Source organism: Pseudorhodoferax soli, assembly GCF_003337555.1.
GTDB lineage: Bacteria > Pseudomonadota > Gammaproteobacteria > Burkholderiales > Burkholderiaceae_C > Pseudorhodoferax > Pseudorhodoferax soli.
Genome location: NZ_QPJK01000001.1, coordinates 734,247 through 1,179,843, shown reverse-complemented (window position 1 = coordinate 1,179,843; position 445,597 = coordinate 734,247). Strand labels below are relative to the sequence as shown.

General features: G+C 69.5%; 424 protein-coding genes, 1 tRNA gene, 1 other RNA gene and 1 pseudogene (2 of these 427 only partly in view). 214 read left to right on the top strand and 213 right to left on the bottom strand.

Going from position 1 to position 445,597, the window contains the following annotated elements:
* On the top strand, window positions 1-683 hold the 3' portion of the coding sequence (locus DES41_RS05395; RefSeq protein ID WP_211332918.1) for a crotonase/enoyl-CoA hydratase family protein. Its footprint begins 133 nt before the window's first position; 683 of the gene's 816 nt are visible here — the last part of the coding sequence; its start codon lies off the left edge, out of view; it ends in the stop codon at window positions 681-683.
* Here the strand turns inward: DES41_RS05395 and DES41_RS05390 are convergent, their stop codons facing one another.
* Window positions 684-3,362 carry a winged helix-turn-helix domain-containing protein gene (locus tag DES41_RS05390; RefSeq protein WP_114466539.1) on the bottom strand — a complete coding sequence of 893 codons (2,679 nt, stop codon included), beginning with the start codon at window positions 3,360-3,362 and terminating at the stop codon, window positions 684-686.
* A 259-nt stretch (window positions 3,363-3,621) separates the two neighbouring features.
* On the opposite strand from DES41_RS05390, the gene DES41_RS05385 reads away from it, so the two are divergent.
* The 3 genes from DES41_RS05385 (at window position 3,622) to DES41_RS05375 (ending at window position 6,245) form a co-directional block, all read left to right on the top strand.
* Window positions 3,622-4,593 carry an NAD(P)H-dependent flavin oxidoreductase gene (locus DES41_RS05385; protein ID WP_114466849.1) on the top strand — a complete coding sequence of 324 codons (972 nt, stop codon included), beginning with the start codon at window positions 3,622-3,624 and terminating at the stop codon, window positions 4,591-4,593.
* Complete coding sequence (locus tag DES41_RS05380; protein WP_245965571.1) at window positions 4,586-5,419, top strand: acyl-CoA thioesterase; 834 nt, start codon at window positions 4,586-4,588, stop codon at window positions 5,417-5,419. The genes DES41_RS05385 and DES41_RS05380 overlap by 8 nt, the downstream gene beginning before the upstream one ends.
* A gap of 100 nt (window positions 5,420-5,519) precedes the next feature.
* On the top strand, window positions 5,520-6,245 hold the full coding sequence (locus DES41_RS05375) for a TerC family protein (RefSeq protein ID WP_114466538.1): 726 nt from the start codon (window positions 5,520-5,522) through the stop codon (window positions 6,243-6,245).
* A 261-nt stretch (window positions 6,246-6,506) separates the two neighbouring features.
* Here the strand turns inward: DES41_RS05375 and DES41_RS05370 are convergent, their stop codons facing one another.
* The gene (locus DES41_RS05370) at window positions 6,507-6,860 is read right to left on the bottom strand and encodes a hypothetical protein (protein ID WP_114466537.1); all 354 of its coding nucleotides are present in this window, start codon (window positions 6,858-6,860) and stop codon (window positions 6,507-6,509) included.
* A gap of 285 nt (window positions 6,861-7,145) precedes the next feature.
* On the opposite strand from DES41_RS05370, the gene DES41_RS05365 reads away from it, so the two are divergent.
* From DES41_RS05365 to DES41_RS05355, 3 genes are all read left to right on the top strand, one after another.
* Window positions 7,146-8,111: a Bug family tripartite tricarboxylate transporter substrate binding protein gene (locus DES41_RS05365; protein WP_114466536.1), complete on the top strand. Its 966-nt coding sequence runs from the start codon at window positions 7,146-7,148 to the stop codon at window positions 8,109-8,111.
* Between the two features lie 90 nt (window positions 8,112-8,201).
* Complete coding sequence (gene fadB, locus DES41_RS05360) at window positions 8,202-10,361, top strand: fatty acid oxidation complex subunit alpha FadB (protein ID WP_114466535.1); 2,160 nt, start codon at window positions 8,202-8,204, stop codon at window positions 10,359-10,361.
* Between the two features lie 41 nt (window positions 10,362-10,402).
* Window positions 10,403-11,197, top strand: a complete 795-nt coding sequence (locus tag DES41_RS05355; RefSeq protein WP_114466534.1) for an SDR family NAD(P)-dependent oxidoreductase — start codon at window positions 10,403-10,405, stop codon at window positions 11,195-11,197.
* A gap of 132 nt (window positions 11,198-11,329) precedes the next feature.
* On the opposite strand, the gene DES41_RS05350 is transcribed toward DES41_RS05355, so the two are convergent.
* On the bottom strand, window positions 11,330-12,127 hold the full coding sequence (locus DES41_RS05350; RefSeq protein WP_114466847.1) for a metallophosphoesterase family protein: 798 nt from the start codon (window positions 12,125-12,127) through the stop codon (window positions 11,330-11,332).
* A 156-nt stretch (window positions 12,128-12,283) separates the two neighbouring features.
* Here DES41_RS05350 and DES41_RS05345 point away from each other — a divergent pair, with 156 nt between their 5' ends.
* Window positions 12,284-13,123, top strand: a complete 840-nt coding sequence (locus DES41_RS05345; RefSeq protein ID WP_114466533.1) for a nucleotidyltransferase — start codon at window positions 12,284-12,286, stop codon at window positions 13,121-13,123.
* A 4-nt stretch (window positions 13,124-13,127) separates the two neighbouring features.
* Here DES41_RS05345 and DES41_RS05340 read toward each other — a convergent pair whose 3' ends face one another.
* The 8 genes from DES41_RS05340 to DES41_RS05305 form a co-directional block, all read right to left on the bottom strand.
* Entirely contained in the window at window positions 13,128-14,069 is a 942-nt protein-coding gene (locus DES41_RS05340; RefSeq protein WP_114466532.1) for an alpha/beta hydrolase, read from the bottom strand.
* An 18-nt stretch (window positions 14,070-14,087) separates the two neighbouring features.
* Window positions 14,088-15,578: a flavin-containing monooxygenase gene (locus tag DES41_RS05335; RefSeq protein ID WP_114466531.1), complete on the bottom strand. Its 1,491-nt coding sequence runs from the start codon at window positions 15,576-15,578 to the stop codon at window positions 14,088-14,090.
* A gap of 91 nt (window positions 15,579-15,669) precedes the next feature.
* Window positions 15,670-17,214 carry an AMP-binding protein gene (locus tag DES41_RS05330; RefSeq protein WP_114466530.1) on the bottom strand — a complete coding sequence of 515 codons (1,545 nt, stop codon included), beginning with the start codon at window positions 17,212-17,214 and terminating at the stop codon, window positions 15,670-15,672.
* Window positions 17,215-17,225: 11 nt separating this feature from the next.
* A complete protein-coding gene (locus DES41_RS05325) occupies window positions 17,226-18,428 on the bottom strand; it encodes an ABC transporter substrate-binding protein (protein WP_114466529.1) in 1,203 nt (400 codons plus the stop codon).
* Between the two features lie 75 nt (window positions 18,429-18,503).
* Window positions 18,504-19,742: an acetyl-CoA C-acetyltransferase gene (locus tag DES41_RS05320; RefSeq protein WP_114466528.1), complete on the bottom strand. Its 1,239-nt coding sequence runs from the start codon at window positions 19,740-19,742 to the stop codon at window positions 18,504-18,506.
* Between the two features lie 81 nt (window positions 19,743-19,823).
* Window positions 19,824-20,597 (bottom strand): enoyl-CoA hydratase, encoded by a 774-nt coding sequence (locus DES41_RS05315; RefSeq protein WP_114466527.1) that lies wholly within the window; start codon window positions 20,595-20,597, stop codon window positions 19,824-19,826.
* Complete coding sequence (locus DES41_RS05310; protein WP_114466526.1) at window positions 20,594-21,199, bottom strand: 2-hydroxychromene-2-carboxylate isomerase; 606 nt, start codon at window positions 21,197-21,199, stop codon at window positions 20,594-20,596. Before DES41_RS05310 ends, DES41_RS05315 begins: the two co-directional genes overlap by 4 nt.
* Window position 21,200: 1 nt before the next feature.
* Window positions 21,201-21,920 carry a glutathione S-transferase N-terminal domain-containing protein gene (locus DES41_RS05305; RefSeq protein WP_114466525.1) on the bottom strand — a complete coding sequence of 240 codons (720 nt, stop codon included), beginning with the start codon at window positions 21,918-21,920 and terminating at the stop codon, window positions 21,201-21,203.
* 187 nt (window positions 21,921-22,107) lie between these two features.
* Between DES41_RS05305 and DES41_RS05300 the strand changes: the two genes are divergently transcribed.
* The 26 genes from DES41_RS05300 (at window position 22,108) to DES41_RS05180 (ending at window position 55,054) form a co-directional block, all read left to right on the top strand.
* The gene (locus DES41_RS05300; protein WP_114466524.1) at window positions 22,108-23,325 is read left to right on the top strand and encodes an ABC transporter substrate-binding protein; all 1,218 of its coding nucleotides are present in this window, start codon (window positions 22,108-22,110) and stop codon (window positions 23,323-23,325) included.
* Between the two features lie 11 nt (window positions 23,326-23,336).
* Complete coding sequence (locus DES41_RS05295) at window positions 23,337-24,899, top strand: acyl-CoA synthetase (RefSeq protein ID WP_342769637.1); 1,563 nt, start codon at window positions 23,337-23,339, stop codon at window positions 24,897-24,899.
* 217 nt (window positions 24,900-25,116) lie between these two features.
* On the top strand, window positions 25,117-25,818 hold the full coding sequence (locus DES41_RS05290) for a sensor histidine kinase (RefSeq protein WP_114466523.1): 702 nt from the start codon (window positions 25,117-25,119) through the stop codon (window positions 25,816-25,818).
* 16 nt (window positions 25,819-25,834) lie between these two features.
* Window positions 25,835-26,518: a response regulator gene (locus DES41_RS05285; protein ID WP_114466845.1), complete on the top strand. Its 684-nt coding sequence runs from the start codon at window positions 25,835-25,837 to the stop codon at window positions 26,516-26,518.
* Between the two features lie 72 nt (window positions 26,519-26,590).
* Complete coding sequence (locus DES41_RS05280; protein ID WP_170168098.1) at window positions 26,591-27,013, top strand: response regulator; 423 nt, start codon at window positions 26,591-26,593, stop codon at window positions 27,011-27,013.
* An 86-nt stretch (window positions 27,014-27,099) separates the two neighbouring features.
* A complete protein-coding gene (locus DES41_RS05275; RefSeq protein WP_114466521.1) occupies window positions 27,100-27,660 on the top strand; it encodes a Pvc16 family protein in 561 nt (186 codons plus the stop codon).
* A gap of 8 nt (window positions 27,661-27,668) precedes the next feature.
* Entirely contained in the window at window positions 27,669-28,490 is an 822-nt protein-coding gene (locus DES41_RS05270) for a hypothetical protein (RefSeq protein WP_114466520.1), read from the top strand.
* A 12-nt stretch (window positions 28,491-28,502) separates the two neighbouring features.
* Window positions 28,503-30,116, top strand: coding sequence for a phage tail sheath family protein (locus DES41_RS05265; protein WP_114466519.1), 1,614 nt, complete (start codon window positions 28,503-28,505; stop codon window positions 30,114-30,116).
* 43 nt (window positions 30,117-30,159) lie between these two features.
* Window positions 30,160-30,618 (top strand): phage tail protein, encoded by a 459-nt coding sequence (locus tag DES41_RS05260; RefSeq protein ID WP_114466518.1) that lies wholly within the window; start codon window positions 30,160-30,162, stop codon window positions 30,616-30,618.
* A gap of 5 nt (window positions 30,619-30,623) precedes the next feature.
* On the top strand, window positions 30,624-31,274 hold the full coding sequence (locus DES41_RS05255; RefSeq protein WP_114466844.1) for a phage tail protein: 651 nt from the start codon (window positions 30,624-30,626) through the stop codon (window positions 31,272-31,274).
* A 7-nt stretch (window positions 31,275-31,281) separates the two neighbouring features.
* Window positions 31,282-31,452, top strand: coding sequence for a DUF5908 family protein (locus DES41_RS38305; protein ID WP_170168097.1), 171 nt, complete (start codon window positions 31,282-31,284; stop codon window positions 31,450-31,452).
* A 1-nt stretch (window position 31,453) separates the two neighbouring features.
* Window positions 31,454-32,137 carry a LysM peptidoglycan-binding domain-containing protein gene (locus tag DES41_RS05250; protein ID WP_114466517.1) on the top strand — a complete coding sequence of 228 codons (684 nt, stop codon included), beginning with the start codon at window positions 31,454-31,456 and terminating at the stop codon, window positions 32,135-32,137.
* A gap of 4 nt (window positions 32,138-32,141) precedes the next feature.
* Window positions 32,142-33,932: a type VI secretion system tip protein VgrG gene (gene vgrG, locus DES41_RS05245; protein WP_114466516.1), complete on the top strand. Its 1,791-nt coding sequence runs from the start codon at window positions 32,142-32,144 to the stop codon at window positions 33,930-33,932.
* A gap of 9 nt (window positions 33,933-33,941) precedes the next feature.
* Window positions 33,942-34,241: a PAAR domain-containing protein gene (locus DES41_RS05240; protein ID WP_114466515.1), complete on the top strand. Its 300-nt coding sequence runs from the start codon at window positions 33,942-33,944 to the stop codon at window positions 34,239-34,241.
* A 192-nt stretch (window positions 34,242-34,433) separates the two neighbouring features.
* Complete coding sequence (locus DES41_RS05235; RefSeq protein WP_114466514.1) at window positions 34,434-34,859, top strand: GPW/gp25 family protein; 426 nt, start codon at window positions 34,434-34,436, stop codon at window positions 34,857-34,859.
* A complete protein-coding gene (locus DES41_RS05230; RefSeq protein ID WP_114466513.1) occupies window positions 34,856-38,677 on the top strand; it encodes a hypothetical protein in 3,822 nt (1,273 codons plus the stop codon). The genes DES41_RS05235 and DES41_RS05230 overlap by 4 nt, the downstream gene beginning before the upstream one ends.
* Entirely contained in the window at window positions 38,674-39,468 is a 795-nt protein-coding gene (locus DES41_RS05225; protein WP_114466512.1) for a hypothetical protein, read from the top strand. The genes DES41_RS05230 and DES41_RS05225 overlap by 4 nt, the downstream gene beginning before the upstream one ends.
* Window positions 39,465-42,068 carry a hypothetical protein gene (locus tag DES41_RS05220; protein WP_114466511.1) on the top strand — a complete coding sequence of 868 codons (2,604 nt, stop codon included), beginning with the start codon at window positions 39,465-39,467 and terminating at the stop codon, window positions 42,066-42,068. The genes DES41_RS05225 and DES41_RS05220 overlap by 4 nt, the downstream gene beginning before the upstream one ends.
* Window positions 42,069-42,167: 99 nt before the next feature.
* A complete protein-coding gene (locus DES41_RS05215) occupies window positions 42,168-45,821 on the top strand; it encodes a contractile injection system tape measure protein (RefSeq protein WP_114466510.1) in 3,654 nt (1,217 codons plus the stop codon).
* Window positions 45,822-45,828: 7 nt separating this feature from the next.
* Window positions 45,829-47,178 carry an ATP-binding protein gene (locus DES41_RS05210; protein WP_245965570.1) on the top strand — a complete coding sequence of 450 codons (1,350 nt, stop codon included), beginning with the start codon at window positions 45,829-45,831 and terminating at the stop codon, window positions 47,176-47,178.
* Window positions 47,175-49,670 (top strand): putative Ig domain-containing protein, encoded by a 2,496-nt coding sequence (locus DES41_RS05205; RefSeq protein WP_114466508.1) that lies wholly within the window; start codon window positions 47,175-47,177, stop codon window positions 49,668-49,670. Before DES41_RS05210 ends, DES41_RS05205 begins: the two co-directional genes overlap by 4 nt.
* Entirely contained in the window at window positions 49,667-50,758 is a 1,092-nt protein-coding gene (locus DES41_RS05200) for an eCIS core domain-containing protein (protein ID WP_114466507.1), read from the top strand. The genes DES41_RS05205 and DES41_RS05200 overlap by 4 nt, the downstream gene beginning before the upstream one ends.
* Window positions 50,759-50,816: 58 nt before the next feature.
* On the top strand, window positions 50,817-52,043 hold the full coding sequence (locus DES41_RS38705) for a hypothetical protein (RefSeq protein ID WP_211332921.1): 1,227 nt from the start codon (window positions 50,817-50,819) through the stop codon (window positions 52,041-52,043).
* A gap of 122 nt (window positions 52,044-52,165) precedes the next feature.
* Window positions 52,166-52,840, top strand: coding sequence for a HemK2/MTQ2 family protein methyltransferase (locus DES41_RS05190; protein WP_170168096.1), 675 nt, complete (start codon window positions 52,166-52,168; stop codon window positions 52,838-52,840).
* A gap of 10 nt (window positions 52,841-52,850) precedes the next feature.
* Entirely contained in the window at window positions 52,851-54,407 is a 1,557-nt protein-coding gene (locus DES41_RS05185) for a transporter substrate-binding domain-containing protein (protein WP_170168095.1), read from the top strand.
* The gene (locus tag DES41_RS05180; RefSeq protein ID WP_114466504.1) at window positions 54,404-55,054 is read left to right on the top strand and encodes a hypothetical protein; all 651 of its coding nucleotides are present in this window, start codon (window positions 54,404-54,406) and stop codon (window positions 55,052-55,054) included. The genes DES41_RS05185 and DES41_RS05180 overlap by 4 nt, the downstream gene beginning before the upstream one ends.
* A gap of 13 nt (window positions 55,055-55,067) precedes the next feature.
* Here DES41_RS05180 and DES41_RS05175 read toward each other — a convergent pair whose 3' ends face one another.
* From DES41_RS05175 to DES41_RS05155, 5 genes are all read right to left on the bottom strand, one after another.
* Window positions 55,068-56,291, bottom strand: a complete 1,224-nt coding sequence (locus DES41_RS05175; protein ID WP_114466503.1) for a type 2 periplasmic-binding domain-containing protein — start codon at window positions 56,289-56,291, stop codon at window positions 55,068-55,070.
* Window positions 56,292-56,445: 154 nt separating this feature from the next.
* Complete coding sequence (locus tag DES41_RS05170) at window positions 56,446-57,414, bottom strand: sensor domain-containing diguanylate cyclase (RefSeq protein ID WP_114466502.1); 969 nt, start codon at window positions 57,412-57,414, stop codon at window positions 56,446-56,448.
* 289 nt (window positions 57,415-57,703) lie between these two features.
* Window positions 57,704-58,846 (bottom strand): acyl-CoA dehydrogenase family protein, encoded by a 1,143-nt coding sequence (locus DES41_RS05165; protein WP_114466843.1) that lies wholly within the window; start codon window positions 58,844-58,846, stop codon window positions 57,704-57,706.
* 7 nt (window positions 58,847-58,853) lie between these two features.
* Window positions 58,854-59,912: an alcohol dehydrogenase gene (locus tag DES41_RS05160; RefSeq protein ID WP_114466501.1), complete on the bottom strand. Its 1,059-nt coding sequence runs from the start codon at window positions 59,910-59,912 to the stop codon at window positions 58,854-58,856.
* Between the two features lies 1 nt (window position 59,913).
* Window positions 59,914-61,134: an ABC transporter substrate-binding protein gene (locus DES41_RS05155; RefSeq protein ID WP_114466500.1), complete on the bottom strand. Its 1,221-nt coding sequence runs from the start codon at window positions 61,132-61,134 to the stop codon at window positions 59,914-59,916.
* A 236-nt stretch (window positions 61,135-61,370) separates the two neighbouring features.
* On the opposite strand from DES41_RS05155, the gene DES41_RS05150 reads away from it, so the two are divergent.
* The 17 genes from DES41_RS05150 to DES41_RS05070 all read left to right on the top strand — a co-directional run bounded on the left by DES41_RS05150 (window position 61,371) and on the right by DES41_RS05070 (window position 77,128).
* Window positions 61,371-62,576: an ABC transporter substrate-binding protein gene (locus DES41_RS05150; protein WP_114466499.1), complete on the top strand. Its 1,206-nt coding sequence runs from the start codon at window positions 61,371-61,373 to the stop codon at window positions 62,574-62,576.
* Window positions 62,576-63,199 (top strand): 2-hydroxychromene-2-carboxylate isomerase, encoded by a 624-nt coding sequence (locus tag DES41_RS05145; protein ID WP_114466498.1) that lies wholly within the window; start codon window positions 62,576-62,578, stop codon window positions 63,197-63,199. Before DES41_RS05150 ends, DES41_RS05145 begins: the two co-directional genes overlap by 1 nt.
* Window positions 63,200-63,220: 21 nt before the next feature.
* Window positions 63,221-64,447, top strand: a complete 1,227-nt coding sequence (locus tag DES41_RS05140) for a CaiB/BaiF CoA transferase family protein (protein ID WP_114466497.1) — start codon at window positions 63,221-63,223, stop codon at window positions 64,445-64,447.
* 52 nt (window positions 64,448-64,499) lie between these two features.
* Complete coding sequence (locus tag DES41_RS05135) at window positions 64,500-65,678, top strand: acetyl-CoA C-acetyltransferase (RefSeq protein ID WP_114466496.1); 1,179 nt, start codon at window positions 64,500-64,502, stop codon at window positions 65,676-65,678.
* 72 nt (window positions 65,679-65,750) lie between these two features.
* Window positions 65,751-66,554, top strand: coding sequence for an ABC transporter ATP-binding protein (locus DES41_RS05130; RefSeq protein ID WP_114466495.1), 804 nt, complete (start codon window positions 65,751-65,753; stop codon window positions 66,552-66,554).
* Entirely contained in the window at window positions 66,551-67,267 is a 717-nt protein-coding gene (locus DES41_RS05125; RefSeq protein ID WP_114466494.1) for an ABC transporter ATP-binding protein, read from the top strand. Before DES41_RS05130 ends, DES41_RS05125 begins: the two co-directional genes overlap by 4 nt.
* A 5-nt stretch (window positions 67,268-67,272) precedes the next feature.
* Window positions 67,273-68,145: a branched-chain amino acid ABC transporter permease gene (locus DES41_RS05120; RefSeq protein ID WP_114466493.1), complete on the top strand. Its 873-nt coding sequence runs from the start codon at window positions 67,273-67,275 to the stop codon at window positions 68,143-68,145.
* Window positions 68,146-68,150: 5 nt separating this feature from the next.
* A complete protein-coding gene (locus tag DES41_RS05115; RefSeq protein WP_114466492.1) occupies window positions 68,151-69,176 on the top strand; it encodes a branched-chain amino acid ABC transporter permease in 1,026 nt (341 codons plus the stop codon).
* Complete coding sequence (locus DES41_RS05110; protein WP_245965569.1) at window positions 69,166-70,161, top strand: phosphotransferase family protein; 996 nt, start codon at window positions 69,166-69,168, stop codon at window positions 70,159-70,161. The genes DES41_RS05115 and DES41_RS05110 overlap by 11 nt, the downstream gene beginning before the upstream one ends.
* Entirely contained in the window at window positions 70,161-70,523 is a 363-nt protein-coding gene (locus DES41_RS05105; protein ID WP_114466491.1) for a DUF6285 domain-containing protein, read from the top strand. Before DES41_RS05110 ends, DES41_RS05105 begins: the two co-directional genes overlap by 1 nt.
* Window positions 70,520-71,797, top strand: a complete 1,278-nt coding sequence (locus DES41_RS05100; protein WP_114466490.1) for an acyl-CoA dehydrogenase family protein — start codon at window positions 70,520-70,522, stop codon at window positions 71,795-71,797. Before DES41_RS05105 ends, DES41_RS05100 begins: the two co-directional genes overlap by 4 nt.
* A 36-nt stretch (window positions 71,798-71,833) precedes the next feature.
* A complete protein-coding gene (locus tag DES41_RS05095) occupies window positions 71,834-73,048 on the top strand; it encodes an ABC transporter substrate-binding protein (RefSeq protein WP_211332895.1) in 1,215 nt (404 codons plus the stop codon).
* Between the two features lie 8 nt (window positions 73,049-73,056).
* Complete coding sequence (locus DES41_RS05090; protein WP_114466489.1) at window positions 73,057-73,857, top strand: enoyl-CoA hydratase-related protein; 801 nt, start codon at window positions 73,057-73,059, stop codon at window positions 73,855-73,857.
* A 46-nt stretch (window positions 73,858-73,903) separates the two neighbouring features.
* A complete protein-coding gene (locus DES41_RS05085; protein ID WP_114466840.1) occupies window positions 73,904-75,157 on the top strand; it encodes a cyclic di-GMP phosphodiesterase in 1,254 nt (417 codons plus the stop codon).
* Window positions 75,151-75,624 (top strand): DUF2127 domain-containing protein, encoded by a 474-nt coding sequence (locus tag DES41_RS05080; protein WP_114466487.1) that lies wholly within the window; start codon window positions 75,151-75,153, stop codon window positions 75,622-75,624. The genes DES41_RS05085 and DES41_RS05080 overlap by 7 nt, the downstream gene beginning before the upstream one ends.
* Window positions 75,625-75,680: 56 nt before the next feature.
* On the top strand, window positions 75,681-76,586 hold the full coding sequence (locus tag DES41_RS05075) for a PaaI family thioesterase (RefSeq protein ID WP_114466486.1): 906 nt from the start codon (window positions 75,681-75,683) through the stop codon (window positions 76,584-76,586).
* Window positions 76,583-77,128, top strand: a complete 546-nt coding sequence (locus tag DES41_RS05070; protein WP_114466485.1) for a DUF4256 domain-containing protein — start codon at window positions 76,583-76,585, stop codon at window positions 77,126-77,128. Before DES41_RS05075 ends, DES41_RS05070 begins: the two co-directional genes overlap by 4 nt.
* 16 nt (window positions 77,129-77,144) lie before the next feature.
* Here the strand turns inward: DES41_RS05070 and DES41_RS05065 are convergent, their stop codons facing one another.
* Window positions 77,145-77,834 carry a GntR family transcriptional regulator gene (locus tag DES41_RS05065; protein WP_114466484.1) on the bottom strand — a complete coding sequence of 230 codons (690 nt, stop codon included), beginning with the start codon at window positions 77,832-77,834 and terminating at the stop codon, window positions 77,145-77,147.
* Between the two features lie 61 nt (window positions 77,835-77,895).
* Window positions 77,896-79,221 carry a C4-dicarboxylate transporter DctA gene (locus DES41_RS05060; protein ID WP_114466482.1) on the bottom strand — a complete coding sequence of 442 codons (1,326 nt, stop codon included), beginning with the start codon at window positions 79,219-79,221 and terminating at the stop codon, window positions 77,896-77,898.
* A gap of 139 nt (window positions 79,222-79,360) precedes the next feature.
* On the opposite strand from DES41_RS05060, the gene mnmH reads away from it, so the two are divergent.
* Window positions 79,361-80,464, top strand: a complete 1,104-nt coding sequence (mnmH, locus tag DES41_RS05055) for a tRNA 2-selenouridine(34) synthase MnmH (protein WP_114466839.1) — start codon at window positions 79,361-79,363, stop codon at window positions 80,462-80,464.
* 113 nt (window positions 80,465-80,577) lie between these two features.
* Here the strand turns inward: mnmH and DES41_RS37685 are convergent, their stop codons facing one another.
* Window positions 80,578-81,594: an NADPH:quinone oxidoreductase family protein gene (locus DES41_RS37685; protein ID WP_170168094.1), complete on the bottom strand. Its 1,017-nt coding sequence runs from the start codon at window positions 81,592-81,594 to the stop codon at window positions 80,578-80,580.
* A 223-nt stretch (window positions 81,595-81,817) separates the two neighbouring features.
* Between DES41_RS37685 and DES41_RS05045 the strand changes: the two genes are divergently transcribed.
* Window positions 81,818-83,191 carry an MATE family efflux transporter gene (locus DES41_RS05045; protein WP_114466480.1) on the top strand — a complete coding sequence of 458 codons (1,374 nt, stop codon included), beginning with the start codon at window positions 81,818-81,820 and terminating at the stop codon, window positions 83,189-83,191.
* Between the two features lie 55 nt (window positions 83,192-83,246).
* Here the strand turns inward: DES41_RS05045 and DES41_RS05040 are convergent, their stop codons facing one another.
* Complete coding sequence (locus DES41_RS05040; protein WP_114466479.1) at window positions 83,247-84,800, bottom strand: long-chain-fatty-acid--CoA ligase; 1,554 nt, start codon at window positions 84,798-84,800, stop codon at window positions 83,247-83,249.
* 177 nt (window positions 84,801-84,977) lie between these two features.
* Here DES41_RS05040 and DES41_RS05035 point away from each other — a divergent pair, with 177 nt between their 5' ends.
* Window positions 84,978-86,009: a LacI family DNA-binding transcriptional regulator gene (locus DES41_RS05035; RefSeq protein ID WP_147282795.1), complete on the top strand. Its 1,032-nt coding sequence runs from the start codon at window positions 84,978-84,980 to the stop codon at window positions 86,007-86,009.
* Between the two features lie 21 nt (window positions 86,010-86,030).
* Here DES41_RS05035 and DES41_RS05030 read toward each other — a convergent pair whose 3' ends face one another.
* From DES41_RS05030 to DES41_RS05020, 3 genes are read right to left on the bottom strand one after another with little or no spacing between them, the layout of a single operon-like run.
* Window positions 86,031-87,026 (bottom strand): TRAP transporter substrate-binding protein, encoded by a 996-nt coding sequence (locus DES41_RS05030; protein ID WP_114466475.1) that lies wholly within the window; start codon window positions 87,024-87,026, stop codon window positions 86,031-86,033.
* Between the two features lie 56 nt (window positions 87,027-87,082).
* Window positions 87,083-88,348, bottom strand: coding sequence for a TRAP transporter large permease (locus tag DES41_RS05025; RefSeq protein WP_114466473.1), 1,266 nt, complete (start codon window positions 88,346-88,348; stop codon window positions 87,083-87,085).
* Window positions 88,349-88,377: 29 nt separating this feature from the next.
* A complete protein-coding gene (locus tag DES41_RS05020) occupies window positions 88,378-88,998 on the bottom strand; it encodes a TRAP transporter small permease (protein ID WP_114466471.1) in 621 nt (206 codons plus the stop codon).
* Between the two features lie 404 nt (window positions 88,999-89,402).
* On the opposite strand from DES41_RS05020, the gene DES41_RS05015 reads away from it, so the two are divergent.
* From DES41_RS05015 to DES41_RS04995, 5 genes are read left to right on the top strand one after another with little or no spacing between them, the layout of a single operon-like run.
* Entirely contained in the window at window positions 89,403-90,203 is an 801-nt protein-coding gene (locus DES41_RS05015) for an alpha/beta fold hydrolase (RefSeq protein ID WP_114466469.1), read from the top strand.
* On the top strand, window positions 90,196-91,023 hold the full coding sequence (locus DES41_RS05010) for an aspartate dehydrogenase (protein ID WP_114466467.1): 828 nt from the start codon (window positions 90,196-90,198) through the stop codon (window positions 91,021-91,023). The genes DES41_RS05015 and DES41_RS05010 overlap by 8 nt, the downstream gene beginning before the upstream one ends.
* Window positions 91,024-91,026: 3 nt before the next feature.
* A complete protein-coding gene (locus tag DES41_RS05005) occupies window positions 91,027-91,779 on the top strand; it encodes an SDR family oxidoreductase (RefSeq protein ID WP_114466465.1) in 753 nt (250 codons plus the stop codon).
* Between the two features lie 25 nt (window positions 91,780-91,804).
* The gene (locus tag DES41_RS05000) at window positions 91,805-92,323 is read left to right on the top strand and encodes a cupin domain-containing protein (protein WP_114466463.1); all 519 of its coding nucleotides are present in this window, start codon (window positions 91,805-91,807) and stop codon (window positions 92,321-92,323) included.
* Window positions 92,324-92,348: 25 nt separating this feature from the next.
* Entirely contained in the window at window positions 92,349-93,251 is a 903-nt protein-coding gene (locus tag DES41_RS04995; RefSeq protein WP_114466461.1) for a dihydrodipicolinate synthase family protein, read from the top strand.
* A 3-nt stretch (window positions 93,252-93,254) separates the two neighbouring features.
* Here the strand turns inward: DES41_RS04995 and DES41_RS04990 are convergent, their stop codons facing one another.
* The 3 genes from DES41_RS04990 to DES41_RS04980 are packed head-to-tail and all read right to left on the bottom strand — an operon-like array spanning window position 93,255 to window position 96,123.
* Entirely contained in the window at window positions 93,255-94,223 is a 969-nt protein-coding gene (locus tag DES41_RS04990) for a Bug family tripartite tricarboxylate transporter substrate binding protein (protein WP_114466460.1), read from the bottom strand.
* A 44-nt stretch (window positions 94,224-94,267) separates the two neighbouring features.
* Window positions 94,268-94,939: a nitroreductase gene (locus DES41_RS04985; protein ID WP_114466458.1), complete on the bottom strand. Its 672-nt coding sequence runs from the start codon at window positions 94,937-94,939 to the stop codon at window positions 94,268-94,270.
* Complete coding sequence (locus DES41_RS04980; RefSeq protein WP_114466456.1) at window positions 94,936-96,123, bottom strand: CaiB/BaiF CoA transferase family protein; 1,188 nt, start codon at window positions 96,121-96,123, stop codon at window positions 94,936-94,938. Before DES41_RS04980 ends, DES41_RS04985 begins: the two co-directional genes overlap by 4 nt.
* Window positions 96,124-96,402: 279 nt before the next feature.
* On the opposite strand from DES41_RS04980, the gene DES41_RS04975 reads away from it, so the two are divergent.
* Together DES41_RS04975 and DES41_RS04970 are read left to right on the top strand one after the other, a co-directional pair.
* Window positions 96,403-97,551: an ABC transporter substrate-binding protein gene (locus DES41_RS04975; RefSeq protein WP_245965599.1), complete on the top strand. Its 1,149-nt coding sequence runs from the start codon at window positions 96,403-96,405 to the stop codon at window positions 97,549-97,551.
* Between the two features lie 142 nt (window positions 97,552-97,693).
* Complete coding sequence (locus DES41_RS04970; RefSeq protein ID WP_114466452.1) at window positions 97,694-99,340, top strand: 3-(methylthio)propionyl-CoA ligase; 1,647 nt, start codon at window positions 97,694-97,696, stop codon at window positions 99,338-99,340.
* 3 nt (window positions 99,341-99,343) lie between these two features.
* On the opposite strand, the gene DES41_RS04965 is transcribed toward DES41_RS04970, so the two are convergent.
* On the bottom strand, window positions 99,344-100,606 hold the full coding sequence (locus DES41_RS04965) for an amidohydrolase family protein (RefSeq protein WP_114466450.1): 1,263 nt from the start codon (window positions 100,604-100,606) through the stop codon (window positions 99,344-99,346).
* A gap of 165 nt (window positions 100,607-100,771) precedes the next feature.
* On the opposite strand from DES41_RS04965, the gene DES41_RS04960 reads away from it, so the two are divergent.
* The 4 genes from DES41_RS04960 (at window position 100,772) to DES41_RS37675 (ending at window position 105,771) form a co-directional block, all read left to right on the top strand.
* Window positions 100,772-101,083, top strand: coding sequence for an MTH1187 family thiamine-binding protein (locus DES41_RS04960; RefSeq protein WP_114466448.1), 312 nt, complete (start codon window positions 100,772-100,774; stop codon window positions 101,081-101,083).
* 499 nt (window positions 101,084-101,582) lie between these two features.
* Entirely contained in the window at window positions 101,583-101,705 is a 123-nt protein-coding gene (locus DES41_RS39535; RefSeq protein ID WP_281277163.1) for a hypothetical protein, read from the top strand.
* Between the two features lie 1,488 nt (window positions 101,706-103,193).
* A complete protein-coding gene (locus DES41_RS37680; protein WP_147282794.1) occupies window positions 103,194-104,552 on the top strand; it encodes a hypothetical protein in 1,359 nt (452 codons plus the stop codon).
* Between the two features lie 115 nt (window positions 104,553-104,667).
* Window positions 104,668-105,771, top strand: a complete 1,104-nt coding sequence (locus DES41_RS37675; protein WP_147282793.1) for a hypothetical protein — start codon at window positions 104,668-104,670, stop codon at window positions 105,769-105,771.
* A gap of 245 nt (window positions 105,772-106,016) precedes the next feature.
* On the opposite strand, the gene DES41_RS38700 is transcribed toward DES41_RS37675, so the two are convergent.
* The 3 genes from DES41_RS38700 to DES41_RS04950 form a co-directional block, all read right to left on the bottom strand.
* The gene (locus tag DES41_RS38700; protein WP_211332894.1) at window positions 106,017-106,811 is read right to left on the bottom strand and encodes a tyrosine-type recombinase/integrase; all 795 of its coding nucleotides are present in this window, start codon (window positions 106,809-106,811) and stop codon (window positions 106,017-106,019) included.
* Window positions 106,724-107,272, bottom strand: a complete 549-nt coding sequence (locus DES41_RS38695; protein ID WP_211332893.1) for an Arm DNA-binding domain-containing protein — start codon at window positions 107,270-107,272, stop codon at window positions 106,724-106,726. The genes DES41_RS38700 and DES41_RS38695 overlap by 88 nt, the downstream gene beginning before the upstream one ends.
* A gap of 208 nt (window positions 107,273-107,480) precedes the next feature.
* A complete protein-coding gene (locus DES41_RS04950) occupies window positions 107,481-108,398 on the bottom strand; it encodes a YicC/YloC family endoribonuclease (RefSeq protein WP_114466447.1) in 918 nt (305 codons plus the stop codon).
* Window positions 108,399-108,471: 73 nt separating this feature from the next.
* On the opposite strand from DES41_RS04950, the gene DES41_RS04945 reads away from it, so the two are divergent.
* From DES41_RS04945 to DES41_RS04920, 6 genes are read left to right on the top strand one after another with little or no spacing between them, the layout of a single operon-like run.
* Entirely contained in the window at window positions 108,472-109,482 is a 1,011-nt protein-coding gene (locus DES41_RS04945; RefSeq protein WP_114466445.1) for a serine/threonine protein kinase, read from the top strand.
* Window positions 109,479-110,366: a PP2C family protein-serine/threonine phosphatase gene (locus tag DES41_RS04940; RefSeq protein WP_114466444.1), complete on the top strand. Its 888-nt coding sequence runs from the start codon at window positions 109,479-109,481 to the stop codon at window positions 110,364-110,366. Before DES41_RS04945 ends, DES41_RS04940 begins: the two co-directional genes overlap by 4 nt.
* A gap of 42 nt (window positions 110,367-110,408) precedes the next feature.
* The gene (rph, locus tag DES41_RS04935) at window positions 110,409-111,137 is read left to right on the top strand and encodes a ribonuclease PH (RefSeq protein WP_114466442.1); all 729 of its coding nucleotides are present in this window, start codon (window positions 110,409-110,411) and stop codon (window positions 111,135-111,137) included.
* A 2-nt stretch (window positions 111,138-111,139) separates the two neighbouring features.
* A complete protein-coding gene (rdgB, locus tag DES41_RS04930; RefSeq protein WP_114466440.1) occupies window positions 111,140-111,739 on the top strand; it encodes an RdgB/HAM1 family non-canonical purine NTP pyrophosphatase in 600 nt (199 codons plus the stop codon).
* 11 nt (window positions 111,740-111,750) lie between these two features.
* The gene (gene hemW / locus DES41_RS04925; protein WP_114466837.1) at window positions 111,751-113,010 is read left to right on the top strand and encodes a radical SAM family heme chaperone HemW; all 1,260 of its coding nucleotides are present in this window, start codon (window positions 111,751-111,753) and stop codon (window positions 113,008-113,010) included.
* 27 nt (window positions 113,011-113,037) lie between these two features.
* The gene (locus DES41_RS04920; protein ID WP_114466438.1) at window positions 113,038-113,835 is read left to right on the top strand and encodes an SDR family oxidoreductase; all 798 of its coding nucleotides are present in this window, start codon (window positions 113,038-113,040) and stop codon (window positions 113,833-113,835) included.
* A gap of 6 nt (window positions 113,836-113,841) precedes the next feature.
* Here DES41_RS04920 and DES41_RS04915 read toward each other — a convergent pair whose 3' ends face one another.
* Complete coding sequence (locus DES41_RS04915; protein WP_114466436.1) at window positions 113,842-114,699, bottom strand: SirB1 family protein; 858 nt, start codon at window positions 114,697-114,699, stop codon at window positions 113,842-113,844.
* 52 nt (window positions 114,700-114,751) lie between these two features.
* Window positions 114,752-116,320, bottom strand: coding sequence for a murein biosynthesis integral membrane protein MurJ (gene murJ, locus DES41_RS04910; protein ID WP_114466434.1), 1,569 nt, complete (start codon window positions 116,318-116,320; stop codon window positions 114,752-114,754).
* A 118-nt stretch (window positions 116,321-116,438) separates the two neighbouring features.
* Between murJ and rpsT the strand changes: the two genes are divergently transcribed.
* Window positions 116,439-116,744, top strand: a complete 306-nt coding sequence (rpsT, locus tag DES41_RS04905; RefSeq protein WP_114466432.1) for a 30S ribosomal protein S20 — start codon at window positions 116,439-116,441, stop codon at window positions 116,742-116,744.
* Window positions 116,745-116,865: 121 nt separating this feature from the next.
* On the opposite strand, the gene DES41_RS04900 is transcribed toward rpsT, so the two are convergent.
* On the bottom strand, window positions 116,866-117,183 hold the full coding sequence (locus DES41_RS04900) for a DUF3579 domain-containing protein (protein ID WP_114466430.1): 318 nt from the start codon (window positions 117,181-117,183) through the stop codon (window positions 116,866-116,868).
* Window positions 117,184-117,461: 278 nt separating this feature from the next.
* On the opposite strand from DES41_RS04900, the gene DES41_RS04895 reads away from it, so the two are divergent.
* The 8 genes from DES41_RS04895 (at window position 117,462) to DES41_RS04860 (ending at window position 125,559) form a co-directional block, all read left to right on the top strand.
* Window positions 117,462-118,673, top strand: coding sequence for an aspartate aminotransferase family protein (locus DES41_RS04895; RefSeq protein ID WP_114466428.1), 1,212 nt, complete (start codon window positions 117,462-117,464; stop codon window positions 118,671-118,673).
* On the top strand, window positions 118,670-119,587 hold the full coding sequence (gene argF / locus DES41_RS04890) for an ornithine carbamoyltransferase (protein WP_114466426.1): 918 nt from the start codon (window positions 118,670-118,672) through the stop codon (window positions 119,585-119,587). The genes DES41_RS04895 and argF overlap by 4 nt, the downstream gene beginning before the upstream one ends.
* A gap of 62 nt (window positions 119,588-119,649) precedes the next feature.
* Window positions 119,650-120,873 (top strand): MFS transporter, encoded by a 1,224-nt coding sequence (locus DES41_RS04885; protein WP_114466836.1) that lies wholly within the window; start codon window positions 119,650-119,652, stop codon window positions 120,871-120,873.
* 123 nt (window positions 120,874-120,996) lie between these two features.
* Complete coding sequence (locus tag DES41_RS04880; protein ID WP_114466424.1) at window positions 120,997-122,625, top strand: DUF4331 domain-containing protein; 1,629 nt, start codon at window positions 120,997-120,999, stop codon at window positions 122,623-122,625.
* Window positions 122,626-122,647: 22 nt separating this feature from the next.
* The gene (locus DES41_RS04875) at window positions 122,648-122,920 is read left to right on the top strand and encodes a hypothetical protein (RefSeq protein WP_114466422.1); all 273 of its coding nucleotides are present in this window, start codon (window positions 122,648-122,650) and stop codon (window positions 122,918-122,920) included.
* A 14-nt stretch (window positions 122,921-122,934) separates the two neighbouring features.
* Window positions 122,935-124,062, top strand: a complete 1,128-nt coding sequence (locus DES41_RS04870; protein ID WP_114466421.1) for a tetratricopeptide repeat protein — start codon at window positions 122,935-122,937, stop codon at window positions 124,060-124,062.
* Window positions 124,059-125,198, top strand: a complete 1,140-nt coding sequence (locus DES41_RS04865) for a HupE/UreJ family protein (RefSeq protein ID WP_114466419.1) — start codon at window positions 124,059-124,061, stop codon at window positions 125,196-125,198. Before DES41_RS04870 ends, DES41_RS04865 begins: the two co-directional genes overlap by 4 nt.
* A gap of 40 nt (window positions 125,199-125,238) precedes the next feature.
* On the top strand, window positions 125,239-125,559 hold the full coding sequence (locus tag DES41_RS04860; RefSeq protein WP_114466417.1) for a YkgJ family cysteine cluster protein: 321 nt from the start codon (window positions 125,239-125,241) through the stop codon (window positions 125,557-125,559).
* On the opposite strand, the gene DES41_RS04855 is transcribed toward DES41_RS04860, so the two are convergent.
* The 11 genes from DES41_RS04855 to DES41_RS04805 all read right to left on the bottom strand — a co-directional run bounded on the left by DES41_RS04855 (window position 125,560) and on the right by DES41_RS04805 (window position 136,406).
* Entirely contained in the window at window positions 125,560-126,303 is a 744-nt protein-coding gene (locus tag DES41_RS04855) for an aspartate/glutamate racemase family protein (protein WP_114466415.1), read from the bottom strand.
* Between the two features lie 4 nt (window positions 126,304-126,307).
* A complete protein-coding gene (hydA, locus tag DES41_RS04850) occupies window positions 126,308-127,726 on the bottom strand; it encodes a dihydropyrimidinase (RefSeq protein WP_114466414.1) in 1,419 nt (472 codons plus the stop codon).
* 31 nt (window positions 127,727-127,757) lie between these two features.
* Complete coding sequence (locus DES41_RS04845; protein WP_245965567.1) at window positions 127,758-128,564, bottom strand: SDR family NAD(P)-dependent oxidoreductase; 807 nt, start codon at window positions 128,562-128,564, stop codon at window positions 127,758-127,760.
* Window positions 128,557-129,555, bottom strand: a complete 999-nt coding sequence (locus tag DES41_RS04840) for an NAD-dependent epimerase/dehydratase family protein (protein WP_114466410.1) — start codon at window positions 129,553-129,555, stop codon at window positions 128,557-128,559. Before DES41_RS04840 ends, DES41_RS04845 begins: the two co-directional genes overlap by 8 nt.
* Entirely contained in the window at window positions 129,555-130,325 is a 771-nt protein-coding gene (locus DES41_RS04835) for an ABC transporter ATP-binding protein (RefSeq protein WP_114466408.1), read from the bottom strand. The genes DES41_RS04840 and DES41_RS04835 overlap by 1 nt, the downstream gene beginning before the upstream one ends.
* Before the next feature lies 1 nt (window position 130,326).
* Window positions 130,327-131,151 carry an ABC transporter permease gene (locus DES41_RS04830; protein WP_114466406.1) on the bottom strand — a complete coding sequence of 275 codons (825 nt, stop codon included), beginning with the start codon at window positions 131,149-131,151 and terminating at the stop codon, window positions 130,327-130,329.
* Window positions 131,152-131,162: 11 nt separating this feature from the next.
* A complete protein-coding gene (locus DES41_RS04825) occupies window positions 131,163-132,158 on the bottom strand; it encodes an ABC transporter substrate-binding protein (protein ID WP_114466404.1) in 996 nt (331 codons plus the stop codon).
* 213 nt (window positions 132,159-132,371) lie between these two features.
* Window positions 132,372-133,730: an amidohydrolase family protein gene (locus tag DES41_RS04820; protein ID WP_114466402.1), complete on the bottom strand. Its 1,359-nt coding sequence runs from the start codon at window positions 133,728-133,730 to the stop codon at window positions 132,372-132,374.
* Window positions 133,731-133,808: 78 nt separating this feature from the next.
* Window positions 133,809-134,546 carry a GntR family transcriptional regulator gene (locus DES41_RS04815; protein ID WP_114466401.1) on the bottom strand — a complete coding sequence of 246 codons (738 nt, stop codon included), beginning with the start codon at window positions 134,544-134,546 and terminating at the stop codon, window positions 133,809-133,811.
* 74 nt (window positions 134,547-134,620) lie between these two features.
* Window positions 134,621-135,352 (bottom strand): maleate cis-trans isomerase family protein, encoded by a 732-nt coding sequence (locus tag DES41_RS04810; protein ID WP_114466399.1) that lies wholly within the window; start codon window positions 135,350-135,352, stop codon window positions 134,621-134,623.
* A 4-nt stretch (window positions 135,353-135,356) separates the two neighbouring features.
* A complete protein-coding gene (locus DES41_RS04805; protein WP_114466397.1) occupies window positions 135,357-136,406 on the bottom strand; it encodes an ABC transporter substrate-binding protein in 1,050 nt (349 codons plus the stop codon).
* A 289-nt stretch (window positions 136,407-136,695) separates the two neighbouring features.
* Between DES41_RS04805 and DES41_RS04800 the strand changes: the two genes are divergently transcribed.
* Genes DES41_RS04800 through DES41_RS04790 form a run of 3 tightly spaced genes read left to right on the top strand, consistent with a single transcriptional unit; the run spans window position 136,696 to window position 139,502 of the window.
* Window positions 136,696-137,784, top strand: a complete 1,089-nt coding sequence (locus DES41_RS04800; RefSeq protein WP_114466395.1) for an ABC transporter ATP-binding protein — start codon at window positions 136,696-136,698, stop codon at window positions 137,782-137,784.
* 4 nt (window positions 137,785-137,788) lie between these two features.
* Window positions 137,789-138,640, top strand: a complete 852-nt coding sequence (locus tag DES41_RS04795) for an ABC transporter permease (RefSeq protein ID WP_114466394.1) — start codon at window positions 137,789-137,791, stop codon at window positions 138,638-138,640.
* A complete protein-coding gene (locus DES41_RS04790; protein ID WP_114466392.1) occupies window positions 138,633-139,502 on the top strand; it encodes an ABC transporter permease in 870 nt (289 codons plus the stop codon). Before DES41_RS04795 ends, DES41_RS04790 begins: the two co-directional genes overlap by 8 nt.
* 14 nt (window positions 139,503-139,516) lie before the next feature.
* Here DES41_RS04790 and DES41_RS04785 read toward each other — a convergent pair whose 3' ends face one another.
* Window positions 139,517-139,978: a nucleoside deaminase gene (locus DES41_RS04785; protein WP_114466390.1), complete on the bottom strand. Its 462-nt coding sequence runs from the start codon at window positions 139,976-139,978 to the stop codon at window positions 139,517-139,519.
* 32 nt (window positions 139,979-140,010) lie between these two features.
* On the opposite strand from DES41_RS04785, the gene DES41_RS04780 reads away from it, so the two are divergent.
* Genes DES41_RS04780 through DES41_RS04745 form a run of 8 tightly spaced genes read left to right on the top strand, consistent with a single transcriptional unit; the run spans window position 140,011 to window position 148,251 of the window.
* Complete coding sequence (locus DES41_RS04780; RefSeq protein ID WP_114466388.1) at window positions 140,011-141,525, top strand: amidohydrolase family protein; 1,515 nt, start codon at window positions 140,011-140,013, stop codon at window positions 141,523-141,525.
* Window positions 141,526-141,581: 56 nt separating this feature from the next.
* Entirely contained in the window at window positions 141,582-142,427 is an 846-nt protein-coding gene (locus DES41_RS04775) for a transporter substrate-binding domain-containing protein (RefSeq protein ID WP_114466333.1), read from the top strand.
* Between the two features lies 1 nt (window position 142,428).
* The gene (locus tag DES41_RS04770; protein ID WP_114466331.1) at window positions 142,429-143,082 is read left to right on the top strand and encodes an amino acid ABC transporter permease; all 654 of its coding nucleotides are present in this window, start codon (window positions 142,429-142,431) and stop codon (window positions 143,080-143,082) included.
* The gene (locus tag DES41_RS04765; protein ID WP_114466329.1) at window positions 143,076-143,834 is read left to right on the top strand and encodes an amino acid ABC transporter ATP-binding protein; all 759 of its coding nucleotides are present in this window, start codon (window positions 143,076-143,078) and stop codon (window positions 143,832-143,834) included. The genes DES41_RS04770 and DES41_RS04765 overlap by 7 nt, the downstream gene beginning before the upstream one ends.
* A gap of 25 nt (window positions 143,835-143,859) precedes the next feature.
* Complete coding sequence (locus DES41_RS04760) at window positions 143,860-145,203, top strand: amidohydrolase family protein (protein WP_114466327.1); 1,344 nt, start codon at window positions 143,860-143,862, stop codon at window positions 145,201-145,203.
* 2 nt (window positions 145,204-145,205) lie between these two features.
* Window positions 145,206-146,114 carry a polysaccharide deacetylase family protein gene (locus tag DES41_RS04755; RefSeq protein WP_114466325.1) on the top strand — a complete coding sequence of 303 codons (909 nt, stop codon included), beginning with the start codon at window positions 145,206-145,208 and terminating at the stop codon, window positions 146,112-146,114.
* Window positions 146,111-146,866 (top strand): aspartate/glutamate racemase family protein, encoded by a 756-nt coding sequence (locus DES41_RS04750; RefSeq protein ID WP_114466323.1) that lies wholly within the window; start codon window positions 146,111-146,113, stop codon window positions 146,864-146,866. The genes DES41_RS04755 and DES41_RS04750 overlap by 4 nt, the downstream gene beginning before the upstream one ends.
* Window positions 146,863-148,251 carry an amidase gene (locus DES41_RS04745; protein WP_114466322.1) on the top strand — a complete coding sequence of 463 codons (1,389 nt, stop codon included), beginning with the start codon at window positions 146,863-146,865 and terminating at the stop codon, window positions 148,249-148,251. Before DES41_RS04750 ends, DES41_RS04745 begins: the two co-directional genes overlap by 4 nt.
* A 30-nt stretch (window positions 148,252-148,281) precedes the next feature.
* Here DES41_RS04745 and DES41_RS04740 read toward each other — a convergent pair whose 3' ends face one another.
* From DES41_RS04740 to DES41_RS04725, 4 genes are all read right to left on the bottom strand, one after another.
* On the bottom strand, window positions 148,282-148,542 hold the full coding sequence (locus tag DES41_RS04740) for a hypothetical protein (protein WP_114466321.1): 261 nt from the start codon (window positions 148,540-148,542) through the stop codon (window positions 148,282-148,284).
* Between the two features lie 177 nt (window positions 148,543-148,719).
* Entirely contained in the window at window positions 148,720-149,367 is a 648-nt protein-coding gene (locus tag DES41_RS04735; protein WP_114466319.1) for a hydrolase, read from the bottom strand.
* 78 nt (window positions 149,368-149,445) lie between these two features.
* Window positions 149,446-150,180: a nuclear transport factor 2 family protein gene (locus DES41_RS38690; RefSeq protein WP_211332891.1), complete on the bottom strand. Its 735-nt coding sequence runs from the start codon at window positions 150,178-150,180 to the stop codon at window positions 149,446-149,448.
* 195 nt (window positions 150,181-150,375) lie between these two features.
* A complete protein-coding gene (locus DES41_RS04725; RefSeq protein WP_114466834.1) occupies window positions 150,376-151,299 on the bottom strand; it encodes an AraC family transcriptional regulator in 924 nt (307 codons plus the stop codon).
* A 222-nt stretch (window positions 151,300-151,521) separates the two neighbouring features.
* On the opposite strand from DES41_RS04725, the gene kynB reads away from it, so the two are divergent.
* The 3 genes from kynB to kynA are packed head-to-tail and all read left to right on the top strand — an operon-like array spanning window position 151,522 to window position 154,274.
* A complete protein-coding gene (gene kynB / locus DES41_RS04720; protein WP_114466318.1) occupies window positions 151,522-152,163 on the top strand; it encodes an arylformamidase in 642 nt (213 codons plus the stop codon).
* A 3-nt stretch (window positions 152,164-152,166) separates the two neighbouring features.
* On the top strand, window positions 152,167-153,438 hold the full coding sequence (gene kynU / locus DES41_RS04715; RefSeq protein ID WP_114466317.1) for a kynureninase: 1,272 nt from the start codon (window positions 152,167-152,169) through the stop codon (window positions 153,436-153,438).
* Window positions 153,438-154,274: a tryptophan 2,3-dioxygenase gene (kynA, locus tag DES41_RS04710; RefSeq protein WP_114466316.1), complete on the top strand. Its 837-nt coding sequence runs from the start codon at window positions 153,438-153,440 to the stop codon at window positions 154,272-154,274. The genes kynU and kynA overlap by 1 nt, the downstream gene beginning before the upstream one ends.
* Before the next feature lie 37 nt (window positions 154,275-154,311).
* Here the strand turns inward: kynA and DES41_RS04705 are convergent, their stop codons facing one another.
* The 3 genes from DES41_RS04705 to DES41_RS04695 all read right to left on the bottom strand — a co-directional run bounded on the left by DES41_RS04705 (window position 154,312) and on the right by DES41_RS04695 (window position 157,097).
* Window positions 154,312-155,193: an alpha/beta hydrolase gene (locus tag DES41_RS04705; RefSeq protein WP_245965566.1), complete on the bottom strand. Its 882-nt coding sequence runs from the start codon at window positions 155,191-155,193 to the stop codon at window positions 154,312-154,314.
* Between the two features lie 105 nt (window positions 155,194-155,298).
* Entirely contained in the window at window positions 155,299-155,976 is a 678-nt protein-coding gene (locus DES41_RS04700; protein WP_114466314.1) for a nitroreductase, read from the bottom strand.
* Window positions 155,977-156,110: 134 nt separating this feature from the next.
* Window positions 156,111-157,097 carry an AraC family transcriptional regulator gene (locus DES41_RS04695; protein WP_114466312.1) on the bottom strand — a complete coding sequence of 329 codons (987 nt, stop codon included), beginning with the start codon at window positions 157,095-157,097 and terminating at the stop codon, window positions 156,111-156,113.
* A 79-nt stretch (window positions 157,098-157,176) separates the two neighbouring features.
* On the opposite strand from DES41_RS04695, the gene DES41_RS04690 reads away from it, so the two are divergent.
* The gene (locus DES41_RS04690) at window positions 157,177-158,388 is read left to right on the top strand and encodes an MFS transporter (RefSeq protein ID WP_245965565.1); all 1,212 of its coding nucleotides are present in this window, start codon (window positions 157,177-157,179) and stop codon (window positions 158,386-158,388) included.
* 42 nt (window positions 158,389-158,430) lie between these two features.
* Complete coding sequence (locus DES41_RS04685) at window positions 158,431-159,093, top strand: ion channel (RefSeq protein WP_114466831.1); 663 nt, start codon at window positions 158,431-158,433, stop codon at window positions 159,091-159,093.
* A gap of 22 nt (window positions 159,094-159,115) precedes the next feature.
* Here DES41_RS04685 and trxC read toward each other — a convergent pair whose 3' ends face one another.
* Entirely contained in the window at window positions 159,116-159,562 is a 447-nt protein-coding gene (gene trxC, locus DES41_RS04680) for a thioredoxin TrxC (RefSeq protein WP_114466310.1), read from the bottom strand.
* A 136-nt stretch (window positions 159,563-159,698) separates the two neighbouring features.
* The gene (locus tag DES41_RS04675) at window positions 159,699-160,289 is read right to left on the bottom strand and encodes a nuclear transport factor 2 family protein (RefSeq protein ID WP_114466308.1); all 591 of its coding nucleotides are present in this window, start codon (window positions 160,287-160,289) and stop codon (window positions 159,699-159,701) included.
* A 461-nt stretch (window positions 160,290-160,750) separates the two neighbouring features.
* On the opposite strand from DES41_RS04675, the gene DES41_RS04670 reads away from it, so the two are divergent.
* Window positions 160,751-161,623 carry an AraC family transcriptional regulator gene (locus DES41_RS04670; protein WP_114466306.1) on the top strand — a complete coding sequence of 291 codons (873 nt, stop codon included), beginning with the start codon at window positions 160,751-160,753 and terminating at the stop codon, window positions 161,621-161,623.
* Between the two features lie 97 nt (window positions 161,624-161,720).
* Here DES41_RS04670 and DES41_RS04665 read toward each other — a convergent pair whose 3' ends face one another.
* On the bottom strand, window positions 161,721-162,377 hold the full coding sequence (locus DES41_RS04665) for a hydrolase (protein WP_114466304.1): 657 nt from the start codon (window positions 162,375-162,377) through the stop codon (window positions 161,721-161,723).
* Window positions 162,378-162,965: 588 nt separating this feature from the next.
* On the opposite strand from DES41_RS04665, the pseudogene DES41_RS04660 reads away from it, so the two are divergent.
* Window positions 162,966-163,705, top strand: a pseudogene (locus DES41_RS04660) (SDR family NAD(P)-dependent oxidoreductase).
* A gap of 80 nt (window positions 163,706-163,785) precedes the next feature.
* Here the strand turns inward: DES41_RS04660 and DES41_RS04655 are convergent.
* The 11 genes from DES41_RS04655 to DES41_RS04605 form a co-directional block, all read right to left on the bottom strand.
* A complete protein-coding gene (locus DES41_RS04655; RefSeq protein ID WP_114466302.1) occupies window positions 163,786-164,766 on the bottom strand; it encodes a Bug family tripartite tricarboxylate transporter substrate binding protein in 981 nt (326 codons plus the stop codon).
* Between the two features lie 107 nt (window positions 164,767-164,873).
* Window positions 164,874-165,917, bottom strand: coding sequence for an NADP-dependent oxidoreductase (locus DES41_RS04650; RefSeq protein WP_114466300.1), 1,044 nt, complete (start codon window positions 165,915-165,917; stop codon window positions 164,874-164,876).
* A 54-nt stretch (window positions 165,918-165,971) separates the two neighbouring features.
* The gene (locus DES41_RS04645) at window positions 165,972-166,988 is read right to left on the bottom strand and encodes a DctP family TRAP transporter solute-binding subunit (RefSeq protein WP_114466298.1); all 1,017 of its coding nucleotides are present in this window, start codon (window positions 166,986-166,988) and stop codon (window positions 165,972-165,974) included.
* Between the two features lie 21 nt (window positions 166,989-167,009).
* The gene (locus DES41_RS04640; protein WP_114466296.1) at window positions 167,010-168,047 is read right to left on the bottom strand and encodes an L-idonate 5-dehydrogenase; all 1,038 of its coding nucleotides are present in this window, start codon (window positions 168,045-168,047) and stop codon (window positions 167,010-167,012) included.
* A gap of 31 nt (window positions 168,048-168,078) precedes the next feature.
* A complete protein-coding gene (locus DES41_RS04635; RefSeq protein ID WP_114466295.1) occupies window positions 168,079-169,359 on the bottom strand; it encodes a TRAP transporter large permease in 1,281 nt (426 codons plus the stop codon).
* Window positions 169,356-169,937 (bottom strand): TRAP transporter small permease, encoded by a 582-nt coding sequence (locus DES41_RS04630; protein WP_114466294.1) that lies wholly within the window; start codon window positions 169,935-169,937, stop codon window positions 169,356-169,358. Before DES41_RS04630 ends, DES41_RS04635 begins: the two co-directional genes overlap by 4 nt.
* Before the next feature lie 7 nt (window positions 169,938-169,944).
* Window positions 169,945-170,958: a TRAP transporter substrate-binding protein gene (locus tag DES41_RS04625; RefSeq protein WP_114466292.1), complete on the bottom strand. Its 1,014-nt coding sequence runs from the start codon at window positions 170,956-170,958 to the stop codon at window positions 169,945-169,947.
* Window positions 170,959-171,020: 62 nt separating this feature from the next.
* A complete protein-coding gene (locus DES41_RS04620; protein WP_114466290.1) occupies window positions 171,021-172,004 on the bottom strand; it encodes a TRAP transporter substrate-binding protein in 984 nt (327 codons plus the stop codon).
* A gap of 27 nt (window positions 172,005-172,031) precedes the next feature.
* Window positions 172,032-172,997: a 2-hydroxyacid dehydrogenase gene (locus tag DES41_RS04615; RefSeq protein WP_114466288.1), complete on the bottom strand. Its 966-nt coding sequence runs from the start codon at window positions 172,995-172,997 to the stop codon at window positions 172,032-172,034.
* A gap of 16 nt (window positions 172,998-173,013) precedes the next feature.
* Window positions 173,014-174,261 (bottom strand): enolase C-terminal domain-like protein, encoded by a 1,248-nt coding sequence (locus DES41_RS04610; protein ID WP_114466287.1) that lies wholly within the window; start codon window positions 174,259-174,261, stop codon window positions 173,014-173,016.
* Window positions 174,262-174,274: 13 nt separating this feature from the next.
* Complete coding sequence (locus DES41_RS04605; protein WP_114466285.1) at window positions 174,275-175,054, bottom strand: SDR family oxidoreductase; 780 nt, start codon at window positions 175,052-175,054, stop codon at window positions 174,275-174,277.
* Between the two features lie 123 nt (window positions 175,055-175,177).
* Between DES41_RS04605 and DES41_RS04600 the strand changes: the two genes are divergently transcribed.
* Both DES41_RS04600 and dgoD read left to right on the top strand, forming a co-directional pair.
* Window positions 175,178-175,927: a FadR/GntR family transcriptional regulator gene (locus DES41_RS04600; RefSeq protein WP_245965564.1), complete on the top strand. Its 750-nt coding sequence runs from the start codon at window positions 175,178-175,180 to the stop codon at window positions 175,925-175,927.
* A complete protein-coding gene (dgoD, locus tag DES41_RS04595; protein ID WP_114466281.1) occupies window positions 175,924-177,072 on the top strand; it encodes a galactonate dehydratase in 1,149 nt (382 codons plus the stop codon). Before DES41_RS04600 ends, dgoD begins: the two co-directional genes overlap by 4 nt.
* Window positions 177,073-177,089: 17 nt before the next feature.
* On the opposite strand, the gene DES41_RS04590 is transcribed toward dgoD, so the two are convergent.
* From DES41_RS04590 to DES41_RS04520, 15 genes are all read right to left on the bottom strand, one after another.
* On the bottom strand, window positions 177,090-178,109 hold the full coding sequence (locus DES41_RS04590) for a LacI family DNA-binding transcriptional regulator (RefSeq protein WP_114466279.1): 1,020 nt from the start codon (window positions 178,107-178,109) through the stop codon (window positions 177,090-177,092).
* Window positions 178,106-179,104, bottom strand: coding sequence for a 2-hydroxyacid dehydrogenase (locus DES41_RS04585; RefSeq protein ID WP_114466830.1), 999 nt, complete (start codon window positions 179,102-179,104; stop codon window positions 178,106-178,108). The genes DES41_RS04590 and DES41_RS04585 overlap by 4 nt, the downstream gene beginning before the upstream one ends.
* 29 nt (window positions 179,105-179,133) lie before the next feature.
* Window positions 179,134-180,087: a sugar kinase gene (locus DES41_RS04580; RefSeq protein ID WP_114466277.1), complete on the bottom strand. Its 954-nt coding sequence runs from the start codon at window positions 180,085-180,087 to the stop codon at window positions 179,134-179,136.
* Window positions 180,084-180,809 carry an amino acid ABC transporter ATP-binding protein gene (locus tag DES41_RS04575; protein WP_114466829.1) on the bottom strand — a complete coding sequence of 242 codons (726 nt, stop codon included), beginning with the start codon at window positions 180,807-180,809 and terminating at the stop codon, window positions 180,084-180,086. The genes DES41_RS04580 and DES41_RS04575 overlap by 4 nt, the downstream gene beginning before the upstream one ends.
* A gap of 399 nt (window positions 180,810-181,208) precedes the next feature.
* The gene (locus tag DES41_RS04570; RefSeq protein WP_114466275.1) at window positions 181,209-181,985 is read right to left on the bottom strand and encodes a transporter substrate-binding domain-containing protein; all 777 of its coding nucleotides are present in this window, start codon (window positions 181,983-181,985) and stop codon (window positions 181,209-181,211) included.
* Window positions 181,986-182,013: 28 nt separating this feature from the next.
* Window positions 182,014-182,667 (bottom strand): amino acid ABC transporter permease, encoded by a 654-nt coding sequence (locus DES41_RS04565; protein ID WP_114466273.1) that lies wholly within the window; start codon window positions 182,665-182,667, stop codon window positions 182,014-182,016.
* 84 nt (window positions 182,668-182,751) lie between these two features.
* Complete coding sequence (locus DES41_RS04560) at window positions 182,752-183,423, bottom strand: amino acid ABC transporter permease (RefSeq protein WP_114466271.1); 672 nt, start codon at window positions 183,421-183,423, stop codon at window positions 182,752-182,754.
* A gap of 43 nt (window positions 183,424-183,466) precedes the next feature.
* A complete protein-coding gene (locus DES41_RS04555) occupies window positions 183,467-184,660 on the bottom strand; it encodes a GGDEF domain-containing protein (protein ID WP_114466269.1) in 1,194 nt (397 codons plus the stop codon).
* A gap of 5 nt (window positions 184,661-184,665) precedes the next feature.
* Complete coding sequence (locus tag DES41_RS39530; RefSeq protein ID WP_281277160.1) at window positions 184,666-186,447, bottom strand: methyl-accepting chemotaxis protein; 1,782 nt, start codon at window positions 186,445-186,447, stop codon at window positions 184,666-184,668.
* Between the two features lie 419 nt (window positions 186,448-186,866).
* A complete protein-coding gene (locus DES41_RS04545; protein WP_114466265.1) occupies window positions 186,867-187,574 on the bottom strand; it encodes an SOS response-associated peptidase in 708 nt (235 codons plus the stop codon).
* 79 nt (window positions 187,575-187,653) lie between these two features.
* Complete coding sequence (locus DES41_RS04540; protein WP_114466263.1) at window positions 187,654-188,643, bottom strand: Bug family tripartite tricarboxylate transporter substrate binding protein; 990 nt, start codon at window positions 188,641-188,643, stop codon at window positions 187,654-187,656.
* Window positions 188,644-188,666: 23 nt separating this feature from the next.
* Window positions 188,667-189,659, bottom strand: a complete 993-nt coding sequence (locus DES41_RS04535; RefSeq protein WP_114466262.1) for a tripartite tricarboxylate transporter substrate binding protein — start codon at window positions 189,657-189,659, stop codon at window positions 188,667-188,669.
* A gap of 50 nt (window positions 189,660-189,709) precedes the next feature.
* Window positions 189,710-190,690: a hydroxyacid dehydrogenase gene (locus DES41_RS04530; protein WP_245965598.1), complete on the bottom strand. Its 981-nt coding sequence runs from the start codon at window positions 190,688-190,690 to the stop codon at window positions 189,710-189,712.
* A gap of 107 nt (window positions 190,691-190,797) precedes the next feature.
* Window positions 190,798-191,475: an RraA family protein gene (locus DES41_RS04525; RefSeq protein WP_114466258.1), complete on the bottom strand. Its 678-nt coding sequence runs from the start codon at window positions 191,473-191,475 to the stop codon at window positions 190,798-190,800.
* The gene (locus tag DES41_RS04520; RefSeq protein WP_114466256.1) at window positions 191,472-192,689 is read right to left on the bottom strand and encodes an alpha-hydroxy acid oxidase; all 1,218 of its coding nucleotides are present in this window, start codon (window positions 192,687-192,689) and stop codon (window positions 191,472-191,474) included. The genes DES41_RS04525 and DES41_RS04520 overlap by 4 nt, the downstream gene beginning before the upstream one ends.
* An 84-nt stretch (window positions 192,690-192,773) precedes the next feature.
* On the opposite strand from DES41_RS04520, the gene DES41_RS04515 reads away from it, so the two are divergent.
* From DES41_RS04515 to DES41_RS04480, 8 genes are all read left to right on the top strand, one after another.
* On the top strand, window positions 192,774-193,676 hold the full coding sequence (locus DES41_RS04515; protein ID WP_114466254.1) for a LysR family transcriptional regulator: 903 nt from the start codon (window positions 192,774-192,776) through the stop codon (window positions 193,674-193,676).
* Between the two features lie 128 nt (window positions 193,677-193,804).
* Window positions 193,805-194,977, top strand: coding sequence for an ROK family protein (locus tag DES41_RS04510; protein WP_114466252.1), 1,173 nt, complete (start codon window positions 193,805-193,807; stop codon window positions 194,975-194,977).
* A gap of 448 nt (window positions 194,978-195,425) precedes the next feature.
* Window positions 195,426-196,958 (top strand): sugar ABC transporter ATP-binding protein, encoded by a 1,533-nt coding sequence (locus DES41_RS04505; RefSeq protein WP_114466250.1) that lies wholly within the window; start codon window positions 195,426-195,428, stop codon window positions 196,956-196,958.
* On the top strand, window positions 196,945-197,943 hold the full coding sequence (locus DES41_RS04500; RefSeq protein ID WP_114466248.1) for an ABC transporter permease: 999 nt from the start codon (window positions 196,945-196,947) through the stop codon (window positions 197,941-197,943). Before DES41_RS04505 ends, DES41_RS04500 begins: the two co-directional genes overlap by 14 nt.
* 35 nt (window positions 197,944-197,978) lie before the next feature.
* Window positions 197,979-198,932 (top strand): substrate-binding domain-containing protein, encoded by a 954-nt coding sequence (locus DES41_RS04495; RefSeq protein WP_114466246.1) that lies wholly within the window; start codon window positions 197,979-197,981, stop codon window positions 198,930-198,932.
* A 10-nt stretch (window positions 198,933-198,942) separates the two neighbouring features.
* A complete protein-coding gene (locus tag DES41_RS04490) occupies window positions 198,943-199,998 on the top strand; it encodes a sugar phosphate isomerase/epimerase family protein (RefSeq protein WP_114466244.1) in 1,056 nt (351 codons plus the stop codon).
* Window positions 199,995-201,149 (top strand): Gfo/Idh/MocA family protein, encoded by a 1,155-nt coding sequence (locus tag DES41_RS04485; protein WP_245965562.1) that lies wholly within the window; start codon window positions 199,995-199,997, stop codon window positions 201,147-201,149. The genes DES41_RS04490 and DES41_RS04485 overlap by 4 nt, the downstream gene beginning before the upstream one ends.
* Window positions 201,150-201,220: 71 nt before the next feature.
* Window positions 201,221-203,791: a hybrid sensor histidine kinase/response regulator gene (locus DES41_RS04480; RefSeq protein ID WP_114466241.1), complete on the top strand. Its 2,571-nt coding sequence runs from the start codon at window positions 201,221-201,223 to the stop codon at window positions 203,789-203,791.
* A gap of 18 nt (window positions 203,792-203,809) precedes the next feature.
* Here DES41_RS04480 and DES41_RS04475 read toward each other — a convergent pair whose 3' ends face one another.
* Window positions 203,810-204,397 (bottom strand): CBS domain-containing protein, encoded by a 588-nt coding sequence (locus tag DES41_RS04475; protein ID WP_114466239.1) that lies wholly within the window; start codon window positions 204,395-204,397, stop codon window positions 203,810-203,812.
* A 232-nt stretch (window positions 204,398-204,629) separates the two neighbouring features.
* Here DES41_RS04475 and DES41_RS04470 point away from each other — a divergent pair, with 232 nt between their 5' ends.
* Complete coding sequence (locus DES41_RS04470; RefSeq protein WP_114466237.1) at window positions 204,630-206,075, top strand: alpha/beta hydrolase family protein; 1,446 nt, start codon at window positions 204,630-204,632, stop codon at window positions 206,073-206,075.
* A 9-nt stretch (window positions 206,076-206,084) separates the two neighbouring features.
* On the opposite strand, the gene arfB is transcribed toward DES41_RS04470, so the two are convergent.
* Both arfB and DES41_RS04460 read right to left on the bottom strand, forming a co-directional pair.
* A complete protein-coding gene (arfB, locus tag DES41_RS04465) occupies window positions 206,085-206,573 on the bottom strand; it encodes an alternative ribosome rescue aminoacyl-tRNA hydrolase ArfB (protein WP_114466235.1) in 489 nt (162 codons plus the stop codon).
* Entirely contained in the window at window positions 206,570-209,422 is a 2,853-nt protein-coding gene (locus DES41_RS04460; protein ID WP_114466233.1) for an aconitate hydratase, read from the bottom strand. The genes arfB and DES41_RS04460 overlap by 4 nt, the downstream gene beginning before the upstream one ends.
* Window positions 209,423-209,650: 228 nt before the next feature.
* Between DES41_RS04460 and DES41_RS04455 the strand changes: the two genes are divergently transcribed.
* The 8 genes from DES41_RS04455 (at window position 209,651) to DES41_RS04420 (ending at window position 217,524) form a co-directional block, all read left to right on the top strand.
* On the top strand, window positions 209,651-210,190 hold the full coding sequence (locus DES41_RS04455) for a GspH/FimT family pseudopilin (protein ID WP_114466231.1): 540 nt from the start codon (window positions 209,651-209,653) through the stop codon (window positions 210,188-210,190).
* Window positions 210,181-210,825, top strand: coding sequence for a type IV pilus modification protein PilV (gene pilV / locus DES41_RS04450; RefSeq protein WP_114466229.1), 645 nt, complete (start codon window positions 210,181-210,183; stop codon window positions 210,823-210,825). Before DES41_RS04455 ends, pilV begins: the two co-directional genes overlap by 10 nt.
* Window positions 210,822-211,652, top strand: coding sequence for a PilW family protein (locus DES41_RS04445; RefSeq protein WP_114466228.1), 831 nt, complete (start codon window positions 210,822-210,824; stop codon window positions 211,650-211,652). The genes pilV and DES41_RS04445 overlap by 4 nt, the downstream gene beginning before the upstream one ends.
* Window positions 211,649-212,407 (top strand): pilus assembly PilX family protein, encoded by a 759-nt coding sequence (locus DES41_RS04440; RefSeq protein ID WP_245965560.1) that lies wholly within the window; start codon window positions 211,649-211,651, stop codon window positions 212,405-212,407. Before DES41_RS04445 ends, DES41_RS04440 begins: the two co-directional genes overlap by 4 nt.
* A gap of 11 nt (window positions 212,408-212,418) precedes the next feature.
* Complete coding sequence (locus tag DES41_RS04435; RefSeq protein WP_114466226.1) at window positions 212,419-215,913, top strand: pilus assembly protein; 3,495 nt, start codon at window positions 212,419-212,421, stop codon at window positions 215,911-215,913.
* Complete coding sequence (locus DES41_RS04430) at window positions 215,910-216,347, top strand: type IV pilin protein (RefSeq protein WP_114466224.1); 438 nt, start codon at window positions 215,910-215,912, stop codon at window positions 216,345-216,347. Before DES41_RS04435 ends, DES41_RS04430 begins: the two co-directional genes overlap by 4 nt.
* Entirely contained in the window at window positions 216,344-217,210 is an 867-nt protein-coding gene (locus DES41_RS04425; protein ID WP_211332911.1) for a DUF429 domain-containing protein, read from the top strand. The genes DES41_RS04430 and DES41_RS04425 overlap by 4 nt, the downstream gene beginning before the upstream one ends.
* A gap of 71 nt (window positions 217,211-217,281) precedes the next feature.
* Entirely contained in the window at window positions 217,282-217,524 is a 243-nt protein-coding gene (locus DES41_RS04420; RefSeq protein ID WP_114466223.1) for a hypothetical protein, read from the top strand.
* Window positions 217,525-217,546: 22 nt separating this feature from the next.
* On the opposite strand, the gene DES41_RS04415 is transcribed toward DES41_RS04420, so the two are convergent.
* The 3 genes from DES41_RS04415 to DES41_RS04405 all read right to left on the bottom strand — a co-directional run bounded on the left by DES41_RS04415 (window position 217,547) and on the right by DES41_RS04405 (window position 220,974).
* Window positions 217,547-218,374: a MinD/ParA family protein gene (locus DES41_RS04415; RefSeq protein WP_114466221.1), complete on the bottom strand. Its 828-nt coding sequence runs from the start codon at window positions 218,372-218,374 to the stop codon at window positions 217,547-217,549.
* Window positions 218,375-218,384: 10 nt separating this feature from the next.
* A complete protein-coding gene (locus tag DES41_RS04410) occupies window positions 218,385-219,155 on the bottom strand; it encodes a GGDEF domain-containing protein (protein WP_114466220.1) in 771 nt (256 codons plus the stop codon).
* Window positions 219,156-219,261: 106 nt separating this feature from the next.
* Window positions 219,262-220,974, bottom strand: a complete 1,713-nt coding sequence (locus DES41_RS04405; protein ID WP_425466341.1) for a SulP family inorganic anion transporter — start codon at window positions 220,972-220,974, stop codon at window positions 219,262-219,264.
* A gap of 62 nt (window positions 220,975-221,036) precedes the next feature.
* Between DES41_RS04405 and DES41_RS04400 the strand changes: the two genes are divergently transcribed.
* Complete coding sequence (locus DES41_RS04400) at window positions 221,037-221,615, top strand: thermonuclease family protein (protein WP_245965559.1); 579 nt, start codon at window positions 221,037-221,039, stop codon at window positions 221,613-221,615.
* Here the strand turns inward: DES41_RS04400 and DES41_RS04395 are convergent.
* From DES41_RS04395 to gpmA, 3 genes are all read right to left on the bottom strand, one after another.
* Window positions 221,533-222,282 (bottom strand): HesA/MoeB/ThiF family protein, encoded by a 750-nt coding sequence (locus DES41_RS04395; protein WP_114466218.1) that lies wholly within the window; start codon window positions 222,280-222,282, stop codon window positions 221,533-221,535. The genes DES41_RS04400 and DES41_RS04395 overlap by 83 nt on opposite strands.
* A gap of 67 nt (window positions 222,283-222,349) precedes the next feature.
* Window positions 222,350-223,786 carry a S41 family peptidase gene (locus DES41_RS04390; RefSeq protein ID WP_114466216.1) on the bottom strand — a complete coding sequence of 479 codons (1,437 nt, stop codon included), beginning with the start codon at window positions 223,784-223,786 and terminating at the stop codon, window positions 222,350-222,352.
* 113 nt (window positions 223,787-223,899) lie between these two features.
* Window positions 223,900-224,646: a 2,3-diphosphoglycerate-dependent phosphoglycerate mutase gene (gpmA, locus tag DES41_RS04385; protein WP_114466824.1), complete on the bottom strand. Its 747-nt coding sequence runs from the start codon at window positions 224,644-224,646 to the stop codon at window positions 223,900-223,902.
* A gap of 124 nt (window positions 224,647-224,770) precedes the next feature.
* Between gpmA and DES41_RS04380 the strand changes: the two genes are divergently transcribed.
* From DES41_RS04380 to DES41_RS04365, 4 genes are all read left to right on the top strand, one after another.
* A complete protein-coding gene (locus tag DES41_RS04380; RefSeq protein WP_114466214.1) occupies window positions 224,771-225,181 on the top strand; it encodes a rhodanese-like domain-containing protein in 411 nt (136 codons plus the stop codon).
* Entirely contained in the window at window positions 225,181-225,441 is a 261-nt protein-coding gene (gene grxC / locus DES41_RS04375; protein ID WP_114466213.1) for a glutaredoxin 3, read from the top strand. The genes DES41_RS04380 and grxC overlap by 1 nt, the downstream gene beginning before the upstream one ends.
* 86 nt (window positions 225,442-225,527) lie before the next feature.
* Window positions 225,528-226,001 carry a protein-export chaperone SecB gene (secB, locus tag DES41_RS04370; protein ID WP_114466211.1) on the top strand — a complete coding sequence of 158 codons (474 nt, stop codon included), beginning with the start codon at window positions 225,528-225,530 and terminating at the stop codon, window positions 225,999-226,001.
* A gap of 4 nt (window positions 226,002-226,005) precedes the next feature.
* The gene (locus DES41_RS04365) at window positions 226,006-226,998 is read left to right on the top strand and encodes an NAD(P)H-dependent glycerol-3-phosphate dehydrogenase (protein WP_114466209.1); all 993 of its coding nucleotides are present in this window, start codon (window positions 226,006-226,008) and stop codon (window positions 226,996-226,998) included.
* On the opposite strand, the gene DES41_RS04360 is transcribed toward DES41_RS04365, so the two are convergent.
* Both DES41_RS04360 and DES41_RS04355 read right to left on the bottom strand, forming a co-directional pair.
* Window positions 226,999-227,799, bottom strand: coding sequence for a segregation and condensation protein A (locus tag DES41_RS04360; protein ID WP_245965597.1), 801 nt, complete (start codon window positions 227,797-227,799; stop codon window positions 226,999-227,001). It abuts the gene before it with no gap.
* A 66-nt stretch (window positions 227,800-227,865) separates the two neighbouring features.
* On the bottom strand, window positions 227,866-228,072 hold the full coding sequence (locus tag DES41_RS04355) for a DUF3460 family protein (RefSeq protein ID WP_114466205.1): 207 nt from the start codon (window positions 228,070-228,072) through the stop codon (window positions 227,866-227,868).
* 40 nt (window positions 228,073-228,112) lie between these two features.
* Here DES41_RS04355 and bamE point away from each other — a divergent pair, with 40 nt between their 5' ends.
* On the top strand, window positions 228,113-228,625 hold the full coding sequence (bamE, locus tag DES41_RS04350) for an outer membrane protein assembly factor BamE domain-containing protein (RefSeq protein ID WP_114466204.1): 513 nt from the start codon (window positions 228,113-228,115) through the stop codon (window positions 228,623-228,625).
* 15 nt (window positions 228,626-228,640) lie between these two features.
* On the opposite strand, the gene DES41_RS04345 is transcribed toward bamE, so the two are convergent.
* From DES41_RS04345 to DES41_RS04320, 6 genes are all read right to left on the bottom strand, one after another.
* A complete protein-coding gene (locus DES41_RS04345; protein WP_114466203.1) occupies window positions 228,641-229,342 on the bottom strand; it encodes an SDR family NAD(P)-dependent oxidoreductase in 702 nt (233 codons plus the stop codon).
* Window positions 229,339-230,238, bottom strand: coding sequence for a phenylalanine 4-monooxygenase (phhA, locus tag DES41_RS04340; protein WP_114466202.1), 900 nt, complete (start codon window positions 230,236-230,238; stop codon window positions 229,339-229,341). Before phhA ends, DES41_RS04345 begins: the two co-directional genes overlap by 4 nt.
* Window positions 230,231-230,563 (bottom strand): 4a-hydroxytetrahydrobiopterin dehydratase, encoded by a 333-nt coding sequence (locus DES41_RS04335; RefSeq protein WP_114466823.1) that lies wholly within the window; start codon window positions 230,561-230,563, stop codon window positions 230,231-230,233. The genes phhA and DES41_RS04335 overlap by 8 nt, the downstream gene beginning before the upstream one ends.
* Before the next feature lie 11 nt (window positions 230,564-230,574).
* A complete protein-coding gene (locus DES41_RS04330; RefSeq protein WP_114466201.1) occupies window positions 230,575-230,958 on the bottom strand; it encodes a RidA family protein in 384 nt (127 codons plus the stop codon).
* Between the two features lie 8 nt (window positions 230,959-230,966).
* On the bottom strand, window positions 230,967-232,367 hold the full coding sequence (locus DES41_RS04325) for an amino acid permease (protein WP_114466200.1): 1,401 nt from the start codon (window positions 232,365-232,367) through the stop codon (window positions 230,967-230,969).
* Window positions 232,368-232,477: 110 nt separating this feature from the next.
* A complete protein-coding gene (locus DES41_RS04320; protein ID WP_114466199.1) occupies window positions 232,478-233,806 on the bottom strand; it encodes an NAD(P)/FAD-dependent oxidoreductase in 1,329 nt (442 codons plus the stop codon).
* Window positions 233,807-233,967: 161 nt separating this feature from the next.
* Between DES41_RS04320 and DES41_RS04315 the strand changes: the two genes are divergently transcribed.
* The gene (locus DES41_RS04315) at window positions 233,968-234,612 is read left to right on the top strand and encodes a TetR/AcrR family transcriptional regulator (protein WP_114466198.1); all 645 of its coding nucleotides are present in this window, start codon (window positions 233,968-233,970) and stop codon (window positions 234,610-234,612) included.
* 28 nt (window positions 234,613-234,640) lie between these two features.
* Here DES41_RS04315 and DES41_RS04310 read toward each other — a convergent pair whose 3' ends face one another.
* Together DES41_RS04310 and metG are read right to left on the bottom strand one after the other, a co-directional pair.
* Complete coding sequence (locus tag DES41_RS04310) at window positions 234,641-234,835, bottom strand: hypothetical protein (protein WP_245965558.1); 195 nt, start codon at window positions 234,833-234,835, stop codon at window positions 234,641-234,643.
* A 17-nt stretch (window positions 234,836-234,852) separates the two neighbouring features.
* Complete coding sequence (metG, locus tag DES41_RS04305) at window positions 234,853-236,922, bottom strand: methionine--tRNA ligase (protein WP_114466196.1); 2,070 nt, start codon at window positions 236,920-236,922, stop codon at window positions 234,853-234,855.
* Window positions 236,923-237,057: 135 nt separating this feature from the next.
* Here metG and apbC point away from each other — a divergent pair, with 135 nt between their 5' ends.
* Window positions 237,058-238,149: an iron-sulfur cluster carrier protein ApbC gene (apbC, locus tag DES41_RS04300; protein ID WP_114466195.1), complete on the top strand. Its 1,092-nt coding sequence runs from the start codon at window positions 237,058-237,060 to the stop codon at window positions 238,147-238,149.
* A 7-nt stretch (window positions 238,150-238,156) separates the two neighbouring features.
* On the opposite strand, the gene DES41_RS04295 is transcribed toward apbC, so the two are convergent.
* Window positions 238,157-239,314 carry an ATP-binding protein gene (locus DES41_RS04295; protein ID WP_114466194.1) on the bottom strand — a complete coding sequence of 386 codons (1,158 nt, stop codon included), beginning with the start codon at window positions 239,312-239,314 and terminating at the stop codon, window positions 238,157-238,159.
* A gap of 99 nt (window positions 239,315-239,413) precedes the next feature.
* Here DES41_RS04295 and fdhD point away from each other — a divergent pair, with 99 nt between their 5' ends.
* Window positions 239,414-240,241 carry a formate dehydrogenase accessory sulfurtransferase FdhD gene (gene fdhD / locus DES41_RS04290; RefSeq protein WP_114466193.1) on the top strand — a complete coding sequence of 276 codons (828 nt, stop codon included), beginning with the start codon at window positions 239,414-239,416 and terminating at the stop codon, window positions 240,239-240,241.
* A gap of 29 nt (window positions 240,242-240,270) precedes the next feature.
* The gene (locus DES41_RS04285) at window positions 240,271-241,140 is read left to right on the top strand and encodes a CPBP family intramembrane glutamic endopeptidase (protein ID WP_114466192.1); all 870 of its coding nucleotides are present in this window, start codon (window positions 240,271-240,273) and stop codon (window positions 241,138-241,140) included.
* Window positions 241,141-241,144: 4 nt separating this feature from the next.
* On the opposite strand, the gene DES41_RS04280 is transcribed toward DES41_RS04285, so the two are convergent.
* From DES41_RS04280 to DES41_RS04265, 4 genes are all read right to left on the bottom strand, one after another.
* On the bottom strand, window positions 241,145-242,539 hold the full coding sequence (locus DES41_RS04280) for a DHA2 family efflux MFS transporter permease subunit (RefSeq protein ID WP_170168092.1): 1,395 nt from the start codon (window positions 242,537-242,539) through the stop codon (window positions 241,145-241,147).
* 86 nt (window positions 242,540-242,625) lie between these two features.
* Window positions 242,626-243,333 (bottom strand): RNA ligase family protein, encoded by a 708-nt coding sequence (locus tag DES41_RS04275; RefSeq protein WP_114466190.1) that lies wholly within the window; start codon window positions 243,331-243,333, stop codon window positions 242,626-242,628.
* On the bottom strand, window positions 243,330-243,869 hold the full coding sequence (locus DES41_RS04270; RefSeq protein WP_114466189.1) for a hypothetical protein: 540 nt from the start codon (window positions 243,867-243,869) through the stop codon (window positions 243,330-243,332). The genes DES41_RS04275 and DES41_RS04270 overlap by 4 nt, the downstream gene beginning before the upstream one ends.
* Window positions 243,866-245,263 (bottom strand): DUF3696 domain-containing protein, encoded by a 1,398-nt coding sequence (locus tag DES41_RS04265; RefSeq protein ID WP_114466188.1) that lies wholly within the window; start codon window positions 245,261-245,263, stop codon window positions 243,866-243,868. Before DES41_RS04265 ends, DES41_RS04270 begins: the two co-directional genes overlap by 4 nt.
* Window positions 245,264-245,437: 174 nt before the next feature.
* Here DES41_RS04265 and argG point away from each other — a divergent pair, with 174 nt between their 5' ends.
* The 5 genes from argG to DES41_RS04240 all read left to right on the top strand — a co-directional run bounded on the left by argG (window position 245,438) and on the right by DES41_RS04240 (window position 251,057).
* On the top strand, window positions 245,438-246,775 hold the full coding sequence (gene argG, locus DES41_RS04260) for an argininosuccinate synthase (protein ID WP_114466187.1): 1,338 nt from the start codon (window positions 245,438-245,440) through the stop codon (window positions 246,773-246,775).
* A 27-nt stretch (window positions 246,776-246,802) separates the two neighbouring features.
* On the top strand, window positions 246,803-247,492 hold the full coding sequence (locus DES41_RS04255; RefSeq protein ID WP_114466186.1) for a MarC family protein: 690 nt from the start codon (window positions 246,803-246,805) through the stop codon (window positions 247,490-247,492).
* Between the two features lie 241 nt (window positions 247,493-247,733).
* Window positions 247,734-249,266, top strand: coding sequence for a BCCT family transporter (locus DES41_RS04250; RefSeq protein WP_114466185.1), 1,533 nt, complete (start codon window positions 247,734-247,736; stop codon window positions 249,264-249,266).
* A gap of 16 nt (window positions 249,267-249,282) precedes the next feature.
* Window positions 249,283-249,984 (top strand): MarC family protein, encoded by a 702-nt coding sequence (locus DES41_RS04245; RefSeq protein ID WP_114466184.1) that lies wholly within the window; start codon window positions 249,283-249,285, stop codon window positions 249,982-249,984.
* Between the two features lie 80 nt (window positions 249,985-250,064).
* Window positions 250,065-251,057, top strand: coding sequence for a Bug family tripartite tricarboxylate transporter substrate binding protein (locus tag DES41_RS04240; protein WP_114466822.1), 993 nt, complete (start codon window positions 250,065-250,067; stop codon window positions 251,055-251,057).
* Between the two features lie 49 nt (window positions 251,058-251,106).
* Here the strand turns inward: DES41_RS04240 and DES41_RS04235 are convergent, their stop codons facing one another.
* Window positions 251,107-252,045 (bottom strand): SMP-30/gluconolactonase/LRE family protein, encoded by a 939-nt coding sequence (locus tag DES41_RS04235; RefSeq protein WP_114466183.1) that lies wholly within the window; start codon window positions 252,043-252,045, stop codon window positions 251,107-251,109.
* Between the two features lie 108 nt (window positions 252,046-252,153).
* Between DES41_RS04235 and DES41_RS04230 the strand changes: the two genes are divergently transcribed.
* On the top strand, window positions 252,154-254,673 hold the full coding sequence (locus DES41_RS04230; protein WP_114466182.1) for an ABC transporter permease: 2,520 nt from the start codon (window positions 252,154-252,156) through the stop codon (window positions 254,671-254,673).
* A 9-nt stretch (window positions 254,674-254,682) separates the two neighbouring features.
* Here the strand turns inward: DES41_RS04230 and DES41_RS04225 are convergent, their stop codons facing one another.
* Both DES41_RS04225 and DES41_RS04220 read right to left on the bottom strand, forming a co-directional pair.
* Window positions 254,683-255,180: a P-loop nucleotide/nucleoside kinase family protein gene (locus DES41_RS04225; protein WP_114466181.1), complete on the bottom strand. Its 498-nt coding sequence runs from the start codon at window positions 255,178-255,180 to the stop codon at window positions 254,683-254,685.
* Between the two features lie 162 nt (window positions 255,181-255,342).
* The gene (locus DES41_RS04220) at window positions 255,343-256,221 is read right to left on the bottom strand and encodes a LysR family transcriptional regulator (protein ID WP_114466180.1); all 879 of its coding nucleotides are present in this window, start codon (window positions 256,219-256,221) and stop codon (window positions 255,343-255,345) included.
* Window positions 256,222-256,306: 85 nt separating this feature from the next.
* On the opposite strand from DES41_RS04220, the gene DES41_RS04215 reads away from it, so the two are divergent.
* Both DES41_RS04215 and DES41_RS04210 read left to right on the top strand, forming a co-directional pair.
* Window positions 256,307-257,857, top strand: coding sequence for an MFS transporter (locus DES41_RS04215; RefSeq protein WP_114466179.1), 1,551 nt, complete (start codon window positions 256,307-256,309; stop codon window positions 257,855-257,857).
* A gap of 26 nt (window positions 257,858-257,883) precedes the next feature.
* On the top strand, window positions 257,884-258,288 hold the full coding sequence (locus DES41_RS04210) for a group II truncated hemoglobin (RefSeq protein ID WP_114466178.1): 405 nt from the start codon (window positions 257,884-257,886) through the stop codon (window positions 258,286-258,288).
* On the opposite strand, the gene DES41_RS04205 is transcribed toward DES41_RS04210, so the two are convergent.
* On the bottom strand, window positions 258,285-259,217 hold the full coding sequence (locus tag DES41_RS04205; protein WP_211332889.1) for a LysR family transcriptional regulator: 933 nt from the start codon (window positions 259,215-259,217) through the stop codon (window positions 258,285-258,287). The two genes, DES41_RS04210 and DES41_RS04205, sit on opposite strands and share 4 nt — an antisense overlap.
* 116 nt (window positions 259,218-259,333) lie before the next feature.
* Between DES41_RS04205 and DES41_RS04200 the strand changes: the two genes are divergently transcribed.
* Together DES41_RS04200 and DES41_RS04195 are read left to right on the top strand one after the other, a co-directional pair.
* Complete coding sequence (locus tag DES41_RS04200; protein WP_114466177.1) at window positions 259,334-260,311, top strand: Bug family tripartite tricarboxylate transporter substrate binding protein; 978 nt, start codon at window positions 259,334-259,336, stop codon at window positions 260,309-260,311.
* A gap of 5 nt (window positions 260,312-260,316) precedes the next feature.
* On the top strand, window positions 260,317-261,312 hold the full coding sequence (locus DES41_RS04195) for a 4-hydroxythreonine-4-phosphate dehydrogenase PdxA (RefSeq protein ID WP_245965557.1): 996 nt from the start codon (window positions 260,317-260,319) through the stop codon (window positions 261,310-261,312).
* 1 nt (window position 261,313) lies between these two features.
* Here DES41_RS04195 and DES41_RS04190 read toward each other — a convergent pair whose 3' ends face one another.
* The 5 genes from DES41_RS04190 to DES41_RS04170 form a co-directional block, all read right to left on the bottom strand.
* Window positions 261,314-262,309, bottom strand: a complete 996-nt coding sequence (locus DES41_RS04190) for a tripartite tricarboxylate transporter substrate binding protein (RefSeq protein ID WP_114466820.1) — start codon at window positions 262,307-262,309, stop codon at window positions 261,314-261,316.
* Window positions 262,310-262,378: 69 nt separating this feature from the next.
* Window positions 262,379-263,110, bottom strand: coding sequence for an SDR family NAD(P)-dependent oxidoreductase (locus DES41_RS04185; protein ID WP_114466175.1), 732 nt, complete (start codon window positions 263,108-263,110; stop codon window positions 262,379-262,381).
* Window positions 263,111-263,112: 2 nt separating this feature from the next.
* Window positions 263,113-264,318, bottom strand: coding sequence for a 3-oxoadipyl-CoA thiolase (gene pcaF, locus DES41_RS04180; RefSeq protein WP_114466174.1), 1,206 nt, complete (start codon window positions 264,316-264,318; stop codon window positions 263,113-263,115).
* 4 nt (window positions 264,319-264,322) lie between these two features.
* Complete coding sequence (locus tag DES41_RS04175) at window positions 264,323-264,967, bottom strand: 3-oxoacid CoA-transferase subunit B (RefSeq protein ID WP_114466173.1); 645 nt, start codon at window positions 264,965-264,967, stop codon at window positions 264,323-264,325.
* A gap of 2 nt (window positions 264,968-264,969) precedes the next feature.
* Complete coding sequence (locus DES41_RS04170; RefSeq protein ID WP_114466172.1) at window positions 264,970-265,671, bottom strand: 3-oxoacid CoA-transferase subunit A; 702 nt, start codon at window positions 265,669-265,671, stop codon at window positions 264,970-264,972.
* 69 nt (window positions 265,672-265,740) lie between these two features.
* On the opposite strand from DES41_RS04170, the gene DES41_RS04165 reads away from it, so the two are divergent.
* Window positions 265,741-266,541, top strand: coding sequence for an IclR family transcriptional regulator domain-containing protein (locus tag DES41_RS04165; protein WP_114466171.1), 801 nt, complete (start codon window positions 265,741-265,743; stop codon window positions 266,539-266,541).
* 13 nt (window positions 266,542-266,554) lie between these two features.
* Here DES41_RS04165 and DES41_RS04160 read toward each other — a convergent pair whose 3' ends face one another.
* Window positions 266,555-267,817 (bottom strand): CaiB/BaiF CoA transferase family protein, encoded by a 1,263-nt coding sequence (locus tag DES41_RS04160; protein ID WP_114466170.1) that lies wholly within the window; start codon window positions 267,815-267,817, stop codon window positions 266,555-266,557.
* Between the two features lie 79 nt (window positions 267,818-267,896).
* Window positions 267,897-268,715, bottom strand: a complete 819-nt coding sequence (locus tag DES41_RS04155) for a GntR family transcriptional regulator (protein ID WP_170168091.1) — start codon at window positions 268,713-268,715, stop codon at window positions 267,897-267,899.
* A 140-nt stretch (window positions 268,716-268,855) separates the two neighbouring features.
* On the opposite strand from DES41_RS04155, the gene DES41_RS04150 reads away from it, so the two are divergent.
* From DES41_RS04150 to DES41_RS04130, 5 genes are all read left to right on the top strand, one after another.
* Window positions 268,856-270,019, top strand: coding sequence for an acyl-CoA dehydrogenase family protein (locus tag DES41_RS04150; protein WP_114466168.1), 1,164 nt, complete (start codon window positions 268,856-268,858; stop codon window positions 270,017-270,019).
* Between the two features lie 27 nt (window positions 270,020-270,046).
* A complete protein-coding gene (locus DES41_RS04145) occupies window positions 270,047-270,550 on the top strand; it encodes a MaoC family dehydratase (RefSeq protein ID WP_114466167.1) in 504 nt (167 codons plus the stop codon).
* Window positions 270,551-270,582: 32 nt separating this feature from the next.
* Window positions 270,583-271,551: a Bug family tripartite tricarboxylate transporter substrate binding protein gene (locus tag DES41_RS04140; protein ID WP_114466166.1), complete on the top strand. Its 969-nt coding sequence runs from the start codon at window positions 270,583-270,585 to the stop codon at window positions 271,549-271,551.
* Between the two features lie 4 nt (window positions 271,552-271,555).
* On the top strand, window positions 271,556-272,953 hold the full coding sequence (locus DES41_RS04135; protein WP_114466165.1) for an MmgE/PrpD family protein: 1,398 nt from the start codon (window positions 271,556-271,558) through the stop codon (window positions 272,951-272,953).
* A 64-nt stretch (window positions 272,954-273,017) separates the two neighbouring features.
* Window positions 273,018-274,220: an MFS transporter gene (locus DES41_RS04130; protein ID WP_114466164.1), complete on the top strand. Its 1,203-nt coding sequence runs from the start codon at window positions 273,018-273,020 to the stop codon at window positions 274,218-274,220.
* Window positions 274,221-274,248: 28 nt separating this feature from the next.
* On the opposite strand, the gene DES41_RS04125 is transcribed toward DES41_RS04130, so the two are convergent.
* A complete protein-coding gene (locus DES41_RS04125; protein WP_170168090.1) occupies window positions 274,249-274,950 on the bottom strand; it encodes a PEP-CTERM sorting domain-containing protein in 702 nt (233 codons plus the stop codon).
* Window positions 274,951-275,106: 156 nt separating this feature from the next.
* On the opposite strand from DES41_RS04125, the gene DES41_RS04120 reads away from it, so the two are divergent.
* A complete protein-coding gene (locus tag DES41_RS04120) occupies window positions 275,107-275,907 on the top strand; it encodes an HpcH/HpaI aldolase/citrate lyase family protein (protein ID WP_114466162.1) in 801 nt (266 codons plus the stop codon).
* Window positions 275,908-275,951: 44 nt separating this feature from the next.
* Here DES41_RS04120 and DES41_RS04115 read toward each other — a convergent pair whose 3' ends face one another.
* Both DES41_RS04115 and radC read right to left on the bottom strand, forming a co-directional pair.
* Window positions 275,952-276,590 carry a Smr/MutS family protein gene (locus DES41_RS04115; protein ID WP_114466161.1) on the bottom strand — a complete coding sequence of 213 codons (639 nt, stop codon included), beginning with the start codon at window positions 276,588-276,590 and terminating at the stop codon, window positions 275,952-275,954.
* Window positions 276,587-277,273, bottom strand: a complete 687-nt coding sequence (radC, locus tag DES41_RS04110) for a RadC family protein (RefSeq protein WP_114466159.1) — start codon at window positions 277,271-277,273, stop codon at window positions 276,587-276,589. The genes DES41_RS04115 and radC overlap by 4 nt, the downstream gene beginning before the upstream one ends.
* A gap of 57 nt (window positions 277,274-277,330) precedes the next feature.
* On the opposite strand from radC, the gene DES41_RS04105 reads away from it, so the two are divergent.
* On the top strand, window positions 277,331-277,792 hold the full coding sequence (locus DES41_RS04105; RefSeq protein ID WP_114466157.1) for an FKBP-type peptidyl-prolyl cis-trans isomerase: 462 nt from the start codon (window positions 277,331-277,333) through the stop codon (window positions 277,790-277,792).
* Window positions 277,792-278,736 carry a 4-hydroxy-3-methylbut-2-enyl diphosphate reductase gene (gene ispH / locus DES41_RS04100; protein ID WP_114466155.1) on the top strand — a complete coding sequence of 315 codons (945 nt, stop codon included), beginning with the start codon at window positions 277,792-277,794 and terminating at the stop codon, window positions 278,734-278,736. The genes DES41_RS04105 and ispH overlap by 1 nt, the downstream gene beginning before the upstream one ends.
* Window positions 278,737-278,745: 9 nt before the next feature.
* On the opposite strand, the gene DES41_RS04095 is transcribed toward ispH, so the two are convergent.
* From DES41_RS04095 to DES41_RS04085, 3 genes are all read right to left on the bottom strand, one after another.
* Complete coding sequence (locus tag DES41_RS04095) at window positions 278,746-280,455, bottom strand: PhoH family protein (protein WP_114466153.1); 1,710 nt, start codon at window positions 280,453-280,455, stop codon at window positions 278,746-278,748.
* Between the two features lie 154 nt (window positions 280,456-280,609).
* The gene (locus DES41_RS04090; RefSeq protein WP_114466152.1) at window positions 280,610-281,086 is read right to left on the bottom strand and encodes a peroxiredoxin; all 477 of its coding nucleotides are present in this window, start codon (window positions 281,084-281,086) and stop codon (window positions 280,610-280,612) included.
* Between the two features lie 143 nt (window positions 281,087-281,229).
* Window positions 281,230-281,607 carry an Mth938-like domain-containing protein gene (locus tag DES41_RS04085; protein ID WP_114466150.1) on the bottom strand — a complete coding sequence of 126 codons (378 nt, stop codon included), beginning with the start codon at window positions 281,605-281,607 and terminating at the stop codon, window positions 281,230-281,232.
* A 122-nt stretch (window positions 281,608-281,729) separates the two neighbouring features.
* On the opposite strand from DES41_RS04085, the gene DES41_RS04080 reads away from it, so the two are divergent.
* From DES41_RS04080 to moaD, 6 genes are read left to right on the top strand one after another with little or no spacing between them, the layout of a single operon-like run.
* On the top strand, window positions 281,730-282,998 hold the full coding sequence (locus tag DES41_RS04080; RefSeq protein WP_114466148.1) for a pyridoxal phosphate-dependent aminotransferase: 1,269 nt from the start codon (window positions 281,730-281,732) through the stop codon (window positions 282,996-282,998).
* A complete protein-coding gene (locus DES41_RS04075; protein ID WP_114466146.1) occupies window positions 282,995-284,317 on the top strand; it encodes a homoserine dehydrogenase in 1,323 nt (440 codons plus the stop codon). The genes DES41_RS04080 and DES41_RS04075 overlap by 4 nt, the downstream gene beginning before the upstream one ends.
* Entirely contained in the window at window positions 284,317-285,732 is a 1,416-nt protein-coding gene (gene thrC, locus DES41_RS04070) for a threonine synthase (RefSeq protein WP_114466145.1), read from the top strand. The genes DES41_RS04075 and thrC overlap by 1 nt, the downstream gene beginning before the upstream one ends.
* Window positions 285,729-286,262, top strand: coding sequence for a molybdopterin-guanine dinucleotide biosynthesis protein B (mobB, locus tag DES41_RS04065; protein ID WP_114466143.1), 534 nt, complete (start codon window positions 285,729-285,731; stop codon window positions 286,260-286,262). Before thrC ends, mobB begins: the two co-directional genes overlap by 4 nt.
* Window positions 286,259-287,503 (top strand): molybdopterin molybdotransferase MoeA, encoded by a 1,245-nt coding sequence (locus tag DES41_RS04060; protein WP_114466141.1) that lies wholly within the window; start codon window positions 286,259-286,261, stop codon window positions 287,501-287,503. The genes mobB and DES41_RS04060 overlap by 4 nt, the downstream gene beginning before the upstream one ends.
* Window positions 287,500-287,751 (top strand): molybdopterin converting factor subunit 1, encoded by a 252-nt coding sequence (moaD, locus tag DES41_RS04055; protein ID WP_114466139.1) that lies wholly within the window; start codon window positions 287,500-287,502, stop codon window positions 287,749-287,751. Before DES41_RS04060 ends, moaD begins: the two co-directional genes overlap by 4 nt.
* On the opposite strand, the gene dapA is transcribed toward moaD, so the two are convergent.
* Window positions 287,738-288,631 carry a 4-hydroxy-tetrahydrodipicolinate synthase gene (gene dapA, locus DES41_RS04050; protein WP_114466137.1) on the bottom strand — a complete coding sequence of 298 codons (894 nt, stop codon included), beginning with the start codon at window positions 288,629-288,631 and terminating at the stop codon, window positions 287,738-287,740. The two genes, moaD and dapA, sit on opposite strands and share 14 nt — an antisense overlap.
* A 237-nt stretch (window positions 288,632-288,868) precedes the next feature.
* Here dapA and moaE point away from each other — a divergent pair, with 237 nt between their 5' ends.
* The 5 genes from moaE to DES41_RS04025 all read left to right on the top strand — a co-directional run bounded on the left by moaE (window position 288,869) and on the right by DES41_RS04025 (window position 293,490).
* On the top strand, window positions 288,869-289,354 hold the full coding sequence (gene moaE, locus DES41_RS04045; protein ID WP_114466819.1) for a molybdopterin synthase catalytic subunit MoaE: 486 nt from the start codon (window positions 288,869-288,871) through the stop codon (window positions 289,352-289,354).
* Between the two features lie 103 nt (window positions 289,355-289,457).
* A complete protein-coding gene (gene clpB / locus DES41_RS04040; protein WP_114466135.1) occupies window positions 289,458-292,058 on the top strand; it encodes an ATP-dependent chaperone ClpB in 2,601 nt (866 codons plus the stop codon).
* 35 nt (window positions 292,059-292,093) lie between these two features.
* Entirely contained in the window at window positions 292,094-292,447 is a 354-nt protein-coding gene (locus DES41_RS04035; protein ID WP_114466133.1) for a hypothetical protein, read from the top strand.
* A gap of 57 nt (window positions 292,448-292,504) precedes the next feature.
* Window positions 292,505-293,278, top strand: a complete 774-nt coding sequence (locus DES41_RS04030; protein WP_114466131.1) for a DUF2189 domain-containing protein — start codon at window positions 292,505-292,507, stop codon at window positions 293,276-293,278.
* A 5-nt stretch (window positions 293,279-293,283) separates the two neighbouring features.
* Window positions 293,284-293,490, top strand: a complete 207-nt coding sequence (locus DES41_RS04025; protein WP_056657197.1) for a DUF2788 domain-containing protein — start codon at window positions 293,284-293,286, stop codon at window positions 293,488-293,490.
* 72 nt (window positions 293,491-293,562) lie between these two features.
* Here DES41_RS04025 and DES41_RS04020 read toward each other — a convergent pair whose 3' ends face one another.
* The 8 genes from DES41_RS04020 to DES41_RS03985 are packed head-to-tail and all read right to left on the bottom strand — an operon-like array spanning window position 293,563 to window position 299,903.
* Complete coding sequence (locus DES41_RS04020) at window positions 293,563-294,783, bottom strand: FAD-dependent monooxygenase (protein WP_114466130.1); 1,221 nt, start codon at window positions 294,781-294,783, stop codon at window positions 293,563-293,565.
* 28 nt (window positions 294,784-294,811) lie between these two features.
* Window positions 294,812-295,633, bottom strand: a complete 822-nt coding sequence (locus tag DES41_RS04015; RefSeq protein WP_114466128.1) for a LytR/AlgR family response regulator transcription factor — start codon at window positions 295,631-295,633, stop codon at window positions 294,812-294,814.
* Window position 295,634: 1 nt separating this feature from the next.
* Window positions 295,635-296,150: a TlpA family protein disulfide reductase gene (locus tag DES41_RS04010; RefSeq protein WP_114466126.1), complete on the bottom strand. Its 516-nt coding sequence runs from the start codon at window positions 296,148-296,150 to the stop codon at window positions 295,635-295,637.
* 11 nt (window positions 296,151-296,161) lie between these two features.
* Window positions 296,162-297,292, bottom strand: coding sequence for a sensor histidine kinase (locus DES41_RS04005; protein ID WP_114466124.1), 1,131 nt, complete (start codon window positions 297,290-297,292; stop codon window positions 296,162-296,164).
* Window positions 297,289-298,359 carry an alpha/beta hydrolase family protein gene (locus tag DES41_RS04000; protein ID WP_245965556.1) on the bottom strand — a complete coding sequence of 357 codons (1,071 nt, stop codon included), beginning with the start codon at window positions 298,357-298,359 and terminating at the stop codon, window positions 297,289-297,291. Before DES41_RS04000 ends, DES41_RS04005 begins: the two co-directional genes overlap by 4 nt.
* 10 nt (window positions 298,360-298,369) lie before the next feature.
* Window positions 298,370-299,044 (bottom strand): glutathione S-transferase, encoded by a 675-nt coding sequence (locus tag DES41_RS03995; RefSeq protein ID WP_114466122.1) that lies wholly within the window; start codon window positions 299,042-299,044, stop codon window positions 298,370-298,372.
* 18 nt (window positions 299,045-299,062) lie between these two features.
* On the bottom strand, window positions 299,063-299,356 hold the full coding sequence (locus DES41_RS03990; protein WP_114466120.1) for a 2TM domain-containing protein: 294 nt from the start codon (window positions 299,354-299,356) through the stop codon (window positions 299,063-299,065).
* 25 nt (window positions 299,357-299,381) lie between these two features.
* Window positions 299,382-299,903, bottom strand: a complete 522-nt coding sequence (locus DES41_RS03985) for a DUF6622 family protein (RefSeq protein WP_114466118.1) — start codon at window positions 299,901-299,903, stop codon at window positions 299,382-299,384.
* Window positions 299,904-300,125: 222 nt separating this feature from the next.
* Here DES41_RS03985 and DES41_RS03980 point away from each other — a divergent pair, with 222 nt between their 5' ends.
* From DES41_RS03980 to DES41_RS03965, 4 genes are read left to right on the top strand one after another with little or no spacing between them, the layout of a single operon-like run.
* Window positions 300,126-301,754: an efflux RND transporter periplasmic adaptor subunit gene (locus DES41_RS03980; protein ID WP_114466116.1), complete on the top strand. Its 1,629-nt coding sequence runs from the start codon at window positions 300,126-300,128 to the stop codon at window positions 301,752-301,754.
* Window positions 301,755-301,758: 4 nt separating this feature from the next.
* Window positions 301,759-304,959, top strand: a complete 3,201-nt coding sequence (locus DES41_RS03975) for an efflux RND transporter permease subunit (RefSeq protein WP_114466114.1) — start codon at window positions 301,759-301,761, stop codon at window positions 304,957-304,959.
* A complete protein-coding gene (locus DES41_RS03970) occupies window positions 304,956-308,204 on the top strand; it encodes an efflux RND transporter permease subunit (RefSeq protein ID WP_114466112.1) in 3,249 nt (1,082 codons plus the stop codon). Before DES41_RS03975 ends, DES41_RS03970 begins: the two co-directional genes overlap by 4 nt.
* Window positions 308,204-309,619 carry an efflux transporter outer membrane subunit gene (locus DES41_RS03965; protein ID WP_425466333.1) on the top strand — a complete coding sequence of 472 codons (1,416 nt, stop codon included), beginning with the start codon at window positions 308,204-308,206 and terminating at the stop codon, window positions 309,617-309,619. The genes DES41_RS03970 and DES41_RS03965 overlap by 1 nt, the downstream gene beginning before the upstream one ends.
* Before the next feature lie 78 nt (window positions 309,620-309,697).
* Here DES41_RS03965 and DES41_RS03960 read toward each other — a convergent pair whose 3' ends face one another.
* The 3 genes from DES41_RS03960 to DES41_RS03950 form a co-directional block, all read right to left on the bottom strand.
* A complete protein-coding gene (locus tag DES41_RS03960; protein WP_211332888.1) occupies window positions 309,698-310,129 on the bottom strand; it encodes a PaaI family thioesterase in 432 nt (143 codons plus the stop codon).
* Between the two features lie 93 nt (window positions 310,130-310,222).
* Window positions 310,223-311,941: a tannase/feruloyl esterase family alpha/beta hydrolase gene (locus tag DES41_RS03955; RefSeq protein WP_114466108.1), complete on the bottom strand. Its 1,719-nt coding sequence runs from the start codon at window positions 311,939-311,941 to the stop codon at window positions 310,223-310,225.
* A gap of 136 nt (window positions 311,942-312,077) precedes the next feature.
* Window positions 312,078-313,733 carry a magnesium transporter CorA family protein gene (locus DES41_RS03950; RefSeq protein ID WP_114466106.1) on the bottom strand — a complete coding sequence of 552 codons (1,656 nt, stop codon included), beginning with the start codon at window positions 313,731-313,733 and terminating at the stop codon, window positions 312,078-312,080.
* 94 nt (window positions 313,734-313,827) lie between these two features.
* On the opposite strand from DES41_RS03950, the gene DES41_RS03945 reads away from it, so the two are divergent.
* The 4 genes from DES41_RS03945 (at window position 313,828) to DES41_RS03930 (ending at window position 318,722) form a co-directional block, all read left to right on the top strand.
* The gene (locus DES41_RS03945; protein ID WP_114466104.1) at window positions 313,828-314,361 is read left to right on the top strand and encodes a GAF domain-containing protein; all 534 of its coding nucleotides are present in this window, start codon (window positions 313,828-313,830) and stop codon (window positions 314,359-314,361) included.
* Window positions 314,362-314,504: 143 nt separating this feature from the next.
* Window positions 314,505-314,981, top strand: a complete 477-nt coding sequence (locus DES41_RS03940) for a PaaI family thioesterase (RefSeq protein ID WP_245965554.1) — start codon at window positions 314,505-314,507, stop codon at window positions 314,979-314,981.
* A 208-nt stretch (window positions 314,982-315,189) separates the two neighbouring features.
* Window positions 315,190-317,166, top strand: coding sequence for a PhoX family protein (locus DES41_RS03935; RefSeq protein ID WP_114466100.1), 1,977 nt, complete (start codon window positions 315,190-315,192; stop codon window positions 317,164-317,166).
* Between the two features lie 107 nt (window positions 317,167-317,273).
* Window positions 317,274-318,722 (top strand): formimidoylglutamate deiminase, encoded by a 1,449-nt coding sequence (locus tag DES41_RS03930; RefSeq protein ID WP_114466098.1) that lies wholly within the window; start codon window positions 317,274-317,276, stop codon window positions 318,720-318,722.
* A 63-nt stretch (window positions 318,723-318,785) separates the two neighbouring features.
* Here the strand turns inward: DES41_RS03930 and DES41_RS03925 are convergent.
* Together DES41_RS03925 and DES41_RS03920 are read right to left on the bottom strand one after the other, a co-directional pair.
* Window positions 318,786-318,862, bottom strand: a tRNA-Pro gene (locus DES41_RS03925).
* Between the two features lie 17 nt (window positions 318,863-318,879).
* Complete coding sequence (locus tag DES41_RS03920) at window positions 318,880-319,863, bottom strand: polyprenyl synthetase family protein (protein WP_114466096.1); 984 nt, start codon at window positions 319,861-319,863, stop codon at window positions 318,880-318,882.
* A 179-nt stretch (window positions 319,864-320,042) separates the two neighbouring features.
* Here DES41_RS03920 and rplU point away from each other — a divergent pair, with 179 nt between their 5' ends.
* From rplU to proB, 4 genes are all read left to right on the top strand, one after another.
* A complete protein-coding gene (gene rplU / locus DES41_RS03915; protein WP_114466094.1) occupies window positions 320,043-320,354 on the top strand; it encodes a 50S ribosomal protein L21 in 312 nt (103 codons plus the stop codon).
* 11 nt (window positions 320,355-320,365) lie between these two features.
* Window positions 320,366-320,626, top strand: coding sequence for a 50S ribosomal protein L27 (gene rpmA / locus DES41_RS03910; RefSeq protein ID WP_056657108.1), 261 nt, complete (start codon window positions 320,366-320,368; stop codon window positions 320,624-320,626).
* Window positions 320,627-320,703: 77 nt separating this feature from the next.
* Complete coding sequence (gene cgtA, locus DES41_RS03905; RefSeq protein WP_114466093.1) at window positions 320,704-321,774, top strand: Obg family GTPase CgtA; 1,071 nt, start codon at window positions 320,704-320,706, stop codon at window positions 321,772-321,774.
* A 4-nt stretch (window positions 321,775-321,778) separates the two neighbouring features.
* Window positions 321,779-322,927, top strand: a complete 1,149-nt coding sequence (gene proB / locus DES41_RS03900; protein WP_114466091.1) for a glutamate 5-kinase — start codon at window positions 321,779-321,781, stop codon at window positions 322,925-322,927.
* Window positions 322,928-322,930: 3 nt separating this feature from the next.
* Here the strand turns inward: proB and DES41_RS03895 are convergent, their stop codons facing one another.
* Window positions 322,931-323,455, bottom strand: coding sequence for a CNP1-like family protein (locus DES41_RS03895; protein WP_114466089.1), 525 nt, complete (start codon window positions 323,453-323,455; stop codon window positions 322,931-322,933).
* Window positions 323,439-324,095, bottom strand: a complete 657-nt coding sequence (locus tag DES41_RS03890) for an RNA pyrophosphohydrolase (RefSeq protein WP_114466087.1) — start codon at window positions 324,093-324,095, stop codon at window positions 323,439-323,441. The genes DES41_RS03895 and DES41_RS03890 overlap by 17 nt, the downstream gene beginning before the upstream one ends.
* A 112-nt stretch (window positions 324,096-324,207) precedes the next feature.
* On the opposite strand from DES41_RS03890, the gene DES41_RS03885 reads away from it, so the two are divergent.
* Complete coding sequence (locus DES41_RS03885; RefSeq protein WP_114466085.1) at window positions 324,208-325,959, top strand: proline--tRNA ligase; 1,752 nt, start codon at window positions 324,208-324,210, stop codon at window positions 325,957-325,959.
* A 49-nt stretch (window positions 325,960-326,008) separates the two neighbouring features.
* Entirely contained in the window at window positions 326,009-326,608 is a 600-nt protein-coding gene (locus tag DES41_RS03880) for a lytic transglycosylase domain-containing protein (protein ID WP_245965594.1), read from the top strand.
* Here DES41_RS03880 and paeA read toward each other — a convergent pair.
* The 6 genes from paeA to hemA form a co-directional block, all read right to left on the bottom strand.
* Window positions 326,595-327,923, bottom strand: coding sequence for a polyamine export protein PaeA (gene paeA / locus DES41_RS03875; RefSeq protein WP_114466082.1), 1,329 nt, complete (start codon window positions 327,921-327,923; stop codon window positions 326,595-326,597). The two genes, DES41_RS03880 and paeA, sit on opposite strands and share 14 nt — an antisense overlap.
* Window positions 327,920-328,915 (bottom strand): AAA family ATPase, encoded by a 996-nt coding sequence (locus DES41_RS03870; RefSeq protein ID WP_114466080.1) that lies wholly within the window; start codon window positions 328,913-328,915, stop codon window positions 327,920-327,922. The genes paeA and DES41_RS03870 overlap by 4 nt, the downstream gene beginning before the upstream one ends.
* 101 nt (window positions 328,916-329,016) lie before the next feature.
* Window positions 329,017-329,343, bottom strand: coding sequence for a Grx4 family monothiol glutaredoxin (gene grxD / locus DES41_RS03865; RefSeq protein WP_114466078.1), 327 nt, complete (start codon window positions 329,341-329,343; stop codon window positions 329,017-329,019).
* A gap of 30 nt (window positions 329,344-329,373) precedes the next feature.
* A complete protein-coding gene (prmC, locus tag DES41_RS03860; protein ID WP_114466076.1) occupies window positions 329,374-330,195 on the bottom strand; it encodes a peptide chain release factor N(5)-glutamine methyltransferase in 822 nt (273 codons plus the stop codon).
* A 32-nt stretch (window positions 330,196-330,227) separates the two neighbouring features.
* Window positions 330,228-331,313: a peptide chain release factor 1 gene (gene prfA, locus DES41_RS03855; protein ID WP_114466816.1), complete on the bottom strand. Its 1,086-nt coding sequence runs from the start codon at window positions 331,311-331,313 to the stop codon at window positions 330,228-330,230.
* Between the two features lie 74 nt (window positions 331,314-331,387).
* Complete coding sequence (gene hemA / locus DES41_RS03850) at window positions 331,388-332,656, bottom strand: glutamyl-tRNA reductase (RefSeq protein WP_114466074.1); 1,269 nt, start codon at window positions 332,654-332,656, stop codon at window positions 331,388-331,390.
* Between the two features lie 69 nt (window positions 332,657-332,725).
* Here hemA and DES41_RS03845 point away from each other — a divergent pair, with 69 nt between their 5' ends.
* Window positions 332,726-332,992 (top strand): hypothetical protein, encoded by a 267-nt coding sequence (locus tag DES41_RS03845; protein ID WP_114466072.1) that lies wholly within the window; start codon window positions 332,726-332,728, stop codon window positions 332,990-332,992.
* A 1-nt stretch (window position 332,993) separates the two neighbouring features.
* Here DES41_RS03845 and DES41_RS03840 read toward each other — a convergent pair whose 3' ends face one another.
* From DES41_RS03840 to DES41_RS03825, 4 genes are read right to left on the bottom strand one after another with little or no spacing between them, the layout of a single operon-like run.
* Window positions 332,994-334,298 carry a GNAT family N-acetyltransferase gene (locus DES41_RS03840; RefSeq protein WP_245965553.1) on the bottom strand — a complete coding sequence of 435 codons (1,305 nt, stop codon included), beginning with the start codon at window positions 334,296-334,298 and terminating at the stop codon, window positions 332,994-332,996.
* Window positions 334,299-334,324: 26 nt separating this feature from the next.
* Entirely contained in the window at window positions 334,325-335,146 is an 822-nt protein-coding gene (gene nudC / locus DES41_RS03835) for an NAD(+) diphosphatase (RefSeq protein ID WP_114466070.1), read from the bottom strand.
* 56 nt (window positions 335,147-335,202) lie between these two features.
* Window positions 335,203-335,808: a dioxygenase family protein gene (locus DES41_RS03830; protein WP_114466068.1), complete on the bottom strand. Its 606-nt coding sequence runs from the start codon at window positions 335,806-335,808 to the stop codon at window positions 335,203-335,205.
* Between the two features lie 37 nt (window positions 335,809-335,845).
* Window positions 335,846-336,727, bottom strand: a complete 882-nt coding sequence (locus tag DES41_RS03825) for an NUDIX hydrolase (RefSeq protein WP_114466066.1) — start codon at window positions 336,725-336,727, stop codon at window positions 335,846-335,848.
* A gap of 110 nt (window positions 336,728-336,837) precedes the next feature.
* Between DES41_RS03825 and DES41_RS03820 the strand changes: the two genes are divergently transcribed.
* Both DES41_RS03820 and gshA read left to right on the top strand, forming a co-directional pair.
* Window positions 336,838-337,746, top strand: coding sequence for an SDR family NAD(P)-dependent oxidoreductase (locus tag DES41_RS03820; protein WP_114466064.1), 909 nt, complete (start codon window positions 336,838-336,840; stop codon window positions 337,744-337,746).
* 71 nt (window positions 337,747-337,817) lie between these two features.
* Window positions 337,818-339,425: a glutamate--cysteine ligase gene (gene gshA / locus DES41_RS03815; protein ID WP_114466063.1), complete on the top strand. Its 1,608-nt coding sequence runs from the start codon at window positions 337,818-337,820 to the stop codon at window positions 339,423-339,425.
* A gap of 16 nt (window positions 339,426-339,441) precedes the next feature.
* Here the strand turns inward: gshA and DES41_RS03810 are convergent, their stop codons facing one another.
* Window positions 339,442-339,657, bottom strand: a complete 216-nt coding sequence (locus DES41_RS03810) for a hypothetical protein (protein WP_114466061.1) — start codon at window positions 339,655-339,657, stop codon at window positions 339,442-339,444.
* The gene (locus DES41_RS03805) at window positions 339,654-340,037 is read right to left on the bottom strand and encodes an HPF/RaiA family ribosome-associated protein (RefSeq protein ID WP_114466059.1); all 384 of its coding nucleotides are present in this window, start codon (window positions 340,035-340,037) and stop codon (window positions 339,654-339,656) included. Before DES41_RS03805 ends, DES41_RS03810 begins: the two co-directional genes overlap by 4 nt.
* A 144-nt stretch (window positions 340,038-340,181) precedes the next feature.
* Between DES41_RS03805 and DES41_RS03800 the strand changes: the two genes are divergently transcribed.
* On the top strand, window positions 340,182-341,168 hold the full coding sequence (locus DES41_RS03800) for a Bug family tripartite tricarboxylate transporter substrate binding protein (protein ID WP_114466057.1): 987 nt from the start codon (window positions 340,182-340,184) through the stop codon (window positions 341,166-341,168).
* Between the two features lie 3 nt (window positions 341,169-341,171).
* Here DES41_RS03800 and DES41_RS03795 read toward each other — a convergent pair whose 3' ends face one another.
* The 3 genes from DES41_RS03795 to DES41_RS03785 all read right to left on the bottom strand — a co-directional run bounded on the left by DES41_RS03795 (window position 341,172) and on the right by DES41_RS03785 (window position 345,063).
* The gene (locus DES41_RS03795) at window positions 341,172-343,763 is read right to left on the bottom strand and encodes a fused MFS/spermidine synthase (protein ID WP_114466055.1); all 2,592 of its coding nucleotides are present in this window, start codon (window positions 343,761-343,763) and stop codon (window positions 341,172-341,174) included.
* On the bottom strand, window positions 343,760-344,383 hold the full coding sequence (locus tag DES41_RS03790; protein WP_114466053.1) for a putative 2OG-Fe(II) oxygenase: 624 nt from the start codon (window positions 344,381-344,383) through the stop codon (window positions 343,760-343,762). Before DES41_RS03790 ends, DES41_RS03795 begins: the two co-directional genes overlap by 4 nt.
* 95 nt (window positions 344,384-344,478) lie before the next feature.
* A complete protein-coding gene (locus tag DES41_RS03785; RefSeq protein ID WP_170168089.1) occupies window positions 344,479-345,063 on the bottom strand; it encodes a PEP-CTERM sorting domain-containing protein in 585 nt (194 codons plus the stop codon).
* 198 nt (window positions 345,064-345,261) lie between these two features.
* Between DES41_RS03785 and DES41_RS03780 the strand changes: the two genes are divergently transcribed.
* From DES41_RS03780 to DES41_RS03765, 4 genes are all read left to right on the top strand, one after another.
* The gene (locus tag DES41_RS03780) at window positions 345,262-345,708 is read left to right on the top strand and encodes a copper chaperone PCu(A)C (protein ID WP_170168088.1); all 447 of its coding nucleotides are present in this window, start codon (window positions 345,262-345,264) and stop codon (window positions 345,706-345,708) included.
* 128 nt (window positions 345,709-345,836) lie between these two features.
* Entirely contained in the window at window positions 345,837-348,032 is a 2,196-nt protein-coding gene (locus DES41_RS03775) for a CehA/McbA family metallohydrolase domain-containing protein (protein ID WP_114466049.1), read from the top strand.
* 113 nt (window positions 348,033-348,145) lie between these two features.
* Window positions 348,146-349,009, top strand: a complete 864-nt coding sequence (locus tag DES41_RS03770) for a peptidyl-prolyl cis-trans isomerase (protein WP_114466813.1) — start codon at window positions 348,146-348,148, stop codon at window positions 349,007-349,009.
* Complete coding sequence (locus tag DES41_RS03765) at window positions 349,006-349,962, top strand: HupE/UreJ family protein (RefSeq protein ID WP_245965552.1); 957 nt, start codon at window positions 349,006-349,008, stop codon at window positions 349,960-349,962. The genes DES41_RS03770 and DES41_RS03765 overlap by 4 nt, the downstream gene beginning before the upstream one ends.
* Window positions 349,963-350,079: 117 nt before the next feature.
* Here the strand turns inward: DES41_RS03765 and DES41_RS03760 are convergent, their stop codons facing one another.
* Together DES41_RS03760 and DES41_RS03755 are read right to left on the bottom strand one after the other, a co-directional pair.
* Window positions 350,080-350,310, bottom strand: coding sequence for a DUF2442 domain-containing protein (locus tag DES41_RS03760; protein ID WP_281277159.1), 231 nt, complete (start codon window positions 350,308-350,310; stop codon window positions 350,080-350,082).
* Window positions 350,311-350,314: 4 nt separating this feature from the next.
* On the bottom strand, window positions 350,315-350,674 hold the full coding sequence (locus DES41_RS03755) for a DUF4160 domain-containing protein (RefSeq protein ID WP_245965551.1): 360 nt from the start codon (window positions 350,672-350,674) through the stop codon (window positions 350,315-350,317).
* Between the two features lie 232 nt (window positions 350,675-350,906).
* Between DES41_RS03755 and DES41_RS03745 the strand changes: the two genes are divergently transcribed.
* The gene (locus tag DES41_RS03745; protein WP_114466039.1) at window positions 350,907-352,397 is read left to right on the top strand and encodes an MATE family efflux transporter; all 1,491 of its coding nucleotides are present in this window, start codon (window positions 350,907-350,909) and stop codon (window positions 352,395-352,397) included.
* Window positions 352,398-352,451: 54 nt separating this feature from the next.
* Here the strand turns inward: DES41_RS03745 and DES41_RS03740 are convergent, their stop codons facing one another.
* The 12 genes from DES41_RS03740 to DES41_RS03685 all read right to left on the bottom strand — a co-directional run bounded on the left by DES41_RS03740 (window position 352,452) and on the right by DES41_RS03685 (window position 363,299).
* Window positions 352,452-353,162: a DUF4198 domain-containing protein gene (locus tag DES41_RS03740; protein ID WP_114466037.1), complete on the bottom strand. Its 711-nt coding sequence runs from the start codon at window positions 353,160-353,162 to the stop codon at window positions 352,452-352,454.
* Window positions 353,163-353,183: 21 nt separating this feature from the next.
* Entirely contained in the window at window positions 353,184-355,217 is a 2,034-nt protein-coding gene (locus tag DES41_RS03735; RefSeq protein WP_114466035.1) for a TonB-dependent receptor, read from the bottom strand.
* A gap of 91 nt (window positions 355,218-355,308) precedes the next feature.
* Window positions 355,309-355,914, bottom strand: a complete 606-nt coding sequence (locus DES41_RS03730) for a HupE/UreJ family protein (protein ID WP_114466033.1) — start codon at window positions 355,912-355,914, stop codon at window positions 355,309-355,311.
* Window positions 355,911-356,498, bottom strand: coding sequence for a HupE/UreJ family protein (locus tag DES41_RS03725; RefSeq protein ID WP_114466031.1), 588 nt, complete (start codon window positions 356,496-356,498; stop codon window positions 355,911-355,913). Before DES41_RS03725 ends, DES41_RS03730 begins: the two co-directional genes overlap by 4 nt.
* Window positions 356,499-356,528: 30 nt before the next feature.
* Window positions 356,529-357,512, bottom strand: coding sequence for a hypothetical protein (locus DES41_RS03720; protein ID WP_114466029.1), 984 nt, complete (start codon window positions 357,510-357,512; stop codon window positions 356,529-356,531).
* A 179-nt stretch (window positions 357,513-357,691) separates the two neighbouring features.
* A complete protein-coding gene (locus DES41_RS03715; protein WP_147282792.1) occupies window positions 357,692-358,222 on the bottom strand; it encodes a hypothetical protein in 531 nt (176 codons plus the stop codon).
* Between the two features lie 93 nt (window positions 358,223-358,315).
* Window positions 358,316-359,026, bottom strand: a complete 711-nt coding sequence (locus DES41_RS03710) for an energy-coupling factor ABC transporter ATP-binding protein (protein ID WP_114466025.1) — start codon at window positions 359,024-359,026, stop codon at window positions 358,316-358,318.
* Window positions 359,019-359,579, bottom strand: coding sequence for an ABC transporter permease (locus DES41_RS03705; protein WP_114466023.1), 561 nt, complete (start codon window positions 359,577-359,579; stop codon window positions 359,019-359,021). Before DES41_RS03705 ends, DES41_RS03710 begins: the two co-directional genes overlap by 8 nt.
* The gene (locus DES41_RS03700; protein ID WP_114466020.1) at window positions 359,576-360,223 is read right to left on the bottom strand and encodes an energy-coupling factor ABC transporter permease; all 648 of its coding nucleotides are present in this window, start codon (window positions 360,221-360,223) and stop codon (window positions 359,576-359,578) included. Before DES41_RS03700 ends, DES41_RS03705 begins: the two co-directional genes overlap by 4 nt.
* Window positions 360,223-360,681, bottom strand: coding sequence for an ABC transporter permease (locus DES41_RS03695; protein WP_114466018.1), 459 nt, complete (start codon window positions 360,679-360,681; stop codon window positions 360,223-360,225). The genes DES41_RS03700 and DES41_RS03695 overlap by 1 nt, the downstream gene beginning before the upstream one ends.
* A gap of 3 nt (window positions 360,682-360,684) precedes the next feature.
* Complete coding sequence (locus DES41_RS03690) at window positions 360,685-361,377, bottom strand: DUF4198 domain-containing protein (RefSeq protein ID WP_114466016.1); 693 nt, start codon at window positions 361,375-361,377, stop codon at window positions 360,685-360,687.
* A gap of 104 nt (window positions 361,378-361,481) precedes the next feature.
* Window positions 361,482-363,299, bottom strand: a complete 1,818-nt coding sequence (locus DES41_RS03685) for a glutamine--tRNA ligase/YqeY domain fusion protein (RefSeq protein WP_114466014.1) — start codon at window positions 363,297-363,299, stop codon at window positions 361,482-361,484.
* 176 nt (window positions 363,300-363,475) lie between these two features.
* Between DES41_RS03685 and DES41_RS03680 the strand changes: the two genes are divergently transcribed.
* Window positions 363,476-363,841 carry a hypothetical protein gene (locus DES41_RS03680; protein ID WP_114466812.1) on the top strand — a complete coding sequence of 122 codons (366 nt, stop codon included), beginning with the start codon at window positions 363,476-363,478 and terminating at the stop codon, window positions 363,839-363,841.
* Between the two features lie 2 nt (window positions 363,842-363,843).
* Here DES41_RS03680 and crcB read toward each other — a convergent pair whose 3' ends face one another.
* Window positions 363,844-364,221, bottom strand: a complete 378-nt coding sequence (gene crcB / locus DES41_RS03675) for a fluoride efflux transporter CrcB (protein WP_114466012.1) — start codon at window positions 364,219-364,221, stop codon at window positions 363,844-363,846.
* Window positions 364,222-364,263: 42 nt separating this feature from the next.
* Here crcB and DES41_RS03670 point away from each other — a divergent pair, with 42 nt between their 5' ends.
* Complete coding sequence (locus DES41_RS03670; protein WP_245965550.1) at window positions 364,264-364,974, top strand: aspartate/glutamate racemase family protein; 711 nt, start codon at window positions 364,264-364,266, stop codon at window positions 364,972-364,974.
* On the opposite strand, the gene DES41_RS03665 is transcribed toward DES41_RS03670, so the two are convergent.
* Genes DES41_RS03665 through DES41_RS03655 form a run of 3 tightly spaced genes read right to left on the bottom strand, consistent with a single transcriptional unit; the run spans window position 364,946 to window position 367,721 of the window.
* A complete protein-coding gene (locus tag DES41_RS03665) occupies window positions 364,946-366,244 on the bottom strand; it encodes a TRAP transporter large permease (RefSeq protein WP_114465961.1) in 1,299 nt (432 codons plus the stop codon). The genes DES41_RS03670 and DES41_RS03665 overlap by 29 nt on opposite strands.
* Window positions 366,237-366,746 (bottom strand): TRAP transporter small permease, encoded by a 510-nt coding sequence (locus tag DES41_RS03660; RefSeq protein ID WP_114465959.1) that lies wholly within the window; start codon window positions 366,744-366,746, stop codon window positions 366,237-366,239. Before DES41_RS03660 ends, DES41_RS03665 begins: the two co-directional genes overlap by 8 nt.
* A 6-nt stretch (window positions 366,747-366,752) precedes the next feature.
* Window positions 366,753-367,721, bottom strand: a complete 969-nt coding sequence (locus DES41_RS03655) for a TRAP transporter substrate-binding protein (RefSeq protein ID WP_114465957.1) — start codon at window positions 367,719-367,721, stop codon at window positions 366,753-366,755.
* Window positions 367,722-367,838: 117 nt separating this feature from the next.
* Here DES41_RS03655 and DES41_RS03650 point away from each other — a divergent pair, with 117 nt between their 5' ends.
* Entirely contained in the window at window positions 367,839-371,495 is a 3,657-nt protein-coding gene (locus DES41_RS03650) for a hydantoinase B/oxoprolinase family protein (RefSeq protein WP_114465955.1), read from the top strand.
* Here DES41_RS03650 and DES41_RS03645 read toward each other — a convergent pair.
* The 12 genes from DES41_RS03645 to gyrA all read right to left on the bottom strand — a co-directional run bounded on the left by DES41_RS03645 (window position 371,447) and on the right by gyrA (window position 385,409).
* Entirely contained in the window at window positions 371,447-371,743 is a 297-nt protein-coding gene (locus tag DES41_RS03645; RefSeq protein ID WP_114465953.1) for a ComEA family DNA-binding protein, read from the bottom strand. The genes DES41_RS03650 and DES41_RS03645 overlap by 49 nt on opposite strands.
* Window positions 371,744-371,747: 4 nt before the next feature.
* Window positions 371,748-372,746 carry an ADP-glyceromanno-heptose 6-epimerase gene (rfaD, locus tag DES41_RS03640; RefSeq protein ID WP_114465951.1) on the bottom strand — a complete coding sequence of 333 codons (999 nt, stop codon included), beginning with the start codon at window positions 372,744-372,746 and terminating at the stop codon, window positions 371,748-371,750.
* 1 nt (window position 372,747) lies between these two features.
* Window positions 372,748-373,713: a D-glycero-beta-D-manno-heptose-7-phosphate kinase gene (rfaE1, locus tag DES41_RS03635; protein ID WP_114465949.1), complete on the bottom strand. Its 966-nt coding sequence runs from the start codon at window positions 373,711-373,713 to the stop codon at window positions 372,748-372,750.
* A complete protein-coding gene (gene lapB / locus DES41_RS03630; RefSeq protein ID WP_114465947.1) occupies window positions 373,710-374,867 on the bottom strand; it encodes a lipopolysaccharide assembly protein LapB in 1,158 nt (385 codons plus the stop codon). Before lapB ends, rfaE1 begins: the two co-directional genes overlap by 4 nt.
* The gene (locus tag DES41_RS03625) at window positions 374,857-375,189 is read right to left on the bottom strand and encodes a lipopolysaccharide assembly protein LapA domain-containing protein (protein ID WP_114465945.1); all 333 of its coding nucleotides are present in this window, start codon (window positions 375,187-375,189) and stop codon (window positions 374,857-374,859) included. The genes lapB and DES41_RS03625 overlap by 11 nt, the downstream gene beginning before the upstream one ends.
* Before the next feature lie 64 nt (window positions 375,190-375,253).
* Entirely contained in the window at window positions 375,254-375,568 is a 315-nt protein-coding gene (locus tag DES41_RS03620) for an integration host factor subunit beta (RefSeq protein ID WP_114465943.1), read from the bottom strand.
* A 123-nt stretch (window positions 375,569-375,691) separates the two neighbouring features.
* Window positions 375,692-377,491 carry a 30S ribosomal protein S1 gene (gene rpsA, locus DES41_RS03615; protein WP_281277158.1) on the bottom strand — a complete coding sequence of 600 codons (1,800 nt, stop codon included), beginning with the start codon at window positions 377,489-377,491 and terminating at the stop codon, window positions 375,692-375,694.
* Window positions 377,492-377,548: 57 nt separating this feature from the next.
* Window positions 377,549-379,564: a bifunctional 3-phosphoshikimate 1-carboxyvinyltransferase/cytidylate kinase gene (locus DES41_RS03610; RefSeq protein ID WP_114465940.1), complete on the bottom strand. Its 2,016-nt coding sequence runs from the start codon at window positions 379,562-379,564 to the stop codon at window positions 377,549-377,551.
* A 2-nt stretch (window positions 379,565-379,566) separates the two neighbouring features.
* The gene (locus DES41_RS03605; RefSeq protein ID WP_114465938.1) at window positions 379,567-380,445 is read right to left on the bottom strand and encodes a prephenate dehydrogenase; all 879 of its coding nucleotides are present in this window, start codon (window positions 380,443-380,445) and stop codon (window positions 379,567-379,569) included.
* 10 nt (window positions 380,446-380,455) lie between these two features.
* A complete protein-coding gene (pheA, locus tag DES41_RS03600) occupies window positions 380,456-381,562 on the bottom strand; it encodes a prephenate dehydratase (protein WP_114465936.1) in 1,107 nt (368 codons plus the stop codon).
* Between the two features lie 32 nt (window positions 381,563-381,594).
* On the bottom strand, window positions 381,595-382,704 hold the full coding sequence (gene serC, locus DES41_RS03595; RefSeq protein WP_114465934.1) for a 3-phosphoserine/phosphohydroxythreonine transaminase: 1,110 nt from the start codon (window positions 382,702-382,704) through the stop codon (window positions 381,595-381,597).
* 71 nt (window positions 382,705-382,775) lie between these two features.
* A complete protein-coding gene (gyrA, locus tag DES41_RS03590; RefSeq protein WP_114465932.1) occupies window positions 382,776-385,409 on the bottom strand; it encodes a DNA gyrase subunit A in 2,634 nt (877 codons plus the stop codon).
* Window positions 385,410-385,621: 212 nt separating this feature from the next.
* Between gyrA and ompA the strand changes: the two genes are divergently transcribed.
* The 4 genes from ompA (at window position 385,622) to ssrA (ending at window position 388,156) form a co-directional block, all read left to right on the top strand.
* Window positions 385,622-386,266 (top strand): outer membrane protein OmpA, encoded by a 645-nt coding sequence (gene ompA / locus DES41_RS03585; RefSeq protein ID WP_114465930.1) that lies wholly within the window; start codon window positions 385,622-385,624, stop codon window positions 386,264-386,266.
* A gap of 94 nt (window positions 386,267-386,360) precedes the next feature.
* Window positions 386,361-387,089, top strand: a complete 729-nt coding sequence (ubiG, locus tag DES41_RS03580) for a bifunctional 2-polyprenyl-6-hydroxyphenol methylase/3-demethylubiquinol 3-O-methyltransferase UbiG (RefSeq protein WP_114465928.1) — start codon at window positions 386,361-386,363, stop codon at window positions 387,087-387,089.
* The gene (gene gph, locus DES41_RS03575) at window positions 387,079-387,762 is read left to right on the top strand and encodes a phosphoglycolate phosphatase (RefSeq protein WP_114465926.1); all 684 of its coding nucleotides are present in this window, start codon (window positions 387,079-387,081) and stop codon (window positions 387,760-387,762) included. Before ubiG ends, gph begins: the two co-directional genes overlap by 11 nt.
* A 7-nt stretch (window positions 387,763-387,769) precedes the next feature.
* Window positions 387,770-388,156, top strand: a transfer-messenger RNA (tmRNA) gene (gene ssrA, locus DES41_RS03570).
* Window positions 388,157-388,454: 298 nt separating this feature from the next.
* On the opposite strand, the gene phnY is transcribed toward ssrA, so the two are convergent.
* Genes phnY through phnD form a run of 6 tightly spaced genes read right to left on the bottom strand, consistent with a single transcriptional unit; the run spans window position 388,455 to window position 394,735 of the window.
* Window positions 388,455-389,900 carry a phosphonoacetaldehyde dehydrogenase gene (phnY, locus tag DES41_RS03565; protein ID WP_114465924.1) on the bottom strand — a complete coding sequence of 482 codons (1,446 nt, stop codon included), beginning with the start codon at window positions 389,898-389,900 and terminating at the stop codon, window positions 388,455-388,457.
* A complete protein-coding gene (gene psrA, locus DES41_RS03560) occupies window positions 389,897-390,994 on the bottom strand; it encodes an iron-containing alcohol dehydrogenase PsrA (RefSeq protein WP_114465922.1) in 1,098 nt (365 codons plus the stop codon). Before psrA (DES41_RS03560) ends, phnY begins: the two co-directional genes overlap by 4 nt.
* A 2-nt stretch (window positions 390,995-390,996) precedes the next feature.
* Window positions 390,997-392,244: a phosphonoacetate hydrolase gene (phnA, locus tag DES41_RS03555; protein WP_114465920.1), complete on the bottom strand. Its 1,248-nt coding sequence runs from the start codon at window positions 392,242-392,244 to the stop codon at window positions 390,997-390,999.
* Window positions 392,245-393,060: a phosphonate ABC transporter, permease protein PhnE gene (gene phnE / locus DES41_RS03550; protein ID WP_114465918.1), complete on the bottom strand. Its 816-nt coding sequence runs from the start codon at window positions 393,058-393,060 to the stop codon at window positions 392,245-392,247.
* Between the two features lie 2 nt (window positions 393,061-393,062).
* Window positions 393,063-393,869, bottom strand: a complete 807-nt coding sequence (phnC, locus tag DES41_RS03545; RefSeq protein ID WP_114465917.1) for a phosphonate ABC transporter ATP-binding protein — start codon at window positions 393,867-393,869, stop codon at window positions 393,063-393,065.
* On the bottom strand, window positions 393,866-394,735 hold the full coding sequence (gene phnD / locus DES41_RS03540) for a phosphonate ABC transporter substrate-binding protein (RefSeq protein ID WP_425466340.1): 870 nt from the start codon (window positions 394,733-394,735) through the stop codon (window positions 393,866-393,868). Before phnD ends, phnC (DES41_RS03545) begins: the two co-directional genes overlap by 4 nt.
* 183 nt (window positions 394,736-394,918) lie before the next feature.
* On the opposite strand from phnD, the gene DES41_RS03535 reads away from it, so the two are divergent.
* Complete coding sequence (locus DES41_RS03535) at window positions 394,919-395,782, top strand: LysR substrate-binding domain-containing protein (RefSeq protein WP_114465914.1); 864 nt, start codon at window positions 394,919-394,921, stop codon at window positions 395,780-395,782.
* A gap of 229 nt (window positions 395,783-396,011) precedes the next feature.
* Here DES41_RS03535 and DES41_RS03530 read toward each other — a convergent pair whose 3' ends face one another.
* Window positions 396,012-397,010 (bottom strand): 2-hydroxyacid dehydrogenase, encoded by a 999-nt coding sequence (locus tag DES41_RS03530; protein ID WP_114465912.1) that lies wholly within the window; start codon window positions 397,008-397,010, stop codon window positions 396,012-396,014.
* Window positions 397,011-397,297: 287 nt separating this feature from the next.
* Complete coding sequence (locus DES41_RS03525) at window positions 397,298-398,164, bottom strand: LysR substrate-binding domain-containing protein (RefSeq protein ID WP_114465910.1); 867 nt, start codon at window positions 398,162-398,164, stop codon at window positions 397,298-397,300.
* 111 nt (window positions 398,165-398,275) lie between these two features.
* On the opposite strand from DES41_RS03525, the gene DES41_RS03520 reads away from it, so the two are divergent.
* The 5 genes from DES41_RS03520 to phnX all read left to right on the top strand — a co-directional run bounded on the left by DES41_RS03520 (window position 398,276) and on the right by phnX (window position 402,866).
* Window positions 398,276-399,145, top strand: coding sequence for a phosphate/phosphite/phosphonate ABC transporter substrate-binding protein (locus DES41_RS03520; RefSeq protein ID WP_114465908.1), 870 nt, complete (start codon window positions 398,276-398,278; stop codon window positions 399,143-399,145).
* The gene (gene phnC / locus DES41_RS03515; protein ID WP_114465906.1) at window positions 399,142-399,939 is read left to right on the top strand and encodes a phosphonate ABC transporter ATP-binding protein; all 798 of its coding nucleotides are present in this window, start codon (window positions 399,142-399,144) and stop codon (window positions 399,937-399,939) included. The genes DES41_RS03520 and phnC (DES41_RS03515) overlap by 4 nt, the downstream gene beginning before the upstream one ends.
* Window positions 399,940-399,941: 2 nt before the next feature.
* The gene (gene phnE, locus DES41_RS03510) at window positions 399,942-400,769 is read left to right on the top strand and encodes a phosphonate ABC transporter, permease protein PhnE (RefSeq protein WP_114465904.1); all 828 of its coding nucleotides are present in this window, start codon (window positions 399,942-399,944) and stop codon (window positions 400,767-400,769) included.
* Between the two features lie 124 nt (window positions 400,770-400,893).
* Window positions 400,894-402,021 carry an iron-containing alcohol dehydrogenase PsrA gene (psrA, locus tag DES41_RS03505; RefSeq protein ID WP_114465902.1) on the top strand — a complete coding sequence of 376 codons (1,128 nt, stop codon included), beginning with the start codon at window positions 400,894-400,896 and terminating at the stop codon, window positions 402,019-402,021.
* Window positions 402,018-402,866 carry a phosphonoacetaldehyde hydrolase gene (gene phnX / locus DES41_RS03500; protein ID WP_114465901.1) on the top strand — a complete coding sequence of 283 codons (849 nt, stop codon included), beginning with the start codon at window positions 402,018-402,020 and terminating at the stop codon, window positions 402,864-402,866. Before psrA (DES41_RS03505) ends, phnX begins: the two co-directional genes overlap by 4 nt.
* Window positions 402,867-402,942: 76 nt before the next feature.
* Here phnX and DES41_RS03495 read toward each other — a convergent pair whose 3' ends face one another.
* A complete protein-coding gene (locus tag DES41_RS03495; RefSeq protein ID WP_114465899.1) occupies window positions 402,943-403,851 on the bottom strand; it encodes a YihY/virulence factor BrkB family protein in 909 nt (302 codons plus the stop codon).
* Between the two features lie 212 nt (window positions 403,852-404,063).
* On the opposite strand from DES41_RS03495, the gene DES41_RS03490 reads away from it, so the two are divergent.
* The 10 genes from DES41_RS03490 to ntrC all read left to right on the top strand — a co-directional run bounded on the left by DES41_RS03490 (window position 404,064) and on the right by ntrC (window position 414,343).
* Window positions 404,064-404,816 carry a 16S rRNA pseudouridine(516) synthase gene (locus DES41_RS03490; RefSeq protein WP_114465897.1) on the top strand — a complete coding sequence of 251 codons (753 nt, stop codon included), beginning with the start codon at window positions 404,064-404,066 and terminating at the stop codon, window positions 404,814-404,816.
* A gap of 43 nt (window positions 404,817-404,859) precedes the next feature.
* The gene (locus DES41_RS03485; RefSeq protein WP_425466332.1) at window positions 404,860-405,846 is read left to right on the top strand and encodes a YncE family protein; all 987 of its coding nucleotides are present in this window, start codon (window positions 404,860-404,862) and stop codon (window positions 405,844-405,846) included.
* Entirely contained in the window at window positions 405,833-406,666 is an 834-nt protein-coding gene (locus tag DES41_RS03480) for a polysaccharide deacetylase family protein (RefSeq protein WP_281277157.1), read from the top strand. The genes DES41_RS03485 and DES41_RS03480 overlap by 14 nt, the downstream gene beginning before the upstream one ends.
* Window positions 406,654-407,622, top strand: a complete 969-nt coding sequence (locus DES41_RS03475; protein WP_114465893.1) for a sterol desaturase family protein — start codon at window positions 406,654-406,656, stop codon at window positions 407,620-407,622. The genes DES41_RS03480 and DES41_RS03475 overlap by 13 nt, the downstream gene beginning before the upstream one ends.
* A gap of 22 nt (window positions 407,623-407,644) precedes the next feature.
* Window positions 407,645-408,568 (top strand): EI24 domain-containing protein, encoded by a 924-nt coding sequence (locus DES41_RS03470; RefSeq protein ID WP_114465892.1) that lies wholly within the window; start codon window positions 407,645-407,647, stop codon window positions 408,566-408,568.
* Window positions 408,540-409,376 carry a competence/damage-inducible protein A gene (locus DES41_RS03465; RefSeq protein WP_114465890.1) on the top strand — a complete coding sequence of 279 codons (837 nt, stop codon included), beginning with the start codon at window positions 408,540-408,542 and terminating at the stop codon, window positions 409,374-409,376. The genes DES41_RS03470 and DES41_RS03465 overlap by 29 nt, the downstream gene beginning before the upstream one ends.
* Window positions 409,377-409,591: 215 nt before the next feature.
* Window positions 409,592-411,007: a type I glutamate--ammonia ligase gene (gene glnA / locus DES41_RS03460; RefSeq protein ID WP_114465888.1), complete on the top strand. Its 1,416-nt coding sequence runs from the start codon at window positions 409,592-409,594 to the stop codon at window positions 411,005-411,007.
* Between the two features lie 158 nt (window positions 411,008-411,165).
* The gene (locus DES41_RS03455) at window positions 411,166-411,657 is read left to right on the top strand and encodes a hypothetical protein (protein ID WP_114465886.1); all 492 of its coding nucleotides are present in this window, start codon (window positions 411,166-411,168) and stop codon (window positions 411,655-411,657) included.
* Window positions 411,658-411,740: 83 nt separating this feature from the next.
* Window positions 411,741-412,763 (top strand): nitrogen regulation protein NR(II), encoded by a 1,023-nt coding sequence (glnL, locus tag DES41_RS03450; protein ID WP_114466809.1) that lies wholly within the window; start codon window positions 411,741-411,743, stop codon window positions 412,761-412,763.
* A gap of 50 nt (window positions 412,764-412,813) precedes the next feature.
* Window positions 412,814-414,343, top strand: a complete 1,530-nt coding sequence (gene ntrC, locus DES41_RS03445; protein WP_114465884.1) for a nitrogen regulation protein NR(I) — start codon at window positions 412,814-412,816, stop codon at window positions 414,341-414,343.
* Window positions 414,344-414,346: 3 nt separating this feature from the next.
* Here ntrC and xth read toward each other — a convergent pair whose 3' ends face one another.
* Window positions 414,347-415,120, bottom strand: coding sequence for an exodeoxyribonuclease III (gene xth / locus DES41_RS03440; protein WP_114465883.1), 774 nt, complete (start codon window positions 415,118-415,120; stop codon window positions 414,347-414,349).
* A gap of 120 nt (window positions 415,121-415,240) precedes the next feature.
* On the bottom strand, window positions 415,241-415,948 hold the full coding sequence (locus DES41_RS03435; protein WP_211332885.1) for a glutathione S-transferase: 708 nt from the start codon (window positions 415,946-415,948) through the stop codon (window positions 415,241-415,243).
* Window positions 415,949-416,049: 101 nt separating this feature from the next.
* Between DES41_RS03435 and DES41_RS03430 the strand changes: the two genes are divergently transcribed.
* Both DES41_RS03430 and DES41_RS03425 read left to right on the top strand, forming a co-directional pair.
* Entirely contained in the window at window positions 416,050-416,652 is a 603-nt protein-coding gene (locus tag DES41_RS03430; RefSeq protein WP_114465879.1) for a TetR/AcrR family transcriptional regulator, read from the top strand.
* Between the two features lie 28 nt (window positions 416,653-416,680).
* Window positions 416,681-417,475 carry a phosphodiesterase gene (locus DES41_RS03425; protein WP_114466808.1) on the top strand — a complete coding sequence of 265 codons (795 nt, stop codon included), beginning with the start codon at window positions 416,681-416,683 and terminating at the stop codon, window positions 417,473-417,475.
* An 83-nt stretch (window positions 417,476-417,558) separates the two neighbouring features.
* Here the strand turns inward: DES41_RS03425 and DES41_RS03420 are convergent, their stop codons facing one another.
* Window positions 417,559-418,467, bottom strand: a complete 909-nt coding sequence (locus DES41_RS03420; protein ID WP_114465877.1) for a TauD/TfdA dioxygenase family protein — start codon at window positions 418,465-418,467, stop codon at window positions 417,559-417,561.
* 85 nt (window positions 418,468-418,552) lie between these two features.
* On the opposite strand from DES41_RS03420, the gene DES41_RS03415 reads away from it, so the two are divergent.
* Entirely contained in the window at window positions 418,553-419,557 is a 1,005-nt protein-coding gene (locus DES41_RS03415) for an arsenic resistance protein (RefSeq protein ID WP_425466331.1), read from the top strand.
* A gap of 266 nt (window positions 419,558-419,823) precedes the next feature.
* On the top strand, window positions 419,824-421,215 hold the full coding sequence (gene cysS, locus DES41_RS03410) for a cysteine--tRNA ligase (protein WP_114465872.1): 1,392 nt from the start codon (window positions 419,824-419,826) through the stop codon (window positions 421,213-421,215).
* A 104-nt stretch (window positions 421,216-421,319) separates the two neighbouring features.
* Here cysS and DES41_RS03405 read toward each other — a convergent pair whose 3' ends face one another.
* Genes DES41_RS03405 through coxB form a run of 5 tightly spaced genes read right to left on the bottom strand, consistent with a single transcriptional unit; the run spans window position 421,320 to window position 426,304 of the window.
* Entirely contained in the window at window positions 421,320-421,979 is a 660-nt protein-coding gene (locus tag DES41_RS03405) for an NUDIX hydrolase (RefSeq protein WP_114465871.1), read from the bottom strand.
* Between the two features lie 47 nt (window positions 421,980-422,026).
* A complete protein-coding gene (locus DES41_RS03400; protein WP_114465869.1) occupies window positions 422,027-422,764 on the bottom strand; it encodes a cytochrome c oxidase assembly protein in 738 nt (245 codons plus the stop codon).
* Window positions 422,749-423,123: a hypothetical protein gene (locus DES41_RS03395; RefSeq protein WP_114465867.1), complete on the bottom strand. Its 375-nt coding sequence runs from the start codon at window positions 423,121-423,123 to the stop codon at window positions 422,749-422,751. Before DES41_RS03395 ends, DES41_RS03400 begins: the two co-directional genes overlap by 16 nt.
* Window positions 423,124-423,125: 2 nt before the next feature.
* Entirely contained in the window at window positions 423,126-425,630 is a 2,505-nt protein-coding gene (gene ctaD / locus DES41_RS03390; protein ID WP_114465865.1) for a cytochrome c oxidase subunit I, read from the bottom strand.
* Window positions 425,627-426,304 carry a cytochrome c oxidase subunit II gene (gene coxB, locus DES41_RS03385; protein ID WP_211332884.1) on the bottom strand — a complete coding sequence of 226 codons (678 nt, stop codon included), beginning with the start codon at window positions 426,302-426,304 and terminating at the stop codon, window positions 425,627-425,629. The genes ctaD and coxB overlap by 4 nt, the downstream gene beginning before the upstream one ends.
* A gap of 54 nt (window positions 426,305-426,358) precedes the next feature.
* On the opposite strand from coxB, the gene DES41_RS03380 reads away from it, so the two are divergent.
* On the top strand, window positions 426,359-426,841 hold the full coding sequence (locus tag DES41_RS03380; protein WP_114465861.1) for a DUF2231 domain-containing protein: 483 nt from the start codon (window positions 426,359-426,361) through the stop codon (window positions 426,839-426,841).
* On the opposite strand, the gene DES41_RS03375 is transcribed toward DES41_RS03380, so the two are convergent.
* The 4 genes from DES41_RS03375 to DES41_RS03360 form a co-directional block, all read right to left on the bottom strand.
* Entirely contained in the window at window positions 426,819-427,280 is a 462-nt protein-coding gene (locus DES41_RS03375; protein WP_170168087.1) for a CopD family protein, read from the bottom strand. The two genes, DES41_RS03380 and DES41_RS03375, sit on opposite strands and share 23 nt — an antisense overlap.
* Window positions 427,281-427,452: 172 nt before the next feature.
* Window positions 427,453-427,962 carry a dihydrofolate reductase gene (locus DES41_RS03370; RefSeq protein WP_114465858.1) on the bottom strand — a complete coding sequence of 170 codons (510 nt, stop codon included), beginning with the start codon at window positions 427,960-427,962 and terminating at the stop codon, window positions 427,453-427,455.
* A gap of 9 nt (window positions 427,963-427,971) precedes the next feature.
* On the bottom strand, window positions 427,972-428,784 hold the full coding sequence (locus DES41_RS03365; RefSeq protein WP_114465857.1) for a thymidylate synthase: 813 nt from the start codon (window positions 428,782-428,784) through the stop codon (window positions 427,972-427,974).
* Window positions 428,785-428,974: 190 nt separating this feature from the next.
* Window positions 428,975-430,012, bottom strand: a complete 1,038-nt coding sequence (locus tag DES41_RS03360) for a hypothetical protein (RefSeq protein ID WP_114465856.1) — start codon at window positions 430,010-430,012, stop codon at window positions 428,975-428,977.
* A 144-nt stretch (window positions 430,013-430,156) separates the two neighbouring features.
* Between DES41_RS03360 and DES41_RS38685 the strand changes: the two genes are divergently transcribed.
* Window positions 430,157-430,894: a PEP-CTERM sorting domain-containing protein gene (locus DES41_RS38685; protein WP_211332883.1), complete on the top strand. Its 738-nt coding sequence runs from the start codon at window positions 430,157-430,159 to the stop codon at window positions 430,892-430,894.
* 13 nt (window positions 430,895-430,907) lie between these two features.
* On the opposite strand, the gene DES41_RS03350 is transcribed toward DES41_RS38685, so the two are convergent.
* Both DES41_RS03350 and DES41_RS03345 read right to left on the bottom strand, forming a co-directional pair.
* Window positions 430,908-432,344, bottom strand: a complete 1,437-nt coding sequence (locus tag DES41_RS03350) for an FAD-binding oxidoreductase (RefSeq protein ID WP_114465855.1) — start codon at window positions 432,342-432,344, stop codon at window positions 430,908-430,910.
* A gap of 19 nt (window positions 432,345-432,363) precedes the next feature.
* Entirely contained in the window at window positions 432,364-432,765 is a 402-nt protein-coding gene (locus DES41_RS03345; protein WP_114465854.1) for a DUF2069 domain-containing protein, read from the bottom strand.
* Between the two features lie 21 nt (window positions 432,766-432,786).
* Between DES41_RS03345 and DES41_RS03340 the strand changes: the two genes are divergently transcribed.
* A complete protein-coding gene (locus tag DES41_RS03340; RefSeq protein ID WP_114465853.1) occupies window positions 432,787-434,028 on the top strand; it encodes a YihY family inner membrane protein in 1,242 nt (413 codons plus the stop codon).
* A 7-nt stretch (window positions 434,029-434,035) separates the two neighbouring features.
* Here DES41_RS03340 and DES41_RS03335 read toward each other — a convergent pair whose 3' ends face one another.
* From DES41_RS03335 to DES41_RS03320, 4 genes are read right to left on the bottom strand one after another with little or no spacing between them, the layout of a single operon-like run.
* A complete protein-coding gene (locus DES41_RS03335) occupies window positions 434,036-434,371 on the bottom strand; it encodes an Mpo1-like protein (protein ID WP_425466330.1) in 336 nt (111 codons plus the stop codon).
* Between the two features lie 37 nt (window positions 434,372-434,408).
* Window positions 434,409-436,772: a GDYXXLXY domain-containing protein gene (locus tag DES41_RS03330; RefSeq protein WP_114465852.1), complete on the bottom strand. Its 2,364-nt coding sequence runs from the start codon at window positions 436,770-436,772 to the stop codon at window positions 434,409-434,411.
* Entirely contained in the window at window positions 436,772-437,590 is an 819-nt protein-coding gene (locus DES41_RS03325) for an alpha/beta fold hydrolase (protein ID WP_114465851.1), read from the bottom strand. The genes DES41_RS03330 and DES41_RS03325 overlap by 1 nt, the downstream gene beginning before the upstream one ends.
* Window positions 437,587-438,909, bottom strand: coding sequence for an O-acetylhomoserine aminocarboxypropyltransferase (locus DES41_RS03320; RefSeq protein ID WP_114465850.1), 1,323 nt, complete (start codon window positions 438,907-438,909; stop codon window positions 437,587-437,589). The genes DES41_RS03325 and DES41_RS03320 overlap by 4 nt, the downstream gene beginning before the upstream one ends.
* A 99-nt stretch (window positions 438,910-439,008) precedes the next feature.
* Between DES41_RS03320 and DES41_RS03315 the strand changes: the two genes are divergently transcribed.
* Window positions 439,009-439,467, top strand: coding sequence for a CBS domain-containing protein (locus tag DES41_RS03315; RefSeq protein ID WP_114465849.1), 459 nt, complete (start codon window positions 439,009-439,011; stop codon window positions 439,465-439,467).
* A 30-nt stretch (window positions 439,468-439,497) separates the two neighbouring features.
* Here the strand turns inward: DES41_RS03315 and DES41_RS03310 are convergent, their stop codons facing one another.
* Entirely contained in the window at window positions 439,498-440,715 is a 1,218-nt protein-coding gene (locus tag DES41_RS03310; protein ID WP_114465848.1) for a polyhydroxyalkanoate depolymerase, read from the bottom strand.
* Window positions 440,716-440,852: 137 nt separating this feature from the next.
* Between DES41_RS03310 and DES41_RS03305 the strand changes: the two genes are divergently transcribed.
* Window positions 440,853-441,512 carry a glutathione S-transferase gene (locus tag DES41_RS03305; protein ID WP_114465847.1) on the top strand — a complete coding sequence of 220 codons (660 nt, stop codon included), beginning with the start codon at window positions 440,853-440,855 and terminating at the stop codon, window positions 441,510-441,512.
* Between the two features lie 27 nt (window positions 441,513-441,539).
* Here the strand turns inward: DES41_RS03305 and DES41_RS03300 are convergent, their stop codons facing one another.
* A complete protein-coding gene (locus DES41_RS03300; RefSeq protein ID WP_114465846.1) occupies window positions 441,540-441,962 on the bottom strand; it encodes a cupin domain-containing protein in 423 nt (140 codons plus the stop codon).
* Window positions 441,963-442,054: 92 nt separating this feature from the next.
* Between DES41_RS03300 and aroC the strand changes: the two genes are divergently transcribed.
* Entirely contained in the window at window positions 442,055-443,149 is a 1,095-nt protein-coding gene (aroC, locus tag DES41_RS03295) for a chorismate synthase (protein ID WP_114465845.1), read from the top strand.
* Between the two features lie 109 nt (window positions 443,150-443,258).
* A complete protein-coding gene (locus tag DES41_RS03290) occupies window positions 443,259-444,821 on the top strand; it encodes a DEAD/DEAH box helicase (RefSeq protein WP_114465844.1) in 1,563 nt (520 codons plus the stop codon).
* A gap of 6 nt (window positions 444,822-444,827) precedes the next feature.
* On the opposite strand, the gene DES41_RS03285 is transcribed toward DES41_RS03290, so the two are convergent.
* A protein-coding gene (locus DES41_RS03285; protein ID WP_114465843.1) for a symmetrical bis(5'-nucleosyl)-tetraphosphatase crosses the window boundary here: on the bottom strand, window positions 444,828-445,597 show its 3' portion. 73 nt of this gene lie beyond the right edge of the window; only the last 770 of its 843 coding nucleotides appear in the window; its start codon lies off the right edge, out of view; its stop codon occupies window positions 444,828-444,830.

Below are 445,597 nucleotides of genomic sequence, written 5' to 3'. Positions count from 1 at the left end.
AGTCCGCGCCCGGCGTGCGCGCCGTGGTGCTGCACGGCGAGGGCCGGTCCTTCTGCGCCGGACTCGACATGTCGCGCTTCGGCAAGATGCGCGAAGGCGCGCAGCTGGACGGCCTGTCGGCGCTGCAGGCACGCACACACGGCCCGGCCAACCGGCCGCAGCAGGTGGCCTGGGGCTGGCGCGCGCTGGCCGTGCCGGTGATCGCGGCCGTGCAGGGCGTGGCCTTCGGCGGCGGCCTGCAGGTGGCGCTGGGCGCCGATGTGCGCCTGCTCGCAGCCGATGCGCGCATGTCGGTCATGGAGATGCGCTGGGGCCTGGTGCCCGACATGGCCGGCATTGCGCTGATGCGCGAGCTGGTGCGGGCCGACATTGCGCGCGACCTGGTGTTCAGCGCGCGCATCGTCGAGGCCGAGGAGGCCTGCCGCATCGGGCTGGGCACGCGCCTGGCGGCCGACCCTCTCGCAGAGGCGCTGGCCATGGCGCGCGAGATCGCCGGCCGCAACCCCGATGCCGTGCGCGCAGCCAAGCGGCTGTTGAACCAGACCGCCGACGGCGACGACGCCCAGTTGCTGCTGGCCGAGTCGGTCGAGCAGCAGCGCTTGATCGGAAGCCCGAACCAGCGCGAAGCGGTGGCCGCGGCGATGGAGAAGCGGCCGGGCCGCTTCAGCGATCCACAGCGCTGATCAGCGGATCACACCCAGCTTGCGTGCAATCGCCACGGCCTGCGTGCGGCTCTTGGCGTCCAGTTTCATGTTGATGTTGCGCAGGTGCGTGCGCACCGTGCTGTCCGAGACGAACAGCTTCTCGGCCATGGCGCTGTTGGAGTAGCCCTCTGCCAGCAGCTGCAGCACGCGGATCTCCTTGCGCGTGAGCGGCTCCTCGCTGCCGCCTCCGGCCGCGGCGGGGGCTTCCGGCTCGGGCGCGGCCAGCGGGCCGATGGCGTGCAGCAGGCGCTGCAGGTACTCCGCCTGGATCGGGTCGCCCGCATCCGGCATGGCCATGGCATAACGCTGCAGCAGTCGGCCCACGGCCGGGCCTTCGTCCAGGATCAACCGCATGAAGCCTTCCTGGCTGGCGGTCTGCAGGACGGTGCCGATCTCGGCCACGGCGGCGGCGTGGTCGCCGGCACGCTGCTGCGCCAACGCGCGCAGCACCTGCAGCTTGAGCACGCGCCGCGTGCGCGCGGCCGCGGTGGCGGCGTGGATCTCTGCGTCCAGCAGCTGCAGCGCGGCGCGCGCGTCGCCGAAGGCGACCTCCCAGCGGGCCTTGGCCAGGGCGAGGTAGTCCAGGTCGTGGGCGGGCAAGCGCATGCGGCGCTCGCGCTCCCAGATCGCAGGGTCGTCCGCGCGCTGCAGTTCGTCGCGCGCGGCCGGGCCGTTGCCCTGCAGCAGCAGCATGCGCGAGCGTTCCAGCTTGGCGCCGGCCACCACGCGGGGCAGTTGGCGCGCATGGCCCAGGTACTCCAGTTCGGTCAGGGCCTGCAGCGCGGCCTCCACGTCGCCGCTGTGGAAGGCGATGCGCGAGCGCATCACGTGCGACAGGATCATGTGGTCGGGCAGGCCCACGTCGCGTGCCAGCGGCAGGTAGACGTTGAGCAGGTGCTCGGCCTGGGGCAGCTGGTTGGCCTCGTACACCACGCCGGCGTACAGCACGCCGGCCCAGGCGTTGCCGTGGCTGTGGTTGTAGGTCACGGCATGGGTGGAGTCGACCGCGATGCGAAAGCGGGCCGTGGCCTGGCGCAGGCGGCCGGCCTGCAGGTCCAGCATGCCCTCGGACGCCTCGGTGTACATGCGGTGGAAGGTGCCGTCGCGCTTGGCATGGCCTTGCTGGCTGCGCGCCGCATCCAGCAGGCGCTGCGAGGCGTGCTGGTCGCCCATCACCGACAGGATGTGGGCCATGGCGTTGAGCAGCGCGCTGTCGGCGAAGGCCAGGCCCGTGGGCAGGCGGTTCAGGCAGGCGCGGCCGGCCTCGTAGGCCTCGTCGTAGCGGTCCTGCATGGCCCACAGCAGCGGGTACAGCGTATGCGCGCAGGCGCGCACCTCGGGCAGCGGGCTCTGCACGCAGTCCGAGGCTTCCAGCCTGGCCATCGCGTCCCAGGGGCCGTGCGTGAAGCACTCGGCCCACAGCGCGATGAGCTGCAGGAAGGGGTACTGGCGCAGCTGGTGCTCCGGGATCGCCGCGAACCAGCGCGCCAGCAGCCGCATGCGGCCCTGCTCGAGGAATTGCTCGGCCCAGATGTCGAGCAGCGTCAGCGCGTGCGGGTGGTCGCCGCCTTCGATGGCGTGGTCGATGGCCGGCACCGGCCGGCCCTGCGATTCGTACCAGCCCGAGGCCGCCAGGTGCAGGCGCGCCAGTTCGTCCGGCTGCTCACGCACCAGCTGCGCGCGCAGGAAGTCGGAGAACAGGCTGTGGTAGCGCCAGGCCCGGGGTTCGTCGCCGGCCTCGCTGCTGATGGGCGTCAGGAACAGGTCGGCCGCGGCCAGCTGCTCGAGGATGGCGGCGCTGTTGCCGCGCGGGATCAGGGCCTGGCAGACCGAGGGGTCGAGTTGGCGCAGGATGCTGGTGCGCAAGAGGAAATCGCGGATGGCGCCGGGCTGGTGGGCCAGCACGTCCTCGGCCAGGTACTCGGCCACGGCCCGGTTGGAGCCCGAGAAACGCTCGACGAAGTCGGGTGCCACGCCAGGGCGCTCCAGCGCCATCGAGGCCAGCCAGATCGCCGCCACCCAGCCCTCGGTCTTGCGGTGCAGCTGGTCCAGCCGCTCGGCCGACAGCGCCGGCATGGCGCGCTGGCCCAGGAAGGCACCGGTTTCCTCCAGGCTGAAGCGCAGCCGGTCGGTGTCGATCTCCAGCAGCTGGCCGCGCGCGCGCAGCCGGCCCAGGCCCAGGTCGGGCAGGCTGCGCGAGCCGATCACGATGCGGCCGCCGCGCGGCATGTGCTCGACGATCTCGCGCACCAGGCCGAGCACGGCGGGCTCGTGCACCACCTCGAATTCATCCAGGAACAGCGCGAACGGCGCGTCGTGCGCGGCCAGCACGGCCACGGCGTCGAAGGGCGCGTTGCCGCGCGGCCCCTCCATGCCCAGGCGCAGCACCACCTCGCCCAGGCAGCTGACGAAGCGCGACATGTCGTTGTCGGCCCGGTCCAGCGTGAGCCAGGCCGTGGCGATGCCCTGGTCGTCCATGCGCTGGCGTGCCTGCGCCATGGTCGTGGTCTTGCCGAAGCCGGCCGGCGCGCGCACCAGCACCAGGCGGGCCGCGGTGTTGGCGATCTCGTCGCTGATGGCGGCGCGCAGCACCTGGGTCGGCGCGGCCGAGGGCGGGTTGAGCTTGGCTTCGAGGATGCGGGTGGCGGAGGGCGGCATCGCGGACGGAGGAGGGCGGATGTGCGGCGGGCGGGCGGGAAGTGTCGGCGCCAACGGGTGCCGGGCTTGTCTCCTAGGGCGCAGGGGGTGGCGGCGTTCCGTCGCTTCCGACGATGCCGAGGCCGGATTCTGCTGCCTAAACTGCCCGGCCAACCGCCCCCGCACCCGCGTGCCGCCCAGGTGACAGGCCTGCGCGCTGCGCCCCGGCGCGTGCGGCGATCATCAACCCCATCTGCCTGAAGGAATTTCCATGGACCGCATGCACACCCGCGTCACCGAACAACTGGGCATCCGCTACCCCATCATCCAGGGCGGCATGCAATGGGTCGGCCTGGCCGAACTGGCCTCGGCCGTCTCCAACGCCGGCGGCCTGGGCCTGCTGACCGCGCTGACCCAGCCTACGCCCGAGGCACTGCGCGAGGAGATCGCGCGCTGCCGCGGCATGACCGACCAGCCCTTCGGCGTGAACCTGACCATCCTGCCGGCGATCAAGCCGCCGCCGTATGCGGAGTTCGTGCGGGTCATCATCGACAGCGGCATCAAGATCGTCGAGACGGCCGGCAACAGCCCCAAGGAGTTCATCGCGCAGTTCAAGGCGGCCGGCGTGACCATCGTGCACAAGTGCACCACGGTGCGGCATGCGCTCTCGGCGGAGCGCAACGGCGTGGACATCGTGTCCATCGACGGCCTGGAATGCGCGGGCCACCCGGGCGAGGACGATGTCGGCGGCCTGGTGCTGATCCCGGCCGCCGTGCGCGCGCTCAAGATCCCGGTGGTCGCCTCGGGCGGCATCGCCGACGGCCGTGGCATGGCGGCGGCACTGGCGCTGGGCGCCGAGGGCATCAACATGGGCACGCGCTTCTGCGTCACGCAGGAAGCGCCGATCCACGCCAACATCAAACAGGCCCTGGTGCAGGCCAGCGAGCGCGACACCGCGCTGCTGTACCGCACGCTCAAGAACACGGCGCGCGTGTTCCGCAACGCCATCGCCGAGGAGGTCGTGGGCATGGAGCGGCGCCCGGGCGGTGTTGCCTTCGAGGAGATCCGCCCGCTGGTGGCCGGCGTGCGCGGCCGCGCGGCGCTGCAGTCCGGCGAGGTCAATGGCGGCATCGTCTCGGCCGGCCAGTGCATCGGGCTCATCGACGACGTGCCCAGCTGTGCCGAACTGCTGGCCCGCATGGTGGCCGAGTGCCGCCGCGAACTCGAGCGCGCGCGAGGCTTCTTTGGCTGAAGTCGATCTGACGAGGCGCGAGGCGCTGCGTGCGCTGGTCGAGCAGCTCAGCCTGGAGCAGCTCGAAAAGAACCTGTTCCGCGGCACCAGCAGCGACCTGGGCGCGCCGGCGGTGTTCGGTGGCCAGGTGCTGGGCCAGGCGCTCATGGCGGCGGCCCGCACCGTCGACAACGGCCATGCCGCGCATTCGCTGCACGGCTACTTCCTGCGGCCCGGCGACAAGGCCGCACCGATCGTCTACGACGTGGACCGCATCCGCGACGGCGGCAGCTTCACCACCCGGCGCGTGGTCGCCATCCAGCACGGCGAGGCCATCTTCCACATGTCGGCCTCGTTCCACCGGCGCGAGAGCGGCGTAGAGCACCAGCGCGCTATGGTGCCGGTGCCGGCGCCGGAGTCGCTGCCGGAGCAGCAACGGCTGGCGCTGGCGCTGCCCATCGAGTTCCGTTTCGCTGACGGCCGCCCGCCGCTGGGCGAAGGCACCTGGGGCCCGAGCGGCCAGACCTGGCTGCGCACGGTGGACGCATTGCCCGACGACCCGCTGCTGCACCAGGCCATGCTGGCCTATGCCTCCGACTACAGCCTGTTGGGTGTATCGATGCAGCCCCACGGCCTGGATTTCCGCAAGCCCGGCGTGCAGGGGGTGAGCCTGGACCATGCCATGTGGTTCCACCGCGACTTCCGCTGCGACGACTGGCTGCTGTACGAAGCCGATTCGCCCTCGGCCCATGGCGCCCGCGGCTTCTGCCGCGGCAGTTTGTACAGCCGCGACGGCCGGCTGGTGGCCTCGGTCGCCCAGGAAGGCCTCGTGCGTGTCCGGGCCTGAGCCAAGGCGGGATCCTGTAAGGGATTAAGGGTATTCAGGTACTCCTCAGCTTACAGTGCCCGCCGCCGTGGGAGCGGCGTATGCAGTACAACGAGGAATCATGGACTTTCTGACATCCCCCGCTTTTTGGGTCGCCCTCGGGCAGATCATCATCATCGACATCCTGCTGGGTGGCGACAACGCCGTCGTGATCGCGCTGGCCTGCCGCAAGCTGGCACCTGCGCAGCGCACCAAAGGCATCATCTGGGGCACGGCCGGTGCCATCGTCCTGCGCGTGATCCTGATCGCGTTCGCCATGACGCTGCTGAACGTGCCGTTCCTCAAGCTGATCGGTGCCATCCTGCTGGTGTGGATCGGTGTCAAGCTGCTCGCGCCGGACGAAGAAGGGCATGGCGACGTGGCGGGCAGCGACAAGCTGTTTGCCGCCATCAAGACCATCATCGTGGCCGACCTGGTCATGAGCGTGGACAACGTGATCGCCATCGCCGGTGCCGCGCAAAACGCTGGCGAGCACTCCATGCTGCTGGTCGTGCTGGGCCTCCTGATCTCCATCCCCATCATCGTCTGGGGCAGCCAGCTGGTCATCAAGCTCATGGAACGCTACCCGCTCATCATCACGGCCGGCGGCATGCTGCTGGGCTGGATCGCGGGCGGCATGCTGGTGACCGACCCGGCCCTGGCCAACCCCGACAAGTGGCAGTGGATGTTCAAGCTGCCGCAGACCGATGTCGTCAAGTACGGCGCGTCCGTCGCGGGTGCACTGCTGGTGCTCGTGATCGGCAAGGCCATCGCCGGCCGCAAGCCGGCCGAAGGCGGCCACGCCTGAGCCCTGGGCGCCGCCTCTGCGCGGCGCCTCTTGCACCTCCCGGGCGCCAGCCCGGGCCACCAAAGCCCTGCGGCCGCTGGCCGGCAGGGCTTTTTGCTGCGCTGCAGATCTGCGCAGACGGCGGCATGGCGGGGAGGGGACGGCCGGCTGGCGTTGCGCCGCTGCCGGCAGCGGGGCGTTGAAGCAGCCCCGCATCGCTGAAGACGCGCCCTGGTGGCGCGTCAGGCGGCAAGGCAGGCTGCCCTGCCGCCCAGTGCCGGCTTACTTGCCGGCCGGCGGAGGTGCCTTGCTCTGGCCGACTTCGCCGATCGGATCCTGCTTGACGGCTTCGGTGCCCTCGGCCTTGCGCTTGGCGCGGGCGGCAGCACGGTCTTCGGCAGAGGCGCGCTTCGCGCTCGGTGGTGCCTTGGACTGCCCGGCTTCGCCGATCGGCTGCTGCCTGATGGCTTCCGCGCCTTCGGCCCTGCGCTTGGCACGCGCGGCCGCGCGCTCTTCGGGAGACGCTTTGGCGGCCGGCGGCGGTGCCTTGGACGTGCCGGCTTCACCCTGGGCGAAGGCGCTGGCGGCAAACACTTGTGCCAGGGCGATGCCAATGGAGAGGATCGGATGCTTCATGGATGACTTTCAGTTGTGGTCTGGGAGAACACGCAGGCCAGACACACCACCTGCGCGTCGGAGCCATTGGTCCGACCGAAAATTGTATGAAGTTGGCGTCCGCACAACAAGGATGCGATCGTGTATGTCTTTCTTCGCCGACATGGCTGGCGAATGAATTGTGTCCAACTTGCATGTTGAGCAAGCGGGGCGGCTGGTTTCGCTGTCCGAACTCGTCCGATCGGACGATGGCCCGGTGCGGGATAGCGCTCCTAGGATGGCCGGAACACCACCGGAGACCCACCCATGCCCCTGTCACGACGCCGATTCGCCGCACTGCCCCTGGCTGCCTGCCTGCCGCTGGCAGGCCGCGCCAGCGGCTATCCCGACAAGGCCGTGCGGCTGGTCATGCCGTTCCCGGCCGGCGGCATGGGCGACATCCTGGCGCGCCACCTGGCCACCGACCTGGCGAGGCTCTGGGGCCAGCCCGTGGTGGTGGACAACCGCGCCGGCGCCTCCGGCATGATCGGCAACGAGTACGTGGCGCGCGCGGCGCCCGACGGTACGACGCTGCTGCTGGGCATCAGCCAACTGGCGCTGGCGCCCTGGCTCTATCCGAAGATGGCCTACGACGTGGAGAAGGACTTCGTGCCGTTGGCGCGCGTGGCCGACGCGGTCTCCGTCTTCGTGACCAACGACGCCCGCATCGCCTCCGTCAAGGACTACGTGGCGCTGGCCAAGGCCAACCCGGACAAGCTCAGCTATGGCACCTATGGCGCGGGCACCTCGGCCCACATCTTTGCGGAGATCTTCAACCGGGCCAACGGCATCCGCACCGTGCACGTGCCCTACAAGGGCGCGGCCCCCCTCATCAACGACCTGCTGGCAGGCCATGTGACGCTGTCGTTCACCGACCTGGCCTCGCCGCTGCCGCACATCCTGTCCGGGCGGCTCAAGGCCTATGCGGTCACCGGCACGCGCCGCGCGCCGCTGCTGCCCGACGTGCCGACCTTCTCGGAGCTCGGCCACGCGGGCCTGGACGTGCCGGGCTGGTACGCGCTGTTCGCTCCCGCGAAGACGCCCCCGGAGGTGGTGCGCCGCATCCGCGAAGGCGTGGCGCAAGTGCTGCAGGCGCCCGAGATGCAGGCGCGGCTCACACAGCTGGGCTTGCTGCCCGTGGTGGAGCCGCCAGCGGCCTTCGAGCAGCGCCTGCGCGACGACATGGGCTACTGGAAGAAGGCCATCGCCGAGAACAACATCCGGCTCGATTGACCGATTCGTCCGTTCGGACGATGGCCCGGCCCAGGCCCGCTCCCTAGACTTTCCCGGCACGCGGGCAGGGGCCCGCAGGGAGAGTGTTTCTTGTTCCAAGGCCAAAGCATCCAGGTCCTGCCGCTCGCCGAGCCCGGCGCTGAAGGGCTCGTCGAGCTCCGCTTCGACCGCCAGGGCGATGCCATCAACAAGCTCGACGCGCGCACCATCGACGAATTCCGGCAAGCCATCGACGTGATCGCCGCCGCGCCGGCCGTGCGCGGCGTGCTGGTGACGAGTGCGAAGGACGTGTTCATCGTCGGCGCGGACATCACCGAGTTCGGCACCAAGTTCCAGCAGACTCCGCAGGAGATTGCGGCCGGCGTGCGCGAGAGCAACGCCATGATCAACCGTTTCGAGGACCTGCCCATCCCCAGCGTCGTGGCCATCAACGGCTTTGCCCTGGGCGGCGGCCTGGAGCTGGCCATGCTGGGCGCCTTGCGCGTCATGTCCGAGACCGCCCAGGTCGGCGTACCCGAGGTCAAGCTGGGGCTGTTTCCGGGCTTCGGCGGCACCGTGCGCCTGGTGCGCCTGGCCGGCCTGGCCACGGCCTTCGACTGGGTGGCCGGCGGCAAGCCGGCCAAGGCTGCGCGGGCGCTCGCCGCCGGCGTGGTCGACGAGGTGGCGGCACCCGAGGCCTTGCGCACACGGGCGCTGGCGCTGCTGCAGTCTGCCGTGCGCGGCGAGATCGACTGGGCCGCGCGCCAGCAGCGCAAGCGCACGGCGCTGCCACTGGCGGCCGATGCCGTGGCCGCCGAGCTGGCCAAGGCCCTGGACACCGCGCGCCGCGGCGCGCCGCACCAGCCGGCCGCGCAAACCGCGCTCGAGATGATGGCCGAGGGCGCGAGCCTGCCGCGCGACCGCGCGATCGACCTCGAATCGGCCGCCTTCGGCCGGGTCGCGAGGACCCAGGCTGCGGCTTCGCTGGTGCGTGCCTTCCTGAACGACCAGGCCGTGAAGAAGCTGCACAAGCGCCATGCGCGCGAGGGCCGGCCCGTGGCGCGCGCCGCCGTGCTCGGGGCCGGGACCATGGGTGGCGGCATTGCGTTCACGAGCGCGCTGCGCGGCGTGCCCGTGCGCATGAAGGACATCGCCCAGCCCGCGCTGGACCTGGGCCTGGCCGAGGCCGACAAGCAGCTGGCCCGCCAGGTGAAGAGCGGCCGGCTCCAGCCCGAGAAGGCGCAGGCCGTGCGTGCGTCCATCACCGCGCAACTCGACGAGGCCGGTTTCGGGGAGCTCGATTGCGTGATCGAGGCCATCGTCGAGAACCTGGAGGTCAAGCGCCGCGTGCTCGCCGCACTCGAAGGCAGCACGCGGGCGGATACCGTCATCGCCTCCAACACCTCCAGCCTGCGCATCGACGACATCGCCCAGCCGCTCGCGCGGCCTGAGAATTTCGTCGGCATGCACTTCTTCAACCCGGTGCCCGTGATGCCGCTGGTCGAGGTGATCCGCGGTTCGCGCACCAGTCCGCAGGCCGTGTCCACCGCGGTGGCCTATGCCGCCGCCATGGGCAAGGTGCCCATCGTGGTGCAGGACGGCCCGGGCTTTCTCGTCAACCGCATTCTCACGCCCTACGTGAACGCCTTCGTGCAGCTGGTGGCCGACGGCGCGGACTTCGAGCAGGTCGACCGCGCCATGGAGGCCTTCGGCTGGCCCATGGGCCCGGCCTACCTGCAGGACGTGGTCGGCATGGACGTGGGCGCGCACGTGTTCGACGTGATCGCGGCCGGCTACCCCGAGCGCATCCGCCCGGTCGAGCGCAATGCCATCCGCGCGCTGGTGGCCACGGGCCGTTTCGGCCAGAAGACCGGCGGCGGCTTCTACGACTACCAGGCCGACCCGGCCGGCAAGCCGCGCAAGACCTCCTCGCCCGCAGCGAAAGCGCTGGTCGCCGCGCTGCAGACCGGTGGCGCGCGCGACTTCACCGACGCCCAGATCGTCGAACGCATGATGCTGCCCATGGTGGTGGAAGCCGCGCACGCGCTCGAGGAAGGCGTGGTCGCCACGCCGGCCGAGCTCGACACCGCCATGCTGCTTGGCATCGGCTTTCCGGCTTATGCGGGCGGCCCGCTGCAATACGCCGACTGGCTGGGCCTGCCCCAGGTGGTCGCGCTGTGCGAGAAGTACGCGGCCTTCGGCCCTCAGTACCAGCCCACGGCGCGCATGCGTGCCATGGCGGCCCAGGGCGCCCGCTACCACAGCCTCTGATTTTTTCCACACACACACACAACCCCAACAGGAGAGATCCCATGCAACTCGATTCCAGCATCGCCGCCGTCGTCACCGGAGGCGCGTCCGGCCTGGGCGCCGCCACCGCACGCCGCCTGGCCAAGTCCGGCGTCAAGGTCGCGCTGTTCGACTTCAACGCCGACAAGGGCGAGGCCCTGGCCAAGGAACTCGGCGGCGTGTTCTGCAAGGTCGACATCACCAACGAAGAGCAGGTCGACGCCGCCTTCGCCAAGGCCCGCGCCGCGCATGGCCAGGAACGCATCCTCGTGAACTGCGCCGGCATCGGCGGCGCCGTCAAGACCGCCAGCCGCGACAAGACCACGGGCGACATCAAGCACTTCCCGCTGGCCAACTTCGACCGCGTGATCCAGGTCAACCTGGTCGGCACCTTCCGCTGCATCGCCAAGAGCGCTGCCGGCATGCTGACACTGGAACCCCTGCAGGATGCCGACAACTCGGCCGAGCGCGGCGCCATCGTCAACACCGCCTCGGTCGCCGCCGTGGACGGCCAGATGGGCCAGGCCAGCTACTCGGCCAGCAAGGGCGGCATCGTGGGCATGACGCTGCCGATCGCGCGCGACCTCATGGCCGAAGGCATACGCGTCAACACCATCCTGCCGGGCATCTTCAACACGCCGCTGCTGCAGGGCGCGCCCGACAACGTGAAGGCCGCGCTGGCTGCCTCCGTGCCCTTCCCCAAGCGCCTCGGCAACCCCGATGAATACGCCCAGCTGGCCGAGACCATGATCACCAACGGCTACTTCAACGGCGAATGCGTGCGCCTGGACGGCGCCATCCGCATGGCGCCGCGCTGAAGCACGCAGTGGCCGCACTCGCCGCAGTGACCCGGGGCCATGCGCTGCGGCGCGGCGGCAATGTCGCGCAGCTCCCGCGTGCCGCGCTGCCGCTGCGCGTTGCGGATGGGTGCAGGGAGATGCCGGTCTCGTTCAGAGTGCCGCGCTCTGCGCCGCCGGCGGAACGGCGTTGTCCGCCGCGGCCGTGCCACGCGGCACCTCGTGCAGCAGGAAGGGCGGCTCGCCGGGCCGGCTGCGTTCGAGCAGCGGCTTGGCGCAGTTGTAGACCGGCACGCCGTTGATGGTGCGGCCCTGCAGCGTGCCGCGGTGCGCATGGCCGTGGAACACGGCGTCGACGGGGTAGCGCAGCAGCGGCTCCTCGAGCCGGCTCGAACCCAGGAAGGGAAAGATCTCCACGGGCTCGCCCTGCACAGTGCCGGCAATCGGCGCGTAGTGCAGCAGCGCGAGCCGGTGCGGCGTGCGCAGCTTGGCCAGTGCCGATTCGAGCTTCATGGCCTCGTTGAGCGCCTCCTGCACGAACAGCTTGATCGCGGTCTCGCCCCAGGCCCCCAGCGAGCCGCGGCCGAAGCCGCCCGCGAAGCCCTTGACGCCCGCGATGCCCACGCCCTCGATCTCGCAGGCCTCGCCATCGAGCACGCGCACGCCGGCATCCTTGAGCGCCTGCGCCACGACTTCGGGTGTGCCCGATTCGTGGTCGTGGTTGCCCAGCACGGCGACCACGGGCAGCGAGAGCGCGCTGAGCTCGCCCACCAGCACCTTGGCCTCCTCGGCGGTGCCGTAGTCCGTGAGATCGCCGCACAGCAGCAGCGCGTCGGCCGCATCGGCGGCCTGGGCGAAGAACCCGCGCAGCCGGCCGGCCGAGTCCTTGTCGACATGGATGTCTCCGACCACGGCGAAGCGGACATGGGTCGATGATTTGGGCGCGGTCATGGTGAACGGGTGGAGCGGGAAGATGGGCACCAGCTTGCGCCTGTGCTGCCGGTTCCGGCCATCGGTGCGCTCCGGCAGCGGCCGTAGGTGTGCGCCGACGGCCGATGGCGCGCTTGGCGCGGCCCACGCCCTGCACGGCAGGCTTAGGGTGCAGCCATGCCGCAACACGCCACCCCTCCACCATCCGACCTCTCGCTGGAAGAGGGGCTCGAACCGGCCGCCGCCGATTTCTACCGGGCGGTGCTCCAGGTCCTGGTGGCCGAACGCATCCCGTTCCTGGTCGGCGGGGCTGTCGCCCACGCTTGCCACACCGGCATCCGCCGGCCCACCAAGGACCTGGACCTGTTCATCCAGCGGGCCGATTGCGCACGCACCGCGCAGCTGCTGCAGGCGCAGGGCTGGCGCACCGAGTTGCCCTACCCGCACTGGCTGGCCAAGGTCTACCGCGGCCCGGCCTTCGTGGACCTGATCTTCGGCACGGGCAACGGCCTCACGCCCGTGGACGCGGCCTGGTTCCGGCGCAACCGCCGTGCCACGCTGCTGGGCGTGCCGGTGCGCATCGTCAACGTCGAGGACAGCCTGCTGACCAAGGCCTTCATCATGGAGCGCGAACGCTACGACGGCGGTGACATCGCCCACCTGCTGCAGGCCCATGCCGAGCGCTTCGACTGGCCGGCCTTGCTCGAACGCTTCGGCCCGCACTGGCGTGTGCTGCTCGCACACCTGAGCCTGTTCGGCTTCATCTATCCCGGCGAGCGCCACCGGATTCCGGGCTGGGTGCTGGCCACGCTCGTCGAGCGCCTGGCCCGCGAGGGGCAGGCGCCCAGCGCAGAGCGCGCGCTGGTCTGCGACGGCACGCTGCTGTCACGCGCCCAGTACCTGCACGACGTGGAGCATCTGGGCTACCGCGACGGCCGGCTGGCCGGTACGGGCAGCATGACGGCCGAGGACGTGGCGATCTGGACGGCGGCCATCGCCACCGAGCCGCGCGCCTGAAGGCTCAGCCGCCGCGCAGCCGCTCGCCGAAGCGCCGGATGCCCTGCTGCACGAGGGCTTGCGCGCCCGGCGACCAGCGCCCCATGTCGTAGAAGCCGTGCACCATGCCGGGCCCTGGCAGGTCGTCGACCTGGTTGCCCGCGGCCCGCAGCGCCTCGGCATAGGCCAGGCCGCTGTCGCGCAGCGGGTCGAACTCGGCCGTGACGACCACGGCCGGCGGCAGCCGCGTGAGGTCGGCGTGGCGCAAGGGCGCCAGGCGCGCGTCCAGGGGGTCGGCGATGGCGCCGGCATAGTGCCCGTAGAACCAGGCCATGGTCGCGGTCTCCAGGAAGTAGCCCTTGGCGTTCTGCGCCAGGCTGGGGTAATCGGCCTGGGCGTGGTCCACCGCCGGGTAGATCAGGAACTGCGCGGGCAGCACCGTGCCGGCGTCGCGCAGCTGCTGCGCCACCACCGCCGCGAAATTGCCGCCCGCGCTGTCGCCGGCCACGCCCACCGTGCCGTTGCCACCGAGTTCGTGCGCGTGGGCCACGGTCCAGCGCGTTGCTGCGATGGCGTCCTCGATGCCCGCGGGGAACGGATGTTCGGGCGCGAGCCGGTAGTCCACCGCCACCACCACGGCCTTGGCGCCGCGGCAGATGTCGCGGCACATGTTGTCGTGCGTGTCCAGGTCGCCGATGACCCAGCCGCCGCCATGGAAGTAAGCCACCGTGGGGAAGGGGCCGGTGCCCTCGGGCCGGTAGATGCGGGCCTTCAACGGGCCGGCGGCGCCATCGACCATGGTGTCCAGCACGCTGGCGACGGGCACCACATCCTCGGGCTTGCGGGTGCCGACCGTCAGCGCCAGGTAGCCGGCGCGGCCTTCGGCTGGCGTGCCTTCCGAGGTGGGCTTCTTGCCCGAGGCGGCCATCATCTGCAGCACGCCGGCGAGGTGGGGATCGAGGGGCATGGTCAGGTGTCCTGGTAATCAGCGGTAGGCGAGGGCGTCTTCATCGGGGCGCACGGCTGGCAGTGCCGAGCGCTCTTCCTGGTACTCCAGGTTGTGCCGCCAGGGGTCGCGGTCGCCCTGGCGGAACATGCGGTGCTGGGCGCGCAGGATGTAGCCCGCGTTGAAATTCTGCGGGTCCATCCAGGGCTGGCGCGCCATGCCGGCGTCCTCGCTGCGCAGCGTGGGCACGACCACGGCATGGCCCCGCTCCTGCATGTGCCCGAGAACGCGGCACACCAGGTCGCAGACCAGGTCCAGCCGCAGCGTCCAGCTCGAGCGGAAGTAGCCCATCACATAGGCCAGGTTGGGCAGGCCTTCGAGCATCACGCCGCGCCAGGTCACGCGCTGCGTGAAGTCCACGGGCGCACCGTCGACGCTGAACGGCACGCCGCCCAGCACCTGCAGGTCGAAGCCCGTGGCGGTGACGACCACGTCGGCCGGCAGGTGCTGGCCGCTGGCCAGCCGGATGCCGGTGGCGTCGAAGCACTCGATGGCGTCGGTCACCACGGAGGCCTTGCCGCTGCGGATGGCGGCGAACAGGTCGCCATCGGGCACCACGGCCACGCGCTGCTGCCAGGGGCGGTAGCGCGGGTTGAAGTGCCGGTCCACGTCGAAGCCCTCGGGCAGCTGGCTGCGCGCCTGCTCGATCAGGTTGGCGCGCAGGTCCTCCGGCCGTTCGAAGGACATGCGCACCACCTCGCTGTTGCGCGCGATGTGGGCCCGCCGCAGGATCTCGTGCGTCCACTCGGCCGGCAGGTCCAGCGCGCGCAGCGGCGCCTCCAGCGGATGGGCGCGCGGCAGGGCCGAGAAGAAGGTCGGCGAGCGCTGCAGCATGGTCACGTGCGCCACCTGTTCGGCCAGCGCCGGGATCAGCGTGGCAGCCGTGGCGCCCGAGCCGACCACCACCACGCGCTGGCCGGTGCAGTCCAGGTCGGCCGGCCAGTGCTGCGGGTGCACCACGCGGCCCTGGAAACTGTCCATCCCCGGCCAGGTGGGCGTGTAGGCCTGGCCATGGTCGTAGTAGCCGGCGCACATCCACAGGAAGCCGGCGGTCAGCGTCAGCACCTCGTCGTGGCCCTGGCGCGCGATGCGCAGCGTCCAGCGCTGCTGCTGCGACGACCAGTCGGCCGACAGCACGCGGTGGCCGTAGCGGATGTGCGGCGCCAGGCCGTTCTCGGCGATGGTCTCGGCCAGGTAGCGGCGGATCTCGTCGGCCGTGGCGATGGCGCTGCCCATCCAGGGCTTGAACGCATAGCCGTAGGTGTGGAGATCGCTGTCGGAGCGGGCGCCGGGGTAGCGGTGTGTCCACCAGGTGCCGCCGAAGCCGTCCATGGCCTCCAGCACGGCGAAGCGGCGGCCGGGCCAGCGCTCGCGCAGGTGGTGCGCGGCGCCGATGCCGGAGATGCCGGCGCCGATGACCAGGAAGTCGAAGTGCGTGCCGTTCTCGGTCTGGCTCTGGTCAGTGGCCATGGGCTTGTCTCCTTCACAGTGCACGGGGTGCCTGCGCGGCCATCTTAGGCCGCCGGCTGGGTGCGCCGCGTCGTCCCTGGGACAGCCGGCCTCAGCCCACCTTGCGCTGCTGTCCGTCCCAGAATGGCGCGCGCAGCGCCTTCTTGTCGATCTTGCCCAGCGCCGTGAGCGGCAGCGCGTCGACGAAATCCACACGCTTGGGCGCCTGCTGCGCGCCCTTGTGCTGCTTGACCAGCGCCATCAGCGCCTGCGCATCCACCTGCATGCCGGGCCGGCACACGACCATGGCCGCCACGGCCTCGCCCCAGGTCGCATCGGGCACGCCGATGACGGCCGCCATGGCCACGGCCGGGTGCGCGGTCAGCACGTCTTCCACCTCGCGCGGGTAGACGTTGAAGCCGCCGGAGACCACCATGTCCTTCTTGCGGTCGACGATGTACAGGTAGCCCTCGTCGTCCTGCCGTGCGATGTCGCTGGTGTGCAGCCAGTCGCCGGCCAGCGTCTCGGCCGTGAGATCGGGCTGGTTCCAGTACAGCGCCATGGCGCTGTCGGCGCGCACGCAGATCTCGCCGGGCTCGCCCGGCGCGACCTCCTCGCCGGCCTCATCGAGCAGGCGCACATCGCAGCCGGCGAGCTGCATCCCGCAGGACGCGAAGCGCTCGGGCCGGCGCGGGTCGTGGTCGGCCTTGCGCAGCAGGCTGATCGGGTAGCACTCGGTCTGGCCGTAGAGCTGCGAGAACACCGGGCCGATGCGCTCCATGCCTTCCAGCAGCCGCGTGGGCGACATCGGCGAGGCGCCGTACAGCAGCAGTTCCAGCGCGCTGGTGTCGGTGCGCTCCAGCCCCGGGTGGTCCAGCAGCTTGTAGACCATGGTGGGCACGAGCAGCGTCATGTTGATGCGCTCGGCCTGCAGCGTGGCCAGCAGCCTGTCGGGATCGAAGCCCCGCTGCAGGTGCACGGTGCCGCCGCGCAGCAGCGTGGGCAGCACCTTGGTGCCGGCGACGTGGCTGATCGGCGCTGCCGCCAGGTAGCGCGGCGTGGCCGGCAGCTCGAAGTCCGCGAGGATGGCGCGCGTGATCGCGGCCTGCTGGTGCTGGTGGCGCAGCGCGGCCTTGGAGCGGCCCGTGGTGCCGCCCGTGTAGCCCAGGCTGGCGACCGTCAGCGCGTGCGACACGTCGCGCGGGCTGTGCTCGCCGGCCGCCGCCATGGCCGCGAGCAGGTCTTGCCCGTAGCTGGCCGGGCCCAATGTCCAGACCTGGCGCAGCTGCGGGCAGCCGGCAGCCAGCGCACCGCCGCGCTCGGCGTAGGTGTCGGCATCCACCACCAGCAAGTCGGCCTGTGCATCCTCGATCTGGAACTGCTGCTCGGGCAGCGCCGCGAGCGGGTGCAGCCAGGTGGTGCTGCCGCCCAGGCCCTGCACGGCGATCTCTGCGGCCCAGGCCTCGGCACGGTTGGCACTCAGCAGGGCCACGCGCGGCGCGGTCGTGCCACTGGCCACCAGCGCGGCCTGGATGCGGCCGATCAGCGCCAGCGTGCCGGCGTAGGAGAGCTGGCGCCCGTCCTCAGCGAAGGCGATGCGGTCCGGGTAGCGGCGCAGCGCGCGCAACGCCAGGGCGGGGGCGGTGGGGCCGTGCATGGGCGTGCCGCTCAGAACAGGCTGCCCACGGGCTCGTAGCGCGTGCCGTTGAAGCGGATCAGCTGCATCTTCTCGATCGGGAAGAAGTCGCCCGGGCCGGTCTTCACGTCGATGCCGGGGTACAGCATGGGCGGCGTCATCGACAGGTTCAGCGCCTGCTTCATGACGTTCTCGCGCGTCAGGTTGTCGCCGGCCTGCTTGAGCGTCTGCACCAGCGTCTGCGCGGCCGAGTAGCCGATCAGGTTCAGCGAGTCGTACGGGTCGCCCTGCGGGTAGTGCTGTTGCATGAAGGCCAGGTACTGCTTGACCTCGGGCGTGTCCTTCTGGCCCGGGTCGGACGGGTCGCGGAAGTAGGTGGCGCTGATCACACCCTCGGCGTTCTGCAGGCCGGCGGGCTTCAGCACCGCGCCGACCGACTGCGCCACGCTGGCGACGTAGCGCTGCGCGTTCCAGCCCATCTCGGCCGTCTTGCGGATCGCCATGGCGGCGAACTTGGGCGTGGCCAGGATGACCAGCACGTCGGCGCCGGCCGCGCGGGCCGAGACGATCTGGCTGTCCACCGTCGGGTCGGTCACCTCGAAGGTCTGGGTCGAGACGATGTGCGACTTGGCCTTGTCGCCCAGGCCGTCGAGCAGGCCCTTCTGGAAGTCCTTGCCGAAGTCGTCGTTCTGCATCAGTACGGCGATCTTGGCGTTGGGGTTGCTGGCCAGCGCATGCGTGCCGAACACGCGGCCCTCGGTGTGGTAGGTCGGCTGCCAGCCCAAGGTCCACGGGAACTTGGTGATGTCGCCCCAGCGCGTGGCGCCCGAGCCCACGAACAGCTGCGGCACCTTCTTGGCGTTCATGTAGCGCTGGATGGCCTGGTTGTGCGCCGTGCCCACGGGCAGGAACAGCGCCAGCACTTCCTCCTGCTCCACCAGCTTGCGTGCCTGCTCCACGGTCTTGGAGGGCGTGTAGGCGTCGTCCAGCGACAGGTAGTCGATCTTGCGGCCGTTGATGCCGCCTTCGGCATTGACCTTGGCGAAGTAGGCACCGGCCGATTTGCCGATGGTGCCGTAGGCCGAGACCGGGCCGGAGTAGGCCACCAGGTTGCCGATCCTGATCGTGGTGTCGCTGGCGCCGGGGTCGTATTTCTTCTGGGCCAGCACGGAGCCGGTGGCGAGCGCCGCAGCGAGTGCGATCAGGGTGGTTCTGCGGGAGGCGGAGGTGGTCATGGGCAAGGGAGAGACGAAGGCAGGCCCAGCCCATGGCACGCGGCCATGGGCTGGAAGGACGGGGAGGGCGAGCGCTTAGACCCGCTCGATGATGATGGCCGGGGCCATGCCGCCGGCCGCGCACATCGTGACCAGGCCGCGCTTGAGGTCGCGCCGTTCCAGTTCGTCCAGCAGCGTGCCGATCAGCAGCGAACCCGTCGCGCCGATGGGGTGGCCCAGCGCCATGGCGCCGCCGTTCACGTTGACCTTGGCGCGGTCGAGCTTCAGGTCGCGGATGAACTTCTCCGCCACCACGGCGAAGGCCTCGTTGATTTCCCAGAGGTCGATGTCGTCCACCGTGAGGCCGGCCTTGGCCAGCACCTTGCGCGCGGCCGGCACCGGGGCGTTCAGCATCAGCGTGGCGCTGTCGCCCACGTTGGCCATGGCGACGATGCGCGCACGTGGCTTGAGGCCACGCTTCTTGGCGTAGGCGCCCGAGGCCAGCAGCAGCGCGCCGGCACCATCGACCACGCCCGAGCTGTTGCCGGCGTGGTGCACGTAGTTGATCTTGAGCTCTGGAAACACCTGGCGGATCAGGCCCGCATAGGTGTTGCCATGGTCGTCGATCACGCGTTCGGCCATCACCTCGAAGGCGGGCTTGAGCGAGGCCAGGCCCTCCAGCGTGGTCTGCGGGCGCGGGAACTCCTCGCGGTCCAGCGCCAGGCTGCCGTCTTCGCGGTAGACCGGCACCAGGCTGCGCTTGAAGTGGCCGCCCTCGATGGCGGCGGCGGCGCGCTGCTGGCTCAAGAGCGCCAGTTCGTCCAGCGCGCTGCGGGGAATGCCCTCCAGCGTGGCGATGGCGTCGGCGCACACGCCCTGGTGCGATTGCGGCACGTTGCGGCGCAGCCGCAGGTTGCCGGCGTCCATCATGCTGGGGTTGGCGGGGTCGGCCAGCGATGCGGTGTAGCTCATCATCTCGCAGCCGCCCGCGATCACCAGGTCTTCGAAGCCTGCCGCCACGGTGGCGGCGGCCAGGTTCACCGAGGTGATGCCCGAGCCGCAGAAGCGGTCCAGCGTCACGCCGCTGGCCAGGTGGCTGTAGCCGGCGTCCAGCAGGGCCATGCGGGCCATGTCGTTGCCCTGCTTGCCGCGCTGGGTCGAGGTGCCCCAGATCACGTCGTCCACCTCGGCGGTGTCGAGCTGGTTGCGCTCGGCCAGCGCCTTGAGCACGGTGGCGGCCAGGTGCTGGGGATGCTGGTCGGCAAGGGCGCCCTTGCCGATCTTGCCGATGCCGCGGGGGGTGCGGCAGGTGTCGATGATGTATGCGTCGGACATGGTGGTGGTCTGTGCGTTGTGAGACCACAAGCCTAGCGGCGCTGGGCGCCGCCGTCATCGTCCGAAGCGACGAACTGGGGTTTACCCAGCCTGCGTGCGGCCGCGGGCCTGTACCTCTTCGCGCCGGGCGCGCAGCTCGGCGGTGTCCAGCGATTCGGCCCAGCGGCGCGAGGCGGCTTTCTCCTCGACCATGCCGTCGGCCAGCGTGCCGGCATAGCCTCCGTCGATCAGCTGCTTGTAGATCTGCACCACCTCGGGCAGCGCGCTGGCCATGTCGGCGGCCAGCGCGAAGGCCTGCGGCAGCAGTTCCTCGGGCGCCACCACGCGGTTGACCAGGCCCCAGCGCTCGGCCTGCTCGGCGCCGACGAAGTTGCCGCTGAACGACATCTCCTTGGCCCGCCCGATGCCGATCAGCCGCGGCAGCTTCTGCGACAGGCCCCATCCCGGCACCACGCCCACGCGCGCATGGGTGTCGGCAAAGCGCGCCTGGGTCGACGCGATCAGCACATCGCAGGCCAGCGCGAGTTCCAGGCCGCCCGTGACGGCCGCGCCGTTGACGGCGCCGATGATGGGCCGGGGAAAGCGCCGCAGCGCCAGCACCGGGTCGGCCTTGGCGTTGCCCAGCGCGTTGCCGTCGATTTCGCGCAGGTCCAGCCCGGCGCAGAAGGCGCGCCCGGCGCCGGTCAGCACCAGCACGCGCACCTCGGGGTCGGCGGCGAGCCGGTCGACGGTGTCGGCGATGGCCTGGCGCAGCGCGAGCGACAGCGCGTTCATGGCCTGCGGCCGGTTGAGCGTGAGGCAGGCCACGCCCGGTGAGGGCGTGGACAGCTGCAGCAGGTCGTCGGTGGTGCTCATCGTGCGCGCTCCAGTGCGGCCCGCACGAGCGGAAGGTGGTCGTTGCCGAAGTACATGTCGTCTCCCAGAAAGATGGTGGGGGTGCCGAAGCCACCGCGCGCGATGAGTTCCTCGGTGTTGGCGCGCAGGGCGTCCTTGATCTCCTGCGCGCCGATGGCGGCCAGCAGTGCATCGGCATCGACGCCGGCACGCGTGCAGACCTCGCGCACCACGCTGTCCTGCGAGATGTCGAGGTCGTCCGTCCAGTAGGCTTCGAAGCCCGCCTTGGCAAAGGCCGGCAATTGGCCGGTGGCGCCCAGCACCAGGCAGCCGCGCATGAGCTTCACGCTGTTGACCGGGAACGCACTGGGCGGGAACTTGATCTGCACGCCGGTCCAGCGCGCCCAGTCCGCCAGGCTCTTGCCCAGGTAAGCCTGCTTGGCCAGCACCGGCGTGCGGCGCGATTCGTAGACCGTGGGGTTCACGGTGTTGAACACGCCGCCGACCATGAAGGGCTTCCACCGGATCGTGGCACCCAGCTCCGCCGCCAGCGGCTGGACGTTGGTGAAGGCCAGGTAGGTCCAGGGGCTGGAGATGTCGAAGAAGAACTCGATGTCGGGCATGTCAATCCTTGGTGGCGGCTGTGGTGGCGGCTGCGCTCGTGCCGCGGAACAGGTTGCGTCGCGCTTCGTCGCTGACCGACGTGCTCGGCCGGCCGAGTTCCCGGCCCACCGCCAGGCCGGCCTGCACCTGCGGCCGCGCGCGCACTTCGGCGTACCAGCGCTTCACGTGCGGAAAGTCGGCAAGCGTGAGCTGCTGGGCCTTGTGCGTCATGGCCCAGGGAAAGGTGGCGATGTCGGCGATGGAGTAGTCGCCCGCGATGTACGCGCCCGTCGACGCGAGCTGGCGGTCGAGCACGCCGTAGAGCCGGCGCACCTCGGCGCCATAGCGGTCGATGGCGTAGGGGATCTTCTCGGCCGCGTACAGCAGGAAATGGCCGTTCTGCCCGGCCATGGGGCCGAGGCCGCCGACCTGCCAGTACACCCACTGCAGCACGCGGTAGCGCTCGGCCGTGGCGGTGGGCAGCAAGCGGCCCGTTTTCTCGGCCAGGTACTGCAGGATGGCGCCGCTCTCGAACAGCGCCAGCGGCGCGCCGCCGCCCACCGGCTCGTGGTCGACGATGGCCGGGATGCGGTTGTTCGGGCTGATGGCCAGGAACTCCGGCGTGAACTGCGCGCCCGCGGCGATATCCACCGGCAGCACGCGGTACGGCAGGCCGCACTCCTCCAGCAGGATGCTGATCTTCCAGCCGTTGGGTGTCGGCCAGTAATGCAGGTCGATCATGGCGCGCTTGTCTCCTTGCGCGCCTTTGTAAAGCGGATGCAGTGGCATGTCTGTCCCGCAGGTGGCTGTGGTTGCAGAAATCGTCGTTCCGGACGAGGGGACCGGCGGACCCCCGGCCTAGGATTTCGCGCCGGCCGGCCCTCCCTCGGGCACGCGCCGGTCACGACAACCACCAGGAGACAAGAGCATGAAGAAAGACGGAGACCGCACCGGTCTGTCGCGGCGGGCGACGCTGGCCTTGGGCCTGGCCACCGCACTGCCGGTGCGCGCGCAGAAATCCTACGGCCCCGGCGTCAGCGACACCGAGATCAAGATCGGCAACATCCTGCCGTATTCGGGGCCGGCCTCGTCCTACGGCACCATGGGCAAGGCCCTGCAGGGCTACTTCAACAAGGTGAACGAGCAGGGCGGCGTCAACGGCCGCAAGCTCAAGCTGTTCTCTCTGGACGATGGCTACAACCCCTCCAAGACGGTGGAGCAGGCGCGCAAGCTCGTCGAGCAGGAAGAGGTGCTGTTCATCGGTGCCGTGCTCGGCACGGCGACCAACCTCGCGATCCAGAAGTACATGAATGCGCGCAAGGTGCCGCAGCTGTTCGTGCAGAGCGGCGCGAGCCGCTGGAACGACCCGAAGGCCTTTCCGTGGACCATGGGCTTCCAGACCTCCTACCAGGTCGAGGCAGCCATCCATGCCCGGCACATCCTGCAGCACCAGCCGAACGCGCGCATAGGCGTCCTCTACCAGAACGACGACCTCGGCAAGGACTACCTCAAGGGCTTCGTGGACGCCCTGGGCGACAAGGCCAAGGCCATGGTCGTGGCCCAGCTCAGCTACGAGTTCAGCGACCCCACCATCGACAGCCAGCTGGTACAGCTGCGGGCCGCAGGGGTCGACACCTTCTTCAACGTCAGCACGCCCAAGTTCGCGGCCATGGCGATCCGGCGCAGCGCCGAGATGGGCTGGAAGCCCGCGCACTACCTGGCCAGCGTGTCGGCCTCGCTGCAATCGGTGATCAAGCCGGCGGGCATCGACAACGCGCAGGGCGTGATCACCGCCACCTTCATGCGCGACCCGTCGGAGACGGCCGAACGCGACACGCCCGAAGTGCGCGAGTTCACGGCCTTCATGGCCAGGTACTACCCCGAGGGCAACCCCTATGAAACGCTCAACGCCCTGGCCTACAGCATGGGCCAGCTCATGGAGAAGGTGCTGCAGCAGGCCGGCGAGCAGCTCACGCGCGAGAACGTGATGCGGCAGGCGGCCGCGCTCGATCTGACACTGCCCATGGTGCGTGCCGGCATGCGCGTGAAGACCGGCGCCAACGACTACGCACCGCTCGAGCAGTTGCAGATGCTGCGCCTCAAGGGCGACACCTACGAACGCTTCGGCCCCGTGCTGCCGTCCTGAAAGGAGATTCCATGCGCTTGCGCCAAACCCAATCCCTGCACCGTGCCGTGCAGCAATTCCCGGACCGCGTGGCCACCGTCTACAACGGACGCCGCCAGACCTTCCGCCAGCTGCACGACCGCGTCGCCAGGCTGGCCGGCGCGCTGCAGGCGCAGGGCATGCGCGCGGGCGACCGCGTGGGCATGCTCGCGCTGAACTCCGACCGCACGCTGGAGTTCTACCTTGCCGTCTGGTGGGGCGGCGGTGTCGTCAACCCGGTCAACACACGCTGGAGCGCCGCCGAGATTGCCTTCTCGCTGCAGGACTGCGCCACCGCCATGCTGTTCGTGGACGACAGCTTCGTGGCCATGGTGCCTGAGCTGCAGGCCCAGGCGCCGTGCCTTGAGAAGCTGCTGTACGTGGGCGAGAAGACCGCGCCGGCCGGCTTCCTGGACACCGAGCAGCTGCTCGCCGCGGCCAGGCCCGTGGAAGACGCGCTGCGCAGCGGCGACGACCTGGCCGGCGTGTTCTACACCGGCGGCACCACCGGCCGGCCCAAGGGCGTGATGCTGAGCCAGGAGGCGCTGGCCGCCAATTCGGTGCTCTCGCTGATCGCCTCGCCGCTGGACCGCGACGCCGTGCTGCTGCACAGCGCGCCGCTCTTCCACCTCGGCGGCCTGTCCGCGCTGATGCGCAGCCTGGTCGTCGGCACGACGAACGTGTTCCTGCCGGCCTTCACGCCGGGCGGTGTGCTCAAGGCCATCGCCGAGCACCGCATCACCAGCCTCATGCTGATTCCGGTGATGCTGCAGTTCCTGCTCGACGACCCGGCCGCGCGCGACGCAGATCTGTCGAGCGTGCGGGTCGTGGGTTACGGCGCCTCGCCGATCTCCGAAGCCTTGCTCGAGCGGGCCTTCGCTTTGCTGCCGCAGGCCGATTTCGTGCAGGGCTACGGCATGACCGAACTGGCCGCGGGCGTGACCTACCTGACGGCCGAGTACCACTCGGCAGAGGGCCGCAAGCTCGGCAAGCTCAACTCGGCCGGCTGCGCGTTGAACGGCATCGACCTGCGCATCGTGGATGTGGAAGGCAAGGAGGTGCCGCGCGGCCAGGTCGGCGAGATCGCGGTGCGCAGCCCCTGCGCGATGTCGGGCTACTGGAACCTGCCCCAGGTCACGGCCCAGGCGCTGCGCGACGGCTGGATGTTCACGGGCGATGCCGCGCGCATGGACGAGGACGGCTTCGTCTTCATCGTCGACCGCTTCAAGGACATGGTGGTGTCGGGCGGCGAGAACGTCTACTGCGGCGAGGTCGAGGCCGCGCTCACGCGCCATCCGGCCGTGGCGGCTGCGGCCGTGATCGGCGTGCCGCATGCCCAGTGGGGCGAGGCGGTGCACGCCGTGCTGGTGCTGCGGCCCGGTGTGCAGGCCACGACCGAGGAGATCCAGGCCCATTGCAAGACGCTGATCGCAGGCTACAAGTGCCCGCGCAGCGTGGAGTTCGTGGCGGCGCTGCCGATCAGCGGCGCGGGCAAGGTGATGAAGTACAAGCTGCGCGAGGCGCACTGGAAGGACCACCGGCGCGCCGTGGCCTAACGCACGCGCGTGCCTGAAGCAATCGCCCGCAGCCATCAGCAAAACACCGAACCGCAGGCTCCGTCGAGCCGATTCGTGGCCTGTTCTGCAACACCCTTAAAAGTTCTGAAGCCGATGTTGCGGCAGGGTGGAAATTTCTGTGTTCCATGCCACCATGCGCTTCCAGCCAAGCCGCCTGTGTGCGGTCTGGTGATCAACAGACCGCTAGGAGGCGACGATGTCGGTGCATGGCGCAGTTGCGAGCAGATCGCGCAGGGGGCGCGACCACCTGCGCACGCTGGCGTACGAGATCACCATCGCCGAAGCACGCGAGCGCGAGCGCATCGCGCTGGGCCTGCACGACGACATCGGCCAATTCCTGACCCTGGCGCGGCTCAAGCTCGGTGAGCTGCGCCAGCACGCGCCAGCGGATGCAGCCGCACCCTTGCTCGACGACATCGGCGCGCTGCTGGCGCAGGCCGCGCGCGCCACGCGCTCGGCCACCTTCGACCTGAGCAGCCCGGTGTTGCGCCTGGGTCTGGAGCAGGCCTTGCACAGCCTGGCCGACCGGCTGGCGCGCGACAGCCGGCTCAGCGTCTCCTTTCTGTGTGCGGTGGCGCCGCCGGAGCTGCCCGAGGCCGTGCTGGCGGTGGTTTTCCGCAGCGTGCGCGAGCTGTGTCTGAACGTGCAGAAGCACGCTGGTGCGCAGCACGTGGACATCGCCGTGCATTCCAAAGGCGGCCAGTTGGCCGTCGATGTCGCGGACGATGGCGTCGGCTTCGTGCCGGCACTGGCGCCGCGCCAGCAGTTCAGCCGGGCGGGCGGCTTCGGCCTGGCCAGCGCGCAGATCCAGATGCTGGCCATCGGTGGCCGGTTGGACATCCGCTCGGTGCCGGGCTTCGGTACGCAGGCCAGCATCGCCGTGCCGCTGGCAGCCTGACCGCGTGAAGACCGGCATGGCAATCCGCGTCGTCCTGGCCGACGACCACCGCATCGTGCGCGACGGCCTGTGTGCGCTGCTGGCGCGCGAGACCGACATCGAGGTCGTCGGCCAGGCCGACGACGGCCTGGCCGCCGTGCGGCTGGCGCGCCAGCTGCAGCCCGACGTCGTCGTCACCGATGTGTCGATGCCGGGCCTCAACGGCGTCGAGGCGATCCGCCGCATCCGCGCCGACGCACCGGCCGTGCGCGTGCTGTGCCTGTCGGTGCATGCCGAGAGCCGCATGGTGCTGGCCGTGCTGGAGGCCGGCGCCTCCGGCTATGTGCTCAAGGACGATTCCTACGACGACCTCGCGCTGGCGATCCGCAAGGCCATGTCCGACCAGGTGCACCTGAGTGCCGAGCTGGTCGGGCTGGTGGTCAACGCAGTGCGCGGCCGCGGCCAGCCGCACCAGGATGGCCATGCCTCGGTGCTGACCCCGCGCGAGCGCGAGATGGTGCAACTGCTGTCCGAGGGGCTGTCGACCCAGCAGATCGCCGATCGGCTGCACGTGAGCCCCAAGACCGTGGCCACCCACCGCGAGCATGTGATGCAGAAGCTGGAGATCTGCAGCCTGGCCGAGCTCACGCGCTTCGCGCTGCGCGAAGGACTGAGTTCGCTCGAGCTGCCCTGGCGCACCTCGGCGCGCATGCCGATCTGATCAGCAATCGTCGCCGCGCGATTGCGGTGCTGGCCGATGGCGTGCCAGGCCACCCGCGGTCAGGCTCGCCCCATGGCCGTTCCCGTGTCCTCCCTGGCCTTGGTGCTGTGCGACGACCATGCCGCTTACCGCACCTACCTGGCCCAACTGCTGCGCCGCGCAGGCCTGGCCATCGTCGGCCAGGCGAGCGACGTGGTCGGGCTGCGCGCCTGGCTGGCGCGGCACGCCGCGGTGCCCGACCTCGTGCTGATGGACGTGCAGATGCCCGGCGGCGGCCCGGCCGGCCTGGCCGCGCTGCTGCGCGACCATCCCGGCCTGCGGGTGCTGGCGCTGTCGGCACACGACGATCCGGCCATCGTCGCCGCCATGCTGGCAGCCGGTGCCGGCGGCTACCTGTTGAAGGACGACCCGCTGCAGGAGCTCGTCGACGCGATCCGTGGCGTCGCCGCCGGCCAGTGCCGCGTCAGCCAGGCGCTTCCACCTGCTCAGCAATGAGGATGCGCAAGTTCAGGAATCGACCGATGCGCCCGGCGCGTCCGCGCCGCTAACGTTGGCGCCATCGCTTCCACGGACTCTCCAGCATGATCGACGCGGCCATCGGCCAGGTTGCCAACGCACTGAACAACGCCCTGCAGCGTGCGTTCGGCCTGTCCGAGGAACTCGTCGTCGTCTCCAGCCTGTACGAGCCGGACGGCAGCGTCGCCGCCGGTGTCAACAACAAGCTGGCGGTGTTCCTCGTCAACATCGAGCGCGACACCATGCCCGTCCAGCGGCCCCGCCAGGCCGACCATTCGCTGTTGCCGCCGCCGGTGTCGCTGAACCTGCAGTTGATGTTCGCGGCCAGCTTCGGTGCCGCCAACTACACCGAGGCGCTCAAGTTCGTCGCCAGCACGGTCGCGTTCTTCCAGTCGGTGCCGCTGCTCGACCACCACAACACCCCCGGGCTGGACCCGCGCATCGACCGCCTGGTGCTGGACATCGAGAACCAGGCCATCGGCGAGCTCGGCAACCTGTGGGGCATTTTCGGTGGCCGGTATGTGCCCTCGGTGCTGTACCGCATGCGCATGGTCACCTTCGATGCAGGCCGGCGCGACGGTCCACTGCCGGTGGTGCGCGAGCCCATCGTCGGCGCCCACGCCTGAACAACGCCATGGGCCGCTACTTCCCTCTGCTGCGCGTCGATGTGGGCCACGCCTTCTTCGCCGACGCACGCTGCCGCGGCCTGCGCTTCGTGCCCGTGGGGGCGACGCCGGAGTGGCTGCACCGACACGATGCGGTGGTGCGCGAGGACGGCAGCGCGCTGGCGCTGTACTGCACGGGCGAGGCCTTGGCCGGCGCGGCCGGGACCGTGCTGGCCTGGCACGTGCACTGCAGCGATGAAGACTTCCTGCACTGCACCGAGCAGCCTGCGCTGTGGCCGCGGGAGCTGCTGTGCTTCGACACCGGCGATGCGCGGCAGGATGGCGCTGGTGCCTGGTGCCTGCACGCGGGCGAGAGCGCGGCCTGGACCGAGGTGCGCCCGCTCACCTGGCCTGTGGTGGCGCAGACCCTGGATGGCGCCGCGCGCCGCATGCCGCCGCTGGCGCTGCTGCGCGTGCCGCTGGCCGGGCTGCCGCCGGCGCCCGCGTACTACCGCATCCGGTTGGCGGCCCGCGCCACCTGGTGGAAGTACTGCCTGCATGGCGATTGGCCCGAACCGCAGCTGCAGGTCATCGACCTGGCGAGCCAGGCCGCGTTCGGCCCGCCCGAGCCCGAGCGGCTGGACGGCGGCGCGCCGATGCTGGCCATCCGCTCGCAGGCGCCGATCGCGCTGGCGCAGCGCAGCGCATGCTGCTTCCAGCTGCGAAGCCGCCAGCGCGGTGGCGACAAGGTGTTGGTCAAGCGCCTGCCCGTGGCGGCAGCGCGCTGGCTGTCCCGAGAGCGGATCGACGGCGCAAGCCGCCTGGTCTCCGAGATCCATGTGCATCGTTAAGAGGAGGCCGCAATGGCTATGAAGACTCCCGGCGTCTACATCGTTGAGAAGAACGCATTCCCGAACTCGGTGGTCGAGGTGGCCACCGCGGTCCCCGCGTTCATCGGCTACACCGAGCGGGCCGACAACGGCGGCAAGCCGCTGGCCAACAAGCCCTGGCGCATCAGCTCGATGGCCGAGTACCACCAGTACTTCGGCTTCGGGCCCACGCCGAAGCTCAGCATCGTGGCCACCACCGTGGACAAGGCCAGCTTCCAGGCCGAGGACAAGTACTACGCGCTCCAGCAGCAGGACGGCAGCGTCGGTGGCCGCTTCCTGCTGTACTACGGGATGCTGCACTTCTTCCAGAACGGCGGCGGCCCCTGCTATGTGGTGTCGGTGGGCGGCTACGACGGCGAGGTCGAGGCCGACAAGCTCATCGCCGGCATCGAGCCGCTGGTGAAGGAGCAGGAGCCCACCATGGTGGTCATCCCCGACGCGGTGCTGCTGGCGAAGAAGAACTGCATCCTGGTGCAGCAGGAGATGTTGCAGCACTGCGGCGGGCGCATGCGCAGCCGCATCGCCATCCTGGACGTGTGGGCCGGCTTCCGCGACCGCAAGGACCCCGCGGGCGATCCGGTCAACGACTTCCGCAACGACCTGGGCATCAACAACCTGGACTTCGCGGCGGCCTACTACCCCTGGGTGAACACCACCGTCCTGCAGGACAAGGACGTGGACTACACCGCCATCGTCAACGGCGACACGTTGATCGGCCTGCTGATGGCCGAACTGGCGTTGCCCGCCGACTACGCCGAGTCCCTGCCCGAGCGCACCAAGCAGCAGTGGAAGACGGTGCAGGCCATCAAGATGAGCGACGACGAGTGGCGGGCGCAGATCACCGCGGACATCGACCAGTCCGAGAAGACCGACGAGCAGAAGGCCAAGCTGCGCGAGGAGCGCGCGCTCAGGCAAGCGGTCGAGACGCACAAGGCGCTGCTGAACAAGAACCTGGTCGTCTCCAGCCCGCTGTTCAAGACCCTGATGGGCGAGGCCGTCAACCTGCTCAACCTGCTGCCGCCCTCGATGGCCATGGCCGGCGTCTACACCATGGTCGACAACACCCGCGGCGTCTGGAAGGCGCCGGCCAACGTGAGCCTGAACGGCGTGGTGTCGCCGGCCGTGACGATCTCGCACGAGGACCAGGAAGACCTCAACGTCACGACGCAGGGCAAGTCCATCAATGCGATCCGCTCGTTCATCGGCGAAGGGGTGCTGGTGTGGGGCGCCCGCACGCTGGACGGCAACAGCCTGGACTGGCGCTACATCAACGTGCGCCGCACCATGATCATGCTGGAGGAGTCGTGCCGGCTGGCGGCCAAGGCCATGGTGTTCGAGCCCAATGTGGCCAACACCTGGGTGACCATCAAAAGCATGATCGCCAACTTCCTGACCGGCATCTGGAAGCGCGGTGGCCTGGCCGGGGCGGTGCCGGACGACGCCTTCAGCGTGCACGTCGGCCTGGGCGAGACCATGACGCCGGAAGACATCCTCGAAGGCATCCTGCGCGTGACCGTGCTGGTGGCCATCAGCCGCCCGGCCGAGTTCATCGAGATCACCTTCCAGCAGCAGCTGCAGAAGTCCTGATCGTCCCAACCCTTGACATCAATCACCCTTTTGGAGGCCGCCCATGGCTGACGATGGTTCCGCTCAATCGACCACGGTGTGGCCGCTCCCCAAGTTCCGCTTCGAGGTGAAGTGGGATTCGGCCGTCATGTCGTTCCAGGAGGTCTCGGGCCTGGACGTGGAGGCCCAGCCGCTGGAGTACCGCCACGGCGACAGCCCCGCCTTCTCGGTCATCAAGATGCCCGGCATGAAGAAGTACAGCGACGTGACGATGAAGAAGGGTGTCTTCAAGTCCGACAACAAGCTGTGGGACTGGTTCAACGAGATCAAGATGAACGTGATCAAGCGCAAGCCCGTCACGATCAGCCTGCTCGACGAGGCCGGCAAGCCCACCATGGTCTGGACGCTGGCCAATGCCTGGCCCACCAAGATCACCGGCACCGACTTGAAGGCCCAGGGCAACGAGGTGGCAGTGGAGACCATCGTGATCGCGCACGAGGGCCTCACCATCGCCAACGCCTGATGCCGATGCTGCCGATTCCGCCCGCACCGCCGCTGCCGGCAGCGCGGGCTGCATCGGGGGCTGTGCCAGCGTCGGTGCCGCGGGCGCCACCGCTGCCGCCGCGCACGGCGTCGCCGCCGCCGGCCGCACGCGCACCGGTGGGCGGTCTGGGCGGCATCTCGCCGCTGGCGCTGCAGGCCGCCAAGGCCAACCTGCGGCCGATCGCAGGGCCGACCTATCCGCCGACCGCGTTCCACTTCGTGCTGACCTTTGGCACGCAGTCGCGCGACGCCGACGGCGCCTTCCACGAGGTCAGCGGCATCGGCCCCGAGGTCGAGACCGAGACCGTGCTGGAGGGGGGGCTGAACGGCTTCTCGCACGTGCTGCCCAAGTCCATCAGGCACCCGCGGCTGGTGCTCAAGCGCGGCATCGCGGGCAAGGCTTCGCGGCTGGTGCGCTGGTGCCAGGACGTGCTGGACGGCGGCTTCGTCAAGCCCATCGTGCCGCAGCTGGTGCACATCTACCTGCTCGACCACGAGGCCAACCCGCTGCGCGGCTGGTCGGTCGAGAACGCCTGGCCCGTCAAGTGGGAGACGGAGGGCTTCCACGCCATGCGCAACCAGGTGGCGATGGAGAAGATCGAGCTGGCCTATGCGCGCTCGAACCGGATTTGCTGAGGCAACCATGGGCATCGAAGTACGCCAATTGCTGATCCGCTCGCAGGTCAACGCGAGCCCCGCGCCGGCACCGCGCGCCGCGGTGGCGGCGGCCGACCTGCAGCGCCTGCGCGAGCAGCTGCTGGCCGAGTGCAAGGCCTGGGTCGCCGGCCAGTTGCAGGCACAACGGGAGCGTTGAGATGGACACCGGCCAGCTCACCCATCTGCTGATGACGCGCTACAGCGTGGCGCAGGACGGCACCATCAAGCTCGACAACGCGGTCACGTTCACCGCGCAGATCAACCCGTCCGAGTTCCGGCACAGCTACGGCGTGCGCTACGACGGGCAGACGACACAGGGCGGCCTGGGCACCGACCCCAAGTTCAGCACCATGGAGCTGGAGAAGGTCGGCTTCACCATCGTTCTGGACGGCACCGGCGTGGTGCCTTCGCCGAACAACAAGCCGGTCGACCTCAAGCTGCAGATCGCCAGGCTCAACCGCGTCGTGTACGAGTACGTGCCGCAGGAGAACGAGCCGCCGCACGTGCGGCTGCTGTGGGGCACGCTGATCTTCTTCGGCCGGCTCGAATCGATGACGACGCAGTACACGCTGTTCAAGCCAAGCGGCGAGCCGCTGCGCGCGCGCATCGAGCTCGGCTTCAAGGGCGCGATGAGCAAGAAGGAAGGCAAGCTCGTGAGCAACCAGCAGTCCGGCGTCGGCCGCATCGCCGTGCGCGAGGGCGACACGCTGGCGTCGGTCTGCGCGCGCCACTACCGGGACTCCAGCGACCGGCTGGCCACCGTCGCGCGCGCCAACAACCTGGACAGCCTGCTGCAGGTCAGGCCCGGCACGGAACTGACGATGCCGACGGAGAAGGTCTAGCCCCATGCCAGCTGTCTCGCCCATGGAGAACGCCGAAGGCGTGGTGCGCGTGCAGTTGTACGCCGACGGCGTGGCGCTGGATGAGAGCGTGCAGATGATGTCGGTCAGCGTGCGCCGTGCCGTCAACAGCGTTCCGTCGGCGCGCATCGAACTGCTCGACGGCGACATGCCCGAGCGCAGCTTTCCGGTGAGCGACGGCGAGCACTTCAAGCCAGGCGTGGTGCTGGCCATCCATGCCGGCTATGGCGACGACCTGAAGCCGCTGTTCGAGGGCATCGTCGTGCGGCACGGTGTGCAGATCCGTGGCGACAACGAGGCGCGCCTGGTCATCGAATGCCGCGACCGGGCGGTGCGCATGACGGTGGGCCGGCGCAACGCGAACTTCATCGACCAGAGCGACAGCGACATCATCACCACGCTGGCGCAGGGCCATGCCATGGACATCGACGTGGACGCCACCGGGGCCAGCCACCGCGAGATCGCCCAGCATTACTGCAGCGACTGGGATTTCATGCTGTCGCGTGCCGATGCCAACGGGCTGCTGGTCGTCGCCACCGACGGCAAGCTGGCGGTCAAGGCGCCGGTAGACCGGGCGGCCGCACTGGCGGTCACCTATGGCCAGGACCTGATCGACTTCCACGCGGACATCGATGCGCGCGGCCAGTACGCCAGCGCCCAGGCGTTCTCGTGGGACATGAAGACCCAGGCCGCGGTGGAGGGCACCGAGAGCCGGCCGGCCACGCTGCCGTTGCAGGGCGACCTGGATTCGGCCACGCTGGCCCAGGTGGTCGGGCTGGCCACGTACCGGCTGCAGTCCGGCGCGCCGCAGGCGGCCGAGACGCTGCAGCAATGGGCCAAGGCGCTGCAGCTCAAGGCCGGGCTGGCGCGGTTGCGCGGGCGCATGCGCTTCCAGGGTTCTGCGCTGGCGCTGGTGGGCGGGCTGATCGAACTGGTGGGCGTGGGCAAGCGCTTCTCGGGCAAGGTCTTCGTCACCGGACTGCACCACGAGATCGGCGACGGCGCCTGGACGACCGAGGCCGAGTTCGGCCTGTCCCCGGACTGGTTCGTCGAGCGCACCGACGTGGCCGCGCCGCCCGGCGCCGGCCTGCTGCCTGGCGTGCATGGCATGCAGGTGGGCGTGGTGATGAAGCTCGATGCCGATCCCGCCGGCGAGGTGCGCGTGCAGGTCGGCGTGCCGGTGCTGCAGGCCCGCACGGCGGGCATCTGGGCGCGGCTCATGCAGTTCCACGGCAGCAGCAGCTTCGGCGCCTTCTTCCTGCCGGAGGTGGGCGACGAGGTGGTGCTGGGCTACTTCGCCGACGACCCCTCGCACCCGGTGGTGCTGGGCAGCCTGTACAGCAGCAAGCGCCCGCCGCCGTACCCGCTGGAGGCCAGGAACGACATCAAGGCCATCGTCACGCGCTGCAAGTCCAAGATCGAGTTCCAGGAGACCGACCACATCATCACGGTCACCACGCCGCAGAACAACAAGATCGTGATCAACGACAAGCTCAAGTCCATCGTGCTGCAGGACGAGACCGGCAACATGGTGGAGATGGCGCCCGGCGGCATCACGCTGGACAGCCCCAAGGACATCCTCATCAACGCCAAGGGCAACATCACGCTGAAGGCGCTGCGCAACATCGCCGCCAGCGCCACGGCCGATGTGACGGTGGACGGCATGAACGTGAACTGCGCCGCGCAGGTGGGCCTGAAGGCCACGGGCAACGCCAGCGCCGAACTCTCGGCCGCCGGGCAGACCGTGGTCAAGGGCGCCATCGTGATGATCAATTGAGGCCCTGCCATGCCCCCAGCCGCCCGCCTCACCGACATGCATGCCTGCCCGATGGTCACGCCGGGGCTGCCGCCGATCCCGCACGTGGGCGGGCCGGTGATCGGGCCGGGCGTGCCGACGGTGCTGATCGGCAACCTCGTGGCCGCGGTGCTGGGCGACACCTGCACCTGCGTGGGGCCGCCGGACGCCATCATCAAGGGCTCGTTGACGGTGCTGATCGGCGGGCGCCCGGCCGCCCGCGTCGGCGACACCACGGCGCACGGCGGCTCTGTCGTCCTGGGCTGGCCCACCGTGATCATCGGCGGCTGAGATGAACCCACCCCGTTTGGCTGGCTCACTGCGTGTAGCCATCCCATCCCCCTCCAGGGGCGCCGCCAGCGCCCTGGCAGAGCCAGTTCCGCGGCGTCTGCTGGCATGGCCTGCTCCGCGGCCTTCGGAGGCTTTGCTTGCCAGCCGGGCCGTGTCCGCAATGGCCTGCCCGCAGTGTGCTGGAGCCCGGCGATGACGCAAGCAGGACGCGACTTCCTGGGCACCGGCTGGGCGTTTCCGCCGGCCTTCGACGGTGGCACGCTGCATGCCCTCATGGTCTCGCAGGAACAGGACGTGCGCGAGAGCCTGCGCATCCTGCTGTCCACCGTGCCTGGCGAGCGCGTGATGCACCCGACCTACGGTTGCGGGCTGCAGCGCATGGTGTTTGAGAACATCACCGAGAGCACGCTGACCGAGATCCGCAGCCTGGTCGAGAAGGCGGTGCTGTTCTTCGAGGTGCGCATCACGCTGGACGGCATCGACATCGACACCGAGCAGATGTACGACGGCGTCCTGCGCCTGAAGTTGAACTACACCATCCGCAGCAGCAACACCAGCGACAACATGGTGTTCCCGCTGTACCTGCGCGACGGCGGCTGGCGAGAGGCGAGCGCATGACCGCCGGCACGTCGCAGGACGAGCGCTTCCCGGACGCGTTGGCGCCCGACCGGTTCGGCGTGGACGAGCTGTCGTTCGCGCAGCGCGTGGCCATGAGCGCCACGCTGGCGCAGCACCTGCGCTTCGTCGGCCTGGACCTGCGCGACAGCGGCAACTGGAGCCGCATGTTCGCAAGCGATGTCACGCTGGTGCTGGCGCGCATCGCCAGCATCGACGTGCGCGCGCTGCGGCGCGCGTTCCTGCAAGAGGCCGACACCGCGCCGCTGGAGCACCTGGCCTGGCAGGTCGCCGAACTGGCCCAGTGGCTCGACCTCTGGTTCAAGTCGCTCGACGGGCACGCGGACATGGCCTCGCGGGCGTTCCGCGCGCGCATCCACCAGCTGGCCGACCAGCAGCTCGGCGACGACCTGCGCTGGGTCTACCAGCGCTTCGGGGCGTCGGCCTGGGACGGCGCGCGCATCGACCGCAAGCGCGCGCGGCTGGCCGACATCTGGAAGCCCGATGCGCCGGTGCGCGCCGCGCCCCCTGGCCGTGCCGAGCGCGAACTGCTGCGCGAGCGCTATGTCGCGTTCGTCAGCGCCATCGGCGCCCTGCAGGTGCTGGCCCGCGAGCTGCTGCCCGCCACGCTGCAGACCGGCACGCACGAGCCGGCCGCCGGCCTGCTGATCGCGTTCCTCAAGCTGTGGGAGACGGTGCAGCGCGACCTGAACCGCTTCAGCGCGCGGCATGCCGACTTCTACTACCGCGAATGCCTCGGCCTGGGCCAGGCCGGCGCGGTGGCCGACGAGGTGCACCTGGCCTGCACGCGCGACGCCGCGGGCGACGGCGTGTTGCAGGTGCCGCAGGGCACCGTGTTCGAGGCCGGCAAGGATGCACAGGGGCAGCCGATGCACTTCCACAGCGCGGCGCCGCTGGTCGTGACCGATGCCGCCGTCGCCGCGCTGTGCACGCTGCGGCTGGAGCGCGATGCGCTGATCTCGCCCGAGCATGCCTTCGGCTTCGTCACGCGGGCCAAGGCCACGCGTCTGCAACGGCCGTCGGAGCCGGCGGCGCCGTTGTTCGGCGGCGGCCGTGGGCACGGCGCCGAGGACGCGCGGCTGGGCCTGGCCATCGCCTCGCCGCTGCTGTTGCTGCGCGAGGGCGCACGCCAGATCCGCATCGACCTGCCGATGGCCGGCTCGCCAGGCGGCCTGGAAGACTGCGTGCACGCGGTGGAAGCCGCCAGCGGCGACACGGCCCGGCACAACGCCTTCGGCCGTTTGCTGGGCCACTGGCTGCTGGTCAGCCAGGCCGACCTCACGCCACAGCAGCTGCAGCGCCTGCGCAGGGCGGCTGACGGCGTGCTGCGCCCCGGCCAGCGGCCGCCCACCAGCGCTGGCGATCCGCTGTGCCTGCTGGTGGGCCCGCTGGTGCCGGAGCGCCGGCTGGTGTTCGAGCGGCTGGTCCGCGGCCTGCTCAAGCTGCACCTGAGCGCCAGCACCGGCTGGCTGGAAGCCAGCGACGTGCACCTGTCGCGCAGCGCGGGCTGCGGCTTGTCGATCGCGCTGCGGCTGCGTCCCGACGCGCCGCCGATCGTCGGCTGCGACCCGGCGCTGCACGGGGCCGACTGGAACACCCGGCTGCCGCTGCTGCGCATCGAGCTCAGCACGCAGGGGCGGCTGTATCCGTATTCGCTGCTGGCCGACCTGCCGCTGGCCGAGGCGCGGCTGCAGGTCAGCGCCGACGGCGTGCGCGACGTGGTGTTGCACAACAACCTCGGCCGGCTCGACCCGACCAAGGCCTTCGCGCCGTTCGGGCCGCTGCCCACGCTGTCGTCCTACCTGGTGGTCGGCGCGGCCGAGGTGGCCTGCAAGAACATCGAGCGGTTGTGCCTGCATGTCGAATGGGGCGGCCTGCCGACGGAGGCGGGCGGCTTCGACGCCTATTACCGCGGCTACCCGGACGAGCAGCGCATTGGCGACTTCCGCGTGGCGCTGGCGATCCTGAGCGACGGGCACTGGCAACCCTGCCTGGGTGCGTCGGCCCACCAGCCGCTGTTCGGCCGGGCCGGTGCCGGCGAGCTGCCGCTGGCCATGGACATCGAGGTCGACCCGGGCTCGGTGCGCAAGCACAGCCGCGCCAGCCACCCGGACGAATGGGGCCTGGCCTGGCCGCGCAACGGCCTGTACCGGCTGCAGTTGACCGGGCCGCGTGGCGCCTTCGGGCATGCGGCCTACCCGAACGTGCTGGCCGACACCGTCACCGCCAATGCCCGCACGCGCCCCCTGCGCCGCCAGCAGCCGCTGCCCAACCCGCCCTATGCGCCACTGGTCGAGCGGCTGACGCTGTCGTACACGGCCAGCGGCGTGGTCCGGCTGACCGACGCCCACCACCACGACCGGCCCGACGCACCGGGCCGGGTGGCGCCTGCCGAGGACGTCGAGCGCCTGATGCACCTGCACCCGTTCGGCATCGAGGCGCTGCATTCGGCCGCCACCGGCGTGGCCCATGGCCTGATGCCGCGGCTCGATGACGACGGCAACCTGTACATCGGCCTGTCCGCCGGCCAGCCGGGCGGCGTGCTGACGCTGCTGTTCCAGCTCTGCGAATCGGCTGCCGACGCGATGCTGCCCGGTGCGCAGCGCGGCGGCCTGCGCTGGGCCACGCTGGCTGGCGCGCATTGGCGCCCGCTGCCGCCCGAGCGGGTGCTGTCGGACAGCACCGAGGGCTTCCTGACCTCGGGCATCGTGACGCTGGACCTGCCGGGCGACCTGACGCGGGAGAACACGGTGATGCCGAAGGGCCTGTACTGGCTGCGCGTGTCGACCGACCGCGGCTTCGACGGCTTCGCCTCGCTGCAGGCGGTGCAGGCCCATGCGCTGCGCGCGCGCCGCGCGCTGGCGCCGGGCGTGGCGGCGCTGGCCATCGTGCCGCACGGGCGCATCACCAAGCCCAGCGCCTCGCTGCCTGGCCTGGCCGGCGTGCAGCAGGTCGGCGCCTCGTTCGGACTGCGCGCGCCCGAGGACGGCCGTGCGCTGTACGCGCGCGCCGGCGAGCGGCTGCAGCACAAGCAGCGCGCGAGCAACGCCTGGGATGCCGAACGCCTGTTGCTGGAGCAGTTTCCCGGCATCTGCAAGGTGCGCTGCCTGTCCGGCGACGAGATCGCCGCGCACGGCCAGCCACGCCCGCCGGCCGGCCAGGTGGTGGCCGTGGTGGTGCCGCAGGTGCCGCGCAACGCTGCGGCATCCGCCACCGCGCTGCCGCGCTTCAACGCGGTTGAACTGCAGCGCATGGCCGAACACCTGCAGGCGCGCGCCTCGCCGTTCGCGAAGATCGTGGTACGCAACCCGGCCTACGACCGGCTGCAGCTGCGCTGCAACGTCGGCCTGGCGAGCGGCGTGCACGTGGGCGAGGCCCTGCAGCGCATCAACACCCGGGTGGTGGAGCTGCTGTCGCCATGGTTCGACGGCGGCTACGGCGTGGACTTCGACTGGGTCGTGCGCAGCGAGGAGATGGAGGCGCAGCTGCGCCGCATCGAGGGCGTGCGCGACATCGCGCAGCTGTCGTTGCTGCATGTGGCCTGCAGCGACGACGCCCTCTACACCTTGGGCGACACGGCCCGGCGGGGCGCGGGGGAGGAGCGGGAGCAGGCCGGCGCCGACGCGCGACGCGGCCACGCGAAGGCCCGCACGCCCTGGAGCATCGCCGTGCCGATGCCGCAGCACATCCTGGCCGCCGGCGAGGGCGATGCCGACCCCGCGCCGCAGCCGACCGGCATCGCGCTGCTGGCCATCGGCAGCACCTTCGTGCTCGGCACGGCGTCCGGAGGTGGCGCATGACGATCCGCAACCGCGACACCTTGCGCCGCTTCTTCGACAAGGGCAGCCTGCCCACGCCCGACCATTTCGGCGACCTGGTCGACTCGATGCTCAACATGAGCGACGAGGGCTTTCGCAAATCGGCCGAGAACGGCATCGAAATCTCCACGCCCGCCGGCTACGACGCGCTGGCCAGCTTCTACCGCGAGCAGAGCGCCCATACGCCGCTGTGGTCGATGGGCTACGGCGGCGACCGCGACCAGCTGCTGTTCCACCACGGCGGGGTCGGCGCCTCGCGCGCAAGCGCGCCGGTGCTGGCGCTGGATGCGCAGGACCGCGTGGGCATCGGCACGGCCGCGCCGCGCGAGACGCTGGACGTGGCCGGCACCGTGGCATCGGAAGGCCGCACCGGCAGCTGCAGCTGGCCCGGCGTGGCGCCGCCCGTGGCCGATGGCGAATGGCACGACCTGACCGGCCCGCTCGCCGGCTGCCAGGGCTTCGAGGTGATGGCCGGTGTGGGCAGCCCGGGCGCCGGGCGCTACGCCATGCTGCACGCCGTCGCGCTGAACACCTACAACCCGACCACCAGCTGGCTGGACCTGTTCTCGCGCAAGAAGCACATCCGCAGCAGCGACACCTGGTACGGCAAGCGCTGCGACCGGCTGGAACTGCGCTGGGAGGGCAGCAGCGGGCGCAACGCGAGCTACCGCCTGCAGGTGCGCACCAAGTGCGATTACGGCAGCGGCGTGCGCATCCAGGCGGCGCTCACGCGGCTGTGGTTCGACGCGACGATGGAGGGCTGCGCTTCATGAACCCGTCGGCCAGCGCGGACCCGCCGGATCTGGCGCACGTGGCCAGCGCCAGCGACTTCGCGCAGTTGCGCGCGCAGGGCATTGCCTGGCTGCAGGCGGCCAGCGGCACGACCTGGACCGACCACAACCTGCACGACCCCGGCATCACCTTGCTGGAGCAGCTGTGCTTCTCGATGACCGACGTGGCCTACCGCGCCGGCTTCCCGGTGGCCGACCACCTGACCAGCAAGGACGGCGAGATCCATTTCGAGGCGCTGTCGTTGCACCCGCCGGCGATGGCCTTCCCTTGCCGGGCGACCACGCTGGCCGACTACCGGCGCGTGCTGCTCGATGCAGTGCCGGGGCTGGACGACGCGACCGTGCTGCCGCTCGGCGACGGCGTCGTGCGGCTGGTGCTCAAGCTGTCGCAGGGCGCGGACGCCAGCCAGGCGCAGCGCATCGCCGCTGCGCGCGACGCCTTCCTGCACCAGCGCAACCTGGGCGAGGACCTGGACCTGCGCGTGGATTGCACCGAGGACGTGGCTTGCGCGCTGCACGCCCAGATCGAGATCGGCGGCCCGCGCGATGCGCTCGACGTGCTGGCCGAGGTCTACGACCGTTGCGACCGCTTCGTCGCCCGGGCGCCCATCGCCCGGGGGCTGGACGAGCGGCTGCGGGCCGGCGAGTCGCTGGAGGGGATCTACACCGGGCCGGTGCAGCGGCACGGCTTCATCGACGACCTGCCGCCGGTGCATGGCGGCGTGGAGCGGCTGTTCCTGTCCGACCTGGCCGACGTGGTCCGGCAGGTCGATGGCGTCGTGCTGGTGCGGCTGTCAGAGCTGCGGCTGACCGATCCTGCCGCCGCGGGCGCCATGTCGGGCGGCGGCGGCTCGGTGTTCTGGCGTGACGCGACGCGGGCGCTGCGGCTGGCGCTGCCGGCCGAAGGTGCGCCGGCCACCATCGCCGTCACGCGGCGGGGCAACCCCGTCGGCGTGTCCACCGTGGAGCTGTGCCGCAAGCTGGACGACCTGCGCGCCGCACGCCGCGCCAACCGCGCGCGCGGCCAGGCCGACCAGGCCCGCCGCGCCACGGCCGTGCTGCCGCGCGGCCAGCACCGCGCGCTCGACCGCTACCACTCGGTGCAGCAGCTGCTGCCCGCGGTCTACGGCGTGGGCCGCAACGGGGTGCCGGCCTCGGCGCCGCCACAGGCACAGGCGAGCGCACAGCAGCTCAAGGCCTACCTGCTGCTGATGGAGCAGGTCATCGCGCAGGGGCTGGCGCAGCTGCAGCATGTGCGCGAGCTGTTCTCGGTCAACTGCGGATCGCCGCAGACGCTGTGGACGCAGATGGTCGGCCCGGACAGCGTGCCCGGCGTGGAGCGGCTGCTGCTGAAGCCGGCCGCGCAGATCGCCCAGGAGATGGCCGAGCCGTTCGACCGCTACGCACAGCGCAAGAGCCGGGCGCTGGACCACCTGCTGGCGCTCTACGGCGAGACCTACACGCAGAACTCGATGCGCCAGTTCGGCAGCTACCACACGCCGCGGGAGCTGGAGACGCTGTTGCTGCAGAACAAGGCGGAGTACCTGCGCCAGATCGTCGGCCTGACGCGCGACCGCGCCAGCGGCTTCCACCCCGGCCAGCCGCTGGCCGACGCGCTGTCGGAGAGCGACCAGCGCGTGCCTTTGGACGGCGACGAGCCCGTCAACTGCAGCGGCCTGCAGCGCCGCGCCGGGCTGCTGCTGGGCCTGCGCTTTCGCCACCCGCGCGCGCTGGTGCAGGCGCTGCAACGCCAGCGGCTGGCGCTGGTGGCCGAGCCCGGGGCGCGCCACGCCGCGCTGCAGGTGCCGGCCGATGTGGCGCAGGCCGGCCATCCGGCTGGCCACGCCGTGGAGCCGGAGACCCTGGTCGAGGTGCAGGAGGACCTGCAGCGCATGCCGGTGTTGCGCGGGCCGTTGCCGCAGGCGCTGTTCCGCGTTGGCGTGTGGCGCAGCCACTACCGCGTGCTGGCGCCGGCCGGCACGCAGGGCGGCGCTGCAGCGCAGGCCACGCAGCGCCTGGTGCTGGGCCCGGACGAGGAGGGCCGCTGGTGGCACCTGGGCGATTACGCAGATGCCGCTGGCGCCCAGCGCGCGGCGGCCAGCCTGCGCTGGTTCCTGCTGTGCCTGCACCAGGAGAGCGAGGGCATGCACGTGGTCGAGCATGTGCTGTTGCGGCCGCTGGCCGGCGGACCAACGCAGCCGCACGGGCGTCCGCATGCCCGGCTGAGGCTGCCGGCGGACTTCCACGCGCTGCGGATCACCGTGGTGCTGCCGGGCTGGACGGCGCGCACCTGGCAACCGGCGTTCCGCCATTTCGCCGAGGAAACACTGCGCATCAGCTGCCCGTCGCACCTGTCGCTGCAATGCCGCTGGCTGGATTTCGACGCGATGCAGAAGTTCGAGGCCTGTTGGGAGCCCTGGCTTGCGGCGCGGCGCAAGCTGCACGCAGCGCCCGGTGACCAACTGCTGGCAGACGAGGCCGACGCAGCGGCCTGCGCGGTGATCGCGTGCCTGGTACCGCCCGGCGCGCCGGACCCCGAGGCTGGCGAGGGCGAAGAGCCCTCCCTGCAAGGCCTTGCGTAGATTGGCCACCCCTGTCTGGACGGGCGCACCGCGTGTTGCCGACCGATGCCCGCTCCAGGCCTCGGCTGTCGCTGCGGCCATCCCCGTAGGGGAGCTGCCATGCACCTGATCGAGCACCTGCAGGTCGACGCTGCCTTCGACGGCGGCCTGGCTGCGCCCGAGGCAGAGGCTCGGCTGGCGGCGTTCGCCCAGGGCGAGGCGCTGCGCATCATCGACGACCTGTTCGACGCGGCCTGCGGGCCCGACGAGGTCTGGCACATCGACGAACTGGCGCTCGACCTGGGCGAGGTGCCGGCCGACCGCATGGAGGAGACCTGGGCGCAGCGCCTGCGCGAGCGGCTGCAGGAACGCCTGTCCGATCTGCGCGGGCCGGCCGGCATGGCCGCGGCGCAACGCCGGGCCGGGGCGGTGCAGCGCACGCGCCCGCAGGCCCGGCTGGAGGCGCTGCTGCACTACCTGCGCCACGGCCACATGCCCTGGCAGGCGCACGGCGAAGACCCGCAGCGCCTGGGGGCCGAGGTGCTGCAGCACAGCGCCACGGCACTGGCTGCTGCGCTGCGCGCGCTGGACGACCGGCCCCGGCTGCTGCGGCGGCTGGCGGCCCAGTTCGACGCGGGCTGGCTGGCCGCACTGGTGCAGGCGCTGATGCCCGGCGAGCCCGCCGCCGCGGCGCGTCTCCTGCAGGCCGGCGCGCTGGCCAGCGGCACCGGCCGCGGCAGCGAGAACGGTGCGCTGCTGTGGCAGGCCGTGCTGGAACAGGCGCTGGCGCACGCCGGCTCGCCGCACGCCGTCAGCGTGGCGCTGCTGCGCGCACAGCTGCGCGTGGCGCTGGACGCAGGCGATGTCACGCCGCACGCCAGCGATCCGCTGCTGGCACTGGCATCGGCCTGGGCGCCATTGCTGCGCAGCGACCGCACCTGGCTGCAGGGCACGCTGCAGCGTCTGGGCGACAGCGCCGCCGTGCGCCGGCGCATCGCGCGGGCCGTGCCCGAGGCGCTGCTGGCACAGCTCAAGGCGCTGTGGCTCGGCACCGACCAGGCCGCGACCGCGCAAGACCTGGGCGGCGCGGCCGAGGCCGGTGCAGCGGCGGCGGCCGACGAAGGGGCCGCGCCGCACGATGAAGGCGCGCCGGACCGGCTCGACACGCTGCTGCACTACCTGCTGCATGGCCACATGCCCTGGGACGCGCGCGGCGCAGACGCCCAGCGCCTGGCGGCCGAGGTGCTGGAGCAGGACGCCCCCGCCCTGGCCGCTGCGTTGCGCACCATGGGCGACCGGCCGCGCCTGCTGCGCCGGCTGGTGGCACAGTTCGACGCCGCGTCGCTGGCTGCGCTGGTGCAGGCGCTCCTGCCCGGCGAGCCGGCCGCGGCCCGGCGGCTGCTGGAGGCCGCGGCGCCAGCCACGCGGGCCGGGCGCGGCAACGCAGGCGCTGCGCTGCTGTGGGAGGCTGTGCTCGGCGAGGCGCTCGACCATGCCGGCACGCCGCAGCGCTTCGGCCAGGCGCTGTTGCGCGCGCAGTTGCGCCTGGCACTGGACGCGGGCGATGTCACTCCGCACGCCAGCGATCCGCTGCTGGCGCTGGCAGCGGTCTGGGCGCCGCTGCTGCAGGACGACCGCGCCTGGCTGCGCACCACGTTGCAGCGCCTGGGCGATGGCGTGGCCGTGCGGCAACGCCTCCTGCGGGCATTGCCCGGTGCGGTCGCGGCGCAGGCCATGGCGCTGTGGCGCGGCGATGGCCCGGCCGACACCGCTCCGACGCATGCTGCCGGGCGCGCTGGCGGGCAGGGGCCGGCCGGCTTGCCGGCCTTGCTGCACTACCTGCGGCACGGCCACCTGCCGGTGCCTGCCAGCGAGGACGCGCAACAGCTGGCCACCGCACTGCTGCGCGACGACGGCCCCGCGCTGGCGGCCGCCCTGCGCGCGCTGGACGCGCGGCCCAGGCTGCTGGACCGACTGGCCACGCAGTTCCACGCCGACTGGCTGGCCGGTCTGGTGCATGCGTTGATGCCGGGCGAGCCCGCCGCCGCCGCACGCCTGCTGCAGGCCACCGCACACACTGCCACCGTGCCGGCCGGCAGTGCGGTGCTGGCGTGGCAGGCCGTGCTCGGCCAGGCCATGGCACATCCCGCGCTGCCGGCCCGCGGCGGGCCCGCACTGCCGGCGGCAGGGCCGGCCGCGGCAAGCCTGGTGCTGCCCGATGCCGCTGCGTCGCGGCACGGCTCCGACACAGCCGACACAGCCGAAACAGCCGACACGGCCGACGCGCTCGCGCCGCTGCTGCACTACCTGCGCCATGGCCACCTCTCGGACCGCGCCGGCCCGGACGCGCAGCAACTCGCCGCCACGGCGCTGCGCCGCAGCCCCATCGCGCTGGCCGCCGCACTGCGCGCCATGGACGACCGGCCCCGTCTCGTGCGCCGGCTGGCCACGCAGTTCGATGCGGCCTGGCTGGGCGCGCTGGTGCAGGCGCTGATGCCCGGCCAGCCCACGGCCGTCGCACGGCTGCTGCAGGTGGCGACACCGGCCGCTGGCGCCAGCCCGGGCACGGCCCGTGCCGCCCTGCTGTGGGAGGCGGTGCTGGCCCACGCACTGGCATCCTCCGCGGCGCAGCCCGGCACCGGGGTGGCGTTGCTGCGCCTGCAGCTGCAGGCCGCGCTGGAGGCAGGCGTGGCCACAGCGCAAGCCAACGATCCGCTGCTGGCACTGGCACCGGCCTGGGCGCCACTGCTGCAGGCCGACGGCGCCTGGCTCAAGGCCACGCTGCAGCGCCAGGCCGAGCCTGCGGCGGTGCGCCAGCGCCTGGTACGGGCAATGCCCGAGGCGCTGCTGCCGCAGGTGCTGGCGCTGTGGTGGGGCCACGCGCTGACGGGTGCCGTGCAGAACTGGATCGCCAGCGTGGCCGCGGGCACGCAGGCTGCCGCTGCCGAGCTGGCCGGCCGGCGCCAGCTGCTGTGGCAGGCCACGCTGCAGCATGCACAGCAAAGCAGTGCCGCGCTGTTCGATGCCGCTGCTTATGCCGAGGATGTGCGCACGCAGATCGTGGCCGTACCGGCGCAGAGCACGCCCCGCTGGTTCGACCGCGCCGTGCAGGCTGCCACGGCAGTGCTGGCGGCAGCTGCCGCAGCGCTGGGCTGGACCGCACGCGCGCGCCGCGCGCCCGCTGCCCCGTCGGCACCGCTGGTCCCTGCCGCGACGCTTTCGCCGCCCGGGCTGCCCGCACCGGCCTTCGAATTCCCGCCGCCCGAGCTGCCCGAGACGCTGCCGGTCGGCAACGCCGGCCTGGTGCTGGTGGCGTCGTACATGCCGCGGCTGTTCGCCATGCTGGGGCTGGCCGACGAGCGTGCGTTCGTCGATGCCGCGGCCGCCCTGCGCGGCGTGCAGTTGCTGCAGTTGCTGGTGACCGGCGAGGCCGACGCGCCCGAGCCGGCGCTGGTGCTCAACAAGCTGCTCTGCGGCGTGGAGCAGGCCACGCCCGTGGCGCGCGTGTTCGAGGCCAGCGCGGCCGAGCGTGACGCCATCGACGGCCTGCTCGGCGCGGTGGTGCAGCACTGGAAGGTGCTGGGCACGACCTCGGTGGCCGGCCTGCGCGAGACCTTCCTGCGGCGCGAGGGCCGGCTCCAGCACCAGGACGACGCGTGGCAGCTGCAGGTGGTGCCCGGCCCCTTCGACATGCTGATCGACCAGCTGCCCTGGGGCTACGCGACGATCCGCCATCCGTGGATGAAACAGGTGCTGCATGTGGAATGGCGCTGACACCCGCTTGGAGCCGGCGACCACGGCGGCCAGCGCCGACGCGCTGGAGCGCGAGCTCGCCTGGCTGGAGCAGGTGCTGCAGGCGCGCATCGGCCTGCATTTCGGGCAGCAGGCCGATGCCGGCGCGCTGGCGCGCATCCCCGTGCCGCTGCTGGACGATGGCAGCGGCTACGCCGGCCTGGTGCGCGAGGCCGGCCTGGACGCCGACGAGCGCCTCGTGCTGGCGCTTGCCCTGGCGCCGCACCTGCGCCCGCAACTGCTGGACATTCTGTGCGTGCGCAACAGCACGCTGGACCGTGGCTTCACCGAGTTCGGCGGCTGCAAGGGCCGCGCCCACACCGGCTTTTTGCCGACTGCCGAGACCGCGGCGTTCATGCTGGCCGGCGAGGCGCTGGCGCCGCGCTTCGCCGCGCAGCAGCTGCTGGACGAGGACCGCCCGCTGCGCCGCCATCGCCTGCTGCAACTGCAGCACGAGGCGCCAGGCGAGCCCTGGCTCCATGCCGCGCTGCAGGTGGGCCGCGACGTGCTGCAGCGCCTCGTCACCGGCGAGGTCCGCAAGCCCGACTACGGCAGCGGCTTTCCGGCGCGGCGCATCGGCACGCGGCTGGGCTGGGACGACCTGGTGCTCGACGCCGATGTGATGGAGGAAGTGCAGAGCATCGTCGCGTGGTACCGCCACGGCAGCCGGCTGCTCGGCGAGTGGCAGCTCGACAAGGCGCTCAAGCCTGGCTACCGGGCCCTGTTCTTCGGCCCGCCCGGCACCGGCAAGACGCTGACCGCCACCTTGATCGGCCAGGCCGTGGGGGCCGACGTCTACCGCATCGACCTGTCGATGGTGGTGTCCAAGTACATCGGCGAGACCGAGAAGAACCTGGCCCAGGTGTTCGACCAGGCGCAGAGCCGCCGATGGATCCTGTTCTTCGACGAGGCCGACGCGCTGTTCGGCAAGCGCACTGCCACGTCGAGCTCGAACGACCGCTACGCCAACCAGGAAGTCTCGTACCTGCTGCAGCGCGTGGAGGATTTCCCCGGCACGGTGATCCTGGCGACCAACCTCAAGGCCAACATCGACGAGGCGTTCGCACGGCGCTTCCAGTCGCTGGTGCAGTTCCCGATGCCCGACGCCGAGCAGCGCCTGCGGCTGTGGCACGGCATGCTGGGCCACACCGGCCGGCTGCACGCCGATGTCGACCTCGCCGCGCTGGCCGACCGGCATGTGCTGTCGGGCGGTGCGATCGCCAACGTGGTGCGCTCCGGCGCGCTGGCGGCGCTGCAGGGCGCGCGCGAGCGCATCGGGGCCGACGACCTGCGCAAGGGCATCGCCAAGGAATTGCGCAAGGAGGGGCGCACGGCATGAACCGCACCGATGCCCGCCGGGAACCGACGACGCGCTGCGCGCAGTGCGCCCGGCTGCGCCTGATGCTGGCGGGGGCACTGCTGGCGACGGTGCTGTGCCTGGGGCTGCGCGCGGCCTCGTCGTCGGCGGCGGCGCCGCCTGCCGCTGCGGCGCCCGCCGCTTCTGCTGCTTCGGCTGCTTCTACTGCTTCGGCCACGTCGGTGCCGCCGGCATGGCCTGCGGCACCGCCGACGCCGGCCCCGGCGGCTGCGGCGCCGCCTGCCCCGAGCCTGTCGCTGCAAGGCACGAGCCCGGCCGACCTGCGGCTGGTCTACCAGACCGTGACGCTGCCCTCCGGCCGCCGCGGCGTGGCCTACGGGCCCCACCAGGTCGCCAAAGGTGGCATGCCGCCCTACCGCTTCAAGGTCGATGGCCAGCTGCCGCCGGGTTTGCGGCTGGGTGAGGACGGCCGCCTCAGCGGCCAGCCCACCACCACCGGCAGCTTCCGCTTTGTGCTGAGCGTGCAGGACGCCGCGCAGCCGGCCGTCGAGGAACAGCAGGCCTATGTGCTGTACGTGGGCCTGCCGCCGTCGCCGCGTCCGGCCGCTTCGGCACCGGCGGTCCGCGCGGCGCCGGCACCTGCGCCGGCATTGACGTCGCTGACGCCGGCAGAGGCCGACGCCACCGCCAACCAGCATGTCGGCCTGCCGGCGAGCTACAAGCTGACGCCGGCCGACCTCGCGCGGCTGATGCCCGAGCAACTGCCCGCCACCGCGCCGGGCGCGCAGTCGGAGGCGGCCGAGGGCACGCCGATCCCGCTGGCCGCCACCGCCGAGCCGCTGATGCAGGCACCGACGGAAGAGCAGCTCAAGGCCTTGCTGCAGCCGCTGGTCGACATCGAATACCCCACGCGCGCGCTGTTCGTCAACGCGCTGGAGCAGGCCCGCTGCGTCTATTACCGGGCCCATGTGCGCGAGATGGCGCTCAAGCGCGGCATGGCGGTGGACGAGCGCTGCCCGCCGGAGCCGCCAGCGGCGGCGCGCCGGCCGGCGCCGGCGCGGGGCGGCGTGCCGCTGCGCAGCTTCTACGACGGGTTGCTGCCGGCCGCCACCCGCGACGAGATCGTCACCCTGGCCGAAAAGCGCCACCCCTTCGGCGACGCCAAGCCGCTGCGCCTGTCCGGCGACGGCTGCGGTTGCTCGACCCCGCGCAACGAGAACGAAGTGCTGGGCTTCGTGCCCTACTGGATCGCCGGCGAGGCGCCGCTGTCGGTGGACTTCAGCGTCTACACGCGGCTGTCGTACATGGGCGCGGTGCTCAGCAACTCCGGCAACTGGGCGCGTCCGCCAGGCTGGGATGGCCAGGCCAGCGGCTTCGCACGCGAGGCGCAGCGCCACGGCACGCGCATGGACCTGGTGCTGTACCGGCGCGATTGGTCCTCGCTCTTGAACCGGCCCGCGGCGCAGATCGACGAGGTGGCGCACGTGGCGGCGCGCAACGCCGTGATCGTGGCCGACACCCGCCACGAGGACCTGGCCGCGCGCGTGAACGGCTTCCTGCTGCCCAGCTGGCGCGAGTCGCCGCACGTGTACGACGGCGTCACCGTGTTCTTCGAGGACTCGCCGACCGAGGGGCCGCAGCAGCAGGCCTTCGGGCGCTTCCTCAAGCTGTTCCTGCAGCGCCTGGTGGTCGAGATGCAGGCCACCGGCCGGCCCTACTACGTCAACGTGGTGGTGCCGGGGCAGCAGCTGGGCGACACGGGCGCCTACAACTTCCAGGACCTCATGGACTTTATGGAGGCGGCCGAGCCGCCGCGCAGCAGCAAGAGCGTGGAGGAGAGCGACAAGAAGGCCTACCGCGGCAAGACCGACCTGACCGTCACCTTCCTCGTGCTGCTGGACGGGCCGACCGAGGACACCACCACGGCGCTGCGCGCGCGCATCGACGCCGCCGCCGCGCTGGTCGCGCACCGCCGCATCGCGTTCCTGGAGAGCGTGATGCCGGTGCTGTTCCACGAGCGCGGCGACAAGATGCAGCCCTTGCCGCCGGTCGCCAGCGACCGGCTCGACCGTGACCTGGCCTACATCAAGTGGACTTACGGCGGTGTCGGCCTGTGGCCGGCGACCACCGCGGGCGTGGGCGAGGCCGATGCCGTGCGCGCGCTGGTGCAGCGCAACTACGGCCCGACCCGCGGCACGCTGACCTGGGTCTGCGACCTGACCTGCCCGAACCGTGTGCCGCTGCGCCTGCTGCTGGAGGCGCTGCTGCTGGCCGAGACGGTGGGCATCGCGCTGTACGCCTGGAACTGCCGCGTGCGCCGCATCGGCCGGCGCTACCAGCTGGCGCTGTGGGTCGGGGGCTTCCTGATCCTGCTGGTGGCGCCGCTGCTGCTGAACTGCGACCCGGCGCTGGCGCAACTGCGCAGCGGCAATTTCCTGCTGTATGTGCTGATCCTGGTGTTGTTCTGGGGCAGTGTGTTTGCGACGTTCAAACCGAGAGTGGGGGTGCCATGAAAGAAGCTGTTCATGCGGAGCGCGACAGCGCGCAGGTGTTGCAGGAGCGAGCGCGGCGGTCGGCTGGTGCGGCGGACCCGTTGCGTGACAGCCCGCGCCTGGTGGCACAGCGGGCGCGGATCGATGCGGCGTTCGGTGCGGTGGCGCAGAAGGCGGGAGGGCTGGAGGACGAGGAGCCGCTGCAGGCGCGCATGGAGACCGCGGCGCCGCAGAACGAGACGGGCATGCCGAACCAGCTGAAAGCGGGCATCGAGTCGCTGTCGGGCATGGACATGTCGGACGTGCGCGTGCACCGCAATTCCGACAGGCCGGCGCAGCTCAACGCGCTGGCCTATGCGCAGGGGAACGACATCCATCTGGGGCCGGGGCAGGAGCAGCATCTGCCGCACGAGGCCTGGCATGTGGCGCAGCAGGCGCAGGGGCGGGTGCGGCCGACGGTGCAGCTGCAAGGCGGCGTGGGCGTGAACGACGAAGCGGCCCTGGAGGCCGAGGCCGACGCGATGGGCGAGCGTGCCCGCGGCGGTTTCGCGCAGCGTGCTGTGCCGGATGCGTCCGAGTCAGCCAGCATGGGGGGCGCCGCACCGGTACAGCGCGAAGTCAAGCAGAACACCGCGCCCTGGGGCATACACAAGGACAAGTGGTACACGACTCTGGCGCCGCACAGCTACTTCGCGACCAAGGGCGAGGCCGAAGCGCATGAAGCAGGCTTGCAGCAGCAGCAGGCCCAGCAGGTTCTACTGGCGCAGCAGCAGGCCCAACAGGCCTGGCAGGCGGTTGCGGACGTGCAAGCGTGGAACATCCTCCCGTCGGCCAGGGGCCACTATGCCGACGGCTGGGGGCAGGCCTACGGCATCACCAACGACGGCACGCTGTGCCAATACATCGAGGACTATGTGGCCGACGGGGGTGAGGCGAACGGTGTGAACACGATCGAGATGGGCACATTCCAGAACAGCTGGGAGCACATCTCCAAGACGTGCACCGTGGCTTACGAGGTGACCAATCGCACCGTCACCGTCGGCAACATCACGGATGTGATCTGGAGGCGCAGGGTGTTTCACTGCGGCCCGTCGAACCAGGGGAGCTGAAGCTCGCACCAGCCTCGCTGGTGTGCTGTCGCGACCTTCCAACGAGAGCGGGTATGCCATGAATGAGACGAAGCAAAGACAGAGCGACGGCGCACGCGTGGGGGCGCCGCAGCTGCGGTGGTCGGCTGGCGCGCCCGATCCGTTGCGCGACAGCCCGCGCATGGTGGCGCAACGGGCACGGATCGAGGCGGCGTTCGGGGAGGTGGCGCAGACGGCCAGCTTGAGGGACGGGCAGCCGTTACAGGCGCGCATGGAGGCGCCAACGCCGCACGAGGCCTGGCATGTGGTGCAGCAGGCGCAGGGGCGGGCGCAGCCGACGATGCAGATGGCGGGAGCGGCGGTCAGTAACGGTGCGGTGCTGGAGAGGGAGGCGGATGCGATGGGCTTGAGAGTGGCGTCGTGGGAAGCGCAAGCGGCGATGGCCTCGGTCTCGCCCAGTGACACGCATCCTTTGCCCATGGGCGCTCTCCATGGCGCTGTCGCCCAGAGAGAGAAGCTGGCATCCGGAAAATTGAATGTGGCAGGCGAACACCACAGCGAGGTCGGCCAGACCAATGGGCGTCAGAACGAGAAGACCTATGTCCGGGCCATGGGCTTCAACGGCTACTTCGAGGAGCAGGAATACCGGCATTCATCGGATTCGAGCACCGGTGCCGCCGCGACGGTGTTTTCCGACCCAGTGCACCTGCGGATCGCCATGAACTTGGCGGTCATCCATGACACAAAGGCGAAGAATGAGGGTCTGCCGCAAGAAGACGCTAGAGGTGACGGCGCCTGGGATGAGCTCTTGGCGGTGATCAAGAAGCGCTTTGTGCAGATCGGTGAAGAGTTCAAGCGCATCGACGAGGAGGACGCGGCCGCTGTCGCCATGCGTGAAGAGATTCGGCCGTTGATGCTGGGTTTTCTGCAGAAGGTGAGGGATGGCCAGCATGTGCAAGAAAAGATGCTGGCGACGGACAGCTTCCTGGAAGCTGCCAAACGCATCGTTTCCGAGCAAATCGGCAAGCCATGGGCCACCGTGAGGGAATTCGGGGCCAGACGGTCTGACGCGATGCACGTCAATGCCAATCAGGCGGCGGCCGACAACTCTGTCTGGAAGGTGGGAAACGCACATGTGACCGACATGCTCGTGCTGGGCCCCAAAAACTACAACCTGGTGACCAGGGAGGAATTCAACGAAGGGTTCAACGCGTGGAGGACCACACGAGGGTCGGTTGCATCGGCCGATGCAGGGGCAGACGCGGCGACTTCGCGAGCCGACGCACGCCATGAGGGCAAAGGATAGGGCGGCTGCGCAGGTCCAACTGTGCCCGGAACTGTCCAGTGCGAGCCGCAATCTCAGCATTGCACCGATGGCGCACTGCGCCTCGTCGCCGCACCATGGCCAGAGTTCAGCCACTGCCTCCCATGCCCGACGACGACCCCTTCCGCCCCTCCGAATACACCGCCGCACTGCTGCGCCAGCTGCGTCTGGACGGCCCCTGCACCGGCCGCGTGCTCGACATGGGCACTGGCAGCGGCGTGCTGCTGGCGGCCCTGGCAACAGCCGGGGCGGACGCACTGGTCGGCGTAGACATCGAACCCGCCGCAGTGCGTTGCACGCGCGCGCTGCTGCAGGCGCAGGATGTCCAGCACGGCATCGTGCACTGCGGCGACCTTTGGGAGCCGCTGGCCAGCGACCGGTTCGACCTCGTGCTGTTCAACCCGCCGCAGCTGCCGGTGCAGCAGGCCGGCGACGGCCACCGCCTGCTCAGTTGGAGCGACGGCGGCGAAGACGGCCGCGCTGTGCTCGACCGCTTCCTGGCCGGTCTGCCCCGACACCTCGCGCCCGGCGGCCGCACGCTGATCACGCATAGCGGCTTCGTCGGGCTCGCGCAGACCGTCCGCCTGCTGGCCGGCTGGGGCCTGCACGCCGAGGTGCTGCAGACCTGCGCCACGCTGCTGCCGCAGGCCAAGCTGGACGTGCTGCCGCCGGGCTGGCTCGAGCGCCACGACGAGGGCCTGCACCGCATCGGTCCCTTCGTGTTCAGCGACTTCCATGTGGTGGAGATCCGGCATGGGGATGCGGCGGCGCTGGGCTGACCTATGGCGCGTGGCGGCTGCCCTAACGCTGGCCGCCGCAGCCTGGCCCGCCCTGGCCGTGGCGCCGGCCGACTGCGCCGCCATGCCCGATCTGCTGACCCGCGTGCGCTGCACGGGCGAGCTGCGCGTGGGCGCGCGCGCCGACTACCCGCCGTTCGGCCAGGCCACGCCGGACGGCCCGCGTGGCTTCGAGCCGGCGCTGGCGCGGCTGCTGGCGGCGCAGCTGGGCGTGGGCCTGCGCTTCGTCGAGGTCAGCGCGGCCGACCGCATGGTGGCGCTGGGCGAAGGCCGGGTCGATGTGCTGGTCGCCACCACCGGCCACACCGTGCAGCGCGACGGGCAGGCGCTGTTCGTGCGGCCGCACTACTACCAATCGCACACGCTGGTGGTCGGCCAGCGCAGCGCGGCGCTGCAGGGCGTGGACAGCCTGGCCGATCTGTACGGCCGTACGGTCTGCGTGACGGTGGGCAACTCGACCAATGCCGACCTGGCCGTGGCCGGCGCCCGGCTGATGCTCTTCAACAGCGCGCGGCGGCTGGTGGAGCAGGTGCAGAACGGCACCTGCGCGCTGGCCGCGCACGACGACAGCCTGCTGCTGCCGGTGCTGCCGCCGGCCTACGAGGCCAAGCTGTCGTTCGCGCCGCTGCCCTGGGGCATCGTGGTGGGCCGGGGCGGCGCCACGCTGGCGCAGCGCCTCGGCGAGGAATTGCGCCGCCTGCATGCCGACGGCCAGCTGCTGGCGCTGGCGCAGGAATACGGCGTGGCCACGCCCTGGCTGCAGGCGCGGCACGCGCGCTGGTCGTCGCCGCCGTGCGCTGCGGCGGCGCTGGACGATCCGCGCTGCGTGGACCCGCCGCGCGACAACCGGCTCGCGCCCACGGCCATGGCCGATGCGGTCGAGCGGCTGGAGCGCTGGCTGCAGGAGCGCTGGGGCCTGCAGGTGACGCTGGCCATGCTCAAGACGCAGGTGGCGCTGCAGCTGTTCCTGGACGGCATGGCGTACTCGGTCGCGCTGGTGGCCGGCGCCGTGCTGGCCACCGTGCTGCTGGCGCTGGGCTTCGGTGCGGGCCTGGCAGCACGCAGCCGCTGGCTGCGCTGGCCGTTGGGCTGCCTGCTGCTGGCGATGCAGTCCACCCCGATGGTGCTGTTCATGGCGGCGGCGGGCATGCTGCTCGCTAGCGCCGGGCTGGGCACGCCGGCCATGGCCTGGTGCGTGGCGGTGCTGGTGCTGGGCCTGTTCAACGGCAGCAACGCGGGCCAGGCCGTGGCCGAGGCCCGTGCCGCGCTGCTGGCCGAGGGCCGGCCGGCCGGCCTGCGCGCGGCGGCCTTGCGCGCGCGGGCGCAGATTGCGGCCTTCGCGGCCAACGCCACGCGCGGCAGCCCGGTGGCCGCGCTGATCGGCGTGCCCGAGCTGCTGGCCGCGCTGACCGACATCACCTCGTTCTCCAGCGAATCGGCCACCACCTTCGGGCTGCTGCTGGTGTTCTACATGGCGCTGGTCTCGCTGGTGGTGGCGCTGCTGCAGCGGCTGCAGCAGCGGTTGCAAGTGGTGGAGACGGGCCGATGACACAGGCGCTGCTGCAGGCGTTGCCGGTGTTCGTGCCGACGTTCGGCCGCGCGCTGCTCGTCAACCTCGAGATCGCCGCCCATGCGCTGGCCATCGGCCTGCCGGCCGGGCTTGCGCTGGGCTGGCTGTGCTGCCCACCGGCGGCGCCAGCTGCGTGGCCAGGATGGCGCCGGCTGAACGGACGCGTGGCCGCTGGCGTGGTGGCGCTGCTGCGCGCGGCGCCGGCCTTCGTCGTGATGTATGTGCTGCTGCATGCGCTGTCCGCGCGCTGGGCGGTCTCGGCGCAGGCCGCGGTGGCGCTGGCGCTGGCGGCCTATTGCGCGGCCTTTCTGGCCGACCACCTGCTGGCGACGCTGGTGGACCACCGTGCAGGCGCGCGCGGCGGGGTGCTCCTGTTCGCCCTGGGCGTGGTGCGGGTCTACTTCGTGATGGTGCTCTCCAGCGGCTTCGGCGCCGCCATTGGCGTGACCGAGGCCACGGCCGTCACGCTGCGCGCGCTGGAGCGCCTGCCCACGTTCGGCGACCGGCTGTGGCTGCTGGCCGGCGTGGTGCTGGTCTTCATCGCACTGCGCCAGGCGGTGCAGGCGGCCATCCACGCGGTGCGCTGGCTCGTGGAACGGCGCGCCGGCTGGCTAGCGAATCCCTGAGCCGCTGCCACCGCTACATGTGCGGGCGCAGCCGCTCCAGCCGGTCGCGCGCGCTTTCGCCCGGCGGCTGCTGCACGATCAGCGGCTCCACCAACCGGAACAGCGTGCGGGTGGCCCAGCCCGGCTGGCCGCCGCGCGCGATGCGCCGGTAGACCCAGCCCAGCCAGCCCACCGCGGCGGCGAGCACGGCGTTGTCGATGGCGCCGTTCAGCGACTGGAAGCTGCCGAACGCGGACACCAGCGCGGCCAGCGCGAGCAGCGGGGCCCAGTAGGCGTCGATCACCCCGGCGACGGCGGGCGGCAGCTTGGCGAACAGCCAGGGCGTGCCGGTCTTGGCCCACTCCAGCGCATGCGGATGCACGGGCAGTGCGGCACCGGCCTGGCGCGGGAATTCACCAGCGTCGGACACCAGCGTCTGGCCCTTGTGCACATCGGCCATGGCCTGGAGCAGCGCGTAGAGCACGGCGGGGTGGATGTCCTCGCGCACCACCACGTTCACGGTGGCACTCACCAGGGCCACGTCGCGCGGCGGCAGCGGCGCCTTGAGGTCGAACGCACCGCGCACCAGCACCGAGGGCTTGAGGTAGTCGAGGTGGCGCGCGATGCCGGTGCTGTCGTCGACCGGGTAGGTCTCGATCTGGGGATCGCTGACGAGTTCCTGCACGAAGGCGTTGTCGGGGGCCAGCACGAAGAAGCCGGCATCGTGCTCGCCGCGTTGCAATGCACGCACGCCCGCTTCCAGCGGCACGAACGCGAAGGCGGCGTTGCCGGGCGTGACGCCGTACAGCCCGAGCACCTCCTGCGCGACCTTGGCCGTGATGCTGTTCTGCGGTGGCATCACGAGCTTGCGGCCGGCCAGTCCGGCGAGCGTGGCGGGCCCCGTGGCGGCCTTGCGTACGAACAGGAACAGGGGCTGCAGTTCGACCACGCCTGCCGAATTCACGTGGCTGTGCTCCCGCGGGACCACGCGCTGTGCCGTGAAGCCGATCTGCACGCCGGTGGAGGCGTCGTCGAGCCGGTCGATGATCTTCAGGCTGTCGTCCTGGTTGCGCACCTCGGCGCGCAGTCCCTTGCGGATCAGGTACTCGGCGTAGCGGCGGGCATGCTTGTCGAAGGAGCCGCCGGCCGGACCGGCCTGGATGACGACGCGCTCAGGGGGCAGGGCCCGCTCCAGGTTGCCCACCACCCACCACACGGCGGCCAGCACCGCCAGCACCACCAAACTCATGCGCGACATCTCGTGCCCTCCGGAGAACGACTCTGCGCCCTGGATGATGGCGTGGAGAGCGCCGCGCAGGAGGGCTCAGCGCGAGGTCGAGGGATGGCGGATGCGCAAAATCAGCTGCAAGCCGAGGGTGGTGGGTGCCCCCGTCGTGCCACGGCCGGCGCGTTCAAGCCGGCGCTTGCAGGGTCTCGATCCGGTTCCGGCCGTTGCTCTTGGCCGCATAGAGTTGCCGGTCCACGGCTTCGATGAAGTCGCATGGCTTCAACTGCCCGCTTGGCGTGATGGTGCCCACGCCGATGCTGACGGTGACGCGCTGCTCGTGCGGCGACTGCGCGTGGACGATCGCCTGCTTGCGGATGAGCCGTTGGCAGCGTTCGGCGACCTTCACCGCCACCGAGAGATCGGTCTGCGGCAACAGGACGACGAATTCTTCGCCGCCGAAGCGCGCGACGAGGTCGCGCGGGCTGTCCAGCGCCAGGCTCAGCGTGCGTGCGATGTCCGCGATGCACCGGTCGCCCTGGACATGCCCGTAGAGATCGTTGTATTGCTTGAAGAAGTCGATGTCGAGCAGCAGCACGGACAGGGACAGCCCATGGTTGCGCGCACTTTCCCATTCCAGCGCGAAGCTGGCATCGAACTGGCGCCGGTTGGCGATGTTGGTCAGCCCGTCCTTGAACGACAGTGCTTCGAGCTCCTTCTGCAGCGCAAGCAGTTTCTCCTCGGTCTTCTTGCGCTCGGTGATGTCGAACATGAAGCCGACCAGGGCCTCGACCTCGCCCTGGCCGTTGCGCACCACGTGGACGACGTCGCGGATCCACACATAGCCGTTGTCCTTGGTGAGGGCCCGGTAGTCGGCCTCGTGGTCGACGCCGGCCTGGGACTGCGCAACGCAGAAATTCACGACATGGTCGCGGTCATCCGGGTGCATGCGCATGGCCCAGTCTTCGACGCCGACCCAGCTGTCGGCGCGCCAGCCGAGCAGCCCTTCGATCTGCGGGCCGATGTAGGCGAAGCGCTTGCTCGCCCAGTCGATCTTCCAGGGGATGGCCCGCGTGGATTCCAGCAAGGTCCGGTAGACCGCGCTGTCGCTGGTCAGGCCGCTGGCGTCGGGGGTGCTCGCGCTCTCTGTGGTCACGGTCGGTGCAATGCCGGTGGGATGGATGGCGGTCGCGTGGGCTGTCGGGCTTCCGTTGAAGTCCGGAAGGCCACTGACCCTGCGTTGCGAACGGCTGGTTACAAAAAGTATAGCCAGCAGTGGTGACCGCGCCGGTGCCGCCAGGCCGCGCTGTGGTGGCTCACCTGCGGAGCCGAGGGGGGAATGAGGCCGAGGCGTGGGCGCAGCTGCGCGTGCAGCCTGCCGGGCGAGGCCTGGAGCGAGCCTCAAGCCCGCTCACCCGCGGCACTGGGCCGCGGAGTGCTTTTCGTCAGAGCTTGCGCGCGATCAGATCCCGCTGCACCTCACTCGTCCCCCCATAGATCCGGTTCACCCGCATGTCCACGAAGGCCCGTGCCACGGGGTACTCCAGCATGTAGCCGTAGCCGCCGTGCAGCTGCACCATGGTGTCCAGCGCGCTGCCGAGCGTCTCGGTGGCGAACAGCTTGGCGACGGCCGCTTCCTCCAACGTGATGCGCCGGCGCATGTGCTCGCCCAGGTAGTGGTCGATCAGCGTGCGCACCGCCAGCGACTGGGCCTTGATGTCGGCCAGCTTGAAGCGCGTGTTCTGGAAATCCCAGACGCTGTGGCCGAAGGCCTGGCGGTCTTTCACGTAGGCGATGGTGTGGGCCAGGCAGGTCTCGAGCGCCGTGGCGGCGGCCAGCGCGATCAGGAAGCGCTCTTGCGGCAGCTCCTGCATCAGCGCGTACATGCCCTTGCCTTCTTCGCCGAGCAGGTTGCTGGCGGGCACGCGCACGTCGTCGAAGAACAGTTCGGCCGTGTCGGCGGCGTGCTGGCCGACCTTGTCGAGCTTGCGGCCGCGGCGGAAGCCCGGGCGGTCGGTCTCCACCAGGATCAGGCCCATGGCCTTGGAACCCGAGCCCTGCGGATCGGTCTTGGCCACCACCACCACCAGATCCGCCAGCAGGCCGCTGCTGATGAAGGTCTTGGCGCCGTTGATGACGTATTCGTCGCCCTCACGCCGCGCCGTGGTGCGGATGTTCTTCAGGTCGCTGCCGGTGCCCGGCTCGGTCATCGCGATGGCGGTGATGACCTCGCCAGCGGCGCAGCGCGGCAGCCATTTGTCCTTCTGCGCGTCGGTGCCCAGGCGGTGCAGGTAGGGCACGATGATGTCGGAGTGCAGGCCGAAGTTGATGCCGTTCAGGCCGCGTGCGGCCATCTCCTCGGCGAGCACGGCCGAGTGGCCGAAATCGCCGCCGCCGCCGCCGTACTCGGTGGGCAGCGTGGGGCACAGCAGGCCCTCGCGGCCGGCCTTGGTCCAGACCGCGCGGTCGATGGCGCCTGCCGCATTCCAGGCGGCCATGTGGGGCACGCATTCGCGGTCCAGGAAACGCTGGACGGTGGTGCGGAACTGTTCGTGGTCTTCGCGGTAGACCGTGCGTTGGATGTCCATGGTCACCTCACTGCGGTTTGAGCATCACGCGGCCGACCACCTTGCCGGCCTCCAAATCTTGCAGGGCCGCTTCGGCCTGGTCCAGCGGACGCGCATCGATGGGCAACGGCGCGAGCTTGCCGGTCTTGGCCAATGCGATCAATGCCTGCAGCTGCCCCAGGTTGCCCACGTACGAGCCCTCGTAGCTCACCGCGCGCATCGGCATCGACGGCGTGGAGATCTCCACCTTGCCGCCGAACAGGCCCACCTGCACGAACTGGCCGCCCTTGGTCAGCATGGCGATGCCGGTGCCCACGGTCTGCTCGGTGCCCACGCAGTCCAGCGCGGCCCAGACGGCACCGCCGGCAGCCGCCTTGGCCTGCTCCGCCGCGTCGGGCGCGGCGCTGTCGATCGCATGCGCCGCGCCGGCTTTCAGCGCAGCGGCACGCTTGGCCGCGTCGGGCTCGATCACGATGGCGCCCGGGTTGCCCAGTGCCTTGAGCAGGCCGACGGCCATGAGGCCCAGGCCGCCAGCGCCGAACACCACCACGTGCTCGTCCTTCAGCACGGCGGGGTCGATCTTGCCGATGGCGCTGTACATGGTCAGGCCCGAGCAGGCGCAGGGCGCGGCCTGTTCGGGTGCCATGTCGCCGATGTCGACCAGGTAGCGCGCGTGCGGCACCAGCATGTGGTCGGCGTAGCCGCCCGGTGCGAACACGCCGAGCGAGCGGCCCTTGAGGCACAGGTTTTCTTGCCCGCGCGCGCAGACCTTGCACTGGCCGCAGCCCAGCCAGGGGTAGACCACCACGCGCTGGCCGATCTTGGCGTCCTTGGCGTCGGGGCCGGCGGCGACGATCTCGCCGGCGGTCTCGTGGCCCATGGTGAGCGGCAACGCGGCGCCACGGTCGCCCATGTTCAGGCGCTTGCCGTTGCCCATGTCGTAGTAGCCGTGGCGGATGTGGATGTCGCTGTGGCACACGCCGGCGGCCAGCACGCGCACCAGCACCTCGCTGCCCTGGGGTGTCGGCGTGGGTTGCTCGTTTCGCGCAAGCGGCGCGCCGAACGCGGTGAGGTCGTAGCTGATCATGTCAGGTTCCTTTTGCCAGGCGGCATTCGCTTTGGGAGAGAGGGCGGAAGGCAGTGGCGCCCGGGGTCGTGCCGACCACCTTGTACAGGTCCCACTCGCCCTTGGATTCGGCCGGTGTCTTGACCTGGTAGAGGTGCATGTCGCGCACCACGCGGCCGTCCACGCGCAGCTGGCCGTTCACGGTCATGAAGTCGTTGATCGGCGTGGCGCGCATCTGCGCCATCACCTTGTCGGAATCGCGCGTGCCGACCGCCTTCACGGCGTTCAGGTAGTGCGTCACGGCGCCGTAGGTGCCGGCCTGGGTCATGGTGGGCATCACGCCATTGCGCTTGTAGAAGCGCTGCGACCAGGCGCGCGTCTTGTCGTCCTGGTCCCAGTAGAAGGCTTCGGTCAGCAGCAGGCCCTGCGCCTGCTTCAGGCCGATGGCCTTCACGTCGGTCAGGAAGGCCAGCAGCGCCGCCATCTTCTGGCCACCCTGCACGATGCCGAACTGGCTCGCGGCCTTGATGGAGTTGATGGTGTCGCCGCCACCATTGGCCAAGCCGATGATCTTGGCCTTGGAGCTCTGCGCCTGCAGCAGGAAGGAGGCGAAATCCGACGCGCCCAGCGGGTGCTTGGCGCTGCCCAGCACCTTGCCGCCCATCTCCTTGATCACGTCGGTGGTGTCCTTCTCCATGGCCTGGCCGAAGGCGTAGTCGGCCGACAGGAAGAACCAGCTGTCGCCGCCCGCCTTGACCGCCGCCGCGCCGGTGCTGCGCGCCAGCGCGTAGGTGTCGTAGGTCCAGTGCACGGTGTAGGGCGTGCAGCTCTTGCCGGTCAGCTCGGAGGTGGCGGCGCTGGTCACGATGACGATCTTCTTCTTCTCCTCGCCCAGCTTGCTGACGGCCAGCGCCAGGCCCGAGGAGGGCAGGTCGGTGACCATGTCCACGCCCTGGGTGTCGAACCATTCGCGCGCCTTGGAGGCGGCCACGTCGGCCTTGTTCTGGGTGTCGGCGAAGACCATCTCGATGGGCGCGCCCAGCACGCTGCCGCCGAAGTCCTCGATGGCCATGCGCGTGGCGTCGACCAGGCCCTTGCCACCGATGGCCGAGTAGAGCGAGGTCAGGTCGGTCAGCACGCCGATCTTGACGGGCGCCGGCTTGGGCTGGGCCTGGGCGGCGCTGGTCCACACGGCCAGCGCGCTGCACAGCGCCATGGCCAGGACCGAAACCTTGTTGTGCATTCTTGTCTCCGCGTACGTGGTGAAAACCGGCATGGTGCCCCGGCGCCGCCGCAGCGCCATCGTCCGATCCGACGAGCCGGGCTGCCTGCGCGACACCGGGTTTCCCCTGATCTGCGCTGGTCGTTCCGGCCAATGGCTTTGGACGAATCGGCCATGGCCGCTGCATGTCGCCAGCGCGATAGTGCGCGACACCGCCGGCGCAGACCGGCATTTCTGCAGAGACTGGAGACAAGCCCATGACGTTCACCCGCCGCGCCGCCTTGCTGGCCGCCGCCACCACCCCCTGGCTGCCGCTGCCAGCCCTCGCCAAGAAGTACGACACCGGCGCCAGCGACACCGAGATCCGCATCGGCAACACCGTGCCCTACAGCGGCCCTGCCTCGGCCTTCGGCGTGTTCGGCAAGACCGCCTCGGCCTACTTCCGCAAGGTCAACGAGGAGCAGGGCGGCGTGGGCGGTCGCAAGATCAACTTCATGAGCCTGGACGATGCCTACTCGCCGCCCAAGACGGTGGAGATGACACGCAAGCTGGTGGAGTCCGAAGGCGTGCTGCTGATGTTCAACCAGCTCGGCACGGCGCCGAACGCGGCGATCCAGAAGTACATGAACGCCAAGAAGGTGCCGCACCTGTTCCTGTCGACCGGGGCCAGCCGCTTCATCGACCCCAAGGGCGCGCCCTGGAGCATGGCTTTCCTCGCCGGCTACGAGATCGAGGGCGCGGTCTACGCCACCCACATCGTCAAGACCAACCCGAACGCGAAGATCGCCGTGCTGTCGCAGGCCGACGACTACGGCCGCGACTTCGTGCGCGGCTTCAAGGCCGGCCTGGGCAACAAGGTCGGCAACATCGTGGCCGAGGCCACCTACGAGCCGACCGACCCGACGGTGGATTCGCAGATCGTCGGCTTCAAGGCCTCGGGCGCCGACGTGTTCATGAACATCAGCCTGCCCAAGCAGGCGCTGCAGGCGATCCGCAAGTCGGCCGAGCTGGGGTGGAAGCCCGCCTACTACCTGATCGGCTCAGCCTCGGGCGTCAACACCACCATGGTGCCGGCCGGCCGCGAGCGTTCCACGGGCATCTTCTCGGCCACCTACTGGAAGGACCCGAGCGACCCGGGCTGGGAGGACGACCAGGGCGTGAAGGACTACCACGCCTTCATGAAGCAGTACTACCCCGAGGGCGACCCGACCGACCGGGTTTGCTACAACGGCTACAGCGCCTCGCAGCTCATGGTGCACGTGCTCAAGCAGTGCGGCGACGAGCTCACGCGCGAGAACGTGATGAAGCAGGCCACCAGCCTCAAGAACGTGGAGCTGCCGCTGTTGATCCCCGGCATCCGCGTGAACACCAGTGCCGACGACTACCGCGTGATCCGCGCCATGCAGCTCACGCGCTTCGACGGCGACAAGTTCGTCAACGTGGGCGACGTGATCGGCTTCTGATGGCTGCCACGCCCGCGCCGATCGACTTCTGGTTCGACTTCCTCTCGCCCTACGGCTACTTCGCGTCCACGCGCATCGACGCGCTCGCGGCCCAGCACGGCCGCAGCGTGCGCTGGCGGGCGTTCTACATGCGCGGGATCATGCAGGACAAGCTGGGCCAGACCCGGCCTTTCCTGGAGGTGCCGCTCAAGGGCGATTACTACAAGCGCGATGTGCCGCGCATGGCGCGCTGGTTCGGCCTGCCGTTCAAGTCGGGCGGCCTTTCCAACTTCATCAGCGCCAACGCCTGCCGCGCGTTCTGGCTGATCGACGACCTCGACCCGCTGCTGGCCAAGCGCTTCGCGCGCGAGATCTTCGAGTGGCACCATGTGCGCGCCACGCCGCCCAACACGCCCGAGCAGATCGCGCAGGCCGCAGCCAACGTGGGGCTGGACCCCGAGCGGCTGGACATTGCCGCCGCCGTGCAGCAGGCTTCGGCCAAGGAGCGGCTGCGCAGCGAGACCGATGTGGCCGTCGCCGCCGGCGTCTGGGGCACGCCCACCTTCGTGGTCGATGGTGAAATGTTCTGGGGGGCCGACCGGCTCCACCTGGTCGACGACTGGCTGCGGCGCGGCGGCTGGTAGACAACGAACAAGGAGATACAGATGGCAGGACCCCTGGAGGGCATTCGCGTGCTGGATCTGTCGGCTGTGCTGTCGGGCCCCATCGCGGCCGGCATGCTGGCCGACCAGGGCGCCGACGTGGTCAAGATCGAATCGCCGGACGGCGACACCTCGCGCCGCATCGGCCCGCGCAAGGCCGACATCTCGGCGATGTTCCTCGCCGCCAACCGCGGCAAGCGCTCGCTGGTCCTCGACTTGAAGCAGGCGGCTGCGCAGCAGATCGTGCGCGAGCTGGCGCAGCGGGCCGACGTGCTCATCGAGAACTTCCGCCCCGGCGCCATGGACCGCCTGGGCCTGGGCCACGCCGCGCTGCTGGCGCTGAACCCGCGGCTGGTCTACCTGTCGATCAGCGGCTTCGGCCAGACCGGCCCCAACGCCGGCGAGCGCGCCTACGACGCGGTGATCCAGGCCGTCTCGGGCATCAGCGCCTCGCACCGCAACCAGGTCAGCGGCGACCCGCAGGTGCTGGCTGCGGCGCTGTGCGACAAGCTCACCGCGCTGACGGCGGCGCAGGCCATCTGCGCCGCGCTGCTGGCGCGCGCACGCACGGGCGTGGGGCAGTGGGTGGAGCTGGCCATGCTGGACGCGGCGGTGTCGTTCCAGTGGCCCGACGCCATGTACAACCACGTCTGGCTCGACGATGCGCCGCCGGCCTCGCCCGAGTTCGGCGTGAGCCAGAAGCCGTGGAAGACCTCCGATGGCTATGCCGTGGCCTCCGGCCCGCAGCCGGTGGAATTCGCCGCCGTGTGCGCCGGCTTCGGCCGGCCCGAACTGGCCAATGACCCGCGCTTCGCCAGCGTGGACGCGCGCTTTCGCAACGCGGCCGCGCTGCGCGAAGAACTCGACCCCAGCGCCGCCGCCATCGACACCGCCACCATGCTGCAGCGCATGCGCGCACACAACGCGCCCGTGGGCCGCGTGAACGAGCGCCACGAGGTGCTGGCCGATCCGCAGGTGCTGCACAACGGCACGCTGGTCGAGGTGGACCACGGCGCACTCGGCCGTGCGCGGCTGCCGCGCTCGCCCGCACGCTTCAACGGCACGCCGGCCGGCGGCCCTGGCCCCGCGCCACACCTGGGCCAGCATGCGGCCGATGTGCTGGGCGAATTGGGCCATGGCGCAGCGCAGCAAAATGCCTGGCGCGAGGCCGGCGTTCTCGGCCCCGCACCCGTGTTTCCAAAATCGTCCGTTCCGACGACGCCCCGCTGAGGCACCGCCGCGAACATCCCGCCAGACCCCTGATCGCTAAGGAGACATTCGCATGGCAGAAGCATTCATCGTCGCCGCCACCCGGACCGCAGGCGGCCGCCGCAACGGCCGGCTGGCCGGCTGGCACCCAGCCGACCTGGCCGCCCAGGTGCTCGACGCGCTGGTGGCCCGCACCGGCGCCGACCCGGCCCTGGTGGAAGACGTGATCCTGGGCTGCGTGGGCCAGGCGGGCGAGCAGTCCACCAACATCGCGCGCAACGCCGTGCTGGCCTCGCGCCTGCCCGAATCCGTGCCCGGCACCTCCATCGACCGCCAGTGCGGCTCCTCGCAGCAGGCGCTGCACTTCGCGGCCCAGGCCGTGATGTCGGGCAGCATGGACGTGGTGATCGCCGCGGGCGTCGAAAGCATGACGCGCGTGCCCATGGGCACGCCCGGCATCCTGGCGGCCAAGGCCGGCCTGGGCACCTACATGAGCCCGGCGATGCAGCAGCGCTACCCCGGCATCCAGTTCAGCCAGTTCACGGGCGCCGAGCAGATCGCGAAGAACTACAACCTCTCCAAGGAGCAGCTCGACGCCTTCGCGCTGCTGAGCCACCAGCGCGCCATCGCGGCCACCCAGGGCGGCCATTTCAAGGACGAGATCCTCCCTGTGGCCGTGCGCATGGCCGATGGCACCGAGCCCGGCGAGCAGCACCTGGCCGACGAAGGCATCCGCTACGAGGCCACGCTGGCGAGCATCGCCGCCGTCAAGCTGATCGCCGAGGGCGGCCGTTGCACGGCCGCCAGTGCCAGCCAGATCTGCGACGGTGCCAGCGGCGTGATGGTCGTGAACGAGCGCGGCCTGAAGGCCCTGGGCGTCAAGCCCCTGGCCCGCATCCACCACATGAGCGTGCTGGGCCACGACCCGGTGATCATGCTGGAGGCGCCCATCCCCGCCACCCAGCGCGCACTGAAGAAGGCCGGCATGTCGATCAGCGACATCGACCTGTTCGAAGTGAACGAGGCCTTCGCCCCGATCCCGCTGGCCTGGCTGCAGGCCACCGGCGCCGACCCCGCGCGCCTGAACGTGCACGGCGGCGCCATCGCGCTGGGCCATCCTCTCGGCGCCTCGGGCACCAAGCTCATGACCACGCTGGTCCACGCACTGGGCACGCACGGCAAGCGCTACGGCCTGCAGACCATGTGCGAAGGCGGCGGCATGGCCAACGTGACCATCATCGAACGGCTCTGAGCCCACCCCACGCTTCCCGGCGGGCGTCTGCAGCAGTCCCGCCGTCCACAACCAAGAACGAAGGACCGACGCATGGCACAAGACCGTGATCGCGGAGACAAACCCCTGCTGCACATCGAGGGCGTGACGGTGCGCTTCGGCGGCATCGTGGCGCTGGACGGCGTGTCGTTCGACGTCGCGCGCGGCCAGATCTGCGGGCTGATCGGCCCCAACGGCGCCGGCAAGAGCACGCTGTTCAACTGCCTGTCGCGGCTCTACACCTTCAGCAGCGGGCGCATCGAGTTCGAAGGCCAGCCGCTGGCCAGCCTGCCGCGCCACAAGATGGCCGGCCTCGGCATCGGCCGCACCTTCCAGAACCTGGCGCTGTTCCGCACCATGACCGTGCTGGAGAACGTGCTGATCGGCTGCCACAGCAAGCACCACGCGGGCTTCTTGCGCAACGCATTCCGGTTGCCCGGTGTGGCCCGTGTCGAGGCCGATGCGCTGGCGCGTGCGCACGAGCTCATCGCCTTCCTCGAACTCGGCCCGGTGGCCGACCGCACCGTGGCCGACCTGCCGTTCGGCACGCAGAAGCGCGTGGAACTCGCGCGTGCGCTGGCGTCCGAGCCGCAACTGCTGCTGCTCGACGAGCCAGCCTGCGGCCTGAACCACGAGGAACTGGAAAGCCTGGGCACGCTGATCCTGGACATCCGCAACCGCCGCAAGGTGACCGTGCTGCTGGTGGAGCACCACATGAGCCTGGTGATGGGCGTCTCCGACAAGGTGGTCGCGCTGAACTTCGGCAAGAAGATCGCCGAAGGCACGCCGGCCGAGGTGCGCCGGCATCCCGAAGTGATCCGGGCGTACCTGGGTGAAGACGAGACGGAGACCGCATGACGAAGCTTCTGGAAGTCCGCGGCCTGCATGCCGCCTATGGCCCCACGCGCGTGCTGCAGGGCATCGACATCGACGTCTCCGAAGGCGAAGTGGTGGCGCTGCTGGGTGCCAACGGCGCCGGCAAGACCACCACCTTGCGCGCGCTGTGCCAGATGATGGTCAGCACGCAGGGCACGATCACCCTGGCGGGCCAGCGCATCGACGGCCGCGCCACCGAGCAGATCGCCAAGTCCGGCGTGGGCCATGTGCCCGACGGCCGCGGCACCTTCCTGGGCCTGACGACCGAGGAGAACCTGCGCCTGGGCGCCTACGCCCGCGCGAGCCGGGCCGGTGTCGAGGACGACCTGGCCAAGGTCTACGGCTACTTTCCGCGCCTGAAGGAGCGGCACGCCCAGCAGGCCGGCACGCTGTCGGGCGGCGAGCAGCAGATGCTGGCCATCGGCCGCGCGCTGATGGGCAAGCCGCGCCTGCTGCTGATGGACGAGCCCTCGTTCGGCCTGGCGCCGCTGATCGTGAAGGACATCTTCTCCATCATGCGGCGCATCAACCAGGAGGAGCGTGTCTCCATCCTGCTGGTGGAGCAGAACGCCAAGCTGGCCCTGGAGCTGGCCGGCACCGCCTACCTGATCGAGACCGGGCGCATCGTGCTGTCCGGGCCCTCGGCCGAGATCCGCAACAACGACGCCGTGCGCCGCGCGTACTTGGGGGAATAGACAAGATGGACGCTTTTGTTCACCAGCTGCTGGCGGGCCTGGCCACCGGCGGCATCTACGCCAGCGTGGCGCTGGCCCTGGTCATGATCTACCAGGCCACGCACCACATCAATTTCGCCCAGGGCGAGATGGCGATGTTCTCCACCTTCATCGCCTGGAGCCTGATCCAGGCCGGGCTGCCGTACTGGGTGGCCTTCGTGGCCACGGTGATGATCTCCTTTGTGCTCGCCGCGGTGGTCGAGTTCACCGTGATCCGGCCCATGCACGACAAGCCCGTGCTGTCGGTCGTGGTGGTGTTCATCGGCCTGCTGGTGATCTTCCACAGCGTGGCGGGCTGGCTGTTCGGCTACACCATCAAGCAGTTCCCGAGCCCCTTCGCGTCCGACGCCTGGTTCGCCACGTCCATGATGTCGGCGCACGAGGTCGGCGCGATCTTCGTCACGCTGTGCGTGGTGGCGCTGCTGTTCAGCTTTTTCCGCTTCACGCCGCTGGGCCTGGCCATGCGCGCCGCGGCGCAGAACCCGGTGTCCTCGCGGCTGGTGGGCATCAACGTGGGCCGCATGCTGATGCTGGGCTGGGGCCTGGCGGGTGCCATCGGTGCGGTGGCCGGCATGATGGTCGCGCCGGTGGTGTTCCTCGATCCGCACATGATGAGCGGCGTGCTGCTCTACGCCTTCGCGGGCGCGCTGATCGGCGGCATCGACAACCCGGTGGGCGCGGTTCTCGGCGGCTTCATCGTGGGCGTGCTGGAGAACCTGATCGGCACCTACGTGGTGGGCACCGAACTGAAGCTGTCGGTGGCCCTGGTGCTGATCGTCGGCGTGCTCATCGTCAAGCCTTCTGGCCTCATGGGCCGCACCATCGTCACGCGGGTCTGAACGCCATGAACACGCAAGTCTCTTCCGCATTGCCGGTGGCATCGGCCGCCGTTCCCCACGCTGCCGCGGCCCGGCCACCGGCGTCGCGCACCACGCTGGCCTGGGTCAGCCTGCTGGTGCTGCTGGCCATCGCGCTGACCTTCTTCCTGAAGGGCTACCAGCTGTTCCAGGCCACCATGGTGCTGTCGTACGCGATCGCGCTGCTGGGCCTGAACATCCTGACCGGCTACAACGGCCAGATCTCGCTGGGCCACGGTGCCTTCTATGCCATCGGCGCCTACACCACCGGCATCCTGATGGAGCACGCCAGCATGCCGTACTGGCTCACGGTGCCGTCGGCCGCCGTGGTCTGCCTGTGCGTCGGCTACCTGTTCGGCCGGCCTGCGCTCAAGCTCGAAGGCCTGTACCTCGCGCTGGCCACCTTCGCGCTGGGCGTCGCCATGCCGCAGCTGCTCAAGTACAAGCACCTGGAGCAGTGGACGGGCGGCGTGCAGGGCATCGTGCTGATGAAGCCGGGCGCACCGTTCGGTCTGCCGTTGACGGAAGACCAGTGGGTCTACCTGTTCTCGCTGTTGGTCACGGTGATCATGTTCGTCATCGCCCACAACCTGCTGCAAAGCGGCAGCGGCCGGGCCATGCGCGCCATCCGCGACCACGCCATGGCGGCCGAAGCCATGGGTGTGGACAACAGCCACTACAAGGCCATGACCTTCGGCGTGTCGGCCGCGTTCACGGGTGTGGGCGGTGCGCTGTCGGCCATCGCGGTGCAGTTCGTCGCGCCTGATTCGTTCACGCTGTTCCTGTCGATCTCGCTGCTGGTGGGCATCGTGGTGGGCGGCGTGGGCACGCTGTACGGCGCGATCTTCGGCGCCATCTTCATCATGTTCGTGCCGACCTTCGCCGAGAAGGTGTCCAAGGCCGCGCCCTGGGCCGTCTACGGCGTGGTGCTGATCATCTTCATGTTCGTCATGCCGGGCGGCGTGGTGGGCCTGTTGCGCAAGATCCAGGCGCGTTTCGGCCGTGCAGGATGAGCGGCAACAGCTGCTGGACGCCCTGCAGGCACTGGCCCCGCGGCTGGTGCCGGGCGGCGGCCCGGTGGCCGAACTGCGCCGGCTCTCGGGCGGCGCGAGCCAGCAGACCTGGGCTTTCACGGTCGGCGGTACACCGCTGATCCTGCGCCGCGCGGCCACCGCCGAGCATGGGCGCAACCATGGATCTGCGGGGCTGGAGAACGAAGCGGTCTTGATCACAGCCGCCCGCGCAGCCGGCGTGCCGGCCCCCGCGGTGCGCCATGTGCTGCGGCCTGAGGATGGTGCGGGCCAGGGCTTCGTGATGGACCGGCTGGAAGGCGAGACGCTGGGCCGGCGCATCGTGCGCGACCCGGCACTGGCCGATGCCCGCCGCGTGCTGGCGCAGCAGTGCGGCGCCGCCATGGCGCGCATCCACGGCCTGGCAACCGAGCACCTGCCGCGTCTGCGCACCGCCTGCGCGCGTGCCGAGCTGGACTTCCAGGCCAAGCTGCACAAGAGCCACGCCACCGTGCGCCCCGTGTTCGCGCTGGCGCTGCAATGGCTGGCGCGCAACGCCCCGGCCGATGTGGCGCAGCCCGTGCTGGTGCACGGCGACTTCCGCAACGGCAACCTGATGGTCGACGCCCAGGGCCTGCGCGGCGTGCTCGACTGGGAGCTGGCCCACCTGGGCGACCCGATGGAAGACCTCGGCTGGATCTGCGTGCGCTCGTGGCGCTTCGGCGGCGGCAAGGCGCTGCCGGTGGGCGGCTTCGGCACGCGCGAGGCGCTCTGCGCGGGCTACGTGGAAGCCGGCGGCCGGCTCGACGCGGCGCGGCTGCGCTGGTGGGAGATGCTGGGCACGCTGAAGTGGGGCATCGTCTGCGAATCCATGGTGCAGTCGTGGATCGACGGTACCGAACCCGAACTCGAGAAGGCGGCCATCGGCCGGCGCGCCTCGGAAACCGAGTCCGACCTGCTGGCCCTGCTGGCCGAGGAGGCTGCCTGATGCAGGACCGACCGCACGCGCCCGAGCTGCTGCAGGCCGTGGCCCAGTTCCTGCGCGAACGCGTATTGCCCGCCACCGAGGGTGCACTGGCCTACCAGGTGCGCGTGGCCGCCAATGCGCTGGCCATCGCCCAGCGCGAGGTGGAGCAGGGCGCGGCCGCGCAGGCGCGCGAGGCCGAGGGACTGCGCGCGCTGCTCGGGGCGGATGTTCCGGCCGAACTGGAGGCGGCCAACCGTCTCTTGTGCGAGCGCATCGCCACGGGCGCGATGGACCTGGCCACGCCGGGCCTGCTCGCACATCTGCAGGCCACGACCGCCGCCAAGCTCGCCATCGACCAACCAGGGTACTCGGAAGAACCATGAACTTCGACCTTCCAGCCGATCTTGTCGCCTACCTGGCCGAACTCGACGCGTTCATCGAACGCGAGATCGTGCCGCTGCAGCAGCAGGACGACAACCAGCGCTTCTTCGACCACCGGCGCGAGTGGGCGCGCACCGATTTCGAGAACGGCGGCCTGCCGCGCCACGAGTGGGAGGCGCTGCTGGGCGAGGCGCGCCGGCGTGCCGACCGTGCCGGCCATTTGCGCTTCGCGCTGCCCAAGGAGTTCGGCGGCCAGGACGGCAGCAACCTGTGGATGGCGGTGATCCGCGAGCACTTCGCGGCCAAGGGCCTGGGCCTGCACAACGACCTGCAGAACGAGCACTCCATCGTCGCCAACAACCCCTTCGTGCTGATCCTGCGCGACTTCGGCACGCCGGCGCAGCAGCAGGAGCTCACGCAGGGCATGCTGGACGAGCGCTTCAAGCTGGCCTTCGGCCTGACCGAGCCCAACCACGGCTCGGACGCCACGCACATGGAGACACGCGCGGTGCGTGAGACGCGCGGCGGCCGGGCCGGCTTTCGCATCGACGGCGAGAAGATGTGGACCACGGGCATGCACATCGCCACGCACTGCCTGGTGTTCGCGCGCACGAGCGGCGCGGACGGCGCAGCCAAGGGCATCAGCGCACTGCTGGTGCCGTCCAAGACCGAAGGCGTGAAGGTGGAGGAATACCTCTGGACCTTCAACATGCCGACCGACCACCCGCGCGTGAGCTTCACCAACGTCTGGGTGCCGGAGGACGCATTGCTCGGCCCGCTGGACGGCGGCCTGGCCATCGCCCAGCACTTCGTGCACGAGAACCGCATCCGCCAGGCGGCATCGAGCCTGGGCGCGGCCGACTACTGCGTGCGCGAGAGCGTGCGCTATGCGCGCGAACGCAAGCCCTTCGGCGAGGAACTGGCGCGCAACCAGGGCATCCAGTTCCCGCTGGTGGAGCTGGCCACGCAGGTGGAGATGCTGCGTTTGTTGATCCGCAAAACCGCCTGGCAGATGGACCAGATGCCCAAGCCCGAGGTCGAGAAGCAGCTGTCGGACAAGGTGTCGATGTGCAACTACTGGGCGAACCGGCTGGTGTGCGAGGCCGCCGACCGCGCCATGCAGGTGCACGGCGGCCTGGGCTATTCGCGCCACAAGCCCTTCGAGCACATCTACCGCCACCACCGCCGCTACCGCATCACCGAGGGATCGGAGGAGATCCAGATGCGCAAGGTGGCGGGCCACCTGTTCGGCTACATGGGGGCCGGCAAGCACTGAATCCGTTTCACCGAAGAGCGAGAAGAGGAGACAAGCATGCAGATGAACAGACGACAGATCGCCCTGGCCGCCGCGGCCCTGCTGGCCGGCACCGCGCCGGGCCTGGCCCTGGCCCAGAAGAAATACGACCCCGGCGCCAGCGATACCGAAATCGTGCTGGGCATGCCGATGCCGCTGTCGGGCCCGGTCTCGGGCTACGCCATCGTCGGCAAGGTGGCCGAGGCTTACTTCAAGCAGGTCAACGAGCAGGGCGGCATCAACGGGCGCAAGGTCAAGCTGCTGATCTACGACGACCAGTACTCGCCGCCCAAGACGGTGGAGGTGGCGCGCCGGCTGGTGGAGCAGGACGAGATCCTCGCCATGTTCGGCAACCTGGGCACGGCGCCCAACCTGGCGATCCAGCGCTACATGAACGCCAAGAAGGTGCCGCAGCTGTTCGTGCAGAGCGGTGCCAGCCAGTTCAACGATGGCGAGAAATTCCCGTGGACCTCGCCGTTCCTGGGCAGCTACCAGGGCGAGGGGCGTGTGTTCGCCGCCCACATCCTGGCCAACAAGCCCGGTGCCAAGGTCGGCATCCTGATGCAGAACGACGACCTGGGCCGCGAGATCTACAAGGGCCTGCAGCAGGGCCTGGCCGGCAAGAGCGCCAAGATCGTGGCGCAGGCCAGCTTCGAGGTCACCGACCCGACGGTCGATTCGCAGGTCGTGCAGCTCAAGACCGCGGGCGCCGACGTGCTGGTGCTGGCCGCCACGGCGCGCACGGTGGCACAGGCGCTGCGCAAGGCCTCCGAACTCGGCTGGGAGCCCGACCGCTACGTCAACCTTGCGGGCTCGTCCGTCAAGATGGCGTTCGAACCTGCCGGGCCCGAGCGGGCCAAGGGCGCCATCACGCTGTCGGCGTGGAAAGAGCCCGCTGCCAAGCGCTGGGCCGCCGACCCCGAGATGCAGGCCTACCTGGCCCTGATCAAGAACTACGCGCCCGGCGTGGACCCGAACAACTCCTCGGGCGTCTCGGGCTATGTGGTGGGCCAGCTCATGGCCCACATCCTGCGCGAGTGCGGCGACGAGCTCACGCGCGACAACGTGCGGCGCATCGCCAGCAGCCTCAAGCAGCCCAAGATCGCGATGCTGCTGCCCGGCGTGAGCATCAGCACCAGCACGCAGGACCTGCACGTGTTCGCCGCGCTGCAGCCTGTGCGCTACAACGGGGTCGACCTCGACCCCATCGGTTCCGTCCTCAGCTTGAAGTGAGCCAAACCATGACCATCGAAAACCCCTTGCTCGAAGAGCGCCACGGCGACGTGCTCGTCATCAGCCTGAACATTCCCGAGCGCCTGAACCCGATCGCGCGCGAGCTGCAGCACGCACTGCGCGCGCGCCTGGCTGCGCTGCGCGAAGACCGCAGCGTGGCCGCGCTGGTGCTGACCGGCTCGGGCCGCGCCTTCTGCGTGGGTGCCGACCTGTCCAGCAACATGGCCGGCAACGGCACCTCCGTCGGCCAGGCCAGCTACGAGACCATGGAGTCGCTGTCCAACCGCATCATCGAGGACCTGCGCACGCTGCCCATGCCCGTGGTCAGCGCCGTCAACGGCCCGGCGGCCGGTGCCGGCGTGGGCATCGCGCTGGCGGCCGACGTGGTGATGGCCGCGCGCTCGGCCTACTTCTACCTGCCCTTCATGCCCAAGCTGGGCATCGTGCCCGACCTGGGCACGACCTGGTTCCTCGAGCGCTTCGTCGGCCGTGCGCGCGCGGTCGGCATGACCATGCTGAACGAGAAGCTGTCGGCCGAGCAGGCCGCGCAGTGGGGGCTGATCTGGTCCGTCGTGGACGACGCCGACCTGCGCACCCAGGCGCTGGCGCTGGCCGAACGCCTCGCCAAGCTGCCGGCGCATGCGGCGCGGGAGGTGCGGGCGGCCTACGACTCGGCGGGCCGCGTGTCGCTCGTGGAGCAGATGCGCTATGAGGCCGAGCGCCAGCGCGAGCTGCTCGATGCACCATCCTTTGCCGAAGGCGTGAAGGCGTTTCGCGAGAAAAGAGATCCAATCTTTCCAAGAAATTGATCAGTTTCCGGACATGTAATCCGGATGGGCGAGAATGCGCAGCGTCATGCTCAAGCGCGTTCCCGTCGCCGATCTGACCCTGGGGATGTTTCTGCATCGTTTCGACGGTGCGTGGATGGACCATCCGTTCTGGCGTCAGAACTTCCTGCTCGAATCTCCCGAGGAGTTGGGGCGCATCCGCGCTTCCGGGGTGCAGGCCGCCTGGGTCGACATCGCGCGCAGCGTGCTGCCTGAGCTTGCGGCCGGGCCCCAGCCGCCGGAGCCCGAGCCGGAGCCCGAACCAGAGCCCGAGCCCGAGCCCGAGCCCGAGCCCGAGCCAGCCACGCTGGCGCCGCCGCGGCGCGCGCCGATCGGCATGGAAGAAGAGCTGCGCACCGCCGTCAAGCTCTGCGGCCAGGCGCGCGAGTGCATCACCACCGTGTTCGAGGAGGCGCGCATGGGCCGCCTGACCGATTCGTCGGCCGCGCGCGGGCTGGTGGAAGACGTCTGCGATTCGGTCCTGCGCAACCCCGGTGCCCTGATCAGCCTGGCGCGCCTGAAGACGGCCGACAGCTACACCTACATGCATTCGGTCGCCGTCTGCGCGCTGATGGTGTCGCTGGCCACCCAACTGGGCCTGGGCGTGAACGAGACCCGCGACGCCGGCCTGGCAGGGCTGCTGCACGACATCGGCAAGGCTAAGGTGCCGCTGTCCATCCTCAACAAGCCCGGCAAGCTGACCGATGCAGAGTTCGACATCGTGCGTGGCCATTCCGTCCACGGCCACGCGATGCTGCTGGCCTGCGGGGACGTGGGCGAGGAGGTGCTCGACGCCTGCCTGCACCACCACGAGAAGATGGACGGGACCGGCTACCCGCACCGGCTGAAGGACGGGCGCATCAGCCGCATCGCCCGGATGGCGGCGATCTGCGACGTCTACGACGCCGTCACCTCCGACCGCCCGTACAAGAAGGCCTGGGACCCGGCCGAGGCGGTGCGCCGCATGGCCGAGTGGAGCGGCGGGCATTTCGACAAATCGCTGTTCCAGGCCTTCGTCAAGAGCGTCGGCATCTACCCCGTGGGCTCGCTCGTGAAGCTCAGTTCGGGCCGGCTCGCGGTGGTGGTGGAGCAGTCGCCCGCGCTGACCACGCCCAAGGTCAAGATCTTCTTCTCCACCAAGGCACAGCTGCGCCTCGTGCCCGAGGTGCTGGACCTGTCGCGCACCGTGAACGAGAAGATCGTCGCGCGCGAAGATCCCCGGCAATGGCATTTCACCGACCTCGACGAACTGTGGGCGGGCTTTCCCGTGCAGCCATGGTGAGCACGGCCCGTCCTGCGTTGCGCACCGTGGCGCTGTTCGAAGCCGCCAAGGGCCTGCTGGCCATCGTTGGCGCATCCGGCCTGCTGGCTTTCGCGCACCGCGACCTGCAGGCCATGGCGCTGCGGCTGCTGGAACACCTGCACCTGAACCCGGCCGCACGCTACCCGCACATCTTCGTGCAGGCCGTCGAACACCTGCAGGACCAGCGGCTCGGGCTGCTGGCCCTGGGCGCCGCGGCCTATGCGCTGCTGCGCCTGGCCGAGGCCTACGGCCTGTGGCAGGGCCGGGCCTGGGCCGAGTGGCTGGCGGCGGCCAGCGGCGCCGTCTACCTGCCGCTCGAAGTGGCGGAACTGCTGCACCGGCCGGGTTGGCTCAGCGCCTCGCTGCTGCTGCTCAACGCCGGCATCGTGGTGCTGATGCTGCGCGCGCTGCGCCAGCGCGGCGCGCGGCCCCGCTGGCGCTCCTGAACCGACGGGACACCCGGGCGGCCGCCGCCGCGTCGCCGGGCGGCATACTTGCCGCGATGCAAGCCCTGTCCGTTCCCATCGAAACCCTGCAGCGCCGCTTCGTTGCGCACACGCCCCAGATGGCCGACATCGGCCTGCAGATCACGTCCGCCAGCGTCGGCCGGGCCGCCATGCGCCTGCCGGACCGGCCGGACTGGCTCGGCGATCCGGCGCGCGGCCTGCTGCATCCCGGCCCGCTGATCGTGCTGGCCGACTCGTGCTGCGGACTGGCCGTGGGCACGTCGCTGAGCGAACGCCAGCCCATCGCCACGCTGGACCTGCGCATGGACTACCTGCGCCGCGCCGGCCCGGGCCAGGACCTGCACTGCGAGACGCACTGCTACCGGATGACGCCCAACGTGGCCTTCGTGCGTGGCGCGGTCTGGCAGGCCGACCCGGAGCAGCCCGTGGCCAACGTGCAGGCCGCGTTCATGCTGGCCACGCCGGCGCGGCGCCAGGCCATGCCTGCCGGCCCCGCCGCCCCCGCTGCTGCGCCCTGGACGCCGCCCACCGGCGACGCGCCCGTGCTGGCCGGGGTGGAGATCCCCTATGCCGACTACCTGGGCATCCGCCTGGCCGAGGCCGGCGGCGCACCGGTCTACCGGCTGCCGTTCCAGTCCAAGCTGATCGGCAACCCGCAGCTGCCCGCGCTGCACGGCGGCGTGGTGGCCGGCTTCGCGGAGAGCGCCGCCACGCTGCACCTGATCGAGGCCATCGGCGGCGCCAAGTTTCCCAAGTGCATCGACTTCTCGATCGACTACCTGCGCAGCGGCCGGCCCGAGGACACCTATGCCTCGTGCGAGATCGTGCGCCTGGGCGCCCGCGTGGCCCTGGTGCAGGTGCGCTGCTGGCAGAGCAAGGGGCCGGAGCAGCCGATCACCGTGGCGCGGGGCAATTTCCTGCTGACGGAGACCAACCCATGAAAGCCGAGGACAAGGCGCAGCTGCTGCGCACACTGCGAACGCGGTTCGAAGCCCACATGCAGCGGCATGCGGGCCTGGCCTGGGCCGATGTGCAGACACGGCTCGATGCCAACGCGGCCGCGCTCGACGCGCTGCACGCGATGGAAGCCACGGGCGGCGAACCCGATGTCATCGGCCTGGATGCGGAGAGCGGCCGCTACAGCTTCTGCGACTGCGCCGCCGAGAGCCCTGCCGGGCGCCGCAGCCTGTGCTTCGACCGCACCGCACTCGATGCGCGCAAGGAGAACAAGCCGCAGGGCTGCGCCGAGGATGTGGCCGAGGCCATGGGCATCGCCCTGCTGACCGAGGCCCAGTACCGCGCGCTGCAGCAGCTCGGGGAGTTCGACCTCAAGACCTCCAGCTGGATCCAGACGCCCGCCGCGATCCGCGCGCTCGGCGGCGCGCTGTTCTGCGACCGGCGCTACGGCCAGGTCTTCGTCTACCACAACGGCGCGCAGTCGTACTACGCGGCGCGGGGCTTTCGCGGCCTGCTCCAGGTGTAGAGGCGCGCGCGGCGCCTCAGGGCAGGGCCAGGGGCGACAGCGTGGCGCGCAGCCGGTCGGCCTGTGAGACATCGGCCTGCTCGGTCTGCAGGGCCTCTTCGACGTTGCCGATGTGCGCCAGCATGCGCTGGCGCGCCTCGCCCATGTCGCCGCGTTCCATGGCCGCCACGATGGCGGCGTGCTCGGCGCAGGACTGGCCGGCGTCGTGGCGCGACTGGTAGAGCGTGGCGGCCAGCGTGGTGCGCGCCGTCAGGTCGCGCAGCACGTCCGACAGCAGCCGGTGGCCCATCTCCTGCGCCAGGCAGACGTGGAAGTCGGCCAGCAGGAAGGCACGCGTGGCGGCGTCCGCCCCCTCGATGGCCTGCTGTTCCTGGGCGATGTGCTGGCGCAGCGCGCGGATGGTCTGGGCCAGCGGCCGGCCTTCGGTGTTGAGGATGCCGGACTCGACGATGCGCCGCGCCGCGAAGGCGTCGCGCGCCTCCTCGGCCGAGGGCTGCACCACATACCAGCCGCGCTTGGGCTGCACCTCGACGAAGCCGCGCGCCTGCAGCTGCATGAGCGCCTCGCGCACCATGGTGCGGCTCACCCCGAACAGGTCGGCCAGCTGTTGCTCGCCGAGCCGCTCGCCCGGGGCGAGCTTTTGCGCGAGGATGGACTGGACCACGCGCCCGGCGATCACGGTCGGGCTGACTTCGGCCTGCGCCATGTCGTGGGGACTGCGCAGGGCGCGGGGAGCAGGGCGGGTCGGGCGGGCGGCAGGCATCGCGCTAGTGTGCAGCAGCGCGTCCTGGGTAGGCCGGCGCCGTGTCGGGCTGTGCCACCACGTCGTCCTCGACCGGCTCGCCGTTCAGCACCGCATGCGCTCGGGCCCGGTCGATGTCGCCCTCCCAGGCCGCCACGGCCACGGTGGCCACGCAGTTGCCGACCAGGTTGCCCAGTGCGCGTGCGATGCCCATGAACCAGTCCACCGACAGCACCAGCACCAGGCCGATGGCCGGGATCGCCGGGATCGCGTGCAGCGTGGCGGCCAGCACCACGATGGCCGAGCCCGGCACGCCGTGCGCGCCCTTGGAGGTGACCAGCGCCACGGCCAGGATGGCCAGCAGGTCGGTCAGGCTGACCGGCGTGTTGGTGGCCTGGGCGATGAAGACCGCGGCCAGCGTGATGTAGATCGAGAACGCATCGAGGTTGAACGAGTAGCCCGTGGGGATCACCAGGCCCACCGTGGAGTCGCGGATGCCCATGCGGCGCAGCTTGGCCATGATCTGCGGCAACACGCTGTCCGAGGAGGTGGTGGCGAACACCACGGCCAGTTCCTCGCGCAGGTAGCGCAGCAGCTTCCACAGGCTGAAGCCCGAGATGCGCATCACCAGGCCCAGCACGCCGAACACGAAGATGAGCACAGCCACGTAGAAGAGTCCCACCAGCATGCCGAGCTGCTTGAGCGAGCCCACGCCGTACTTGCCGACCGTGAATGCGATGGCACCCAGCACGCCGAGCGGCGCCAGCCTGATCAGGATGCCCATGATCTTGAACAGCACCAGCGACAGCGTGTCGACCAACTGCGCCACCGGCTTGCCCACGTCGCCCAGCAGCGCCAGGGCGCAGCCGAACAGCACCGCGAACAGCAGCACCTGCAGCACGTCGCCGGTGGCGAAGGCGTTGACCACGGTGGTGGGAATGAGCTTCATGAGGAAGTCCACCGTGCCGCCGCTGGTCAGCTTGTCGGCGTTGCTCGCATAGGCGGCCATGGCGGCCGGGTCCAGCGCCTTGGGGTCCACGTTCATGCCCACACCGGGCTCGAACCAGTAACCCAGCACCAGCCCGAGCACCAGGGCCAGCGTGGTCAGCACCTCGAAATAGATCAGCGCCTTGACGCCGACACGCCCCACGCGCTTCAAGTCGCCCGCGCCGGCGATGCCGTGCACCACGACGCAGAACACCAGCACCGGGATGATCATCTTGATCAGCTTGATGAACGCATCGCCCAGCGGCTTGAGCTGGACGGCGAACTCGGGATGGGCCAGGCCGAGCGTGGTGCCGACCACGAGCGCGATCACGACCTGGCCGAAGAGGGAACGGAAAAAGCGCATGGCAGCTCCTGTTGGATGCAAGACAGGGTTAATCTTGCATGCAAGAAATATAGACAAGATGCGCAGGCAAGCGACACCGGGTTATCCATGAGAGCGGGTGCCAGTCCAGGCGGTTGCGGCGCGGCGCGAGAATGCGCCGATGCCCGAGACGCTTGCCGACTACCGCTCCCTGTTTCTGAACGCCGTGCCCATGATGGATGTGCGGGCCCCCGTCGAATTCGCGCAGGGCGCCTTCCCCGGGGTGGTCAACCGCCCGCTGATGGACGATGGCGAGCGCCAGCAGGTCGGCACCTGCTACAAGCAGCAAGGCCAGCAGGCCGCCATCGCGCTGGGCCACACGCTGGTGTCGGGCGCCACCAAGCGCGCGCGCATCGCGGCCTGGGCCGCGTTCGCCCAGGCCCATCCCGACGGGGTGCTGTACTGCTTTCGCGGCGGCCTGCGCTCGCAGATCGTGCAGCAGTGGCTGCAGGGCGAAGCCGGCATCGCCTACCCGCGCGTGGAAGGCGGCTACAAGGCCATGCGCGGTTTCCTGCTGCAGACCACGCAGGAGGCCGCGGCGCAGTGCGCGTTCCATGTGCTGAGCGGCCTGACCGGCACAGGCAAGACCGAGGTGCTGGCGGCGCTGGCCGGCGGCCTCGACCTGGAAGGCCATGCCAACCACCGCGGCTCCAGCTTCGGCGCGCGCGCCACGGCACAGCCGGCACAGATCGACTTCGAGAACCGTCTCGCCGTCGACATCCTGCGCCAGCGGGCCGGCGGGCAGCACCGCTTCGTGGTGGAGGACGAGGGCCGGCATGTGGGCACCTGCTCGGTGCCGCTGGAACTGCGGCTGCGCCTGGAGCAGGTGCCGCTGGTGTGCCTCACCGACAGCTTCGAGGCCCGCGTGGACCGCATCCTGCAGGACTACGTGGTCCAGCAGGCGGCCGATTTCGTGGCCGTGCACGGCGCGGAGCAGGGCGCCGAGCGCTTCGAGGCCCGGCTGCTGGAGAGCCTGGCCAGGCTGGCCAAGCGGCTCGGCGGCGCGCAGTACCAGCTGCTGCAGGGCGTCATGCGGGAGGCCCTGGCCGCGCAGCGCGACACCGGCCGCGTGGACGGCCACCGCGACTGGATCGCGGTGCTGATGCGTGAGTACTACGACCCCATGTACGCCTACCAGCGCCAGAGCCGGGCCGCCCGCGTGGTCTTCGAGGGCGACCGCGCGGCGGTGCTGGATTACCTGCGCGAGCGGCTCGCCGCCCGTTGAGCATCAGGTCTGCCGCACGCCCCGGCGCAGCAGCGCCACCAAGGTGTCGGCCACGGCGTCCAGGTCCACGCCCTCGGGGTCGAGCAGGTACTGCGAGACTGCGCCGCGCAGCGTCAGAACCGACGACCAGCCGCACCGGGCGATGCGTCGGCGGTGCGGACCAGGATTTTCCCGGGCACGCCTCGGCCTTCCAGCGCACGCAGCGCGTGCACGGCCTCGCCAAGCGCGTAGGTGCGGCCGATCAGCGGCCGCAGCACGCCCTGGTTGGCCAAGGCCTCCACGCGCGCGAACACCTGCGCGCGCTGCGCCGGATGGCGGCGCAGGTACTCTCCGGCGCGCACACCGAAGATGGCCAGACCCTTGATCAGGGCCCGGTTGGTGGCCAGCGTCGCGATGCGGCCGCTGGCGAAGCCCAGCACCAGCAGCCGGCCGCCCCAGGCCACTGCCCGCATGGATTCGTCGAAGACATCGCCACCGACCGGATCGACGACGACGTCGGCTCCGCGACCGTCGGTGTGCTGCAGAACGGCGTCCCGAAAGCCGGGCCCGGCGCTCACCGTGTGGATGCCCAGGGCCGCCAGCGCCGCGATCTGCTGCGGATCGGTGGCCGTGGCGACCACGTCAGCCCCCAGATGCTGGCCGAGCCTCGCGCAGGCGTGGCCGACACCGCCCCGGGCCCCGTGCACCAGCAGGCGTTCGGACGGCTGCAGCTTGCCGATCACCTCCAGTGCGACCACGGCCGTCAGGCCGGTGACGTGGTGGCAGGCAGCCTCGTCGAGGTTCAGCCGTTCCGGCCGTTGCCGCAGCGCCGTGGCGGGCAACACGATCTCCTGCGCCAGGGCACCCGTCTTCTCGTTGAAGCAGACCTCGTCGCCTGGCCGCCAACCCGATACCTGCGAACCGCACTCGAGCACCGTGCCGCTGCCCTCCATGCCGGGCACGAACGGCAGTTCCGGCTTGAACTGGTAGCCGCCACGTGTCATCAGCAGATCGGGGAAGTTCAGGCCTGCGCCGTGAATGCGCACCCGCACCTCGGACGGTGCCAGTGCACGGCGCGTCAACGCGCGCAACTGCAGGCCCGACAGGTCGTCGGAGAGCCTGTCGCAAACGAGGGCGAGATAGGTCGACATGGACTGCAGCTTAGTGCCCGGTGGCGCGGCAGTGCTTCGTCCATTGCGACGAAAGCGCAACGCGGAGCCCGGCCCATCGGGGAACAGGCGCTCGGGCTGCTGTGAATCCAACGCAGCCGCTGGATCAGAAAGAAAAACGGCCACTGATCCAGGCCAAAAACCAGGCAACCCCGGCCTGCCGCCTCCGCGACAACCAGCGCGCCCGCGCGCGCCATACTGGTGCATGCCCCCAGCCCCCGCTCCATCCGCCCACCTCCTGCTCCGGGCTCCGGTGCTGCCCACGCTGTGGCGCCTGGCGGTGCCCAACATGGTGGCCATGATGGGCAGTGCGGTGGCCGCGATCGGCGAGACGGCGTACGTGGGCCAGCTGGGGGTGGCCGCGCTGGCCGGCATGGCGCTGGTGTTCCCGCTGCTGATGCTGCAGCAGATGTTTTCCGGCGGCGCGATGGGCGGTGCCGTCGCGTCGCTGGTGTCGCGGGCCCTGGGCGCCGGCGAGACGGCGCGGGCCGAGGCCTTGGTGGTGCATGCCCTGGGCATCGCGGTGGTGGCAGGGCTGGCCACCACGGTGCTGATGCTGGTGCTGTCGGACGCGGTGTTCGGCCTGCTGGGTGGCCGCGACGCGCCGCTGGCGCAGGCTGTGGCTTACGCCCACGTGGCGTTTCTCGGCTCCGTCGGCGTGTGGCTGCTCAACACCATGTCGGCGGTGCTGCGGGCCACCGGCAACATGCTGGTGCCGTCGGCCGTCCTCATCGCCGTGGGCCTGGCGCAGGTCGCGCTGGCCGGCGTGTTCGGCCTGGGCGCCGGCCCGGTCCCGCGGATGGGCATGCAGGGCATCGCGCTGGGCCAGGTGCTGGCCTATGCCGGCGGCACGGTGGTGCTGGGCTGGTACCTGCACAGCGGCAAGGCGCGCATTCGCCTGCGGTTGCGCGGTGCCACCTGGCAGCCGGCGCTGGCGCGCGACCTGCTGCAGCTGGGTGCGAAGGCCTGCGCCTCGCCAGTGCAGACCATCGGCACGATGATGGTCCTCACCTGGCTGGTGGCGCGCAGCGGCCCGCAGGCGCTGGCCGGCTACGGCATCGGCATGCGGCTGGAATTCCTGCTGGTGCCGCTGGCCTTCAGCTTCGGTGCCGCTTCCGTGCCGCTGATCGGCATGGCCATCGGTGCCGGCCAGGTGGCCCGGGCCCGGCGTGTGGGCTGGACGGCCGCGGCGATGGCCGGCCTGCTGCTGGGCGCGGCCGGCCTGGTGCTGGCGGTGGCGCCCGACCTGTGGACCGACCGTTTCACGCACGATCCGGCCGTGCTGGCCGCGGCTGACACCTACTTCCATTGGGCCGGGCCGTTCTACGCGCTGTACGGCGCCGGCCTCAGCCTGTATTCGTCGGCGATCGCGGCCAACCGGGTCGGCGGCCAGGTGCTGGCCGGCACGCTGCGGCTGCTGCTGGTGGGGGCGGGCGGCGCGGCGCTGGTGGCCGCGCAGGCGCCGGTCTGGGCCATCTTCGCGCTGGTGGCGGTGGGCATGGCAGCTTATGGCACCGCGTCGATCCTGCTGGTGCGCTACACGCCTTGGGAGCCGCCGCTGCGGATGGCGCCGGCTTGAGCGTGGGCCGTCAGCCGTGCCGGTGAGGCGGCGACACGCCGAGGGCGCGCCCCTCTCACGCCACCTTGCGGTCGCGCCCCGCCCAGTGCTGCTCACGCAGCTTGTACTTGAGCAGCTTGCCGGCGGGCGACATCGGAATCGCATCGACGAATTCCACGCTGCGCGGGCACTTGTAGCCTGCGATCAGCGTCTTGCAGTGCGCGATCAGGGCCTCGGCATCGAGCGCCTGGCCTGCGCGCAGCACCACCACCGCGTGCACGCGCTCGCCCCACTTCTCATCGGGCACGCCGATCACGGCGCACATCGAGACCTGCGGCAGCTGGGCGATGGCGTTCTCCACTTCCGCCGAATAGACGTTCTCGCCGCCCGTGACCACCATGTCCTTGAGCCGGTCGACCACGTAGACGAAGCCGTCGGCGTCCATCACGCCGCCATCGCCCGTGTGCATCCAGCCATCGCGCAGCACCTCGGCTGTCTGCTCGGGCTTGTTCCAGTAGCCCTGCATGACCATGGGGCCGCGCGCGGCGATCTCGCCCACGGTGCCGTTGGGCACGGCCCGGCCGGTGCGGTCGACGATGCGCACCTCGGCGATCGGCACGGGCCGGCCGGCCGAACGGCGGCGTGCGGCTGGCTGGTCGGGCGCATGGCACCAGGCCGGCAGCGCCGTGATGACGGGCGAGAGTTCGGTCATGCCGTAAAGCTGGCAGAACTGCGCGCGCGGCAACTTGTCGAGCGCCTGCAGCAGCAGCGCATCGTCGATGGGCGCGGCGCCGTAGAGCACCAAACGCAGGCTGCTGGTGTCGAACTCGGCGAAGCGCGGGTGCTCGATGAGCCGCTTGAGCATGGTCGGCACCATGAAGGTCTCGCTGCAGCGCTCGGCCTGCAGCGCCTGCAGCACGGCCAGCTCGTCGAAGGCCGGGATGATCACCTGCTTGGCCAGCCGCATCATGAGCTGCAGCGTGAGGCCGGCGCCGCCGACGTGGAACATCGGCGCCATGTTCAGGCCCACGGCCTCGTCCGGTCGGGCCGCAGCCATGTTGGCTGACAGCTGGCCCGCATAGAGGTTGGTGTGCGACAGCATCACGCCCTTGGGCAGGCCGGTGGTGCCGCCGGTGTACATCACGGCGGCCAGGTCGGCGCCACCGCGGCGCGCGTCGGCGATGGGCGTGGCGGCGGCCATCAGTGCCTCGGCGTCCAGGAAGCCCTCGGGCGCGGGGCCGTCGCCGAAATGCACCAGCGTCTTGAGGCTGCGCGAGAGCTGGCGCTGCTCGGCCGCCACCGCGCTGAAGTGCCCGTCGGCGATCAGGATGCGGGTGTCGCAGTCGTCCAGGGAGTAGGCGACCTCGCGCGGGCTCCAGCGGATGTTGACGGGGTTGATGACGCCGCCGGCCCACCAGGTGGCGTAGAGGTATTCGACGTAGCGGTCGGAGTTGAGGGCGAGCAGGCCCACGCGGTCGCCGGGTGCCAGGCCCAGCGTGCGCAGCACGGCGGCCAACCGCGCGACGCGGTCCGCGAATTGCGCGAAGCTGCTGCGGCGGCTGCCACAGACGAGCACTTCGGCGTGGGGGCGTTCCTGCAGGGCTTTGTGCAGGGACTGGGTCAGTTCCATGGCGCGGTCTCCGTTGTGTCTTCGCGGCCCTGCCGCTGTGGCGCGAAGTATGCGAAGGCGTCAGCGGCCCGGCATCGTCGAAACCGACGTAATCGAGCCGCTTCCCCACCGGTCTGACGCCATGTAATTGATTACATAATCGGCCTCGATTCATCAACCGCCGCGGGAGAAACTGTCTTGGAGAGCAAACCGCGCCGTCCGCGCGTCATGGACGTGGCCAGGGCGGCCGGTGTGTCGGTCGCCACCGTGTCGCGTGCCTTCAACCTGCCGCACACGGTGCGCGACGAGGCCCGCGACCATGTGCTCGATGTGGCCCGCCGGCTGGGCTACACACCGAACCCCGCGGCCAAGGCGCTGCGGTTGCAGCGCAGCGGCATGGTGGGGGCGGTGTTCCCGACCATGGACTACGGCCTGTACGCGCGCATGGTGTCGAGCTTCCAGCGGCGCATGAGCGGCCACGGCTACCTGTCGGTGCTGCTGACGGTGGGCTTCGACAACTCGCGCGTGTTCGAGCCGGTGCGCCAGCTGGTGGACCGGGGGGTCGAGGGCCTGGTGGTGGTCGGCCGCATCGACGATGCCAAGCTGATGTCCTACCTGATCGACAAGCACGTGCCCACCGTGTGCACCTACTCGGCGCTCACGCACACGCCGTTTCCGTCGATCGGCTACGACAACTACGTGGCCACCGAGAAGGTGATGCAGCACCTGCTGGGGCTCGGGCACCGCGCGTTCGCGATGTTCTCGGGGCCGGTGAAGGGCAACGACCGCCAGCAGGCGCGCCAGCGTGCGTTCCGCGATGCGCTGGAGCGCGCCGGCGTTCCCGGCGAGCCGCGCATCTACGAAGACACGCAGGGCTACTCGCTCGACTACGCGATCCGCAGTTTTCGCGCGATGCGCGAGAGCCATCCCGAGGTCACGGCCGTGGTCTGCAACAGCGACGCCTATGGCCTGGCCGTGATGGGCGAGGCGCGTCGCATGGGCCTGCGGGTGCCGCAGGACATCTCGATCACGGGCTTTGACAACGACGACTTCGCGCCGCTGTCCGATCCGCCGCTGACCACCATCAGCACGGCGGCCGACCGCATGGGCGAGCTGGCGGCCGAGGCGCTGTTCGGCGTGCTCGACAGCGGCAAGCCGGTCGAGGACGTGGTGTTGCCCTCCGAACTGGTGGTGCGGGGCTCGACCGGTCCAGTGCGCAGCGCCGCCTGAACCGCGGCGCCGCGCAGGCGCTCACTTCGTCGCGGCGACGATCTTCTCGTACCAGGGCTTGGCCATCGGGAACTCGCCCAGCAGATCGCCGTGCACCGAGCGGCCCACTTCCATGAAGGGCTTGAGGTCGGGCTCGACGATCTTCACGCCGGTCTTCTTCATCGCGGCGAACGCGTCGGCGTAATCCTTCTTGTACTGCGCCGTGGCGAACGCGATGGCCTCGGCCGTGGCTTCCTGCACCACCTTCTGCATCTCGGGCGAGAGCGCGTCGTACTTGGCCTTGGACATCACGATGACGGCCGGCATGTACATGATCTTGAGGTTGGCGTAGGTCTTGGAAACCTCGATGAAGCGGTCCTGCAGGAACACGTCGGGCGAGTTCTCGGCCGCATCCACCGCGCCGTTCTGCAGCGCTGTGTACAGCTCGGTGTAGGCCATCGGCGTGGGCTGCGCGCCCAGCGCCTGGTAGGCCTTGACGTAGCCGGGGCCCTGGATCACGCGGATCTTCAGGCCCTTCATGTCGGCCACGGTGTTGACCACCTTGCCGTTGGTAAAGATGTTGCGCTCCAGCGCCGAGATGAAGCCCAGGCCGACGAGGTTGTACTTGGGCAGCAAGTCCAGCATGCCGCGGCCGATGGGGCCCTGCAGCACGCCGTTGATCTGGTCCACGCTGCTGAACAGGTAGGGGAACGAGAACACCGCGAACTCCTTGGCGAAGCCCTCCAGCGGGGCTTCGCCCGTGACCACCACGTCGAGCGTGCCGGTGCGTGCGGACTGCAGCATCTTGACCTCGCCTCCGAGCTGGCCGCCCGGGAACACGGTGGCCTTGATCGCGCCCTTGGACTTCTGGTTCACCACCTCGGAGAACTTGGCGGCGGCGGCGTGGTAGTGGCTGGCGGTGGCCAGCACGTGGCCGACCGACATCTCGGCGGTCTGCGCGGTGGCCAAGCCAGAGAGGCCGGTCAGGCCGAACGCGCAGGCCAGCGTGCCTACGAGGCGTGCAAAACGGAAGGTCATGGATCGTTCCTTGTGAAGGGGGAGGGAGGGGCGGATGGAAGAGTGGGCGCCGGGGCTCAGAGCAGGCCCAGCGAGAGCGCCGGCACGAAGCTGATGACCAGCGCGTCCAGCGTCAGCACGGTGAGGAAGACCAGCAAGGGCCGCGTCATCGCGTCCATGGAGACGCCGGAGATCTGACTGGCGATGGTCAGGTTGACGGCCACCGGCGGCGTGACCATGCCGGTGGCCACGTTGATGATCATGACGATGCCGAAGTGCACCGGGTCGATGCCGTAGGTCTGCGCGATCGGCGCCAGGATGGGGCCCAGGATCAGGATGGTGGCCAGCGCCTCCATGAAGGTGCCGATGACGAACAGCGTCACGTTCACGAGCAGCAGGAACACGATGGGGCCGCTGGCGATGTGGCCGATCAGCTCGCCCAGGTAGTGCGGCACACGGTTCACGGTCAGCGCGTAGCCGAACAGCGCGGCGAAGCCTACGATCAGCATGACCATGCCGGTCATGACGGCCGATTCGTTGAAGATGGCGACCAGGTCCTTGGGCCGGATCTCCTTGTAGACGAACGCGCCGATCACCAGACCGTAGACCACCGCGACCACCGAGGCCTCGGTCGCGGTGAAGACGCCCGAGTAGATGCCGCCCAGGATGATGACGGGCATCAGCAGCGCCAGCGCCGCCTCGCCGCCGGCCTTGCCCAAGCCGTGCAGCCATTCGCGCGGCGACACGCGCTTGACCTCGTCGAAGTTTTTGAGCTTGGCCATCGCGCAGACGGCCAGCATCAGCGTGAGGCCGACGAAGATGCCCGGCAGGATGCCGGCGATGAACAGGCTGCCGATCGACACGTTGGCCACCAGGCCGTAGATGACCATGGGCAGCGAGGGCGGGATGATGGCGCCGAGTTCGCCGCCCACCGCGACCAGCGCGGCGGCGAAGGGCTTGGGATAGCCCTTGTCTTCCATCGCCGGGATCATGGTGCCGCCCACTGCTGCGGTGGTGGCCGACGAGGAGCCCGACATGGTCGAGAAGAACATGCAGGTCAGCACCGAGGCCGCGCCCACGCCACCACGGATCCAGCCGACCAGCGCGATGGCCAGCGCGATGAGCCGGCGCGAGATGCCGCCGGACTTCATGAGGTTGCCGGCCAGCACGTAGAACGGCACGGCCAGCAGCGCGAACGAATCCAGCGCCTCGAACACGTTCTGCGGCACCGTGATCAGGTCCATCTTGACGTTGTGCAGCGCGAGGATGGCGCAGATGCCCATCACCGCGAAGATCGGGATCGACAGTGCGAGCGTGATCGCCATGGAGCCGAATATCAGCATGGGGTTCTCCTGGAAAGCATGGGGTGGGTTCAGACCAGCGACGGCTCGCCGGCCGGCGGCGCGACCGGCTCGGCCTGCGGCGCATCGCCCAGCGCGCGCTGGCGCACCACGCCTTCGAGCAGGCGGGTCAGGATGTTCACGATGGTCAGCGCCGCGCCCACCGGCAGCGCCAGGTAGACCCAGGACATCGGCAGGTTCATGACGGTTGAGCTTTCGCCTTCGCCGAACTCGACCCAGCGCCAGCCCAGCCAGACCAACGTGGCGAGGAAGGCGATGGTGGCGACGTACGAGACCATCTTCAGGCGCCAGCCGATGCGCGCGGGCAGCGCATCGACGAGTGACTCCACCGCGATCAGGTCGCCGGCGCGCGAGGCCACCGCGGCCCCCAGGAAGATGCACCACACCATGAGGTAGCGCGCCAGCTCTTCCGACCAGGGCACCGACACGGTGATGCCCAGGCGCGGCAGCAGGAAGCGCACGAGGATCTGCACGAACACCACCAGCACCATGGTGCAGAGCATGGCGCCCACCAGGTGGCGCAGGCCAGCGTTCATCCAGCGGCTGGCGCGGAACAGCACGCGCAGCGCCAGGCCCATGGGCAACTGCTGGAGCGGCACTGGCGGGGCGGCTGTGTTGGCGGTGGCATTCATCGCAGACCTTTCAAGGCGAGTCGCGTCGAGACGCTGTAATCGATTACAAAACTGCTGCAAAAAGCAGGCCAGAACTTTGTCGGTCGCGGCATGGCGCACAAAAAAGTCGGCGCCGGGGCCACCATGCGTCGAGGTGCCGGAAGCTGGCGCTGTAAAGGATTACAAGCTTAGGAAGCTCGAAGCAGATTTGGTGCCAGTGCTTGCCATCTTGCGTGCCGGAAGATTTTGCGGCAGGCACGTGCGCCATCGACTGCCATTCTCCAATGGTGTTGCGCTTCTTTTGGTGCTCCGGCACCAAGGCCGGGCGGGCTGCGCACCGTAACGGAACATCGCCGAAAAAGCTTGCGTCACTTTGCTGTAATCGATTACATTGAACTGCCGAACCAACCAGGCTTTGCGTCGCCATGCATCCTGCCGATCCCGCTCTGTCCGCATCCGCCACGCCGCCGCTGGCCTTCGAGTCCGTCGGCGCCGGGCCCACGCTGGTGCTCGTCGCCGGCCTGGGCGGGCTGGGCCGCTTCTGGCGCCCTGTGGCGCAGATCCTGGCGCGCGACTGGCATGTGCTGAGCTTCGACCACCCGGGCGTGGGTGGCTCGGCTCCGCGCGGCGCGCAGGCCATCGGCAGCATCGCGGCCGCGGTGTTGGAACTGCTGGACGCGCAGGGCATCCGGCAGTTCAGCTGTGTCGGCCATTCCACGGGCGGGCTGGTGGCGCAGGCGCTGGCGCTCGATGCGCCAGCGCGCCTGCAGTCGGTGGTGCTCAGCAGCACCTGGGCCCGGCCCGACCGCCATTTCCGCGACCTGTTCGCGCTGCGCCGCGTGGTGCTCGAGCGTGCGGGCGAGGGCGCCTACGCCGTGCTGGGCCAATTGCTGGGCTACCCGCCCACCTGGTACGACCGCGAACTGGCCGGGGCCGACGTGCCGCCGTGGCCCCAGGGCGACGCCAGCCGCAATGCGCTGACCGCCGAGCGCATCGACATGCTGCTCGGCTACGAGCGCGCCGACGAGTTGCCCCGCATCGCACAGCCGACGCTGGTCGTCGGTGCGGCGGACGACCAGATCGTGCCCTTCCACCATGCGCACGACCTGGCGCAACGCATACCGCACGCGCAGCTGCTGCAGCTCGACGGCGGGCATTTCGTGCCGGCCACGCGGCCTGCCGACTATGCCGAGGCGCTCGCCCGCTTCCTGCGCGGCCATGGCTGAACGCAAGCCCCAGCGCATCGCTCTGCTGGGTCGTGGCGCCATCGGCCAGCGCGTAGAGGCCGCGCTGCGGGAGCGGCTGGCGCCGGATGCCACCCTCGCGGCGCTGGTGCGGCCAGGCAAGACCGTGCCCGACGACGGCGCGGCGTTGGCCGTCTTCTCCGAGCTGGAGGCGCTGCTCGCCTGGCGGCCTGAACTCGCCATCGAATGTGCCGGCCATGCGGTCGTCGCGCAGGCCGTGCCGGCACTGCTGCGCGCTGGCTGCGATGTGGTGATCGCGTCCGTCGGCGCGCTCGGCGATGCCGGCGTGCGCAGCGCCATCGAAGAGGCCGCAGGTGCGGGCCAGGCGCGGCCCATCGTGGTGTCGGGCGCCATCGGCGGGCTCGACGCGCTGCGCGCCGCGCGCCGGGCCGGCTTGCACAGCGTGCGCTACACCGGCCGCAAGCCGCCGCTGGCCTGGGCCGGCACGCCGGCCGAGGCGCGCTGCATGCTGGCCGAGGTGCGCATGCCCACCGTGGTCTTCGAAGGCCATGCCGCCGAGGCCTCCCGCGCCTACCCGAAGAACGCCAACGTGACAGCCGCCGTGGCGCTGGCCGGCGCCGGCTTCGAACGCACCGCCGTCACGCTGATCGCCGACCCGCGGGTGGACGCCAACGTGCACGAGCTGCACGCGGAAGGCGTCTTCGGCACGTTGTCGCTGCGGCTGGCCAATGCGCCGCTGCCCGACAACCCCAAGACCTCGTGGCTCGCCGCGCTGAGCATCGAAGCGGCGCTGCACGCGCACTTCAACCCCTTTTCCATCCATCCCTCCGACTGGAGCTGACTTATGCGACTTCACAACAAGGTGGCGCTGATCACGGGTGCCGGCGCCGGCATCGGCGAGGCCACGGCCGAGCTCTTCGTCAAGGAGGGCGCCAAGGTGCTGGTGGCCGACCGCGACGGCGCGCTGGCCGAGCGCGTCGCCGCGCGCCTGGGTGACAGCGCGCTGGCCTGCACGGCCGACGTGTCCAAGGCGGCCGAGGTGCAGGCCATGGTCGAGCTGTGCGTGGCGCGCTTCGGCGGGCTCGACGTGCTGGTCAACAACGCCGGCTTCGGCTGCCTGGGCACCGTGGAGACACTGGAAGAAGACGCATGGGACGCGCTGATGGCGGTGGACCTTAAGGGCGTGTTCCTGTGCTCCAAGTACGCCGTGCCGCACCTGCGCCGGCGCGGCAGCAGTTCAATCATCAACATGGCTTCGACCATCTCGGTCGTCGGCATCAAGGACCGCGCCGCCTACGTGGCGGCCAAGGGCGGCGTCGCCGCGCTGACGCGGGCGATGGCGTTGGACCATGCGGTCGACGGCATCCGCGTGAACAGCGTCGCGCCCGGCGTGATCGCATCGAGCTACTACGACCGCATGTTCGAGCAGGTGCCCGATCCGGTGGCCTTCAAGAAGGGGCTGGAGGCGCGCTCGCCGATCAACCGCATGGGCCAGCCCGTCGAGATCGCCACCATGATGCTGTGGCTGGCCTCGGACGAAGCCTCGTTCGCCACCGGCGCCATGTTCACGGTGGATGGCGGCTTCACCGCCTGGTGAGCCGCGCCATTTCAGGGAGACCACGATGACCCAGACCCCACGCATTTCCTTCGACGAGCCGCATGGCGATGCGCTGGCCGTGCCGGCCGGTGCCGCCCCGACCTTCTGGCAGCCGGTGCCGGCCAACGGCCATGCCGAGTGCATCCTGTCGGAGAAGAACATCCGCAGCGTCCACCGCTTCTCGATGGGAACGCAGACGCTGCCGCCCGGTGGCCGCGTGCGCCTGCACGCACACGACACCAGCGAAGAGGTGTTCTACGTGCTGCGCGGCCAGGGCCGCGCCGAGATCGGCGGCGAGACGCACCGCATGGCGCCCGGCGCCACGCTGTACATGGGCCACAACGTGCCCCACACCTTCATCAACGACGGCGACACCGAGCTGCAGTGGGTCTGGTTCTTCATGCCCGGCGGACTGGAGGATTTCTTCGCCGCCATCGGGCGTGCGCGGCAGGCCGGCGAAGCCGCGCCCGAGCCCTTCGCGCGTCCGTCGGACGTGCTGCAGATCGAGGCCAATACCGTCTTCGCGCCGCCGCCCCACGCCTGATTTCTCCACCCAATAGGACCGATACATGACCAAGATCCAATGGAAAGGCGTTTTCCCCGCCGTCACGACCAAGCTCAAGCCCGACTTCTCGCTCGACGAGGCCGCCATCCGCGACGGCCTGGAGCGCCTGATCGCCAACGGCGTCGCCGGCGTGGTGCTGATGGGCATGGTGGGCGAGAACGCCTCGCTCTCGCCCGAGGAGAAGCTCGAGGTGCTGCGCATCGGCAAGGAGACCGTGGCCGGCCGCGTGCCCGTGATCTCCGGTCTGGCCGAGACCAGCAGCGAGCGCGCCATCGCCTTCGCGAAGAAGGCCGAGCAGATCGGCGTGGATGGCCTGATGGTCTTCCCCGGTCTCACCTACAAGTCGGACGCGCGCGAGACCGTGGCCTTCTACCGCAGCGTGGCCCAGGCCAGCGGGCTGCAGATCCTGCTGTACAACAACCCGCGCGGCTATGGCGTGGACCTCACGCCCGACCTGCTGGTGGAGATGCTGGAAGAGCCCAACATCGTGGCCATCAAGGAGGAGAGCTACGACACCACGCGCGTGACCGACCTGCTGGCACGCTTCGGCACGCGGCTCAACGTGGTCTGCGGCGTGGACGACCTGATCGTCGAGAGCGCCGCGTTGGGCGCCCAGGCCTGGGTCTCGGGCATGGCCAACGCGCTGCCCAAGGAATCGGTGCGGCTGCTGGAATTGGCCAACTCCGGGGATTTCGCCAGTGCGCGCAAGCTCTACCAGGCGCTGATCGCGCTGTTCCACCTCGACACGCACGTCAAGCTGGTGCAGTACATCAAGCTGGCCGAGAACGTGATCGCCGGCTACCCCGAGACCGTCAAGCCGCCGCGCCTGCCGCTGGTGGGCGAGGAGCGCGAACGCACGCTGGCCATCGTGCGCAAGACGCTGGCTGATCTCAAGGCGCTGGGCTGAGCCTCACTCCAACCGGATGTTCTTGTCCTTGATCACCCGGCCCCACACCGCCTGGTCGGCGCGCATGGTCTGCGTCAGCTGCTCTGGCGTGCTGCCCACCGGGATCACGCCCAGGGCCTCGATGCGCTGCTTCTGCGCGGGGTCCTTGACGACCTCGGCCACGGCATCGGAGATGCGCTGCACGATGGGCGCGGGCGTGCCGGCCGGCACCAACATGCCGAACCAGCCGACCAGGTCCATGGCCTGGTAGCCCTGCTCGCGGAAGGTGGGCACATCGGCGGCCAGCGGCGCGCGCGCGGTGCCGACCACGGCGATGGACCTGGCCTTGCCGGCCGCCACGTGTGGCGACACGCCGCGCGCGGAGACGAACACCGCGTCCACACTCCCGCCGAGCAACTCGGTGATGGCTGGCGCCTCGCCCTTGTAGGGCACGTGCAGCAGCTGGATGCCGGCGGCGTCCTGCAGCAGCTCCATGTACAGGTGGGCGCTGGAGCCGGCGCCGAACGAGCCGTACGACAGCTTACCGGGCGCGGCGCGCGCCTTGTCGACGAAGCCGGCCAGCGAATCCACGCCCAGCTTGGTGCTCACGGTGAACACGATGGGCAGGCGGCCGGCCTCGGACACGGGGGCAAAGTCCTTGAACGGGTCGTAGCCCACGTTGGCGTAGAGCAGCGGGTTCTGCACGATGGAGGTCAGCGTGAACAGCACGGTGTAGCCGTCGGCGGGCGCGCGCTGCACGGCGGTGAGGCCCAGCCCGCCATTGGCCCCGGGCCGGTTGTCCACCACCACGCTCTGGCCCAGGCGCTTGCCCACGCCCTCGGCCACGATGCGCGCGAAGCCGTCGGTGGCACCACCGGCGGCGTAGGGCACGACGAGACGGATGGGCTTGTCGGGCCAGGCGCCCTGGGCCAGGGCGCCAGTGCAGGCCAGGCCGGTGGCCAGCGCCAGCAGGGCGCGGCGGGTGGTGTGCATGGGGTCTCCTCGTTGTCGTTGTTGTTGTTGTCGTGGTCGGCCGCTCAGATGCCGTGGAAGCTCGCCACCTCGGCCAGCGGTGCGCGCGCGGTCTCCAGCGCATCCACCGCGTGGCTGCGGTCCGCATAGCCGATCGCCATGCCGCAGAACAGCATGCGGCCCTCGGGCAGCTCCAGGAAGTCGCCGATCGTCTTGGGGTACAGCGCCCAGCACTCCTGCGCGCAGCTGTCCAGGCCCTCTTCGCGCAGCAGCAGCATCACGCTTTGCAGCAGCATGCCCAGGTCGGACCATTGCGGCGGGCCCATCAGCCGGTCGACCGTGCAGAACAGCGCCAGCGGCGCCTCGAAGAACTGGAAGTTGCGCGCGAACCAGCGCAGCCGCGCGGGCTTGTCGTCGCGCGGGATGCCCAGGCTGGCGTACATGGCCTCGCCCACGGCGAAGCGCCGGTCGCGGTAGGGCGAGGGCAGGTTCTCGGGGTAGACGCTGTATTCCCTGGCCTCGCCGCCGGGGGCCTGCTGCACGCGCTCGCGCATGATGGCCTTGAGCGCATCGAGCCGCTCGCCGCCCACGGCGTGCAGGTGCCAGGGCTGCAGGTTGCCGCCCGAGGGCGCGCGCAGGGCGCGCTCGAGCACGCGGCGGATCACCTCGCCCGGCACCGGCGTGGGCTGGAAGGCGCGCACCGAACGGCGACTGGCGATGGCTTCATTCACATTCATTTCTTTTCTCCACGGGCGGGCACGGCCACACCCAGTTCGCGCGCCAGTTCGGCGCTGTGCTCGCCGGCATGCGGCGCGTGTGCGCGCTGGGCGCAGTCGTAGGCGGAGAAGCGCACCGGCGGGCCCACCTCCAGGTAGTCGCCCTCGGTCGGATGGGTCCGCGTCTTGAACAGGCCGCTGGCAATCAGTTGCGGATCGTTGGGCAGGTCCTGCACCTCGTTCACGCGCATGGCCGGCACGTTGGCCCCGCGCAGGATTTCCAGCCACTCGTCGGTGCTGCGCTCGGGCAGGATGCGCGCGGCGGCCTGGTACATCAGGTTCATGTTCTTGCGCCGCAGGTCCTTGTCGGCCAGCTCGGGCCGGTCCAGTGCCTCGGGATGGCCGGCCGCGGCGAAGAAGCGCAGCCAGCGCTCGTCCATGTAGGGCGCGATGGCGATCCAGCCGTCCCGGGTCGCCATGGGCTGGCGGCTCGGGTCGATCTGGCGCGGGTACAGCGCCGGGCCGGTGGGCGGCACGAAGGTGGCGTCGCACAGGTGCTCCAGCAGGTTGAAGCTGGCGACGGACTCGAACATCGGCACCTCGATGCGCTGGCCTTCGCCGGTGCGCAGCCGGTGGATCACCCCGGCCATCACGGCATAGGCCGCGTGCAGGCCCGACACTTTGTCGGCCATCGTCATCGGCACGAAGCGCGGCGCCGGGTTGCCGTCGACCTTGGGCGGCAGCGAGGCCACGCCGGTGGCGGCCTGGATGATGTCGTCGTACGCCTGCAGCCCCGCGTAGGGGCCGCGCTGGTCGAAGCCGGTGCAGTGCACGTACAGGATGTCGGGCTTGATCGCCAACACGTCCTCGTACGACAGGCCGGCGCGGGCGATGGCCTCGCTGCGCACGTTGTGCACGAAGATGTCGGCGGTGGCCAGCAGCGCGCGCATGGCGGCCTGGCCGTCGGCGCTCTTCAAGTTCCAGTCGACCGAGCGCTTGCCTCGGTTCAGGCGCAGGTGCACCGGGCTCATGCCGGGCGTCTTGGCCGGCGTGCCGATGATGCGGGTGTGGTCGCCCTCGGGCGGCTCGACCTTGATCACCTCGGCGCCCAGGTCGGCCAGGATCTGGGTGCAGTAGGGGCCGAAGATGACGGTGGTCAGGTCGACGACGCGCAGGCCTTCGAGCATGCGGGGGGAAGCGGACATGGATCTCCTCGAATCACGGGTGGTGCGCTGATGATCGCAGCGGCCTGCCGCATCCTTGTCACCGCCGCGCGCATCCTAGGGTCAACCCGCTGGCGCGCTCAATCGTCCGTTCCGACGATGTGCCCCCCTGAGGGGCCTGCCTACGATGCGGCCGATTCCCTGGGCAGCCCGCCCGGAACACCCTCAGATCAGCGGGAGACTTCGAATATGAACCATGGTGTTTCGCGGCCGCTGCGCCGTTTCCTCAAGGCCGGTGTGGCCTTGGCGGTCGGCGTGGCAATGGCCGGTGCGGTGCAGGCGCAGAAGAAGTACGACACAGGCGCCACCGACACCGAGATCAAGATCGGCCACCTGGTGCCCTACAGCGGCCCGGTGTCGGCCTACGGCACCATCGGCAAGGCCGTCAACGCCTACTTCTCCAAACTGAACGCCGAGGGCGGCATCAACGGACGCAAGATCAACTTCCTCTCGCTGGACGACGCCTACACGCCCTCGCGCACCGTGGAGCAGGCGCGCAAGCTGGTCGAGCAGGACGAGGTGCTGCTGCTGTTCGGCACCCTGGGCACGGCGCACAACATGGCGATCCAGCGCTACATGAACGCCAAGAAGGTGCCGCAGCTGTTCGTGGCCACGGGCGCGACGCGCTTCGGCGACCCCAAGGCCTTCCCCTGGACCATGGGCTGGCAGCCGACCTACCAGGCCGAGGGCACGATCTACGCCCAGCACATCCTGTCGACCAAGCCGAACGCCAAGATCGGCATCCTGATGCAGAACGACGACTTCGGGAAAGACTACCTCAAGGGCTTCATGGACGGCCTGGGCGACAAGGCCAAGACCATGGTCGTCTCCCAGCAGACCTACGAGGTGACCGACCCGACCGTGGACAGCCAGCTGGTGGCGCTCAAGTCCTCCGGTGCCGACGTGTTCTTCTCGATCACCACGCCCAAGTTCGCGGCCCAGGCCATCCGCAAGGTGGCCGAGATCGGCTGGAAGCCCACCCACTACCTGGCCAGCGTGTCGCAGTCGGTCACCTCGGTGTTCAAGCCGGCCGGCTTCGAAAACGCCAAGGGGGTGATCTCGGCGGCCTACCTGCGCGACCCGGCCGACTACAAGGACACGAAAGAGGTGCAGGAGTATCTGGCCGTGATGGCCAAGTACTACCCGGGCGGCGATCCGAACGACTCGCTCAACGTGCTCGGCTACTCCTCGGCCCAGACGCTGGAGTTCGTGCTGCGCAAGGCCGGCGACAACCTCACGCGCGAGAACGTCATGAAGATCGCGGCCAACCTGTCGATGACGCTGCCCATGCTGTACCCCGGCATCGACATCAAGACCAGCGCGGACGACTTCCACCCGATCGAGCGCATGCAGCCGCAGCAGTTCGACGGCACGCGCTACGTGCCGATGGGGCCGGTGCTGGGCCGCTGAGGCCCAGAGCGCCGCAATCGTCCGTTCCGACGACGCCTGCGGCGCCACCCCCGCCTAGCATGCCTGCGCGCCGCAACGCAGGACATGCCCGGAACACCGCCGGGCGGCCCGGGCGGCATTCGACAAAAAAGAGGAACACACCATGGCATCCCCCCTGTTCGGCCTGATGCAGGACCGCCCACTGCTGATCTCGTCGCTGATCGAGCATGCGGCCCGCTTCCACCCCAAGGCCGAGATCGTCTCGCGCCTGCCCGAGGGTGGCATCCACCGCACCGACTGGGCCGGCATCCGCAGCGAGGCGTGCAAGGTGGCCAATGCCCTGCACAAGCTGGGCGTGCAGCCCGGCGAGCGCGTGGGCACCCTGGCCTGGAACAGCTACCGCCACCTGGCGCTGTACTTCGGCGTCTCGGGCACTGGCAGCGTGCTGCACACGGTCAACCCGCGGCTGTTCCCCGAGCAGATCGACTACATCGTCAACCATGCCGAAGACCAGGTGATGTTCTTCGACACCAGCTTCGCGCCGCTGGTCGAGAAGCTGGCGCCCAAGTTCAAGACCGTCAAGGCCTACGTGTGCATGTGCACGCGGGACGCCATGCCCAAGATCGACGTGCCCAATCTGCACTGCTGGGACGACCTGATCGGCGGCGAGAGCGACGCCTACACCTGGCCCGAATTCGACGAGCGCACGGCCTCGTCGCTGTGCTACACGTCGGGCACCACGGGCAACCCCAAGGGCGTGCTGTACTCGCACCGCTCGACCATGCTGCACACGCTGATGGAGTTGGCGCCCGACACCTTCGGCGTGAGCTCGCGCGAGACCGTGATGCTGATCGTCCCCATGTTCCATGCCAACGCCTGGGGCACGCCGTACGCCGCCGCGATGGTGGGCTGCCGCCTCGTGCTGCCCGGCCCGCACCTGGATGGCCAGAGCGTCTACACGCTCATGCGCGACGAGAAGGTCACCTTCTCGCAGGGCGTGCCCACGGTCTGGCTCATGCTGTTCCAGTACCTGGATGCCAACCCCGACATCGACCCGAAGAAGCTGGGCATCACCCGCGTGGGCATCGGCGGGGCGGCGGTGCCGCGGGCGATGCTGGAGCGCTTTGAGAACCAGTTCGGCGCCGAGGTGGTGCAGGGCTGGGGCATGACCGAGACCAGCCCGATCGGCGTGATCAGCAAGCTGCTGCCCAAGCACGATGGCATGGCTGGCGAGGAGCTCGTGAAGGTCAAGCTCAAGCAGGGGCGTGGCGTCTGGGGCGTGGACCTCAAGATCGTCGACGACGAAGGCAAGGTCCAGCCGTGGGACGGTGAGGCCTTCGGCCACCTGCGCGTGCGCGGCCCGTGGATCGCCAGCGGCTACTTCAAGGGCGAGGGCGGCTCGCCCATCGACGAGGAAGGCTACTTCAGCACCGGCGACGTGGCCACCATCGACACCGACGGCTTCCTGCAGCTCGTGGACCGCGCCAAGGACGTGATCAAGTCGGGCGGCGAATGGATCTCGTCGATCGACGTGGAGAACGCCACCATGAGCCACCCCGGTGTGGCCGAGGCGGCCGTGATCGGCCTGCCGCATCCCAAGTGGCAGGAGCGCCCGTTGCTGGTGGTGGTCAAGCGCCCGGGTGCCGAGGTCGACCGCCAGAGCGTGCTGGAGCACCTGGGCCAGCGCATCGTCAAGTGGTGGCTGCCGGACGACGTGGTCTTCGTCGACAGCCTGCCGCACACGGCCACCGGCAAGCTGCTCAAGACGCAGCTGCGGCAGCAGTTCAAGGACTACAAGCTGGCCGACTGAGCCTCAGCGCACGCTGAACGGCGACTGGTACGGCCGCCCGAACGCCACGCCGGCCACCACGGTGCCGGCCGGCTTCAGGTGCATCTTGCCGCTGCGCTTGTTGCCCATGGTGTCGACGAATTCGACGGGGCCCTCCACCACATCCAGGAACGACAGGTCGGCCGGCGCGCCGACCTGCAGCGTGCCGTGCTTGGGGATGCGGCCGATCACGCGCGCCGGCGCGGCCGTGGACATGGCCACCACCTCGGGCAGCGACAGCCCCAGGCCGATCAGCTTGCTCATGACCCAGGGCATGTAGGGCATGCCCGGCGTGTTGCCGGAGAAGGCGTGGATGTCCGAGGAGATGGTGTCGGGCAGGGCGCCCTGGGCCATCGCGGCCTCGGCGATGGTGTAGTCGAAGCTGCCGCCGCCGTGGCCGATGTCGAACAGCACGCCACGGCGCTTGGCCTCCAGGGCGGCCGGCAGCAGCTTGCCGTCCTGCACGATGTTCGTGCCCTCGCCGGCGTTGTTGCGCGCGCCCGAGTAGCAATGCGTGAGCACGTCGCCGGGGCGCAGCGCGTCCAGGATCTGCGACATCAGCGCCTTCTCGGACACGCCGCCGATGTGCGCCATCACACGCGCCGGCACGCCGGCCATCTCGCAGGCCGCGATCGCGCGCTTGAGCGGCTCCAGGCCATGGCGCGCGACCACGTTCTCGCTCATGCGCACCTTCACGCCGAGCACCATGTCGGCGTTCTCCGCCACCACGCGGGCCGCCGCGTCGGGCCGCGCGTAGTCGATGTTGAACAGCTCGGGCACCGGAAAGCCGGCCAGCCCCACGATGCCGATGTGCACAAACGCGAACTGCCGCGTGCGCGAGCCCGGCGCGATGAAGCGGCGGAATGCGGCGAAATTGTTGGCGCCGGCATCACCCGCCGAGACCACCGTGGTGGTGGCCTGCAGCGCCACCAGTTCGTCGGCCGGGATGCCGATGGCCGAGCCGTAGGGGTAGCTGTGCGCGTGCAGGTCGATCAGGCCCGGCGTGACGAGCTTGCCGCCGGCGTCCAGCACGCGCTGCGCGCGCTCCGGGGGGATGGACGCCTCCACCGCGGCGACGAGCCCGTGGCGGATGCCGACATCGCGCCGGCCCGACAGGTTCTGCGATGGGTCCAGCACATTGGCGTTGCGGATCAGCAGGTCGAACTTGTCGTTCGGGCCCATAGCGGCCAGGGAGAGGCCGGGAAGGGCGATGGCGGGGCAGGCCAGCAGGTGGCGGCGTGTCAGCATGCGTGTCTCCTTGTGGTTGGAATGCCGTGGCCGGGCGCGCGCATGCCCCTGGCCGCAGCAGCGCGAGTCTAGGGGGCGAGGGTGCGTGTGGGTAGCATCGTGCCGCGGCGCCGCGCCTGTGGCGTGGCCCGCCGGCAACTCTCCGATTGAACCCAAGGAACAACCATGGTCCTGCTCGAATTTCAGATGTCGCCACGCGCCGAGGGCGACAGCGTGAGCGCCTACGTGGCCCAGATCATCGACCTCATCGACAAAAGCGGCGTCCCCTACCAGCTCACGCCGATGGGCACCATCCTCGAAGGCGAATGGGACGAGACCTTCGCCGTCGTGAAGGCCTGCTTCGACCACCTGCGCGCCGTGGGCTGCACGCGCATCGGCCTGCACCTCAAGGTGGACTGGCGCGAAGGCCCGGCAGGCCGGCTGCAGGCCAAGACGGCCAAGGTGGAACAGCTGCTGGGCCGCAAGCTGCACACCTGAATCCCGATTCCGGGGCACGACTGCCTGTTGTGCGGGCACCGCGTCGCAGCCCGCGCCGGGCAAGGATTTCGGGAGATTCCACGGTGCTTGTCCACAGCCTTGCCCACGGCGTGCGGGGACAAGTCAGCCACCCGGAAAAGCAAAAACCGCCCGAAGGCGGTTGGTTCCGTGGCGCGTGAGTGGCAGGGTTCAGACGTCGGAGCCCAGTTGCTGGCCATGGTGAACGGCGTGCTCGGCTTCGGTGCGCTCGGCGTCGCGGCTCAGGAACGCCCTTTGGGCATGCCCATCTGATCCGTCGTTTTTCCGGAGAACTGAATCTGGTACCGAACCAGATGGTGGCGCAAAGTTCTGCACCAGCAGAAGCAGCGCGCCGCCCGCCGCATTGCGCGTTGACTGAGACGCGCCAAGCCACGAAGCCCCCGCTGCTTGCGCGCACGCCGTTCGCGTTCGCTGTCTCTTCTCACGTGCCTCAAGTCAAAGCCTGGAACTACGCGAAATCATGGATTGGGTCCCTGTCGTCTTCATTGTGTTCAAGGTTCTCGTGTTCGGAACCTGCATGTTCCGCGCCATCAAGTGGCACCACGACGAAGGAAAAAAGAAGAAGAACAAGGACGCCACCTGACCGTAGCACCAGCAAGGCCGGGCTCGCCACCGGAGCCTCGGGCGAGGGACTTGTGGGGATGCCTCACGGCGCCTCGGGTCGCGCGAGACCCCCACGAACTTCACTCGATGTTCTGCACCTGAAGCGCGGGATGCGCTGCAAGTGCTTGATCTCTGTGGGCTATCGGCCTGGGGGACTGCATTTCCCCCACGATTTGCCCCACAGGAGGCCTGAGCTGCGGTGAGACTGCATGGAGCGGCAATCGATGTTCAGCGCGCGCACGGGGGAAGTCTAGCAGTCGGGTTTGTGTTTGGGCGGAGTATGGCGGCGCGGCGCGTGGGGCAAGGAGGCGGCATCAATCGCCACCTGCAAACGACCGCCTACGCCGACGATGGCCGTGGCATCCGCTGGCAGGTCGTTGACTTCGCCGTGCTGCGTTGCATAGTGGAGATTCCCATGAGGCCGCTGTCCTCACCAACAGCCGTCGCAGTCGTTACCTGCCCTTGGAGATTCGCCGTGCCTTCGTGCCGGCCTGAGATGCCGAGTTCGCCTTGCGCGGGCCTCGGCTTGCCACGCAGACTTGATCTGCGCAGAGCCACCTGCGGCATGTGCCGCCGTTCGCGTCGTTGCGCCATGCGCGACGGCATCCTGTGCGCCACCCGATGGCGCCCGTGTTCTGCGATGTCTGGGCATCTGCCCTTTGCATTGCAGCGCCCTCCGCGTCGTCACTGGAAGCTTGCTGACAGTGACGACGCGGTAAGTCCGCGTTGCGCCTGATCAAAAGGCGGACTGCGCGAAGTGACGGCCCGAAGTGACGGGCTCTGACGCTGCTGGACGGCGTCCGTCAATGGGGCCTGGAGCCCCCTCGATGCCCTCGCGGCATCCGATGCGCATGCGTTCGGCTCGACCGGCGCTGCGCCGCCTGATCCCCGTCAACGGATCTCCCCTCGTGTGACGTGCACACCCCATGGACCTTGGGTGACCAGTCCCCGCGCATCGACGTGCCAACAGGTACCACCGCGCGGCGCCACAGCGCGTGCAACGCCGGCGACCAGTTGATTCGTTTGCACAACCGGGAGTGGTGTCCCGTGTCCCTCGTAGTTCCCTTGCGCTGCGGCGTCAGGGACGGACAGAAACACTGACCTGACCGTCATGCACCCCGGCGGCTTCGGCCTTCGGTCTCGTAGGTACCGCACTTCGTGCGGAGATGACTGGATGAGGATTGAAAAGGAGCAAATCTTGCGCGACCTGAACCACGACTTCAAACTGCTGTGCCAACGTAACCGGGACGGCTTGATGGTCACGCGGCGCAGGCAGGTTTTTGGGGAGTAGCTTTGTGAACTGGGTCGACTGTTTCTGGCCAAGGCAATGTATGTCTACTCTCTCTATAGACCAAAATCTGTCGTTCTATCCTCAAAGTTGAGGAGGACGGGGGGCGTGGAAGCGAGCAAAGTCCGTTTTAAGATTGCAGCCGTTCTTTAGTTTCATTATCAGTTTGAGGGGCGAGTAATGACGATTAAGAGAGTGCTTGCGTTATTTATTGGCGTTCTCGGCGCTGCCGCCGGAAATTCCCAAGTATGGCAACATAGGCTAACGGTAGCTGCCAACCCTGTACTGTTAATTGACAACCGGGACGTAGATGTAATAGTGCGCGGCATGAATGATGCAATCCGAGCTTCGGTTTATGGCAATCCGTGGGATTTTCCGTGTGAAGATGTTCAATTTGTTCGCGCAGGCGATGTAATAGTTGATGAACGGCTTCCTATCACCGGTTCATTTGAATCGATAACTGCAAAGATGAAATCCATTGCGCCTAGGGCCAATGTACTGATAGTTAGTGGGATTGATTGTGCTGGTATTCAGGCGGCCGGCTGTGGTCGAATAGGTGGCGAGCCATTGGTGGTAGGGCCGGCACCTGGCTTCGATATTCAGCTTTGGTTGCATGAGCGTGGACATAATATGGGACTGCAGCACTCTGCTGAGGCGCCAGCGATGTCCGCGACGGAAAAGCCAGAGATTGGAAAAAGGTTTATGTTCTGGATGTTAGGACGCGACCATGTTGGGAAGACTAACGTCGAATGCAATCACTTCAAGCTGAGCAGTGTTTCTTCTGTTTCAAAGCTCGGTAACACGAATGCAGCTACTTTGGTGGCCGTTGCGGATAAATCTGGAGAAGTTCCTCAGGCAAAAGGTGCTCAAGCAGAATCGACGCCTTCTGCGCTTGCGGCGGCTGTGGATTCTGCAGGAATGACGCCAAGAGCGTATGAGGTTGTGGCGCCACCTTGGGTTCACGGTCTTCCACTTGATGTAATCAAAACGCTTTCTGAGGACGATCTCGAATCAATTAGGCGAATGTTGGAGGGGCCTGTAAATAGATACTGGCCGCAAGCGCTTAATGTTATCGCCGCTGTGGGGAGAGAGTCTGACTCGAGGCTGGTTCGAAATGCCATGGAGTTGCCGATGGCGGCAGTTCTGCCGGGAGGGGATCTAGCCGAAAAGGAGAAATTTCGGACGCTTCTTCAAGTCAAACTTTCTGCGCCTTTGGCTCTTGGAGTTATTGCCAATCGATTTCAATCCAATAGCGCGGTTGATGCGCTAGTAAGGGCCGCAAGCGTTGCGGAAGCCAAGGCCATCGTCGGGACAAATAATCCTGAGGCACTAAGTAAACAGGCGCTAAGAGGTCTTTCTTTGGCAAACACTCCAGAGTCAAATGCTTTTATAGGTTCAGTTACAAAATCGAATGGTGTCGGCAGTAGTTTTGCGATCCCTTCGCTGACATCTAATGAGCGAGCTGCACTCATAAAAAATTCTTCACAGGTTAATAGCCAAGGAATCGAGGCCTACTTACGTAAGCCGGGCGCTTTCTGATGCTGACCTTTGATTCTCAACTGTGTTCTGGCCCGGGGTGAGCCCCCCGGAACTCGTATCAGAGGCGAATCGTCGGGGCGATTTTTGAAAATCAGATATTCGATGGGAGGTGATTGTGAGAAGTAGTTTAGTCGGGCTGCTGGTGGTTGGTGGTATGGCTACAGGCTGCGCCACAGTTAGCGGCCCTCAGCCCGCAGTGGGGGCTAATGGCCCTGAGAAAACCAGCTCTAATCCTGGGTTGGTCAATGGTTTTTATGCGTCGCATGCAGCCTCATTTGCCGCGCCGGGTGATTCGTCGTTGGCACGTAAAATGCTCGAAGATGGATTTGCGCTAGTGGATGCAAACTGCCGAACTTTCTTCAGGTCTGCTGGCAAGTCCCAGCAGAATGTGAGTGTTATTCGTGATGTTGTCGGTGCTGTGGGTACTTTTGGAAGCGCAATACTTGCATTGCATGAGGGAAGTCGGCATGCAGCGGGTTATCTTGCACTGACAACTGGAGTGGCGTTTTCTGGCATCGATATTTATACTAAAAATTATTTATTCTCTGCTGAGAATATCGATTCCGTTAGGACCTTGGTTGTGAATGCACTAACTAAGCACAGTTCGGCAGCCTTGGGCATAGGTGTGCAAACTTACTCGTCTGCGGCTCTTCTTGTCTTGGGGAATCAAGACATTTGTGAGCCGTCTTCTATCGCCGCTCTTTCTCGTGATGCGATAAGGAAAGGCGATGTGGTTGCAGTTCAAACCTCAGTGGAGCCTAATTCGGTAGGGCTAATTTCTGATCAACTCGCGCTTCAGGAGCTCGGAAATATTTTGAATCCACCCGGTCGCTTAACTTTAGATCAAGCGGGGGCTTTATGGTGGCTGCTTCGAGATTTCTCCTCATCGTCCGAAAAATCCGTAATCGCCTCAAAACTCTCGGATTTGCAAGCGGCCGTTCGACCGATCGATGCAGCGGGCAACTATTCGGCTTCCTGGCCTCATGAGGCGTCGGTGAGGCGAGCATTAGACAAGTTTTCTAGCCAAACCAAGAATGGCTTCACCACTGCTATCGTGGCAGCTCGCTCAGCGGCTGTCGCTGCTAATGCAGCCGCAGTGGCAAGAGCTGCTCTTTTGCCGGCGGCGCCAGCGGTCGTGCCGGTTCTGCCTACGCCGAGTTTTGGTTCCGCCCGTCCAGCCAATTTGGCTCCGGCTCAAATTAATGTGATGATTCGATAACATGCTGAAAAGTGTGAGTCAGATTCAGTAGTTTTCCACTATTTTAAGTTGACGGTATTTTCGAGAGGTGAATGTATCGGGCGGTGTCAAGGCTGCGGCGGATGCGTGCGCAGCTATCTATATATGGGGCGAGCAGGAGCGCTGGCGGCTGGTATTGCACTACGCGTCATCGCCGCGGTCGGCATGTAGGCGGCGGTTGATGTACGTGGCCGCTTTGGGTCACGAAATCATCGCTCGGAAGGGAGTCAATCATCTGCATGCAACTTCTTGGGTGAGCACGAGATTCCCGCCAGAAGTCTTGCCCATAGGTGCAGCGCAGCTTTGCGCTCTTCGAAGTAGTCGTACCGGTTGTAGACCCCTTCGATATCGCGCACCTTGTGGTTGAGCGCCCGTTCGGCGACGAACCGATCCACGCCCAGCGCGGCCATGTGTGTGCGGGCCGTCCGCCGCATGTCGTGCACGGTGAAATGATCCATGTCGTCCAGCGGCAGGCGGTGCAGCGCCGCGTTCAACGTATCCGGGCTTATGTGGCCGAAGCGGTTCTTCCGGGGTACGCCGGCCTTCATGTGGATCAGCCGGCGAGCAGGGAACAGGTACTCGCTGTTGCCCGAAAACACCTTCACCTCCTCCAACCAATGCAGGACCGATGCTGCGAGCGGGATTTCAATCGCATGGCTCGTCTTCGTACGCGATGGGCGAAGCGACCAGATGCCGCGCTCCAGATCGAACGACGACCACTGAGCCGACAGCAGCTCCATCTTGCGCACGCACAGTGCGAGCAACAGCCAGGCTGCCAGTTCGTTTTGGCGACCGAAGTTCCGCGTGTCTCGCATGGCCTTGGCGAGGGCTGCGAGTTCATCGCGGTTCAGCCAGCGCTGCCGGGACTTCTCGGCACCGCCTGCGTCGGAGAGGTCGAAGCCTGAAGCAGGGTTGGTGTCGATCCACCGGCGCTTCACGGCGAAGTGGAACATACGGAACAGGTAGCGCAGCGCATCGTTGGCCACGGTCGGCGTACCGGCGTCCACGATGCGCGTGAGCACCTTGTCGATGTGCAGCGGCCGACTTCCGCCACCCCCAGTTTGCCGATCACCGGATCGATGTGGCGGCGGATGACGCGCGACACGACCTCGGGGTGCTTATGCACCTTGGCGATGTTCCGTTCGTACCAGGCTTCGGCAAGGGCTGTGACGGTGGTCTGTTCATGGGCCTTGAGCCGCTCAGCACGCTTTTCCGCGGCGACGTCCACACCCTGCTGGATGCGTGCCCGGTTCATGCGCGCCGCCTCGCGTGCGTCCTTGAGCGACAGGTCCGGGTAGCGGCCCAGCACCTTTTCTCGGGCGGTGCCGCCGAAGCGGAAGCGAAGGATCCAGGAGGCCTGGCCTTTCAGCGCGCTGGCGCTGGTGCCCACGAAGGTCAGGCCGCCGCCGATGCCGCGGTCCACGGGGCCGGCGTTGAGCCAGGCGCGCAGCGTCTTGTCGGTGATGCGTTCTCTCTCAGTCATAGCGATCTCCACAGCGGTTCAAGAAGAAGCTGTGGGGTAAATGTTCGGGCTCGGAGCCCGGACCTGTGGGGGAACCCATTTCCCCCACAAATTACCCCACAGCAATCGTGTGCTGCGCTGACATCACTTGCTACTGCATGAGACCACTTTCCCCGGCCTTCACCTCTGTAGAAGGGCGTTTTCCGGTGGCGTTTGCAACTCTGGCACCCTACTCAACGTTCTGCACCTGCTCGCGCATCTGCTCGATCAGCACCTTCATGTCCACCGAGATGCGCGTCAATTCCAGCGCGGCGGACTTGGAGCCCAGCGTGTTGGCCTCGCGGTGCAGTTCCTGGATCAGGAAATCGAGCCGCTTGCCGAGTTCACCGCCCTTCTTGAGCAGGCGCTCGATCTCGTCCAGGTGCGAATCCAGCCGCGTGATCTCCTCGGCCACGTCGATGCGGATGGCGAAGGCCGTGGCTTCGGTCAGAGCGCGGTCCTGCGCGGCTTCGGGCAGGGTGGCGCCGTCGGCCAGGGCCATGGCTTCCTTCCAGCGGTCCAGGAAGCGCTGGCGCTGCTGCTCCACGAGTTGCGGGACGAGCGGCAGGGCCTGCGCAGCCAGTGCGCGCAGCTGGCCCAGGCGCTCGTTGAGCATCGCCGCGAGGCGGGTTCCTTCGCGCTGGCGTGCCGCCAGCAGTTCCTTCACGACCTTTTCTGCCAGCGGCAGCAGTTGGTCGTCGAGTTCGCCTGCGCCATGTTGTTCGGCGGAAGACAGCCGGATCACCTCGGCCACGGACAGCGGCGTGGCGTTGGGCAGCCACGAACGCACCTGGTCCTGCACCCCATTCAGGCGCTGCAGCAGGCGCGGCGTGGGTTCAGGCACGCTGCCGGTGTCGATGCTGTCGATGGACGCGCGCAGCTCCACCTTGCCGCGCTTGAGCTTGGCTGTGAGCAGTTCGCGCAGCGCGGGTTCCTGCTGGCGCAATTCGTCGGGCAGGCGGAAGGCGAGGTCGAGGAAGCGGCTGTTGACGGCGCGGATCTCCATGCCCAGGCGGCGCGACGGCTGGCTCCTGGCGTCGGTTTCCGCGGGGTTACTGGCGCCACTTTGCTGGGCGCTTGCGTAACCGGTCATGCTGTAGACTGGCATGAGAACGTTTCTGGTCGTTGCAAAGGCCAGAGAATAACGGCTTCCACCCTTCGCGACGATTGCAGCCTTTTCCATGACCAAGAGCAAGCCGGCGCCGTTGCGGCCCGAGACCGTCATCGGTGGCTACCGCGTCGTGCGCAGACTCTCTTCCGGCGGCTTCGGCATGGTCTACCTCGCCATCGACGGCGAAGGCAACTATGTCGCGGTCAAGGAATACCTGCCGTCCTCGCTCGCCTCACGCGAACCGGGCCAGACGCTGCCCGTGGTGCCGGCCGAGAAGCTCTCGCTGTACCGCCTGGGGCTCAAGAGTTTCTTCGAGGAAGGTCGCTCGCTCGCGCAGATCGCCCACCCCTCGGTGGTCAGCGTGCTGAACTTCTTCCGCGAGAACGAGACCGTCTACATGGTCATGAACTACCTGGAGGGCGCGACCCTGCAGGACTTCATCATCACCTCGCGCGAACTCAAGCGGCCCAAGGTGTTCCGCGAGTCGACGATCCGCTCGCTGTTCGACGAGGTGCTGCGCGGGCTGCGCATCGTGCACCAGCACAAGATGCTGCACCTGGACATCAAGCCGGCCAACATCTTCATCACCGACGACGACAAGGCTGTGCTGATCGACTTCGGCGCCGCGCGCGAGGTGCTGAACAAAGAAGGCAACTTCATCCGGCCGATGTACACGCCCGGCTTTGCCGCGCCCGAGATGTACCGGCGCGATGCCACCATGGGGCCGTGGACCGACATCTACGCCATCGGTGCCTGCATCTACGCCTGCATGCTGGGTTTCCCGCCGGCCGAGGCGCCACAGCGGCTCGAGAAGGACCGCATCACCCCCTCGCTCGCCCGCCTGCGCGGCGTGTATTCCGACAACCTGATCGAGGTGGTCGAGTGGTGCATGGCACTGGATCCGCTGTCGCGGCCGCAGTCGGTGTTCGCGTTGCAGAAGGAGCTCAGCCGCGAGGGCGAGCGCCGCTACACCAAGCTGTCCATGGGCGAGAAGATCCGCATGCAGTTCGACACCCTGGTGTCGGACGGCAAGAAGAGCGGGGTCGCGCCCGCCAGGTCGGCCGACAAGACCTCGCGATGAGGTTCTCGGTCTTCCAGGTCAGCCGGCGCGGTGGCCGGGCCAAGAACGAAGACCGCATGGGCTATTGCTACACGCGGGAGTCGGGCCTCTTCGTGCTGGCCGACGGCATGGGCGGCCACCCCGAGGGCGAGGCCGCTGCCCAGCTGGCGGTGCAGACGCTGTCGTCGCTGCACCAGCAGCACGCCACGCCGCAGCTGCCCCAGGCCGGTGATTTCCTCGTGCATGCGCTGCTGGCCTCGCACCGGCGCATCCTGCGCTATGGCGAGGAGCGCGGCCTGGCCGACAAGCCGCGCACCACACTGGTGGCCGCCGTGGTGCAGGGCGAGAGCGTGACCTGGGCGCATTGCGGTGATTCGCGGCTGTACCTGGTGCGCGGTGGTGCGTTGCTGGCGCGCACGCGCGACCATTCCTACCTTGAGCAGATGCCGGCCGACATGGCGCGCGCGGGCCGGGTCAGCCGCAATGTGCTCTACACCTGCCTGGGCTCGCCGGTCGCGCCCGAATACCAGCTGACCGGGCCGGTGGCGCTGCAGCGCGGCGACAAGATCCTGCTGTGCTCCGACGGCCTGTGGTCCAGCCTGAGCGACGAGCGCATCGTCGAACAACTCAGTGCCATGCCCGTGGCGCAGGCCGTGCCGGAACTCGTGGAGCAGGCGCTGCGCGCGGCAGGTGACACCAGCGACAACGTGACCGCCCTGGCGCTGGAGTGGCGCTCGGCGGATGCCTTTGCGTCGACCAGCGGCCAGGCGCCCGATGCATTCGCCGCCACGGTGCAGGGCACCGACCCGAAGGCGGCCGTGCCCGAGCTCGACGAAGCCGCCATCGACCGCTCCATCGCCGAGATCAACGAAGCCATCCGCCGCACGGCCGCCCGCAGAAACTGACCCGCGCCGGGCGCGGTTTTCCGGCTTGGCGACAATCGCTCCATGACTGAATTTGCAAGAACCGGCGGCCGTGCTGCCGACCAGCTGCGTCCCGTGCGCATCACCCGCGGCTTCACCGTCCATGCCGAGGGCTCGGTGCTGATCGAGTTCGGCCAGACGCGCGTGCTGTGCACCGCCTCGGTCGAGGAGAAGGTGCCGCCGCACAAGAAGGGCAGCGGCGAGGGCTGGGTCACGGCCGAGTACGGCATGCTGCCGCGCGCCACCCATACGCGCAGCAGCCGCGAGGCGGCGAAGGGCAAGCAGACCGGCCGCACGCAGGAGATCCAGCGCCTGATCGGCCGCTCCATGCGCGCCGTGTTCGACCTGAAGCGCCTGGGCGAGCGCACCATCCACCTCGATTGCGATGTGCTGCAGGCCGATGGCGGCACGCGCACCGCGGCCATCACGGGCGCCTTCGTGGCCGCGCAGGACGCCGTGGGCAAGCTGCTGGCCGAAGGCAAGCTCGCCACCACGCCGATCGTGCAGCCGGTGGCCGCGGTCTCGGTCGGCATCGTCGAAGGCACGCCGCTGCTCGACCTCGAGTACGTGGAAGACTCCGCCTGCGACACCGACATGAACGTGGTCATGACCGGCGCCGGTCACTTCGTGGAGGTGCAGGGCACGGCAGAGGGCGCGGCCTTCACGCGCGCCGAGATGGACCAGCTGCTGCAGCTGGCCGACAAGGGCATCCAGGAACTCATCGCGCTGCAGCTGGCGGCGCTCGCGGGTTGAGCATGGACCTGGTTCTCGCGTCCAACAACAAGGGCAAGCTGGCCGAGCTGCAGGCCCTGTTCGCGCCGCTGGGCCTGCGCCTCGTGGCCCAGGGCGAACTCGGCGTGCCCGAAGCCGAGGAGCCCTACCGCACCTTCGTCGAGAACGCGCTGACCAAGGCCCGCAATGCCGCCCGCCACACGGGGCTGGCCGCCGTGGCCGACGATGCCGGCCTGTGCGTCGATGCATTCGGTGGCCTGCCCGGCGTGGACACGGCCTACTACGCCACGCAGTTCGGCTACGCCAAGGGCGACGACAACAACGTGCGCGCGCTGCTCGAGCAGATGCGCGGGGTGGCCAACCGCCGCGCCGCGCTGGTCAGCACGCTGGTGGCCGTGCGCAGCCCGGAAGACCCGGAGCCGCTGATCGCGGTCGGCCGTGCGGTCGGCCGCATCACCGAGGCGCCGGTGGGCGAGGGCGGCTTCGGCTTCGATCCCGTGATGTGGATCGAGGCCTTCGGCAAGACCTTCGCCGAGCTGCCGGCCGAGATCAAGAACGCCAACAGCCACCGCGGCCAGGCCGCACGCGAGATGCTGCGCCTGATGCGCGAGCGCTGGTTCTAGAGATGTCCGGCATGCGCGCCCGCGAGCTCCTGGACTACATGCGGCCCAGCGTACTGCAGCTGCAGGCGCTGCCGCCGCTCGCGCTGTACCTGCATTTGCCCTGGTGCATCCGCAAGTGCCCGTACTGCGACTTCAACTCGCATGCCGTGCGTGGTGACGAGGCGGTGGTGCGCTGGGCCGGCGCCGACGCGCCGGCGGTGACCCAGGTGTCGGCGCCGGCCGAGCTGCCCGAGCAGCGCTACATCGATGCGCTGGTCGCCGACCTGGAGGCCGCGCTGCCGCTGGTCTGGGGCCGCACCGTGCACAGCATCTTCATCGGTGGCGGCACGCCCAGCCTGTTCTCGCCGCAGGCCATCGACCGGCTGCTGGGCGATGTGCGCGCACGGCTGCGGCTGGAGGCCGATTGCGAGGTCACGCTGGAAGCCAACCCCGGCACCTTCGAGAAGGACCGCTTCCGCGCCTACCGCGCGGCGGGCGTCACACGCCTGTCGGTGGGTGTGCAGAGTTTCGACGATGGCCTGCTGCAGGCCGTGGGCCGCGTGCACGACCGCCGCCAGGCGATCGCCGCGCTCGAAGAGGCGGCCGAGGCCTTCGACACCTTCAACCTGGACCTGATGTACGCGTTGCCGGGCCAGACGCCCGAGATGCTGGCGCAGGACCTGAACACCGCGCTGGCGCTGGCGCCGCCGCATCTGTCGGTCTACCACCTGACCATCGAGCCCAACACCTTCTTCGCCAAGCACCCGCCGGTGCTGCCCGAGGACGACATCGCCTACGGCATGCTGGACCAGATCACCGAGGCGACGGGCAGTGCGGGGCTGGAGCGTTATGAGATCTCGGCCTATGCGCGCGCCGGCCACCGCTGCGTGCACAACCTCAATTACTGGCAGTTCGGCGACTACTTGGGGCTAGGCGCGGGCGCGCACAGCAAGCTGAGCTTCGCGCACCGCGTGGTGCGCCAGATGCGGCTGCGCGAGCCCGGCCTGTACATGGAGCAGGCGCTGGCCGGCGCCGCGCTGGCGCAGGACGAGGATGTGCGCCGGGCCGACCTGCCTTTCGAGTTCATGCTCAATGCGCTGCGCCTGCGCGAGGGCTTTGCACTGCAGGACTTCACCGAGCGCACCGGCCTGCCGCTGTCGGCCATCGCCGCCGGCCTGGCGGAGGGCGAACGCCGCGGCCTGCTGGTGCGCGACGCCGCGCGCGTGCGTCCCAGCGAGAAGGGGTTCGACTTCCTCAGCGATCTGCAGGAGATCTTCCTGTCCGGCGCCTAGCGCCTTCCACTTCACCGGAGCACATCCATGGATTTGCAGTTGACGGGCCAGCATGTCTTGATCACGGGCGGCAGCAAGGGCATCGGCCTGGCCTGTGCCCAGGCCTTCTTGCGTGAGGGCGCCCGCGTGAGCCTGGTCTCGCGCGATGCGGGCAACCTGGAGCGCGCCGCGATGGCGCTGCGCGCCGATTTCGCAGATGCCACCACGCGTGTGCAGACCCATGCGGCCGACCTGCGCGACGCGGCCTCTGCGCTGGCCGCAGTCGACGCCATCGAACAGCAGGCCGGCGCCGTGCAGGTGCTCGTGAACTCGGCCGGCGCGGCCAAGCGCACGCCGCCCGACGAGCTCACGCCGCAGGCCTGGCACGACGCCATGGACGCCAAGTACTTCAGCTACATCCATGTGCTGGACCCGGTGGTCAAGCGCATGGCCGAGCGCGGTGGCGGCGCGGTCGTCAACGTGATCGGCGCGGGCGGCAAGGTGGCCAGCCCGGTCCACATGCCGGGCGGCGCGGCCAATGCGGCGCTGATGCTGGTCTCGGCCGGCATGGCCGCGGCCTATGCCGCGCGCGGCGTGCGCGTGAACGCCGTGAACCCCGGGCTCACGCTGACCGAGCGGCTGAAGGAAGGCATGGCGGCCGATGCGCGGCTGCAGGGCATCGATGCAGAAGAGGCCTTGCGCCGCGCCACGGCGCGGCTGCCGCTGGGCCGCATCGCCGAGCCGGCCGAGATCGCCGATGCCGTGCTGTTCCTGGCGTCGGCGCGCGCGAGCTACATCACCGGCGCGATCCTGGCCATGGACGGCGCCGTGACGCCGATGATCTGAAGGGCTTCAGTGCCGCGCGCGCCGCAGCGCGGACACGCGGTCTGCGATGACGGCCGTGTCGCGCGCCTCGTCGGCGCAGACCAGGTACTTCTCCAGGTCCAGCACGGCCTCGTCGTTGTGGCCCAGGTCGGCGTGGGTCAGCCCGCGGTCGCGGTACTCGGACCAGGCCTCGGGCAGCAGCACCACGAGCCGGTTCTGCACCGCCAGCAGGCGTTGCGCGTCCGACTGGCTGCGGTGGATCTCCTTCAAGTTGCGCAGCATGCGCGCCAGGATGTCTCGCGGCTTGGCCGACTGCAGGTACAGGCCCAGCGGCACGTCGAAGTCTTCGCCTTGCTCGGCCTGTTGCTGCTGCTTGTAGGGCGCCAGGCGCTCGACCAGTTCCTCGCGGCTCAGCGACTGGCCGACGAAGGGGTCGATCACCACCTGGCCCTTGGGCAGGTTGACCTTCACCAGGAAGTGGCCCGGGAAGTTGATGCCGCGCACCTGCAGGTGCAGGCCCTGGGCCAGCTCCATCCACAGCACCGCCAGCGAGATCGGGATGCCCATGCGCGTGCGCAGCACGGCGTTGAGGTAGCTGTTGTCCGGGTCGTAGTAGTTGTTGACGTTGCCGCCGAAACCGAGCTCGCGGTAGAAGAACTGGTTCAGCATGCGCAGGCGGTGCAGCGGCGGCGCGTCGGCCGCCAGGCGGCGCTGCAGGCGGGCCTGCAGCTGGTCCATGTCGCCCAGCACCTGTTGCACATCGAGCTCGGGGTATTCGTCCTGGGCGAGGCTGGCGCAGGCCTCGAGCAGGGGGAACTGCTCGTCGCTCTGGACCAGGGCGGTGAAGTACTCAAGCGGTGTCGGGATCGAATAGCTGGGCGGCATCGGTTCTTTGTAATGGACGGGCCTGGGCGCGTCAAGCCAGGGCCGGATGGCCTCAGGCGCCGTGGCGCAGCATGCGCTTGAGCTGGATGCCGGCTGCCCAGGCGGCGCCGAAATACACCAGGCCAGACGCCGCCAGGGCAAGTGCCATGCCGCCCATGCGCAGCCAGCCGTGGCCGACCTGCGTCCAGGGGTAGGCGCGCGACACCCAGATCAGGAAGATCGCCAGCAGGGCGCTGGCCGCCACCACCTGCAGCAGGTAGCGCCCCCAGCCTGGCGAAGGCCGGTAGCTGCCGCGGCGCAGCAGGCCGATCAGCAGCAATGCAGCGTTCAGCGTCGCGCCCAGGCCCACCGACAGCGCCAGCCCGGCATGCTGCAGCAGGGGCACCAGGCCGAAGTTCAGCAGCTGGGTGAAGACCAGCACCACGAGCGCGATCTTCACGGGCGTGCGCACGTCCTGGCGCGCGTAGAAGCCCGGTGCCAGCACCTTGATCGCCACCAGACCGAACAGGCCGGCGCCGTAGCCCATCAGCGCCAGGCTGGTCTGGCGCACGTCTTCCTCGCCGAACATGCCGTGGTGGTAGATGGTGGAGACCAGCGGCACGGCGAAGGTCAGCAGCGCCACCGCGCTGGGCACGGCCATCAGCACCACCAGGCGCAGGCCCCAGTCCAGCATGGCCGAGTAGCGCGCCGTGTCGCCGGCCGCGTGCGCGCCGCTCAGCTGCGGCATCAGCACCACGCCCAGCGCCACGCCCAGCAGCGCGGTCGGGAACTCCATGAGCCGGTCGGCATAGCCCAGCCAGCTGACACTGCCCGGCGCCAGGTGCGAGGCGATCTGGGTGTTGATCATGATGGACACATGGGCCACGCCCACGCCCAGCAGGGCCGGGCCCATGAGCTTGGCAATGCGCCGCGTGCCGGGGTCGGCCCAGGCTTCGCGCAGGCCGGCCAGGCCCAGCCGCACGCGCGGCAGCAGGCCCATGCGGGCCAGCACCGGAACCTGCACGCCAAGCTGCAGCACGCCGCCCAGCATCACGCCGCCGGCCATGGCGTAGATCGGCTCGATGCCGCGGGCGGCCAGCCAGGGCGCGCCCAGCCAGGCCGAGCCCATCATGGCCAGGTTCAGCAGCACGGGCGTGACGGCCGGCACGGCAAAGCGCTTCCAGGTGTTCAGGATGCCCGAGGCCAGCGCCACCAGCGACATGCAGCCGATGTAGGGGAACATCCAGCGCGTCATGACCACGGCAGCATGGAAGCCGTCGGCGTCCTGCTGCAGGCCGGCGGCCAGCACCCAGACCATCAGCGGCGCGGCCAGCACGCCGGCCAGGCACACCAACACGAGGATGGCCGTCAGCACGCTGGCCACATGGTCGATCAGCTGCTTGGTGGCGGCCTCGCCGTTCTGCGCCTTGCTGGCCGCCAGCACCGGCACGAACGCCTGGCTGAACGCACCCTCGCCGAACAGGCGCCGGAACAGGTTGGGGATACGGAAGGCGACGTTGAAGGCATCGGTCATGGCGCTGGCGCCGAACAGCGATGCCATCAGCAGTTCGCGGCCCAGGCCGGTGATGCGCGACGCCAGTGTCAGCAGCGAGACCGTGGAGGCGGATTTGAGGAGACTCACCGCAGGGAGTGTAGCCAGCGGCCAGCGCCATTCTGGGCACGCCAGCCCGATTGTGACGGCGCTGTTATACTGGCGGGCTTTGCTGGCAACATCCTCAAGCCTTTAAGGAACACATACCATGGCAACCAAGCCCAAAAAGAAGAACCCGCGCCTGGCGTCGGGCCGCAAGCGCGTCCGCCAGGACGTCAAGATCAACGCTGCGAACACCTCGCTGCGTTCCAAATACCGCACCTTCGTCAAGAACGTCGAGAAGGCAGTTGCCGCCGGCGACAAGGACAAGGCCACCGAACTGTTCGGCAAGATGCAATCCGTGGTCGACACCGTCGCCGACAAGGGCATCTTCCACAAGAACAAGGCCTCGCGCGACAAGAGCCGCCTGGCCGCCAAGGTCAAGGCCCTGGCCACTGCTCCGGCCGCAGCCTAAACCAGCCAACCCGCCCGGGTTGCACCAGCAACCCGCCGTTTGAACGGGTGCGCTGCCAGCAAAGAAAAAGAGAAACCGCCTTCGGGCGGTTTTTTCTTGGGCGCCTGGAAAGTGAAAAGGCTCAGCGCTTGGGTGGCTCAGGCACCAGGCAGGCCTCGGCCACCTGCAACTCGTTGTCGCGCGCGAAGTTCATGGCGAAGTCCCAGGCCATCACGTCGTACTCGCGCAGGTCGCGGTGCACGATCACGCACTTGACGCCGTTCACCGTGGTCGGCACGCACCAGGGCGAATAGCCCAGGTGGCTGCCCGGCTGCGGCCCGCCCGGCCGGAACTGGCTCAGCACGCCGGCCAGCCGCTCGGCCCAGTCGCTGGGGCGAAAGGTCCTGCCGTCGTGGGTGATGCCCTGGATGAAGACTTCCTTGGACGGGGGCGGGGTCATCTGGTGGGATTGATCGGGAAAGAGGCGCTGGGGACGCTGCATTGTGTGCAGCGCTCGCTGCAAGAACGGTGCCGTCCTCATGCTGCGGTGCACCAGAGTTTAGCCGAGCCACCTGTCGTTGCCCTGTCGCCGGGCGCATAGCTGTGATGCGGATTTGTCAAAAAAGCGGGCAATCACTGCCCCTAGAATCACCGTTCAGCGGGCCCCGGTGACCAACCGAGACGGCGCCGGTCTTGCTGAATCCCTCGTGTTTCGCCCCTTCTGGAGAGATCAGCACCATGACCGCTGCCGTAGAGCCCACTTCCCCCCACGTCATGAACACCTACGGCCGCGTGCCGATCGCGCTGTCGCATGGCCAGGGCGTGCGTGTGTGGGACACCAATGGCAAGCAGTACATCGATGCGCTGGGCGGCATCGCAGTCAACACGCTGGGCCACAACCATCCCAAGCTGGTGCCGGCGCTGCAGGAGCAGCTGACCAAGATCATCCACAGCTCCAATTACTACCACGTGCCCGGCCAGGAAAAACTGGCGGCAAAGCTGACCGAGCTGGCCGGCATGACCAACGCCTTCTTCTGCTGCACCGGCCTGGAGGCCAACGAAGCGGCCATCAAGCTGGCGCGCAAGTTCGGCCATGACAAGGGCATCGACAAGCCCGAGATCGTCGTCTACGAGAAGGCCTTCCACGGCCGCAGCATCGCCACCTTGAGCGCCACCGGCAACACCAAGGTGCAGCAGGGCTTCGGTCCGCTGGTCGAAGGCTTCATCCGCGTACCGCTGAACGACATCGAGGCGCTCAAGACCAGGACCGCCGGCAACCCCAACGTGGTGGCGGTGTTCTTCGAGACCATCCAGGGCGAGGGCGGCGTCAACCCCATGCGCGCCGAGTACCTGCAGCAGGTGCGCAAGCTCTGCGACGAGCGCGACTGGCTGCTCATGATCGACGAGGTGCAGTGCGGCATGGGCCGCACCGGCAAGTGGTTCGCGCACCAGTGGGCCGGCATCGTGCCCGACGTGATGCCCCTGGCCAAGGGCCTGGGTTCGGGCGTGCCGATCGGCGCCGTCGTGGCCGGCCCCAAGGCCGCGCACATCTTCGGCCCTGGCAACCACGGCACCACCTTCGGCGGCAATCCGCTGGCCATGCGCGCAGGCATCGAGACCATCCGCATCATGGAGGAGGAAGGCCTGCTGGAGAACGCCGCCAAGGTCGGCGCGCACCTGAAGCAGTCGCTGCTCCAGGCCTTCGAGGGCGTCGAGGGTTTCAAAGAAATCCGCGGCCAGGGCCTCATGCTCGGCGTGGAGCTCACGCGCCCGTGCGGGGTGCTGACGGCCCGCGCGGCCGAGCGCGGGCTCTTGCTGAGCGTGACGGCCGACTCGGTGATCCGCATGGTGCCCTCGCTGATCCTGTCGCAGGCCGAGGCCGACGAGATCGTTGCCATCCTCGTGCCACTGGTGAAGGAATTCCTGGCAGAACCGGTGGCAGCGCCATGAGCCTGAAGCACTACCTGCAGTTCAGCGACTTCTCGGCCGACGAGTACGCCTACCTGTTCGCGCGCGCAGCGCTCATCAAGCACAAGTTCAAGGCCTACGAGAAGCACCACCCGCTGGTGGACCGCACGCTGGCCATGATCTTCGAGAAGGCCAGCACCCGCACGCGCGTGAGCTTCGAGGCCGGCATGTACCAGCTGGGCGGCTCGGTGGTCAACCTCACCACCGGTGACAGCCAGCTCGGCCGCGCAGAGCCCATCGAGGACAGCGCCAAGGTCATCAGCCGCATGGTCGACCTGGTGATGATCCGCACCTTCGGGCAGGACAAGATCGTCGCCTTCGCCGCCAACTCGCGCGTGCCCGTCATCAACGGCCTGACCAACGAGTTCCATCCCTGCCAGATCCTGGCCGACATCTTCACGTTCATCGAACACCGTGGTTCGATCACGGGCAAGACGGTGGCCTGGGTGGGCGACGGCAACAACATGGCCAACACCTGGCTGCAGGCCGCCGAGATCCTGGGCTTCAAGGTCCATGTCAGCACGCCCAGCGGCTATGAGATCGACCAATCCGTGGCCGGGTTGCGCTCGTCCGACAGCTACAAGGTGTTCAAGGACCCGATGGACGCCTGCCGCGGCGCCGACCTCGTGACCACCGACGTCTGGACCAGCATGGGCTACGAGGCCGAGAACGAGGCGCGCCGCAAGGCCTTCGCCGACTGGTGCGTGGACGAAGAGATGATGAAGGTCGCCAGGCCCGACGCCTTGTTCATGCACTGCCTGCCCGCGCACCGCGGCGAGGAGGTGCAGGCCGAGGTCATCGACGGCCCGCAATCCGTGGTCTGGGACGAGGCCGAGAACCGGATGCACGTGCAGAAGGCGCTGATGGAGTATTTGCTGCTGGGGCGCGTCTCCTAGCCCTTTCCGATCTGCAGACGCGGCAAGCCGGGCACCGAAGGCCCGGCTCCATGCCGGTGCCCATGCCCGATTCCCCAGCCCTCACGCCCGCCCTGCGGCGCAGCATCCTGCTGCTGTCGCTCTCCAACTTCTCCAGCATGTCGGTGCAGCGCATCTGCGATGCCATGTTGCCGGCGCTGGCGCAGGAGTTTTCGGTCTCGCTGGCGCAGGCCGCGCAGGTGGTCTCGTTCTTTGCCATCGCCTACGGCGCTGCGCTGCTGTTCTACGGCCCCATCGGCGACCGTGTCGGCAAGTTCGCACTGATTGCGTTCTGCACCCTGGCCTGCAGCATCGGCAGCGTGGTGTCGGCGCTGGCGCCCGACCTGTCCACGCTGGTGCTGGGCCGGGTGCTGGTGGCGATGGCCGCCGCCGCGATGATCCCGATGGGCCTGGCCTGGGTCGGCGATGCCGTCAGCTACGACAAGCGCCAGGAGACGCTGGCGCTGCTGGGCCTCGGCTCCACGCTGGGGCTGGTCAGCGGCCAGCTGCTCGGCGGCTTGTTCACCGACTGGTTCGGCTGGCGCTGGGCGTTCTGGTTTCTGACCGCGCTGTTCGGCGTGGTCGGCGCGCTGCAGTGGCGCGACTGGCGGCAGCAGCGCGTGCAGCCGCACCACATGGCCGGTCTGGCAGGCGCGCCGGCCACGCGGCAGCGCTTCGGCGCGCAGCTGCTCGTCATCCTGCGCCGGCCGCATGCCCGCGCCGTGTTGCTGACCTCGGTGGCCCAGGGCGCGCTGGCCTTCGGCGTGATGGCCATCTGGGCCTCGCATCTGCACGCCAAGCTGGGCATGTCGCTGGCTGCTTCCGGCGCCAGCGTGGCACTGGCCGGGGTGGGCGGCGTGCTGTACATGGTCGGCGCGCGCCGGCTGATCCCCAGGCTGGGCGAGCGCGGCCTGGTGCTGACTGGCGCCGCCGCCCTGTCCATCGGCGCCTGCGGGCTGGCCTTCACGCCCTACGCCCTGCTCGCGCCAGTCGCCAGCCTGGTGGCGGGCTTCGGCCTGTTCATGATGCAGAACACGCTGCAGACCAATGCCACGCAGATGGCGCCTGAGGCGCGTGGCATGGGCGTGGCCATGTTCTCCACTTCGCTGTTCATCGGGCAATCGGTGGGCGTGGTGCTGGCGGCCAGCCTGGTCGGGCGTTGGGGCTCGACGGCGGTGGTGGCGGGCGCGGGCGTCGGGGTGCTGGGGATGGCGCTGTTCTTCGCCCGGGCGCTGCGCCGGCGCGATGCGGCGCTGCAGCGCGGCTGAATCCACGCGGCAACATTTGTAAGGGTAAACACCTGGAGATCCGGGGCCGCCGTGGCTCCGTACAAGCAACCAGGTGCCGCTGGTCGGTGGTGCCATGTCGACCCACACACCGAGGAGAGCGGCATGCCATTTGCCCGCAGTTCGATCGCAGCGTGCGCTTTGCTGGCTTGCGCCGCCAGCGCGCTCGCATCCAGCCACCGCGAAGCCCCGTTCATCACCACCAGCCCGAAGGTGGATGGCACGGACTTCTACATGTTCCGCAGCTACGAGGGCGTGGCCAGCGGCGGTGGTGGCGGCCGGTCGGACTACATCACGCTGATCGCCAACTACCAGCCGCTGCAGTCTCCGTACGGCGGCCCCAACTACTTCTCGCTCGATCCGAACGCGCTGTACGAGATCCACCTGGACAACAACGGCGATGGCCGTGAAGACCTCACCTTCCAGTTCCGCTTCAGCAACAAGCTCAACGGCACGGCGCTGTCCATCGGCAGCGCCAGCGTGGCGGTACCGCTGATCCAGACCGGCCCGGTCGCCAACGTGTCGGACGCCAACCTGAACCTCAACGAGACCTACAGCCTGAGCGTGGTGCGTGGCGACCGGCGCAAGGGCGCAGCGTCCGCCGTGGCCAAGGCCGATGGCAGCCGGGTGTTCGAGAAGCCTGTCGACTACATCGGCAGCAAGACGCTGGGCGAACCTGCCGCCTACGAGGCCTACGCACAAAAGCACATCCACACCATCAAGGTGCCCGGCTGCCCCGCCGGCAAGGACGAAGGCCGCGTGTTCGTCGGCCAGCGCCAGGAGGGCTTCGCCGTCAACCTCGGCCCGGTGTTCGACCTGGTGAACGCGCCGGCCGCGGTGCTGCTCGATCCCGCGAACAAGGACGCCGCCGGCATGGGCGGCAAGCACGTGATCCAGCGCGCCAACGTCACCACGCTGGCGCTGGAGGTGCATAAGGACTGCCTGACGGCCGGCAGCGACCCGGTCATCGGCGGCTGGACCACGGCCAGCATGCGGCAGGCGCGCCTGTTGAACGGCAAGCCCGCTGCCGGCCACCAGACCGCGGAGAAGGCCGGCGGCGCCTGGGTGCAGGTTTCGCGGCTCGGCAATCCCCTGGTCAACGAACTCGTGATCGGCCTGCCGGACAAGGACAAGTTCAACGCATCCAGCCCGCGGGACGACGCCCAGTTCCTGAACTACGTGACCAACCCCACGCTGCCCGCCCTGCTGGGCGTGGTGCTGGCAAACAACCCGGCCGCCGTGGCACCGACCAACCTGCCGCGCACCGACCTGGCCACCGTGTTCCTGACGGGCATCGCGGGCGTGAACAAGCCGACCACGGCCGCGCCGTCGGAGGTGCTGCGGCTCAACACCGCCGTCGCCGCCGTGCCTGCTGCCGAGCAGAACCGCCTGGGCGTGGCGGGCGAGGTGCTGCGCGTGGGCGGCCCGGCCAACCTGGCCCAGGCGCGCGACCTCGCGGGCTTTCCGAACGGGCGCCGGCCGAAGGACGATGTGGTCGACATCGCGCTGGTGGCCATGGTCGGCGGCCTGTGCGTGATCAACGGCGACGGCAACGCGCTGGGGCTCAACGGCGTACCGGGCGTGCCTGCGCTCACCTCGGCCTGCAAGCCCTCCAGCGTGCCGCTGGGCGCTGGCGCCGCCAACATCCACGACGCCGTGGACCAGGCGACCGTGCCGTTCCTCACGCGCTTTCCGTACCTGAACACGCCGAACTCCGGTTCCGCGGCCTACTGAACGCACCACGAGGAGCTTTTCCATGCGAACCACTCCCTGGATCGTTCCCGCTGCGGCGGTGTGCGTCGTGCTTGCCGGCTGCGGGGGCGGCGGTGGCGACGGGCCTGGCGACGGCGGCGGCTCGGCCGGCAACGTGCCCGGAACCGACGTGCCTGCCCCTGTGCAGACCAGCATCGCCGACGTCATCGCCTTCGCCAAATCGCTGATCGCCAGCACCAGCGAAACCAGCGACCCGGTGGCCATCGAAGGCGCCACGCTGGCCACCAGCGACACCGACGAGCCCGCGGAACTCTGACGCGCGCCGCCGCCATGCTGCGCTTGCCCCTTGTGCCGCTGGCCATGTGCCTGCTAGGCGTGGCCCAAGCGGCCACGCCGCTGCGCCCGACCAGCGACCAGGAGGTGGTGGAACGCCTGCCCGCCGTCACGCGCGTGCGCCCCGTCCAGGGCAGCGCTGCCGCCGATCCGGTGCAGGCGGAGCGGCTGGCGCGCGCCGCCATCGCCACCGCACGCGAAACCGGCGATGCGCGCTATTGGGGCCGTGCCCAGGCCGCGCTCGCGCCCTGGTGGAACAAGGCCGACGCGCCGGCCGCACTCGCCGTGCTGCAGGCCACCGTTCAACAGGGCCGCCACGACTTCGGCGAAGCACGCCAGGTGCTGCAGGCCGTGCTGGCGCGCGATCCCGGCCAGGCCCAGGGCTGGCTCGACCTGGCCTCCCTGGAGCGCCTGAGCGGCCGCTACCCGGCGGCCCTGCAGGCCTGCGATGCCGTGGCCCGTGCCGGTGCGCTGCTCTACGCCCAGGCCTGCCAGCTGGAAACACTGTCGCTGCAAGGCCGCCACGACGAGGCGCGCAAGGGCCTGCAGCGTCTGCTGGACCAGGCCACCGAGCCCGCGCAGCGTGGCTGGCTGGCCTCGCTGCTGGCCGAGCACGAAGAACGCGCCGGCCGCGACACCGCGGCCCTGGCCGCCTACCGCCTGAGCCTGCAGGCTGCGCCCGACCTGTACACCCGCATCGCGCTGGCCGACCTGCTGCTGCGCACCGGCCAGCCGGCCGAAGTGCTGGAGGTGCTGCGCGCGCAGCCCGACACCGACGCCGTGCTGCTGCGCCAGGCCCTGGCCCTGCGCCAGCGCGGCGACGCCGGCTGGACGGCGCTGCGCGACAGCCTGCGCACGCGCGCAGACGAGCTGGCACGCCGCGGCGACGCCGCCGACGCCCATGCGCGCGAGCAGGCCCTCGCGGCGCTGTGGCTGCACGACGACGCGCCCGCCGCACTGGCGCTCGCGCGGCGCAACCTGGCCCTGCAGCGTGAGCCCATCGACTGGTGGCTGGCGCTGCAGAGCGCCCAGCGCGCCGGCGACGATGCGGCCCTGCGCGGCCTGCGGCAGGAGCTGCAGGCCAGCGGCCTGGTCGACCGGCGCCTGGTGGAGCGCACGCCATGAGCCCGCTCCGGTGGCGGCGGCTGGCCCTGCTGCTGGCCACCTGGGCGTTGATGGCAGGCCCGGCCTGGGCCCACAAGGGCAGCGACGCCTACCTCGATCTGCAAGACAGCGCCGAAGGCCTGCAGGCCACCCTGTCCGTCGCGCTGAAGGACCTCGACCTGCTGCTGCCGCTGGACGCCGATGCCGATGGCCTCGTCACCTGGGGCGAGGTGCAGGCCGCCACGCCCGCCGTGCTGGCCCTGCTGCAGCAGCACGCGCGGCTGGAGGCCGAACCCGCGCAAGACCCGGCCTGCGCGCTGGCCTGGCGCTTCGACGGCCTGGAGCGCCGCAGCGATGGCGCCTACCTGCGTGCCACTGCGCGCAGCGCCTGCGCCGCCACCGCGCGCATCTGGCGCTACACGCTGCTGCGCGAGCAGGACAGCAACCACCGCCTGCTCGTTTCGGGACAGGTCGGCGGCCAGCCGCTGCTGGCCACGCGCGCGCCGCAGATGGACGAGCCGCTGCGGCTGCAGGCCGATGGCACGGCCCCGCGCGGTGCCGCCGCCACGCTGCGCGACTACTTCATGCTCGGCATGCTGCATCTGCTGGAGGGCTACGACCACCTGGCGTTCCTGCTCGCGCTGGTGTTGCCGCTGGGGCTGCGGCTCGGCCGCCGCACGGCCGCCGGGCCAGCGGAGCCGGCCGGCACGGCCTGGTGGTCCTTGCTGCGCACCGTCACGGCGTTCACCATCGGCCACTCCATCACGCTCGTCGCGGCCACGCTGGGCTGGACGTCCGCATCGCCGGCCTGGGTCGAGCCGGTCATTGCCGCGTCCATCGCCGCCACCGCCGTGCTCAACCTGTGGCCCGTGCCCGGGCTGCGCGCCGAGCGGCTGGCGCTGGTATTCGGGCTGGTGCATGGCTACGGGTTCGCTGGCTTGCTGTCGGAGATGGCGGCGCCGCCCGGGCTGCTGCCCTGGGCGCTGGCCGGCTTCAACCTGGGCGTGGAGGCCGGGCAGCTGCTGGCCGTTTCGGGCTGGGTGCTGTTGGTGCAGGCCGTGGTCGACCGCCGCTGGTACCAGCCGCTGGTGGTGCGCGGTGGCTCCGGCGTGCTGATCCTGCTGTCGTCCTGGTGGTTCGTGGAGCGCATCGCCTGAGCAGGGAAGGCGCGCCGCGGGCGCCGCGACAATCGCGCCCATGTCCACCGCCGTTTCGCCCTGCCAGTCCTGCGGCGCCTGCTGCGCCAACTTCCGCGTCGACTTCTCGGTCTACGAACTGCAGCGCGAAGGCGGCAGCGTGCCCGACGGGCTGGCGGTGGATGTCAACGGCAGCACCGCCCGCATGCGGGGCACCGACCACGTGCCGGTCCGCTGCGCCGCGCTGACGGGCAAGCTGGGGCAGCACGTGGGCTGCGGCATCTACGAGTGGCGGCCCTCGCCCTGCCGCGAGTTCGAGGCCGGCAGCGACGCCTGCGGCCGCGCGCGGGCGCGGCACGGCATGGCGCCGCTGGACGCCTGATCAGCCGCGCGCCAGCAGCCGCGCGATCGCCTCGGGCAAGCCCGCGTTCGGCTTGACCGGCGGCGGCGCGAAGCTGCCGCGCGTGGCCTTGCCCGGCGCCAGGGCCACCAGCGATTCGGCATGCCGCACGGCGCTGGAGACGCCATCGACCACCGGCACCGGCAACTGCCCGTGCAGGCTGCGCGCCAGCCCCGCCAGCGGCGCGCCGGCCAGCACGATCACGTCGGCACCGTCCTCGGCCACGGCGCGTTCGCACAGCGCCTTCAGCGCCGTGCCGTGGTCGGTCTGCACGCTGCCGATGCCGGCCAGCGGCTGGTCCAGCGCGCGGATGCTGGCCAGCCGGCCGATGAGGCCGTTGGCGTCGACCACCTCGCGGTACCAGGCGCTGATGCGCTGGGAGATCGCGACGATGGAAAAGCGCTGCCCCAGCAGGCAGGCGCTGGCCAGCGCCGATTCCGTGAGGCCCAGCACCGGCATGGGTAGCACCTCGCGCAGGCCCGCCAGGCCCGGGTCGCCGAAGGCCGCCACGATCACGGCGTCGTGCCCCGGCGCGTGCTCGGCCGCCACCTGCGCCGTGGCGTAGGCGCCGATCAGCGCCTCGAAGCGCGTCTCGATGTAGGCCACGCCGAAGGGTGCGGTCTGCATGGTCAGCGCGGTGGTGGCGGACGCGCTGCGGCGCGCCTCGGCCTCGATCAGCGCGGTGACGCTGGTGGAGATGTTGGGGTTGATGACGAGCAGCTTCATGGCGTCAATCCGCGCGGCGTTGGGGCAGCAACGAGGGCTTGCCGCATGCGAGCAACTGGCCCTCGCCGGGGCGCGCATGGAACTGGCCGTCCCACACCACCTCGCCGCGGCTGAGCGTGATGCCGGGCCAGGCCTTCAGGCGCATGCCCTCGTAGGGCGTGTAGTCCACTTCGTGGTGCAGCTGTTCGTTGCGCAGCACGAATTCGCGTTCGTCCCAAATGACGAGGTCGGCATCCGCGCCGATGGCGATCGTGCCCTTGCGCGGGTGCAGGCCGTAGGCCTTGGCCGGGCCGGTGGCGGTCAACTCGACGAAGCGGTGCGGCGTCATGCGGCCGGCCAGCACGCCTTCGGACCACAGCAGCGCCATGCGCGTCTCCAGGCCCGGGATGCCGTTGGGAATGTGGCGGAACGACACCTCCTCGCCGTTCGGCTTCTTGCCCTCGGGCGCATCGAACTTGAACGGCGCGTGGTCGGACGAGAACACCGTGAACAGCCCGTCGTTGAGCCCGTCCCAGATCACCTGCTGGTTGGCGCGGTCGCGCGGCGGCGGGCTGCAGACGCACTTGGCGCCCTTGTAGCTGTCGTCGATGCCGAGGTCTTCCGCCGTCAGGAACAGGTACTGCGGGCAGGTCTCGGCAAAGATGTTCAGCCCGTGCGCGCGCGCCCAGCGGATCTGCTCCACCGCCTCGCGGCCCGACACGTGCACGATGAGGATGGGCACGTCCACCAGCTCGGCCAGCGCGATGGCGCGGTGCGTGGCCTCGCGCTCCACCAGCATGGGCCGCGCATGCGCGTGAAAGCGCGGCGCCGTGCGGCCGGCGGCCTCCAGCCGGCGCGTGAGCCACTCGATGCAGTCGGCGTTCTCGGCATGCACCATGGCCAGTGCGCCGTGCTGACGGGCCACGTCCAGCACGTCCAGGATCTGGCCGTCGTCCAGCTTCATGTCGTCGTAGGTCATGTAGATCTTGAACGAGGTGAAGCCCTCCCGGATCAGCGCCGGCAGCTCCTCCTGCAGCACCGTGGGCGTGGGGTCGCTCACGATCAGGTGGAAGGCGTAGTCGATGTGCGCCTTGCCCGCCGCGCGCGCGCGGTAGTCCTCCACCGCGGCGCGCAGCGACTGGCCCTTCTGCTGCGCGGCGAACGGGATCACCGTGGTGGTGCCACCGCAGGCGGCCGAGCGCGTGCCGGTGTCGAAGTCGTCGGCGGTGCGCGTGGGCGGCGGCATCGGCTGGTCCAGGTGGCAGTGCGCGTCGACGCCGCCGGGCGTCACCGTGCGCCCTGCCGCGTCGATCTCCCGCTTGCCGGCCGCCAGGTCCAGGCCCAGCTGGGCGATGCGGCCGGCGCGGATGCCGATGTCGCAGTCGAAGCTGTCGGAGGCGGTCACGGCCCGCGCGTTGCGGATCACAAGGTCGAAGTCGGACATGGGTTCGTGTTGCGTTGGGAATGAGGGGGCATCAGGCGGCCATCCAGCCGCCATCCACCATGAGCTGGGCGCCGGTGGTGAAGGTCGAATCGCGACTGGCCAGGAACAGCACGGCGCGCGCCACGTCGTCCGGCTGGCCCAGGCGCGGCCAGGGCGTGCGGCGCGTGGCGCGGTCCATCACGGCCGGATCCAGCGCGCGGCCACCCTGGCCGGTCTGGATCTTGCCGGGCGCCACCGCATTGCAGACGATCTGCCGGGCCGCGTAGTCGGTCGCCACCTGGCGCGTGAGGTAGGCGATGCCGGCCTTGCTCACGCCGTAGGCCAGGTCCTCGGGCGCGGCGATCATGCCGTGCTGCGAGGCCAGGTTGACAATGCGGCCGCGCACCCCGTCCATCGGCGCCTGCCGCAGCATCTGGCGCACGGCGGCGCGGCAGCAGCGGTAGACGCCCGAGAGGTTCACGTCCAGCACGCGCTGCCAGTCGGCCTCTTCCAGGTCGAGCAGCGGCCGCGCGTGGCGGATGCAGGCGTTGTTGACCAGCACGTCGAGCCGGCCGTAGCGCGCCACGGTCTGCGCCACCAGCGCGTCGACTTGGGCCGTGCTGGCCACGTCGGTTTCGATGAACGCGGCGCGGCCGCCGGTGGCCTGGATGGCGGCCACGGTCGGCGCGCCGCCCTCGATGACCTCGGTCGTGATGTCGGCGACCACCACCGCGGCGCCGTGGGCGGCCAGCAGGCGTGCGATGGCGCGGCCGATGCCGGAGGCCGCTCCGGTGACGATGCAGACCTGGCCGGCCATGCGGGCGGCCGCTGTGGGTTGGAGGGCGTAGGCGTCAGGCATGGGCTGGCAGGGGTGTGGCGGCGCTGTGCGCGCGCCGCCAGGCGAAGAAGTCCTCGGCCGCGGCGTGCAGGTCGTAACGCGGCACGAAGCCGGTGTCGGCGCGCAGGCGGGTGATGTCCATGGGCGCGCGGTCGTAGGGTGCGTAGTAGTCGATGTTGGAGTCGGCCGCAGCAGAGATCCGCCACGACCAGCCCGGGTGCTGCGTGGCCACGACCTCGCACCACTCGGCCATGGTGCCCATGAATCCTGCTGCCACGTTGTAGACGGCGTGCGGCAGGCGTGGCGTGTCCAGCAGCGCCTGCAGGCCCGCTGCGGCGTCGCGCACGTAGAGCCAGTCGCGGTGGCTGTCACGCGGCAGCCGCACGGCCTCGCCGCGTTCGGCCCGCAGCAGCACCTGCAGCGGCGCGCTGAGCGTGTCGCGCACGCCGGTGTCGGCCTCCCAGGGGCCGAAGCAGGTGCCGAGCCGGCCGACCACCAGGTCCAGCCCGTGCAGCGCGGCCAGGCGCAGCGCCGCGGCCTCGGCGGCCTGCTTGGAGATGCCGTACAGCCCCTCGGGCTGCAGCGGCGTGCGGTCTTCCTGCAGCGCGGCGGCGCCCTTGCCGCTGGCGCCATAGACCGAGCCCGAACTCGCGTGCAGCACGCGCTGCACGCCGCAGGCGGCCGCGGCAGACAGCGCCGCCACCACGCCGCCCAGGTTGACCTCGAAGATGGAGGCCGGTGCGGCACGCTCGCGCCGCACATCGGCCGTGATGGCGGCCAGCGTCACCAGGCGCTGCGGCCGGTGCGTGCGCATGGCTGCCTCCAGCGCCGCGCCGTTGCGCACGTCGCCCTGCACCATGGCCAGCCGGCCGGGCAGGGCGGCGAAGGCGCGCGCCGCGGCAGCCGGCAGCGGCGCCTGGTCGAAGCCGACGACGGTCTCGCCCTGCTGCAGCAGGCGTTCCGCCAGCGCCAGGCCGACGAAGCCGCAGGCCCCGGTGATGAAGGTGGCCATCAGGCCGCCACCGCCGCCGGCTCGGGCCGCAGCAGCGAGAGGATGCGCCGCTTCATGTCGTTGAACTGCGGGCTGGTCGAGTCGCGCGGGCGCGGCAGGTCGATGGTCAGCGTCTCGCGGATGCGGCCCGGCCGCGCCGACATCACCGCCACGTGCGTGCCCAGCGCCAGCGATTCGTCGATGCCGTGCGTCACGAACACGATGGTGCTCTGGCTGTCGCGCCAGATGCGGACCAGCTCGGCGTGCATCTCCATCTTGGTCTGCTCGTCGAGCGCGCCGAAGGGCTCGTCCATGAGGATCACCTCGGGGTTCATGAGCAGCGCCCGCGCGATGCCCACGCGCTGGTTCATGCCGCCCGACAGCTCGCTCGGAAAGTGGTTCTCGAAGCCCTTCAGGTTCACCATCTCGATGAAGTGCTGCGCCTTCTTGCGGCGGATCTCCGTGCCCACGCCCTGCATGGTCAGGTGGAAGGCCACGTTCTCCCAGACCGTCAGCCAGGGCATCAGCGTGGGCTGCTGGAAGACCACCCCGCGGTCGGCGCCTGGTGCCGTCACCGCATGGCCACCCACCCGCACCGTGCCGCTGGAGGGCATGTCGAAGCCCGCGATCAGGTTCAGCAGCGTGGACTTGCCGCAGCCGCTGGGCCCCAGCAGGCACAGGAACTCGTTGCGCGCCACGTGCACGTTGACATCGTCCAGCGCCTTCACGGCGCTGCCGCGCTTGGGGTCGTCGAACAAGCGCGTGACGTGGTCGATCTCGATCAGGCTCATCTCATGCCTCCTTGGCTTGCAGGGTGGAGCCGCGCTGCCACCGCAGCACGCGGCCGGCCAGCAGCTTGATCGCCAGGTCGCTCAAGAAACCCAGCAGGCCGATGCTGACCATGGCCGCGATGACGATGTCGTAGCGCAGGAAGTAATACGAATCCCAGAGCACGTAGCCCACGCCGCTCTTGACGGCCACCATCTCGGCCGTGACGGTCAGCATCCAGGCCGAGCCGATGGCGATGCGCAAGCCCGAGAAGATGCTGGGCAGCGCGGCCGGAAACACGATGTGGCGCAGCAGCTTGCCCGGCGTGCCGCCGGCCATGGCGCCGGCGCGCAGCAGGTTGCGGTCGCAGGTCTTCACGCCGTGGATGGTCGACAGCAGCACCGGGAAGAACGAGCCCAGGAACACCAGGAAGATTGCCGGCTTGTCGGCGATGCCGAACCAGATGATGGCCAGCGGGATCCACGAGACCGGCGGCACCGGCCGCAGGATCTGCAGCACAGGCTCGAACAGCCGCTCCACCGTGCGCGACCAGCCGATGGCCATGCCGATGCCCACGCCCAGGATGGTGGAGATGGCGAAGCCGGCGAACACGCGCGTGGCGCTGGCGGCCACGTCGTGGATCCACTTGCCGGTGTAGGTCTGGGTGTTGCCGTCGGTCGCGAAGACCCAGTCCGCCCAGGCCACCAGCACCTGGGAGGGCGCCGGCAGCAGCGCCGGCGGCAGCACGCCGGAGCGCGAGAACAGCTCCCAGCCGATCAGCAGCGCCACCGGAACCAGGGCACGCTCGACGCGCCGGTACAGCCGCAGCAGGACGGAATCTCGGGTCATGCGCACGCCTCTCAGTAGCCCAGCGCCGTCTTGGGCTGGCCGGTCACGGCTTCCAGGAAGCGGTAGTCCATGTTCTTCTCCACGGCCGTGCTCACGTCGGTGTTGATGTACTTCAGCTCGCGCATCATCTGGGCGATGGCCACGGCCGATGCGCGGTGCATGGCGTAGTCCGGGTACAGGTTGGCGGCGGCGCCGGTGGCGATGGCCTTGTCCAGCCCCGTCACCTTCTGGATGGTGTCGATGAACTGCGCCTTGTCGCTCTCCATGAGCTTGTTGACCTTGATGATGGAGCGCACCGTCTCTTCCACACCCTTGGCGCGGCCGGAGATCACGTCCGAGCGCGTCACGATCAGGTTGGTCAGCTTGCCGGCCGCCTGGTCGTACGGGAAGGTGAAGAACTTGGCGGCCTTCACCTCACGGATCTGGGTGGCGAACGGGTCGACCGAGCAGATCAGCTCGACCTCGCCACGGCGCAGCGCCTGCACGTGGTCCGACGGGTTCGGGATGTTGATGAACTGCACATCCTTGTTGATGTCGATGCCCTGCTTGGCGAACGCGCCGCGCATGTGGATGTCCTGCGCATTGCCGCGCGAGGCCGCCACGCGGAAGGGCTTGCCCTGGGCCTTGTAGTCGGCGATCAGTTTCTTGAGGCCGGCCCAGTCGTTCTCGGCCAGCGGCAGGTCGTTGCCCACCAGGATTTGCGAGCCGCCATTGATCTGGCCGGAGATGGCGACCACGTCGAAGCCCTTGTCCAGCGCGGTGGCGTAGTGCAGGTAGGTGACCTGGGCCACGTCGATGCTCTTGGAGAGCAGGGCGGTCAGCACATCGTTGCCGGTGTTGAAGGCGATGGCTTCGAGCTTGACGTTGCTGGCGTTGGCCGGCGTCAGCGCCAGCGGCGTGCAGTGCGCGCACTTGGCGTAGCCGAGCTTGATGGCGTCCTGGGCCTGGCCTGCCAGCGGCAGGACCGCGGCCGCGGCGAGGGCGAGGCGGGCGAGAAGTTTGAACATGGTGCTCCCTGGAGGTTGGCCGGGCCCGCGAGCGCGGGACCTGGTGCAGTTCAGCAAGGGACATGCCAGTTTGTATCCAATCCTATAAGTGTTTGTCGCCAAACGGATTCACTGGTGCGATGGCCCTGGGCGCCAGCCGTGCGGCACGAAAGTGGCGCCACACCATGCGCCACATTGGATACAAATTGCCCGGCCTTGGTGCGCGCCGGGCCGTCAGAGCCAGTAGCGCTTGCCCTCGGCGGCCCACAGCGCGCGTGCGGCCTCTTCCGCCTCGGCGCAGACGGCGTCCATGTCCACGCGCGTGGGCCGGCCGTTCTCCACCAGGATCTCGCCGTCCACCACCACCATCGACACATCGCGGCCCTGGCCCGTGTGAACCAGGTTGCCCAGCGGGTTCACGTGCGGGCGCAGGTGCGGGCGGTTGGCGTCGAAGACCACGAGGTCGGCCGCCTTGCCCAAGGCCAGGCTGCCGATCTCGTCCGCCATGCCCAAGGCCTTGGCGCCGCCCATCGTGGCCATGTGGAACACGTCGCGCGGCTGCCAGCTGTCGTCCACGCGGCCTTCCTGCACGCGCGCGGTGACCAGCGCCCAGCGCATCAGCTCGACCATGTCGCCGTGCTGCGTGTCGGTGGCCAGCGCCATGTTCACACCCGCGCGCTTGAGCATAGGCGTGGGCGCGAGCCGGCCCGAGGTGGCGTTGCACTTGGGGATGTGCACGGCATGCGCGCCGGCCGCGGCCATGCGGGCGGCGTCCTCGGGCGTCACGTAGATGCAGTGGCCGCCCATCAGGCGTTCGTTCAGCAGGCCGGTGTCGGCCAGCACCTCGGTGGAGCTGCGGCCGCAGCGCGCCAGCACGCGGTCGACCTCCACCTGGCTCTGGCCCAGGTGCGTGCTGACCACCAGGCCGTGCTGCTGCGATGCCGCGGCCACCTCGCGCAGGAAGCCCTCGGAGCAGGTGTCGACCGCGTGCGCGGCCAGGTTCACGCGCACGCGGGGGTGAGCAGCCCAGCGCGCATGCAGGTCCAGCCCGGCCTGCAGCGTGGCGTTGCCAATGTCTGCGCTGTGGTGCCAGTCGCCATGCGCCACGCGCGCGAAATCCACGTCGTGGATGCGCCAGCTGGGCGCCAGGCGCATGCCCAGCTCCACCATGGCCTCGGTCGTCACGTCGGCGTGCACGAAGTTGTCGCCCAGCACGGTGGAGCCGAACAGCAGGGCCTCCAGTGCGCCGAGCCGTGCCAGCGCGCGCGCCTGATCGGGGTTCACCTGCGTGCCCTTCGGAATGCCGGGCGTGTACGAGGGCGCAAAGCCCAGGTCGGCCGCCACGCCGCGCACCATGGTCAGGATGGAATGGGCATGCGTGTTGACGAAGCCCGGCGTGACGAAGTGGCCCGGCAGGCGCAGCACGCGTGTGGCTTCGTAGCGCTCGGGCGGCTGCGCGGCCAGCCAGGTGATGCGGCCGTTGGCGATGCCGATGGCGGCGCCGCGGATCTCGGGCTGGGCAGGGTCGGCTGTCAGCGCGATGGCGTCGAGCAGCAGCAGGTCGAAGGTAGGGGTGTCGGTCAGGTCGGTCATGCGGCCGTTGCAAGCAACGGCCGTGCCGGCTTTGTATCCAATCTGCTGGCGGACTGTCGCCGATAGGTCAGCCGGAGATCAGCCGAGCAGCGCCTCGGCCAGGTCGATCTCCGGCGCGGCCTCGGCGTCGAGGTTCAGCGACTTCTCGATGTGGTGCAGGTGCTCGTCCATGAGCGCGACCGCCGCATCGGCATCGCCAGCCTCGATGGCGTCCAGCAGCTCGGTGTGCTCGTCGTTCGGGCAGGCCGCGCCGGTGGGTGCGTCGAAGGTCAGGATGGCCAGGCAGGTCAACGGGGTCAGTTCGCGCAGCATGCGCGTCATGATCGCGCTGCCCGAGAGCTGGGCCAGCAGCACGTGGAACTCGCCGGACAGCCGCACGGCCGCGCGCCGGTCGCCGCTGGCATGGGCCTGCTGCTCGCGTTTGACCAGCGCGCGCAGCTGCTTGACGGCGGTGTTGGCCTTGCCTGCGGCGATGCGCGCGATGAGCCGGCGCACCACGGCCGGCTCCAGCGTGCGGCGCACCTCCAGCACGTCGTGCGCCTCCTCGGCGCTGGGCGTGGTCACGAAGGCGCCGCGGTTGGGGATCAGCGTCACCAGCTGCTCGACCGCCAGGCGCTGCAGCACGCCGCGCACCTGGGTGCGGCTGACCGCGAACAGTTCGGCCACGCGCTCTTCCGACAGCTTGGTGCCGGGCAGCAGCCGGTGCTCGACCACGGCCTCGTAGATGCGTTCGTAGATGTCGTCCTTGGAGGCGGCCTTGCCGCTGGCCTGGGTGGGGGGCAGCCGCAGCGTGCGCCGGGACGGAGGGGTGGCCATGGTGGACCTGATGACGGTGGTGGTGGGTGGATGGCCGGAGGAAGGCGGGCCGATGGTAGCGGCAGGCGGCGCGTTCAGGCGCCCGGCAGTTCGCTGAACAAGCGCCCCCAGCCCTGCACGCGGCGGGTGTCCACGCCGGCCAGGCGCAGCGACTTCCAGACGGCGGTGGCGATGGTGTCGTAGACGGGCATGCCCAGTTCTGCTTCCAGCGCCGGCACCAAGTGCGCGGCGCGCAGGTTGGTGCAGAAGGTGGTGATGCACTGCGGTCCGGCGGCGGCGAGTTCGCGCGCCATGGCCTCGATCTGCGCGGGCGTGACCTCGGAGAACTCGAAGTTGACCTGCTTGCCCAGGTGGCGCTCGGCCACGCAGTCGAAACCGCTCGCACGGTAGTTGGCCACGATGCGCTGCTGCACGTCGGCCAGGTAGGGCGATGCGAGCGCGAAGCGCGTGTGGCCGGACAGCCGCATCGCCTCGTTCAGCGCCAGCACCGAGGTGCAGGCCGGGATGCCGGTCTCCGCGGTGATGCGTGCGCACAGAGCCTCGTCGGTGTCGAAGCCGAGCCAGCCCGACGAGGTGCCATTCCAGGCGATCACGTCGACGCGCGCATCGGCCAGCAGCCGCGCGGCCTGCAGGATGGGTTCGAGGTCGAACTGCCCCAGCGCCTGCGCGCCGAGCGAGATCTCGGTCACGCGGAAGCGCGCGAAATGCGCCGACACCTCCGGCAACCCCGCCAGCATGGCCGCGGTGAGCGGCTCCAGCGCGGTGTTGGACGAGGGCGTCAGCATGCCCAGCAGCACACGCTTCATCGGCTCACACCTTCACTTCGCGGTTGAAGCGGTCGATGTACTCGCCGCGGCGCGGGTTCAGCTTGGCCCAGTCCACGCCGTTCATCGCCTCGATCTCCGCCACGTTCTTGGCGTAGGCCTGCAGCCCGGGGCTGAACTGCGCCTTGCTGCTGACCGGCGCGACGAAGTAGGGCGCGGCCGCCATCTGCGTCTGCACTTCGGGGCTGAGCGCGGCGTTGATGTAGGCGGCGGCGAGGTCGGGGTTCTTGGTGTTCTTGACGATGTGCATCACGCTCTTGATGTGGATCCAGCCCGTCTCCGGGCGGGCCAGCGCCACCGGCACGCCCTTGCCCTGCAGGTCGCCCACGTTGTTGTTGTAGTGCACCGAGATGTCGATCTGACCCTGCTGGAACAGCGTGGCGAGCGAACCCGGGTTGCTGGCCACCGCGCTCACGTTGGGCAGCAGCTTCTTGACGAACTGGAACGCGGGTTCGAGGTTTTCCTCGCTGCCGCCGTTCAGGCGCGCGATCTCCACCATCCAGGCCGACATCAGCGTCGAGCCCATGCCCGCCAGGCCCACGCGGCCCTTGTACTCGGGCTTGAGCAGGTCGTTCCAGTTCTTCGGCGGGTTCTTGATCTTCTCGGTGTTGTAGGCGATGCCGATGATCTGGCCCGACACGAACACGCCGAGCCCGCGCGGGTCGACCAGCTTGGGCGGCACGTCCTTGAGGTTGGGCATCTTGTCGACGGGGATCTTCTCGAAGATGTCCTGCGAGAGTGCGGCCAGGTAGGGGCCTTCGTCGAGGATCACCACGTCGTAGGGCGGGTTGGCCTTGGAGGCGACGATCTTGGACACCGTGTCCACCGCCAGCGAGGAGACCAGGCTGGTCGATGCGCCCGTGGCCTTGGCGAACGCCGGCAGCAGGATGCTGCGGTGCGCCGATTCCCAGGCGCCCGGGTAGGTGGTGGCCGAGATGGTCTTGGACTGCGCGTGCGCCAGGCTGGCGTGCAGCGGCAGTTGGGCGGCACCGAAACCGGCGGCGGCCTGCAGCAGCGTGCGGCGGGACAGGGACATGGGTGGACTCCTAGGTTGCGAGGGCTGCCCGATGGCGGGACTGCGGCTCTCTGCGCAAGCTTTGTGCCATGGCCTGTATCCAGTGGCGCCGCAGGGCGCCTCTCCCAAGCCGGTGCGGCAACTGCGCCAATGTGGCGCATCACGCACCAAATTGTGCTCAATGAAAAACCAGATTGTGTCCAATGTGGAGGACGTTTGTAGCCATGCGGGGCAGCGATCCGTGGCACGGTTCTTGAGTTGCACCGTCATCGCGGCGCCTTCCGGTGCCGCCCCACCACCAGGCCACCGCATGCAAGCTTCCGAACGAACCGCCGGGGTCGGCATCGTCCTCGACCAGATCCACCACCGCTATGCCGGCTCCACGGCGGTGGAGTCCGTGTCGCTGGACATCCCGGCGGGCGAACTCGTCGCACTGCTGGGCCCCAGCGGCTGCGGCAAGACGACGCTGCTGCGCATCGTCGCCGGCCTGCTGCGCCAGAGCGGCGGCCATGTGCGCATCGGCGGCGAGGTCGTCGACGCGCTGCCGACCAACGAGCGCGGTGCCGGCATCGTGTTCCAGAACTACGCGCTGTTCCCGCACATGACGGTGGCCGACAACGTGGCCTACGGCCTGCGCGCGCGTGGCGTGGCGGCCCAGCAGGCGCGCGCCACCGCCGCGCAGATGCTGGCCATGGTGCGCATGGCCGACTACGGCAAGCGCTACCCGCGCGAGCTGTCGGGCGGCCAGCAGCAGCGCGTGGCGCTGGCGCGCACGCTGGCCGTGCGCCCGCGCGTGCTGTTGCTCGACGAGCCCTTCGCCGCGCTCGACAAGAACCTGCGGCTGGACATGCAGATCGAGATCCGGCGCATCCAGCGCGAGCTGGGCATCACCACCATCCTGGTCACGCACGACCAGGACGAGGCGATGTCCATGGCCGACCGCATCGCCGTCATGCATGCGGGCGTCGTGGAGCAGTTCGACACGCCCGAGGCCATCTACGACCGGCCGGCCACGCTGTTCGTTGCCACCTTCATCGGTACGGCCAACCTGCTGCCGGGCCAGCTGCGCAGCGCCGAAGGCGGCTACGCGGTGGACTGCGCCGCCGGCGGCGCGATCGCGCTGGAGCGCGCCGCCCCCTGTTCGCGCGTGGGCAGCGTGGTCGTCGCGGCGCGGCCCGAGAACCTGGTGCTGGCCGCCTCCAGCGTGGGGGCGCTGCCGGCCCGGGTGGAGATGGTGCTGCCGCTGGGGCCGTCGCTGGTCTACGAGCTCGCACTGGCCACGGGCGGCACGATCAAGGTGACGCAGCCGCGCAGCGCAGGCCAGCTGCGCTACGAGGCGGGCGAGCAGGTGGGTGTGCGGCTGCGTCCCGGCGCGCCGGCGGGCGTGTTCGCAGGCTGACGGCATGGCAACCGCACCCCGCTTCGCGCCGCCGCTGGGCCTGGCGCTGCCGCTCGGCATCTTCTTCCTGTTTTTCGTCTTCGCGCCGATGCTGCTGCTGGGCTGGATCAGCCTGCACGACGACCCCGGCATGGCGCAGATGGGCATCGGCCAGTACGCCAAGTTCCTGGGCGACGGCTTCAACCTGGGCGTGCTGGGCAGCACGCTGTGGCTGGGCCTCAAGGTCACGGCGCTGAGCCTGCTGATCGGCTTCCCGCTGGCCTACCTCTACACCCAGGCGCCGGCGCGCTGGCAAGGCATGCTCATGCTGCTGATCGTGCTGCCGTTGCTCACGAGTTCGGTAGTGCGCACCTTCGCCTGGGTCGTGATCCTGGGCCGCCAGGGCATCGTGAACACGGTGCTGCTGGACTGGGGCCTGATCGCCGAGCCGCTCAAGCTGCTCTACACCCCGGGCGGCGTGACGGTGGCGCTGGCGCAGATCGAGCTGCCGCTGATGGTGCTGCCGCTGATCACCTCGCTCATGAACACCGACGCCAACCTGCGCCAGGCCTCGCTGGCGCTGGGTGCCGGCCACTGGCGCACCTTCTGGCAGGTCACGCTGCCGCTCACCATGCCGGGCCTCTTGGCCGGCGCGCTGCTGGTGTTCGCCTCCAGCATCAGCGCCTTCGTCACGCAGACGCTGGTGGGTGGCGGGCAGCAGATGTTCATGCCCTATTACATGTACCAGCAGGCCATCCAGGCCAACAACTATCCGTTCGCCGCCGCGATCGCGATGCTGCTGCTGGCCAGCGTGCTGGCCGTGGTCGTCGCCATCAACGCGCTGGGCCGCCGCAGCCGGGGATTCGTCCATGCCTGATGCCTTCGTTTCCGGCGCCCCCGTGCGCCCCGCCACCGCGCCGCGCGCGGCCGAGTCGCTGGCTGGCGCCTTCGAGCGGCGCTCGTTCTGGGCCGTGTTCGGCCTGCTGGGCCTCTGCGCCGGCGTGCTGCTGCTGGCGCCGACCGTGGTGGTGCTCATCACCTCGTTCACGAGCGGCTTCTCGCTCAAGTTCCCGCCGCCGGGCTACTCGGTGCGCTGGTACCAGGCGCTGTGGGATTCGCCCGAACTCATCGATGCCGGCGTGCTCTCGCTCAAGCTGGCGGCCGTGGGCACCGGCATCTCGGTGGTGTTGGCCGTGGCCGCCGCGCTGGCGCTGGCGCGCCGGCGCGAGGGCTGGGCGCGCGCGGCCGAGGCGGTGCTGCTGTCGCCGCTGATGCTGCCGGCGCTGGCCATCGGCCTGTCGCTGCTGATGCTGTTCAACATCGCGGGCACGGGGTTGTCGTTCGCCACGCTGGTGCTGGGCCACGTGGCCATCACCACGCCCTACATCCTGCGGACCACCTCGGCCAGCCTGCTGCAGATGGACGGCGTGCTGCTGGAAAGCGCCCACTCGCTCGGTGCCTCGCCGCTCTACGTGTTCCGCACCGTCACGCTGCCGCTGATCGCGCGCGGCGTGCTGGCCGGTGCCTTCATCGGCTTCATGTACTCGTTCGACAACGTGGCCGTGTCGCTGTTCCTGTCGGACGCGCGCAGCGAGGTGCTGCCGATCCGCATGTGGCACATCATCGAGTCGAACCTGGATGTGCGGGCCGCGGCGGTTTCCGGTGTGCTGATCGCCGCCACGCTGGTGCTGATGGTCGTCATGGAGCGCGTGGCCGGCATCACGCGCCACATGCGCTGATGCGCGGCCAGGCTTCAGGCAGGGCGCACGCGGTCGCCGCCCCAGCGCAGCCGCAGCGCGAGGTAGTCGGCCTCCAGCACGCCGTCCCGCAGCGCCATGGCGTGTCCGGTCAGCGCGCAGAAGCGCTCGATGCTGTAGTCGCCCAGGTCGCTGCGGCGCAGCGTGGCGTGGCGCAGGGCCAGCACCAGCGTGCCCACGCCGGCCAGCTTGAGCGCGCCCGCGCACATCGGGCAGGGCTCCATCGTGCAGTACAGCGTGGCGCCCTGCGCCGCGGCCGGGCCGTGCGCGGCGAAGGCCTGGCGCAGCGCGTCGGGCTCGGCATGCAGCGTGGGGTCGCCCTGGCTCACCTGCCGGTTCTGGCCGCGGCCCAGCAGTTCACCGTCCTTCACCAGCACCGCGCCGGTCGGCCAGTCGCCGCGGGCGTAGGCGTCCTCGGCTTCGTCCAGCGCCAGGCGCATCCAGTGCGCGTCGGTCATCCAACATCCTTTCAAAAATCCGGAGCCAAGGCATGAGCAAGAAACGCACCCTTTTGCGCAACGCGCGCGTGTTGCTGGGGGACGCACTCGCGCCGTCGGCGCAGCCGCAGGACGTGCTGGTCGAGGGCGACCGCATCGTGGCCATCGCAGCGGCCGGCACGCTGGGGCAGGCCGACACGGTGGTCGACCTCGCGGACCGCCTGCTGGTGCCAGGCCTCGTGAACGGCCACCAGCATTCGCACGAGCACTACCAGCGCGGACGCACCGAGAACCTGCCGCTGGAGCTGTGGATGCATCTGGTGCGCACGCGCATCCCGGTGCCGCTCACGCCGCGCCAGGTCTACCTGCGGACCATGATCGGGGCCATCGAATCGCTGCGCACCGGCTGCACCACGCTGGTCGACGACATGGCGCTGGGTGGCGCGATCGACCGCGAGCGCATCGAGGCGTCGTTGCAGGCGTACGAAGACATCGGCATCCGCTCGTTGACCGGCTTCGCCATGATGGACAAGCCCATCGTCGACAACTTCCCCTTCGTCGCGGAGCACTTTCCTGCCGACCTGGCGGCCGACCTGCGTGCGTCGCCACCGCCCGCCGGTAGCGACCAACTGAGCCTCGTGCGCGAACTGGCACGGACGCGCCACCCGCAGCAGAACCGGGTGGGCGTGCTGGTCTCGGCCTCGGCGCCGCAGCGCTGCAACGAATCCTTCCTGCTGGCCGTGCGCGCATTGGCCGACGAACTGGCGCTGCCGTTGATCACCCATGTGCAGGAAACCCGCATGCAGGTCGTGACGGGCCAGATCCTGTATGGCAGCCCCATCGTCGAGTACCTGGACCGCATCGGCTTCCTGAAGCCGGCGACCAGCCTGATCCATGCGGTCTGGCTCAACCCGCGCGAGATCGATGCGCTGGCTCGCAGCGGTGCCACGGCCCAGCACAACCCGTGGAGCAACCTGACGCTGGGCTCGGGCGTACAGCCCGTGCGCGAGCTGCTGGACGCCGGCGTGAACGTGAGCCTGGGCTCCGACGGCTCCTGCTCCACCGTCACCGTGAACATGCTGAACGTGCTGGGCAGCGCTGCGGCAGTCTCCAAGTTGCGCGGCGACGAGCCGGGCCGCTGGCTGTCGGCGCTCGAGGCGCTGTCGGCGGGAACGCTGGCCGGTGGTCGGGCGCTGGGCTTCGGCGATGCGCTGGGCAGCGTGCGCGTCGGCGCGATCGCCGACCTCGTGGCCTACCGCACCGACACCGTGACCTTCACGCCCTACAACGACCCGGTGCGCCAGCTGGTCTATGCCGAGCGCGGCGCCGGCCTCGATTTCTCGATGGTGGCCGGCGAGGTGGTGCTGAGCGCCGGCGTGTTGAAGCGCATCGACGAGCGCGCGCTGCTGCGCGAGACCGAGGCCGAGTTCCGCCAGCTGGCCGAACGCTTCGCCGAAGCCGAGGCCTCGGTGGAGCCCATCCTGCGGGCCGTCGAAGGAATCTACCGCCAGGCATTGGCCACGCCGGTACCGGCCGACACCTACGCCGCACGCCTGCCGCTGCACTGAGCGCCCTCGGTTTTCCCGTTCCTTCCATCCACATCCGTTCCCTTGGAGCTTTGCCCATGACGTTCATCTCCCGCCGCCATCTGCTCGCCGCCAGCGCGGCCACCGCCTTGCCCCTGCTGTCCCGCGCGGCGCACGCCGCCGGCGGCACGACCTTGGCCCAGATCAAGTCTTCCGGCGAGCTGCGCATCGGCTGCGAGGCCGCGTACGTGCCCTTCACGTACCGCCAGGGCGCCACGATCGTCGGGTACGACGTCGAGCTTGCCGATCTGCTGTGCAAGCCGCTGGGCGTCAAGCCGGTGTTTGTCGACACCGCCTGGGCCGGCGTCATCCCCTCGCTCTACACGAAGAAGTTCGACGTGGTCATGAGTTCCATGAGCTACACCAAGGAGCGTCTGGAACGCGTGAGCTTCACGGTGCCGTATGCCGAGGCATCGCAGGCGCTGCTGGTGCGGGCCGCCGACGCGGACAGGATCAAGGCCGCCAACGACCTGAACGGCCGCACCCTGGCGGTCAAGCTGGGCTCCCCGGGCCAGATCCTGCAGGACAAGATGAACGCATCGCTCAAGAGCGCGGGCGGCGCGGGCTTCAAGGAATTGCGGACCTTCGACGACCATCCGTCCGCCTACGTGGCGCTGGCCCAGGGCCGTGTCGACGGCGTGCTGAACACGCTGGCCACCCTGGCCATGGTGCTCAAGGACGCGCCGGGCAAGTACGCCATCGTCAAGGGGATGGGCGGCGACAACTGGGCTGGCATCGCAGCGCGCAAGGAAGACACCGAAATCGTCGAGTACCTCAACACGCAACTGCAGGCGCTGAAAGCCAGTGGCGCGATCTACCAGCTGCAGGAGAAATGGTTCGGCTTCCGCATGAACCTGGCCGACAGCATCCCGTCCTTCAGCTGAGATGGCGTTCGACTGGACTCTGGTCGAGAACTCGGTGCCCCTGCTGGGGGCTGGCCTGGTGACGACCCTGAAGATCTCGTCGCTGGCCATGCTGCTGGGCCTGGTGCTGGGCAGCGTGCTGGGACTGGCCTCGATGTCGCGCTCGCGCACGCTACGCTGGTGCGTGCGGGCCTATGTGGACTTCATCCGCGGAACGCCGCTGTTGATCCAGATCTTCCTCGTCTACTTCGCGCTGCCCGAGATCGGCATCAACCTGCCTGAGTTCTGGGCCGGCGTGATTGCGCTGGCACTGAATGCGGCGGGCTTCCTGGCAGAGATCTTCCGCGGGGGGCTGAACTCGGTCGAGAAGGGCCAGGCCGAGGCCGCACGCTCCATTGGCATGCGGCATCACCAGATCCTCTGGCACGTGCTGCTGCCGCAGTCGCTGCGCGCCGTGGTTCCGCCTGCGACCAACGAGATGATCTCGCTGGTCAAGGGGTCGGCGCTGCTGTCCGTGATCTCCGTCTACGAGCTCACGCGCGCGGGCCAGGCCATCATCGCAGTGCACTTCGCACCCTTCGAACTGTTTTTGCTGATCGCGCTGTACTACTACCTCACGGTGTCGGCGCTGGCCTGGCTCTCACGATGGCTGGAAAAGAGGCTGCCCGCATGGTGAAACCCGTATTGCAAGCGACCGACGTGTGCAAGAGCTTCGGCGGCCGGCAGGTGCTGCACGATGCGGCGCTGACCGTGGCGGAGGGCGAAACCGTCGTGTTGATCGGTCCGTCCGGCTCCGGCAAGACCACATTCCTACGCTGCCTGAACTGGCTGGAGACGCCGGACTCCGGCCGCATCCGCCTGCGTGGCGACCTGATCGGCCGCGACGTCGATGGCCGCGAGCACAGCGAGGCCGCACTGTCGCGCCAGCGCAGCCGCATCGGCTTCGTGTTCCAGCGCTTCAACCTGTTCGCCCACCAGTCGGCACTGGACAACGTGGCCATGGGCCCGCGCCGGGTGCTGGGTATCCAGGCCGAGGAGGCGCGCGAGCGTGCCCGCGCCGAACTGGCACGCGTGCACATGTCCCAGCACATCGACAAGCGGCCGTCTCAGCTCTCTGGTGGCCAGCAGCAGCGGGTAGCGATCGCGCGCGCGCTGGCGATGCGGCCCGAGCTGATCCTGTTCGACGAGCCGACGTCCGCGCTCGACCCCGAGCTCGTCACCGAGGTCGTGGATGTGATGCGCGAGCTGGCCGTTGGCGGCATGACCATGGTGGTGGTGACGCACGAGATGCGCTTTGCGCGCCAGACTGCCGACCGTGTGATCTTCATGGACGGTGGCCTGGTCATCGAGCAGGGCCCGCCCGAGCAGATCTTCGACGCGCCGCAGGCCGAGCGCACCCAACGCTTTTTGGGACACCTGCATGCCTGACACCGCAACCGAACCGAACCGGACCATGGACACGACCGATCGACTGCTGACCGACCTCACGGTCGTGACCGTGGACGCGCAGATGCGGGTGCTGGAGAACGCCGGTGTCGCCATCCGCGCGGGCCGCATCGCCTGGGTCGGCCCCATGGCCGAGCTGCCGCCCGAGCAGGCACAGCTGCCGCGGCTGGCCTTGCGCGGCAGGGTGCTGACGCCCGGCTTCGTCAACGTGCACACGCATGCCATCCTGAGCATGGTGCGCGGCGTGGCCGAAGACCTGGGCTTCGCGCCCGCCTACACGCCCGGCATTCCGCATGGCCACGATGTGACGCCCGACGAGGCCGTGGCCCTGGCCCGCCTCGGCGCGGTGGAGGCCCTGCTGTTCGGCTCCACGCTGGTCAACGACACCTATGTGCATGCCGACCTGACGCTGCCGGCCATGGCCGGGATCGGCGGCCGCGTGTACAGCTGCGGCCGCATCCACGACGCCGATTTCTCGCTGATCGGCGACGGCCGCTGGGAGCACCACGACGCCATCGGCGAACGCACGCTGGGCGAGGCGCTGGCGCTGGCCGAACGTTGGCATGGGGCCTTCGACGGCCGCACCGGCGTGCAACTCTCGGCGCACGCGCCCGACACCTGCTCGGACGCGCTGCTGGCCCGCATCGGCGAGGCGTCGCGCCGGCACGGCCTGCGCGTGAACACCCATCTGGCGCAAAGCCGCAAGGAAGTCGCGCAGGTCATGCTGCGTTCCGGCCGCACGCCCGCGCAATTGCTCGACGAGGTGGGGTTGCTGAACGACCACCTGCTGGCGGCGCACTGCCTGTTCCTGGACGAGGCCGACATCGCCCGTTGCGGGCGCGCCGGCATCCACGTCGCCCACATTCCCAAGGGCAACGCGACAGGCGGCACGGCCGCGCCCACCTCGGCCTTGCGGCGTGCGGGCGCGGCGCTGACGCTGGGCACCGACAACATGCATGCCGACATGGTCGAGGTGCTGCGCTGGGCGCTGGCCATCGGCCGCATCCAGGAGGATGGCGTGGACGACTTCTGGCAGCCCGTCGACGTTCTGCGCATGGGAACCATGGGCGGCGCCCAGGCCATGGGGCTGGCCGGGCAGATCGGCAGCGTCGAGGTGGGCAAGCAGGCCGACCTGGTGGCGTTCGATTTCCGCCAGCCGCACCTGGTGCCCTGTGTGAACCCGGTCGGCAACCTGGTGCACACGGCGCAAGGCCGCGATGTCGAACACGTGTGGGTGGCCGGGCGCCAGGTCGTGGCCTCGGGCCGGCCCACGCAGGTGGACCTGGACCAGATCCTGGACGACGCCCAGCGTGCGGCCAACGCGCTGTGGCAACGCGCCAGGGGAGGCTGAGCATGGCAGCCGCACGCGACTTCTCAGGCTACCGCTGGAACTACCCCGCACTGCGCTGGCCCGGCGATGCCGGCCTGGCCGTGTCCTTCGTGCTCAACGTGGAGGAGGGCGCCGAGTTCGCCCTGAGCGCCGGCGACGCACGCAACGAGAGCCAACACGAGGTCAAGCACGAGGTGGTGGGCGCGCCCGACCTGTGCATGGAGAGCCAGTTCGAGTACGGCGCGCGCGTGGGCTACTGGCGCATCACGCGGCACCTGATGGACGCCGGCATCGGCCTGACGCTGAACGCCTGCGCCCGGGCGCTGGAAGCCACGCCCTGGATCGCCACCGACGCGGCCGAGCAGGGCTTCGAGGTCTGCTGCCACGGCTGGCGCTGGGAATCGCATGCGGGCATGGAAGAGGGCCACGAGCGCGCGCTGATCGCGCGCTGCGTGGAGAGCATCCGCCGCCTGCACGGCCGTGCGCCCGTGGGCTGGCACACCAAGTCCTCGGCATCGGTCAACACGCGGCGCCTGCTGGTCGAGCAGGGCGGCTTCCTGTACGACAGCGATGCCTACAGCGACGACCTGCCCTACTACGTGCGCGTGGCGGGCCAGCCGCACCTGGTGCTGCCCTACGCGTTCGACACCAACGACATGCGCTTCTTCGACAGCTATGCCTACGTGCGCGGCAGCGACTTCGCCGACTACGCGATCGATGCTTTCGATGCGCTGCTGGCCGAGTCGCGCACGGCGCCGCGCATGCTCTCCATCGGCCTGCACACCCGCATCATCGGCCGGCCCGGCCGCATCGAGGGCCTGCGCCAGCTGACACGCCACATCGCCCAGCGTGGCGGCGCGTGGTGCGCCACGCGCGAGCAGATCGCGCGCCACTGGCTGGCGAACGTGCCACCACCGGAGGACGCCGCATGAAGATCCTGCTGGTCAACCCGAACCTGACCCAGGCCGTGACCGACGCGGTGCTGGCCGCCGCACGCGTGCGGGCCGCGCCCGGCACGGAGCTGCTGGCAGTGACGGGCAGCTTCGGCCCCGCGGTGATCGGCTCGCGTGCCGAGAACGCGCTCGCCCAGCACGGCGTGCTCGACCTGGTGGCCCGGCATGCACCGGGCTGCGACGCCGTGGTGCTGGGCGTGTCGCTGGACACCGCGCTGTGGGCCTGCCGCGAACTGCTCGACATCCCGGTCGTCGGCATGACCGAGGCCGGCCTGCTGTGCGGCGCGACCGTGGCCACGCGCATCGGCCTCTTGACCAACGGCGCGCGCATGGGGCCGCTGTACCGCGAGCTCGTGCAGTCCTACGGCCTGGGAGAACGCCTGGCCGGCGTCGAGACGCTGGCGCTCACGCCGCAGCAGATGGTCGGCTCACCGCAGGACATACAGGCTGCGCAGGATGCGGTGGTGGCGGCCGCCCACACGCTCATCGAACGCGACGGCGCCGAGGCCGTGTTGCTCGCCGGTGCGGCCATGGCATCGATGGCCGAGGCGCTGCAGCCGCAGCTGCCCGTGCCGCTGCTGGACGGCGTGGGCTGCGCGGTGGCGCTGGCCCAGGCCATGGCCGGCCTGCGCCTGCCGCGCGCACGCGTGGGCAGCGTGAGCCCCACGGGCGGGCGTTCCGTGCAGGGCGTGTCGCCCGCACTCGCACAGTTGTTCGGAAGGACGGCATGACGGAATTGCACGAACGCAGCGCACGCGCGCTGGCAGGTCAGGTCAACGCGGGCGCGCTGAGCGCGGTGGCCGTGGCACGCCACTTCATCGAACGCGTCGAGCGGCTGAACCCGGCGCTCAACGCCATCGTGCAGTTCGACGCGCAAGCCGTGCTGGCCGAGGCTGCGGCGGTCGATGCGCGGCTGGCGGCCGGCGAGCAGCTGCCCATGGCCGGCGTGCCGTTCACCGTCAAGGACAACCTCTGGGTCGCAGGCCGGCACATCGCCCAGGGCTCGCGGCTGTTCGAGGACTTCGTGGCGCCGCGCGACGCCTGGGCCGTGGCCCGCCTGCGCGCGCGCGGCGCGGTGGTGCTGGGCATCACCAACTGCTCGGAATTCGCCTGCAAGGGCGTGACCAGCAACCTGCTGTACGGCGCCACGCGCCACCCGCTCGACCCCATGCTTACGCCGGGGGGCTCCTCGGGCGGCGCCGTGTCGGCGCTGGCCGCGGGCCTGGGCCTGCTGGCGCTGGGCACCGACGCGGGTGGTTCCACGCGCCGGCCTGCGGCGCACTGCGGCCTGGTCGGCTTCAAGCCCAGCAACGGGCTCATTCCGCATCCCTGGGGCTTCGCCGAGCCGAACTTTGGGCTCTCGGTGGTCGGGCAGCTCGCGCGCAACGTGGAAGACTGCGCATGGCTCTACGACCAGCTGCTGGCCTACGACGCAGCCGACCCGGCCGGCGTGCCAATCGCCGTGGGGCTGGAGGCGACGCCCGGTCTGCAAGCGCCGGCCGCGGCGCTGCGCGTGGCCTGGAGCCCGCAGCTGGGCTGCGACTTCGCGGTCGACGCCGACGTGCTGCAGGCATTGCAGCAGCGTGTGGACGCGCTGCGCGCTGCCGGCTGGCAGATCGACGATGCCGATCCGCCCTGGCCGGCCGAGGCGCGCGAGTACCCGCTGCTGGCGCTGCAGCAAGCCGGTCTGCATGCGCTGTACGGCGCCCGGCTGGCCGACGCCCGCGCTCTCATCGACCCGGTGCTGGTGGCGCAGATCGAGGCCGGCGCGGCGGTGACGCCCGAGCAGGTGGCGCGCGCGCTGCGGCTCAAGGAGAAGCTGATCGCCAGCCTGTCGGGCTTCTTCGAACGCTACGACCTGCTGCTGTGCCCGACCACGCCGGTCACGGCCTGGCCACTGGATCAACTCGGCCCGCCCGAGATCGGCGGCAAGCCGGCCGGGCCGCGCGGCCATGCGGCCTTCACCCCGCTGTTCAATTACTGCGGCGTGCCGGCGTGCTCGGTGCCGGCCGGCGCGGTGCGCGGGCTGCCGGTGGGGCTGCAGGTGGTGGGGCCGCGGTTCGAGGACCCGCGGGTGTTGCAGTGCGCGTGGGAGATCGAGGCGCTGGGGGCTTAGAGCTCGCCGCGCAGCTCCACGACGCGGCGGCTAGGGCTGCGACTCGCTTGGAGCCGTGTCTGGCGGGCCGTCCGGTCCCTCCTGCCGTCCGTCGACGCCCAGTGCACGGCCTTGCGGGTCCATCTGCGTGGCGGTGGCGCCAGCTGTCTTGGTCGTGTCGACCTGGGTCATGCTGGGCTGGCTCTCGCCTTGTCCGCCCTGCGCGCTGGCCGGATTGATGGCGCCGGGCTGGGGTTGGCCTGGCTGACCCTGCAGGTCGGGGTGGTCCTGTGGTCTGTCGGTCGGGGTCATCGCTGCCTCCTGTGGTGTGCGCCGTCGCGGTCGCATGGCCAGCGTAGGCACGGCGGGGATGCCCGGCTGTCCGCCGACGGCGAGCAACGCGGGTAGGAGGAAGCCCGGCGCGGCAGACGCGCGGGGCAGGGGCAGGGGCCGCGGCGCACCGGCCAGGGTTGCTGCTGCGGCCGGGCCTTACTTGCCCGCCCGTGCCGCCGTAGCCAGCAACTGCAACTCCCACGCCAGCGCCACGCCGCTGGCGCCACCATGTTCGAGCACCACGTTCGACACGCCTGCTGCGGTCTCCTCGCGCGCCCAGTCGCGCTGCCATTCGGCGAGCACGGCGGTCCAGGTGATCGGCACGGCGCCGGCCTGCACCATGCGCCGCACGGCCATGTCGTGGGCCTCCAGCGAGACGCCGCCGGAGGCGTCCGTCACGATAAACACCTCGTAGCCCTCACCCAGCGCCTGGATGGCCGGCATCGCGAGGCAGATCTCGGTCCACAGCGCGGCCAGCACCAACTGCTTGCGTCCGCTTTTCTTCACGATGTCGGTGACCTTGGGATCTTCCCAGGTGTTGATGAAGGTGCGGTCGATCGGCTTCTGTTCGGGAAAGACGTCCTGCAAACCCTTGATCAGGTAGCCGCCCCGTCCCTCGATCACGGTCGTCAGGATGGTCGGAACGTTGAACACCTTGGCTGTTTTGGCCAGGCCGATGACGTTGTTGACGATCATCGTCGGCTCATGGCTGTGCAGGTTGGCGAACTGGTAGGGCTGGTGGTCGATGAGGACGACGATGCTGTCTTCGGGACGCAACAGTCCGGAAAGGCCGGTCTTGGGCATGGAAACTCCTGTCGGGCAAATGCGGCGGCGAGGCGCCACGGGGGTTGGGAAGAATAGGCAGGTTGTGGCGTGCGTCGCCTACGATGCGCCGCTACGCGCGGCTTCGTCGGGGTCGAACATGGCAATGCCGCCAAGGGCAGCCGTCGCGGGCACCTCGTTCTGCAGCACATCCCAGTGCTCGGCCAGCCTGCCGTGCGCGATGCGAAACAGATCGATCACCACCTGGGGTGCGTCCGCCCAGCCGCGGATGCGGCCGTGGATGGCGACCAGATCGCCTTCGGCAACCATGAGGCCGGGCTCGTAGTGCACGTCCGGCGACAGCTTGGCAACGAGGGCCCGCAAGGCGTCACGGCCCTGCGGGATGCCGGGGTTGTGCTGCACGTAGTCGGCCGCGTACAGGCGGTCCACCGCCGACGCATCGTGACGCTGGAACAGCGACGTCATCGCATCGCGCACCAGGGCCTTGTTCCTCGCGGGACGCGCATCGAGCGCGCGCTCGGCGGGCCGCGTAACCGCCATGGTGCCGGTCATCCGCAGGAACTGGCCGCCTGGCAGGGTCGCGAAGGAGTGGACTTGTCCGCGGTCATAGTCCTGGACATTCGTGACCGTCGCGCCATCCTTCTCCTGCCAGCTCACGGCGAAGAGACCGTTGCCGAGCGCGACGACCTGGATGTCGACGGTCTCCGTCCGCGCGAACGGCCCCTCCTTGATCTCGAACCGCAGCTGGGTGGCGGACAGCAGCGCGAGGTGGACCTGGAACTGCGGGTAGGCAACGTCCACTTCCAACCCGACGGGGAAACGATCAATCGACAAGTCCGTGGTCCTTTCTGTGGGGCCGCCCGAACCGCTGCCGAATGCATGCTGGCGGGCTGCAAGATGGAAAGGATGTTGCCGGCATGCGGCGCGCGCGGCACTGTCCGTTCCTGCGGACAGCAGTTCGAATCGATCACGGCGGCGGCGTCGTGCGTGCGGGGGCAGGGCGAGGCCTGACCGGACGCGTGGCGCGGGTCAATGCTTGCGGTCGGTCCGCCACGCGCCGGGGCTTGCGCCGACGAGCTTGCGGAACGCCTTGCCGAAGTGCACGGCATCGGCGAAGCCGGTGGCCTCGGCCACCGACTCCAGCGGTGCGTCGCTGTCGAGCAGCAGTGCCTTGGCCCGGCGAATGCGCGCATCCAGCTGCCATCGGTACGGCGCCAGCCCCGTCGATGCCTTGAAGGCCTTGCTGAAGTGCGATTGGGACAGCCCGGCCAGCTCGGCCAGTTCGGCGAGTTCGACGCGCGCGGGCAGCCGGTCGTCCAGGCGTTCGATGACGCGCCGCAGCTGCCAGGGCGCCAAGCCCGCGCCGGTGCGGGGGGCGTCGTTCTGCCGCCCGGCAAAGAGCCTGGCGCAGACCGCTGTGACCAGGCCATCGCCGTACAGCTGCGTCGATGGGTCGGGGTCGTCGACCACATCGGCCAGCAGCCGGACCAGGGTCCAGGCATGGTCGTCGGCGATGCCCAGCCGGGGCACGTGCAGACCGTCCGCGTCCACGCGAAGACCGAGCCGGGCCTCGAGTGCGTCGGCATCGAACTGCAGCGTGGCGTCGCGTGCGAAGCGCAGCTGGTCGCCATAGCCCCAGACCTCCATGCCCGGTGGCACGACGGTCAGGTGCCTGGGCCGGTGGGCTAACGGGCTCGGCCGGTTCTTGCGCAGGCGGGGCTCGCAGCGCCCCCCCACCTCCTGCAGCACGGTGCTCATGGAAACCTGGTCGTCGCTGCCCAGGCGATGGACGACGGGGCCGGCGCACTGGAAGTCGGTCACCGTCAGCTGCACGGCGTTCCACCCGCGCTGGGCCTGGGTCAGCCGGGTCACGTTGTCGGGCAGGGGCACGGCGGGGCCCGTCCGGGCAGCCGCCGCGGGCGGCGCGGCGGCGTCGTCGACTGGCCGATGCATGGTGCGCTGCAGTGTCATCGCGGGAACTATGCCGCAGCCGCCCTTTTGCCCATGGAAGGCGGGGAAAGGCCTGGATCGGGTAGAAGGCGCGCTGCATCGGGGCCGTTCGGCGCGGACACGGCGCGCGACCACCGCGCAGCCCCGCAGGCCCGCGGCGTCGCGCACCGCCCTGTTGGAAATAACCGACACCACGCCCCCCTGCATGGCGCTACCTTCACGCCCATGCCTTCCGAACCCCGCCTGTGGGACATCTCGCCGCCCGTGCACGCGGGCACGCCGGTGTTCCCGGGCGACACCCCCTACCAGCAGCGCTGGGCCGCCAGCATCGGCCCCGGCTGCCCCGTCAACGTCGGCGAGCTGACGCTGTCGCCGCACGTGGGCGCGCACGCCGACGCACCGCTGCACTACGACCCTGCCGGCGCCGCCATCGGCGCCGTCGACCTCGCGCCCTACCTGGGGCCGTGCCGCGTGGTGCATGCCATCGGTTGCGGGCCGCTGGTCACGTGGGCGCACCTGGCGCATGCGCTCGATGGCCTGCCGCCGCGCCTGCTGGTGCGCACCTACGCGCGCATGCCCATCGACCGCTGGGACCCGCAGCTCGCGGCCTACGCGCCCGACACGGTGGAGCGGCTCGCCGCGCTGGGCGTGCGGCTGATCGGCATCGACACCGCCAGCATCGACCCGGCCGACAGCAAGACGCTCGATAGCCACCAACTGATCCGCCTGCACGGCATGCGCGTGCTCGAGAACCTCGTGCTCGACGGCGTGGCCGAGGGCGACTACGAACTCATCGCGCTGCCGCTCAAGCTGACGACGGCCGATGCCTCCCCCGTGCGCGCCGTGCTGCGCGAACTCCGACGCTGAACCATGACCACCCTTGAAGACTGCCGCGCGCGCGATGCCGCCGATCCCTTGCGCCCGCTGCGCGACCTGTTCACGATTCCCGCGGACGTGATCTACCTCGACGGCAACTCGCTCGGCGTGATGCCCGCCGCCGCACCCGCGCGCATCGCCGCCGCGGTGACCGAGGAGTGGGGCCAACAGCTGATCCGCGCCTGGAACGAGAGCGGCTGGTTCGACCTGCCACAGCGCCTGGGCGACCGGCTCGCGCGGCTGGTCGGCGCGCAGCCTGGCGAACTGGTCTGCACCGATTCCACCTCGGTCAACCTGTTCAAGGTGCTGTCGGCCGCGCTCAAGATCACCGCCGAGGACGCACCGCAGCGCCGCCTGGTCGTCAGCGAGCGCAGCAACTTCCCGACCGACCTCTACATCGCCGAGGGCCTGTGCCGCGAGCGCGGCTTCACGCTGCAGCTGGTGGACGAGCCGGGCCAGATCGCCGCGCTGCTGCCCGAGACCGCCGTGCTGATGCTCACGCATGTGAACTACCGCACTGGCGCCATGCACGACATGGCGGCCATCAGCGCCGCCGCGCACGCGGCCGGCGCGCTCGCGGTCTGGGACCTTGCCCACAGCGCCGGCGCGGTGCCGGTCGACCTGAACGGCGGCGGTGCCGACTTCGCGGTCGGCTGCGGCTACAAATATCTCAACGGCGGCCCGGGGGCGCCGGCCTTCGTCTGGGTGCATCCGCGCCATGCACAGCGCTTCTGGCAGCCGCTGTCGGGCTGGTGGGGGCATGCGGCGCCGTTCGCGTTCACGAGTGACTATCGGCCGGCGCCCGGCATCGCGCGCTACCTGTGCGGCACGCAGCCCATCCTGAGCCTCACGGGGCTGGAGTGCGGGCTGGACACGGTGCTGGCCGCCGAGCCGCTGGGCGGCATGGCGGCGCTGCGCACGAAGTCGCTCGCGCTGACGGACCTGTTCATCGCACTGGTCGAAGAACGCTGCGCCGGCCATGGCCTGGAACTCGTGACGCCGCGCGCTCATGCGCAACGCGGCTCGCAGGTCTGCCTCTCGCGCAGCGAGGGCGCCTACGCCATCGTGCAGGCCCTGATCGCGCGCGGCGTGATCGGCGACTACCGCGCCGGCGATGCGCAGATGCCCGACATCCTGCGCTTCGGCTTCACGCCGCTGTACCTGGGCTTCGAGGACGTCTGGCATTCCGTCGAACACCTGCGCGGAGTCCTGGCGACCGAAGAGTGGCGCCTGCCCGAGTTCAACCAGAAGAACGCGGTGACCTGATGGGAGCCGAGAAGATCGTCCACGACGAAAAGGCCCAGCTGGACTTCAGCCAGTCCATGAGCTACGGCGACTACCTGCACCTGGACGAAATCCTGAACGCGCAGCACCCGCTGTCGCCAGCGCACGACGAGATGCTGTTCATCGTGCAGCACCAGACCAGCGAGCTGTGGATGAAGCTCATGCTGCACGAGCTGCGCGCCGCCATCGGGGCGATCGCCGGCGACCAGCGCGCCGACGCCTTCAAGATGCTGGCCCGCGTCACGCGCATCATGGAACAGCTGGTCAGCGCCTGGACCGTGCTCTCGACCATGACACCGCCCGAGTACAGCGCCATGCGGCCCTACCTGGCCAACTCCAGCGGGTTCCAGAGCGCGCAGTACCGGTGCATCGAGTTCGCGCTGGGCAACAAGAACGCGGCCATGCTCAAGCCGCACGCGCACCGGCCGGACCTGCTGGCCCAGGTGGAGGCCGCCTACCGCGGGCCTTCGCTGTACGACGAAGCGCTGCGCCTGCTGGCGCGCGCGGGCCTGGACATTCCGGACGACCGGCTCCAGCGTGACTGGACCCAGCCCTATGCGGCCAGTGCCGAAGTCGAGGCCGCCTGGGCCGCCGTCTACCGCGACCCGCACCAGCGCTGGGACCTGTACCAGCTCGGCGAGAAGCTCACCGACATCGAGGACGCGTTCCGGCTTTGGCGCTTCCGCCATGTGACCACGGTGGAGCGCGTGATCGGCTTCAAGCGCGGCACCGGCGGCACGGGCGGCGTGAGCTACCTGCGCAAGATGCTGGACGTGGTGCTGTTCCCCGAGATCTGGTCGGTGCGCACGGCGCTCTGAGCGCGCGTGAAAGCGCGCTCGGTGCGGGCCTTGCGCATCAGTGCCCGGCGATGAAGGCGCCCACGTCCTCGCGCACCGGCGCCAGCCAGCGCAGCGGCCAGGCGAATGCGCCCGCCAGCGTGGCGTGGTTCACGCGCCTGTACAGGCGCAGCGTCACGGGCACGCCGGCGGCTTGCAGCTTGTGCGCCAGTTGCACCGTGCTGCGCTCGGGGCTGACCAGCGCATCCTCTGCGGCGGCGCCCAGAAAGGCCGGCGGCGCATCGGTCGGCGAGAAGTCGATCGGTTGCGCGCGCGGCGGATAGTCGGGGTGAAAGAACACCGGCTGCACGTCGGGGTTGTCGGTCGGGAAAAAGTCGTAGGGGCCGGCCAGGCCGATCCAGCCGGCCAGCTCCTGCGGGCGGTGGCCGGCGGCCTGCAGCCAGCGCGCATCCAATGCCAGCATGGCGGCGTTGTAGCCGCCCGCGCTGTGGCCCATCACGAACACGCGGCGCGGGTCGGCGCCCAGGCGCTGCGCCTGCTCCAGGCCATGCGCCACGGCCCGCGCGCTGTCGCGCAGGAACTCCGGGTAGCGCACCTCGGGGTACAGGCGGTAGTCGGCGATCAGCGCCAGCACGCCTTGCGCGGCCAGGGCTTCGCCGACGAAGCGGTAGTCGCCGCGTGCGCCGGAGTTCCACGAGCCGCCGTAGAAGAACACCACCATCGGCCAGCCTGCGGCGGGCGGCGTGGCGGTGGGCGTGTAGATGTCGAGCTGCTGGCGCGGGCCGTCGCCGTAGGGCACACCAGATTGCAGGGTGTAGCTGCCGCGCGCCGACAGCGCGTTCAGCGTGCCGGTGGCAGAGCACCCGCCCAGCAGGGGCAGCGTGGCGAGTGCGGCGACCAGCAGGGCCAGCGCGCGAAAGAGCGGGGATGTGCGGAGCAAGTGGCCTCGGTCGGTGACGCGTGAGGCTGGTGTACGGCCGCCCGGCGCGTTCGGATCACCGCGTGGGCGTGGCCGGCGCGGCGGGCCGCGCCACCGGCCTGGCGCTCAGTCGTCGAACCCCACGAAGCGCGCCGCCTCGTCCACCGACTTGCGCTGCGACACCACGGCGTTGGCGGGGAAGCTCTCGTCGGGCCAGCCCATGGCGATGCAGGTCTGGATCACCTGGTCGTCGGGGATGCCGGCCTCGGCCCGCACCACGGGCGATTGCATGATGCCCTGGCTGTTGATCACGCAGCCCAGGCCGCGCGACCAGGCTGCGTTGACGATGGCGTTGACCACGCCGCCGCAGTCGAAGGGCGCGATGTCGCTGCCGTGGATGGCGCGGTCGTAGGTCACCACGATGGAAACCGGCGCGCCGAACTGGCGGAAGCCGCGCAGCACCCAGTCCTGGCGCGCGGCCTTGTCCTCGCGCGCGATGCCCATGGCCGCGAACAGCTGCTTGGCGATGCCGATCTGGCGCTCGCGGTGCGGGCCCGCGTAGTCCGGGCCCATGCGGAACTCGCGCGAGTGCGGCACGCCGGCCAGGTTGCGCTCCACGTTGCCGGCGCGGATCCGGTCGAGCACCGCGCCGGTGACCACGTGGAAATTCCACGGCTGGGTGTTGAGCGAGGTCGGGGCGCGGATCGCGAGTTCCAGCACCTCGCGGATCAGCGCCTTCGGAACCGGCTTGTTCTGGTAGCCGCGGATGCTGCGGCGCTGGCGCACCACCTGGTCGAATTCCATGCATGTCTCCCTGTCGTTGCTGTGTGGGGCCGCCGGCCATGGCCGGCCGGTCGATCGCGCGGGCGATCATCCGCAGGCCAGCGGCCGCCTGCGATCACTTGCGCGACATGCGGCGCACGCGATCGCGGGGCACCTCAGCCCCGCACCGCGCTCGGCGGCTGCCCGATCACGCGCTTGAAGGCGCGGCTGAAGGAAGCCTCGGAGTCGTAGCCGAGCCGGCTGGCCGCCACGGCCACGCGCATGCCCTCCTGCGCGATCCAGTGCCGGGCCTGGAACATCTTGACCTTGGCGACATAGCGCGCCGGGCTCTCGCCCACGGTCTTGGTGAAGGCCTCGGCGAAGCGCGAGCGCGAGGCGCCCATGAGTTCGGCCAGCGCGGGCACGCTCCAGTCGCGCTCGGGCTCGCCATGGATGGCGGCCAGCACCTTGCCGATGTTCGGGCAGTGCACGGCCGCCAGCCAGCCGGTGGCGTCGCCGCACGCGCATTCCACCCAGGCGCGGATGATGCTGGCGGCCAGCACGTCGGCCAGCCGCGCGAGGATGCCGCAGCTGCCGATGCGGTCCAGCGCCACCTCGCGCTCCATGGCGTCGAGCAGGGCCGGCACGCCAGGGTCGCGCAGCGCGAGTTCGCCCGCGCGCATGAGGTCGGGCATCAGCGCCATGAGCGGGTGCAGCGGATCCAGGTTGAAGCGCATGCTGCCGCAGAACAGCAGGTCGGCCGGTGCGTCGCCGTCGTCCGGCGTGCCATCGCGCACCAGGTAGACCTGCTCGGACACCGGCACCCGTGCCAGGGCAGCGATGTCGGTGGCCGGCAGGTCGGGCGCGCTGGCCAGTTCGTGCGCGCTGCCGCGCGGCAGCAGCACGGCGTCGCCGGGCTCCAGCCGCACCCAGGCGCTGCCGGGCAGGCGCAGCCAGGCCCCGCCGCTGGCGACGAAGTGGAAGTGCGCGTCGCGCTGGGCCGGAAAGCGCAGCGACCAGGGCGCGCGCACCAGGCAGCGGCCGTACTCCACGCCATCCAGCCGCAGGCCCAGCAGGATGCGCGTGAGCGTGTCCCGGCGGTCGGGGGGGATGGCGGGCAGTTCCGCGGCGGACGGGGCAGGGCTGGAGGATTCGTCAAGCATTTCGGCTTTTCCGGCATTCAAACGCCCAGATCTTAGGCCTAAGCTCCGCGCTCTGCTTGTCCAACCTGGTGTTTACCCTGTGTCTTCCGCTTCCTGCACCACCTGCCCCTCCACCGCTGGCGCCGCGCCGGCACCCACAGAGGCCCACTGGCCGGCCGTCGCCGCACTGGCGCTGGGCGTGTTCGGCCTGGTCACGGCCGAATTCCTGCCGGCGAGCCTGCTCACCGCCATGGCCGCCGACCTGCACGTCAGCGAAGGCACCGCAGGCCAGACCGTGACAGCCACCGCGCTCGTCGCGGCCGTGGCCGCGCCCAGCCTGCCGCTGCTCACGCGCAACCTGGACCGCCGCGCCGTGATGCTGGCGCTGACGGTGCTGCTGGTCCTGTCCAACGGCCTGGCCGTGGCCGCCACCAGCCTGCCCGCGCTGCTGGTGGCGCGCGTGCTGCTGGGCGTGGCGCTGGGCGGCTTCTGGTCGATGTCGGGCGCGCTGGCGCTGCGGCTGGTGCCGCCTGACCGCTTCGCGCGCGCCATGGCGCTGATCCTGACCGGCGTGTCGGTGGCCACCGTCTGCGCCGCGCCCATCGGTGCGTGGATGGGCGAGCAATGGGGCTGGCGCAGCGCCTTCTGGGCGGCCGGCGGCGTGAGCCTGGTGACGCTGGCCTTCCAGCTGGCCACGCTGCCCGCGTTGCCGCCGCGCGACCGGCCCGACCTGCGCGTCCTGGCCGAACTGCTCACGCGGCCGGACGTGCGCGTGGCGCTGCTGGCCGTGCTGCTGGTGATCTCGGGCCACTTCGCGGGCTTCACCTACATCCGCCCGCTGATGGAGAACGTGACGCACCTGTCGGTCGGCGCGATTACCGGCGTGCTGCTGGGCTACGGCGTCGGCGGCTTCTTCGGCAACCTGGTCGGCGGCGCCATCGCCGAGCGCAGCGAGCGCCGCGCCATCGTGGCCGGCGGCAGCCTGGTGGCGCTGCTGGCCGGCGTGCTGCTCGTGGGCGCCTCGTCGGTGGCCGTCACGGCCGTGGCCGTGGTGCTCTGGGGCTTTGCCTTCGGTGCGTTCCCGGTGGGCTTCCAGACCTGGATCGTGCGTGCCGCGCCCGACCAGGCCGAGGGTGCGGGCGGGCTGCTGGTCGCGGCCTTCCAGGTCGCCATCGCGAGCGGCGCCATCGGCGGGGGCCTGCTGGTCGACCATGTGGGCGCGCACGGCGGACCGCTGTTCGCGCTGGGCTCGGTCACGCTGGGCGCGCTGCTGGTCTGGCGCCACGGCCCCCGGCCTGCCCGGCAAGCCTGACGGCGGCGAGCGGGCGGGGGCGCTGCGCCGAGAATGCGGCGCATGCGTCCCCTGCGTTTCCTCGCGCTCACTCGGCGCCATCCCTCCGCCATCCTGCTGCTCGTCCAACTGGCGGGCCTGGTGCTGTACCCGCTGCTCGAGGCCACGCGGGCCGGGCCGCTGGCCCTGGGCACGCTCGGCATCCTCGTGCTGATCGTCACCACGCACATGGTGCGCAGCACGCCGGGGTTGACCTGGCTCAGCGTGTGCATCGCGCTGCCGGCCATCGTGCTGCTGGTGCTGCAGTCGGCCTGGGACATGCACTGGCTGCTGCCCTGGTCTGCGGCGCTGGAGGCGGTGTTCTATTTCTACGCCGTGGGCAGCCTGATCGCCTACATGCTGGGCGACCTGCGCGCCACCACCGACGAGCTGTTCGCCGCGGGCGCCACCTTCACCTTGCTGGCCTGGGCCTTCGCCCATGTGTTCGTGGTGTTGCAGGCGCTGCAGCCCGGCAGCTTCCTCGCGGCCATCGACCCGCAGGCGCCGCGCAGCTGGACGGAATTGGTGTTCCTGAGCTTCGCGCTGCTGTCGTCCACCGGCATCGGCGACGTGATCCCGGTGCGGCCGCTGGCGCGCGCCATGGCCAGCCTGGAGATGTTCGCGGGCGTGATCTACCTGGCGGCCGTGGTGTCGCGGCTGATCGGGCTCACGCTGCAGCGGCGCTGAGACCTGGATCGTCGACGCGGTCTCAGCCCACCCGCGCCAGCTGCGCCTGCGTCCAGCGCACGATGTCGGCCGCACCCATGGCGCCGGCCTGGCGTGCGATCTCGCGGCCGCCGCGGAACAGCGCCAGTGTCGGGATGCTGCGGATGTTGAAGCGCGCGCCCAGCGCCTGTTCGGCCTCGGTGTCGAGCTTGGCGAGCTGCACATGCGGCTGCAGCTGGGCCGCGGCCTGCTCGAAGGCCGGCGCCATCTGGCGGCAGGGGCCGCACCAGGGTGCCCAGAAGTCCACCAGCACCGGGATGTCGCTGCGGCCGATGTGGCGCTCGAAGCTGGCGGCGTCCAGCGCCACCGAATGGCCTGTGAACAGCGCCTGGTGGCACTTGCCGCAGTCCGGCGCCTTGGCCAGGTCGGCCGTGGCGACGCGGTTGGTGGTGTGGCAGTGCGGGCAGACGAGGTGCAGCGGGGTGGTCATGGATTCAGCTGCGGGGCGGCCGGGCGGATTTCAAGCCACGCGTGCCGCCGGGGCGGGCGCGGTCGCCATGGCGCCTTGGCAGGCCTGCCTCGCGCGGGAGGGCGAGACAGGCAGGGAGGTGTCGAAGAGTGGCGCCTCAGACCTGGAATTCCGGGCCGTTGGCGTCGGTCTTGATGGTCCACGTGCCACCCGAACTGAAGGAGCGCGAAGAGGCGAACGTGTCCTCCATGAAGAGGAAGTAGACGATCTTGCCGTTCTTGACCTTCGCATGGACCGAGAACGGCGACGTGAACGACTTTCCCCGTGCGTTGGAGCGGTACGTGAACGAGCCGAATACCGCGACATTGTCGCCAGCGCCGAACAGGTCAAAGATTTTGAAGTCCTCGACCGTCCAGAGCTTGGCCACGCCAGTGAACGTGGTGATGTAGGCCTGACGCCCTTTCTGCGTGCCGGTCCACGGCAGGATCTTCTTCAATTCTGGATTGTCGAAGTTGAGCGAGATATAGGTGGCGTCTTCCGCCACGAGGCGGTTTGTCGCTGCTTCAATCTTCTCCGGCGCCGTGTTCTGTAAAAACTCTGCGACGACCCGCGTGGCAGCGGTGCTGCCGGCAGCGGGTGCAGCCTCGGCGTTCTCACCCAATACCACGGCTGCAGCGCCAGCGGCACCCGCGGCGATAAAGTTGCGGCGGTCGGCCGGATTCGAATCCTTGTGCTTGGAAATAGTCATGGTTCCACCTTTCAAGTAATGGGCATCAGCGAAGTCGGAGCGCGTCCATGGGGCGGGCCGACGCCGGGTTGAAGCCCAAGGTGCGTCCAAAGCCCCGACGGCCAGCGTCGCCCCAAAAATTCTTCCTGGGAACCAGGACCAAGTCACTGTCTGCATTTGCCCAATACAGTCGGTTCTCGCCCATTCCACCGCAGTGCCTGGGCATGTTTCAGAGTATCCGATGCGCGATACGGACGGGTTGGCACAGTGCGTGCGTGGCAGCCTTCTGCGTCACGCCGCGGGCCACGTCACAATGCGCGAGAGAACACGACCAAGGCTGGGTCGACGCATACCGACCTCCGCAGGCGGCAAACCCATGAGAAATCTGGAACATGTCTTTCGCCTGGTTCGGCCAGCCCGACCATTCACCCAGTCCGTCGCCTCGGCTGATTCAAAACTCCTGACCGAACAGTTAATCCACAATGCAGACCTCTGTAGATCTACCGGAAAATGTTCTGAATTTGAGCAGCGCATCGAGAACATGGCATTGCGCGACCGTCATTCACGCAAAATTTACTTGTTCAGGCAGGGTGATGTATGAAGTCCCCCATCACGAGGAGTCCCGGCTAGGGTTGATTCTCGAAGAGGTCGGTGCCCATCGTTCGGAACCTCGATTGGACCGAGGTGTTCCCTGTCCTGTAGACTACAAACCTCTGCAGCTGAACTTCGTTCCTGCAGGAATGAGCATCTGGGGATACAGCGGCGACATTCGATTCGCCAGAGACGTCAGGCTGTGTTTCGACGTCAACAAGCTGCGCGAGCAGTGTCATTTGCCGTCCGACGGAAATCTGACCGATGGTCCCGTGCTCCGGTTCACCGACGAGCGACTTGCGACGGTGATGAAATTGCTGTCCGATGTCGTAGAGGATCCCGACCCGTCTGTGCAGCTTTACGGAGATGCCTTGGTCACGGCCCTGGCGACACGGCTGCTCAGCCGGGCCAGGAACGCACCCAAGCGAGAATCGAAGTTGTCGCCGCTTCAGTTGAGAGACGCCATTTCGTTTCTTGAAGCGAATATGCCGCATCGCGTTGAACTGGCCACCTTGGCCGCGCTTGCGGGTTTATCCCCGTCCTACTACAGTCGCGCCTTCAAGGCGACGACTGGATTGGCGCCATACCAATGGCAACTGCAAACGAGAATTCAGCAAGCCCAAGCGCTATTGCTTTTCAAAACGATGTCGCTCGAGGACATCGCGGAGGCCACGGGTTTTGCCGATGCCGTGCATTTCGCGCGGATGTTCAAGAAGATGACCGGCGTCACGCCGTCATCATGGCGTAAGGACCGCGCCTCGTAAAAATTTCTCCGTTCGGCGTTGCGCGGTAGGGAGGACATCAGGCGCGGCCCCCGGACACCCAAGCAAGGGCCTGGGGCCTTCCATCGGTGGGGCTTCGTCAGACCCCGTTGGCGACGGCTTTCCCGGCCGAGTTGAGGAGCTGAATTTCCCATGCCAATGCGATGCCGCTGCTGCCGCCGTGCTCGAGCAGCACCTGAGACAGCGCTTGCGCAGTGACTTCCCGGGCCCAGTCGCGCTGCCATTCGCACAGCACCGCCAGCCACGTCATGGGCACCGCGCCCGCTTGGACGAGCCGCCGAATGGCCATGTCGTGCGACTCGGGGGACACGCCGCCGGATGCGTCGGTGACGACGAAAACTTCATAACCCTCGCCCAGCGCCTGGATTGCCGGCATGGCAAGGCACACCTCACTCCAGAGAGCAGCAAGGATGAGTTGCTTGCGCCCGGATTTCTGAACAATGTCTGTGACCGCAGGGTCTTCCCAGGTATTGATGAACGTCCGGTTGATGGGCTTTTGCTCGGGGTACACATCTTGGAGCCCTTTCAGCAAATAGCCTCCCCGCTCCTCCAGTACGGTCGTGAGAATCGTCGGGACGTTGAATGCCTTTGCGCCCTTGGCCAGACCGATGACGTTGTTCACGATCATCGTTGGTTCATGGCTGTGCAGATTCGCGAACTGAAATGGTTGGTGGTCGATCAGCACAACGATGCTGTCTTCGGGGCGGAGAAGTGCCGTGAGGCCGGATTTGGTCATTCCATGTTCCTTGGTCAGACGGGCGCGATGCAATTGGCTGGAAAGACCTGGTCGCGCGTCGTCCCAAGCCGATCCTCACACCGGGGAATCCACCGTCGGTGCCCATGGGATGGTGCCCATGCTCGCGCTCAGTTGCACTGTCTGACGTTGCACCAACCAGTCGGATATTGACCACTTCTCCGGTTTCGCGTGCATCGACCATGCATGCGTTGCGTTCGGCGTGCTGTGTCGATGCACACAGCGCGCGCCAAAGGCAATTTCAATCTGGACACGGCAGGATCAGACAGTGCGTTTCGTCAGCCGTCCGAAGATACTGGGGTCGACCTTCGCGCTCACATCGCGAAGGTTTCCATGCGATGTGGATCGTCGTGCCTCCGGCCCGGCTGCATATTCCCGACGAAGTTCATGAAGAATGTGCCCCGTTCGAACGGCGGTATGTCGGGTGCAGTTTGGAAGCTGGAATTCGGTGGTGCCTGGCGCGGATTTTCACATCGAGTACCCGTGATGTACGGGTGCGGGACCGGATTTTATGTGTAGCCGGGGAATCGCTTGAAGCCATTCCCCGAATTACCGAACCTGAGGACGGATATGATCAATCTGAACGGAAAACTGGCTCTCGTCACCGGAGGCTCGCGCGGTATCGGCGCCGCCATCGCGCAGGCGCTGGCACATAATGGCGCAGATGTCGCTTTTACATACCGCAACTCCTCCGACAAGGCCGCATGGGTCGTCAAGGCGATCGAAGGGCTGGGCCGCCGTGCCTTTTCCATTCAGGCCGACAGTACGGATGAGGAAGCCATCGCACGTGCAGTGCGCGAAGCTGCTGGGCATCTGGGAGGTATTGACATTCTCGTCAACAGCGCGGCAATCGGCCACACTGGAATGATTGCCGACCTCGACTTGAACGCGTACCAGGCTTTGATGGATACGAACGTGCGCGCACCTGTACTGTTCGCAAAGGCTGTGATTCCGCACCTCAAGGCAGGCGGCCGCATCGTTTCGATTGGGTCTGGCTTGGCCGAGCGTGTGCCGTTCCCTGGCCTCACGGCCTACGCCATGACCAAGGCCGCGCTGGTGGCATTCACGCGCGGACTGTCACGTGAACTTGGGCCCCAGGGAATTACCGTGAATATCGTTCACCCGGTGCGACGGATACGGATGCGAATCCCGCGAGCGGCCCGGCGGCAGAGTTCCAGAGAGGTATGACTTCACTGGGACGCTTCGGTGAACCAAAGGAAATCGCCGACGCCGTCGCGTTTCTTGCAAGTCCTGCCGCCGGCCTGATCACCGGCGCGTCGTTGCTCGTCGACGCTGGCGCTCTTGCTTGAAAAATACAAGCGGAAGTCGCCAGTTTCCCGGTACGTCCTGGGCCTGATGAGGTTTCTGCGGCGCATCGTGGTACGGGCGCTTACTGCGGCACCAGCCCCGAGGCCTTCACCAGTTCCGCGTGCAGCCGGCTTTCGTCCGAGATGGTCTTGGCGAACTGCTCGGGCGTCGTCGGTGCCACGTCCATGCCGGCCTCGCGCAGCTGCGCCTTGACCTCGTCGCTGGCCAGGATGGCGTGGATCTGCTGGTTCAGCTGGTCGATCAGCGGGCGCGGTGTGCGGGCCGGGGCCAGCATGCCGATCCAGGTCTGGAACACCATGTTGTCGATGCCGGCCTCGCGCATGGTGGGCACGTCGGCGATCAGTGCCGAGCGCTGCTCGCTCATGATCGCCAGCGCCGTGAGCTTGCCGGCCTTGATGTGGGGCAGGGCCTCGGGCAGGGGTGCGAACAGCATGTCCACGTTGCCGCCCAGCAGGTCGTTGATGGCCAGCGCGCCGCCCTTGTAGGGGATGTGCACCATGCGCACCTTCATGCGCGTCTCGAACATCAGCGCGGCCAGGTGCTGCGGGCTGCCATCGCCCGACGAAGCGTAGTTCACCGCCTCGGGCTTGGCCCGCGCCGCGGCCAGCACCGCGCCGGCGTTGGCGAACTTCTGCCGGTCCTTCACCACCAGCACCATGGCCTGGTTGGCCAGCTTGGTGATGGGCGCGAAGTCGGCCTCGGCGTCGTAGGGCATCTCCTTGAAGATGTGCTTGTTGGTCGTGAGGAACGATGCCGGCGAGGCCATCAGCGTGTAGCCATCGGGGGCGGCCTTGGCCACCAGCGGCAGGCCGATGCGGCCCGAGGCGCCCGCCCGGTTGTCGACCACGTAGGGCTGGCCGTTCAACACGGCCAGCTTCTGGCCCACCAGCCGCGCGATCATGTCCACGCCGCCACCGGCCGGCAGCGCCACCATCAGCTTGACGGGATGGTCCGGGTACTTGCCCTGGGCGGCGGCCGGCAGTGCGGCGGCCAAGAGGCCCAGCGCGCAGGCCAGCAGGGAAAGACGGCGTTGGATGGTCATGGCGGCAACTCCAGGGTGGGCAATGGGCGCATCCTAGGATCCGCCTGCATTGCCGTCCATCACAGCATCAGCAACGTTGCATGCGAAAAATTCGCATGGTGGCGGTTTCAGGCCGCCGCCACCTGCAGCACCAGCTTGCCGAAGTTGCCGCCCGCGAACAGCTTGTTCAGCGTCTCGGGGAAGCTGTCGAGGCCCTGCACCACATCTTCCTTGCTCTGCATGCGGCCGTCCTTCAGGTAGCCGGCCAGCTCGGCGATCGCCTGCGGAAAGCGGTCGGCGTAGTCGAACACCACCATGCCCTCCATGCGCGCGCGGTTCACCAGCAGGCTCAGGTAGTTGCGCGGGCCGGCGCCCGGCATGCTGTTGGCGTTGTTGTACTGGCTGATGGCGCCGCAGACGATCACGCGGGCCTTGCGTGCCAGCTTGGCCAGCACGTGGTCGAGGATCTCGCCGCCCACGTTGTCGAAGTACACGTCCACACCCTTCGGGCAGTGCTGCTTGAGCCCTTCGCGCACGGCGCCGGGGCCGGCCTTGTAGTCGATGCAGGCGTCGAAGCCGAGTTCGCGCACCACCCAGTCGCACTTGGCCTGGCCGCCGGCGATGCCGACCGCGCGGCAGCCCTTGATCTTGGCCAGTTGGCCGACCGTCTGGCCGACCGCGCCGGCCGCGGCGGAGACCACCACGGTCTGGCCCGGCTGCGGCTGGCCGATGTCCAGCAAGCCGAAGTAGCCGGTCATGCCCGGCATGCCCAGCACGTTGAGCCATTGGCCCACCGTGCCCATGCCCAGGTCGATCTTCACGAGGCCGGCGCGCTGGATGGCCTCTTGCGGCAGCAGCGCGTATTCCTGCACGCCCAGCGTGCCGTAGACCGTGTCGCCGACGGCGAAGGCCGGGTTCTTCGAGGCGAGCACGCGGCCGACGCCGCCTGCGCGCATGACCTCGCCGATGGCCACGGGCGGGATGTAGCTCTTGGCGTCGTTGAGCCAGCCGCGCATGGCCGGGTCCAGCGAGAGCGAGAGCGTCTGCACCAGCACACCGCCGTCCGACGGATCGGCCACCGGCTCGGTGGTGAAGTTCCAGTGTTCGCGCGTCGCGGTGGTCTCGGGGCGCTTGGCCAGGCGGACCTGGTGGTTGGTGCGGGCGGTGGTCATGCTTGTCTCCCTCTGGTGTATGGCGGGAGCCGATGCTATCCGTCCACCGCGCTGTCAGCGCGTGGCCGCGCGCGCCTTGGCGACTTCGGCGTAGAAGCTGCGCGCGAAGTCGGCGCCGACCGTCTCCATGTTCTTGTCGATCACCGGCTGCACGGCCGCGCGGATCTTGTCGAGCTCGGCGGCCGGCATCTCGTTGACTGCCATGCCCTTGGCCTTGAGCTGGCCCACGACATCGGCCGCGTCCTTGAGTTCCAGGTTGCGCTGCAGGCGGCGCGTGTCCTCGGCCACCTTCTGCACGGCCTGCTGCTGCTCGGGCGTGAGGCTGCTCCACCAGCGCTTGGAGGCCACCAGCGCCACCGGCGTGTAGACGTGGTTGGTGATGGTCAGGTACTTCTGCACCTCGAACATCTTGTTGGCGAACATGTCGACCACCGGGTGCTCGTAGCCGTCCAGTGCCTTGATCTCCAGCGCCGGATACACCTCGCTGAACGCCATGGGCACGGCGTTCATGCCCATGGCGTTGAAGCTGGCCAGGGCCATCGGGCTCTGCATCACGCGCACCTTGAGGCCTTTCATCTCGGCCATGCTGGTCAAGGGGCGTTTGCTGTTGGACATGTTGCGGAACGCGCCGCCGGCCCACACCAGGCCCTGCATGTTCATCTCGCCCAGGCCATCCAGCATCTTGCGGCCGACCGGGCCGTCGAGCACGGCGGCGGCTTCCGCGTCGCTGCCGAAGATGAACGGGAAGTCGAAGATCTGAAGCTCTTTCCTGCGCGCGGAGATCGGCGCCAGCGCGCCCATGTACAGGTCCTGCGTGCCGCTCTGCGTGGCGATCAGCATCTTGTCTTCGGCACCCAGCTGGGCGCTGCCGTAGACGTCGATCTGCACCTTGCCGCCGGTGGCCTTGGCCACGTCGGCCGCGAACTGCTTCATGGCCACCGCGCGCGGGTGGCTGTCGGCGAAGGAATGGCCCAGGCGGGCGCGCTTGGTGTCCTGCGCGCCAACGCCTGCAGAGGCGAGCGCCAGCGTGGCGAGGGCGGCGGTGAACAGGCGTCGGGTCGTGCGGTGCATGGTGTGTCTTCCAATGGGTTGTCAGTCGAAGCTCAGAACCACCTTCATGGACTGGGTGCGGTCGGCGGCCAGCGCGAACGCGCGGCCCGCATCGCGGAACGACAGCGTGGCCGAGACCAGCGGCTTCAAGTCCACCAGGCGCTGGTTGATCAGCTGCACCGCCACGCCGAATTCGGCGTGGAAGCGGAAGGTGCCGCGCAGGTCGAACTCCTTGGCCACCACCACGTTGAACGGCAGCGTGAGCTCGGCGCCCGACAGGCCCAGCTGCACGATTACGCCGCGCGGGCGCACCACGTCGAAGGCCGCACGCAGCGCAGCCGCATTGCCGCTCGACTCGAACAGCACGTCGAACTGGCCCTTGTCGACTGCGTACTTCGCCAGGGCTTCCGGTTGCTCGGCCACGTTGATGACCTCGTCGGCGCCGATCTGCTGGGCCTTGCGCAAGGTCTGCGCCACCACGTCGGTGGCCACGATGCGGGTGGCGCCGGCGCGGCGCGCCGCGATCACGACCATGGCGCCGATCGGGCCGCAGCCCGTCACGAGCACGGTGCGGCCCAGCAGCGGGCCGGCGCGGTTCACGGCATGCAGCGCCACGGCCAGCGGCTCGGCCATCGCGCCTTCAGCGTCGCTCACGCCGTCGGCCAGCGGGAAGGCCTGGCTCTGGTGGATCACGATCTCGCGCCGGAACGCGCCCTGCACATGCGGCATGCGCATCGCGCTGCCGTAATAGCGCATGTCCAGGCAGTGGTTCTGCAGCCCCATCAGGCAGAAGCGGCAGGCGCTGCAGGGCTGGCTGGGGTTGATGGCGATGCGCGTGCCGAGCGGCAACGCTGTCACGCCTGCGCCCAACTCCTCGATCGCGCCGGCCGCCTCGTGGCCCAGCACCATGGGCTGCTGGATGCGGATGGTGCCGAAGCCGCCATGCTGGAAGTAGTGCAGGTCCGAGCCGCAGATGCCGCCGGCGCGCACGCGCACGCGCACCTGGCCAGCCTCCACCGGCGGCGTGGGAACGTCCTCGACGCGCAGGTCGTTGGGGGCGTGGATGACGAGTGCTTCCATGGGGTGTCTCTTGGCTGGGGAAAGGGGGGAATCAGCGTGTCATCCAGGCCAGCGGCCACATGACGATCTGCGGGAACAGCACCAGCAGGAACATCACGATGGTCTGCGCCACCATGAACGGGACCACGCCCTTGATGGCGCCGCTCATCGGGATCTTGGCCACGCCGCAGACCACGTTGAGCACCGTGCCCACCGGCGGTGTGACCAGGCCGATCGCGTTGTTCATGATGAACAGCACGCCGAAGTACACCGGGTCGATGCCGGCCTGCTTCAAGACCGGCATCAGCACCGGCGTCATGATCAGCACCGTGGGCGTGAAGTCCAGCGCCGTGCCGACCAGCAGCACCAGGATCATCAGCGCGAAGGTCAGCAGCATCTTGTTGTCCATCAGCGGCTGCACCAGGTCGGCCAGCTGCTGCGGGATGTTGGCCGTGGTGATGAGCCAGGCCGAGACGCCGGCCGCCGACACCAGGAACATGATGATGGCCGTGGTTTCCGCGGCGCGGTAGATCAGCCTGAACAGCTGCGATGGCTTGATCTCGCGGTAGACGAACATGCCGACCACGAGCGAGTAGACCGCCGCGATCACCGCTGCCTCGGTCGGCGTGAACAGGCCGAACTTGAGGCCGCCGATGATGACGACGGGCAGCACCAGCGCCCACAGCGCCTGGCGCGTGGCGGTGAGCCGTTCGGCCGTGGTCTTGCGCGGCTCGGTCGTCATCTGGTCGCGGCCGATGCACCAGCGCCAGGCCAGCATGATCGCCAGGCCCATCATGATGCCCGGCACGATGCCGGCGATGAACAGCTTGGTGATGGACACGCCGCCCGTCACGCCATACAGGATCATCGCGATCGACGGCGGAATCACCGGCGCGATGATGCCGCCGCAGGCGATCAGCCCGCAGGAGCGGTTGACGTCGTAGCCGGCCTTGCGCATCAGCGGCACCAGCACGGCGGCCAGCGCGGCCGTGTCGGCCACGGCCGAGCCCGAGAGCGAGGCCATGACGACGGCAGCCAGCACGGCCACATAGCCCAGCCCGCCGCGGATGTGGCCCATCCAGGCCATGGCCATGACGATGATGCGCCGCGTCATGCCGCCGGCGTTCATGAACTCGCCGGCCAGCATGAAGAAGGGCACGGCGAGCAGCGGGAAGCTGTTGGCGCCATCCCACATGTTCTGCACCACGATCTGCGGATCGGTGAAGCCCATGGTGTACATGATGGCCAGCCCGCAGCCGATCAGCGCGAAGGCCACCGGCATGCCCAGCGCCATGAGGCCGAGCAGCGAGGCGATGAAGATGAAGATGGTCATGCGCGGCCCCCGGGTGCGGCGCCCTGCGCCTTCATCTCGTGCTCGGCCTCCAGTGCCTCGTCCATGCCTTCTTCGTGCACGTCGATGAGCTCGTCGTCGGCCACCTGGCCGGCGAACAGCCGCACCAGGTTGGACAGGCAGATCAGGCCGATGGCCCCACCCGTGAGGTAGCTCACGCCGTACACCCACAGCATGCTCCACTGCGCCACCGGCGAGGCGTTGCCCGCGATGATGTCGTGCTGCAGCCAGGTGCCGTAGACGATGTAGCCGCAGCACACCAGCATGATGGCCTGGCTGATGCCCCAGCACACGCGTCGCCCGAACGCGGGCAGCAGCTGCACGACCAGGTCCACGCCCAGGTGGGCACGCTTGCGCATGCCCACGATGGCGCCCAGGAAGGTCAACCAGACGAAGGCAAAACGCGGCACCTCCTCCGAGAGGTCGATGCCGGTGTTCAGGAACAGCCGCAGCACCACGTTGCCGAACACCATGACCAGCATGACGACCATGCAGGCCACCATGAGCACTTCGAGCCCGCGCGTCAGCCCATCGGCCGCCGCCTTGAAGACCTTCCCCATGGCGCGCTTACTTGGCGGCGCGGACGGCTTCGATCTCGGCCATGAAGCCCTTCACGAAGTCATCGCCGATCTGCGGTGCGAACTTGGCCACCACGGGTTTGACCTTGTCCTGCACGCGCACGAGCTCGGCTGCGCTCATGGTGTTGACGGTCACGCCGGCGGCCTTGAACTTGGCGATGACCTCGACATCGCCATCGTCCAGCAGCTTGCGCTGGTACAGGCCGGCCTCGGTGGCGGCCTTCTGCACGCCGGCCTTGTCGTCGGCCGACAGGCTGTCCCAGAACTTCTTCGATGCCACCATGGCCACCGGCGTGTAGACGTGGTTGGTCACGGTGATGAACTTCTGCACCTCCTGCATCTTGTTGGCATACATGTGCTGCAGCGGGTTCTCCTGGCCGTCCAGTGCCTTGATCTCCAGGGCCGGGAAGACCTCGGCAAAGGCCATCGGCGTGGCGTTGGCGCCAATGGACTTCCAGGTGTCCAGCGCCACGGGGTTGGTCATCACGCGGATCTTCAGGCCGCTCACGTCCTCCACCGCGTTGACGCTGCGCTTGCTGTTGGACAGGTTGCGAAAGCCCATGCCGGTCCAGGTCAGGCCGACCAGTCCGGCCGGTGCGATCTTCTCGAAGATCTTCTTCGACGAGGCGCCATCGAGCACGGCGTAGACCTCGCGCTGGTCGCGGAACAGGAAGGGCAGGTCCCAGACCTGCACTTCCTTCACGCGGGTGGACAGCGGCGCCAGCGTGCCGATGTACAGGTCCTGCGTGCCGGACTGCACGGCCTGCAGCTGCTTCTCGTCGCTGCCCAGCACGGCGCTGTGGTAGGCCTGGATCTTGACGTTGCCCTTGGTGTAGGTGGAGGCCAGCTCGCAGAACTTGTTCATGGCCACGGCCTGGGGATGGCTCTCCGGCATGGCGTGGCCGATGCGGGCCTTGATCTCGGCCATGGCGGGCATGGCCAGTGCGCAGGCAGTGGCCAGGGCCAGCACGGAGCGGCGGGTGGTGGTGGGCAGGAACGACATGTGGTCTCCGATGTCGGGTTGGAAGAAAACAGCGCGCCGCACGGGCCGGCGCGCCCGGGGGGCTATTGCGTGTTCTCGATGGCCTTGAGCAGGTCGGGGCCGAGCTTCTCGGAGAAGGTCCTGGCGATGGGCTCGGAGACGATCTTCTGGAACGGCGCCATGTCGACCTTGTCGACCACCTGCATGCCGGCCTTGCGCAGTTCGTCGACCCACTTGCCGGCGTTGCTCGCATTGAGTTCGCGCTGGTAGCGCGAGGCCTCCCGCGCGGCTTCGACGACGACGTTCTGGTACTCGGGCGGCAGGCTGTCGAACCTGGCCTTGTTCATGACCAGGATCAGCGGCGAGTAGATGTGGTTGCTGACCGTGAGGTATTTCTGCACCTCGTAGAACTTGTTGGACAGCGTGACGTTGATCGGGTGTTCCTGCGCGTCGAAGGCACCGGTCTCCAGGGCCGAGTACAGCTCGGCGATGGCCAGCGGCGAGGGGTTCATGCCCAGCAGCTTGAAGGCCTGGATGTGGTACGGGTTGGGCGTGGAGCGGATCTTCAGGCCCTTCAGATCTTCGGGCGTGCGGACCGGGCGCTTGCCGTTGGTGAAGGCGCGCCAGCCGTTCTCCCAGTAGGCCAGGCCCTTCAGGCGCTGCGCGCCGAAGTCGTCGAGCACCTTGGTGCCGATGGGGCCGTCCAGCACGGCATAGGCATGCTGCGCGTTGCGGAACACGAAGGGCAGCTCGAAGGCGGCCGTGGCCGGCACGATGCCGTTGTAGTTGGAAGCCCCGCTGGAGACGATGTCGATGGCGCCGCCGCGCGCGCCGCTGATCATGGCGGCGTCCGTGCCCAGCGTGCTCGACGGGAAGACCGTGATCTCCACCTCGCCGTTGCTGCGCTGCTTCACCAGTTCGGCCATCTTCACGGCGGCTGCGTGCTGGCCGTCGGTGGTATTGACCGCATGGCCCAGCTTCAGGTTGTACTTGGCTGCCAGGGCGCCGGCCGGCAGGCAGGCGGCGGCCACGCAGGCCAGGACGAGTCGGACGATCTTCTTCTGCATGCGCTTGTCTCCCAGGGGGTGGTTGGCTTACACGAGTCGGTTCACGAGGTCTTGTCCGGCCGCCAGGCGCGCGATGTTGTCGGCCATGGTCTGCTGGCGCCGGCGCACCGTGCCGTCGGTCCAGCCCGACATGTGCGGCGCCATGCGCAGGTTGTCGAGTTCCGCGAAGGGCAGGCGCGAGGGCTGGCACTGCGGCTGCGTGGCGGTGGGGTACTGGTACCAGGTGTCGATCACGGCGTGGCCCAGGTGGCGGCCCTTGAGTGCGTCGTACAGCGCCTGCTCGTCCACCACCGGACCGCGCGCCACGTTCACGAGCACGCTGCCGGGGCGCATGGCGGCGATGGCGGCGGCGTCGACGATGCCGGTGGTCTCGGGCGTCAGCGGCAGCGTGACGACGGCGATGTCGACGCTGGCCAGGAAGGCATGCAACTCGGGCAGGCCGAAAGCGCGGTCCACGGCATCGGCCGCCAGCGGGCTGCGGTTGGCCGCATGCACGCGCATGCCGAAGGCGCGTGCGCGGTGCGCGATGGCCTGGGCGATGTGGCCGAACCCCAGCAGGCCGATGGTCTGGCTGCCCAGTTCGGTGCGCAGCGCGCCCGGGCGGCCGGCCCAGTAGGTCCACTCGCCGCGGCGCAGGTCGGCATCGGCGCGGGCCAGCGGCACATGGCGCTCCAGCAGCGCGGCGAACACGTACTCGGCGATCGCGTGCTCGTGGCCGTGGCAGTTGCACAGCGCGGTCTGGGCGGGCAGGCGCGTGCGGTCGATCATGTCGGTGCCGGCGGCCGGCGCGTGGTACAGGCGCGCGGCGGCGGGGCTGGGCAGGCTGGCGTCGAGCCTGGTGCCGATCAGCACGTCGGCACTGGCGAAGTGCGCGGCCTCGCCGGGCGCGGCCAGCGTGTCGCTGACGTGGACGATCTCATGGCCGGGGCCGATGAGCGCGTCGAAGCCCTCGCGGAAGCCGCCGGCGTTCTGGCCGTGGAACACGATCTTCATGGGAGTCCTTCGGGGTTCAGGGCAGCGCCAGGCTGCCGTCGAGCAAACGCGTCTGCGTCCAGGTCGTGACGCCGGCGGTGGCCGGGTACTTGGCGGCTTCGGCTTCGTCGAGGTCCACACCCAGGCCGGGTAGGTCGTTCGCGTAGACGAAGCCGTTGCGGCATTCCGGCAGGCCGGGGAACACGCCCTGCAACGCGCTGCCCGAGCCGCTGAGCTCCTGGATCACGAAGTTGGGCGGCTCCGTGCCCGACCACTCCTGGATGCCGAAGTTGCGCGCCGCCAGGTCCAGGTGGATGTTGGCGGCGTGGCCCAGCGGCGACTGGTCACCCGGCCCGTGCCAGGCGGTGCGCACGCCGTACTGCTCGGCGAAGACCTGCAGCTTGCGCGTGGGCGTGATGCCGCCCAGCTGGCTCGGGTGCACGCGGATGAAGTCGATCAGCCGCTCGGCGATCAGCGTGCGCCACTCGAACGGGTGGTTGAACAGCTCGCCCTGGGCCAGCGGCGTGCTGGTCTGTGCGCGCAGCCGGCGCAGCCAGTCGCCTTCCTCGAGCGGGATCGCGTCTTCGAGGAAGAACAGCTGGTGGGGCTCGAGCTGCTGCGCCAACCGCACGGCATCGGCCGGGCGCAGGCGCTCGTGCACGTCGTGGCACAGCTCCACGTCGAAGCCGAGCTTGGCGCGCAGCGCGTCGAACAGCGCCACGGTGTCGCGCATGTAGCGGCGCGGCTCCAGGTAGATGCCCTCGGCCGCGCCTTCGGCGGCCTGCGCCGGCGCTGGGCCGAAGGCGCCGCCGCCGTAGCCGCCGCTCTGGCAGCGGATGTGCCGGATGCCGAGCGCCTGCAGGCGCGCCACGTCGTCGCACAGCGCGGCAAGGTCCCTTCCCTCGGCGTGGCGGTAGACCGGCACGCCCTGGCGCACCTTGCCCCCCAGCAGCTGGTACAGCGGCATGCCGGCGAGCTTGCCCTTCAGGTCCCACAAGGCCATGTCCACGCCCGACATGGCGTTGTTCTCGATCGGGCCGTTGCGCCAGTAGGCGTTCTGGTGCATGAGCTGCCAGATCTCCTCGATCGCCTCGGCGTCGCGGCCGAGCAGCAGGGGCTTCAGGTACTGCTCGACCACGCATTGCACGGCCAGGTGGCGGTAGGCGAAGGTGGCGCAGCCCAGGCCGTACAGGCCGGGCTGGTCGGTGTCGACGCGGACGACCAGCAGGTTGATGCCCTGCGGCGCCGTGGCGATGGCGCGGACGCCGGTGATGCGCGTGGCCATCTTCAGAGCACCCTCACAGCACGGACAGCCAGCCGCCGTCGACGTAGATGATCTGGCCGTTCACATAGTCCGAAGCGCTGGACGCCAGGTACACGGCGGTGCCGGCCAGCTCGTCCGGCCGGCCCCAGCGCTTGGTGGGGTTGCTGGCCTTGACCCAGGCGTCGAAGTCGGGGTTGTCGACCAGCGCCTGGTTCATGTCGGTCAGGATGTAGCCGGGGCCGATGCTGTTGGCCTGGATGTTGTGCTGCGCCCATTCGGCCGCCATCGCCTTGGACAGCAGCTTGATGCCGGCCTTGGCCACGGTGTACGGCGCCACCGTGGCGCGTGCGGCCGCGCTGGTCAGCGAGCCGATGTTGATGATCTTGCCGGCCTTGCGCGGCACCATGCGGCGCGCCGCCTCGCGGCCGACCAGAAAGGCCGCCGTCAGGTTGGTGTCGATCACGCGCTGCCAGTCGGCGAGCGGCAGCTCCAGCATGGGCTGGCGGTGCTGGATGCCCGCGTTGTTGACCACGATGTCGATCTGCCGGCCCTCGGCGTCGAACTGCGCGAAGGCGGCGGCGACGCCGGCTTCATCGGCCACGTCGAACACCGCGCCGCTGGCGGAGATGCCCTCGGCCGAGAGGCCGGCGACGGCTGCATCGACGGCCGGCTGCTGGCGGCCGTTGACGACGATGTGGGCGCCGGCGCGGCCCAGGCCCTGGGCCAGCGCGTAGCCGATGCCGCGCGTGGAACCGGTGATCAGGGCGCTGCGGCCGGACAGGTCGAAGGGGCTGCGGGGGGCGGTGGTGTTCATCCACCGGCAATTTATAGAGGTATGACGTTTGGCGGATCGGGATAAACCCGAAACCGGTTTCACGCTCTTACAGCTTGCCGATGGCGATGTCATACGTATGATCAACGCCCAGACATGACAACCTTGCCCCGCCCCCGCGCCACCACATTCCATGAACTGGTCCTGGCCCAGCTGGGCCAGGACATCTGCAACGGCCGCTACCCGCCGGGCGCGTTACTGCCTTCCGAACCGGAGCTGTGCGAGCGCTTCGGCTACAGCCGCATCGTGATCCGCGAGGCCATCAAGTCGCTGGTGGCCAAAGGCATGCTGGAGGTGAACCGGCGCATCGGCACGCTGGTGCTGGAGCCGCAGCGCTGGAACCTGTTCGACCCCGGCGTGATTGCCTGGCGTGCCGCCTCGGCCGATTTCGACGCCAGCATGGCGCGCGACCTGATGGAACTGCGCCGCATCATCGAGCCGCCGGCCGTGCGCCTGGCGGCGCAGCGCGCCAGCGCCGAGGAGCGCCGGGCGCTGCGCGCGGCCTACATGGCCATGGTGCGGGCCGTGGCCGGCAAGGGCGACTATGTCGAGGCCGATCTCGCCTTCCACACCACCATCCTGGCGGCCTGTGGCAACCAGTACCTGCGCCAGATGCTGGAGGCCATGTCGGCCATGCTCAAGGCGGCATTCGAGATCGTGTCGCAAAAGCCCGGCGGGCCGGCGTCCTCGCTGGCCATGCACGAGGCCGTGTGCCTGGCCATCGAGCGGGGCGACGGCGCGGGCGGCGAGCAGGCCGCCATCACGCTGATCGATTCCGCGCAGCGCGACATGGAGGAGCTGCTGCCGCTGCAACGCGGGCGGCGCGCCACGGCAGCGCGGAGGGCCGCCCGATGAAGATCCGCGCGCTGCACACCTACCATGTCGCGCCGCGCTGGCTGTTCCTCAAGATCGAGACGGACGAGGGCATCGCGGGCTGGGGCGAACCCGTGGTCGAAGGCCGCGCCCGCACCGTCGAGGCGGCCGTGCACGAACTGGGTGCCACGCTCGTCGGCTGCGATCCGATGCGCATCAACGACCACTGGCAGAGCATGGTGCGCACGCATTTCTACCGCGGCGGCGCCATCCTCATGAGCGCCATCGCCGGCATCGACCAGGCGCTGTGGGACATCAAGGGCAAGGCGCTGGGCGCGCCCGTGCATCAGCTGCTGGGCGGGCGTGTCCGCGACCGCATCCAGGTCTACAGCTGGGTCGGTGGCGACCGGCCGGCCGACGTGGTGGAGCAGATCCACCGGCTGCGCGCCGGCGGCTTCGACACCTTCAAGCTGAACGGCTGCGAGGCCATGCGCATGCTCGACTCGGTGCGCGCGATCGACCGCGCGGTCAGCGTGCCGGCGCAGGTGCGCGACGCCTTCGGCACCGAGGTGGACTTCGGCCTGGACTTCCATGGCCGGGTGGCGCTGCCCATGGCCAAACCCTTGTTGCGCGCGCTGGAGCCCTTGCGCCCGCTGTTCGTCGAGGAGCCGGTGCTGGCCGAGCAGGCCGAGCACTACCCGGTGCTCGCGGCCGCCACCAGCATCCCGCTGGCGGCCGGCGAGCGCATGTACACGCGCCAGGAGTTCAAGCAGGTGCTGCAGCGTGGCGGCATCGCCATCCTGCAGCCCGACCTCTCGCATGCCGGCGGCATCACCGAATGCCACAAGATCGCCGCCATGGCCGAGGCCTACGACGTGGCGCTCGCGCCGCATTGCCCGCTGGGCCCGATCGCGCTGGCCGCCTGCCTGCAACTGGACTTCGTCGCCTACAACGCCGTTCTGCAGGAGCAGAGCATGGGCATCCACTACAACCAGGGTGCCGAACTGCTGGACTACGTGGTCAACAAGGCCGACTTCGCGGTCCGCGATGGCCACATCGAGGCCTGGGACAAGCCCGGGCTCGGCGTGGAGATCGACGAGGAGCGCGTGCGGCACGCCGCGCGCCATCCGCCGGACTGGCACAACCCGCAGTGGCGGCACGCCGACGGCAGCGTGGCGGAGTGGTGATGCGCCCCGGCGCCGCCTCAGCGCGCTGAGGCGGCCGACGAGCCGCGCACCACCAGCTGCCCTTGCAGCAGCACGCGCCGCGCCGGGCCCGTGTGGCCCTGCAGCCGCTCGATCAGGCAGTGCGCCGCGCCTTCGCCGATGGCATCGGTCGGCTGGGCGATGCAGGTGAGGCCCGGGCCGATCAGCGAGGCCCAATCGGGATCGTCGAAGCCCGCAAAGCCCAGGTCGCTGCCGAACTCCCAGCCGAGTTCGCGCACGGCATGGGCCACGCGCAGCGTGACCACGGCATTGCCGGCCAGCACGGCAGGGCGGCGCTTCTTGCCGGCGCGCCGGCGCAGCGCGACCAGGGCCGCCACGAGCGCGGCATCGGCGCCCTCGGCGCTTTCGAACACGCTGCCGGCCATGGGCGCCTGCACGCAGCTGGCGAAGGCGGCCGAGCGCTCGCGCCGCGTGCTGACGCCGGCCACGGGTTCGGTCACGTAGAGCAGTTCCTGCCAGCCTCCGTCCTGCAGGTGGCCACAGAGCTGCGCCATGGCGCCGGCGTTGTCCAGCGCCACGAAGTCGGTCTGCATGCCGGCATGGCGCCGGTCGATCAGCACCACGGGCTTGCCCTGGGCCGCCACGGCGTCAGGCACGCTGTGGCCGCGGCCCAGGGTGTTGAGGATGAAGCCATCGACCTGGTAGCCGGCCAAGGCCTCGATGGCCTCGCGCTCGCGGCCCGGCTCGTTGCCCAGGTTGAACAGCATGACCAGGTAGCCGGCCTCGCGGCAGGCGCGCTCGGCGCCGCGCAGCACGGCCACAGAGTAGGGGTTCGCGATGTCGGCCACGACCAGGCCGATCAGGCGCGAGCGGCCCCGGCTCAGCGCCTGGGCCATGGGGCTGGGTGCGTAGCCGAGCTGGTCGATGGCGGCCTGCACCCGCGCGGCGATGTCGGGGCTCAGCAGCCGTTCGCGGTGGTTGAAGAAGCGCGAGACGGTGGCCTTGGAGACCCCGGCCACCGTGGCCACGTCGGAGATCGTGGGCCGTGCGGTGCTCACGCGGCAGCGGTGTCGTAGGCGGCCGTGGCTTGCTCGCCGGCCAGCACCTGCAGCAGGTTGGTCACGGCCAGCGCTGCCATGGCATGGCGCGTTTCGGCCGTGGCGGAGCCGATGTGCGGCAAGGGGGTCACGCGCGGATGCGTGCGCAGCGGGGAGGCTGTGGGCAGCGGCTCCTTGGCGAACACGTCCAGGCCGGCCGCGCGCAGCGGGCCATGGTCGAGCGCGTGCAGCAGCGCGGCCTCGTCGACCGTGGCGCCGCGGCCGCCATTGATGAAGATGCTGCCGGGTTTCATCTGCGCGAACAGCTCGGCGTTCAGCATGCCGCGCGTGGTGTCCGACAGCGGCAGCATGGCCACCACGAAATCGGCGCGCGGCAGCAGTTCGGCCAGCGGCGTGTGCGTGGCCTTGCCCACGAGTTCAGGTGCCTGCGTGGCCAGGTCGACCGGCCGGCGCGCGTGGTAGAGCACCTGCATGCCGAAGCCCAGCGCGGCGCGGCGCGCAATCGCCTGGCCGATGCGGCCGAAGCCCAGCAGGCCGATGGTCTTGTGGTGCACGTCCCAGCCGTACAGGTCTTCGCCCACGCTCTTGGCCCAGCGGCCTTCGCGCACCAGGTTGGCCAGCTCGACCATGCGCCGGCTGGTGGCCATGAGCAGGCCGAACACGGTGTCGGCCACAGTCTCGTCGAGCACGCCGGGCGTGTGGCACAGCACGATGCCGCGCTGCTGCAGTGCGGCCAGCGGGTAGTTGTCCACGCCGACGGAGACGCTGGAGACCACGCGCAGGCGCGGGGCCTTGTCGAGCAGCGCGGGTGTGATCGGGTAGCTCGCGCCGATCAGGCCTTCTGCCTGCGCCAGGGCGGCCTCGAACGCAGCGGGGTCGGCCTTGGGGTTGGTGACGGTGACCTGGTGGGCGGCCTGCAGGCGCGCCAGCTGGTCGGGCGGCAGGGCGCCGAAGACGACGACGTGCTTGGGAGTGCCTACGGCTTCGCCTGCGATGCGAGCGCCTTCGGGCGGCCGGGCGGCGCTCACAGCGCAGCCTCCTCAAGCTGCGCACGCGTGGGCAGGCCCTCGGTGTCGCCGATCACCTGCACGCAGCGGGCGCCGATCCACGATCCGCGGCGCACGGCCTCGGGCACGCTCAGCCCTTCGAGCAGCGCGCTGACCACGCCGGCTGCGAAGCCGTCGCCCGCACCCACGGTGTCGACGACCTTCTCGACGGGGAAGCCCGGCACGCGGCCGGTGCCGGCAACATCGCTGTCGTAGTAGGCGCCATCGGCGCCGAGTTTCACGACGACCAGCTTGGCACCCTGCGCGCGGTAGAACGCGGCCACGCGTTCGGGCGCCGTCTCGCCGGTCAGGATCTCGCCTTCCTCGATGCCGGGCAGCACCCAGTCGGCGCGGGCCGCCAAGCCGTTGATGGACTGCACCATGGCTTCGCGGCTGGGCCACAGCGTGGGCCGCAGGTTGGTGTCGAAGGAAATCGTGCGGCCGGCGGCGCGCGCGATCTCCATGCTGCGCACGGCGGTGGGCAGCGTGGTGGCCGAGATGGCCGGAAACACGCCCGTGGCATGCAGGTGGCGCGCGCCGCGCAGCCAGGCCTCGTCGATGTCGCTGGGCGCCATCTGGCTCGCGGCCGAGCCCTTGCGGTGGTATTCGACCGGCGGGTCGCTGCCGTCCGTCACGCGGCCCTTGAACTGGAAGCCCGTCTTCTGCGCCGCATCGACGACCACGTGGCCGCAATCGATGCCCTCGGCCTGCATGCTGCGCAGCAGGTAGCGGCCCATGCTGTCGGTGCCCAGGCGGCTGGCCCAGCCGACCTTGAACCCGAGGCGCGCCAGGCCGATGGCGAAGTTGGTCTCGGCGCCGGCCGTGCGCTTGAGAAAGCCGGTGCAGTCCTCGAGCGGGCCGGGCTGGTCGGCCACCAGCAGCATCATGGCTTCGCCGAACACGGCGACGTCGAAGGTGGTGGTGTCGTTCATGCGTGGGAACTCAAAATCTGGCCGAGGAACTGGCGTGTCTTCTCGTGCTGCGGATGCTCGAAGAACTGCTGCGGCGGCGCCTGCTCGATGATCCTGCCGTCGGCCATGAAGATCACCCGGTCGGCCACGCTGCGCGCAAAGCCCATCTCGTGCGTGACGCACAGCATGGTCATGCCGTCCTCGGCCAGGCCGATCATGGTGTCCAGCACTTCCTTGACCATCTCGGGGTCGAGTGCCGAGGTCGGCTCGTCGAACAGCATGATCTTGGGCGCCATGCACAGCGCACGTGCAATCGCCACGCGTTGCTGCTGGCCGCCCGACAACTGCGCCGGGTACTTCTTGGCCTGCTCGGGGATGCGCACGCGCGTCAAGTACTGCATGGCCACCTCTTCGGCCTGCGCCTGCGTCATGCCGCGCGAGCGCATCGGCGCCAGCGTGCAGTTCTGAAGGATGGTCAGGTGCGGAAACAGGTTGAACTGCTGGAACACCATGCCGACCTCGGCCCGCACGCGGTCCACGTTCTTGCCGCCCGCAGTCAGCTCGATGCCGTCCACGGTGATCTTGCCCTGCTGCACGGTCTCGAGCCGGTTGATGCAGCGGATCAACGTGGACTTGCCCGAGCCCGAGGGGCCACAGACCACGATGCGCTCGCCGGCGCGCACCGACAGGTCGATGCCGGTCAGCACCTGGAACTGGCCGTACCACTTGTTGACGCCGGCCATCTCGATGATGGGAGCGCCGAGGGTGTGTTGCTGGTTGGTGTTCACGTTGGCTCGTCTGGTTTGTGGCGCGAGAGGCGGATGCGTGGTGCGGGGGCCGAGGCCACCGGGTGGCCCCTTCCGCGAATGTCCCCCGCCAGGGCCGCAGGCGGCCCAGGCTCCTCCTTTATTTCGCTGCAGGGGCCACCCAGTACCCTCGGCCCTGGCAACGTCGCGTCGTGCGGAGCCGTGCGACGCGACGCTGACAGACCACGACGATGGTGTGCTCCACGCAGCGAAATAAAGGAGGAGGCCTTGCCCGCCTTGCCGGCCCCAGGCCGGCAAGGCGGGCAAGGCCGGGGGACATTCGCGGAGTGGAGTACACCGTCGGCGCGGTCCCGCACCACCGTCATGCCCGCGTTTTCACAGTGCCGGGAAATCCGTCCCCAGCCACTTCTGGTAGAGCTTGTTCAACTCGCCGTTCTTCTTGTTGCGGTCCACGAACTCGTCCAGCGTCTTCTTGAGCTCGGCCTGGCCGGGGCGCATGGCCACGCCCATGACCTGCTGGCGCAGGTTGAACTTGTTTTCGTAAGTGCCGGCCGGTGCGCGCTTGGCGATCTGCGCGGCCACGGTGGTGGAGCAGCCGATGGCATCGACCTGGCCCGACATCAGCGCCTGCATGGCCGAGGCGTCGTCGTCGAAGCGGCGGATCTCCGTGCCTTCGGGCGCGATGGCGGTGAGGGCCACGTCCTGCGTGCTGGCGCGGGCCACGCCCACGCGCTTGCCCTTGAGGTCCGCCGGCTCCTTCAACTGCACCTTGGCCGCGCCGTACAGCACGATGGTGGCGGCGGCGTAGGGCGTGGAGAAGTCGACCTGCTTGGCGCGCTCCGGCGTGACGGCCAGCGAGGCCACCAGCACGTCGACCTTGTTGGTCAGCAGGAAGGGGATGCGGTTCGGGCCCGTGACCGGGACGATGTTGGCCTTCACGCCGAGGTCCTTGGCCAGGAGCCTGGCCACGTCGGCGTCGTAGCCGTCAGGCTGGTTCTGCGCGTTGGTCGTGCCGTAGGGCGGGAAGTCGACCAGCATGCCGATGGTGATCTCGCCTTTTTTCTTGATGTCGGCGACGGTCTGCGCGGCAGCGGGCAGGGCAAAGGCTGCGGCCAGGGTCAGCGCCAGAGCGGCGCGGCGGGTGGTGGTCATGCGTGGGTCTCCTTGGGTGAACGAAAGATCAACGGCTCAGTGCGGCGGCGCGGCGCTTTTCCATGCGCGCAGCGAGCAGCGACAGCGGCCAGCAGATGACGAAGTAGATGGCGGCCACGGTGCTGAACACGTGCAGCGGCTGGAAGGTGGCGTTGTTGATGATCTGGCCGGCGCGCGTGATCTCCGCGAAGCCGATGATGGCCGCCAGCGAGGTGCCCTTGATCACCTGCACGAGGTAGCCCACAGTGGGCGGCAGCGCAATCTTGAAGGCCTGCGGCAGGATCACGTCGCGCATGCGGTCCACATACGAGAGGTTGAGTGCCAGCGCCGCCTCGCGCTGGCCGCCCGGCACGGCCTGGATGCAGCCGCGCCAGATCTCGGCCAGGAAGGCGGCCGTGTTCAAGGTCAGCGCGATGCCGGCCGCCACCCAGGGGTTGATGTCCAGCCCCAGCACGGGGAAGCCGAAGAAGATCAGGAACAGCTGCAGCAAGAGCGGCGTGCCCTGGAACACCTGGATGAAGCCGGTGGCCAGGAACTGCGCGCCGCGGTGCTCGCTGGTGCGCGCCAGGGCCACCAGCAGGCCCAGGATGGCGCCGCCGACGAAGGCGATGGCCGAGAGCGCCAGCGTCCACTTCGCCGCCTCGACGATGAACAGGAATTCGGGCCAGCCGAAGGTTCTCATGTCAGTGCCGCCCGGCCGCCCGAAGGCATTGACGCGCCCCCTCGGGGGGCAGCGATACGCGAAGCGATGAGCGTGGGGGCATCGTTACCTCTTGTCCGGGTAGTTGAGGAACTGGCGGTGCACGAGCTTGAACAGCGCTGCGAACGCGAGGGCCAGGCCCAGGTAGATGGCCGTCACCACGATGTAGATCTCGAAGCTGCGGAAGGTCTGCGACTGCAGCGTGGCGGCCACCGATGTCAGGTCGTCCGCGGAGATCACCGAGACCACGGCCGAGGTCAGCATGAGCAGGATGAACTGGCTGGTCAGCGCGGGGTAGATGGCCTTGAGCGCGGGCTTGAGGATCACGAAGCGGAAGATCTCCCAGCCCTTCAGGTTCAGTGCGCGCCCAGCCTCGACCTGGCCCTTGGGGATGGATTCGATGCCGGCGCGGATGATCTCGGTGGCGTAGGCGCCCAGGTTCACGACCATGGCCGTCAGCGCGGCCTGGTAGGGCGACCAGCGCAGCCCGAACACAGGCAGCGCGAAGAAGAAGAAGAACAACTGCACCAGGAACGGCGTGTTGCGGATCAGCTCGATGTAGGCCTGGATCACGAAGCGCAGCCACGTGGGCCCGCCGGTCTTGCCCCAGGCGCACAGCACCGCGACGATGAGGCCCAGCACCGTGGCCGTGAGCGAGAGCTGCACGGTGATCCAGCTGCCCTTGAGCAACAGGGGCCAGGCGGCAAGGACAGCGTCGAACTGGAATTGATAGTTCACGCGCCGAATTGTGAAACCGGTTTCAGTTCGTGGCGATGAGGGTTTATACGGAGATTGCCGAGCCACCCAGCTCCACGCGGTTGCGGCCGTTGGCCTTGGCGGCGTAGAGCGCCGCGTCGGCGCGGGCGATGACCGTGTCCACCGAGGTGTCGGCGCTGGACCATTGCGCCAGGCCGATGCTGATCGTGAACGGGGGCAGGGCCTGGTCGTCGATCTGCACGGCGTTCTTGAGGATGCGCTGGCCGGCCAGCAGTGCCGCGCCCAGAGCGGTCTCGGGCATCACGATCACGAACTCCTCGCCACCGTAGCGGGCCACCACGTCGTTGGGCCGCACCAGGGCCGACATGCGCCGGCACAGGTGGACCAGCACGCGGTCGCCCACGGGGTGGCCGTGGCTGTCGTTGATCTTCTTGAAGTTGTCCACATCGAGCATGGCCACGCTGAAGGGCTGGCCCGTGCGGGCGCTGCGGGCGCGCTCGCGCTCCAGGCTGTCCATGAGGGCCTGGCGGTTGAGCCCGCCGGTCAGCGGGTCATGGATGGCCTGGTCCTCGATGCGCGCGCGCACATGGTCGGAGGCGGTGGTGGCGTAGCCGATCACGAGCATGAGGTTGCAGATCGTGAAGCAGCCGGTGTAGATGATCTGCACGGCGCCCTGCGTCAACAGGCCCGTGTTGCCCTGCGCGAACCAGGCCGCGTGCAAGGCCCGGATGCCGTAGACGGCGCACAGGATCAGCAGCCAGGTGGTGGTCAGGCTGACGCCGATGGACTGGCCGAAGCGCTCGGCCCGCGGATGGCGCAGCAGCACCAGCGCGTGGTGGGCGTTCAGGTAGGCGCACAGCCCGGCCACGACCACCGTGCGCACGCGAAAGCTCGGTTCGACGAAGATGAACCAGCTGACCAGCGCGGTTGCCAGCGTCCAGACGGTGAGCCAGGGCCACCAACGCATGCGCTGGCCCAGGTGCCGGTGCGTGCCGGCCAGCCACAGGATGTAGGCCAGCATCAGCGCGCCGTTGCCCAGCGTGATCGTGGCCAGGTTGGATGTCCAGTCGCGCAGCCCCAGCAGCAGCATGGCGCCGAACACCGACCAGGCGCCAGCCGTCCAGGTCCACAGGCCCGGCACGGGCAGCGGCGTGGCCCGCGTCAGCAGCGACAGCACCAGGGCCATCAGCCCGCTCGTGATGCCGCCGATCAGCACCGTGGTGCGCGGGTCCAGTGCGTAGGTGGCGGTGGTGCCCATGGTTGTCAATCCAGCCGGAAGGCGGCGACCGCCTGGCGCAGCCGCTCCGCTTGGTCGTGCAGGCTTTGCGCGGCGGCGGTGCTTTGCTCGACCAGCGCGGCGTTCTGCTGCGTCATCCGGTCGAGCTCGGTGACCGTGGCATTGACATCGGCGATCTCCTGGCTCTGACTGCGCGCGGCCGTGCTGATCTCGCCCACGATGTCGCTCACGCGCTGCACGCTGGCGACGATGTCCTGCATCGTGGTGCCGGCGGTCTGCACCAGCGCGCTGCCTGCGCCGACCCGCTCCACGCTGCTGCCGATGAGCTCCTTGATCTCGCGGGCGGCCTGGCTGCTGCGCTGCGCCAGGCTGCGCACCTCGCTGGCCACCACGGCGAAGCCGCGGCCCTGCTCGCCCGCGCGGGCCGCTTCCACGGCGGCGTTGAGCGCCAGGATGTTGGTCTGGAACGCGATGCCGTCGATCACGCCGATGATGTCGGCGATGCGGCCGCTGCTGTGCTGGATCTGGTCCATGGTGGCCACCAGTTCGCCGGCCACGCTGCCGCCGCGCTGCGCCACGGTGGCGGCGCTGCCGGCCAGCTGGTTGGCGTGCTGCGCAGCGTCGGCCGACTGGCGCACCGTGGCCGTCAGCGTGTCGATGCTCGATGCCGAGGCCTGCAGCTTGTTTGCGGTCTGCTCGGTGCGGTGGCTCAGGTCCTGGTTGCCGGTGGCGATCTCCGAGCTGGCGGTGCTGATGTGGTCGGCGCTGGCGCGGATCTCGCGCAGCATGTGCTGCAGTTTCTCGACGAAGCCGTTGAAGCCGGCCGCAATGCCGGCCAGTTCGCGTGCGCCGCGCCCGGGCAGGCGCCGCGTGAGGTCGCCTTCGCCTGAACTGACATCGACCATGGCCTGCTGCAGCGCGCGCAGTGGCCGCAGGCTGGCCGCCAGCACGGCGCCGATCACGAGCACGGCGACGATGGCGATGGCCACGCTGCTGATGGAGGACATCCAGACCATGCGCACCATGGCGGCCAGCGCCTCGCCGCGGTCCAGCGCCACGGCCAGGATCCAGGGCGTGCCCGGGATCTGCGCGAACTGCACCAGGCGGCGCTGGCCGGCGATGTCCAGTGCCTCCAGGTTGCCGGCCGCCACCAGGCGCGCCACACGTTCGGCGGTCAGCTGCGGCGCGATGTCTGTTGCCGGCTTGCCGATGAGCTTCAAGTCCTCGTGCACCACCAGCCGGCCCTGGGCATCGAGCACGAAGCCGCGCGTGTTGGGCATGGGCCGGATCGAGGCCACGTTGGCGATCACGCTGTCCATGAACACGTCGCCGGCCACCACGCCGCTGACCTGGCCGCCCGCGCGCACGGCCATGGCCACGGTCAGCACTGCCTTGCCGGTGCCCAGGTCCAGGTAGGGCTGGGTGATGATGGGCGCATCGCTGGCCGCGGCCTGCAGGTACCAGGGGCGCGTGGTCGGGTCGTAGCCCGCAGGCAGCGGCTCATCGCGCGAAAACAGGGCACGTTTGTCGGGAAAGCCGATGTAGGCGATGTCCAGCCGGGCGGCGACGGCGGCCTGCCGCAGTCCCAGCATGGGATCGGCGGTGGCGGGCAAGGGGCTCATCGCGCGCATGACCTGCAGGCGGTTGTCGACCCACTGCGCGATGCCGTCAGCGTGCGCGCGTGCAATGGCCCGCGCGATCGACTCCAGCGTGCGCAAGGCGTTGCTGCGTGCGATCCAGATGTTGGCGGCGGCCTGCACTCCCAGGCCGAGCAACACCAGCGCGCCGGTGTACAGCATCAAGCGCATCCGCAATGTCATTGCCTGCTTCGCCATGTCGCCCCTCCCGCAAGTTCATCGGTTCGAAAGCCTGTGCGTGGAACCCGGTGCCTGCCGATCTCGTGCTGCCGAGGGCTGGCTCCTTACCTGTTCAGCGACCGCAGCCGTGCCCCGACATGCGCCGGTTGGCGACGCCTTGGTACACAACATGGAAGTGATGAAACGGCGGGATTTTTGGGGTCTGGTTCGTTCACACGATCACCAGACTACGGCCGGTTGTGCACCGTGTGCGGTGCGCTGTTCCCGTCTGTCGCCCAGGCGGTGCGGGCTGTCAGCCCGTCGCCATCGGGCTGGTGTTGCCCGCCCCGCACGCCGCGCAGCGCCGCGGGTGCCCTGCGCGCGGTCACCGCGCGCGGGCTGGCCATGCAGGTGGCCGCCGGCCGACGGCGCTACAGCCGCTTGGGCACCTTGTCGGCCTTGTGCTCCACCGGGTTCGCCCTGAGCCAGGCGGCCGGGTACTGGCGCATAAACGCGTGGGCCTTCTCGACGCGCGTAGTCAGCCAGGCGTCGTACGCGCCTTCGTTGAGAACCACCGGCATCCGTTTTTCGCTGCCCTGCGGCTGGTAGCGGCGCAATAGGGCGTGGTTGTCGGCGTTGACGGTGAGCAGCGTGTAGCTGGTGAGGGTGTCGCCGTCGGGTCCGGTCCACACCGCCCACAGGCCGGCGACGCCCATGGGCTGGCCGTCGACGCGGCTGATGCGGGTGGGAACGGCTTTGCCGTTGCGCCAGTCGTCTTCGAAAAACGCCGCCATCGGCACGATGCAGCGCTGGCCCTGCAGCCAGGCGTCGCGGAAGGCCTGGGCGGTGGCAGCCGTCTCTGCACGCGCGTTGACGAGCTTGGTGGCACGCAGCTTGCCGTCGGACGCCGACTTGACCCAGTGCGGCACCAGGCCCCACTGGGCGGGCACCAGCGCGCGCGATGGGGCGGGTGCGGTTGCGCCATCGGCGACCGCAGCCAAGGCGGTGGACTCCGCGCGGATGCACCAGCCCGGCTTGCGCGGCCACATGTCACGCAGGCCGGGCGCATCGGGCGGCGGGACCGCGAAGGCATCCTGGTAGTCCTGCGCCAGCGGCAGGGATTCATAGTGTGTGCTCATGCGCGATGGTATCGGCGCCACCGCCCCACCGCGCCTTCACGGCCTGGCCTGCGGGCCGCTGTGCTGCGTCACTCCGCTTTCACTCGGCTTTCGCGCCCGAGATGCGCACCTGCTCCGCCGCGGCCGGCATCTGCGCGACGACGAACTTCCAGAATTCGTCCACGCCCATGGGTTGGACGGGCAGCGAGCCCTGGTCGAGGAACTGCTTTTGCACCTCGGGGTTGCGCAGGGCCGTGGCCAGCGCGGCGTTGAGCTTGTCCAGCGCCGGGCGCGGCGTGCCGGCAGGCGCGACAAGGCCGTACCACGAGTCGGTATAGAAACCCTTGACGCCCGCTTCCTCGAAGGTCGGCACCTCGGGCAACGCGGGCAGGCGCTGGCGCGCGGCCACGGCCAGCGGGCGCAGCTTGCCGGAGTGGATGAACGACATCGCGCCCGTGGTCAGCACGAAGTCCACGCGGCCGGCCATCAGGTCGGTCATGGCCGGGGCCGTGCCCTTGAACGGGATGTGCGTGATGTCCACGCCGGCGATGCGCTTGAAGCTGGCGCCGGCCAGGTGCTGGCTGGAGCCCACGCCCCCCGAGCCGTAGTTCAGCTTGCCGGGTTCGGCCTTGGCGGCCTTCAGCAGGTCGGCCACCGATCGGAACGGCGAGTTCGTCGGCACCAGCAGCACGCTGGGCGAGGTGGTGATCATGCCGACCGGCGCGAAGTCCTTGATCGGGTCGTGGTTGAGCTTGGCGTACAGCGCGGAGTTCAGGCCGTGCGAGGTGGCGGTCGCCAGCATGATGGTGCTGCCGTCCGGCTTGGCGCGGGCCGCCGCATCGGTGCCGATGTTGCCGCCGGCGCCGCCCTTGTTGTCGACCACGATGGTCTGGCCCAGCGCCTCGGACATGCGCAGCGCCGTGAGCCGCGCCACGTTGTCGGACGGCCCGCCGGCGGGCCAGCCGACGACCATGGTGATGGGGCCGGGCGGCAAGGCGCCCTGGGCGGTGGCGGTCAGGTGCAGGGCAGTGGCGGCCAGCGCGACTGTGAGTCCGAGTGCGGTGAAGCCGCGGCGGGAGAGGGTGTGCATAGGATTCAGTGCGAAGGGGGAGATCAAGGTTTGTCCTGCCAGGGCATCTCGCCCCAGAGCTTGCGGAAGCCCGCTTCGGTGCTTTGCAGCTCCGCCGCGTAGGCGGCGGGCGCCAGGTAGCGCAGCGGCGCGTACATGGCTTCGGCCTGTTGTTTGAAGTCCGGGCTCGCGGCAATGGCGGCCACCGCGTCGACCAGCTTCTTGCGCACTGCCTCGGGCAGGCCCTTGGGCGCGGCCAGGCCACGCAGCGAGGCCAGCTCGATGTCGATGCCCTGTTCCCTGAAGGTCGGCACCTGCGGCGCCAGCGACGAGCGCGCGGCCGACATCTGGCCCAGCAGGCGGATCGGCGTGCCGCCCTTCTGGTAGGCCAGCACCTCGCCGACGTTGAGCGCGCCCACCACGATCTGCTGGCCGGTGGCGGCGGCGCGCACCTCGCCCGCGCCCTTGTAGGGCACGTGGGTCAGCTTGGTCCCGGTGGCCTTCTCGAACAGCAGCATGGCCAGGTGGTCGTCCGAGCCGGTGCCGGTGGTGCCCACGGTCACGGCCCCGGGGTTGGCCTTGGCGAACGCCGCCAGGCCGGCCAGCGTGGTGATGGCGTTGCTGTTGTGCAGGGCGAAGCCGCCCGGGTCGTCCACCAGGTTGCCCAGCAGGTCGTACTGGCTCCAGTGGAAGGCGCTCTTGCGTTCGATCGGGATGGTCAGCACGTTGGGCGTGTTGATGAAGCCGATGGTGTAGCCGTCGGGCTTGGCGCGCGCCAGTTCGCCGAAGCCGATGCCGCCGCCCGCGCCGGGACGGTTGAGCACCACCACGCTGCCGCCGAGCTGCTTCTCCAGGTGGCGGGCCACGAGGCGCGCCACGAGGTCGGTGCCGCCGCCGGGCCCGTAGGCCACGATGAGTTCGATGGGCTTGGCGGGGTAGGGTGCGTCGGTCTGCGCGGCGGCGTTCAGGCAGGGCAGGGCGCAGGCGGCTGCGGCGATGCCGGCGCACAGCGCGCGGCGGGTCCGGTGGTGGTTCATGGTTTGTCTCCGTTGTGTTGCCCGGGATGGGCTGTGCGAATCAGTGGCCATCAGCGGCGGATTGCGGCGGCGATGCGCTCGCTGGCGCGTGGCCAGACATCGGGGTTGACCAGGCGCTCGGGCCGCTGCCCGTCGGCCAGCAGCTTGACGATCTGGGTGGCGGCCAGCGTGGCGTTGTTGCGCCGGGCCTCGTGCGTCACGCCGGCCGTGTGGAAGGTGGCCACCACGTTTGGCAGCTGCAGCAGCGGGTGGTCGGCCGGCGGGGGCTCCTGGTCCCACACGTCGAGCCCGGCGCCGCCCAGGTGGCCGCTGGCCAGCGCGGCATGCAACGCGGCTTCGTCGTGGATGCCGCCGCGCGCGGTGCTCACGAAGATGCTGCCGGGCCGCATCGCCGCAAAGGCAGCGGCGTTCATGAGGCCCAACGTGCCGGCGTCGCGCGGGCAGTGCAGCGAGACGATGTCGGCGCGGCGCAGCATTTCGTCCAGCGACACGGCCTCGGCACCACGCGCCGCCATTTGCGCGGCGTCGAGCGCCGGGTCGACACCGAGCACCTGCATGCCGAAAGCGCGGCCCAGCGCGGCGGCGCGGCGGCCGGCTTCGCCCACGCCCATCAGCCCCAGCGTGCGGCCGCGCAGCTCATGGCCCATCAGGTCTTCACGGCTGAAGCCACGGGCCTGGCCGCGCAGCAGCGCGTTGGATTCGGGGATGCGGCGCAGCACCGCCAGCATCAGGCCCAGCGCCATCTCGGCCACCGAGTCGGCGTTGCCACCGGCCTGGTTCATGACCGCGACGCCGGCGCGCGTGCAGGCGTCGATGTCGATGGTGTCGCAGCCCGAGCCGCTGGACGAGACCGCCAGCAGCTGCGGGCAGCGCGCCAGCAGTTCGGCCGTGACGAACCAGCGGCGCGGCAGCTCGTCCTTGGCGGCAGTGATCTGCAGCACCTGGGCCTGGGCCAGCGCGCTCCAGGCCGCGTCGTCCGCCCCTTCCATGGCGCAGGTCTGGAGCAGCACGCCGGGGGCCTCGCCGACGATGCGGTCGAAGGCCGGGTCGAGCCAGTAGTTGAAGCGGACGACCTGGAAAAGTGAACCTGCGCCCTGCGGGCTGCGGTGCCGAGCACCTTCGGGCGGCCGGGCAGTGCTCACAGCACACCCTTCTCGCGCAGCGTGCGCAGCACCCAGCTGCGGTCCGCGCGGCCTTCGGCAATCGCCTGCAGCGCGTCGGCCTCCACGCGCTGGATCGCCTCCACGCGCGCGGCGATGTCTTCGGCCTCCTCGGGCGGCACGGCCAGCAGGCCATCGCCGTCGCCGATCACGATGTCGCCGGGGCGCACGACCATGCCGTCGATGCTGACGGGCACGTGCAGCTCGCCCGGGCCGTCCTTGTACGGGCCGCGGTGAGAGACGCCACGCGCATAGACCGGCAGGCTGTGCTGGGCGATGGTGTCGCTGTCGCGGATGAGCCCGTCGATGACGATGCCGGCCGCGCCACGCGCGATCAGCAGCGCCAGCATGATCTCGCCAATGATGGCGTTCGGGCCCACGCCGCCGGCGTCCACCACCAGCACGTCGCCAGGGGCGCAGGTGTCGATGGCGTGGTGCACGACGAGGTTGTCGCCGGGCCGGGTGCGCACCGTCAGCGCGCGGCCGGCGAAGGCGCCGTTGCGCTGGTGGAAGGGCCGGAGCGCCGAGGTGCCGGTGGTGCGGCTCATCGCATCGCTCACGTTGGCGACCTGGAAGCCGCGAAAGCGCGCCAGCAGCGCGTCGCTCACGGCCGGCGCAGGCCGCGGATGGATGTGAAAGCCCTGGATCTTGCTCATGGGTGTGTCTCCGGTGGGGGGAAGTAGTCGGCCGCGCTGGCCACGGGCCGGATGCAGGCCGGCGTGATCTGGTCGAGCCGGGTCAGCCCCAGCATGGCCATGTCGCGCGAGATCTCCTCGCGCAGCAAACCGATGGCGTGGGCCACGCCGGCCAGGCCCGCGACCGAGGCGGCGTAGTTGAAGGGCCGGCCCACGAACACGCAGCGCGCGCCGAGCGCCAGTGCCTTGATGGCGTCGGTGCCGCGGCGCACGCCGCTGTCCAGCATCACCGGCAGGCCGGGCACGGCGCGCACGATGGCGGGCAGCACGCGCAGCGGCGCCACCGCGCCGTCGAGCTGGCGCCCGCCGTGGTTGGAGACGATCAGGCCGTCGGCGCCGTGCTCGCGCGCGATGGCGGCGTCCTCCGGCGTCAGGATGCCCTTGACCACCAGCTGGCCCGGCCAGCGCTGGCGGATGGCGGCCAGGTGCGTCCAGTTCAGGTGCGCACGGTCGGAAAAATCGCGCAGCACGCTGGGCGACAGGATGGGCGCGCCGCGCGTGGCGTAGTTGTTCTCGAAGTGCGGCATGCCGTGCCGCGCCAGCGTCTTGAGGAAAGTGCTGAACAGCCAGCGCGGGTGGCTGATGCCCTGCCAGGCCAGCGACAGGCTGGGCTTGAGCGGTGTGGAGAAGCCGGCGCGCACGTTGTTCTCGCGGTTGGCCGCCACGGGCGTGTCCACCGTGATCACCAGGGTCTGCACGCCCGCCGCCTGCACACGGTCGAGCAGGCCGTCGATCTGCGCCATCTCGCCGGGCAGGTAGGCCTGGAACCAGGTCTGCGGCGCGGCGGCCATCACTTCTTCCAGCCGGATCAGCGAGGAGCCGCTCATGATGGCCGGCACATTGGCCTGCTGCGCGGCCTGGGCCAGCACGATGTCGCCGCGGTAGGCCGACAGCGCGGAGATGCCCATGGGCGCCAGGCCGACGGGCGCGGCATAGCGCCGGCCGAACAGCTCGAAGCCCAGGTCGCGCTGCGCCACGCCCGCGAGCACGCGGGGCCGGAAGGCCAGGTCGGCAAAGGCCTGGCGGTTCTCGGCCAGCGCACGGTTGTCTTCCACGGCGCCGCTGATGTAGGCGTGGATCGGCCGCGGCAGGTGGCGCCGGGCCAACGGCTCGAAGTCGTCCAGGGACAGCACGTGGCGGCAGGCCCGGGGCAGTGCAGGGGTGGGAACAGGCATGGGGCGGCCATGGTGCCCAGGGCCTAGTTCAAAGAAAAGCGAAAAAAATCGGCTCTGTTATTTCGCTTTTTGGAAAATGAGCGCATGACGCTCAAGCAACTCGAGGCCTTCTACTGGGCCGCCACCTGCCTCAACTTTTCGGTGGCGTCCGAGCGCGTGCACCTGTCGGTGTCATCCCTGTCCAAGCGCATCGCCGAGCTGGAGGCCTCGCTGGGCACGCAGCTGTTCGACCGCAGCGGCCGCGCGGCCGAACTCACGCCCCAGGGCGAGCAGCTGTTGCCGCGTGTGCGCGCGCTGCTGCACGACGCCGCGCAGCTGCAGCAATCGGCCGGCCGCAGCGTGGGCCTGCAGGGCCGTTGCCGCATCGGCTTCGGTGAACTCAGCGGCCTGACCTGGCTGCCCAGGCTCGTGCAGAAGGTGGCCGAACTGCATCCCGCGCTGCAGCTGGAGCCGCATGCCGACATCGGCCAGGTGCTGGAGCAGCGCATCGTCGATGGCGAGCTGGATTGCGTGGTGATCGCCGGCCCCTCGTCGCGCAGCAGCCTGGCCTTCGAGCAGGTGGCGCAGGTGCGCTTCGTCTGGGCCGCCAGCGAGGCCTTCCTCGCACGCGCCGGCACCGAGCAGCCGCAGCGCCTGGTGCGCGAGCAGCTGTTGATCGCGTTGCCCGTGGGCTCGGGCGCCACGCGCACACTGGACGAGTGGCTTGGCCGCCAGGCCTTGAGCGTCGAGCGCCGGCTCAGCTGCAACAGCTGGGGTGCCGTGGTCGGCATGGTGGCCGAGGGCCTGGGCTTCACCTACATGCCCCAGGGCTGGGCCGAGGCGCTGCAGGCGCGCGGGGTGCTGCGCATCCTGTCGGGCGGCGGCGCGCTGGTGCCTCTCACCTACACCGTGCAGTGGCGGCGCGACGACGCGCGGCCGCTCATCACCGAGATGCGCGAGATCATCCGCAGCGTGATCGACTTCCCGGCGCCGCGCTGCCTTGTCTGACTTTGGTCTGAATTTGTCTGAACTTGGGGCTTGTGAAGCCAAAGCCCTGGCCCTAGCATGCGCCGCATTCCACAAGAACAGCGGAGACAAGCGGCGTGACGCCCTGGCAAGCCACCACTGGAAATGAAATGCGCGTGCTCGACGCGGCCTTCTGGTCGCCGGGCAGTTCGCGCCATGCGCTGGCCGGGCCGCTGGGCTTTTCCGCCAGCAAGGCCAAGGCGCTCGTCGCCGGCCTGATCGACCAGGGCCTGCTCGAAGAGGCGGGCACGCAGCCATCCCAGGGCGGCCGCCCGGCCGAGACGCTGCGGCTGCACCATGGCCTGGGCCTGCTGCTGGGCGTGGACATCGGCGTGACCAGCCTGACCGTGGCCGTGCTGCGCCCGGACCTCACGCTGCTGGCCCAGCACAGCGAAGACATCGACGTGCGGCGCCAGGGGCCTGGCGTGGTGCTGGCGCGCGCGGCCGCGCTGATGCGCGAACTGCTGGCGCGCTGCAAGGGCCGGGCCGAACAGGTGCTCGGCATCGGCGTGGGCGTGCCGGGCCCGGTCAACTTCGAGGCCGGCCAGCTTGTGAGCCCGCCGCTGATGCCCGACTGGGACCGCTTCTCCATCCGCGACTTCCTGCGCGACGACTACCGCGCGCCCGTGTTCGTGGACAACGACGTGAACCTCATGGCGCTGGGCGAGCTCTGGCGGCTGCAGCGTGCGCTGCCCAATTTCATCGTGGTCAAGATCGGCACCGGCATCGGCTGCGGCATCGTCTGCCATGGCAGCGTGTACCGCGGTGCCACCGGATCGGCCGGCGACGTGGGCCACATCAGCGTGGACCACGAAGGCCCACGCTGCCACTGCGGCAACCGCGGCTGCGTGGAAGCCATGGCCGCCGGGCCGGCCATCGTGCGCATGGCGACCGAGGCCGCCGAGGCCGGCGAGAGCCCGGTGCTGGCGGCGGCGCTGGCCGAGCGCGGCAGCCTGGCCGCCGAAGACGTGGGCAGCGCCAGCCGCGCCGGCGACGCCGCGGCCAACCGCATCCTGCAGCACGCCGGCCACCTGGTCGGGCAGATGCTGGCCGCGGTGGTGAACTTCTTCAATCCCTCGCATGTGCTGCTGGGCGGCGGCATCACGCAGGTCGGGCCGCTGTTCCTGGCCGCCGTGCGGCAAAGCGTCTACCAGCGCTCGCTGGCGCTGTCGACGCGGCAGCTGGAGGTGCAGTACGCGCCGCTGGGCGCGCAGGGTGGGGTGGTCGGGGCGGGGGCGCTCGCGATGAGCGAGACCTTGCGTGTACGGGGAGTGGCGCCATGAGCACACGCGGCGAGGGGCCCCGCGAAGCGGGGATCGACGCCAGTGCGTTTGGCGCCGGCCACCGACCAGCGCGACCTGTGGATAGACGCAACAGTACGGAGGTGGCGCCATGAGCACACGCGGCGAGGGGCCCCGCGAAGCGGGGATCGACGTCAGTGCGTTTGGCGCCGGCCACCGACCAGCGCCATCTGTGGGTAGACGCAACAGTACGGAGGTGGCGCCATGAGCACACGCGGCGAGGGGCCCCGCGAAGCGGGGATCGACGTCAGTGCGTTTGGCGCCGGCCACCGACCAGCGCGACCTGTGAATAGACGCAACAGTACGGAGGTGGCGCCATGAGCACACGCGGCGAGGGGCCCCGCGAAGCGTGGATCGACGTCAGTGCGTTTGGCGCCGGCCACCGACCAGCGCGACCTGTGGATAGACGCAACAGTGCGAAGGTGGCTCCATGAGCAACAGCGTCGGCGTCGAGTTCGAGGCGATCCGCAAGTCCTTTGGCCCGGTGGAGGTGCTGCACGGCATTTCCTTCAGCCTGCAACCTGGCCGCGTGGTCGGCCTGCTGGGCGAGAACGGAGCCGGCAAGTCCACGCTCATGAAGATCCTGTCCGGCTACGAGGCGCCCACCTCGGGCACGCTGCGCGTGAACGGCCAGGCGTGTGCGTTCAAGGGCCCGCGCGACGCCGAAGATCTGGGCATCGTGCTGATCCACCAGGAGTTCAACCTCGCGGACGACCTGACGGTGGCGCAGAACATCTTCCTGGGCCATGAAAAAAAACGCGGCCTGTTCCTCGACGACGCCGCCATGAACAGCGCCACCAGCGCCGCGCTGGCCCAGGTCGGCCTGTCGGTGCCGCCGGAGCGGCGCGTGCGCGACCTCATCGTGGCCGAGAAACAACTCGTGGAGATCGCCAAGGCCGTGGCGCGGCGCGCGCGCCTGCTGATCATGGACGAGCCCACCGCCACGCTGACGGCGTCCGAGACCGAACGCCTGTTCGCGCTCATCGCGCAGCTGCGCGCCGACGGCGTGACCGTGGTCTACATCTCGCACAAGCTCGACGAGGTGGAGCGCGTGACCGACGAGGTGGTGGTCATGCGCGACGGCCAGTTCGTGGCGCAGCAGGCCACCGCTGGCCTGGGCCGCCATGTCATGGCCCGGCTGATGGTGGGCCGCGAGATCGCCGACCTGTACCCACCGCGCGACCCGCGTCCGACCGAGGGCGCAGCCGCGCTGCGCGTGGAAGGCTTCGGCGTGCCGGGCTGGGCGCAGGATTGGTCTTTCGCCGTGCGGCCCGGCGAGATCCTGGGCTTCGCCGGCCTGGTCGGCGCCGGCCGCACCGAGATGTTCGAGGGCCTGCTGGGCCTGCGCCCGGCGCGTGGCCGGGTCTGGCTGCATGGCCAGGCGCTGCCGGGCGAGGGCGGCTTCAAGAACCCGCGTGCCGCTGCCGACGCCGGCCTCACCTACCTCAGCGAAGACCGCAAGGGCCGCGGACTGCACGTGCACATGGGCCTGCGCGAGAACCTCACGCTGATGGCGCTGCAGCGCTACGCCAAGCCCTGGCTCGACCCCGCGGCAGAGCGCCGTGCGCTGGAGCAGGCGCAGCGCGAGTTCGGCATCCGCACCGGCTCGCTCGACGTGCCGGCCTCGGCGCTGTCGGGCGGCAACCAGCAGAAGCTGGCGCTGGCCCGCGTGCTGCACCCCGCGCCGCGCGTGGTGGTGCTGGACGAACCCACGCGCGGTGTCGACGTGGGCGCCAAGCGTGAGATCTACGAACTGGTGCAGCGCCTGGCCCGCAGCGGCCTGGCGGTGCTGGTGGTCTCCTCCGAACTCATGGAGCTGATCGGCCTGGCGCACCGCGTGGCCGTGGTGCGCGCCGGCCGGCTGGTGGCCACGCTGGACGCCGACGGCCTGACCGAAGAAACCTTGATCGCGCACGCCACCGGCGTCGCGCCCCCGCAGGAAGCACCGCATGTCCACGCCTGAACCGACGACCCCCGACACCCGCGCCGCCCAGCGCAGCCGCTGGCTGCAGGGCTGGGGCCCGGTACTGGGCCTGGTGCTGCTGTGCATCGCCGGCGCGCTGCTCAACAGCGATTTCGCCACCGTGGACAACGGCCTGAACGTGCTCACGCGCACAGCCTTCATCGGCATCATCGCGGTGGGCATGTGCTTCGTGATCATCTCGGGCGGCATCGATCTGTCGGTCGGCTCGATGGCCGCGCTGATCGCCGGCTGCGTGATCATGTTCATCAACGCCATGGGGCCGATGACGGGATCGCCGCTGCTGGCCGTGGTGCTGGGCGCGGTGCTGTCCATCGTGCTCGGCGCGGCGTTCGGGCTGGCGCACGGGCTGCTGATCACCAAGGGCCGCATCGAGCCCTTCATCGTGACGCTGGGCACATTGGGTATCTTCCGCGCCTACCTGACCTGGGCGGCCGATGGCGGCGCCATCACGCTGGACAACGACCTGTCCGACCTGTACGCGCCGGTCTACTACGGCAGCGTGCTGGGCGTGCCGGTGCCGGTGGTCGTGTTCCTGCTGGTGGCTCTGGCCGGCGGCGTGGTCCTGAACCGCACCGCCTACGGCCGCTACGTGCAAGCCATCGGTTCCAACGAGCAGGTGGCCCGCTACGCCGCCGTGGCGGTGGACCGCGTGAAGATCCAGACCTACATGCTGCTGGGCATCTGCGTGGGCATCGCCACCTTGCTCTACGTGCCGCGCCTGGGCTCGGCCTCGCCGACCACCGGACTCCTGTGGGAGCTCGAAGCGATTGCCGCCGTGATCGTGGGCGGCACGGCGCTCAAGGGCGGCGCGGGCAGCATCACCGGCACCGTGGTCGGCGCCGTGCTGCTCTCGGTCATCAGCAACATCCTGAACCTGACCAGCATCATCAGCGTGTACCTCAACGCGGCGGTGCAGGGTTTCGTGATCATCGTCGTGGCCTTCCTTCAAAGAGGCCGGCGTTGAGGCTTTCCGTTCCAACCACCACAAGGAGACTCCGCATGATTTCCAGACGCCTGACCCTCACGGCCATCGCCGCCGCCAGCTTCGCCTTGCCGGCCCTGGCCGCCGATCCGGTGCACGTGGGCGTGTCCATCCCGGCTGCCACCCACAGCTTCATGGGCGGCATCAACTACTGGGCCAACCAGGCCAAGAAGGACCTGGAGAAGCAGCACAAGGGCCTGAAGATCACCATCCGCACGGCCGCCAACGCGCCGGAGCAGGCCAACCAGCTGCAGGATCTGTCGTCGGTCTCCAAGATCAATGCGCTGGTCGTGTTCCCGTTCGAATCGGCTGCGCTGACCAAGCCCGTGGCCCAGGTCAAGGCCAAGGGCGCCTACGTGACGGTGGTCGACCGCGGCCTGACCGACACCAGCGCGCAGGACGCCTACGTGGCCGGCGACAACACCGCCTTCGGCAAGATCCCCGCCGAGTACATCGCCAAGAAGCTGGGCGGCAAGGGCAATGTGGTCGCGCTGCGCGGCATCGCCACCACGCTGGACAACGAGCGCATGGACGCCTTCAACGCGGTGCTGAAGAACCACCCCGACATCAAGATGTTGGACGCCAAGTACGCCAACTGGAACCGCGACGACGCCTTCAAGGTCACGCAGGACTACCTCACGCGCTTCAAGCAGATCGACGCGATCTGGGCGGCCGACGACGACATGGCGGTCGGCGTGCTCAAGGCCATCGACCAGGCCAAGCGCGACGACATCAAGATCGTGTTCGGCGGCGCCGGTGCCAAGGGCATGGTCAAGACCATCATGGACGGCAAGGACAAGCGCATCGACGCCGACGTGAGCTACTCGCCCAAGTTCATCTACGACGCGATCAAGCTCACGGCCGAGGCGCGCCTGAAGGGCGAGAAGCTGCCGGCAACAACCATCATTCCCTCGGTGCTGATCACGAAGGACAACGCCAAGGACTTCTACCACCCGGACTCTCCTTTCTAAGCACCGAACGATGAAGACGATCAAGGGACCTGCCATCTTCCTCGCCCAGTTCCTGGGCGACGCGCCGCCGTTCGACACGCTGGACCACCTCGGCGCCTGGGCCAGCAGCCTGGGCTACGAGGGCGTGCAGCTGCCGACGGCGCCGCACATCGTCGACCTGGAAAAGGCGGCTGCCAGCCAGACCTACTGCGACGAGGTGAAGGGCACCTTGGCCGCGCACGGGCTGGCGATCACCGAGCTGTCCACGCACCTGCAGGGCCAGCTGGTCGCGGTGCACCCGGCCTACGACAGCCTGTTCGACGGCTTCGCGCCCGAGGCCGTGCGCGGCAAGCCGGCCGCGCGCACCGCGTGGGCCATCGCCCAGATGCAGCTGGCCGCGCAGGCCAGCGAACGCCTGGGCCTCACGGCCACCGCCACCTTCTCAGGTGCGCTGGCCTGGCCTTACCTCTACCCCTGGCCGCAGCGGCCGGCCGGGCTCGTGGAAGAGGCCTTCGCCGAACTCGCGCGGCGCTGGCGGCCCATCCTGGACAAGCTGGACGCCCACGGCGTGGACGCGGCGTTCGAACTGCACCCGGGCGAGGACCTGCACGACGGCGTGACGTTCGAGCGCTTCCTGGAGTCGGTCGGCAACCATGCACGCGCCAACATCCTGTACGACCCCAGCCACTTCGTGCTGCAGCAGCTCGACTACCTGGCCTTCATCGACATCTACCACCCGCGCATCAAGGCCTTCCATGTGAAGGACGCCGAGTTCCGGCCCAACGGCCGGCAGGGCGTCTATGGCGGCTACAGCGGCTGGGTCGACCGGGCCGGGCGCTTCCGCTCGCTGGGCGACGGGCAGGTCGACTTCGGCGCGATCTTCTCCAAGATGGCCCAGTACGATTTCGCCGGCTGGGCCGTGCTGGAGTGGGAGTGCGCGCTGAAACACCCCGAGGACGGCGCGCGCGAGGGCGCGGAGTTCATCCGCCGCCACATCATCCGCGTGGCCGACCGCGCCTTCGACGACTTCGCCGGCAGCGGCGTGGACCGCGCCGCCGTGCGCGGACTGATGGGACTGGATCGATGACACGACGTTTGCGATTGGCCATGCTCGGCGGCGGCGAGGGTGCCTTCATCGGCGCCGTGCACCGCATCGCCGCGCGGCTGGACGACTGCTACGAACTGGTGGCCGCCGCGCTGTCGTCCGACCCCGCCCGCGCCGCCTCCAGCGCCGCCGCCATCCACCTGCCGCCCGAGCGCAGCTACGCCGACTGGCGCGAACTGGTCCGCGCCGAGGCCGCACGGCCCGACGGCGCCGAGGTTGTGGCCATCGTCACCCCCAATCACCTGCACGCGCCCATGGCCACGGCCGCGCTGCAGGCCGGTCTGCATGTCATTTGCGACAAGCCACTCGCCGTGTCGCTGGCCGAGGGCGAAGAACTCGCACGGCTGGCGCGCCAGCACGACCGCGTGTTCGTGCTGACGCACCCCTACGCCGCCTACCCCATGGTGCGCCACGCGCGGCACCTGGTGGCCAGCGGCGCGCTCGGGCACATCCGCCTGGTGCAGGCCGAATACCAGCAGGACTGGCTGAGCCGTCCGCTGGAGCAGGAAGGCAACAAGCAGGCGGCCTGGCGCGCCGATCCGGCCCAGGCCGGCCCGGCCGGCTGCCTGGGCGACATCGGCACCCACGCCTACCAGCTGGCCTGCTTCGTGACCGGCATGGTGCCCAGCCAGCTGGCCGCCGAACTGACCAGCTTCGTGCCCGGCCGCGTGCTGGACGACCATGTCCAGATGATGCTGCGCTATGCCAACGGCGCGCGCGGCCTGCTCTGGGCCAGCCAGGTCGCGGCCGGCTGCGAGAACGCGCTGCGCCTGCGCGTGTTCGGCACCGAGGGCTCGCTCGCTTTCGACCAGGAACAGCCCAACGAACTGTGGTTCACGCCCCTGGGCGGCGCCGCCCAGCGGCTGACGCGCGGCCGTGTGGACAGCGCCGCCGCGCAGCAGGCCACGCGCGTGCCGGCGGGGCACCCGGAGGGCTACCTGGAAGCCTTCGCCCAGGTCTACCGCGATGCTGCCACGCTGATCCTGGCGCGCAACGCATGCCGGCCCGCGGACGCGCAGGCGCTGCAGGTGACCACCGTGGAAGACGGCATCGCCGGCCACCGCTTCATCGACGCGGTGCTGGCCAGCCATGCTGGCGATGGCGCCTGGGTGGCGCTGGCGCCGCATCCGTAGTTGCCCCCGGCTGCGGGCGCCGCTGCCCGCACGGAAGTTCGCCACAATGGCCGGCCGCCCTGCGTCCTGCCATGTCCCAGCCCACGACCATCAGCCCCAGCGAAGAGCGCCTGCGTTTTCTGGACGCACTGGCCGAACTGACCAAGGCCGCCGACACACCGGCGGCCATGATGCTGCTGACGGCCCGCATGCTGGGCCAGCACCTGGGCGCCAACCGCTGCGCCTATGCGCATGTGGATGCCGACCAGGACCACTTCGAGGTCATCGGCGACCACATCGACGGCGTGGACAGCATCGTCGGCCGCTATGCCTTCTCTGACTTCGGTGCGGTCGTGCTGGAACGCATGCGCGCAGACCTCCCCTATGTCAACGACGACGTGGACAGCGACCCGCGCACCGCCGGCACGGACCTGTCGGCCTACCGGGCCACGCAGATCCAGTCGGTGATCTGCCTGCCGCTGCACCGCGGCGGCCGCTTCGTTGCCGCCATGGCCGTGCACCAGAGCCGGCCGCGCCGCTGGCGCTCCGAGGAGGTGGCGCTGGTGCAGACCGTGGTGGCGCGCTGCTGGGAGTCGCTGGAGCGGCTGCGCGCCGAGCTGGCGCTGCGCGACGCGCACCAGCGCCTGAGCCTGGCGCTGGCTGCGGCCGACCTGGGCGACTGGAGCTGGGACGCCGCCACCGACCGCATGACGCTGAGCCCCGTCGCGGCCCAGCTGTACGGCCTGCCGGCCGATGCCGAGGTCACGCGCACCGGCATGCGCCGGCTGCTGCATCCGGCCGACCGCGAGCCGGCCCGCCTCGCGGCCCATGCCGCGTTCGAGCGGCACGGCCTGTACGACATCGAATACCGGGTCGGCCGTGGCGAGGCGGTGCGCTGGGTCGCCGTGCAGGGCAAGCCCACCTACGGCGCCGACGGCCGGCTGGCCGGCATGATCGGCGTGGTGCGCGACATCACCGCGCGCCGCCTGGGCGAGGAACGCGCCCGCACCGAGGCCCAGACGCTGGAATTGCTGAACCAGACCGGCGCTGCGCTCTCCAGCGAGCTGGAGATTGGTGCGCTGCTGCAGCGCGTGACCGATGCCGCCACGCAGCTCACGGGCGCGCGCTTCGGCGCCTTCTTCTACAACGGCACCGACGACCAGGGCGAGGCCTACCTGCTCTATGCACTGTCGGGCGCGCCGCGCGAGGCCTTCGAGAAGCTGGGCCATCCCCGGCCGACCGCCTTGTTCGGTCCCACCTTCCGCGGCGGCCCGCCGATCCGCTCCGACGACATCCTGACCGACCCACGCTACGGCCAATGGCAGCCCCACCACGGCATGCCGGCCGGCCATCTGCCGGTGCGCAGCTACCTGGCCGTGGCCGTGACCTCGCGCACCGGCCAGGTGTTCGGCGGCCTGTTCTTCGGCCATCCGGACCCGGGCCGCTTCGATGCACGCGCGGAGCGGCTGGCCGTGGGCGTCGCCGGTCAGGCCGGCATCGCCATCGACAACGCGCGGCTGTACGCCGACGTGCAGCGTGCCAGCGCGCTGAAGGACGAGTTCCTGGCCACGCTCTCGCACGAGCTGCGCACGCCGCTGTCGGCCATTCTGGGCTGGGTGCACATCCTGCGTCGGCGCCATCCCGATGCAGCCGGCGACCTGGCCAAGGGCATCGCCGTGATCGAGCGCAATGCGCGCGCGCAGAGCCAGCTCGTGGACGACCTGCTGGACATGAGCCGCATCGTCTCGGGCAAGTTGCAGCTGGATTTGCAGCCGGTGGCGCCGCTCGGTTGCATCGAAGCCGCCATCGAGACCGTGCGGCCGGCGGCCGAGGCCGCCGGGGTGCGCATCGAGACCCGGCTCGATCCGGGGCTCGGCATGGTCTCGGCCGACGCGGTGCGGCTGCAGCAGGTGGTCTGGAACCTCGTGGCCAATGCCGTCAAGTTCACGCCGCGCGGCGGCGTGGTCACGGTGCAACTGGCGGCCGAGGGTGAGGCGCTGCGCATCGTGGTGCAGGACACCGGCATCGGCATCGCGCCCGGTTTCCTTCCGCACATCTTCGACCGCTTCCGCCAGGCCGACGGCTCCATCACGCGGCGCTTCGGCGGCCTGGGCCTGGGCCTGGCCATCGTGCGCCAGCTCGTCGAGTTGCATGGCGGCAGCGTGCAGGCCAGCAGCGCCGGCGAGGGGCAGGGCAGCTGCTTTGCCGTGCGGCTGCCGCTGCAGGCGGCCGGCCTGGTGTCCGCGCTGCCGGCCTTCGCGCCGCTGCCGCCGGCCAGCACCGAACTGGCCGGCCTGTGCGTGCTGGTGGTCGACGACGAAGCCGATGCGCGCGAACTGCTGCAGCGCATGCTGGCGGATGCCGGCGCCCAGGTGCTGGTGGTCGACAGTGCCGAGGCCGTGCTGCAGGCCATCGCGCGCGAACGGCCGCAGGTGCTGGTCTCCGACATCGGCATGCCGCTGGTGGACGGCTACGAACTGCTGCGCCGCGTGCGGGCGCTGGGCCCGGCGCAGGGCGGCGACCTGCCAGCCATTGCGCTGACAGCCTTCGCGCGCGCCGAGGACCGCGTGCGTGCGCTGAAGGCGGGCTTTCGCGCCCACGTGGCCAAGCCGGTGGAGCCGGCCGAACTCGTGGCCACCATCGCCAGCGCGGCGGGGCGCTGACAGGCAGGCCGCCGGCCTTCAGGCGCCCAGCGCGGCCTCGATCTGCGCGAAGGTCTGGGCAGTCTCGAAGGTGTCCACCGGCACGCCGAGCTGGCGGCCCAGCTGCGTCGCGGAGAACATGCCGCGCACTGTCATCGGCTGGCCGGCGGGCTCCTCGCCCACCAGCAGGTGCTGGCGGCCCAGGCGCTTGAAGGTGGCCAGCAGATCGCCCACGTTGGCGTGGCGCACGTCCGCCAGGCGCAGCATCGGCAGGCCGGACAGCGGATGCATGAGGTCGGACACGCTGAGGTCGAACACATTGCCCTTGCCCTGGTGGCGCAGCTGCAGCGGCCGTTCGCCCAGCGTGTCCTGCGTGCTGACGATGCCCAGCAGTTGCTCGCTGTCGGCGACGAACAGCAGCCGAACGCGGTGCGCGAGCATGGCCTCGTTGGCGGCGAAGAGGCTGGCATCGGGCGCGATGCAGACCGGGTTCGTGGCGGTGAAGTCCGTCATCACTTCCAGCGCCGGCGACTGTGCCGTCACTGGCTGGCCCGGCGCAGGCCGGGCCAGCAGCGCACGCGCTGCCAGGGGTTGCGTGCCGAGGGGCTTGAAGCTCGTGCCGGTCATCGTGCGTTCCTTTGGAATGCGGGAGCGTGCCAGCGCCCTCTGCTGTGGCGGGCCCGCTCCGTTGGCCCGCTTCGCGATGTGGTGGATGTGGCGCTGCCAGACCAGTATGCGACGCTGTCCCGGGAGCGTCAAACCACAGCAACTTGGGGTTCCTTCCGACATGGATTCGGCCGCGATGGACGTAGCCTGCGTCCGCGCATTCCGCGCCGAAGACGACATGAGGAGACATTCGATGCAATTCACGCGACCGATGGTCCTGAGCCTTTTCGCGGCCGCCGCCCTGGCCGCCTGTGGTGGTGGCGACGACGACGACAACACGCCCGAGGAAACCCGGCTGCAGGACAGCCGCAACAGCTTCGTGCCGGCCGAGCCCTCGGCCACGACATTCGCCGCCTTGCAGGCGGCCCCTGGCGATGCGGTGGACAACGCCACGACGAGCCGCTGGGCGGGTGTGCTGAACGGCGCGGCCTACCGCGTCGAGGTGCCGGCCAACTGGAACGGCAGGCTGGTGATGTACGCGCACGGCTACGCCGGCGAGGGCAACGCGCTGAACGTGTCCAACCCGTCGATCCGCCGCTATCTGGTGCAGAACGGCTACGCCTGGGCAGCGTCGAGCTACAGCAAGAATTTCTACGACGTGCGCGCCGGCGTGGAAGACACCAATGCCCTGGCCTTGGCGTTCAACAACATCGCCACGGCGAACGGCCGCACCTTGCCGGTGCCGACGCGCATGTACATCACCGGCCATTCGATGGGGGGCCACATCACGGCCGCCGCCATCGAGGAAGAAGCGCTGGAAGAGGCCAACCACAAGGTGCGCTACCACGGCGCCGTGCCCATGTGCGGCGTGGTGGGCGACACCGAGCTGTTCGACTACTTCGCCGGTGCGCAGGTGGCTGCCCAGGCGTTGGCGGGTGTGCCCAACAATCCCTTCACGGGCTGGGCCGCCGTTCGGGATCAGGTCACCAACACGCTGTTCACCAGCTTCCCGGGCACCCCCACGGCGACCGGTGCCAAGTTCATGTCGGTGGTGGAGAACCTGACTGGCGGCGACCGTCCGCTGTTCGAGTTGGGCGTGGCCTTCGGCGGTTCGTTCAGCCCGGTCTGGGGCGTGTTCGGCGGCGACGGCACGGTGAACGGCATCCTCAACAAGAGCTCGCTGGACACCACCCGCTTCACCTATACCATCGCGGGCGATCCGACCGGCTCGGCGGCGCTGAATGCCGCGGCCCAGAAGCTCACCGCGACACCGGACGCCAACCGCGAGCGCCGCGATGGCCTGCGCTGGATTCCCAAGGCCAACGGCGAGATCGGCATTCCCGTGGTGTCGCTGCACACGCTGGGCGATCTGTACGTTCCGTTCAGCATGGAGCAGATCTACAAGCGGCGTGTGGTGGCTGAAGGCAACGACCGCTGGCTGGTGCAGCGCGCCATCCGCGGCATCTCGCACTGCGACTTCACGGTGGCCGAGCAGGTCGAGGCGTTCGCCGCGATGGTGCAGTGGGAGCAGGGCGGCGCCAAGCCGGCCGGCGACGATGTGTTGACGGCCGCCACGGTGGCCGCGCCGACGTACGGTTGCACCTTCACGCGCGACACGCTGGGCCCGGACGACAGCAACACCACGCAGCAGCTGCGCGGCGTGATCGCCCAGAGCGGCGCGACCTGCCCGCAGCCGTAAGCGCGCTGGTCAGTCGAGGCCGGCCCTGCTGCGGCCGGCCTTGACCTCCGAGCGGCGGCTCTTGCCTTCCAGCCGCCGCTGCTTGGAGCCGAAGGTGGGCTTCGTCGCCTTGCGCACGCGCGGTGGCCGCGCCACGCTCTGCACCAGTTCGTGCAGGCGCGAGAAGGCGTCGAGCCGGTTCATCTCCTGCGTGCGGTGCTGCTGGGCCTTGAGCACCAGCACGCCGGCCTGCGTGATGCGGCTGTCGCGCAGGGCCAGCAGCCGTTCCTTCACATCGTCGGGCAGCGACGAGGCCGGGATGTCGAAGCGCAGGTGGATCGCGCTGGACACCTTGTTGACGTTCTGGCCGCCCGCGCCCTGCGCACGGATGGCTGTCACCTCCACCTCGGACTCGTCGATGACAAGCGTCGGCGCCGCCCGGCCGCCGGACGGCGCCGAAGCGCCCTCTCGAGGCGCAGCGGCACGCGAAACGACGAGCGTGGAGGCCGGTTCGGTCATTCCAGCAGCTGGCGCAGCACGTAGGGCAGGATGCCGCCGTGCCGGTAGTAGTCGACCTCGATCGGCGTGTCGATGCGCAGCGTCAGGTCCACCTCCTGGCGGCTGCCGTCGGCGCGCGTGATGACGAGCTTGGCATCGCTGCGCGGCGCCAGATCGGCCGCTGGCGTGATGTCGATCTGCTCGTCGCCCCTGAGGCCCAGCGACTCCCAGCTGTCGCCATGCTTGAACTGCAACGGCAACACGCCCATGCCGACCAGGTTGCTGCGGTGGATGCGCTCGAAGCTCTTCGCCACCACGGCCTTGATGCCCAGCAGCTGCGTGCCCTTGGCGGCCCAGTCGCGGCTGGAGCCGGTGCCGTACTCCTCGCCCGCGAAGATCACCGTGGGCGTGCCCTCGGCGATGTAACGCATGGCGGCGTCGTAGATCGGCATCTTCTGGCCATCGGGCTGCAGCAGCGTCACGCCGCCTTCCTCGCGCGAGCCATCGGCGCCGGCCGGGATCATGAGGTTCTTGATGCGCACGTTGGCGAAGGTGCCGCGCATCATCACGTCGTGGTTGCCGCGGCGCGCGCCGTAGCTGTTGAAGTCGGCTTTCTGCACGCCGTTCTCCAGCAGCCATTGCCCGGCCGGCGCACTGGCCTTGATCGAGCCGGCGGGGGAGATGTGGTCGGTGGTAATGGAGTCGCCGAACAAGGCCATCACGCGCGCGCCGCGCACGGCCACGGCCTCGCCCGCCGCCGGCAGTTCGAGCGTGAAATCGGCAAAGAACGGCGGCTCTGCGATGTAGGTGCTGGCCGGCCAGGTGTAAGTGGCGCCGGCCACGCCCTTGATCTTCTCCCAGAGCTTGCCGGGCTCGGTCTTGACCTTGGCGTAGTTCTCGCGGAAGGCCTTGCCGTTCATGGCGTACTTGAGCAGGGCGTGCACCTCGTCGCTGGTGGGCCAGATGTCGCCCAGGTAGACGTCCTTGCCGCCCTTGCCCTTGCCGACCGGCTCGGTCATGAGGTCGCGCATCACCGTGCCGGCGATGGCGTAGGCCACCACCAGCGGCGGGCTGGCCAGGAAGTTGGCCTTGAGGTTGGGATGGATGCGCGCCTCGAAGTTGCGGTTGCCCGACAGCACGGCCGCGCAGACCAGGTCGTTCTTGGTGATGACCTCGTTGAGTTCGGGCGTGAGGTCACCGGCGTTGCCGATGCAGGTGGTGCAGCCGTAGCCGGCCAGCGCGAAGCCGAGCTTGGCCAGGTAGGGCAGGAGGCCGGTTTCCGTCAGGTACTCGGTCACGATGCGCGAGCCCGGCGCCAGCGAGGTCTTGATGTGCGGCTGCACCTTGAGGCCGGCTTCCACGGCCTTCTTGGCCAGCAGGCCCGCGGCCAGCAGCACGCTGGGGTTGGAGGTGTTGGTGCAGCTGGTGATGGCGGCGATCAACACGTCGCCGTTGCCGATGGTGATCTCGGGCGCGCGCGGTGCAGGGGCGGATGCCTCGGCCTTGGCTGCCGCCAGCGTGGGCTTGTTGCCCTCCATCTCCATCACCGGGCGGTCGGCACCGCTGGGGGTGGGCGGGTTCTGGGGCACCTTGTCGAGCTTGGGTTCGTCGTCGGCGCGCACCTGGTGGCGCGTGCCCAGCACGGCCGCCGGCTGGTTGAAGCCGTTCTCGGCGGAGGGCTTGGAGAACAGGCTCTTGAACTGGTTGGCCACCTGGCCCAGTTCGATGCGGTCCTGCGGGCGCTTGGGGCCGGCCAGGCTGGGCGTCACGTCGCCCAGGTCGAGTTTGACGACCTGCGAGTAGTCGATCTCGCCGGCCAGCGGCACGCCGAACAGGCCCTGGGCGCGGAAGTAGGCTTCGAACGCCTCGATCTCCGCCTTGGTGCGGCCCGTGCCCTTGAAGTAGTCGATGGTCTTCTCGTCCACCGGGAAGAAGCCCATGGTGGCGCCGTACTCGGGCGCCATGTTGCCGATGGTGGCGCGGTCGGGCAGGGCCAGCGTGCGCGTTCCCTCACCGAAGAACTCGACGAACTTGCCCACCACCTTGTGGCGGCGCAGGATCTCGGTGACGGTCAGCACCAGGTCGGTGGCGGTGACGCCCTCGCGCAGACGGCCGGTCAGCTCGAAGCCGACCACGTCCGGCGTCAGGAAGTAGACCGGCTGGCCCAGCATGGCGGCCTCGGCCTCGATGCCGCCCACGCCCCAGGCCACCACGCCGATGCCGTTGATCATGGTGGTGTGGCTGTCGGTGCCGACCAGGCTGTCGGGGTAGTAGACGTCTTCCCTGGTCTTGTGCACGCCGCGCGCCAGGTACTCCAGGTTGACCTGGTGCACGATGCCGAAACCGGGTGGCACCACGCCGAAGGTCTTGAAGGCCTGCATGCCCCACTTCATGAACTCGTAGCGCTCGCGGTTGCGCTGGAACTCGAGCTTCATGTTGAGGTCGAGCGCGTTCTTCTGGCCGTAGTAGTCGACCATGATGGAGTGGTCGACCACCAGGTCGACCGGCACCAGCGGTTCGATGCGGCCGACGGGCTTGCCCAGCTTGGCGGCGACGCTGCGCATGGCGGCCAGGTCGGCCAGCAGCGGCACGCCGGTGAAATCCTGCAGCACGACGCGCGAGACCACGAACGGGATCTCGTCGGTGCGCTCGGCATTGGCTGCCCAGTTGGCCAACTGGTGGACATGCTCCTCGGCCACGCGCTTGCCGTCGCAGTTGCGCAACACGGATTCAAGCACGATGCGCAGCGACACCGGCAGCCGCTGGATCTGCGGGAATTCCTTGGCCAGTGCCGGCAGCGAATAGAACTGCCCGGTCTTGCCGGAAGCGGTGGTGAACTTCTTGCGGGTGCGCGCGAAAGCGTGGGCCATGCCGGAATGCTCCGTTTTGTGTGGGTGGTGGGGCGGCGCCGCAGCTGCGGCGGGTGCCGGGGCATCCTACTCCGGGCTTGTAACACCCGCTCCAGTGTGAACTATTTGGCATACCAGGCACGGGGCTGTCGCGCGCGCAACCGCTCATCGCGCGCCGGGGGCCGCCTGACGCGGCTTGCGTGCAACACGCTTGTTTCAGGCTGTCGGGGCATTAGCATCCGCACAGTCATGATCCGCCCATTCCGTGGCCCTTTCTCTGTTCCTGCGGCCCGCGGCTTCACCATGCTCGAGCTGATGGTGGTCGTGGCCATCCTGGCCATCCTGGCGGCGTTGGCCGGGCCCAACATGGTGCCGGTGATCGAACGCTGGCGGGTGCGGCAGGCGGCGGAAGAGATGGTCGCGACGATCGCTTTCGCGCGCTCGGAGGCGGTCAAGCGGGGGGGCAATGTGACGGTGGCGCGCAGCACGCCGGGCGCGTCCGAATGCGCGCTCCCCAACAGCGCGGCCGACTGGCGCTGCGGCTGGACCGTCTCGGACGGGGCCGGCACTGCGCTGCGGGTGACCGCACCGCTCGGTGGCGTCAGCGTCACGAACGCCAACGCTTCCGGCGGCTCCTTCGTGCTCACACGCTGGGGCGAACTGACGGCCGGCGGCACGCTGACCTTCGTGGTCGCGTCCACGCGCAGCGGCTCCTCGGTGCGTTCGGCCGTCTGCATGGGCGGGGGGGGGCATGTACGCTCCAAGGCGGGAGCGACCACATGCGATTGATGCGCGAAGGCCAGCGCGGCGTCACGCTGCTGGAATCGATGATCGCCATCGTGCTGGTGGCGCTGGGCGTGCTGGGCATCCTCGGTGTGCAGCTGCGCACCCTGGCCGACACCCAGACCTCGGTGCGCCGCGCCCAGGCCATCCGTCTGATCGAGGACCTGAGCGAGCGCATGAAGGCCAACCCGAGCGCACTGGCGCCGCAGGTGATCGGCAACTACGCGGTGGACTGGGGGGAAGTGTCCGGCACCGTGCCCAACTGCGCGACCGGTTGTTCGCCTGGCAACATGGCGCGCGCCGACGTCGTGCAGTGGAAGGCCACCGTGGCCTCGATGCTCCCCCTGGGTGACGCGAGCGTGTTCGAAGTCGCCGCCGGCGCCGGCAACAACACGCGCACGCAACTGGGTGTGATGGTGAGCTGGCGCGAGAACGAGCGCGAGCGTGAGGACGACAAGGCCGGCGAGAGAGCGGCGTACAAGGCGCCGTTGACCCAGGATCCCGTAGCCACCGGCGAGGTGGGTGCCAGCGTCAGTTGCCCGGCCAACCGCATCTGCCACCTGCAGTACCTGCAGCCCACGCTGCGCTGCCTGCCGGCCACCGGTGCCGACGCCTCCAATCCGCCCGTGACCTGTCCATGAAACCGGCTGCGCGTTCTTCCCAGGCGGGCGTCACGCTGATCGAGCTGCTGGTCGGGCTGGCCATCGGCCTCATGGCGATCGCGGTGGCGCTCGGCGCGCTGCTGGTGTCGCGCAGCGTGTCCGGCACGGTCAGCGATGCCACCCAGCTGCAACAGCAGGGCGCGCACGCCATGCGCATGATCGGGCTGCAGTTGCGCCAGGCGGGATCGATCCGTTTGAACCTCGCGTTCGCGCAGACGGGCGCATCCGCGCCCACCGTCATCGATCCCGGCGAGCCGGTGGCCTTCGAGGCGGTGTTCGACCGCGCCGCGGCCACCTTGGCCACCGACAGCACCACACCGCTGCAGGTCGGCTACCAGAACTACACCGAGGCGGTCGCATCGGGCAACGGCACGGTCCAGCGCTCGCTGCTCGGCGACTGCCTGGGCAACACGCCGAGCGCAACGGCGGTGCAGAGCAACTTCCGGCTCGTGCGGGCGCAGGGTGCGGCCACCGGGGAGCTGCAGTGCGCCGGCGCCGATGGCGCGGCGCAGACCATCATCGGCAACGTGACCGACTTCCAGGTGAACTACCTCGTGCAGACGCTGACGGCCACCGGCGCCGACATGCGGCGTGTGGCAGCGGCCGGCGTGGGCGGCAATTGGCCCTCCGTGGTGGCGGTGGAGGTGTGCCTGGAACTCGTGGGCACGGAGAACATCGACACGGCCGGCGCGACCTACCGCAATTGCAGCTGGACGACGGGGCAGGCCGAGACGGCCATGGGCAACCGCATGCGCCTGGTGCTGCGCAACACCTTCCAGCTGCGCACGCAAGGAGCGGCCCGGTGAGCGCGCGCCCGGCACGCCCCATCGGCGGGCGCCAGCGCGGCATCTCGCTGCTGGTCGTGATGATCGTGGTGCTGCTTTCCTCGCTGCTGGCGCTGTGGGCCTTCCGCTCGGCACTCGTCAACGAGGCCATCGTCGGCAACGATGCTGACTACCAGCGCGCCTTCGAGGCGGCCCAGGCCATGGTGCAGGATGCCGAGTCGGACATCCGTGGCGAGCGCGGCGACGGCACGAGCTGCACCGGTGTGGCGGCCGCCGATCCGAACAATCCCGCGGATGTGAACGCCGCCCGCAGGATTTGCCGCATCGGGCCGGGCGTGCTGCAGTTCATCGAGGAGAACAAGCAACTGGTCGGCCTGCTCTCGGATCTGGACACGGCCGCGACGCGATGCATCAATGCGATCTGCCAGAAGCGCACGGGTGCGCAGGACTTCTGGAGCAACAGGACGACGCTCGAGACCATGACCGCCGCAGCCGCGCGCTACGGCGAATACACGGGCGCGCGCCCACCGGCCGGCAGCACCGCCAACGTCAATCCTCTGCTGGTGCCGTCGCAGCGATGGGATGCCGGCGCCTGGTACTGGGTCGAGGTCATGCCCTACGACACGGGCATGGGCCTGCTGCCGGGGCGGGCCAAACTCGAACTCAACCTGAACCCCAACGTGATCTACCGCATCACGGCGATTGCCTTCGGCAACAAACCGAACACCATGGTGGTGCTGCAGTCGACGTTTGTGCGGCAGAAGATCTCGAACTGAAGGAGGCCACGATGCGCCCACATCCCCAGGCCAGGCGCACGCTCTTGAGCGTGCTGATCGCCAGCATGGGCCTGCCGCCCGTGGCATTCGCCGAGCAACTGCCGCTGGCGCAGTATCCAGCGGGCTCGTCCAGCCGCCAGCCTGCGCCGAACGTGATCCTCACGCTCGACGATTCCGGGAGCATGGGCTACTACACAAACGGCGGCACGACGCAGAACGAGACCAGGATCACCTCGCGCATGTACGCGCTCAAGAGTGCCCTGCGCCAGCTGTTCGACCCCGGGGCGCAGAACATCCCGGACGGCTCGATCCGCCTGGCCTGGAACACGATGAACACCTGCCGGAGCATTCCGTCTGCCACCGGCGGCTGCAACAACCTGAACCGCATGCGCGTGCTCGATGCGACACACCGGGCCAACTTCCTGAACTGGGTGGGGCAGCCCGGCGCAGCCTCGTCGCCAAACACCCGGCTCAGCGCCTCGGGATCGACGCCCACGCACCACGCGTACATTGCGGCCGGCGACTACCTGCGCAACGGCTCGGTGACCGATGCAGAGAGTCCCTGGGCCAATGTGCCGGGCTCGGTCGCCTTCACGGCCCCCGCCACCACCCCGCTTTCCTGCCGCAAGTCCTACAACGTCATGATGACCGACGGGGGCTGGAACTTCACGTTCGCAGGCTTCGGCACCGACGTTGCGCGGCCGACGACCAACGCCGACCTGGACCGCACGCGCTTGACGCTGCCCGATGACGCCGGGACCGTGTATGACGTTAACAGCCGCCAGACTGCGGTGTACCGTGGGGCGGGAGGACGTTCGTTCACCTACTCCGGCAAGTCTGTGCCCGTCAGCACGTTGGCAGACCTCGCCTTCTACTATTGGTCGACCGACCTGGCGCCGGGACTGGCGAACAACGTGTTGCCGCGCATCAAGCAAAGCACCGGCCAGACTTTCCGCTCTGGCTTGATCGAACTCGAGGTAGAGCCTTTCTGGAATCCGCGCAACGACCCGGCCACCTGGCAGCACATGACCACCTACACCATCGGCTTCGGCGATGCCGCACGGTGGAAGACAACAGGCACTTTCGCGCTGTATCCGGTGTGGGACCTGGCCACCAACGACACCTATGGCGGTTCCTTGCCTGACCTTGTCACGGGTGTTCGGGCCTGGCCCGACCCCATGGTCAACAATTCCGTGAGCCTCACGGAAAGCAGCAACCTGCTGGACGCGCTGACGACCAACGGCGAGGCGCGCAAGACCGAGCTGTGGCACATGGCCATCAACAGCCGGGGCAAGTTCATCGCCAGCACCGACGCCGCCAGCCTGGTGGCGGCGTTCCGCGAGATCTTCAGCGAAATCATCGCGGACAGCAGCACGCCGGTCGCCAGTTATGCCAATGCCTCGGCCTCGATCGCCCGCAACCCCACCACGCAGTACACGGCGAGCTACATCGCCTCTGCCGTGCGGGAGGGCGAAACGCTGACCTGGATGGGCTCGTTGCGCGCCGACACGGTGGCGCAGAACATCAACACCGGCGCCGTGACCACGACGGCCACCGAAGGTTGGGGCACCGCCAACCGCACGACGGCAGACAAGCTCGACCTGCTGAGCGCGTCGGACATCACGAACCGGCTGATCCTGACCTGGGCCGACGGCTCGCCCGCGGGCGGCACCTCGTTCCAGTGGACGCAGGATGCCACCCCGACGCTGCCTGCCCTGAGCGCGGGGCAGAAGACCTTGCTCAAGGCCGAAGGCGTGGGCGAGGTTGCCGAGGCCGTGGCCGTGCAACGCTTGAACTTCCTGCGCGGCGACCGCAGCCTGGAAGGCACGACATTCCGCAAGCGCGGCTCGCGCCAGGGCGACACCGTCAACTCGGCCCTGTGGTACGTGGCCGACCCGGTCGGCAACTACACGTTCGACAGCTACCGGGCCTTCGCCAACCGGCACGCCAAGCGCCTGCCGATGCTGTATGTCGGCGCGAACGACGGCATGCTGCATGGTTTCTCGGGTGCAGACGGCAGCGAGAAGATCGCCTATGTGCCACGCGGCGTCTACGCCAACCTGCCCGACCTCACCCGCAGCGCCTATGGCCACCGCTATTACGTGGACGGCTCGCCGTTCAGCGGCGATGTGAACCTGGGCAACACATCGACACCGGACTGGCGCACGCTGCTCGTCGGCACGCTGGGTGCCGGCGGCAAGGGCTACTTCGTGCTGGACGTGACCAACCCGGGCAGCATCGCCACCGACAACACGGCTCAGGCCTCCAACTTCTCCAAGGCCAACGCGGCCACGCTGGTGGTGATGGACAAGACCGCGGCCGCGGCCGAAACCTATGCCGACGCGAACGACGCGCGGCGGGACATCGGCCACATCACGACAGCGCCGGTCGTGGAGGACGGCAACGCCCAGAAGACCACGCAGATCGTGCGCATGAACAACGGCCGCTGGGCCGTGGTCATGGGCAACGGCTACAACAGCACCAGCGAACGGCCGGTGCTGCTGGTCCAGTACCTGGACGGCGACAAGGCGCTGGTGCGCATTGCGGCCGCCACCACGGGCCCCAACGCGTCCGGCAACGGCCTGTCGGCCCCTGGCCTGGTCGACATCGATGGCAACGGCACGCCCGATGTCATCTATGCCGGTGACCTGCGCGGCAACATGTGGAAGTTCGATGTGGGCTCTGCGACGGCGTCGGAATGGAACGTGGCCTTCTCCGGCGCGCCGCTGTACAGCACGGTGGGCAATCTCAATACGCCGCAGCCCATCGTCGCACCACCCATCGTGCGCGCCAACCAGCGGGGCGCCAAGGGCCTGATGGTGGCCTTCGGCACCGGTCGTAACCTGACGGAAGCGGACCGCACGGATGTGTCCGTGCAAAGCATCTATTCGGTGCTGGACGGCACCCAGTACAAGCTGCAGTCGGGCAAGGTGGTGGTGGACGGCACGGCGACGCCCGTGGGCAGCGGGGTGACCAACCTGGTGCAGCAGTCGGTCGATGCCACCGCCATCGCGGGGTCGGGCCTCAGCAGCGCGCGTACGTTCTTCACCGTCACGCAGAACGAGGTGCCCTACAGCGGCGACAACCAGAAGAAGGGCTGGTACCTCCACCTGCCGGCTGCCGGTGAACGCGTGGTGGCGCAGATGAGCTTCTTCGACGACAGCAACATCATCGAGTTGATCTCCGAGATCCCGGCGGCCGGCGGCAACACCGCCGACGAGTCCTGCCTGCCGCCCTCCACCGAATTGAAGAAGTACCGCACGCTGCTCAACATCATGGACGGCAAGCGCCCTTCCATCCAGGTGATGGACACCAACGGCGACGGCGAATACCTGTCCAGCGGCGTCAAGAGCGACTTGAACACCTCGCGCATGACAGCTTCGGGCGCCGAGAACGGTGTGACGACCAAAGCCGAACAGGTGCGCATGGGCTCGGACAACCGGACGGACAAGCTCAAGCGCATGCCCGAAATTCCGCTGCGCCCGAACTGGCGCCAACTGCAATGAGATTCACACCTTTGCGCCGCGTGCGTGGCTTCACGCTGATCGAAATGATGATCACGGTGGCCATTGCGGCCATCCTCGTGGCCATCGCGCTGCCGAACTACACCGAGTATGTGCGCCGCGGGGCGCGCTCGGAAGCGCGGGCTGGATTGCTTCAGGCGGCTCAGTGGATGGAGCGCGCTGCGACGGCCAACGGTGTTTATCCGCTGACGGCGGCGTTTCCTGCCAACCTGCAGAGGCTGCAGTCCGGGCGCTACACGATCGCCCTGGAGTCCCCGACCGGTGGAACCGAGGCGGACAGGGGCCGCACGTTCACGCTCACGGCCACACCGCAAGGTGCCCAGGTCGGCGACAAGTGCGGCAACCTGACCTTGACCCACACCGGCGCTCGCGATCGATCTGGCACCGAAACCGTCCAGAACTGCTGGAACCGCTGACCATCCCGGCCCCTCCCCCGACGCTGCTCGGCTGCGACTTCAGCAGCAGCCCCACGCGCCGCAAACCCATCGTGCTGGCGCTCGGCCAGCTGCACGGCCGCACCGTCCGGCTGGACCACTTCGAACACTTCACCACGCTGGCGGACTTCGGCACCTGGCTCGCCCAGCCCGCCGACTGGATTGGCGGCTTCGACCTGCCGTTCGGCCTTCCGCGCGAACTGGTGCTGGCGCTGGACTGGCCGACCGACTGGGCCGCCTGCATGGCGCACTACGCCAGCCTCACGCGGCCGGAGTTGCGCGCCCTGTTCCAGGCCTTCTGCGCCGCCCGCCCGGTGGGTGGCAAGTTCGCCCACCGCGCGACCGACGGCCCAGCAGGGGCGAGTCCGTCGATGAAGTGGGTCAACCCGCCTGTCGCCTGGATGCTGCATGCCGGCGTTCCGCTGCTGCGCGCGGCCGGGGTGCACCTTCCCGGGCTGGCCGATGGCGACCGGCGGCGCGTGGCCCTGGAGGCCTACCCGGGCCTGCTTGCGCGCGAGACCTTGGGCGGCCGGCGCAGCTACAAGAGCGACGACCCGCTGCGCCAGACGCCGGCCCGGCGCCAGGCGCGCGCCGACCTGCTGGCCGTGTTGTGCGAAGGCGCGGGCGCGCCCCGCCTGGGCTTGCGCCTGGTGCTGCCGCCGCCAGCGCGGGCGGCCATGCTGGACGACGGCAGCGGCGACCTGCTCGACGCCACGCTGTGCCTGGTGCAGGCCGCATGGGCGCAGGCCAGGCATGCAGCCGGCGACACCCGCTTCGGCATGCCGGCCGGCTGCGATCCGCTGGAGGGCTGGATCCTGACCGCGCAACCTCCATCATCTGGCTGAAGAGCGCGCGTTTCCTGTTGCCGATTCGCTGGCGTCTTGCAAAAATGTAGTTTCTTGCGAGGAATGTCTGAATGACCGATACCGATCCGAACCGGGGCTTGCGTGGTTTTGCGCGCAAATGCATTGCCGTGGCGCGGGCTGTCGGTATCGTTCCGCAGACACGCCCGCCAGCGTGCCTGGCGCCATGCCCGCATTGCGGCGAGCAGGCCGACCATGCCGGCAGGCGCTGCGAACATTGCGGCGAGGTGATGACGCCGCAGTCCAAGTGGGACACTTCGCACGCGCCGCTGGAGCCGCGCGGCTGGCGCAAGTAAGGCCGGCGTCGCCGGCACTGCTTCAGTTGGCGGCGCCGTCGGCGCGGGAGATCACCGTCTCGTCGAGCTTGCGCGCCAGTTCGGTCACGGCCATGGCCGCCGGGCTGCCCGGCGCGCTGACCATCAGCAACTGGCGCCGCATCACGGCCTCGCGGACGGCGGGGTCGCCCGGGATGTCGCCCAGGTGGATCAGGCGCACGGAGCGGCCGGTGGCGCTGGTCACGAAGCGGTCGAGCACCTGCTGCAGCTGCGAGGTGATGGCCCGGCCATCGCCGGGGCGGGCGGTCTGGTTGATGACCATGCGCACATGCTGGCGCTTGTGCTGGGTGGCCAGCACCTTGATGGCCGCGTAGGCATCGGTCAGCGAGGTCGGCTCGGGCGTGGCCACGACCACGACCTCCGAGGCCAGGGACACCGCGAACAGCACCACGTCGGAGATGCCGGCGCCGGTGTCCAGCAGCAGCACGTCGTAGTTGGGCATCACGCTGCGGATCACGCCCAGGAACTCGTCGCGTACTTCGGGTGTGAGCCGCGAGTACTCGACCATGCCAGAGCCGGCCAGCAGCACCGAGAAGCCGCCCGGCGCCTTGACGATGGCCTCGGCGATGGTGGCCTTGCCCGTGAACACGTCGTGCAGCGTGATCTTGGGGTGCAGGTTGAGCACCACGTCGAGATTGGCCAGGCCGAGGTCGGCGTCCAGCACCAGCACGCGCTGGCCGCGCCGCGCGAGGGCCGCCGCCAGGTTGGCGGAAAGAAATGTCTTGCCCACGCCGCCCTTGCCGCTGGTGACGGCCAGGACCCTGGCGCCGAGTGCCGGCGGTACGGACTTGGGGGTGGAGGGATCGCTCATCGTGTTCCTCTTACACAGCGCCGCCGGGGGCGGCGCCAGAACTCATGTCGATCCAGGCGGGATCTGCGGCGGCCAGATGGCCGAACAGCAAGTGTTTTTCCTCCGCGCTGACGGTGCTGTCGGGTTGCTCTTCCAGGCACAGCCGGTTGCGCCCGCCGGTCTTGGCAACGTAGAGCTGCTGGTCCGCGCGGTCGACCCACAGCTCGGTGGTGGAGCGGATCCACTGCAGCGCGAACGCGCCGCCGATGCTGACCGTCACGCGCAGGTCCACGCTGGGCGACACCCGGATGGGCGTGGCCTCGATGGTGCGGCAGATGCGCTCGGCCACCACCTGGCCAAAAGCCGGCTGGCAGCTGGGCAGCACCACGGCGAACTCTTCCCCGCCATAGCGCGCGGCGGTGTCCATGGGGCGGATGCAGCCGGCCAGGGCCTGTGCCACGGCCTGCAGCACCTGGTCGCCGGCCAGGTGGCCGTAGTTGTCGTTGACCGATTTGAAATGGTCGATGTCCAGCATCAGCAGCAGCGCCGCTTCGCCCGAGCGGGCGACGCGGTCGATCTCGGCCTCCAGCACCCGCTCGAGCTGGCGCCGGTTGGACAGGCCGGTCAGCGCGTCCTTCAGCGAGAGCTCGTTGAGGCCGTCGATCACAGCCTGTATGTACGTCGTGGCATCGCCATCGATGGGTGGCAACTCGGCGGTGCCGGTGCGCGCCAGCAGTGCATGCGCCGCATCCAGGCGCAACTTGTGCAGGTCGACCAGGTTGGACGGGGCCGGATGGATCACAGATGGGTGGGGGGTTGAACCGCCGCAGTTTACCAGCGCGGTTCGGCTCCGGCGCTGGCGTGGGGCGCCGCCGAAAGCCGGAAAAAGAGGCGGATCGCCCGGTGTTTCAGCCCGGCATTTGGATGCTCGGGTGCTGCAGGGCGGCCAGCGCCTCGGCGTCGGTGCGGTACAGGCGCAGCAGGGGGTCGGGCGCGGCGCCGGGCCCGGGCAGCTCGCCGGCACGCAACAGCACGCGCTCGACCGGCAGCTTCATGCCGGCGATGTGCAGGCAGATGCCGCGCTCGCGCAGCCCCTTGCGCAGCTGGCCGAACATCTCGACCCCGGTGGCGTCGATGTGGTTGATGGACAACGCGAACACGCAAACGTGGCGCGCGTCCGGGTGGGCGGCCAGGTGTTCCAGCACGGCGCGCTCGAAGGCATTGGCGGAGGCGAAATCCAGGCCGCCGTCCATGCGCAGCGCGCACAGCCGGGGTGCCAGCGGGGGCAAGTGCCAGAGATGGCGGTCGCGCAGGCTGCCGTCCGGGTGCAGGCCGATCTCGATGATGCGCGGATGCAGCCGCTGGTACAGGAAGTGCGACAGGCTCATCAGCAGGCCGGCGATGACGCCCCAGTACAGCGCTGGCGCCGACAGCACGGTCACGCCGAAAGTCACGCCGGAAGTGACGGCCTCCACGCGGGACACGCGCCACAGGTGCACGAACGATGCCGGCTTGACCAGGCCCATCACGGCCGCGACGACGATGGCCGCCAGCACCGCCTGTGGCACCGGGTGCAGCAGCGGCGTGAACCACACCAGGGCCGCCAGCACCACCACGACCGAGGCGACGGTGGCCCAGCCGGTGCGGGCACCGGCATACAGGTTGAGTGCTGAGCGCGAGAACGATGAGCTGGTGGGGAAGGCCCCGGACAGGCCGGACGCCAGCTTGGCCAGGCCCTGGCCGATCAGGTCCTGGTCCTGGTCCCAGCGCTGGCCGCCCTTCTGGCTGTCGACCTTGGCGCTGGAGGCGGTCTCCAGGAAGCTGATCAGCGTGATCACCAGGGCCGGCACCAGCAGCCGGCTGAAGTCCTGCCAGCCCGGCCATTGCGGCAGGTACAGCTGCGGCATGCCGGCCGGCAACGTGCCGACCACCGCGCCGCCCGTGGCCTCGAAGCCGATGGCCCAGCTGATGGCAGCGGCGGCCAGCACCACCAGCACCACAGCCGGCAGCTTGGGCGACAGCCGGCGCGACAGCACCAGCAGCACCAGCGAACCGATGCCGAACAAGGCCGCGCCCGGGTTGACCTGCTGCGCCAGCTGCGCGGCATGCCAGTCGGCCGGCAGGCCCAGCAGGTCGCGCAGCTGCGACAGGAGGATCAGCACGGCCGCGGCCTGGGTGAAGCCCATCAGCACCGGCGCGCTGACCACGTTGAGCAGCCAGCCGAAGCGCGCCAGGCCCAGCACCACCTGCAGCAGGCCGGACAGCAGCGCCAGCCAGACCGCCAGGTTCACCCATTGCGGGCTGCCAGGCGCGGCCATGCCGGACAAGGAGGCGGCGATCAACAGGCAGCTCAGCGCCGTGGGGCCGACCGACAGCCGGGTGGAGGCCGAGAACAGCACCGCGATCAGCGCCGGCAGCAGCGAGGCGTAGATGCCCGTCACCAGGGGCATGCCGGCCAACGCGGCATAGGCCACGCCTTGGGGAATCACCATCATGCCCACCGTCAGGCCGGCCATGGCCTCGCCCTGCAGCGTGGCGCGGCTCGACCTGGGCCAGGCGAGGAACGGGAAGAAGCGGCGCCAGGGCCGGCGGGCGGGAGGGTGCGGGGCTTCGGGCATCATGCAGGGGTGCCCGGCGTGCTGCGGGCGGCGCATTCTCCCATCGTCTGTTCTCCCCGCCTGTCGTGTTCCGTTCTCTCGTCGCCCTGTGCTGGACTCTCGCAAGCCTGTCGTGCGCGCCGGCGCGTGCCGCCGATGCATGGTGGGGCGTGGTCAGTTACGTCAGCGATGGCGACACGCTGTGGGTGCGGCCGGCCGATGGCGGCGCGCCGCGCAAGATCCGCGTGCATGGCATCGACGCCCCGGAGCTGTGCCAGGCCCACGGTGCCGAGGCGCGGTCTGCGCTGCAGCGGGAGCTGCTCGGCCTTGCCGTGCACGTGCAGCCGCTGCGACACGACGACTACGGGCGGCTGCTGGCGCGCCTGTGGCATGCCGACGTCGCCGTGGCGGCCCGCATGGTGCGCACGGGCCATGCCTGGTCGTACCGCTACCGCAACAGCCCCGGACCCTACGCCGAGGAAGAGCGCGAGGCGCGTGCAGCCCGTCGCGGCCTGTTTGCCGATGCGGGGGCACAGCGTCCCTACGCGTTCCGCCGCGAGCACGGCCCGTGCGGTCGACCCTTCAGCGGTTGGCGCACACCGGGCAATGCGCTTGCCGGGGCACGCGCAGCGTGGTCCATTCCAGCTGGCGTGCATCGAGCATGAGCAGGCGCCCGGCCAGCGAGGGGCCGGCACCGCTGAGCAGCTTGAGCGCCTCCACCGCCTGCAGGCTGCCGATCACGCCAACGAGTGGCGCCAGCACGCCCATGGTGGCGCAACGCACTTCCTCGGGCGTGCTGTCGGGTGGAAAGACGCAGGCATAGCAGGGCGACGCGGCGTCGCGCGGGTCGAACACCGCCAGTTGCGCGTCGAAGCGGATCGCCGCGCCCGAGACCAGCGGCCGGCCATGCCGCACGCAGGCCGCGTTGACGGCCTGGCGGGTGGCGAAGTTGTCGCAGCAGTCCAGCACCACGTCGGCCGCGCGCACCAGGCGGTCCAGCAGCGCCGCGTCTGCGCGCTGGGCCACGGTCTCGACCACCACCTCGGGGTTCAGTGCCGCGACGGCCGCACGCGCCGAGTCGGCCTTGGGCTGGCCCAGCCGCGCCATGTTGTGGGCGATCTGGCGCTGCAGGTTGGTCAGGTCGACCTGGTCGTCGTCGACCAGCGTGATGCGGCCGACCCCGGCGCTGCCCATGTACAGCGCCACCGGCGAGCCCAGCCCGCCGGCGCCCACCACCAGCGCATGGGCATCGAGCAGCCGCTGCTGGCCTTCGATGCCGATCTCGTCGAGCAGGATGTGGCGCGAGTAGCGCAGGAGCTGGTCGTCGGTCATGCCGGGATTGTGGCGGCACCCAAGAAAAAGCCCCGCGGTGCGGGGCTTGGGCCGCGCGCGGCGGAGATCAGTTTTCCTTCTTCTCCGCCGGCCGCTCGACCAGGGTCTTGCTGACCAGCACCGGGCCACCCTTGAGCTGGTTCACGGCCTGGGCCAGCTGGAAGTCCTTGTCCGAGCCGAACTCGGGCGGGCGGCGTTCGGACACCGGCTTCTTGGCTTCCTCTTCCAGCCGCTTGCGGGCTTCCTCGCGGGCCTTCTCGCGGCCCGGGTCCTTGACCTCGGGGCCCTGGCCGCTGTTCAGGTGCTTCTCCAGGTCGGCCTCGCGCGTGCGCAGGGCGGCGAAGGGGCTGCCTTCCTCGGTCTCGTCGACCATCACGTCGGGCACGATGCCCTTGGCCTGGATCGAGTTGCCGCTCGGGGTGTAGTAGCGCGCCGTGGTGAGCTTCAGGCCGGTGTCCGGGCCCAGCGGGCGCACGGTCTGCACCGAGCCCTTGCCGAAGGTCTGGCTGCCCATGATGGTGGCGCGCTTGTGGTCCTGCAGCGCGCCGGCCACGATCTCGCTGGCCGAGGCCGAGCCTTCGTTGACCAGCACCACGATGGGCACGGTCTTGAGCGCTGCCGGCAGCCGCTTGAGCGGATCGGAGCCGCCGCGGCGCAGGTAGTACTCGGGCGCGGCCTTGTAGGTGAACTTGCTGTCGGCCAGTTGGCCGTTGGTGGACACCACGGTCACGCCATCGGGCAGGAAGGCCGCGGAGACGGCCACGGCCGCGTCGAGCAGGCCGCCCGGGTCGTTGCGCAGGTCCAGCACCAGGCCCTTGAGGTTGGGCTCCTGCTTGTAGATCTCCTCGAGCTTGCGCGCGAAGTCGTCCACCGTGCGGTCCTGGAACTGGCTCAGGCGCAGCCAGGCGTAGCCCGGCTCCACGACCTTGCCCTTGACCGACTGCGTGCGGATCTCCTCGCGCGTGATCGAGACCGGGAAGGTGCGGCTCTCGTCCTTGCGGAAGATGGTCAGGTCGACCTTGGTGTTGGGCTCGCCACGCATGCGCTTGACGGCATCGTTCAGCGACAGGCCCTTGACGGCCGTGTCGTCGATCTTGGTGATCAGGTCACCGGGTTTGAGGCCCGCGCGGAAGGCCGGCGAGCCTTCGATCGGCGAAACCACCTTGACCAGGCCGTCTTCCTGCGTGATCTCGATGCCCACGCCGACGAAGCGGCCCGTCGTGCCCTCGCGGAATTCCTTGAAGGACTTCTTGTCGAAGTACTGCGAGTGCGGATCCAGGCTGGCGACCATGCCGGAGATGGCGTCGCTGATCAGCTTCTTCTCGTCGACCGGCTCGACATAGTCGCTCTTGACCATGCCGAACACGGCGGCCAGCTGCTGGAGTTCCTCCAGCGGCAGCGGTGCCATGGCGCCGCGCGCCACGGTCTGCAGCGACACGGTGGTCATGGCCCCTGCCAGGGCACCGGCTGCCACCCAGCCTGCGATCTTCAGTTTCTGACCCATAGCGAGCAATCCCCAGACAGGTTCCGACAAATATGCGATTGGAATGCCGGATCGCGGCCCGGTTCCGCTGAAACAGCGGAGAATTTTCGGCCTTTACAGGCCGTTCACTGAAATCAGGCCTTCTTGCCCTGCGCAGCCACCGCCGCGGCGGCGCGTGCAGCCGCTTCGGCGTCGCCCAGATAGTAGTGGCGGATCGGCTTGAGGCCGGCATCCAGCTCGTAAACCAGCGGAATTCCGTTGGGAATGTTCAGGCCCACGATGTCGGCATCGGAGATGCCGTCCAGGTACTTGACCAGGGCCCGGATGGAGTTGCCGTGGGCGGCCACGACCACGCGGCGGCCCGATTGGATGGCCGGTGCCATGGCTTCGTTCCAGAACGGCAGCACGCGGTCCACGGTGTCCTTCAGGCACTCCGTGAGCGGAATCTGCTCGGGCGCCAGCTTGGCGTAGCGCAGGTCGCCGCGCTCGCTGCGCGGGTCGGTGGCCTCCAGTGCCGGCGGCGGCGTGTCGTAGCTGCGGCGCCAGACCAGCACCTGCTCGTCGCCGTACTGCTTGGCGGTCTCGGCCTTGTTCAGGCCCTGCAGTGCGCCGTAGTGCCGCTCGTTCAGGCGCCAGCTGTGCACCACGGGCAGCCAGGTGCGGTCCATCTCGTCCAGCGTGTGCCACAGCGTGCGCGTGGCGCGCTTGAGCACGCTGGTGTAGGCCACGTCGAATTCGTAGCCCTCGGCGCGCAGCAGGCGGCCGGCGTTCTTGGCCTGTTCGATGCCGGTTTCCGTGAGGTCCACGTCGGTCCAGCCGGTGAATCGGTTCTCGAGGTTCCAGGTCGATTCGCCGTGGCGGATCAGGACGAGTTTGTGCATGGTGGTCAAGGTTCGGAGAGCGAGAGGGATTTGGGGCGGCGCGCTCAGCGGGCCGAAACCGGGCATTTTAGAATCGCCGACCCGCAGGCCAGATCGGCCGCGGTCCCAACGAGAGAGCCTCTGCATGAATTTCGTGATCGACAACTGGATGCTGTTCACCGTGGCGCTGGTTTCCGCCAGCCTGCTGCTGTGGCCCATGGTCTCCGGTGCCGCCGGCGCTTCCGCACTGACGCCGGCCGGTGCCGTGCAACTGATCAACCGCGAAAAGGCGGTGGTGGTGGATGTCAGCGAGGAGGCGGAGTTCGCCGCCGGCCATGTCGTCGGTGCCAAGAATGTGCCCTTCGGCCAGCTTGATACCAAGCTGCCCGCCGTCGTCAAGAACAAGGGCGTGCCGCTGCTGCTGGTGTGCCCGACCGGCGCGCGCGCCAACCGTGCCGTAGCGGCCGCCAAAAAGCTGGGCTACGAGAACGCCCAGGCCGTGGGCGGCGGCATGAAGGGCTGGCGCGACGCCGGCCTGCCGGTGGAGAAAGCCTGATGCAGACCGTGCGCATGTACACGACCGCGGTGTGCCCTTACTGCATCCGCGCCAAGCAGGTGCTCAAGGCCAAGGGTGTGGCGCACATCGAGGAGATCCGCGTGGACACCGACCCCGCCGAGCGCGCCAAGATGATGGAGTTGACGGGCCGGCGGACCGTGCCGCAGATCTTCATCGGCGACACCCATGTGGGCGGATGCGACGACCTCATCGCGCTGGACAGCCGCGGCGGCCTGGTGCCGCTGCTGCAGGCAAGCTGACACAGCGCTCGGCCATAATCGCCGGCTGACTGCCGCCCGCCGCGGATGCGTTCCCGGCGGGTTTTTTTGACACCCGAAAGACCTCCATGGCCGAGACCCAAGACCAAGCTCCCGTGTTCCAGATCCAGCGCATCTACCTGAAGGAAGCTTCGCTGGAGCAGCCCAATTCGCCGGCCATCCTGTTGCAGCAGGAACAGCCCCAGGTCGATATCCAGCTGGGCGTGGACGGCAACAACGTGGCCGAAGGCATCTACGAGGTGACGGTCACCGCCACGGTGCACACGCGCGTGGGCGGCGACAAGACGGTGTTCCTGGTCGAAGCCAAGCAGGCCGGCATCTTCGAGATCCGCAACCTGCCGCAGGACCAGATGGGCGCCATCATGGGCATCGCCTGCCCGCAGATCGTCTACCCCTACCTGCGCGGCAATGTGGCCGACCTGGTGCAGCGCGCCGGCTTCCCGCCCGTGCACCTGGCCGAGATCAACTTCCAGGCCATGTACGAGCAGCAGCAGGCCCAACAGGCCACCGCTGCCAACGGCGCGGTTCCGGCCATCCAATAAGCCGATGAAGATCGCCGTGCTGGGCGCGGGCGCCTGGGGCACGGCACTGGCCGTGCATGCCAGCCGGCTGCCAGGGCGCAGCGTGACGCTGTGGGCGCGCGACACCGCGCAGGTGGCCCAGATGCGCGCGCAGCGCAGCAATGCCCGCTACCTGCCCGGCACGCCGTTGCCTGCGCTGCTGCAACTGGCCGACGGGCCGCTGTCACCGCTGTGCGCGGACCAGGACATGCTCGTCATCGCGACGCCCATGGCGGCGCTGCGCCCCATGCTGGCCGAACTCGCGCCGCTGGGCCGGCCGCTCGCCTGGCTGTGCAAGGGCTTCGAGGCCGGCGGTGCCGGCCTGCTCGGCCATGAGATCCACCATGCCGTGGTCGGCGAGGCGCCTTTCGGCGTGCTGAGCGGCCCCAGCTTTGCGCAGGAAGTCGCGGCCGGCCAGCCGACCGCGCTGGTCGCCGCCAGTGCCGATGCGGCGTTGCGCGAGGCACTGGTCCAGGCCTTCCACGGGCCGACGCTGCGCGTGTACAGCAGCGACGACGTGCCCGGCGTGGAAGTGGGCGGTGCCGTCAAGAACCTGCTGGCGATCGCCACGGGCCTGTGCGATGGCCTGTCGCTGGGCCTCAACGCCCGGGCGGCGCTGGTCACGCGCGGCCTGGCCGAGATGACGCGCCTGGGCCTGGCCCTGGGGGCGCGCGCGGAGACCTTCATGGGCCTGTCCGGCCTGGGCGACCTGGTGCTGACGGCCACCGGCGATCTCAGCCGCAACCGCAAGGTCGGCCTGCTGCTGGCCAGCGGCCTGCGGCTGGACGAAGCCGTGGCCTCGCTGGGCCATGTGGCCGAGGGCGTCTACAGCGCCCGCACCGTGGTGCAGCGCGCGCGTGCCCTGCGTGTGGAGATGCCGATCGCCGAGAGTGTGCTGGCCCTGCTGGACGGCCAGCTGCAGCCGCAGCAGGCGGTGGCCGCGCTGATGGGCCGCGAGCCGGCAGCCGACGGCGTGTAGTCAGTTGGTGGCGGTGTAGGCCAGGCGCACGTAGATGGGTGCGAAGGCCTCGGCCTGCACGATCTCGACCAGCGTTTCCTTGCCCAGTTCCAAGAGCGCGATGAAGGTCACGACCAGCACGGTCGAGCCCTTCTCGGGGTTGAACAGTTCCTCGAACTCGACGAACTTGCGGCCCTGCAGCGTGCGCAGCACCTGGGTCATGTAGTCGCGCACGGACAGCTCCTCGCGCGTGATCCTGTGGTGCTGCACGAGCTTGGCCCGCTTCAGGATGTCGCGCCAGGCCTCCTGCAGGTCCGCCAGGTGCACGTCGGGAAAGCGCGGTTGCAGCGACTGCTCGATGGTGACCTGGGCCTTGAGGAAGTCGCGGCCGAACTGCGGCAGCGCATTCAGGCGCGCGCCCGCCAGCTTCATCTGCTCGTACTCCAGCAGCCGGCGCACGAGTTCGGCGCGCGGATCCTCGGGCTCCTGGCCCTCGGGCGCGGGCTTGGGCGGCAGCAGCATGCGCGACTTGATCTCGATCAGCATGGCCGCCATGAGCAGGTACTCGGCCGCCAGTTCGAGGTTGCGCGTGCGGATCTCGTCGACATACGTCAGGTACTGCCGTGTCACGGCAGCCATGGGAATGTCGAGGATGTTGAAGTTTTGCTTGCGGATCAGGTAGAGCAGCAGGTCCAGCGGGCCTTCGAAGGCCTCGAGGAAGATCTCCAGCGCATCGGGCGGGATGTACAGATCCTGCGGGATGGCGAAGAGCGGCTCGCCGTACAGGCGCGCCAGCGCCACCTGGTCCACCACCTCCGGCATGGGGGCGGCCTCGCCGTGGGCGGGTGGCAGCAGCTTGGACTCCACGCGACGTGGTGCCTGCCGCGATCAGTTGTTGTCGGTCTGGTAGACGTAGGGCTTCTGGGCCACCTGGCCCTCGCGGAACTCGGCCCAGACCTTGCGGTCCACCGCCTTGTCCCACAGCAGGGCGCGGCCGGCGCGCTGGCGCGCTTCCAAGTCGGGCTGCTGGGCCTTGAGCTGGTCGATGAACTGGGTGGCCTCGGACTTGTAGTCGGGGCGGCGGAAGATGGACATACACTGAACCTTTCGAAGGCGCGGATTTTAAGGGGGCGGCATGGCGGCGCGATGGAATCTGGTGGCGCAGTGGGCTGCTGCAGCGTTTGCGGGCCTTGTGCTGCTGGGGTGCGACCCGCAGCGCATCGACGCGCTGGAGGAGGGCGTGGCCACCGAGGCCGACGTGCGCAAGCAGTTCGGCGAGCCCGAGAAGATCTGGGATGCGCCGGGCGGCGGCCGCACCTTCGAATACAACCGCCAGCCCGCCGGCCACCGCAACTACATGATCACCATCGGCCCGGACGGCAAGATGAGTGCGCTGCGCCAGGTGCTCACGCCCGAGAACTTCGCCAAGGTGCAGCCCGGCATGATGATGGAAGACGTGCGCAAGATGCTGGGCAAGCCGATGAAGATCACGCCCTACGACCTGCAGCGCGAAGTGGTCTACGACTGGCGCTACCTGCAGGCCCCCAACACATCGATGGTGTTCAGCGTGGTCTTCAACACCGACTACCGTGTGCTGCGGACCGGCTCCGTGCTCGATCCGCAGGCACCGGAGAACAAGGTCCAGTAGTGCGCCGCGCGGCCGCTACGCCCGGCCGCTGACCGGTATCGCAGCCCCGTGCACGGCGCGGGCTGCGTCGGACGCGAGGAAGCCGATCACCTCGGCCAGCGCCGCGGGCGCGACCCAGCGCGACGCGTCCGCGTCCGGCATGGCGGCGCGGTTGTCGGGCGTGTCGATCACCGAGGGCAGCACGCAGTTGACGTTGATGCCCTGGTCGCGCAGTTCGGCCGACATCGCTTCGGTCAGCCGCACCAGCGCGCTCTTGGATGCGCAGTAGCCCCCCATCAGCGCCGCGCCGCGCTGCGCCGCACCGGCACCCACCGTCACGATGCGGCCGGCACCCTGGGCCAGCATGCGCGGCACCACGCTGGCCGCCACGTGCAGCAGGCTGCGCGCATTCAGGTCCATCAGCAGGTCCCAGCTGCCTTCGGCCAGCGCATGCACCGCCTCGCCCATGCGAAAGCCGCCCGCCAGATGGCACAGCACGTCGATGCGCTGCGACACGGGCCAGGCTTGCGCGATGCGGCTGTGCAGCTGCGCGCGGTCGAGCAGGTCGGCGTCGATCAGCACTGCGCCGGGCAGCGCACCGTACAGGCGCTGCAGCGCCTGCGCATCGCGGTCGAGCAGCAGCAGCCGCGTGCCCACCTGGTGGAAGTGGGCCGCCACCGCCTGGCCCAGCTGGCCTGCGGCGCCGGTGACCAGCACCGCTTGCGTGGGCGCTGTCATGCCGCCGCCTGCAGGCGCTTGCGCGCGTGGTAGCGGCCGGTGCCGCGCGTCAGCACGGTGTCGCCGGGCAGCAGGTCGCCGGGCCCGTGCTCGGCCGCGCCGCTGACGCGCTGGTAGGAGGGCGCGAAGTCGACCTGGGCCAGGGCCAGCAGCTCATCGAGGTGGTCGAGCACGAAGTAGGTCTCCTGGAAATCGTCGATGCGGTAGCGCGTGCGCATCACCCGCTCGAGCGCGAAGCGGACGCGGTGGGGTGAATCGTCCTCGACCGAGAACCGCGTTTCGGTGGACGAGGACACGATGCCCGCGCCGTAGACGCGCGGCGCACCGTCTTCCAGCACCAGCCCGAATTCCACCGTGTACCAGTACACGCGCGCCAGTTGCTCCAGCGTGCCCAGCGCCTTGGCGCGCAGCCCGCCCTGGCCGTACGCCTGGATGAAGCCCGCCATCACCGGGTTCATCAGCATGGGCACGTGGCCGAACACGTCGTGGAAGACGTCCGGCTCCTGCAGGTAGTCGAGCTCGTGCGGCTTGCGGATGAACTGCCCCGCGGGAAAGCGCCTGTGGGCCAGGTGTTCGAAGAACACGTCGTCCGGCACCAGGCCGGGCACGGCCACCACCTGCCAGCCGGTGCGCTGCATCAACACCGCCGACAGTTCCTCGAAGTCGGGGATGCGGTCGGCGCGCAGCGGCAGCTCGGCCATGCCGCGCACGAAGGCGGCGCACGCCCGGCCCGGCAGCAGCCGGCTCTGGCGTTCGAACAAGGTCTTCCAGACCGCGTGTTCCTGCGCGGTGTAGCGGTCCCACTCCTGGGGGATGGTCCAGTCGGGCCGTTCGGGTTGAGGCCCGCCGGCGGCCAAGCCGTGCAGGCTGCGGGCGGTGGAGTCGGTCTCATGCATGTGCGAGCTCCTCGGTGGGCGGCGCCTGGAGCGCCAGTGCCGCGGCGACCTGGTCCATGGTCCTGGCCAGCCGGATGTCGCGCAGGGACAGGCCGTCCGCGTCGTGGGTGGTGAGCGTCACGTCGACGCGGTTGTAGACGTTGGACCACTCGGGGTGGTGGTCGTGCTTCTCGGCGTGCACCGCGATCTGGCACATGAAGCCCATGGCCTGCGCGAAGTCGCGGAACACGAAGCTGCGCGACAGCACGCCGCCGCGTTCCGTGCCGGCTTGCCAGTCCGGCAGCCGGGCCAGCAGCGGCTGCAGTTGGGTGGGGGACAGTCTCATCTCGGGCACCTTCAACCGGGCGCGCGGGACGTGTCCAGCGCCTGCACTTCGATCTCGACGGCCACGCCGAACGCCAGCTCGGCCTGCACCAGGCTGCGCACCGGATAGCGGCCCTCCTGGAAATAGCTGCGGTAGACCGCGTTGAAGGCGGCGAAGTCGGCCAGGTCGCGCAGCCAGACGGTGGTCTTGACCACCTGGTCCAACCCGCTGTCCAGGCCCTGCAGCGTGCTGGCGATGCTTTGCAGCACCGCATGGGTCTGCGCTTCGATGCTGCCGGCGTGCGGCTTGCCGGCAGCGTCGAACGGGATCTGGCCCGACAGCATGAGCAGGCCGGCCGCGCGCACGGCGGTGGAGAACGGCATGGGGCCGGGGGCGGGATGGAAGGTGGCTGACATGGGTTTTCTCAAGCGGCGCCCTGCACGGATGGCAGGGCCGGACGGGACGACACGGTGCGGTAGGCGAGGTACAGCGCGCCGATCCAGACAGGGATGGCCAGCGCCGAGCCGCGGATGGACGGGGTCAGCAGCATCACGCCAACCACCAGCGCCATGCCGGCCAGGCAAATGACGTTGGACACGGGGGCGAACGGCGCGCGGAAGGCCAGCGGCGTCCCGTTGCGCACCGCATCGCGGCGAAAGCGCATGTGGGTGACGATGATCACGACCCAGGTGATCACCAGCGCAGCCACGATCAGCGACATCAGCAGCTCGATCAGTCCTTGCGGCGCCACATAGTTCAGCACCACGCACAGGGCGGTGGCCAGGCCGGGGTAGACGATGGCGCGCACCGGCACGCCGCGTCGGTTGACCTGCATCAGCGACCCGGGCGCATTGCCTTCGCTGGCCATGCCGTACAGCAGGCGGCTGGTGCTGTAGACCATGCTGTTGTAGACCGACAGCGTGGCGGTCAGGATCACGAAGTTCAGCACGTGGGCTGCCAGTTTCTGGCCGATGCCCGAGATCACCAGCACGAAGGGGCTGTTGCTGTAGGTGTCGCCGCCGGCCTTGAGCTGCGCGACCAGGTCGGTCCAGGGCGTCAGCGAGAGCAGCACCGCCATCGAACCCACGTAGAACACGAGCACGCGCCAGACCAGCTGGTTGATGGCCTTGGGGATGACCTTGCGCGGCTGGTCCGTCTCCGCCGCCGCGAAGCCCAGCATTTCCACGCCGCCGAACGCGAACATGATGAACGCCAGCGACATGACCAGGCCGCCGATGCCGTTGGGCATGAAGCCGCCGTGCGTCCACAGGTTGCGGACGGTCTGCGTCGGGCTGCCGCTGGTCGACAGCAGGTAGATGCCGGTGGCGATCATGGCCACCACGGCGACGATCTTGATCAGCGCGAACCAGAACTCGAACTCGCCATAGGCCTTGACGTTGATGAAGTTCACCGCGTTGATCAGCACGAAGAACACGGCCGCCGTGGCCCAGGTCGGCACCTCGGGCCACCAGTACTGGATGAACTTGCCGCAGGCGGTCAGCTCGAGCATGCCCACCAGCACGTACAGCGCGACGCAGTTCCAGCCCGACAGGAAGCCCGCGAAGCGGCCCAGGTGGCGGTTGGCGAAGTAGCTGAACGAGCCGGCGTTGGGCGCCTCGACCAGCATCTCGCCCAGGAAACGCATGATCAGGAAGATCAGCGCGCCGCCGATCGCGTAGCCCAGCAGCACGGCCGGGCCGGCCATCTCGATGATGCCGGCCGAGCCCAGGAACAGGCCGGTGCCGATGGTGCCGCCCAGCGCGATCAGCTGGATGTGGCGGCTCTGGAGCTTGCGCTCCAGGTGGCCGGAGTGGGTGGGTGTCATGGGAATGTCTCCTCGTGTGAAGGTGCGGGGCAGGGCGGCGGCTCGTGGCCGCCTTTTTTGGGGATGTCCGGGGTGTCGGGGATGCGCGGGATGTCGGGGGCGAAGCGGGGTCACTGCTCGGCCTTGCCGCGCCACATGTCCCAGGCCAGGGACAGGCCCACACCGACGTCGCGCACCGGGCGCGGCGGGATGTAGTTGGCCGTTCCCTGCACCAGGAAGTCGTCGATCAGCGGGTTCTTGTGGCCCAGGGCATGGTCGGCGATCAGCATGCCGGCCGCCGTGTGCCGCACGATGCCCGAGCCGTTGCAGCAAGAGGCCGCCCAGGCCTGCGGCCCGATCTGGTCGAAAGCCGGCGCGTGGTTGTGCGAGACGGCCAGCCAGCCCATCCAGAAGTGCTCCAGCGCGATGGCGCCCAGCTGCGGGAAGCGGCGGCGCAGCAGCTCCAGGTTCATCGCACGGGCCTCGGCGCGCCGGGCTTCGTCGGTGCGCAGCTCTGGCGAGTACTCGAATCCCTGGCGGATCATCAGCCGCCCATCGGCCGTCAGCCGCACGGTGGAGCCGGCGACGCCGTGGGCGGGCGTCACGCCCCAGACGGGCTCGGAGCCGAGGCGCGCCAGCTGGGCGGTGTCCAGGCGGTGCGTGAGGCTGGCGAACAGCAGCACCGGCAGCTGGCGTTCACGGAAAACGCCGAAGGACTGCGAGTAGGCATTGACGGTCAGGATCACCCGGCCGGCACGGATGCGGCGGCCCTGGGCCGTGCGCACATGCGGGTTCGCGCCCTTCAGTTCGACTTCGACGACCGGCGTGTTCTCGAACAGCTGCACCTGCGCGGGCAGGCTGTCGGCCAGGCCCCGCACCAGTGCGGCCGGGTTCAGCAGCCGGGTGCCCGGGGTGTAGACCGCGGCTGCGTAGTAGCTGGTGCCCAGGCGCTTGCGCAGCGCGTCGCGGTCCAGGTAGGCGTAGGGCTCGTCCCAGGCCTTCAGGTTGCGCACATAGGGCTGCAGCGCGCTCTCGGCCACCTCGTCCGTCACCGCCACGTGGTAGCGGCCACGCCGGGCCCAGTCGCACTGGATGCGGTGTTCGGCCACCAGGCGTTCCAGCGCGTCCACCGCGAAGCGGTTGACCCGGATCACGCGCCGGCCGGCTTCGACGTCGGCGTCGGACGGGGCCGAGCTGTGCGGCAGGTCGATGGCGAAGCCAGAGTTGCGGCCCGATGCGTTCTCGCCCACCACGCTGGCATCGACCACGGCGATGCTGGCCTCAGGCTCCTGCGCCGCCAGCTGGCGGGCAGCGGCCAGGCCGGCATAGCCGGCGCCGATGACCAGGAAGTCCACCGACAGATCCTGCTGCAGCGGCGCGCGCGGCTGACGCGGGCCGAGCAGAGCACTCCAGCCGTTGGTGTTGTCGTCGGTCGGCAGGCGGTCGATGTGGTGGGTCAAGGGTGCACTCCGGCTGGTGAGGCTTTATGGGCCAGTCCGGAAATTGTGCAGTATCAATAAATTATTATTATTTAGTAGATGACCCTATGGACAGGCCATTTGAAAAAAGTTAGAGCGGCACGTGCGGAGGTCCTGCAGCCATATCAATTTATTATTTGTGCATGATCTCTCGCCGCAGCACCACGCCCCAGGATGAAGCCCGCGTCCGCACGCCGCAGAGCGAGCGGGTCGAAGCCACCCGGCGCAAGATCATCGAGGCGGCGCTCACGCTGCTGCGGGAAGAGGGCTTCAAGAGTGCCACGCTACAAGCGATCGCGCGCCGTGCCGAGGTCAGCATGGGTGCGCTGCAGCACCACTTCGAAAGCCGCGATGTGCTGATGGAGCGGCTGGTGGCCGAGGTCATGGCGCCGCTGGGCGACCAGGGCGGGGTCTGGCCGGATCCGGAACTCCCGCTGGACCAGCGCGCCCCGCAGTTCGTCCAACGTGCCTGGCAACACATCTTCGGCGCGCCCAACTACCAGACGGCCTGGAGCCTGTTCTTCGGTTGCAAGGCGATACCGTCGCTGTTCGCCCGCATCGAGAGCTACCGCGAAGAGGTGGACCGGGGCTTTTACACACAGTTCTTCGCCACCTTCCCCGAGTTGAAGGCACATCCCCATCCGCAGGGCGTGGCCTCGGTGGTGTTCTCCTCGCTGCGCGGCGCAGCGGTGCAGGAGCTGTTCACGGTCGATGCCGCCGAGAAGGCGGGCAGCCTGGAGGTGCTGGCCGAGCTGATCGCGGGCGCCTGCACGCACCGCGCGCACTGAGCGGCGCCGGCCTGCGGTGAGGGCGCCGCTATTCGGTGCCCTGTGCGCTGCCGGGCGTCACCGCATCCACGGCCGCGCCCACGGCCTTGCCGGTGACCTTGACGGCCCCGACGGCCACGTCGGCCGCGACGCCCACGGCCGTGGCACCCACGCTGATGGCCGCGCCTGCCACCGTCACCACCGCGCAACCACCCGAGGCCATGCAGGCGAGGGCGGCAAGCATGGCGGTGGCCCAGCGCATCAGCGCACCCGCATGCCCGGTTGCGCGCCGGGCCAGGGCTCCAGCACATGGATGCCGGGCTGGGCCTTCTCGTCGGCATGGCTGCCGGCCAGCACCATGCCTTCGCTGACACCGAACTTCATCTTGCGCGGCGCCAGGTTGGCCACCATGACGGTCAGCTTGCCGACCAACTGCTCGGGCTGGTAGGCGCTGGCGATGCCGCTGAACACGTTGCGCATGCGGCCTTCGCCAGCGTCGAGCGTCAGGCGCAGCAGCTTGGTGGAGCCCTCGACCTTCTCGCAGGCCACGATCTTGGCGATGCGCAGGTCGATCTTGGTGAAGTCGTCGATCGTGATGGTCTCGGCGATCTCCTCGCCACCGGGCAGCGGCTTCTCGGGCTCGGGTGCTGCGGGCGGCTCGAACAGTGCATCGAGCTGCTTGATGTCCACGCGCTGCATCAGGTGCTGGTACACGCCGATCGCATGGCCCGCGCCCAGCAGCTGGCCGGCGTGCGGCCATTGCAGTGCATCGACCTTGAGGAAAGCCTCGACCTGCGCGGCCAGTGCCGGCAGCACGGGCTTCAGGTACAGCGCCAGCAGCCGGAAGGCCTCGATGCAGGTGGTGCAGACGTCCTGCAGCCGCGCATCCGCGCCTTCCTGCTTGGCCAGTTCCCAGGGCTTGTTGGCGTCCACGTACTCGTTCACGCGGTCGGCCAGCAGCATGACCTCGCGCAGCGCGCGCGCGGTGTCGCGGCGCTCGAAGGCCTCGGCGATGTCGCCAGCCTGCGCCTGCAGCTGGGCCAGCAGGGCTTGCCCGTCGGCGCCGGGCGTGCCCAGCTGCCCCGCGAAGCGCTTGGCGATGAAGCCGGCCGCGCGCGAGGCGATGTTGACGAACTTGCCGATCAGGTCGGCGTTCACGCGCGCCATGAAGTCGTCGGGGTTGAAGTCGACATCCTCGTTGCGCCCGTTGAGCTTGGCGGCGATGTAGTAGCGCAGCCACTCGGCGTTCATGGAGAGGCTCAGGTACTTGAGCGGGTCCAGGCCGGTGCCGCGGCTCTTGCTCATCTTCTCGCCGTTGTTGACCGTCAGGAAGCCGTGCACGAACACGTTGTTCGGCACCTTGCGCCCGGCGAAATGCAGCACGGCGGGCCAGAACAGCGTGTGGAAGGTGACGATGTCCTTGCCGATGAAGTGGTACTGCTCCAGGGCCGGGTCGGCCATGTAGGCGTCGAAATCCTGGCCGCGCCGGCCCAGCAGGTTTTTCAGCGAAGCCAGGTAGCCGATGGGCGCGTCGAACCACACGTAGAAGTACTTGCCCGGCGCATCGGGAATCTCGATGCCGAAGTAGGGCGCCTCGCGCGAGATGTCCCAGTCCGCGAGGCCTTCGCTGGTGCTGCCGTCGGCGTTCTTGCGCACGGTGAACCACTCGCGCACCTTGTTGGCCACTTCAGGCTGCAGCCCGCTGTCGGTGATCCAGCCCTGCAGGTATTCGGCGCAGCGCGGGTCGGACAGGCTGAAGAAGAAGTGCTCGCTGGTGCGCAGCACGGGCTTGGCGCCGCTCAGCGCCGAGTACGGGTTCTTGAGGTCGGTGGGGGTGTAGACGGCGCTGCACACCTCGCAGTTGTCGCCGTACTGGTCCTTGGCGCCGCAGTTCGGGCATTCGCCCTTGATGAAGCGGTCGGGCAGGAACATGTTCTTCTCGGGATCGAAGAACTGCTCCACGCTCTTCTGCGCGATCAGGCCGGCCGCGCGCAGGGCGCGGTAGATGTCCGCGCACAGCGCGTGGTTCTCCGCGCTGTCGGTGTGGCTCCAGTTGTCGAAGGCGACGTGGAAGCCGTCCAGGTACTGCTTGCGGCCCGCGGCGATGTCGGCCACGAACTGCTGGGGCGTCTTGCCGGCCTTCTCGGCCGCGATCATGATGGGCGCGCCGTGCGCATCGTCGGCACCGACGAAGTTCACCTCTGCGCCGCGCATGCGCTGGAACCGCACCCAGATGTCGGCCTGGATGTACTCCATGATGTGGCCGATGTGGAAGTTGCCGTTGGCGTACGGCAGCGCGGTGGTGGCGAAGATCTTGCGCGGGGCGGACATCTGGAGAGGGCGCTTTCTGGGATGGGCGGTGGCGTTGCGCGCCGGCCGGCGCGCAAGGGACGGGTATTTTAGGAGCGCGCTGCGCTGCGCACCCGGCTCGGTACACTTTGCGCCCCCAAAGGAGTGAATGCCAACATGCCAGTGACGGAACAGGCGCTGACCGACGCGCTCAAGCAGGTGGTCGATCCCAACACCGGCAAGGACTTCGTGTCCACCAAGGTGCTGCGCAATCTGAGCGTGCAGGGCGGCGAGGTGGCGTTCGACGTCGAACTGGGCTACCCGGCCAAGAGCCAGATCGCCGCGCTGCGCAGCGCGCTGGTGGCCGCGGCGCGCAGCGTGCCGGGCGTGGACAACGTCTCCGTCAACATCTCCAGCAAGATCACCGCGCATGCCGTGCAGCGCGGCGTGCAGCTGCTGCCGGGTGTGAAGAACATCGTTGCCGTGGCCTCGGGCAAGGGCGGCGTGGGCAAGAGCACCACCTCGGCCAACCTGGCGCTGGCGCTGGCCGCCGAGGGCGCCAGCGTGGGCTTGCTGGACGCCGACATCTACGGCCCCAGCCAGGCCATGATGATGGGCGTGAACGGCCGGCCCGAGAGTTCGGACGGCAAGACCATGGAGCCGTTACTCGGCCATGGCGTGCAGGTAATGTCCATCGGCCTCCTGGTCGACCAGGACCAGGCCATGATCTGGCGTGGCCCCATGGCCACGCAGGCGCTGGAGCAGATGCTGCGCCAGACCAACTGGCAGGAGCTGGACTACCTGATCGTCGACCTGCCACCCGGCACCGGCGACATCCAGCTCACGCTGTCGCAGCGCGTGCCCATGACCGGCGCCGTCATCGTCACCACGCCGCAGGACATCGCGCTGATCGACGCCAAGAAGGCCATCAAGATGTTCGAGAAGGTGGGCGTGCCCATCCTCGGCTTGGTGGAAAACATGGCCGTGCACGTGTGCAGCAACTGCGGCCACCAGGAGCACATCTTCGGTGCCCACGGCGGCCAGAAGATGGCGGCCGAGTACAAGCTCGACTACCTGGGCGCACTGCCGCTGGCCATGGCCATCCGCGAGCAGGCCGACAGCGGCACGCCCACCGTGGTGGCCGAGCCCGATGGCGAACTCGCAGGCATCTACAAGTCCGTGGCGCGCCAGGTGGCAGTGGCCATCGCGCAGAAGAACAAGGATTTCTCGTCCAAGTTCCCGACCATCAAGGTCTCCAAGGACACCTGAGCCACCTTCAGGCCGCGAGCAACTCGGGCAGCGCCCAGACCGGCACCACGTCCACGCCGTTCCTGAGCGGATAGGCGCGGGCCACCGGTGCCACCACCACGGTCCGCGCTGGCTGCAGGTCGCCCATGGCCTGCCAGAAGCCCTTGGTCACTGTGGGAGCGGCCGAAAACTTCACCTCGATGCCCAGGCGCCGCGTGCCGGTCTGCACCACGATGTCGAGTTCTGCACCGGCGGCAGTGCGGTAGAAGCCCATCTCGGCGCCCGCCGGCAACAGTGCGCGCACCTGCTCGACGACGAAGCCCTCCCAGGACGCCCCGACGATGGGGTGGCCCTGTAGATCGGAGAGGCTGGCGATGTTCAGCAACGCGTGCACCAGGCCGCTGTCGCGGATGTAGACCTTGGGCGATTTCACGAGACGCTTGCCCACGTTGGGCAGGAAGGGCTCGAGCCGCCGCACAATCAGCGTATCCACCAGCAGGTCGAGGTAGCGCGTGGCCGTGCTGTGCGAGGCGCCGCCCAGCGACATGCCCAGCTGCGAGGCGTTGAACAGCTGCCCCTGCAGATGGGCCAGCATGCGCCAGAAGCGGTGCAAGGGGTCGGCTGCCACCCCCACGCCCATCTGCGGCAGGTCGCGCTGCAAGAAGGTCTGGATGAAGTCCTGGCGCCAGGCATAGGAGAGGCGCTCGCTGGGCGCCAGCTGCGCCTGCGGAAAGCCGCCGCGGTGCCACAGCTGCTGCAGCGTTGCCAGGTCGGCCGGCAACTCGCTGGCCAGCAGCGGCGTGAGCTCCAGATAGCCCACGCGGCCAGCCAGCGACTCGGTGCGCTGGCGCAGCAAGGCGCCACTGGCCGAGCCCAGCAGCAGGAAGCGGCCGGCGCGGCGGTCGGCATCGATCTCCGGGCGCAGCTGGGTGAACAGATCGGGCAGCATCTGTACTTCGTCCAGTACCACCAGCCGTTGGCGGTGCTGGGCGAGGAACAGTTCGGGTTCGGCCAACTGGGCACGGTCGCCGGGGCGTTCGAGGTCGAGCACCAGCGCATCCGCATGTTCGGCGGCAATGACGCGGGCCAGCGTGGTCTTGCCTACCTGGCGCGGACCCAGCAGCACCACGCCGGGGTAGAAGCCCAGGCGTTCGCGCAGGTCGGCGGCAAGGCGGCGTTCAATCATCCTTGCATTTTGAGCGTAGCTTGGTCAATTCACAAGGACTGAGACAGGCGATGGCAAAGCCGGTCATGGGGCCATGCCGTTGGTGCGAGACTCTCCAGCATGCAAGCTCAGGATCTTTCCTCCAGCACTTTCACCGGCACGCGCAGGGCCCCCGTCACGCGTGAGCCGGGCGCGCCCGGCACCGATTGCGTGGCCGAGGAAGTGCCGGTGGCGCTCGAATACAACGGCATCTCGCACGCCGTGATGCTGGCCACGCCGCTGGACCTGGAGGATTTCGCGCTCGGCTTCTCGCTGACCGAGGGCATCGTCGACAGCCGTGCCGACGTGCGCGACATCGTGCTCGCGCCGGGCTGTGGCGGACTCACCGTGCAGTTGCAGATCGCTTCCGGCTGCTTCGCGCGGCTCAAGGACAGGCGCCGCAGCCTGACGGGCCGCACCGGTTGCGGCCTGTGCGGCGCCGAGAGCCTGCCGCAGGCCGTGCAGCGGCCTGCGCCGCTGCAGAGCGATGTCCGCTTCGATGCCGCCGCCGTGTCGCAGGCGGTGCAGGCCCTGAACCAGCGCCAGCCGCTGCGCGATGCCAGCGGTGCCACGCATGCGGCGGGCTTCGCCGATGCCCAGGGCCAGCTGGTGATGGTGCGCGAGGATGTGGGCCGTCACAACGCGCTCGACAAGCTGGTCGGCGCGCTGCTGGCGGCGAACCGCCCGGCGCAGGATGGTTTCGTTGTCGTGACCAGCCGCGCCAGCTACGAGATGGTGGGCAAGACCGTCCGCGCGGGCAGCGCATTGCTGGCCGCCGTCTCGGGCGTGACCGGGCTCGCGATCGACCTGGCGGCCGACGCCAACCTGGCATTGGTCGGCTTCGCGCGCGGTGACCGCCTCAGCGTCTACACGCACCCCGAGCGGCTGGTCTGGGCGGTCGCGGCTTGACGGCGCGCCGCCGGGGCGTGGCCTGAGCCATGCCCGTCCCTTTCGTCCTGTTGCTGTTGTCCGTCGTCGCCGGCTGCTTGCCGCCGCCGCGCGGTGGCTGGCCGGGCCAGGTGCCGCCCTGGGCCTTGCTGTACGGCGCGGCTGTGGCCATGGCCTGGAACAAGGGCTGGCTGCAGCCTCCGGCGATGGCGGCACTGGCCGCCTTGTTCATGCTGGCGGCCGCGCTGCCGCGCGCGCAGAACCGGGCGGTGGTCCTCGTGCTCTGGCTGGCGTTGGCGGGGCTGTGCGCCGCGCTTGCCTTGCACCGCGTGCCGGGCTTCTCCAACCCGGTGTTGCTGGACGGCGTGCGTCTGTCGGCAGGCGCACGGCCGTTCACGCAGTACCTGAACTTCGACAAGGGCTCGGTGGGCCTGGCGCTGCTGGTGCTGCTGGCAGCGCCTGCCTCTGGCGACCGCCGGCGCGCCATGGGCGTGGCGTCGGCGACCGCACTGGCGACGGTGGCGCTCGTGCTGGGCCTGGCGTGGTGGTTGGGCATGGTGCGGCCGGACCTCAAGTGGAACCTGCCGCTGGCGTTGTTCCTGCCCGTGAACCTGCTGCTGACCTGCGTGGCCGAAGAGGCGCTGTTCCGCCTGCTGGTGCAGGACGCATTGGCCGGCCGCTTCGGTGGCCGGGCATCGGCCGCACGCACGGCCGCCGCGGTGCTGCTGTCGGCCGCGCTGTTCGGCCTGGCCCATCTGGCGGGCGGGCCGCGCATGGCGCTGCTGGCAGGCCTCACGGGCCTGGGGGCGGCGTTGGCCTATGCCTTGACGGGCCGGCTGGGCGCTGCGGTGTGCGTGCACTTCGCGGTCAACGCCGTGCATGCGCTGGCCTTCACCTATCCCGCGCTCGCCGGCCGCTGAAGCCTCAGGCGGCCTTGCCGGCCAGCATGCCCGCGCCCACATCCGCGGGCACGTGGCGGTAGTGCCACAGCGCGAGCGCGCCGACGGCGGCCACGGCCAGGAAGGCGACTTGGAAGTCCTGCAGCAGCACCTGGCCCGCGGCCTGTGCGTGCGTCCCATGCAGTTGGCCCGCCAGCGCCAGGGCCAGCGCCGCCACCGCCACGCCCATGGCCCCGGAGACCTGCATGGTCATGGCCGACAGCGTGGAGCCTGCGCCCATCTGCGCACTGGGGAGCTCGATCATCATGAGCGTGGAGTTGGCCGTCAGCAGCATGGAGCGCGCACAGCCGGCCAGCACCAGCAACGCGGCCAGAACGGGCCAGCCGGTCTGCGGCGTCACGGCTGCGAACGTGGCGATGCCCAGCACGCTGAGGCTGCCCGCCACCAGCAGCACGCGCCGGAAGCCGAAGCGCTTGAGGATGGGCGTGGTCACCGACTTGAGCGCCAGGTTGCCCAGGAAGTAGGGCAGCAGCATGGCGCCGGCCGTCACCGCGTCGTGGCCCAGGCCGAGCTGGAAGAAGAGCGGCAGCAGGAAGGGCGTGGCCTGGATGCTCATCGAGGCCAGCGTGCCGCCCAGCGCGGCGATCGAGAAGCTGCGCCAGCCGAACGGCGCCAGGCTCACGAGCGGGTGCGGCGCGCGCTGCAGGTGGCGGGCCGTCCAGGCCAACAGCGCCAGGCCAGCCGGGATGGCCAGCAGCGCGGGCAGGCGCGAGGACGCCGGATCGGTCGCATGCGCGGCCGACTCCAGCCCCGCGATCAACAGGCACAACCCGCCGATGGCGCCCACGGCGCCAGGCCTGTCCAGCGGGCGCGGCGCGGGCGTGCCGTCGGCCGGCACCCAGCGCCGCACCAGCCACAGGCCGGCCAGGCCGATCGGCACGTTGAGCAGGAAGTTCCAGTGCCAGGACCAATACGTCGTGATGAAGCCGCCCAGCGGCGGCCCCAGCACGGGCGCGAACAGCACGGGCCAGGTCAGCAGCGCGGTGATGGCGATGCGGTCTTCGGTGCGCGAACCGCGCAGCGCGATGGCGCGGCCGATCGGCAGCAGCAACCCGCCGCCCAGGCCCTGCAGCGCCCGTGCTGCGATGAGCTGGCCGGACGTCTGCGCCAGTCCGCACAGCAGCGAGGCCAGCGTGAACACGCCCACGGCCACGAGGAACAGCCGCCGCATGCCGTGACGGTCGGCCAGCCAGGAGGCCAGCGGCAGCACCACGGCGCTGGCCAGCAGGTAGGCCGTGATGGTGGCGCTGAGCGCCAGCGGCTGGGCGCCGAGGTCGCGCGCGATGGACGGCAGCGAGGTGTTCAGGATGCTGCTGTCCAGCATCAGCATGAACATCACGGCCGCGACGGTCAGTGTCACGCGCCGGTGGCTGCCGGGGGTGGGGTTATTAGTTGACATTGTCTCCATTGTTTGGCGAGGGTTGATAGAGTCAACCGAAGAATGTGTCACCCGTCTGCTGCCGTGGCGACGAGCCGGTTCCATTCGATATGTCGACTACGCCAATGCCCGGCAATGGTTTGCGTGAAGTCGGCACGCACCAGCTTGGCGCGCTGTTCGCACCAATCGTCCGACTCCTGCCGCACGACGACTCCTTCCATCGGGCCGTCACGGAACCGGCTTGAGGTCTGCCTAAGTTGCGCCTTCAAGTCGCTCAGGCTGAAGCGGCCACGGGTCAACTCAGGGGTAGTGGCCAACCCCAGGCGTTTGGCCAGGGCGTTGCGGCGTGTGCTGCTCCAGAAGCGGCCGGTAGCGGCTTCTAGCACGTCGAACAGCACGAACCAGTCCGGCAGGCGGGTGTAGTCCAGCGAGTGCCGCGCGGCACACCATTCGCCGAATAGCATCAGCTCCTGATCAGCATGCTCCAACAGCGATTCGGTGATGACGGCGCCGTGAACGGCAAGCCAGTTGGGCAACCGGCTGAACTGTCCAGCGTGCGGTTCAGCCAAGTATTGGCCACGGTTCTGCGCACGCAATTCCCCTGCTGCGCCAACCGAAAAACCCAGGTTGGCGCCGTCCACTTTTTCTTCCAGTACCACCTTGTGCCGCAGCAGATCCAAAGCCTCCTGTGCCGACAACACCTTGTCGTCGCGGGGCTCGCCACTGGCCAGCCAGGCCAGATGTGCGGTGTGGGGGAAGCGGACGAAGCGGCTCACAAGACGGACGGCGGCAACTGCGGTGGGGGCTTGTCAGGGAACTTGCCGGCGTAGAAGCGGCAAGCGTCCGCGGCACAGAGAAACTCGACCCGCACGCCATGGCCGGCCAGTGGCCGCCACCAGTCAAGCCATTTGCTGTCGGCAGCCTGCCATACAGGTGGCCTGTCTTGATGCGCATGCGCAACGGCTGCGAACTTGCGGTCAGGAGCGTCGAATAGGGGTTCCAGTGCCGAGTCGGGGAACTCGGCGAAGCAATCGGCTCGGAGTTCTGTCAGCGTGACCTGCTGCACTCGATTCAGGTTGTTGGCTTCGCGCAAAAGCCACTTCAGGAACACATCGCCAACACCTTTGGGCGGGTTGACGCGGGTTTTGTGCAGGTATTCGCCCAAGATGCGAAAGCCATCGTCTATAACGGGAGTGCCGCGGGCTTGCATGGCCTGCAGCCGTCTGACGCAGGCTTCGATGCAGTCGGCCGAGACGTCCGCATGGTCGCCATTCGCGACCAACAACACATTCGTGTCGATGACCGCTTTCATGCCCTGTCGGCCCTTGCGGCCTCGGCCCGTTTGCGGCTCATCGCTGCCAGCGTGCGTGCCGCGATGTCGGCCATCTCGTCGCCAAAAAAGTTCTCAGGCCAGTTCTCGATGTCGCCGAGGACATTCAAGCGCAGAGGCTCCAGTTCCGCACCAGCGTTCGAGCGCCGGCAGAAGTAGATCGCCACGTCGTCGGGCGTCAGGACACCCTCGGCTACGCGGCGCTGCAGCCGATTCAAGAAGTGCTCGGAGTGGCTTTCGACAATCAGTTGCACATGGCGTTCCACGCTGTCCTGTCGGGCCTGGATCGCGGAAATGAATACGTCAGCCAACTCAGCCTGCACCTGCGGGTGGAGATGGATCTCAGGCTGCTCCATCCACACCGTCGAGTGGGGCGGGCAGTAGAACGCTTGCACCAGCGCGGGAAGCACCTGAGAGACGCCAAAACCCACGTCTGTGATCTTGACCTGTGGCGACTTCGCGCCGGTCTTGATCAGCACCTCATACTCTTTGCGCCCCTCCGCGACTGGATGCACCGAGAAATCGTGGATCACGCCCAGATCCTTCAGCCAACTTGCAATGAATGGGGCGAAGCCCTGTTTGGCCTTGCGTGGGCCGCGGTTGAGCTGACGCCCATCGTTCTGCGCAGCGAGCATGGCAGCGACGGTTTGTGCACCTGTTTCCCCCACACTGGCTGGTGTGTCTCCTGACCATTGGTAGATGCGCTGTGGATGGCTGCGCAACGGTCCCAGGTACGAAAGGCTGTCCAGCATGGCCTCTGTGGCCAAAGCCAAGTCGGCCATGAAGCCAGCGTTCTTGAAGCGCGCTGCGCTGAGGTCAGAGAGTCGATAGAATTTTTCGGGCTCATCCATCGGCCACTTGCGGCCATCGGCCATCTTGAACCCGAAGCTGTTCGAACTTAGCGAGAACTTGCGGTTGCTGTCGCGCGTCAACGCCGCGTCCAGAACGGTACTGCCATCACTTTGCAGCGCATATGCCATGGCCTGAACTTCCGGTTGGCCGCTCTTGTTGGCCATCAACTCCACATCAAGGCGCATGGCATTGCCCTGGTAACGCGACGCCGGGACGAGCGGGTCGCGCACTTCAAGCGCCTTTGGCAACTGCCAGCCGAGTTCCACGCCCAACGGTTGAGAAAGATCATGACCGTACAAGCAGTCGGTAAAGGTGCCCAGGTCGATCAGCGAACTGGAGTCTCCTAGGTGCAACGCACGTTTGCGATCGGTGGAGCGTGCGGTCTGCTGTAGCGCCAGAAGTAGATGGCCGAGGCTGCTCTTACCGGCACTGTTGGCGCCAAAGATCACGGTCAGCGGTGCTAAACGGACAGGTCCCGTATCGCGCCAAGCCTTGAAGTTCTGAATGCGTAGGTGGGTCAGCATGGTTCGGATTGTCTTGCTTGGAGTTGTTCTCGCGCGTACCGCCAGGCCACGCCGATCAGCGCTAGCCTAGGCCTCAAGGATGTTACCCAGCGGCGTTGCCAACGGTCAGCGCTATTTGAGCTTTGCGCGGCGCCCTAAAATCGCGCCCTTTCCCTGCTTCCCGGACTCTTCCCCATGACCGCCACCATCCTGAACCGCCTGCCCGCAGGCGAGCGCGTCGGCATCGCCTTCTCCGGCGGCCTGGACACCAGCGCCGCCGTGCACTGGATGCGCGCCAAGGGCGCCATTCCCTGCGCCTACACGGCCCACCTGGGCCAGCCCGACGAGACCGACTACGACGATATCCCGCGCAAGGCCCTGGCCTATGGCGCCGAAAAAGCGCGCCTCATCGACTGCCGGCCCCAACTGGTCTCCGAAGGCATCGCCGCCATCCAGTCCGGCGCCTTCCATGTCAGCACCGGCGGCGCCACCTACTTCAACACCACGCCGCTGGGCCGCGCAGTGACCGGCACTGTGCTGGTGGTGGCCATGCGCGAGGACGGTGTCGACATCTGGGGAGATGGCAGCACCTACAAGGGCAACGACATCGAGCGCTTCTACCGCTATGGCTTGCTCGCCAACCCCAAGCTGCGCATCTACAAGCCCTGGCTGGACCAGCAGTTCATCGACGAACTGGGTGGCCGCAAGGAGATGAGCGAGTACCTCATCGCCAACGGCTTCGACTACAAGATGAGCGTGGAGAAGGCCTATTCGACCGACTCCAACCTGCTGGGCGCCACGCACGAGGCCAAGGACCTGGAGTTCCTGAACGCCGGCATGCACATCGTCAAGCCCATCATGGGCGTGGCGTTCTGGCGCGAGGACGTGGTGGTCAAGCCCGAGACCGTCACGATCCGCTTCGAGGAAGGCCAGCCGGTCGCGCTGAACGGCCGCAGCTTCGCCAGCCCGCTGGAGCTGTTCATGGAAGCCAACGCCATCGGCGGGCGCCATGGCATCGGCATGTGCGACCAGATCGAGAACCGCATCATCGAAGCCAAGAGCCGCGGCATCTACGAAGCCCCCGGCATGGCGCTGCTGCACATCGCCTATGAGCGGCTGGTCACCGGCATCCACAACGAAGACACCATCGAGCAGTACCGCGCCAACGGCCGCAAGCTCGGCCGCCTGCTGTACCAGGGCCGCTGGTTCGACAGCCAGGCCCTGATGCTGCGCGAGACGGCGCAACGCTGGGTGGCCCGCGCCATCACCGGCGAGGTGACGCTGGAACTGCGCCGCGGCAACGACTACTCGCTGATGGACACCAGCAGCCCGAACCTCACGTACAAGCCCGAGCGCCTGTCGATGGAGAAGGTGGAGGACGCCGCCTTCACGCCGGCCGACCGCATCGGCCAGCTGACCATGCGCAACCTGGACATCGCCGACACGCGCGACAAGCTGGCCATCTACGCCGGCGTGGGCCTGCTCGGCAAGGGCAGCGACACCGACCTGCCGCTGCTCTCGCAGGGCGAGTAAGCCCCGCAGCGCAGACGGCGGCACGTGATGACGCTGGAACTGCTGGCGGCCCTGGGCAAGGGCTTCCTGTTCGCGTTCGTGACGGTGCTGCCGATCCTGAACCCGGCCGCCGCGGCGCCCGTGTTCCTGAGCCTGACCGACGGCGCCTCTGCGCCCACGCGTGCCCTGCTGGCCCGGCGCATCGCGCGCAACGTGTTCTGGCTCATGCTGGGCGCCATGCTGGTGGGCGTCTATGTGCTGGATTTCTTCGGCATCTCGCTGCCCATCGTGCGCGTGGGCGGCGGCATGGTCGTCGCCGCCAGCGCCTGGCGGTTGCTCAACACCTCGCAGACCGCCAGCGAGCACCGCACAGCCCTGGCCGAGGCCTATACGCCCGAGATGGCCCGACGCCAGGCCTTCTACCCGCTGACCTTCCCGATCACCTCGGGACCGGGTTCCATCACTGCGGCCATCACCGTGGGTGTCTCGCTGGCCGATTCGCGGCTGTCGCTGGCGCTGGCGCGCACCGGAGGCGCGGTGCTGGCGCTGCTGGCCATCGGCGTGCTGGTGTACCTGGCCTACCGCTACGCCGACCGGCTGCTCAAGCCGCTGGGCGAGGCCGGCATGATCATCTTCCTGCGGTTGTCGGCCTTCATCCTGCTGTGCCTGGGGGTGCAGATCGTCTGGAACGGCGTGCACGAGCTGGTGCTGGCGCTGCTGCAGGAAGCACACGGCTAGAATACGCGCCCTTCTGGCACTTCCCTGGTATACGAAAGCGCTTTGCGCCTTGCCAATGGGACAGTTTCAGGCCCTTGCTGACAGCTCCCGCGCGTTCGCCGCGGCAGACTCCATCTGGCACATCGGGCCGGCACTGCCGCCAATCCATCCATCACACCGGCCTGCGTGCCGACGCCATGCGTCAGCCATGTGGTTTCTCCGCCCGCGGCGGAGGTGTCGGTCATTCGAGGAGGAAGAGCACATGCAACTCGTGGTTTCGGCCGGGTTCATCCTGGCCATCGTTCTGTGGGGCGTCATCGCCCCCGCCCACCTGGGCACCGTGTTCGACGGCGCACTGGCGCTCATCACACGCAACTTCGGCTGGTTCTACCTGTGGCTGGTGCTGGGCCTGGTGGTCGTGGCGCTGGTGCTGGCCTTCAGCCGGTATGGCGACATCAAGCTCGGCGGCGAAGACGACGAACCGGAGTTCTCCGTCGGCGCATGGTTCGCCATGTTGTTCGCCGCCGGCATGGGCATCGGCCTGGTCTTCTGGGGCGTGGCAGAGCCGGTCTCGCACTACGGCGCGCCGCCACCCGGCATCGCACCGCACACGCCCGAGGCGGCCAATGCCGCCATGCGCTACAGCTTCTTCCACTGGGGCCTGCACCCCTGGGCGGTGTACAGCGTGGTGGCCCTGTCCATCGCGTTCTTCCAGTTCCGCCGCGGTGGCTCGGCCCTGGTCAGCACCTCGGTGGAGTCGCTGCCGTGGGCGCCGCTGCGCCGCATCGGCCCGCTCGTCAATGTGCTGGCCGTGATCGCCACGGCCTTCGGTGTGGCCGCCTCGCTCGGCATGGGCGCGCTGCAGATCAACAGCGGGCTCAACGCGGTGCTTGGGTTGCCGGTGAGCCAGGCTTCGCAGCTGGGCATCATCGCGGTGACGACCGTGCTGTTCATCGGCTCGGCCGTCAGCGGCGTGACCAAGGGCATCAAGTGGCTGTCCTCGTTCAACCTGCTCATGGCCGCGCTGCTGGCGCTGGCCGTGTTCGTGCTCGGCCCCACCATCGCCATCATCGACACGCTGACCACCACGCTGGGCAGTTACCTGAGCGAGCTGGTGCGCATGAGCCTGCGCATGACGCCGTTCCGCGACAGCAGCTGGGTCGGCGGCTGGACGATCTTCTACTGGGCCTGGTGGGTGTCCTGGTCGCCGTTCGTGGGCCTGTTCATCGCGCGCGTCTCGCGCGGCCGCACGGTGCGCGAGTTCATCCTCGGCACGGTGGCTGCGCCCACGGTGGCCGCCTTCGTATGGTTCTCGGTGTTCGGCGGCACCGCCCTGCACCTGGAGGTGATGCAGAACGTGCCCATCGCCGAGGCCGTCAAGGCCGATGTCTCCACCGCCCTGTTCGCGCTGTTCGACCAGCTGCCGCTGGGCACGCTGATGTCCGGCATCGCCACGACCCTGGTGGTGGTGTTCTTCGTGACCTCGGGCGACTCGGCCGTGCTGGTGCTGGGCATGATGAGCACCGGCGGCAACGAGAACCCCAGCGCGCGCGTGAAGGTCGCCTGGGGCCTGCTGGTGGCCGGCATCGCGGCCAGCCTGCTGCTGGCCGGCGGCCTGCAGTCGGTGCAGACGGCCACCATCGTCTTCGCACTGCCGTTCACGGTGGTCATCGTGCTGATGGCCGTGGCCCTGTGGCGCGGCCTGCGCGAAGACTACGAGGAGGAGCGCCGGCGCGAGCGTGCGCTGCGCCGGCGCATGCGCGAGCTGGCGGATCAACCCCTGTCCAAACCGTGACGCGGCGGAGACCGTCTTGACCCTCGAACTGCTGGGCGCCTTCGGCAAGAGCTTCCTGTTCGTGCTGGCGGCGCTGCTGCCCATCCTGAATCCGGCGGCCACCGCACCGATCTTCCTGGGACTGACGGAAGGGGCCTCGCCCTCGACGCGCGCGCTGCTGGCGCGGCGCATCGCCCGCAACATGTTCTGGCTGATGCTGGGCGCGATGCTGGTGGGCTCCTATGTGCTGGAGTTCTTCGGCATCTCGCTGCCCATCGTGCGCGTGGGCGGCGGCATGATCGTCGCGGCCACCGCGTGGCGGCTGCTCACCGCGACGCAGTCCACGGTGGACAGCCGCACCGAGCTGGCCGAGAGCTTCACGCCCGACATGGCGCGGCGCCAGGCGTTCTACCCGTTGACCTTTCCGGTCAGCTGCGGGCCGGGCTCCATCGCCGCCGCGATCACGGTCGGCGTGTCGCTGGCCGATGCCCGGCTGTCGCTGTCGTTGGCGCGCATGGCCGGCGGCGTGCTGGCGCTGCTGGCCGTCGGCGTGCTGCTGTACCTGGCGTTCCGCTACGCGCAGCAACTGCTCAAGCCGCTTGGGGAGGCCGGATCGGTCATCTTCCTGCGCCTGTCGGCCTTCATCCTGCTGTGCCTGGGCGTGCAGATCGTCTGGGACGGGGTGTACGAGCTCGGCGTGGGCATGTTGCGCGACGGCTTCTTGCCGGTTAGCGCCTAGGCGACACCTGGCTGGGGGAAACCCCCGGCGCGCCGCTGGCCGCCTTGCCCACAATGCCCGGCTCCAACCAGGGAGACGCCATGCCTTCATTCCTCCATGCACCCGTCGGCCGCCGCGCCGCACTGGGCGGCATCGCATCCAGCCTGGCTGCCGCCGCGCTGCCGGTGCGTGCCAGCGAAGCCTATCCAAGCCGCCCCGTCACCATGGTCGTGCCCTACACGGCCGGTGGTTCCACCGACATCGTCGCCCGGCTCATCGCGCAGAAGCTGTCCGAGATCCTGGGCCAGCCCTTCATCGTCGACAACAAGGGCGGCGCCAACGGGGTGATCGGCATGGACATCGCCGCGCGCGCCGCGCCCGACGGCTACACGCTGCTCATGAACACCGCCGGCGCGCAGGCGCTGGCGCCAGTGATCTACAAGACCAAGTTCCACGCGCTCGACAGCTGGGAGCCGATCAGCCTGATCAGCTCGATCCCGTTCGTGATCGTCGCGCGCGAAGGGCTGCCGGTGAAGAACTTTGCCGAGTTCGCGGCGCTGGCCAAGGCTGGCAACCCGCCGCTGAGCGCCTCCTCGGGCAGCAGCATGATCGTGCTGGCGACCGACCAGCTCAAGCGCGTGATCGGCGCGCCGACGCTGATCAACGCGCAGTACAAGGGCACCTCGATGCAGGCCCAGGCGGTCATCAAGGGCGAGGTCGACGTGTCGTTCGACTCGTTCGTCACGCTGCCGCAGATCAAGGCCGGCAAGGTGCGCGCATTGGCCGTGGTGGCCCCGCAGCGGGCGGCCTCGCTGCCTGACGTGCCCACGCTCGCCGAGCTGGGCGTGAAGGACATGGACTTCGCCAGTTGGTCCGGACTGCTGGCACCCAAGGGCACGCCCAAGGCCATCGTCGACCGGCTCTCGGCCGAAGTGCAGAAGATCGTGCGCACGCCCGAAATGCAGGAGCGGCTCAAGGGCCTGGACCACACGCCCGTGGGCAGCGGCCCGGCCGAGTTCGCCAAGCTGATCGGCGACGACTACGCGCGTTGGCAGCGCGTGGTGAAGGAGACGGGGTTCAAGATCGAGGGGTGATCGCGCCACCCTGCAGATCTTCCGCGCCATGGAAGATGTGCGGGGTTCCTCAGCCCCCCACCGCCCCCTGCGTGTTCACGTACAGCGCATAGACCGACTGGCTCGCCGCCATGAACAGCCGGTTGCGGTGCCGGCCGCCAAAGCACAGGTTGGCGCAGCGCTCGGGCAGGTGGATGCGGCCGATGGTGGTGCCGTCGGGCGCGAAGATGCGCACGCCGTCCTGGCCTTCACCCGTGCCCCAGCCGGCCCACAGGTTGCCGTCCACGTCGCAGCGGAAACCGTCCGGTGAGGACTCTGCCTCGCAGGTGAAGAACACGCGGTCGTTGGTGAGCGTGGCCCCGTCGCCCGCCACGTCGAACACGCGGATGCGCTTGGGTGCCGCGCCGGACTCGACCACATAGAGCAGCTTTTCGTCGGGCGAGAAGCACAGGCCGTTCGGCCGCGCCACGGCGTCGGTCACCACGGTGGTCTTGCCCGTGGCCGGGTCGAAGCGGTAGACGCATTCGGGCCGCTCCGGCTGGGCCGGCACGCCCTCGTACCAGCCCAGGATGCCGAAGGGCGGATCGGTGAACCAGACGCTGCCGTCGGACTTGACCACGATGTCGTTCGGCGAATTCAGCCGCGCGCCCTGGAAGCGGTCGACCAGCGTGGTGATGCCGCCGTCGTACTCGGTGCGCACGATGCGCCGGCCCAGGTGCTCGCAACCCACCAGGCGGCCCTGGCGGTCGCGCGTGTGGCCGTTGGCGTTGCCCGAGGGCTGGCGGAACACGCTCACGCCGCCGGTCTGCTCATCCCACTTCATGATGCGGTCGTTCGGCACGTCGCTCCACAGCAGGTAGCGGCCGTCGCCGAACCACACCGGCCCCTCGGCCCAGCGCATGCCGGTGGCGATGCGCTCGACCGCGGCCGAGGTGACGCGGTACTTGGCGAAGCGGGGATCCAGGACGACGACGGCGGGATCGGGGTAGCGGGTCGCGGGTTGCCACATGGTGCGTAGGACGGAGCAGGGAGGGGCTGTGCAGTATGCCCGCCGCGCGAAGGCCATTCGCGTCGGCACGGCCCGCCGGGATAATCCGCCCCTGCTTCGGAGCCGGCCGTGAATCAATCCTTTCTTTCCCTGGGGTGGCGCACGTTGTGGCGCGACCTGCGCTCGGGCGAACTGCGCCTGCTGCTGGTGGCGGTGACGCTGGCCGTCGCCGCGCTGACGGCCGTGGGCTTCTTCGCCGACCGCTTGCAGGGCGGGCTGCAGCGCGATGCGCGCCAGCTGATCGGCGGCGACGCCGTGGTGGCCAGCGACAACCCGCCGCCCGCCTCGTTCGAGGAGCAGGCCCGCGCGCTGGGCCTGCAGACCGTCTCCACGCTGGGCTTTCCGACCATGGGCCGCGCCGGCGAGGCGCAGGGCGGTGCCAGCCGCCTGGTGGCACTGAAGGCCGTGCCCACGGGCTACCCGCTGCGCGGCAGCCTCAAGGTGGCGCAGCAACCGGGCGAGGAGGGCGCCAACACGCGCGACATCCCCGCGCCGGGCGAGGTCTGGGTCGATGCGCCGCTGCTGGCCGCCCTGGACCTGAAGATGGGCGATCCGCTGCTGCTGGGCGACAGCAGTTTCCGCATCACGCGCATCATCGTGATCGAGCCCGACCGCGGCGGCGGCTTCATGAGCTTTGCGCCGCGCGTGATGGTCAACGCCGCCGACCTGCCGGCCACGCACCTGGTGCAGCCGGCCAGCCGCATCACCTACCGCTTCGCCGTGGCCGGGAACGAGCCCGCCGTGCAGCGCTTCACGCGCTGGGCCGATGCGCAGATCCAATCGCGCGAGGCACGCGGCCTGCGGCTCGAATCGATCGAGAGCGGCCGGCCCGAGATGCGCCAGACGCTGGACCGGGCCGAGAAATTCCTGAGCCTGGTGGCGCTGCTGTCGGCGCTGCTCTCCGCGGTGGCGGTGGCACTGGCCGCGCGTGCCTTCGCGTCCAAGCACCTGGACGACTGCGCCATGCTGCGCGTGCTGGGGCTGTCGCAGCGCAAGATCGCGCTGTCCTACAGCTTCGAGTTCGCGCTGGTCGGCCTGTTCGCCAGTGCGCTGGGTGTGGCGCTGGGCTTCGGCGTGCACTACATGTTCGTGCTGCTGCTGGCCGGGCTGGTGGAGGCCACGCTGCCGGCCGCCACGCTGTGGCCCGTCGCCTACGGCCTGGGCATCGGCCTCACGCTGTTGTTCGCCTTCGGCCTGCCGCCTGTGCTGCAATTGGCCAAGGTGCCGCCGTTGCGCGTGATCCGGCGCGATGTGGGGCAGCTCAAGCCGGCCTCCATCGCGGTGCTGGCACTCGGCGTCGCGGGCTTTGCCGGCCTGCTGCTCGCCGTCAGCAGCGACATCAAGCTCGGGCTCATCGCGGTCGGCGGCTTCGCCGGGGCAGTGCTACTGTTCGCCGCACTGTCGTGGGTGGCGGTGTGGCTGCTGCGCAAGAGCGTGAACGAGAGCACCGCGCCGCGCTGGCTGGTGCTGGCCACGCGCCAGGTGTCGGCGCGGCCGGCCTACACCGTGGTGCAGGTCAGTGCGCTGTCGGTCGGGCTGCTGGCGCTGGTGCTGCTGGTGCTGCTGCGCACCGACCTGATCGGTGCCTGGCGCCAGGCCACGCCGCCGGACGCGCCCAACCGCTTCGTCATCAACATCCTGCCCGAGCAGGGTGATGCCTTCCGCAAGACGCTGGACGACGCCGGCGTGCGCCAGTACGACTGGTACCCGATGTTCCGCGGCCGCCTGGTGGCCGTGAACGACAAGCCCGTGAACCCGGCCGACTACGTGGACGAGCGCGCGCAGCGCCTGGTCGACCGCGAGTTCAACCTCTCGCATGCCGCCCAGCAGCCGCCGCACAACCAACTCGTCGGCGGCCGCTGGACCCCCGAGGAACAGGGCGCCGTCAGCGTCGAGGAAGGGCTGGCGCAGACGCTGGGCCTCAAGCTCGGCGACCTGCTCCGCTTCGACATCGGCGGCGTGCCGTCCGATGCGCGCATCACCTCGCTGCGCAAGGTCGACTGGGGTTCGCTGCACGCCAACTTCTTCGTGATGTACCCGGTGGCGGCGATGCCCGACCTGCCCATCACCTACCTCGCCGCCTACCGTGCGCCCGAGACAGCCGGCTTCGACAACGCGCTCGTGCGCGCCTTCCCGAACGTGACCAACGTGGACATGAGCACCGCACTGGCCCAGGTTCAGCGCGTGCTGGACCAGGTGGTGCGCGCGGTGGAGTTCCTGTTCGGCTTCACGCTGGCGGCCGGGCTGGTGGTGCTGTTCGCCGCGATCACGGCCACACGCGAGGAGCGCGCGCGCGAGTTCGCGATCATGCGGGCCGTGGGCGCCAGCAGCGCGCTGCTGCGCCAGGTGCAGCGGGCAGAACTGGCCGGCGTGGGCGTGCTGGCCGGCCTGCTGGCCACGCTCGTCGCCATGGCCGTGGGCTGGGCGCTGGCGCGCTTCGTGTTCGAGTTCGCCTGGTCGGGCTCGCTGTGGGTGCCGCTGTTCGGCGCGCTGGCGGGCGCGGTGCTGGCACTCGGCGCGGGCTGGTGGGGCCTGCGCGACGTGCTGCGCCGGCCGGTGGTCGACACGCTGCGCCGCGCCGCCGCCTGAGCCCGCGCATCAGCCGTAGCGCTGCAGCGCGAAGCCCTCGCGCGCGCTCGGCGGATCGAAGTGGCGGTTGATCAGGCTGAAGTGCGCTTCGTCGGTCTGGAAGGGGTGAGAGCCCTCGGCGTTGCGCGCCTGCAGCCGCGCGCGGCAAACGGCCTCGGGCACGTCCAGCAGGTGCAGCCGGTGCGCGGCACCTGACTGGTCGATCAGTCCGCGCATCCAGGCGCGCTGGGCCAGCGTGTTGGCCGGGAAATCCAGCACCACCGAGACGCCGCTGCGCAGCATCGCGACCACGTGCTCGCCCAGCATGGCCTTGAGCCGGCCCGTGCGCTGCAGGTAGTCGGGCAGGGCCTGGATCTCCCCCGGGTACAGCACCGCGAGCCAGGCGTCTTCCTGCACGAGCACGGTGGCCGGCCGCGCCGCCAGGTGGCGCGCGAGCGTGGATTTGCCGGCCGCGATCCTGCCGCACAGCAGGTGCAGCATGGCGGGGGCACGGGTGGGACGGGTCATGGGATCTCCTGGTGGATGAACCCCAGGAGACCTTGACGACGCGCCTTCTGGGGCGGGTCGTCTTGGCTTGGAAGCCGCGCGCTAACCCACCGTCCGTGGACGGCGGTTAATCGGGGTGCGCAGCGTGAAAGCCATGAGGGGAGCGAGTGTAGCCGTGCGGGGCTATTGCTGGAACAGGTGCGCAGCCGCGAAGTCCACGAAGGCCCGCACCTTGGGCGAGAGCTGACGGCTCGACGGCCACAGCGCCGAGAACTGGCCCTGCGCGCGCGGCTGGTCGGCCAGCACCTGCACCAGCTCGCCGCGCGCGAGCGCCTCCTGCGCGAGGAAGTCCGGCATCCAGGCGATGCCCATGGCCGCAATGGCCGCGCCGCGCATGGCCTCCATGTTGTTGCAGACCAGCGCGGTCGGCAGCCGTTCGGGCAGGCCTTGCAGCTTCCAGTCCTCGATCCTGCCGCTGCTGGCGAACTGGTAGCGCAGGCAGGCGTGCTGCGCGAGTTCGGCAGGCTGCTGCGGCGTGCCGCGGGCCGCCAGGTAGGCCGGCGCGGCCACGAGGAGGAAGCGGAACGGACCGAGCCGGCGCGCCACGAGCGGCGAGTCCTCCAGCGCACCGCTGCGCACCACGATGTCGAAGCCTTCCTCGACCACGTCGACGAGCCGGTCGTTGAAGTCCAGTTCGAGCTCGATCTCGGGGTAGCGCGCTTTGAAGCCCGGCAGCATGGGCAGCAGGAAGCGGTAGCCGATCACGGGCAGGCTCACGCGCAGGCGGCCGCGCGGCGTGGCCACGGCCGACTGCACCATGGCCTGGGCGTCGGCCAGTTCGTCGAGGATGCGGCGGCAGCGCGCGTGGAACTGTTCGCCCTCCTGCGTGAGCCGCACCTGGCGCGTGGTGCGGTGGAACAGGCGCACGCCGAGCTGCTGTTCGAGCCGGGCCACGTTCTTGCCCACGGCGGAGGCTGAGATGCCCAGCGCCCGACCGGCCGCCGCGAAGCCTTGCAGGTCGGCCGCGCGCACGAAGGAGACGATGGTGTTGAGGCTGTCCATGCGGCCCGATTGCGGAGTTGAGGTTGGCAATGTGCGGAGTTCTGGCCTGATTGTGCGGCGAATGCGTCCTTCCTATCGTCGCTGCATGGCTTCACCTTCTCCCTCTTCTTCATGCGCGGACGTGCCCTGGGTGCTCGCCGCTGTCTGCCTCGCCGGGCTGGCCATGCCCCTGAGCTTCACGGGTCCCGCGGTCGTGCTGCCGCTGTTGCGCGAGGCCCTGGGCGGAAGCCCGGTGGGCCTGCACTGGGCCACCAACGCCTTCATGCTGAGCTTCGGCGCTGCGCTGATGGCGGCCGGCGCGCTGGCCGACAACGTCGGCCGCCGCCGCGTGTTCCTGGGCGGGCTGCTGCTGGCCGTGGCCAGCGGCGCGGCGCTGGCCTGCGCACCCAACCTGCTGGTCTTCAACCTGCTGCGCGGTGTGCAGGGGCTGGCGGCGGCAGCTGCCCTGGCGGGCGGCTCGGCGGCGCTGGCCCAGGTGGTGCAGGGCACGGCGCGCACGCGGGCTTTCGGCTGGCTGGGCGCCAGCTTCGGCGCCGGCCTCGCGTTCGGGCCGTTGGCCGAGGGCTTGCTCGGCGACAGCCTGGGTTGGCGCGCCGTGGTGCTGCTGCCGGGCCTGGTGAGCGTGTCGGCATTCGCCATCGGCGCCTGGCGCATGCCGGCTTCCCGCAGCATCGCGGCGACGCGGCTGGACGGGGCCGGCACCCTGGCGTTCACGCTGGCGCTGGGCCTGCTGACGCTGGGCGTGTTGCAGGCGCCCGCGCATGGCTGGGGCACGGCGCAGGTCGTCGTGCCCCTGGCCGGCGCCGCGCTGGCCGCGCTGCTGTTCGTGCGCACCGAGGCGCGCCTGCTGCGCCAAGGTGGCCAGCCCATGCTGGACATGACTCTGTTCCGCTACCCACGCTTCGTCGGCGTGCAGCTGCTGGCGGCCGCGCCGGCGTACGGCTTCGTCGTGCTGCTGGTGCTGCTGCCGATCCGCTTCATCGGCCTCGAAGGCCGCAGCAGCTGGGAAGCGGGGCAACTCATGCTGCTGCTGTCCGGCCCCATCCTGCTCATGCCCGGCATCGCCGCGCGGCTCGTGGGCCGCTGGTCGGCCGCGGCGGTCTGCGCGGCCGGCCTCGTGCTGTGCGCTGCGGGGCTGCTGTGGCTGGGCCGGTGCGGGCCCGCCACCGGTGTGCGCGGCTACGCCGGCCCGCTCCTCGCGATCGGCCTGGGCGTCGGCCTGCCCTGGGGCCTCATGGACGGGCTGGCCGTCAGCGTGGTGCCACGCGAGCGCGCGGGCATGGCGGCGGGCATCTTCAACACGGTGCGGGTGGCGGGCGAGGGCATCGCGCTGGCGCTGGTCGGCGCGGGCCTGGGGGCGCTGCTGGCCGATCAACTCGGCCACGCGTTCCCCGGAGCCGGGCCGGCCGCGGCGCAGGCCGCGCAGCGCCTGGCCACGGGCGATCTGGCCCAGGCCCTGGCGCTGCTGCCCGGCGCCACGCGCGCCGACCTGTTGCACGCCTACGCGCTGGCCTTCGGGCGGCTCACGCAGGTGCTGGCCGGCGTCACGCTGGCCACGGCGGGCGTGGTCTTCCTGTTCCTGCGCACGCCGGACCTGCACGGCGCCGAAGGCCAACTTGCGGCCGGGCAAGGCTGAGGCGGCCCAACGCCGACAATCGGGCCATGCAGATCGAAGAAAAGCCCGCCTTCAGCACCCCCTTCGAGTGGATCGGCGGCGAGGACAAGGTACGCGCGCTGGTCGAGCGCTTCTACGACCTCATGGACCTGGAGCCCGGCTACGCCGCGCTGCGCGCCGCCCATGGCGACACGCTGGACAACGCGCGCCAGCGGTTGTTCTGGTTCCTGTGCGGCTGGCTGGGCGGCCCGTCCTACTACACCGACCAGTTCGGCCACCCGCGGCTGCGGGCGCGCCACATGCCGTTCTCCATCGGCATCCTGGAACGCGACCAATGGCTTGCGTGCATGGACCAGGCCATGGGCGAGACGGGTGTGCCCGAAGACCTGCGCACACGGCTGAAGGACAGCTTCTTCCAGACCGCCGACTGGATGCGCAACCGCGGCGCTTAAGCACGCTCGCGCAGCAGCGCACGGAACTGCTGCGCCGCCGGCGACAGCGGCCGCTCGCGCGGCACGATCACGTCGATGGCCGGCAGGCGGATCGGCAGGGTGATGGGCGCCACGCGCAGTGCGCCCAGCCGCGCGTAGTGCGCCGCCAGCGAGGTCGGCATGAGGGCGGCCATGTCCGAGCCCGCCACGAGCGCCGTCGTGACGGTCGTCGAGGCGGTCTCGATGTAGTCCAGCCGCTGGTGCACGCCGACCTCGCGCAGCGCCGCCTCCAGCCGGCCGCGCTGCGGCGAGCCGGCGGGCTGCAGCACCCACGACCAGTCGCCGAGCTCGTGCAGCTGCAGCCGCTTGCGCGCGAACACGGGGTGGCCCTTGCGCACGACCACCTGCATGGCTTCTTCCAGCAACGGCGTGATGTCGAACTCTTCTTCGCTGAAGCCCTCGGTGAGCCGTCCCAGCACCAGGTCGACATCGCCGCGCGCGAGCTGGGCCAGCACCACGTCGCTGGTGCCCACGGCCACGGCCAGCGCCACCTGCGGATGGCGGCGCCGGTACTCGAGCAGGGCGGGCGCCAGCAGGGCTGGCACGGCGCCCGGCACCGCGGCCAGCCGCAGCGCACCCGACAGCCCCGAGCGCAGCGCGCCCATCTCCTCGCGCACGGCGCCGAAGTCCGTCAGCACGCGACGCGCGTAGCGGATCAGCACCTCGCCGGCCGGGGTCGGCCGCATGCCGCGCGCCAGCCGCTCGAACAGCTTCTCGCCGAGCGACTCCTCCAACTGCAGCAGCAGCTTGGTGGCGGCCGGCTGCGTCACGTTCATGGACTGGGCGGCGCGGCCCAGGTGGCGCTCGGCGTCCAGCGCCGCCAGCAGCAGCAGCTGGCGCGGGCGCACGCGCAGCAGCAGGGCCTGGTCGCTGAGGTGGTCGGTCGTCATATCCAAAAGGTGATGGATTGTTCGGCATCCGCGATTGGATCGGCGCCGCGGAAATCCCTAAGCTCGTGCCGCGACGGGCGACCGCTTCGAGCGCCCGCGACCACGGAGACAGAACGATGCCCCACGACACATTGGACCGGCGCCGCGCGCTGGCGCTGCTCGGCCTGCTGGCCATGGGTGCGCCGGCGCTGGCCCAGGGCTTTCCCGACAAACCGCTGCGCATCCTCGTCGGCGCCTCGCCCGGCGGCGGCACCGACATCCTGGCGCGCGTGCTGGCCGACAAGCTGGCGCCGGCGCTCAAGCAGTCGGTGGTGGTCGAGAACCGACCCGGTGCCTCCAACACAATCGCGGCCGAGCTGGCCGCCCGCGCTGCGCCGGACGGCAGCACGCTGCTGCTGGCCACCAACACGGCCCAGGCCGTGGCGCCGCACATGCTCAAGCTCAAGTACGACCCGCTGAAAGACCTGCAGCCCATCGGCCTCGTGGCCGTGATGCCCAACGTGCTGGTGGTCTCCAGCACGGGGCCGTTCAAGAGCGTCAAGGATGTGCAGGCCGCGCTGCTGGCCAAGCCGGGGGCGCTCAAGTACGCGTCGTCCGGCATCGGCAGCACGCAGCACATCGGCGGCGAGGCGTTCGGCATGGTCACCGGCACGCGTGCGATCCACGTGCCCTACAAGGGCAGCTCGCAGGCGCACATCGACGTCATCGCGGGCGAGGTCGACATGATGTTCGACAGCACCTCGTCGGCCATGAGCCAGATCCGCGCCGGCAAGCTGCGCCCGCTGGCGGTGAGTTCGCCCACGCGTTCGGCCGAGATGCCGGATGTGCCGACGCTGGCCGAGCTCGGCATCGCCGGGGCCGACGTGTCGACCTGGTATGGGCTCTACACCACGGGCGGCACGCCGCGCGCGGCGCTGGAGCGGCTGACGGCCGAACTGGGCCATGCGCTGCAGCTGCCCGACGTGCAGGCCCGCATCAAGGCGCTGGGCGGCGAGGTCGGCACGCTCACGGGCGAGCGCTTCGCCGAGATGAACCGCAGCGAATACGAACACTACGGCCGCCTCGTGCGCGGCGCCAACATCAAGGCGGAATGAAGACCATGAGCAACCCCCGCATCGCCGTGCTGCTCGGCGACCCCAGCGGCGTCGGCCCCGAGATGGCCGTCAAGCTGCTCGCGCGTGCGCGCAACCGGCAGCAGGCCGACATCCTGCTGATCGCCGACGGTGCGGCGCTGGCGTCGGGCCAGAGCATCGCCGGCGAATCGCTCGACGTGCTGCGCGTGGACCACCTGGACGCCGTGCGCTACGAGCCCGGCCGCATCACGCTGCTGGACTGCGACGGCCTGGAAGGCCAGCCCCCGGTGCTGGGCGAGTCCAACGAGGCCTCGGGCCGCGCCAGCATGCGTGCGCTGGACCTGGCCATCGATGCGGTGTCTGCGGGCCAGGCGGGGGCCATCGTGTTCGCGCCGCTCAACAAGCATTCGCTGCGGCTGGGCGGCCTCGCGCAGGAGGACGAGCTGCGCCACCTGCAGGAGCGCTTCGGCGTGCGCAGCTTCACGAGCGAGTTCAACCTCACGGGTGCGCTGTGGACCTCGCGCGTCACCTCGCACATCCCGCTCAAGGACGTGGCCGCGCACATCACGGGCGAAGGCGTCTGCGATGCCGTGCGCTTGATCGACGCCGCATTGCGCCGCGCAGGCATCGCCAGGCCGCGCATCGCGGTCTCGGGCCTCAACCCGCACGCCGGCGACGGCGGCTCCATCGGCATGGAGGAGATCGAGATCATCGCGCCGGCCGTGCAGAGCCTGCGCGCCGAGGGCCTGGACGCCCGCGGCCCCTACTCGCCCGACACCGTGTTCATCGGTGCGCGGCGCGGCGATGTGGACGCCGTGGTCTCCATGTACCACGACCAGGGCCAGATCGCGATGAAGCTCATGGGCTTCGAGAAGGGGGTGACGCTGCACGGCGGGCTGCCCGTGCCCGTGGCCACCTCGGCCAGCGGCAGCGCCTTCGACATCGCGGGCCGCGGCATCGCGCAGATCGACGGGCTGCAGGAAGCCTTCGACCTGTGCGTGCGCATGGCCGCGACGCGCTGACTCAGTCCACGCTGGCGCCGGATTCCTTGACGACCTTGCCCCACTTGGCGGTCTCGGCCTTGATGAAGGCGGCGAATTGCGCGGGGGTCTCGGCCACCACGTCGCCACCCTGGGCGGCGATCTTCTGCTTCACGTCGGGCTGGTTCAGCACCTTGACCAGCGCCTTGCTGAGCTGGGCCACGATGGGCGCAGGCGTGGCGGCGGGGGCGAACAGGCCGAACCACGAGGTCGCCTCGTAGCCCGGCACGCCGGCTTCGGCGATGGTCGGCACGTCCGGCAGTTCAGGCGAGCGCTTGGCCGTCGTCACGGCGATGGCGCGCAGCTTGCCGGCGCGCACGTGCTGGATGGCCGAGGGCATGTTGTCGAACATGATGGCGATCTGGTTGCCCAGCAGGTCGTTCACGGCCGGTGCGCTGCCCTTGTAGGGGATGTGCACCATGTCGACCTTGGCCATGGACTTGAACAGCTCGCCCGACAGGTGGATGGAGCTGCCGCTGCCCGAGGAGCCGAAGTTGATCTTGCCCGGGTTGGCCTTGGCGTAGGCGATCATTTCGGGCACCGTCTTGAACGGCTGCGCCGGGTGGGCGACCAGCAGGTTGGGCACGTTGGCCACGCGCGAAAGCGGCGCGAAGTCCTTGATCGGGTCGAACGGCATCTTCTTGTACAGCGCCTCGTTGATGGCGTGCGTGCCCACCGTGCCCATGAACAGCGTGTAGCCATCGGCTGGCGCCCGTGCGGCCAGCTGGCCGCCGATGTTGCCGCCCGCGCCGGCGCGGTTGTCGATGATGACGCTCTGGCCCAGTTCGGCCGTGAGCGCCTGGCCCACGATGCGCGCCAGGATGTCGGTGGTGCCGCCGGCCGAGAACGGCACGATCATGGTGATGGGCTTGTTCGGATAGGCCTGGGCGGCGGCCGGCAGCGGCAGCAGGGTGGCGGCAGCGGCTGCGGCGAGCGAGGCCAGGGCCAAACGGCGAGTGGAAACGTGACGTTGCGTCATGGTGTGCTCCTTGGAGATGAAAAGGACGCCGGCCACCGCCCTGCAGGGCGGTGGCCGGCAGGAGAAGGTTCAGACGGGCGCGACGCCCAGGGTGGTGCCGCCGCACACGTACAGCACCTGGCCGGTGACGAAGCCGTTGGCAGGCGCCAGGAAGAACAGCACGGCGCGCGCCACGTCTTCGGGCGTGCCCATGCGGCCGACCGCGATGCTCTTCAGGATGCGCTCGGTCTGCGGCGCGCCTTCGGGGTTGCTCTTGCGGAACAGATCGGTGGCGATGGGGCCGGGGCCGATCGCGTTGACGGTGATGCCGTCCGCGCCCAACTCCATGGCGAGTGTGCGCGTCATGCCGATCAGGCCGGCCTTGGTGGCCGAGTAGACGATGCGTTCGCCCTTGCCCAGCGCCGCGCGCGAGGACATGTTGACGATGCGGCCTTCGCCGCTGGCGCGCAGCGTGGGCAGGAAGGCCTGCACGAGCAGCATGGGCGCGCGCAGGTGCAGGCCCACCACGTCGTCCAGCTGGCCGGTGGTGGCCGTGTCGATGGTGCCGGGCCGTGTGGCGCCGGCGTTGTTGACGAGGGCGGTGACGTTGAAGCGCGCGGCGATGTCCTGCGCAGCCTGGCGCGTGGCGGCTTCGTTCGTCAGGTCGGCCTGGAACGACTGCAGCAGCGGGTGGCTCCAGTCGGGCGGCGCGTAGTCGAGGTTGACCACCGCGCGGCCCTGGCCGAGCAGGGCTTCGGCGATGGCGCGGCCGATGCCGTTGCTGGCGCCCGAGACGACGGTGACGGGGGTGTTGCTGTCCATGCTCACACCCGCTCCAGCACCACGGCGATGCCCTGGCCCACGCCGATGCACATGGTGCACAGCGCGTAGCGGCCGCCCGTGGCGTGCAGGCGGTTCACGGCCGTGGTGGCCAGGCGGGCACCGCTGGCACCCAGCGGGTGGCCCAGCGCGATGGCGCCGCCCCAGGCGTTGACGCGCTCGTCGTCGTCCTGCAGGCCCAGCATGCGCAGCACGGCGATGCCTTGCGCGGCGAAGGCTTCGTTGAGTTCGATCACGTCCAGCTGCGCGAGGGTGAGACCGGTCTGGGCCAGCACCTTCTGCGTGGCCGGTGCCGGGCCGATGCCCATCACGCGCGGCGCCACGCCGGCCGTGGCCATGCCGACCACGCGGGCGCGCGGCGTCAGGCCGTTCTTCTTGGCCTGCGCTTCGCTGGCCAGCAGCAGCGCGCAGGCGCCGTCGTTGACACCGCTGGCGTTGCCGGCCGTCACCGTGCCGTCGGGCCGCACCACACCCCTGAGCTTGGCCAGGGCTTCCAGACTGGTGTCGCGCGGGTGTTCGTCCTTGTCGACGACGATGGCGTCGCCCTTCTTCTGCGGGATGGTCACGGGCGTGATCTCGCGCGCCAGGTGGCCGGCCTGCTGCGCAGCGACGGCCTTCTTCTGGCTGGCCAGGGCCATGCGGTCCTGCGCGGCGCGCTCGATCTTGTAGTCGTCGGCGACGTTCTCGGCCGTTTCGGGCATGGCGTCCACGCCGTACTGGGCCTTCATCAGCTTGTTGACGAAGCGCCAGCCGATGGTGGTGTCGTAGACGGCGTTGGCGCGGCTGAAGGCGCTCTCGGCCTTGGGCATCACGAAGGGCGCACGGCTCATGCTCTCGACACCGCCGGCGATCAACACGCCGGCTTCGCCGGACTTGATGGCGCGTGCGGCGGTGCCCACGGCGTCCAGGCCCGAGCCGCACAGGCGGTTGATGGTGGCGCCGGCCACCTCGATCGGCAGGCCGGCCAGCAGCGCCGACATGCGGGCCACGTTGCGGTTGTCTTCGCCGGCCTGGTTGGCGCAGCCGTACAGCACGTCGGCGATCTGCTCCCAGTCGACCTCGGGGTTGCGCGCCATCAGCGCGCGGATGGGGATCGCGCCGAGGTCGTCCGCACGCACGGAAGACAGTGCGCCGCCGTAGCGGCCGAAGGGCGTGCGGATGGCGTCGCAGATGAAAGCGTGTTGGCTCATGGGATCAGTCCTTGAGGAGGGGCAGGCCGACCAGCTGTTCCAGCTCGGCGTGGGACAGGCCATCGACGGCGGCCACCACGCGCACGCCCTCGGGCGTGATGGCGAACGTGGCCAGGTCGGTGTAGATGCGCTTGACGCAGGCCAGGCCGGTGAGGGGGTACGTGCACTGCGGCACGATCTTGCTGACGCCCTGCTTGGTCAGCAGGTCCATCATGACCCAGGTCTGCTTGGCGCCGATGGCCAGGTCCATGGCACCGCCCACGGCGGGAATCGCGCCGGGCTCGCCCGTGCTCCAGTTGGCCAGGTCGCCCGAGGCCGAGACCTGAAAGGCGCCCAGCACGCAGATGTCCAGGTGGCCGCCGCGCATCATCGCGAAGCTGTCGGCATGGTGGAAGTAGGCGCCGCCCGGCAGCAGCGTGACGGGCTGCTTGCCGGCGTTGATGAGGTCGTAGTCCTCGCTGCCCGCGGCCGGCGCCGGGCCCATGCCCAGGATGCCGTTCTCGCTCTGCAGGATGACCTCGCGGCCGTCCGGGATGTGGTTGGCCACCAGCGTGGGCTGGCCGATGCCCAGGTTCACGTAGGCGCCGTCGGGGATGTCCTGCGCGACCAGGCGGGCCAGCGCGTCCTTGCTGCGTTTGGTGTAGGCCATGTTCATGCCGCCTTCTTGAAGCCGGCGGCCTGGGTGGCCACGCGGTCGATCTTGACGATCTTGCTGACGAAGATGCCCGGGGTGACGATGGCCTCCGGGTCCAGCGTGCCGAGTTCGGCGATCTCGTGCACCGAGGCGATGGTGCGGCGCGCGGCCATGGCCATCACGGGGCCGAAGTTGCGTGCGGACATGCGGTAGGTGAGGTTGCCCCAGCGGTCGCCGCGCTCGGCCTTGATGAGGGCCACGTCGCCCTGGATCGGGTACTCCAGCACGTAGTGCTTGCCGTTGATCTCGCGCGTCTCCTTGCCCTTTGCCAGCTCGGTGCCGTAGGCCGTGGGGCAGAAGAAGGCGCCGACGCCGGCACCGGCGGCGCGCATGCGCTCGGCCAGGTTGCCCTGGGGCACGATTTCGAGCTCGATCTTGCCGCTGCGGTACAGGCCGTCGAACACATGGCTGTCCACCTGGCGGGGGAAGCTGCAGATGATCTTGCGCACGCGGCCGGTGGCCAGCAGCGCTGCCAGGCCGGTGTCGCCATTGCCGGCGTTGTTGTTGACCACGGTGAGGTCGCGCGCGCCCTGGGCGATCAGCCCGTCGATGAGTTCGCCCGGGATGCCGGCCGTGCCGAAGCCACCGATCAACACGGTGGACCCGTCGCGCACGTCCGCCAGCGCGGCGGCAACAGACTCTGCAATCTTGTCGATCACTGCATGCTCCTTGAAATTTGTTCTACATACGAACAAATGTTCGCTAAAAGAATTATATTCAGCGCCTCCATGGCCACAGAAAACCCTCAAGACACCTTGGCGACACCGCGGCCCGGCGACAGCTATGTGCAGTCCTTCGCGCGCGGGCTGGAAGTCATCCGTTCCTTCAGCGCCCAGGCGCCGCAGCAGACGCTGAGCGAGGTGGCCGCGCGCACCGGCCTCACGCGGGCGGGTGCGCGGCGCATCCTGCTGACCTTGCAGGCGCTGGGCTATGTGGAGACCGACGGGCGGCAGTTCCGGCCCACGGCGCGCATCCTGGATCTGGGCTTCGCCTACCTGTCCTCGCTGCCGATCTGGAACCTCGCCGAGCCGGTGATGGAAGACCTGGTGGAGCGGGTGCGCGAATCGAGTTCGGCCGCCGTGCTCGAGGGCCTGGACGTCGTCTATGTGCTGCGCGTGCCCACGCACAAGATCATGCGGACCAACCTCGGCGTGGGTTCGCGGCTGCCGGCCTTCTGGACCTCGATGGGCCGCGTGCTGCTGGCCACGCTGCCCGAGGAAGAACTGCAGGCGCGCCTGGCCCGGTTGACGCGCGAGCGCCATACGGCCCACACGACGCTCGACGACGCCGGCCTGCTGGCGCGCATCCGCGAGGTGCGCCAACAGGGCTGGTGCGTGGTCAACCAGGAACTCGAAGAGGGCCTGATCTCGATCGCCGCGCCGCTGGTCGACCGCGCGGGCCGCACGGTGGCGGCGCTCAACGTGAGCGGACAGGCCAACCGCACGAGCGAGGCGGAGATGCGCGAGCAGATGCTGCCCGCGCTGCTGGCCGCGGCGCAGGCCATAGGCCAGAGGATGCTGCGCAGCTGAGCTGGTCGTTCGGTCAGGGGCTGGCCGCGTGCCCCGTGTCCGTGCCTTCCGGATGCTCGGGCGCCGCGTGGCCCGCGATCACGCCCAGTGCGCGCAGCTTGGCGATGGCTGCCTGGTCGAAGCCGGCTTCGCGCAGCAGCGCCTCGTTGTGCTCGCCCATGCGCGGGGCGGCGCGGTGTGGCAGCGTGCGCCCGCCCACGCGGATCGGGTTGGCGATCATGCGGGCGCTGCGGCCGTCGCCGTAGTCGTAGTCGACCACGCCCTCGCGCTCGTGCACGAAGGGGTTCTGCAGCGCCTGCGCCACGTCGAACACCGGTGACACGGGCACCTTGCCCGAGAGCCGCTCCAGCCACACGGCGGTGGGCTGCTGCATCAGCGCGGCGTCCAGCAGCTCCTGCACCTGGCTGCGGTTCTTGAGGCGCGCAGCGAAGGTGGCCAGCTGCGGATCGTGTTCCCATTCCGGATGGCCCAGTTCGCGCGCCAGCAAGGGCCAGAACTTCTCCTTGTTGCACATGATGAAGAGCCAGCCGTCCTGCGTGCGGTAGAGCTGGCTGGGCACCAGGCTGGGGTGCCCGCTGCGCGCGGTGCGGCCGGTGACCACCTCGGCGTTGAGGTACCAGGTGCCGGGGTAGTTGAGGTTGTGCAGCGCCACGTCGAACAGCGAGGTGTCCACGTCCATGCCCTCGCCGCTCTCACGTGCCTTGACGACGCCGGCCAGCAGGCCGAAGGCTGCGGCCAGCCCGGTCATGAGGTCGACGATGGACAGGCCGTAGCGCGTGGGCGGGCCGTCGGGCTCGCCGGTCAGCGAGAGGTGGCCGGCCTCGGCCTGCATCAGGTAGTCGTAGCCGGGCCAGGCCTTGCGCGAGCCGCTGCGCCCATAGGCCGACAGGTGGGCGCAGACCAGGCGCGGGTTGGCGTCCTTCAACTGGGCGTAGGTCAGGCCGAGTTTTTGCGGCAGGTCGCCGCGCAGGTTGTCGAGCAGCGCGTCGGCGCTGGCGGCCAGCTTGCGCAGCACGGCCATGCCTTCGGGCTGCTTCAGGTCGAGCGTGAGGCTCTTCTTGTTGCGGTTGAAGGTCTGGAAGAAATGGCTGTCGTCCGCGCCGAAGAAATGCGGGCCGACGTGCCGGCCCACGTCGCCGCCGTCGTGGTGGTTCTCGATCTTGATGACTTCTGCCCCCAGGTCGGCCAGGTACGAGGTGCCGAACGGGCCGGCGCCGTACTGTTCGACGGCGAGCACGCGGAGGCCGGCAAGCGGCAGGGCAGGGGTTTCGGTCATGGTGGCGCGGTCCGGTTAATTGTGCGGACAATTGTAGGGCTGCAGCCCGCCCCAGCGCAACAGCCGTGCGGCCGAACGCCTACTGCTTCAATTCCATGCGGTAGCTGAAGCGGTCGCTCGGGTGGATGTTGTCGGCCACCTCGACCAGATCTCCCGCATCGCTGTAGTAGCGCCGCACGATGCGCAGCGCGGGCGCGCCGGGCTCGCACTGCAGGCTGGCGGCATCGTCGGCAGCCAGCACCACGCCCTGCAACTCCTGCTCCACGCGCTGGATGGACAGCTTGTACTCGCGCTCGATCAGCGCGTAGACGGCGGTGTTGCGCCCGCGCAGCTTGGCCTCGATGTCCTTGAGCATCGGGTTCAGGAAGATCCGCGTGATGCAGATCGGCCGCGCCACCTTGCGCGCGTTGGCCGCGCCGGGGTGGTCGTGGCGCAGGCCCACGGCCAGCACCCACTCCTGGCCCGGTTCGGCACCGAACTCCTGTGCCTGCGCGCGGTTCAGCGCGATGCGGCCCACGTAGAGCATGCGCAGTTCGGTGTCTTGCGCGTACTGGAACAGGTCGGTCAGCGAGCGGGCGTCGTGCTGGTAGCGCGCGTCGCCCGGCTGGGCGATCACGACGGTGCCCACGCGCTGGCGCCGGGTGACCAGGCCGGCGGTGGACAAGAGCCGGATCGCCGCGCGCGCCGTGAAGCGGCTGATGCCGAACTGCTCGCACAACTCGACTTCGGTGGGCAGCCGCGCCCCGACGGGGTAGCGCCCGTCGGCGATGGCGCGGCGCAGTTCTCCCGCGATGCGCTGGTAGATGGGCTGGCCGCCGGTGCCCGGCTCGGTGGCGTCGGCGTCGTCGGCAGGCGGTGTCGTGGTCGGGGGCGGCATGTCGTTCTTGGTGCGGCGCATGCGGCAAGTCTGCACCACTTCGCGGTGGCTCCCAGCGGTTGACATGGCTTCCGCCCTCCGCTAATAATGTCCGGACAATAAAGCATCTAAGCGATTGAAAGATGCGTTCAATTCCAGGACCACCTCAGCAAGGGCAAGCCATGACGACCGAGACAACCCGCAGCGCCGCCGACGAGCACGAATTCGTGGACGCCGTGGAGGCGTGGGCCGAGAAGGAATTGCGGCCCGTGGCGCGCAAGTACGACCTGGCCGACGAGTACCCGCACGAGATCGTCGAGCAGATGAAGGAGCTGGGCCTGTTCGGCGCCACCATCGGCGAGGCGTACGGCGGCCTGGGCCTGTCGGCGTGGACCTATGCGCAGATCGTCATCAAGGTGGCGTCGGTCTGGATGGCGCCCTCGGGCATCTTCAATTCGCACCTGATCATGGCGGCGGCCATCGAGCGCAACGGCACCGATGCGCAGAAGGCGGCCTACCTGCCGCGCATGGCCAGCGGCGAATACCGCGGCAGCATCGGCCTGACCGAGCCCAACGCGGGCTCGGACCTGCAGGCGATCCGCACGGTGGCCAGGCGCGATGGCGAACACTACGTCGTCAACGGCAGCAAGACCTGGATCACCAACAGCATGCACGGCCACGGCACGCTGCTGCTGGTCAAGACCGATCCGCAGGCCGAACCGCGCCACAAGGGCATGAGCCTGTTGATCGCCGACAAGGGCCCCGGCTTCAACGTGGTCGGCAAGCTGAAGAAGATGGGCTACCGCGCCATCGACACCTGCGAACTCACCTTCGAGGACTACCGCGTCCCCGTCGGCCAGCTGCTGGGCGGGGTCGAGGGCAAGGGCTTCGTGCAGACCGCGGGCGGCCTGGAGCTGGGCCGCATCAACGTGGGCGCGCGCGGCGCCGGCATCGCGGAGGGCGCGTTCAAGCATGCGCTGCGCTACGCGCAGGAGCGCGACGCGTTCGGCAAGCCGATCTGGCAGCACCAGGCGATCCAGCTCAAGCTGGCCGACATGGCCACGCAGGTGGAGGGCGCCAAGCTGCTGCTGCAGCAGGCCGCCACCAAGTACGACCGCGGCGAGCGCTGCGACCTGGAAGCCGCGATGGCCAAGCTGGCGGGCTCGGAGGCCGGCGCCGAGTGCGCCCAGCAGGCCATGCGCATCTTCGGCGGCTACAGCTACTCGGTGGAGTACGAGATCGAGCGCTACTACCGCGACGCCATGCTGATGTGCATCGGCGAAGGCACGAACGAGATCCTGCGCCAGGTGATCGCCAAGCAGCTGGTCGACCGCCACCGCATCTGAACCCCGTCCATCTTCAGGAGACATCCCATGCAATCCGCCATCGAGATCGCCCCGCAACGCTACCGCGCCTCCTACGGCCGCTACCTGGAAGACTTCAAGGTCGGCGACATCTACGAACACCGCCCGGGCCGCACGATCACCGAGAACGACAACATCCAGTTTTCGCTGGTCACGATGAACGCGCACCCGATGCACTGCGACAAGCACTTCGCGGCGCAGAGCGAGTTCGGGCAGCTGCTGGTCAACAGCGGCCTGTCGCTGGCCATCGTGCTGGGCATGACGGTCAACGACATCAGCGCCAAGGCCATCGCCAACCTGGGCTGGAAGGAAATCAAGCTGACGGCCCCGGTGTTCTGCGGCGACACGCTCTACGCCGAGTCCGAGGTGCTGGAGGTGCGCGAATCCAAGAGCCGGCCGACGCAGGGCATCGTGACCACGCGCACGCGCGGCCTGAACCACCAGGGTGTGCAGGTGATGGAGTTCATCCGCATGTCGCTGATCCCCAAGCGCGGCCACGGCGTGGGCGATTGACCCGGTTCGAAGACATCCAGCAGGAGACAAACATGAGCACGATCCGCAAGGCCCTAGTGGCCGCTTCCGTGTGGCTGACGGCGGGGTTGGCGCTGGCCGCCTATCCTGACAAGCCGATCCGCCTGGTGGTCGGCTTCCCGCCCGGCCAGGCCACCGACCTCGTGGCGCGCACGGCCGCCAGGAAGCTGCAGGAGGCGCTGGGCCAGCCCGTGATCGTGGACAACAAGCCGGGCGCGGCCGGCATCATCGGCTCGGACCTCGTGGCCAAGTCGGCACCCGACGGCTACACGCTGGTGGTCGGCTCCAGCGGCACCATGGCCATCAACCCCAGCCTGTATTCCAAGCTGCCCTACCACCCGCTGAAGGACTTCGAGCCGGTCAGCATCCTGTCGGTGGTGCCGCTGTTCCTGGCCGTGAACCCGGCGTTCCCGGCCAAGACAGCGGCCGAACTCGTGCAGCAGGCCAAGGCCGCGCCGGGCAAGATCAACTTCGGCTCGGGCGGCAGCGGCGTGACCAGCCACCTGACCATGGAACTGCTCAAGCACTCGCTGGGCATCGACCTCACGCACGTGCCCTACAAGGGCAGTCCGGCGGCCGTGACCGACCTGGTCGGCGGGCAGATCAACACCATGATCGACACCGGCCCGGCGCTGCTGCCGCACATGCGCACGGGCAAGCTGCGCATCCTGGCCGTGGCCAGCGAGAAGCGCAACGCCGCCGCGCCCGATGTGCCTACCATGGCCGAGGCGGGCCTCGGAAACTTCGTCGCGCCGGCATGGGTCGGCCTGGCGGCGCCCAAGGGGACCCCGAAAGAGATCGTCGAGGCGCTGCACAAGGCGCTGGTGGCGAACTGGCGCGACGCGCCCGATGTGCGTGAGCAGCTCAACGGCCTGGGCGCCGAGCCGGCCGTCAACACGCCGGCCGAGTTCACGAAGTACATCCAGAGCGAGATCGACAAGTGGGCGCTGGCCGTCAAGCTGTCCGGCGCGAAGGTGGATTGAACGCATGACGCCGCCCCTGATCTCTGCCGAACTGGCCGCCTTCGCCACCGGCTTCACGCTGGACGCCGTGCCCGCAGAGGTGCGCGAGCGCGCGCGCCACCTGATGCTGGACGCACTGGGCATCGGCCTGGCGTCCACGCAATGGGACTTCGCACGCACCACGCTCGCGGGCTTGCGCGAGCTGGCCGGGCCGGGGGGCGACGTGCCCGTCATCGGCCACGGCCAGATGCTGCCGCTGCGCGATGCGGTGGTGATGAACGCGCTGTTGATCCACGGCCTGGACTACGACGACACCCACCCGGCTGGCGTGATCCACGCCACCACCTCGGTGCTGCCGGCCGTGCTGGGCCTGGGCACGCGCCTGGGCAGCAGCGGCCGCGATCTGCTGGCCGCCTACGTGCTGGGCATGGAGGCGGCCACGCGCATCGGCGCGGCGGCGAAGAGCGGTTTCCACCAAATCGGCTTCCACCCGACCGGGTTGGTCGGCACCTTCGGCTGCACGCTGGCGGCGGGCCGGCTGCTGCAACTGGGCCAGCGCCAGCTGGTCGATGCCCAAGGCATTGCGCTGTCGGTGGCCTCTGGCAGCCTGGAGTGCCTGGAAGACGGCGCCTGGACCAAGCGGCTGCACCCCGGCTGGGGCGCGGCCAGCGGCATCACGGCGGCCACACTGGGCAAGCATGGCTTCGTCGGGCCGGGCGCAGCCTACGAAGGCCGCTTCGGCTTGTACGCCAGCCACCTGGGCCCGGAGCTGCTGGCCAAGGCCGACCTGTCCATGGTCACGGCCGGGCTGGGGGAGGTTTGGGAGGTCATGAACGTCGCCGTCAAGCCGGTGCCGGCGTGCCACTTCACGCACGCGTTCGCCGATGCGGCCAGCATCCTGTCGAAAGACTGGAACGGCGCGCCGATCCGGCGCATCGTGGCGCGCGTGCCCACGGGTGCGATGAAAGCCGTTTGCGAGCCGATCGACAAGAAGCTGCGCCCAGCCAACGCGTACGACGCGCAATTCAGCGTGCCCTATTCGGTGGCCACGGGGCTGCGCTTCGGCCGCTTCACGCTCGACGCGTTGGACCCAGCCGCCTACCAGGACCCGGAGACCTTGCGGATCGCCGCGCTGGTCGAATGCCAGAGCGACCCGGACGCCGATTTCCCCCGCTACTTCGGCGGCGAAGTCATCGTCGAGCTGGTCGATGGCCGGACGCTGCGCCACCACGAGCCCATCAACCGCGGCGCGGCAGGCCGGCCGATCTCCAACGCCGACATCGTGGCCAAGTACCACGACAACGCCGCGCGCGCGGTCGACCGCGCCCATGCCGACCACCTCCTCCATGCGGTGCTGGGCATCGAGCAGGGCGAGGCCGCGGCGCTGGCGCAGGTGCTGGGCCGGGCGGCGCAGGGGCGTTGAGTCGAATGGGCGTCAGGGCGCGCCCGGCTCGCCCGCTACAGTCGGCGCCCATGGAAGAACAACGATGACCGGCCCCTGGATGACCCTGGCCATCACGCTGGCCGTGCAGGCCATGGTGTCGATGGCCTTGCTCACCCTGCCGGTCATGGCGCCCGTGGTGGCATCCGCACTGGGCGTGTCGGCCGCGCTGGTCGGTGTCTACGTGGCCCTGGTCTATGCCGGCGCCATGGCCGCAAGCCTGGCCGCCGGTGCGGCCGTGGCCCGCTTCGGCGCGATCCGCGTGAGCCAGGCGGGCCTGGTGCTGTGCGCGGCTGGCCTGGCGCTGTGCGCCGTGCCGCACGCGGCCGCCAGCGCGCTCGGCGCCGTGCTGATCGGCCTGGGCTACGGCCCCATCACGCCCTCGAGCTCGCACCTGCTCAGCAAGAGCACGCCGGCGCACCGCATGTCCCTCGTGTTCTCGGTCAAGCAGACCGGTGTGCCGCTGGGCGGCATGCTGGCCGGCGCCCTGGTGCCCAGCCTGATGCTGCTGCTGGGCTGGCAGGGTGCGCTGCTCGCAGCGGCCGCAGCCAACCTGGTGTGCGCCGTGATCGCCCAGCCGTTGCGGGCCGAACTCGATGCCGACCGCCGGACCGACAAGCCGATGGCGCTGGGCAACCTCGCGCAGCCGATCCGGCTCGTGCTCGGGCATCCAGCACTCAAGATGCTGGCGGCCTGCTCCTTCGTGTTCTCCATCGCCCAGCTCTCGCTGACGACCTACCTCGTGACCTACCTCAACGAGGGCCTGGCCTATGGGCTCGTGGCCGCCGGGCTGGCCTTGTCGCTGGCACAACTGGGCGGTGTCGTGGGCCGCATTCTGTGGGGCTGGGTGGCCGACCGCGGCATGGGCGCGCGCCGCATGCTGGCGCTGCTGGCCGCCGTGATGGCGCTGGGCAGCGCCGCGACGGCGCTGTTGTCACCGGCACAGCCGCAGTGGCTGGTGCTGGTCGTGCTCGTGGTGTTCGGCGCCTCGGCCATCGGCTGGAACGGTGTCTACCTGGCCGAGGTGGCGCGCCAGGCACCGCCGGGGCTGGCCGGCGTCGCCACGGGTGGCACGCTGGCATTCACGTTCTTCGGGGTGGTGCTGGGGCCCCCGGTGTTCGGGGCCTTGTCGGCCTTGTTCGAGACCTACCGCGCGGGCTATCTGGCGCTGGCGGTGCCGACCGGCCTGTGTTGCGTGGCGCTGTTGCGCGCCAGGCCGTCGGCGCAGGCCACCGATGGCGGCCGCTGAGCGCAAGCTGGTGCGTGCGCGGTTTGGTTCAGGCCTGCTTGCGCCGTGCGCGGGCCGCCAGGCCGATGCCGCCGGCGAGCAGCAGCGCCAGCGACGAGGGCTCCGGCACTTCGTTGTCGCGCTCGGTGATGATGGCGAGCGACTGGATGCCGGCATCGTCCTGCTCCAGGAAGCGGATGTCGTAGCGGGCCGAACGGTAGCTGGGCGAGATCGATGCGAAGTTGTCGTAGACGTCGCTCATGATCAAGGTGTACAGGGCGTAGGAGCCGTTCGGATCGCTGTCGTACTCGTTGGGCTGGATGCCCATGCTTGCACGCGTGCCGTCGAAGTCCGTGATCTGCCAAACAGCCTTGTTCAAGCCGTAGCCGGCAGCCGCTCCGTAGCTGCCCTGCATCAGGGAGGCGTAGTAGCCGTCGACCACGTAGTGCAGCAGTGCGGTGGCCATGTCGATGGTGCCGGGGCTTCTGAGAAACGGCGCGAAGGAATCGGTCAGCGTGTACTGGTAGGCGGCGGTCCAACCCGGAAATTCTGCCGAGTGCTCTACGCAGATGGCGAACAAGGTGTCCGGCAGCGTTTCCGTGCCGGACACGGTGGTGACACCCGTCATGTTGCCCATGTACCCCAGGAAGTAGTTCGTCGGTGTCATGGTGCCCTGGACGACGGTCGCGCCCGCAGGGGCGGCAAGACAGGCGGAGAGGGCGGCGGCGGTCAGGATGCTTTGCAGGTTCATTGGGGTCTTTAAAAGCGCACAAAAGGGACTTGAAGCATACAAAGAGGGGTGCATTACTTTTGTGTGGAATTTGGTGTTCCATCTGTGCGGCAGCCCGCCAGATGTGACTTAATTACGAAGTTGACTGTATGCAATTCATGAGGGAGTGATTCCAGAATGCAAGAACGCAGCTACCTGTTCGTGCCCGGCGACCGACCCGAGCGTTTCGACAAGGCATTGGCCAGTGGTGCCCACGCCGTCATCCTGGATCTGGAAGATGCCGTGCAACCCGAGCGCAAGCCGCAGGCGCGTGAGGCCGTGCGCCAGTGGCTGGCGCAAACCACCCAACCGGTCTGGGTGCGCATCAACCCGGCAGACACGTCGTGGTTCGCGGAGGATTGCGGCCTGCTGGACGCACCCATGGTGCGTGGCTTCATGGTCCCCAAGGCCCAGGACGCCGACGGGCTGGCACAGCTGGCCGCGCGGCTGCGCCAGGACCAGTGGCTGATCCCGCTCGTGGAGACGGTGGCCGGGTGGTTCGCTGCCCAGGCCATCGCGCGCGTGCCGCGCGTGCTGCGGCTGGCCTTTGGCTCGGTGGACTTCATGTCCGACTCGGGCATCCAGGGCGAAGGCGAGGAGATGAACAGCGTGCGCACGCAGGTCGTGTTGGTGTCGCGCCTGGCCGGCATTTCGGCGCCGATCGATGGCGTGTCCGTGGCCATCGACGATGCCGCCCAGCTCGACAGCGATGTGCGGCGTTCGCGCCGCTTCGGCTTCGGTGCCAAGCTCTGCATCCATCCCAAGCAGGTGGCCGGTGTGCACCAAGGATTTGCGCCCACGGCCGCCGAAGTGGCCTGGGCCGAACGCGTGGTCGCGGCGCTGGCCGCCGGGCCACTCGGTGCGGTCACGGTCGACGGCAAGATGGTGGACAAACCCATCGCGCTGCTCGCGCAGGCGATCCTGGCGGAAGCGCGTTGAAGCGGGCGTCCACGCGCTGAGCGCGGGCGCCTGCCTTGTGTCGCTCAGGCGAGCGGCTTGAGCAGGACGACGAGAGCGCCGGCCCCGCCTTCGTCGGCGCGGGCCTGCACGAAAGCCAGCACCTCCTGCTTCTGGATCAGCCAGGCCTGCACCTTGGACTTGAGCACGGGCACGCGGCCGGGCGACCCCAGGCCCTTGCCGTGCACCACGCGCAGGCAGCGCAGGCCCTGGCGGTGGGCATCCCGGATGAAGGCGGACAGGGCCTCGCGTGCGTCCTCGCGGCGCATGCCGTGCAGGTCGAGTTCGCGCTGCAGGCTCCATTCGCCCTTGCGCAGCCGCCGCGTCACGTCCATGCCGACGCCGGGGCGACGAAAGCTCATGGCGTCGTCCACGTCCAGCAGCGTGGTGGCATCGAACTCGTCGCTGAGGCTTTCCTGCAGCACGCGCTGGTCGTCGAGCTGCTGCTGCACCGGAATCGGCGCGGGCAGCTCGGGTGCCAGCCGCACGCGCGGTGGCTGGCGCAGCGGCACCACGGGGCCGGCAGCGTTGGCGAACAGGTTGCGCTCGGCTTCGGCGCGGCGCCGGGCCTCGCGGCGGGCGGCCTCGCGCTCGGCCGCCAGGCGCTGCTGTTCGACAAGGTGGCCGCGCAGGGGGCCCAGGTCCTGCAACGAGCGGGCCCTCACAGCAGCCCCCGTTCGGCGAGCGACAAGGCCTGGCCTGGCGCCACGATCACATGGTCGAGCACGCGCACGTCCACCAGGGCCAGCGCGGCCTTGAGCTGCTGCGTCAGCAACTCGTCGGCGCGTGAGGGCTCGGCATTGCCGCTAGGGTGGTTGTGCGCCAGCACGACGGCTGCCGCGTGGTGGGCCAGCGCGCGCACCACCACCTCGCGCGGGTAGATGTGGGCCTGCGCCAGCGAGCCGCGGAAGAGTTCCTCGAGTGCGATGAGCCGGTGCTGGCTGTCCAGGAACACCACGGCGAAGACCTCGTGCGGACGGCCGGCCAACTGCAGCTGCAGATAGTCCTTGATCTGCTGGGGCGCGTTGAACAGCGGCCGCTCGCGCAACTGCTGGGTCAGCACGCGGCGCGCCAGCTCCAGCACGGCCACCAGTTCGGCACGCTTGGCCGGGCCCAGACCCTTGATGCGGGCGAGGTCGGCGGCGGTCATGTGCAGCAGGCCGGCCAGGCCGCCAAAGCCCAGCGGCGGTGGCGCGAGCAGTTCGTCGGCCATGCGCAGCACGCTCTTGCCCTGGATGCCGGTGCGCAGCAGCAGGGCCAGCAATTCGGCATCGGCTAGCGCCTGCGGCCCGCGTGCCAGCAGCTTTTCGCGCGGCTGGGCATCGGTGGGAAGGTCTTTCAGCGCCATGGCGGGGACCCGGCGGGCCGGGTTTTTACAATAGCGCCCAGTTTATCGAGGCTTCCCATGACCCCAGACTCCGCCGCCGCGCCCGTGGTGCATCCCGGCTCCTTCCTGACCCTGCACTACCGGCTGGCCGGCCCGGGCGGCGACATCATCAACACCTTCGGCGGCAAGCCTGCCACGCTGTCCCTGGGGGCGGGCGAGCTGTCGCCCGCCGTCGAGGAGCGTTTGCTCGGCCTGGCCGAGGGCACGCACACGCACTTCGAGTTGCCGGCCGGCGCCGCCTTCGGCGAGCGCAATCCCGAGATGCAGCAGTGGGTCGCGCGTGGCCTGCTCGCCAAGCTGGGCGATCCGGACGAGAAGTACAGCGTGGGCGACGTGGTGCAGTTCCCAACGCCCGATGGCACGGGCAGCTACGCGGGCGCGGTCATCGCACTCAAGGACACCGCCGTGCAATTCGACTTCAACCACCCGCTGGCGGGCCAGCCTGTGACCTTCGAGGTCCAGCTGATCGGGGTGCTCTGATGTCCGGCGTCGTGAGCGACATCGTGCTGGCAGAGCCGCGCGGCTTTTGTGCCGGCGTCGACCGCGCGATCGAGATCGTCGAGCGTGCGCTGGCCAAGTTCGGCGCGCCGATCTACGTGCGCCACGAGATCGTGCACAACACCTACGTGGTCAACGACCTCAAGTCGCGCGGCGCGATCTTCATCGAAGAGCTGGACGAAGTGCCGCCCGGTGCGACGCTGGTGTTCTCGGCCCACGGCGTCAGCCAGGCGGTGCAGCGCGAGGCCGAGCGGCGCGGCTTCCGCATCTTCGATGCCACGTGCCCGCTGGTGACCAAGGTGCACGTGGAGGTGGCCAAACTGCACAAGGAAGGCTTCGAGTTCATCATGATCGGCCACAAGGGGCATCCCGAGGTCGAGGGCACCATGGGCCAGCTCGACAACGGCATCCATCTGGTCGAGGACGTGGCCGACGTCGCGCGCGTGCAGCCGGGCCAGACGGAGCGCTTGGCCGTGGTCACGCAGACCACGCTGTCGGTGGACGACGCGGCCGAGATTGCGGCCGCCGTCAAGGCGCGCTTTCCGAACGTGCGCGAGCCCAAGCAGCAGGACATCTGCTATGCCACGCAGAACCGGCAGGACGCGGTCAAGGTGCTGAGCCCGCAGGTCGACATCCTGATCGTCGTGGGAAGCCCCACGAGTTCGAACAGCAACCGGCTGCGCGAGCTCGCAAAGAAGCTCGGCACCGAAAGCTACATGGTCGACAGCGCAGACGAACTGCGCCCCGAATGGTTCGAGGGCAGGCCGCGCGTGGGCCTGACGGCCGGCGCCTCGGCTCCGGACGTGCTGGTCCAGCAGGTGATTGACCGCCTGCGCGCGCTGGGCGCGCAGGCTGTCCGCAAGATGGACGGCATCCAGGAAACCGTGAAGTTTCCGCTGCCGAAGGGCCTCAAGCTCGAGGCTTGAGACCGGGCGTCACAACACTTCGCTCGCGAAGTCCGCCAGGCGCGAACGCTCGCCGCGCGCCAGCGTAATGTGGCCGCCGTGCGGCCAGCCCTTGAACTTGTCGACCGCGAACGTCAGGCCCGATGAGCCTTCGGTCAGGTAAGGCGTGTCGATCTGCTGCAGGTTGCCCATGCAGACGATCTTGGTGCCCGGGCCGGCGCGCGTGATCAGCGTCTTCATCTGCTTGGGCGTCAGGTTCTGCGCCTCGTCGATGATCACGTACTTGTTCAGGAAGGTGCGGCCGCGCATGAAGTTCATGCTCTTGATCTTGATGCGCGAGCGGATCAGCTCGTTGGTGGCCGCGCGGCCCCATTCGCCGGCGCTGGTCTCGGTCTTGGCGAGCACTTCGAGGTTGTCGTCCAACGCGCCCATCCACGGGCCCATCTTTTCTTCCTCGGTGCCGGGCAGGAAGCCGATGTCCTCGCCCACGCTGACGGTGGCGCGCGTCATGATGATCTCGGTGTAGCGGCGGTCGTCCAGCACCTGCGTGAGGCCGGAGGCGAGCGCCATCAGCGTCTTGCCGGTGCCGGCATTGCCGGTCAGCGTGACGAAGTCGACCTCGGGGTCGAGCAGCAGATTCATCGCGAAGTTCTGTTCGCGGTTGCGGGTGGTCACGCCCCAAACGGCATTCTTCAGGTGGTTGAAGTCGCGCAGCGTCTTCAGCACGGCCGTCTTGGCGCGGATTTCGGTCACGCGGGCATACAGGCTGGGCTCGCCCGGCGCCTCGAAGTAGACGAATTGGTTGATGTGCAGGCTCGGCACCACCGGGCCGGCGATCCGGTAGAAGGTGTGTTGGCCCTGCTGCCAGCTCTCCACCGTCTTGCCGTGCTTGGCCCAGAAATCGGGCGGCAGCGCCAGCGCGCCCGAGTACAGGAACTCACCGTCCTCCAGCGTCTTGTCGTTCTGGTAGTCGTCGGCAGCCAGCCCGAGGGCCTTGGCCTTGACGCGCATGTTGATGTCCTTGGACACCAGCACCACCTCGCGCGGCGCATGCTCGCGCCGCAAGGCTTCGACCACGCCGAGGATCTGGTTGTCGGCCTTGCCCTGGGGCAGGCTGGCCGGCAGCCTGTCTTCCAGCGCGCGCGTCTGGAAGAACAGCTTGCCGCCGGCTTCGCGGTGGCCGGTGACGTCCAGCGGCAGGCCGACCGCGATGTCGGCGTTCGGCATGCCGGCCAGGGCGTCCAGCGTACGGCTGGTCTGGCGCGCGTTGCGCGCCACTTCGCTCATGCCCTTCTTGTGGCCGTCGAGCTCTTCCAGCACGATCATCGGCAGGTAGATGTCGTGCTCTTCGAAGCGGAACAGGCACATCGGATCGTGCATCAGCACATTGGTGTCGAGCACGAACAGCTTGGACGGGCCTGCCGACTTGGCTGGCTTGCGTTTGCGCGCCGGCGCCGCGGCGGGCGTGTCGGCGGCGGCCTCGCGGCGCGCGCGTGCCGGCGGTGCTTCCACCGTCTCGCGCATCGTGGGTACGTCGATGGCCACGCCGGTGTCGCGCAGCGCGGCGACAGGCGCTTCGTCCTGGGCTTCGCGCGGCGTGTGCGCCGGTTCTTCCGCTGCGGCTTCGGTGAAGCGCGCGCGTGCGACCCGCGCAGGTTTGGATGTGGCGCGCGCAGGCGCGTCGAAGGCGTCAGGAGACAGGGTGGCAGCGCGCTTTGCGGGGGGCGGGGGCAGAGGCATGGGGCGTCGTGTTTCCTGGGAAGGACCAAAAACGAAAAAGCCGCCCGGTCGCCAGGGCGGCTTTTTGGTGGGATGCGCGAGGAGCGTCTCCTAGGGGCATGAAACCATTATGCATGACCCCGGTGACCGCCCCGCGCGCGGATGACCGCAGCGATCAGACGGTCGTGTTGATTTCCTTGACGGCCGCCAGGACTTCGTCCACATGGCCGGGCACCTTGAGGCCGCGCCATTCCTGCTGCAGCGTGCCATCGGCGCCGATCAGGAAGGTGCTGCGCTCGATGCCCTTGACCTTCTTGCCGTACATGATCTTGTTCTTGACCACACCGAACATGTGGCACATCTTCTCTTCGGTGTCGGCAATGAGTTCGAACGGGAGCTCGAGCTTGGCCTTGAACTCGTCGTGCGACTTCATGTTGTCGCGCGAGACGCCGAACACCGTGGCACCGGCCTTCACGAAGTCCTTGTACTTATCCCGAAACTGCATGGCTTCGGTGGTACAACCGGGCGTGTTGTCCTTCGGGTAGAAATACAGCACCAGGACTTTGCCCAGGTGCGAGGTGTTGGAGACTTTCACGCCGCCCGTGGCGTTGGCTTCGAATTCAGGGATGAGTTTGTTGACAACGATCGCCATATGTTTGAATCTCGGGAGTCGGAAAGTGGTCGACAGCCGCGGGTGTATAAGACTGTGCGGCCCGCGCGGCAACCCTTGATTTTACCCTGAAAATGCTTTTCGCGTTCCCTTGTTACAGGGAGCGTGACACGGGTGTGCATGCGTCACACCGCAGGCTCCAGCAACAAGGCGACCACCACATCGCGGCCTTCCTGGGCCAGGATGTTGTAAGTGCGGCAGGCGGCAGCCGTGTCCATGGTCTCCACGCCGATGCGCTTGGCGATGAGGGGGCGCAGCCAGGCAGCCTGCGGAAAGCGCAGCCGCTCGCCGCTGCCAAAGATCACGACCTCGCAATCGATCTCGGCCAGTTGGGCGAAATGCTCTGCGGTGAGGTCTTCGAAACGCTTGCACGGCCAAGCATCGCGCTGGCCGCGCGAGCCGATCACCACGCTGTGCTCGATGCGGTCGGCCTGCACGCCGATCCATCCCGGGCCCAAGGCGGTGATGGTCTGGACGCTGGATTTGTCGGGCTGCAGTTTCATGGGGAGAGGGGTGGTGCGCGGGCCGGGAAGTGCCGCGAACTGTGGTCAAATTATAGGTTTTCGCTTCAACAGGCACGCCGGTGGGGCTATGGCGCAAGCCGCCGGAGGCACCAGGGGACTCCATGAAAACCGTCCAGAAATCCGCCAAGCTTTCCAACGTCTGCTATGACATTCGCGGGCCCATCATGGACGCCGCGCGCCAGATGGAGGAAGAGGGCCAGAAGATCATCAAGCTCAACATCGGCAACCTGGCGGTGTTCGGTTTCGATTCGCCCGAAGAGATCCAGCAGGACATGATCCGCAACCTGCCGAACTCGGCCGGTTACTCGGACAGCAAGGGCATCTTCGCGGCGCGCAAGGCCGTCATGCACGAGACCCAGAAGCAGGGCGTCAAGGGCGTGACGCTGGACGACATCTATCTTGGCAATGGCGCCAGCGAACTGATCGTGATGGCCACCAACGCCTTGCTCAACGATGGCGACGAGTTGTTGTTGCCCGCACCCGACTACCCGCTGTGGACGGCCGCAGTGAGTTTGTCCGGCGGCACGCCGGTGCACTACCGCTGCGACGAGGCGAATGGCTGGATGCCCGACCTCAACGACATCCGCGCCAAGATCACGCCGCAGACCAAGGGCATCGTGGTCATCAACCCGAACAACCCGACCGGCGCGCTGTACTCCGACGAACTCCTCAAGGCCCTCGTGGCCATCGCGCGCGAGCACGGCCTGGTGCTGTTCGCCGACGAGGTCTACGACAAGGTGCTCTACGACGGCGCCCGCCACACCGCCATCGCCAGCCTGTCGGATGACGTGCTCACGCTGACCTTCAACTCGCTGTCCAAGAGCTACCGCAGCTGCGGCTACCGCGCCGGCTGGCTCGTGGTCTCGGGCGACAGGAAGCCCGCGCGCGACTACATCGAGGGCCTGAACATGCTCTCGAACATGCGGCTGTGCGCCAACGTGCCGGGCCAGTGGGCGATCCAAACGGCGCTGGGCGGCTACCAGAGCATCAACGACCTCGTGGGCGACGGCGGCCGGCTGCGCCGCCAACGCGACCTGGCCTATGAGCTCATCACGGCCATCCCGGGCGTGAGCTGCGTCAAGCCCAGCGCCGCGCTGTACATGTTCCCGCGGCTCGATCCCAAGATCTACCCGATCCAGGACGACCAGCAGTTCATCCTCGAGATGCTGCAGGAGACCAAGGTCATGCTGGTGCAGGGCACTGGCTTCAACTGGCCGACGCCGGACCATTTCCGCATCGTGTTCCTGCCGCACGAAGACGACCTGCGCTTGGCCATCGGTCGCATCGCAAGCTTCCTCGAGCAGTACCGCAAGCGCCACGCCGCGCCCGTTTCTTCTTCCTCTTCCTCCGCACAGGCGGCTCTCGCATGAAACCCATCCAGGTCGGCCTTCTGGGCATCGGCACCGTCGGCAGCGGCGTCTTCAACGTTCTCGCGCGCAACCAGCAGGAGATCCGGCGCCGCGCCGGCCGTGGCATCGAGATCGCGACCGTGGCCGACCTGAACGTCGAGCGTGCGCGTGAAATTGTCGGCAGCGACGTGAAGGTCGTGGCCGATGCGCGCGCCGTCATTGCCGACCCGTCCATCGACATCGTGGTCGAGCTGATCGGCGGCTACGGCATCGCCAAGCAGCTCGTGCTCGAAGCCATCGCTGCCGGCAAGCACGTGGTTACCGCCAACAAGGCGCTGCTGGCCGTGCACGGCACCGAGATCTTCGCGGCGGCCCAGGCCAGGGGCGTGATCGTGGCGTTCGAGGCCGCCGTGGCCGGTGGCATCCCCATCATCAAGGCGCTGCGCGAGGGGCTCACGGCCAACCGCATCCAGTGGATCGCCGGCATCATCAACGGCACCACCAACTTCATCCTGTCGGAGATGCGCAGCAAGGGGCTGGACTTCGACGTGGTGCTCAAGGAAGCCCAGCGCCTGGGCTATGCCGAGGCCGACCCGACCTTCGACATCGAAGGCGTGGATGCCGCGCACAAGGCCACCATCATGTCGGCGATCGCCTTCGGCATCCCGGTGCAATTCGACAAGGCCTACGTGGAAGGCATCACCAAGCTGTCGGCGCAAGACATCCGCTACGCCGAGCAGCTGGGCTACCGCATCAAGCTGCTGGGCATCACCAAGCGCGTGGAGAAGGGCGTGGAGCTGCGCGTGCACCCCAGCCTGGTGCCGGCCAAGCGCCTGATCGCCAATGTCGAGGGCGCGATGAACGCCGTCGTCGTGCAGGCCGATGCCGTGGGCACCACCCTGTACTACGGCAAGGGTGCCGGCAGCGAGCCCACCGCCAGCGCCGTGATCGCCGACCTCGTCGACATCACCCGCCTGCACACGGCCGACCCCGAGCACCGCGTGCCGCACCTGGCCTTCCAGCACGACGCACTGAGCGACCTGCAGGTCTTGCCCATGGGCGAGGTGGTCACCAGTTACTACCTGCGCTTGCGCGTGGCCGACCAGGCCGGCGTGCTGGCCAAGGTCACCGGCCTGTTGGCCGAGTCCGGCATCAGCATCGACGCCGTGCTGCAGCGCGAAGCCGACGAGGTGGGCGGCGAAGGCTCGACGCAGACCGATCTCATCATCCTCACGCACGACTGCCAGGAGGCGCTGATGGACGCCGCGATCGCCAAGATGCAGGCCCTGCCGACCGTGCTGGCGCCCATCACGCGCATCCGCAAGGAAGAGCTGAACTGATGCATTACCTGTCGACCCGCGGCCACCCCGACCGCAAGCGCTTCTGCGACATCCTGCTCGAAGGCTTGGCGCCCGACGGCGGCCTGTACCTGCCCGAGCGGTACCCGCAGGTCGATGCGGCCACGCTTGCGCGCTGGCGCAGCCTGCCCTACGCCGAACTGGCGTTCGAGGTCCTGTCGCTCTACATCGACGACATTCCGGCCGCCGACCTCAAGGCCCTCTGCGCCAAGACCTACACGCGCGAGGTCTTCGGCACCGAGGCCATCGTGCCGCTGCGCCAACTCGAAGACGGCGTGTTCCTCGAAGCCCTGTCCAACGGCCCCACGCTGGCCTTCAAGGACATGGCCATGCAGCTGCTTGGCAACCTGTTCGAGTACGAACTGGGCCGGCGCGGCGAGGAGCTCAACATCCTGGGCGCCACCAGCGGCGACACCGGCAGCGCGGCCGAATACGCCATGCGCGGCAAGCAGGGCGTGCGCGTGTTCATGACCTCGCCGTACGGGCGCATGAGTGGGTTCCAGCAGGCGCAGATGTTCAGCCTGCAGGACGCCAACATCCACAACCTGGCCGTCGACGGCGTGTTCGACGACTGCCAGGACATCGTCAAGGCCGTTTCCAACGACCTCGCATTCAAGCGCCAGTACCGCATCGGCACGGTGAACTCGATCAACTGGGCGCGGCTGTTGGCCCAGGTGGTCTACTACTTTGCGGGCTACTTCCAGGCCACGAAGACGGATGGCGAGCAGGTCAGCTTCACCGTGCCCTCGGGCAACTTCGGCAACGTCTGCGCCGGCCATGTCGCGCGCATGATGGGCCTGCCGATCGCCCAACTGGTCGTCGCCACGAACGAGAACGACGTGCTCGACGAGTTCTTCCGCACCGGCGTCTACCGCGTGCGCGGCAGCGCCGACACGCACGAGACCTCCAGCCCGTCCATGGACATCTCCAAGGCGTCCAACTTCGAGCGCTTCGTGTTCGACCTGCTGGGCCGCGACGGCGCGCGCACGGCCGAGCTGTTCGGTGCAGGCCTGGCGCGCACGGGCCGCTTCGACCTGTCGGCCGACCCGCTGTTCGCGCAGGCTGCCACCCGCTTCGGCTTCGCCAGTGGCAAGAGCACGCACGCGGACCGCCTCGCGACCATCCGTGACACCTACCAGCGTTTCGGCCAGATGATCGACACGCACACGGCCGACGGCCTCAAGGTGGCGCGCGAGCAGCGCAGCGCGGGCGTGCCCATGGTGGTGCTCGAGACCGCACTGCCGATCAAGTTCGCCGAGACCATCGTCGAAGCCCTGGGCCGAGCGCCCGAGCGGCCGGCCAGGTTCGAAGGCATCGAGAACCTGCCGCGCCGCGTGCAGCGGGTCCCGGCCGACGCAGACTTCGTGAAGCGCTACATCGCCGAACACTGCGCATGAAGGTCGTGGGATTTGTCGGCTACTCGGGCGCCGGCAAGACCACGCTGATCGAGCGGCTGATCCCCCTGCTCAAGGCGCGCGGCGAGACGGTCTCTGTCGTCAAGCACGCGCACCACGGCTTCGACATCGACACGCCGGGCAAGGACAGCTGGCGCCACCGGGAGGCCGGCGCGCAGGAGGTGGTGATCGCCTCCGACCGCCGCCTTGCATTGCTGCGCGAATACGCCACGGAGCACGCGCCGACCGCGCGTGGCTTGGTTGCAGAGTTGCGCCAGCATGTGGACTGGGTGCTCGTCGAAGGCTTCAAGCACGAGGACCTGCCGCGGCTGGAACTGCGCCGCGCCGGCGACCAGCGCCCCGCGCGCTATCCCGAAGACCGGCATGTCCGCGCCGTGCTGACCGACGCGCCGGCCGAACTCCAGCCCGCGCCCCTGTGCCCGGTGCTGGAACTGAACGACGTGCCGGCGCTGGCCCGTTGGCTGGCCGACAATGCCGCGCTCTTCGCCCACCGTTTGGACCCTGCCGCATGACCGACCCCGCCGCCAAGCTCAAGACCCTGGACGAGGCCCTGGCCCAACTGCTGGGCTACGCCGAGCCGCTGGCCGCCACCGAAACCGTGTCCACCTTCGATGCCGACCACCGCGTGCTGGCGCGCGATGCGGTGTCCGGCCTGCAGGTGCCGCCGCTGGACAACAGCGCCATGGACGGCTACGCGCTGCGCTGCGCCGATGTGCCCGCCGCAGGTTCCGTGCTGCCCGTGTCGCAGCGCATCCCGGCCGGCAGCACGGGTGCGGCCCTGGCCGCCGGCACGGCCGCGCGCATCTTCACCGGTGCGCCCGTGCCCCAGGGCGCGGACGCCGTCGTCATGCAGGAAGACTGCGAACTGCTCGACGATGGCCGCATCCGCGTGCGCACTGCGCCTGCCCCCGGCCAGTCCATTCGCCGCGCTGGCGAGGATGTGGCGCTGGGCGCCACCGTGCTCGTACAGGGCACGCGCCTGACGCCGGCCGCACTGGGCATGGCGGCCAGCATCGGCCTGGCGGAGCTGACGGTCGCGCGCCGCCCGCGCGTGGCGCTGTTTTCCACCGGCGACGAACTCGTGATGCCGGGCGAGGTGCCACCCGCGCAGATGCGCCCCGGCGCGATCTACAACTCCAACCGCTTCTTCCTGCGTGCGCTGCTGCTCCGCCTGGGCTGCGAGGTCAGCGACCTGGGCATCGTGCCGGACCGGCTGGACGCCACCGTCCAGGCTCTGCGCAACGCAGCCGAGGGCCACGACATGGTGCTGACCAGCGGCGGCGTCTCGGTCGGCGAGGAGGACCATGTCAAGCCCGCCGTGCAGGCCCTCGGGCGGCTGGAGCTCTGGCAGATCGCGATCAAGCCGGGCAAGCCGTTTGCTTATGGGTCCATTCCCGGCACCGATGGCGCGGCCTGCCATTTCATCGGTCTGCCCGGCAATCCGGTGTCCAGCCTGGTCACCTTCCTGATGCTGGTCCGCCCATTCCTGCTCAAGCTGCAGGGCGCCGCGCACACGGCGCCTGCCGTGGTGCACCTGCCTGCCGCCTTCGAGTGGAAGCGCGCGGACCGGCGCCGCGAGTTCCTGCGCGCGCGCCGCAATGCCGATGGCGCGCTGGAGCTGTTCCCCAACCAGAGCTCGGGCGTGCTGACATCCGTCGCCTGGGGCGATGGCCTGGTGGACACGCCAGCCGGCCAGCCCATCGCGCGCGGCGACACCGTGCGCTTCCTGCCGTTCGAGGACCTGTGGGGATGAAGCTCTCCATCCGCTATTTCGCCTCCATCCGCGAAGGCCTGGGCCTGGGCCAGGAGTCCATGCAGACCGAGGCCGCCACCGTCGGCGCGCTGCGCGACGAGCTGCTCGCGCGCGGCGGCGCCTACGCCGAGCTGCTGGCCCGTGGCCGCGCCGTGCGCGTGGCCGTGGACCAGCAGATGCAGGACGAATCCGCCGCGCTGCACGAAGGCGCCGAAGTCGCCTTCTTCCCGCCCGTCACGGGCGGCTGAGCAGGGCGTCTTCCAGCGCGCGCAGGCGCTGGCGCAGGGCCGGGGAGGCCGCAGTCATCGGGGCGCGCAGGCGGTTGTCCATCTGTCCGGCTTCGGCCAGCAACGCCTTGATCGGGCCGGGGTTGGGCTCCGCAAACACGGCTTGCACCCAGGGCAGCAGCGGCTGCCACAAGGCCCGCGCCTCGGCCAGCGCGCCAGCCCGCAGCCGTTCGATCACCTGCACGAAGCGCTCGGTGTGCCGGTGCGCGCTGGCCGCGATCGCGCCGGTGGCGCCCAGGGCCAGGCTGCCGAAGATCTGCGCGTCCTCGCCAGCCAGCACCGCCAGCCGGCCGTCGGCGATCAGCGCAGCCGTCTTGCCCGCGTCGCCGCCGCAGTCCTTGATGGCCTGGATGCGCGGGTGCGCCGCCAGCGCCAGCAGTGTTTCCAGCCGCAGTTCCGCGCCGGTGCGGTACGGAATGTCGTAGAGCACCAGCGGCACGGGGCTGGCGTCGGCCACGGTGCGGAACCAGGTCAGCAGCCCTTCCTGGGAGGGGCGGATGTAGAACGGCGCCGCCACCAGCACGCCGGCCACAGGCCGCGTGCAGACGGCTTCCAATTGCGCCAGCACGCCTTGCAACCGGTAGCCGCCCACGCCCATCAACACGGGCAGGCCCTGCGCCGCGGCAAGCGTGGTGTCCAGCACGGCCAGCTGTTCCTCGGCCGTCAGCGCGGCGGCTTCGCCGGTGCTGCCGCAGGGCACGAAGCCGGCCACACTGCGGCCGGCCAGGTCGCGCACCAGGGCGGCCAGCGCAGCATGGTCGACGCGGTCGTCGGCGGTGAAGGGCGTGACCAGTGGAATCCACAGGCCGGAGAACAGGGGAGAAGCAGAAGACACAAACATTCCTTTCGATGGGTACAGCAAGACCGTCAGGGTCGACCATCGAAGGGGAGCGCGCGCGAAGCTCGTGCAGAAAGGCTGCCAGGGGTTCCGTCGCACATCCGACGACGGAACCGCAGCCCCGGTCAGACGAGCAGCGGTTTGTTCGCTTTTTTCGCGCAGCAGCCGGCCACGGAGGTGGCGGTGCGGGCGGTGGGGGCGAACATGGGGCGCGAGTGTAGCCTGCGCGAGAATCGCCGCATGCCCAGCACCGCCCGCGTCAGCATCCAGACCGAAGACTTCGACCTCGGCGCCGAGATCGCCGCCCTGCGCGCGCAGGACGCCCGCGTGGGGGCCGTCTGCAGCTTCGTCGGCACCGTGCGCGACCACCACCCCGACGTGGCCGGCCAGGTCACGGCGCTGGAGCTGGAGCACTACCCCGGCATGACCGAGCGCGCCATCGAGGCCATGGTCGACGAAGCCTTCGCCCGCTTTCCGCTCTACGGCGCGCGCGTGGTGCACCGCGTCGGTCCGCTGGCACCTACCGATCAGATCGTGCTGGTGGCCGTCACCTCGGCGCACCGCGGCGCCTCCTTCCAGGCCTGCGAATTCCTGATGGACTACCTCAAGACCCAGGCCCCGTTCTGGAAGAAGGAACAGACGCCCGAGGGCGGCCGCTGGGTCGACGCCCGCGTCAGCGACGACGCGGCGCTGGCGCGCTGGGGCATTGCCGCGCGGAACGCCTGAGCCGGGCCCGATCCAGATCAAGCTGTCGGCGCGCACCGACAGCGCCGCCCTTGAAACGGGCGCATCCTCTCCCCATGTTCGTTGCAATTCGGAGAACTCGAACATGCGAATCGACAAGCTCACCACCAAATTTCAGGAAGCCCTGGGCGATGCCCAGTCCCTCGCGTTGGCCAACGACAACGCCTACATCACCCCCGTGCACGTGCTGGCCGCCATGCTCAAGCAGCAGGACGGCCCGCGCCCGCTGCTCGAGCGTGCCGGCGCCAACGTGCAGGGCTTGCTGGCCGCGGCCGAAGGTGCCGTCAAGCGGCTGCCGCAGGTGCAGGGCCAGGAGCAGGTCCAGCCCGACCGCGACCTCGTGACGCTGCTGCAGGCCTCCGAGAAGGAAGCGCTCAAGCGCGGCGACCAGTTCATCGCCGGCGAGCTGTTCCTGCTGGCCTTCGTGGACAGCAAGATCGACGCGGCCAAGCTGCTGCGCGAGAACGGCCTGTCGCGCAAGGCGCTGGAATCGGCCATCGACGCCGTGCGCGGTGGCCAGAAGGTCGACAGCGCCGAGGCCGAAGGCCAGCGCGAAGCCCTGAAGAAATACACGATGGACCTGACCGAGCGCGCCCGCATGGGCAAGCTCGACCCGGTGATCGGCCGCGACGACGAGATCCGCCGCGCCATCCAGGTGCTGCAGCGCCGCACCAAGAACAACCCCGTGCTGATCGGCGAGCCCGGCGTCGGCAAGACCGCCATCGTCGAAGGCCTGGCCCAGCGCATCGTCGCCGGCGAGGTGCCCGATTCGCTCAAGGGCAAGCGTGTGCTGTCGCTCGACATGGCGGCGCTGCTGGCCGGCGCCAAGTACCGCGGCGAATTCGAGGAGCGGCTCAAGAGCGTGCTCAACGAGCTGGCCAAGGACGAAGGCCAGACCATCGTCTTCATCGACGAGCTGCACACCATGGTCGGCGCCGGCAAGGCCGAAGGCGCGATGGACGCCGGCAACATGCTCAAGCCGGCCCTGGCGCGTGGCGAGCTGCACTGCGTGGGCGCCACCACGCTGGACGAATACCGCAAGTACATCGAGAAGGACGCCGCGCTCGAGCGCCGCTTCCAGAAGATCCTCGTCGGCGAGCCGAGCGTGGAGGCCACCATCGCCATCCTGCGCGGCCTGCAGAACAAGTACGAGGCGCACCACGGCGTGCAGATCACCGACCCGGCCATCGTGGCTGCGGCCGAGCTGTCCAACCGCTACATCACCGACCGTTTCCTGCCCGACAAGGCGATCGACCTGATCGACGAGGCCGCGGCCAAGATCAAGATCGAGATGGATTCCAAGCCCGAGGTCATGGACCGGCTCGACCGCCGCCTGATCCAGCTTCAGATCGAGCGTGAAGCCGTGCGCCGCGAGAAGGACGAGTCCTCGCAAAAGCGCTTCGGCCTGATCGAGGAAGAGATCGCCAAGCTGCAAAAGGAGATCGCCGACCTAGACGAAGTCTGGCAGGCCGAGAAGGCCGAGGCGCTGGGTTCCAAGGAGGTCATGGAAGAGATCGAGAAGTTCCGCTTCCAGGTGGAGGAACTCAAGCGCAAGGGCGACTTCAACAAGGTCGCGGAGATCCAGTACGGCAAGCTGCCCGAACTGGAGAAGAAGCTCAAGCAAGCGCAGGACAAGGAAGCCGGCAAGGGCACATCGAGCGGCCTGCGGCTGCTGCGCACCCAGGTCGGCACCGAGGAGATCGCCGAGGTGGTGGCGCGCGCCACCGGCATCCCGGTCTCCAAGCTGATGCAGGGCGAGCGCGAGAAGCTGCTGCACATGGAAGACAAGCTGCACCAGCGCGTGGTCGGCCAGGACGAGGCCATAATGGCCGTGGCCAACGCCATCCGGCGCTCGCGCGCGGGCCTGTCCGATCCGAACCGGCCGACCGGCTCCTTCCTGTTCCTGGGCCCCACGGGCGTGGGCAAGACCGAGCTGTGCAAGGCGCTGGCGGGCTTTTTGTTCGACAGCGAGGACCACCTGATCCGCATCGACATGAGCGAGTTCATGGAGAAGCATTCGGTGGCCCGCCTGATCGGCGCGCCTCCGGGCTACGTGGGCTACGACGAGGGCGGCTACCTGACCGAAGCCGTGCGGCGCAAGCCCTACAGCGTGCTGCTGCTCGACGAGGTCGAGAAGGCGCACCCGGACGTGTTCAACGTGCTGCTGCAGGTGCTGGACGACGGCCGCCTCACGGATGGCCAGGGCCGCACCGTGGACTTCAAGAACACCGTGATCGTGATGACCAGCAACATCGGCTCGCACCTGATCCAGGCCATGGTCGGGCAGGACGCCGAGGACATCAAGGACGCGGTGCAGGGCGAGCTCAAGAACCACTTCCGGCCCGAGTTCCTGAACCGCATCGACGAGACCGTGGTGTTCCACGCGCTGGACGCGCAGCACATCGAGGCGATTGCGGGGATCCAGATCCGCGCGCTGCGCGAGCGGCTGGCGCACCTCGACCTGACGCTAGACGTTTCCCCTGCCGCGCTTGCGGAGTTGGCCAAGGTGGGCTTCGATCCGGTGTATGGTGCCCGTCCGCTCAAACGGGCGATCCAGCAGCGCATCGAGAACCCGCTGTCCAAGATGCTGCTGGAAGGGCGTTTCGCGCCCAAGGCGGTGATTCCCGTGGACGTGGACCCGATCCAGTCGCCCGGTGAATTCCGCTTCGACCGGGTGGTGCATTGATGATCGCGGGCGCGCAACAAAGGAGTGATGGGGCCGTGGGTGATTTCGTAGCGGGCCTCGTCCGCCTGATGTTGCAGCTGGCCCTGCTGGCCGCGGGGCTGGTGGTGGCTGCCGGCCTGGTGCTGGCGGCGGCCGTGCTGGCTGTGGTGTTCGGCCTGCGCCTGTTGTGGGCCAAGCTCACCGGCCGCCCCGTGATCCTGCGCTTCGGCGGCATGGGTGTGGACCCGGCCGCCAGCTGGCGCCGCTACCGCAGCTGGCAGCAGCAGGCCGCGCGTCCACGCGGCCGCGCCGCGCCGGAGCCCGCACCGGGCGAGCCCTCGCCCTTCAGCCCGCCCGGCGCCATCACGCAGGACGTGGAAGACGTCCAGGCCAAGACGCCGCGCCATTGACATTGCGGGCTTGATGCAGGTCAACACGGCCTGCGTGGCGCCATGGGAGCATGGCGCATGCCCAGAAGGACAGCCTCCCGCGCCCTGACCGAAAGCCAGCGCCATACCGTGCGCACGGTCGGCGCGGCTGCGCCGCTGCGCTGGCTGGCGCATGGCTGGGCGGACCTGTGGCGCTGCCCGCTGCCGGGCCTGCTGCACGGCATGGTCCTGGCGGCGTTTGGCGGCGCACTCGCGCTGTGGGCGCATGCCCACTTCTGGCTGCTGGCCGGCGCCTTCTCGGGCTTCTTGCTGGTCGCACCCATTGCGGCGACGGGGCTCTACGCGGTCAGCCGCGCGCTGGAGCGTGGCACATGCCCACCTCTTGCGGTGGTGCTGCGCGTCTGGTGGCCCAAGGATGGCCGGCTGCTGCTGTTCGGTGTGCTGCTCGCGTTCGCGGGCACCGGGTGGGTCGTGACGTCCGCCGCGCTGGTGACGGGCTTCGCGCCGGGGCAGGTGGCGCGGCCGGAGGAGTTCCTGCTGCTCGTTGTTGCGGCCGGTCAGGGCTGGCTGTTCGAGGCCTGGCTGATGCTGGGCGCCTTGCTGGCCGCGCCCGTGTTCGCCTCCAGCGTCATCGCCATCCCGCTCCTGCTGGACCGGCGCATCGGCGTGCTGGCGGCCGTGTTGACCAGCTGGCGCGCGGTGCTGGAGAACCCGCTGCCGCTGGCGCTGTGGGCGGTGCTGCTGGTGGGGCTCACGCTGGTGGCCATGCTGCCCGCGCTGCTGGGCCTGGTGGTGGCTGCGCCGTGGCTCGCGCACGCCAGCTGGCACGCCTACCGCGACCTGGTCGTCTGACACGCATGTTCGGCTACACCGAAGCCCAGATCGCCTGGTTCGGCATGACCTTCGGCCTCGGCGCCTTCATGCTCTACATGCTGTTCATCATCCTGCAGCTGGCACGTGAGTCCAAGGCCGGGCGTTTCGGCACCTTCGTGCTGCTGCTGGGGCTGGGCCTGGGCATGGTGGGCTTCGCGGCCAAGGGCGTGATCAAGTTCTTCCTGAGCTGAGCTGGGCGCTTGCGACCGCGCATTACCGCGCCCGGCGCACGCCGCTGCCCGTAGCCGGCGGCACTCCGCAGTTCAGCGCGCGGGCTGTTGCGGGCCGTACAGCCAGGGCATGTCCAGCAGCTGCTCGCCCAGCAGCCGCAGCGACAGGTTGCGGCCCCAGCGGATGGGCCCGGTGGCGTGGAAGATGCGGCCGTTGCGCAGCGCACGGGCCTGCACGCGCGCGTTGCGCTGCCAGCGTTCCAGTGCGTAGCGGGCCAGGAGCGTGGGCACCTCGATGCCGGCCGTGTCGGCCTGGCGCAGGGCGCGGCCCAGCGCCTCGGCGTCCTCGATGGCCATGCCGGCGCCCTGCGCGAGGTAGGGACGCATGGGATGCGCGGCGTCGCCCAGCAGCGCCACGCGGCCGCGGGCCTGCTCGGAGGCGGCGCGCAGTGGTGGCCGGTCGGCCAGCACCCACAGCCGCCAGGCGGGCACCGCGCGCACCAGGTCCTGCAGCGGCGTGCAGCAGCCGGCCATGGCGGCCTGCAGGTCGGCCGCGTTGGTGGCGTGGTCCCAGTCGGCCAGGGCATCGGGCGTGGCGCCGCGTGCGCCACCCGGTGGCAGGCCCTGCACGAAGGCCACCACATTGAGCGCCTCGCCGCCGCGCACCGGGTAGCTGACCAGGTGCAGGCGCGGGCCCAGCCAGGCCGTGACCTCGGCGCTGCGCAGCGCCGCAGGCAGCGTGGCCTGCGGCAGCAGCGCGCGGTAGGCCAGGTGGCCGGTCAGGCGCGGCGGGCCGTCGGCCAGCAACTGTGTGCGCACGCCGCTCCACAGGCCGTCGGCGCCGAGCAGGGCATCGCCGTCGATGGCCTTTCCCTCGGTGCGCAGCAGCACACGCCGGCCATCGTCCTCGAAACCCAGCACGCGCCGGTCCAGCGCGAGAGCGGTGTCGGCCCGTGGCGCCACAGCCTGGTGCAGCAGTGCGAGCAGGTCGGCGCGGTGGATGGTGGCGTAGGGTGCGCCGTAGCGCGCGGGCATGGCGGCCAGGTCGAGCGTGGCGAGTGGCTGGCCGCTGGCGGCGTCGCGCACGCGCAGGCGTTCGGGGAACGCGGCCACGGCCCGCAGTGCGGTGCCGAGGTTCCAGGCCTGCAACAGTCGCACGACGTTGGGGCCCAACTGCACGCCGGCGCCCACTTCGCTGAAGGCCGCGGCGCGCTCGAACACGCACACCTGCCAGCCTTGGCGCGCGCAGGCCAGCGCGGCGGCCAGGCCGCCGATGCCGCCACCGGCCACGAGAAGCTGCTTGGGAGTTGCCATGGGGCGGCGATTGTGCCGCCCCGGCGGTCTACATGGCCTTGAACAAGTGGGTGTAGAGCCGGCTCACGGCGACGCGCTCGCCGGGGCGGCCGCGCAGCCGCAGGTGCAGCCGGCCCGCCTCGTCGCGCTGCACCTGCTCGATGGCGTCGGCCCGCACCACCACGCCGCGGTGCACCTGCCAGAAGCGCTGCGTGTCCAGCTGCGGCAGCAGCTGCTTGAGCGGTGTGCGGATCAGGTGCTCCTCGCCGGCGGTCAGCACGCGCACGTACTTGTCGGCTGCCTCGAAGCACAGCACCTCGTCCACAGGGACCATGCGCACGTTGGCGCCACCGGCATCGCCGGCCGCGATGAAGCGCAGCGGCGCGGCCGGCGCACTGCTGGCGGCAGCACCCAGCGGGCGGCGCCACTGCGCGAGCTGCTGCTCCAGCGCATCGGCCGGCGCCGTCCCGGTTGTGGCCAGGGCCTGCTGCAGGCGCGCCACCGTGCGGCGCAGGCGCTCGGGCTGCACGGGCTTGAGCACGTAGTCGGCGGCCTGGGCGTCGAAGGCGCGCACGGCGTATTCGTCGTAGGCGGTCACGAACACCAGCTGTGGCAACGGGGCTTCGCCGGCCGGCCACAGTTCGGCGAGCTCGGCCGCCGCGGCCAGGCCGTCCTGGCCGGGCATGCGGATGTCCAGGAACAGCACCTGGGGCCTGCAGCGCAGCGCCGCCTCCACGGCGCTGTGGCCGTCGCCCACCGTGGCGGCGATCTGCAGCTGCGGCCAGGCGCTGGCCAGCTCGGCGCGCAGCGCCTGCGCCAGCAGCGGTTCGTCCTCGGCGATCAGGGCGGTTGGGGCGGTCGGGGCGGTCATTTCACAGAAAGCGTGCGATCTCCGCGACATCCTCGGGGAACAGCTGGCCGGCTTCGGCCATCAGCACCTTGCCGTCGCGGCCACGCACCACGGTCACCGGCAGGCCGGGCGGCTTGGGCAGTGCCCGTGCCAGCTCAGGCGACACCCAGGCGCTGGGGAAGCCGTACCCCTTTTGCCGCAGGTAGGCGGTGGCCGGGGCGGCGGTCTTGTCGATCGACAGGCCCAGCACCGCCAGGCCACGGCCGGACTGCGTGCGCCAGAGCTGGTCCATGTGCGGCGACTGCAGCGCGCAGAACGGGCACCAGCTGGCCCACCAGTACAGCACCAGCACCTGGCCCTCGGCGTCCGCGGGAGCGAAGCGGCTGCCGTCCAGCAGCGCTACGGCAGGCACAGCCAGGCGGCTGCCGGGCGCGGGCAGCGTGGCCGCGGGTTGCGCCCGCGACGCGGGCCAGCCCAGCGCCAGCGACAGCGCACCGGCCTGGGCCAGCGCCTGGCGGCGCGAAAGTGGATGCGGCATGGAGACTCCAGTCAGGCAGAGGGCACCGAAGGAGCCGGTGCCGTGCCCGCCATTGTGCGCAGGCCGGCACCGCCGTGCAGCGGCATGCGCAGCAGGGCCGAGGTGCCGCCGCCGGGCGCAGGCTGCAGCACCACGCTGGCGCGTGCGCCGTGCAGCGTCTGCAGCCGCTCGCGCACCTGGGCCACGCCGAAGCCGCCCGGGGTAGAGGGTGGCGCGCCATCCGCTGGCAGGCCGACGCCCGTGTCCAGCACATGCAGGACCAGCAGCTCGCCGTCCGCACCGGTGTCGCGCTGCGCGCGCACGGTCACCGTGCCGCCTTCGATCTTGGGCTCCAGCCCATGGCGGATGGCGTTCTCCACCAGCGGCTGCAGCAGCAGCGGCGGCACCGGCGCGGCGCGCAGGTCCTCGGGCAGTTCCAGCCGGTAGCGCAGGCGCGCGCCCATGCGCACGGCCATGAGCTCCAGGTAGTCGGCCAGGCGTTCGAACTCCTGCGCCAGCGGATGCAGCGTGGCGCGCGAGCCGCCCAGCGTGGCGCGCAGGTAGCCGTTGAGCCGGTCCAGCATGGCCACGGCGCGTGGCGGGTCCAGCGTGATCAGCACGCGCAGGTTGGCCAGCGTGTTGAACAGCATGTGCGGCTCCAGCTGCGTCTCCAGCAGCTTGAGCTTGGCCTCCGTCGCGTCACGCTCCGCAGCTGCGATGGCCGCGGCCAGGGCCGCCGCCTTGCCGCGGGTGTGGAAGTAGAACGAGCCGATGGCACCGGCCGCCACCGTGATGTACAGGCCGACCATGCTGTCGCGCGCATTGGCCGTGCGGCCGGGGTCGGCCGGGCCGATCAGCTGGTAGGCCAGCCAGTCGCCGGCGTAGAAGCCGACCAGGATGCCCGCCACTGTGAGCACCAGGCCGCGCCAACCCCGCGGCCAGCCGTGCCCGCCCTCGGCGTCGCCATGGCAGTGCGCGCGCGGCACCGCGTAGCGGCCGAATTCCATCGTGCCCCAGCAGATGGTGCCGATGCACAGGGAATAGGCCAGCTGCGACACGTAGCTGCGGTGCGGCCACATCAGCGTGGTCAGCACCGCCACCACGCAGCACAGCGCCAGCACGTGCAGGTAGTGGCGCAAGGCGTTGTGCAGGATGGGCTTCATGGCGCCTTGGGCGTTGCGGTTGCCAGTTGCTTCTCGAAGAAGCCGGCAATCTCCCGGTAGACGACGGGCAGCCTGCTGCGGTCGAAACCGGGCGGATCGTTCAGCAGCCGGCCCAGCGTGCCGGACAGGCCTGTCACGGCCGGCGACAGGATGGACCCATGGCCGCCCTGCGCCATGTCGGCCAGCAGCGTGCAGCGATCGCCGCAGGCCGTGCGCACGGCGTCGATGTGCCAGCGCGGCGCCAGCCAGGCGTCCTCGGCCGCGCGCACCAGGCCCAGCGGCACGCGCGGCGCGGCGAGCGAGGCCATGTCGAACGGCGCCGCCATCGGCACGGCGGACACCACCGCGGCGATGCGCGGCTCGGTCCAGCTGCGCCAGGCCGTGTCGCTGCCCAGCTTGGCGCGGATGACGCGCTTGGCGATGCCGATCTTCGCGCTGTCGAGCACGCCGCCGGTCAGCTCGGTGGACAGGCCGACGCAGGCCGCGAAGTCCTCTTCGATGTGGGCCTCGCAGTGTTGCGCCAGCAGCGCGGGTGACCAGCGGCCCCCGGCCAGCGCCAGCGCGGTGAGCCCGCCCGCCGACATGCCGTAGGCGCCCACGCGCTGCAGATCCAGCTGCAGCGGCGCGAGGCGGCCGCCCGGCGCGGCCTGCGCAGCCACGGCGTCGATGGCCTGGGACACCTCCTGCGGCCGGCGTGCCCAGCTCACCGGGCCGACGTCGCTGGTGTTCTCGAAGTTGTCGCCCTTGTGCAGTGGCATGGCGACCGTGAACCCGGCGGCCACCAGCGCGCTCGCCAGGTCGAACTGCGGCCAGACCGCACCGCCCGAGCCGTGCGACAGCACCACGAGCCGGCCGTTGCCACGTGCGGGTGCGGCGTCCACGGCGGCCTGCACCGTGAACGGGCCGCGCTGCAGGGCGGACGGCGTTGCCTGCGTGGGATAGAGCAGCGTCACCGGACCCAGCGTGGCCGTGGCGGGTAGCGTGGCCAGGCCATTGGCGGCCAGTGCGCCGGTGGTGGCAGCCACGGCGGCCAGGGCCAGCAGGACGGATGCTGTGCGCGGTGCCACGGCGCAGCCCTCAATCGGCCAGCGCGTAGGGCCCGCCGCGCTCCAGCGCGCGCCGGAACGCCGGCCGGGCGTGGATGCGTGCCAGCCAGGCCATGAGGTTCGGGCGGCTGGCATCCAGTCCGGCGCGCTGCCTGGCGGCCTCGACCGGGAAGCTCAGCTGGATGTCGGCCGCCGAGAAGGCATCGCCCACGAACCAGTCGCGCCCGGCCAGCTCGCCTTCGAGGAAGTCCAGGTGGCGCTGCAGGTTCGGCAGGACCAGCGCGGCCTTGGTCTTGGCCGCGATGCTGCGGGCGATCGGCCTGGCGAAGAAGGGCATCTTGGCCTTCTCGATGCGGTCGAACACCAGCTTGAGCAGCAGCGGCGGCATGGCCGAGCCTTCCGCGTAGTGCATCCAGTAGCGAAAGCGCACGGCCTCCGGCGTGCCGGGCGGCGGCGCCAAGCGGCCCTGGCCGTGGCGCTCGACCAGGGTTTCCAGGATGGCACCCGACTCCGCCAGCACCAGCCCGTCGTCCGTGGTCACCACGGGCGACTTGCCCAGCGGGTGCACACGGCGCAACGCGGGCGGGGCCAGCATGGTGGCCGGGTCGCGCTTGTACTGCACGATCTCGTAGGGCAGTTCCAGTTCCTCCAGCAGCCACAGCACGCGCTGCGATCGGGAGTTGTCGAGGTGGTGGACGGTGATCATGGGCCGCATGGTGCCTGATCAACGCGGCGTGCTGCCGTCCAGCCGCTGCCGTTCGCGCGCGACCATGCGGTCCATAAGCGGGTTGCCCGGTGCCAGCACCCAGACCGCCAGGCCGTGGAACAAAAGGCCCAGGCCCCAGCCCAGCAGCGGGAACAGCGCCCAGTGCCGGCCACCGGCCAGCGACAGCGCGACCAGCACGGTGTTGACGACCCCGTAGACCGTGGCATGGGCGAACCAGCCCAGCTTGGCCTTGGCACGGCGGCGGGCGGTCCAGTCGAGATGGGTTTCGCCAGGGATGGGGGTGCGGGACATGGTGTGCTCCTTGAAGAAGAGAGGGTCAGGCGGCGACGGCTGCGCCGTGCTGGCGCAGTGCCAGCTGCCACAGCCGCAGCGCACGGCCGGCGAAGATGCCGCTGAACAGGCCGTACAGCGTGCTGATGCCCGTGGCGAAGCTGCCCTGGTGGGCCAACTCCGGGTGCATGGCCAGCAGCACGCCCACGGCGTACTTGGTGGCGAAGATGCCCATCATGAGCGCCAGCGGCACCCAGCTGCCGGGCTGGAAGAAGCGCCGGCTGGCAGGCTCGTAGCGCACGGCCGGGTGCAGCGGCAGCCGGGCGACGAAGGCCAGTGCCGCAGCCGCGGCCAGGCCCCAGCCGGCCAGCGCCAGCCAGCCGGCATCCGAGCGTCCGAACGCGCCGGCCACGCCGTAGACCGCCAGGGCGACCATGGCCACGGGCATGGCGGCCACGCGGGCCAGGTGCGGGCTGCCGTCCTGCAGCTGCCTGCCGCCGATCCAGGCCAGCAGCACGAACAGCGCGAACACCCAGGCGGGTGTGTGGGTCAGGATCTGGATCAGCATGGGGGGGCTCCGTCGCGTGTGGTGTTGAAGCGACTGTGCGCCGGCGCTGCGCCGCTTCCCAGCGGCATGCGACGGGCTGCAATGCGGCGGCGCCAGCTGCAGCGCAGCGCGACGAACGGCTTGGCCCGGCCCTTTACCTGCCGTTGACAGTTGCAAGCACATGCCGGCTACGATCGCCCGCTCCAATCGCACCAACCTCGTGCCTGCCCCCGATTTCGCGCCATGGACCACCCCACGCCCGGCCCCGTTCCGCCTTCCCGTTCCCTGGTGCCCCCGCCTGCGCGGCCCCCCTCGCGCAAGCGCCGCTGGCTCGGGGCGGTGGTCACCGTGCTGGTGCTGGGGGCGCTGGTCGGTGGCAGCTACTACCTCGTCAAGCGGCCGGCCGAGACGCCCGCCGGTTTCGGCATGGGGCCGCGCCCCGGCGGCCCCGGTGGCCCGCCGGGCGGCCCCGGCGGTGCCGGCGCCTTCGGCATGGTCACGGTCGGCCATGCCGCCGTGGCGCGCGCGCAGATTCCTGTCACGCTGGACGCGCTGGGCACCGTCACGCCCACGGCCACGGTCACGCTCAAGCCCCAGGTCGGCGGCGTGCTGACGGAAGTGCTGTTCACCGAAGGCCAGACCGTGCGCAAGGGCCAGTTGCTGGCCCGCATCGACCCGCGCCCCTACGAGCAGGCGCTGATGCAGGCGCGCGGTACCCGCATGCGCGACGAGGCCCAGCTGCAGGCCGCCCGCGTCACGCTGGCGCGCTACCGCACGCTGCTGGGCCAGGATTCCATCGCCCGGCAGGACGTGGACACCCAGGCCGCACTGGTGCAGCAACTGGAAGGCACGGTCACGAGCGACAAGGCGGCCGAGGCCGCGGCCGCCGTGAACCTGGAGTTCACGCGCATCACGTCGCCGCTCACGGGGCGCATCGGCCTGCGCACGGTGGACCCTGGCAACACCGTGGCGGCGGGTTCGACCACCGGCATCGCCGTGATCACCCAGATGAACCCCATCGACGTGCAGTTCGCCGTGCCGCAGGACCGCATCCCCGAGGTGCAGGAGCAGGTCCGCGGCAGCGGCAAGCTGGCCGTGGCCGCGCTGGACCGCACGCGCAGCGCGGTGCTGGACAGCGGCAGCTTCTCCACGCTGGACAACGTGGTCGACACCACCACGGGCACGGTGAAGGCCAAGGCCCGCTTCGCCAACGGCGACGGCAAGCTGTTTCCCAACCAGTTCGTCAACGTGCGCATGACGCTGCGCACGCTGGACGCACTGGTGGTGCCCGTGACGGCCGTGCGCACCGGGCCGCAGGGCCCCTATGTGTACGTGGTCGGCGAAGACCGCACGGTGCACATGCGCCGCGTCAAGCGCGGCGAGGCCACGGTGGACGTCGTCGCCGTGACCGAGGGCCTGCAGGCCGGCGAACTCGTCGTGACCGAGGGCGGCGACCGGCTCAGCGAAGGCTCGCGCGTGCGGCTGCAGGGCGAGGTGCCGCCGGCCGGCCCGCGTGGCGGCACCGGCGGGCGCCGCCAGGGGCAGGGCGCGACGGCGCCGGGCGCCTCGGCCTCGGCGCCGGCCAACCCCTCGGCCGCTGCGCCGGCGCCGCTGCCGGCGCGCCCGGGCGCCTCCGGCCCGCAGCCGCCGGCCGCCACCGCGCCGCCGCCCAGCGGCCAGCCGCCTGCCGCCCAGCCCGAGTCCGCCGGCCTGCCGACGGCCGAGCAGCGCCGCCGCATGCTGGATTCGGTGAAGGACGACCCCGAGAAGCTGGCCCAGCGCAAGCAGTTCCTCGAAGCGCTGGACCGGGGCGACCCAGAGGCGCTGGCGCGCTGGCAAAGCCTGCAGCAGCGGCGCCGGCCGGGCTCCTGAGTCCATGAGCCCGTCCAGACCCTTCATCGAGCGGCCCGTCGCCACGGGCCTGCTGATGCTGGCCATCGTGCTGGCCGGCCTGGTCGGCCTGCGCTTCCTGCCGCTGGCCGCGCTGCCGCAGGTCGACTACCCGACCATCCAGGTGCAGACCCTGTACCCAGGTGCCAGCCCGGAGGTGATGAGCCGCACCGTCAGCGCGCCGCTGGAGCGCCAGTTCGGCCAGATGCCGGGCCTGAACCGCATGGCCTCGACCAGTGCGGCGGGCGTCTCCATCGTCACGCTGCAGTTCGACCTGGACCAGACGCTGGACGTGGCCGAGCAACAGGTGCAGGCCGCCATCAACGCCGGCAACTCGCTGCTGCCGGCGGACCTGCCGGCGCCCCCGGTCTACGCCAAGGTGAACCCGGCCGACGCGCCCATCCTGACGCTGGCCGTGGGCAGCGACAGCATGCCGCTGACCGAGGTGCAAAACCTCGTCAACACGCGCATGGCGCAAAAGATCAGCCAGGTGGCCGGCGTGGGCCTGGTCACCTTGTCGGGCGGGCAGCGGCCCGCCGTGCGCATCCAGGCCGACACCAACGCACTGGCCGCGGTGGGCCTGGGCATCGACACCCTGCGCACCGTGATCGCCGCGGCCAACGCCAACAGCGCCAAGGGCAGCTTCGACGGGCCGGCGCGCGCCTACAGCATCAACAGCAACGACCAGCTGCTGACCGCGGCCGACTACCAGAACCTCATCGTGGCCTGGAAGAACGGCGCGCCCGTGCGCATGCGCGACGTGGCGCGCGTGGTGGACGGCGCCGAGAACGCGCAGCTGGGAGCCTGGGCGGCGTTGAAGGAAGACCAGGGCGAGGTCGAGCCGCCGCCGGGCCGCCCCAAGGCGGCGAGCGCCCCCTCGGGGGGCAGCGAACCTCGCGAAGCGGGGAGCGTGGGGGCCATGCTGCGCCCCGCGGTGATCCTGAACGTGCAGCGCCAGCCCGGCGCCAACGTGATCGCCACCGTGGACGCGATCAAGCAGCAACTGCCCGAGCTGCAGGCTGCGCTGCCAGCGTCGCTGCGCGTGGAAGTGCTGTCGGACCGCACCACCGGCATCCGCGCCTCGGTCGAGCACGTGCAGCTGGAGCTCGTGCTCGCGGTGCTGCTCGTGGTGCTGGTGATCTTCGTCTTCCTGCACAACCTGCGCGCCACCGTGATCGCCAGCATCGCCGTGCCGATCTCGCTGATCGGCACCTGCGGGCTCATGTACCTGCTGGGCTATTCGCTGAACAACCTCTCGCTGATGGCGCTGACCATCGCCACGGGCTTCGTGGTGGACGATGCCATCGTGATGATCGAGAACATCGCGCGCTACCTGGAGGAGGGCGAGAAGCCGTTCGCCGCGGCGCTGAAGGGCGCGACGCAGATCGGCTTCACCATCATCTCGCTGACGGTCTCGCTGATCGCCGTGCTGATCCCGTTGCTGTTCATGGAAGACGTGGTGGGCCGGCTGTTCCGCGAGTTCGCGGTCACGCTGGCCATCACCATCCTGATCTCGGCCGTGGTCTCGCTGACGCTGGTGCCCATGATGTCGGCGCGCTGGCTGAAGCCCGAGGCCGAGACCGGCAACCGCTTCGGCCACGCCGTGCAGCGCTTCTTCGACAAGGTGGTCCGTCGCTACGACCGCGGCCTGGTCTGGGTGCTGCGCCACCAGCCGCTGACGCTGCTGGTGGCCCTGGCCACGCTCGTGCTCACGGTGCTGCTGTACATCGCGATCCCCAAGGGCCTGTTTCCCACGCAGGACACGGGCCAGCTCAAGGTGCGCGTGGAGGCCGCGCAGGATGTCTCGTACGCGCGCATGGCCGAACTGCAGCAGGCGGCCGCCATGGCCATCCTGGCCGACCCTGCCGTGCGCAGCCTGTCGGCCGTGGTCGGCGTGGACGGCGCCAGCAACACGTCCCTCAACACCGGCAACATGCTGGTGAACCTGCGCGCCGACCGCGGCAACCAGCAAGAGACCATGGACAGGCTGCGCCAGCGCGTGCGCGAGGCCGTGGCCGGCGTCACGCTGTACCTGCAGCCCACGCAGGACCTGACCATCGACGCGGAGGCCGGCCCGACCGAGTTCCGCCTCTCGCTGGAAGGCGTGGACACGGCGCTCGTGAACGAATGGGCGCGCAAGCTGGTGGAGCGCCTGCACGGCGCCGACCTAGCCGACCGCGTGCGCAACGCCACCACCGACGCCGGCGCCCAGGGCCTGGCGGCCTACGTGGACATCGACCGCGGCACGGCCGCGCGGTTGTCGGTCACCGCCAGCGCGGTGGACGACGCGCTCTACAGCGCCTTCGGCCAGCGCATCGTCTCCACCATCTTCACCGAGACCAACCAGTACCGCGTGATCCTGGAGGCGCAGCGCGAGGGCCTGGATTCGGTGCAGGGCCTGGGCAACCTGCAGCTGAGGACGGGCAGCGGCGGCACCACGCCGCTGTCGTCCTTCGCCACGGTGCGCGAGCAGCTCTCGCCGCTGCAGGTCACGCGCGTGGCGCAGTACCCGGCCGCCACCGTGGGCTTCGACACCGCGCCTGGCGCGGCGCTGGGCAGGTCGGTGCAGTCCATCCGCGCGGCCGCAGCCGAGATCGGGCTGCCGCCCAGCATTTCCATGAAGTTCCTGGGCGCCGCCGGTGCTTACGAGCAGTCGCTGACCAGCCAGCTCTGGCTGATCCTGGCGGCCGTGGTCTGCGTCTACATCGTGCTGGGCGTGCTGTACGAGAGCTACGTGCACCCGCTGACCATCCTCTCGACGCTGCCCTCGGCCGGCGTGGGCGCGCTGCTGGCGCTGATGCTGAGCGGCCAGGACCTGGGCGTGATCGGCATCATCGGCATCATCCTGCTGATCGGCATCGTCAAGAAGAACGCGATCATGATGATCGACTTCGCCATCGACGCCGAGCGCCAGCAGGGCAAGACGCCGCAGGAGGCCATCCACCAGGCCGCGCTGCTGCGCTTTCGGCCCATCCTCATGACCACGCTGGCCGCGCTGTTCGCCGCGCTGCCGCTGATGTTCGGCTGGGGCGAGGGCGCCGAACTGCGCCGGCCGCTGGGGCTTGCGATCTTCGGTGGCCTGGTGCTGTCGCAGATCCTCACCCTGTTCACCACGCCGGTGATCTACCTGGCGTTCGACCGCGTGGGACAGCGCATCGCGCGGCGCCGCGGGGCGGCGGGCACATGAACCTGTCGCGGCCCTTCGTCGAGCGGCCCATCGCCACGGTGCTGCTGACCATCGGTGTGGCGCTGGCCGGCATCCTGGCCTTCTTCGTGCTGCCGGTCTCACCGCTGCCGCGCGTGGACTACCCGGTGATCTCGGTCTCCGCCAGCCTGGCCGGGGCCAGCCCCTCGACCATGGCTTCCAGCGTGGCGACGCCGCTGGAGCGCCGGCTCGGCGTGATCCCGGGCGTCAACGAGCTGACCTCCACGAGTTCCACGGGCTCCACGCGTGTGACGCTGCAGTTCGACCTCAACCGCAACATCGATGCCGCCGCGCGCGAGGTGCAGGCCGCCATCAACGCCGCGCGCGCCGACCTGCCCAGCACGCTGCGCAGCAACCCGACCTACCGCAAGGCCAACCCCACGGCCTCGCCCGTCATCATCCTGGCGCTGACCTCGGAGACCCGCACGCCGGGCCAGATCTACGACGCGGTGTCCAACGTCGTGAGCCAGCGCCTGTCGCAGGTCGAGGGCGTGGGCGACGTGGAGATCGGCGGCGGCTCGCTGCCGGCGGTGCGCGTGGAGCTCGACCCGTACCCGCTGAACCAGCTGGGCATCAGCACCGAGGACGTGCGCGCCGCGATCCAGGCCAACAACGCCAACCGGCCCAAGGGCGCGATCGAAGGCGAGGGCCGGCGCCTGCAGGTCTACACGCCGGCACCAGGCCTGCGCGCCGCCGACTACCGCGACCTCGTGATCGCCTGGCGCAACGGCGCGCCGGTGAAGCTGTCGGACGTGGCCAACGTGGCCGACAGCGTGGAGAACACGCGCACCGTCGGCCTGTTCAACGGCAAGCCGGCCGTGATCGTGCTCGTCACCCAGGAGCCCGGTGCCAACATCATCGAGACCGTGGACAGCGTGCGCCGCCTGCTGCCCGAACTGCGCGCCCAGTTGCCGCAGGACATCGCCGTGCAGGTGGCCTCGGACCGCACCAACTCCATCCGCGGCTCGCTGCACGAGGTGGAGTTCACGCTGATGCTGTCGGTGGTGCTGGTGGTGTTGGTGGTCGGCGTGTTCCTGCGCCGTGCGCGCGCCACCATCATCCCGGCCGTGGCCACCGTGGTCTCGCTGCTGGGCACCTTCGGCGTGATGTGGCTGCTGGGCTTCTCGCTCAACAACCTGTCGCTGATGGCGCTGACGGTGGCCACCGGCTTCGTGGTGGACGACGCCATCGTGGTGCTGGAGAACACGCAGCGCCACATCGAGGACGGCATGGACCGCATGGCCGCGGCGCTGCAGGGCGCGCGCGAGGTCGGCTTCACGGTGCTGTCGATCAGCCTGTCGCTGGTGGCGGTGTTCATCCCGCTGCTGTTCATGGGCGGGCAGGTCGGGCGGCTGTTCCAGGAGTTCGCGGTCACGCTGTCGGCCGCGGTGCTGATCTCGCTCATGATCTCGCTGACCACCACGCCCATGCTGTGCGCCATGCTGCTGCGCAGCGAGGCCTGGTACCAGCGGCGCCCGCCCGGCCGCATCAGCGGCCCCTTCCTGCGCGGCACGGAACGGCTGTGGGCCTGGAGCCTGCGGGTCTATGCCCACAGCCTGGACTGGGCGCTGGCGAGCAAGGGCCTGGTGATGCTCTCGCTGGCCGTGGTGGTCGGCCTGAACGTCTGGCTGTTCATGCACGTGCCCAAGGGCTTCTACCCGCAGCAGGACAACGGGCAGCTCAACGCCGGCATCCGCGCCGACCAGAGCATCTCGTCCAGCGCGCTGCGCGACAAGCTCAAGCAGGCCGTGGACATCATCCGCGTCGACCCGGCCGTGGACACGGTCATCGCCTTCAGCGGTGGGGGCCGGGCCGGTGGCGGCTTCATGTTCGTGAACCTCAAGCCCCTGGACCAGGGCCGCACCGAGAAAACGCAGGCCGTGATCGACCGGTTGCGCCCGCAGTTGAACCAGCTGACCGGGCTGCGTGTGTTCCTGTTCCCCGTGCAGGACCTGCGCATGGGTGGGCGCCAGAGCAACTCCACCTACCAGTACACGCTCAAGAGCGATTCGCTGGCCGACCTGCGCAACTGGTCCAAGAAGCTGTCGGACCGCATGGCCGAGCTGGCGCAGCTGACCGACGTGGACGGCGAATCCTCCGACAACGGCGTGGAGACCTTCGTCTCGGTCGACCGCGATGCCGCCGCCCGGCTGGGCGTCAGCACCTCGGCCGTCAACGCCGCGCTGTACAACGCCTTCGGCCAGCGCTCCGTGGCGACCATCTACAACGACCTGAACCAGTACTCGGTGATCATGGAATGGGCGCCGCGCTTCCAGCAGGCGCCGCTGGTGTTGAAAGACCTGTACGTGCCGTCCACCGTGAGCACCACGACCGACAGCAGCGGCCGCGCCAGCACGAGCACGGTGCAGGCCAACGCGGACAGCAGCACCGGCACATCGACCGTGTCCTCGGCAAACCCGGCCTCGCGCAATTCCTCGGCCGGCCAGGCCCTGGCCACCAGCACCACCACCATGGTGCCGCTGTCGGCCTTCGTGCGCGTGGGCGAGCGCGCCGTGCCGAGTTCCATCAGCCACGACGACACCGAGCTCTCCAGCACCATCTCGTTCGGCCTGGCCGAGAGTGTGACGCTGGCCGAGGCGCAGCAACTGGTCAAGCAGGCGGAGAACGACATCGCCATGCCGGTCAACGTGCGCGGCAGCTTCGCCGGCACGGCGCGCGCGGCGCAGGACACGGGCGGCCAGCAGACGCTGCTGATCGTGGCCGCCATCGTGGTGATCTACATCGTGCTGGGCGTGCTGTACGAGAGCCTCATCCACCCGATCACGGTGCTCAGCACGCTGCCCTCGGCTGGGGTGGGTGCGGTGCTCGGGCTGCTGCTGTTCCGCATGGAGATGACGATCATTGCGTTGATCGGCTTGTTCCTGTTGATCGGCATCGTCAAGAAGAACGCCATCATGATCATCGACTTCGCGCTGGAGGCGCAGCGCGCGCGCGGCCTGTCGGCGCTGGACGCGGTGCGCGAGGCCTGCCTGCTGCGCTTTCGGCCCATCCTCATGACCACGCTGGCCGCCGCCCTGGGCGCGCTGCCGCTGGCGCTGGGCTTCGGCCAGGGCGCCGAGCTGCGCCAGCCGCTGGGCGTGACCATCGTCGGCGGCCTGATCGCGAGCCAGCTGCTGACCCTGTTGACCGTGCCCGTGGTCTACGTGCTGCTGGACAAGCTGCGCCGCCCGGCCGCCAACGACCGCCTGCTCGCCCGCACCCCATGATGCCGATGCTGCCCCGCCGCCTTCTTCTCCTCGCGCTGCCCGCCGTGCTGGCTGGCTGCGCCGTGGGTCCGCGCTACACGCGGCCCGATCCGGGTTTTGCCGCCGCCTTCAAGGAGGCGCCGGCCGCCGACGGCTGGCTGCCGGCCCAGCCCGGCGACGCGCTGGACCGCGGCGACTGGTGGGCGCGCTTCGGCGATCCGCAACTCGACGCACTGGCCGCGCGCGTGCAGGTGTCCAACCAGAACATCGCCGCGGCCGTGGCCAACTACGCGCAGGCCCAGGCCCTGGTGCGCGAGCAGCAGGCGGCGCTGCTGCCCACCTTGTCGCTGGAGGGCAGCGCGCGCCGCAGCGGGCCGGTGCGCGGCGGTGCGGCGTCCAGCCGCTCGTACGCGGCCAGCGTGGCGGCCGACTGGTCGCCCGACCTGTGGGGCCGGCTCGACGAGGCCGTCAACAGCGCCCAGGCGAACGCCCAGGCCAGCGCGGCCGACCTGGCCTCGGCGCGGCTCTCGTCCATCGGCGCGCTGGCGGCCAACTACCTGGCGCTGCGCGAGGCCGATGCCGAGACCGTGCTGCTCGACGAGACCATCGCCGGCTACGACCGCGCACTCGCGATCACGCGCAACCGCTACGACGCGGGCATCGCGGCCCAGACCGATGTGCTGCAGGCCCAGACCCAGCTGCTGGGTGCCCAGGCCGAGCGCGTGGCGCTGCGGCGCTCGCGCGCGACCTACGAGCACGCCATCGCGGTGCTGGTGGGTGTGGTGCCGGCGGAGTTCGCCATTGCGCCCGCGGCCTGGCGCCCCGTGGTGCCGGCCGTGCCCACGGGCCTGCCTTCGCTGCTGTTGCAGCGCCGGCCCGACATCGCGGGCGCCGAGCGCGCAGTGGCGCGTGCCAACGCGCAGATCGGCATCGCGCGCGCGGCCTACTACCCCAGCATCGCCTTGTCGGGCAGCATCGGCGGCAGTGCCAGCCGCGTGGGCGATCTGTTCAGTGCCTCCAGCCTGCTGTGGGCGCTGGGCGTGTCGGTGGCGCAGACGGTGTTCGACGGCGGCGCGCGCGACGCGGCCACCGACGCAGCGCTGGCCGCCCATGCGGCCAGTGTCGCGGCCTACCGCCAGACCGTGCTGGCGGCTTTCCAGGACGTGGAGGACCAGTTGAGCGCCACGGCCGCGCTGGCCGAGCAGGAGGGCCTGCGCCGCGCCGCCTCGCAGGCGGCCGACCGCACGGAGCAGCAGATGCTGAACCGCTACCGCGCCGGCCAGGTCGGCTACAGCGAGGTGGTGAGCGCCCAGGCCTCGGCGCTCAGTGCGCGGCGCACGCTGGCCCAGGTGCAGCTGGCCAGGCAGACGGCAGCCGTCTCGTTGATCCAGGCGCTGGGCGGCGGCTGGGAGGCGGACTGGCTGCGCCAGCCCTGAGGCCCACGTCGGGTGCCTGCAGCGCCCTTCGACCCTCTGCCAACGCCGATTGCACGTACGGGCAATCGCCCGTGTCCGTCAACGTTCCGGTGGGGCCTCACCTGCCAGCACCGTGAGCAGCGTCTCCCCCGTAGCGACCAACTTCTCCGCTCCGTTCTCGACCGCAGACAGCTCGCATGCGGTGAACACCTGCTGCTTGCCTGGCTTGACGACACGGGCTCTCGCAACAAAGCGCTCCCCCAAAGCGGGGCGCAAGCAGTTGACCGAGAAGTGGGCGGCAAGCAATCGCGGTCCGGCCACCGTCGCGGCGGCAAAGCCACAGGCGGTGTCGATGAGCGCGCCCACGACGCCTGCGTGGAGGAAGCCCGAATACTGCCCAGCCTCCTTGCGCCACTGCATGGCCAGCTCGACTGCGCCCGGCACGGCGGACACGACTTCAAAGCCGCACCAGCGGTTGAACTCTGCGGACGCATTGATCTTCCGCACCAGTGCGATCACGTCTGGATTCATCGCTCGACTCCAAGCAAGAGTTGGCTTTGGAATCTAGGGTAGGGCCGGGCGCTCGGCTGTCAGTGCTGCGACAGCGGCAGACGCCCCCCTGCACTAGGGTGTGGCGCAGTTGTAGTTTTGCGCCAGGTTCACGTCGCCCGCACCGCGGTAGCGCGGCCAGGCCGGGTAGTCGCACAGCGGGCGCGTGCGGCCGGGCACGCCGGCCGTATCGGCCACGGTCTGGGCCGGCGGGACGGTGCCGCGCTCGACCCAGTTCTCCAGCGTGGTGAGCGAATCCCAGGCGGCGTTGAACACGCTGCTGGCGGCGTGGCCGTAGCCGGGGATCTCGTAGTAGCGCATGAAGCTGTCCACCGTGGCCGCGCCCATGGCGTTGCGCACGCGCGCCCAGTACTGCTGGGTGGCGCGCGTGCTGACCAGCGCGTCGTGCGCGCCGTGCGCCATGAGGATCTTGCCGCCCCGCGCGCGGAAGGCCGACAGGTCGGTCTTGTTCGCGTCCTGCACGCCGGTCAGCGCGACGATGCGGGCCTGCCATGGGCCCGGTGCCTGCGGGTCCAGCGTCAGCGAGTTGAAGCCGGCGTCGCGCGTGACGAAGTACTTCACCCACTGGTCCCAGAAGGTGCTGCCGTAGGGCGGCATGGTGGCGGCCGTGACGGCCGGCATCGGGTTGGCCGGCTGCTCGGTGCCCAGCGACAGCGTCAGCACCGTGGGCTGCAGCGGGCTGCTGCCAGGGTTGCCGAAGTCCGTGCCCCAGGTGTTGAAGCCGGGGTAGGTGGTCTCGCCGCTCGCCAGTGCATAGGGCAGTACCAGGGGGGTGTTGAAGGTGTTGAACGAGGCGATCTGCGCGTCCGACAGGCAGCTGTCGCCCAGCTCCGCGCCGCCAGCGCAGCGCACGGGTGCACCATTGACCGTCGCGCTGGCCAGGTTGAAGCTGGTGTTGCAGGCGGGCATGTTGCTGATCAGGCCGTCGCTCACGCCGTCCAGCCCGTCGCAGGCCGCCAGCGCTGCGTTGTAGGCCAGCTGGCGCTTGGCCCGGCTCGGGTAGGCGCCGGGCTGCGCCAGCTGGCGCGTGATGCGGCCGAACTGCAGGTCCAGCGCGGCGGCGTTCCAGGCCGGGTACAGCACGATGGCGCCATCGAAATCCTGCGGCCAGTTGCTGACGGCCAGCAGCGCCTCGCGCCCGCCGGTGGAACCGCCCGCGAAGTAGGTGCGCCTGGGCGCCTCGACGTAGTGCTTGCGGATGATGGCCTTGGCCACGTCCAGCGTCTTCTTGAGCGCGTCGCCGGCGAAGTTGTTGAGCGCCTCGTCGTTGGCGCCGAAGCGGCCGTCGCGGCTGCCGTCGGCATTGGCCTGGTGGCCCGAGTCGCTGCCGAAGGTGGCGTAGCCGCGGCCCAGCGGCACGGGCCGGTCGACCGGGCCGGCCGGCACATTGCCCACGCCGGTGGCGATGGTGCCGTTGTAGCCCCCGCCGCCGAACATCATGGCCTTGCCGTTCCAGCTGGTGGGCAGGTTGACCTGGAACAGGATCTTGGGGGCGTTGCTGTCCACCGGCTGGATGCTGCCCAGCACCTTGCAGTACGCGCCGACCGCCGTGGCGCCGCTGCCGGCTGCGGGTACGACCGCGGTGCTCGTGACCGTGGCCCCCTGGGTGCGCAGGCCGATGGCGCTGGCGGCCACGGCCATGCCGTTGAGGTCGGCGCAGGCCACGGGATCGTCGTCAGAGGAGTCGCAGGCGGCCAGGCTGGCGAGGGCCAGGAAGGAGGCCAGCAGCGAAGCCGATACCCGGCCCGGACGGGGCCCTGTCGTGCGTGTCATCGTTTGTCTCCGAGGAATGTTGGAAGCACACCGCCCATGGCCTGCGGTCCGCTGCGCCGCCCGGCTTGCACAGGCGTCCGTGGCACTGGCCCGGACCGTGCCGATGCTAGCGCGTGAGGCGCCGCCGTGCCGCCGTTCAGGACGGCGGGCTGCTCCGCCACACGGCCGCGAACGCCAGGCACTTCTGCCACGCCGTGGCGCGCTCGTCCGAGAGCACGTCCAGGAAGTCCGAGAGCTTCTTGGACTTGGCCATGGTGTAGACCGTCAGCACGGTCGTCAGCAGGAAGGTGACGGCAAAGATGGCGAGCCGGCGCTCCAGCGGCGCGTCGGCCTCGGCCAGCAGGTTCATGCCAAGGAAGCCCGTGGTCACGGTGCCGATCAGGCCGAAGATGGTGACCACCGTGAGCCGCACCACGGTGTTGGCCTGGCGGCGCAGGCTGTCGCTTTCCAGGTACTGGGCCATGTCGGCGATGCGCTCCTTGACCTCGCAGTAGGTGGCGTCCAGCTTCAGGTGGCTGGCGCACATGCCCCACAGCGCGCGCACCAGGGCCTGCTCGGAGATCTCGTGGAACCAGTAGCGGTGCGTGAAGCGCAGAAAGCCCTCGAAGGCGCCGCGGATCGAGCGCTTGAAACGGCGCACGCTGTCGGCGCTGCCCACGTCCAGGTCGCGCAGCGCCTCCACGAGCTTGTCCGAGTACATCAGCAGCGCGGCCTTCTGGAAGTGCGCGATCAGGAACAGCAGGAAATGCTGGTGCCGGAATTGCGCCAGCACACCGCGGTCGCGGCAGCCGTACAGCACCGAATCGGCCCGGCCCACGACGACCAGCGAATGGCCGTTGCACAGGTAGCGCGTGTCGGGGGCGGCACCGCCGGGGCTCCAGAAGCGGTCGTAGCAGTAGCGCTGCTCGAAGTCGGCCAGGTGCTCGTCGGCAAAGGGCAGGGCGCGCTGGTCGCCCGAGCCGGTGACCAGGCCCAGCCGCACGAAGTCGGCGCGCGAGAGCGCGCGCGGATCGTTCAGCGCCAGGTAGGCCATGAGCGGCATGCGGTAGTACTCGATCTGGCGGTAGCGCAGCGCACCGCTCTGGTCGGAGTAGTCGGGCACCAGCGGCTCCAGCATGGCGGCCCAGTGTGTGGCGATGCGCGGTGCGCGGTGCTCGGCCACATGTTCGAGGAAGGCATCGCGCTGGTGGGCGTCGGAGCGCACCAGCACCTGGCCTTGCGCGTCCAGCCATTCGGCGTCGGCCAGGCAGTGCAGGGGATGGCCCTGGGCGTCCCAGCCCGGCGGGTAGCCGCGGCCGAAGCGGTACAGCAGCTCTTGCGCCTGCTCCAGAGAGATGTCGTCCGCGCTGACTTCCAGGTTGAACAGGACCAGGTCCACGTCCAGGAAGAAGTACAGGTCGGCATGGACGATGGACAGCGTGACCGGTGCGTCGCCAGGGCGTGCGGTGAGGCGGACTGCGGCGATGTCGTGGCGCCGGAACACGCGCATGGGCGAGCCGTGCCGGGCGCCGCCGCCCGTGCGCTCATGGCGCCCTTCGCCGTACAGGAAACGCTGCACGTAGGGCAGGAAGGTCACGAACTCGTTGTAGTGCCGTTCGTGGAAGCGGCAGGTGTCGCCCGTGTACTCGTCGACCTCCTCGTGCCAGGGTGAGCCGGCCAGCAGTTCCCAGGGCTTGGCGCCCGCCGATGCGGGCAGCGGCATGAGGCGCAGCGGCCACAGCAGGACCTGGTGGAAGCGGCGGACCCGGGTCGGGTCGGCGGCGGCGCTGGGGCCGGTTTCCGTGGGCGTCATGAGGCGAGCGGCAGGCTGCGAAGGCGGCCAGTGTAGGCCTGGTGCGCTGCAATAATGCGCCCGCCTGTCCATCCTCATAGACCAGGAGTCCGCCATGCGGCCACCAGCCCTGCCCGCCACCGAAGCACAACGCATTGCGACCTTGCGCGGCCTGCTGATCCTGGACACCGAGCCCGAGGCGCGCTTCGATCTGATCACGGCCTACGCCGCGTCTGAGTTCAAGGTGCCGATCGCGCTCGTGAGCCTGGTGGACGGCAACCGCCAGTGGTTCAAGTCCTGCGTGGGCATGGCACTCGGCGAGGGCCCGCGCGAAGAGAGCTTCTGCGGCCATGCCATCCTGGAGCCCGGCATCTTCGAGATCTTCGACGCGCGCAGCGACGAGCGCTTTGCCGACAACCCCGCCGTGCTCGGCAATCCGTGGGTGCGCTTCTATGCGGGTTGCCCGCTCGTGATGGAGAACGGCGAATCGGTCGGCACGCTGTGCCTGGTCGACCGCCAGCCACGCCGGCTGAGCGCCTGGGAGCGCGGACAGCTCCATGTGCTGGGCAAAATGGTGGCGGCCGAGTTGCAGGGCGTGCCGGCCAGCACCGTGCAGGGGCGGCCCAACATCCCGGCTTTCTACGCCTGAGCTGCGGGTCCGGCCCGGCGGGGACCCGAACGGCTCTGCGCGCACCTGCTCTCGGATCTGCTCGCCCGACGGCTGGACGGCCAGGCGGCCCCGAGTCCCACGCGGGTCCTGGCGGTGGCGGGTGTCCACCTATGATCCCCGCCATGCCCCACGACGCAGCCACCATCCCCGCCGGCTTTCGCCCCATCGACATGGGCGGGCCCTTCATCGCGGCCAATGGGCCGCTTTACGGCCACTGGACCGGCGAGAAGCTGCAACTGGGTTTCCGCGTGGAACCGCGCCACACCAATCCGGTGGGCACCTGCCACGGCGGCATGCTGGCGAGCTTTTGCGACATGCTGTTGCCGGCCATGACCATGTACCAGGGTACGGACGGCCGGCGCAGCTTCCTGCCCACGATCAACCTGCAGGTGGACTACATCGGCGCGGCGCCCCTGGGCGCCTGGGTGCAGGGAGAGGGTGACGTGTTGCAGCGCACGCGCACCATGGTGTTCGCACAGGCGCTCGTGACGGCCGATGGCGCGCCGGCGCTGCGGTGCAGTGGCATCTTTCGCTACCGGCCACCGCAGGACGAGAACGCGCCGCGCGACTTCGATCCGCTGCGGCTGCGCGGAGGCTGAGGCCAGCGGCGCGCAACGCGCCGCGACATCTGCGCGGGACGGCGGCGTTTGTCAACATGACCCGCTGGTCATGCGGGCTTCACGGGACTGTCACCGACGGTTTCGACCATCACGCCCACAAGCCAGCCTGCGCCAGCGAAATACACCATGCACAAAGCATGGCGGGGAAGCGTCTTGTCCTTTTTCCCATTACAGGACTTCGCCCCAGATGCGTTCCATCGATCCAGAAAACATCCCCACCAACACCAGCGCCAACCCGCACTTCAACGAGCTCGTCGAGCGCGCGCGTTCGCGGCGTGGCTTTCTCAAGAGCGGCCTGGCCATGGGGGCCGTCGGCTTCTTCGGTGCGGGCCTGACCGCCTGCGGGGGCGGCGACGGCGACGACAGCGGCCCCATGCTCGGCTTCGCGGCCGTGGCCGCCTCGACGGGCGACGACATCGTCGTGCCGGCCGGCTACAAGCACGCCGTGTTCTGCCGCTGGGGCGATCCGCTGTTCGCGAACTCGCCGGCCTGGAAGCCGGACGCCACGAACACGGCGGCCGACCAGGCGCTGCAGTTCGGCGACAACCACGACGGCATGCACTTCTTCCCCCTGTCGGACAACAGCAGCACCGAAGGCCTGCTCGTGATGAACCACGAGTACATCAATCCCGAGTTCTTCTACACGGCCGCCGAACAATCCGGCGCCACGCCCTGGTCGCTCGAGCAGGTGCGCAAGGCCCAGCATGCGCATGGCGTTTCGGTCGCCCATGTGCGGCTGGTGGGCGGCAACTGGCAGGTGGTGATCCCCTCGCGCTACAACCGCCGCATCCACATGAACACGCCGATGCAGCTGACCGGCCCGGTGCGTGGCCACGCGCTGGTGCAGACCAGCGCCGACCCGGCCGGCGAGGTCTCGCTGGGCACGGTCAACAACTGCGGCAACGGCTACACCATGTGGGGCACCTACCTCACCTGCGAAGAGAACTTCAACGGCTACTTCGGCACCGCCAGCACCACCGATGCGCGCGACGCCAACATGCGCCGCTATGGGCTGTCGAGCGCGGGCTCGGGCTACCGCTGGCACGAGGAGGACGAGCGCTTCGACTACGCGCTGGAGTCGCACGAACCCAACCGCCTGGGCTGGATCGTCGAGATCGACCCGTTCGACCCGTCTTCCACGCCGAAGAAGCGCACGGCGCTGGGCCGCATCAAGCACGAGAACGCGGCGCAGACCCTGGCCAAGGACAAGCGCGTGGTGGTCTACATGGGTGACGACCAGGCCAACGACTACGTCTACAAGTTCGTCTCCGACGGAAAGTACGCGGCCGACAACCAGCGCGCCAACGCCAACCTGCTGGAGAGCGGCACGCTGTACGTGGCCAGGTTCGGCGCCGGCGCCACGGCGGGCGACATGATGGGCACGGGCGAGTGGGTGGCGTTGGTGCCGTCCACACCGATCGCCGGGGGCAGCACGCTGGGTGCCAAGTACGGTGACCTGGGCGGCATCCTGGTCAACACGCGCCTGGCGGCCGACGATGTCGGCGCCACCAAGATGGACCGCCCGGAATGGGTCACTGTGCATCCGGACTCCGGCGAGGTCTACCTCACGCTGACCAACAACAGCAGCCGCAGCACGGTGGACGAAGCCAACCCGCGCACTGCCAACATCTATGGCCAGATCATCCGCTGGCGCGAGACCGGCCAGGATGCGGCCGCATTGGCCTTCGAGTGGGATCTGTTCGTACTGGCCGGCAACCCGGCACACACGGCCGGCGGCCTGCAGGCCGGATCGACCAACATCAACGCCGACAACCTGTTCAACAGCCCGGACGGCCTGGCCTTCGACGCCGATGGCCGCCTCTGGATCCAGACCGACGGCAACTTCTCCAACGTGGGCAACTACGCCGGCATGGGCAACAACCAGATGCTGGTGGCCGACCCCGTGACCAAGGAGATCCGTCGCTTCCTGGTCGGCCCTTCGGGCTGTGAGATCACCGGCATCACCTGGACGCCGGACCAGAAGTTCGTGTTCGTCAACGTGCAGCACCCGGGCGAGTACGGCAGCCATCCGCGCGCTCCGGCGGTCGACCCGGCGGCCGACCCGCTGGCGTTCTCGCGCTGGCCCGACAACGGTGCCGGTGGCCGTCCGCGTCCGGCGACGGTCGTGGTCTGGCGGGAAGACGGCGGCAAGGTCGGTACCTGAGCCTTCGTTGATCTGCCGCAGGAAGGCCCCGGTGCTGCAAGGCGCCGGGGCCTTTTTGCGCGCATGGGCCGGTGCAGAATGCGCACAACCGAGCGGAAGGACGGCGCATGACGCACGAGGTGAGGCGGTTCTTTGCGAGCCGCGCATGGATCCAGGGGACATGGGCGCGCGATGTGGTGTTGACCGTGGCGGCCGATGGCTGCTGGCTCAACGTGCTGCCCAATGCCAGCGCCGAGCAGCAGCGTGGTGCCATGCGGCTCGGGGGCCCGGTGCTGCCGGGCATGGTCAACGCGCACAGCCATGCCTTCCAGCGCGCCATGGCCGGTCTGACGGAACGCCGGCGCAATGGCGCGGCGACCGAGGTCGACGACTTCTGGACCTGGCGCGAGCGCATGTACAGCGTGGCGCGGCGCATCACGCCTGGGCAACTGGAGGCCGTGGCCAGCCTGCTGTACGCCGAGCTGCTGCAGGCCGGCTACACCCAGGTCTGCGAGTTCCACTACCTGCACGGCGCACCCGACGGGCAGGCGCAAGGCCAGCCACTGGAGATGGCGCTGGCGCTCGTGCGCGCGGCGCAGCAGGTGGGCATCGGCCTGACCCTTCTGCCCACCCTCTACATGCGTGCGGGCTTCGGCGCGCCAGCGCTGGACGACGCGCAGCGCCGCTTTGCTTCCACGCCGGACAGCGTGCTGCGCACGGTGGAGGCCATCGCCCGGCTGGCTGTCGATGCCGGCACCAGCAAGACCAGCCCGGGCGCTCTGCTCGGCGCAGGCGTGGCCGTGCATTCGCTGCGTGCCGTCGATGCCGCCGCCTTGCAGGAGGTGGCGGCGCACGCGCGCAAGGTGTCGCTGCCGCTGCACATCCATGTCGCGGAACAGCGCCAGGAAGTGGACGACTGCGTCGCCCACACCGGCCTGCGCCCGGTGGAGTGGCTGCTGCAGAACGCGCCAGTGGATGCGCGCTGGAACCTCGTGCACGCGACCCAGGCCACGGCGCAGGAGCTTCAGGGCGTGCGCCGCACCGGCGCCTCGATCGTGCTGTGCCCCAGCACCGAGGCCGACCTCGGCGACGGCCTGTTCGACCTGGCCGGCTACATGGCGATGGGCGGACGCTGGTCCGTCGGCTCGGACAGCCAGGTTTCGCGCCAATGGACCACGGAACTGCGCCTGCTGGAGTACCTGCAGCGTGTGCAGCTGCGCCAGCGCAACGTGGCGGCGCGGTCGGGCGGACGCGACAGCACGGCAGCGGCGCTGTTCGATGCCGCGGTCGCCGGCGGCCGTGCCGCGACAGGCCAGCGCATCGGCGCGATCCAGGCGGGGCACCGGGCCGATTTCGTGGTGCTGGACGACCAGTCGCCGGCGCTGCTGGGCATTCCCGCCGAGCATGTGCTGGACGCCATGGTGTTCTCTTCGCCCTCGCCGCGGCTGTGGGACGTCTTCGTCGCCGGGCAGGCGGTCGTGACGCAGGGCAGGGTGGTGGGCAGCACGTCGACCGCCCCGCTGGGGCCGCAATTGGGTGCGGCGTTCAGCGCGGCGATGGCTGCCCTGTGGCGCTGAGTTGCCGCCAGAAACAACAAAGGCCGCTTGCGCGGCCTCTTTTGCTCATGACAATGACTTGGCTGGTCGGGGTGAGAGGATTCGAACCTCCGGCCTCTACGTCCCGAACGTAGCGCTCTACCAGGCTAAGCTACACCCCGATTTGCGACTCCAGGCCCTAGGACCTGCGCTGCAACAGCTGAGCCGCTAATTGTAGCAAAGCTTTTGTGTTGTCATTTGGAGACAGTTGCGAGATGGCCTCGATGGCGCGTTGCGCTTCTGCTGCAGCGGCCTCGCGCGTGACCTCCAAAGCGCCGGTTTCGCGGACGATGGCGATGATTTCGTCGATGTTGTCGACAGCACCGTTCTCGATCGCCACACGGATGATGTCGCGCTGAGCGGCGGTGCCGCGCCGCATGGCGGCGATCAAGGGAAGCGTGCACTTGCCTTCGCGCAGGTCGTCGCCGAGGTTCTTGCCCATCTCTTCGGGCGCGCCGTCGTAGTCCAGCACGTCGTCGATGACCTGGAAGGCGGTGCCCAGAGCCTGGCCGTAGTCGGCGCAGGCGCGTTCGATCTCGGGCGGGCTGCCGGCCAGGATGGCGGCGATGCGGGCGCTGGCTTCGAACAGCTTGGCGGTCTTGGAGCGGATCACGCGCAGGTAGCCGTTCTCGTCCAGCGAGGCGTCGTGCATGTTCACGAGCTGCATGACTTCGCCCTCGGCGATCACATTGGTCGCCTCGGCCAGGGTCTGCATGATGCGCATGTCGCCCACCTCGACCATCATCTGGAAGGCACGCGAGTACAGGAAGTCGCCCACCAGCACGCTAGCCGGGTTGCCGAAGGCCTCGTTGGCGGTGGCGCGGCCACGCCGCAGCGTGGAATCGTCGACCACATCGTCGTGCAGCAGCGTGGCCGTGTGGATGAACTCCACCACGGCCGCGAGTGTGAAGCGCTCGGACGAACGCTGGCCGAGCGCGCCGCACATCAGCAGCAGCAGCGCCGGGCGCAGTCGCTTGCCGCCTGCGGAGATGATGTACTGCGCGACCTGGCCGACGAGCGGCACATCGGAAGAGAGGCGCTTGGCGATCAAACGATCGACTTCGCGCATGTCGTCGGCGATCAGCGCGACCGCTTCTGCGGTGCTGGAGTTGTGGACGGACAAAGGTGTGACCCAGGGTAATTGCGGCGGATTATAGGAAGGCCCTCCTGCCGCCAGCCCGGCCTGGGCGCCGGCTTGCCCCCTCTGGGCCTGGGAATGCTATACTCTTGGGCTTCGCGGAAATTCGTCCGCTGAAGGCTCACCCTCTAGAGCTTAGGTAGAGGGCTCATCAGAGGTTCCACATGTACGCGGTCATAAAAACCGGTGGCAAGCAGTATCGCGTTGCTTCCGGCGAAAAAATTAAAGTAGAACAGATTGCTGCGGATGTTGGCCAAGAGATCGTGATCGACCAGGTTCTCGCCGTTGGCAACGGCAGCGAGATCAAGGTGGGCACCCCCTTGGTATCCGGCGCAACCGTCACGGCAACCGTCGTGTCGCATGGCAAGCACGACAAAGTGCACATCTTCAAGATGCGCCGTCGCAAGCACTATCAGAAACGTCAAGGCCATCGCCAGCAGTTCACCGAGCTGCAAATCGGCGCGATCGCCGGTTAAGGGAATAGGTCATGGCACAGAAAAAAGGCGGCGGCTCTACACGCAACGGGCGCGATTCCAAGCCCAAGATGCTGGGCGTGAAGGCCTTCGGTGGTGAACTGGTCAGCGCCGGTTCCATCATCGTGCGCCAGCGCGGTACGCGTTTCCATGCCGGCGGCAACGTCGGCGTCGGCAAGGACCACACCTTGTTCGCCCTGGTCGACGGCCACGTGTCGTTCGCCGTCAAGGGCTCGATGAACAAGCACACGGTCTTCATCACGCCGGCAGCCTGAGGACTTCGGTCCTCTGGTTCCAAGCCCCGCTTGTCGGGGCTTTGTCGTTTTGGTCTCTTTAACTTGCGAGGTGGAGCATGAAATTTGTCGATGAAGCCACGATCGATGTCGCGTCCGGCGACGGTGGCAACGGCTGCGTTTCGTTCCGCCACGAGAAGTACAAGGAGTTCGGCGGACCCAACGGCGGCGACGGCGGCCGTGGCGGCCACGTCTATGCGGTGGCCGATCCCAACCTGAACACGCTGGTGGACTACCGCTACACGCGGCGCCACGAAGCCAAGCGCGGCGAGCACGGCATGGGCTCGGACATGTTCGGCGCAGCCGGGGCCGACATCACGCTGCGCATGCCGGTGGGTACCATCATCAGCGACGCCGAGACCGGCGAGCAGCTGTTCGAACTGCTGGTGCCGGGTGAGGTCATCACCATCGCCAAGGGCGGTGACGGCGGCTTCGGCAACATGCGCTTCAAGAGCGCGATCAACCGCGCACCGCGCCAGAAGACGCCGGGCTGGCCCGGCGAGAAGAAGGCGCTGAAGCTGGAGCTCAAGGTGCTGGCCGACGTGGGCTTGCTGGGCATGCCGAACGCCGGCAAGTCCACGTTGATCACGGCGGTCTCGAACGCACGGCCGCGCATCGCCGATTACCCGTTCACCACCTTGCACCCGAACCTGGGCGTGGTGCGTGTCGGCCCGGAGCAAAGCTTCGTGGTGGCCGATCTGCCCGGCTTGATCGAAGGGGCGTCGGATGGCGCCGGCCTGGGCCATCTGTTCCTGCGCCACCTGCAGCGCACGCGCTTGCTGCTGCATGTCATCGACATGGCGCCCTTCGACGAGAGCATTGACCCGGTCGTGCAGGCGCGCGCGATCGTCAACGAGCTCAAGAAGTACGACGCCACGCTGCACAGCAAGCCGCGCTGGCTGGTGCTGAACAAGCTGGACATGGTGCCGGCCGAAGAGCGCGCCGCCAAGGTGAAGGACTTCGTGCGCCGCCTGCGCTTCAAGGGCCCGGTGTTCGAGATCTCGGCGCTGACGCGCGAGGGCTGTGAGACGCTGGTGAAATCGGTGTTCCAGCACATCCATGCGGAGAAGTCGGCAGAGAACCAGCCCGTCGAGATCGATCCGCGTTTTTCCGAATCCTCCGACGCCTGATTCCATGACGCCACTCGCCAACTCGACCCTGCTGCGCGATGCGCGGCGCATCGTCGTCAAGGTCGGCTCCAGCCTGGTGACCAACGAAGGGCGCGGCCTGGACGAGGCCGCGATCGGCGAGTGGTCCCGCCAGCTGGCGGCTCTGGTGCGCGGCGACGGGGTGCGCGGCCGCGAGTTGATCATGGTGTCCAGCGGTGCGATTGCCGAGGGCATGAAGCGCCTGGGCTGGACCACGCGCCCACGCGAGGTGCACGCGCTGCAGGCTGCAGCCGCTGTCGGGCAGATGGGCCTGGCGCAGATGTACGAGAGCAAGCTGCGCGAGAACGGCCTGGGCAGTGCCCAGGTGCTGCTCACGCATGCCGACCTGGCCGACCGCGAGCGCTACCTGAACGCACGGTCCACCTTGCTGACCTTGCTGCACCACGGCGTGGTGCCGGTGATCAACGAGAACGACACCGTCGTCAACGACGAGATCAAGTTCGGCGACAACGACACGTTGGGTGCCCTGGTCGCGAACCTGGTCGAGGCCGACGCCCTGGTGATCTTGACCGACCAGCGCGGCCTGTACTCGGCCGATCCGCGCAAGGACCCGGGCGCGCGCTTCATCGACGAGGCGCAGGCTGGCGATCCGGAGCTCGAGGCCATGGCCGGCGGGGCAGGGTCCAGCATCGGCCGCGGCGGCATGATCACCAAGATCCTCGCGGCCAAGCGTGCGGCCGGTTCGGGCGCGTCGACGGTGATCGCCTGGGGTCGTGAGCCCGATGTGCTGCTGCGCCTGACGCAGGGCGAAGCCATCGGCACCCTGCTGGTCGCACAGACGCAGAAGATGCAGGCGCGCAAGCAGTGGATGGCCGACCACCTGCAGTTGCGCGGTGCCGTCATCGTCGACGACGGTGCGGCGCGCAAGTTGCGCGGCGAAGGCAAGAGCCTCCTGCCGATCGGCATGACGGCGGTGGAGGGCGAGTTCTCGCGCGGCGACGTGATCGCCATCCGCGACAACCTCGGCCAGACCATTGCCCGGGGGCTGGCGAACTACGCCAGCGCAGAGGCCAGGTTGCTGTGCCGCAAGCCGTCCAGCGAGTTCGAGGCTTTGCTCGGCTACACGGCCGAGCACGAGATGGTCCACCGGGACAACCTCGTGCTGAGCCGCTGAGCTTCAGGACGGGTAGACGGTTTCCGCAGGCGACTTCAGGCGCCGCACGATGTCGCCCACCGAACTGGGTGGCGCCTTGCTGTCGCAACCACCCTGGCGCGCGAAGGCCAGCGGGTGCTTGATGCGCGTGGATTCCCACAGCGACTTCCATTCGGGCTTGCCGACCGGCGTCCACTTGTCGACGTTGTAGCGCGCGTAGAGCTTGTACTCGCCAGTGCTGCAGCGCACCCCTTCGTACATAGCGGTCATGGCGCCGCTGGTGCTGCGCGCCACCATCACGTAGCGCACCACGCCGTCCTTGCCGATCTGCAGCGTCGCCGGATCGACGCCGTAGCGCAGGGCGCCTTGCGCATCGACAGTCACGTCCACGAGCTTGTTGATGTCGAAGGCGGGCGCCGCGGGCGTATCGCTCTCCACCCATTCAGGCTCGTCCGGAACGTTGTTGTTCAGTTGTTGCGCCCCGGCCGCCGCAGCGCTCAGGATGCCGACGGCCAACCAGGCCGCCAGGCGGCTACGACGAAGAAGCATGGTTGTTGTGCGGAGCGGCGCCCAGCCGCTCGTTGGTTTGGGGATCGGGTTCGAAACTGCCGCCGGGCGGTAGCTCGAACTGCTGCGCCGGCATGTCGCGGCGCGGGTCCTGGATGTCGCCTTCTCGCGCGCGCATGCTCGAGCGCAAATAGCGGTTGCGGTGGTCATGGCGGGGCAGGTAGCGGGCCAACTCGGTCAGTGCCATCTCGTAGACGCCACGCTTGAATTCCACCACCACATCCAGCGGCACCCAGTAGTCGTTCCAGCGCCAGGCGTCGAACTCCGGATGGTTGGTCGCGCGCAGGTTCAGGTCCCAGTCGTGGCCCATCAGCTGCAGGAGATACCAGATCTGCTTTTGTCCCTTGTAGTGCCCGCGCGCATCGCGGCGAATGAAACGGTCCGGCACCTCGTAGCGCAACCAGTCGCGCGTGCGCGCGACGACCCGCACATGCTCCGGACGCAAACCCACTTCCTCGTGCAGTTCACGGAACATGGCCTGCTCTGGCGACTCGCCCCGGTCAATCCCCCCTTGGGGGAACTGCCATGAGTGGGTGCGAATGCGCTTGCCCCAGAACACCTGGTTCTTCTGGTTGAGCAGGACGATGCCGACGTTGGGCCTGAAGCCTTCCCGGTCAAGCATAATCAAACCCCAATTTTTTAACTGAAACCATTATGCACAGCGTGGTCTGTGTATCAAGCGGCTACCTGCCCGCGCCGGTTTCGGGTCTTCCCTGTACACCCTCCCCGCCGACATGAAAGCGTCCCAGTTCCTGATCTCCACACTCAAGGAAGCGCCAGCCGACGCCGAGGTCGTCAGCCACCAGCTGATGACGCGCGCCGGCATGGTCAAGAAGCTCAGCGCGGGCATCTACACCTACATGCCCATGGGCCTGCGCGTGATCCGCAAGGTCGAGGCGATCGTGCGCGAGGAGATGAACCGCGCCGGCGCGATCGAGATGACCATGCCCGTGGTGCAGCCGGCCGAGCTGTGGCAGGAAACCGGCCGCTTCGAGAAGATGGGGCCCGAGTTGCTGCGCATCCAGGACCGGCACGAGCGCAATTTCGTGGTCCAGCCGACCAGCGAAGAGGTGGTGACCGACATCGCGCGCCAGGAGCTGCGCAGCTACAAGCAGCTGCCCAAGAACTTCTACCAGATCCAGACCAAGTTCCGTGACGAGCGCCGGCCGCGCTTCGGCCTCATGCGCGGGCGCGAGTTCACGATGAAGGATGCCTACAGCTTCGACCGCGACCAGCCGTCCGCCAAGCTGAGCTACCAGGTCATGGCGCAGGCCTACCGCCGCATCTTCGACCGCTTCGGCCTGCGCTACCGTGCGGTGGCGGCCGACAGCGGTGCCATCGGCGGCGACCTGTCGGAAGAATTCCAGGTGATCGCCGCAACCGGCGAGGACGCCATCGTCTATTGCCCGGACAGCGAGTACGCGGCCAACATGGAGAAGGCCGAAGCGCTGGCGCCGACGCAGCCGCGCGCGCCGGCCACGCAGGCCATGGCTAAGACGCCCACACCGGGCAAGGCGACCTGCGCCGACGTGGCGGAATTGCTGGGCGTGCCGCTGGCCACCACCGTCAAGTCGCTGGTGCTGGCGACCGAGACCATCGGGGCCGATGGCGCCACGGTGGCGCGCGTCTGGCTGCTGCTGCTGCGTGGCGACCACGACATGAACGAAGTCAAGGTCGGCAAGCTTGCGGGCATGGAGCAGGGCTTCCGCTTCGCGACGCTGGCCGAGATCGACGCGCACTTCGGTTGCCCGCCCGGCTACCTGGGCCCGGTCGGCTTGCGCCAGCCCGTGACCATCGTGGCCGACCGCGAAGTCGCCGTGTTGCACGACTGGATCTGCGGCGCCAACGCGCCCGACTTCCACATGACCGGCGTCAACTGGGGCCGCGACCTGCCCGAGCCCGACCTGGTGGCCGATCTGCGCAACGTGGTGGCGGGCGATCCGTCGCCGGACGGCAAGGGCGTCCTGGCCATCGAGCGTGGCATCGAGGTGGGCCATGTGTTCTACCTGGGCACCAAGTACAGCCGCGCCATGAACGCGAGCTTCCTGGCCGAGGATGGCAAGCCGCAGTTTCTGGAGATGGGCTGCTACGGCATCGGCATCACGCGCCTGCCGGCGGCGGCCATCGAGCAGAACCACGATGCGCGCGGCATCATCTGGCCCGACGCGATCGCGCCGTTCACGGTGGCGGTCTGCCCGATCAGCCCGGACCGCAGCCCGGCCGTGAAAGAGGCCGCCGAAGCCCTGTACCAGGAGCTGCTGGCCGCGGGTGTTGACGTGATCCTGGACGACCGGGGCGAGCGCCCGGGCGCCATGTTTGCCGATTGGGAATTGATCGGCGTGCCGCACCGCGTGGTGATCGGCGACAAGGCGCTCAAGGACGGCCAGGTCGAGTACCAGCACCGGCGTGACGCGGCCGCAACGCGCGTGGCTTCCGCAGAGATTGGCGCGTTCGTAAAATCGCGCCTTTCTCCCGCAGCCGCCTGAGTTGAAGCCTGTTGCACGCCATCCTTCGCTAGGTCTTTCACGCCGTGGGCTGCTCGGTGGCCTTGCCGGTGCGGGCTTGTTGGGGCGCGGTAGCCTGGCGCACGCAGGCGGTCAGGTCGAGGAGCCTTTGATCGATTCGGTGCGCAGCGCGCTCAGCGCCGCGGTGGCACAGGCGGCGCCCCCCGTTCCCGAATTCCACAGCACCGAAGCCCGCGTGGCCTACCTGCGCTGGCTGGGTGCCGCCAGCCCGCTGCTGTTGCGCCGCAAGCCGGAGTGGAGCGAGCGCCGCGAATTCCTCGATACCGTCTGGTACGAAAGCCGGCGCGCCGGATTGGACACGGCCCTGGTGCTGGGCCTGATCGAGGTCGAGAGCAACTTCCGCCGCTTTGCCATCAGTGTGGCCGGAGCACGCGGCTACACCCAGGTCATGCCATTCTGGACCCGCGTGCTGGGCGATGGCGATGCGAGCCGGCTGTTCCACATGCAGACCAACCTGCGCTTCGGCTGCGTGATCCTGCGCCACTACCTGGACCGCGAGAGGGGCGACCTGTTCCTGGGCCTGGGCCGCTACAACGGCTCGCGTGGCCAGGCGCCGTACCCGAACGCAGTGCTGGCGGCGCGCCGGCGCTGGGATTTCAGCGCAGCGTAACGGCGACGGGCGTGGCCGCCGCTTCGGTCACCCGCGACACCATCACCTGGTCGATGCGGAAGCTGTCCACGTCCAGCACCTCGAAGCGAAAACCGCCCCAGGTCACCGTGTCCGTGCGCTTGGGCACGCGGCGCAGCATCACCATCATGAAGCCTGCCAGCGTCTCGTACTCCTCGGCATGGGGCATCTCGTCGATGAGCAGCGCGCGCTGCACGTCCTGCACCGGCGTGGCGCCGTCGATGAGCCAGGAGTTCTCGTCGCGCTTGACGATCTGCTCCTCGTCCAGTGGGTAGGCGATGAGTTCGCCCATCACCGTGCTCATGACGTCGTTGAGCGTCACCACGCCGACCACGAAGCTGTATTCGTTGACGATGACCGCGAAGTCCTCGTGCACGAGCCGGAACTGGTCCAGCACCTCGGCCAGCGTGAGCCGGTCCGGCACGACGAGCACCTTGCGCACCAGCGCATCGTCCAGCAGCGAGATCGGCTGGTTGTTGAGCACGCGCTGGAACAGATCCTTGGCGTCCACGTAGCCCACCACGCGGTCGATCTCGCCGTCGCAGACCGGGTAGGTCGAGAAGGGTTCGGCCGCGATGCGCAGCCGGATCACCGCGTCGGGCTCGTCGCGGCGGAAGAAGGCGATGCGATCGCGCTGCGTCATCGCAGACGAGACGGTGCGCGTGTCCAGCTCGAACACGTTGGCGATGACCTGCTGCTCCCGCGCGGCCAATGCCCCCGAGCGGGCGCCGGCTTCGGCCATGGCCAGGATGTCTTCGGACGTGATGCGGTCGTCGCGCTGCGTCGGCAGGTCGAACAGCTTGAACAGCCCATCGGCCGTGCGGCTGTAGACCCAAACCAGCGGCTTGAACAGCGACATGCAGGTCTGCATGGGCCGTACCACGCGCATGGCCAGCGCCTCGGGCTGGGTCATGCCCAGGCGCTTGGGAAACAGGTCGGCGAACAGGATGAACAGCGATGTCGTGACCAGGAAGGACAACAGAAAGCCCGCCGTGCGCGCCTGCGCATCGTCCAGGTCCATCCAGCGCCACAGGTCGGTGAACAAGGGACTCATCGCGCCTTCGCCGACGATGCCGCCCAGGATGGCCACGGCGTTCTGGCCGATCTGCACTACGGTGAAGTAGTGGCCGGGTTGCTCCTGGACTTTCATGACCAGCGTGGCGCGTGCATCGCCCTCGTCGGCCAGCTGGCGCAAGCGCAGGCGGCGCGAGGCCGCCAGTGAAATCTCGGCCACAGAGAAGAACGCGCTGAGCACGATCAGCGCGAACACGAGCAGCAGACTGGTCGAGAGGCTCAGTGGACAAACCCCATGCGGCTCTTGACGGTGGCCGGGCGCGGCAGGTCGTCCACGCGCACATGGTCGCGGCCGTCGAGCCTGGCGTTGCCAAAGCCGGTCATCAAGGCCCGGCGCATCTCGCGCGGCGCCATCTCGGCCAGCGTGTCCAGCACATCGGCCTGGGCCTCTGGCTGGAACTGCGGACCCCAGCCATGCTCGCCGCGGATGCCGGCGTACAGCTGGCCGGCGATCTGCCGCGCCTGCTCGGGCGTGGGCACCGGAATGCTGAACACGTTCATGCGGTTCAGGATGGGCTCGGGAATCGCGCGCTCGTCGTTGGCCGTGGTGATCCAGATGACCTGGCTGGCGTCGATGGCCACCTCCGCGAACTCATCGACGAAGTTCTGCGCGGTGTCGTGTTCGAGCAGGCTGTACAGCGCGCCTAGGGGGTCGTACTGGGCGTCGGTGCCGGCCTTGTCGATCTCGTCCACCACCAGCACGGGATTGGCATACTGTCCGTCGACCAGGGCCTCGAACACCTTGCCGGGCTTGGCGCCCTTCCATTGGGACGAGGCGCCCGAGAGCAGCCAGCCGGCGGTCATCGAGCTCATGGGCAAGAGGTTCATCCCCGTACCCAGCAACTCGGCCAGCTTGCGTGCGAAATGCGTCTTGCCGATGCCGGGGGCGCCCAGCAACAGCATGGGCGTGACCTCCAGGCCATCGGGGCTGTTGTGGCTCAGCGCCACATGGCGGCGCACGTCGTCCAGCGCTTCGGTGAAGTTGGGCAGCGTCTGGTAAAGCGCCGCCATCTCGGGGATGCCGGAGGGCTTGACCTGGAAGCGCTCTGGGCCGCGTTCGAGCATGCGCTCGTAGGTGCTGCGCAGATGCTCCTGGTCCTTGGACTGCAGCTTGGCCAGCCTGCGCTCCACATCCTGCGTCTGGTAGACGCTGCGCATGCTGGCGACCGGCAGGTGGATCGGGGTGGCCGTCAGGGCGGTGCTGCGCGATTCCATCGAAGCTCCTCGTGAAAGTGACGAGAGTGACGAAACCATTTCAGCATAAGCCGTGCCAGCCTGCCAGCACCGGGCCGCCCCTTGTCGGGCGGCCGCAACCCTCAGGCGGGGGTGGCGCCCAGCAGCTGGCGCAGCTCGCCCGACTCGTACATCTCCATCATGATGTCCGAGCCACCGACGAACTCGCCCTTGACGTACAGCTGGGGGATGGTGGGCCAGTTGCTGTATTCCTTGATGCCCTGGCGGATGCCGTCGTCGTCGAGCACGTTGACGGTTTTGACGTTCTTGGGGTCGACGCCGCAGGCCTTGAGCACCTGGATGGCGCGGCCCGAGAAGCCGCACATGGGGAAGCTGGCGCTGCCCTTCATGAACAGCAGGATGTCGTTGGACTTGACCAGGTCGTCGATGCGTTGTTGGGTGTCGCTCATGGGGGAACCTCCAGACGGAAATGGGCGCAATTATCCTGTGATCGGCCACTGGCCGCCGGAGCAGCGCGCGATGCCCGCCAGATCCGTGCGGCTGCCCACCTGCACGAAGCCCTGGGCCTGCAGCAGGGCGCAGACGGCTTCGGCCTGGTCGTAGCCATGTTCCAGCAACAGCCAGCCGCCGGGGCAAAGGTGCGCGCCCGCGCTGGCGGTGATGGTGCGCAGGTCGTCCAGCCCGTCCGCCCCGGATGCCAGGGCCGAGAGCGGCTCGTGCGCCAGGGCGGCCAGGTGCGGGTCGGCGGCGGCGATGTAGGGCGGGTTGGAGACGATCAGGTCGTACGGGCCGTCCACGCCTTGCAGCCAGTCGGCCTGCATGAACTGCACGCGCAGACCCAGTTGCTCGGCATTGGCCCTGGCCACCGCCAGCGCATCGGCGCTGCGGTCGACGGCGGACACCAGGGCGTCGGGTCGCGCGTGGGCCAGGGCCAGCGCGATGGCGCCGCTGCCCGTGCCCAGGTCGAGGGCGCTGCCGCCCCCGGGCAGGTGTTCGAGCGCCCACTCCACCAGCGTCTCGGTGTCGGGCCGCGGCACCAACACGCGCGCATCGACCTGCAGCGAGAGACCGAAGAACTCCTTCTGGCCGAGCAGGTAGGCCACCGGTTCGCCCGCGAGCCGGCGGGTGGCGGCCGTGTCGAAGCGCTGCAACACCTCGGGCGTGGGCTGGTCCTGGTCGTGCGCGAGCAGCCAGGCGCGGTCGTTGGGGTCGTGGCCGAGCGCGTGCAGCAGCAGCAGCTGGGCGTCCAGCCGGTCCAGGCCGCGCGCGGCCGCGGCCGCGAGGATCTGGGCCAAGCGCATGGATGTTCCTTCGGCGCGGCCCGGCGCGGCGCTCACGCTGCGCCGACTTCCAGTTCGGCCAACTGCTCGGCCTCGCGCGCAGCGCGCAGCGACTGCACCACTTCCTCCAGGTCGCCTTCCAGGATGAAAGACAGCTTGTACAGCGTGAGGTTGATGCGGTGGTCGGTCAGCCGGCCCTGCGGGTAGTTGTAGGTGCGGATGCGGTCGCTGCGGTCGCCGCTGCCGATCAGCCCCTTGCGCTCCGCCGCGTCCTTGGCGGCGCGCTCGCTGCGCTCTTTTTCCTGGATGCGCGCAAGCAGCACCTGCAGGGCCTTGGCCTTGTTGCGGTGCTGCGAGCGGTCGTCCTGGCATTCGGCCACGATGCCCGTGGGCAAATGGGTGATGCGCACGGCCGAGTCGGTCTTGTTGATGTGCTGGCCGCCGGCGCCGCTGGCGCGGTAGGTGTCGATGCGCAGGTCGGCCGGGTTGATCTGCACCGCCTGCGCCTCGTCGGGCTCGGCCAGCACGGCGACGGTGCACGCGCTGGTGTGGATGCGGCCCTGCGTCTCGGTGGCGGGCACGCGCTGCACGCGGTGGCCGCCCGATTCGAAGCGCAGGTGGCCATAGACGTCCTCGCCGTCCACGCGCAGCACCACTTCCTTGTAGCCGCCCAGCTCGCTCGCCGATTCGCTGATGAGTTCGGTCTTCCAGCCGCGGCGCTCGGCAAAGCGCGTGTACATGCGCAGCAGGTCGCCAGCGAACAGCGCCGACTCGTCGCCGCCCGTGCCGGCGCGGATTTCCAGGAAGGCCGCGCGCGCGTCGTCCGGGTCCCTGGGCAACAGCATGCGCTGCAGTTCGTTCTCCAGTTCGGTGAGCTCGGCTTCGGCGCTGGCGATCTCTTCGCGCGCCATATCGGCCATGTCCGGGTCGGCCAGCATCTCCTGCGCTGCGGCCAGGTCGGACTGGCGCTGCTGGTGGCGCGCATAGCGGCCAGCCACCTGGGCCACGTCGGCATGCTCGCGCGACAAGGCCATGAACTGCTTCATGTCCGCCATGATGTCCTGGCGCGACAGCAGGAAATCGAGCTCGGACAGGCGCAGCGCATAGCGCTCGAGTTGTTGGCGGAGAAAGGGTTTCAAGGCGGCGATCCGGTGGGCAGGCGCGAAAAAGAGAAGGAGGCCCGGCATGGCGGGCCGTCGCAGGCAGGGCGCCGCTAACGTTCTTTGCGCAGGAACAGGCGAGAGATGGTCTCGACCGCGTGCGCGCGCGCAGGGCCGTCGCCGGCGTGCAGCTCGGCCATGGCGCCGTGCAGCATCTTCTGCGTCAGGCCCTTGGCCAGGGCTTCGAGCACGGCCTCCACGTCGTCGCCGCGCGCCAGCTGCTTGCGCGCGCGCGCCAGTTCGGCCTGGCGCCAGGTGTCGGCCTGGCTGTTGAGCTGGCGGATCAGCGGCACCACGCCGTTCTGCGGGTCACGTTGGCCCATCCAGTGCAAGAAGCTCTGCACGCCCGCATCGATGATGACCTCGGCCTGTGCCACGGCCGCCTGGCGCTGGGCCTGGCCTGTCTGCACCACGCTGGCCAGGTCGTCCACGGTGTAGAGGAACACGTCTTCCAGACCCTTGACCTCGGGCTCGATGTCGCGCGGCACGGCCAGGTCGACCATGAACATGGGGCGGTGCTTGCGCTGCTTCAGCGCGCGCTCCACGGCGCCCAGGCCGATGATGGGCAGCGTGCTGGCGGTGCAGCTGACGATGGCGTCGAACTCGTGCAACCGGGCCGGCAGGTCGGCCAGGCGCATCACCTCGCCGCCGAAGCGGCTGGCCAGCTTCTCTCCGCGCTCCAGCGTGCGGTTGGCGATGGCGATGGACTTAGGGCTCTTGGCTGCGAAGTGGGTGGCGGCCAGCTCGATCATCTCGCCGGCGCCCACGAACAGCACGCGCACCTGGCCCAGGTCCTCGAACAGCTGCGAGGCCAGGCGCACGGCGGCGGCGGCCATGCTGATGGAGTGCGCGCCGATTTCGGTGGCGGTGCGCACTTCCTTGGCGACCGAGAAGGAGCGCTGGAACAGCTGGTTCAGCGTGGAGCCCAGCGCGCCGGCCTCGTTGGCCACGCGCACAGCGTCCTTCATCTGGCCCAGGATCTGGGCCTCGCCCAGCACCATGGAATCCAGCCCGCTGGCCACGCGGAACACGTGGCGCGCGGCCAATCCATCGTGCAGCGTGTAGGCGTGCGAGCGCAGCAGCGCCGGGGCCACGCCGCCGGCCTGGGCCATCCAGTCCACCGTGCGGTCGATGGCCTGGGCATCGGCTGCGCAGTAGATCTCGGTGCGGTTGCAGGTGGAGATGATGGCGGCCTCGGGGCCCGACAGCGCCGAGCGCAAACCGGCGAGCGTCGGGGCGATCTGGTCCAGGGCGAACGCGAACCGCCCGCGCAGATCGAGCGGGGCGGTGTGGTGGTTGATGCCGAGTGCCCAGACAGCCATAACCGGCGATTATAAAATCCGGCGCCTCTTCCTGCCGCTTGACCTGCGTCAAGCCCTTTGCTCTCTCCCATGGGTGTTGTCGATCTGATGCTGCATGGGCTGGCCTTCGTGCTGCCGGCCCTCTGCGTTGCGCTGTGCACCACGCTGGCCGGCCGCATGGGCCGGGCCGGCGGCATGCGCTGGTGGAGCGAATGGCTGCTGACCAGCCTGGCCGGCAGCCTGGCGCTGCTGGGCACGCTGTGGGCCATGGGCCGCGACGGCAGCATCGCCGGCTATGCGGCGCTGGTGGCCTGCTGCGGCACCCTGTCCTGGCTGCTGTCGCTGCGCCGCCGCTGACTCAGGCCAGCAGGTCGTGGTGCGTGTGGCCTGATTCCAGCGCGTGCACGCACTCGCGCCAGGGCTGGTCGGTGGCGGTGATCAGGAAACCATAGGCGCCGTAGTCGTCGTAGCGCCGCCCGCGCATGACGGTCACCTGCAGCACGGATTGCTCGTCCGTGCCCAGGTGGACCACCACGCGGCCCGAGGCCTTGAGCGGGAGCTCCTCGCGCGCATGGGCCTGGAAGCCCTCGTTCGACACGTCGACCACCTGCAGTTCCACGAGCCGGCGCTGGCCGCCGATCTCGATCTCCAGCTTGCCTTTGCACTTGAGCGAAAAGCGCGGGTGCCGGCGCAGCGTGTCCATCTGGGCCGGCGCCTGGGCCAAGGGCGGCAGCACGGCCTGGTAGGCGGGCAGGTCGTAGATCTCGTGCAGCATGGCCGTCTTGCGTGCATCGAGTTCGGCGAAGCCCTGGGTGCGCTGGTTGAAGAAGTGGTCCAGCAGCGCCGGCGTCATGACCGGGTCGTTCGTCGTGTAGTAGCGCCGCACCGGCAACTTGATGTTGGGCAGCTCCATCTTGAAGAAGTAGTGGTGCAGGCTCTTGCGCGGCGGCTTGCCGGCGTAGGCCCGCGCGAACAGATGCTCGGCCTGGCTCAGGTCCAGTGTGGCACCCACGGCCGGCGCGCCGTTGGCGAAGTCGTAGGCCGCCACCGTCTTCTGCGGCAGCCGGCGGAACGACAGCAGCGATTCGTAGAGCTCGATGTGGTAGGGGTTGACCGCGATCACCAGGTGCCGCGTGTCGAAGAAGCGCGTGCAATAGGCGTGCATGAACTTCATGAGCGGGAACAGGATCGCGCCGCCGGTCTTCCTGTGCTTGGGGTGCACGGCCAGCGCGGAGACCTCAGCGATCTGGCCGCGCTCGGCCTCCACGCTCGACAGGTCGAACACCGCCTGCAGCGGGAAGCCGAACGGGCTCTGGCGGATCAGCGAGATCGTGCCCACGACCTCGTCGTCGTACTTGGCGCACAGCGTGGTGGTGGTCGGCAGCGCGTGGTAGATGGTGGCGCGCAGCCCGGATGGCGCGGGCTGCATGAATCCCACGGCCACGTAGGCGTCGTGCAGCAGCCGGAAGCAGGCCTCGAGTTCTTCCTGCGTGTCGGCGATCTTGAGCGTGAGCCGCGGGTCGGGCGCCGGGTCGCAATCGACGAAGGAGCGGGCCACCGCGAAGCGCGCCTGCTGCGGCATGAAGCCGATGGCCGTGCGCATGCCCTTGTGCAGTGCACGCCGCGAGCGCGAGAGCAGGGTCTGGGATTTCGAGCGGGCCATGGTGTGCTCCTCGCCGCAGTATGTGCTCAGCGGCCGGGCAGGTGGGCCTCGATCAGGTGTCCGGCGATGGACAGTCCGCGTGGGGGGATGGCCGGCATCGTGTCCCCCGGGCCGACCCATACCGCTTCGGCGATCTCGTTCTCGTCCAGCCGGATCTCGCCGCCCGCATATTCGGCCGTGAACGCGATCATCAGCGAGTGCGGGAACGGCCAGGACTGGCTCGCGAAATAGCGCAGGTCACGCACCTGCAGGCCGACCTCCTCGAACACCTCGCGGTGGATGGCCTCCTCGATCGATTCGCCGGCTTCCAGGAAGCCCGCCAGCGCCGTGAAGAAGCGCGTCGGCGAGTTGTTGTGGCGCGCCAGCAGGATCTCGGGCCCGCGCCGCACCAGCACCATCATGGCCGGCGAAATGCGCGGGTAGGCGATGTGGCCGCAAGCCGGGCAGCGCATGCAGCGTTCACCGGCTACGTGCGTGGTCGGGCTGCCGCAAGCGCCGCAGAAGCGGTGCGTGCGTGCCCATTCGGCAATCTGCCAGGCCCGGCCGGCGACGGCCAGCTGGCTTTCTTCCATGGCGCCGAACAGGGTGCGCAGCCGGCGCGGGCGCACGCCCTCGGGCAGCGGCGTGCCCTTGGGCAGCCAGGCCACGCGGCAGTACGCCTCATCGAGTAGGCCCACGGGCAGGAAGTCCGCAGTGGGGATGCCGAGGGCGGCACACACGAATGCGCCAGGCAGGGCCAGATCGGCTTCGCCGACCAGGAGTTCGTCACCGCAGAACACGAAGTTCTGCACCAGGTCCTGTTCACGCGCCGCCAGCAGCGGCGTGAACGAGGGAGGGGTTTGCAGCATGGGCGGGCATCCGGGGCCGTTGGAGCCCGCATGCTAACCGCCGATGCGGCTGCGCGTCAGAGGGCGAGCACCAGCGCCGCGCGGGCCTGCAGGCCGTCGCTCCCCGCCTGGTAGGGCAGCGTCACGGCCGCGCGGTCGGCAGCGTCCAGCCGGCGCCAGAGGAAGTCTCGCGCATTGCCAGGATCGCCCTCCACATAGAGCTGCGTGGTCAGCAGTTCGCGCTGGCCCAGCCGCACCTTCACATGGATGTGGGGCGTGCGGCCGCTGTAGGGCACGGGGCGGATGGTGCGGAAACGCCAGCGGCCCTCGGCGTCCACCGTGGTGCGGCCGAAGCCCTGGAAGGCCGGGTCCTGGCGGCTGCCGTCGCCAGGGTGGTCGTAGTGGCCGGCCTCGTCGCATTGCCAGATCTCCACCTGGGCGCCGCGCACGGGCCGGCCCTCCAGGTCGCGCAGCGTGCCGTCCAGCCAGGCCGGCTGGCCGCGGGCGTAACGCCGTGCGCCATTGCGCAGCAGGTCGTTGTCGGCATCGGCCGGGAAGGCGACGGGATAGAACGGGCCCTCGGTCTGCGCCGGCGTGGGCCGCGACTGCGCGGACTGGGCCCGCGCGGTCAGCAGGGCCGGGCAGGCGATCAGGGCGGCGGTGAGCAGGCGGCGGGTCGGCATGGTGCTCAGATGCGGCCCACAGCGCCCAGGTTCCCGCTTACAGGAACAGCGCGTCGAAGCCGTCCACGGGCTCGAAGCGCTTGTTGTGCCAACGCAGCCGCAGCGGGCCGGACATGGCGCGCTCGCGCACCGGGTGGCAGGCATCGCCCGGGTAGCAGACCACGCGCGTGCCCCCGTCCTCCAGGCTCTCGGGCTGGATCAGCGGCGGCCGGCGCGTGCGGGCCGCGGCCACGGCTTCTTCGGCCGTGGCGTGGCGCGCCAGCTGGGCCAGCGTCATGATCTGCGGCGGTGCCATCTCGATCTCGCGGTCCCAGTAGCGCTGCAGCGCTGCGCGCGGCGACAGCCAGGTGCTCTCGGTGGTCTCGTAGTCGTCGTGCGTGGCCACCTGCTCGGGTGGCACCACGGCGGCGAAGAAGCGCGTGTCGAAGCGCTTGTTCATGACCGAGGGCACGCGCGGCGTGATCCAGCGCGACCAGGGCGCGAGCCGGCGCGTCTGCAGCGTGAGGCCCAGTTCGGCCAGCATGGTGTTGAACGGCGTGCCGGCCTTGAGCAGCGCCGAAGCGCGGACCACGTCGGGCTCGCTGCCCTCAAAGGTTTCAGCCAGCAGCACGCCGGCTTCCTCGAAGGCCTCGCGCACGGCCGCCACGTACAGGCCGGCCGCCTGGGCCGCGTCGAGTTCGGCGTCGTCCAGGCTGGCCTGCAGCAACGGGGTGGCCTGGTCGAGGTGGCGCGCGGCATCGAGTTCGGCATCGGCCGCATCGAGCTTGCCGCCCGGGAACACGTAGGCGCCGCCCAGCACGTCGGACAGCCCGTGGCGCTTCATGAGCAGCACCTCCAGCCCGGCCGCGCCATCGCGCAGCATGACCACGGTGGAGGCCGCGCGTGGCGGCGTGTCGATGGCGTGCAGGTTCAGTTCCATGGGGTCTCCCGTCTCCAGTACAGTTGCGCGGCTTTTTTTGCTGCGCCGCAGGCTAACAGAGGCGACTCGCCCGCGCTGTCGCGCAGCTTCCACCACAAGGAGACGAACGAATGGGTCTGGATTTCAAGGGCCGTGTGGCCATCGTCACGGGCGCCGGCGGCGGCCTGGGCCGCGAACATGCGCTGGCATTGGCCCGGCGCGGCGCCAAGGTGCTGGTCAACGACCTGGGCGGTGCGCGCGACGGCAGCGGCGGCTCCACCAGCGCGGCGCAGGCCGTGGCCGACGAGATCATTGCCGCAGGCGGCGAGGCCTTGGCCAACGGCGCCTCCGTCACCGACCACGAGGCCGTGGCGGGCATGGTCCAGCAGGCGGTGGACGCCTGGGGCCGCGTCGACATCCTCGTCAACAACGCCGGCATCCTGCGCGACAAAAGTTTCGCCAAGATGGACCTGGCCGACTTCCGCCTCGTGGTGGACGTGCACCTGATGGGCGCCGTGCACTGCTGCAAAGCGGTCTGGCCGTTCATGACCGCGCAGAAGTACGGCCGCATCGTGATGACGAGTTCGTCGTCGGGCCTGTACGGCAACTTCGGCCAGGCCAACTACGGCGCGGCCAAGATGGCGCTGGTCGGCCTCATGCAGACCCTGGCCATCGAAGGCGCCAAGAGCGACATCCGCGTCAACAGCCTGGCGCCCACGGCCGCCACGCGCATGACCGAGGACCTCATGACGCCCGAGGTGTTGCGCGCGCTCGAGCCGGCCGCCGTGGTGCCCGCCATGCTGGTGCTGGCCTCCGAGGATGCGCCCACGCGCACCGTGCTGTGCGCTGGCGCTGGCTCGTTCGAAGCCGCGCACGTGACACTGACGCAGGGCCAGTGGATCGGCACCGGCGATGACGCACCCGAGCGCCTCGCCGCGGCGCTCGATGCCGTGCGTGCACGTGAGGGCGAGACCGTGCCGCAAAGCGGCTCGGAGCAGGGCCGGCTGGAAGTCGGCCGTGCCATGGCACAAGCGCGCTAAACCCTGGCCTGCAGGGCTTGGCGGCCTGTGATACCTTCCGGCCCCACACAGATTCGGGGCTTGAAACAACAATGGCCACAACGACCTTGCATGCCAGCACGCCCCTCACGGAGCGCGTGGGCGCCCTCACGGCCGAGCGCCTGCGCGGCATCCGCCGCGGGCTCGAAAAAGAAAGCCTGCGGGCCACGCCGGATGCCGGCCTGGCCTTGACGCCGCACCCGGCCGCGCTGGGTTCGGCCCTCACGCACGAACACATCACGACCGACTTCAGCGAGTCGCAGCTGGAGCTCATCACTGGCGTGCATGGCGATGTGGACAGTTGCCTTGCCGAACTGCGCGAGGTGCACCAATACGTCTACCAGGTGCTGCGCGAGCAGGGCGACGAGATGATGTGGGTCTCCAGCATGCCCTGCGGCCTGCCGACCGACGAGACCATCCCGATCGGCCGCTATGGCTCGTCCAACGTGGGCCGCGCCAAGAGCGTCTACCGCATGGGCCTGGGCCACCGCTATGGCCGGCGCATGCAGACCATCTCGGGCATCCACTACAACTGGTCGATGCCGGGCATCGACAGCGAGGCCTACTTCGGCCTGATCCGCAACTTCCGCCGCCATGCCTTCCTCCCGCTGGTGCTGTTCGGCGCATCGCCGGCTGTGTGCGCGAGCTTCGTGCAGGGCCGCGAACATGCGCTGCAGCCGCTCGGCGAGCACAGCATGGCGTTGCCGCACGCGACCTCGCTGCGCATGGGGCGGCTCGGCTACCAGAGCGATGCGCAGTCCACGCTGGCCGTGAGCTACAACAGCCTGGAGGGCTACGGTGCCTCGCTGCAGGAGGCGCTGACCAAGCCGTATCCGGCCTACGAGACGGTGGGCATCCGCAACCCCGGCGGCGACTACAACCAGCTGGCCACCAGCCTCTTGCAGATCGAGAACGAGTTCTACGGCACGATCCGGCCCAAGCGCGTGATCCGCTCGGGCGAGCGCCCGCTGCACGCGTTGCGCGAGCGCGGCGTCGAATACATCGAGGTCCGCCTGATGGACCTGGACCCGTTCGAGCCGCTCGGCATCGCGGCCTCGACCATGCGCTTCCTCGACGTCTTCCTGCTGCACTGCCTGCTCAGCGACAGCCCGCCCGACACGCCCGAGGAGATCGCCGCACTTGCGCGCAACCAGCACCGCGTGGCCGCGCGCGGCCGCGAGCCGGGCCTGGTGCTCGAGCAGGACGGCCGCGAACGCGTGTTGACCGAGTGGGCGCTGCAGCTCGTCGACGAATGCCTGCCGCTTGCGCAGGCGATGGACGCCGCGCTCGGCGGCCAAGGCCATGTGGCTGCCGTGCAGGCCGCACGCGCCGCGCTGCTGGCACCCGAGACACTGCCTTCGGCCCGCGTGCTGGAACACACCACGCGCGAGCACGGCAGCAGCTTCACGCGCTTTGCGCTGCAGCAGTCACTGCAGACGCGCGAGCAGCTGCTGGCGCTGCCGTTCCCGGATGCGCTGCGCGAGCGCTTCGTGGCGGCGTCCAGCGCGTCCATCGAGGCGCAAAAGCGCATCGAGGCCAGCGACACCATGCCCTTCGACGTCTACCGCGAAGAGTACCTGCGGCCCGAGCGCCTGGGCCTGCACCTCAAGCGCCGCGGCAGCGGTGCGGCACCGCAATTCCTGCAGGCCGCCGCGCTCTGAGCCGACACGGGGGTTTCTAGGGCCGGTTGGTGCGCCGGCGCCACAGGAAGTGGCCGATGAAGGCCAGGCCCAGCACCAGCGCGAACCAGCCGACGATGGCCGATTGCGCGATGGTGTCGCGCATGCCCGAGGGCGGCATGAACTGCGGACCCAGCAGCACCGCGAGGCCGATCACGCAGCACAGCCCGCCCTTCCAGGCGAGGTCGGCTTCCTTCTTGGCGTTGCGGCTCACAGGGCGGCCGCGTCGGCCTGGCCGGCGTCCGGCACGCCGTCCTTGCGGATGGAGTCGCGCTCGCGGTGGCGGCTGTCGCGGCCGCGGTCCACCGTGTGTTCCACCAGGCGCTTGAGCTTGTCGGCTGCGCCGCGCACGGCCAGGTCCTGGCTGTCGCCATCGTGGTGCACGGCCAGCGGCTGGTGGTGCGCCAGCCGGGCTTCCAGGGTGCAGCGCTTGTCTGCGCTGCCGGACTTGCCGCCGTTCTCGTCCGACAGGTGCACCTCGATGCGCGTGATGTCGTGGCGAAAGCGCGCCAGCTCGTCCTGCAGGTATTGCTCGGCCCAGCGGTCCAGCGATTCCTTGTTGGGCAGTCCGGTCGTGTTCACTTGCACTTGCATGGGTCGGGTCTCTCTTAACCTGGGGCTCTTCAGTGTGCCTGAGCCGGGCAAGCCCCGGTGTAGGAACGGGGCGAATCTCCGCGGGATGCTCTGGTATCGTTCTTGCGTTTTTTTGACACCCTCCGTCCTACAGGAACCCCTCCCATGTCTCGTACACCTCTGCCCAGCACCACCCGCCGCCGGCTGACCCAGGCGCTGGCGGTGGCCGCCCTGATGGGCACGGGCTTCGCGGCCCAGGCCCAGTCCACGGTGCGCCTGCTGGTCGGCTTTCCGGCCGGCGGTGGCACCGACGTGATCGCGCGCACGCTCGCCGACAAGCTGCAGGGCGAACTGGGGCAGAGCGTGATCGTCGACAACCGCGCAGGCGCTGGCGGCCAGATCGCAGCCAATGCGCTCAAGACCTCCGCACCCGACGGCAACACCTTCTTCCTCACGCACGACCACACCGTCTCCATCCTGCCGCTGGTCGTGAAGAGCCCCGGTTTCGATCCGGCCAAGGATTTCGTCGCCGTGGCTGGCTTCGCGACCTTCGTGAACGCGCTGGCCGTCTCGGGCGGCACGCCGGCCAAGTCCATGCCCGAGTACCTGAACTGGCTCAAGGGCCAGGGCGGGCGCGGCACCATCGGCATCCCGGCGCCGGCCTCGACGCCCGAGTTCCTGGTCAAGGTGCTGGCCGACAAGTACAAGATGGACCTGCTGGCCGCACCCTACCGCGGCAGCGCGCCCATGATCGCGGACATGCTGGGCAACCAGATCAGCGCCGGTGTCGGCTCCGTGCCCGACTTCATCGAGAACCACAAGGCCGGCAAGATCCGCGTGGTCGGCGTGCTGGGCCATGCGCGCCAGGCGGCCATGCCCGATGTGCCGACCTTCGCCGAACTCGGCGTCGCCGGCTTCGAAGACCTGCCCTACTACGGCATCTTCGCGCCGGCCGGCACGCCGCAGGCCGCGATCGACCGTTTCTCGGCCGCCGTGGCCAGGGTGGTCGCCATGCCCGACGTGCACGCCAAGCTCACCGCCATGGGGCTCACGGTGGGCTACATGCCGCAGCAGCAGCTGCACACCCGCGAGCAGGCCTACACCCGGACCTGGGCCCGGATCATCAAGGACAGCGGCTTCCAGCCGCAGTAGTCATTACGGCAGCCGGCGCAGCAGCTCGCCGGCTTCTGCGCGCGCCGGTTGCAGGCGCGCGAGTTCATTGAGCAGCTCCCGCGCGGCCGGTGCATCGACACGCGCCAGCGCTGCCGCCATCTGCAGCAGCGGGTCGTAGGCCGGGCGGAAATCGGCGCTCGTGCGCAGCACCTCCAGCAGTGGTTGCTGCACCTGGGCCAGCATGCGCCGCACGTCGGCGCTGGGCTGCACCGTGCGGCCGGCGGCCAGGAAGCGCGTGCGCGCCTCCCAGTAGGCGGCCAGGCGGGCTGCAGCGGCCGCATCGGCCACGACCAGTTCCTGCGGCGCGAGCGAGAGTTCGGCCAGCAACGCGGCCAGGCGTTCGCGCGGCGGCGGCGCCGGCGCGTAGGCTGCGCGCGGCGCGAGGTAGGCCACGATGGGGTGGTCGTCCGTGTTCGCGGGCGCATCGGCCGCCAGGCGCTGCAGCGCCTGCGGGCCGGCCACCAGCGCACCGAGCACGGCGTAGGCATCGTCCAGGCCCAGGGCGGCCGGGCTGCGCGGCCACTGGCGGGCCGCTGCCACGCGGGCCTGCACCTGCGCCAGGTCGAAGCGGCTGCCGTCCGCATGGCCGACCAGGCCCAGTACAGGCGTTTCCAGGCTCAGCGTCGCGAGCACTGCGCCGCCTTCGGGAAACGCCGTGGCGAAGGCCCGCACGATGCTCCGCAGCGTGGGCAGGTCCAGCTGGTGCAGCGGCAGCCATTGGCAAAACAGGCCGCCCGCGGCCAGGCGCTCGCGCACGGCCTGGAAATGCTCGGCGGTGTAGAGGGCGGCCGAGCCGCTGCGCGCCGGGTGGAAGTTGTCGGAAACGATGAGGTCGTACTGCGCCGTCGATGCGCGCACGAAGCGGCGCGCGTCGGCGGCGACGGTGTGCAGCCGCTGCGTGGCGGCCTGCCCGGGCGCGTTGAACCATGGCGTGGCCGCGATCACCTCGGGCAGCAGTTCCACGGCCTCGACCTGCAGCGCCGGGTCCAGCGTTGCGGCGCTGGCGGTGGTGCCCGTGCCCAGGCCCAGGAACAGCGCCTTGTGCGGGGCCGGGTGCAGCAGCAGCGGCAGCAGGGCCTGGCGTGCATCGGCCGACCAGGCGGCGTTGCTGCCCTCCTGCTGCCGGTTGTTGATCCGCAGCCGGCGCGTGCCATCGGCTTCCTCGACCACGCTGACGGCAGCCATCGCGCCCTCGCTGTAGCTCAGCAAGCGGCCCCCCTCGGGCACGTGGACGAAGGCCAGCGGCGGTGCCGCCAGCGCGAGCACGAGCGCGGCCGCGCCGATGGCGGCCGGCACGGCGATGCCGTGCGCGCGGCCCAGCGGCCAAGCCAGCAAGAGGTAGCCCGCAGCCACGCCCAGCAATGCGGCCTTGGCCCCCAGCGCCGGCAACAGCAACAGGCCGAACACCAGCGGCGCCGCCGCCGCGCCCAGCGTGTTGACGCCCAGCGCCAGGCCGAAGCCGATGCCGGCCGCGCGTGCCTGCGTCGCCAGGTGGCTGAACAGCGCCCCCATCAGCAGCGTGGGCGGCCCGAAGGCCACGGCCGCCAGCACGGCCTCGGCCGCCAGCGCGGCCGGCATGCCGCTGCCCAGCCAGGCCAGGGCCTGCGCCTGGAGTGCCTCTGCGCCCCACAGGCTGGCGGTGCCGGCCAGGCAGGCCAGCGCCAGCAGCGCGGGCAGGCGCTCGCCGAACCGCGCCACGCCGGCACGGCGCGACAGCCGGCGCTCATACCAGGCCGCGCCAGCCGCGCTGCCGACCAGGTAGACGGCCAGCAGCAGCGCGAAGGTGTAGACCGTGTTCTCGGCCACCTGGCTCAGCACGCGCACCACCAGCACCTCGTAGCCGATGCCGAGGAAGCCCGTGGCCGCGAGCAGCGGCAGCAGCCCGCGCGCGTTGGGTGCTGCCGTCTGCGGTGTGGCCTGCGGCTCCGCCAACGCACGGCCGCGCAGCAGCCACAGCGCGGCCACGGCACACAGCAGGTTCAGCGTGGCGCAAACCAGCGCCGTGCGGGCCAGGCCCCAGGCCGGCACCAGCCAGAACGCGCTGGCCAGCACGCCGACCACGGCGCCGAAGGTGTTGCCGGCGTACAGCGCGGCAATGGTGCCGGAGATGCCGGCCGTGCCGCTGCGCCAGTGCTGCGCCAGCGCGCGCTCCATGGCCGGCAGCGTGGCGCCCATGGCCGCGGTGGCCGGCAGCAGCAGCACGAAGCTGCCGCCGAAGGCCACGGCCCATTGCCACCACGGCGAAGGCTCGGCGCCGATGAACTGCAGCAGGCCCCGCCCGATCGGCGCCATGCCAAAGGCCAACACCAGGCTCCACGAACCGATCAGCAGTTCGCAGCCGGCATACCAACGGCCGGGCGCGGGGCTCACAGCGATGCGCCGGCCCAGCAGCAGGGCGCCCGTCGCCAGCCCGCCGAAGAAGGCCGCCACCACGGCCAGCACGCCGGCCGTCTCGTGGCCCAGCCACAGCGCGCTCTGCTGCGTCCAGACGATCTGGTAGCCCAGCCCGGCGAAGCCCGAGGCCAGCATCAGCGCCATCACCGCGGCGCGGCGCGGGCCCACAGGCTTGCTCATCCGCCGAACGTGATCTTGTAGCCCCAGGAATCCAGCTGGGTCGGGATGGCGTTGAGCGCCATGGTGATGCGGCGTGCGCCCGGGTTGCTCGGTACGGCGTGCATGAGGTAGCTCGGGAACAGCACCAGGTCGCCCGGCTCGGGCTGCGGACTGATCCACTTGTCCGCGCTATAAGGTGTGGTGGTCACGTCGGCATGGTCGTTCTTGAACGCGAAGTCGCTGCCGCCCGGCGACTTCATGAACACCGTGCGCGCGTCCGGGTGCGTGGGCGTGAGGTAGACCACGCCCGAGATGAAGCTGTTGGCGTGGTTGTGCATGGCCTGGCGCCCGCCGGTGTCCAGCAGGTTGACCCACATCTCCTTGAGCGACCAGCCCAGCCGCTCGCCGAACATCTGTGCGCCGAACTCCGCCAGGTGCGGCGTGATGGCGCGCGCGGCCTCGACCAGCAAGGGGCTGTCGCCAGGCTTGAGCATGGCCGTGTGCGAGAGCTGGCCCGAGGCGTTGTTGGCGATGCCCGCCGTGTTGCTGAAGTGGCTGACCAGGCCGGTGACCAGGGCGGCATCCAGTGCCGCGGGGACGCGCATGAAGGGCGTGGGAAACAGTCCGAAGAGCTCGTGCATCGTGCTCGGTGGGTGCAGGTGGATTGGCAGTCGCGAACGCAGACAGGCGGCACCCGCCGGGTGCCGCCTGTCTGCGCGGGCAGGAGGCGCGCTGCTTACGTGCGGCGGCGGCGTGCGGCGGCCAGGCCGGCCAGGCCCAGGCCCATCAGCAGCGCGCTGGTCGGCTCGGGCACGGTGTTGAAGGCCAGGTCGTCGTAGGCGATGGTCGAGTCGCCATTGAAGGTCACCGAGTAGGCGATGCCGGAGAAGCTGGCCGACAGGCTGTCGAAGCTGCACCAGCCGATGTCGGCGCAGTTGGCCGAGTTGCCCAGCAGGTCGAACGAAGCCAGCAGGTTGCCCGTGCCGTTCAGGCCGCTCCAGATGCTCACTGCGCCGGTGGCGGCGGCCGTGGAGGCGTACGAGAAGCTGAACAGGCCGGCGAAGCCGGCGGCCACGTTCATCGCCGAATCGGTGTCGACGGCGAACATCACGCCCAGCGGCGACGGGGCGTTCGTGAAGTACGTGAAGTCGGCGTCGTTCTGCAGGCCCAGTGCGCCACCGCCAAAGCTCACGCCCTTGTCGGCGTAGGTGTTGCCGACCGAGGCGTAGCTCGGTGCGGCTTCGAAATCGACCGTGACCGGTGCGGCCATCACGGGCGCAGCGGCGAACAAGGCCAGAGCGGCCAAGGCATGAAACTTCATTGGAAACCTCCAGGAATCGTCTTGTGGATGAGGGCGGCGCCCCAGGGCGCACTTGTCGGCAAGGTGCAGACGCGGCCGGACTGTAGGCATCGATCAAGACAGGGCTGTGACGGCGGGCGCCGCGGCCACCGCCACCGTCATCGGGCTTTCACGGGCGCTCTCTACGCTGCCGGCCCACCGTATCCCAGAGGAGTCGCCATGTCCCCCTTCATCCACCGCCGCGCCGCGCTGCGCGCCGGCCTGGCGTTCGGCGCCGCGCTCGCGCTGCCGCAGGCACGCGCCTGCGAGTACTTCGCCGACAACCTGCGCATCACGCACCCGTGGTGCACCGCCACGCGGCCGGGCGCGGACTCGGTCATCGTCTCGATGATGTTCGACCAGGTGACCCGGCCCGACCGCCTCGTCGCCGTCAAGACCATGGTGGCCGATGGCGCCGAGATTGGTGGCCGGCTGGCCCGCAGCGAGGTCGACTTCGCGATTCCCGAGGGCGCCGAAACGCACCTGGCCGAGCATGGCACCTACCTCAAGCTCACCGGCCTGAAGTTCCCGCTCGAGGTGGCGCGCACCTACCCCATGGTGCTGGCCTTCGAGCACGGCGGTGTGGTGCAGGCCACGCTCAACGTCGACCTGCAGCGCTTCCTCTGACACATACCCGTCACGGCAGGGTCACGCCCGGTTTCTAGCATCGCCCGCGGTCCTGCCACCGACCCGAACGAGGGAACTGCGCCACACCGGCGCAGCCAGGCAATTTCCAGAAAGCCAATAGGAGTCCTATGAAGAACGTGTTCAAGAAGAACCCGGTCGCGCTCGCCGCGGTCACGGTTCTGGCCACCCTGGCCATGGCACCGGCTGCGCACGCAGCCAAGCCTGCCGGCACCTATGTGACCGGCGACTTCCACAACCACACCACCTGCTCGGACGGCTCGATCTCGATGCAGAAGCTGGTCAAGAAGGTCACCGACAAGACCGACACGCCCTGGGGCCTGGACTGGTTCGTCCAGGCCGGCCACGGCGGCAACGGCAACCGCAACTGCACGCTCGCGGAAGATGCCTCGCTGGCCACGCCGGCCTACCCGCTGGTCTACGCCGCCGACGGCACCACCGTGGTCGGCCCCAACACCACCTGGCAGAACAGCACCCCGCCGGTCGAGCCCCAGGGCACGCCCAGCGGCAGCCGCCCGAACCAGAACATGTGGCGCTGGCAGGCCATCCAGCAGTACCAGTACCCGCTCACCGAGTACCTGAACGCGCTGAAGAACGTGCCGATCTTCACCGGCATGGAATCGGTCGTGGCTGGCCACGAGCACACCTCGATGTCCGTCATCACCGGCCAGGTGCCCGCCGCCATCGACACGCGCACGCTGCCCACCACCAAGGGCTACACGCCGCTGGGCAATGCCAATGCGCTGTCGCAATGGGCCTACTGTTTCGACCGCGGCAACGACGGCGACGTGACGCGCGGCGGCCCGAACGCCTGGACCTGCAACGTGCCGGGCAGCGCCAACGAGGGCAGCCCGAACTGGAACACCGGCGCCGCCAAGCTGCTGGGCTCGGGCGAAGCCGGCCACATCAAGACGGTCGAGGGCATCAAGTGGATGGCCGCCTACCACCCGGACGGCAGCTACTACGTGCCGGCCCACCTGGAGCGCGCCGGCCCGTTCAACCCGACCGGCAACAACGGCTTCAACATCGAGCACCTGCGCAACTTCAACAACGCCGGCCCGCGCATCGCGGTCGGCTTCGAATCGCAGCCCGGCCACGGCGCGTCCGACAACCGCGGCGAGTACTCGCCCAACCGCAACAGCATCGGCGGCGTGCGCGTCGACTCGGTCGGCGGCACCACTTACGGCGGCACCGGCGTCTACGCCGCGCAGATCGGCGGCGTGTGGGATGCCCTGCTGGGCGAAGGCCGCAACTGGTGGTTCTTCGGCAGCTCCGACTGGCACAACCGCGGCCAGTTCGGCCCGGACGACCGCCGCTCCACGCAGGACTTCTACCCCGGCGAATACCAGCGCGACTTCGTGATGGTGCGCAAGGGCAACGACACCAAGCTGCGCCCGCAGACCATCGTCGACGGCATCCGCAGCGGCAACAGCTTCGTCGCCACCGGCCAGCTGATCGACCGCCTGGCCTTCGTGGCCTGCGCGTCGTACGCCGGCCCGGCAGCGCGCACCAACGCAGCGGTGCAGGCCATCGCCGTCAAGGCCGCCCTGGCCAACACCGACACCGACGTCGCCGGCTGCGCCACCATGGGCGAGAAGCTGCAGGTGCGTGCCGGTGGTGAAGTGGTGGTGTCCATCGTCGTGCGCGATCCCTCCGGCACGAACTACTCGCCCTACACCTTCAACAACCCGTCGTTGGCCCAGGTCGGCATCGCCCAGCCGCTGAACATGCCGGTGCTGTCGCAGGTCGACGTGATCCGTGGCCTGGTGTCCGGCTACCGCCAGCCCGGCGCGGCCGACTACGCCGGCCAGTGGCCCAACGACTGGCTGCTGAACCCCAACATGGCCAACGTGCCGGTTGCCGCGAAGAACACCTCGGCTGCCGTGTTCCGCACCTTCAACGACGCGACCTGGACGCCGGTGGCCGGCAACGCCGAGTACAAGGCCATGACCTTCCGCATCCCGGCCGTGGCCGCCTCGCAGTACCTGCGCCTGCGCGGCTCCAACCTGCCGCCGAGCGTGCCGTACGAGACCGACGCCAGCGGCAACCCGCTGGCCGACGTCTACACCAACGCCGGCGACACGACCAAGCTGACCATCCCCTGCCAGGTCGCGGGCGTGAACGTGCCGGCCAACGGCGGCAACTACACCGGCACCACCATCGACGGCTGCCCGAACCACCTGCCGGTGGTGAACGGCCAGAAGTACGTGGCCTACGACGTGGCGGCCTGGGCCGACCTGTCGTTCTACAGCAACCCGATCTTCATCGAGGTGGCCGGTTCCACCACGGTGGCCGGTGTCAAGTAAGCAGGGCCTGAGGAAGACCCTGTAGCCCCAGGCGCCGCGCGGCTTTGGCCGCGCGGCGCTTTGCCATGTCGGGTGGCCATGGCCACCCGCATCCGAATTTCCAAGTGATCGCCATGCCTTCCACCAAACCGAACCGCGCGCCCAAGACCATCCCGGCGGGCACGGACGCACCCCGCCCGCGCTGGTGGCGCGAGCCCTTGCTGCACTTCGTGCTCCTCGGCGGCCTGCTGTTCGCGGTCGACCACGTCATCGTCGGCCGCGCCGAGGACCCGCGCACCATCGTGCTGACGCAGGATGTCGACGACGAGGCGCGCGAGCTGTTCAAGGCCTCGCGCGGCCGCCCGCCGACCACCGAGGAGCTGGCCGCGCTGCGCCGCACCTGGCTGGACAACGAGGTGCTGTACCGCGAGGGCCTGGCGATGCAGGTCGACCGGGGTGACAGCGCGATCCGCGAGCGCGTGATCTTCAAGGCGCTCAGCGTGCTGGAGTCCGACAACAAGCTGCCGCCCTACGACGATGCGCTGCTGCGCGCCTGGTTCGAGAAGCACCGCGCCAAGTACGACGAGCCGGCGCGCTTCGACTTCCGCGAGGCGGTGATCTCGGGCGACATGACCGAGGCGGCGGCCAGCGCACTGGCCACGCGGCTGAACTCCGGCGTGCCGGGCGAGATCGGCGCCGGCCTGCGCGTGTTCAAGGGCCGCCCGCACGCCAACCTGGTGCAGAGTTACGGCGAGGCCTTTGCCAAGGCGGTGGAAGGGGCCAAACCCGGGGCCTGGCAGGCGCTGTCGGGCAAGGATGGTTGGCGCGTGATCCAGCTCGACACCGTGTCTGCCGCCAAGCCCGCCGACTTCGAGGTGCTGCGCGGCATCGTGCTGCAGGACTGGACGGACCAGGTCATGGCCGAGCAGCGCACCGCCGCCGTGCGCGTGCTGGCCGAGAAGTACACCGTGCGCATCGAGGCCGAGGCGGGCAAATGAACGCAGTTAGGTTCATGCGGCGGCTGTTTGCCGTTTTGCTGCTGGCGATGGGCGCGGGTGCCGTGTCCGCCCACGAACTGACCATCGCCGAGATGGAGATGCGCGAGACCTCGCGCGGCGAATTCACCTGGCAGTGGACCGCGCGCGAGCGCGCCACCCAGCGCGACATCAACCCGGTCTGGCCGGCTGGCTGCACGGCCGAACCGCCGCTGCTGCACTGCGGCCCGAACGGGCTCACGGGCGTGCTGCAGGTCGATGGCGTGGGCAAGGGCTACTCGGTGGCCATCGTCAAGATCCGCTGGCTGGACGGGCAGACGCGCGTCTACACGCTGACCACGGCCCAGCCCTCGGTGCACCTGTTCGGCAGCGCCGACGACCAGCGCGGCATGGGCGAGATCGCCTCGGCCTATACCGTGCTGGGCATCGAGCACATCCTGACCGGCACGGACCACCTGCTGTTCGTGGTCAGCCTGCTGTTCCTGGTCGGTTTCAACCGCCGGCTGGTGTGGACCATCACGGCCTTCACGGCGGCGCACAGCATCACGCTGGCCCTCTCCGCCTTCGGCCTGCTGGCGCTGCGGCCACCGCCGGTGGAGGCCACCATCGCGCTGTCCATCATGCTGGTGGCCGGCGAGGCGTTGGGAAAAGAGGCCACGCTGTCGCGGCGCTGGCCGGCGCTGGTGGCCTTCCTGTTCGGCCTCGTGCACGGCCTGGGTTTCGCGGGCGCGCTCAAGCAGATCGGCATGCCCGAGAACCATCTGCCGATCGCGCTGTTGACCTTCAACGTGGGCGTGGAGATCGGCCAGCTCGGCGTGGTGCTGCTGGCCTGGGTGCTCTGCAAGACGCTGGCGCCCTGGCCCAGCTTTGCCAAGGCGCGCACGCCTGCGCTGTACGGGATCGGCAGCGTGGCGATGTACTGGGCGAGCGGGCGGATCTGGGCGATCCTGAGTTGAACTGCGAGGTGTCGGGAGGCACCTGGCCTGGATGCCGACGCCGCACAGCCCATCGGGCGCGCGCGGCAGGCCTACCTGTTCGCTACTCTCACCAGGGGTGGCTTTGTCCGAATGACGTCAAGCGGAGGTCACCGCGCGGCCATGGGTCAGATCACCATGGCCGGCCAGAAGGCCATCGATCGAGATGTCTTCGTCCAGCGCGTCCCAGTGAATGCCGCGTGGGCTGAGTTCGAATTGAGCGCGCTGCTCGGGCGTGGCAGCCAGCAACCTTGGAAACCAGGCCAAAGGCACGGCAATGACCCGGCCATCGTCCAGCTGGACCCACATGCTGTCGTCGTCAAAGCGCACTGCCTTAGCCGAAGTAGCCATGCCATGTCCTTTCGATCAGTTCGTGGTTTTCCTGCGCCACTTCCACCAGTTCGCGCAGCGTTCTGGCATCGAAGCCATTGCTGGTCGCAACGCGGACCTGCGGCTCCAGCCAGAGCTTGGCCTCGTTGCCGCCCGCACGCACATGCACGTGCACCGGCTCAGGAGGATGCCCCTCGTTGGAATAGAAGAAGAAGCGATAACCCTTGTAGCGGAAACCACCGGCATGCAAGGATTCTAGGAGGCCGACGGAATGCGTGTCGGCCTCTGTTGCGCAGCGCAGTGCACTTGCGGCGTTGCCAACGGCCGCACGTCGCTTGAATGCGTCTGGAAGGCGAGCAGGCACTCGTCGCTGCGCTGCGTGGTCTTGGCATCGCCCGGCACCGGCATGCAGATGCTGGCCAGTAGCTGGTTGCGGCCTTCCACCGGCGTGACCGTGGCCGTGCCGTCGCCCGCGCTCGTGACGAGCGGCCCCGCCGTGCGTCACCGCAACGCCGGGCGCTGCCGAAAGGTCGGCTGCAGATAATGCGGGTCGCGCCACTGCACCCCGCCGCCGCATCGCCCCAGACCCCTGTGCCATGACACACCGCCCCGAAGCGCCTGCCGTGCCAGCGCCCTCACGCGACCTCGCGCCGCGATTTCTCACGGGCTCGCTGTTCCGCCATGTCTTCGTGATGGCGAGCACCGCGGCGATCGGCCTGGTGGCCGTGTTCGCGGTCGACCTGATCAACCTGTTCTACATCTCGCGGCTGGGCGAGAAGGAGATCGCGGCCGCCATCGGCTTCGCGGGCGTGGTGGGCTTTTTCCAGATCTCGCTGGCGATCGGCCTGACCATCGGCATCACGGCGGTGGTCTCGCGCAAGATCGGCGCCGGGCAGCGCGACGAGGCCCGCCGGCTGGCGGTGCACAGCCTGTTGCTGATGACGGCGATCTGCGCCGTGGTGGGCAGCGGCAGCGTGCCGTTCCTGCATCCGATGCTGCGCGCGCTGGGCGCCAGTGGCGAGACAGAGCGGCTCGCCGCACGCTACCTGGCGATCACCGTGCATTCGCTGCCCCTGCTGGGGCTGGGCATGGCAGCGGCAGCGCTGCTGCGCGCCGCGGGCGATGCCCGGCGCGCCATGAACGTGACGCTGAGCGCTGCGTTCGTCACCGCCGCGCTCGACCCGGTGCTGATCTTCGGCGCGGGGCTCGGCCTGGACGGCGCAGCCATTGCGGCACTCGTTTCGCGCTGCGTGCTGGCGGGCGTGGGCCTGTACGGTGTGATGCGGGTGCACCGCATGCTGGGGCCGGTCGAGCGCCGATGGCTGGCACGCGATGCGCGCGCGCTGGCCACCGTGGCCGGGCCGGCGGTGCTGACCAACTTCGCCACGCCGGTGGCCGCGGCATTCGTGACCCACTCCATCGCCCAGTTCGGCGCTTCGGCAGTGGCCGGCCAGGCCATCGTCGATCGGGTGACGCCCGTGGCGTTCGGCCTGGTCTATGCGCTCAGCGGCGCGGTGGGGCCGGTGCTCGCCCAGAACCTGGGCGCGCGCCAGTACGACCGCGTGCGCCAGGGTTTTCGCGACAGCCTGGTCTTCATGGTGCTGGCGGTGGGGGTCGCCTGGGGGGGGCTGGCGCTGGGGCAGGGCCTGATCGTGCGTGCCTTCTCGGCCGAAGGGCAGGCCGCACAGCTGATCCACGCGTTCTGCACGTGGCTGGCCCCAGGCTTCTTCTTCATCGGCGCGCTGTTCGTGGCGCAGGCCGCCTTCAACAACCTGGGCCGCCCGCTGTGGTCGACCGGCCTGAACTGGGCACGCGCCACGCTGGGCACGATCCCGTTCGCCTGGTGGGGTTCGCGCTATGGGCCGGTCGGCGTCGTGGCCGGGCAGATGCTGGGGGCGGTGGTGTTCGGCAGCCTGTCGATGTGGTTCGCGTTCCGGCTGATGCGCGGGTTGGGGCGGCACACCGGCACGGCCACGCCGGCCACCTCGCCCACTCCGCAAGTTCCCGAGGCCGGCTGTGTGCCCCTGCCGCAGGCCGCCGAGGCGGGTGCGCTCGCACCGCTGGTGCACGTCGAAACCAGGCACTGAACCGAGATCCGGCAGTTGGATGCGCCAGCTGAACGTGGCGCCGTGCGCGCTGGGTCAGTCGTGCGTCTGGAACGCGAACAGGTACTCGTAGCTCCGCTGCGTGGTCTTCGGATCACCCTGCACCGGCATGCGGATGATCGCCAGCAGCTGGTTGCGGCCTTCCACCGGCGTGACCGTGGCCGTGCCGTCGGCCGCGCTCGTGACGGGCGTGCCGTCCTCGCCGAGGGACAGGCGCACGCCGGCGATGGGCTTGCCGTCCTTGAGCACCTTCACCTGCATCGGTTTGCCGGCCTGCGGATCCTTCGACTGGGTGCCGACGATCTCGAAAGTTTGACCCAATTCCTTGCGTGCGATCAGGCCCCACTGCAGCACGGTCTTGTGGAACTTCATGGCGTGCACGCCGCTCGTGGCGCCCGGGTTCTCGTCCATGGGCTTGTTGACCATGGCGCTGCTGTCGGTCTTGCTGAAGAAGCCGTTGTCGAACTCGGCCGCCAACATGGCCGGCTCGCGCTCGGGCTTGACGCGCACGCCGTCGGTGGCGGCCTGGGTCGCCACGTCGATCTTGCGGCCGCGGCGGTCGTAGGCCGTCACGGAGGTGAGCTTGCTGCTGTTGAACTCTTCGAGCTTGCCTTCATGGCCACCGAACTGCACCAGGTAGGCCCCCTGGGCGTCGGGCACCAGCCAGACGTTGTGGGCCTGGGCGGCGCCCATGCCGAAGGCCAGCGCGGCAAGTGCGGTGGCAACGCGGGAACGGATCGCTGTCATGTGGTGGTTTCCTGATGAGGGTCAAAACTGCATCTGCACGCCGACCTTGAGCGTGCGCGGCGCGCCAGGCGCGAAGAGCTCTGTGCCGCCGATGAGGGAGGCCGTGGTGGCGTAGACCTTGTCCGTCACGTTGGCCACGGTGGCGTAGATCTGGTAGGGCTGGGCGCGGTAGGTCAGGCCCAGGTCCACGGTGTTGTAACCGCCATAGCCGATGCTGTTGTCGGCGTTGACGGCATAGCTGCCCACGCGGCGCCAGGTGACGGTGCCGGTCCAGTGGGCCAGCGGCGACCAGGCGGCCGAGGCGGTGGCGGTATGGCGCGGTACCGCGGCCACGCGCTTGCCGAGCAGCGCGGGGTTGGCGCTGGCCGTCACCTCGGAATTGGCGCTGCCGTAGGTCAGCGACAGGTCCAGGTCACGGCGCACGGCCCACAGCGCGCTGATTTCCACGCCGGTGCGCCTGGTTTCGCCGTAGTTCTCGTAGATGCCCGGCGCGACGGTGCGGATCTCGTCCGAGGAGGTCAGCCGGTAGGCCGCCACGTCCAGCGAGATGCCGGGCCGCGGCTTCCACTGCATGCCGACCTCGGTCTGGCGGAACACGTTGGGGTCCAGGTCGGCGGCGCCCAGTGCGTACTTGGCGAAGGTGTTGGGCAGCGCGAAGCCTTCGGCCCAGCTGGCACGCAGCTCCAGTTCGGGCAGCACATCCGAGCGCACGCCGAGCTTGGGGCTGGTGTGCGTGATCTTGTGGAGCGGGCCGCAGGGGTCGCTGCCGGTCTCCGGACCGTTCTTCTCGCAATCCCCGCTGAAGCGGTCCCAGCGCAGGCCCAGGGAGGGCTTGAACAGGCGGTGCACGGGGGCCTCGATCTCGGTGAAGGCCGACAGGCTGTTGAGCCTGGAGCGGCGGTCATTGATGGCGCCGGCCGTGCGGGCACGGTTGGCCAGGTCGTCGAAGTACTGGTAGTCGGTGCTTTCGCGGAAGGTCTCCACGCCCAACACCCAGTTCAGCGGCGACCAGCTGGTCTGCGTGCGGCCGTTCAGGCTGGTGCCGGCGCCGAACACGCTGCGGTCGTAGTTCTCTTCGCGCTGGCGCCAGGTGGTGCTGTTGGCGGGCCGGCTGAACCAGCGCGTGAAGTCCTGGCGCGTCGCGTAGGCGAAGCTCAGCAGCTTGAGATCGGGCGCTGCCTGGTAGTTGACGTCGGCGCGCACGGTGCCGAAGTGCTTCTTGGCGCCGTCGTTCATCGCGCGTGGGTCTTTGCCGTAGGGGTCGCTCGCAAACTGCGCCGCCGTCACATAGCCGGGGTTGTCGCCATCGGCCTGGTGCAGGCGCGCCGACAGCGCGATCTCCAGCGCGGGCGTGACGGCCTTGGTCCAGCGGCCCGCGACGGTGGTGCGCTCGGACTGCGACTGCGCGCGGAAGCCGTCGCTGCGGTAATGCTGGGCGGCCAGGTTCAGGTGCTCGCCCTCGCGCACGCGCAGGCCCAACGCGGCCTGCACGTCCACGCTGCCGTGCGAGCCGATGCTCAGGTCCAGGTCCTTGTACGCGCCGCGCTTGCGCGTCTCCACCGCCACCAGGCCGGCGCGGTTGAAGTTGCCGTACAGCGCGGACACCGGGCCGCGGAACACGCGCAGCCGGTCGATCTCCAGCGGCACGATGACGTTGAAGTCCACATAGCCGTCGGCGTGCGACATGGCTTCGTTGAGGGGAATGCCGTCCAGCACCACGCCCAGGTCGCCGCCATGGCCGCCACCGCCGAAGCCGCGCAGCACGATGGTGTCGGCCACGCCGGACAACTGGTAGTTCTGCACGTGCATGCCGGGTACGTTGCGGAACAGGTCCTGCGTCTGGCTCACGTGCTGCTGCTGGATCTCCTCGGCTTCCAGCGTCGTGGTGGAGTAGGAGGCTGCGGCGGCGCGCAGCGTTTCGCCCTTGATGTCGACCGTGCGCAGCTGGGGCGCGGCGGCCGGCGCGGGCGATTGGGCCGCGACATGCTGCGACAGCGCGGCGAGAAGGGCGCAGACGGCGGGAGCGCGGCGCTGGCGGGTGGCAATGGAGCGCATGGTGTTGTGTAAGAAGGATTTGAAAGTTTTCCTACTCACGTTTGTAACGCAGGCGTTCGACGGCGGTGTGACAAGCGCCCGGAGGACCGCTTCAGGCCGGGCGGGCAAAGGCCAGCGTCAGCACCAGCAGCGCACTGGCGCTGAGCCAGGACGCCAGCACGCGCACGCCGACCCGGGCCCAGGGCCTGTGCAGTGGATGCACGACGCCGGCCAGGCAAGCCGTGCACAGCGTGGCGCCGACCCACGTGCCCACCAGCGCCGCGGTGCGCTGCGCGGGCGCCACGCCGTCGGGCGCGGAGCCCAGGCCCACGGCCAGACCGACCAGGGCCGCCAGCGGCACCAGCGCCCACACCGGCCAGGGGCGGGCCAGGACCACGCTGAGACCCAGGAGCATGCCCAGGGTCAGCAGCAAGGGGTCGGGCTCGGGCAGCCCGTGCAGCCGCAGGCTCAGCCACAGGCCCAGCGCCAGCGCGGCCACCAGCGCACCCATGGCCTGGCGGCTGGCCAGCACGCCGCGCTGGCCGAACAGCAGGCCCAGCGCGATCAAGGCGATCAGGTGGGCCGGGCTGATGAAGGGGTGCAGCACGCCGCTGTAGAACGCGCCCACGCCCTTGATCTCGCCATGCGCCCAGGCGGCGCTGGCCGAGCCTGCCGCGGCGGCCGCGCCGGCACGCCGCGCAACTTGCCGCCAGTTCACATGGCGCCTTGCAGGAAGAACAGGCCGATGACCGAGATCGCGCCACCCACCGCGCGCACGGCGACACGGCCGGCCGGCGACCGCACGAGCGCGCCGAAGCCGATGCCGGCCAGGTGCAGCATGCCGGTGGCCACCACGAAGCCCAGGCTGTAGACCAGCGGGCTGCTCTCGTGCGGCAACTCGGTGCCATGCGCATGGCCGTGGAACACCGCGAACACGGCGACCAGCAGCCCGGCCACCCACAGCGGCGGGCGCACCGCGAAGGCGACCATGCCGCCCAGCAGCACGGCAGACAGCGCGATGCCGACTTCCACGCCGGGCAGCGGGACGCCCAGCACGCCCAGCACGCCGCCCATGGCCATCACCAGCGGGAACACCACCGGCAGCACCCACAGCGCCGGCGCGCCGAGGAAGGCGCCCCACAGCCCCACGGCCACCATCGCGACCACGTGGTCCGGCCCCAGCAGCGGGTGCATGAAGCCGGCGACGAAGCCGCCGCCCATGTGTTCGGTCGAATGGGCGAAGGCGGGCAGCGCGGCGAACGCGATCAGCAGGCAAAGCAGGGAGCGGGCAATCGAGGGCATGGTCGTCAGCGGAAAAAGAACCGGCGGACTCTAGGGCGCGTTCGTGACACGCCGTTGACGCTCGATCGCCGCCATGGCGTGGTAGCCCCGGCTCGGCAGCCGCCAGGCCTGCAGCCGCTGCGCCGTTTCGCGCCGCGCGCCGGCCAGCTGCCCGGCGATCTGCGCAGCGCAGGCCCAGCTGGGTCCGTCCAGCGTCTCGCGCCAGGCCTGCAGGGCCGGCATCAGCCCGGGCTGCAGCCAGACGTCCCAGCACTGGGCGTCGGCCGGCAGGTGCTTGAGTCCCTCGTGCACGGCGTCGGCCAGCGTGCGCAGGCGCAGCATGGCGCGCTCGGTCCGGCAGGCCGGCCGGAAGTCGCGCACGAGCCGGTTCTTGCCGTCCGGCCGCTGCGTCTGCAGGGTCAGCAGGCGCTGGATCTGCTGCAGGGCGAGCCGGGTCGAGCGGCAGGGCAGCGGCGCGCAGAGCGGCAGCGCCGGCGCGGCCCCGTGGCACGTGGCGAAGGCCGGGCCCAGCATCAGCGCGGCCAGGCGCAACCACTCGCGCGGCGCAAGCCCGGCCGTGGCGTGCGGCAGGCCGGCCAGCAGCAGCACCTCGTCGAAGCTGCGTGCGCCCTTGGCGCGGTTGGCCCGCACGCTCATGACGGCCAGGTTGCTGGCGGCGTAGGCGGCGTCGTTGTTGAGCCGGTCGATGGACCAGTCGGTGTCGCTGTGCTCACCGTGGGTCAGCGGCGCGCGCGTGACCGGGCATTGGGCGACGTCCAGCGTGCGCAGCAGCGCGGGTGTGACTTCCTCGTCGACGATGCGTCCGCGGCGCCAGGCGCCCAGGCGCAGCTGCAGCCATTTGCGCGCGAAGCGGTCGGGCGTGGCGCGCGGCAAGCGTGCGTGGGCCGCGGCGTCGAAGCCTTCGCAGACGGCGCCGGGCCAGCCCGCCAGGCGCGGCCAGCGCGTGCTGGTGTGGATGTCGTGGCCGAGCCGGCGCCCGGCCTCGGCGAGATCGTGATCGGTCGATGCCGTCATGGGTGTGTCCTCCTTGCCCTGGCCGGCGAACGCATGTCCACCGGACAGTGCTGGCTTGTGGGAGCCCGGCGCGCCGCAGCGGGCTGCGGTGGCGCGGGCCACTGGCAAGGCGAAGGCGCGCGCACTGCCTGAGCGGCAGGCGCGCGCCATCGGGGCCCGCGCACAGGCGGGCCACAGGATCAGGCGCGTGGCGGGCGCTCGGGCAGGGCGGGCACGTGGCTGTGCCAGGGCGATGTGCCGTGCTCCGGCCAGCGCGACGGCGAGGCCGGTGCACAGGGAATGGCCAGTGCGGCGGGCAGCGCCAGTGGCAGCAGGGTGCCGCCGGCCGTGGCGGTATCGGCACCGCCGTGGCCGTCGATGGCGACGACCGTGGCATCGTGCGGCGCGTGGTGGTGGCGCGCGAACTTGCCGTGGTGGTGGTGCGCACCCGCGCCATGGGCGTGGCCCGATGTGGCGGGCCGCAGCCGGGCCTGCAGGCGCAGGTTGTCGATCAGCCGGGAGGCTTGCGGACCCACCAGGGCCTGCAGCTGGCGGCCCACCAGGTCGGACCAGGAGGGCGCCTCGGCCACCGCCGCGTGCCGGTGGTCCGGCCCCAGCATGCGCAGCAGCGCGCCACCGAGCCCGTACAGCGGCAAGGCCACCAACAACAGGCCGATCACGCACCGGCGCAGGCGCGCGGGCAATTGCAGCATGGGGCGGGATGGGGTCACGGCGGGCTGTCCTGCGCCGAAGCGCGCGGAACCTGCCATTGTGCGGAGGCGTGTGAAACGCCGATGACAGCGGCGTGGCGGCCTGTGCGCCGCTCAGGCCAGCTCGGCGCGGGCCAGCAGTGCGGTATCGGCCAGCGCCGCGGCCAGCGGCCCGTCGTGGGCCAGGCCCCCGCCGGCCAGCACCAGCGCACGCGCGCCCAGGCGCGGTGCACTGGCCAGCTGGTGCGTGCTGGTGATCACCGTGGCGGGGCTCTGCGCCAGCCAGTCCAGCAGGAAGCCGGCGGTGCGCGGGTCCAGGTGCGCCAGCGGCTCGTCGAGCAACAGCAGGCGCGGCTCCATCACCAGCACGCAGGCCAGGGCCAGGCGCTGCTTCTCGCCACCCGAGAGCAGGAAGGGTGGCTTGTCCAGCAAATGGTCGATGCGCAGCCGCGCGGCCCACTCGCCGATGCGCCGCTCGGCATCGGGCAAGCCGAGCCGGCGCGGGCCGTAGCCGATCTCGTCGCGCACCGTGGGGTTGAACAGCATGGCCTCGGGGTGCTGGAACAGCAGGCCGACCTCGCGCCGAAAGCGCCGGGCCCAGTCGGTGCGGCGCGCGCGCGCCGGTGTCACGGCCTCGCCGTCGTAGCGGTACCGGCCGGCCGTGGGGAACACCAGCGCACCGAGCAGCTGCAGCAGCGTGGACTTGCCGCCGCCGTTGGCGCCCAGCAGCACCAGCTTCTCGCCGGGCTGCACGCGCAGCGAGACCTCTGCCCACACCGGTGCGGCCTCGGGCCAGCCGAAGGCCGCCTGCTCCAGTTCAATCATCGAGCCCGCCGCGTGCGCGCATGGCCATGGCAGAGGCCTGGGCGTTGGCCACGGCCTTGTCGAGCAGGTGGCCGGCCACGCTGGCGCCATGCCGGCTGCGTGCGCGCAGGCCACCGGCGCCGGCGGTGCGGCTGCGGAACGCCAGGCCGTGCTCGCGCACCAGCCGCGCCAGCACCTGGGCCTGGCCCGCCGCCAGCGTGGCCAGGAATTGCAGCGTGGGCGCGAAGGCCAGGGCCTGCAACAGGTTCACGCGCGCGACGAACCAGAAGCCCAGCAGCACCAGCAGCAGCACGCGCAGGTTCATGCGCGCGAGCGGCTCGGCCAGCGCGGCCAGCGGCCGGTCTTGCCAGGCCCATTGCGCGAACAGGCCGGCGCTGACGGCCAGGTTGAAGGCCAGCACGGCCAGCAGGCTGCGGCGCAGCAGCCGCCAGCGCGGCGGGCCGGCCAGCGCCAGGGCCAGCAGCAGGCCGGCCGCCAGGGTGCGCCAGTCGTGCACCAGGCTCGTGCCGACCACAGCGCCCAGGTAGGCCAGCAGCCAGCGCGTGGGCGTCATGTGGCCCACTGCCAGCGCCGCGCACGCACCATGCGCCAGACCAGCAGGGTGAGCACGCCCTCGCCGACGCCCAGCAGCGCATGCGGCGCCAGCACGGCCGGCAGCACCACGGGCAGGGTGAACGGGAAGTACAGCGGCGTGCCGTCGGGCCGGTGCGCCAGCCAGGGCTGCAGGCCCAGCACCAGGCCGACCAGCGCGGCCGAGGCCATGACCGCACACCAGGTGGCCAGCAGCACGGCGGCGGCCTCGTTCCAGCCGCGCAGCGCGCGGAACACCCCCAGCGTGACCAGCGCACCGGCACCGCCGATGGCCAGCGCATTGACCGGCAGCGCCGTGATGCCGCCGGCGCCGAACAGCAGCGACTGCAGCAGCAGCACCAGGCTGTAGCCGAGGAAGGCGAGCCGCGCGCCGAAGCACAGTGCCAGCAGTGCCACACCGACCGCGTGCACCGAGGTGCCGCCGGGCAGCGGCAGCATGACCAGGCCAATGGCGTAGACCAGCGCCGTGAGCGCGGCCAGCCGTGGCACCAGCGTTTCGTCCAGGCGCTCGCGCAGGCCGCGGCCGGTGGCCCACCAGGCCGCGGCCGCGACGGCATAGGCCGGCAGGTAGGTCTGCGGCGAAAGGAATCCGTCGGGGATGTGCATCAGCGCGGCCTTGTGCGCAGCAGGCGCTGGGCCAGCGCACCCAGGCCGAGGATCAGGCACGCGCCCAGCGCCACGCGCTCCCAGCCCGGCGTGGCCGCGGCCTGCGCCGGCGCTGCAGGCGCCACGCCGTCGTGCGCGGCGAAGGCCAGCGCGGTCTCGATGCCGTGGCCGTCGGCCGAGTAGGCGCGCAGCCGCCAGCCCTCGGCCGCGCCACCGGTGCCGGGCAGCAGCACCAGGCGGCCGGCGCCATCGGTGCGGCCGGTCTGCACCGGCTCCGTGCCGGGGCCGCGGAACAGTTCGTAGCGCTCGAATGCGAAGGGCTCGCCGTCGGTGTAATGCAGCAGCACGACCACGGCCTCGCCCACGCTGGTTTCGTGCCGCACGGCGTGCGCCCAGGCCGCGCCCGTGCCGGCCCAGGCCAGCAACAGGGCGAACCGCCAGGTCCGTGCCCGCCGCATGGTTCAGCGGGCCTCGAACACGAGTGCGCTGGAGACCGACAGCGTGTCGGCGCGCGGGTCGTTCGGGAGCGGCCGGCGCGCGCTCGCGCTGACCATCTGCCGGCCCTGGACCACCGGCACGCTGGCGCGGCCCTGGGCATCGGCCTGGGTGTCTTTCTCCTGCGCGCCTTCATGCCAGGACAGCACGGCGCCGGCCAGCGGCTGGCCGTCCCAGAGCACCTGCACCGGCAAGCGGCTGCCCGCTGCGGGCGCCTGCGTGGCCTGCGGCACGATCTCGACCGGCAGGCCCTGGGGCCGGGTGGCCTGGGCGTCCCAGGCGAGGAGGGTCTTGCCGTACTTGAGCGCGTGCGAGGCGCCGAGCGCACCGGGCACTTCGTTCTTCGGCCCGCTCCTGCTGCCTTGCGGCGTGCGCGACCAGAAGCCGTTGTCGTAGTGCAGCAGCAGCTGCGAGGGCCTGCCGTCCAGGGCGACCTTCAAGCCCTCCAGCCGCAATGGCAGGGCCTGGCCTGCGGCATCGACGGCCTGCGCCTTCAGCACCTTGCTGGCCAGCGCCGTCTCCAGCTTGCCGTCGTGGCCGAACACCACGGTGAAGCCGGCGGAGGAGGGCTCGATCCAGGCATCGTGCGCCTGTGCCGTTGCGGCACAGAGCAGCAGACCGAGTGCGGCCGCGTGGCACAGGGACGACGGGTTCTTCATGGCTCTTAAGAGGACTTTCTATTTCCTCTTACGAGTATGGCACCGGAACCTCGGCCTGTGGATGCGCCGGATGGCGTATGCCCGGCCGTATGGCGCTTGTGGCGCTACTTGCCCCAGCTGTCGCGCAGGCCCGTGGTGCGGTTGAACACCGGCTTGTCGGGATGGTGGTCGCGCCGGTCGGCCACGAAGTAGCCGTGGCGTTCGAACTGGAAGCGGTCGTCCACGCCGGCGCTGGCGAGCGAGGGTTCCAGGTAGGCCTGGACGGTGCGCAGGCTGTCCGGGTTCAGGTTGTCCAGGAAGTTCTTACCGCCCGCATCGGGGTGGGCGTCGTTGAACAGGCGCTCGTACAGGCGCACCTCGGCCGGCACGGCGTCGTGCACGCCGACCCAGGTGATCACGCCCTTGACCTTGATGGCGTCCGCGCCCGGCGTGCCGCTCTTGGTGTCCGGCACGAGCTCGGCATGCACCTCGGTGATGTGGCCCTGTTCATTGCGCACGGCGCCCGTGCACTGCACCACATGGCCGTACTTCAGGCGCACGCGGTTGCCTGGCTTGGTGCTGCCGTCGGCCGCGGTCTGCGGCGGGTACAGGCGGTGGAAGCCCTTGGGCGGCGTTTCCTCGTAGTCGGTGCGCTCGATCCACAGTTCCTTGCCGAACTGGAAGCTGCGACGGCCCTGGTCCGGCGCGTGCGGGTTGATCGGCGCGCTGCAATCGTCCAGCGTGCCGGCGCCGTGCAGCGCATCCCAGTTCGTGATGACCAGCTTGACCGGGTCGAGCACGGCCATGGCGCGCTTGGCCGTGGCGTCCAGCGTGTCGCGCAGCGCGCCTTCCAGCGTGCTGTAGTCGATCCAGCTGTCGCTCTTGGTCACGCCGATGCGCTCGGCGAACAGCTGGATGGCTTCGGCCGTGTAGCCGCGCCGGCGCAGGCCCACGATGGTGGGCATGCGTGGGTCGTCCCAGCCGCTCACGCGCTGCTCGTTCACCAGCTGCGCCAGCTTGCGCTTGCTGGTGATCACGTAGGTCAGGTTGAGCCGCGCGAACTCGTACTGCCGCGGCGGCGGGGCCGAGAGCAGGCCGCCTTCGGCCAGGCGCTCGAGCACCCAGTCGTAGAACGGGCGCTGGTCTTCGAACTCCAGCGTGCACAGGCTGTGGGTGATCTGCTCCAGCGCGTCTTCGATCGGGTGCGCGAAGGTGTACATCGGGTAGATGCACCAGCGGTCGCCCGTGTTGTGGTGCGTGGCGCGCCGGATGCGGTAGATCGCCGGGTCCCGCATGTTGATGTTGGGGCTGGCCATGTCGATCTTGGCGCGCAGCACGGCGGCGCCATCGGCCAGCTGGCCGTCGCGCATGCCGTGGAAGCGCGCCAGGTTCTCGGCGGGCGTGCGGCCGCGGAAGGGGCTGTCCACGCCGGGCTTGCCGAAGTCGCCGCGGTTGGCGCGCATTTCCTCGGGGCTCTGCTCGTCCACGTAGGCGTGGCCGGCCTCGATCAGGTATTCGGCCGCGCGGCACATGAAGTCGAAGTAGTCGCTGGCCTGGTAGAGGTGGCTGGTGCCACCGCTTTCCCAGTTGAAGCCAAGCCAACGCACGCTGTCGACGATGCTGCGGACGTACTCCTCGTCCTCTTTCTCGGGATTGGTGTCGTCGAAGCGCAGGTGGCAGACGCCGCCATAGTCGCGCGCCAGGCCGAAGTTCAGGCAGATGCTCTTGGCGTGGCCCACGTGCAGGTAGCCGTTGGGCTCGGGCGGAAAGCGCAGCCGCACGCGTGCGGGATCGACAGTGCCCTGGGCATGGTGGGCGGCATCGCCGGGGCTTCCGCCCCAGTGGCGGCTGGCATAAGTGCCCTGGGCCAGGTCGTTCTCGATGATCTGGCGCAGGAAGTTGCTTTGTTTGTGGTCGCTCGGCTCGGACACGGGGGAATTCATGTAACCGATTCTAGGAGGGAGCACGGCATGTCCGGGATGGCGTGGCCGTTCTCCACGCGCGCATGGTCGTTACCTGCCGTAACTGCTTTAACCCGCCCTGCGTCATCCATTTGCATCTTGGTGCGTCAATAGGCCAGGGCCGCAGTCCGCGGCGACGCATTCGAAGGAGTATGTACATGGCATCCAAGCAAGCTGGCCGCTGGGCCGCCGCTGCCGCCATCGCCGTGGCTGGCCTGGCGCTGACGGCACAGGCGCAGGCACGCGATGTGGTCTGGTCGGTGGGTGTGGGCGCGCCGGGTGCCCAGGTGATCGTGGGCAATGCACCCGTGTACGTGGCGCCGCCCGTCATCGTGCAGGCGCCGCCCCGGTACTACCGCGCGCCGGCGCCCGTCTACCACGCGCCCCCGGTGTACTACGTGCCGCCTCCGCGGGTGTACTACCAGCCGCAACCGATCTATTACGGCCCGCCGCCGCAGCATTTCCATGGGCATCGCCACGGTCACCACCATGGCCACCGGGACCGCCGCGACTGGAGACGCTGAGTTCAGCGTGCGATCAGCACGGCAGCCGTCTTGAGCCCCGCCGCCGTCAGCGCCAGCGAGCCCAGCAGGTGCACGCCGGCGGTCATGAGCGCCAGGCCGTAGCGCTGCTGCTGGAGCATCAGCACCACCTCGGCCGAGAAGCTCGAAAAGGTGGTCAGCGCACCCAGAAAGCCCGTCACCAGGGCGAGGCGCCACACCGGCGCCAGCGCGGGCATGGCCTCGAACCAGCCGATGCACAGGCCGATGAGGTAGCCGCCGATGAGGTTGGCCGCGAGCGTGCCCAGCGGCATCGGGCCGTGCGCGTTGAGCCACAGTGCCAGGCCCCAGCGGCCGAGCGCGCCCACGCAGGCGCCGGCACAGACGGCAAACACCGCTAGCATCGGTTGGTGCAATACGTTGACCATCGCACCACTGTAGCGCCCGTGGCGTACGCCCCCGGCCTGCTGGGCGTGGTGATGCTGGACACGCGCTTCCCGCGCCCGCTGGGCGACATCGGCCATCCCGACAGCTTTGGCTGCGCGACGCGCCAGTGTGTGGTACCCGGCGCCTGGCCGTGCGAGGTGGTGGGCTCGCCCCAGGCCTTGCACGCGATGGCCCCTGCTTTTGTGCATGCGGTGCGCCAGCTGGCTGCGCAGGGCGCCTGTGCGGTGACGACCAGCTGCGGTTTCCTGGTGCTGCTGCAGGCGGTGCTGCAGGCCGCTGTGCCCACCGTGGTGCGCAGTTCCAGCCTGCTGCAGCTGCCGGCGCTGTTGCGCGACGCGGCGCAGGTGGCGGTGCTGACGGTCAGCGCGCAGGCGCTGACGCCGGCACACCTGCTGGCGGCCGGAGTGCCGGCCGCACGGCTCGGCGATGTGGTGGTGCAGGGCATGGACCCGCAGAGCCATTTCGTGCAGGCCATCCTCGGCAACCAGGATGCGCTGGACCTGCAGCGTGCGCAGGCCGAGGTCGTGGCCGCGGCGCAGCTGCTGCGGCGGCGCACGCCGCAGTCGCCGGCACTGGTGCTGGAGTGCACCAACCTGCCGCCCTACGCCGCGGCCATCGAGGCGGCCACCGGCTGGCGCTGCCTCTCGCTGCTGGACGACCCGGTGCTCCGCGCCGCCATCGCTACATCATCTGCTGGGGCAGCCAGGTGACCAGGCCCGGGAACACGTAGAGCAGCGCCACGGCCAGGCACATCAGCAGGAACATCGGCATCGCCACCTTGGCGATCCATGGCAGTTCGCGCCCCGTCATGCCCTGCAGCACGAACAGGTTGAAGCCCACCGGCGGCGTGATCTGCGCCATCTCGACGACCAGCACGACGAAGATGCCGAACCAGATCGGGTCGATGCCGGCCTTCTGCACAGTCGGCATCAGCACGCCCATGGTCAGCACCACCATCGAGATGCCGTCCAGGAAGCAGCCGAGGACGATGAAGAACACGGCCAGCGCGGCCACCAACTGGCCCTGGGAAAGGCCGAGCGAGCCGATCCATTCGGCCAGGTGGCGCGGCAGCCCGATGTAGCCCATCGACAGCGTGAGGAAGGCGGCGCCCGCCAGGATCAGCGCGATCATGCAGTACAGCCGCGTGGCGCCGAGCAGCGCATCGCGGAAGTTGCCCCAGCTCAGCGAGCCCTGCACGGCGGAGATGACGAGCGCCCCCACCACGCCCAGCGCCGCCGCCTCGGTGGCGGTGGCGAGGCCGGCATAGATCGAGCCCAGCACTGCAGTGATCAGCAGCACCACCGGGATCAGGCTGCGCGAGGCCGCCAGCTTCTGCCTGAAGGTGGTCTTGGCGTCCGCCGCCGGCACCAGGTGCGGATTGCGCAGCGCCCACACCACGATGTAGCCCGAGAACAGCAGCCCCAGCAACAATCCCGGCAGCACGCCGGCGATGAACAGGCGCGAGATGGACACCTCGGCCGCCACGCCGTAGACGATCATGATGATGGACGGCGGAATCAGCAGCCCCAGCGTGCTGGCGCCTGCCAGCGTGCCCACCGTCATGTGCTCGGGGTAACCGCGCCGGCGCAGTTCGGGCAGCGTCATCTTCCCGATGGTCGCGCAGGTGGCGGCGCTGGAGCCCGACACCGCCGCGAAGATGGTGCAACCCACCACGTTGGTGTGCAGCAAGCGGCCCGGCAGCGCCTGCAGCCAGGGCGACAGGCCTTTGAACATGTCCTCGCTGAGCCGGGTGCGGAACAGGATCTCACCCATCCACACGAACAGCGGCAGCGCGGTCAGTGTCCAGCTGGAGGCCGAGCCCCAGATCGTCACGGCCATGGCGTCGCCGGCTGGCCGCGAGGCGAACAGCTGCATGCCGATCCAGGCCACGCCCGACAGCGTGAGACCGATCCAGACACCGCTGCCCAGGATCAGGAACAGCGACAGCACCAGCAGCGAGGTGATGGCGAGATCACTCATTGCGCAGTACCTCCCCGCTGGCGGGACGGGCGCGCTGGCCACGCAGCTCCAATACCAGCTCGTCGATGAAGGCCAGTGCGAACACCACCGTGCCGACCGCCATGGCCAGCTGCGGAATCCACAGCGGCGTGGCGTCGTTGGAGGTCGACATGTCGTGGAAGGCGTGCGACTGCCAGACCAGCCGGCAGCTGTAGAAGGCGAACAGCGCAGCCAGCATGGCCGCAGCGGCCAGGGCCCACAGTTCCAGCGCCTTGCGCGGCCCACCGCGCAGTGCGTTGATCAGCAGCGTGACGCGGATGTGCTCGCCGCGCTTGAGCGTGTGCGCCAGCGCCAGGAAGCCGGCTGCGGCCATGAGGTAGCCGGCGTAGGCATCGATGCCGGCAATGTTGAAGTGCAGCTGGCGCCCCAGGATGGACAGCAGCACGGCGATCAGCAAGGCGACCATGAACAGCGCCGCCAGCCAGGCGGCGCCGTCATAGAGCGCGTCGAGAAGGCGGCGCATGCAGCCTTACTTGCGGTACGCGTCGACCAGGGCCGTGCCGTCGGCGCCGGCCTTGTCCAGCCACTCCTTGAGCATGGTGTCGCCGACCTTGGCCATGTCCGCCTTCAGCTGCGGGGGCGGCGGCAGGATGTTCATGCCGTTGGCCTTGAGCTTTTCCTGCGTGTCCGTGTTCTCCTTCTTGGAGGCGGCCCAGCCGCGCGTCTCGGCCTCGGTGGCGGCCTTCAGCACGGCCTGCTTGGTGGCCGCGTCCAGGCCGTCGAACGCGGCCTTGTTGACGATCACCGCGTTCTTGGGCAGCCAGGCCTGGGTGTCGTACCAGTACTTGATGTGCTCGTAGGTCTTGGTGTCGAAGCCGGTGGAGCCGGACGACATGTACGACTCGATCACGCCGGTGGCCATGGCCTGCGACAACTCGGCCGCCTGCACCGTGACGGGCTGCGCGCCCACCAGTTCGGCGATGCGTGCGGTGGCCGGGCTGTAGGCGCGCCACTTCACGCCCTTGAGGTCGGCAGCCGACTGGATCGGCTTCTTCACGTAGATGCCCTGCGGTGGCCAGGCCACGGTGTAGAGCAGCGCCATGCCCTGCTCGCCGAGCTTCTTGTCGAGCAGGGGCTTTTGCGCCTGGTAGAGCTTCCAGGCGGCGTCGTAGCTGTCGGCCAGGAAGGGCAGTCCATCGGCACCGAAGACCTGCCATTCGTTCTGGAAGTTCACCAGCAGGATTTCGCCGGCCTGGGCCTGGCCGCCTTGCACGGCGCGCTTGATCTCGGGCGCCTTGAACAGCGAGGCGTTGGCGTGCACGGTGATCTTCAGCTTGCCGCCGGTGGCCTTGTCCACGTCGGCCGCGAACTGGTTCAGGTTGACGGTGTGGAAGTTGGTTGCGGGGTAGGCGGCGGGCAGATCCCACTTGGTCTGCGCGAAGGCATGCGGAGCCAGGGTCAGGGCGGCAGTGGCCAGCAGGACGGAATGAAGCTTCATGGTCTCTCCGGGTGGAAGGGGGCAGGCAAAGGAAACGCAGGATAAATGCAATTCCCGGGCCACCCGCACCGTGTTTGTCCGCAGGGGCCGGCACGTACCATGCAAGCGGAGTCCCCCATGAACACGCACGCATCACCGTCCTCCGCTTCTTCGACCCCACCACGCTGGCAGTTCTGGATCGACCGCGGCGGCACCTTCACCGACATCGTGGGCCGCCGGCCGGACGGCCAGCTGGTCACGCACAAGCTGCTGTCCGAGAACCCCGGGCGCTACGACGACGCGGCCGTCGCGGGCATCCGCACGCTGCTGGGCCTGGCCGCCGACCAGCCGATCCCGGCAGAGCTGGTGGAGTGCGTGAAGATGGGCACCACGGTGGCCACCAACGCGCTGCTGGAACGCAAGGGCGCGCCCACGCTGCTGGTGACGACCACGGGCTTTCGCGATGCGCTGCGCATCGCCTACCAAAACCGGCCGCGGCTGTTCGACCGCCGCATCGTGCTGCCCGAGATGCTGTACAGCGCCGTCATCGAGGCCGACGAGCGCGTTTCTGTCGATGGCGAGGTGCTGCAGCCGCTCGACGAGGCCGCGCTGCGCACGCAGTTGCTGGCCGCGTTCGACGGCGGCCTGCGCAGCGTGGCCATCGTCTTCCTGCACGGCTGGCGCTTCACGGCGCACGAGCAGGCGGCCGCACGCATCGCGGGCGAGATCGGCTTCACGCAGGTCAGCGCCTCGCACCGCACCAGCCCGCTCATGAAGCTGGTCAGCCGCGGTGACACCACCGTGGTCGACGCCTACCTCTCGCCCATCCTGCGGCGCTACGTGGAGCAGGTGGCGCGGCAGATGCCGGGTGTGCGGCTGCTGTTCATGCAGTCCTCCGGCGGGCTGGCCGACGCCCATGCGTTCCAGGGCAAGGACGCGATCCTGTCGGGTCCTGCCGGCGGCATCGTGGGCATGGCCCGGACTGCAGCGCTGGGCGGCCATGGCAAGGTGATCGGCTTCGACATGGGCGGCACGTCGACCGATGTGTCGCACTACGCGGGCAGCTTCGAGCGCGAGTTCGAGACCCAGGTGGCCGGCGTGCGCATGCGCGCGCCGATGATGGCGATCCACACCGTGGCCGCGGGCGGCGGCTCCATCCTGCAGTTCGACGGCCAACGGTTTCGCGTGGGCCCGCAGAGCGCGGGCGCGAACCCGGGCCCGGCCAGCTACCGGCGCGGCGGGCCGCTGGCGGTGACCGACGCCAACGTGCTGCTGGGCAAGATCCAGCCGGCCTGGTTCCCCAAGGTGTTCGGGCCGAACGGCGATGAAGCGCTGGGCCTGGAGGTGGTGCGCCAGCACTTCGCCGCACTGGCGGCGCAGGCCGGCCGCAGTGCCGAACAGGTGGCCGAGGGCTGCATCGCGATCGCCGTGCAGCAGATGGCCAATGCCATCAAGAAGATTTCGGTGGCGCGCGGCTACGACGTCACGCGCTATACGCTGCAGTGTTTCGGTGGCGCGGGCGGCCAGCATGCCTGCCTGGTGGCCGACGCGCTGGGCATGGAGCAGGTGTTCGTGCATCCCCTGGCGGGCGTGCTGAGCGCCTACGGCATGGGGCTGGCCGACCAGGCCGTGATCCGCGAGCAGTCGCTGGAACTTCCGCTGCAGTCCGATCAGCTGCCCGCCATGGCGGCCGCGCTGGAACGCCTGGCCGATGCTGCCGGAACGGAACTCGCGCGCCAGGCCATGGGCGGGGGCGCCAGGCTGGTGCACCGGCGCGTCCACGTGCGTTACCAGGGCAGCGATGCCGCGCTGGTCGTGCCGTTCGGCAGCCTGGCCGACATGCAGGCCGCGTTCGAAGCCGCCTACCGCCAGCGCTTTTCCTTCCTCATGGCCGGCAAGGCGCTGGTGGTCGAGGCCGTGTCGGTGGAGGCCCAGCTGGCCGGCGATGCACCGGCCGAGCCGCTGCTGCCGCTGGGCCCGCCGCGGCCTGCCCCTGCGCGCGCCCAGGTGGCCATGTACTGCGAGGGGGCCTGGCGCGAGGCGGCGCTGGTGGTGCGCGAAGACCTGCGCCCCGGCGACCGCATCGCCGGCCCGGCCATCATCGCCGAGCGCAACGCCACCACGGTGCTGGAACCCGGCTGGGAGGCCCGGCTGACCGGCCGCGACCACCTGGTGCTGGAGCGCCGCCAGCCCCGCGCCCTGGCCCATGCGGCGGGCACCACGGTGGATCCGGTCCTGCTGGAGGTCTTCAACAACCTGTTCATGAACATCGCCGAGCAGATGGGCCTGCAGCTGCAGAACACCGCCTACTCGGTCAACATCAAGGAGCGGCTGGACTTCAGCTGTGCGCTGTTCGACAGCGCCGGCCACCTGGTGGCCAACGCGCCGCACATGCCGGTGCACCTGGGCTCCATGGGCGAAAGCATCCAGGCCGTGATCCGCGCCAACCAGCAGCGCATGCGGCCGGGCGACGTGTTCGCGCTGAACGACCCTTACCACGGCGGCACCCACCTGCCCGACGTGACGGTGATCACCCCCGTCTACCTGCACGAGGACGACGCGCAGCCGATGTTCTACGTGGGCTCGCGCGGCCACCATGCCGACATCGGCGGCAGCACGCCGGGCTCGATGCCGCCGTTCTCCACGCGCATCGAAGAGGAGGGCGTGCGCATCGTCAACTTCCAGCTGGTCGCGCGCGGGCAGCTGCGTGAGGCCGAGTTGCTGGCCCTGCTGGGCAGCGGCGCATACCCGGCGCGCAATCCGCAGCAGAACCTGGCGGACCTCAAGGCCCAGATCGCGGCCAACGAGAAGGGTGTGCAGGAACTGCGCCGCATGGTGGCGCAGTACGGCCTGGAGGTGGTGCGGGCCTACATGGGCCATGTGCAGGACAACGCCGAGGAGTCGGTGCGCCGCGTCATCATGCGGCTCCAGGACGGCGCCTTCACGCTGCCGCTGGACAACGGCGCGCAGATCCAGGTGGCGATCCGCGTGGACGCCGCGGCGCGCAGCGCGGTCATCGATTTCACGGGCACCTCGCCGCAACAGGCCAACAACTTCAACGCGCCGACGGCGGTCTGCATGGCGGCCGTGCTCTACGTGTTCCGCACGCTGGTGGACGACGACATCCCGCTCAACGCGGGCTGCCTGAAGCCGCTGCAGGTGATCATCCCGCCGGGCTCGATGCTGAACCCCAACCCACCGGCCTCGGTGGTGGCCGGCAACGTGGAGACGTCGACCTGCATCACCAACGCGCTGTTCGGCGCGTTGGGCGTGATGGCGGCCGGCCAGTGCACGATGAACAACTTCACCTTCGGCAACGCGCGGCACCAGTACTACGAGACCATCGCGGGGGGCTCGGGCGCGGGCCGGGGCTTCGACGGCACCGGTGTCGTGCAGACCCACATGACCAATTCGCGCCTGACCGATCCAGAGGTGCTGGAGCACCGCTTCCCGGTGCGGCTGGAGAGCTACGCCATCCGCGCCGGCTCCGGCGGCGCGGGCCGTTGGCGCGGGGGCGACGGCGGCGTGCGCCGCGTGCGCTTCCTGGAACCGATGACGGCCGGCATCCTGTCCAACGGGCGCGTGCACCCGGCCTTCGGCATGGCGGGCGGCGAGCCGGGCGCGTTGGGGCGCAACCGTGTCGTGCGCCTCGATGGCCGCATGGAAGAGCTGGGCCACATCGGCCAGGTGGACATGCAGGCCGGCGACGTGTTCGAAGTGCACACGCCGGGTGGCGGCGGCTTCGGTCAGCGCGGAGCGGAGGATCCCTTGGCAGCGGACGCGGGCCGCTCGTAAGCCTCGCCATTCACGCGCAGGCCCTGCGCCGAGAAGCGGGCCGCGTTGCCCGGCCCAACCCCCTTGATGCGGGCCATCAGGTCGGCCCAATCGCGGAATGGCGCCTTGGCGCGCTCGTCCAGCATGGGGGTGGACAGGCCCGGACCGATGCCGCGCAGGCCGTCGAGTTCGGCGGCGCTGGCCTGGTTCACCTCCAGGGCCCAGGCCGGCGCGGCCAGGGCCAGCAGCACGATGGCCAGCGCGCGCATGGCTTCAGGCGCCGGCCAGTGCCAGGGCCTGCATGTACGCCGTCACGCCCGTGCGCACATCGGCGAACGCGTGGTCGCAGCCGGCCGCGCGCAGCGCCGTGAGGTCGGCCTGGGTGTGGCACTGGTACTTGCCGCGCAGCGCATCGGGAAACGCGGTGTAGACGATGGCTTCCTGGCCGACGGCTTCCTCGAGCGTGAGCGCGGTGCCGCGGCGGGCGTTGACCACGGCCAGCGCCACGTCGTTGAAGGGCTGGGCGCGGCCCGTTCCCAGGTTGAACAGGCCGGAGCGTTCGGGGTGGTCGAGGAACCACAGGTTCACGGCGACGACGTCGTCGATGTAGACGAAGTCGCGCTCCTGCTCGCCGGGCGCATAGCCGCCGTACTCGCCGAACAGGCGCACCTGGTTCTCGGCCTTGAACTGGTGGTACTGGTGGAAGGCCACGCTGGCCATGCGGCCCTTGTGCTGCTCGCGCGGGCCGTAGACGTTGAAGTAGCGAAAGCCCACGGTCTGGTGGCGGGCGCGCTCGAATGCGGTGCCGATCTCGCGGCGCAGGCGCTGGTCCACCAGCAGCTTGGAGTAGCCGTAGACGTTGAGCGGCGCCTCATTGGCCGGTTCTTCCTTGAACACGGCCGAGCCGCCGTAGGTGGCGGCCGAGGAGGCGTACAGCAGCCGCGTGCGCTGGCGCTGGCAGGCCTCCCACAGGTTGACCGTCACGGCGTAGTTGTTGGCCATCATGTACTGGCCGTTGCCTTCCATGGTGTCGCTGCAGGCGCCTTCGTGGAACACGGCCTCGACGCGTCCGTACGCGCCCTGGTCGAAGCGGGTGTAGAAGTCGGCTGCGTCCACGTAGTCGGCGATGGCGAGGTCCACGAGGTTGCGGAACTTGTCGCCCTGCGTGAGGTCGTCGACCGCGATGATGTCGGTCTCGCCGCGGGCGTTCAAGCCCTTGACGAGGTTGCTGCCGATGAAGCCGGCGGCGCCGGTGACCACGTATCTCGTCATGTCAATGGCCTTCGAACAGTTCGTCGTAGCTGGCGGTGGCCGTGCCGAACTTGCCGACCACGATGGCGCCCGCCTTGTTGGCCATGGGCAAGGCGTCGCGCAGGCTGGCGCCGGCGGCGACCAGCGCGGCCATGGTGGCGATCACGGTGTCGCCCGCACCCGTCACATCGAAGACCTCGCGCGCCTGGGCCGCCACATGGGACTCGCCATGCTCGTCGTACAGCGTCATGCCTTCCTCGCTGCGCGTGACGAGCAGGCCTTCGAGTGCGAGTTCGCTGCGCAGGCGTTGCGCCTTGGTGCGCAGTTCGTCCTCGTTGCGCCAGCTCCCCACCACCTGCTGCAGCTCGGCGCGGTTGGGCGTGATCAGCGTGGCGCCGCGGTAGCGCGAGTAGTCGCTGCCCTTGGGGTCGATCAGCACGGCCTTGCCGGCCACGCGGGCGGCCTGGATCATCTGGGCCACATGGGCCAGGCCGCCCTTGCCGTAGTCGGAGAACAGCACGGCGGCGTGCTGCGGCATGAGTTCGTCGAACAACGCGGATTGCGATGCCAGTGTCTCGGTCTCGGGCACGGTCTCGAAATCGAGCCGCAGCAGCTGCTGCTGGCGGCCGATCACGCGAAGCTTGACCGTGGTGCGCATCTGCGGATCGCGGCCGAAGTGCGGGACGATGCCGGTGGCTTGCACCAGGGCTTCGAGCTTGTGGCTGGCCTCGTCGTCGCCGACCACCGAGAGCAGCGATGCCTGGGCGCCCAGCGTGACGATGTTGTAGGCCACGTTGGCAGCAGCGCCGATGCGCTCTTCCTCGCGCGTGACGCGCACCACGGGCACGGGGGCCTCGGGCGAGATGCGGTCGACGGCGCCGTACCAGTAGCGGTCCAGCATGGCGTCGCCGACGACGAGCACGCGGGCCTCGGCCAGCGCGTCGCGGGTGGGCAGCGGGTTGCGCTGCAGCGCAGGTGTCGTGCTCATAGTTCTTCCACGCGGCGCGGCGGGTAGCTGTCCCAGGCCTGGCAGCCCGGGCACTGCCAGAAGTGCTGCTTGGCCTCGAAGCCGCAGGCGGCGCAGCGGTAGCGCGTGAGCGGACGCGTGGCGTGCTCGATGGCGCGCTGCACCTGCGGGTGGAATTGTTCGTGCTCGAGCTTCTCGCCAGCCAGCCAGCGCGCCGTGGCCACCAGCGATTGCTCGCGCTCCAGGTGCTGGAGGTAGCGTTGGCGCGCCTGTTCGCGCTGCGTGCCCTGCGCGCTTTCGAGCGCGACGATGGCATCCAGCACGTCGAGCGAGGCGAAGCTGTCGTAGCTGGCCTGCAGCGCGGCCAGCGCCTGCGGCACCTGGCCGGCGGCGCTGCCGGTCTGCGCCAGGACGCTGGCGATCAGCGGCACCGACTGCGGCGCGACGGAGCTCAGTTCCAGCAGCGTGCGCAGCGCCTCTGCGGGGCGATCGGCCTTGACCTGCATGAGGGCCTGGTCGATGCGCGGGCGCGGCGCCTGCGGCGCGGTGGTGATGGCGCGTGCCAGCAATTGCGTCGCGCCTTCCGAATCCCCCGCCGCGTTGCGCGCAGCGGCCTGCTCGCACAGGTAGTGCGCCATGCGGCCGCTGAAGCTGCCCTCGCCATGGTCCTGCAGCTTCTGCGCGATCTCGGTGGCCTGCGGCCAGTCGCGCGAGCGTTCGTAGATGGCCAGCAGCGCGAGCAGGGCCTGTGCTTCATAGCGCGTGCCCTCGAGCTTGCGCAGCGCGTCCTCGGCGCGGTCGAGCAGGCCGGCCTTGAGGAAGTCCAGCGCGAGGTCGTGCTGGGCGCGTTGGCGGTCGGCGGCGCTGAGGTCGGCGCGCGAGAGCAGGTGCTCATGCACGCGCACGGCGCGCTGGTACTCGCCGCGGCGGCGGAACAGGTTGCCGAGCGCGAAGTGCAGCTCGGTCGTGTCCGGGTCCTTCTGCACTGCCTCGATGAAGGCGTCGATGGCCTGGTCCTGTTGCTCGTTGAGCAGGTAGTTCAGGCCTTTGAAGTAGGCCTTGGGCGCACGCCGGTTCTCGATGCGCAGCTGGCGCAGGTCCAGCCGCGAGGCCAGCCAGCCCAGCACGAAGGCCACCGGCAGGCCCAGCAGGATCCAGCCGAGATCAAAGTCCATGGCGCGGCACGTTGCCCAGGCTGGTGTCGGTGGCGGCCTCGGCGGGCAGTGGGGGCACGATGGGGGCAGGGGCCGGCGGCTCCACCACCACGCTGCGGGCGGCGTGGCGCTGGCGCCACCAGCGCGGCGCCATGGCGACCACGCCGAGCGCCAGGCCCAGCGCGAACGCAGCCAGCACCACGAGCACCATGGGCGCCCGCCATTCGGTGCCGAAGAAGAAGCGCACCGCGCCCTCGTGCTGGTTGTTCAGCGCGAATGCGAACAGGGTAAAAAAAATGGCTGCCTTCAGTATCCACTTGAGCAGCCACACCAGATTCTTCATGAAGCGAATGTCCTCATCCGGAGCATTCTACGGTCGGGCCGCAGGCCCGAACGACCACGCCGCGTCAGCGGTCGTAACGCCTTTCGTCGGCATCGATGGGGCCCTTGTCCACGGCCTCGCGCAGCGCCTTGCCGGGCTTGAAATGCGGCACGCGCTTCTCGGGAATGGCCACGGCCTCGCCACTGCGCGGGTTGCGGCCCATGCGCGGTGGACGCCGGTTGATCGAGAAGCTGCCGAAGCCGCGGATCTCCACGCGGTGGCCCTTGACCAGGGCGTCGCCGACGGCGTCCAGGATGGTCTTGACCGCGTGCTCGGCATCGCGGTGGGTCAACTGACTGAAGCGGGCCGCCAGTTCTTCAACGAGGTCGGATCGGGTCATGGTGGTTCACGGGTGCATCAACGGAATCGGGCCAGTCCTGCAGCCCCACGGAGTGGGGCGCGGGTGCTGGCCCGACGAATGTCGCACAGGAACGCGGGTTCCCGTGCGCCTTCCAAGCAACGATCAGTTGTTGCTGTTGTTGTCCAGCTTGGCGCGCAGCAGTGCGCCCAGGCTGGTGGTGCCGGCGTTTTCACGTGCGGACTGCTGGGCCAGGGAAGCCATGGCTTCGTTCTGGTCGGCGGCATCCTTGGCCTTGATGGACAGCTGGATGTTGCGCGTCTTGCGGTCGACGTTGACGACCACGGCCGTGATCTCGTCGCCTTCCTTCAGCACGTTGCGCGCATCTTCCACGCGGTCGCGGCTGATTTCCGAGGCACGCAGGTAACCGATGACGTCGCCGCCCAGGTCGATCTCGGCGCCACGCGGGTCCACCGTCTTGACCTTGCCGGACACGGTCTGGCCCTTGTCGTTGACCGTCACGAAGGTCGTGAACGGGTCGCCGTCGAGCTGCTTGATGCCCAGCGAGATGCGCTCGCGGTCCACGTCCACGGCCAACACGATGGCGTCGACTTCCTGGCCCTTCTTGTAGTTGCGAACCGCGGCTTCGCCGGTTTCGTTCCACGAGAGGTCGGACAGGTGGACCAGGCCGTCGATGCCGGCAGCCAGGCCGACGAACACGCCGAAGTCGGTGATCGACTTGATCGGGCCCTTGACGCGGTCGCCGCGCTTGGTGTTCTGCGCGAACTCTTGCCACGGGTTGGCCTTGCACTGCTTCATGCCCAGGCTGATGCGGCGCTTGTCTTCGTCGATTTCCAGGACCATGACTTCGACTTCGTCACCCAGCGAGACCAGCTTGGAGGGAGCGATGTTCTTGTTGGTCCAGTCCATTTCGGAGACGTGCACCAGGCCTTCGATGCCGGGTTCCAGCTCGACGAACGCGCCGTAGTCGGCGATGTTCGTGACCTTGCCGAACAGGCGCGTGCTCTGCGGATAGCGGCGCGAAACGCCCATCCACGGGTCGTCGCCCATCTGCTTCAGACCCAGCGAGACACGGTTCTTCTCGGTGTCGAACTTGAGGATCTTGGCGGTGATTTCCTGACCAGCCTGCACCACTTCGCTCGGGTGGCGCACGCGACGCCATGCCATGTCGGTGATGTGCAGCAGGCCGTCGATGCCGCCCAGGTCGACGAACGCACCGTATTCGGTGATGTTCTTGACCACGCCCTGCACGATGGCGCCTTCCTTCAGCGTCTCCATCAGCTTGGCGCGCTCTTCGCCCATGGAGGCTTCCACCACGGCGCGGCGCGACAGCACCACGTTGTTGCGCTTGCGGTCGAGCTTGATGACCTTGAATTCCAGGGTCTTGTTCTCGTACGGCGTCAGGTCCTTGACCGGGCGCGTGTCGATCAGCGAGCCGGGCAGGAAGGCGCGGATGCCGTTGACCAGGACGGTCAGGCCGCCCTTGACCTTGCCGCTGGTCGTGCCGGTGACGAACTCGCCGGATTCGAGGGCCTTTTCCAGGGCCATCCAGGAGGCCAGGCGCTTGGCGGTGTCGCGGCTGACGATGGTGTCGCCGTAGCCGTTTTCGATGGCGACGATGGCCACCGAGACGAACTCACCGACCTGCACTTCGACGACACCCTTGTCGCTCTTGAACTCGTCCAGCGGCACGTAGGCTTCGGACTTGAGGCCTGCGTTGACGACGACGAAGTTGTGTTCGATGCGAACGACTTCAGCGGTGACGACCTCGCCCACACGGGTTTCCGTGGTTTGAAGCGACTCGGCGAACAGATCGGCAAAAGATTCAGACATGTATTTCCTTGACCACGGAGCAGGTTTTGCCTGCGCGCGATTGCGCCGGCTTCTAAGGCTGTCGTGGCGGTAGTTGCGGGAACGTCCCGCGACGGTTGAGTTGTGAACCACCCGGCCGATGCGCTTGCTGCGCGGGCTGGCCGGATGGGCCTTGTCTTCGTGCGGGCCTCAGAAGCCCTGCCGCTGATCCCACCAGGCCAGCACGCGATCGACACAGGCTTGCACCGTGAGATCGGAGTTGTCCAGGATGAGGGCATCGGCTGCGGCGCGAAGCGGAGCGACGGCGCGGGACGAGTCCCGTGCGTCGCGCGCCTCAAGGTCCGCGCGAAGGTCGGCGATTGTAGTTGAAATCCCTTTGGAAATCAATTGCTTATGCCGGCGCTCGGCGCGGCGCTCGGCGCTGGCCGTCAGGTACACCTTGAGCGGGGCCGCCGGAAAGATCACCGTGCCCATGTCGCGGCCGTCGGCCACCAGGCCCGGCAGGCGGCGAAAGCTTAGCTGCAGGTCCACCAGGGCGGCGCGCACGGCCGGCAGCGCCGAGACCTTGGAGGCGTTCATGCCGGCGGCCTCGGTGCGGATCGCGTCGGTCACGTCCTCGGTGTCGAGCCAGATGCGGCCGTCGTCGAAGCGCACGGGCAGCGTGGCCGCCATGCGGGCGATGGCGGCTTCGTTCTCGGCACCGATGGCGTGATCGGCACGCAGTGCCGCGTAGGCCGTGATGCGGTACATCGCCCCCGAATCGAGGAAGTGGTAGCCCAGCGCGCGCGCCACGGCCGCGGCCACCGTGCCCTTGCCCGAGGCCGTGGGGCCGTCGATGCACAGCACGGGCACCTGCGCGGTGGGCGTGCGGCAAACCGAAAGCAGCACCTCGAAGTAGTCGGGGAAGGTCTTGGCCACGCACTTGGGGTCGAGGATGCGCACCGGCGACTGCGAGGGCACCGCGCCCGGGCGCAGCCGGTGGAAGGCGGCCAGCGAGAAGCACATGGCGACGCGGTGGTCGTCGTAGGTGTGGATGGCGGCGCTGGGCCAGGGCTGCGCGATGGGCGGCGGCACGATGCGCAGGTAGTCCTGGCCTTCTTCGACCTCGGCGCCGAACTTGCGCAGCTCGGCCGCCATGGCGGCGATGCGGTCGGTCTCCTTGACGCGCCAGCTGGCGATGTTGTGCAGCCGGCTCGGGCCATCGGCGTACAGCGCCATGACGGCCAGCGTCATGGCCGCGTCGGGGATGTGGTTGCAGTCCAGATCGATGGCCTTGAGCGGCCAGGCGCCGCGCGCCACCTGCAGCCAGTTGGGCCCGGCCTCGACTGTCGCGCCCATGGCCTGAGCGGCTTCGACGAAACGGATGTCGCCCTGGATGGAGGCCGCGCCCACGCCCTCGATGCGCAGCGGCCGGGCAGCATCGGCCGCGATGGCGCCCAGCGCCACGAAGTAGCTGGCCGAGGAGGCGTCGGCTTCGACATGGATCTCGCCGGGCGACTGGTAGCGGCTGCCGGCCGGGATCGTGAAGCGCTGCCAGCCCTCGCGGGCCACCGCGATGCCGAAGCGCGCGAGCAGGTTCAGCGTGATCTCCACATAGGGCTTGGAGATCAGCTCGCCAACCACCTCGACCGTGATGTCGCGCCGCGCCACCAGCGGCAGCGCCAGCAGCAGGGCCGTCAGGAACTGGCTGGAGACGTCGCCGCGCACGCGGATCGGCTGGTCCAGCTGCAGCGCGCCGGGCATGCCGATCTGCAGCGGCGGGTAGCCGGGATTGGCGCCGTAGCCGATGGCGCAGCCCAGTTGCACCAGCGCATCGACGAGGTCGCCGATGGGGCGTTCGTACATGCGCGGCACGCCAGTCAGCGTGAAGTTGCCGCCCAGCAGGGCCAGCACGGCGGTCAGCGGGCGGATGGCGGTGCCGGCGTTGCCCATGAACAGCTCGGCCTCGGTGGTGGCGAGTTGGCCGTCCAGGCCGGTGATGGTGACGCTATGGCCCTCGCGTGCAATGGTGCAGCCCAGCTGGGCCAGCGCCGCGAGCATCACGCGCGTGTCGTCGGAGTCCAGCAGGTCGCGCACGACGGTCTGGCCGGCCGACAGCGCGGCCAGCAGCAGCACGCGGTTGGAGATGCTCTTGGAGCCCGGCAGCGCCACCGTTCCGGCGGCTCCCTGCAAAGGGGGGAGATCCAGAAAGGCGGTGTCGAACATTCTCAGGTCCCGGGTTTGAATGAATCCATGTGCCAGGCCGCGCGGATGCCGCTGGCCTGCGCGATCAATTGCTCGAGTGCGGCGCCGTCGCCGGCCACGATCTGCTGCTCGAACTGTGCCAGCGCCTGCTGGTGCGCGCGCAGCTGGGCCAGCAATTCCTGGCGGTTGGCCAGGAAGATGTCGCGCCACATGCGCGGATCGGCTGCGGCGATGCGCGTGAAATCGCGGAAGCCCGGCCCACCGAGCGCAAGGATGGCCTGGCCGTCCGGCTGCCGGGCGATGCCGTCGATGAAGGCGAAGGCCACAAGGTGCGGCAGGTGGCTGACCGCGGCGAAGGTGGTGTCGTGCGCGGCCGGCGTCATCTCGACCAGGCGTGCGCCGAGCGCCGTCCAGACCGCCTGGGCCTTGGCCAGCTGGGATGCGCCCGAAGTGGCCATGGGCGTCAGGATCACATGGCGGCCCTGGTACAGCGCGGCATCGGCATGGTCCACGCCGGCGCGTTCCTTGCCGGCGATCGGGTGCGCCGGCACGAAGCACGGCAGGGCCCCGCCCAGTGCGCGTTCGGCTGCGGCCACCACGTCGCGCTTGGTGGAGCCCACATCCATGAGCAGGGTGTCGGCGCCAAGCGTGGCGCCGATGGCGGCGAAGGTGGTCTCGGTGGCCGCCACGGGCACGGCGACCAGCACGAGGTCGGCCCCGGCCGCGGCCTCGGCGGCCGATCCGGCCTGCGTGTCGATCACGCCGAGTTCGAGCGCGCGCTGCGTGGTGCTTGGCGAGGCGCTGAAGCCCGCGATGTGGCGGACCAGGCCGGCCCGGCGCAATGCGAGCGCGAACGAGCCGCCCATCAGGCCGCAGCCGATCAGGCCCAGGCGTTCGAACATCGCCGCGCCCTCAGGCGCTGACCGGGTAGGTGCCCAGCAGCTTGTAGAAGGCGCAGATCTCGCGCAGTTCTTCCAGGGCCTTGCCAACGTGTGGCTGGGACGGATGGCCGTCCAGGTCGATGTAGAAGTAGTACTCCCATTGGCCCGTTCGTGCCGGCCGTGACTCGAAGCGCGTCATCGACACGCCATGGGTCTTCAGCGGCATCAGCAGGTCGTGCAGCGCGCCGGGCCTGTTCGGCACCGAGACCACGAGGCTGGTGCAGTCCTTGCCCGAGGCCGGCGGCGCATCCAGCGTCTCGGGCAGGCAGATGATGGCAAAGCGCGTGCGGTTGTGGGCGTTGTCCTGGATGGCACGGGCCACCAGGTGCAAGCCGAACTGCGTGGCCGCACGCTCGCTGGCGAGCCCGGCCCAGGCCGGGTTGGTGGCGGCCAGACGCGCGCCTTCGGCGTTGCTGGAAACGGCGCGGCGCTCGGCATGGGGCAGGTGGGTCGACAGCCAGCCCTGGCATTGCGCCAGGGCCTGGGGATGGGCCAGCACGGCCTCGATGCCATCCAGCGAATCGGACAGGCGCAGCAGGTTGAATTGCACCGCCAGGCTCACCGAACCGACCATGTGCGTGGGTGTGTTCAGCAGCAAGTCCAGCGAGCGCGTGACGCCGCCTTCGGCCGAACTCTCGATGCCGACCACGCCGAAATGCACAGCGCCCGAGGCCGTGGCGTGGAACACCTCGTCGAAGGAGGCGCAGTACTGCAGCTCGGCGGCGCCGCCGAAATACTGGAGGGCGGCTTCTTCGCTGAAGGTGCCAGCCGGCCCCAGCACGGCCACGCGCTGCGGCGCTTCCAGCGCAAGGCAGGCGGACATGATCTCGTTCCAGATGGCGGCCACGTGCTCGTCGCGCAGCGGACCGCTGTTGCGTGACTGGATCTTGGCGATGACCTGTGCCACGCGGTCTGGCCGGTAAAAGGGCGAGCCTTCACGGCGCTTGATCTCGCCCACCTGTTCGGCCACATGGGCCCGCTTGTTCAAGAGCGCCAGCAGTTCCTGGTCGAGTGCGTCGATCTGCACGCGCAGCGCCGCGAGGTCGGGGGAGGAAACGGCGCTGGGCTCGGCGGGCATGGCAGGTCTTGTCTCTTTCGGTGGGGACGGCGTCAGGCTTGCGTCTGCGCAAATTCTCGCATGTAGGCCACCAGCGCCTGGACGCCCGCCAGCGGCATGGCGTTGTAGATGCTGGCGCGCATGCCACCCACGGATTTGTGGCCCTTGAGCTGCAGCAGGCCGCGTGCCTTGGCGCCCGTAAGGAAGGCGTCGTTGCGGCTCTCGTCGCGCAGGAAGAAGGGCACGTTCATGCGTGAACGGCAGTCCGGCGAGACCTTGTTGACGTAGAAGTCGGAGCTGTCGATATAGCCGTAGAGCAGCTCGGCCTTGGCGCGGTTGCGCTGCTCCATGGCGGCGATGCCGGCCAACTCGCCCTCGCGCTGGCGCTTGAGCCACTGGAAGGTCAGGCCGGCGATGTAGATGCCGTAGGTCGGCGGCGTGTTGAACATCGAATCGTGTTCGGCCACGGTCTGGTAGTCGAAAGCGCTGGGGCAGGCCTTCAGTGCGTGGCCCAGCAGGTCTTCGCGCACGATGACCAGCGTGAGGCCGGCAGGGCCCAGGTTCTTCTGCGCGCCGGCGAACGCCAGGCCCACGCGCGACCAGTCGATCGGGCGGCTCGCGACGTGCGAGGAGCAGTCGATCACGAGCGGCGTGTCCGAGCCCAGGGCCTTCAGGTCGGGGAGCGTCTGGAATTCCACGCCGTGGATGGTCTCGTTGCTGCAGATGTGCAGGTAGCTCGCGCCGGCGCTGAGCTTCCATCTGGCCGGGTCGGGCAGCGTGGTGTGCTGGCTCTCTGCGTTGCTGGCCGCCAGCTGCGGCTGGCAGTAGCGCGCGGCTTCCTTGATCGACTTCTGGCTCCAGCTGCCGGTGACCACGAAGTCCACCGTGCCGGCGCGTGAGAGGTTCAGCGGCACGATGGCGTTCTCGCCCAGCCCGCCGCCCTGCATGAAGAGGATCTTGTAGTTTGCTGGCACGGCCAGCAGTTCGCGCAGGTCGGCCTCTGCACGCTCGTAGATCGAGATGAATTCCTTGCCGCGGTGGCTCATCTCCATGACGCCCATGCCGCTGCCATGCCAGTCGAGCATCTCGGAAGCGGCCTCGCGCAGCACCTCTTCGGGAATGGCGGCCGGGCCGGCGGAAAAGTTGTAGGGGCGCTGTTGCATGGGCACTCCGGGGGCAAGAGAAGAAAAAGGCCCCGGCCGCTCGCGCAGGCCGGGGCCGGGGCAGGGCTGGATCAGCTGGCGGGGGTCTCGCCTTCGCCGCTGTCGTCGGCCAATGCGGGATTGGCGTCGTTCTCGACGATGCGCTGCAGGCCGCTGAGCTTGGAGCCTTCGTCCAGGCCGATCAGTGTCACGCCCTGGGTGGCGCGGCCGAGTTCGCGGATCTCGCTGACGCGGGTGCGCACCAGCACGCCCTTGTCGGTGATCAGCATGATCTCGTCGTCGGCATGGACCAGCGTGGCGGCGACGACCTTGCCGTTGCGCTCGCTCTGCTGGATCGCGATCATGCCCTTGGTGCCGCGGCCGTGGCGCGTGTATTCGGTGATCGGGGTGCGCTTGCCGTAGCCGTTCTCGGTCGCGGTCAGCACCGACTGCTGCTCGTCCTCGGCCACCAGCATGGCGATCACGCTCTGGCTCGGTTCCAGCGTCATGCCGCGCACTCCGCGTGCCGCACGGCCCAGCGGGCGCACATCGTCCTCGTCGAAACGCACGGCCTTGCCGCCGTCGGAGAACAGCATCACGTCGTGCTTGCCATCGGTCAGTGCGGCGCCGATCAGGAAGTCGCCATCGTCCAGGTTCACGGCAATGATGCCGCCCTTGCGCGGGTTGCTGAACTCGTCGAGTGCCGTCTTCTTGACCGTGCCCATGGAAGTCGCCATGAACACGTAGTGCGTGGACGGGAAAGTCCGGTTTTCGCCCGTGAGCGCCAGCACCACGTTGATCTTCTCGCCTTCGGCCAGCGGGAACATGTTGACGATGGGCCGGCCGCGCGAGCCGCGCGAGCCCTGCGGCACTTCCCAGACCTTGAGCCAGTACAGCCGGCCGCGGTTGGAGAAGCACAGGATGTAGTCGTGCGTGTTGGCGATGAAGAGCTGGTCGATCCAGTCGTCTTCCTTGGTCGCCGTGGCCTGTTTGCCACGGCCGCCGCGCTTTTGCGCGCGGTACTCGGACAAGGGCTGGCTCTTGATGTAGCCCGAGTGCGAGAGCGTCACGACCATGTCGGTCGGTGTGATCAGGTCCTCGGTACTGAGGTCGTAGGAGCTGTGCTCCACATGGCTGCGGCGCGCGCCGATCTTGGTCTGGCCGAACTCCTGCTTGATGGCACCCAGTTCGTCGGTGATGATGGCCGTGACCCGCGCGGGCTTGGCCAGGATGTCGAGCAGGTCCTCGATCTCGGCCATGACGTCCTTGTACTCGGCCGTGATCTTGTCTTGCTCCAGGCCGGTCAGGCGCTGCAGGCGCATCTGCAGGATTTCCTGGGCTTGCGTGTCCGACAGGCGGTACAGGCCGTCGCTGCCCATGCCGTAGGCGCGTTCCAGGCCCTCGGGGCGGTAGTCGTCGGCATTGACCACACCACCATCGGCACGCGTGCGGGTCAGCATTTCGCGCACCAACTGGCTGTCCCAGCTGCGCGCCATCAGTTCGGCCTTGGCCACCGGCGGCGTGGGCGACTCGCGGATGATGCGGATGAACTCGTCGATGTTGGCCAGCGCGACGGCCAGGCCTTCCAGCACGTGGCCGCGCTCGCGCGCCTTGCGCAGGTTGAAGATGGTGCGCCGCGTGACGACTTCGCGGCGGTGGTCCAGGAAGACCGAGATCAGGTCCTTCAGGTTGCACAGCTTGGGCTGGCCATTGACCAGCGCCACCATGTTCATGCCGAAGGTGTCCTGCAGCTGCGTCTGCTTGTACAGGTTGTTCAGCACCACCTCGGGCACTTCGCCGCGCTTGAGTTCGATCACCAGGCGCATGCCCGACTTGTCGGACTCGTCCTGGATGTGGCTGATGCCCTCGAGCTTCTTCTCGTGCACGAGCTCGGCCATGCGCTCCTGCAGTGTCTTCTTGTTGACCTGGTAGGGCAGCTCGTCGACGATGATCGCCTGGCGCTGGCCGCGGTCGATGTCCTCGAAGTGGCACTTGGCGCGCATCACGACCTTGCCGCGGCCCGTGCGGTAGCCTTCCTTGACACCGCTGATGCCGTAGATGATGCCGGCCGTGGGGAAGTCCGGCGCGGGCACGATCTCCATCAGCGCGTCGATGTCCGCGTCGGGGTTGCGCAACAGGAACAGGCAGGCGTCCACCACCTCGTTCAGGTTGTGCGGCGGGATGTTGGTGGCCATGCCGACCGCGATGCCGCCCGAGCCGTTCACGAGCAGGTTGGGCAACCGCGTCGGCATGACCAGCGGCTCTTTCTCGCTGCCGTCGTAGTTGGGGCCGAAGTCGACGGTTTCCTTGTCCAGGTCGGCCAGCAGCTCGTGCGCCACCTTGGCCAGGCGGATTTCCGTGTACCGCATGGCGGCCGCGTTGTCGCCATCGACCGAGCCGAAGTTGCCCTGGCCGTCCACCAGCATGTGGCGCATGGAGAAGTCCTGCGCCATCCGCACGATGGTGTCGTAGACCGACTGGTCGCCGTGCGGGTGGTACTTGCCGATGACGTCGCCGACGATACGCGCCGACTTCTTATATGGGCGGTTCCAGTCGTTGTTGAGCTCGTGCATCGCGAACAGCACGCGGCGGTGCACCGGCTTCAGCCCGTCCCGCGCGTCGGGCAGGGCCCGGCCCACGATCACGCTCATCGCGTAATCGAGATAGCTCCGCCGCATCTCCTCTTCGAGACTGATCGGCAGGGTTTCTTTGGCGAATTGGGTCATGGTGTGAGCAGCAGGGAAGGCCGTGCATTTTAGGCGCCTGCATCTGTCGCGTTGTTGCAACAAACCGCCCGGTTTTGGGTTTTGTCCTACGGTCTGTGAACCGGTCCGCTAGGGGGGCTATGGCACAATCAATGCGTACGTGCTCAGTGGTGGTCACTGAAGGCGTCCCGGTTTCGCAGCGCTGCTGCGCCTTTTTCCCCCAGAGGAGAACCATGAAGAAATTGAACAAAGTGGCGATGTTGTTGGCCTCCGCAGCGCTCGCTACCGCCGCAGGTGCTCAGTCCGTCGACAACTGGCGTACCGCCGATGGCGCGCTGGTGTGGAAGACGGCTGACCAGGCCCTGTGCTGGCGCAATGCCAACTGGACCCCTGCCACGGCAGCCAAGGGCTGCGATGGCGCCATCGTCGCTCAGGCTGCTGCCGCACCGGCACCGGCTCCTTCAGCCACGCCCGCTCCGGCACCCGCTCCGGCACCTATCGTCGCGCCCCAGCCGCCCGCAGCCACCAAGGTGACCTACGCTGCTGACGCCTTCTTCGACTTCGACAAGTCGGTTCTGAAGCCCGAAGGCCGCGCCAAGCTGGACGACCTGATCGGCAAGATCAAGGGCATCAACCTGGAAGTCATCATCGCCGTGGGTCACACCGACTCCGTCGGCAGCGATGCCTACAACCAGCGCCTGTCGGTCCGTCGTTCGGAAGCCGTGAAGGCGTACCTGGTGTCCAAGGGCATCGAGCGCAACCGCGTGTACACCGAAGGCAAGGGCGAGAAGCAACCTGTGGCCGACAACAAGACCGCCGAAGGCCGCGCCAAGAACCGTCGCGTGGAAATCGAAGTGGTTGGTACCCGCGCCAACTGATTCTCGTCAGAGAACGCCTGCAGGCCTGGCGCCTGCAGGCATCAAAGCCCGCGAGCCGACTCCGCGGGCTTTTTTCTTTGTGCAGAGGAAAACCATGAATGCTGCCCTGAACGCTGACCCGGCCGAACTCGCCAAGTTCTCCGAGTTGGCGCACCGCTGGTGGGACCCCGACAGCGAGTTCCGCCCGCTGCACCAGATCAACCCGCTGCGGCTCAACTGGATCATGGAGTCTGCTGTGCTGGCCGGGCGCCAGGTCGTCGATGTCGGCTGCGGCGGGGGCATCCTGGCCGACAGCATGGCGCGCCGCGGTGCCCAAGTGCTAGGCGTCGACCTGTCCACCAAGGCCTTGAAGGTGGCCCAACTGCACGCGCTCGAAGCCGGCACGCCCAACATCCGGTACCGCGAGGTCGCCGCTGAGGAACTGGCGGCCGAGCAGCCGGCCAGCTTCGATGTCGTCACCTGCATGGAGATGCTCGAGCATGTACCCGATCCGGCATCCGTGGTGCGCGCTTGCGCACAGCTGGTCAAGCCCGGTGGCTGGGTGTTCTTCTCTACGCTGAACCGCAATGCCAAGTCCTTCCTGTTCGCCATCTTGGGCGCGGAGTACGTGCTGAATCTGCTGCCGCGCGGGACACACCACTACGACAAGATGATCCGGCCCAGCGAACTGGGCCGCCATTGCCGCGATGCGGGCTTGAACCTGCAGCACAGCAGCGGCCTCGAGTACAACCCGATCACCCGGCGCTACTGGCTCAGCAGCGACACCAGCGTGAACTACATGCTGGCCACCCGCCGCCCGCTGGAGACGTCCGATGGCGCGTGAACTCAAAGCCGTGCTGTTCGACCTGGATGGCACGTTGGTCGACAGTGCGGGCGACCTGGGCGCGGCAGCGGATCAGTTGCGTACGGACCGAGGCCTGCCCGCGCTCGGACTGGAGGCCTACCGCGCGATGGCGGGCGCCGGTGCGCGCGGCATGTTGGGGGTGGCCTTCGGCATGGCGACAGACCATCCGGACTTTCCGCTCTTGCGTGAGGAGTTCTTTCAGAACTATGAACGCCGGCTGACGGAACTCACGCGGCCTTTCGACGGCGTCGCCACCCTGGTCGAGGAGTTGCGCGTGCGGGGTTTGCGCTGGGGCGTTGTCACGAACAAGCCCTCGCGCTTCTCCCGGCCGCTGACCGCCGGCATGGCGCTGTTTGCCAGCAGTGGGGTGCTCGTCAGCGGCGACACAACGGCTTACACCAAGCCGCACCCGGAGCCTCTGCTGCACGCCGCCTGTGTTCTGGAGGTCGATCCGGCAAGCTGCATGTACGTGGGCGACGATGCGCGCGACATCGTGGCAGGCCGCGCGGCCGGCATGCTGACAGTGGCGGCCTGCTACGGCTACCTCGGTCAGGTAGACACCGCCGAATGGGGCGCAGACGCATCCATCAATGCGCCTTTGGGCTTGTTGTCCGTGCTGGATCTTGCAATCGCGCCAAGTAGCCTAAAATAGCTGTTCTGGGGCTGCATTGGTTTCGACGTGGGTTCGGAATCGCTGTGGTGCATGTCGAGCTGAATGCGCTCGTTAAACAGATTCAAACAAACTAACTGCAAACGACGAACGTTTCGCACTCGCTGCTTAATTGCCAGTGAGCTTTACAACAGCAGGCCGATGGGCTGGGCAAGGGGTTCTTGACGCAAGTTGAGCGCTCCCGGCTGTAAAGATAATTTCATCGGCTGGCTCCGGACCGGGTACCTTGGTCAGGGGCGAGAAAATAGGGTACTGGCGTCCTGTGTAGCGTGCGGCTGCGCGACACAGGAAGCGAGACTCAAAACAGACCGCTAAACATGTAGATCTGCGCGAAGATGGCTTGCGGACGGGGGTTCAAATCCCCCCAGCTCCACCACACCACCCAAAAGGCGTTCACCGGGATCCGGTGAACGCCTTTTTATTTGGCCGGTCACCAAGCAGGTTCTCGGACAGGCGCGGCGCCAGCAGCCAGCGCTAGCGCCGCAGCCAGGGCGGGCCAAGACTGCATCAACGTCAGTGCTGCGCCACGGACCACCACTGCGCGCGTTCCGCGAGCCTTTTTTCCGTGTCGAAAACCCGCGGACATGCCGAACTACCCGATGGAGGCGGGCCCGGGCGCCGACCTTGGGTGCGCTTGCCGGTCCGCGCTGCTCCGTCCGGCGAAGCGCTTCTCCTTACCAGGGCAACGTGAACGTCTTGCAGTTCGTGAACGACTTGATCGCTTCCTGGACACCTTCCTTGTAGCCCAGCCCCGAGTCCTTGATGCCGCCAAACGGCGTGAGCTCGATGCGGTAGCCGGGAACTTCCCACAGGTTCACGGTGCCCACTTGCAGTTCGCGGGCGAAGCGTGTCACATCGTCCAGCCGGTTCGTACAGACGCCCGAGGACAGTCCGTAGGCGGTGCCATTGGAGATTCGGATGGCCTCGTCGATGTCCTGGAAGCCGATGATCGGTGAGACCGGGCCGAAGGTCTCCTCGCGCACCACCGCCATCTCCGGTCGCACACGGTCAAGTACGGTGGGCGCGTACAGCGCTCCTGCTCGCACATTGCCTGTCAACAAGCGCGCCCCTTGTGCCACGGCCTCGTTGACCACCTTCTCAAAGTGGCGCGCAGCCGCTGCGTCGATCACGGTGCCCATGTCGTTGCTGCGGTCCGCGGGATCTCCGTGGCGCCAGGCCAGGGTCTTGGCCAGCACGCGCTCGGTGAACTCGCCGAGCACCTTGTGGTGCACCAGCATGCGCTTGACCGCCGTGCAGCGCTGTCCGGAGTTCTTGTAGGAACCTTGCACCGCCAGGTCGCTCGCCTTGTCCAGGTCGGCATCGTCCATCACGATCAGCGGGTCGTTGCCGCCCAGTTCGAGCACCATGCGCCGGTAGCCGGCCTTGGCGGCGATGTACTTGCCGATGGACACCCCACCGGTGAAGGTGACGAGATCGACGTGCCGGTGCGTCAGCAATTCGTCGGCGATCTCGGCTGGATCGCCCGACACCACCTGCAGCATCTCAGGCGGCAGCCCTGCTTCGTAGAGCAGGTCGGCGAAGTAGTAGGCCGACAGCGGCACCTTCTCCGAGGGCTTGAGCACCATGCGGTTGTTGGTGGCCACGGAGGGCACGACCTTGTGCGCCACCTGGTTCATCGGGTGGTTGAACGGCGTGATGGCGGTGATGACGCCCAGCAGCGGCTCGCGCATGGTGATGACCTTGCGCTTCTTGCCATGCGGCGTGAGATCGCAAGAGAACACCTGTCCGTCGTCGCGCAGGGCTTCGTTGGCGCCGAAGTTCAGCACGTCGGCAACACGGCCGATCTCGTAGAGACTGTCCTTCTTGCACAGGCCGGACTCGGCGGTGATCAGGTCGGAGGCTTCCTCCATGCGCTCGCGCAGCAACGCGGCAGCGCGGTTCAGGATGGCGGAGCGCTCGTACCGCGACAGCGTGGGCTTGTAGGCCTGGGCGATGTCCATGGCGCGGCGCACCTCGCCGATGCCCGCCATGGCCACCGCGCCGACACGCTCGCCCGAGTAGGGGTTGTAGACGTCCAGGGTGCGGGCCGTGCGCAGCTTCTCGCCACCGATCCGCAGCGCCTCCGCCCGGAAGTTCGTGTTCTCCAACACTGTGCTCATGCTGCCTCCTGCAATGCAGTTCCGATGAAGTTCTTGCCCCGGGCTCCGGCCAGCGCGTAGGCGACCATCTGCTCGGCCTGCTCGTGGTCCACGCCGTAGTCTGCAAAGCGCGTCTTCACGCCCAGCCGCTCGATGAAGCCGGACAGGCGCTGCACGGCGTGATCGAGCGGGCCCAGGGCCTGTGCCAGCACGGCGTCGCGCCCCGCGTCGCGGCCGATCGCACGCTCCAGCACCATGGGCAGGGGGAACGAGCACGCGATGCCATGCGGCAGGCCATAGCGCAGCGTCATTTCGTAGGAGATCGAATGCGCCAAGGCCGTGCGCGTGTTGGAGAAGGCCATGCCGGCCTTCAGCGCGGCCAGCGCCATGCGGCCGCGCAAGCCCTTGTCGTCCAGGCGCGCCATCAGCTTTGGCAGAGCATCCAGGATGTCGTGCACCGCCGCGACCGCGAAGGTGTCCGACAGCGGGTTGGCATTGACGTTCCAGATGGACTCCAGAGCGTGCGACAGCGCGTCAAGGCCGCTCTGCAGCGTGACGGAGGCCGGCAGCGACAGCATCAGATCGGGGTCGATCAGCGCGATGGCGGGCCAGGTCTGCGGCAGGTGCAGCGAGTATTTCTTCTGCGCGGCGCGGTCCCACACCGTGGCCCAGGGCGTCACCTCACTGCCGGTGCCAGCGGTGGTCGGCACGGCGATCAGCGTCTTGCACCGCGCAGGGACGAAGCCCTTGCCCGCGGCCAGCGCGCGCACCAGTTCGTCGAAGCCGCCACCTTGGGTGCCCACCATCAAGGCCTTGGCCGTGTCGATGGCGCTGCCGCCGCCGACCGCGACCAGCACCTCTCCGGCAGCGGGATCGCGCCAGAACGTTTCGTACAAGGCCTTCAGTTCGGCGACATCGGGGTTCGGCCGCACATCGTCGATGGTGCCGGCGAGGCTCTCGCCGAGCAGCGCCTGCAGCCGGTCGAGCAAGCCGAGTTGGCGCGCCTCCGGAAAGACCACCAGCGTGGCACGGCGGCCGTCGAGCAGCTTGGGCAGGGACGACAGGGCCCCCGCCCCGTAGACACTGCGCACGGGGTTGTGGAATTCGTGGACCATGTTCAGCTCCCGGTCGGCGCGCTCGCGTGGTTCAGCGCCAGGTCGAACACATCGAAGTTGCGCAGGCGGCGCGCCGGGTCCACGCCGTGCAGCGGACGGTTGAACAGCAGTGGCACCTTCTGTTCGGAGATGCCGCCATGCGAGCGCAGGGGCACCGTCAGCCCGCTGAGGTCATGGCGCGCCGCGCTGGTGCCGAGCACCGTGAGGTGATCGGACACGACGACCAGATCGCCGATGCGGTCCGCGGCCAACTCGAAGCGTTGCGCCGCCTCATCCCGCGTCAACACCGCTTCGATCCCGGGCAAGGCCAGCAAGGCCTCACGCGCCTGCGCGCGTTCAACCGCGTTGCGGGCATAGACGGTGGCGAACGAGCCCAGCGCGCCGTGGTGCACGACGTAGGGATCGGTGATGGGCAGGATCACCCGTGCTGCAGTTGCGCCCAGGCGGGCGTCGAGGGCTTCCTGCAGGTACACCACCCGCGGCCGCCCGGCGGCGTCCGTCTTGGGGCTCATGCCGTGGTCGGCTGTCAGTCCGATCACCGCCCCCTGGGCATCGAGCTCGGACAGATAGCCGTCCATCATGGCGTAGAAGGCGTTGGCTTCCGGCGTGCCGGGCGCGCACTTGTGCTGGACGTAGTCGGTGGTCGACAGGTACATCAGGTCCGGCCGGCGCGCTTGCAGCAAGCGTACGCCTGCGGCGAACACGAACTCGCTCAGGTCTGCGCTGTAGACCGACGGGACGGGCCTGCCCACGAGCTCAAGCACCTTGTCGATGCCGCATTCGGCGGCCGTGGCCTTGTCGGCCTTCTCGGCCGAGAAGCACACGCCCCGGAGCTGGTGGCCCAGCAGTGTGCGCAGCTTGTCCTTGGCCGTGATGGCCGCAACGCTGGCACCCGCATCGCCGAAGGCGGCCAGCAGCGTCGGTGCACGCAGGTAGGCCGGGTCGTTCATCATGACCTCGCGGTCTGCCTCCACATCGTAGAAGTAGTTGCCGCAGATGCCGTGGACCGAAGGCGGCACGCCGGTGACGATGGACACGTTGTTCGGATTGGTGAAGCTGGGCACGACGCAGTCGCCAATCAACGAACTCCCGTGCTCCAGCATGCGCGCCATGTACGGTGCGACGCCCGCCTGGATGGCTTGCGTGATGTAGTCCGGCTCGCAGCCGTCGACGCATACGACCACGACAGGCTGCTGGGGCCGCGCATAGCGCCTGCCATTGGCTTCGATGAAAGTGGGGGTGGCGGTCATTCAATGGGCTCCTTGTTGGATCCAGGCACGCAGCCGGGTCGAGATGTAATCCGCAACCATCACCATGGCGATGATCACGAGGATGCAGGTGGCGGTGTCGCGGTACTGGAACAGCTTCATGCTGCCGACCAGCTCGAAGCCGATGCCGCCGGCGCCCACCATGCCCAGCACGGTGGCCTGGCGCAGATTCGTCTCGAAGCGGTACAGCACGACGGCGATCCAGGCGGTCACGACTTGCGGCAAGACGCCGAAGATGATGGTCTGGATCGGCCCGGCGCCAGTGGCGCGCAGCGCCTCGATCGGCCCCTGGTCGATCTCCTCGATCGACTCGGAGAAGAACTTGCCCAGCATGCCGGCCCCGTGGATGGCGAGAGCCAGCACGCCCGGAAACGGTCCCAGGCCCACAGCCGCCACGAAGACCAGCGCGAGGATGATCTCGTTGATGCCGCGTGTGACGTTGAACACCTGGCGCGTGAACTGGTAGACGACGACGTTGGGCGTCAGATTGCGGGCCGCGAAGAAGCACACCGGCACCGCCAGGATGACGGCCAGCAGCGTGCCCCAGATCGCGATCTGCACCGTCTCGATGGCCGGCACGACGAGCTTGTCCAGGAAGGCCCAGTTGGGCGGCGTCATGCGTGCCAGGAAGTCGCCGATCCAAGGCAAGCCCTTGGCCAGTTCGCCGAAGCTCACCTGGCTGCCGCGTGCGGCCCACCAGAGCACGGCAACGGCCAGGGCGCCCAGCCCCAGGCGTGGCAACCAGCCTGCGTTGCCGGACGGCCGTGCCACCAGCAAGGTGTAGGAACCGATGTTCATGCTCATGCCTCCTGCAGTTCCATGTGGTGCAGCGCGGGGGCTGCGGGGGTGGGCGGGGCGGGGCGGCGCTCGCCCTCGTCCAAGCCCGGGTAGATGCGCTTGAGCACATCGTCGGTCAGCGCCTGCGGGCCGCCCTCGAAGACGATGCGGCCGCCCGAGACACCGACGATGCGCTCGCCGAACTCGCGGGCGTAGTCGATCTGGTGCAGGTTGCAGACCACGGTGATGCCCAGCTCGCGGCTGGCCTGTCTGAGGTAGTTCAGGACCGTCCGCGAGGTCTTGGGATCCAGGCTCGCGACTGGCTCGTCGGCCAGGATGATCTTGGGTTGCTGGGCCAGTGCGCGGGCAATGCCCACCCGCTGCTTCTGGCCGCCCGACAAGGTGTCCGTGCGCAGCTCGGCCTTGTCCTGCAACTCCACGCGGCGCAGGCATTCGCGGGCGATCTCCAGGTCGGCGCGCGGAAACAGCTGCAGCCACGACAGCACCGCCGGCATGGCCCCCAGGCGGCCGGTCAGCACGTTCTTCTGCACCGACAGGCGTGGCACCACGTTGTAGTGCTGGAAGATCATGGCGACCTGCCGGCGCAGCTGGCGCAGGCTGGCTCCATCGGACTTGGCGAGCTTCCCGTCGATGTGGATGTCGCCACCACTGGGCTCGGCCAGCCGGTTGATGCAGCGCAGCAGGGTGGACTTGCCGGCGCCGGACGGGCCCAGCACGACGAGGAACTCGCCAGGTGCCACGTCCAGGTCAATGTTCTTGAGCGCGTCGAAGTTGCCGTAGCGCTTGTCGAGGCCCCGAATCCGGATCATTTCATGGCCCTCAGGTCGAGGTTCAGCAGCTTGGCCGTGTCGCGGATCACCTGGTAGGCCGCGTCGTTGGTCGGATGGAAGCCGTTCAACATGCCCTGGTCGGACCAGGGAATGTCCTTGACCTGCAGGAAGGCGGCCTGCACGCGCTTCTTGAGCTCGGGGTCCAGGTCCTTGCGCCAGACGGTGGGGGACTCGGGAATGGGTTCGGACTTCCAGACCACCACCAGGTCCTCGCGCCTGGCCAGGCCCTTGGCGATGGCCGCGTCCAGGATGCGGTCGGCGATGGCCACCGCGTCGATCTTCTTGTTCTGCACCGCCACCGCATTGGAGTCGTGCGAACCCGAGAAGATCACGCGGCCGAAATCCTTGTCGGGGTTGAAGCCTGCCTTCATGAGCCCGGCCTTGGGGAACAGGTGGCCCGATGTGGAGGTGGGGTCCACGAAGGCGAAGGTGCGGCCTTTCAGGTCGGCCACTGTCTTGATGCCGCTGTCCTTGTGCGCCACGACCAGCGAGTGGTAGGACGTGCGGCCCGCCCTCTTGGTCTCCGCCACGGCAAAGGCCTCGATCTCCGCCACCGTGGCCCCGAGCACATACGAGAACGGGCCGAGATAGGCGACGTCGAGGCGGCGCGAGCGCAGCGCCTCGATCACGCCGTTGTAGTCCGCAGCGACGAACGGCTTGACCGGCATGTCCAGCGCCTTGGACAGCATGTCCATCATGGCCTGGCTGTTGGCGATCATGGCGCGCGAGTCCTCCGACGGAATGAGGCCCACCGTCAGTGGCTTGGCGGCATGGGCTGGCGGAGCGAGGCCGGCCATGGGCAGTGCCAGCGCCGGGGCGCTGGCAATGAGGGATCGGCGAGTCAATGGCATGTTGTCTCCTGTGTGGGGTGCGGCTGTGTCGCTGCTCTGACCGGGGTACGGCCTGCTTGCCTGCAGGGCCCGTGGCGCAACTTTCGGCGCCGGCAACCTATTTGGCAAATTCAAGTTTTTCCACCGTTTCATTGATCAGACCTATAGTTCACCTGGGATAACACCAAGGGGAAATGCATGCGCCTGACACAGCTGCGGTCCTTTCATGCCGTTGCCTCGGAAGGCAGCTTCACCCGTGCAGCCCAGGCACTGCACGTCAGTCAACCCACCGTGACAACGCAGGTCGCGCAGCTCGAACAGCTCTACAAAGTCGAGCTGTTCCATCGTGCGGGACGGCGGATTCGGCCGACGGAGATCGGCGAGCGCCTCTTCCAGCTTTCGCGCCAGATCTTTGGCCTGGAGCAGGAGGCGGTCCAGGTGCTGCAGGACGCCGGTGAGCTGCGCACGGGGCACCTGCGTGTGGCTGCCGTGGGGCCATCGCACGTCACGCGCATGCTGGTCGGGTTCAACCAGCGGTACTCCGGGGTGAAGATCTCCGTCACCACGGGCAACTCGCAGGAGGTGCTGGACCGGCTGCTGGACTATTCGGCCGACGTTGGCGTTCTTGCCCAGGTGCTGCAGGACAAGCGCTTCGTGTCCGTGCCTTACAGCGAACACCCCGTCGTGATCTTCTGCAGTGCCTCGCACCGGTTCGCACGGCGCCGCAGCATCCGCACGGCAGAACTGCAAGGCGAGAGGCTGATCTTGCGTGAGCAAGGCTCGACCACCCGACGCGCCATCGAGGCAGCACTGAAGGCGGCCAATGTGCAGCCCGACGTGGTCATGGAAGTGGCCAGCCGCGAAATCATTCGCGAGGCCGTCGTCCAGGGCGTGGGCGTGGGTGCCGTGTCAGAGGTCGAGTACGTGCCCGGGGCCGGCCTGCACGCGGTTCGCATCAGCGATGCACAGGTGCGCACCTACGCACACGTGGTCTGCCTGGCCGAGCGGCGCGACACGCGCCTGGTGCGCGCTTTCTTCCAGGTCATCGGCAAAGACAGCTAGCTGGCGCTGCGCCGGCCGACGCGCCGAACACATCGCAGGCGTGGAGCCGGCCCGAGCCCGATGGCCCAAGCGCACGCGCGCGCGCAGGCGCGGCCGGCCGGCCGCCGGTCGCAATGAACCGTTGCGGACCGAAGTCTTCTTCGCGTGTGTGTCGCTGGTCCCCCGACACCTTGAACGATCCAGGGCGCTTGCGGCAGGAAAGTGCCCACATGCGCCACGCAGAGCGCTTCTACGGCGTTGCGGGGATCCGGTTCAACAGCGCGGTGCCACGTTCGAACGCTGTGATGCTCTCCAGCGTCGTCTGGACGATCTGGCCGATGGCCTCTTCGGTCAGGAAGGCCTGGTGGCCCGTCACGATCACATTGGGAAACGAGACCAGGCGCTGGATCACGTCGTCCGTGATGATGGTGGACGAGAGATCCTGGAAGAACAGGCTGGCCTCCTGCTCGTAGACGTCGATGGCCAGCCCGCCGAGCTGGCCCGTCTTCAACGCCTGGATGGCCGCGTCGGTGTCCACCAGCGCGCCGCGGCTGGTGTTCACGAGGATGGCGCCGCGCCTCGTGCTGGCCAGCAGCTTGGCGTCGACGATGTGCCGCGTCGCGTCCGTGAGCGGGCAGTGCAGCGAGACCACGTGGGATGCGGCCACCAGTTCTGCCACACCGACGTACCGCCCGCCCATCTGCTCGAAGGCGGGTTTGGGGTCCATGTCGTGTCCCAGCACCGTGCAGCCGAAGCCCAGCATGATGCGCGCGAAGATGCTGCCGATCTTGCCGGTGCCGATCACGCCCACGGTCTTGCCGTGCAGGTCGAAGCCCATCAGCCCGTCTAACTCGAAGTTGCCCTCGCGCGTGCGCATGCTGGCCCGTGCGATCCTGCGGTTGAGGGCCAGCAGCAAGCCGACGGCGAACTCGGCCACCGAGTGCGGCGAGTAGTCGGTGACGCGCACGACCGCGATGCCGACGGCCGCAGCCGCGGCTGCATCGATGTGGTTGAAGCCGGTCGACCGCGTGGCGACCAGGCGCGTGCCCTGGGCAGCAAGCAGGCCCAGCACCTGCGCGTCGACCTGGTCGTTGACGAACACGCAGACGGCCGGGCAGCCGGCAGCCTGCCTGGCCGTCTCGGGTGTCAGCCGGTCCTGGAAGAAGACCAGTTCATGGCCGGCCTGCGCATTCGCCTTGGCGAACAGGGCCTGGTCGTACCGGCGCGCACTGAAGACGGCTGTTTTCATCGAATGTTCCCTGAGAAAATGGACCGTGCCGGCGGTGGCTTCGCCACATGCCGATGCGCTCGCACCGGCCATGCCGACGGTGGCGACGACAGCAACCCGAGGGTGCGCGCATCGCGGCCCCGGCCTTCCACCGGTTGCCCATGGTCACGTCGCCGCTGCCGAAGATGACGGGGAGGTTCCCGCCGCCCGGTGCGTCAATGGCACCATGATGCCCGAGCCCGCCGTCGTCAGGAGCATGCGCGGGATTCGGTCGGATGCCTGGCACCGGGGCCGACGCTCCGCGACAGCTACGCGCGCAGGCCTTTCGCCACGTCGATGAACGACATCAGCAGCGGGCTGCCCCGTCGCTCGTCCAGGCAGTAGAGACAGGTCTCCGTAAAGGCAGGATCGCCCTCGATGCGCACCAGGCGCAAGCGCTCGTCGGGGATGAACTCCGCCTCTGACACCGTGCCGATGCCCATGCCCCGGATGGATGCCTCGCGCAGGGCTTCTCGGCTGCCGATTTCCATGGCCACCTTGGGCTTGACGCCCGCTTGCCGCAGCGCAGCCTCGATCGCGCGCCGGGTGCTGGAGCCGCTTTCGCGCTGCAGCAGCGGCATGTTCTCGAGCTCCTCGATGCGGATCTCGCGGCGCTCGGCGAACGGATGCCCCGCCTGCACGCTGAGCACGATGGCATGCCGCGCATACGGGATCGCCGTGAAACCGGGTGGCTCGTGGAAGCGGGCCAGCACACCCAGGTCGATCGTGTAGTCCTGCAGGTCGCGGAACACGCTGGTGGAGTTGCCCAGCCGGATCGACAGTTCGATGCGCGGATAGCGCTTGCGGTAGGCGTCCACCATCTCGATCACGTGGAAGGGCCCGACGGCGCCCAGCTTCAGGTGACCGGCGTTCAACTGCCCGTTGTCGTGCAGCAGGTTGTACGCCTCGACCTCCAGCGCGCCCAGCTGCCGCGCCAGTGGCAGCAGGCGCTGCCCCACGTCGGTCAGTTCGACACCATGCCCGCGGCGCAGGAACAACTGCACCGCGTGGCGGCGTTCGAGCTGCTGCACCTGCGCGGTCAAGGTCGGCTGGCTCAGGCCCAAGGCGCGCGCTGCGGCGCTGAAGCTGCGGTGCTGGGCAACGGCCATGAAGGCGCGGATCTGGATGGCTGACATCCATAGGTTTTTACGATGGGACGATGACGGATTCATGATCGTCCTGATATGGCGTTGTCACATCGGCTTCGTAATCTTGCGGCCATCCCCCCACCCCGCTGCGAGATTCCCATGACCCAACGCTTCTTTCCCCTGCGCCGCGCCCTGCTTGCCCTGGCGCTGCCGCTGTGCGCGCTGCCCGCGGCCGCCGCACAGCCCCTGACCATCGGCCTGATTCCGGCCGAGGACTCGCAGGCCATGATCGAGAGCAGCCGGCAGGTGCTCGACAGCCTGCAGCAGCAGATCGGGGTGCCCGTCAAGGCCTTCGTCGCCACCGACTACAACGGCGTGATCGAGGCATTGCGCGCCAAGAAGCTGGACGTGGCCTACCTCGGCCCGTTCTCGTACGTGATGGCCAGTTCCATCGCCGATGTCGAGGCCTTCTCCGTCGCGGTGACGAAGAAGACGGGCCAGAGCGCCTACCGCAGCGTGATCATCGCGCGCAAGGACAGCGGCCTGGGCACGCCCGCGGACCTCAAGGGCCGCAGCTTCGCCTTCGTCGATCCCACCTCCGCCTCCGGGCACCTGTTCCCCAAGGCCGGGCTGCTGCAGGCAGGCTTCGACCCCGAGCGCACCTTCGGCCGCGTGATCTTCTCCGGATCGCACGATGCCAGCATCCTGGCCGTGGCCAACAAGAAAGTCGACGCCGCCGCCGTGGCCGACCGCATCCTGGCATCGGCCATCGCCAAGGGCACGGTCAAGCAGGAAGATCTGCAGATCGTCTGGTCGTCCAGCCCCATCCCCGAGTCGCCGATGGTCTGGCGCAAGGACCTGGACCCCGCCATGAAGGAGAAAGTGGCCAAGGCGCTGGCCCAGGTGAAAGACCTGCCCTGGGGCGACCAGGGTGTGCTGAACGGCTTCCAGCCCACGAACGACGCCGCCTACAACGTGGTGCGCGACACCGCCAGGACGCTGAAGCTCGACCTGCGGAGCATGAAGTGATCCGCACCCGCCAGCTGACCAAGCGCTACGGCAGCAACGCCGTGCTGCGCGGCGTGGACCTGGATGCCGCGGCCGGCGAGTTCGTGGTGGTGCTGGGCCAGTCCGGCGCCGGCAAGTCGACCCTCTTGCGCTGCATGAACCGCCTGGCCACGGCCGACAGCGGCGAGCTGCAGATCGACGGCATCGACGCGATGCAGTACGGCGACACACGCGCACTGCGGCGCAAGGTCGCCATGATCTTCCAGCACCACCACGTGGTGCCGCGCCTCACGGCGCTGAAGAATGTGCTGACCGGCCGCCTGGGTTCGGTCTCGGTGCTGGGCTCGTGCCTGCACCTGTTCCGCCGCCAGGACATCGCGCTGGCCCATGATTGCCTGGCCCGTGTGGGGCTGGCGCACAAGGCACACGAGCGCACCGATGCGCTGTCCGGTGGCCAGATGCAACGCGTGGGCATCGCCCGCGCGCTGGCGCAACGGCCGCGCGTGATCCTGGCCGACGAGCCCGTCGCCAGCTTGGACCCGCACACGGCCCGCACGGTGTTGCAGTACCTGCGCGAGGCCTCGCGCGCGCTCGGCATCACGGTGGTCTGCAACCTGCACCAGGTGGACTACGCACGCGAATTCGGCGACCGCATCGTCGGCCTGGCCCAGGGCCGTGTCGTCTTCGATGGCCGTCCGGACGCGCTGACGGCTGCCGACATCGACAGGATCTACCTGCAACCCGTGGACAGTGCGTCCACCGGGCGCGCGCAGCCCGCAGCACCGGTCGCGCTGTCAACGGCCTTGGGAGTCTGAACATGCACGACAAGCTTGACAGCCGTTATCTGTGGACCGGCCCGGCGCCGCAGGGTGGCAAGGGCTGGATCGGCATGGCCGCCGCAGCGCTCGCCCTGGGCTGGGCGCTGCAATGGAGCGCCGCTGGCGTGCAGCTGAGCTGGGGCGAACTGGCCGCCGGCCTGCCGCAGATCGCCGACTTCGCCTCGCGCACGGTGCCGCCGGACTGGAGCATCCTCGACCGCCTGCTCGCGCCGGCCATCGAGACGGTGCAGATCGCGGTGTGGGGCACCTTGCTGGCGATCCCCGCCGCCGCGCTGCTGTCCTTCCTGGCGGCACGCAACCTGCAGTCCAACCGCTGGATCTACCAGGGCACGCGCCAGGCCTTGAACGTGGTGCGCAGCATCAACGAGTTGATCCTCGCGCTGGTGTTCGTCTCGGCGGTGGGCCTGGGGCCGTTTCCCGGTGTGCTGGCGCTGGCCGTGCACGGCGCCGGCATGCTGGGCAAGTTCTTCGCCGATGCGATCGAGGAGATCGACCAGGGGCCGCTGGAGGCCTTGCGTGCCACGGGCGCGCGGCCGCTGCAGGTGGTCGTGTTCGGCGTGCTGCCGCAGGTGCTGACGGCCTGGATCGCGGTGGTGCTGTACCGCTTCGAAGTGAATCTGCGTTCGGCCACCGTGCTGGGCATGGTCGGCGCCGGCGGACTGGGCTTCGAGCTCGTCAGCAGCCTCAAGCTGTTCCGCTACGAGCAGACCGCCACCTGCATCATCGTCATCACCGCCATGGTGGTCGTGGCCGACCTGGTCTCCAGCCACCTGCGCCACCGCATCCAGAGCAGCGGCCGCCATTGACAGGCGGTGCGCCAGCCGCACCGCCCTCGCCAACTGCACCGTGTGCGCCTTCCTTCCTGCGGCCTGTGCCGCAGGCCGGAGCGGCGTACCCATTCCAAGTCTTCTTTCACCCGAACCGATCCCCATGTGGAACTACCACAATCCCGTCAAGGTGCATGCCGGCAGCGGCGCCCTGCAGCAACTGCCCGCCCTCCTGGGTGAGCGCCGTGCCATCCTCATTGCCTTCCCGCAGGCACACGCGCTGGGCCTGGTCGAACAGCTGCGCGCCGTGCTCGGCGCGCGCCTGGTGGCCGTGGAAACCGATGTGCGGCCCAACCCCGATGTCGCCTGGCTCGCACCGATGTACGAACGCCTGTGGGCCAGGCATCCCGAAGCGGAGTGCGTCGTGGCCCTTGGCGGTGGCAGCGCCATCGATTGCGCGAAGGCCATGCTGGTGCGCACCGCCGACGCGCGCTTCGACCAACTGCTGCAGGCCATGGAAGGCGACATGCGCGGCCTTGCGCAAGGTGGCCACCGCGCCCTGCTGGCGCTGCCCACCACCGCAGGCACGGGCAGCGAGGTCACGCCCTGGGCCACCATCTGGGACCAGGCGCGCGGCCGCAAGTTGTCGCTGCACCTGGACTGCACCTGGCCCGAAGCCGCCATCGTGGACGCCCGGCTGATGGCGAGCCTGCCACTGGCAGCCACGCTCGCCAGCGGCCTGGATGCGCTGTCGCACGCGTTGGAAGCCTTGTGGAACGTGCACCGCAACCCGGTGTCCGCCACCCTGGCGGTCAGCGCCGCGCGCGCCATCGTGGCGACGCTTGCGGCACTCATGCGCGCGCCGCAGCGGCTGGACCTGCGCGAGACGCTGGCCACGGCAGCGCTGCAGGCCGGGCTCGCCTTCTCCAACACCCGCACGGCGCTGGCGCACTCGCTCTCCTACGACATCACGCTGGCACAAGGCACTGCGCATGGCATTGCCTGTTCGTTCAGCCTGCCCCGTGTGATGGCGCTGGCCTTCGGCCGCGATGCCGCTGTCGATGCGCAGCTTCTCTCGGTGTTCGGTGCTGGCAGCGCCGGGGCCGCCGTTGCGGCCCTCGAGGATTTCCTGCGCAGCCTGGGCGTCAGCACCGAACCGGCCGACTACGGCATTGCCGAGGCGGAGTGGGATGTGCGCGTTGCGCACGCACTGCAGGGCCCGCGCGGTCGCAACTTCATCGCGGCCGATGCCGCGCTCCACCAAGCTCCATCCGAGACCACCCTCCCATGAACTCCTCCTTGCTTCCCGCTGGCCACCGTCTGCAGGCCGTCATCTTCGACTGGGCCGGCACGCTGGTCGACTTCGGATCACTGGCGCCGACGCAGATCTTCGTCGAGGCCTTCGCCACCTTCGGCATCGCGGTCAGCCTGGCCCAGGCGCGCGGCCCCATGGGCCTGTCCAAGCGCGACCACATCCGCCAGCTGCTGGCCGACGCGGCTGTACAGGCCCAATGGCAGGCGCGCTTCGGCCGTGCTTCAGACGATGCAGACATCGACGCCCTGTATGCCCGCTTCATGCCCATGCAGATCCAGAAGGTCGGCGCTTACTCCGAGCCCATTCCCGGTGCCGTCGCCGTCCTGCAGCAACTGCGCGCAGAAGGCTTGAAGATCGGTTCGTGCTCCGGCTATCCGCGCGAGGTGCTGGAGGTCCTGCTGCCGCTGGCGGCGGCGCAGGGCATCGCGCCCGACCACGTGGTCGCTGGCGACGAACTGCCGGCCGGCGGGCGCCCTGGGCCGTTCATGGCGCTGGCCAATGTGCTGGCGCTGGGCATCGGCGATGTGCGCGCCTGCGTCAAGGTGGACGACACCACGCCCGGCATCGAGGAAGGGCGCAACGCCGGCATGTGGTGCGTTGGCCTGAGCGTGTCGGGCAACGAGGTCGGTGTCACGCAGGATGCATGGCGGGCGCTGGATGCAGCCTCCCAGGAGCGCTTGCGCGCTGCGGCGAAGAGCAAGCTCCTCGGTGCGGGCGCGCACCACGTGGTGGAATCGATCAACGAGCTGCCGCGGGTTCTCGTCGACATCGCGCAGCGGCAGCTGCGCGGAGAGGAGCCGGGCCACGCAGTGCCGCTTTGACCCGCCAGCGGCGACCACGCGGCCCGCGCCAGGCGCCGCCAGGCTGTACCGGAAGGCGGTGCGCCCGCGTTGAGGCTCAAACGTTGGCGGCGGCTGCCGTGCTTTCTGCGGGCGCCGGCGTCGCCTCGCGCTGGCGCGCGCGCAACACGCCGTTGACCTCCGCGCCGAAGATCAGCGTGGTGCCGCTGGCGTAGAGGAAGACCAGGGTGGCTACCACGCCGGCGAAGCTGCCGTACACCAGGGCCAGCTTGCCGGCGCTGTGCAGCGTGTAGGAGAGCAGGGCGGCCGCACCGACCCACAGCCCGGCGCCCACGACCGCGCCGGGCAGCACCGTGCCCAGGCGCTGGCGCGTGTCCGGCAACCAGGCGTAGGCGATGGCGTAGAGCGCGCTCAGCACCACGAAGGCCGAGCCGTAGCGCACGCTGTTGCGCAGCCAGGGCGTCTCCTGGCCGGCGCCGATCTGCTGCTGCAGCAGCTGCCACAGGTAAGGCATGACGATCACCGAACTGAACGCGAGCACGATGCCGCCACCCACGACCACGGTGAACAACGTGACCTTGAGTCGCGCCTTCCAGAACGCCGCACCGCGTTCGATGCCGTAGGCCCGGTTCAGCGCCGTGCGCACGGCCTGCATGCCCGAAGAGGCCGTCCACAGCGTGACGACCAGGCCGATGGCCAGCAGCGCCTGGTTGCGCTGGGCCAGCACCTCCCGGACAACGGGTTGCACGGCCTCGCGCACCAACTGGGGTGCATAGCCCAGCACGCGGCCGGCCAGCGCCGCGGCATCGCCGGGCTGGCCCACGTAGCCGGCGGCGGCGGACAGCAGCAGCAGCAGCGGGAACATCGACAGCACGGAGGAGAACGCCAGGCTGCCGGCCTGGTTGGCGCTCTGGTGCAGCACGTAATTGCGGATGGCCCGCAGCAGCACGCCCAGCCCGGGCGCTGCCAGCGCGGCTTGCTTCAGGCGACGCCAGGCGGCGGTCATGCGGTGCTCTCCGTGGTGGTCCGAAGCCGTGAGCGTAGCCGCCGCGACAACCGCCGCTGCCGGACAAGGGCGACAGCGTCTGTGGGCGCCGCGCCTGAAAGGGGAGGCCGTCCCGGCGTGTCGGCTGGCGGCACCGATCCATTGGCGGGAAGGCTGCCCCTGCCGGTATCATCTGCGGCCCTTTTTCACGGGCCTGCGCGGCCCGTCCACCCATGCAGCTGCAGGACATCCTCTTTTCACAAGGCTTCGGCACGCGGCGCGTCTGCGCCGGGCTGGTCCAGCAGGGCCATGTGGCCGTGGCGGGCGCCGACGGCGTCTTCGCGCCGTGCACCGAGTCGGCCGCGGACTTCGCGCCCGAAGGCCTGCGCTTTCGCGTGCAGGGCCAGGATTGGGAGTACTTCGAGAAGGCCTACGTGCTGCTGCACAAGCCGGCGGGCACCGAGTGCTCGCACAAGCCTTCGTCCTACCCCAGCGTCTACACGCTGCTGCCCGCGCCGCTGCGCCAGCGCCCGCAGAAGAGTGCACTGCAGGGCGTGCAGGCCGTCGGCCGGCTCGACCAGGACACCACCGGCATGCTGCTGCTCAGCGACGACGGCCAGTTCCTGCACCGCATGACCTCGCCCAAGAAGATGACGCCCAAGGTCTACGAGGTGCAGGCCAAGCATGCGCTGGACGCCCAGCAGGTCGAGGCGCTGCTGCGCGGCGTGGTGCTGGACGACGACCCGCGCCCGGTGCAGGCCGCGGGCGCCGAGATCGTCGATGCCGATGGGGCCGCGCGCCACCTGCGGCTGACCTTGACGAATGGCAAGTACCACCAGGTCAAGCGCATGCTGGCCGCGGTGGGCAACCGTGTGGAAGGCCTGCACCGCTCGCGCATCGGCACGCTGGCGTTGCCGGCCGATCTGGGGCCGGGCCAATGGCGCTGGCTGCGCCCCGCGGACCTGGCGGCCCTGACGGCTGGCTGACAGGGCTGCAGCGCTACACTGCGCGCTCCGTGCAAAGGGTGTCGTGAAATCCTCGTTCCTGCTTCGGCTCGGCGCCGCGCTGTTGGCGCTGGCCGTGCTGTCTCCATTGGCTGCCCATGCGCAGCGCCCCCCCGTCTTCGTGCTGAACTCCCTGGACGCTTCCGTCAGCGTGATCGACCCGGTCAGCTGGCAGGAAACGCGCCGCATCGCCACCGGCAAGGAGCCGCACCACCTGTACATGACGCCGGACGAGAAGTCGGTGATCGTGGCCAATGCGCTGAGCGACACGCTGACCTTCATCGACCCGCGCACGGCCGAGGTGCAGAAGGTGGTGCCGGGCATCGTCGACCCCTACCACCTGCGCTTCTCGCCCGACATGAAGTGGCTGGTGATCGCCGCCAACCGGCTCAACCACGTCGACCTGTACCGCTGGAACGGCCACGACATGCAGCTGGCGCGCCGCCTGCAGACGGGCAGGACACCCAGCCACATCTGGATCGACGCGCGCAGCACCACGGCCTACGTGTCGGTGCAGGACAGCGACGAGCTGATCGCCGTGGACCTGGCCACGCAGCAGATCCGCTGGCAGGTGCCCACCGGCAAGATGCCGGCCGACGTGTTCGGCACCCCGGACGGCAAGAGCCTGCTGGTCGGCCTGACAGGCGCCGACGGCGTGCAGGTGTTCGACATCTCGGGCAAGGAACCCCGCGCCAGCAAACTGATCAAGACAGGCAATGGTGCCCATGCTTTCCGCAGTGCCGGCGACGGGCGCCATGTCTTCGTGAGCAACCGCGTGGCCAACACCATCAGCAAGATCGATCTGCAGACGCTCGAGGCGGTCGCCAGCTATGTGGCGCCCGGCGGGCCTGACTGCATGGACGTGTCGGCCGACGGCCGGCTTCTGTACTTCACGGCGCGCTGGGCCCGCAAGCTCAGCGTGCTCGATCTGCAGACCGGCAAGCTGGTGCAGCAGGTCAAGGTCGGCCGTTCGCCGCATGGCGTCTGGACCCTGGACCATGCCACGCGCTGAGCGTGGACCGTGCTTGCGCAAGGCCATCGCGGCCGCCGTCGCGCTGGTGCTGACGGGCCAGGCTGCCGCCAACTGCACGCGGCCGGTCTACCTCACGCTGGACACCGGCCACATGGGCGTGGCCCCGCTGATCGCCGAGGTGCTCAAGCGCCAGGATGTGCGCGTGACCTTCTTCGCCGCCAACGAGGCCACGCAGCAGGGCGATGGCAGCCTGGGCGACGACTGGGCCGCCTGGTGGCGCGCACGGGCGCAGGAGGGCCATGCCTTCGCCTCGCACACCTTCGACCATGTCTACTGGAGCGCCGACGTGCCGCCTGGCCGCGACGGCACGGCGCGCTTTCGCATCCGCGCCTCGGCCGGTCCCAACATCGGCCAGACCCGGCTGTTCACGGCCGCCCAGTACTGCGAGGAAGTCAGCCGCGCCGCGCGCCGGCTGGAGGACATCACCGGCCAGGCGCCGCTGCCGCTGTTCCGTGCCCCGGGCGGGCGCACCTCGCCGACGCTGCTGTCGGTGGCGCGCGGCTGCGGCTACGCGCATGTGGGCTGGGCGCCGGCCGGCTTCCTGGGCGATGAGCTGCCGAGCGAGCGCTATTCCAATGCCGACCTGCTGGCCAAGGCCCTGCGTGACATCCGGCCGGGGCAGATCCTCGTGGCGCACCTGGGCATCTGGTCGCGCAAGGACCCGTGGGCGCCAGCCGTGCTGGAGCCGCTGATCGAAGGCCTCAAGGCCAAGGGCATGTGCTTCGCCACGCTGCGCGAGCACCCGGATTACCAGCGCTGGATCGCCGCGCACAGGGACGACCCGCCATGGAGCCGCTGACCGACCTGTTCGCCAGCGCACAGCAGTGGCTGTTCGAGGCCCTGGTGCAGCCGGCCGTGTTCGCGATGGGCCTGGGCGGCTGGCTCGAAGACGCCTTCACCGCCACCGGCTGGCTGCTGGTCGGCCTGCTGCAGATCGCCGCCATGCTGCTGGTGATCGGCCCGCTGCAGCGCTGGCGGCCGGTCGAGCCGGTCATCGACCGCGCCGCCATCCGCACCGACATCCTCTACACGCTGGTGCACCGGCTCGGCCTGTTCCGGCTCGCGCTGTTCTTCACGCTCGAGCCCTGGATGGACGATGTGTTCGGCTGGCTGCGCGTGGAGGGCCTGTCGACCTGGCACCTGGACGGGCTGTGGCCTGGCGTGACGGACATCGCCTGGGTCAGCTTCGTGCTGTACCTCCTGGTGTTTGACTTCGCCGACTACTGCATCCACCGCGGCCAGCACCGCTTCCAGTGGTGGTGGAACCTGCACGCGCTGCACCACTCGCAGCGCCAGATGACGATGTGGAGCGACAACCGCAACCACCTGCTGGACGATGTGCTGCGCGACGCCATCCTGGTCGTCGTCGCGCAGCTCATCGGCGTGGGGCCGGGACAGTTCGTCGCCATCGTGGCGCTGACGCAGCTGTCCGAGAACTTCCACCACGCCAACCTGCGGCTGTGGTTCGGCCGCGTCGGCGAGCGGCTGTGGGTCAGCCCGCGCTTCCACCGGCGCCACCACAGCATCGGCATCGGCCACGAGTCCGAAGGGCGCGACAGCCTGGGCGGCGTCAACTTCGGCGTGCTGCTGCCCTGGTGGGACATGCTGTTCCGCAGCGCGGACTTCGCCGTGCGCTACGACCCCACCGGCATCCGCGACCAGGTCGAGCCCGGTGCGCGCGGCCTGCGCGATTACGGCCACGGCTTCTGGCGCCAGCAATGGCTGGGCCTGATGCGGCTGTTCGGGCGCGCCTGAGCCCGCGCGGTATCCTCCAAGCATGCGTCTGCTGATGGATTCCTTCTGGCGTGCGGCGGCGTACTGCCTGCACCCGCGCGTCATCGCCCTGTCGGTCCTGCCATTGGTGCTGATGGCGGTGCTTTCGCTGGGCCTGGGCTACTTCTTCTGGGAGCCTGCCGTGGCCTGGTTGCGGGCCTGGCTGCACGGTTGGCCGGTGTTCGGCACCGTCATGGGCTGGCTGCAGGGCCTGGGCTTCGGCGCGGTCCAGGCAGCGGTCGCGCCGCTGCTGCTGATCGCGCTGGTCACGCCCCTGGTGGTGGTGCTGTCGCTGCTGCTGGTGGCCGGCCTGGTCACGCCATCGGTGGTGGCGCTGGTCGGCGATCGGCGCTTTCCGCAGCTGGAAAAGCGCCGCGGCGGCTCTTTCTTGGGCAGCTTGTTCGGCGCGCTCTGGGCCACCGTGGCCGCGCTGGTCGTGCTGGTGCTGTCGATTCCGCTGTGGCTGGTGCCGCCGCTGGTGCTGGTGCTGCCGCCGCTGATCTGGGGCTGGCTGACCTACCGCGTGATGTCTTACGACGTGCTGGCCGACCACGCGAGCAAGGCCGAGCGCACCGAACTGCTGCGCGAGCACCGCTTCACTCTGCTGACGCTGGGCGTGCTGACCGGCTACCTCGGCGCCGCCCCCGCGCTGGTCTGGGCCTGGGGCGCGCTGACCGTGGTGCTGGCCCCGGTGCTGGTGCCGGTCTCCGTCTGGCTCTACACGCTGGTATTCGCCTTTTCCGCCCTGTGGTTCACGCACTACGCGCTGGCTGCGCTGGAAGCCATGCGCGCCAAGGCCGCGGCCAATGTGCAGGTGGCGCCGGCCGATGCAGCCTGGCCGGCCCCGAGCGCCGTGCTGGTGGAGCAGGGCGACGCCACCGTCTCAACTTCCCGTCCCTATGCCCCCACGCCACTCCCCCCTCCCTGAGACCCTGCCGACGGCCGTTGGCCTGGTCATCGTCGGCGACGAGATCCTCTCGGGCAAACGCGCCGACAAGCACATGGCCAAGGTCATCGAGCTGCTGTCCGCGCGCGGCATGCAACTGGCCTATGCCGACTACGTGGGCGACGCGCCGGAGCGCATCACGGCCACGCTGGCGCGGGCCTTCGCCTCGGGCGACCTGGTGTTCTCCTGCGGCGGCATCGGCGCCACGCCGGACGACCACACGCGCCAATGCGCCGGGGCGGCGCTGGGCCGTCCGCTGGTGCTGCATCCCGAAGCCGAGGCGCTGATCCGCGAGCGCATGCAGGATGTCGCGCGCGAGCAGGGCCTGCCCTACGAACCGGAGCGCGCGGACAACCAGCACCGGCTCAACATGGGCGTGTTTCCCGAAGGCGCGGCCATCATCCCCAACCCGTACAACAAGATCGCCGGCTTTAGCCTGGGCCATGTGCACTTCGTGCCGGGCTTCCCGGTCATGGCCTGGCCGATGATCGAATGGGTGCTGGACACGCACTACGCCGCGCTGCAGCGGCGCATGGCCTGGATCGAGCGCTCGGTGATCGTCTATGGCGCCATGGAGTCGGCCCTGGTCCCGCTCATGGAACGCATCGAGCGCAGCCATGCCGGCGTCAAGGTGTTCAGCCTGCCCAGCGTCGACCATCCCGAGCACGGCCGCCACATCGAGCTCGGTGTGAAGGGCGATCCGGCTGCGGCCGGGCCGGCCTACGCCGAGCTGCTGCAAGACCTGCGGACGCAGGCCTTGCCGCTTGGCCCTGAATTGGTGCGTTCTTGAGCATCATTTTGGGGAATCCATGAAGTTGCACCAAATACGTGCAAAACACTGCTGTTTGCGCGCATGCGCTGTAGGATGCGGGCCCGTCTTCGCCGGCCTTTCGCGCGCGGAACTGCGCGTATGGGCCGGTTTTGGTGCGCGCCTGTTTGGCACGGAACCTGCATCCAAGTCCCCGTCTTATCTGTAGACCCCAACCAACCCTCAGGAGCTTTTTGATGGCCAAGACCGTCGCAGACGTGATGAAAATGGTGAAGGAGAACGACGTCAAGTTCGTCGACTTCCGCTTCACCGACACCCGTGGCAAGGAGCAGCACGTGACCGTGCCGGTGTCCCACTTCGACGAAGACAAGTTCTCGTCGGGTCACGCGTTCGACGGCTCCTCGGTCGCAGGTTGGAAGGGCATCGAAGCCTCGGACATGCAACTCATGCCCGACCCGAACACCGCCAACATCGACCCCTTCTTCGAAGAGACCACGCTGTTCCTGCAGTGCGACGTGATCGAGCCGGGCGACGGCAAGGCCTATGACCGCGACCCGCGTTCCATCGCCAAGCGCGCCGAAGCCTACCTGAAGGCCTCCGGCCTGGGCGATACCGCCTTCTTCGGACCGGAACCCGAATTCTTCATCTTCGACGGCGTGCGCTGGAGCAACGAGCCCGGCCGCGTGTTCAGCGAGATCGAAGAGTACGAAGCCCCCTGGAACAGCGGCTCCAAGCTGGAAGGCGGCAACCGCGGCCACCGTCCCACCGTCAAGGGCGGCTACTTCCCCGTGCCCCCGGTCGACAGCACGCAGGACATGCGTGCCGAGATGTCGCTGATCCTGGAAAGCCTGGGCATTCCGGTTGAGGTGTTCCACCACGAAGTGGCAGGCGCCGGCCAGAACGAGATCGGCACGCGTTTCTCCACGCTGGTCGAGCGCGCCGACTGGACGCAGGTGCTGAAGTACGTGGTCTGGAACGTGGCCAACACCTACGGCAAGACGGCGACCTTCATGCCCAAGCCCTACGCCGGCGACAACGGCTCGGGCATGCACGTGCACCAGTCGATCTGGAAGGACGGCAAGAACCTGTTCGCCGGTGACGGCTATGCCGGCCTGTCGGACTTCGCGCTGTACTACATCGGCGGCATCATCAAGCACGCCCGCGCGCTGAACGCCATCACCAACCCCGGCACCAACAGCTACAAGCGCCTGGTCCCCGGCTTCGAAGCCCCCGTCAAGCTGGCCTACTCGGCCCGCAACCGCTCGGCCTCGATCCGCATCCCGTACGTGGCGAACCCCAAGGGCCGCCGCATCGAGGCGCGCTTCCCCGACCCGTCCGCCAACCCCTACCTGTGCTTCTCGGCACTGATGATGGCCGGCCTGGACGGCGTGGAAAACAAGATCCACCCGGGCGAAGCCGCCACCAAGGACCTGTACCACCTGCCGCCGGAAGAGGACAAGCTGGTCCCCACCGTCTGCCACAGCCTGGACCAGGCGCTGGAGTACCTCGACAAGGACCGCGCCTTCCTGACCAAGGGCGGTGTGTTCACCGACTCCATGCTGGACGCGTACATCGAGCTCAAGATGGGCGAAGTCACGCGCTTCCGCATGGCTCCTCACCCGGTCGAGTTCGACATGTACTACTCGCTGTAAGGCGCATGCCGGTCCGCCGCAACTTGTGGCGGCCGGCGCAGTCACAGCAAAGGACGGCCCCGGCCGTCCTTTTTTCATGGAGCGCGCAGCCAAGGGGGATCGGAGGCGCGCGCTACCATCCGCTGCGACCGACCCTCAGGACCCTTTTGATCCGACCCATGAAGACTGCCATCGCCCTTGCCTTGACTTGCGCCACGCTTGCGCCCGCCGCCTGGGCCCAGGTCTACCGCTGTGGCAACGAATACACCAACAACATCCGTGATGCACGCGATGCGCAACAACGCGGCTGCAAGCTGGTGGAAGGTGGCAACGTGACAGTCATCGAAGGCCCCAAGCCGCGCCCTGGCGCCACCGCCGGCCCCGTGCGTGCACCGGCCGCCGCGGCGCCGCGCAGCGACGACAGCGCGCAGCGCACGCGCGATGCCGAGTCGCGCCGCATCCTGGAGGCCGAACTCAAGAAGGCCGAGGTGCGCCAGGCCGAGCTGCTCAAGGACTACAACAATGGCGAGCCCGACAAGGTGGGCGGCGAAGCCCGCAACCACCAGCGCTACCTCGACCGCGTGGCCGAGATGAAGGCCGCCATTGCCCGCAACGACAGCGACATCGCCGGAATCAAGCGCGAGATCGCGCGCCTGCCGGGAGCCCAATGAGTCCGGCGAGCAAGGCCCGCCCCGTGCGCCCCGTGCGGCCCGTGTCGCCCGCGACGAGCTCGCGCTTCCACGCCTTCGACCTGCTGGCCACGCTGGTGACGGTGCTGCGTGCAGACGGCTCGGTGCTGTTCGCCAACGCCGCTCTCGAAGATGCGCTGGGCTTTTCGCGCCGGACCATCGAGGGTTCGTCCTTCGCCGATTTCTTCACCGAGCCGCACCTGGTGCAGAACGCGCTCGACGGCGCGCAGAGCAACGAGTTCGCCGCGCTGCGCTACGACGCCTTCCTCAAGCGCGCCACCTACGATCCGCTGCCCGTGCACGTGATCGTGGCGCCCGCCGAAGAGCCGGGCGAGATCATCATCGAGCTGCTACCGCAGGAGCAGCAGGCGCGCCAGGACCGCGAGGAGCGCCTGATCGACCAGGCCCAGGCCAACAAGGAGCTGATCCGCAACCTCGCGCACGAGATCAAGAACCCGCTGGGCGGCATCCGCGGGGCGGCGCAGCTGCTCGAGATGGAGATCGATTCGCGCGACCTGATCGAGTACACGCAGGTCATCATCCACGAGGCCGACCGGCTGCAGAGCCTGGTCGACCGGCTGCTGGCGCCGCACCGGCGCCCGCACGTGGTGGGCGACGTGAACATCCACGAGGTCTGCGAGCGTGTGCGCTCCCTGATCGTGGCCGAGTTCCCGCGCGGCCTGAAGGTCGTGCGTGACTACGACACCTCCATTCCCGAGTTCCGCGGCGACCGCGAGCAGCTGATCCAGGCGGTCCTCAACATCACGCACAACGCGGCCCAGGCGCTGGCCGAGCGCATCGCCGCGGGCGACGCCCAGATCACCTTGCGCACGCGCGTGGCGCGACAGGTTACCTTTGGTAAACAGCGCTATCGACTGGCACTGGAATTGCATGTCATCGACAACGGACCGGGGGTCCCGGAGTCGATCAAGAGCCGCATCTTCTACCCGCTGGTGTCGGGTCGGGATGGGGGATCGGGACTGGGGCTCACGCTCGCGCAGACCTTCGTGCAACAGCACCACGGCCTGATCGAGTGCGAAAGCAGCCCTGGCCGAACCGATTTCAAGCTATTGATCCCGCTGCCCTGAGCGCGTCGCTCGTGGTATCCAAGGCGGGCCGACCCGAGGTGACGAGGACGATGAAGCCGATCTGGATAGTAGACGACGACCAATCCATCCGCTTCGTGCTGGAGAAAGCGCTCTTGCGCGAGAACCTGCCCACGCGCAGTTTCACGAATCCACGCGAAGTGCTGGCCGCCCTGGAGGGCGCCAGCGACGAGGAGGGGCCGCAGATCCTGGTCAGCGACATCCGCATGCCGGGTGGCTCTGGCCTCGACCTGCTGGGCAAGGTCAAGGAATTGCACCCCGGCCTGCCGGTCATCATCATGACCGCCTTCTCCGACCTGGACAGCGCCGTCTCGGCCTTCCAGGGTGGCGCCTTCGAATACCTGCCCAAGCCCTTCGACCTGCCCAAGGCGGTGGAACTGATCCGCCGCGCCGTGGAGGAAAGCCAGCGCGAAGAGGTCTCCGAAGAGCGCATGGCCGCCGCGCCCGAAATGCTGGGCCAGGCCCCGGCCATGCAGGATGTGTTCCGCGCCATCGGGCGGCTGAGCCAGAGCAACGTCACGGTCATGATCACGGGCGAGTCCGGCTCGGGCAAGGAGCTTGTGGCACGCGCGCTGCACAAGCATTCGCCGCGCGCCAACGGGCCCTTCGTGGCGATCAACACGGCGGCCATCCCCAAGGACCTGCTGGAGTCCGAACTGTTCGGCCACGAGCGCGGCGCCTTCACGGGCGCGCAAACCATGCGGCGCGGGCGCTTCGAGCAGGCCGAGGGCGGCACGCTGTTTCTCGACGAGATCGGCGACATGCCGTTCGACCTGCAGACGCGCTTGCTGCGCGTGCTGTCCGACGGCCACTTCTACCGCGTGGGCGGGCACAACGCCGTCAAGGCCCATGTGCGCGTGATCGCCGCCACCCACCAGGACCTGGAGCAGCGCGTGCGCGAAGGCGTCTTCCGCGAGGACTTGTTCCACCGCCTGAACGTGATCCGCCTGCGCCTGCCGGCACTGCGCGAGCGCAGGGAAGATGTGCCCATGCTCACGCGCCACTTCCTGCAGCAAAGCGCTGCGCAGCTGGGCGTGGAGCCCAAGCGCATCTCCGACGCGGCGCTGGCCCAGCTCGGCCTGTTCAACTTCCCGGGCAACGTGCGCCAGCTCGAGAACGTGTGCCACTGGCTCACGGTGATGGCGCCGTCCCAGGTCATCGAGGCCAAGGACCTGCCGCCCGAGGTGCTGACCGCTGCCGCCGCGCCTGCCGCGGTGCCGGCGCAGGTGCCGCGGCCGGTGGCCGGCTACGAGGCGCCGGAGCCGGTGGCAAGCAGCCCCCTGGCCGAGGCCGTGCCGGGCGAGCCGCTGCCCGTGTCCGACCAGCCGGCGCCGCTGGACGGCGCCGCACCGGCCTGGGAGCGTGGCCTGGAGGCTGAGGCCTTGGCCTTGCTGGCGGCCGACCGCCACGATGTCTGGGACGTGCTCACGCGCCGCTTCGAATCCAAGCTGATCCTGACCGCGCTCAACAACACGCGCGGGCGCCGCATCGAGGCCGCGCAGAAGCTCGGCATCGGACGCAACACCATCACGCGCAAGATCCAGGAACTGGGCCTGGAGTGAGCGTCAGAGCTCCAGCACCACGGGCGCGTGGTCGCTGGGCTTTTCCCACTTGCGTGGCACGCGGTCTATCGCACAGCCCTTGACCTGCGCCTTGACCGCGTCGCTCACCAGGATGTGGTCGATGCGCAGCCCGCGGTTCTTCTGGTAGCCCAGCATGCGGTAGTCCCACCAGCTGAAGCTCTTGGGCGGCTGCTCGAACATGCGGAAGCTGTCCGTGAGGCCCAGGTCCAGCAGCGCACGGAAGTGCGCACGCTCCTGCTCGCTGTGGTGGATGGTGCCGGCCAGGCCCACGGGGTCGTAGCTGTCCTGGTCCTCGGGCGTGATGTTGAAGTCGCCCAGCAGCACCAGCTGCGGATGGGCGGCGAGCTCGGCGCGCAGGTAGGCCTGCAGGCCGGTCAGCCAGTTCATCTTGTAGACGAACTTGTCGGAATCCAGTGCCTGCCCGTTGACGAAGTAGCCGTTGACCACGCGGATCGGGCCGGTGGGCCCGTCCACCGTGGCCGCGATCACGCGCGCGTGCTCGTCGTCGAAGCCGACGATGTTCTTCACCACCTCGCGCACCGGCGTGCGCGAGAGGATGGCCACGCCGTTGTAGGTCTTCTGGCCGAAGATGGCCGCCTCGTAGCCCGCCTCGCGCAGCGCGTCGAGCGGGAACTTGTCGTCGGTCATCTTGAGCTCCTGCAGGCACAGCACGTCCACGGGGTTGGCGGCCAGCCAGGTCAGGACGTGGTTCAGTCGGGCGGTCAGGGAGTTGACGTTCCAGGTGGCGATGCGCATCGGTGTCCTCGTTCGGTGGAACACGCGATTTGAACTCTTTTTTTCGAAGCGCCGCCCGCCGCCAGACGCGGACGACGGCGGGCTTCGCCATGCGGGCAGCCGAGTGCTCTCGCCGGCGCTCTACCGGCCGGCAGCGGGCTGGACAGATGCCGGCACCGACATCGACACCCGGTTGCGCACGCTCGGCCGTTCCTGCATCCTGGCCCACCACGCGCGCAGCGCTGCGCACTCCGGCGGGATCGGCAACTCCACCAGCTCCGCGAAGATCAGCCCGCCGATGACGGCGATGTCGGCCATGGAGAAAGCATCCCCTGCGACGAATGGCTGCGCCTGCAGCACCGTGTCGAAGTAGCGCATGCCGCGCAACGCCTTGTCGCGCTGGCGCATGCCCCATTCGGCGTTCTGGTACAGCTCGACCGCCGGGCCGAGTCCCGGCGTGCCATGGTGGAAGTACACGCTGACCGCGTCCAGCAGCTCGATCTCGGCGCGCTTGTTCATCATGTGGATGAGGCCCTGTTCGCGGGGCGTGGCGCCCGTCAAGCTGGGCCTGCCGTCGAGCGTGTCGAGGTACTGCGTGATGGCCGTGCATTCGGCGATGAAGGTCCCGTCGTCCAGCTCGAGCACCGGCAGCGTGCCCGAGTAGTTCTTGGCCATAAATGCCGGCTGCTTGTGCTCGCCCTTCCAAAGATCGACGGACACGAAACGGACGCGCGATTGCAAGCCTTTTTCGGCCAGCGCAATCCTGACGCGTGCGGGGTAGGGCCCGGTGTGCCAGTCATGGACCGTCATCGTTGGCGTGGAAGCGGCTTGGAGTTCAGGGGTGGTCATTGGTCTACCTATCAGTTGATAGACGAATCATAAAGGCGTGTGTTTTTGCCTGTCAATCCCTATCTATCAAAAGATAGATAATTTGACCAAGGAGTGGCGACATGGGTTCCAACGCACGAGAAGACATCCTGGCCGCGGCCAGGCGGACGGCACAGGCGCACGGTTACAGCGGTCTCAATTTCCGCGACCTCGCCAACGAAGTGGGCATCAAGAGCGCGAGCATCCACTACCACTTTCCGACCAAGGCCGACCTTGGTGCGGCCGTCGCCCAGCGCTACTGGGAGGACACCGCGGCCGCGCTCGACGCCATGCGCGCCGCCAGCGCCGACCCGCTCGACTGCCTGCGCCGCTACCCGGACATCTTTCGCAAGTCGCTCGAGAACGACAACCGCATGTGCCTGTGCAGCTACATGGCGGCCGAGTACGACGACCTGCCCGACGCCGTGAAGACGCAGGTGCAGGCGTTCGCCGACGTCAACGTGGCATGGCTGGGCCAGGCCCTGGAGGCTGCTGGCGTGGCCAGCGCATCGGAGAGCGAATCCCGTGCCCGCGCGATCTTCGCGGCCATCGCCGGTGCGCAGCTCATTGCCAGGAGCCGATCCGACCTTGCGCTGTACGACGCGGTCGTTGACAGCTACCGCGCGGCAGGGCTGCTGCCCGCCCCAGCGGCCGGTTCGACCGTGCGTGGAACGAAACCTGCGTGATGGCTTGCCCCCGCAACGGGAGCCCACCGTGCTGATTGCCCAGATCTCCGACACCCACGTCAGGCCGCAGGGCCAGCTGTACCACGGCGTCGCCGATTCCAACCGGATGCTGGCCCAGGCCATCGCGCACCTGCACGCATTGGACCGGCGACCCGACCTGGTGCTGCTGACCGGTGACCTGGTCGACCAGGGACTCGCCGACGAATACGCCATGGCCCGCGCGTTGCTCGCCGAACTGACGATCCCGTATCTCGTCATCCCCGGCAACCACGACGAACGCGAGGCCTTCAGGCTTGCCTTCGCCGACCATGCCTGGCTGCCTGCATCCGGCCCGCTGCACTACTGCGTGGACGACCACCCGGTGCGCATCGTCGCGCTCGATTCGACGGTGCCGGGGGCGCACCACGGCGCCATCGATGCGGCCGGCCTGGACTGGCTGCACGCCACGCTCGCGGCCGACCGGGCCAAGCCCACCCTCGTGGTGCTGCACCACCCGCCGTTCGCCAGCGGCATTCCGTACATGGATCAATACGCGCTGCGCGCGCCCGAGCGGCTGGCGCAGGTGATCCAGCAGTTCGACAACATCGAAGCCGTGCTGTGCGGCCACATGCACCGCCAGATGCTGCGCCGCTGGGCTGGCACCGTGGCCTGCGCGTGCCCCAGCACCACGACCGAGATCGCGCTGCGCTTGCAGCCCGGCGCCAGGCCGGCCTCGTACATGGCGCCGCCGGCCTGCATGCTGCACCTCTGGAACGCCGGCCAGGGCATGGTCAGCCACACCAGCACCATCGGCGATTTCGAGGGGCCGTTCGACTTCGCGTAGTGCGCCGGCCGCGCTTGCAGGCCTTGCAGCTCGCCGCGGCTGGCGTCGTTGCGCAACACGGCGATGCCGCGCCGCGCACCGCCTCAAAACGGCCGGCTGCCCGACAGGCTGATGCGCTTGAGCAGGCGCGTCTCGCCGGACGCAAAGCCCGTGCGCGCATGCAGCGTGGCCTGGTTGTCCCAATAGACGATGTCGCCCACCTGCCAACGGTGCGTGTAGGCGAAGCGCGGCTGCGCAAGGTGGGCGCGCAGGCGTTCGACCAGCGCCTGGCCGCGGGCGGCATCCCAACCCACCACCTCCACCTCGGTGGCTGCATCCAGGTACAGCAGGCGCAGCCCGCTGTCTGGATGCGTGCGCACCAGCGGGTGCACCTCGAACGGCGCCAGCGGCGCGATGTCGGGCGTGCGGTACAGCGGCCGCGCGCCCGAGGGCAGCGGATGCAGCCGGCGCAGGAAGGGGTTGTAGGTGATCAGCTGCAGCCCATCGATCTCGGCACGCGTGGCCTCGTCCAGCGCGTCGTAGGCGGCCACCTCGTCGACCCAGGTGGTCTCGCCGCCCACCGCGGGCACCTGCAGGGCATAGAGGAACGAGCCCGACGAGGGCTGCGGCGTCCAGTGGTGGTCCGAGTGGGCGGCCAATTCGTGGTTGCCGAGCACGCCGTCCTCGACATTGCCGACCTTGACGATGGCCGGCGTGTTGCCGCCATAGGGGTCGGAGGCCAGCACCGGCACATCGGCCGGCGGCTGGAACACCGCGCCGAAGTAGCTCGCTAGGCGCAGGTACTGTGGGTCGTCCAGCTGCTGGCCGCGCAGCAACACGATGCGGTGGCGCTGCAGCGCCTGGCGGATCGCGCGCACCTGGGCCGCGGCCAGCGGCTGGCGGGCGTCGATGCCCTGCGTGACCGCGCCGAGGGCGGCGCCTGGCAGCGCCTGCACCGACCAGCGTGCCGCGGCAGATGGGCGGGTGGGGGGGAGGTCGAGGACGGCGGGCATGCGGGCTTCCTTGGTTCGTGTCGGTTCGGTGTGGCGCGTCGGCATCCTAGGCAGCACCGGCGTGTGCGTGAACGCAGCATTGCGCATGTCGATATGCGCAAAGCGCTCGGCTAAGCTCGGCGCGGTGCCCGGCCTCCAAGACGTCCTCGAAACCCGCCAGCCCTGGATCTATTTCGGTGCCATGGCCCTCGGTGCGGCCGGCGCGCTGGCCATCCCGGGCACCGCCGCGCTGCAGCCGGCCATCGCACCCGCCCTGGCGCTGATGCTGTTCCTGACCTTCCTGCAACTGCCGCTGGCTGCGCTGGGCCAGGCCTTGCGTGCGCGGCGCTTCCTGGCTGCGCTGCTGGGCGTGAACTTCGTGGCCGTGCCGTTGCTCGTGGCGCTGTTGCTGCCGCTGCTGCCGGCCGATCCGCTGCTGCGCCTGGGCGTGCTGCTGGTGCTGCTGTGCCCCTGCATCGACTACGTGGTGGCCTTCGCCCAACTGGGCCGGGCCGATGCGCGGCTGCTGCTGGCGGCCACGCCCTGGCTGCTCCTGCTCCAGATGGCGCTGCTGCCGCTGTACCTCGCACTGCTGCTGGGCGATGCGGCTGCCGGCCTGGTGCGGCCCGGGCCCTTCGTGCAGGCCTTCGTCTGGCTCATCGCCGTGCCGCTGCTGCTGGCCCTGGCCTGCCAGCGCGGGGCCAGCGCGCGCGTGAACGCGGCGCTGGCGCTGCTGCCGGTGCCGGCCACGGCGCTGGTTCTGCTCATCGTCGTGGCGGCTGTGCTGCCGCAGCTGGGCCAGGCCGGGCCGGCGGCGCTGCGCGCCGTGCCGGTCTATCTCGCATTCGCGCTGCTGGCGCCCCTGCTGGGCTGGTGGGTGGCCCGGCGCGCCCGCCTGCCGGCGCCTGCCGCGCGCGCCGTGGCCTTCAGCGCGGCCACGCGCAACTCGCTCGTGGTGCTGCCGCTGGCGCTGGCCGTGCCGGGGGCGGTGCCGCTGCTGCCGGCCGTGGTGGTGGCGCAGACGCTCGTCGAGCTTGTGGCCGAACTGGTCTACATCCGCTGGCTGGCGCGGCTGGGCGCGCAGGACGGCATTCGCACGCTGCGCCGATGAGAACGGCGCCTGCTTAGGCGGCCGCTTTCGAACCCGCTGACCTCGGACCGACAGGGGGGCGGGCTTCCTCTTCGAAGACCCAGGGGCCTCCTGGCAACGCAAGCCGAGTGTTAGCATGCCCGCATGCAAGCGCAATCTATGTTCACTTTGAAGGAGTGTCGCGGCCGGCCCTAGAAGCCTGCCGATCGTGTGATTGCACGTCCATTGTTTTCTAGAGGCCGCATGAGCTCAGCTCCTGCGGCCTTTTTGTTTTTGCGGAGCGACGGATGCCCACGGAGCTGATGCTGTTCGACACCTTGCAACACCGGTTGCGCCCTTTCGTGCCCCTGCGCGAGGGCCATGTGGGGCTGTACGCCTGCGGGCCCACGGTCTACGACCATGCCCACATCGGCAACCTGCGCAGCTACCTGTTCGGCGACACCCTACGGCGCGTGCTGGCGCTCAACGGCCTTTGCGTGCGCCACGTCGTCAACATCACCGACGTGGGCCACCTCACGTCCGACGCCGACAGCGGCGAGGACAAGATGGAAACCGGCAGCCGGCGCATGGGGCGCAGCGCCTGGGAGATCGCGGCCTACTTCACCGACGTCTTCCAGCGCGACATCGCGGCGTTGCGCATCCTGCCGCCAACGCTCTGGGCCCGCGCCACGGACCACATTGCGGAGCAGATTGACTTCATCGGCGACATCGAGCGACGCGGCTTCGCCTACCGCACCAGCGACGCCATCTACTTCGACACGGAGATGCTGGACGACTACGGCGCGCTGGCGAGGCTGGACAAGAGGGGCCTGCGCCCGGGCCATCGCGTGGACGTCGGCGACAAGCGCAGCCCGACCGACTTCGCGCTCTGGAAGTTCAGCGGCAGCGCGCGGCGACAGATGGAGTGGGACAGCCCCTGGGGTCGCGGCTTTCCGGGCTGGCACATCGAGTGCTCGGCGATGTCGGAGAAACACCTGGGCGCGCTGTTCGACATCCACATCGGCGGCGAGGACCACATCCCGGTGCACCACACCAACGAAATCGCGCAGCACCAGGCCAGGCACGGGCATGGGCCGGCGAACTACTGGCTGCATGGCGCTTTCCTGCAGCTGGAGGGCAGCGCCAAGATGTCGAAGTCCGATGGGAACTTCCTGCGGCTGCAGACGCTGGTGGACGCGGGCTACGACCCGCTCGCCTACCGCTACCTGGTGCTCACCGCCCATTACCGCTCGCCCCTGGTCTTCAGCTGGGAGGCGCTGAAAGCCGCCCAGACAGGGCTTGGCCGCTTGCGCCAGGCTGTCGCCACGCTGCCGGAAGCGGGCGCGGTGGACGCTGACTGGCAGCACCGCATGCGCAGCGCTCTCCACCATGACCTGAACACGGCTGGCGCCCTGTCCCTGGCCTGGGAACTGCTCAGAAGCCCGGTGCCAGCGGCAGCGAAGCGTGCGACGCTGGCCTGGCTGGACAACGCCCTGGGCTTGGGGCTCGCGGGCTCAGCGACACCGGTGGTCGACGTGCCGCCTACCGTGCTGCGAATGGCCGTCGAACGCGATCTTGCGCGCCAGGAAAAGCGCTGGGCCGATGCCGATGCGCTGCGCCTGCGGATCGAAGCTGCCGGCTACCGCGTGCGCGATGGCGCCGGGCGTAGCATGGTGGACCGCGTGCCGGCACCGCAGTGATGTGGGTGGCGTGTTGCACCAGGCCGGTCGATGGCCGGTGGCACCAGCACGACCAGGAACCTCAATGCACGTTCAGGTGACGGTTCGTGGCCGCAGGCCCGTCGCTAGCGGCGCGCGAACAAGGGCTGCTCGTAGTGCGCCACGCGCGTGGCGCGGCCGGCCAGGCAGACCTCGCGAAACTGGAACAGCAGCGCAGCCGTGGGTGCTGCGACCCAGCCGTCGCCGACCGGCATGCGCAGCACCGGGTGCGGGCTGTCGTCGATGGCTTCGAGCAGCGGCGCGTCGGCGCGCTGCAGTTCGGTCAGGCGCACGCGGTGGATGCTGGCGACCTCGGCGGGATTGGGCAAGAGCGCGCCGCGCACCGGGCCGGCCCAGACCACGACCGGCGTGATCGCGAAGCCCGAGCGCGTGGGGAAGTCGTCGAGCAGCCCCAGCACGGCTTCGGGCCCCAGTTCCAGGCCCACCTCTTCGTGCAGTTCGCGCAGCGCCGCCTCGGCCGCGGACTCGCCGGGCTCGACACGGCCACCGGGCAGGGCCCATTGGCCGGGGTGGTTGCGCAGGTGCATGGCGCGCCGCGTGAGCAGCACCGCGGCCTCCGCACTCCAGTGCGCGGGGCGGGCGAGGCCGGGGAACTCCGCGCCCGCGCCTTCCTCCACGAGGGCCAGCGCGACGGCGGCGCGGTGTCCGGCCGCAGGCACGCCGTGCAGATCGAAGGTGGCGAGGTGGCGGGCGATGAGGTCGCGAAGCGCTGCGTCCAGCTGCATGGTCGGCGGTGGTCCGGGTCGTGGGGCCGGACCAGTATGCCCGCGCCTCAGTGCGCCGGTGTCGCGCGCCGGACTGGATGGCCCGGCGCGAACCAGCGCAGCGCCAGCGCCACGGCGGCCAGCAGATAGCCCAGTGCGCCGAGCACCCACATCAGCAGCCCGGCCAGCTGTTGGTCGTGCAGCGGCTCCAGGCCCCAAGCCCGTGCGCCAGGGGCTGCGTACAGCGGTTCGCCCGCAAAGGTCAGCAGTGCGCCCAGCAGCCCGGTGTGGGCCATGGTGGCCAGCAGCGCGAGCAGTGCCGTGCCGCGCCAGGGCGGCGGGGCCAGCAGCACGGCCCGCCAGAACCACCAGGCCGAGCCCAGCAGCAGCGCCAGCGCCAGCACATGCAGGCCCGCATGGCCGAGAACGGCCGCGTACAGCGGTGGCCAATGCCAGAGCCAGAGCAGTGCGCCATGCACGGCCGCGGCGGGCCCCGGCCTGGGCATGTGGGCACGCGGCGGCGATGCAAGCACGAGCAGCCCCATGCCCGCCAGCAACAGCATCAGCTGCACCATGTGGGCCGCGGCCAGCGTGGCCGCGAGCCGGCACAGCGGCGAGGCCAGGGCCAGCGCGAGCAAGGCCCAGCCCACGAGCGGCAGCGGCCTGCGCCGGCGTGCGAGCAGCCAGGCCAGCAGGCCCAGCAGCGGCAACAGCGTGGCCGGCGCGAGGCTCCAGCGCAGCCACCAGTCCTGCGGCAGGGCGGGCGGGCTGCCGGTCAGGCACAGGGAGATCAGGTCGTCGAACATGCGGCGTCCTCCATGGTCGATGCCAGCATCTGGCCGGCGCAGGGTGGCAGGGCCAGCAGCGGCCAGCCGGTCCAGACGGTGGCGGCGACGGCCACGGCGGTCAGCACGCGTGCCAGGCGGCGCAGCGGCTCGGCCCAGCCGCCGAACCACCGCCACAGCGCGGCCAGTGCCAACAGGTGCACGAGCCAGGCCAGGGCCAGTGCGGCCGTCAGCAGGTTGAAGCCGGCGAGGCGGCCTGCATGCCATCCGGCTTCGCACCCCAGCGTCAGGCCGGCGTACAACACGACGAAGCTGCTGGCCCATAGCAAGAGGCCGGCGGTGCAGCCGAGCAGCCAGTGGATGGGCCTGCTGGTCGGCATGCTCAATGTCCCCAGGCCGGCACGTGCATGGCCAGCAGCAGCACGGCGCCGGTGGCGGCCGTGTAGTCCCACCACAGCCGTGCGTTGTGCAACTCCACACCGCGCTGCGTGGACAGGTAGCCCGCTTGCCCGCGCGCCAGCGCGTAGGCCGCGAACACCGCGCCCAGGGCCGTGTGCAGCACGGCGTAGGCCAGGCTGAAGCCCAGCATCGCGCCATAGGCATGTTCGCGCGGCGACGGCATGCCGGGCAGCACGCCGGCCGGCACCAGCAGCGTGGCAGACAGCGCTGCCGTCAGCGCGGCCAGCAGCGCCAGCTGCCGGCCACGGGCGTCGCCGCGCGCGTTGGCGCGCACGGCGTAGCGCATGGCACCGCAGGCCAGGGCCAGCGCGGCCGCGCCGGCCAGCGGCATCACCCATCCAGCCTGCAGCCAGCGCAGTGGTGGCCAGCCCGGCGCCACGGTGGCCAGGTAGGCATGGCCGAACAGCAGGGAGACGAAGAAGCTGCCGTTGGCCACCAGTGTCCAGAGCAGCCCGGCCCGGCCCGGGGCGCGTTCCACCACATCGTGCACAGGCAGGAGCACGCCAGCGCCCGCGTCCACGGGCAGCGGGTCCTGCCGCAGGCCGATGGACCAGGCCCAGCGCCAGAACAGCGCGAGCGCGAGCAGCGCGGCCGGCGGCGCGAGCCAGTAGCTCTTGGTCAGCAGGGCCATGAACACGCAGCCCACCGCCAGCGCCGCCAGCAACGGCAGCCAGCTCGGGCGCGGCAGCCGCACCACGTGCGTGGGCTCGCCGCTGATGGGCTCGCAGCCCAGGCTGCGCTGCTCGCCCTCGCGCGGGTCGGCCAACAGGCCTTCGCCGGCCGCGGCGCGCGCGCCGAGGTTCGGTTCCGTCCACAGCGGTTCGGCCCCCGGCACGCGCGGCTGGCTCGCGAAGTTGTAGAAGGCCGGCGGCGTGGGCATGGCCCATTCCAGCGTGGCCGCGCGCCAGGGGTTCTGCGGTGCGATGCGGCCCAGGTAGGCGCTCACGAGCAGGTCGATCAGGAGCAGGAAGAAGCCGATCGCCATCACGAAGCTGCCGAGTGAGGACACGAGGTTGGGCAGGTCCCAGCCCAGGCCGGTCACATAGCTGCCAACGCGGCGCGGCATGCCCAGCAGCCCCGTCAGGTGCATGACGAAGAAGGTGGTGTTGAAGCCCGTGAAGACGAGCCAGAACGCCCAGGTGCCCAGGCGCGGCAGCGTCTGCCGGCCGAACAGGTGCGGGAACCAGTAGTACACGCCCGCCAGGAAGGGGAACAGGAAGCCGCCGACCAGCACGTAGTGCAGGTGCGCGACGACGAAGTGCGTGTCGTGCGCCTGCCAGTTGAACGGCACCAAGGCCAGCATCACGCCCGTGAGCCCGCCGCAGACGAAGACCACCAGGAAGCCCAGCAGCCACAGCATGGGCAGCGCCAGTTTGGGCCGGCCGTGCCAGAGCGTGGCGATCCAGGCGAACATCTGCACGGCCGTGGGGATGGCCACCAGCATGCTCGCAGCCGAGAAGAACACCAGCGCCAGGTGCGGGATGCCGACGGTGAACATGTGGTGCACCCAGAGCCCGAAGCTGATGAAGCCCATGGCCACCACGCTGGCCAGCACCCAGCTGCGGCCCACCAGCGGGCGCTGTGCGAAGGTCGGCACCAGCGTGGAGACGATGCCCGCCGCGGGCAGGAAGATGATGTAGACCTCTGGGTGGCCGAACAGCCAGAACAGGTGTTGCCACAGCAGCGGATCGCCGCCGCGCGCGGCATCGAAGAAGGGCCAGCCGGCCGCGCGTTCGAGTTCCAGGATCAGGCTGCCCAGGATCAGCGGCGGAAAGCCCGCCAGCATCATGCCGGCCGTGACCAGCATGTACCAGGCGAACAGCGGCATGTCGACGAGCCGCATGCCCGGCGCGCGCATCGTCAGGATGGTGACGATGATCTCCACCGCCGCCGCCACGGCAGAGATCTCCACGAAGGTGATGCCCAGCAGCCAGACGTCGGCGTTCACGCCCGGCGTGTGCGTGGCGTTGGACAGCGGCGTGTAGAGGAACCAGCCGCCGTCGGGTGCGAGCCCGGCCGCCAGCGCACCGAGCAGGATCAGCCCGCCCAGCAGGTAGCACCAGTAGCCGAATGCGCCCAGCCGCGGGTAGGCCAGGTCGCGCGCGCCCAGCATCTTGGGCAGCAGGTAGATCGCGAAGCCCTCGATCAGCGGGATCGCGAACAGGAACATCATGATGGTGCCGTGCATCGTGAAGACCTGGGCGTACAGCGCATCGTCGAGGAAGGCCGACTGCGGTGTCGCGAGCTGCGCGCGGATCAGCATGGCCAGCAGGCCGCCGACGAAGAAGAACACCAGCGCCGTGGCGATGAAGCGCCGGCCCACAATGTTGTGGTTGACGGCCGAGAGCGAGCGCCAGCCATTGGGGTTGCGCCAGACCTGTTGCAGCCGCCGGTGCAGCGCTACCGGGTGCGGATCAGGGTGCGTCATGGCCCGGCCCCCTGCATGCGCGTGGCCAGCGCCTCGGGCGCATGCGCATGCACCTCCATGGGCATGCGCGCATGGCCCGTGCCGCAGTACTCGGCACACACGCCGCGGTAGATGCCCGGCGCATCGGCCTGCAGGCGGACCACGTTGGTGCGCCCCGGGATCGCATCGATCTTGCCGCCCAAGCGGGGCACCCAGAAGCCGTGGATCACATCGGCCGTGCGCACGCGCACGTCCACAGGCTGGCCGGCGGGGATGTCGATGCGGTTGGGCTGCAGGGGCGCGAGCGGATGCGCGGGGTAGCGCACATCCCACTGCCACTGGCGCGCCGTGACCTCCACCGTGAACACCGGCGCGGCGCCGGGCAGCGGCAGCAGCGCATGGCCTGCCCGCAGGCCCCAGAGCAGCAGCGCGCCGATCGCCAGCCCCGGCAGCAGCAGGCCGCCGCCCAGCAGCCAGGCGCGCTCGACGCCGGACGTGGGTTCGGCGCTGTGCCGGCGCCGCAGCACGGCAGCCAGGCCCAGTGCCGTCATGCCCAGCGTGAGGGCGCCGGCACCCCAGAACATCCACCACCAGACCTGTGCGATGGGCGCGGCGCCGGGCCCGGCGGGGTCCAGCGCGGAGAGCGGGCCTGCCGTGTCGCACCCGGCCAGCACGGCGCTGGCGCACAGGGCCACGGCGCCATGGCCGGCAGCATGGCGGCGTGCCGGGCTTCTACAGTGGGCTGCAGCATGAAGCATTACGCCGACCCCATCCCGCATGGCACGACGACCCGCGTGCACTTCTTCGGCCACCCCGCGCACGCGATGCTGGTGCCGTTCCCGATCGCCTTCCTGGTCTCGGTGTTCGCGAGCGACGTGGCCTGGTGGTACTGGGGCGACCCGTTCTGGGCCCGCATGTCGCTGTGGCTGGCGGGTGGCGGGGCGCTGAGCGGCATCGCGGCCGGCCTGGTCGGCACGGCAGAACTGGTGGCAGTGCGCGACATCCGGCGCCGCGCCGCGGCCTGGAGCCATTTCGTCGTGGCCGTGATGCTGCTGTCCGTGGGCATGGCCAACTGGGGCCTGCGGCTCGGCGATGCCGAGGCCGCCATCCTGCCCATGGGCCTGTATCTCTCGGGCCTGGGTATGTTGCTGGTCGGCGTGGCCGGCTGGCTGGGCGGGACGCTGGTGTTCGAGCATCAGGTGGGCGTCCTCAACGAAGACGAGGAAGACTGAGCGGCAGCGCGGGCTGTGCCAGCACCAGCCACAGCACGCCCAGGATCAGTGCCAGCGGTATCGCCGCCGTGGCCAACAACAGGCCGGGTGGCCAGATGCGCGGTTGCTCGCGCAATACCAGGATCAGCTTGCCGCAGCCCGCATGGAACAACGCCATCGCCGCCACCAGCGTCAGCTTGGCGAAGAACCAGGGCGCGTAGACGTTCATGAGATGGATCAGCGCCGTGCCCGACACCACGGCCAGCACCGCGGCCGGCGAGGCCAGCGCGATGTAGACAAAGCGCGTGGCTGCGCGCAGGCGGCGCCTGCTCACCTTGCCTTCGGTCACCGGGCACAGCGCCAGCAGGGACGGCAGCGCGAGCAGGCTGGCACACCAGCTCAGCAGCGCGGCCAGGTGCACAAATTTGATCCAGGGCATCCAGGCGGCGAGAAGGTCCATGCGGCATTCGAGGCTGTGCCGATGCTGCTCGGCAGAGGGTGCCGGGCGCGCTTCTTGGTGTGGTTCTCGCGCGTGCCAGTGGCAGGTGCTGCCAGTCTGGCGTGCGGGGGGCACGCGCTTCCAGCGGCCCGTGCGCCGCCGCAGAGTCGGATGGGGCCTACGGCCCGGCGCGTCAAGCCGCCGTGGCGGGGGCGGCTGTGTTGCGGTAGTGCACGAAGCTGAAGGCCAGCCCCGTGGCCGAGACATGGCGCTCGCGTGCGACCTCGGTCCAGGCGGAGTCGAAGCGGGGCGCGTAGGCGTCGCCCTCGAAGCTGGCTTCGATCTCGGTCACCACGGCCGTGCTGGCCTGTGGCAGCGCCTGCGCGTAGACATCGGCGCCGCCCGTGACCCAGACCTTGGCATCGGCAGGGCACAGGCCCATGGCTTCTTCGAGCGATGCGGCCCGCAGCGCACCGTCGGCCTGCCAGCCGGGGTGGCGCGTCAGCACGATGTTGATGCGGCCCGGCAGCGGCCGGAACTTGGGCGGCAGCGAATCCCAGGTCTTGCGGCCCATGACCACCGGGCAGCCCATGGTGGTGGCCTTGAAATGCGCCATGTCCTCGGGCAGGCGCCAGGGCAGGGTGTTGTGGTAGCCGATGACGCCGCCTTCGGCCTGGGCCCAGATCAGGTGCAGTGAGGGCATGTCAGGGCCTCAAACGGCGACGGGCGCCTTGATCGGCGGATGCGGGTCGTAGCCTTCGATCGCGAAGTCTTCGTACCGGTAGTCGAACACCGAATCGGGCTTGCGCAGGATCTTCAGCGTCGGGTAGGGCCGCGGGTCGCGCGACAGCTGCAGTTCGACCTGCTCCACATGGTTGCTGTAGATGTGGCAGTCGCCGCCGGTCCAGATGAAGTCGCCGACCTGCAGGTCGCACTGCTGGGCCAGCATGTGGGTGAGCAGTGCATAGCTGGCGATGTTGAAGGGCACGCCCAGGAAGATGTCGGCGCTGCGCTGGTACAGCTGGCAGCTCAGCTTGCCGTCGGCCACGTAGAACTGGAAGAAGGCGTGGCAGGGCATGAGGGCCATCTTGGAGAGGTCGGCCACGTTCCAGGCGCTCACGATGATGCGGCGCGAATCGGGGTTGCTCTTGAGCTGCTTGACCACCTCGGCGATCTGGTCGATGTGGCCGCCGTCCGGCGTGGGCCAGGAGCGCCATTGCACGCCGTAGACCGGGCCGAGGTCGCCATCGGCCTTCGCCCACTCGTCCCAGATCGAAACACCGCGTTCCTTCAGCCAGTTGTTGTCGCTCGATCCCGTCAGGAACCACAGCAGCTCCACGATGATGGACTTCAGGTGCACCTTCTTCGTGGTGACCAGCGGGAAGCCCTCGGACAGGTCGAAGCGCATCTGGTGGCCGAACACGCTCCTCGTGCCGGTGCCGGTGCGGTCGCCCTTGGCCACGCCATGGGTGTGCACGTGGCGCATGAAGTCTTCGTACTGGGAGCGGATGGCGGGGGTGGTCATGGTCTGCGGTTCGCTGGAGGGTTCAGTCGACTGGGCGCGTGCGACGCTTCGGTACTGGCGCCCCAGATGCCATCGCGCCGGATACAGGAGTCGTCGTCAACGGCGGTCTGGGTGCGCTCTTGCCAACCTTAGCCGGGGCGGGGCATCGGGTCTCCTACCCAGGAAAATGTGCAGATTTTAGGCGCATGGCTCACACGAAGTTGCGCGGCGCGCCGCAGCCTGTGTCTGCTGGCGCCTGGCCTTTGCCCGGCACCGCATACGGCCGGATCTCTTCCGGGTGCTGGCGCAGGTAGCGCATCAGCGTGCGGCGCTTCTCCGGGCCGCGTACGCCTTCTGCACCCACCGCTGCGGCCTCGGCCAGCAGGCTGGGAAAGCGGTCCTCGACGCGCTGGTAAATCGAGCGCCAGAGCTTCTTCAGCGTGTGCGGCGAGATGCCCAGCAGGCTGACGATGAGCTCGTCCGGCTCGTCGGACAGCGCGCGCCGCAGCAGCCGCTGCTCGGCCCCGCGAAATCCGAAAATGGGCGTGCAGTGCTCGAAGATCTCGCGGATCTGGAAGCCCGGCAGCTTGCGCAGCGCCTCCGCACGGCACAGCGAGAACAGCTCTGGCGCGGTGTGCGCAGCGCTGCCCGTGGCCGCAGTGTTGTGCGCGCTGCGCTGCACGAAGCCGATGCTGTGCATGTAGGGGTGCTCGCCCTGCCACGCCTCCTGGAAGATCTCGCGCACGCGGTGCCCGGCATGGGCCAGCCGCATCGCCGTCACGGCCGCAGATATCACGGCCACGGCCTGCGGGTTGCCGATGTCCATGTTGCGCTGCTGATAGTGCAGCACCATGAAGCTCACGCCCTCGTCGACGCCGCGCGAGCCGTTGGCGCGCGCCAGCTCCCGTTCGCTCGGCGGCCGGGTGCGGCCATCCAGCAGTTCGGCATACAGCTGCCGCGCGAGCCATGGCTGCGGCGCTTGGCGCAGGCGCTGTTGCCAGCGTGCGTCCAGCGCGACCGCCATGCCGACGGCCTGCACGCGTTGGCCCGCAGGCGCGCTCACGTCCTCGATCACGTCAGCGTTGAAGCCGGGGTGCTGCAGCAACTGCTGCCACAGCGCTGGCAGGCGTGCGCGGGTCGGTGCATCGAGCGCGAGCCAAGGCGGCAGCAGGCCCAGCGCTTCGTCGAAATCGCGCGGCTGCAGCAGGCGTCGTTGCAGCGCGGGCTTGGCGGGCGGGGTGGCTGGCATGGGCGGCCTTGGGGCTTTTGGGTGGCGGCGGATTCTAGGGACGGGTGGCCCGACCCGCTGCACCGGGCTCTTTTAGGGGTCTGTGCGCGGCGCAGGCATCTGCCGATCATCGAGGCCTTCCCAACCAACTGCTTGCACATTCCCATGCGCCAATCCACCAAGACAGCCCTCCTGGCCACCGCCGCGTTACTTGCCGCCACACTGTGCGTGCCGAAGTCGGCCCTCGCCGAACCTGTGCGCTGGACGGACTGGGCCTCGGCCCGGGCCGGCGCCAACGGCAGCGCCGTAGGCCAGATCGCACTGGGCGACGGCTCGTCGATCGACGTCGCCTACAGCGGCCAGCTCGCGTTCTGGGACGCGCCGGGCACCACTTCGTACTGGCAGGACGGCGGCGGCACCTACACCAGCGCCGCCGTCGACAACGGCCCGGGCGACCACGGCATGCTGGCGATGTCCCGCCTGGGCCTGCGCACCCTGACGTTCTCGCACGCGGTCGACAACCTGTTCTTTGCGCTGATCGACCTGAACGCCGGTGGCTACGAGTTCGACCAGGACTTCACGATCGAGAGCAGCGGTGCCGGCAACCGCGGCAGCGGCAGTTTCAGCAAGCAGATCACGGCCGAGGGCAAGTACCGGCTGGTCGGTTCGGGCGACCCGCATGGCGTGATCCGCTTCAACGATGCCGTCTCCTCCATCAGCTGGAGCAGCCTGGGCAGCGAGACCTGGAACGGCTTCACGGTCGGCACCTACGGCGCGGCGGTGGAGCCGAACCCGGTGCCCGAGCCCGCGAGCCTGGCACTGGTCGGCTTGGGCGTGGCCGTGGTGGGCTACCAGCGCCGCCGCGCACGCCCGGCAATTGCGGCGGGCGTGGCTGCGGCGTGATGGCCTGACCGCGTCACGCCTCCAGCACGCGCCCCGGGTTCATGACGTTCTGCGGATCCAGCGCGCCCTTGATGGAGCGCATCAGCTTCATCGCCACCGGCGACTTGTAGTGCGGCAGCTTGTGCTGCTTCAAGCTGCCCACGCCGTGCTCGGCCGAGATCGAGCCGTCGAAGGACTTGACCGAGTCGAACACCAGCGTGTTGACCTCCTCCTCGTGCGCAGCCAGGAAGGCCTTGGCATCGCCGCCGGCCGGGGCCTGCACGTTGTAGTGCAGGTTGCCGTCGCCCAGGTGGCCGAAGTCGACCATGCGCACGCCGGGAATCTTCTCCGCCAGCAGCGCATCGGTCACGCGCACGAACTCGGGGATGCGCGAGACCGGGATCGAGATGTCATGCTTGATGTTCAGGCCTTCTTCGACCTGGGCCAGCGTGATGCTCTCGCGCACGTGCCAGAGCGCGCGTGCCTGGGTGAGGTTCTCGGCGATCACGGCATCGCTCACGCAGCCGGCCTCGAAGGCATGCTCCAGCAGCTTCTCGAAGCGGCTGCGCGCGTGCTCCTCCGATTCGTCGTCGGAGTTCTCCAGCAGCACGCACCAGGGCGTCTCGTCGGCCGATTCAGCCGCGGCCGTGACGAAGGGCACGCGCTGCTGCGGGAAGTGCTTGGCCACCAGGCTCAGCGCGAAGCGGCCCATGACCTCGAAGCCCGTGAGCCCCGCGCCCAGCGTGCGGTGCGCCAGGCCCAGCAGTTCCACGGCGTGCTCCATCGAAGGCACGGCGGCCCAGGCGGTGAGCTGTACCGCCGGCATCGGGTAGAGCTTCATGGTGGCGGCCGTGATGATGCCCAGTGTGCCCTCGGCGCCGACGAACAGGTCGCGCAGGTCGTAGCCGGTGTTGTCCTTGCGCAGGCCGGTGAGGCCGCTCCAGACCTCGCCCTCGGCCGTCACGACCTCCAGCCCAAGGCACAGCTCGCGCGTGTTGCCGTAGCGCACCACCTGCGTGCCGCCGGCGTTGGTCGAGAGGTTGCCGCCGATGGTGCAGCTGCCTTCGGCGCCCAGGCTCAGCGGGAACAGGAAGCCGTCCTTCTCGGCGATTTCCTGCAGCGATTGCAGGATGCAGCCGGCCTCCACCGTGATCGTGAGGTTGGCCGGGTCGATCGCGCGCACGGCGTTCATGCGTTTGGTCGACAGCACCACCTGGCGGCCGCTCGCGTCGGGCGTGGAGCCGCACACCAGGCCGGTGTTGCCACCCTGCGGCACGATGCTGACGCCGGCCGCCGCGCAGGCCTTGACGACCGCGGCCACCTGCTCGGTGCTGGCAGGCCGCACCACGGCCAGCGCCCGGCCGCGGTCGCGCTTGCGCCAGTCCTGCTCCCAGGCCGAGAGGTCGCCATCGGTGAGCACGTGGGCGTCGCCGACGATGGCGCGCAGGGAGTCGAGCAGGGCAGCGGTCATGGAGTCCAAGTCCTCGTGGTCATTCGCCGGCGGCCGTGGCCATCCGGGCATTGCGAAAGCGCAGGCGCACGTGCATCGCGCAGGCGGCGAACAGCAGCAGGCACAGCAGCAATTCGGCCAGTGCGCACCAGCGGCCGGCCGGCAGCGGATCGCTCCAGGCGCGCACCACGCCTTCGGTGAAGTACAGCCACACCACCAGGCTGAGCCAGCGGTAGGTGTACATGCGGTTCTTCAGCAGGCCTGCCAGCGGGATGCACAGCGGCAGCACCTTGAGTGCGAGCCAGCTGCCACCCGGGCGCAGCGGTGCGAGCCAGAGCTCCCAGGCCAGGCCCAGGGCGATCATCGCCAGCAGGCTGGCGACGGCGATCCGGCGCGTCCAGGCGACGGTGGGGTCCAGGGGGGCCAGAGGGGCGGAAAGCATGGGGCTGGCATGATACCGAGCATGTCTGCCGTACCCAGCCACATGCCCGAGCGCCTGCACGCGCTGCTGGGTGATCTGGCGCATTTCCCCTGGCGCACCACCGCGCACACGCTGCGCGAACGCTTCCGCGAAGACCAGCTCGCACTGACCGCCAGCAGCCTCACCTTCACCACCATGCTGGCGCTGGTGCCGCTGTTCACGGTGGCGCTGGCGATCTTCACGGTGTTCCCCATGTTCGGCACGGTGCAGCAGGTGCTGCAGCGCTGGCTGGTGCAGAGCCTGGTGCCCGAGACCATCGCACGCCAGGTGCTGGGCTACCTCACGCAGTTCGCCAGCCAGGCCAGCCGGCTCGGCAGCCTGGGGCTGGCTGTGGTGCTGGTGACGGCCCTGGCGCTGGTGCTGACCATCGACCGCACGCTCAACCGCGTCTGGCGCGTGCCACGCCCGCGGCCCCTGGGCCAGCGCGTGCTGATCTACTGGGCGCTGATCACGCTGGGGCCGCTGCTGCTCGGGGCGAGCCTGGCGATGACCTCGTACGCGGTGTCGTCCTCGCGCGGCCTGGTGGACAGCCTGCCGGGTGGCGTGCGCGTGCTGCTGGACACCATCGAGTTCGGCTTGCTCGCGCTGGGCATGGCCGCGGTCTACCGCTACGTGCCCAACACCCATGTGAAGTGGGGCCACGCGCTGGCCGGCGGCATCTTCGTGTCGGTGGGCATCGAACTGGCCAAGCGGCTGCTGTCCCTGTACATCGGCTCGGTGCCGACCTATTCGGCCATGTACGGCACCTTTGCCACGGCGCCCATCCTGTTGCTGTGGATCTACCTGGCCTGGATCATCGTGCTGCTGGGCGCGGTGATTGCGGCCTACCTGCCCAGCCTGCTGGCCGGCGTGGCGCGGCCCACGGCCACCTACGGTTGGCATTTCCACCTGGCGATCGAGGCGCTGCAGCATTTGTACGGCGCCCGCAGCGGCGAGACGCATGGCCTGTCGGCCGGCGAACTCGGCCGCGCGCTGGGCACGGCCAAGCTGCAGCTGGAGCCGGTGCTGCAGGCGCTGGTCGGGCTGGACTGGGTGGCGCGGCTCGACGAGGCCGAGCACGGCAGCGGCGCCGATGCGGAGGCGCGCTACGTGCTGCTGGCCGACCCGGAGAGCACGCCGCTGGCGCCCCTCTTCGAGCGCCTGCTGGTGGACCGCAGCGCGCCGCTGGCCGGGCTCTGGGACAAAGGGCGCTGGGATGCCCTGCGGCTGCGCGACGCGCTGTAGCGCGTGCTCAGAGCTTGATCCTGCCGAGCCAGATGTCGCGGTACATGGCCCAGTCGCCTAGGAAGCTGTAGAGCGGGCGCTTGAAGCTGGCGGGCTTGTTCTTCTCGTAGCCGAAATGGCCGATCCAGGCGAACAGGTAGCCGCAGGCCAGGCCGATGAAGAGCCAGCGCCACTGGCCCGTGAGCAGCAGCACGGCCAGGCAGGCCAGCCCCAGCGTGCTGCCGGCGAAGTGCAGCCGCCGGCAGGTGCGGTCGCGGTGTTCGGACAGGTAGAACGGGTAGAACTCGGCGAAGCTCTTGAAGCCGCGCGGATCGACGGGCGCCTCCGATGGAAGCATGCTCATGCGTTGTCTCCTGGCCCTGTCATCGCAGGGCTCGGATTCATCGTAACGCTTGCAGGTCGGCGTTCGCCAGCCCCACCAGCAGCGCGCTGCCGTCCGGCGCAACGCGGAACTCGCCGTAGCGGGCCTGTGCGAAGCGCTCGGCCTCGCCCTCGCGGAAGAACCAGGCGTCGGTGACGAGCGTCCAGTCGCCGTCCTTGGGCACCAGCGCGATCGCGAATTCGCCGGCAGCCAGCGGCTGGCCCGGCGCGGCAACGCGCAGCAGTTCGGCCACGCCACGCGCATCGACCCGCGCGACCGCCTGCGGCCGCGCGCCGGATTGCGGCAGCGCCAGCCGCTCGTCGGGGTCGGGCGGCAACTGGAACCGCAGCCGCATGTAGTCGCCCTGCATCAGCGAGCGCGGATCGACCGGAGCCAGCGCGACGAAGACCGGCTGGCCCTGCGCGATCAGCCGCTCGTTGCGCCAGATGCCACCGTTGGCGACCAGCAGCGCGGCCAGTCCACTCAGTGCCAGCAGGGCGGCCGTGCGTGGCGCCGGGGCTTGCGTCGGGGCGTCGGACGCCAGGCCCGCGGCGCGCCAGGCCAGCGCGGCCAGGGCTGCGCCGCAGGCCACCATCAGCACCGCCTTGTGGGCCAGCGGCCAGGCCAGCGTGTAGTAGAAGCTGCCCACCGCCCAGGCCGCAGCCAGTGCGCCGCACAGCGCCAGCGGGCGGCGCCCGCCCGCTGCCGCCAGTACGGCGACCAGCAGGATGGCACCCAGCATCGGCAGGAAGGCGCACAGCACCGCGGCGACCAGCCCCACGGCGGCGCAGCCGGGCCGGCGCAGGGCCGGCCAGCGGCGCGCGGCCGCGGCGCCGGCGGCCAGCGCCAGCAGCACCGAGGCGGCCGCTGTCCAGGAGCTGGGCAGCACGATGCCGCCGCTGCCGGCGAACGCTTCCGTGGGGCCGGGCATGGCGCCGACCAGGAGGGCCATGCCCGATGCGCTGGCGAGACCGACCAGCACCAGCACCAGCCATCCCGTGGCCGTGGCGGCCAGGGACGGTCGCCGCAGGCCGGCCAGCCCCGCCAGCAGGACACCGTGCAAGGCCAGCCACAGCAGGCTGCCGTCCTGCCAGTCGTTCTCGCCGTGCAGCGCCAGCACCGCGGCACCGGCTGCGGCGGCGCCCAGCAGCTCCTGCAGCCAGCGCTGCCGTGTGTTGGCCAGCCAGGCCAGCGCGAGCAGCAGCAAGACCAGCAGGCCGGCTGCCAGCTGCAGTGGCAGGTCGCGCGCCAGGCCGTAGCCCAGCGTGCCCAGGCCGGCCAGCAGCAGCGGCAACGCCAGCTGTTCGACGAACACGGACAGATGGGGCCGGCGCAGCAACATGCCGGCCAGCGCCAGCAGCAGCGCGCCGACGGCGTAGGGGCCCGCGCCGGCGTGCACCCAGTCGCCCAGCACCAGCGCCACTGCGCCCAGCAGCGGCAGAGTGGCCAGCCACGCGCCCAGCGCGGTCAGCAGCACCACGGGCCCGGGCCGGTCGCCGGGCGTGGGCATGGCCCCGCCGGCGGCCCAGGCGCCGCAGGCCTTTGCCCGCCATTGCACGCAGCGCACCGACAGCGCCAGCAGCGCCGCGGCGGCCAGGCCCAGCAGCAGGAGATGGCCGATGGCGTCGATGTCGCCATCGAGCAGCCAGCGCGCCGCGCCGGCGACGAGCAAGGTGTCCAGCGCCAGCGTGGCCGCGCTGAGCGCGAACAGGTCGAAACCGCGGCGGCTCGCGAAGCCGACTGCGGCCAGCGCGACCAGCAGCAGGCCGCATGTGAACTGCGGTGCCGGGTCGTCGCGGAGCAGGCCGCCCAGCGCGGTCAGTGTCAGCAGCAGCGCGAACAGCGCCGTGGCCAGCCGGAACGCCAGTGGCCCGGCGCCCGTGAAGCGGCGCGCCCACGGCGCAAGCAGTGCCACCACCAACGCGGCCAGCGCAGCGGCGCCGGCATGCACCGGCAGATCCTGCGGACGCACGTCCCAGGTGTGGCCCGCGTGCGCCTGCGCCCACAGCGAGACCGCTGCCATGGCCACCAGGCACCAGGGCAGCCACAGCACGTCGCTGCGCGCGGCCAGCGCCAGCGGCAGGGCCAGCACCGCCCACAACGCGAAGAGTTGCCAGGGATCGGCGCCGGTCTGGTAGGTCTGGCCGAAGTAGGCGAACAGCGCGCCCGTGGCGAGCAGCGCTGCCAAGGCACCGGGCAGGCGCAGGGCTGGCCGCGCGGCGGCGGCGAGGACGGCGATGGCCAGCGCGCCCTGCAGCACCGCAAAGCGGCCCATGCGGCCGAAGTCGTCCCAGTTGGCGGCCAGCCAGAGGATGAGGCCGAAGCCGGTCAGTGCCGCCGCCAGCAGCGCGACCGCCTGCCAGAAGCGCTGCAGGCCCGGCATCAACGGACCAGGAAGTCGCGGATCGCGAACAGCGTGTCGTCCGGCGTTTCAGTCATCTGGTGGTGGCCCACGGGCGGCTGCGCCACCTGCACGCTCTTGCCGGCGGCCTTGGCCCTGGCGATCAGGCCTTGCGCGGCCTTGGGCGGCGTCATCTGGTCCTGCGCGCCGAGCACGAACAGCACCGGGCAGGCGATCTGCGCGATGGCCTCTTCGCCGTTGGCGTAGCGGTCGCAGGCCAGGAAGCCGCGGTGAAAGACGTTGGCGTCGCGGTTGCTGCGCAGCACGCGCCGGCCCAGCGCGAGGCTGGCGCCATAGACCCAGGTGCCCGGGCCCAACGCAGAGGGCGGTGCGGCGAGCGTGGAGCGCGAGAACACGTTGACCATCTTCATCGCGGCTTCCGGGTCGCTCTGCGATGCGTCGAGCAGCGCCTGCGACACCTTCATCGGAAAGGCCGTGCCGACCAGCACCAGCTGCGTGATGCGTTCGCCCAGGCGGGCCGCCGCCTCGAGTGCGATCAGCGATCCCCAGCTGTGGCCGACCAGCGCGGCACGCTGCACGCCGGCTGCGTCCAGCAGCGCGGCGACGAAGTCCGCGGCCTGTTCGACCGTGGAAGGCGCCTCGCCCGCGCTGCGGCAATGGCCGGGCAGGTCCACGGCCAGCACGTTGAAGCCGTGGTGGGCGAGGTAGCGGCTCTGCAGGATCCAGACGCTGTGGTCGTTCAGCACGCCGTGGACGAAGGCGACGGTAGGCTTGGCTGCATCGAAGGGCTTGCCGCCGGTGTAGCAGTAGGTGTCGTGGCCATTGACGGTGACGATCATGCTGCCGCCCCCGTCGCCTTTTCCGCCGCCTTCAAGGCGCGCTTGAGATCGTCGATCAGGTCGTCCGCATCCTCGAGCCCGATCGAGAGCCGGATGGTGCCCTGGCCGATGCCTCCGGCCGCCAACGCCTCGTCGCTCATGCGGAAGTGCGTGGTGCTGGCCGGGTGGATGACCAGCGAGCGGCAGTCGCCCACGTTGGCCAGGTGGCTGAAGATCTTGAGCGTCTCGATGAACTTCTTGCCCTGCTCGCGGTTGCCCTTGAGGTCGAAGCTGAACACCGAGCCTGCGCCGCGCGGCAGCAGCTTGTTGGCCAGTGCGTGGCTGGGGTGGCTCTCCAGCAGCGGATGGCCCACGCGCGAGACGAAAGGCTGGCCGGCCAGGAACTCGACCACCTTGCGTGTGTTGGCCATGTGCCGCTCCATGCGCAGCGGCAGCGTCTCGATGCCCTGCAAGATGAGCCAGGCGGTGTGCGGGCTCATGCAGGCGCCGAAGTCGCGCAGCCCCTCGCGGCGCGCACGCAGCAAGAAGGCGCCGACCGTGCTCTCCTCGGTGAACACCATGTTGTGGAAGCCGTCGTAGGCCTGGGCCAGTTCGGCGAAGCGGCCGCTGGCGGCATGGGAGGCCGCCCAGTCGAAGCTGCCGCCATCGACCAGCACGCCGCCGATCACCGTGCCGTGCCCCGACAGGAACTTGGTGGCCGAGTGGTAGACCAGATCGGCGCCGAGCTCGAAGGGCTTGATGAGCCAGGGCGAGGTCAGCGTGGAATCCACCAGCAGCGGCACGCCGGCCTCGTGCGCGATGGCCGAGACGGTGGGGATGTCCAGCACGTCCAGGCCCGGGTTGCCCACGGTCTCGCCGAAGAGCAGGCGTGTTTCGGGGCGGATCGCCGCGCGCCAGCCGTCGATGTCGCCCGGCTTCACGAACGTGGTGTCGATGCCGAAGCGCCGCATCGTGTAGTGCAAGAGGTTCTGCGAGCCGCCATACAGCGCCGTGCTCGCGACGATGTGGCCGCCCGCGCCCATGAGGGTGGCCACTGCCAGGTGCAGCGCGGCCTGGCCGCTCGCGGTGGCGATGGCGCCGATGCCGCCTTCGAGTGCCGCCACGCGCTGTTCGAGCACCGCGTTGGTCGGGTTGCTGATGCGCGAGTACACATGGCCGGCGCGTTCGAGGTTGAACAGCGCGGCCGCATGGTCGCTGGACTCGAACACGAAGGACGTGGACAGGTGGATGGGCACGGCGCGCGCACCGGTCGCCGGGTCCGGCGATGCGCCGGCATGCAGCGCCAAGGTGTCGAAGCCGGGGTCCGAATAGCCGGGCATGCGAGGGTCTCCTCCAGCGGGAACGGGGTCAGTTTCGGGGTGATTGTGGGCTATATTCCCTTGACAGTTCCGCGTCGCGGATGATCTACAGGAGGCCCCATGAAAGTCAGCGACATTCTGCGCGTCAAAGGCAACACGCTCTTTACCGTCACGCCGGACGAGGAACTGGCGGGTGCCGTGAGCATCATGTCCGAGAAGGACATCGGCTCGCTGGTCGTCATGCACCACGGCGACCTCGTCGGCATGCTGACCTTCCGCGAGGTGATCCAGACCGTCGTGAAGAACGGCGGTGCGCTCGGCAAGACGCTGGTGCGCAGCGCCATGGACGATGCCCCCCTGACCTGCACGGCAGAGACCGAACTGGACGAAGTGCGCCGCATGATGCTGGAGCGCCACGCGCGCTACATGCCCGTGATGGACAAGCGCATGCTGATGGGCGTGATCAGCTTCTACGACGTGGCCAAGGCCGTGGTGGACAGCCAGAACTTCGAGAACAAGATGCTCAAGGCCTACATCCGCGACTGGCCGGGCGGCGAGGAAGAAGACAACAGGGGCTGAGCGCGGTGGCGGCGTGAAGCGCCGCAACGCTCAAGCGAGGGCGTAGACCATGTCCCGCACGCGCGGGTAGATCTCCTGGTTCCAGCGCCTGCCGCTGAACACGCCGTAGTGGCCCACGCCGGTCTGCACGTGGTGGGTCTTGCGGTAGGGCCGCACGTTGGAACACATGTCCTGCGCGGCCAGGGTCTGGCCGACCGAGCAGATGTCGTCGCGCTCGCCTTCCACCGTCATCAGCGCGGTGCGGCGGATGGCCTTCGGATCAACCTTGCGGCCGCGGTAGGTCAGCTTGCCCAGGGGCAGGTCGTAGGTCTGGAAGACCTTCTCCACTGTCTCCAGGTAGAACTCCGCCGGCAGGTCGTTGACGGCGAGGTATTCGTCGTAGAACAGGCGGATGGTCTCGGCCTTCTCGATCTCGCCTTCGAGCAGGTACTTGTACATGTCCTTGTACTGCTGCTTGTGGCGCTCCAGGTTCATGCTCATGAAGGCGGTGAGCTGCACGAAGCCCGGGTACACGCGGCGCATGAAACCGGCATGCGGCAACGGCACGTGGCTGATCAGGTTCTGCTCGAACCATTCGATGGGCTTGCTGGTGGCCAACGTGTTCACGCCGCTGGGGTTCACGCGGCAGTCCACCGGGCCGGCCATCAGCGTCAGGCTGGCGGGCTGGGCGGGGTGGTCGTCCTCGGCCATGATGGCCGTGGCCGCCAGCGCGGCCACGCAGGGCTGGCAGACCGCCATCACGTGGGTGCCCGGGCCCAGCGTGGCGATGAACTCGATCATGTAGGCGATGTAGTCGTCCAGGCCGAAGGCGCCGTGCTTCAGGCCCACGTCGCGCGCGTTGTGCCAGTCGGTGATGTAGACGTCGTGGTCGCGCAGCAGCGTGCGCGCGGTGTCGCGCAACAGCGTGGCGAAGTGGCCGGACAGCGGTGCCACCAGCAGCATGCGCGGCTGGGCCGGCGTGTGCGGCTGCAGTGCGCGCTTGAAGTGCAGCAGGCTGCCGAACGGTTTCTTGAGCGTGATCTCTTCCGTGACGGGCACGGCCACGCCTTCGACGATGGCCTGGTCGATGCCGTAGGCCGGCCGGCTGTGCGTGAGCCGCATGCGCGAGAAGACGGTGCCGGCAGCGGACCACGCGCGCAGCGGGCTGCGGTCGGTGTCCTCGAACCACAGCGAATTTCCCAGCGCTTGGGCCAGCATGCGCATCGGCGACAGAAGGTCGGATTGGAGCTGGTAGGCCTGGTACAGCATGCGGCGTCTCTTGGAGTCGATGGGTTTGTAGCCAGGCAGGCAAGTTGCGGGCCATGCGGCGGCGGCGGCGCGATCGCCCGCGCTGTCACATGTCTGGCACAGCGTTTGCTGAACATGCCGACACTGGAGGCGATCCCATGGCGACCAAGGCGGTATTGACGATCAGCAGCAAGAACTACGGAGCCTGGGCCTTGCGCGGCTGGCTCATGGCCCGGCTGGCGGGGCTGGAGTTCAACGAGAACGTGGTCTCGCCCGACGATCCGGCCATGAAAGCGGAGATGTTGCTGCTGTCGTCCTCCATGCGTGTGCCTGCATTGCAGAACGGCAAGGTGCAGGTGTGGGACACGCTGGCCATCGGCGAGTACCTGAACGAGCTCAAGCCCAAGGCGGGCCTGCTGCCGGCCGACCAGGCCGCGCGCGCGCACTGCCGTGCCATCTGCGGCGAGATGCATTCGGGCTTCTCGGCGCTGCGTTCCTCGCTGCCCATGAACATCAAGGCGCACTTTCCGGGCTTCAAGATCTGGTCGCGCGCGCAGGCCGACGTGGACCGCATCCTGGAGATCTGGACGGAGTGCCTGGAAACTTATGGCGGCCCCTACCTGTTCGGCGACAAGCCCTGCATCGCCGACGCGATGTACGCGCCGGTGGTCACGCGCTTTCTGACCTACGACGTGCCGCTGCCGCCGGCCTGCGTCGACTACTGCAAGCAGATGATGGCCTTGCCCGCGCTCAAGGAGTGGATCGCCGAGGCCCGCAAGGAGCCCGACGAGATCGACGAACTCGACGCGGAGTTCTGACGGCGGCGGCCGCGGCCGCCGCCTTGCTCACTTCCAGGGCGTGGCCGCCGGCACGTCGCAGACCGGCTCCACGTCGACCGACTTGAAGTCGGCCGGCGAGACGATTTCCAGGTACTCCATGTCGGGCGAATAGTCGAACAGGTAGTGGCGGATGCCCGGGCGCTGGTGAACCACGTCGCCGGCCTCGACCAGGGTTTCCTTGTCCTCGTACATGAAGCGCGCCCAGCCCTTGACCATGATGACGATCTGGAAGTCCGCTTCATGGCGGTGCCAGCCGGTGCCCGTTTCTGGTGCCATGTTGGCCTTCACGAGGTGCGCGATCACCTTTCCGTGCGTGGCTTCGGCGATGCCGAGGTCGCGGTAGAGGAAGAAATCGCGCAGTCCGCCGCTGACGTACTGCGTGTCGCCCTCCTTGACGTGGGAGAACTTGGTGCTCGTGCGGTCCAACATGGCTTGCCTTTCGCTGTGAGGGGTTCCACCGGCTATGGGTGTGCTGCCTGCGAAGCACGAAGCGTTCCCAGGGCTGGCCGATAATCCGCCCCATGAGCGGCAACACCTTCGGCACACTTTTCGCAGTCACCAACTTCGGGGAATCGCACGGTCCGGCCATCGGCTGCGTGATCGACGGCTGCCCCCCCGGCATGGAACTGTCCGAGGCCGACATCCAGGTTGAACTCGACCGCCGCCGCCCCGGCACCAGCCGCCACGTGACGCAGCGCGCCGAGCCCGACCAGGTCGAGATACTGTCCGGCGTCTACGAAGGCCGCACCACGGGCACGCCGATCGCGCTCTTGATCCGCAACACCGACCAGCGCAGCAAGGACTACAGCGCGATCGCGCAGAGCTTTCGCCCCGGCCACGCCGACTACAGCTACTGGCACAAGTTCGGCATCCGCGACCCGCGTGGCGGCGGCCGTTCCTCGGCCCGGCTCACGGCGCCGACGGTGGCGGCCGGCGCCGTCGCCAGGAAGTGGCTGCGTGAGCGCTACGGCGTGCAGTTCCGCGGCTGCATGACGCAGGTGGGCGAGGTCGCGATCCCGTTCGAGAGCTGGGACCACGTGCCGAACAACCCCTTCTTCGCACCCATCGCCGATGTGTCGCACCTGGAAACCTACATGGACCAGCTGCGCAAGGCCGGCGACTCCTGTGGCGCGCGTGTGCGTGTGACGGCCAGCGGCATGCCCGTGGGCCTGGGCGAACCGCTGTTCGACAAGCTCGACGCCGACATCGCGTTCGCCATGATGGGCCTGAACGCCGTCAAGGGTGTGGAGATCGGCGCCGGCTTCGCCAGCGTGGCGCAGCGCGGCAGCACGCACGGCGACTCGCTGTCGCCGCAGGGCTTCCTGTCCAACAACGCCGGTGGCGTACTGGGCGGCATCAGCACCGGCCAGGACCTGGACGTGTCCATCGCGGTCAAGCCCACCAGTTCCATCATCACGCCGCGCGAGTCCATCGACACCACCGGCCAGAGTGTGGAGGTGGTGACCAAGGGCCGGCACGACCCCTGCGTGGGCATCCGCGCCACGCCCATCGTCGAGGCGCTGCTGGCCCTCGTCGTGATGGAGCATGCGCTGCGCCAGCGCGCCCAGTGCGGCGACGTGCGCCAGGCGGTTGCGCCCATCCCCGCAAGTGCGTGAAACTGCACGTGTCACAGGGGTTTGACCCCCTTGCGCGATAATCGAGGTCCGGCCCCATCCTGGCGGGTCGGCCTGCTATCTGTTTGGTAGCGCTTGAACCCTGGTATTGATGACCGACTCCGCAACCGCTCCCGAGGCAGGTTCCACACCCGCCGAAACCGCACCGACCACTGCTTCCTTCTCTCAGCTGAACCTTGCTGAGCCCTTGTCGCGCGCCGTGGCCGAGATGGGCTACAGCAGCATGACGCCGATCCAGGCGCAGGCCATTCCGGTGGTGCTGACGGGCCGCGACGTGATGGGCGCCGCCCAGACCGGCACCGGCAAGACCGCGGCCTTTTCGCTGCCGCTGCTGCAGCGCATGCTGCGCCACGAGAACGCCTCCACCTCGCCGGCGCGCCACCCTGTGCGCGCACTGGTGTTGCTGCCCACGCGCGAGCTGGCCGACCAGGTGGCGCAGCAGATCAAGCTGTACGCCAAGTACACGCAGCTGCGCAGCACGGTGGTGTTCGGCGGCATCGACATGAAGCCGCAGACGGCCGAGCTCAAGAAGGGCGTGGAGGTCCTGGTGGCCACACCGGGCCGTTTGCTGGACCACATCGAGGCCAAGAACGCGGTGCTGAACCAGGTCGAGTACGTGGTGCTCGACGAGGCCGACCGCATGCTGGACATCGGCTTCCTGCCCGACCTGCAGCGCATCCTGTCCTACCTGCCCAAGCAGCGCACCACGCTGCTGTTCTCGGCCACGTTCTCGCCCGAGATCAAGCGCCTGGCCGGCAGCTACTTGCAGGACCCGACCACCATCGAGGTGGCGCGCTCGAATGCCACGGCCTCGACCGTGGAGCAGCATTTCTACAGCGTCAACGACGACAACAAGCGCCGTGCGTTGCACCAGATCCTGCGCAAGCGCCAGCTGCGCCAGGCCTTCGTGTTCGTCAACAGCAAGCTGGGTTGCGCCCGGCTGGCCCGCGCGCTGGAGCGCGAGGGCCTGCGCACCGTCGCCCTGCACGGCGACCGAAGCCAGGACGAGCGACTGAAGGCGCTGGACGCGTTCAAGAAGGGCGAAGTCGACCTGCTGGTCTGCACGGACGTGGCCGCACGCGGGCTGGACATCAAGGATGTGCCGGCGGTGTTCAACTTCGACGTCCCGTTCAACGCCGAGGACTATGTGCACCGCATCGGCCGCACCGGCCGCGCCGGCGCATCGGGCCTGGCGGTCAGCTTCGCTGGCGGCGGCAACGATGCGCGCCTGGTGGCCGAGATCGAGAAGCTGATCAAGACCAAGATCGAGATCGAGGCGTTCGAGTACGAAGAAGACATGCCGCGCATCCGCGAGCAGGGCCGCTTCAACGAAGGCCGCCGCGCCTGGGGTGGCGACGATCCGCGCGACGTGATGGACGCCCCGCGTGGCCGACCCGAGCCCCGGGAAGCGCGCGAGCCGCGTGAACGCGCGCCGCGCCGTTCCGCCGCGCCGCAGGATCCGTTCTTCAACCAGCCCTACGAGGCCAGTGCGCCGGCCGCAGGAGCCCCCGGGTGGGAGACCAAGCGGGATGCCGTGCGCAGCGGCGTCTCAGCCAACATCAAGCCCAAGCGCAAGCTGGCGGCGCTGTTCAAGGCGCCTGCTCCGGCGCCGGCAGGTGCGCCTGCGCCGCAGCCAGAAACCTCGGCCGGCTGATCGGGCTCAGCCCGGCTTCTGCGCCTGCGGGCAGTCGACCTGCACCAGGGCCTGCTGTGCTGCCATGGTGCCCACGCGCATGGCGCTGAGCGGCCCGCCCCAGACGCAGCCCGTGTCCAGGCAGTAGAGGTCGTCGCGGTCCAGCCAGCCCAGCGTGGACCAGTGGCCGAAGGCCACCGCCACACCGGCCGTTTGCCGGCCCGGCACGTCGAACCAGGGCACGAAGCCGGCAGGGGCCGCACCCACGCCCTCCTTGGTCTCGAATTCCATCTGGCCGTCGGCGCTGCAAAAGCGCAGCCGCGTCAGCGCGTTGATGACCACGCGCAGCCGCTCGTTGCCAGTCAGCGCGTCGTCCCAGCGGTCGGGCTGGTTGCCGTACATCTCGTGCAGGAAGTCGCCGATGTGCGGGCCGCGCAGCACGTCCTGCAGCTCGGCAGCCAGTGCGGCCGTGCGCTCGGCCGTCCATTGCGGCAGCACGCCGGCATGCACCATGAGCAGCTCGCGGCCGGCCACGGTCTCGTGCATCGCCAGCGGCTGGCAACGCAGCCAATCCAGCAGCGCGGCGCGATCCGGGGCGTCCAGCACGGCGTCCAGCGTGTCGCGCTTGTGCGGGCGGCGCACGCCCCACGCACAGGCCAGGAGGTGCATGTCGTGGTTGCCGAGCAGGCAGCGCGCGCTGCCGTCCAGCGCCATCAGCCGGCGCAGCACCTCGGCCGATGCCGGGCCGCGGTTGACCAGGTCGCCGAGCACGTAGACGGTGTCGCGGCTGGGTGAGA

What these genes read in the sequence shown, in the direction of transcription:
- DES41_RS05390 (WP_114466539.1), bottom strand. Translation starts at nt 3,362, where the DNA reads ATGCCGCCCTCCGCCACCCGCATCCTCGAAGCCAAGCTCAACCCGCCC.
- DES41_RS05385 (WP_114466849.1), top strand. Translation starts at nt 3,622, where the DNA reads ATGCACACCCGCGTCACCGAACAACTGGGCATCCGCTACCCCATCATC.
- DES41_RS05375 (WP_114466538.1), top strand. Translation starts at nt 5,520, where the DNA reads ATGGACTTTCTGACATCCCCCGCTTTTTGGGTCGCCCTCGGGCAGATC.
- DES41_RS05370 (WP_114466537.1), bottom strand. Translation starts at nt 6,860, where the DNA reads ATGAAGCATCCGATCCTCTCCATTGGCATCGCCCTGGCACAAGTGTTT.
- DES41_RS05365 (WP_114466536.1), top strand. Translation starts at nt 7,146, where the DNA reads ATGCCCCTGTCACGACGCCGATTCGCCGCACTGCCCCTGGCTGCCTGC.
- DES41_RS05355 (WP_114466534.1), top strand. Translation starts at nt 10,403, where the DNA reads ATGCAACTCGATTCCAGCATCGCCGCCGTCGTCACCGGAGGCGCGTCC.
- DES41_RS05350 (WP_114466847.1), bottom strand. Translation starts at nt 12,127, where the DNA reads ATGACCGCGCCCAAATCATCGACCCATGTCCGCTTCGCCGTGGTCGGA.
- DES41_RS05345 (WP_114466533.1), top strand. Translation starts at nt 12,284, where the DNA reads ATGCCGCAACACGCCACCCCTCCACCATCCGACCTCTCGCTGGAAGAG.
- DES41_RS05340 (WP_114466532.1), bottom strand. Translation starts at nt 14,069, where the DNA reads ATGCCCCTCGATCCCCACCTCGCCGGCGTGCTGCAGATGATGGCCGCC.
- DES41_RS05335 (WP_114466531.1), bottom strand. Translation starts at nt 15,578, where the DNA reads ATGGCCACTGACCAGAGCCAGACCGAGAACGGCACGCACTTCGACTTC.
- DES41_RS05330 (WP_114466530.1), bottom strand. Translation starts at nt 17,214, where the DNA reads ATGCACGGCCCCACCGCCCCCGCCCTGGCGTTGCGCGCGCTGCGCCGC.
- DES41_RS05325 (WP_114466529.1), bottom strand. Translation starts at nt 18,428, where the DNA reads ATGACCACCTCCGCCTCCCGCAGAACCACCCTGATCGCACTCGCTGCG.
- DES41_RS05320 (WP_114466528.1), bottom strand. Translation starts at nt 19,742, where the DNA reads ATGTCCGACGCATACATCATCGACACCTGCCGCACCCCCCGCGGCATC.
- DES41_RS05315 (WP_114466527.1), bottom strand. Translation starts at nt 20,597, where the DNA reads ATGAGCACCACCGACGACCTGCTGCAGCTGTCCACGCCCTCACCGGGC.
- DES41_RS05310 (WP_114466526.1), bottom strand. Translation starts at nt 21,199, where the DNA reads ATGCCCGACATCGAGTTCTTCTTCGACATCTCCAGCCCCTGGACCTAC.
- DES41_RS05305 (WP_114466525.1), bottom strand. Translation starts at nt 21,920, where the DNA reads ATGATCGACCTGCATTACTGGCCGACACCCAACGGCTGGAAGATCAGC.
- DES41_RS05300 (WP_114466524.1), top strand. Translation starts at nt 22,108, where the DNA reads ATGAAGAAAGACGGAGACCGCACCGGTCTGTCGCGGCGGGCGACGCTG.
- DES41_RS05295 (WP_342769637.1), top strand. Translation starts at nt 23,337, where the DNA reads ATGCGCTTGCGCCAAACCCAATCCCTGCACCGTGCCGTGCAGCAATTC.
- DES41_RS05290 (WP_114466523.1), top strand. Translation starts at nt 25,117, where the DNA reads ATGTCGGTGCATGGCGCAGTTGCGAGCAGATCGCGCAGGGGGCGCGAC.
- DES41_RS05285 (WP_114466845.1), top strand. Translation starts at nt 25,835, where the DNA reads ATGGCAATCCGCGTCGTCCTGGCCGACGACCACCGCATCGTGCGCGAC.
- DES41_RS05280 (WP_170168098.1), top strand. Translation starts at nt 26,591, where the DNA reads ATGGCCGTTCCCGTGTCCTCCCTGGCCTTGGTGCTGTGCGACGACCAT.
- DES41_RS05275 (WP_114466521.1), top strand. Translation starts at nt 27,100, where the DNA reads ATGATCGACGCGGCCATCGGCCAGGTTGCCAACGCACTGAACAACGCC.
- DES41_RS05270 (WP_114466520.1), top strand. Translation starts at nt 27,669, where the DNA reads ATGGGCCGCTACTTCCCTCTGCTGCGCGTCGATGTGGGCCACGCCTTC.
- DES41_RS05265 (WP_114466519.1), top strand. Translation starts at nt 28,503, where the DNA reads ATGGCTATGAAGACTCCCGGCGTCTACATCGTTGAGAAGAACGCATTC.
- DES41_RS05260 (WP_114466518.1), top strand. Translation starts at nt 30,160, where the DNA reads ATGGCTGACGATGGTTCCGCTCAATCGACCACGGTGTGGCCGCTCCCC.
- DES41_RS05255 (WP_114466844.1), top strand. Translation starts at nt 30,624, where the DNA reads ATGCTGCCGATTCCGCCCGCACCGCCGCTGCCGGCAGCGCGGGCTGCA.
- DES41_RS38305 (WP_170168097.1), top strand. Translation starts at nt 31,282, where the DNA reads ATGGGCATCGAAGTACGCCAATTGCTGATCCGCTCGCAGGTCAACGCG.
- DES41_RS05250 (WP_114466517.1), top strand. Translation starts at nt 31,454, where the DNA reads ATGGACACCGGCCAGCTCACCCATCTGCTGATGACGCGCTACAGCGTG.
- vgrG (WP_114466516.1), top strand. Translation starts at nt 32,142, where the DNA reads ATGCCAGCTGTCTCGCCCATGGAGAACGCCGAAGGCGTGGTGCGCGTG.
- DES41_RS05240 (WP_114466515.1), top strand. Translation starts at nt 33,942, where the DNA reads ATGCCCCCAGCCGCCCGCCTCACCGACATGCATGCCTGCCCGATGGTC.
- DES41_RS05235 (WP_114466514.1), top strand. Translation starts at nt 34,434, where the DNA reads ATGACGCAAGCAGGACGCGACTTCCTGGGCACCGGCTGGGCGTTTCCG.
- DES41_RS05230 (WP_114466513.1), top strand. Translation starts at nt 34,856, where the DNA reads ATGACCGCCGGCACGTCGCAGGACGAGCGCTTCCCGGACGCGTTGGCG.
- DES41_RS05225 (WP_114466512.1), top strand. Translation starts at nt 38,674, where the DNA reads ATGACGATCCGCAACCGCGACACCTTGCGCCGCTTCTTCGACAAGGGC.
- DES41_RS05220 (WP_114466511.1), top strand. Translation starts at nt 39,465, where the DNA reads ATGAACCCGTCGGCCAGCGCGGACCCGCCGGATCTGGCGCACGTGGCC.
- DES41_RS05215 (WP_114466510.1), top strand. Translation starts at nt 42,168, where the DNA reads ATGCACCTGATCGAGCACCTGCAGGTCGACGCTGCCTTCGACGGCGGC.
- DES41_RS05205 (WP_114466508.1), top strand. Translation starts at nt 47,175, where the DNA reads ATGAACCGCACCGATGCCCGCCGGGAACCGACGACGCGCTGCGCGCAG.
- DES41_RS05200 (WP_114466507.1), top strand. Translation starts at nt 49,667, where the DNA reads ATGAAAGAAGCTGTTCATGCGGAGCGCGACAGCGCGCAGGTGTTGCAG.
- DES41_RS38705 (WP_211332921.1), top strand. Translation starts at nt 50,817, where the DNA reads ATGAATGAGACGAAGCAAAGACAGAGCGACGGCGCACGCGTGGGGGCG.
- DES41_RS05190 (WP_170168096.1), top strand. Translation starts at nt 52,166, where the DNA reads ATGCCCGACGACGACCCCTTCCGCCCCTCCGAATACACCGCCGCACTG.
- DES41_RS05180 (WP_114466504.1), top strand. Translation starts at nt 54,404, where the DNA reads ATGACACAGGCGCTGCTGCAGGCGTTGCCGGTGTTCGTGCCGACGTTC.
- DES41_RS05175 (WP_114466503.1), bottom strand. Translation starts at nt 56,291, where the DNA reads ATGTCGCGCATGAGTTTGGTGGTGCTGGCGGTGCTGGCCGCCGTGTGG.
- DES41_RS05165 (WP_114466843.1), bottom strand. Translation starts at nt 58,846, where the DNA reads ATGGACATCCAACGCACGGTCTACCGCGAAGACCACGAACAGTTCCGC.
- DES41_RS05160 (WP_114466501.1), bottom strand. Translation starts at nt 59,912, where the DNA reads ATGATCAGCTACGACCTCACCGCGTTCGGCGCGCCGCTTGCGCGAAAC.
- DES41_RS05155 (WP_114466500.1), bottom strand. Translation starts at nt 61,134, where the DNA reads ATGCACAACAAGGTTTCGGTCCTGGCCATGGCGCTGTGCAGCGCGCTG.
- DES41_RS05150 (WP_114466499.1), top strand. Translation starts at nt 61,371, where the DNA reads ATGACGTTCACCCGCCGCGCCGCCTTGCTGGCCGCCGCCACCACCCCC.
- DES41_RS05145 (WP_114466498.1), top strand. Translation starts at nt 62,576, where the DNA reads ATGGCTGCCACGCCCGCGCCGATCGACTTCTGGTTCGACTTCCTCTCG.
- DES41_RS05140 (WP_114466497.1), top strand. Translation starts at nt 63,221, where the DNA reads ATGGCAGGACCCCTGGAGGGCATTCGCGTGCTGGATCTGTCGGCTGTG.
- DES41_RS05135 (WP_114466496.1), top strand. Translation starts at nt 64,500, where the DNA reads ATGGCAGAAGCATTCATCGTCGCCGCCACCCGGACCGCAGGCGGCCGC.
- DES41_RS05130 (WP_114466495.1), top strand. Translation starts at nt 65,751, where the DNA reads ATGGCACAAGACCGTGATCGCGGAGACAAACCCCTGCTGCACATCGAG.
- DES41_RS05125 (WP_114466494.1), top strand. Translation starts at nt 66,551, where the DNA reads ATGACGAAGCTTCTGGAAGTCCGCGGCCTGCATGCCGCCTATGGCCCC.
- DES41_RS05120 (WP_114466493.1), top strand. Translation starts at nt 67,273, where the DNA reads ATGGACGCTTTTGTTCACCAGCTGCTGGCGGGCCTGGCCACCGGCGGC.
- DES41_RS05115 (WP_114466492.1), top strand. Translation starts at nt 68,151, where the DNA reads ATGAACACGCAAGTCTCTTCCGCATTGCCGGTGGCATCGGCCGCCGTT.
- DES41_RS05105 (WP_114466491.1), top strand. Translation starts at nt 70,161, where the DNA reads ATGCAGGACCGACCGCACGCGCCCGAGCTGCTGCAGGCCGTGGCCCAG.
- DES41_RS05100 (WP_114466490.1), top strand. Translation starts at nt 70,520, where the DNA reads ATGAACTTCGACCTTCCAGCCGATCTTGTCGCCTACCTGGCCGAACTC.
- DES41_RS05095 (WP_211332895.1), top strand. Translation starts at nt 71,834, where the DNA reads ATGCAGATGAACAGACGACAGATCGCCCTGGCCGCCGCGGCCCTGCTG.
- DES41_RS05090 (WP_114466489.1), top strand. Translation starts at nt 73,057, where the DNA reads ATGACCATCGAAAACCCCTTGCTCGAAGAGCGCCACGGCGACGTGCTC.
- DES41_RS05085 (WP_114466840.1), top strand. Translation starts at nt 73,904, where the DNA reads ATGCTCAAGCGCGTTCCCGTCGCCGATCTGACCCTGGGGATGTTTCTG.
- DES41_RS05080 (WP_114466487.1), top strand. Translation starts at nt 75,151, where the DNA reads ATGGTGAGCACGGCCCGTCCTGCGTTGCGCACCGTGGCGCTGTTCGAA.
- DES41_RS05075 (WP_114466486.1), top strand. Translation starts at nt 75,681, where the DNA reads ATGCAAGCCCTGTCCGTTCCCATCGAAACCCTGCAGCGCCGCTTCGTT.
- DES41_RS05070 (WP_114466485.1), top strand. Translation starts at nt 76,583, where the DNA reads ATGAAAGCCGAGGACAAGGCGCAGCTGCTGCGCACACTGCGAACGCGG.
- DES41_RS05065 (WP_114466484.1), bottom strand. Translation starts at nt 77,834, where the DNA reads ATGGCGCAGGCCGAAGTCAGCCCGACCGTGATCGCCGGGCGCGTGGTC.
- DES41_RS05060 (WP_114466482.1), bottom strand. Translation starts at nt 79,221, where the DNA reads ATGCGCTTTTTCCGTTCCCTCTTCGGCCAGGTCGTGATCGCGCTCGTG.
- mnmH (WP_114466839.1), top strand. Translation starts at nt 79,361, where the DNA reads ATGCCCGAGACGCTTGCCGACTACCGCTCCCTGTTTCTGAACGCCGTG.
- DES41_RS37685 (WP_170168094.1), bottom strand. Translation starts at nt 81,594, where the DNA reads ATGTCGACCTATCTCGCCCTCGTTTGCGACAGGCTCTCCGACGACCTG.
- DES41_RS05045 (WP_114466480.1), top strand. Translation starts at nt 81,818, where the DNA reads ATGCCCCCAGCCCCCGCTCCATCCGCCCACCTCCTGCTCCGGGCTCCG.
- DES41_RS05040 (WP_114466479.1), bottom strand. Translation starts at nt 84,800, where the DNA reads ATGGAACTGACCCAGTCCCTGCACAAAGCCCTGCAGGAACGCCCCCAC.
- DES41_RS05030 (WP_114466475.1), bottom strand. Translation starts at nt 87,026, where the DNA reads ATGACCTTCCGTTTTGCACGCCTCGTAGGCACGCTGGCCTGCGCGTTC.
- DES41_RS05025 (WP_114466473.1), bottom strand. Translation starts at nt 88,348, where the DNA reads ATGCTGATATTCGGCTCCATGGCGATCACGCTCGCACTGTCGATCCCG.
- DES41_RS05020 (WP_114466471.1), bottom strand. Translation starts at nt 88,998, where the DNA reads ATGAATGCCACCGCCAACACAGCCGCCCCGCCAGTGCCGCTCCAGCAG.
- DES41_RS05015 (WP_114466469.1), top strand. Translation starts at nt 89,403, where the DNA reads ATGCATCCTGCCGATCCCGCTCTGTCCGCATCCGCCACGCCGCCGCTG.
- DES41_RS05010 (WP_114466467.1), top strand. Translation starts at nt 90,196, where the DNA reads ATGGCTGAACGCAAGCCCCAGCGCATCGCTCTGCTGGGTCGTGGCGCC.
- DES41_RS05005 (WP_114466465.1), top strand. Translation starts at nt 91,027, where the DNA reads ATGCGACTTCACAACAAGGTGGCGCTGATCACGGGTGCCGGCGCCGGC.
- DES41_RS05000 (WP_114466463.1), top strand. Translation starts at nt 91,805, where the DNA reads ATGACCCAGACCCCACGCATTTCCTTCGACGAGCCGCATGGCGATGCG.
- DES41_RS04995 (WP_114466461.1), top strand. Translation starts at nt 92,349, where the DNA reads ATGACCAAGATCCAATGGAAAGGCGTTTTCCCCGCCGTCACGACCAAG.
- DES41_RS04990 (WP_114466460.1), bottom strand. Translation starts at nt 94,223, where the DNA reads ATGCACACCACCCGCCGCGCCCTGCTGGCGCTGGCCACCGGCCTGGCC.
- DES41_RS04985 (WP_114466458.1), bottom strand. Translation starts at nt 94,939, where the DNA reads ATGAATGTGAATGAAGCCATCGCCAGTCGCCGTTCGGTGCGCGCCTTC.
- DES41_RS04980 (WP_114466456.1), bottom strand. Translation starts at nt 96,123, where the DNA reads ATGTCCGCTTCCCCCCGCATGCTCGAAGGCCTGCGCGTCGTCGACCTG.
- DES41_RS04975 (WP_245965599.1), top strand. Translation starts at nt 96,403, where the DNA reads ATGGCCGGTGCGGTGCAGGCGCAGAAGAAGTACGACACAGGCGCCACC.
- DES41_RS04970 (WP_114466452.1), top strand. Translation starts at nt 97,694, where the DNA reads ATGGCATCCCCCCTGTTCGGCCTGATGCAGGACCGCCCACTGCTGATC.
- DES41_RS04965 (WP_114466450.1), bottom strand. Translation starts at nt 100,606, where the DNA reads ATGCTGACACGCCGCCACCTGCTGGCCTGCCCCGCCATCGCCCTTCCC.
- DES41_RS04960 (WP_114466448.1), top strand. Translation starts at nt 100,772, where the DNA reads ATGGTCCTGCTCGAATTTCAGATGTCGCCACGCGCCGAGGGCGACAGC.
- DES41_RS39535 (WP_281277163.1), top strand. Translation starts at nt 101,583, where the DNA reads ATGGATTGGGTCCCTGTCGTCTTCATTGTGTTCAAGGTTCTCGTGTTC.
- DES41_RS37680 (WP_147282794.1), top strand. Translation starts at nt 103,194, where the DNA reads ATGACGATTAAGAGAGTGCTTGCGTTATTTATTGGCGTTCTCGGCGCT.
- DES41_RS38695 (WP_211332893.1), bottom strand. Translation starts at nt 107,272, where the DNA reads ATGACTGAGAGAGAACGCATCACCGACAAGACGCTGCGCGCCTGGCTC.
- DES41_RS04950 (WP_114466447.1), bottom strand. Translation starts at nt 108,398, where the DNA reads ATGCCAGTCTACAGCATGACCGGTTACGCAAGCGCCCAGCAAAGTGGC.
- DES41_RS04945 (WP_114466445.1), top strand. Translation starts at nt 108,472, where the DNA reads ATGACCAAGAGCAAGCCGGCGCCGTTGCGGCCCGAGACCGTCATCGGT.
- DES41_RS04940 (WP_114466444.1), top strand. Translation starts at nt 109,479, where the DNA reads ATGAGGTTCTCGGTCTTCCAGGTCAGCCGGCGCGGTGGCCGGGCCAAG.
- rph (WP_114466442.1), top strand. Translation starts at nt 110,409, where the DNA reads ATGACTGAATTTGCAAGAACCGGCGGCCGTGCTGCCGACCAGCTGCGT.
- rdgB (WP_114466440.1), top strand. Translation starts at nt 111,140, where the DNA reads ATGGACCTGGTTCTCGCGTCCAACAACAAGGGCAAGCTGGCCGAGCTG.
- hemW (WP_114466837.1), top strand. Translation starts at nt 111,751, where the DNA reads ATGCGCGCCCGCGAGCTCCTGGACTACATGCGGCCCAGCGTACTGCAG.
- DES41_RS04920 (WP_114466438.1), top strand. Translation starts at nt 113,038, where the DNA reads ATGGATTTGCAGTTGACGGGCCAGCATGTCTTGATCACGGGCGGCAGC.
- DES41_RS04915 (WP_114466436.1), bottom strand. Translation starts at nt 114,699, where the DNA reads ATGCCGCCCAGCTATTCGATCCCGACACCGCTTGAGTACTTCACCGCC.
- rpsT (WP_114466432.1), top strand. Translation starts at nt 116,439, where the DNA reads ATGGCAACCAAGCCCAAAAAGAAGAACCCGCGCCTGGCGTCGGGCCGC.
- DES41_RS04900 (WP_114466430.1), bottom strand. Translation starts at nt 117,183, where the DNA reads ATGACCCCGCCCCCGTCCAAGGAAGTCTTCATCCAGGGCATCACCCAC.
- DES41_RS04895 (WP_114466428.1), top strand. Translation starts at nt 117,462, where the DNA reads ATGACCGCTGCCGTAGAGCCCACTTCCCCCCACGTCATGAACACCTAC.
- argF (WP_114466426.1), top strand. Translation starts at nt 118,670, where the DNA reads ATGAGCCTGAAGCACTACCTGCAGTTCAGCGACTTCTCGGCCGACGAG.
- DES41_RS04885 (WP_114466836.1), top strand. Translation starts at nt 119,650, where the DNA reads ATGCCCGATTCCCCAGCCCTCACGCCCGCCCTGCGGCGCAGCATCCTG.
- DES41_RS04880 (WP_114466424.1), top strand. Translation starts at nt 120,997, where the DNA reads ATGCCATTTGCCCGCAGTTCGATCGCAGCGTGCGCTTTGCTGGCTTGC.
- DES41_RS04875 (WP_114466422.1), top strand. Translation starts at nt 122,648, where the DNA reads ATGCGAACCACTCCCTGGATCGTTCCCGCTGCGGCGGTGTGCGTCGTG.
- DES41_RS04870 (WP_114466421.1), top strand. Translation starts at nt 122,935, where the DNA reads ATGCTGCGCTTGCCCCTTGTGCCGCTGGCCATGTGCCTGCTAGGCGTG.
- DES41_RS04865 (WP_114466419.1), top strand. Translation starts at nt 124,059, where the DNA reads ATGAGCCCGCTCCGGTGGCGGCGGCTGGCCCTGCTGCTGGCCACCTGG.
- DES41_RS04860 (WP_114466417.1), top strand. Translation starts at nt 125,239, where the DNA reads ATGTCCACCGCCGTTTCGCCCTGCCAGTCCTGCGGCGCCTGCTGCGCC.
- DES41_RS04855 (WP_114466415.1), bottom strand. Translation starts at nt 126,303, where the DNA reads ATGAAGCTGCTCGTCATCAACCCCAACATCTCCACCAGCGTCACCGCG.
- hydA (WP_114466414.1), bottom strand. Translation starts at nt 127,726, where the DNA reads ATGTCCGACTTCGACCTTGTGATCCGCAACGCGCGGGCCGTGACCGCC.
- DES41_RS04845 (WP_245965567.1), bottom strand. Translation starts at nt 128,564, where the DNA reads ATGCCTGACGCCTACGCCCTCCAACCCACAGCGGCCGCCCGCATGGCC.
- DES41_RS04840 (WP_114466410.1), bottom strand. Translation starts at nt 129,555, where the DNA reads ATGGCCACCTTCATCACCGGGGCCTGCGGCTTCGTCGGCCTGGCGCTG.
- DES41_RS04835 (WP_114466408.1), bottom strand. Translation starts at nt 130,325, where the DNA reads ATGAGCCTGATCGAGATCGACCACGTCACGCGCTTGTTCGACGACCCC.
- DES41_RS04830 (WP_114466406.1), bottom strand. Translation starts at nt 131,151, where the DNA reads ATGACCCGAGATTCCGTCCTGCTGCGGCTGTACCGGCGCGTCGAGCGT.
- DES41_RS04825 (WP_114466404.1), bottom strand. Translation starts at nt 132,158, where the DNA reads ATGTTCAAACTTCTCGCCCGCCTCGCCCTCGCCGCGGCCGCGGTCCTG.
- DES41_RS04820 (WP_114466402.1), bottom strand. Translation starts at nt 133,730, where the DNA reads ATGACCGACCTGACCGACACCCCTACCTTCGACCTGCTGCTGCTCGAC.
- DES41_RS04815 (WP_114466401.1), bottom strand. Translation starts at nt 134,546, where the DNA reads ATGGCCACCCCTCCGTCCCGGCGCACGCTGCGGCTGCCCCCCACCCAG.
- DES41_RS04810 (WP_114466399.1), bottom strand. Translation starts at nt 135,352, where the DNA reads ATGAAGCGTGTGCTGCTGGGCATGCTGACGCCCTCGTCCAACACCGCG.
- DES41_RS04805 (WP_114466397.1), bottom strand. Translation starts at nt 136,406, where the DNA reads ATGTCCCTGTCCCGCCGCACGCTGCTGCAGGCCGCCGCCGGTTTCGGT.
- DES41_RS04800 (WP_114466395.1), top strand. Translation starts at nt 136,696, where the DNA reads ATGCAAGCTTCCGAACGAACCGCCGGGGTCGGCATCGTCCTCGACCAG.
- DES41_RS04795 (WP_114466394.1), top strand. Translation starts at nt 137,789, where the DNA reads ATGGCAACCGCACCCCGCTTCGCGCCGCCGCTGGGCCTGGCGCTGCCG.
- DES41_RS04790 (WP_114466392.1), top strand. Translation starts at nt 138,633, where the DNA reads ATGCCTGATGCCTTCGTTTCCGGCGCCCCCGTGCGCCCCGCCACCGCG.
- DES41_RS04785 (WP_114466390.1), bottom strand. Translation starts at nt 139,978, where the DNA reads ATGACCGACGCGCACTGGATGCGCCTGGCGCTGGACGAAGCCGAGGAC.
- DES41_RS04780 (WP_114466388.1), top strand. Translation starts at nt 140,011, where the DNA reads ATGAGCAAGAAACGCACCCTTTTGCGCAACGCGCGCGTGTTGCTGGGG.
- DES41_RS04775 (WP_114466333.1), top strand. Translation starts at nt 141,582, where the DNA reads ATGACGTTCATCTCCCGCCGCCATCTGCTCGCCGCCAGCGCGGCCACC.
- DES41_RS04770 (WP_114466331.1), top strand. Translation starts at nt 142,429, where the DNA reads ATGGCGTTCGACTGGACTCTGGTCGAGAACTCGGTGCCCCTGCTGGGG.
- DES41_RS04765 (WP_114466329.1), top strand. Translation starts at nt 143,076, where the DNA reads ATGGTGAAACCCGTATTGCAAGCGACCGACGTGTGCAAGAGCTTCGGC.
- DES41_RS04760 (WP_114466327.1), top strand. Translation starts at nt 143,860, where the DNA reads ATGGACACGACCGATCGACTGCTGACCGACCTCACGGTCGTGACCGTG.
- DES41_RS04755 (WP_114466325.1), top strand. Translation starts at nt 145,206, where the DNA reads ATGGCAGCCGCACGCGACTTCTCAGGCTACCGCTGGAACTACCCCGCA.
- DES41_RS04750 (WP_114466323.1), top strand. Translation starts at nt 146,111, where the DNA reads ATGAAGATCCTGCTGGTCAACCCGAACCTGACCCAGGCCGTGACCGAC.
- DES41_RS04745 (WP_114466322.1), top strand. Translation starts at nt 146,863, where the DNA reads ATGACGGAATTGCACGAACGCAGCGCACGCGCGCTGGCAGGTCAGGTC.
- DES41_RS04740 (WP_114466321.1), bottom strand. Translation starts at nt 148,542, where the DNA reads ATGACCCCGACCGACAGACCACAGGACCACCCCGACCTGCAGGGTCAG.
- DES41_RS04735 (WP_114466319.1), bottom strand. Translation starts at nt 149,367, where the DNA reads ATGCCCAAGACCGGCCTTTCCGGACTGTTGCGTCCCGAAGACAGCATC.
- DES41_RS04725 (WP_114466834.1), bottom strand. Translation starts at nt 151,299, where the DNA reads ATGCATCGGCCAGTCGACGACGCCGCCGCGCCGCCCGCGGCGGCTGCC.
- kynB (WP_114466318.1), top strand. Translation starts at nt 151,522, where the DNA reads ATGCCTTCCGAACCCCGCCTGTGGGACATCTCGCCGCCCGTGCACGCG.
- kynU (WP_114466317.1), top strand. Translation starts at nt 152,167, where the DNA reads ATGACCACCCTTGAAGACTGCCGCGCGCGCGATGCCGCCGATCCCTTG.
- kynA (WP_114466316.1), top strand. Translation starts at nt 153,438, where the DNA reads ATGGGAGCCGAGAAGATCGTCCACGACGAAAAGGCCCAGCTGGACTTC.
- DES41_RS04700 (WP_114466314.1), bottom strand. Translation starts at nt 155,976, where the DNA reads ATGGAATTCGACCAGGTGGTGCGCCAGCGCCGCAGCATCCGCGGCTAC.
- DES41_RS04695 (WP_114466312.1), bottom strand. Translation starts at nt 157,097, where the DNA reads ATGCTTGACGAATCCTCCAGCCCTGCCCCGTCCGCCGCGGAACTGCCC.
- DES41_RS04685 (WP_114466831.1), top strand. Translation starts at nt 158,431, where the DNA reads ATGCGTCCCCTGCGTTTCCTCGCGCTCACTCGGCGCCATCCCTCCGCC.
- trxC (WP_114466310.1), bottom strand. Translation starts at nt 159,562, where the DNA reads ATGACCACCCCGCTGCACCTCGTCTGCCCGCACTGCCACACCACCAAC.
- DES41_RS04675 (WP_114466308.1), bottom strand. Translation starts at nt 160,289, where the DNA reads ATGACTATTTCCAAGCACAAGGATTCGAATCCGGCCGACCGCCGCAAC.
- DES41_RS04670 (WP_114466306.1), top strand. Translation starts at nt 160,751, where the DNA reads ATGCAGACCTCTGTAGATCTACCGGAAAATGTTCTGAATTTGAGCAGC.
- DES41_RS04665 (WP_114466304.1), bottom strand. Translation starts at nt 162,377, where the DNA reads ATGACCAAATCCGGCCTCACGGCACTTCTCCGCCCCGAAGACAGCATC.
- DES41_RS04655 (WP_114466302.1), bottom strand. Translation starts at nt 164,766, where the DNA reads ATGACCATCCAACGCCGTCTTTCCCTGCTGGCCTGCGCGCTGGGCCTC.
- DES41_RS04650 (WP_114466300.1), bottom strand. Translation starts at nt 165,917, where the DNA reads ATGACCACCGCCCGCACCAACCACCAGGTCCGCCTGGCCAAGCGCCCC.
- DES41_RS04645 (WP_114466298.1), bottom strand. Translation starts at nt 166,988, where the DNA reads ATGCACCGCACGACCCGACGCCTGTTCACCGCCGCCCTCGCCACGCTG.
- DES41_RS04640 (WP_114466296.1), bottom strand. Translation starts at nt 168,047, where the DNA reads ATGGAAGCACTCGTCATCCACGCCCCCAACGACCTGCGCGTCGAGGAC.
- DES41_RS04635 (WP_114466295.1), bottom strand. Translation starts at nt 169,359, where the DNA reads ATGACCATCTTCATCTTCATCGCCTCGCTGCTCGGCCTCATGGCGCTG.
- DES41_RS04630 (WP_114466294.1), bottom strand. Translation starts at nt 169,937, where the DNA reads ATGGGGAAGGTCTTCAAGGCGGCGGCCGATGGGCTGACGCGCGGGCTC.
- DES41_RS04625 (WP_114466292.1), bottom strand. Translation starts at nt 170,958, where the DNA reads ATGTCGTTCCTGCCCACCACCACCCGCCGCTCCGTGCTGGCCCTGGCC.
- DES41_RS04620 (WP_114466290.1), bottom strand. Translation starts at nt 172,004, where the DNA reads ATGCAGAAGAAGATCGTCCGACTCGTCCTGGCCTGCGTGGCCGCCGCC.
- DES41_RS04615 (WP_114466288.1), bottom strand. Translation starts at nt 172,997, where the DNA reads ATGAAGATCGTGTTCCACGGCCAGAACGCCGGCGGCTTCCGCGAGGGC.
- DES41_RS04610 (WP_114466287.1), bottom strand. Translation starts at nt 174,261, where the DNA reads ATGGCCACGCGCATCACCGGCGTCCGCGCCATCGCCACGGCGCCGCAG.
- DES41_RS04605 (WP_114466285.1), bottom strand. Translation starts at nt 175,054, where the DNA reads ATGAACACCACCGCCCCCCGCAGCCCCTTCGACCTGTCCGGCCGCAGC.
- dgoD (WP_114466281.1), top strand. Translation starts at nt 175,924, where the DNA reads ATGAAGATCCGCGCGCTGCACACCTACCATGTCGCGCCGCGCTGGCTG.
- DES41_RS04580 (WP_114466277.1), bottom strand. Translation starts at nt 180,087, where the DNA reads ATGAACGACACCACCACCTTCGACGTCGCCGTGTTCGGCGAAGCCATG.
- DES41_RS04575 (WP_114466829.1), bottom strand. Translation starts at nt 180,809, where the DNA reads ATGGCCGGCGTCAACAAGTGGTACGGCCAGTTCCAGGTGCTGACCGGC.
- DES41_RS04570 (WP_114466275.1), bottom strand. Translation starts at nt 181,985, where the DNA reads ATGACCACCACCCGCCGCGCCGCTCTGGCGCTGACCCTGGCCGCAGCC.
- DES41_RS04565 (WP_114466273.1), bottom strand. Translation starts at nt 182,667, where the DNA reads ATGAGAACCTTCGGCTGGCCCGAATTCCTGTTCATCGTCGAGGCGGCG.
- DES41_RS04555 (WP_114466269.1), bottom strand. Translation starts at nt 184,660, where the DNA reads ATGGGCACCACCGCCACCTACGCACTGGACCCGCGCACCACGGTGCTG.
- DES41_RS39530 (WP_281277160.1), bottom strand. Translation starts at nt 186,447, where the DNA reads ATGCGCTTGATGCTGTACACCGGCGCGCTGGTGTTGCTCGGCCTGGGA.
- DES41_RS04545 (WP_114466265.1), bottom strand. Translation starts at nt 187,574, where the DNA reads ATGAGCACACACTATGAATCCCTGCCGCTGGCGCAGGACTACCAGGAT.
- DES41_RS04540 (WP_114466263.1), bottom strand. Translation starts at nt 188,643, where the DNA reads ATGCACACCCTCTCCCGCCGCGGCTTCACCGCACTCGGACTCACAGTC.
- DES41_RS04535 (WP_114466262.1), bottom strand. Translation starts at nt 189,659, where the DNA reads ATGAACCACCACCGGACCCGCCGCGCGCTGTGCGCCGGCATCGCCGCA.
- DES41_RS04525 (WP_114466258.1), bottom strand. Translation starts at nt 191,475, where the DNA reads ATGAGCAAGATCCAGGGCTTTCACATCCATCCGCGGCCTGCGCCGGCC.
- DES41_RS04520 (WP_114466256.1), bottom strand. Translation starts at nt 192,689, where the DNA reads ATGCCTGTTCCCACCCCTGCACTGCCCCGGGCCTGCCGCCACGTGCTG.
- DES41_RS04515 (WP_114466254.1), top strand. Translation starts at nt 192,774, where the DNA reads ATGACGCTCAAGCAACTCGAGGCCTTCTACTGGGCCGCCACCTGCCTC.
- DES41_RS04510 (WP_114466252.1), top strand. Translation starts at nt 193,805, where the DNA reads ATGCGCGTGCTCGACGCGGCCTTCTGGTCGCCGGGCAGTTCGCGCCAT.
- DES41_RS04505 (WP_114466250.1), top strand. Translation starts at nt 195,426, where the DNA reads ATGAGCAACAGCGTCGGCGTCGAGTTCGAGGCGATCCGCAAGTCCTTT.
- DES41_RS04500 (WP_114466248.1), top strand. Translation starts at nt 196,945, where the DNA reads ATGTCCACGCCTGAACCGACGACCCCCGACACCCGCGCCGCCCAGCGC.
- DES41_RS04495 (WP_114466246.1), top strand. Translation starts at nt 197,979, where the DNA reads ATGATTTCCAGACGCCTGACCCTCACGGCCATCGCCGCCGCCAGCTTC.
- DES41_RS04490 (WP_114466244.1), top strand. Translation starts at nt 198,943, where the DNA reads ATGAAGACGATCAAGGGACCTGCCATCTTCCTCGCCCAGTTCCTGGGC.
- DES41_RS04485 (WP_245965562.1), top strand. Translation starts at nt 199,995, where the DNA reads ATGACACGACGTTTGCGATTGGCCATGCTCGGCGGCGGCGAGGGTGCC.
- DES41_RS04480 (WP_114466241.1), top strand. Translation starts at nt 201,221, where the DNA reads ATGTCCCAGCCCACGACCATCAGCCCCAGCGAAGAGCGCCTGCGTTTT.
- DES41_RS04475 (WP_114466239.1), bottom strand. Translation starts at nt 204,397, where the DNA reads ATGACCGGCACGAGCTTCAAGCCCCTCGGCACGCAACCCCTGGCAGCG.
- DES41_RS04470 (WP_114466237.1), top strand. Translation starts at nt 204,630, where the DNA reads ATGCAATTCACGCGACCGATGGTCCTGAGCCTTTTCGCGGCCGCCGCC.
- arfB (WP_114466235.1), bottom strand. Translation starts at nt 206,573, where the DNA reads ATGACCGAACCGGCCTCCACGCTCGTCGTTTCGCGTGCCGCTGCGCCT.
- DES41_RS04460 (WP_114466233.1), bottom strand. Translation starts at nt 209,422, where the DNA reads ATGGCCCACGCTTTCGCGCGCACCCGCAAGAAGTTCACCACCGCTTCC.
- DES41_RS04455 (WP_114466231.1), top strand. Translation starts at nt 209,651, where the DNA reads ATGATCCGCCCATTCCGTGGCCCTTTCTCTGTTCCTGCGGCCCGCGGC.
- pilV (WP_114466229.1), top strand. Translation starts at nt 210,181, where the DNA reads ATGCGATTGATGCGCGAAGGCCAGCGCGGCGTCACGCTGCTGGAATCG.
- DES41_RS04445 (WP_114466228.1), top strand. Translation starts at nt 210,822, where the DNA reads ATGAAACCGGCTGCGCGTTCTTCCCAGGCGGGCGTCACGCTGATCGAG.
- DES41_RS04435 (WP_114466226.1), top strand. Translation starts at nt 212,419, where the DNA reads ATGCGCCCACATCCCCAGGCCAGGCGCACGCTCTTGAGCGTGCTGATC.
- DES41_RS04430 (WP_114466224.1), top strand. Translation starts at nt 215,910, where the DNA reads ATGAGATTCACACCTTTGCGCCGCGTGCGTGGCTTCACGCTGATCGAA.
- DES41_RS04420 (WP_114466223.1), top strand. Translation starts at nt 217,282, where the DNA reads ATGACCGATACCGATCCGAACCGGGGCTTGCGTGGTTTTGCGCGCAAA.
- DES41_RS04415 (WP_114466221.1), bottom strand. Translation starts at nt 218,374, where the DNA reads ATGAGCGATCCCTCCACCCCCAAGTCCGTACCGCCGGCACTCGGCGCC.
- DES41_RS04405 (WP_425466341.1), bottom strand. Translation starts at nt 220,974, where the DNA reads ATGATGCCCGAAGCCCCGCACCCTCCCGCCCGCCGGCCCTGGCGCCGC.
- DES41_RS04395 (WP_114466218.1), bottom strand. Translation starts at nt 222,282, where the DNA reads ATGACCGACGACCAGCTCCTGCGCTACTCGCGCCACATCCTGCTCGAC.
- DES41_RS04390 (WP_114466216.1), bottom strand. Translation starts at nt 223,786, where the DNA reads ATGGGTCAGAAACTGAAGATCGCAGGCTGGGTGGCAGCCGGTGCCCTG.
- gpmA (WP_114466824.1), bottom strand. Translation starts at nt 224,646, where the DNA reads ATGCACAAACTCGTCCTGATCCGCCACGGCGAATCGACCTGGAACCTC.
- DES41_RS04380 (WP_114466214.1), top strand. Translation starts at nt 224,771, where the DNA reads ATGAATTTCGTGATCGACAACTGGATGCTGTTCACCGTGGCGCTGGTT.
- grxC (WP_114466213.1), top strand. Translation starts at nt 225,181, where the DNA reads ATGCAGACCGTGCGCATGTACACGACCGCGGTGTGCCCTTACTGCATC.
- secB (WP_114466211.1), top strand. Translation starts at nt 225,528, where the DNA reads ATGGCCGAGACCCAAGACCAAGCTCCCGTGTTCCAGATCCAGCGCATC.
- DES41_RS04365 (WP_114466209.1), top strand. Translation starts at nt 226,006, where the DNA reads ATGAAGATCGCCGTGCTGGGCGCGGGCGCCTGGGGCACGGCACTGGCC.
- DES41_RS04360 (WP_245965597.1), bottom strand. Translation starts at nt 227,799, where the DNA reads ATGCCGGAGGTGGTGGACCAGGTGGCGCTGGCGCGCCTGTACGGCGAG.
- DES41_RS04355 (WP_114466205.1), bottom strand. Translation starts at nt 228,072, where the DNA reads ATGTCCATCTTCCGCCGCCCCGACTACAAGTCCGAGGCCACCCAGTTC.
- bamE (WP_114466204.1), top strand. Translation starts at nt 228,113, where the DNA reads ATGGCGGCGCGATGGAATCTGGTGGCGCAGTGGGCTGCTGCAGCGTTT.
- DES41_RS04345 (WP_114466203.1), bottom strand. Translation starts at nt 229,342, where the DNA reads ATGACAGCGCCCACGCAAGCGGTGCTGGTCACCGGCGCCGCAGGCCAG.
- phhA (WP_114466202.1), bottom strand. Translation starts at nt 230,238, where the DNA reads ATGCATGAGACCGACTCCACCGCCCGCAGCCTGCACGGCTTGGCCGCC.
- DES41_RS04335 (WP_114466823.1), bottom strand. Translation starts at nt 230,563, where the DNA reads ATGAGACTGTCCCCCACCCAACTGCAGCCGCTGCTGGCCCGGCTGCCG.
- DES41_RS04330 (WP_114466201.1), bottom strand. Translation starts at nt 230,958, where the DNA reads ATGTCAGCCACCTTCCATCCCGCCCCCGGCCCCATGCCGTTCTCCACC.
- DES41_RS04325 (WP_114466200.1), bottom strand. Translation starts at nt 232,367, where the DNA reads ATGACACCCACCCACTCCGGCCACCTGGAGCGCAAGCTCCAGAGCCGC.
- DES41_RS04315 (WP_114466198.1), top strand. Translation starts at nt 233,968, where the DNA reads ATGATCTCTCGCCGCAGCACCACGCCCCAGGATGAAGCCCGCGTCCGC.
- DES41_RS04310 (WP_245965558.1), bottom strand. Translation starts at nt 234,835, where the DNA reads ATGCTTGCCGCCCTCGCCTGCATGGCCTCGGGTGGTTGCGCGGTGGTG.
- metG (WP_114466196.1), bottom strand. Translation starts at nt 236,922, where the DNA reads ATGTCCGCCCCGCGCAAGATCTTCGCCACCACCGCGCTGCCGTACGCC.
- apbC (WP_114466195.1), top strand. Translation starts at nt 237,058, where the DNA reads ATGCCAGTGACGGAACAGGCGCTGACCGACGCGCTCAAGCAGGTGGTC.
- DES41_RS04295 (WP_114466194.1), bottom strand. Translation starts at nt 239,314, where the DNA reads ATGATTGAACGCCGCCTTGCCGCCGACCTGCGCGAACGCCTGGGCTTC.
- fdhD (WP_114466193.1), top strand. Translation starts at nt 239,414, where the DNA reads ATGCAAGCTCAGGATCTTTCCTCCAGCACTTTCACCGGCACGCGCAGG.
- DES41_RS04285 (WP_114466192.1), top strand. Translation starts at nt 240,271, where the DNA reads ATGCCCGTCCCTTTCGTCCTGTTGCTGTTGTCCGTCGTCGCCGGCTGC.
- DES41_RS04270 (WP_114466189.1), bottom strand. Translation starts at nt 243,869, where the DNA reads ATGAAAGCGGTCATCGACACGAATGTGTTGTTGGTCGCGAATGGCGAC.
- DES41_RS04265 (WP_114466188.1), bottom strand. Translation starts at nt 245,263, where the DNA reads ATGCTGACCCACCTACGCATTCAGAACTTCAAGGCTTGGCGCGATACG.
- argG (WP_114466187.1), top strand. Translation starts at nt 245,438, where the DNA reads ATGACCGCCACCATCCTGAACCGCCTGCCCGCAGGCGAGCGCGTCGGC.
- DES41_RS04255 (WP_114466186.1), top strand. Translation starts at nt 246,803, where the DNA reads ATGACGCTGGAACTGCTGGCGGCCCTGGGCAAGGGCTTCCTGTTCGCG.
- DES41_RS04250 (WP_114466185.1), top strand. Translation starts at nt 247,734, where the DNA reads ATGCAACTCGTGGTTTCGGCCGGGTTCATCCTGGCCATCGTTCTGTGG.
- DES41_RS04240 (WP_114466822.1), top strand. Translation starts at nt 250,065, where the DNA reads ATGCCTTCATTCCTCCATGCACCCGTCGGCCGCCGCGCCGCACTGGGC.
- DES41_RS04235 (WP_114466183.1), bottom strand. Translation starts at nt 252,045, where the DNA reads ATGTGGCAACCCGCGACCCGCTACCCCGATCCCGCCGTCGTCGTCCTG.
- DES41_RS04225 (WP_114466181.1), bottom strand. Translation starts at nt 255,180, where the DNA reads ATGACCCGTCCCACCCGTGCCCCCGCCATGCTGCACCTGCTGTGCGGC.
- DES41_RS04220 (WP_114466180.1), bottom strand. Translation starts at nt 256,221, where the DNA reads ATGGACAGCCTCAACACCATCGTCTCCTTCGTGCGCGCGGCCGACCTG.
- DES41_RS04215 (WP_114466179.1), top strand. Translation starts at nt 256,307, where the DNA reads ATGGCTTCACCTTCTCCCTCTTCTTCATGCGCGGACGTGCCCTGGGTG.
- DES41_RS04210 (WP_114466178.1), top strand. Translation starts at nt 257,884, where the DNA reads ATGCAGATCGAAGAAAAGCCCGCCTTCAGCACCCCCTTCGAGTGGATC.
- DES41_RS04205 (WP_211332889.1), bottom strand. Translation starts at nt 259,217, where the DNA reads ATGACGACCGACCACCTCAGCGACCAGGCCCTGCTGCTGCGCGTGCGC.
- DES41_RS04200 (WP_114466177.1), top strand. Translation starts at nt 259,334, where the DNA reads ATGCCCCACGACACATTGGACCGGCGCCGCGCGCTGGCGCTGCTCGGC.
- DES41_RS04195 (WP_245965557.1), top strand. Translation starts at nt 260,317, where the DNA reads ATGAGCAACCCCCGCATCGCCGTGCTGCTCGGCGACCCCAGCGGCGTC.
- DES41_RS04190 (WP_114466820.1), bottom strand. Translation starts at nt 262,309, where the DNA reads ATGACGCAACGTCACGTTTCCACTCGCCGTTTGGCCCTGGCCTCGCTC.
- DES41_RS04185 (WP_114466175.1), bottom strand. Translation starts at nt 263,110, where the DNA reads ATGGACAGCAACACCCCCGTCACCGTCGTCTCGGGCGCCAGCAACGGC.
- pcaF (WP_114466174.1), bottom strand. Translation starts at nt 264,318, where the DNA reads ATGAGCCAACACGCTTTCATCTGCGACGCCATCCGCACGCCCTTCGGC.
- DES41_RS04175 (WP_114466173.1), bottom strand. Translation starts at nt 264,967, where the DNA reads ATGGCCTACACCAAACGCAGCAAGGACGCGCTGGCCCGCCTGGTCGCG.
- DES41_RS04165 (WP_114466171.1), top strand. Translation starts at nt 265,741, where the DNA reads ATGGCCACAGAAAACCCTCAAGACACCTTGGCGACACCGCGGCCCGGC.
- DES41_RS04160 (WP_114466170.1), bottom strand. Translation starts at nt 267,817, where the DNA reads ATGACCGAAACCCCTGCCCTGCCGCTTGCCGGCCTCCGCGTGCTCGCC.
- DES41_RS04155 (WP_170168091.1), bottom strand. Translation starts at nt 268,715, where the DNA reads ATGCGCCGCACCAAGAACGACATGCCGCCCCCGACCACGACACCGCCT.
- DES41_RS04150 (WP_114466168.1), top strand. Translation starts at nt 268,856, where the DNA reads ATGACGACCGAGACAACCCGCAGCGCCGCCGACGAGCACGAATTCGTG.
- DES41_RS04145 (WP_114466167.1), top strand. Translation starts at nt 270,047, where the DNA reads ATGCAATCCGCCATCGAGATCGCCCCGCAACGCTACCGCGCCTCCTAC.
- DES41_RS04140 (WP_114466166.1), top strand. Translation starts at nt 270,583, where the DNA reads ATGAGCACGATCCGCAAGGCCCTAGTGGCCGCTTCCGTGTGGCTGACG.
- DES41_RS04135 (WP_114466165.1), top strand. Translation starts at nt 271,556, where the DNA reads ATGACGCCGCCCCTGATCTCTGCCGAACTGGCCGCCTTCGCCACCGGC.
- DES41_RS04130 (WP_114466164.1), top strand. Translation starts at nt 273,018, where the DNA reads ATGACCGGCCCCTGGATGACCCTGGCCATCACGCTGGCCGTGCAGGCC.
- DES41_RS04125 (WP_170168090.1), bottom strand. Translation starts at nt 274,950, where the DNA reads ATGAACCTGCAAAGCATCCTGACCGCCGCCGCCCTCTCCGCCTGTCTT.
- DES41_RS04120 (WP_114466162.1), top strand. Translation starts at nt 275,107, where the DNA reads ATGCAAGAACGCAGCTACCTGTTCGTGCCCGGCGACCGACCCGAGCGT.
- radC (WP_114466159.1), bottom strand. Translation starts at nt 277,273, where the DNA reads ATGGCGCTGAAAGACCTTCCCACCGATGCCCAGCCGCGCGAAAAGCTG.
- DES41_RS04105 (WP_114466157.1), top strand. Translation starts at nt 277,331, where the DNA reads ATGACCCCAGACTCCGCCGCCGCGCCCGTGGTGCATCCCGGCTCCTTC.
- ispH (WP_114466155.1), top strand. Translation starts at nt 277,792, where the DNA reads ATGTCCGGCGTCGTGAGCGACATCGTGCTGGCAGAGCCGCGCGGCTTT.
- DES41_RS04095 (WP_114466153.1), bottom strand. Translation starts at nt 280,455, where the DNA reads ATGCCTCTGCCCCCGCCCCCCGCAAAGCGCGCTGCCACCCTGTCTCCT.
- DES41_RS04090 (WP_114466152.1), bottom strand. Translation starts at nt 281,086, where the DNA reads ATGGCGATCGTTGTCAACAAACTCATCCCTGAATTCGAAGCCAACGCC.
- DES41_RS04085 (WP_114466150.1), bottom strand. Translation starts at nt 281,607, where the DNA reads ATGAAACTGCAGCCCGACAAATCCAGCGTCCAGACCATCACCGCCTTG.
- DES41_RS04080 (WP_114466148.1), top strand. Translation starts at nt 281,730, where the DNA reads ATGAAAACCGTCCAGAAATCCGCCAAGCTTTCCAACGTCTGCTATGAC.
- DES41_RS04075 (WP_114466146.1), top strand. Translation starts at nt 282,995, where the DNA reads ATGAAACCCATCCAGGTCGGCCTTCTGGGCATCGGCACCGTCGGCAGC.
- thrC (WP_114466145.1), top strand. Translation starts at nt 284,317, where the DNA reads ATGCATTACCTGTCGACCCGCGGCCACCCCGACCGCAAGCGCTTCTGC.
- mobB (WP_114466143.1), top strand. Translation starts at nt 285,729, where the DNA reads ATGAAGGTCGTGGGATTTGTCGGCTACTCGGGCGCCGGCAAGACCACG.
- DES41_RS04060 (WP_114466141.1), top strand. Translation starts at nt 286,259, where the DNA reads ATGACCGACCCCGCCGCCAAGCTCAAGACCCTGGACGAGGCCCTGGCC.
- moaD (WP_114466139.1), top strand. Translation starts at nt 287,500, where the DNA reads ATGAAGCTCTCCATCCGCTATTTCGCCTCCATCCGCGAAGGCCTGGGC.
- dapA (WP_114466137.1), bottom strand. Translation starts at nt 288,631, where the DNA reads ATGTTTGTGTCTTCTGCTTCTCCCCTGTTCTCCGGCCTGTGGATTCCA.
- moaE (WP_114466819.1), top strand. Translation starts at nt 288,869, where the DNA reads ATGCCCAGCACCGCCCGCGTCAGCATCCAGACCGAAGACTTCGACCTC.
- clpB (WP_114466135.1), top strand. Translation starts at nt 289,458, where the DNA reads ATGCGAATCGACAAGCTCACCACCAAATTTCAGGAAGCCCTGGGCGAT.
- DES41_RS04030 (WP_114466131.1), top strand. Translation starts at nt 292,505, where the DNA reads ATGCCCAGAAGGACAGCCTCCCGCGCCCTGACCGAAAGCCAGCGCCAT.
- DES41_RS04025 (WP_056657197.1), top strand. Translation starts at nt 293,284, where the DNA reads ATGTTCGGCTACACCGAAGCCCAGATCGCCTGGTTCGGCATGACCTTC.
- DES41_RS04020 (WP_114466130.1), bottom strand. Translation starts at nt 294,783, where the DNA reads ATGGCAACTCCCAAGCAGCTTCTCGTGGCCGGTGGCGGCATCGGCGGC.
- DES41_RS04015 (WP_114466128.1), bottom strand. Translation starts at nt 295,633, where the DNA reads ATGACCGCCCCGACCGCCCCAACCGCCCTGATCGCCGAGGACGAACCG.
- DES41_RS04010 (WP_114466126.1), bottom strand. Translation starts at nt 296,150, where the DNA reads ATGCCGCATCCACTTTCGCGCCGCCAGGCGCTGGCCCAGGCCGGTGCG.
- DES41_RS04005 (WP_114466124.1), bottom strand. Translation starts at nt 297,292, where the DNA reads ATGAAGCCCATCCTGCACAACGCCTTGCGCCACTACCTGCACGTGCTG.
- DES41_RS03995 (WP_114466122.1), bottom strand. Translation starts at nt 299,044, where the DNA reads ATGATCACCGTCCACCACCTCGACAACTCCCGATCGCAGCGCGTGCTG.
- DES41_RS03990 (WP_114466120.1), bottom strand. Translation starts at nt 299,356, where the DNA reads ATGTCCCGCACCCCCATCCCTGGCGAAACCCATCTCGACTGGACCGCC.
- DES41_RS03985 (WP_114466118.1), bottom strand. Translation starts at nt 299,903, where the DNA reads ATGCTGATCCAGATCCTGACCCACACACCCGCCTGGGTGTTCGCGCTG.
- DES41_RS03980 (WP_114466116.1), top strand. Translation starts at nt 300,126, where the DNA reads ATGGACCACCCCACGCCCGGCCCCGTTCCGCCTTCCCGTTCCCTGGTG.
- DES41_RS03975 (WP_114466114.1), top strand. Translation starts at nt 301,759, where the DNA reads ATGAGCCCGTCCAGACCCTTCATCGAGCGGCCCGTCGCCACGGGCCTG.
- DES41_RS03970 (WP_114466112.1), top strand. Translation starts at nt 304,956, where the DNA reads ATGAACCTGTCGCGGCCCTTCGTCGAGCGGCCCATCGCCACGGTGCTG.
- DES41_RS03965 (WP_425466333.1), top strand. Translation starts at nt 308,204, where the DNA reads ATGCCGATGCTGCCCCGCCGCCTTCTTCTCCTCGCGCTGCCCGCCGTG.
- DES41_RS03960 (WP_211332888.1), bottom strand. Translation starts at nt 310,129, where the DNA reads ATGAATCCAGACGTGATCGCACTGGTGCGGAAGATCAATGCGTCCGCA.
- DES41_RS03955 (WP_114466108.1), bottom strand. Translation starts at nt 311,941, where the DNA reads ATGACACGCACGACAGGGCCCCGTCCGGGCCGGGTATCGGCTTCGCTG.
- DES41_RS03950 (WP_114466106.1), bottom strand. Translation starts at nt 313,733, where the DNA reads ATGACGCCCACGGAAACCGGCCCCAGCGCCGCCGCCGACCCGACCCGG.
- DES41_RS03945 (WP_114466104.1), top strand. Translation starts at nt 313,828, where the DNA reads ATGCGGCCACCAGCCCTGCCCGCCACCGAAGCACAACGCATTGCGACC.
- DES41_RS03940 (WP_245965554.1), top strand. Translation starts at nt 314,505, where the DNA reads ATGCCCCACGACGCAGCCACCATCCCCGCCGGCTTTCGCCCCATCGAC.
- DES41_RS03935 (WP_114466100.1), top strand. Translation starts at nt 315,190, where the DNA reads ATGCGTTCCATCGATCCAGAAAACATCCCCACCAACACCAGCGCCAAC.
- DES41_RS03930 (WP_114466098.1), top strand. Translation starts at nt 317,274, where the DNA reads ATGACGCACGAGGTGAGGCGGTTCTTTGCGAGCCGCGCATGGATCCAG.
- rplU (WP_114466094.1), top strand. Translation starts at nt 320,043, where the DNA reads ATGTACGCGGTCATAAAAACCGGTGGCAAGCAGTATCGCGTTGCTTCC.
- rpmA (WP_056657108.1), top strand. Translation starts at nt 320,366, where the DNA reads ATGGCACAGAAAAAAGGCGGCGGCTCTACACGCAACGGGCGCGATTCC.
- cgtA (WP_114466093.1), top strand. Translation starts at nt 320,704, where the DNA reads ATGAAATTTGTCGATGAAGCCACGATCGATGTCGCGTCCGGCGACGGT.
- proB (WP_114466091.1), top strand. Translation starts at nt 321,779, where the DNA reads ATGACGCCACTCGCCAACTCGACCCTGCTGCGCGATGCGCGGCGCATC.
- DES41_RS03895 (WP_114466089.1), bottom strand. Translation starts at nt 323,455, where the DNA reads ATGCTTCTTCGTCGTAGCCGCCTGGCGGCCTGGTTGGCCGTCGGCATC.
- DES41_RS03890 (WP_114466087.1), bottom strand. Translation starts at nt 324,095, where the DNA reads ATGCTTGACCGGGAAGGCTTCAGGCCCAACGTCGGCATCGTCCTGCTC.
- DES41_RS03885 (WP_114466085.1), top strand. Translation starts at nt 324,208, where the DNA reads ATGAAAGCGTCCCAGTTCCTGATCTCCACACTCAAGGAAGCGCCAGCC.
- DES41_RS03870 (WP_114466080.1), bottom strand. Translation starts at nt 328,915, where the DNA reads ATGGAATCGCGCAGCACCGCCCTGACGGCCACCCCGATCCACCTGCCG.
- grxD (WP_114466078.1), bottom strand. Translation starts at nt 329,343, where the DNA reads ATGAGCGACACCCAACAACGCATCGACGACCTGGTCAAGTCCAACGAC.
- prmC (WP_114466076.1), bottom strand. Translation starts at nt 330,195, where the DNA reads ATGCGCTTGGCCCAGATCCTCGCGGCCGCGGCCGCGCGCGGCCTGGAC.
- hemA (WP_114466074.1), bottom strand. Translation starts at nt 332,656, where the DNA reads ATGGCTGTCTGGGCACTCGGCATCAACCACCACACCGCCCCGCTCGAT.
- DES41_RS03845 (WP_114466072.1), top strand. Translation starts at nt 332,726, where the DNA reads ATGGGTGTTGTCGATCTGATGCTGCATGGGCTGGCCTTCGTGCTGCCG.
- DES41_RS03840 (WP_245965553.1), bottom strand. Translation starts at nt 334,298, where the DNA reads ATGGCCCGCTCGAAATCCCAGACCCTGCTCTCGCGCTCGCGGCGTGCA.
- nudC (WP_114466070.1), bottom strand. Translation starts at nt 335,146, where the DNA reads ATGCTGCAAACCCCTCCCTCGTTCACGCCGCTGCTGGCGGCGCGTGAA.
- DES41_RS03830 (WP_114466068.1), bottom strand. Translation starts at nt 335,808, where the DNA reads ATGCCGACCCGCCGCCTGCTCACCGCCGCCCTGATCGCCTGCCCGGCC.
- DES41_RS03825 (WP_114466066.1), bottom strand. Translation starts at nt 336,727, where the DNA reads ATGGAACTGAACCTGCACGCCATCGACACGCCGCCACGCGCGGCCTCC.
- DES41_RS03820 (WP_114466064.1), top strand. Translation starts at nt 336,838, where the DNA reads ATGGGTCTGGATTTCAAGGGCCGTGTGGCCATCGTCACGGGCGCCGGC.
- gshA (WP_114466063.1), top strand. Translation starts at nt 337,818, where the DNA reads ATGGCCACAACGACCTTGCATGCCAGCACGCCCCTCACGGAGCGCGTG.
- DES41_RS03805 (WP_114466059.1), bottom strand. Translation starts at nt 340,037, where the DNA reads ATGCAAGTGCAAGTGAACACGACCGGACTGCCCAACAAGGAATCGCTG.
- DES41_RS03800 (WP_114466057.1), top strand. Translation starts at nt 340,182, where the DNA reads ATGTCTCGTACACCTCTGCCCAGCACCACCCGCCGCCGGCTGACCCAG.
- DES41_RS03795 (WP_114466055.1), bottom strand. Translation starts at nt 343,763, where the DNA reads ATGAGCAAGCCTGTGGGCCCGCGCCGCGCCGCGGTGATGGCGCTGATG.
- DES41_RS03790 (WP_114466053.1), bottom strand. Translation starts at nt 344,383, where the DNA reads ATGCACGAGCTCTTCGGACTGTTTCCCACGCCCTTCATGCGCGTCCCC.
- DES41_RS03785 (WP_170168089.1), bottom strand. Translation starts at nt 345,063, where the DNA reads ATGAAGTTTCATGCCTTGGCCGCTCTGGCCTTGTTCGCCGCTGCGCCC.
- DES41_RS03780 (WP_170168088.1), top strand. Translation starts at nt 345,262, where the DNA reads ATGTCCCCCTTCATCCACCGCCGCGCCGCGCTGCGCGCCGGCCTGGCG.
- DES41_RS03775 (WP_114466049.1), top strand. Translation starts at nt 345,837, where the DNA reads ATGAAGAACGTGTTCAAGAAGAACCCGGTCGCGCTCGCCGCGGTCACG.
- DES41_RS03770 (WP_114466813.1), top strand. Translation starts at nt 348,146, where the DNA reads ATGCCTTCCACCAAACCGAACCGCGCGCCCAAGACCATCCCGGCGGGC.
- DES41_RS03765 (WP_245965552.1), top strand. Translation starts at nt 349,006, where the DNA reads ATGAACGCAGTTAGGTTCATGCGGCGGCTGTTTGCCGTTTTGCTGCTG.
- DES41_RS03745 (WP_114466039.1), top strand. Translation starts at nt 350,907, where the DNA reads ATGACACACCGCCCCGAAGCGCCTGCCGTGCCAGCGCCCTCACGCGAC.
- DES41_RS03740 (WP_114466037.1), bottom strand. Translation starts at nt 353,162, where the DNA reads ATGACAGCGATCCGTTCCCGCGTTGCCACCGCACTTGCCGCGCTGGCC.
- DES41_RS03735 (WP_114466035.1), bottom strand. Translation starts at nt 355,217, where the DNA reads ATGCGCTCCATTGCCACCCGCCAGCGCCGCGCTCCCGCCGTCTGCGCC.
- DES41_RS03725 (WP_114466031.1), bottom strand. Translation starts at nt 356,498, where the DNA reads ATGCCCTCGATTGCCCGCTCCCTGCTTTGCCTGCTGATCGCGTTCGCC.
- DES41_RS03720 (WP_114466029.1), bottom strand. Translation starts at nt 357,512, where the DNA reads ATGACGGCATCGACCGATCACGATCTCGCCGAGGCCGGGCGCCGGCTC.
- DES41_RS03710 (WP_114466025.1), bottom strand. Translation starts at nt 359,026, where the DNA reads ATGATTGAACTGGAGCAGGCGGCCTTCGGCTGGCCCGAGGCCGCACCG.
- DES41_RS03705 (WP_114466023.1), bottom strand. Translation starts at nt 359,579, where the DNA reads ATGACGCCCACGCGCTGGCTGCTGGCCTACCTGGGCGCTGTGGTCGGC.
- DES41_RS03700 (WP_114466020.1), bottom strand. Translation starts at nt 360,223, where the DNA reads ATGCACATCCCCGACGGATTCCTTTCGCCGCAGACCTACCTGCCGGCC.
- DES41_RS03695 (WP_114466018.1), bottom strand. Translation starts at nt 360,681, where the DNA reads ATGCGGCGGGCACGGACCTGGCGGTTCGCCCTGTTGCTGGCCTGGGCC.
- DES41_RS03690 (WP_114466016.1), bottom strand. Translation starts at nt 361,377, where the DNA reads ATGAAGAACCCGTCGTCCCTGTGCCACGCGGCCGCACTCGGTCTGCTG.
- DES41_RS03685 (WP_114466014.1), bottom strand. Translation starts at nt 363,299, where the DNA reads ATGAATTCCCCCGTGTCCGAGCCGAGCGACCACAAACAAAGCAACTTC.
- DES41_RS03680 (WP_114466812.1), top strand. Translation starts at nt 363,476, where the DNA reads ATGGCATCCAAGCAAGCTGGCCGCTGGGCCGCCGCTGCCGCCATCGCC.
- crcB (WP_114466012.1), bottom strand. Translation starts at nt 364,221, where the DNA reads ATGCTAGCGGTGTTTGCCGTCTGTGCCGGCGCCTGCGTGGGCGCGCTC.
- DES41_RS03665 (WP_114465961.1), bottom strand. Translation starts at nt 366,244, where the DNA reads ATGAGTGATCTCGCCATCACCTCGCTGCTGGTGCTGTCGCTGTTCCTG.
- DES41_RS03660 (WP_114465959.1), bottom strand. Translation starts at nt 366,746, where the DNA reads ATGCGCCGCCTTCTCGACGCGCTCTATGACGGCGCCGCCTGGCTGGCG.
- DES41_RS03655 (WP_114465957.1), bottom strand. Translation starts at nt 367,721, where the DNA reads ATGAAGCTTCATTCCGTCCTGCTGGCCACTGCCGCCCTGACCCTGGCT.
- DES41_RS03650 (WP_114465955.1), top strand. Translation starts at nt 367,839, where the DNA reads ATGAACACGCACGCATCACCGTCCTCCGCTTCTTCGACCCCACCACGC.
- DES41_RS03645 (WP_114465953.1), bottom strand. Translation starts at nt 371,743, where the DNA reads ATGCGCGCGCTGGCCATCGTGCTGCTGGCCCTGGCCGCGCCGGCCTGG.
- rfaD (WP_114465951.1), bottom strand. Translation starts at nt 372,746, where the DNA reads ATGACGAGATACGTGGTCACCGGCGCCGCCGGCTTCATCGGCAGCAAC.
- rfaE1 (WP_114465949.1), bottom strand. Translation starts at nt 373,713, where the DNA reads ATGAGCACGACACCTGCGCTGCAGCGCAACCCGCTGCCCACCCGCGAC.
- lapB (WP_114465947.1), bottom strand. Translation starts at nt 374,867, where the DNA reads ATGGACTTTGATCTCGGCTGGATCCTGCTGGGCCTGCCGGTGGCCTTC.
- DES41_RS03625 (WP_114465945.1), bottom strand. Translation starts at nt 375,189, where the DNA reads ATGAAGAATCTGGTGTGGCTGCTCAAGTGGATACTGAAGGCAGCCATT.
- DES41_RS03620 (WP_114465943.1), bottom strand. Translation starts at nt 375,568, where the DNA reads ATGACCCGATCCGACCTCGTTGAAGAACTGGCGGCCCGCTTCAGTCAG.
- DES41_RS03610 (WP_114465940.1), bottom strand. Translation starts at nt 379,564, where the DNA reads ATGTTCGACACCGCCTTTCTGGATCTCCCCCCTTTGCAGGGAGCCGCC.
- DES41_RS03605 (WP_114465938.1), bottom strand. Translation starts at nt 380,445, where the DNA reads ATGTTCGAACGCCTGGGCCTGATCGGCTGCGGCCTGATGGGCGGCTCG.
- pheA (WP_114465936.1), bottom strand. Translation starts at nt 381,562, where the DNA reads ATGCCCGCCGAGCCCAGCGCCGTTTCCTCCCCCGACCTCGCGGCGCTG.
- serC (WP_114465934.1), bottom strand. Translation starts at nt 382,704, where the DNA reads ATGCAACAGCGCCCCTACAACTTTTCCGCCGGCCCGGCCGCCATTCCC.
- gyrA (WP_114465932.1), bottom strand. Translation starts at nt 385,409, where the DNA reads ATGACCCAATTCGCCAAAGAAACCCTGCCGATCAGTCTCGAAGAGGAG.
- ompA (WP_114465930.1), top strand. Translation starts at nt 385,622, where the DNA reads ATGAAGAAATTGAACAAAGTGGCGATGTTGTTGGCCTCCGCAGCGCTC.
- ubiG (WP_114465928.1), top strand. Translation starts at nt 386,361, where the DNA reads ATGAATGCTGCCCTGAACGCTGACCCGGCCGAACTCGCCAAGTTCTCC.
- gph (WP_114465926.1), top strand. Translation starts at nt 387,079, where the DNA reads ATGGCGCGTGAACTCAAAGCCGTGCTGTTCGACCTGGATGGCACGTTG.
- phnY (WP_114465924.1), bottom strand. Translation starts at nt 389,900, where the DNA reads ATGAGCACAGTGTTGGAGAACACGAACTTCCGGGCGGAGGCGCTGCGG.
- psrA (WP_114465922.1), bottom strand. Translation starts at nt 390,994, where the DNA reads ATGGTCCACGAATTCCACAACCCCGTGCGCAGTGTCTACGGGGCGGGG.
- phnA (WP_114465920.1), bottom strand. Translation starts at nt 392,244, where the DNA reads ATGACCGCCACCCCCACTTTCATCGAAGCCAATGGCAGGCGCTATGCG.
- phnE (WP_114465918.1), bottom strand. Translation starts at nt 393,060, where the DNA reads ATGAACATCGGTTCCTACACCTTGCTGGTGGCACGGCCGTCCGGCAAC.
- phnC (WP_114465917.1), bottom strand. Translation starts at nt 393,869, where the DNA reads ATGATCCGGATTCGGGGCCTCGACAAGCGCTACGGCAACTTCGACGCG.
- DES41_RS03535 (WP_114465914.1), top strand. Translation starts at nt 394,919, where the DNA reads ATGCGCCTGACACAGCTGCGGTCCTTTCATGCCGTTGCCTCGGAAGGC.
- DES41_RS03530 (WP_114465912.1), bottom strand. Translation starts at nt 397,010, where the DNA reads ATGAAAACAGCCGTCTTCAGTGCGCGCCGGTACGACCAGGCCCTGTTC.
- DES41_RS03525 (WP_114465910.1), bottom strand. Translation starts at nt 398,164, where the DNA reads ATGTCAGCCATCCAGATCCGCGCCTTCATGGCCGTTGCCCAGCACCGC.
- DES41_RS03520 (WP_114465908.1), top strand. Translation starts at nt 398,276, where the DNA reads ATGACCCAACGCTTCTTTCCCCTGCGCCGCGCCCTGCTTGCCCTGGCG.
- phnE (WP_114465904.1), top strand. Translation starts at nt 399,942, where the DNA reads ATGCACGACAAGCTTGACAGCCGTTATCTGTGGACCGGCCCGGCGCCG.
- psrA (WP_114465902.1), top strand. Translation starts at nt 400,894, where the DNA reads ATGTGGAACTACCACAATCCCGTCAAGGTGCATGCCGGCAGCGGCGCC.
- phnX (WP_114465901.1), top strand. Translation starts at nt 402,018, where the DNA reads ATGAACTCCTCCTTGCTTCCCGCTGGCCACCGTCTGCAGGCCGTCATC.
- DES41_RS03495 (WP_114465899.1), bottom strand. Translation starts at nt 403,851, where the DNA reads ATGACCGCCGCCTGGCGTCGCCTGAAGCAAGCCGCGCTGGCAGCGCCC.
- DES41_RS03490 (WP_114465897.1), top strand. Translation starts at nt 404,064, where the DNA reads ATGCAGCTGCAGGACATCCTCTTTTCACAAGGCTTCGGCACGCGGCGC.
- DES41_RS03480 (WP_281277157.1), top strand. Translation starts at nt 405,833, where the DNA reads ATGCCACGCGCTGAGCGTGGACCGTGCTTGCGCAAGGCCATCGCGGCC.
- DES41_RS03475 (WP_114465893.1), top strand. Translation starts at nt 406,654, where the DNA reads ATGGAGCCGCTGACCGACCTGTTCGCCAGCGCACAGCAGTGGCTGTTC.
- DES41_RS03470 (WP_114465892.1), top strand. Translation starts at nt 407,645, where the DNA reads ATGCGTCTGCTGATGGATTCCTTCTGGCGTGCGGCGGCGTACTGCCTG.
- DES41_RS03465 (WP_114465890.1), top strand. Translation starts at nt 408,540, where the DNA reads ATGCCCCCACGCCACTCCCCCCTCCCTGAGACCCTGCCGACGGCCGTT.
- glnA (WP_114465888.1), top strand. Translation starts at nt 409,592, where the DNA reads ATGGCCAAGACCGTCGCAGACGTGATGAAAATGGTGAAGGAGAACGAC.
- DES41_RS03455 (WP_114465886.1), top strand. Translation starts at nt 411,166, where the DNA reads ATGAAGACTGCCATCGCCCTTGCCTTGACTTGCGCCACGCTTGCGCCC.
- ntrC (WP_114465884.1), top strand. Translation starts at nt 412,814, where the DNA reads ATGAAGCCGATCTGGATAGTAGACGACGACCAATCCATCCGCTTCGTG.
- xth (WP_114465883.1), bottom strand. Translation starts at nt 415,120, where the DNA reads ATGCGCATCGCCACCTGGAACGTCAACTCCCTGACCGCCCGACTGAAC.
- DES41_RS03435 (WP_211332885.1), bottom strand. Translation starts at nt 415,948, where the DNA reads ATGACCACCCCTGAACTCCAAGCCGCTTCCACGCCAACGATGACGGTC.
- DES41_RS03430 (WP_114465879.1), top strand. Translation starts at nt 416,050, where the DNA reads ATGGGTTCCAACGCACGAGAAGACATCCTGGCCGCGGCCAGGCGGACG.
- DES41_RS03420 (WP_114465877.1), bottom strand. Translation starts at nt 418,467, where the DNA reads ATGCCCGCCGTCCTCGACCTCCCCCCCACCCGCCCATCTGCCGCGGCA.
- DES41_RS03415 (WP_425466331.1), top strand. Translation starts at nt 418,553, where the DNA reads ATGTCGATATGCGCAAAGCGCTCGGCTAAGCTCGGCGCGGTGCCCGGC.
- cysS (WP_114465872.1), top strand. Translation starts at nt 419,824, where the DNA reads ATGCCCACGGAGCTGATGCTGTTCGACACCTTGCAACACCGGTTGCGC.
- DES41_RS03405 (WP_114465871.1), bottom strand. Translation starts at nt 421,979, where the DNA reads ATGCAGCTGGACGCAGCGCTTCGCGACCTCATCGCCCGCCACCTCGCC.
- DES41_RS03400 (WP_114465869.1), bottom strand. Translation starts at nt 422,764, where the DNA reads ATGTTCGACGACCTGATCTCCCTGTGCCTGACCGGCAGCCCGCCCGCC.
- DES41_RS03395 (WP_114465867.1), bottom strand. Translation starts at nt 423,123, where the DNA reads ATGCCGACCAGCAGGCCCATCCACTGGCTGCTCGGCTGCACCGCCGGC.
- ctaD (WP_114465865.1), bottom strand. Translation starts at nt 425,630, where the DNA reads ATGACGCACCCTGATCCGCACCCGGTAGCGCTGCACCGGCGGCTGCAA.
- DES41_RS03380 (WP_114465861.1), top strand. Translation starts at nt 426,359, where the DNA reads ATGAAGCATTACGCCGACCCCATCCCGCATGGCACGACGACCCGCGTG.
- DES41_RS03375 (WP_170168087.1), bottom strand. Translation starts at nt 427,280, where the DNA reads ATGGACCTTCTCGCCGCCTGGATGCCCTGGATCAAATTTGTGCACCTG.
- DES41_RS03370 (WP_114465858.1), bottom strand. Translation starts at nt 427,962, where the DNA reads ATGCCCTCACTGCACCTGATCTGGGCCCAGGCCGAAGGCGGCGTCATC.
- DES41_RS03365 (WP_114465857.1), bottom strand. Translation starts at nt 428,784, where the DNA reads ATGACCACCCCCGCCATCCGCTCCCAGTACGAAGACTTCATGCGCCAC.
- DES41_RS03360 (WP_114465856.1), bottom strand. Translation starts at nt 430,012, where the DNA reads ATGCCAGCCACCCCGCCCGCCAAGCCCGCGCTGCAACGACGCCTGCTG.
- DES41_RS38685 (WP_211332883.1), top strand. Translation starts at nt 430,157, where the DNA reads ATGCGCCAATCCACCAAGACAGCCCTCCTGGCCACCGCCGCGTTACTT.
- DES41_RS03350 (WP_114465855.1), bottom strand. Translation starts at nt 432,344, where the DNA reads ATGACCGCTGCCCTGCTCGACTCCCTGCGCGCCATCGTCGGCGACGCC.
- DES41_RS03345 (WP_114465854.1), bottom strand. Translation starts at nt 432,765, where the DNA reads ATGCTTTCCGCCCCTCTGGCCCCCCTGGACCCCACCGTCGCCTGGACG.
- DES41_RS03340 (WP_114465853.1), top strand. Translation starts at nt 432,787, where the DNA reads ATGTCTGCCGTACCCAGCCACATGCCCGAGCGCCTGCACGCGCTGCTG.
- DES41_RS03335 (WP_425466330.1), bottom strand. Translation starts at nt 434,371, where the DNA reads ATGAGCATGCTTCCATCGGAGGCGCCCGTCGATCCGCGCGGCTTCAAG.
- DES41_RS03330 (WP_114465852.1), bottom strand. Translation starts at nt 436,772, where the DNA reads ATGCCGGGCCTGCAGCGCTTCTGGCAGGCGGTCGCGCTGCTGGCGGCG.
- DES41_RS03325 (WP_114465851.1), bottom strand. Translation starts at nt 437,590, where the DNA reads ATGATCGTCACCGTCAATGGCCACGACACCTACTGCTACACCGGCGGC.
- DES41_RS03320 (WP_114465850.1), bottom strand. Translation starts at nt 438,909, where the DNA reads ATGCCCGGCTATTCGGACCCCGGCTTCGACACCTTGGCGCTGCATGCC.
- DES41_RS03315 (WP_114465849.1), top strand. Translation starts at nt 439,009, where the DNA reads ATGAAAGTCAGCGACATTCTGCGCGTCAAAGGCAACACGCTCTTTACC.
- DES41_RS03310 (WP_114465848.1), bottom strand. Translation starts at nt 440,715, where the DNA reads ATGCTGTACCAGGCCTACCAGCTCCAATCCGACCTTCTGTCGCCGATG.
- DES41_RS03305 (WP_114465847.1), top strand. Translation starts at nt 440,853, where the DNA reads ATGGCGACCAAGGCGGTATTGACGATCAGCAGCAAGAACTACGGAGCC.
- DES41_RS03300 (WP_114465846.1), bottom strand. Translation starts at nt 441,962, where the DNA reads ATGTTGGACCGCACGAGCACCAAGTTCTCCCACGTCAAGGAGGGCGAC.
- aroC (WP_114465845.1), top strand. Translation starts at nt 442,055, where the DNA reads ATGAGCGGCAACACCTTCGGCACACTTTTCGCAGTCACCAACTTCGGG.
- DES41_RS03290 (WP_114465844.1), top strand. Translation starts at nt 443,259, where the DNA reads ATGACCGACTCCGCAACCGCTCCCGAGGCAGGTTCCACACCCGCCGAA.